Origin of the sequence: Serratia sp. CY81684 (genome assembly GCF_052166595.1) — a bacterium.
Lineage (GTDB): Bacteria > Pseudomonadota > Gammaproteobacteria > Enterobacterales > Enterobacteriaceae > Serratia > Serratia nematodiphila.
The window spans coordinates 1-450,288 of the sequence record NZ_JBJNOO010000001.1; the positions used below are offsets into that span (position 1 = coordinate 1).

At 60.7% G+C, this 450,288-nt stretch carries 429 protein-coding genes, 13 tRNA genes, 3 other RNA genes, 1 pseudogene, 2 riboswitches and 1 other annotated feature (1 of these 449 only partly in view); of the genes and pseudogenes, 226 read left to right on the forward strand and 220 right to left on the reverse strand.

Annotation, left to right across the window (positions count from 1 at the left end; translation table 11 throughout):
* The coding region (locus ACJ8QF_RS00005) for an SPASM domain-containing protein (protein WP_442537159.1) at positions 1-504 on the forward strand (504 nt) is incomplete at its 5' end.
* A 66-nt stretch (positions 505-570) separates the two neighbouring features.
* Here the strand turns inward: ACJ8QF_RS00005 and ACJ8QF_RS00010 are convergent.
* The 5 genes from ACJ8QF_RS00010 to ACJ8QF_RS00030 all read right to left on the reverse strand — a co-directional run bounded on the left by ACJ8QF_RS00010 (position 571) and on the right by ACJ8QF_RS00030 (position 6,208).
* Entirely contained in the window at positions 571-1,275 is a 705-nt protein-coding gene (locus tag ACJ8QF_RS00010; RefSeq protein ID WP_004940661.1) for a hypothetical protein, read from the reverse strand.
* A 16-nt stretch (positions 1,276-1,291) separates the two neighbouring features.
* A complete protein-coding gene (locus tag ACJ8QF_RS00015; protein WP_004940659.1) occupies positions 1,292-2,467 on the reverse strand; it encodes a hypothetical protein in 1,176 nt (391 codons plus the stop codon).
* Entirely contained in the window at positions 2,464-3,750 is a 1,287-nt protein-coding gene (locus tag ACJ8QF_RS00020; protein ID WP_442537160.1) for a hypothetical protein, read from the reverse strand. Before ACJ8QF_RS00020 ends, ACJ8QF_RS00015 begins: the two co-directional genes overlap by 4 nt.
* 53 nt (positions 3,751-3,803) lie before the next feature.
* The gene (cybB, locus tag ACJ8QF_RS00025) at positions 3,804-4,328 is read right to left on the reverse strand and encodes a cytochrome b561 (RefSeq protein WP_080116087.1); all 525 of its coding nucleotides are present in this window, start codon (positions 4,326-4,328) and stop codon (positions 3,804-3,806) included.
* Between the two features lie 278 nt (positions 4,329-4,606).
* Complete coding sequence (locus ACJ8QF_RS00030) at positions 4,607-6,208, reverse strand: ABC transporter substrate-binding protein (RefSeq protein WP_015376775.1); 1,602 nt, start codon at positions 6,206-6,208, stop codon at positions 4,607-4,609.
* A 174-nt stretch (positions 6,209-6,382) separates the two neighbouring features.
* Between ACJ8QF_RS00030 and ACJ8QF_RS00035 the strand changes: the two genes are divergently transcribed.
* The gene (locus ACJ8QF_RS00035; protein ID WP_004940648.1) at positions 6,383-6,964 is read left to right on the forward strand and encodes a flavin reductase family protein; all 582 of its coding nucleotides are present in this window, start codon (positions 6,383-6,385) and stop codon (positions 6,962-6,964) included.
* Here ACJ8QF_RS00035 and ACJ8QF_RS00040 read toward each other — a convergent pair.
* A complete protein-coding gene (locus ACJ8QF_RS00040) occupies positions 6,961-7,341 on the reverse strand; it encodes a winged helix-turn-helix transcriptional regulator (protein ID WP_004940645.1) in 381 nt (126 codons plus the stop codon). The genes ACJ8QF_RS00035 and ACJ8QF_RS00040 overlap by 4 nt on opposite strands.
* An 84-nt stretch (positions 7,342-7,425) precedes the next feature.
* Between ACJ8QF_RS00040 and ACJ8QF_RS00045 the strand changes: the two genes are divergently transcribed.
* The gene (locus tag ACJ8QF_RS00045) at positions 7,426-8,193 is read left to right on the forward strand and encodes an NAD(P)H-dependent oxidoreductase (RefSeq protein ID WP_049188727.1); all 768 of its coding nucleotides are present in this window, start codon (positions 7,426-7,428) and stop codon (positions 8,191-8,193) included.
* On the opposite strand, the gene ACJ8QF_RS00050 is transcribed toward ACJ8QF_RS00045, so the two are convergent.
* Positions 8,190-8,438: a hypothetical protein gene (locus ACJ8QF_RS00050; RefSeq protein ID WP_004940639.1), complete on the reverse strand. Its 249-nt coding sequence runs from the start codon at positions 8,436-8,438 to the stop codon at positions 8,190-8,192. The two genes, ACJ8QF_RS00045 and ACJ8QF_RS00050, sit on opposite strands and share 4 nt — an antisense overlap.
* 193 nt (positions 8,439-8,631) lie before the next feature.
* Here ACJ8QF_RS00050 and ACJ8QF_RS00055 point away from each other — a divergent pair, with 193 nt between their 5' ends.
* The 3 genes from ACJ8QF_RS00055 to feaR all read left to right on the forward strand — a co-directional run bounded on the left by ACJ8QF_RS00055 (position 8,632) and on the right by feaR (position 10,823).
* Positions 8,632-9,036, forward strand: coding sequence for an Exc2 family lipoprotein (locus tag ACJ8QF_RS00055; RefSeq protein WP_154871256.1), 405 nt, complete (start codon positions 8,632-8,634; stop codon positions 9,034-9,036).
* 107 nt (positions 9,037-9,143) lie between these two features.
* A complete protein-coding gene (locus tag ACJ8QF_RS00060; RefSeq protein ID WP_015376779.1) occupies positions 9,144-9,785 on the forward strand; it encodes a protein disulfide oxidoreductase DsbA in 642 nt (213 codons plus the stop codon).
* A 138-nt stretch (positions 9,786-9,923) separates the two neighbouring features.
* Entirely contained in the window at positions 9,924-10,823 is a 900-nt protein-coding gene (feaR, locus tag ACJ8QF_RS00065; RefSeq protein WP_015376780.1) for a transcriptional regulator FeaR, read from the forward strand.
* A gap of 33 nt (positions 10,824-10,856) precedes the next feature.
* Here the strand turns inward: feaR and ACJ8QF_RS00070 are convergent, their stop codons facing one another.
* Both ACJ8QF_RS00070 and leuE read right to left on the reverse strand, forming a co-directional pair.
* Entirely contained in the window at positions 10,857-12,356 is a 1,500-nt protein-coding gene (locus tag ACJ8QF_RS00070; RefSeq protein ID WP_154871258.1) for an aldehyde dehydrogenase family protein, read from the reverse strand.
* A gap of 159 nt (positions 12,357-12,515) precedes the next feature.
* The gene (gene leuE, locus ACJ8QF_RS00075; RefSeq protein ID WP_004940625.1) at positions 12,516-13,154 is read right to left on the reverse strand and encodes a leucine efflux protein LeuE; all 639 of its coding nucleotides are present in this window, start codon (positions 13,152-13,154) and stop codon (positions 12,516-12,518) included.
* A gap of 237 nt (positions 13,155-13,391) precedes the next feature.
* Between leuE and ada the strand changes: the two genes are divergently transcribed.
* Together ada and ACJ8QF_RS00085 are read left to right on the forward strand one after the other, a co-directional pair.
* Entirely contained in the window at positions 13,392-14,447 is a 1,056-nt protein-coding gene (gene ada / locus ACJ8QF_RS00080) for a bifunctional DNA-binding transcriptional regulator/O6-methylguanine-DNA methyltransferase Ada (RefSeq protein WP_131164634.1), read from the forward strand.
* The gene (locus ACJ8QF_RS00085) at positions 14,444-15,157 is read left to right on the forward strand and encodes a 2OG-Fe(II) oxygenase (protein WP_154871259.1); all 714 of its coding nucleotides are present in this window, start codon (positions 14,444-14,446) and stop codon (positions 15,155-15,157) included. The genes ada and ACJ8QF_RS00085 overlap by 4 nt, the downstream gene beginning before the upstream one ends.
* On the opposite strand, the gene tehB is transcribed toward ACJ8QF_RS00085, so the two are convergent.
* Positions 15,152-16,015 (reverse strand): SAM-dependent methyltransferase TehB, encoded by an 864-nt coding sequence (gene tehB / locus ACJ8QF_RS00090; protein ID WP_442537161.1) that lies wholly within the window; start codon positions 16,013-16,015, stop codon positions 15,152-15,154. The two genes, ACJ8QF_RS00085 and tehB, sit on opposite strands and share 6 nt — an antisense overlap.
* A gap of 178 nt (positions 16,016-16,193) precedes the next feature.
* Between tehB and ACJ8QF_RS00095 the strand changes: the two genes are divergently transcribed.
* Positions 16,194-17,297 carry a DUF1615 domain-containing protein gene (locus tag ACJ8QF_RS00095; protein WP_049188717.1) on the forward strand — a complete coding sequence of 368 codons (1,104 nt, stop codon included), beginning with the start codon at positions 16,194-16,196 and terminating at the stop codon, positions 17,295-17,297.
* Between the two features lie 55 nt (positions 17,298-17,352).
* Here the strand turns inward: ACJ8QF_RS00095 and ACJ8QF_RS00100 are convergent, their stop codons facing one another.
* A complete protein-coding gene (locus tag ACJ8QF_RS00100; protein WP_442537162.1) occupies positions 17,353-19,032 on the reverse strand; it encodes an alpha-keto acid decarboxylase family protein in 1,680 nt (559 codons plus the stop codon).
* Positions 19,033-19,707: 675 nt separating this feature from the next.
* Between ACJ8QF_RS00100 and ACJ8QF_RS00105 the strand changes: the two genes are divergently transcribed.
* From ACJ8QF_RS00105 to ACJ8QF_RS00120, 4 genes are all read left to right on the forward strand, one after another.
* Complete coding sequence (locus tag ACJ8QF_RS00105) at positions 19,708-20,136, forward strand: universal stress protein (protein ID WP_275095488.1); 429 nt, start codon at positions 19,708-19,710, stop codon at positions 20,134-20,136.
* 207 nt (positions 20,137-20,343) lie between these two features.
* On the forward strand, positions 20,344-20,934 hold the full coding sequence (gene pagP, locus ACJ8QF_RS00110) for a lipid IV(A) palmitoyltransferase PagP (protein ID WP_004940603.1): 591 nt from the start codon (positions 20,344-20,346) through the stop codon (positions 20,932-20,934).
* Between the two features lie 126 nt (positions 20,935-21,060).
* Positions 21,061-21,549, forward strand: coding sequence for a DUF2501 domain-containing protein (locus ACJ8QF_RS00115; RefSeq protein WP_015376789.1), 489 nt, complete (start codon positions 21,061-21,063; stop codon positions 21,547-21,549).
* Between the two features lie 51 nt (positions 21,550-21,600).
* Positions 21,601-21,864: a putative hemolysin gene (locus tag ACJ8QF_RS00120; protein ID WP_286093870.1), complete on the forward strand. Its 264-nt coding sequence runs from the start codon at positions 21,601-21,603 to the stop codon at positions 21,862-21,864.
* A 36-nt stretch (positions 21,865-21,900) separates the two neighbouring features.
* Here ACJ8QF_RS00120 and ACJ8QF_RS00125 read toward each other — a convergent pair whose 3' ends face one another.
* On the reverse strand, positions 21,901-22,518 hold the full coding sequence (locus ACJ8QF_RS00125; protein WP_004940588.1) for a hypothetical protein: 618 nt from the start codon (positions 22,516-22,518) through the stop codon (positions 21,901-21,903).
* A 172-nt stretch (positions 22,519-22,690) separates the two neighbouring features.
* Here ACJ8QF_RS00125 and ACJ8QF_RS00130 point away from each other — a divergent pair, with 172 nt between their 5' ends.
* A complete protein-coding gene (locus ACJ8QF_RS00130; protein ID WP_442537163.1) occupies positions 22,691-23,473 on the forward strand; it encodes a DeoR/GlpR family DNA-binding transcription regulator in 783 nt (260 codons plus the stop codon).
* A 2-nt stretch (positions 23,474-23,475) separates the two neighbouring features.
* Positions 23,476-23,859 (forward strand): VOC family protein, encoded by a 384-nt coding sequence (locus ACJ8QF_RS00135; protein ID WP_049299704.1) that lies wholly within the window; start codon positions 23,476-23,478, stop codon positions 23,857-23,859.
* Here the strand turns inward: ACJ8QF_RS00135 and ACJ8QF_RS00140 are convergent, their stop codons facing one another.
* A complete protein-coding gene (locus tag ACJ8QF_RS00140) occupies positions 23,860-24,768 on the reverse strand; it encodes a LysR family transcriptional regulator (RefSeq protein WP_033634044.1) in 909 nt (302 codons plus the stop codon).
* 125 nt (positions 24,769-24,893) lie between these two features.
* On the opposite strand from ACJ8QF_RS00140, the gene ACJ8QF_RS00145 reads away from it, so the two are divergent.
* From ACJ8QF_RS00145 to ACJ8QF_RS00165, 5 genes are all read left to right on the forward strand, one after another.
* Positions 24,894-25,775, forward strand: a complete 882-nt coding sequence (locus ACJ8QF_RS00145) for a pirin family protein (protein ID WP_015376795.1) — start codon at positions 24,894-24,896, stop codon at positions 25,773-25,775.
* Between the two features lie 120 nt (positions 25,776-25,895).
* Positions 25,896-26,522, forward strand: coding sequence for an isochorismate family cysteine hydrolase YcaC (gene ycaC, locus ACJ8QF_RS00150; protein ID WP_004928476.1), 627 nt, complete (start codon positions 25,896-25,898; stop codon positions 26,520-26,522).
* A 154-nt stretch (positions 26,523-26,676) separates the two neighbouring features.
* The gene (locus ACJ8QF_RS00155) at positions 26,677-27,006 is read left to right on the forward strand and encodes a hypothetical protein (protein WP_442537164.1); all 330 of its coding nucleotides are present in this window, start codon (positions 26,677-26,679) and stop codon (positions 27,004-27,006) included.
* 75 nt (positions 27,007-27,081) lie between these two features.
* Positions 27,082-27,534, forward strand: coding sequence for a thiol-disulfide oxidoreductase DCC family protein (locus ACJ8QF_RS00160; RefSeq protein ID WP_197753077.1), 453 nt, complete (start codon positions 27,082-27,084; stop codon positions 27,532-27,534).
* An 86-nt stretch (positions 27,535-27,620) separates the two neighbouring features.
* The gene (locus ACJ8QF_RS00165; RefSeq protein ID WP_004928468.1) at positions 27,621-27,872 is read left to right on the forward strand and encodes a hypothetical protein; all 252 of its coding nucleotides are present in this window, start codon (positions 27,621-27,623) and stop codon (positions 27,870-27,872) included.
* On the opposite strand, the gene ACJ8QF_RS00170 is transcribed toward ACJ8QF_RS00165, so the two are convergent.
* The 3 genes from ACJ8QF_RS00170 to ACJ8QF_RS00180 all read right to left on the reverse strand — a co-directional run bounded on the left by ACJ8QF_RS00170 (position 27,863) and on the right by ACJ8QF_RS00180 (position 30,158).
* The gene (locus ACJ8QF_RS00170) at positions 27,863-28,411 is read right to left on the reverse strand and encodes a GNAT family N-acetyltransferase (protein WP_442518639.1); all 549 of its coding nucleotides are present in this window, start codon (positions 28,409-28,411) and stop codon (positions 27,863-27,865) included. The genes ACJ8QF_RS00165 and ACJ8QF_RS00170 overlap by 10 nt on opposite strands.
* 95 nt (positions 28,412-28,506) lie before the next feature.
* On the reverse strand, positions 28,507-29,247 hold the full coding sequence (locus tag ACJ8QF_RS00175) for a DUF2076 domain-containing protein (protein ID WP_442537165.1): 741 nt from the start codon (positions 29,245-29,247) through the stop codon (positions 28,507-28,509).
* Positions 29,248-29,354: 107 nt separating this feature from the next.
* Positions 29,355-30,158, reverse strand: coding sequence for a helix-turn-helix transcriptional regulator (locus ACJ8QF_RS00180; protein ID WP_442537166.1), 804 nt, complete (start codon positions 30,156-30,158; stop codon positions 29,355-29,357).
* Positions 30,159-30,275: 117 nt separating this feature from the next.
* On the opposite strand from ACJ8QF_RS00180, the gene ACJ8QF_RS00185 reads away from it, so the two are divergent.
* Positions 30,276-31,046 carry a class I SAM-dependent methyltransferase gene (locus tag ACJ8QF_RS00185; protein ID WP_265260940.1) on the forward strand — a complete coding sequence of 257 codons (771 nt, stop codon included), beginning with the start codon at positions 30,276-30,278 and terminating at the stop codon, positions 31,044-31,046.
* A 57-nt stretch (positions 31,047-31,103) separates the two neighbouring features.
* Here ACJ8QF_RS00185 and aqpZ read toward each other — a convergent pair whose 3' ends face one another.
* Positions 31,104-31,799: an aquaporin Z gene (aqpZ, locus tag ACJ8QF_RS00190; RefSeq protein ID WP_004940529.1), complete on the reverse strand. Its 696-nt coding sequence runs from the start codon at positions 31,797-31,799 to the stop codon at positions 31,104-31,106.
* A 426-nt stretch (positions 31,800-32,225) separates the two neighbouring features.
* Here aqpZ and ACJ8QF_RS00195 point away from each other — a divergent pair, with 426 nt between their 5' ends.
* Complete coding sequence (locus ACJ8QF_RS00195) at positions 32,226-33,587, forward strand: esterase-like activity of phytase family protein (RefSeq protein WP_442537167.1); 1,362 nt, start codon at positions 32,226-32,228, stop codon at positions 33,585-33,587.
* 197 nt (positions 33,588-33,784) lie between these two features.
* Here ACJ8QF_RS00195 and ACJ8QF_RS00200 read toward each other — a convergent pair whose 3' ends face one another.
* Positions 33,785-34,960, reverse strand: a complete 1,176-nt coding sequence (locus ACJ8QF_RS00200) for a low temperature requirement protein A (protein WP_442537168.1) — start codon at positions 34,958-34,960, stop codon at positions 33,785-33,787.
* A gap of 309 nt (positions 34,961-35,269) precedes the next feature.
* Here ACJ8QF_RS00200 and ACJ8QF_RS00205 point away from each other — a divergent pair, with 309 nt between their 5' ends.
* Both ACJ8QF_RS00205 and ACJ8QF_RS00210 read left to right on the forward strand, forming a co-directional pair.
* Positions 35,270-35,554, forward strand: coding sequence for a YdgH/BhsA/McbA-like domain containing protein (locus ACJ8QF_RS00205; RefSeq protein ID WP_004940519.1), 285 nt, complete (start codon positions 35,270-35,272; stop codon positions 35,552-35,554).
* A gap of 241 nt (positions 35,555-35,795) precedes the next feature.
* A complete protein-coding gene (locus tag ACJ8QF_RS00210) occupies positions 35,796-36,353 on the forward strand; it encodes a class I SAM-dependent methyltransferase (RefSeq protein ID WP_004940516.1) in 558 nt (185 codons plus the stop codon).
* On the opposite strand, the gene ACJ8QF_RS00215 is transcribed toward ACJ8QF_RS00210, so the two are convergent.
* Positions 36,354-36,815: a GNAT family N-acetyltransferase gene (locus ACJ8QF_RS00215; RefSeq protein WP_286093877.1), complete on the reverse strand. Its 462-nt coding sequence runs from the start codon at positions 36,813-36,815 to the stop codon at positions 36,354-36,356. It abuts the gene before it with no gap.
* Between the two features lie 219 nt (positions 36,816-37,034).
* On the opposite strand from ACJ8QF_RS00215, the gene ACJ8QF_RS00220 reads away from it, so the two are divergent.
* From ACJ8QF_RS00220 to aroL, 4 genes are all read left to right on the forward strand, one after another.
* The gene (locus ACJ8QF_RS00220) at positions 37,035-38,150 is read left to right on the forward strand and encodes an ABC transporter substrate-binding protein (RefSeq protein WP_265260937.1); all 1,116 of its coding nucleotides are present in this window, start codon (positions 37,035-37,037) and stop codon (positions 38,148-38,150) included.
* Positions 38,143-40,266 (forward strand): TonB-dependent siderophore receptor, encoded by a 2,124-nt coding sequence (locus ACJ8QF_RS00225; RefSeq protein WP_280630889.1) that lies wholly within the window; start codon positions 38,143-38,145, stop codon positions 40,264-40,266. The genes ACJ8QF_RS00220 and ACJ8QF_RS00225 overlap by 8 nt, the downstream gene beginning before the upstream one ends.
* A 53-nt stretch (positions 40,267-40,319) precedes the next feature.
* Positions 40,320-40,838: a GNAT family N-acetyltransferase gene (locus tag ACJ8QF_RS00230; protein ID WP_286093878.1), complete on the forward strand. Its 519-nt coding sequence runs from the start codon at positions 40,320-40,322 to the stop codon at positions 40,836-40,838.
* Positions 40,839-40,947: 109 nt separating this feature from the next.
* Complete coding sequence (gene aroL, locus ACJ8QF_RS00235; protein ID WP_154871267.1) at positions 40,948-41,472, forward strand: shikimate kinase AroL; 525 nt, start codon at positions 40,948-40,950, stop codon at positions 41,470-41,472.
* 36 nt (positions 41,473-41,508) lie between these two features.
* On the opposite strand, the gene ACJ8QF_RS00240 is transcribed toward aroL, so the two are convergent.
* On the reverse strand, positions 41,509-42,252 hold the full coding sequence (locus ACJ8QF_RS00240) for a helix-turn-helix domain-containing protein (protein WP_048322315.1): 744 nt from the start codon (positions 42,250-42,252) through the stop codon (positions 41,509-41,511).
* Between the two features lie 96 nt (positions 42,253-42,348).
* Between ACJ8QF_RS00240 and ACJ8QF_RS00245 the strand changes: the two genes are divergently transcribed.
* The 14 genes from ACJ8QF_RS00245 to ppnP all read left to right on the forward strand — a co-directional run bounded on the left by ACJ8QF_RS00245 (position 42,349) and on the right by ppnP (position 57,090).
* Positions 42,349-42,753 (forward strand): nuclear transport factor 2 family protein, encoded by a 405-nt coding sequence (locus ACJ8QF_RS00245; protein WP_442537169.1) that lies wholly within the window; start codon positions 42,349-42,351, stop codon positions 42,751-42,753.
* Positions 42,754-42,800: 47 nt separating this feature from the next.
* Complete coding sequence (locus ACJ8QF_RS00250; RefSeq protein WP_004940491.1) at positions 42,801-43,001, forward strand: YaiA family protein; 201 nt, start codon at positions 42,801-42,803, stop codon at positions 42,999-43,001.
* A 146-nt stretch (positions 43,002-43,147) separates the two neighbouring features.
* Positions 43,148-43,648: an RNA polymerase sigma factor gene (locus ACJ8QF_RS00255; protein ID WP_286093880.1), complete on the forward strand. Its 501-nt coding sequence runs from the start codon at positions 43,148-43,150 to the stop codon at positions 43,646-43,648.
* A 76-nt stretch (positions 43,649-43,724) separates the two neighbouring features.
* The gene (locus ACJ8QF_RS00260; RefSeq protein WP_442537170.1) at positions 43,725-44,678 is read left to right on the forward strand and encodes a FecR family protein; all 954 of its coding nucleotides are present in this window, start codon (positions 43,725-43,727) and stop codon (positions 44,676-44,678) included.
* A gap of 156 nt (positions 44,679-44,834) precedes the next feature.
* Positions 44,835-47,522, forward strand: a complete 2,688-nt coding sequence (locus tag ACJ8QF_RS00265) for a TonB-dependent hemoglobin/transferrin/lactoferrin family receptor (RefSeq protein ID WP_442537171.1) — start codon at positions 44,835-44,837, stop codon at positions 47,520-47,522.
* Between the two features lie 78 nt (positions 47,523-47,600).
* Positions 47,601-48,167 carry a heme acquisition protein HasA gene (locus ACJ8QF_RS00270; RefSeq protein WP_004940479.1) on the forward strand — a complete coding sequence of 189 codons (567 nt, stop codon included), beginning with the start codon at positions 47,601-47,603 and terminating at the stop codon, positions 48,165-48,167.
* Between the two features lie 72 nt (positions 48,168-48,239).
* Complete coding sequence (locus ACJ8QF_RS00275) at positions 48,240-50,018, forward strand: type I secretion system permease/ATPase (RefSeq protein ID WP_280630884.1); 1,779 nt, start codon at positions 48,240-48,242, stop codon at positions 50,016-50,018.
* Entirely contained in the window at positions 50,015-51,346 is a 1,332-nt protein-coding gene (locus ACJ8QF_RS00280; protein WP_049278676.1) for an HlyD family type I secretion periplasmic adaptor subunit, read from the forward strand. Before ACJ8QF_RS00275 ends, ACJ8QF_RS00280 begins: the two co-directional genes overlap by 4 nt.
* Positions 51,347-51,348: 2 nt before the next feature.
* Positions 51,349-52,140, forward strand: coding sequence for an energy transducer TonB (locus ACJ8QF_RS00285; protein ID WP_265260934.1), 792 nt, complete (start codon positions 51,349-51,351; stop codon positions 52,138-52,140).
* Positions 52,141-52,393: 253 nt separating this feature from the next.
* A complete protein-coding gene (locus tag ACJ8QF_RS00290) occupies positions 52,394-53,167 on the forward strand; it encodes an IclR family transcriptional regulator (RefSeq protein ID WP_004940471.1) in 774 nt (257 codons plus the stop codon).
* Between the two features lie 218 nt (positions 53,168-53,385).
* Complete coding sequence (locus tag ACJ8QF_RS00295) at positions 53,386-54,942, forward strand: OPT/YSL family transporter (protein WP_004940470.1); 1,557 nt, start codon at positions 53,386-53,388, stop codon at positions 54,940-54,942.
* Between the two features lie 34 nt (positions 54,943-54,976).
* Positions 54,977-55,906: a DUF1177 domain-containing protein gene (locus ACJ8QF_RS00300; protein ID WP_004940468.1), complete on the forward strand. Its 930-nt coding sequence runs from the start codon at positions 54,977-54,979 to the stop codon at positions 55,904-55,906.
* A gap of 4 nt (positions 55,907-55,910) precedes the next feature.
* Positions 55,911-56,588, forward strand: a complete 678-nt coding sequence (locus ACJ8QF_RS00305) for an AroM family protein (protein WP_442537172.1) — start codon at positions 55,911-55,913, stop codon at positions 56,586-56,588.
* A gap of 211 nt (positions 56,589-56,799) precedes the next feature.
* Positions 56,800-57,090 (forward strand): pyrimidine/purine nucleoside phosphorylase, encoded by a 291-nt coding sequence (gene ppnP, locus ACJ8QF_RS00310; RefSeq protein WP_004940463.1) that lies wholly within the window; start codon positions 56,800-56,802, stop codon positions 57,088-57,090.
* 65 nt (positions 57,091-57,155) lie between these two features.
* Here the strand turns inward: ppnP and rdgC are convergent, their stop codons facing one another.
* Complete coding sequence (gene rdgC / locus ACJ8QF_RS00315; RefSeq protein WP_015376818.1) at positions 57,156-58,067, reverse strand: recombination-associated protein RdgC; 912 nt, start codon at positions 58,065-58,067, stop codon at positions 57,156-57,158.
* 217 nt (positions 58,068-58,284) lie between these two features.
* Here rdgC and mak point away from each other — a divergent pair, with 217 nt between their 5' ends.
* From mak to ACJ8QF_RS00330, 3 genes are all read left to right on the forward strand, one after another.
* A complete protein-coding gene (mak, locus tag ACJ8QF_RS00320; protein WP_312424586.1) occupies positions 58,285-59,199 on the forward strand; it encodes a fructokinase in 915 nt (304 codons plus the stop codon).
* A 102-nt stretch (positions 59,200-59,301) separates the two neighbouring features.
* Positions 59,302-59,535 (forward strand): type II toxin-antitoxin system Phd/YefM family antitoxin, encoded by a 234-nt coding sequence (locus ACJ8QF_RS00325; protein ID WP_004940455.1) that lies wholly within the window; start codon positions 59,302-59,304, stop codon positions 59,533-59,535.
* Positions 59,532-59,918, forward strand: a complete 387-nt coding sequence (locus tag ACJ8QF_RS00330) for a type II toxin-antitoxin system VapC family toxin (protein ID WP_075684447.1) — start codon at positions 59,532-59,534, stop codon at positions 59,916-59,918. Before ACJ8QF_RS00325 ends, ACJ8QF_RS00330 begins: the two co-directional genes overlap by 4 nt.
* On the opposite strand, the gene licT is transcribed toward ACJ8QF_RS00330, so the two are convergent.
* The 3 genes from licT to sbcD all read right to left on the reverse strand — a co-directional run bounded on the left by licT (position 59,915) and on the right by sbcD (position 65,475).
* Complete coding sequence (gene licT / locus ACJ8QF_RS00335; protein WP_004940446.1) at positions 59,915-60,763, reverse strand: BglG family transcription antiterminator LicT; 849 nt, start codon at positions 60,761-60,763, stop codon at positions 59,915-59,917. The two genes, ACJ8QF_RS00330 and licT, sit on opposite strands and share 4 nt — an antisense overlap.
* Positions 60,764-60,994: 231 nt before the next feature.
* Entirely contained in the window at positions 60,995-64,246 is a 3,252-nt protein-coding gene (gene sbcC / locus ACJ8QF_RS00340; protein ID WP_442537173.1) for an exonuclease subunit SbcC, read from the reverse strand.
* Positions 64,243-65,475 carry an exonuclease subunit SbcD gene (gene sbcD, locus ACJ8QF_RS00345; RefSeq protein WP_442537174.1) on the reverse strand — a complete coding sequence of 411 codons (1,233 nt, stop codon included), beginning with the start codon at positions 65,473-65,475 and terminating at the stop codon, positions 64,243-64,245. Before sbcD ends, sbcC begins: the two co-directional genes overlap by 4 nt.
* Before the next feature lie 215 nt (positions 65,476-65,690).
* On the opposite strand from sbcD, the gene phoB reads away from it, so the two are divergent.
* The 5 genes from phoB (at position 65,691) to proY (ending at position 71,980) form a co-directional block, all read left to right on the forward strand.
* A complete protein-coding gene (phoB, locus tag ACJ8QF_RS00350; protein ID WP_004940438.1) occupies positions 65,691-66,380 on the forward strand; it encodes a phosphate response regulator transcription factor PhoB in 690 nt (229 codons plus the stop codon).
* A 24-nt stretch (positions 66,381-66,404) separates the two neighbouring features.
* Positions 66,405-67,721, forward strand: a complete 1,317-nt coding sequence (phoR, locus tag ACJ8QF_RS00355; protein WP_004940434.1) for a phosphate regulon sensor histidine kinase PhoR — start codon at positions 66,405-66,407, stop codon at positions 67,719-67,721.
* 14 nt (positions 67,722-67,735) lie between these two features.
* A complete protein-coding gene (locus tag ACJ8QF_RS00360; RefSeq protein WP_004940432.1) occupies positions 67,736-68,698 on the forward strand; it encodes a PstS family phosphate ABC transporter substrate-binding protein in 963 nt (320 codons plus the stop codon).
* A gap of 485 nt (positions 68,699-69,183) precedes the next feature.
* A complete protein-coding gene (gene brnQ, locus ACJ8QF_RS00365) occupies positions 69,184-70,500 on the forward strand; it encodes a branched-chain amino acid transport system II carrier protein (RefSeq protein ID WP_015376824.1) in 1,317 nt (438 codons plus the stop codon).
* 73 nt (positions 70,501-70,573) lie between these two features.
* Positions 70,574-71,980 carry a proline-specific permease ProY gene (proY, locus tag ACJ8QF_RS00370; protein WP_004940425.1) on the forward strand — a complete coding sequence of 469 codons (1,407 nt, stop codon included), beginning with the start codon at positions 70,574-70,576 and terminating at the stop codon, positions 71,978-71,980.
* Between the two features lie 45 nt (positions 71,981-72,025).
* On the opposite strand, the gene ACJ8QF_RS00375 is transcribed toward proY, so the two are convergent.
* The 4 genes from ACJ8QF_RS00375 to ACJ8QF_RS00390 form a co-directional block, all read right to left on the reverse strand.
* Positions 72,026-72,313: a HigA family addiction module antitoxin gene (locus ACJ8QF_RS00375; protein ID WP_025160069.1), complete on the reverse strand. Its 288-nt coding sequence runs from the start codon at positions 72,311-72,313 to the stop codon at positions 72,026-72,028.
* On the reverse strand, positions 72,313-72,591 hold the full coding sequence (locus tag ACJ8QF_RS00380; protein WP_019454217.1) for a type II toxin-antitoxin system RelE/ParE family toxin: 279 nt from the start codon (positions 72,589-72,591) through the stop codon (positions 72,313-72,315). The genes ACJ8QF_RS00375 and ACJ8QF_RS00380 overlap by 1 nt, the downstream gene beginning before the upstream one ends.
* 84 nt (positions 72,592-72,675) lie before the next feature.
* Positions 72,676-72,945, reverse strand: coding sequence for a hypothetical protein (locus tag ACJ8QF_RS00385; RefSeq protein WP_273875034.1), 270 nt, complete (start codon positions 72,943-72,945; stop codon positions 72,676-72,678).
* Between the two features lie 132 nt (positions 72,946-73,077).
* Entirely contained in the window at positions 73,078-74,334 is a 1,257-nt protein-coding gene (locus ACJ8QF_RS00390; protein ID WP_049188668.1) for a mechanosensitive ion channel family protein, read from the reverse strand.
* Positions 74,335-74,580: 246 nt separating this feature from the next.
* Between ACJ8QF_RS00390 and malZ the strand changes: the two genes are divergently transcribed.
* The gene (gene malZ / locus ACJ8QF_RS00395; protein ID WP_015376828.1) at positions 74,581-76,404 is read left to right on the forward strand and encodes a maltodextrin glucosidase; all 1,824 of its coding nucleotides are present in this window, start codon (positions 74,581-74,583) and stop codon (positions 76,402-76,404) included.
* 53 nt (positions 76,405-76,457) lie between these two features.
* On the opposite strand, the gene ggt is transcribed toward malZ, so the two are convergent.
* From ggt to ACJ8QF_RS00410, 3 genes are all read right to left on the reverse strand, one after another.
* Positions 76,458-78,221, reverse strand: a complete 1,764-nt coding sequence (ggt, locus tag ACJ8QF_RS00400; protein ID WP_004940406.1) for a gamma-glutamyltransferase — start codon at positions 78,219-78,221, stop codon at positions 76,458-76,460.
* Between the two features lie 233 nt (positions 78,222-78,454).
* On the reverse strand, positions 78,455-79,057 hold the full coding sequence (locus ACJ8QF_RS00405) for a peroxiredoxin C (protein ID WP_004940403.1): 603 nt from the start codon (positions 79,055-79,057) through the stop codon (positions 78,455-78,457).
* Positions 79,058-79,286: 229 nt separating this feature from the next.
* A complete protein-coding gene (locus ACJ8QF_RS00410) occupies positions 79,287-79,868 on the reverse strand; it encodes an ACP phosphodiesterase (RefSeq protein ID WP_004940396.1) in 582 nt (193 codons plus the stop codon).
* 120 nt (positions 79,869-79,988) lie between these two features.
* Between ACJ8QF_RS00410 and queA the strand changes: the two genes are divergently transcribed.
* From queA to secF, 5 genes are all read left to right on the forward strand, one after another.
* A complete protein-coding gene (queA, locus tag ACJ8QF_RS00415) occupies positions 79,989-81,059 on the forward strand; it encodes a tRNA preQ1(34) S-adenosylmethionine ribosyltransferase-isomerase QueA (protein ID WP_004940394.1) in 1,071 nt (356 codons plus the stop codon).
* 72 nt (positions 81,060-81,131) lie between these two features.
* Positions 81,132-82,256 carry a tRNA guanosine(34) transglycosylase Tgt gene (gene tgt / locus ACJ8QF_RS00420; protein ID WP_004940392.1) on the forward strand — a complete coding sequence of 375 codons (1,125 nt, stop codon included), beginning with the start codon at positions 81,132-81,134 and terminating at the stop codon, positions 82,254-82,256.
* 33 nt (positions 82,257-82,289) lie between these two features.
* Positions 82,290-82,622 (forward strand): preprotein translocase subunit YajC, encoded by a 333-nt coding sequence (yajC, locus tag ACJ8QF_RS00425; RefSeq protein WP_004940391.1) that lies wholly within the window; start codon positions 82,290-82,292, stop codon positions 82,620-82,622.
* Positions 82,623-82,646: 24 nt separating this feature from the next.
* Positions 82,647-84,494, forward strand: coding sequence for a protein translocase subunit SecD (gene secD, locus ACJ8QF_RS00430; protein WP_004940390.1), 1,848 nt, complete (start codon positions 82,647-82,649; stop codon positions 84,492-84,494).
* Positions 84,495-84,504: 10 nt separating this feature from the next.
* On the forward strand, positions 84,505-85,473 hold the full coding sequence (gene secF, locus ACJ8QF_RS00435) for a protein translocase subunit SecF (RefSeq protein WP_004940389.1): 969 nt from the start codon (positions 84,505-84,507) through the stop codon (positions 85,471-85,473).
* A gap of 65 nt (positions 85,474-85,538) precedes the next feature.
* Here secF and ACJ8QF_RS00440 read toward each other — a convergent pair whose 3' ends face one another.
* Entirely contained in the window at positions 85,539-86,099 is a 561-nt protein-coding gene (locus ACJ8QF_RS00440) for a DUF3251 domain-containing protein (protein ID WP_442537175.1), read from the reverse strand.
* 174 nt (positions 86,100-86,273) lie between these two features.
* Between ACJ8QF_RS00440 and nrdR the strand changes: the two genes are divergently transcribed.
* From nrdR to pgpA, 6 genes are all read left to right on the forward strand, one after another.
* Positions 86,274-86,723, forward strand: a complete 450-nt coding sequence (gene nrdR / locus ACJ8QF_RS00445) for a transcriptional regulator NrdR (RefSeq protein WP_004940387.1) — start codon at positions 86,274-86,276, stop codon at positions 86,721-86,723.
* Positions 86,724-86,733: 10 nt separating this feature from the next.
* Positions 86,734-87,843, forward strand: a complete 1,110-nt coding sequence (gene ribD, locus ACJ8QF_RS00450; RefSeq protein ID WP_442537176.1) for a bifunctional diaminohydroxyphosphoribosylaminopyrimidine deaminase/5-amino-6-(5-phosphoribosylamino)uracil reductase RibD — start codon at positions 86,734-86,736, stop codon at positions 87,841-87,843.
* A gap of 107 nt (positions 87,844-87,950) precedes the next feature.
* Positions 87,951-88,421, forward strand: a complete 471-nt coding sequence (gene ribH / locus ACJ8QF_RS00455) for a 6,7-dimethyl-8-ribityllumazine synthase (RefSeq protein WP_004940385.1) — start codon at positions 87,951-87,953, stop codon at positions 88,419-88,421.
* Positions 88,422-88,441: 20 nt separating this feature from the next.
* On the forward strand, positions 88,442-88,858 hold the full coding sequence (nusB, locus tag ACJ8QF_RS00460) for a transcription antitermination factor NusB (RefSeq protein WP_004940384.1): 417 nt from the start codon (positions 88,442-88,444) through the stop codon (positions 88,856-88,858).
* Between the two features lie 51 nt (positions 88,859-88,909).
* Entirely contained in the window at positions 88,910-89,902 is a 993-nt protein-coding gene (gene thiL / locus ACJ8QF_RS00465) for a thiamine-phosphate kinase (RefSeq protein ID WP_442537177.1), read from the forward strand.
* Complete coding sequence (gene pgpA / locus ACJ8QF_RS00470; RefSeq protein WP_004940382.1) at positions 89,895-90,389, forward strand: phosphatidylglycerophosphatase A; 495 nt, start codon at positions 89,895-89,897, stop codon at positions 90,387-90,389. Before thiL ends, pgpA begins: the two co-directional genes overlap by 8 nt.
* 33 nt (positions 90,390-90,422) lie before the next feature.
* On the opposite strand, the gene ACJ8QF_RS00475 is transcribed toward pgpA, so the two are convergent.
* The 4 genes from ACJ8QF_RS00475 to xseB all read right to left on the reverse strand — a co-directional run bounded on the left by ACJ8QF_RS00475 (position 90,423) and on the right by xseB (position 94,594).
* Positions 90,423-91,397 carry an aldo/keto reductase gene (locus ACJ8QF_RS00475; protein ID WP_442537178.1) on the reverse strand — a complete coding sequence of 325 codons (975 nt, stop codon included), beginning with the start codon at positions 91,395-91,397 and terminating at the stop codon, positions 90,423-90,425.
* Positions 91,398-91,504: 107 nt separating this feature from the next.
* On the reverse strand, positions 91,505-93,370 hold the full coding sequence (dxs, locus tag ACJ8QF_RS00480; RefSeq protein ID WP_031300022.1) for a 1-deoxy-D-xylulose-5-phosphate synthase: 1,866 nt from the start codon (positions 93,368-93,370) through the stop codon (positions 91,505-91,507).
* 34 nt (positions 93,371-93,404) lie between these two features.
* On the reverse strand, positions 93,405-94,325 hold the full coding sequence (gene ispA, locus ACJ8QF_RS00485; RefSeq protein WP_004940379.1) for a (2E,6E)-farnesyl diphosphate synthase: 921 nt from the start codon (positions 94,323-94,325) through the stop codon (positions 93,405-93,407).
* A gap of 5 nt (positions 94,326-94,330) precedes the next feature.
* Positions 94,331-94,594 (reverse strand): exodeoxyribonuclease VII small subunit, encoded by a 264-nt coding sequence (gene xseB, locus ACJ8QF_RS00490; protein ID WP_004940378.1) that lies wholly within the window; start codon positions 94,592-94,594, stop codon positions 94,331-94,333.
* A gap of 160 nt (positions 94,595-94,754) precedes the next feature.
* On the opposite strand from xseB, the gene thiI reads away from it, so the two are divergent.
* Positions 94,755-96,203 carry a tRNA uracil 4-sulfurtransferase ThiI gene (thiI, locus tag ACJ8QF_RS00495; RefSeq protein ID WP_004940377.1) on the forward strand — a complete coding sequence of 483 codons (1,449 nt, stop codon included), beginning with the start codon at positions 94,755-94,757 and terminating at the stop codon, positions 96,201-96,203.
* A gap of 66 nt (positions 96,204-96,269) precedes the next feature.
* Here thiI and yajL read toward each other — a convergent pair whose 3' ends face one another.
* Together yajL and panE are read right to left on the reverse strand one after the other, a co-directional pair.
* Positions 96,270-96,860: a protein deglycase YajL gene (gene yajL, locus ACJ8QF_RS00500; protein ID WP_004940376.1), complete on the reverse strand. Its 591-nt coding sequence runs from the start codon at positions 96,858-96,860 to the stop codon at positions 96,270-96,272.
* Positions 96,823-97,734: a 2-dehydropantoate 2-reductase gene (panE, locus tag ACJ8QF_RS00505; RefSeq protein ID WP_004940375.1), complete on the reverse strand. Its 912-nt coding sequence runs from the start codon at positions 97,732-97,734 to the stop codon at positions 96,823-96,825. Before panE ends, yajL begins: the two co-directional genes overlap by 38 nt.
* 182 nt (positions 97,735-97,916) lie before the next feature.
* Between panE and ACJ8QF_RS00510 the strand changes: the two genes are divergently transcribed.
* Complete coding sequence (locus ACJ8QF_RS00510) at positions 97,917-98,408, forward strand: YajQ family cyclic di-GMP-binding protein (RefSeq protein ID WP_004940373.1); 492 nt, start codon at positions 97,917-97,919, stop codon at positions 98,406-98,408.
* 34 nt (positions 98,409-98,442) lie between these two features.
* On the opposite strand, the gene ACJ8QF_RS00515 is transcribed toward ACJ8QF_RS00510, so the two are convergent.
* The 8 genes from ACJ8QF_RS00515 to ACJ8QF_RS00550 form a co-directional block, all read right to left on the reverse strand.
* Positions 98,443-99,807, reverse strand: a complete 1,365-nt coding sequence (locus ACJ8QF_RS00515) for an MFS transporter (RefSeq protein ID WP_076740506.1) — start codon at positions 99,805-99,807, stop codon at positions 98,443-98,445.
* Positions 99,808-100,005: 198 nt separating this feature from the next.
* Positions 100,006-100,896: a heme o synthase gene (gene cyoE / locus ACJ8QF_RS00520; RefSeq protein WP_015376842.1), complete on the reverse strand. Its 891-nt coding sequence runs from the start codon at positions 100,894-100,896 to the stop codon at positions 100,006-100,008.
* Between the two features lie 17 nt (positions 100,897-100,913).
* Complete coding sequence (locus tag ACJ8QF_RS00525) at positions 100,914-101,252, reverse strand: cytochrome o ubiquinol oxidase subunit IV (protein WP_004940369.1); 339 nt, start codon at positions 101,250-101,252, stop codon at positions 100,914-100,916.
* A complete protein-coding gene (locus ACJ8QF_RS00530; RefSeq protein ID WP_004940367.1) occupies positions 101,252-101,866 on the reverse strand; it encodes a cytochrome o ubiquinol oxidase subunit III in 615 nt (204 codons plus the stop codon). Before ACJ8QF_RS00530 ends, ACJ8QF_RS00525 begins: the two co-directional genes overlap by 1 nt.
* Positions 101,856-103,847 (reverse strand): cytochrome o ubiquinol oxidase subunit I, encoded by a 1,992-nt coding sequence (gene cyoB, locus ACJ8QF_RS00535; RefSeq protein ID WP_004940366.1) that lies wholly within the window; start codon positions 103,845-103,847, stop codon positions 101,856-101,858. The genes ACJ8QF_RS00530 and cyoB overlap by 11 nt, the downstream gene beginning before the upstream one ends.
* 3 nt (positions 103,848-103,850) lie before the next feature.
* A complete protein-coding gene (gene cyoA / locus ACJ8QF_RS00540; protein ID WP_004940365.1) occupies positions 103,851-104,801 on the reverse strand; it encodes a cytochrome o ubiquinol oxidase subunit II in 951 nt (316 codons plus the stop codon).
* Positions 104,802-105,241: 440 nt separating this feature from the next.
* The gene (gene ampG, locus ACJ8QF_RS00545) at positions 105,242-106,720 is read right to left on the reverse strand and encodes a muropeptide MFS transporter AmpG (protein WP_154871282.1); all 1,479 of its coding nucleotides are present in this window, start codon (positions 106,718-106,720) and stop codon (positions 105,242-105,244) included.
* Between the two features lie 51 nt (positions 106,721-106,771).
* Positions 106,772-107,350: a lipoprotein gene (locus tag ACJ8QF_RS00550; protein ID WP_004940363.1), complete on the reverse strand. Its 579-nt coding sequence runs from the start codon at positions 107,348-107,350 to the stop codon at positions 106,772-106,774.
* Positions 107,351-107,664: 314 nt separating this feature from the next.
* Between ACJ8QF_RS00550 and bolA the strand changes: the two genes are divergently transcribed.
* The 9 genes from bolA to ACJ8QF_RS00595 all read left to right on the forward strand — a co-directional run bounded on the left by bolA (position 107,665) and on the right by ACJ8QF_RS00595 (position 118,309).
* On the forward strand, positions 107,665-107,979 hold the full coding sequence (gene bolA, locus ACJ8QF_RS00555) for a transcriptional regulator BolA (RefSeq protein WP_004940361.1): 315 nt from the start codon (positions 107,665-107,667) through the stop codon (positions 107,977-107,979).
* 367 nt (positions 107,980-108,346) lie between these two features.
* The gene (gene tig / locus ACJ8QF_RS00560) at positions 108,347-109,651 is read left to right on the forward strand and encodes a trigger factor (protein ID WP_280630874.1); all 1,305 of its coding nucleotides are present in this window, start codon (positions 108,347-108,349) and stop codon (positions 109,649-109,651) included.
* Positions 109,652-110,089: 438 nt separating this feature from the next.
* Positions 110,090-110,713, forward strand: a complete 624-nt coding sequence (gene clpP, locus ACJ8QF_RS00565; RefSeq protein ID WP_004940356.1) for an ATP-dependent Clp endopeptidase proteolytic subunit ClpP — start codon at positions 110,090-110,092, stop codon at positions 110,711-110,713.
* A 143-nt stretch (positions 110,714-110,856) separates the two neighbouring features.
* A complete protein-coding gene (gene clpX / locus ACJ8QF_RS00570; protein WP_004940354.1) occupies positions 110,857-112,128 on the forward strand; it encodes an ATP-dependent protease ATP-binding subunit ClpX in 1,272 nt (423 codons plus the stop codon).
* A 194-nt stretch (positions 112,129-112,322) separates the two neighbouring features.
* The gene (lon, locus tag ACJ8QF_RS00575) at positions 112,323-114,677 is read left to right on the forward strand and encodes an endopeptidase La (protein ID WP_004940352.1); all 2,355 of its coding nucleotides are present in this window, start codon (positions 112,323-112,325) and stop codon (positions 114,675-114,677) included.
* Between the two features lie 216 nt (positions 114,678-114,893).
* Entirely contained in the window at positions 114,894-115,166 is a 273-nt protein-coding gene (gene hupB / locus ACJ8QF_RS00580) for a nucleoid-associated protein HU-beta (RefSeq protein ID WP_004940351.1), read from the forward strand.
* A gap of 178 nt (positions 115,167-115,344) precedes the next feature.
* Positions 115,345-117,228, forward strand: coding sequence for a peptidylprolyl isomerase (gene ppiD / locus ACJ8QF_RS00585; RefSeq protein ID WP_161544441.1), 1,884 nt, complete (start codon positions 115,345-115,347; stop codon positions 117,226-117,228).
* A gap of 138 nt (positions 117,229-117,366) precedes the next feature.
* Positions 117,367-117,741 carry a ComEA family DNA-binding protein gene (locus ACJ8QF_RS00590; protein WP_004940345.1) on the forward strand — a complete coding sequence of 125 codons (375 nt, stop codon included), beginning with the start codon at positions 117,367-117,369 and terminating at the stop codon, positions 117,739-117,741.
* A 154-nt stretch (positions 117,742-117,895) separates the two neighbouring features.
* Positions 117,896-118,309: an acyl-CoA thioesterase gene (locus ACJ8QF_RS00595; RefSeq protein ID WP_004940344.1), complete on the forward strand. Its 414-nt coding sequence runs from the start codon at positions 117,896-117,898 to the stop codon at positions 118,307-118,309.
* 36 nt (positions 118,310-118,345) lie between these two features.
* Here ACJ8QF_RS00595 and queC read toward each other — a convergent pair whose 3' ends face one another.
* Entirely contained in the window at positions 118,346-119,044 is a 699-nt protein-coding gene (gene queC / locus ACJ8QF_RS00600; protein ID WP_004940343.1) for a 7-cyano-7-deazaguanine synthase QueC, read from the reverse strand.
* Positions 119,045-119,159: 115 nt separating this feature from the next.
* Entirely contained in the window at positions 119,160-120,875 is a 1,716-nt protein-coding gene (locus ACJ8QF_RS00605) for an SgrR family transcriptional regulator (RefSeq protein WP_442537179.1), read from the reverse strand.
* A gap of 104 nt (positions 120,876-120,979) precedes the next feature.
* Here ACJ8QF_RS00605 and cof point away from each other — a divergent pair, with 104 nt between their 5' ends.
* Complete coding sequence (cof, locus tag ACJ8QF_RS00610) at positions 120,980-121,804, forward strand: HMP-PP phosphatase (protein ID WP_004940341.1); 825 nt, start codon at positions 120,980-120,982, stop codon at positions 121,802-121,804.
* 60 nt (positions 121,805-121,864) lie between these two features.
* On the opposite strand, the gene ACJ8QF_RS00615 is transcribed toward cof, so the two are convergent.
* The gene (locus tag ACJ8QF_RS00615; RefSeq protein WP_197753062.1) at positions 121,865-122,905 is read right to left on the reverse strand and encodes a PLP-dependent cysteine synthase family protein; all 1,041 of its coding nucleotides are present in this window, start codon (positions 122,903-122,905) and stop codon (positions 121,865-121,867) included.
* Between the two features lie 122 nt (positions 122,906-123,027).
* Here ACJ8QF_RS00615 and ACJ8QF_RS00620 point away from each other — a divergent pair, with 122 nt between their 5' ends.
* The 5 genes from ACJ8QF_RS00620 to amtB all read left to right on the forward strand — a co-directional run bounded on the left by ACJ8QF_RS00620 (position 123,028) and on the right by amtB (position 129,068).
* The gene (locus tag ACJ8QF_RS00620) at positions 123,028-123,489 is read left to right on the forward strand and encodes an Lrp/AsnC family transcriptional regulator (protein WP_004940330.1); all 462 of its coding nucleotides are present in this window, start codon (positions 123,028-123,030) and stop codon (positions 123,487-123,489) included.
* Between the two features lie 92 nt (positions 123,490-123,581).
* The gene (gene smdA / locus ACJ8QF_RS00625; RefSeq protein ID WP_044031830.1) at positions 123,582-125,357 is read left to right on the forward strand and encodes a multidrug efflux ABC transporter permease/ATP-binding subunit SmdA; all 1,776 of its coding nucleotides are present in this window, start codon (positions 123,582-123,584) and stop codon (positions 125,355-125,357) included.
* Positions 125,350-127,128, forward strand: a complete 1,779-nt coding sequence (gene smdB / locus ACJ8QF_RS00630) for a multidrug efflux ABC transporter permease/ATP-binding subunit SmdB (RefSeq protein WP_342579038.1) — start codon at positions 125,350-125,352, stop codon at positions 127,126-127,128. Before smdA ends, smdB begins: the two co-directional genes overlap by 8 nt.
* A gap of 278 nt (positions 127,129-127,406) precedes the next feature.
* On the forward strand, positions 127,407-127,745 hold the full coding sequence (gene glnK / locus ACJ8QF_RS00635) for a P-II family nitrogen regulator (protein WP_004940327.1): 339 nt from the start codon (positions 127,407-127,409) through the stop codon (positions 127,743-127,745).
* A 36-nt stretch (positions 127,746-127,781) separates the two neighbouring features.
* On the forward strand, positions 127,782-129,068 hold the full coding sequence (gene amtB / locus ACJ8QF_RS00640) for an ammonium transporter AmtB (protein ID WP_004940322.1): 1,287 nt from the start codon (positions 127,782-127,784) through the stop codon (positions 129,066-129,068).
* A 90-nt stretch (positions 129,069-129,158) separates the two neighbouring features.
* On the opposite strand, the gene tesB is transcribed toward amtB, so the two are convergent.
* A complete protein-coding gene (gene tesB / locus ACJ8QF_RS00645) occupies positions 129,159-130,022 on the reverse strand; it encodes an acyl-CoA thioesterase II (RefSeq protein WP_004940320.1) in 864 nt (287 codons plus the stop codon).
* Positions 130,023-130,253: 231 nt separating this feature from the next.
* Here tesB and ACJ8QF_RS00650 point away from each other — a divergent pair, with 231 nt between their 5' ends.
* On the forward strand, positions 130,254-130,745 hold the full coding sequence (locus ACJ8QF_RS00650) for a YbaY family lipoprotein (RefSeq protein WP_004940318.1): 492 nt from the start codon (positions 130,254-130,256) through the stop codon (positions 130,743-130,745).
* A 64-nt stretch (positions 130,746-130,809) separates the two neighbouring features.
* Here the strand turns inward: ACJ8QF_RS00650 and ACJ8QF_RS00655 are convergent, their stop codons facing one another.
* Complete coding sequence (locus ACJ8QF_RS00655; protein WP_004940317.1) at positions 130,810-131,124, reverse strand: MGMT family protein; 315 nt, start codon at positions 131,122-131,124, stop codon at positions 130,810-130,812.
* 156 nt (positions 131,125-131,280) lie between these two features.
* Here ACJ8QF_RS00655 and ffs point away from each other — a divergent pair.
* Positions 131,281-131,377, forward strand: an RNA gene (gene ffs, locus ACJ8QF_RS00660) — signal recognition particle sRNA small type.
* A 330-nt stretch (positions 131,378-131,707) separates the two neighbouring features.
* Here the strand turns inward: ffs and ACJ8QF_RS00665 are convergent.
* The 3 genes from ACJ8QF_RS00665 to ACJ8QF_RS00675 all read right to left on the reverse strand — a co-directional run bounded on the left by ACJ8QF_RS00665 (position 131,708) and on the right by ACJ8QF_RS00675 (position 132,841).
* Positions 131,708-131,911, reverse strand: a complete 204-nt coding sequence (locus ACJ8QF_RS00665; protein ID WP_004940313.1) for an HHA domain-containing protein — start codon at positions 131,909-131,911, stop codon at positions 131,708-131,710.
* Positions 131,912-131,960: 49 nt separating this feature from the next.
* Entirely contained in the window at positions 131,961-132,329 is a 369-nt protein-coding gene (gene tomB / locus ACJ8QF_RS00670) for an Hha toxicity modulator TomB (protein WP_004940312.1), read from the reverse strand.
* Positions 132,330-132,487: 158 nt separating this feature from the next.
* Positions 132,488-132,841 (reverse strand): hypothetical protein, encoded by a 354-nt coding sequence (locus ACJ8QF_RS00675; RefSeq protein WP_004940311.1) that lies wholly within the window; start codon positions 132,839-132,841, stop codon positions 132,488-132,490.
* Between the two features lie 402 nt (positions 132,842-133,243).
* On the opposite strand from ACJ8QF_RS00675, the gene ACJ8QF_RS00680 reads away from it, so the two are divergent.
* From ACJ8QF_RS00680 to ACJ8QF_RS00690, 3 genes are read left to right on the forward strand one after another with little or no spacing between them, the layout of a single operon-like run.
* Positions 133,244-133,957, forward strand: a complete 714-nt coding sequence (locus tag ACJ8QF_RS00680) for a metal ABC transporter ATP-binding protein (protein ID WP_442537180.1) — start codon at positions 133,244-133,246, stop codon at positions 133,955-133,957.
* Positions 133,954-134,811: a metal ABC transporter permease gene (locus tag ACJ8QF_RS00685; protein WP_280630872.1), complete on the forward strand. Its 858-nt coding sequence runs from the start codon at positions 133,954-133,956 to the stop codon at positions 134,809-134,811. The genes ACJ8QF_RS00680 and ACJ8QF_RS00685 overlap by 4 nt, the downstream gene beginning before the upstream one ends.
* Positions 134,812-134,836: 25 nt before the next feature.
* Entirely contained in the window at positions 134,837-135,715 is an 879-nt protein-coding gene (locus tag ACJ8QF_RS00690) for a metal ABC transporter substrate-binding protein (RefSeq protein ID WP_004940307.1), read from the forward strand.
* A gap of 106 nt (positions 135,716-135,821) precedes the next feature.
* On the opposite strand, the gene ykgO is transcribed toward ACJ8QF_RS00690, so the two are convergent.
* From ykgO to sdeX, 4 genes are all read right to left on the reverse strand, one after another.
* Entirely contained in the window at positions 135,822-135,962 is a 141-nt protein-coding gene (gene ykgO / locus ACJ8QF_RS00695) for a type B 50S ribosomal protein L36 (protein ID WP_004940304.1), read from the reverse strand.
* 12 nt (positions 135,963-135,974) lie between these two features.
* Positions 135,975-136,229 (reverse strand): type B 50S ribosomal protein L31, encoded by a 255-nt coding sequence (locus tag ACJ8QF_RS00700; protein ID WP_004940303.1) that lies wholly within the window; start codon positions 136,227-136,229, stop codon positions 135,975-135,977.
* Between the two features lie 186 nt (positions 136,230-136,415).
* Positions 136,416-139,562, reverse strand: coding sequence for a multidrug efflux RND transporter permease subunit SdeY (sdeY, locus tag ACJ8QF_RS00705; protein ID WP_004940301.1), 3,147 nt, complete (start codon positions 139,560-139,562; stop codon positions 136,416-136,418).
* Positions 139,563-139,579: 17 nt separating this feature from the next.
* Positions 139,580-140,767, reverse strand: a complete 1,188-nt coding sequence (sdeX, locus tag ACJ8QF_RS00710) for a multidrug efflux RND transporter periplasmic adaptor subunit SdeX (RefSeq protein ID WP_004940290.1) — start codon at positions 140,765-140,767, stop codon at positions 139,580-139,582.
* Positions 140,768-140,909: 142 nt separating this feature from the next.
* On the opposite strand from sdeX, the gene acrR reads away from it, so the two are divergent.
* The 3 genes from acrR to mscK all read left to right on the forward strand — a co-directional run bounded on the left by acrR (position 140,910) and on the right by mscK (position 145,452).
* Positions 140,910-141,593, forward strand: a complete 684-nt coding sequence (gene acrR / locus ACJ8QF_RS00715; protein WP_049810854.1) for a multidrug efflux transporter transcriptional repressor AcrR — start codon at positions 140,910-140,912, stop codon at positions 141,591-141,593.
* A gap of 11 nt (positions 141,594-141,604) precedes the next feature.
* Entirely contained in the window at positions 141,605-141,958 is a 354-nt protein-coding gene (locus tag ACJ8QF_RS00720; RefSeq protein ID WP_004940282.1) for a DsrE/DsrF/TusD sulfur relay family protein, read from the forward strand.
* Between the two features lie 101 nt (positions 141,959-142,059).
* Complete coding sequence (gene mscK / locus ACJ8QF_RS00725) at positions 142,060-145,452, forward strand: mechanosensitive channel MscK (RefSeq protein WP_442537181.1); 3,393 nt, start codon at positions 142,060-142,062, stop codon at positions 145,450-145,452.
* 31 nt (positions 145,453-145,483) lie between these two features.
* Here the strand turns inward: mscK and rsmS are convergent, their stop codons facing one another.
* A complete protein-coding gene (gene rsmS / locus ACJ8QF_RS00730) occupies positions 145,484-145,663 on the reverse strand; it encodes a pleiotropic regulatory protein RsmS (RefSeq protein WP_004940278.1) in 180 nt (59 codons plus the stop codon).
* 106 nt (positions 145,664-145,769) lie between these two features.
* Entirely contained in the window at positions 145,770-146,306 is a 537-nt protein-coding gene (gene priC, locus ACJ8QF_RS00735; RefSeq protein ID WP_004940276.1) for a primosomal replication protein PriC, read from the reverse strand.
* Positions 146,307-146,440: 134 nt separating this feature from the next.
* Here priC and ACJ8QF_RS00740 point away from each other — a divergent pair, with 134 nt between their 5' ends.
* The 12 genes from ACJ8QF_RS00740 to ACJ8QF_RS00795 all read left to right on the forward strand — a co-directional run bounded on the left by ACJ8QF_RS00740 (position 146,441) and on the right by ACJ8QF_RS00795 (position 159,744).
* Positions 146,441-146,821 carry a DUF454 family protein gene (locus ACJ8QF_RS00740; protein ID WP_004940275.1) on the forward strand — a complete coding sequence of 127 codons (381 nt, stop codon included), beginning with the start codon at positions 146,441-146,443 and terminating at the stop codon, positions 146,819-146,821.
* Positions 146,822-146,974: 153 nt separating this feature from the next.
* Positions 146,975-147,526, forward strand: a complete 552-nt coding sequence (gene apt, locus ACJ8QF_RS00745; RefSeq protein WP_015376864.1) for an adenine phosphoribosyltransferase — start codon at positions 146,975-146,977, stop codon at positions 147,524-147,526.
* Between the two features lie 92 nt (positions 147,527-147,618).
* The gene (gene dnaX / locus ACJ8QF_RS00750) at positions 147,619-149,577 is read left to right on the forward strand and encodes a DNA polymerase III subunit gamma/tau (RefSeq protein WP_286093900.1); all 1,959 of its coding nucleotides are present in this window, start codon (positions 147,619-147,621) and stop codon (positions 149,575-149,577) included.
* Positions 148,910-148,974 (forward strand) — a sequence feature (DnaX frameshifting element). Its footprint overlaps the gene before it by 65 nt.
* A gap of 41 nt (positions 149,578-149,618) precedes the next feature.
* A complete protein-coding gene (locus ACJ8QF_RS00755) occupies positions 149,619-149,948 on the forward strand; it encodes a YbaB/EbfC family nucleoid-associated protein (protein WP_004940264.1) in 330 nt (109 codons plus the stop codon).
* Positions 149,948-150,553: a recombination mediator RecR gene (recR, locus tag ACJ8QF_RS00760; RefSeq protein ID WP_004940263.1), complete on the forward strand. Its 606-nt coding sequence runs from the start codon at positions 149,948-149,950 to the stop codon at positions 150,551-150,553. The genes ACJ8QF_RS00755 and recR overlap by 1 nt, the downstream gene beginning before the upstream one ends.
* Before the next feature lie 143 nt (positions 150,554-150,696).
* Entirely contained in the window at positions 150,697-152,562 is a 1,866-nt protein-coding gene (gene htpG, locus ACJ8QF_RS00765) for a molecular chaperone HtpG (protein WP_442537182.1), read from the forward strand.
* Between the two features lie 202 nt (positions 152,563-152,764).
* Entirely contained in the window at positions 152,765-153,409 is a 645-nt protein-coding gene (adk, locus tag ACJ8QF_RS00770) for an adenylate kinase (protein ID WP_004940261.1), read from the forward strand.
* A 166-nt stretch (positions 153,410-153,575) separates the two neighbouring features.
* On the forward strand, positions 153,576-154,709 hold the full coding sequence (locus ACJ8QF_RS00775; RefSeq protein WP_049188621.1) for a sugar diacid recognition domain-containing protein: 1,134 nt from the start codon (positions 153,576-153,578) through the stop codon (positions 154,707-154,709).
* A 119-nt stretch (positions 154,710-154,828) separates the two neighbouring features.
* Positions 154,829-156,094 carry a GntP family permease gene (locus ACJ8QF_RS00780; RefSeq protein ID WP_442537183.1) on the forward strand — a complete coding sequence of 422 codons (1,266 nt, stop codon included), beginning with the start codon at positions 154,829-154,831 and terminating at the stop codon, positions 156,092-156,094.
* A 9-nt stretch (positions 156,095-156,103) separates the two neighbouring features.
* A complete protein-coding gene (locus tag ACJ8QF_RS00785; protein WP_442537184.1) occupies positions 156,104-157,267 on the forward strand; it encodes a glycerate kinase in 1,164 nt (387 codons plus the stop codon).
* Positions 157,268-157,386: 119 nt separating this feature from the next.
* A complete protein-coding gene (gene hemH, locus ACJ8QF_RS00790; protein WP_004940253.1) occupies positions 157,387-158,349 on the forward strand; it encodes a ferrochelatase in 963 nt (320 codons plus the stop codon).
* A 90-nt stretch (positions 158,350-158,439) separates the two neighbouring features.
* Positions 158,440-159,744 carry an inosine/guanosine kinase gene (locus ACJ8QF_RS00795; RefSeq protein ID WP_004940249.1) on the forward strand — a complete coding sequence of 435 codons (1,305 nt, stop codon included), beginning with the start codon at positions 158,440-158,442 and terminating at the stop codon, positions 159,742-159,744.
* Between the two features lie 54 nt (positions 159,745-159,798).
* Here ACJ8QF_RS00795 and ybaL read toward each other — a convergent pair whose 3' ends face one another.
* A complete protein-coding gene (gene ybaL, locus ACJ8QF_RS00800; RefSeq protein ID WP_004940247.1) occupies positions 159,799-161,490 on the reverse strand; it encodes a YbaL family putative K(+) efflux transporter in 1,692 nt (563 codons plus the stop codon).
* A 245-nt stretch (positions 161,491-161,735) separates the two neighbouring features.
* The gene (locus tag ACJ8QF_RS00805) at positions 161,736-162,956 is read right to left on the reverse strand and encodes an MFS transporter (RefSeq protein WP_004940244.1); all 1,221 of its coding nucleotides are present in this window, start codon (positions 162,954-162,956) and stop codon (positions 161,736-161,738) included.
* A gap of 178 nt (positions 162,957-163,134) precedes the next feature.
* Here ACJ8QF_RS00805 and ushA point away from each other — a divergent pair, with 178 nt between their 5' ends.
* Complete coding sequence (gene ushA, locus ACJ8QF_RS00810) at positions 163,135-164,787, forward strand: bifunctional UDP-sugar hydrolase/5'-nucleotidase UshA (RefSeq protein ID WP_015376872.1); 1,653 nt, start codon at positions 163,135-163,137, stop codon at positions 164,785-164,787.
* A 107-nt stretch (positions 164,788-164,894) separates the two neighbouring features.
* Here ushA and ACJ8QF_RS00815 read toward each other — a convergent pair whose 3' ends face one another.
* Positions 164,895-165,662 (reverse strand): AraC family transcriptional regulator, encoded by a 768-nt coding sequence (locus tag ACJ8QF_RS00815; RefSeq protein WP_442537185.1) that lies wholly within the window; start codon positions 165,660-165,662, stop codon positions 164,895-164,897.
* Between the two features lie 99 nt (positions 165,663-165,761).
* On the opposite strand from ACJ8QF_RS00815, the gene ACJ8QF_RS00820 reads away from it, so the two are divergent.
* On the forward strand, positions 165,762-166,925 hold the full coding sequence (locus ACJ8QF_RS00820) for a multidrug effflux MFS transporter (RefSeq protein ID WP_033642123.1): 1,164 nt from the start codon (positions 165,762-165,764) through the stop codon (positions 166,923-166,925).
* A 3-nt stretch (positions 166,926-166,928) separates the two neighbouring features.
* Here ACJ8QF_RS00820 and ACJ8QF_RS00825 read toward each other — a convergent pair whose 3' ends face one another.
* The 6 genes from ACJ8QF_RS00825 to ACJ8QF_RS00850 all read right to left on the reverse strand — a co-directional run bounded on the left by ACJ8QF_RS00825 (position 166,929) and on the right by ACJ8QF_RS00850 (position 176,303).
* Entirely contained in the window at positions 166,929-167,696 is a 768-nt protein-coding gene (locus ACJ8QF_RS00825) for a thioesterase II family protein (protein WP_084587947.1), read from the reverse strand.
* A 63-nt stretch (positions 167,697-167,759) separates the two neighbouring features.
* Positions 167,760-168,497, reverse strand: a complete 738-nt coding sequence (locus tag ACJ8QF_RS00830) for a tryptophan 2,3-dioxygenase family protein (protein WP_042783814.1) — start codon at positions 168,495-168,497, stop codon at positions 167,760-167,762.
* Entirely contained in the window at positions 168,494-169,306 is an 813-nt protein-coding gene (locus ACJ8QF_RS00835) for a cyclase family protein (protein ID WP_442537186.1), read from the reverse strand. The genes ACJ8QF_RS00830 and ACJ8QF_RS00835 overlap by 4 nt, the downstream gene beginning before the upstream one ends.
* Positions 169,293-175,001 (reverse strand): amino acid adenylation domain-containing protein, encoded by a 5,709-nt coding sequence (locus ACJ8QF_RS00840; protein ID WP_442537187.1) that lies wholly within the window; start codon positions 174,999-175,001, stop codon positions 169,293-169,295. Before ACJ8QF_RS00840 ends, ACJ8QF_RS00835 begins: the two co-directional genes overlap by 14 nt.
* 68 nt (positions 175,002-175,069) lie before the next feature.
* Positions 175,070-176,005 (reverse strand): diiron oxygenase, encoded by a 936-nt coding sequence (locus ACJ8QF_RS00845; protein WP_033651120.1) that lies wholly within the window; start codon positions 176,003-176,005, stop codon positions 175,070-175,072.
* Between the two features lie 13 nt (positions 176,006-176,018).
* Positions 176,019-176,303, reverse strand: coding sequence for a 2Fe-2S iron-sulfur cluster-binding protein (locus ACJ8QF_RS00850; RefSeq protein WP_071845084.1), 285 nt, complete (start codon positions 176,301-176,303; stop codon positions 176,019-176,021).
* Positions 176,304-176,657: 354 nt separating this feature from the next.
* Between ACJ8QF_RS00850 and dacB the strand changes: the two genes are divergently transcribed.
* The gene (dacB, locus tag ACJ8QF_RS00855) at positions 176,658-178,124 is read left to right on the forward strand and encodes a D-alanyl-D-alanine carboxypeptidase/D-alanyl-D-alanine endopeptidase (protein ID WP_442537188.1); all 1,467 of its coding nucleotides are present in this window, start codon (positions 176,658-176,660) and stop codon (positions 178,122-178,124) included.
* Between the two features lie 10 nt (positions 178,125-178,134).
* On the opposite strand, the gene ybaK is transcribed toward dacB, so the two are convergent.
* The 17 genes from ybaK to ACJ8QF_RS00940 form a co-directional block, all read right to left on the reverse strand.
* On the reverse strand, positions 178,135-178,614 hold the full coding sequence (gene ybaK, locus ACJ8QF_RS00860; RefSeq protein WP_004940240.1) for a Cys-tRNA(Pro)/Cys-tRNA(Cys) deacylase YbaK: 480 nt from the start codon (positions 178,612-178,614) through the stop codon (positions 178,135-178,137).
* A gap of 228 nt (positions 178,615-178,842) precedes the next feature.
* A complete protein-coding gene (locus ACJ8QF_RS00865) occupies positions 178,843-179,649 on the reverse strand; it encodes a TraB/GumN family protein (RefSeq protein ID WP_015376874.1) in 807 nt (268 codons plus the stop codon).
* 133 nt (positions 179,650-179,782) lie between these two features.
* Positions 179,783-182,494, reverse strand: coding sequence for a copper-exporting P-type ATPase CopA (copA, locus tag ACJ8QF_RS00870; RefSeq protein WP_442537189.1), 2,712 nt, complete (start codon positions 182,492-182,494; stop codon positions 179,783-179,785).
* A gap of 205 nt (positions 182,495-182,699) precedes the next feature.
* Positions 182,700-183,428, reverse strand: coding sequence for a DUF1295 domain-containing protein (locus tag ACJ8QF_RS00875; RefSeq protein ID WP_021504656.1), 729 nt, complete (start codon positions 183,426-183,428; stop codon positions 182,700-182,702).
* Positions 183,429-183,446: 18 nt separating this feature from the next.
* Positions 183,447-184,505, reverse strand: a complete 1,059-nt coding sequence (locus ACJ8QF_RS00880; RefSeq protein WP_442537190.1) for a prodigiosin biosynthesis protein PigM — start codon at positions 184,503-184,505, stop codon at positions 183,447-183,449.
* Positions 184,502-185,149 (reverse strand): 4'-phosphopantetheinyl transferase superfamily protein, encoded by a 648-nt coding sequence (locus tag ACJ8QF_RS00885; protein ID WP_442537191.1) that lies wholly within the window; start codon positions 185,147-185,149, stop codon positions 184,502-184,504. The genes ACJ8QF_RS00880 and ACJ8QF_RS00885 overlap by 4 nt, the downstream gene beginning before the upstream one ends.
* Positions 185,133-185,447 carry a RedY-like protein gene (locus tag ACJ8QF_RS00890; protein WP_004940233.1) on the reverse strand — a complete coding sequence of 105 codons (315 nt, stop codon included), beginning with the start codon at positions 185,445-185,447 and terminating at the stop codon, positions 185,133-185,135. Before ACJ8QF_RS00890 ends, ACJ8QF_RS00885 begins: the two co-directional genes overlap by 17 nt.
* Before the next feature lie 13 nt (positions 185,448-185,460).
* Positions 185,461-187,749 (reverse strand): polyketide synthase, encoded by a 2,289-nt coding sequence (locus ACJ8QF_RS00895; RefSeq protein WP_442537192.1) that lies wholly within the window; start codon positions 187,747-187,749, stop codon positions 185,461-185,463.
* Positions 187,746-189,221: an L-proline--[L-prolyl-carrier protein] ligase PigI gene (gene pigI, locus ACJ8QF_RS00900; RefSeq protein WP_442537193.1), complete on the reverse strand. Its 1,476-nt coding sequence runs from the start codon at positions 189,219-189,221 to the stop codon at positions 187,746-187,748. Before pigI ends, ACJ8QF_RS00895 begins: the two co-directional genes overlap by 4 nt.
* A gap of 4 nt (positions 189,222-189,225) precedes the next feature.
* On the reverse strand, positions 189,226-191,172 hold the full coding sequence (locus ACJ8QF_RS00905) for an aminotransferase class I/II-fold pyridoxal phosphate-dependent enzyme (protein ID WP_171403096.1): 1,947 nt from the start codon (positions 191,170-191,172) through the stop codon (positions 189,226-189,228).
* The gene (locus tag ACJ8QF_RS00910; protein WP_004940224.1) at positions 191,169-191,432 is read right to left on the reverse strand and encodes an acyl carrier protein; all 264 of its coding nucleotides are present in this window, start codon (positions 191,430-191,432) and stop codon (positions 191,169-191,171) included. Before ACJ8QF_RS00910 ends, ACJ8QF_RS00905 begins: the two co-directional genes overlap by 4 nt.
* 23 nt (positions 191,433-191,455) lie before the next feature.
* The gene (locus ACJ8QF_RS00915; protein ID WP_004940222.1) at positions 191,456-192,472 is read right to left on the reverse strand and encodes a methyltransferase; all 1,017 of its coding nucleotides are present in this window, start codon (positions 192,470-192,472) and stop codon (positions 191,456-191,458) included.
* A 10-nt stretch (positions 192,473-192,482) separates the two neighbouring features.
* The gene (locus ACJ8QF_RS00920) at positions 192,483-195,044 is read right to left on the reverse strand and encodes an aminotransferase class III-fold pyridoxal phosphate-dependent enzyme (RefSeq protein WP_442537194.1); all 2,562 of its coding nucleotides are present in this window, start codon (positions 195,042-195,044) and stop codon (positions 192,483-192,485) included.
* Positions 195,041-197,644 carry a biosynthesis protein PigD gene (locus ACJ8QF_RS00925; protein WP_442537195.1) on the reverse strand — a complete coding sequence of 868 codons (2,604 nt, stop codon included), beginning with the start codon at positions 197,642-197,644 and terminating at the stop codon, positions 195,041-195,043. Before ACJ8QF_RS00925 ends, ACJ8QF_RS00920 begins: the two co-directional genes overlap by 4 nt.
* Before the next feature lie 170 nt (positions 197,645-197,814).
* The gene (locus ACJ8QF_RS00930) at positions 197,815-200,481 is read right to left on the reverse strand and encodes a PEP/pyruvate-binding domain-containing protein (RefSeq protein WP_442537196.1); all 2,667 of its coding nucleotides are present in this window, start codon (positions 200,479-200,481) and stop codon (positions 197,815-197,817) included.
* Entirely contained in the window at positions 200,478-202,493 is a 2,016-nt protein-coding gene (locus ACJ8QF_RS00935) for an FAD-dependent oxidoreductase (RefSeq protein ID WP_257214258.1), read from the reverse strand. Before ACJ8QF_RS00935 ends, ACJ8QF_RS00930 begins: the two co-directional genes overlap by 4 nt.
* Positions 202,490-203,662, reverse strand: coding sequence for an acyl-CoA dehydrogenase family protein (locus tag ACJ8QF_RS00940; protein ID WP_346593717.1), 1,173 nt, complete (start codon positions 203,660-203,662; stop codon positions 202,490-202,492). The genes ACJ8QF_RS00935 and ACJ8QF_RS00940 overlap by 4 nt, the downstream gene beginning before the upstream one ends.
* A gap of 391 nt (positions 203,663-204,053) precedes the next feature.
* On the opposite strand from ACJ8QF_RS00940, the gene cueR reads away from it, so the two are divergent.
* The gene (gene cueR / locus ACJ8QF_RS00945) at positions 204,054-204,455 is read left to right on the forward strand and encodes a Cu(I)-responsive transcriptional regulator (protein WP_442537197.1); all 402 of its coding nucleotides are present in this window, start codon (positions 204,054-204,056) and stop codon (positions 204,453-204,455) included.
* Here cueR and ACJ8QF_RS00950 read toward each other — a convergent pair.
* Positions 204,452-204,913, reverse strand: a complete 462-nt coding sequence (locus ACJ8QF_RS00950; protein ID WP_442537198.1) for an NfeD family protein — start codon at positions 204,911-204,913, stop codon at positions 204,452-204,454. The two genes, cueR and ACJ8QF_RS00950, sit on opposite strands and share 4 nt — an antisense overlap.
* A 2-nt stretch (positions 204,914-204,915) precedes the next feature.
* Positions 204,916-205,821, reverse strand: coding sequence for an SPFH domain-containing protein (locus tag ACJ8QF_RS00955; protein WP_004940203.1), 906 nt, complete (start codon positions 205,819-205,821; stop codon positions 204,916-204,918).
* A gap of 325 nt (positions 205,822-206,146) precedes the next feature.
* Here ACJ8QF_RS00955 and cfa point away from each other — a divergent pair, with 325 nt between their 5' ends.
* Positions 206,147-207,298: a cyclopropane fatty acyl phospholipid synthase gene (gene cfa, locus ACJ8QF_RS00960; RefSeq protein ID WP_004940200.1), complete on the forward strand. Its 1,152-nt coding sequence runs from the start codon at positions 206,147-206,149 to the stop codon at positions 207,296-207,298.
* Positions 207,299-207,423: 125 nt separating this feature from the next.
* Here cfa and ACJ8QF_RS00965 read toward each other — a convergent pair whose 3' ends face one another.
* The 3 genes from ACJ8QF_RS00965 to tesA form a co-directional block, all read right to left on the reverse strand.
* The gene (locus tag ACJ8QF_RS00965; RefSeq protein ID WP_004940198.1) at positions 207,424-208,278 is read right to left on the reverse strand and encodes a co-chaperone YbbN; all 855 of its coding nucleotides are present in this window, start codon (positions 208,276-208,278) and stop codon (positions 207,424-207,426) included.
* A 77-nt stretch (positions 208,279-208,355) separates the two neighbouring features.
* Complete coding sequence (locus ACJ8QF_RS00970) at positions 208,356-209,132, reverse strand: SDR family oxidoreductase (RefSeq protein ID WP_004940195.1); 777 nt, start codon at positions 209,130-209,132, stop codon at positions 208,356-208,358.
* Positions 209,133-209,158: 26 nt separating this feature from the next.
* Positions 209,159-209,797 (reverse strand): multifunctional acyl-CoA thioesterase I/protease I/lysophospholipase L1, encoded by a 639-nt coding sequence (tesA, locus tag ACJ8QF_RS00975; RefSeq protein WP_161545168.1) that lies wholly within the window; start codon positions 209,795-209,797, stop codon positions 209,159-209,161.
* On the opposite strand from tesA, the gene ybbA reads away from it, so the two are divergent.
* Together ybbA and ybbP are read left to right on the forward strand one after the other, a co-directional pair.
* On the forward strand, positions 209,768-210,454 hold the full coding sequence (gene ybbA / locus ACJ8QF_RS00980) for a putative ABC transporter ATP-binding protein YbbA (protein WP_442537199.1): 687 nt from the start codon (positions 209,768-209,770) through the stop codon (positions 210,452-210,454). The genes tesA and ybbA overlap by 30 nt on opposite strands.
* Positions 210,451-212,883, forward strand: coding sequence for a putative ABC transporter permease subunit YbbP (gene ybbP / locus ACJ8QF_RS00985; RefSeq protein WP_442537200.1), 2,433 nt, complete (start codon positions 210,451-210,453; stop codon positions 212,881-212,883). Before ybbA ends, ybbP begins: the two co-directional genes overlap by 4 nt.
* Positions 212,884-212,937: 54 nt before the next feature.
* Here ybbP and purK read toward each other — a convergent pair whose 3' ends face one another.
* The 4 genes from purK to ppiB form a co-directional block, all read right to left on the reverse strand.
* A complete protein-coding gene (gene purK, locus ACJ8QF_RS00990; protein ID WP_442537201.1) occupies positions 212,938-214,005 on the reverse strand; it encodes a 5-(carboxyamino)imidazole ribonucleotide synthase in 1,068 nt (355 codons plus the stop codon).
* A complete protein-coding gene (purE, locus tag ACJ8QF_RS00995) occupies positions 214,002-214,526 on the reverse strand; it encodes a 5-(carboxyamino)imidazole ribonucleotide mutase (protein WP_004940188.1) in 525 nt (174 codons plus the stop codon). The genes purK and purE overlap by 4 nt, the downstream gene beginning before the upstream one ends.
* Positions 214,527-214,675: 149 nt before the next feature.
* Positions 214,676-215,398 (reverse strand): UDP-2,3-diacylglucosamine diphosphatase, encoded by a 723-nt coding sequence (locus tag ACJ8QF_RS01000; protein WP_442537202.1) that lies wholly within the window; start codon positions 215,396-215,398, stop codon positions 214,676-214,678.
* Positions 215,399-215,408: 10 nt separating this feature from the next.
* Positions 215,409-215,903 carry a peptidylprolyl isomerase B gene (gene ppiB, locus ACJ8QF_RS01005; protein ID WP_004940183.1) on the reverse strand — a complete coding sequence of 165 codons (495 nt, stop codon included), beginning with the start codon at positions 215,901-215,903 and terminating at the stop codon, positions 215,409-215,411.
* Between the two features lie 309 nt (positions 215,904-216,212).
* Here ppiB and cysS point away from each other — a divergent pair, with 309 nt between their 5' ends.
* On the forward strand, positions 216,213-217,598 hold the full coding sequence (gene cysS, locus ACJ8QF_RS01010; RefSeq protein ID WP_154871309.1) for a cysteine--tRNA ligase: 1,386 nt from the start codon (positions 216,213-216,215) through the stop codon (positions 217,596-217,598).
* 60 nt (positions 217,599-217,658) lie between these two features.
* Here the strand turns inward: cysS and ybcJ are convergent, their stop codons facing one another.
* On the reverse strand, positions 217,659-217,871 hold the full coding sequence (gene ybcJ / locus ACJ8QF_RS01015) for a ribosome-associated protein YbcJ (RefSeq protein WP_004940179.1): 213 nt from the start codon (positions 217,869-217,871) through the stop codon (positions 217,659-217,661).
* 10 nt (positions 217,872-217,881) lie between these two features.
* Complete coding sequence (gene folD / locus ACJ8QF_RS01020; protein ID WP_004940177.1) at positions 217,882-218,748, reverse strand: bifunctional methylenetetrahydrofolate dehydrogenase/methenyltetrahydrofolate cyclohydrolase FolD; 867 nt, start codon at positions 218,746-218,748, stop codon at positions 217,882-217,884.
* Positions 218,749-218,953: 205 nt separating this feature from the next.
* Between folD and ACJ8QF_RS01025 the strand changes: the two genes are divergently transcribed.
* The 3 genes from ACJ8QF_RS01025 (at position 218,954) to ACJ8QF_RS01035 (ending at position 219,652) form a co-directional block, all read left to right on the forward strand.
* Positions 218,954-219,163 carry a hypothetical protein gene (locus ACJ8QF_RS01025; RefSeq protein ID WP_346593712.1) on the forward strand — a complete coding sequence of 70 codons (210 nt, stop codon included), beginning with the start codon at positions 218,954-218,956 and terminating at the stop codon, positions 219,161-219,163.
* Complete coding sequence (locus tag ACJ8QF_RS01030; protein ID WP_442537203.1) at positions 219,160-219,435, forward strand: hypothetical protein; 276 nt, start codon at positions 219,160-219,162, stop codon at positions 219,433-219,435. The genes ACJ8QF_RS01025 and ACJ8QF_RS01030 overlap by 4 nt, the downstream gene beginning before the upstream one ends.
* Positions 219,436-219,575: 140 nt before the next feature.
* Positions 219,576-219,652: transfer RNA gene (locus ACJ8QF_RS01035), tRNA-Arg, on the forward strand.
* A gap of 24 nt (positions 219,653-219,676) precedes the next feature.
* On the opposite strand, the pseudogene ACJ8QF_RS01040 reads toward ACJ8QF_RS01035, so the two are convergent.
* Positions 219,677-219,872 (reverse strand): annotated as a pseudogene (locus tag ACJ8QF_RS01040) (tyrosine-type recombinase/integrase); the annotation flags it as partial.
* Between the two features lie 120 nt (positions 219,873-219,992).
* Positions 219,993-220,304: a MoaF-related domain-containing protein gene (locus ACJ8QF_RS01045; protein WP_044031779.1), complete on the reverse strand. Its 312-nt coding sequence runs from the start codon at positions 220,302-220,304 to the stop codon at positions 219,993-219,995.
* Between the two features lie 356 nt (positions 220,305-220,660).
* Here ACJ8QF_RS01045 and ACJ8QF_RS01050 point away from each other — a divergent pair, with 356 nt between their 5' ends.
* Both ACJ8QF_RS01050 and ACJ8QF_RS01055 read left to right on the forward strand, forming a co-directional pair.
* A complete protein-coding gene (locus tag ACJ8QF_RS01050; protein WP_015376917.1) occupies positions 220,661-220,804 on the forward strand; it encodes a hypothetical protein in 144 nt (47 codons plus the stop codon).
* 125 nt (positions 220,805-220,929) lie between these two features.
* A complete protein-coding gene (locus ACJ8QF_RS01055) occupies positions 220,930-222,462 on the forward strand; it encodes a glycosyltransferase family 39 protein (RefSeq protein ID WP_280630857.1) in 1,533 nt (510 codons plus the stop codon).
* A gap of 180 nt (positions 222,463-222,642) precedes the next feature.
* On the opposite strand, the gene ACJ8QF_RS01060 is transcribed toward ACJ8QF_RS01055, so the two are convergent.
* Positions 222,643-223,707 carry an aldo/keto reductase gene (locus tag ACJ8QF_RS01060; RefSeq protein WP_261124071.1) on the reverse strand — a complete coding sequence of 355 codons (1,065 nt, stop codon included), beginning with the start codon at positions 223,705-223,707 and terminating at the stop codon, positions 222,643-222,645.
* 97 nt (positions 223,708-223,804) lie between these two features.
* Between ACJ8QF_RS01060 and ACJ8QF_RS01065 the strand changes: the two genes are divergently transcribed.
* The 3 genes from ACJ8QF_RS01065 to ACJ8QF_RS01075 all read left to right on the forward strand — a co-directional run bounded on the left by ACJ8QF_RS01065 (position 223,805) and on the right by ACJ8QF_RS01075 (position 227,458).
* Entirely contained in the window at positions 223,805-224,710 is a 906-nt protein-coding gene (locus tag ACJ8QF_RS01065; protein WP_280630856.1) for a LysR family transcriptional regulator, read from the forward strand.
* Between the two features lie 118 nt (positions 224,711-224,828).
* On the forward strand, positions 224,829-225,380 hold the full coding sequence (locus ACJ8QF_RS01070; RefSeq protein ID WP_004940045.1) for a flavodoxin family protein: 552 nt from the start codon (positions 224,829-224,831) through the stop codon (positions 225,378-225,380).
* Positions 225,381-226,009: 629 nt separating this feature from the next.
* Entirely contained in the window at positions 226,010-227,458 is a 1,449-nt protein-coding gene (locus ACJ8QF_RS01075; protein WP_033645856.1) for a GGDEF domain-containing protein, read from the forward strand.
* Positions 227,459-227,464: 6 nt separating this feature from the next.
* Here the strand turns inward: ACJ8QF_RS01075 and ACJ8QF_RS01080 are convergent, their stop codons facing one another.
* Together ACJ8QF_RS01080 and ACJ8QF_RS01085 are read right to left on the reverse strand one after the other, a co-directional pair.
* Entirely contained in the window at positions 227,465-227,626 is a 162-nt protein-coding gene (locus ACJ8QF_RS01080; RefSeq protein WP_015376921.1) for a YnfU family zinc-binding protein, read from the reverse strand.
* An 81-nt stretch (positions 227,627-227,707) separates the two neighbouring features.
* A complete protein-coding gene (locus ACJ8QF_RS01085; protein ID WP_004940042.1) occupies positions 227,708-228,187 on the reverse strand; it encodes a cold-shock protein in 480 nt (159 codons plus the stop codon).
* Positions 228,188-228,353: 166 nt separating this feature from the next.
* On the opposite strand from ACJ8QF_RS01085, the gene ACJ8QF_RS01090 reads away from it, so the two are divergent.
* On the forward strand, positions 228,354-228,863 hold the full coding sequence (locus tag ACJ8QF_RS01090; protein WP_171403122.1) for a VOC family protein: 510 nt from the start codon (positions 228,354-228,356) through the stop codon (positions 228,861-228,863).
* A 36-nt stretch (positions 228,864-228,899) separates the two neighbouring features.
* Here ACJ8QF_RS01090 and ACJ8QF_RS01095 read toward each other — a convergent pair whose 3' ends face one another.
* The 6 genes from ACJ8QF_RS01095 to ACJ8QF_RS01120 all read right to left on the reverse strand — a co-directional run bounded on the left by ACJ8QF_RS01095 (position 228,900) and on the right by ACJ8QF_RS01120 (position 234,817).
* Positions 228,900-229,727 (reverse strand): amino acid ABC transporter ATP-binding protein, encoded by an 828-nt coding sequence (locus ACJ8QF_RS01095; RefSeq protein WP_015376924.1) that lies wholly within the window; start codon positions 229,725-229,727, stop codon positions 228,900-228,902.
* 9 nt (positions 229,728-229,736) lie between these two features.
* Entirely contained in the window at positions 229,737-230,624 is an 888-nt protein-coding gene (locus tag ACJ8QF_RS01100) for an amino acid ABC transporter permease (protein ID WP_004940038.1), read from the reverse strand.
* A gap of 31 nt (positions 230,625-230,655) precedes the next feature.
* Complete coding sequence (locus ACJ8QF_RS01105; RefSeq protein WP_015376925.1) at positions 230,656-231,183, reverse strand: GNAT family N-acetyltransferase; 528 nt, start codon at positions 231,181-231,183, stop codon at positions 230,656-230,658.
* Positions 231,184-231,192: 9 nt separating this feature from the next.
* Complete coding sequence (locus ACJ8QF_RS01110; RefSeq protein ID WP_004940036.1) at positions 231,193-232,113, reverse strand: ABC transporter substrate-binding protein; 921 nt, start codon at positions 232,111-232,113, stop codon at positions 231,193-231,195.
* Positions 232,114-232,139: 26 nt separating this feature from the next.
* Entirely contained in the window at positions 232,140-233,465 is a 1,326-nt protein-coding gene (locus ACJ8QF_RS01115) for an LLM class flavin-dependent oxidoreductase (RefSeq protein ID WP_442537204.1), read from the reverse strand.
* A gap of 188 nt (positions 233,466-233,653) precedes the next feature.
* A complete protein-coding gene (locus ACJ8QF_RS01120) occupies positions 233,654-234,817 on the reverse strand; it encodes a M20 peptidase aminoacylase family protein (protein ID WP_442537205.1) in 1,164 nt (387 codons plus the stop codon).
* Between the two features lie 345 nt (positions 234,818-235,162).
* Between ACJ8QF_RS01120 and cspE the strand changes: the two genes are divergently transcribed.
* Positions 235,163-235,372, forward strand: a complete 210-nt coding sequence (gene cspE / locus ACJ8QF_RS01125) for a transcription antiterminator/RNA stability regulator CspE (protein ID WP_004940030.1) — start codon at positions 235,163-235,165, stop codon at positions 235,370-235,372.
* 57 nt (positions 235,373-235,429) lie between these two features.
* On the opposite strand, the gene ACJ8QF_RS01130 is transcribed toward cspE, so the two are convergent.
* The 3 genes from ACJ8QF_RS01130 to crcB form a co-directional block, all read right to left on the reverse strand.
* Positions 235,430-236,620 carry a multidrug effflux MFS transporter gene (locus ACJ8QF_RS01130; RefSeq protein ID WP_033642154.1) on the reverse strand — a complete coding sequence of 397 codons (1,191 nt, stop codon included), beginning with the start codon at positions 236,618-236,620 and terminating at the stop codon, positions 235,430-235,432.
* A 6-nt stretch (positions 236,621-236,626) separates the two neighbouring features.
* Entirely contained in the window at positions 236,627-237,223 is a 597-nt protein-coding gene (locus ACJ8QF_RS01135; protein ID WP_265260900.1) for a TetR/AcrR family transcriptional regulator, read from the reverse strand.
* Positions 237,224-237,511: 288 nt separating this feature from the next.
* On the reverse strand, positions 237,512-237,895 hold the full coding sequence (crcB, locus tag ACJ8QF_RS01140) for a fluoride efflux transporter CrcB (RefSeq protein ID WP_004940022.1): 384 nt from the start codon (positions 237,893-237,895) through the stop codon (positions 237,512-237,514).
* A 79-nt stretch (positions 237,896-237,974) separates the two neighbouring features.
* A riboswitch (Fluoride riboswitch) is annotated at positions 237,975-238,037 on the reverse strand.
* Positions 238,038-238,120: 83 nt separating this feature from the next.
* Between crcB and ACJ8QF_RS01145 the strand changes: the two genes are divergently transcribed.
* The gene (locus ACJ8QF_RS01145) at positions 238,121-238,549 is read left to right on the forward strand and encodes a GNAT family N-acetyltransferase (protein WP_265260899.1); all 429 of its coding nucleotides are present in this window, start codon (positions 238,121-238,123) and stop codon (positions 238,547-238,549) included.
* Position 238,550: 1 nt separating this feature from the next.
* Here the strand turns inward: ACJ8QF_RS01145 and ACJ8QF_RS01150 are convergent, their stop codons facing one another.
* Positions 238,551-239,618: a diguanylate cyclase gene (locus ACJ8QF_RS01150; RefSeq protein WP_166444934.1), complete on the reverse strand. Its 1,068-nt coding sequence runs from the start codon at positions 239,616-239,618 to the stop codon at positions 238,551-238,553.
* 218 nt (positions 239,619-239,836) lie between these two features.
* Between ACJ8QF_RS01150 and tatA the strand changes: the two genes are divergently transcribed.
* Entirely contained in the window at positions 239,837-240,052 is a 216-nt protein-coding gene (gene tatA, locus ACJ8QF_RS01155; RefSeq protein WP_004940019.1) for a Sec-independent protein translocase subunit TatA, read from the forward strand.
* A gap of 93 nt (positions 240,053-240,145) precedes the next feature.
* Here the strand turns inward: tatA and lipA are convergent, their stop codons facing one another.
* The 13 genes from lipA to leuS form a co-directional block, all read right to left on the reverse strand.
* On the reverse strand, positions 240,146-241,111 hold the full coding sequence (gene lipA / locus ACJ8QF_RS01160) for a lipoyl synthase (RefSeq protein ID WP_004940018.1): 966 nt from the start codon (positions 241,109-241,111) through the stop codon (positions 240,146-240,148).
* Positions 241,104-241,772, reverse strand: a complete 669-nt coding sequence (lipB, locus tag ACJ8QF_RS01165) for a lipoyl(octanoyl) transferase LipB (RefSeq protein ID WP_015376934.1) — start codon at positions 241,770-241,772, stop codon at positions 241,104-241,106. The genes lipA and lipB overlap by 8 nt, the downstream gene beginning before the upstream one ends.
* A gap of 134 nt (positions 241,773-241,906) precedes the next feature.
* A complete protein-coding gene (gene ybeD, locus ACJ8QF_RS01170; RefSeq protein ID WP_004940012.1) occupies positions 241,907-242,173 on the reverse strand; it encodes a DUF493 family protein YbeD in 267 nt (88 codons plus the stop codon).
* A 104-nt stretch (positions 242,174-242,277) separates the two neighbouring features.
* Positions 242,278-243,489 (reverse strand): D-alanyl-D-alanine carboxypeptidase DacA, encoded by a 1,212-nt coding sequence (dacA, locus tag ACJ8QF_RS01175; protein ID WP_004940010.1) that lies wholly within the window; start codon positions 243,487-243,489, stop codon positions 242,278-242,280.
* A gap of 180 nt (positions 243,490-243,669) precedes the next feature.
* On the reverse strand, positions 243,670-244,752 hold the full coding sequence (gene rlpA, locus ACJ8QF_RS01180; protein ID WP_154871341.1) for an endolytic peptidoglycan transglycosylase RlpA: 1,083 nt from the start codon (positions 244,750-244,752) through the stop codon (positions 243,670-243,672).
* A 10-nt stretch (positions 244,753-244,762) separates the two neighbouring features.
* On the reverse strand, positions 244,763-245,875 hold the full coding sequence (mrdB, locus tag ACJ8QF_RS01185) for a peptidoglycan glycosyltransferase MrdB (RefSeq protein ID WP_004940006.1): 1,113 nt from the start codon (positions 245,873-245,875) through the stop codon (positions 244,763-244,765).
* A gap of 8 nt (positions 245,876-245,883) precedes the next feature.
* On the reverse strand, positions 245,884-247,779 hold the full coding sequence (gene mrdA, locus ACJ8QF_RS01190) for a peptidoglycan DD-transpeptidase MrdA (protein ID WP_004940004.1): 1,896 nt from the start codon (positions 247,777-247,779) through the stop codon (positions 245,884-245,886).
* A gap of 38 nt (positions 247,780-247,817) precedes the next feature.
* Positions 247,818-248,288, reverse strand: coding sequence for a 23S rRNA (pseudouridine(1915)-N(3))-methyltransferase RlmH (rlmH, locus tag ACJ8QF_RS01195; protein WP_004940002.1), 471 nt, complete (start codon positions 248,286-248,288; stop codon positions 247,818-247,820).
* A 3-nt stretch (positions 248,289-248,291) separates the two neighbouring features.
* Complete coding sequence (rsfS, locus tag ACJ8QF_RS01200; protein WP_015376937.1) at positions 248,292-248,609, reverse strand: ribosome silencing factor; 318 nt, start codon at positions 248,607-248,609, stop codon at positions 248,292-248,294.
* A 194-nt stretch (positions 248,610-248,803) separates the two neighbouring features.
* Positions 248,804-249,466: a nicotinate-nucleotide adenylyltransferase gene (nadD, locus tag ACJ8QF_RS01205; protein WP_015376938.1), complete on the reverse strand. Its 663-nt coding sequence runs from the start codon at positions 249,464-249,466 to the stop codon at positions 248,804-248,806.
* Positions 249,456-250,490, reverse strand: a complete 1,035-nt coding sequence (holA, locus tag ACJ8QF_RS01210; protein ID WP_033633934.1) for a DNA polymerase III subunit delta — start codon at positions 250,488-250,490, stop codon at positions 249,456-249,458. Before holA ends, nadD begins: the two co-directional genes overlap by 11 nt.
* Positions 250,487-251,047: an LPS assembly lipoprotein LptE gene (lptE, locus tag ACJ8QF_RS01215; RefSeq protein ID WP_049188482.1), complete on the reverse strand. Its 561-nt coding sequence runs from the start codon at positions 251,045-251,047 to the stop codon at positions 250,487-250,489. The genes holA and lptE overlap by 4 nt, the downstream gene beginning before the upstream one ends.
* Positions 251,048-251,061: 14 nt before the next feature.
* Complete coding sequence (leuS, locus tag ACJ8QF_RS01220; protein WP_049188480.1) at positions 251,062-253,644, reverse strand: leucine--tRNA ligase; 2,583 nt, start codon at positions 253,642-253,644, stop codon at positions 251,062-251,064.
* A 286-nt stretch (positions 253,645-253,930) separates the two neighbouring features.
* On the opposite strand from leuS, the gene ACJ8QF_RS01225 reads away from it, so the two are divergent.
* Positions 253,931-254,413 carry a zinc ribbon-containing protein gene (locus ACJ8QF_RS01225; protein WP_004939988.1) on the forward strand — a complete coding sequence of 161 codons (483 nt, stop codon included), beginning with the start codon at positions 253,931-253,933 and terminating at the stop codon, positions 254,411-254,413.
* 40 nt (positions 254,414-254,453) lie between these two features.
* On the opposite strand, the gene ACJ8QF_RS01230 is transcribed toward ACJ8QF_RS01225, so the two are convergent.
* The 12 genes from ACJ8QF_RS01230 to miaB all read right to left on the reverse strand — a co-directional run bounded on the left by ACJ8QF_RS01230 (position 254,454) and on the right by miaB (position 266,128).
* Entirely contained in the window at positions 254,454-255,158 is a 705-nt protein-coding gene (locus ACJ8QF_RS01230) for an FMN-dependent NADH-azoreductase (protein ID WP_442537206.1), read from the reverse strand.
* Between the two features lie 148 nt (positions 255,159-255,306).
* A complete protein-coding gene (gene rihA / locus ACJ8QF_RS01235) occupies positions 255,307-256,230 on the reverse strand; it encodes a pyrimidine-specific ribonucleoside hydrolase RihA (RefSeq protein WP_442537207.1) in 924 nt (307 codons plus the stop codon).
* A 113-nt stretch (positions 256,231-256,343) separates the two neighbouring features.
* Complete coding sequence (locus tag ACJ8QF_RS01240) at positions 256,344-257,069, reverse strand: amino acid ABC transporter ATP-binding protein (protein WP_004939983.1); 726 nt, start codon at positions 257,067-257,069, stop codon at positions 256,344-256,346.
* Complete coding sequence (gene gltK, locus ACJ8QF_RS01245) at positions 257,069-257,743, reverse strand: glutamate/aspartate ABC transporter permease GltK (RefSeq protein WP_442537208.1); 675 nt, start codon at positions 257,741-257,743, stop codon at positions 257,069-257,071. The genes ACJ8QF_RS01240 and gltK overlap by 1 nt, the downstream gene beginning before the upstream one ends.
* Positions 257,743-258,483 carry an amino acid ABC transporter permease gene (locus ACJ8QF_RS01250; protein WP_004939979.1) on the reverse strand — a complete coding sequence of 247 codons (741 nt, stop codon included), beginning with the start codon at positions 258,481-258,483 and terminating at the stop codon, positions 257,743-257,745. The genes gltK and ACJ8QF_RS01250 overlap by 1 nt, the downstream gene beginning before the upstream one ends.
* A 213-nt stretch (positions 258,484-258,696) precedes the next feature.
* Positions 258,697-259,593, reverse strand: coding sequence for an amino acid ABC transporter substrate-binding protein (locus ACJ8QF_RS01255; protein ID WP_004939976.1), 897 nt, complete (start codon positions 259,591-259,593; stop codon positions 258,697-258,699).
* Positions 259,594-259,987: 394 nt separating this feature from the next.
* The gene (gene lnt / locus ACJ8QF_RS01260; protein WP_131164585.1) at positions 259,988-261,517 is read right to left on the reverse strand and encodes an apolipoprotein N-acyltransferase; all 1,530 of its coding nucleotides are present in this window, start codon (positions 261,515-261,517) and stop codon (positions 259,988-259,990) included.
* 7 nt (positions 261,518-261,524) lie between these two features.
* On the reverse strand, positions 261,525-262,403 hold the full coding sequence (gene corC, locus ACJ8QF_RS01265) for a CNNM family magnesium/cobalt transport protein CorC (protein ID WP_004939973.1): 879 nt from the start codon (positions 262,401-262,403) through the stop codon (positions 261,525-261,527).
* An 85-nt stretch (positions 262,404-262,488) separates the two neighbouring features.
* Positions 262,489-262,962, reverse strand: coding sequence for an rRNA maturation RNase YbeY (gene ybeY / locus ACJ8QF_RS01270; RefSeq protein WP_004939970.1), 474 nt, complete (start codon positions 262,960-262,962; stop codon positions 262,489-262,491).
* The gene (locus ACJ8QF_RS01275; protein WP_004939969.1) at positions 262,959-264,014 is read right to left on the reverse strand and encodes a PhoH family protein; all 1,056 of its coding nucleotides are present in this window, start codon (positions 264,012-264,014) and stop codon (positions 262,959-262,961) included. The genes ybeY and ACJ8QF_RS01275 overlap by 4 nt, the downstream gene beginning before the upstream one ends.
* 234 nt (positions 264,015-264,248) lie before the next feature.
* Positions 264,249-264,584: a zinc ribbon domain-containing protein YjdM gene (locus ACJ8QF_RS01280; protein ID WP_004939967.1), complete on the reverse strand. Its 336-nt coding sequence runs from the start codon at positions 264,582-264,584 to the stop codon at positions 264,249-264,251.
* A 119-nt stretch (positions 264,585-264,703) separates the two neighbouring features.
* Complete coding sequence (miaB, locus tag ACJ8QF_RS01285) at positions 264,704-266,128, reverse strand: tRNA (N6-isopentenyl adenosine(37)-C2)-methylthiotransferase MiaB (protein ID WP_004939964.1); 1,425 nt, start codon at positions 266,126-266,128, stop codon at positions 264,704-264,706.
* A 197-nt stretch (positions 266,129-266,325) separates the two neighbouring features.
* On the opposite strand from miaB, the gene ubiF reads away from it, so the two are divergent.
* On the forward strand, positions 266,326-267,507 hold the full coding sequence (gene ubiF, locus ACJ8QF_RS01290; protein ID WP_049188473.1) for a 3-demethoxyubiquinol 3-hydroxylase: 1,182 nt from the start codon (positions 266,326-266,328) through the stop codon (positions 267,505-267,507).
* An 87-nt stretch (positions 267,508-267,594) separates the two neighbouring features.
* Here the strand turns inward: ubiF and ACJ8QF_RS01295 are convergent.
* The 12 genes from ACJ8QF_RS01295 to nagB all read right to left on the reverse strand — a co-directional run bounded on the left by ACJ8QF_RS01295 (position 267,595) and on the right by nagB (position 276,021).
* Positions 267,595-267,669 (reverse strand) — tRNA-Gln (locus tag ACJ8QF_RS01295).
* A 4-nt stretch (positions 267,670-267,673) separates the two neighbouring features.
* Positions 267,674-267,750, reverse strand: a tRNA-Met gene (locus tag ACJ8QF_RS01300).
* A 41-nt stretch (positions 267,751-267,791) separates the two neighbouring features.
* Positions 267,792-267,866 (reverse strand) — tRNA-Gln (locus tag ACJ8QF_RS01305).
* A gap of 44 nt (positions 267,867-267,910) precedes the next feature.
* Positions 267,911-267,985: transfer RNA gene (locus ACJ8QF_RS01310), tRNA-Gln, on the reverse strand.
* Between the two features lie 30 nt (positions 267,986-268,015).
* A tRNA-Leu gene (locus tag ACJ8QF_RS01315) sits at positions 268,016-268,100 on the reverse strand.
* 16 nt (positions 268,101-268,116) lie between these two features.
* Positions 268,117-268,193 (reverse strand) — tRNA-Met (locus ACJ8QF_RS01320).
* Between the two features lie 219 nt (positions 268,194-268,412).
* Positions 268,413-270,077 carry an asparagine synthase B gene (asnB, locus tag ACJ8QF_RS01325; protein ID WP_004939961.1) on the reverse strand — a complete coding sequence of 555 codons (1,665 nt, stop codon included), beginning with the start codon at positions 270,075-270,077 and terminating at the stop codon, positions 268,413-268,415.
* Between the two features lie 284 nt (positions 270,078-270,361).
* Positions 270,362-271,804 (reverse strand): carbohydrate-binding protein, encoded by a 1,443-nt coding sequence (locus ACJ8QF_RS01330; RefSeq protein WP_049186560.1) that lies wholly within the window; start codon positions 271,802-271,804, stop codon positions 270,362-270,364.
* Between the two features lie 190 nt (positions 271,805-271,994).
* Positions 271,995-272,747 carry an HAD-IIA family hydrolase gene (locus tag ACJ8QF_RS01335; protein WP_004939957.1) on the reverse strand — a complete coding sequence of 251 codons (753 nt, stop codon included), beginning with the start codon at positions 272,745-272,747 and terminating at the stop codon, positions 271,995-271,997.
* A gap of 67 nt (positions 272,748-272,814) precedes the next feature.
* Complete coding sequence (gene nagC, locus ACJ8QF_RS01340; RefSeq protein WP_004939956.1) at positions 272,815-274,035, reverse strand: DNA-binding transcriptional regulator NagC; 1,221 nt, start codon at positions 274,033-274,035, stop codon at positions 272,815-272,817.
* Positions 274,036-274,062: 27 nt separating this feature from the next.
* On the reverse strand, positions 274,063-275,202 hold the full coding sequence (gene nagA, locus ACJ8QF_RS01345; RefSeq protein WP_275095538.1) for an N-acetylglucosamine-6-phosphate deacetylase: 1,140 nt from the start codon (positions 275,200-275,202) through the stop codon (positions 274,063-274,065).
* 18 nt (positions 275,203-275,220) lie between these two features.
* A complete protein-coding gene (gene nagB, locus ACJ8QF_RS01350; protein WP_004939952.1) occupies positions 275,221-276,021 on the reverse strand; it encodes a glucosamine-6-phosphate deaminase in 801 nt (266 codons plus the stop codon).
* Between the two features lie 334 nt (positions 276,022-276,355).
* Here nagB and nagE point away from each other — a divergent pair, with 334 nt between their 5' ends.
* From nagE to ACJ8QF_RS01375, 5 genes are all read left to right on the forward strand, one after another.
* Complete coding sequence (gene nagE, locus ACJ8QF_RS01355; protein ID WP_154871347.1) at positions 276,356-278,392, forward strand: N-acetylglucosamine-specific PTS transporter subunit IIBC; 2,037 nt, start codon at positions 276,356-276,358, stop codon at positions 278,390-278,392.
* 240 nt (positions 278,393-278,632) lie between these two features.
* Complete coding sequence (gene glnS, locus ACJ8QF_RS01360) at positions 278,633-280,297, forward strand: glutamine--tRNA ligase (RefSeq protein WP_015376953.1); 1,665 nt, start codon at positions 278,633-278,635, stop codon at positions 280,295-280,297.
* Positions 280,298-280,875: 578 nt separating this feature from the next.
* A complete protein-coding gene (chiP, locus tag ACJ8QF_RS01365) occupies positions 280,876-282,279 on the forward strand; it encodes a chitoporin ChiP (protein ID WP_004939945.1) in 1,404 nt (467 codons plus the stop codon).
* 46 nt (positions 282,280-282,325) lie between these two features.
* Complete coding sequence (gene chiQ / locus ACJ8QF_RS01370) at positions 282,326-282,652, forward strand: ChiQ/YbfN family lipoprotein (protein ID WP_076740485.1); 327 nt, start codon at positions 282,326-282,328, stop codon at positions 282,650-282,652.
* A 13-nt stretch (positions 282,653-282,665) separates the two neighbouring features.
* On the forward strand, positions 282,666-285,323 hold the full coding sequence (locus tag ACJ8QF_RS01375; protein ID WP_442537209.1) for a beta-N-acetylhexosaminidase: 2,658 nt from the start codon (positions 282,666-282,668) through the stop codon (positions 285,321-285,323).
* Between the two features lie 248 nt (positions 285,324-285,571).
* On the opposite strand, the gene fur is transcribed toward ACJ8QF_RS01375, so the two are convergent.
* The 4 genes from fur to ybfF form a co-directional block, all read right to left on the reverse strand.
* A complete protein-coding gene (gene fur, locus ACJ8QF_RS01380; RefSeq protein WP_004939939.1) occupies positions 285,572-286,018 on the reverse strand; it encodes a ferric iron uptake transcriptional regulator in 447 nt (148 codons plus the stop codon).
* Between the two features lie 329 nt (positions 286,019-286,347).
* Complete coding sequence (gene fldA / locus ACJ8QF_RS01385) at positions 286,348-286,887, reverse strand: flavodoxin FldA (protein ID WP_004939938.1); 540 nt, start codon at positions 286,885-286,887, stop codon at positions 286,348-286,350.
* A gap of 255 nt (positions 286,888-287,142) precedes the next feature.
* Positions 287,143-287,430 carry a LexA regulated protein gene (ybfE, locus tag ACJ8QF_RS01390; protein WP_004939936.1) on the reverse strand — a complete coding sequence of 96 codons (288 nt, stop codon included), beginning with the start codon at positions 287,428-287,430 and terminating at the stop codon, positions 287,143-287,145.
* Between the two features lie 256 nt (positions 287,431-287,686).
* Positions 287,687-288,460 carry an esterase gene (gene ybfF, locus ACJ8QF_RS01395; RefSeq protein ID WP_080116085.1) on the reverse strand — a complete coding sequence of 258 codons (774 nt, stop codon included), beginning with the start codon at positions 288,458-288,460 and terminating at the stop codon, positions 287,687-287,689.
* Positions 288,461-288,684: 224 nt separating this feature from the next.
* Here ybfF and seqA point away from each other — a divergent pair, with 224 nt between their 5' ends.
* From seqA to ACJ8QF_RS01415, 4 genes are all read left to right on the forward strand, one after another.
* Positions 288,685-289,227 carry a replication initiation negative regulator SeqA gene (gene seqA / locus ACJ8QF_RS01400; RefSeq protein ID WP_004939934.1) on the forward strand — a complete coding sequence of 181 codons (543 nt, stop codon included), beginning with the start codon at positions 288,685-288,687 and terminating at the stop codon, positions 289,225-289,227.
* Positions 289,228-289,304: 77 nt separating this feature from the next.
* The gene (gene pgm / locus ACJ8QF_RS01405; RefSeq protein ID WP_060560416.1) at positions 289,305-290,948 is read left to right on the forward strand and encodes a phosphoglucomutase (alpha-D-glucose-1,6-bisphosphate-dependent); all 1,644 of its coding nucleotides are present in this window, start codon (positions 289,305-289,307) and stop codon (positions 290,946-290,948) included.
* A gap of 191 nt (positions 290,949-291,139) precedes the next feature.
* Positions 291,140-291,778, forward strand: a complete 639-nt coding sequence (locus ACJ8QF_RS01410) for a PadR family transcriptional regulator (protein WP_015376959.1) — start codon at positions 291,140-291,142, stop codon at positions 291,776-291,778.
* On the forward strand, positions 291,778-292,077 hold the full coding sequence (locus ACJ8QF_RS01415) for a DUF3861 domain-containing protein (RefSeq protein WP_169540790.1): 300 nt from the start codon (positions 291,778-291,780) through the stop codon (positions 292,075-292,077). Before ACJ8QF_RS01410 ends, ACJ8QF_RS01415 begins: the two co-directional genes overlap by 1 nt.
* A 27-nt stretch (positions 292,078-292,104) precedes the next feature.
* Here ACJ8QF_RS01415 and kdpE read toward each other — a convergent pair whose 3' ends face one another.
* From kdpE to ACJ8QF_RS01445, 6 genes are all read right to left on the reverse strand, one after another.
* Complete coding sequence (kdpE, locus tag ACJ8QF_RS01420; protein WP_033637458.1) at positions 292,105-292,794, reverse strand: two-component system response regulator KdpE; 690 nt, start codon at positions 292,792-292,794, stop codon at positions 292,105-292,107.
* Positions 292,795-292,810: 16 nt separating this feature from the next.
* Positions 292,811-295,507, reverse strand: a complete 2,697-nt coding sequence (gene kdpD, locus ACJ8QF_RS01425; RefSeq protein WP_265260890.1) for a two-component system sensor histidine kinase KdpD — start codon at positions 295,505-295,507, stop codon at positions 292,811-292,813.
* A gap of 73 nt (positions 295,508-295,580) precedes the next feature.
* A complete protein-coding gene (gene kdpC, locus ACJ8QF_RS01430; RefSeq protein WP_131164580.1) occupies positions 295,581-296,150 on the reverse strand; it encodes a potassium-transporting ATPase subunit KdpC in 570 nt (189 codons plus the stop codon).
* Between the two features lie 18 nt (positions 296,151-296,168).
* Positions 296,169-298,238: a potassium-transporting ATPase subunit KdpB gene (gene kdpB, locus ACJ8QF_RS01435; protein ID WP_442537210.1), complete on the reverse strand. Its 2,070-nt coding sequence runs from the start codon at positions 298,236-298,238 to the stop codon at positions 296,169-296,171.
* A gap of 26 nt (positions 298,239-298,264) precedes the next feature.
* Entirely contained in the window at positions 298,265-299,953 is a 1,689-nt protein-coding gene (gene kdpA, locus ACJ8QF_RS01440; protein WP_442537211.1) for a potassium-transporting ATPase subunit KdpA, read from the reverse strand.
* Positions 299,953-300,042 (reverse strand): K(+)-transporting ATPase subunit F, encoded by a 90-nt coding sequence (locus ACJ8QF_RS01445; protein ID WP_016928742.1) that lies wholly within the window; start codon positions 300,040-300,042, stop codon positions 299,953-299,955. The genes kdpA and ACJ8QF_RS01445 overlap by 1 nt, the downstream gene beginning before the upstream one ends.
* 441 nt (positions 300,043-300,483) lie before the next feature.
* On the opposite strand from ACJ8QF_RS01445, the gene ACJ8QF_RS01450 reads away from it, so the two are divergent.
* The 12 genes from ACJ8QF_RS01450 (at position 300,484) to nei (ending at position 310,777) form a co-directional block, all read left to right on the forward strand.
* Positions 300,484-300,693: a YbfA family protein gene (locus ACJ8QF_RS01450; RefSeq protein WP_004939916.1), complete on the forward strand. Its 210-nt coding sequence runs from the start codon at positions 300,484-300,486 to the stop codon at positions 300,691-300,693.
* Positions 300,694-300,835: 142 nt separating this feature from the next.
* A complete protein-coding gene (locus ACJ8QF_RS01455) occupies positions 300,836-301,792 on the forward strand; it encodes a YbgA family protein (protein WP_033651168.1) in 957 nt (318 codons plus the stop codon).
* 16 nt (positions 301,793-301,808) lie between these two features.
* Positions 301,809-303,239: a deoxyribodipyrimidine photo-lyase gene (gene phrB / locus ACJ8QF_RS01460; protein ID WP_442537212.1), complete on the forward strand. Its 1,431-nt coding sequence runs from the start codon at positions 301,809-301,811 to the stop codon at positions 303,237-303,239.
* Between the two features lie 22 nt (positions 303,240-303,261).
* Entirely contained in the window at positions 303,262-304,242 is a 981-nt protein-coding gene (locus ACJ8QF_RS01465; RefSeq protein ID WP_048232933.1) for an MBL fold metallo-hydrolase, read from the forward strand.
* A gap of 18 nt (positions 304,243-304,260) precedes the next feature.
* The gene (locus tag ACJ8QF_RS01470) at positions 304,261-305,004 is read left to right on the forward strand and encodes a type 2 GTP cyclohydrolase I (RefSeq protein WP_025301873.1); all 744 of its coding nucleotides are present in this window, start codon (positions 304,261-304,263) and stop codon (positions 305,002-305,004) included.
* A 159-nt stretch (positions 305,005-305,163) separates the two neighbouring features.
* Positions 305,164-305,820, forward strand: coding sequence for a 5-oxoprolinase subunit PxpB (gene pxpB, locus ACJ8QF_RS01475; protein WP_004939909.1), 657 nt, complete (start codon positions 305,164-305,166; stop codon positions 305,818-305,820).
* Positions 305,814-306,746, forward strand: a complete 933-nt coding sequence (gene pxpC, locus ACJ8QF_RS01480) for a 5-oxoprolinase subunit PxpC (RefSeq protein ID WP_265260886.1) — start codon at positions 305,814-305,816, stop codon at positions 306,744-306,746. Before pxpB ends, pxpC begins: the two co-directional genes overlap by 7 nt.
* Positions 306,736-307,476, forward strand: coding sequence for a 5-oxoprolinase subunit PxpA (pxpA, locus tag ACJ8QF_RS01485; protein ID WP_004939906.1), 741 nt, complete (start codon positions 306,736-306,738; stop codon positions 307,474-307,476). The genes pxpC and pxpA overlap by 11 nt, the downstream gene beginning before the upstream one ends.
* 54 nt (positions 307,477-307,530) lie before the next feature.
* A complete protein-coding gene (locus tag ACJ8QF_RS01490; RefSeq protein WP_015376970.1) occupies positions 307,531-308,262 on the forward strand; it encodes a DUF969 domain-containing protein in 732 nt (243 codons plus the stop codon).
* Complete coding sequence (locus ACJ8QF_RS01495; RefSeq protein WP_004939900.1) at positions 308,259-309,278, forward strand: DUF979 domain-containing protein; 1,020 nt, start codon at positions 308,259-308,261, stop codon at positions 309,276-309,278. The genes ACJ8QF_RS01490 and ACJ8QF_RS01495 overlap by 4 nt, the downstream gene beginning before the upstream one ends.
* An 8-nt stretch (positions 309,279-309,286) precedes the next feature.
* A complete protein-coding gene (gene pcp, locus ACJ8QF_RS01500; RefSeq protein WP_004939899.1) occupies positions 309,287-309,931 on the forward strand; it encodes a pyroglutamyl-peptidase I in 645 nt (214 codons plus the stop codon).
* 54 nt (positions 309,932-309,985) lie between these two features.
* Positions 309,986-310,777, forward strand: a complete 792-nt coding sequence (nei, locus tag ACJ8QF_RS01505) for an endonuclease VIII (RefSeq protein ID WP_004939897.1) — start codon at positions 309,986-309,988, stop codon at positions 310,775-310,777.
* 58 nt (positions 310,778-310,835) lie between these two features.
* Here nei and ACJ8QF_RS01510 read toward each other — a convergent pair whose 3' ends face one another.
* Positions 310,836-312,128, reverse strand: a complete 1,293-nt coding sequence (locus tag ACJ8QF_RS01510) for a citrate synthase (protein WP_004939895.1) — start codon at positions 312,126-312,128, stop codon at positions 310,836-310,838.
* A 729-nt stretch (positions 312,129-312,857) separates the two neighbouring features.
* Here ACJ8QF_RS01510 and sdhC point away from each other — a divergent pair.
* The 8 genes from sdhC (at position 312,858) to sucD (ending at position 322,614) form a co-directional block, all read left to right on the forward strand.
* The gene (gene sdhC, locus ACJ8QF_RS01515; protein ID WP_004939893.1) at positions 312,858-313,247 is read left to right on the forward strand and encodes a succinate dehydrogenase cytochrome b556 subunit; all 390 of its coding nucleotides are present in this window, start codon (positions 312,858-312,860) and stop codon (positions 313,245-313,247) included.
* Positions 313,241-313,588 (forward strand): succinate dehydrogenase membrane anchor subunit, encoded by a 348-nt coding sequence (sdhD, locus tag ACJ8QF_RS01520; RefSeq protein ID WP_004939891.1) that lies wholly within the window; start codon positions 313,241-313,243, stop codon positions 313,586-313,588. The genes sdhC and sdhD overlap by 7 nt, the downstream gene beginning before the upstream one ends.
* Positions 313,589-315,355, forward strand: coding sequence for a succinate dehydrogenase flavoprotein subunit (sdhA, locus tag ACJ8QF_RS01525; RefSeq protein ID WP_015376974.1), 1,767 nt, complete (start codon positions 313,589-313,591; stop codon positions 315,353-315,355).
* A gap of 16 nt (positions 315,356-315,371) precedes the next feature.
* The gene (locus tag ACJ8QF_RS01530; RefSeq protein WP_004939885.1) at positions 315,372-316,088 is read left to right on the forward strand and encodes a succinate dehydrogenase iron-sulfur subunit; all 717 of its coding nucleotides are present in this window, start codon (positions 315,372-315,374) and stop codon (positions 316,086-316,088) included.
* Positions 316,089-316,363: 275 nt separating this feature from the next.
* Positions 316,364-319,171 carry a 2-oxoglutarate dehydrogenase E1 component gene (gene sucA, locus ACJ8QF_RS01535; protein ID WP_004939884.1) on the forward strand — a complete coding sequence of 936 codons (2,808 nt, stop codon included), beginning with the start codon at positions 316,364-316,366 and terminating at the stop codon, positions 319,169-319,171.
* A gap of 64 nt (positions 319,172-319,235) precedes the next feature.
* Positions 319,236-320,453, forward strand: coding sequence for a 2-oxoglutarate dehydrogenase complex dihydrolipoyllysine-residue succinyltransferase (gene odhB, locus ACJ8QF_RS01540; protein ID WP_015376977.1), 1,218 nt, complete (start codon positions 319,236-319,238; stop codon positions 320,451-320,453).
* A 122-nt stretch (positions 320,454-320,575) separates the two neighbouring features.
* Positions 320,576-321,742 (forward strand): ADP-forming succinate--CoA ligase subunit beta, encoded by a 1,167-nt coding sequence (sucC, locus tag ACJ8QF_RS01545; protein WP_015376978.1) that lies wholly within the window; start codon positions 320,576-320,578, stop codon positions 321,740-321,742.
* Complete coding sequence (gene sucD, locus ACJ8QF_RS01550) at positions 321,742-322,614, forward strand: succinate--CoA ligase subunit alpha (protein WP_004939878.1); 873 nt, start codon at positions 321,742-321,744, stop codon at positions 322,612-322,614. Before sucC ends, sucD begins: the two co-directional genes overlap by 1 nt.
* Before the next feature lie 72 nt (positions 322,615-322,686).
* Here the strand turns inward: sucD and ACJ8QF_RS01555 are convergent, their stop codons facing one another.
* Entirely contained in the window at positions 322,687-324,585 is a 1,899-nt protein-coding gene (locus tag ACJ8QF_RS01555; RefSeq protein WP_442537213.1) for a bifunctional metallophosphatase/5'-nucleotidase, read from the reverse strand.
* 683 nt (positions 324,586-325,268) lie between these two features.
* On the opposite strand from ACJ8QF_RS01555, the gene cydA reads away from it, so the two are divergent.
* From cydA to pnuC, 21 genes are all read left to right on the forward strand, one after another.
* Complete coding sequence (gene cydA, locus ACJ8QF_RS01560; RefSeq protein ID WP_004939873.1) at positions 325,269-326,837, forward strand: cytochrome ubiquinol oxidase subunit I; 1,569 nt, start codon at positions 325,269-325,271, stop codon at positions 326,835-326,837.
* A 14-nt stretch (positions 326,838-326,851) separates the two neighbouring features.
* Positions 326,852-327,991: a cytochrome d ubiquinol oxidase subunit II gene (gene cydB, locus ACJ8QF_RS01565; RefSeq protein WP_004939871.1), complete on the forward strand. Its 1,140-nt coding sequence runs from the start codon at positions 326,852-326,854 to the stop codon at positions 327,989-327,991.
* Between the two features lie 17 nt (positions 327,992-328,008).
* Entirely contained in the window at positions 328,009-328,122 is a 114-nt protein-coding gene (gene cydX, locus ACJ8QF_RS01570) for a cytochrome bd-I oxidase subunit CydX (RefSeq protein ID WP_004939868.1), read from the forward strand.
* Entirely contained in the window at positions 328,122-328,418 is a 297-nt protein-coding gene (ybgE, locus tag ACJ8QF_RS01575) for a cyd operon protein YbgE (protein WP_004939866.1), read from the forward strand. Before cydX ends, ybgE begins: the two co-directional genes overlap by 1 nt.
* 130 nt (positions 328,419-328,548) lie before the next feature.
* A complete protein-coding gene (gene ybgC / locus ACJ8QF_RS01580; RefSeq protein ID WP_004939863.1) occupies positions 328,549-328,953 on the forward strand; it encodes a tol-pal system-associated acyl-CoA thioesterase in 405 nt (134 codons plus the stop codon).
* Complete coding sequence (gene tolQ / locus ACJ8QF_RS01585) at positions 328,950-329,633, forward strand: Tol-Pal system protein TolQ (RefSeq protein WP_004939862.1); 684 nt, start codon at positions 328,950-328,952, stop codon at positions 329,631-329,633. The genes ybgC and tolQ overlap by 4 nt, the downstream gene beginning before the upstream one ends.
* Before the next feature lie 12 nt (positions 329,634-329,645).
* Positions 329,646-330,074 carry a colicin uptake protein TolR gene (tolR, locus tag ACJ8QF_RS01590; protein WP_004939859.1) on the forward strand — a complete coding sequence of 143 codons (429 nt, stop codon included), beginning with the start codon at positions 329,646-329,648 and terminating at the stop codon, positions 330,072-330,074.
* Between the two features lie 81 nt (positions 330,075-330,155).
* Positions 330,156-331,379 carry a cell envelope integrity protein TolA gene (gene tolA / locus ACJ8QF_RS01595; protein WP_049186582.1) on the forward strand — a complete coding sequence of 408 codons (1,224 nt, stop codon included), beginning with the start codon at positions 330,156-330,158 and terminating at the stop codon, positions 331,377-331,379.
* A gap of 133 nt (positions 331,380-331,512) precedes the next feature.
* Positions 331,513-332,805, forward strand: coding sequence for a Tol-Pal system beta propeller repeat protein TolB (gene tolB / locus ACJ8QF_RS01600; protein WP_004939856.1), 1,293 nt, complete (start codon positions 331,513-331,515; stop codon positions 332,803-332,805).
* 44 nt (positions 332,806-332,849) lie between these two features.
* On the forward strand, positions 332,850-333,365 hold the full coding sequence (gene pal, locus ACJ8QF_RS01605) for a peptidoglycan-associated lipoprotein Pal (RefSeq protein WP_004939853.1): 516 nt from the start codon (positions 332,850-332,852) through the stop codon (positions 333,363-333,365).
* A 9-nt stretch (positions 333,366-333,374) separates the two neighbouring features.
* Positions 333,375-334,169, forward strand: coding sequence for a cell division protein CpoB (cpoB, locus tag ACJ8QF_RS01610; protein ID WP_265260884.1), 795 nt, complete (start codon positions 333,375-333,377; stop codon positions 334,167-334,169).
* A gap of 178 nt (positions 334,170-334,347) precedes the next feature.
* A tRNA-Lys gene (locus tag ACJ8QF_RS01615) sits at positions 334,348-334,423 on the forward strand.
* Positions 334,424-334,452: 29 nt separating this feature from the next.
* Positions 334,453-334,528 (forward strand) — tRNA-Val (locus ACJ8QF_RS01620).
* A 7-nt stretch (positions 334,529-334,535) separates the two neighbouring features.
* Positions 334,536-334,611 (forward strand) — tRNA-Lys (locus ACJ8QF_RS01625).
* A gap of 15 nt (positions 334,612-334,626) precedes the next feature.
* Positions 334,627-334,751, forward strand: a non-coding RNA gene (locus ACJ8QF_RS01630) — RtT sRNA.
* Between the two features lie 152 nt (positions 334,752-334,903).
* A tRNA-Lys gene (locus tag ACJ8QF_RS01635) sits at positions 334,904-334,979 on the forward strand.
* Positions 334,980-335,024: 45 nt separating this feature from the next.
* A tRNA-Val gene (locus ACJ8QF_RS01640) sits at positions 335,025-335,100 on the forward strand.
* A 6-nt stretch (positions 335,101-335,106) separates the two neighbouring features.
* Positions 335,107-335,182: transfer RNA gene (locus tag ACJ8QF_RS01645), tRNA-Lys, on the forward strand.
* A 75-nt stretch (positions 335,183-335,257) separates the two neighbouring features.
* Positions 335,258-335,382, forward strand: a non-coding RNA gene (locus ACJ8QF_RS01650) — RtT sRNA.
* A 322-nt stretch (positions 335,383-335,704) separates the two neighbouring features.
* A complete protein-coding gene (nadA, locus tag ACJ8QF_RS01655) occupies positions 335,705-336,766 on the forward strand; it encodes a quinolinate synthase NadA (protein ID WP_015376982.1) in 1,062 nt (353 codons plus the stop codon).
* A 20-nt stretch (positions 336,767-336,786) separates the two neighbouring features.
* Entirely contained in the window at positions 336,787-337,512 is a 726-nt protein-coding gene (gene pnuC, locus ACJ8QF_RS01660; RefSeq protein WP_021504601.1) for a nicotinamide riboside transporter PnuC, read from the forward strand.
* 36 nt (positions 337,513-337,548) lie between these two features.
* Here the strand turns inward: pnuC and zitB are convergent, their stop codons facing one another.
* From zitB to ACJ8QF_RS01675, 3 genes are read right to left on the reverse strand one after another with little or no spacing between them, the layout of a single operon-like run.
* Positions 337,549-338,511, reverse strand: coding sequence for a CDF family zinc transporter ZitB (gene zitB / locus ACJ8QF_RS01665; RefSeq protein ID WP_015376984.1), 963 nt, complete (start codon positions 338,509-338,511; stop codon positions 337,549-337,551).
* The gene (locus ACJ8QF_RS01670; RefSeq protein ID WP_442537214.1) at positions 338,511-341,711 is read right to left on the reverse strand and encodes an ATP-binding protein; all 3,201 of its coding nucleotides are present in this window, start codon (positions 341,709-341,711) and stop codon (positions 338,511-338,513) included. The genes zitB and ACJ8QF_RS01670 overlap by 1 nt, the downstream gene beginning before the upstream one ends.
* Positions 341,708-342,313 carry a response regulator gene (locus tag ACJ8QF_RS01675; protein ID WP_442537215.1) on the reverse strand — a complete coding sequence of 202 codons (606 nt, stop codon included), beginning with the start codon at positions 342,311-342,313 and terminating at the stop codon, positions 341,708-341,710. Before ACJ8QF_RS01675 ends, ACJ8QF_RS01670 begins: the two co-directional genes overlap by 4 nt.
* Before the next feature lie 212 nt (positions 342,314-342,525).
* Between ACJ8QF_RS01675 and aroG the strand changes: the two genes are divergently transcribed.
* The 3 genes from aroG to ACJ8QF_RS01690 all read left to right on the forward strand — a co-directional run bounded on the left by aroG (position 342,526) and on the right by ACJ8QF_RS01690 (position 346,081).
* Entirely contained in the window at positions 342,526-343,578 is a 1,053-nt protein-coding gene (gene aroG, locus ACJ8QF_RS01680) for a 3-deoxy-7-phosphoheptulonate synthase AroG (RefSeq protein WP_048322410.1), read from the forward strand.
* Positions 343,579-343,845: 267 nt separating this feature from the next.
* Positions 343,846-345,036 (forward strand): YjgN family protein, encoded by a 1,191-nt coding sequence (locus ACJ8QF_RS01685; protein ID WP_049187118.1) that lies wholly within the window; start codon positions 343,846-343,848, stop codon positions 345,034-345,036.
* A gap of 7 nt (positions 345,037-345,043) precedes the next feature.
* Positions 345,044-346,081 (forward strand): M48 family metallopeptidase, encoded by a 1,038-nt coding sequence (locus ACJ8QF_RS01690; RefSeq protein WP_049187119.1) that lies wholly within the window; start codon positions 345,044-345,046, stop codon positions 346,079-346,081.
* A 46-nt stretch (positions 346,082-346,127) separates the two neighbouring features.
* On the opposite strand, the gene gpmA is transcribed toward ACJ8QF_RS01690, so the two are convergent.
* The 9 genes from gpmA to modE form a co-directional block, all read right to left on the reverse strand.
* The gene (gpmA, locus tag ACJ8QF_RS01695) at positions 346,128-346,880 is read right to left on the reverse strand and encodes a 2,3-diphosphoglycerate-dependent phosphoglycerate mutase (RefSeq protein WP_004939834.1); all 753 of its coding nucleotides are present in this window, start codon (positions 346,878-346,880) and stop codon (positions 346,128-346,130) included.
* A gap of 216 nt (positions 346,881-347,096) precedes the next feature.
* The gene (locus tag ACJ8QF_RS01700) at positions 347,097-347,444 is read right to left on the reverse strand and encodes a PsiF family protein (protein ID WP_048322413.1); all 348 of its coding nucleotides are present in this window, start codon (positions 347,442-347,444) and stop codon (positions 347,097-347,099) included.
* Positions 347,445-347,641: 197 nt separating this feature from the next.
* Positions 347,642-348,685 (reverse strand): galactose-1-epimerase, encoded by a 1,044-nt coding sequence (galM, locus tag ACJ8QF_RS01705; protein WP_049187121.1) that lies wholly within the window; start codon positions 348,683-348,685, stop codon positions 347,642-347,644.
* Positions 348,679-349,830, reverse strand: coding sequence for a galactokinase (gene galK / locus ACJ8QF_RS01710; RefSeq protein ID WP_049187123.1), 1,152 nt, complete (start codon positions 349,828-349,830; stop codon positions 348,679-348,681). The genes galM and galK overlap by 7 nt, the downstream gene beginning before the upstream one ends.
* Positions 349,827-350,879 (reverse strand): galactose-1-phosphate uridylyltransferase, encoded by a 1,053-nt coding sequence (gene galT / locus ACJ8QF_RS01715; RefSeq protein ID WP_049187125.1) that lies wholly within the window; start codon positions 350,877-350,879, stop codon positions 349,827-349,829. The genes galK and galT overlap by 4 nt, the downstream gene beginning before the upstream one ends.
* Before the next feature lie 286 nt (positions 350,880-351,165).
* Positions 351,166-351,984, reverse strand: a complete 819-nt coding sequence (locus ACJ8QF_RS01720; RefSeq protein ID WP_280630840.1) for a CPBP family intramembrane glutamic endopeptidase — start codon at positions 351,982-351,984, stop codon at positions 351,166-351,168.
* Positions 351,985-352,150: 166 nt separating this feature from the next.
* Positions 352,151-352,723 (reverse strand): cysteine hydrolase family protein, encoded by a 573-nt coding sequence (locus ACJ8QF_RS01725; protein WP_280630839.1) that lies wholly within the window; start codon positions 352,721-352,723, stop codon positions 352,151-352,153.
* A gap of 94 nt (positions 352,724-352,817) precedes the next feature.
* Positions 352,818-354,305 carry a molybdate ABC transporter ATP-binding protein ModF gene (gene modF, locus ACJ8QF_RS01730; RefSeq protein ID WP_442537216.1) on the reverse strand — a complete coding sequence of 496 codons (1,488 nt, stop codon included), beginning with the start codon at positions 354,303-354,305 and terminating at the stop codon, positions 352,818-352,820.
* A 90-nt stretch (positions 354,306-354,395) separates the two neighbouring features.
* Positions 354,396-355,187: a molybdenum-dependent transcriptional regulator gene (gene modE, locus ACJ8QF_RS01735; RefSeq protein WP_015376996.1), complete on the reverse strand. Its 792-nt coding sequence runs from the start codon at positions 355,185-355,187 to the stop codon at positions 354,396-354,398.
* A 188-nt stretch (positions 355,188-355,375) separates the two neighbouring features.
* On the opposite strand from modE, the gene ACJ8QF_RS01740 reads away from it, so the two are divergent.
* From ACJ8QF_RS01740 to modC, 9 genes are all read left to right on the forward strand, one after another.
* The gene (locus tag ACJ8QF_RS01740) at positions 355,376-357,538 is read left to right on the forward strand and encodes a TonB-dependent siderophore receptor (protein WP_275095554.1); all 2,163 of its coding nucleotides are present in this window, start codon (positions 355,376-355,378) and stop codon (positions 357,536-357,538) included.
* A gap of 4 nt (positions 357,539-357,542) precedes the next feature.
* Positions 357,543-358,538 carry an ABC transporter substrate-binding protein gene (locus tag ACJ8QF_RS01745; protein ID WP_442537217.1) on the forward strand — a complete coding sequence of 332 codons (996 nt, stop codon included), beginning with the start codon at positions 357,543-357,545 and terminating at the stop codon, positions 358,536-358,538.
* A 1-nt stretch (position 358,539) separates the two neighbouring features.
* Positions 358,540-359,295 carry a class I SAM-dependent methyltransferase gene (locus tag ACJ8QF_RS01750; protein ID WP_275095556.1) on the forward strand — a complete coding sequence of 252 codons (756 nt, stop codon included), beginning with the start codon at positions 358,540-358,542 and terminating at the stop codon, positions 359,293-359,295.
* A 1-nt stretch (position 359,296) separates the two neighbouring features.
* Positions 359,297-360,322 (forward strand): FecCD family ABC transporter permease, encoded by a 1,026-nt coding sequence (locus tag ACJ8QF_RS01755; protein WP_131164564.1) that lies wholly within the window; start codon positions 359,297-359,299, stop codon positions 360,320-360,322.
* Complete coding sequence (locus ACJ8QF_RS01760) at positions 360,319-361,107, forward strand: ABC transporter ATP-binding protein (RefSeq protein WP_280630835.1); 789 nt, start codon at positions 360,319-360,321, stop codon at positions 361,105-361,107. Before ACJ8QF_RS01755 ends, ACJ8QF_RS01760 begins: the two co-directional genes overlap by 4 nt.
* 145 nt (positions 361,108-361,252) lie before the next feature.
* The gene (locus ACJ8QF_RS01765) at positions 361,253-361,402 is read left to right on the forward strand and encodes an AcrZ family multidrug efflux pump-associated protein (RefSeq protein ID WP_004939813.1); all 150 of its coding nucleotides are present in this window, start codon (positions 361,253-361,255) and stop codon (positions 361,400-361,402) included.
* 158 nt (positions 361,403-361,560) lie between these two features.
* Positions 361,561-362,334 carry a molybdate ABC transporter substrate-binding protein gene (modA, locus tag ACJ8QF_RS01770; protein ID WP_049187139.1) on the forward strand — a complete coding sequence of 258 codons (774 nt, stop codon included), beginning with the start codon at positions 361,561-361,563 and terminating at the stop codon, positions 362,332-362,334.
* The gene (gene modB, locus ACJ8QF_RS01775) at positions 362,331-363,020 is read left to right on the forward strand and encodes a molybdate ABC transporter permease subunit (RefSeq protein ID WP_442537218.1); all 690 of its coding nucleotides are present in this window, start codon (positions 362,331-362,333) and stop codon (positions 363,018-363,020) included. The genes modA and modB overlap by 4 nt, the downstream gene beginning before the upstream one ends.
* The gene (gene modC / locus ACJ8QF_RS01780; protein ID WP_004939810.1) at positions 363,021-364,088 is read left to right on the forward strand and encodes a molybdenum ABC transporter ATP-binding protein ModC; all 1,068 of its coding nucleotides are present in this window, start codon (positions 363,021-363,023) and stop codon (positions 364,086-364,088) included.
* 31 nt (positions 364,089-364,119) lie between these two features.
* Here the strand turns inward: modC and ACJ8QF_RS01785 are convergent, their stop codons facing one another.
* Positions 364,120-364,938, reverse strand: a complete 819-nt coding sequence (locus tag ACJ8QF_RS01785) for a pyridoxal phosphatase (protein ID WP_004939809.1) — start codon at positions 364,936-364,938, stop codon at positions 364,120-364,122.
* Between the two features lie 178 nt (positions 364,939-365,116).
* Here ACJ8QF_RS01785 and pgl point away from each other — a divergent pair, with 178 nt between their 5' ends.
* Positions 365,117-366,112 (forward strand): 6-phosphogluconolactonase, encoded by a 996-nt coding sequence (pgl, locus tag ACJ8QF_RS01790; RefSeq protein ID WP_049187142.1) that lies wholly within the window; start codon positions 365,117-365,119, stop codon positions 366,110-366,112.
* 64 nt (positions 366,113-366,176) lie between these two features.
* On the opposite strand, the gene ACJ8QF_RS01795 is transcribed toward pgl, so the two are convergent.
* Positions 366,177-366,659, reverse strand: coding sequence for a kinase inhibitor (locus ACJ8QF_RS01795; RefSeq protein ID WP_049187143.1), 483 nt, complete (start codon positions 366,657-366,659; stop codon positions 366,177-366,179).
* Between the two features lie 32 nt (positions 366,660-366,691).
* Positions 366,692-367,660, reverse strand: a complete 969-nt coding sequence (gene dmeF, locus ACJ8QF_RS01800; RefSeq protein ID WP_442537219.1) for a CDF family Co(II)/Ni(II) efflux transporter DmeF — start codon at positions 367,658-367,660, stop codon at positions 366,692-366,694.
* Positions 367,661-367,738: 78 nt separating this feature from the next.
* Here dmeF and ACJ8QF_RS01805 point away from each other — a divergent pair, with 78 nt between their 5' ends.
* Positions 367,739-368,014: a metal/formaldehyde-sensitive transcriptional repressor gene (locus ACJ8QF_RS01805; protein WP_004939805.1), complete on the forward strand. Its 276-nt coding sequence runs from the start codon at positions 367,739-367,741 to the stop codon at positions 368,012-368,014.
* A 2-nt stretch (positions 368,015-368,016) separates the two neighbouring features.
* Positions 368,017-368,418 (forward strand): YkvA family protein, encoded by a 402-nt coding sequence (locus ACJ8QF_RS01810; RefSeq protein WP_025301916.1) that lies wholly within the window; start codon positions 368,017-368,019, stop codon positions 368,416-368,418.
* 4 nt (positions 368,419-368,422) lie between these two features.
* On the opposite strand, the gene bioA is transcribed toward ACJ8QF_RS01810, so the two are convergent.
* Positions 368,423-369,697, reverse strand: coding sequence for an adenosylmethionine--8-amino-7-oxononanoate transaminase (gene bioA, locus ACJ8QF_RS01815; RefSeq protein WP_075684769.1), 1,275 nt, complete (start codon positions 369,695-369,697; stop codon positions 368,423-368,425).
* Between the two features lie 88 nt (positions 369,698-369,785).
* On the opposite strand from bioA, the gene bioB reads away from it, so the two are divergent.
* From bioB to bioD, 4 genes are read left to right on the forward strand one after another with little or no spacing between them, the layout of a single operon-like run.
* The gene (gene bioB / locus ACJ8QF_RS01820; protein WP_031299723.1) at positions 369,786-370,823 is read left to right on the forward strand and encodes a biotin synthase BioB; all 1,038 of its coding nucleotides are present in this window, start codon (positions 369,786-369,788) and stop codon (positions 370,821-370,823) included.
* Positions 370,823-371,968 (forward strand): 8-amino-7-oxononanoate synthase, encoded by a 1,146-nt coding sequence (gene bioF / locus ACJ8QF_RS01825; protein WP_442537220.1) that lies wholly within the window; start codon positions 370,823-370,825, stop codon positions 371,966-371,968. Before bioB ends, bioF begins: the two co-directional genes overlap by 1 nt.
* On the forward strand, positions 371,952-372,719 hold the full coding sequence (gene bioC / locus ACJ8QF_RS01830; RefSeq protein ID WP_131164559.1) for a malonyl-ACP O-methyltransferase BioC: 768 nt from the start codon (positions 371,952-371,954) through the stop codon (positions 372,717-372,719). Before bioF ends, bioC begins: the two co-directional genes overlap by 17 nt.
* Complete coding sequence (gene bioD / locus ACJ8QF_RS01835) at positions 372,712-373,386, forward strand: dethiobiotin synthase (protein ID WP_021504003.1); 675 nt, start codon at positions 372,712-372,714, stop codon at positions 373,384-373,386. Before bioC ends, bioD begins: the two co-directional genes overlap by 8 nt.
* A gap of 26 nt (positions 373,387-373,412) precedes the next feature.
* Here the strand turns inward: bioD and ACJ8QF_RS01840 are convergent, their stop codons facing one another.
* Complete coding sequence (locus ACJ8QF_RS01840) at positions 373,413-374,135, reverse strand: ATP-binding cassette domain-containing protein (RefSeq protein WP_131164558.1); 723 nt, start codon at positions 374,133-374,135, stop codon at positions 373,413-373,415.
* Positions 374,136-375,244: 1,109 nt separating this feature from the next.
* On the opposite strand from ACJ8QF_RS01840, the gene uvrB reads away from it, so the two are divergent.
* On the forward strand, positions 375,245-377,257 hold the full coding sequence (gene uvrB / locus ACJ8QF_RS01845; RefSeq protein ID WP_076740466.1) for an excinuclease ABC subunit UvrB: 2,013 nt from the start codon (positions 375,245-375,247) through the stop codon (positions 377,255-377,257).
* Between the two features lie 100 nt (positions 377,258-377,357).
* A complete protein-coding gene (locus ACJ8QF_RS01850) occupies positions 377,358-377,624 on the forward strand; it encodes a VF530 family DNA-binding protein (protein WP_004939783.1) in 267 nt (88 codons plus the stop codon).
* A 6-nt stretch (positions 377,625-377,630) separates the two neighbouring features.
* Here ACJ8QF_RS01850 and ACJ8QF_RS01855 read toward each other — a convergent pair whose 3' ends face one another.
* Positions 377,631-378,548 (reverse strand): gluconeogenesis factor YvcK family protein, encoded by a 918-nt coding sequence (locus tag ACJ8QF_RS01855; protein WP_004939781.1) that lies wholly within the window; start codon positions 378,546-378,548, stop codon positions 377,631-377,633.
* Positions 378,549-378,808: 260 nt separating this feature from the next.
* Positions 378,809-378,953: riboswitch (molybdenum cofactor riboswitch) on the forward strand.
* On the opposite strand from ACJ8QF_RS01855, the gene moaA reads away from it, so the two are divergent.
* The 6 genes from moaA to ACJ8QF_RS01885 all read left to right on the forward strand — a co-directional run bounded on the left by moaA (position 378,940) and on the right by ACJ8QF_RS01885 (position 382,502).
* Positions 378,940-379,926: a GTP 3',8-cyclase MoaA gene (gene moaA / locus ACJ8QF_RS01860; protein ID WP_004939778.1), complete on the forward strand. Its 987-nt coding sequence runs from the start codon at positions 378,940-378,942 to the stop codon at positions 379,924-379,926. It overlaps the preceding riboswitch by 14 nt.
* A 24-nt stretch (positions 379,927-379,950) precedes the next feature.
* Positions 379,951-380,466: a molybdenum cofactor biosynthesis protein B gene (moaB, locus tag ACJ8QF_RS01865; protein ID WP_442537221.1), complete on the forward strand. Its 516-nt coding sequence runs from the start codon at positions 379,951-379,953 to the stop codon at positions 380,464-380,466.
* A gap of 3 nt (positions 380,467-380,469) precedes the next feature.
* Positions 380,470-380,949, forward strand: coding sequence for a cyclic pyranopterin monophosphate synthase MoaC (moaC, locus tag ACJ8QF_RS01870; protein WP_004939770.1), 480 nt, complete (start codon positions 380,470-380,472; stop codon positions 380,947-380,949).
* On the forward strand, positions 380,946-381,191 hold the full coding sequence (gene moaD / locus ACJ8QF_RS01875) for a molybdopterin synthase sulfur carrier subunit (RefSeq protein ID WP_049187156.1): 246 nt from the start codon (positions 380,946-380,948) through the stop codon (positions 381,189-381,191). The genes moaC and moaD overlap by 4 nt, the downstream gene beginning before the upstream one ends.
* Positions 381,192-381,193: 2 nt before the next feature.
* A complete protein-coding gene (moaE, locus tag ACJ8QF_RS01880) occupies positions 381,194-381,661 on the forward strand; it encodes a molybdopterin synthase catalytic subunit MoaE (protein ID WP_033633871.1) in 468 nt (155 codons plus the stop codon).
* A gap of 130 nt (positions 381,662-381,791) precedes the next feature.
* Positions 381,792-382,502: a Bax inhibitor-1/YccA family protein gene (locus ACJ8QF_RS01885; protein ID WP_004939761.1), complete on the forward strand. Its 711-nt coding sequence runs from the start codon at positions 381,792-381,794 to the stop codon at positions 382,500-382,502.
* 70 nt (positions 382,503-382,572) lie between these two features.
* Here ACJ8QF_RS01885 and ACJ8QF_RS01890 read toward each other — a convergent pair whose 3' ends face one another.
* From ACJ8QF_RS01890 to cecR, 5 genes are read right to left on the reverse strand one after another with little or no spacing between them, the layout of a single operon-like run.
* Entirely contained in the window at positions 382,573-383,679 is a 1,107-nt protein-coding gene (locus ACJ8QF_RS01890) for an ABC transporter permease (RefSeq protein ID WP_015377019.1), read from the reverse strand.
* 12 nt (positions 383,680-383,691) lie between these two features.
* The gene (locus tag ACJ8QF_RS01895; protein ID WP_015377020.1) at positions 383,692-384,846 is read right to left on the reverse strand and encodes an ABC transporter permease; all 1,155 of its coding nucleotides are present in this window, start codon (positions 384,844-384,846) and stop codon (positions 383,692-383,694) included.
* A complete protein-coding gene (locus ACJ8QF_RS01900) occupies positions 384,843-386,579 on the reverse strand; it encodes an ATP-binding cassette domain-containing protein (RefSeq protein WP_021503997.1) in 1,737 nt (578 codons plus the stop codon). Before ACJ8QF_RS01900 ends, ACJ8QF_RS01895 begins: the two co-directional genes overlap by 4 nt.
* An 8-nt stretch (positions 386,580-386,587) precedes the next feature.
* A complete protein-coding gene (hlyD, locus tag ACJ8QF_RS01905; RefSeq protein ID WP_099981677.1) occupies positions 386,588-387,574 on the reverse strand; it encodes a secretion protein HlyD in 987 nt (328 codons plus the stop codon).
* An 18-nt stretch (positions 387,575-387,592) separates the two neighbouring features.
* Positions 387,593-388,291, reverse strand: a complete 699-nt coding sequence (cecR, locus tag ACJ8QF_RS01910; protein ID WP_021503995.1) for a transcriptional regulator CecR — start codon at positions 388,289-388,291, stop codon at positions 387,593-387,595.
* A gap of 297 nt (positions 388,292-388,588) precedes the next feature.
* Between cecR and rhlE the strand changes: the two genes are divergently transcribed.
* The 3 genes from rhlE (at position 388,589) to dusC (ending at position 392,053) form a co-directional block, all read left to right on the forward strand.
* The gene (gene rhlE, locus ACJ8QF_RS01915) at positions 388,589-389,962 is read left to right on the forward strand and encodes an ATP-dependent RNA helicase RhlE (protein ID WP_075684764.1); all 1,374 of its coding nucleotides are present in this window, start codon (positions 388,589-388,591) and stop codon (positions 389,960-389,962) included.
* Between the two features lie 114 nt (positions 389,963-390,076).
* Positions 390,077-391,036: a D-2-hydroxyacid dehydrogenase family protein gene (locus ACJ8QF_RS01920; protein WP_015377025.1), complete on the forward strand. Its 960-nt coding sequence runs from the start codon at positions 390,077-390,079 to the stop codon at positions 391,034-391,036.
* Between the two features lie 84 nt (positions 391,037-391,120).
* Positions 391,121-392,053, forward strand: coding sequence for a tRNA dihydrouridine(16) synthase DusC (dusC, locus tag ACJ8QF_RS01925; RefSeq protein ID WP_099982050.1), 933 nt, complete (start codon positions 391,121-391,123; stop codon positions 392,051-392,053).
* Between the two features lie 41 nt (positions 392,054-392,094).
* Here dusC and ACJ8QF_RS01930 read toward each other — a convergent pair whose 3' ends face one another.
* The 8 genes from ACJ8QF_RS01930 to ACJ8QF_RS01965 form a co-directional block, all read right to left on the reverse strand.
* The gene (locus tag ACJ8QF_RS01930; RefSeq protein WP_033642249.1) at positions 392,095-392,361 is read right to left on the reverse strand and encodes a hypothetical protein; all 267 of its coding nucleotides are present in this window, start codon (positions 392,359-392,361) and stop codon (positions 392,095-392,097) included.
* 246 nt (positions 392,362-392,607) lie between these two features.
* Positions 392,608-393,654, reverse strand: coding sequence for a ferric ABC transporter ATP-binding protein (fbpC, locus tag ACJ8QF_RS01935; RefSeq protein WP_015377028.1), 1,047 nt, complete (start codon positions 393,652-393,654; stop codon positions 392,608-392,610).
* 11 nt (positions 393,655-393,665) lie between these two features.
* A complete protein-coding gene (locus tag ACJ8QF_RS01940) occupies positions 393,666-395,744 on the reverse strand; it encodes an ABC transporter permease (protein ID WP_118892343.1) in 2,079 nt (692 codons plus the stop codon).
* Positions 395,745-395,811: 67 nt separating this feature from the next.
* On the reverse strand, positions 395,812-396,843 hold the full coding sequence (locus ACJ8QF_RS01945; protein ID WP_033633861.1) for an ABC transporter substrate-binding protein: 1,032 nt from the start codon (positions 396,841-396,843) through the stop codon (positions 395,812-395,814).
* A complete protein-coding gene (gene uhpC / locus ACJ8QF_RS01950) occupies positions 396,840-398,162 on the reverse strand; it encodes an MFS transporter family glucose-6-phosphate receptor UhpC (protein WP_257214261.1) in 1,323 nt (440 codons plus the stop codon). Before uhpC ends, ACJ8QF_RS01945 begins: the two co-directional genes overlap by 4 nt.
* Positions 398,163-398,228: 66 nt before the next feature.
* Entirely contained in the window at positions 398,229-399,770 is a 1,542-nt protein-coding gene (locus ACJ8QF_RS01955; RefSeq protein WP_442537222.1) for an MASE1 domain-containing sensor histidine kinase, read from the reverse strand.
* Entirely contained in the window at positions 399,770-400,399 is a 630-nt protein-coding gene (locus ACJ8QF_RS01960) for a response regulator transcription factor (RefSeq protein WP_274850850.1), read from the reverse strand. Before ACJ8QF_RS01960 ends, ACJ8QF_RS01955 begins: the two co-directional genes overlap by 1 nt.
* A 123-nt stretch (positions 400,400-400,522) precedes the next feature.
* Complete coding sequence (locus ACJ8QF_RS01965; protein ID WP_265260863.1) at positions 400,523-401,287, reverse strand: arylamine N-acetyltransferase family protein; 765 nt, start codon at positions 401,285-401,287, stop codon at positions 400,523-400,525.
* A gap of 152 nt (positions 401,288-401,439) precedes the next feature.
* Here ACJ8QF_RS01965 and ACJ8QF_RS01970 point away from each other — a divergent pair, with 152 nt between their 5' ends.
* Positions 401,440-402,192, forward strand: a complete 753-nt coding sequence (locus tag ACJ8QF_RS01970; RefSeq protein WP_049187178.1) for an SDR family NAD(P)-dependent oxidoreductase — start codon at positions 401,440-401,442, stop codon at positions 402,190-402,192.
* Here ACJ8QF_RS01970 and ACJ8QF_RS01975 read toward each other — a convergent pair.
* Positions 402,177-403,073, reverse strand: a complete 897-nt coding sequence (locus tag ACJ8QF_RS01975; RefSeq protein ID WP_265260862.1) for a LysR substrate-binding domain-containing protein — start codon at positions 403,071-403,073, stop codon at positions 402,177-402,179. The genes ACJ8QF_RS01970 and ACJ8QF_RS01975 overlap by 16 nt on opposite strands.
* A 117-nt stretch (positions 403,074-403,190) precedes the next feature.
* On the opposite strand from ACJ8QF_RS01975, the gene ACJ8QF_RS01980 reads away from it, so the two are divergent.
* Positions 403,191-403,970, forward strand: coding sequence for a HalD/BesD family halogenase (locus ACJ8QF_RS01980; protein WP_265260861.1), 780 nt, complete (start codon positions 403,191-403,193; stop codon positions 403,968-403,970).
* Between the two features lie 38 nt (positions 403,971-404,008).
* Here the strand turns inward: ACJ8QF_RS01980 and ansP are convergent, their stop codons facing one another.
* Positions 404,009-405,475: an L-asparagine permease gene (gene ansP, locus ACJ8QF_RS01985; RefSeq protein WP_004939697.1), complete on the reverse strand. Its 1,467-nt coding sequence runs from the start codon at positions 405,473-405,475 to the stop codon at positions 404,009-404,011.
* A 431-nt stretch (positions 405,476-405,906) separates the two neighbouring features.
* Complete coding sequence (locus ACJ8QF_RS01990) at positions 405,907-406,344, reverse strand: PACE efflux transporter (RefSeq protein ID WP_004939694.1); 438 nt, start codon at positions 406,342-406,344, stop codon at positions 405,907-405,909.
* 112 nt (positions 406,345-406,456) lie between these two features.
* Here ACJ8QF_RS01990 and ACJ8QF_RS01995 point away from each other — a divergent pair, with 112 nt between their 5' ends.
* Positions 406,457-407,350 (forward strand): LysR family transcriptional regulator, encoded by an 894-nt coding sequence (locus ACJ8QF_RS01995; RefSeq protein ID WP_004939692.1) that lies wholly within the window; start codon positions 406,457-406,459, stop codon positions 407,348-407,350.
* Between the two features lie 16 nt (positions 407,351-407,366).
* Here the strand turns inward: ACJ8QF_RS01995 and ACJ8QF_RS02000 are convergent, their stop codons facing one another.
* Both ACJ8QF_RS02000 and ACJ8QF_RS02005 read right to left on the reverse strand, forming a co-directional pair.
* Positions 407,367-407,930 carry a DedA family protein gene (locus ACJ8QF_RS02000; RefSeq protein WP_015377041.1) on the reverse strand — a complete coding sequence of 188 codons (564 nt, stop codon included), beginning with the start codon at positions 407,928-407,930 and terminating at the stop codon, positions 407,367-407,369.
* A 50-nt stretch (positions 407,931-407,980) separates the two neighbouring features.
* Positions 407,981-408,658: a DJ-1/PfpI family protein gene (locus tag ACJ8QF_RS02005; protein WP_265260860.1), complete on the reverse strand. Its 678-nt coding sequence runs from the start codon at positions 408,656-408,658 to the stop codon at positions 407,981-407,983.
* 91 nt (positions 408,659-408,749) lie between these two features.
* On the opposite strand from ACJ8QF_RS02005, the gene ACJ8QF_RS02010 reads away from it, so the two are divergent.
* From ACJ8QF_RS02010 to pbpG, 3 genes are all read left to right on the forward strand, one after another.
* Complete coding sequence (locus ACJ8QF_RS02010) at positions 408,750-409,694, forward strand: GlxA family transcriptional regulator (protein WP_015377043.1); 945 nt, start codon at positions 408,750-408,752, stop codon at positions 409,692-409,694.
* 45 nt (positions 409,695-409,739) lie between these two features.
* A complete protein-coding gene (locus tag ACJ8QF_RS02015; RefSeq protein ID WP_033633846.1) occupies positions 409,740-410,843 on the forward strand; it encodes an adenosylhomocysteinase in 1,104 nt (367 codons plus the stop codon).
* A 151-nt stretch (positions 410,844-410,994) separates the two neighbouring features.
* Complete coding sequence (pbpG, locus tag ACJ8QF_RS02020; RefSeq protein WP_015377045.1) at positions 410,995-411,924, forward strand: D-alanyl-D-alanine endopeptidase; 930 nt, start codon at positions 410,995-410,997, stop codon at positions 411,922-411,924.
* Positions 411,925-411,958: 34 nt separating this feature from the next.
* Here pbpG and ACJ8QF_RS02025 read toward each other — a convergent pair whose 3' ends face one another.
* Positions 411,959-412,414 carry a GNAT family N-acetyltransferase gene (locus tag ACJ8QF_RS02025; RefSeq protein ID WP_265260859.1) on the reverse strand — a complete coding sequence of 152 codons (456 nt, stop codon included), beginning with the start codon at positions 412,412-412,414 and terminating at the stop codon, positions 411,959-411,961.
* Positions 412,415-412,490: 76 nt separating this feature from the next.
* Here ACJ8QF_RS02025 and ACJ8QF_RS02030 point away from each other — a divergent pair, with 76 nt between their 5' ends.
* From ACJ8QF_RS02030 to ACJ8QF_RS02040, 3 genes are all read left to right on the forward strand, one after another.
* Positions 412,491-412,895 carry a VOC family protein gene (locus tag ACJ8QF_RS02030; RefSeq protein ID WP_033633845.1) on the forward strand — a complete coding sequence of 135 codons (405 nt, stop codon included), beginning with the start codon at positions 412,491-412,493 and terminating at the stop codon, positions 412,893-412,895.
* A gap of 50 nt (positions 412,896-412,945) precedes the next feature.
* Complete coding sequence (locus ACJ8QF_RS02035) at positions 412,946-413,944, forward strand: alpha/beta fold hydrolase (protein ID WP_286093958.1); 999 nt, start codon at positions 412,946-412,948, stop codon at positions 413,942-413,944.
* Positions 413,945-414,046: 102 nt separating this feature from the next.
* Entirely contained in the window at positions 414,047-414,967 is a 921-nt protein-coding gene (locus tag ACJ8QF_RS02040) for a DUF808 domain-containing protein (RefSeq protein ID WP_286093959.1), read from the forward strand.
* A 42-nt stretch (positions 414,968-415,009) separates the two neighbouring features.
* Here ACJ8QF_RS02040 and ACJ8QF_RS02045 read toward each other — a convergent pair whose 3' ends face one another.
* The 7 genes from ACJ8QF_RS02045 to ACJ8QF_RS02075 form a co-directional block, all read right to left on the reverse strand.
* A complete protein-coding gene (locus tag ACJ8QF_RS02045) occupies positions 415,010-415,093 on the reverse strand; it encodes a membrane protein (RefSeq protein ID WP_016928643.1) in 84 nt (27 codons plus the stop codon).
* Between the two features lie 103 nt (positions 415,094-415,196).
* On the reverse strand, positions 415,197-415,736 hold the full coding sequence (locus ACJ8QF_RS02050; protein ID WP_265260857.1) for a GNAT family N-acetyltransferase: 540 nt from the start codon (positions 415,734-415,736) through the stop codon (positions 415,197-415,199).
* Positions 415,737-416,051: 315 nt separating this feature from the next.
* The gene (locus ACJ8QF_RS02055) at positions 416,052-416,501 is read right to left on the reverse strand and encodes a type II toxin-antitoxin system PemK/MazF family toxin (protein WP_265260856.1); all 450 of its coding nucleotides are present in this window, start codon (positions 416,499-416,501) and stop codon (positions 416,052-416,054) included.
* Between the two features lie 152 nt (positions 416,502-416,653).
* Positions 416,654-417,466, reverse strand: coding sequence for a MetQ/NlpA family lipoprotein (locus tag ACJ8QF_RS02060; RefSeq protein WP_033642272.1), 813 nt, complete (start codon positions 417,464-417,466; stop codon positions 416,654-416,656).
* Positions 417,467-417,596: 130 nt separating this feature from the next.
* Positions 417,597-418,448, reverse strand: a complete 852-nt coding sequence (locus ACJ8QF_RS02065) for a DUF1460 domain-containing protein (RefSeq protein WP_265260854.1) — start codon at positions 418,446-418,448, stop codon at positions 417,597-417,599.
* A 104-nt stretch (positions 418,449-418,552) separates the two neighbouring features.
* The gene (locus tag ACJ8QF_RS02070) at positions 418,553-419,095 is read right to left on the reverse strand and encodes a GNAT family N-acetyltransferase (protein ID WP_076740455.1); all 543 of its coding nucleotides are present in this window, start codon (positions 419,093-419,095) and stop codon (positions 418,553-418,555) included.
* Positions 419,095-419,562 carry an acyltransferase gene (locus ACJ8QF_RS02075; protein WP_004939644.1) on the reverse strand — a complete coding sequence of 156 codons (468 nt, stop codon included), beginning with the start codon at positions 419,560-419,562 and terminating at the stop codon, positions 419,095-419,097. The genes ACJ8QF_RS02070 and ACJ8QF_RS02075 overlap by 1 nt, the downstream gene beginning before the upstream one ends.
* A gap of 205 nt (positions 419,563-419,767) precedes the next feature.
* On the opposite strand from ACJ8QF_RS02075, the gene ACJ8QF_RS02080 reads away from it, so the two are divergent.
* Positions 419,768-420,358, forward strand: a complete 591-nt coding sequence (locus ACJ8QF_RS02080) for a Yip1 family protein (protein WP_004939641.1) — start codon at positions 419,768-419,770, stop codon at positions 420,356-420,358.
* Positions 420,359-420,415: 57 nt separating this feature from the next.
* Here the strand turns inward: ACJ8QF_RS02080 and ACJ8QF_RS02085 are convergent, their stop codons facing one another.
* Complete coding sequence (locus tag ACJ8QF_RS02085) at positions 420,416-421,267, reverse strand: DMT family transporter (RefSeq protein ID WP_004939639.1); 852 nt, start codon at positions 421,265-421,267, stop codon at positions 420,416-420,418.
* 598 nt (positions 421,268-421,865) lie between these two features.
* On the opposite strand from ACJ8QF_RS02085, the gene ACJ8QF_RS02090 reads away from it, so the two are divergent.
* Genes ACJ8QF_RS02090 through ACJ8QF_RS02100 form a run of 3 tightly spaced genes read left to right on the forward strand, consistent with a single transcriptional unit; the run spans position 421,866 to position 424,565 of the window.
* Positions 421,866-422,582: an ABC transporter ATP-binding protein gene (locus ACJ8QF_RS02090; RefSeq protein WP_004939633.1), complete on the forward strand. Its 717-nt coding sequence runs from the start codon at positions 421,866-421,868 to the stop codon at positions 422,580-422,582.
* 16 nt (positions 422,583-422,598) lie between these two features.
* On the forward strand, positions 422,599-423,561 hold the full coding sequence (locus tag ACJ8QF_RS02095) for an ABC transporter substrate-binding protein (RefSeq protein WP_265260853.1): 963 nt from the start codon (positions 422,599-422,601) through the stop codon (positions 423,559-423,561).
* Positions 423,558-424,565 carry an iron ABC transporter permease gene (locus ACJ8QF_RS02100; RefSeq protein WP_265260852.1) on the forward strand — a complete coding sequence of 336 codons (1,008 nt, stop codon included), beginning with the start codon at positions 423,558-423,560 and terminating at the stop codon, positions 424,563-424,565. The genes ACJ8QF_RS02095 and ACJ8QF_RS02100 overlap by 4 nt, the downstream gene beginning before the upstream one ends.
* Before the next feature lie 63 nt (positions 424,566-424,628).
* Here the strand turns inward: ACJ8QF_RS02100 and dld are convergent, their stop codons facing one another.
* The 3 genes from dld to ACJ8QF_RS02115 form a co-directional block, all read right to left on the reverse strand.
* Complete coding sequence (gene dld, locus ACJ8QF_RS02105) at positions 424,629-426,335, reverse strand: D-lactate dehydrogenase (protein ID WP_076740453.1); 1,707 nt, start codon at positions 426,333-426,335, stop codon at positions 424,629-424,631.
* Positions 426,336-426,461: 126 nt separating this feature from the next.
* On the reverse strand, positions 426,462-427,256 hold the full coding sequence (map, locus tag ACJ8QF_RS02110; protein WP_049299472.1) for a type I methionyl aminopeptidase: 795 nt from the start codon (positions 427,254-427,256) through the stop codon (positions 426,462-426,464).
* Positions 427,253-427,456 carry a ParD-like family protein gene (locus ACJ8QF_RS02115; protein ID WP_006324220.1) on the reverse strand — a complete coding sequence of 68 codons (204 nt, stop codon included), beginning with the start codon at positions 427,454-427,456 and terminating at the stop codon, positions 427,253-427,255. Before ACJ8QF_RS02115 ends, map begins: the two co-directional genes overlap by 4 nt.
* 168 nt (positions 427,457-427,624) lie before the next feature.
* Between ACJ8QF_RS02115 and ddlA the strand changes: the two genes are divergently transcribed.
* Complete coding sequence (gene ddlA / locus ACJ8QF_RS02120) at positions 427,625-428,728, forward strand: D-alanine--D-alanine ligase (RefSeq protein ID WP_015377061.1); 1,104 nt, start codon at positions 427,625-427,627, stop codon at positions 428,726-428,728.
* 34 nt (positions 428,729-428,762) lie between these two features.
* Here the strand turns inward: ddlA and ACJ8QF_RS02125 are convergent, their stop codons facing one another.
* Positions 428,763-429,542, reverse strand: a complete 780-nt coding sequence (locus ACJ8QF_RS02125; protein ID WP_015377062.1) for an ABC transporter substrate-binding protein — start codon at positions 429,540-429,542, stop codon at positions 428,763-428,765.
* Between the two features lie 34 nt (positions 429,543-429,576).
* Positions 429,577-430,731, reverse strand: coding sequence for a methionine aminotransferase (locus ACJ8QF_RS02130; protein ID WP_154870552.1), 1,155 nt, complete (start codon positions 430,729-430,731; stop codon positions 429,577-429,579).
* 118 nt (positions 430,732-430,849) lie between these two features.
* On the opposite strand from ACJ8QF_RS02130, the gene ACJ8QF_RS02135 reads away from it, so the two are divergent.
* The 3 genes from ACJ8QF_RS02135 (at position 430,850) to ACJ8QF_RS02145 (ending at position 435,176) form a co-directional block, all read left to right on the forward strand.
* Positions 430,850-431,770 (forward strand): LysR substrate-binding domain-containing protein, encoded by a 921-nt coding sequence (locus ACJ8QF_RS02135; protein WP_265260850.1) that lies wholly within the window; start codon positions 430,850-430,852, stop codon positions 431,768-431,770.
* Between the two features lie 112 nt (positions 431,771-431,882).
* Entirely contained in the window at positions 431,883-434,180 is a 2,298-nt protein-coding gene (gene bglX, locus ACJ8QF_RS02140; protein WP_265260849.1) for a beta-glucosidase BglX, read from the forward strand.
* A 72-nt stretch (positions 434,181-434,252) separates the two neighbouring features.
* Complete coding sequence (locus ACJ8QF_RS02145; RefSeq protein WP_265260848.1) at positions 434,253-435,176, forward strand: DUF7916 family protein; 924 nt, start codon at positions 434,253-434,255, stop codon at positions 435,174-435,176.
* On the opposite strand, the gene ACJ8QF_RS02150 is transcribed toward ACJ8QF_RS02145, so the two are convergent.
* Positions 435,173-436,201, reverse strand: coding sequence for an acetylserotonin O-methyltransferase (locus ACJ8QF_RS02150; protein WP_265260847.1), 1,029 nt, complete (start codon positions 436,199-436,201; stop codon positions 435,173-435,175). The genes ACJ8QF_RS02145 and ACJ8QF_RS02150 overlap by 4 nt on opposite strands.
* Before the next feature lie 354 nt (positions 436,202-436,555).
* On the opposite strand from ACJ8QF_RS02150, the gene ACJ8QF_RS02155 reads away from it, so the two are divergent.
* The gene (locus ACJ8QF_RS02155; protein ID WP_004939596.1) at positions 436,556-436,948 is read left to right on the forward strand and encodes a hypothetical protein; all 393 of its coding nucleotides are present in this window, start codon (positions 436,556-436,558) and stop codon (positions 436,946-436,948) included.
* A gap of 73 nt (positions 436,949-437,021) precedes the next feature.
* On the opposite strand, the gene ACJ8QF_RS02160 is transcribed toward ACJ8QF_RS02155, so the two are convergent.
* Positions 437,022-437,822 carry an alpha/beta fold hydrolase gene (locus tag ACJ8QF_RS02160; protein ID WP_154870905.1) on the reverse strand — a complete coding sequence of 267 codons (801 nt, stop codon included), beginning with the start codon at positions 437,820-437,822 and terminating at the stop codon, positions 437,022-437,024.
* Positions 437,823-438,059: 237 nt separating this feature from the next.
* Between ACJ8QF_RS02160 and ACJ8QF_RS02165 the strand changes: the two genes are divergently transcribed.
* The 5 genes from ACJ8QF_RS02165 (at position 438,060) to ACJ8QF_RS02185 (ending at position 443,551) form a co-directional block, all read left to right on the forward strand.
* Positions 438,060-438,815, forward strand: a complete 756-nt coding sequence (locus ACJ8QF_RS02165; RefSeq protein WP_165491272.1) for a CDP-diacylglycerol diphosphatase — start codon at positions 438,060-438,062, stop codon at positions 438,813-438,815.
* A 168-nt stretch (positions 438,816-438,983) separates the two neighbouring features.
* Positions 438,984-439,508 (forward strand): MarR family winged helix-turn-helix transcriptional regulator, encoded by a 525-nt coding sequence (locus ACJ8QF_RS02170; RefSeq protein WP_131164536.1) that lies wholly within the window; start codon positions 438,984-438,986, stop codon positions 439,506-439,508.
* On the forward strand, positions 439,505-440,836 hold the full coding sequence (locus ACJ8QF_RS02175; protein WP_265260846.1) for a c-type cytochrome: 1,332 nt from the start codon (positions 439,505-439,507) through the stop codon (positions 440,834-440,836). Before ACJ8QF_RS02170 ends, ACJ8QF_RS02175 begins: the two co-directional genes overlap by 4 nt.
* A gap of 16 nt (positions 440,837-440,852) precedes the next feature.
* Complete coding sequence (locus ACJ8QF_RS02180; protein WP_033633817.1) at positions 440,853-441,305, forward strand: (2Fe-2S)-binding protein; 453 nt, start codon at positions 440,853-440,855, stop codon at positions 441,303-441,305.
* Positions 441,306-441,307: 2 nt separating this feature from the next.
* Positions 441,308-443,551, forward strand: a complete 2,244-nt coding sequence (locus ACJ8QF_RS02185; RefSeq protein WP_265260845.1) for a molybdopterin cofactor-binding domain-containing protein — start codon at positions 441,308-441,310, stop codon at positions 443,549-443,551.
* A gap of 38 nt (positions 443,552-443,589) precedes the next feature.
* Here ACJ8QF_RS02185 and ACJ8QF_RS02190 read toward each other — a convergent pair whose 3' ends face one another.
* The 7 genes from ACJ8QF_RS02190 to lsrK all read right to left on the reverse strand — a co-directional run bounded on the left by ACJ8QF_RS02190 (position 443,590) and on the right by lsrK (position 449,632).
* Positions 443,590-443,892 (reverse strand): hypothetical protein, encoded by a 303-nt coding sequence (locus tag ACJ8QF_RS02190; RefSeq protein WP_004939584.1) that lies wholly within the window; start codon positions 443,890-443,892, stop codon positions 443,590-443,592.
* Positions 443,889-444,524 (reverse strand): AAA family ATPase, encoded by a 636-nt coding sequence (locus tag ACJ8QF_RS02195; RefSeq protein ID WP_015377071.1) that lies wholly within the window; start codon positions 444,522-444,524, stop codon positions 443,889-443,891. Before ACJ8QF_RS02195 ends, ACJ8QF_RS02190 begins: the two co-directional genes overlap by 4 nt.
* A 271-nt stretch (positions 444,525-444,795) precedes the next feature.
* Positions 444,796-445,137: an HNH nuclease YajD gene (gene yajD, locus ACJ8QF_RS02200; protein ID WP_004939576.1), complete on the reverse strand. Its 342-nt coding sequence runs from the start codon at positions 445,135-445,137 to the stop codon at positions 444,796-444,798.
* 54 nt (positions 445,138-445,191) lie between these two features.
* Positions 445,192-445,653 carry a GNAT family N-acetyltransferase gene (locus ACJ8QF_RS02205; RefSeq protein ID WP_197752944.1) on the reverse strand — a complete coding sequence of 154 codons (462 nt, stop codon included), beginning with the start codon at positions 445,651-445,653 and terminating at the stop codon, positions 445,192-445,194.
* A gap of 54 nt (positions 445,654-445,707) precedes the next feature.
* A complete protein-coding gene (locus tag ACJ8QF_RS02210) occupies positions 445,708-446,601 on the reverse strand; it encodes a LysR family transcriptional regulator (protein ID WP_004939572.1) in 894 nt (297 codons plus the stop codon).
* 60 nt (positions 446,602-446,661) lie between these two features.
* Positions 446,662-447,846 carry an MFS transporter gene (locus ACJ8QF_RS02215; protein ID WP_442537223.1) on the reverse strand — a complete coding sequence of 395 codons (1,185 nt, stop codon included), beginning with the start codon at positions 447,844-447,846 and terminating at the stop codon, positions 446,662-446,664.
* A 220-nt stretch (positions 447,847-448,066) separates the two neighbouring features.
* Positions 448,067-449,632 (reverse strand): autoinducer-2 kinase, encoded by a 1,566-nt coding sequence (gene lsrK / locus ACJ8QF_RS02220; RefSeq protein ID WP_275095575.1) that lies wholly within the window; start codon positions 449,630-449,632, stop codon positions 448,067-448,069.
* A gap of 193 nt (positions 449,633-449,825) precedes the next feature.
* Here lsrK and lsrG point away from each other — a divergent pair, with 193 nt between their 5' ends.
* Entirely contained in the window at positions 449,826-450,119 is a 294-nt protein-coding gene (lsrG, locus tag ACJ8QF_RS02225; RefSeq protein ID WP_275095576.1) for a (4S)-4-hydroxy-5-phosphonooxypentane-2,3-dione isomerase, read from the forward strand.
* Between the two features lie 87 nt (positions 450,120-450,206).
* Positions 450,207-450,288 carry the beginning of an EamA family transporter gene (locus ACJ8QF_RS02230; RefSeq protein WP_021503964.1) on the forward strand. It continues 824 nt past the right edge of the window, so only the first 82 of its 906 coding nucleotides appear in the window; the start codon lies at positions 450,207-450,209; the stop codon falls past the right edge of the window.

Genomic DNA, 450,288 nt, shown 5'->3' on the forward strand with positions numbered 1-450,288 from the left:
GAAGCGGTGGTGAAACGCTATCGCGAGCGCATGGCCGCCGACGGCAAACTGGCCAACCTGCTGTTCGTCACGCCGGATTACTACGAGGAGCGGCCTAAAGGCTGCATGGGCGGTTGGGGGGCCATCTTCATGAGCGTGACGCCGGAAGGCATGGCGTTACCCTGCCACAGCGCCCGTCAGTTACCGATTACGTTTCCGTCGGTGCTGGAGCACGATCTGCAGCATATCTGGTACCACTCCTTCGGCTTTAACCGCTATCGCGGCTATGACTGGATGCCGGAGCCCTGCCGTTCCTGTTCGGAGAAAGAGCAAGACTACGGCGGCTGCCGCTGCCAGGCGTTCATGCTGACCGGCAACGCCGACAACGCCGACCCGGTGTGCGGCAAATCGCCGCATCACGGCACCATTCTGGCGGCGCGTGAAGCGGCGAATCGCTCGCAGATCGGTATCGATCAGCTGCGCTTTCGCAATCAGACCAACTCCCGGCTGATCTTCAAGGGATAGCGTTGGTGCTGTCTTCACTGAGATCTGCCGGAACGGCCTTTTGAAAATTACGCCACGGTCTAACGCTTAAGGCAGCACCCTGACTTCGCCGTGCTGCAAGGTCAGTACTGCGATAGGGCTGCCAGAGAAGCACTCCTTAAAGAGCCAGCCGCTGGGCCGAAACGCCGCTGCGGGCAGCCCGGCCTGCCACTCCTCCCACTGCGGGGTCGGCTGATCCGACGGCAAAGAGAAAGAGACCAGCCAACCGGCTTCGCAGTGCGCCCTTTGGCCGGTTGGACGGGTGAAGGTATGCGCATCCGCCAGCTCCATCACCGGCGGTAAAACCTCAAAAGCGATGATCGGCACGCCGGCCACGCTTTGCGGCTGAGGGAAGCGCACGGCGGTTACACCGTCCATCGTGATGGGGCTGTCTTCGGTGCCGGGCTGGCGCGGTTCCTGCCGGTTTACCCAGCTTCCCTTTGGCAGGGTGATTTCGCCGAACGGCCTGGCCGCCTCGAGCGTCAGGTAGCTGCGCCGATTCCAGCGTTCTTCCGCCCGCTGGCTCTTGAGATCCTGGATGGCAATGTCGATCAGCATCAGCGCGAACGCTACCGGGTAGATCGCCAGCGCCGAGGCCAACAGATAGCCGCCCCAGGAAAGCGGCGGGCGCGGGCGGCCGCAGCGGGCGGCGGCATATCGCCAGCCCCACCAGGCGAGCAGGATGCCGGCGAGCAGCAGGGCCAATAACAGCGCCAGCAGGCCGGCGACGCCGGCGCCATAACCTAACAGCATGGCAAGTTCCTTATGTTCACGGCGTGGTGGAGCGATAGCGAATGAAGTAGGGCAGCGCCGGGGTCTCCCCGTCATCGCCATAGTGGCTTTCCGGTTCGATCACGGTTTGGCGTGCGTCGTCGCGCCCGTTGTAGCGGTACTCCAACGGCTGTCGGTAGCGCACTTCGGATGAGCGCAGATCGAAAATCAGCGAAAGACGGGCATCGCCGTTATCCGTTTGGGCGACCAGCTTATCGTTGCCCGCCCAGAGCTGATACAGCGATTTATCGCCGGTCTCCAGCAGCACCTTCAACTGCCCGTCGGATTGATAACGCAGAAGCTGATACACTCCTCTGTCCAGCGTTTTGGCGATCAGGTAGATGCCGCCGTCCGGGGCCTGCGCGCTTTCCTCCACGCGCACCAGCAGCCAATGCAGTTCAATCACTTCGCCGGTTTTACCGTTAACGGCGATGTGTAACGCGCCGGATCCGAGCACCGGGTTCATCCAGAAATGCACGCGATCACCATCAACAGCGGTGAAGATCTCGGGTACGGATTTGCGCTTACCGGAGGCGTAAGCCGTCGGTGAGTCCTCCTCGCCGCGCTCAAAGCCCAGCAGTTGCCGCGCGTCCAGCAGCGCCGGCAGATCCAGCGTCTGCCGCCAATGGGCGCCGAAGTCCGGGCTGTAGAATACGCCTTCGGTGCTGATGAGATACAGCGCGCGTTTTCCCGGTTGCGCCACCAGTTTGCCGCCGACAAAGGAAGGCCGGTTGTCGTCGCCCTCCGGCCAGGGGATCAGCGCCCCGATGGTGCCCCGTTGCACATCAACCAGTCTGCGGCCCTTAGAGAGAAAAAGCACGCACTCCTGCTCGCCGCAAACCGCATCATGGATCAAGTCGTCGAGTTCCCCCAGCATCTGTAACCCTTTGGGGCCGGCAAACAGCACCTGGCTGAGGTAGTTGGCCGCCCAGCCGTAAAAGCTATTGTACGCGCGGTCTTCACTTCTTTTGCTGGTGAGCAGCAGGGCGCCGTCCTGCGCCGGGTAGCTGTGGATGAGATCGTAACGGGCTATTGTCGGCAACGCCTGGTCGCCCTGAGTCCATTGCCACTGCGCATAGCGTTGCTCAGGGGCGAGCAAATAGACGCCCAGCGCGCTGGCCAAAAACAGCGTCAGGATAATAAGGGGTCTTTTATAAAACGCTAACGTCATCATTTCAGCTCCGTCACCTGAGCCTGCCGCCATAAACTGCGGCGCAGATTTCTCAGGTATTTAAACGTTTTAAACGTGCGGTGCTGGTCAAAAGAGTACAGGCGGCAGATCTGGGCGAACCCCTCGATCAACAGCGCCAGGCCGCTGACCATCAGCATCAGCAGCAGAATAATCGGCGGCAATTCGCTGCCGAGACGCTTCAGGGTCCAGGCATCCAGGTGAAAGCCGGCCGGGGTATCGGCGTTATCCACCACCATCATGCCGAGTACAAAACACGCCACGATTGCCCCAAAAATGAAGACAACGCGCGCGCACAGGTTAAGGCCGGCTTCGGTGAAGTAGCGATTGCCGCCGATGAGATAGGTTTGGCGATCGCGATGATTGATGATCCCACGCACTTTGGGCAACTCGGGAATGACGTCGTTCTCGCAATACAGCACCTGCAGCGGATCGCCTTTGGCGATGAAAAGCGGATGTTGCCGACGAAATACCGGATGCAGTTTGGTATTGGGGACATTGAGCGCGCGGGTCGTCAACGCGAAGTGCGTCTCCTTCTGACGCCACGCATACGTATCCAAATACTGCACCTGCCGCGGGATCTCATATTGGCAGAGTTCGTAGTTCAGGGCGTTGACCGTCTCGATGCCGGAGGTCTCGACGCCGTCTGGGAGGGGAGGCGCGGTCTGCAGCGGTGCGGTCGCCGGCACAGCGTCTGCGCGGACGGCCCGGTATTTGATGCCGGGGATTTTCAGGCTGAGCGAGCCGGGCGGCGTGACGTCTTGCCCCAGCAGCACGCGATCCAGCGCCCGGAGCAGGCGCCTGCGGCCGCGGTGCCCGATCAGCAGGAGCTCCGAACCGACGAACAGCACTATGCCGATGCCGATAAGGCCGGCGATGATGGCGATAAAGAACAGGACGATGGTCAGCCAGGAATCTTCCCCGTCCATGATGAAAAAGGCCGCCGGGAAACCGCCGGCCAGCACTGCGCCCAGCAGCAGCAGGGCGAAGTATTTCAGCTTGTATTTCAGCGTCCTGTCAGGCTCCAGCCGGCCTTTCGTGCCGTGCAGCAGCCAGTGCAGCCAGTAGCTGCCGTCTTGCAGGCGGTGGGCACCGATCTTCACTCGATCGCCGGCGGCGAGCCTGGCCAGCAGATTTTCGCTGTCGCTGAAGTCGTCGCGGTAAAAAAAGAACGTCTGGCCGGAGGCGATGATCCTCACCAGGTTGTCGGGCGCCGTCTGCTGGCAGGCGCATTGTTCGACGGTCACATTAAAAAATTGGGTTTGCATGTCATTCCCTGTCAGTGGGCGTGGCCCGAAAATTCATCCCTGGCGCCGGGTATTCAGCGTTTTTTCATCAGCGGCAGCATGCGCACCAGCGCATTGTCCTTGACGATATAGTGGTGGAACAGCGCGGCGGCGGTATGCAGGCCGATCAGCCAGTAGCCGAATGACGCCAGCGTTTTGTGCCAGCCGATAATCATTCGTGCCTGCGGCCGATCGGCTACGTCGGCGAACGGCATCGACAGGCCGAACAGATACCACTCCTTGCCGCCCAGATAGCGCGAATACACCCCCAGCACCGGCAGCGTCAGCAGCAGCAGGTAAATCAGGGCGTGCGTCAGGTGCGCCAGGCCGGTTTGCCACTTCGGCGGTTTGGGCGCGATGGCGGGCGAGGGGTGGCGCCAGCGCAGGAGCAGACGGGCGATCATCAGCGCAAACACCGTTACGCCGCAGCTGAAGTGGGTGACAACCAGCGCGTACCAGGGGGCGCTGCCCGGTTTGGCATAGCCGCGCAGCTCGATGGTGACGCAGGTGATGGCCAGCAGGATCGCCACCAGCCAGTGCAGGCGGATTTGCCACGGCATGTAGGTGTTCTGCACCGGGTTACCTTTTGATGTTAAAGGGTCTGTGTGCCGATGGTAACGAAATGTTACAGGCGAGGAAAGCGCCTGCATGCAGTTTAAGCAAAATGCCAGGGATTACGCCGCTTATTAAGCTATGAATTTAGTGGGTTAAGTGCCTGGCGACAGGGGAGACAGTTAGCATCGTAAGTTGTGAAGTTAATACGCGGTAGGTTCAGAGGCTGGCAGCTTATTAAGCGATGAGGCGGGTAGCGCCGCAGCTCTCGCCGCGGCGCCTGGGATCAGTTTAATTTGGCCTTGGCGAAGTCGCTGCCGTTCACGTCCACCACGTAGCCGCTCAGGTTGCTGCGGGTGGCGTAGAACACTTTGCCGGTGGCCAGCGGCAGCCACGGCGCCTGTTTGGCGAAGATCACCTGCGCCTGTTGATACAGCCTGGCGCGCGCCTGCGGCTGGTTCTCCTGGATCGCCTGCTGGATCAGGCTGTCGTAATCCTTATCGCACCAGCGCGCCACGTTGGCGCCGCTCTGCACGCCGGCGCAGCCGAGCAGGGTGGCGAAGTTATCCGGATCGCCATTGTCGGACACCCAGCCGTACAGTGCGCTCTGTTGCTCGCCTTTGCGCAGCCCGGCCAGATACTGGCCCCACTCCCAGGTAACGATCTTGGCCTTCACGCCCACCTTCGCCCAGTCGCTCTGAATCATCTCGGCGATGCGCTTCGAGTTCGGGTTGTAAGGGCGCTGTACCGGCATCGACCAGATGTCGGTCTCAAAACCCTGCTCCAGCCCGGCTTGCTTCAGCAGTTCGCGCGCCTTCTGCGGATCGTAGGCGTACTCCGGCAGTTTATCGTTGTAGCCCAGCATGCCCGGCGGCAGCAGCGAGTTGGCTGGGGTGCCGCTGTCTTTGAACACGGCGGCGACGATCGCTTTCTTGTCTACCGCGTAGCTCAGCGCCTGGCGCACCAGCAGGTTGTCGAACGGTTTTTTCTGGGTGTTGAACGCCAGATAGCCGACGTTCAGCCCGGTAATGTCGTGCAGTTGCAGGTTGCCGTCGGCCTTGATGGCGGCGAATTGCTCCGGCAGCGGTGCCGGGATGATCTGGCATTCGTTGGTTTTCAGCTTGGCCAGCCGGGTTTGCGGATCCGGCGTAATCGAGAAGATCAGGTGCTTGCTGGCCACGTCGCCCTGCCAGTAGTGCGGGTTGGCGATGTAGCGGATCAGCGAATCCTGCTTGTACTGCTGCAGCGCGAACGGCCCGGTGCCGATCGGCCAGTTGTCGACGTATTCCGGCGTGCCCTTTTTCAGCATCGCGTCGGCGTACTCGGCGGACAGGATCGAGGCGAAATCCATCGCCCAGTCGGCGACGAAGGCGGCGTTGGGCTGGCTCAGCGTGAAGCGCACGTGGTGCTCGTCCACCGCTTCCACCTTGGTGATCAGCTTATCCAGGCCCATGTCGGTGAAGTATTCATAGTTGCCGCCGGAGACCTTGTGATACGGGTTGGCGGGATCCTTCTGCCGCATCACGGTGAACACCACGTCTTCGGCGTTGAAGTCGCGCGTTGGGGTGAAGTATTTGTTGCTGTTGAATTTCACGCCCTGGCGCAGGGTGAAGGTGTAGGTCTTGCCGTCCGGGCTAACGCTCCACTCGGTGGCCAGCGAAGGGGCGGGCGTTTTATCGCTTTCGCGCAGCGTCACCAGGCGGTTGTACAGCACCTGCGAGGTGGCGATAAAGGTCGGCCCGGAGCTGGAGAGCTGCGGGTTGAACGATTCCGGCGAGGCGACGGTGCAGTACACCAGCGCATCGGAAGCGGCCAGCGCGCCGCCCGCCGACAACAGGCCGCAGCCGGCCAGCACCAATCCGGCGATAGGGTGTTTTAAAAACGTCAAGGCAAGATCCTCAGGTGGAATGAGCCGTTACCGGCGAATTGATCTAACTATAGATAACGGATGGCGAGATCGGGAACAAGCGCTTCATCGGTGCATTCTGTGCGCCCCGCGTTGCCTGCCATTGCGGCGCAGATCTACACTGCTGGGCAAACAGTCACTCGCAAGGATTTCCCGATGAGCCACTTTCGCCCTGTCGCCCTCGAACACGCCAGCCGTCTGCTGAACCACGGCCCGACGGTCTTGATCACCAGCCGCAGCCGCGACGGCGCCAAACGCAACGTGATGGCCGCCGCCTGGTCGATGCCGGTGGAGTTCAGCCCGCCGCGCATCGCCATCGTGGTGGACAAAGGGGCGCACAGCCGGCAAATGATCGAGGAGAGCGGCGCATTCGGCATTTGCGTGCCGGCGGCGATGTTCATTGACGCCACCTACGCGGTCGGCAGCGTGTCCGGGCTGGATGAAGACAAATTTTCCCGTTTCCATATCGCAGCGGCGCCGAGTGCAGCGCTGCAGGTGCCGCTGATCGAACAGGGTTGCGTGGCGTGGCTGGAGTGTCGGCTGCTGCCGGAAAGCGGCGCGCAGGAAAAATACGACACCTGCTTCGGCGAGGTGTTGAGCGCGGCGGCGGACGAGCGGGTGTTCCAACAGGGGCGCTGGCACTTCACCGCCGCCAATGCGGATCTGCACACCATTCATCATCTGGGGGCGGGCAACTTCGTGCGCAGCGGCGAGACGCTGCGGGCCAAACCGCTTTAATCGGCCTCGCGTTTGCGGTCTGCATCATAGCGCTCGCGGGCGGCGTCCAGCTCGGGGAAGTGGTATTCCGCCCACTTATCCAGCGCCGTCAGTGTCTCGACCAGCGAGCAGGCGACGGCGCTGAGGCGGTATTCCACATGGGCCTGATTCTTTTCACTTAAATCCAGCCGCTCGAGCAGCCCGTTGCGTTCCAGCTGGCGCAGCGTTTGCGTCAGCACCTTCTGCGAAATGCCGTCGATGCGGCGCAGCAGCTCGCCGTTGCGCATCGGCCGCTGCGCCAGCGCGGGCAGGATCAGCATCACCCACTTGCCGGAAATCAGCGCCAGCGCATCGCGCGCGGAGCACTTGCTCGAATAGACGTCGCCGGGATAAGCCATTGGGGGTTACCTTCAGGTGCGTAATTGCCAAGGGGGCGATAAAGCCACAGCATAACAGCACCACCTTACAACGGGAGAAACAGGATGAACGTGCTGATTGTGCTGGCTCACCCCGAGCCGCATTCTTTCAATGCCCATTTGGCCGAACAGGCGCGGCAGGCCTGGCTGGCGCAGGGGCATCAGGTGAAAACGGTCGATCTGTATCAGGAGGGGTTTGATCCGCGTGAGGGCGCCGGCCACTACCCCAGCAGAAAGCAGGCGGACCGGTTCGATGCGATGCAGGAGCAGCGCCATCACTGGACGATCCAGGCGCTGCCGGCGGAGATCCGGCGGCATATCGAGCTGCTGCGCTGGGCGGATACGCTGGTGCTGCAGTTTCCTTTCTGGTGGTTCGGCGCGCCGGCCATCATCAAGGGCTGGATGGATCGGGTGTTCGTTTACGGCGGGCTCTACGACAGCCGCCACCGCCATGAGAACGGCGTGATGCGCGGCAAGCGGGCGCTGCTGACCGTCACCGCCGGCGCTTCCGCACAGGCCTGCGCGCCGGACGGGCGCGACGGCGACATGCGGCTGATGCTGTGGCCGATCATGCATGCGCTGCACTATATCGGCTTTAGCGTGCTGGAGCCGTTCCTGGTCTATGGCGTGCGCGGCGGGCTGGCGGGCGAGGAGCGGCAGGCGCAAAACGCCGCGTTGGCGCAGGTGACGCAGGCATATCGGGCTGGCTTAAGCGACCTTGCCGCCTGGCCGGCGGTGCCGTTCAACCGTAATGAAGATTTTGACGCCGATCTGGCGCTGAAGCCCGGCGCGCCGGTCTACAGTCCGTTCGTGCGGCACCGAGATCCGGCTTAGAACCCAGCCTTCAGCAGTTCCTCGCGCAAATCGTCGATAATCGCCGGTTCGATGTCGGGGAACTGCTGCTGAATATCGGCGATGGCTTCGGCCACGCTTGGGCCGGCGAAGGTGCCGGAGAAGGGCAGCAGCGGCAGATTGGCGTCGCTGTCCGGCAGTTCACCGCGGATGGTGCCGGTGATCATGCCCGCTTTTTTTTCCGCCGTGAGGTCGTACTCCCCCACGCTTTTGTCGATCGGTTTCATTGGCCGCCTCGCTGTCGGTGAGTGTTTACCCGGTTCTGTTAAAGCATAGTGTTTCAGGCAATGAATACCAACCAATGTATATAATATTAATATAAAACAAAGTGATGCGTATTTTGTCGTTTGACGTTCAACGGGGGCCGGCGCTATGCTCTTGGCGCTAAAGGAACCTTCCTCACTGACAGGGACAGACGACATGAAAAGACTGAAAAGCGCGGCGCTGCTGTTGCCGCTGTTGGCGCTCAGCGCCTGCACCCACCCCCTCAGCAGCGCCGAGCAGCATGCCAAACACTACGTTTATCAAACCCGCGACGACTTCGATCCGCAATTCCGCACCGATGTGAACGGCAGCATTAAAAACGCCGTGCCGATGTTCGAACAGTTCTATCAGCAGGGGAAAAAGGATCGCGCGGCGGGCGTGGTGCGCAGCGAAGCGCAGAAAAAGGCCGACTACCTGGCCAGCCCGGAATTCCAGCAGAATATGGAACACAAAACCATTTTCATCAATCGCGCCTACAGCAGCACCGACAATCCTAAACGCCGCCAGGTGCTGTCGCAGGAAGCGGTAGGCGCCTATTGGGACGGCTACGAAGGGCGCTGACTTAATCCCACATAAACAGAAGGTAATAAAAACTGGCCTTCTGGCGGTTATTTGATTATAAAAACCGTCGCTAAGGACGATGTTCATAGAAGAAACCAGGAGTGTTTATGTTGGCAAAAGTTAAGCGTTCGTTCGCCGCCGCCGTCGTATTGATGTTGGCGCTGCCCGCGGTGCAGGCCGCGGATTACCGTGCGGGCGAGCAATATACCCGGCTGGATAAGCCGGTGGCCGCCGCACCGGCGGTGGTGGAGTTTTTCTCCTTCTACTGCGGGCCTTGCTATCAGTTCGCCGAAACCTACCGCGTAGGCAGCACCGTGGCGCAGGCGCTGCCCGCCGGTGAGAAAGTCACCAAATATCACGTCAGCCTGATGGGCAAACTGGGCAATGAGCTGACCGAAGCTTGGGCGGTGGCGACGGTGCTGGGCGTGGAAGACAAGATTGAAGGCGCGATGTTTGACGCGGTGCAGAAACAGCGCGCCGTCAACGGCGCCGACGATATACAGCGGGTGTTCACGGCGGCCGGCATCGATGCCGCCACCTATGAAAACGCGCGCCACAGCCTGCTGGTCAAAGGGTTGATCGCCAAGCAGAATGAAGCGGTGAAAGCGTTCGAGGTTCGCGGCACCCCGTCGTTCTACGTGGCAGGCAAATACAAGATAGATAATGCCGGCATGGCCAGCACCAGCGTCGAAGGTTACGCCAAAGAGTACGCGGCGGTGGTGCGCCATCTGTTGGATACGCAGCCTTAAGGCGATGCTTCCCCGGCGCCTGATGATCTGTGATCGCGGCGCCAAATCCCCCGTTCGCCATTGATTGTGTGTTAACGGATTGTTATGGTGTTTTTCTGTTCAACGGCGCAGCACCGCTGCTGTTTGAAGGGAGAGATCATGACGGCATTGGCAACGCTCCGGGACGTCGGCTTCGAAGAGTGGCTGGGGAAAATCAACACCGCCTGCGGCCGATTCTGCGCGAAAACGTTGGGGCCCGGCTTTCGCGGGGCGATGCAGGAGTTTCGCGCCCATGCCCTGCGCCTGAGCGTGGTCGACGTGTCTCAGGCCCGGTTGTACCGCACGCCGCGTGAGATCGCCCGCAGCGACGGCGCGCACTTTTTCACCGTCATCCAGCTGCGCGGCAGTGCATTGATGGAGCAGGGCGATCGCCAAACGCTGCTCTCCCCCGGCGACATGACGCTGATCGATGCCTCACGGCCCAGCAGCTTCACCTTCCAGCGCGATTCGCGCCAAATCTCCCTGTTGTTGCCGCGCGGCTGCCTGCCGCTGCCGCCGCCTGGTGCGCAGCGTCTCGGGGCCGAGCTCAGCGCGGTGCGCCTCAGCCGCCAGCTGGTGCTGAGCAGCATGCAGGATCCTCAGCTCGCCGCGGCGGAAAGCGAGGCGGTGCTGAATGCGCTGGCGGCGCTGCTGCGCCCGGCGTTGGCGCTCGAACAGGCGCGTCCGGAGGGGCAACAACCGGTCTTCGACAAGGCGCTGGCGTTGATCGACAGGCATATTCAGTCGGCGCAGCTGCGCCCTGAGTGGGTGGCGGCCGAGTTGGGGGTGTCGCTGCGCAGTCTGTATCGGCTGTTCGCCCGCCAGGGGCTGGTGGTGGCCCAGTACATCAGGAACCGCAGGCTGGATCTGTGCGCGCAGGCGCTGCGCAGCGCCGCCGGGCAAGAAAAGCTGGCCGGAGTCGGCCTCGACTGGGGCTTCGCCGATCACAGCCATTTCTCGACCGCTTTCAAGCAGCGTTTCGGCATGTCGCCGAGCGAGTACCGCCGGCAGTATCAGTAAGTCAGGGCGCGGGCCAGGCCCGCGCCGCTTCACTCAATAGCGGATGCAAACCGATTTCGACTCGGTGTAAGCGTCCAGCCAATCCGGGCCGAAGTCACGGCCGCTGCCCGACTGTTTGAACCCGCCGAACGGCATGTTCGGGTCGATCAGCGTATGGGTGTTGACCCACACGGTGCCGGCCTGAATGCGCGGCGTCAGCGCCATCGCCTGCTGTAGGCTGGTGGTCCACAGGCTGGCGGTCAGCCCGAAGTCGGTGTCGTTGGCCTTGCTCAGCGCTTCTTCGGCGCTCGCCACCCGGATCAGGTTGACCACCGGGCCGAACACTTCCTCGCGCGTCAGGTTCAGCCGATCGTCCGGGTTGATCACCAGGGTCGGCGGAATGTAGAAGCCGTTGGCGTCCGGCCCGGCCGCGCCGCCGATAAGCTCGGCGTTTTTCGCCCGGGCGTCGTCCAGGTAGGCCGCCACCTTGTTGCGGTGCGCGAGCGACACCAGCGGGTTGATTTGCGCGCCGGTATCCATCCCCGGCCCGACCGACAGCGATTTCACCGCCTGTTCGAATCCGGCCACCAACCGATCATAAATCGGCGCTTCGATATAGATTCGCGAGCTGGCGGCACACACCTGCCCCTGGTTGAGGAAGCTGCCGAGCATCAGGCCTTCGATCACCTGCTGCGGATCGGCATCTTTCAGCACGATGGCCGGGTTTTTGCCGCCCAGCTCCAGCGTCACGCGGGTCAGGCGATCCGCCGCCGCGCGCGCGATGCTTTTGCCCACCGGCGTGGAGCCGGTAAAGCTGACTTTGGCGATCAGCGGATGTTCGGTCAGCGCCTTGCCGCACACGGTGCCGCGGCCGGTGACCACGTTGAACGCGCCCGGCGGCACGCCGGCGTCGCTCGCCAGTTCGGCCATGCGCAGCAGGGTGAGCGGGGTGGTTTCCGACGGCTTGATGACGATGGAGCAGCCTGCGGCCAGCGCCGGCATCACTTTCCACATGCCGATCATCAGCGGGAAGTTCCAGGGCACGATGCCGGCGACCACGCCGATCGGCTCTTTGCGGGTATAAACCTGATATTTGGCGCCCGGTGGCATCGGAATGGAGACGTCCAGCGTCTGGCCGGTGATTTTGGTCGCCAGCCCGGCGGTGTAGCGCATCCAGTTCAGGGTGCTGCCGACTTCGAAGGCGCGGGCGATGTTGATGGATTTGCCCTGCTCAAGGGTTTCGAGCTGCGCCAACTCTTCGGCGTGCTGCTCCACCAGATCGGCGAAGCGCAGCAGGATGCGCTCGCGCTCTACCGGCAGGCGCTGCGACCAGACGCCTTCGCTGAAGGCTTTGTGGGCGGACTGCACCGCCAGCGCGACGTCGTGTTCATTGGCGTCGGCGGTGGTGGCGATCTGCTGCCCATTGGCGGGGTTGTACACCGCCAGGCGGCCTTCCGCGGCGGACGCGCGCCATTGGCCGTCGATATACAGCCCATGCTGACGATCGAGAAAACGCGACACGCTATCCAGCACGGCTACGGTATTGTCAGACATACATCCTCCGATCAGGCTCATCAGGTTATCGTTAACCCTGCAAGTCTAGATCAGCGGGAAAGCGGCGGCTTTGGTCTGCCTGACATTCGGTTTGTCCTGCGTGTCATTTTGCCGTGACGGGAGAGTAAACCGCGGCCGGCGGGCGCCGGCCGGGAGGGATCACGAGCTCAGGGTCGCCAGACGGGTGGCGAAACCGAGGAACAGCAGGCCGATCAGGCCGTTGCCGAGCTTCGCCAGGCCTTTCTTGTGGTTGAAGAAATGCGCCAGCATCGCGCCGGAGAAGATCAGCGTGCTCATGTAGATAAAGCTGACGGCTTCGAGGATCAGCGCCAGAATGGTGAACGACAGCCCGGTGTGCGCGTAGTTGAAGTCGATGAACTGCACGAAGAACGACACGTAAAACAGAATGGCTTTCGGGTTGGTCAGGCTCAGCGTCAGCGACTTGCGCAGAATGCTGTGGCCGCCTTCAATTTGCTGCTGTTGCGCCTGCGCCTTCTGCACGAAGGTGGCGTAGAGGATTTTTGCGCCGAGGAACAGCAGGTAAATCGCGCCGAGAAAACGCACCAGGGTAAACAGGAACGGCGTGGTGCGGATCAGCGACGCCACGCCGATATAGGCGCAGAAGATCAGGATCGCATCGCCGATAAACACGCCCAGCGCCGCGGTGTAGCCGGCGCGCACGCCGCGCGATATGCCGGTTTTCAGCACGTACAGCGTATTCGGCCCCGGCAGAATGATGATGAAGACCACCCCGGCCAAATAGGTCCATAAATTCAGGACGCCAAAACTCTCTAACACAATAACCTCTCCATGCGCGCAACTAACAGGCAAAAACACTGGCCACGCCCGTGGCCGGCCGCGATCCTAACGCCGTGCAAGCGGGTTGGCAACGTAATAAACTTCATGTTGTTGGTTAAAAATTGTCGAAACATTGTTGAAAACGTCGGCGTCGAATTAAAAAGCAAGAGTCGGCGTGTTTCGCCAACGGCCCGTCACTATGCTGGTTAACATCGAAACCGCAGTGAGGAACGGATGATGAAAAACGTAATCGACAGCGCCGATCCGCGCTGGCTGGCGATCGTCAGCCGCGACAAGCACGCCGACGGCCGCTTTATCTACGCGGTGAAAACCACCGGCGTGTATTGCTCGCCTTCCTGCCCGTCACGCCAGCCGAATCGGCAAAACGTGGAGCTGTTCGACGATGCGGAACAGGCGGAGGCGGCGGGTTATCGGCCCTGCAAACGCTGCCGCCAGGGGCTGACGCCTTTGACGGAGCAGCATGCGCGGCAGATAGCCGAGGCCTGCCGCTATATCGAACGGGCGGAGAAAGCGCCGTCGCTGCAGACGCTGGCGCGCCACGTCGGGTTGAGCCAATACCATTTCCACCGGCTGTTCAAAGCGATCACCGGCCTGACGCCGAAAGGCTACGCCGACGCGCAGCGTAGCCAGCGCTTGCGCACCGGTCTTTCGCAGCAGGAGACGGTGACCGACGCGATCTTCGACGCCGGCTATGGCGCCAACGGCCGCTTCTACCAGCAAGCCAACGCCGCGCTGGGCATGACGCCGAAGGCTTACCGGGCGGGCGGCAAAGGCATGCGCATCCATTTCGCCGTCGGGCGCTGTTCGCTGGGCGAGATCCTGGCGGCGCAGAGCGAGGTGGGCATTTGCGCCATTCTGCTGGGGGACGATGCGCAGCAGCTGGTGCAGGATCTGCAGGATAAATTCCCCAACGCCGAGCTGATCGGCGGTGACGCGCAGTATGAAGCGCTGATGGCGCAGGTGGTGGGCCTGATCGAAGCGCCGGAGAGCGGGCTGGCGCTGCCCCTGGATATTCGCGGCACTGCGTTTCAACAGCGGGTCTGGCGGGCGCTGCAGGCGATACCGGTCGGCGAAACCGTCAGCTATGCCGATATCGCCCGGCGCATCGGCGCGCCGAAAGCGGTGCGCGCGGTGGCCGGCGCCTGCGCCGCCAACGTGCTGGCGGTGGCAATCCCCTGTCACCGGGTGGTGCGCAACGACGGCGCCTTGTCCGGTTATCGCTGGGGCGTCGAGCGCAAGCAAGCCTTGCTGGAAAAGGAGGCGCAGCGATGAGCGGCGCGCTGGCGGCGCGGTTGGCCGAATTGGACTGGGCGGCGATCGAACGCGAACTTGATGCGCAGGGGGGCACGCGCCTGCCGGGCGTGCTCAGCGCCGAGCTGTGCCGGCAATTGGCGGCGCTGTATCCGCATGGCGAGCACTTCCGCAGCCGCATCGTCATGGCGCGGCACGGTTTTGGTCGCGGCGAGTACCAGTATTTTGCGTATCCGTTACCGCCCCCGGTGGCCGAAGTGCGCGGCCTGCTGTACGCGCGGTTGGCGCCGTTGGCCAATCGCTGGAACGCCATGCTGGGTCTGGCGGCGCGCTATCCCGCCGAACACGAGGCCTACCTGACTGAATGCCATCAGGCCGGCCAGCGGCGGCCAACGCCGCTGCTGTTGCGTTACACGGAGGGGGATTACAACTGCCTGCATCAGGATCTGTACGGCGAACGGGTGTTTCCGCTGCAGGTGGCGTTCCTGCTTTCCGCCCCCGGGCAGGATTTCACCGGCGGCGAGTTTGTGCTGACCGAGCAGCGGCCGCGGATGCAGAGCCGGCCGGAGGTGGTGCCCTTGCAGCAGGGCGACGCGGTGGTGTTCGCGGTGCACCATCGGCCGGTGGCCGGGGCGAGAGGCTACTATCGGGTCAATCTGCGCCACGGCGTCAGCCGGATACGCACCGGCCAACGCCACACGCTAGGGGTGATCTTTCACGACGCGTTATAGCTTGCGCGCCAGCAGGGTGGCGAAGCGCAGCGAGATGCGGTTGCCGGCGGCGTCGGTCTTGTGCAGTTGGCCGACGTCCTCGTTGTACTTGAGGATCTGCCAGTCGCGGTAATAGTGCTTCAGCTCGCCCGGCTTGAAGGTGAACGGGAAAGGCAGCGGGCAGGGATAATCTTCGGTATCCATCGCCGCCACGATCAGATTATGGCCGCCGGGCACGGTGCTGTCCTGCATGTTTTGCACGATATGCGGGATCTGCTGGCGCTCGAGGAACATCAACACCACGGTGGACAGGATGAAGTCGTACTCGCCGCTGAAGCGGTGAGTATTGAGATCCTGCACCCCGGCGCTCAGGCGGGTCAATTGCTCGGCGTCGATGATCTGATTGAGGCGAGCTATCGACGGCGCGTGCTTGTCCCAGGCGGTGACGTCGAAACCTTTCAGATTGAGATAGAGCGAATTGCGGCCGCCGCCGCAGCCCAGATCCAGCGCCTTGCCCGGTGCGATGCGCGCCGCCGCCTCGATCACTTCGGAGTGGGTGCGCGTCAGTTCGTATTTCTTGTGGTAGTAATCTTCCGGCGTGCAGTAGAACGCCAGCCGGCAGGTCATGTCGTCCGAGAAGGAAACGATGCGATGCCACTGCTGCGGTTCGATAAACGGCGGCTGGCTTTCGGGGCTAAATTGCCAGCTCTCGGTGGTGGCGCCGTCTTCGGTCATCATGGCGAACGTCAGGCTGCCGCTCAGCACGGTGAGCTTCGCCCAGGTGCCGCTCTGGGTGTTGTGGCGCTGGCGAAAGGCTTCCGGCAGTGTGTCGCTGTTCCATTCCGGCAGGGTTTTATAGCAAAGCAGCTGCTGCTCCATAGGGGGCTCCTCTGGCTGGGCAAACAAAGTGATTTATATGATGCATATAAAATACATCTTTATCGGTCGTTTGAACATAGCGGCCTGACGGAAAGGCGCGGCGATATCTTTATACTGGATTGTGCGCGGCGGCTGGGCTAATTTCAGTGCTGTTCATGTCATCACGTTCAGGGAAAAGATGCCGATATCTCGTTTATTCCACCCGATGCCCTTCCGTTTGCTGAGCCTGGCCGCGCTGCTGGCGCTGGCGGGCTGTACCAGTAAAACCACCACCACGGCGCCGGCGGCGCGCCCCGCCGACGTCAAAGCGCGACTGATGACGCTGATCCCGGCCAACGCCGGCGATCGTCAGGGCTGGGCCACCGATATTACCGCCGCCTTCGCCGCGCAGGGCATTGAACCGAGCGATGAGAACCTGTGTTCGGTGCTGGCGGTGACCGAACAAGAGTCGACGTTCCAGGCTAACCCGCAGGTGCCGGGGCTGCCGAAGATCGCCTGGAAAGAGATCGACCGCCGTGCCGATCAGATGCACATCCCGAACTTTTTGGTGCATACCGCGTTGAAGATCTCGTCGTCGAACGGCCAGAGCTACAGCGAGCGTCTGGATAAGGTGCGCACGGAGAAGGATCTGAGCGATATCTTCGATGACATGATCGACCGCGTGCCGATGGGACAGAAGCTGTTCGGCCATTTGAACCCGGTACATACCGGCGGCCCGATGCAGGTGAGCATCGCCTTCGCCGAGGCGCACGCCAAAGGGTATCCTTATCCGGTCGACGGCTCGATTCGCCGCGAAGTTTTCAACCGGCGCGGCGGCATGTACTTCGGCATTATGCATTTGCTGGGGTACCCTGCCGATTACAGCCGGCCGATTTACCGCTTTGCCGACTTCAACGCCGGCTGGTACGCCAGCCGCAACGCGGCGTTCCAAAACGCGGTCAGCCGGGCGAGCGCCATTCCGCTGGCGCTGGACGGCGATCTGATCGACTTCAGCAGCGACAAGCCCGGCTCGACCGAGCTGGCGGTGCGTACGCTCGGCAAGCGCCTGAACATGAGCGACAGCGCCATTCGCCGGGCGCTTGAGAAAGGCGATACGGCTGACTTTGCCGATACCGACCTGTATAAGAAGGTCTTTGCGTTGGCGGGCGGCAAGCTGCCGCGTGAGATGCTGCCGGGTATTCAGCTGGAAAGCCCGAAAATCACCCGCAAGCTGACCACCGCCTGGTTCGCCAAGCGGGTGGATGAACGCCGCCAGCGCTGCATGGCACGCGCCGGCGGGTAACGGTATGAAAAACGCCGCCGGTGGCCTGAACCACCGGCGGCGCGATCATCGCGCCTCAGGCGCTGCGGCGCGGGTTGGTCAGGCCGAAGTTAAAGCTGTTGCAACGGTTGCAGAACTCTTTCATCACCGGCGGCGTGTCCATCATCGGCACTTTCACCTCGATAAACGCCAGCCGATCCTGCCGCGAGGCGTGTTCCAGGGCCATTTCCAGCTGTTGTGTGGTTTCCACCGCCACGCTGAACGGCTGCGCCTGGGTATTCAATACCGCCGGCAGTTTGGCGTAGTCCCACGGGCTGATGTCATTGTAGGACGAGTTTTCGCCGAGGATATAGCGTTCGATAGTGTAACCGTCGTTGTTGATCAGGAAGATGATCGGCTTTTGTTCGCAGCGCAGCAGGGTGGACACTTCCTGCGCGGTAAGCTGGAAGGAGCCGTCGCCGATGAACAGCAGGTGGCGGCGCTCAGGGGCCGCCATCAGGGTGCCGAGCAGCGCCGGCAGGGTATAACCGATCGAGCCCCAAATCGGTTGGTTGACGACCTTGACGCCGCCCGGCATGCGCATGCCGCCGATGGCCGCGCCCGAGGTGCCGTTTTCCACCACCACCACATCATCCGCCCGGATGAAGCGTTGGATCCGCTGCCACAGATAGGCCTGGTCGATAGGCGCGTCGCTCGGCGTCGCCAGCTTGTCACGCGGATCGGCCAGCGGTGATAAAAGCTGCGCCGGCGCGTCTTCGCTCAGATCCAACAGTGCCTGCAGTAGATCCGCCGTCGCTACCGCCGGGTAGGACGTATTGTCCAGCTTCAGCGAGAACGGCTGAATATCCACCTGAGCGGCGGCGGGAATTTGCTGCGAGAAATAGCCGGTGGTGGAGTCCACCAGACGCACGCCGAAACTCAGCACGCAATCTGAGTGGGCCATGCGTTCATACAATTCGGGGCGCGACAGGTTGCCGCTGTAGCCGCCCATCCAGCCGGCAGTGTTTTCCGGGATAATGCATTTGGCGGTTGGCATGTTGGTCAGCGGTATGGCGAAGCGGTGAGCGACATCGATAACCAACTGCTGCAACTGGTAGCGATCCACCATTTGGTCGACCAATATGATCGGGCGCTGCGCGCGCTTTATTTTGGTTAACAGCGCCATTGCCGCCAATTGCACATTGTATTTATCGCTCGCCGGCAATTGCGGCGCTGCTGCGGCTTCGGCGACTTCAATTTCGATATCGCAAATATCAGACGGCAGCTGTAAATACACCGGTTTCTTCTCTATCCAGGCGCGAGAAATAACGCGTGGAATTTCCTGCGCGGCATTTTCCGGCGTGATAAGAGCCTGAGCGACGGTGAATTGTTTAAAGCAGTTCATGACGTTGTCGAAATTGCCGTCGCCCAGGGTATGGTGCAATAGCTGATGATTCTTCATCGCGTGCAGCGGCGGCGTGCCGGCAATGCAGATCACCGGCGAGGATTCGGCATAGGCACCGGCGATGCCGGACAGCGCGGCCAGATCGCCGACGCCGTAGGTGACGATCAGCGCGCCGGCGCCTTTCATGCGGGCGTAACCGTCGGCGGCGTAGGAGGCGTTCAATTCATTGCAGTTGCCGACAAACGCCAGCCGCTCGTCGTTTTCCAGCAGCTCCAGCAGGCTGAGGTTATAGTCGCCGGGCACGCCATAAATACGATCGACGTTCAGGGCGTGAAGCTGTTGCAGAATGAATGACCCGATAGTTATTTTCATTGATTGCTCCGGATTATTTATCTTTATTTTGTCAGGCGAAAATCAGCAAAAATAAATTGCTGGCGATGTTGTGTCGTTAGCATTAACAGTTATTTAAAGTGCCAGCTTGTTCAAGATAGGAGGAGCGGCCGAGGAAGAGGCGGTTTGTATTCGGCGCTTTACGCGATGGGTTTGTCCATAAATAGTGTGGCTATTGTGCATTAGGGCGGGGCGGTATTTTTCGTTGACGGCATATCGGCAGAAAAACGGCGGCGCATTGGTATTTATCATGATGCAGGGTGAATCATCCGGTACTTTTGAAGCCGTGTTAAATCCCATTGAGCGGTGCAACGCTTTTTGCCTGAGAAAGAAAAGCACAACTTCATGTAAAGGTGCATTTTGGTGATCCGCCGCACGCTTATTTAAAGAAACCTTCCAGTAACCAATTAAAAACAAAAAATTAACAATGAGGTTTTTTTATTCGGTCATGGTTGTCAGTTTTGCTTTACAGATGCCGCAATGCGCGCCGCGTCGGGCCGGTGTAAAAATGGGCCGTCACGGGCGCTAATATAACGTGGCGGTCATCACATTCTGTGGGAAGTGATACGTAAACTTTTCTCTACGTGTGCACGGATGGCGTATACCTACCAGAGGGGCTCATGTCCCAGCGGTGCTGGCCTGAGAGGGGGGCGTGTGATGAAAGGCTATCGACATATTCTGCTGCTGATTCATAACGAGCGTGATGGGTTGCCGTTGCTGCGTCAAACGGCGGCGATGGTGCGCGGTAAGCCCATCGCCCTCACCGTCGGCCATCTTAACGCCGACTACGCGGAGCTGGAGTACGGCAGCGATGCGTTAATCAAGGATCGCCAGGCGCAGGAAGTGATCGCCGCCAAGGCGATGCTGAGCCGGTTGGTGAGTGCCGTCGATGTGCCGGTCGCGGTCAAGGAGATTGTCACCATTCGGCGCTTTAAGGACGTGAGCGATTTTATTCACCAGGCCGGCATCGATCTGGTGGTGGTCGGGCACCAAAACCGCCTGTTCGGCCTCTATTCCTCGTATTCCCTGGAGTTTGTGAACCGTCTCGATGTCGATGTGTTGGTCAAGCATCTTGCTCGCGAGTAGCGTGCGACAAAGCGGATTTTTCCCACGGTTTTGCCGCCCGAAAGGCAATAGCATGCGGATACCGGTACGGTTTGTCCTGAATTATTGGGCATTTTCCGGTGCTAAACTTAACCAAAGCACAACGGGCGTTGGATAAATTAGATACGGCTTGATCTTGCCTGGGCTATCGGTAAAAATCTGCGGCCGTATTTTTACAGGAGCTTTACGATGTTTCTAAAACGGACCCTTTTGGCGTGTTCTCTGGCGTTGATATTTCCTGCACTGCCTTCTTATGCTGAGGTTGGTACAGAAAGTGGCAATGCCGCACAGGCTGAAAAACCGGGTTTATGGCAGCGTTTTACCGATAACGTGGCGGAGACCTGGAACAACTCGCCTAACCACGATCTCTATATCCCGGCCATCACCTGGCACAACCGTTGGACTTACGATGACGAACATATCGATAAGTACAACGAACGCCCGTGGGGCGCCGGTTACGGCATCTCCCGCTACGACAGCGACGGTGACTGGCACGGCATCTACATCATGGCGTTCAAGGATTCCTTCAACAAATGGGAGCCGATCGGCGGCTACGCCTACGAGAAGATCTGGCGCCCGCTGGATGACAAGGATTTCCGCCTGGGGCTGGGCTTCACCGCCAGCGTCACCGCGCGCGACAACTGGAATTACATCCCTATCCCGGCGCCGCTGCCGCTGGCCTCTATCGGCTATCAGCGGCTGACGTTCCAGGCGACCTACATTCCCGGCACCTATAACAACGGCAACGTGTTCTTCGCCTGGCTGCGCTGGCAGTTCTAAACTTCCTGAATTCCGAAAAACGGCGCGGCGGCGAGATAAAAGGAACTTGTCGCCGCAGGCGGCGTCGGAGAGGTATCCCGGCGCGCTGCGCCGATTGCATGCCGTTATGACAGGAGTTTCACCACTATGATCACCAAACATCGTTTATTGCTGGCTTTGGCGCTGTCCGCGACCCTGGCCAGCGGCGCCACCCAGGCCGCCGGGCTGATGGATTCCCTCAGCAGCGCGGCGGGCGAACTGAGCAAGTCGGGCGGCGACAGCAGCGGCGGCATGTCGCTCTCCTCGTTGACCGGCCTGCTGAACGGCGGCGACAAGGCGTTGAGCTCCAGCAGCATGACCAATGCCGCCGGTATCCTGCAGTACTGCGTGAAAAACAACGTGCTGTCGGCTAACGGTGCCGAAGGGGTGAAAGATCAGCTGCTCAGCAAGCTGGGCATCACCAGCACCGAAAACGCCAAGAGCCAGGATTATCAGCAGGGCCTGGGCGGCTTGCTGCAGACCGGCGAAGGCAAGAGCCTGGATCTGAACAGCCTGGGCACCTCGCAGATCACCGAGAAGGTGAAGCAAAAAGCCTGCGATCTGGTGTTGAAACAGGGCAAATCCTTTATTTCATGATCAACCCACGGCGGAGCGTTCCGCCGTGGGTATTTTGCATAAGCTGGAAAAATGAAAAAAACGTTGATGCTTTCCCTGCTGGCAGGGATGACGATGTTGCAGGGGTGTTCCGTGAAATCCAACGATGCGCCGCCACCGCCGCAGGTGAAATCGATCGGCATGGCGAACCCGGCCGACGTGTACTGCACCCAAATCGGCGGCAAGCTGAACGCCAAAGAGAATGCGGCAGGCCAGTATTCTACCTGTACCTTGCCGAGTGGGCAGGAAATTGAAAGCTGGGAACTGTTCCGCCGCGATCATCCGGTGAAAAAGTAACCCTATGCGGCGCCGGCTCTGCTGCCCGGCGCCCGATCAGAATTGGCGATCGCCTATCGGCTGCAGCTGCAGGCTGCCGTCCTTCTGCAGCGTCAGCGGTATGCGCCAATCACGCTGTTTATCCAGGTTGAACGGCCGGGAGCGGAACATGCAGCCGGTCTTGATATTCTTGATTTTCATCACGTGTTCCGCGTTCGCATTGATTTTCACCTCAAAGCTGCCGGCGGGCGGAATAAAGACTTCCGCCAGCTGTTGCGGCGCCGCTGGCGTTTCCAGCTTGACCAGCACCGCGAAATCGTTGCCCTGATTATCCAACGTCAGCCGATGCAGGCCGGATGCGGGCAGGCGCGTTGGCTGATGCAGATAACCCGCTGAGGCGGGCCACGGCTGCCCGGCATTGTCATGCAGCGGCCCGCCGCACTGTTCGCGCGCCTCCCGCAGCGGCATTTCGCGCTTGATGGCGCGATTGTAATCGGCGGGGGCGGCGAGACTGAACTCGTCGTCATATTGGTGGGCGCGCAGATAGCGCTTGGCGCCGAGCACCCCAACGGCGACCAGCATGAAGAACAAAAATATCCTCAGGCGATTTTTGAAAATCAGCCCGAACAGCTTCCCGGGGAGTTGAAACAGCCACCTTGCGATCGTCAATAACATCGTTTTCCCTTAGCGTCCAAGCCGTTACGTCTGCGGTAACTTCGCTTGCCTCAGTATAGCCAACATCCCGCAGGCGAAAATCCTGCCCGGCGATTTTTCTTCCGCTCTGCATTGTACGTTTGTGTTTGTTTGTGTACATTTGTGATCACTTTAGCGTCACCGGATTGACATGATGTCCAAACTGTTACCGAATGAGCGTCACCAGGCCATTCTTGACACGCTCCGCCAACAGGGGCGGGTGCTGGCCCTGGAGATGGCGCAGCGGCTGAACACCACCGAAGCGACCATCCGCCGCGATCTGCGCCAGCTGGCGGCGCAGAACCTGTGCAAACGCATCTATGGCGGCGCGTTGGCGCCGACGCCGGCCGAAGGCCCCGTTGCGACGCGCATTGCGCTCAGCGGTGACGAGAAGCTGGCGCTGGCGCAGACCGCGCTGGGGGTGATCGGTGAAGAACAGCTGATCTTCCTCGACGCCGGCAGTACCCACCTGTATCTGGCGGATCTGTTGCCGCGCGACCGGCGTTTGACGGTGGTGACCAATGCATTGAGCATCGCCGGCAAAATGCTGGAGCGGCCGGGGATCCGCACCATCCTGATCGGCGGCGAGTTGGATGCGCAGGTCGGCGGCTGCGTGGACGCCAAGGCCGCGGAAGAGATCGACGGTTTCCATTTCGATTTGGTGTTTACCGGCATCTGCGCCTACGACCCGGCCGGCGGCTTCTCCGCGCTGAGCTACCAGGACGCCACCTTCAAAAAGCGGCTGTTGACGCGCGCCGGCAGCGTGGCGGTGCTGTGCACCCGCGACAAGCTCAATACCTACGCCCCTTACCCCTTCCTGCCCGCTGGGCGGGTGGATCATCTGGTGACGGCGCATGGCGCGCACCCGCAGCTTGAGCTGCAGGTGGCGCAGGGCGGCGGCCAGGTTTGGCACAGCGATTTACCGACCGGAGAATGATGATGAAAATAGCCCATGTTGCCCTGTGGACCCGTGACATCGACGCGCAGCTGGCATTTTGGCAGCGCTATTTCAATGGTGCCGCGGGGGAGGAGTACGTCAGCCGCAACCGGCCGGGGTTCGTTTCCCGCTTCGTCAGCCTGGCGGCCGGGCCGACGCTGGAGATCATGCGCGTGCCGACGTTGCTGCCGGCGCAGGCGCAGGAGGAGCGGGTCGGTTGGGCGCACATTGCTCTGTCGCTGGGGGATGAGCGGCAGGTCGATCGGTTGGCGCAGCGCGCACAGCAGGAGGGCATTTTGCTGTCCGCGCCTCGCTGGACCGGCGACGGCTTCTACGAGGCCGTCATTCGCGATCCAGACGGCAACGCGATCGAAATCACCGCCTGATCACTCTTCTTCAATGCTGGCGAACTGCTCGCCCAGATAGTCGAGCAGCAGCCGCACCGCCGGCAGCAGGCCGCGGCGCGACGGGTAAACCGCATGCACCACGCCGCCCTGCGGCTGCCAGCCCGGCAACAGTTGCACCAGCTCGCCGCGCAGCATGTCGTCGCGCATCATCATCGCCGGCAGTTGTACGATGCCGGCGCCGGCGATGGCGGCGGTGCGCAGCATCAGCATGTCGTCGGTGACCAGTCGCGGCGTGTGTTCCCACTCCACCCGTTCACCCTGTGGGCCGGTCAGCCGCCATTGGTGCTGACCGCGCGCCGGGCCGAGATCGAGCGTCGGGTATTTACGCAGGTCTTCCGGCGTGTGCGCCGGCCCGAGGGTGCGCACCAGCGCCGGGCTGGCGGCGACGCACCAGGTGCGCTGCGCCAGGATCTTCAGCACCAGATCGCTGTCCTCCAGCGGCGGCGGCCGCACGCGGATCGCCAGATCCAAGCCTTCCCCCACCACGTCCACCCGGCGATTGGTGGCCTCCAGATGCACCGTCACCTTGGGATAATCGGCCATAAAGGCCGCCACCATGCTGCCGACGCGGGTGTGCAGGATCGCCACCGGGCAGGACATGCGCACCGTGCCGCAGGGCTCGGCGCGCGTCTGCTCGATCGCCTGCTGCGCCGCTTCCGCTTCCACCAGCATCGCCTTGCAGTGCGCGTAATAGGTTTGGCCGACCTCGGTCACCGAGAAGCGCCGCGTCGAGCGCTGGATCAGGCGCACGCCCAGCCGCTCTTCCAGCAGCGCCACGCGGCGGCTGAGCTTGGATTTGGGAATGCCCAGCGCCCGGCCGGCGGGGGCGAATCCCTGGTGATCGACCACGCTGGCGAAGAAAAACAGATCGTTCAGATCGGTCAGCATCGTATCCCTTATCGTTCTATCAGTAGAACGCTGAGTGTACATCTTGCCTACTACTGCAGCAAACCCCGGCGGATTAAACTTCTGACATCAACTTAAGGCCGTGAGGTCTGAAACGGGAGTTCAAGATGAAAAAAATCCTCGGTATTCACAACAGCCCGGAAGCACACTGGGTCGGTAACGGTTTCCTGGTGAATTCGCTGTTCTCTTATAACGATTTGGGGGCGGAAATGAGCCCGTTCCTGCTGCTGGATCACGCGGCGCCGACCAAATTCCGTTCCGCCTCCGGCACCCGTGGCGTGGGTCAGCACCCGCATCGCGGCTTTGAAACGGTGACCATCGTCTATCAGGGCGAAGTGGAACACCGTGACTCGACCGGCAGCGGTGGGGTGATTGGCCCCGGCGACGTCCAGTGGATGACCGCCGCCTCCGGCATCCTGCACGAAGAGTTCCATTCGCGGGACTTCTCGCGCAACGGCGGCACCATGGAAATGGTGCAGCTGTGGGTCAACCTGCCGGCCAAGGACAAAATGGCCGAGCCGGGTTACCAGACGCTGCTGAACGCCGATATTCCGGTGGTTCCGCTGGCGGACGGTGCAGGGCAGGTGCGGGTGATCGCCGGTGACTTTGGCGGCCATGCCGGCCCGGCGCGCACTTTCAGCCCGCTCAACGTGTGGGATATGAAGCTGAATGCCGGCCACACCACCACGCTGACGGTGAAAGAAGGCCATACGCTGGCGCTGGTGATGCTGCACGGCGCGATCCTGGTTAACGGCGAAGATGTGGTGCGTGAAACCCAGATGGTGCGTTTCGACCGGGCGGGGGATTCGATCACTATCGAAGCCAACAACGACGTCGCGCTGTTGGTGCTGAGCGGCGAACCGATCGATGAGCCTATCGTCGGCTACGGCCCGTTCGTCATGAACAGCGAAGCGGAAATCCAGCAGGCGTTCCGCGATTTCAACAGCGGCAAGTTCGGCAGCATGAACGCCGAAGCGAGCGCCGGTTGAACCCCTTGGCATCTGGGGCGGGAAGTGTTCTCGGTTCCAGACGCCACACTTAAACCTCAACGCCCCGCCACACCGGCGGGGCATTTCATCCGCAACATCAAACCCCACAGGAGTAAAACCATGACTGCAAATTACAAACGCCTCGACAAAGATCAGGCCGCCGTATTGCTGGTGGATCATCAGGCAGGGCTGCTTTCGCTGGTGCGCGACATCGATCCCGATCGGTTTAAAAACAACGTGCTGGCGCTGGGTGATTTAGCGAAGTATTTCAACCTGCCGACCATTCTGACCACCAGTTTTGAAAACGGCCCCAACGGCCCGCTGGTGCCGGAACTGAAAGCCCAATTCCCCGATGCTCCCTTCATTCCGCGCCCTGGCCAGATCAACGCCTGGGACAACGACGACTTCGTCAAAGCGGTAAAAGCCACCGGCCGCAAGCAGCTGATCATTGCCGGCGTGGTGACCGAAGTGTGCGTGGCATTCCCGGCGCTGTCTGCACTCAATGAAGGGTTCGAAGTGTTTGTGGTGACCGACGCCTCCGGCACCTTCAATGAACTGACCCGTCAGTCGGCCTGGAGCCGCATGGAAGCCGCCGGCGCGCAATTGATGACCTGGTTCGGCGTCGCCTGCGAGCTGCACCGCGACTGGCGCAACGATATCGAAGGCCTGGGCACGCTGTTCTCCAACCATATCCCGGACTACCGCAATCTGATGACCAGCTACAACACGCTGACCAACGGTAAGTAACGCGACGGCCCTTTACTCAACCTTTCGCCTTTCATCACGTTAGACGCGGGATGTAAGCAAAGCGCAGCGGGGCGAAAAGGTAGCGAAAAGCGGCTTTCTCATTGGCCGGGGGCGGGGTAGCGTAATCCCGAACCCGGCAAATGAGGCTAATTCAATGAAACAAGCAATCAAGATCCTGGCGCTGCCCTGCATGGGCATGGCGCTATTGTTCAGCGCGAGCGCGATGTCGGCGCCTGAGAAGCCTGCGGCCAACGCGTTGCCGCCTTTGATGGATGCGCCGATGCGCATACCGCCTTTCCCGGGCGGGCACCCGCCCAAACCGGGGTTCTGCCACGGCGGCGAGCTGTTCTGTGCCACCTCGGCCAGCGACAATCCGGTGGAAACCATCAACAAACTGACGGCGGTGATCCCGGCGGGCAGCGCCAAACATTACGAAGTGCGCGTCGCGGTGGTGGCCGTGCCTGACGCACCGCCTGCGCTTTAACGGGCCCTGTCATCCCGCTCTGGCCTGGGCGCGCCAGGCGCGTTAGGCTAAGGAGAGCGTTTTTCGGGAGGCGGGATGACCCCTTTATCACAGCTGCCTTATCTCCAGCCCGGCGATCGCGTGCTGTTGTTCGATGGCGAATGCAATCTGTGTCACGGGCTGGTGAGAGACCTTATTCGCGCCGATCGGCAGCGGCGCATTCTGTTGGCGACGGTGCAATCCGTCGAAGGACAGGCAATCCTGCTGGCGTTGGGGTTGCCGACCGATCGTTTCGATTCCGTGGTGTATGTTGAGCAGGGGCGCTATTGGCTGCGTTCGGCGGCGTTGTTTCAGGCGCTGCGCCAATTGGCTTGGCCATACCGCGCGCTGGCGCTGGGGCGTTATCTGCCGCCGAAGCTGGCGGACAAGGTGTACGACGCGGTCGCCGGCAATCGCTACCGTCTGTTTGGCCGCAACGACGGCAGCGGCCTGCCGGGTGCCGATCAGCCCGGGCGCTATCTGTCTCGGCGGCGGGAGCCGCCGGCCTGAGCTTTACGCTTCTTTACCATCCAACCGCTTGAAATATCAGCACTCCAGCTCCATATAATGGAACATTCAACCAACAAGGAGCGCGTATGGGAATCAGTGAAGAAGAGCGCATTCGCCGTTTGACCCAGGAGAAAAACGACATGGGCAATACGGCGAAATGGGTGGCGATCGTTTCCGCCGTGTACTTTGCCTTGATGGTGTTTTACGGCCACCCGACCGGCGTGTTGGCGATGTCGGGCGCGGTGTTCATCGTGTCGACCACCACCTGGCTGAAAAAGCGTAAGAAGGTCAAATCTTATCGCATGGCATTGGCCAGAATCAGCGACGATCAGCCCTGATAGTCGCCGCGCTTTAGTGTATACACCAGGCTCGGCGCCGCGCCGGGCACGTCATCCAGCGTATCCACCCGCCGCATGCCGATCTTTTCCAGCACTCTCCACGACGCCTGATTCTCCGCGCGCACAATGGCGGAAATTTCCTCCATCGCCAATCCGACAAAACCATATTGCAGCGAAGCCCGCGCCATCTCGGTGGCCAACCCCATGCCCCAGACGCGAGTATCGAATCGATAGCCGAGGTTCACGGTGCGCTGCGCGCCGAGCGGTTTCCAGGACAATCCACCAAAGCCGATGATCCAATCCGGCCGTGCGCGCAGGGCGATCGCCCAGGAACCGTAACCGTGTTGTTGCCACCCGGAAATTCTCTCTTGCAGCGCCGAGATAGCCTGCGCTTCGCTGGTGAGCGGGCCGGCGGGATTGAAACGCTGGGTTTGCGGATCGCCGAAGATGGCGTAGAAGCGTTCGAGATCCGCCATCACCGGCGGGCGCATCTGCAGGCGTTCGCTGAAAAAAGGGTCTGAAGGAGTAAGGCTCATCATCGTTTCTCCCGGCTGGATAAATGAACAGTGTTCACTGTAGACCAGATTGGTGAAACGGGGAATCCCCCTCTGCGGGTGAGAGGGGGCGAAGGGAATTACAGGAAGGAGTCGTCGTCGTCGCTGTAATCGTCGTCGGCGTAATCCGTGTCGTCCTGATAGCTGGCGTTCTGGAAGCCGTTGTCCTGGTTCAGGAAGCTGCCACCATCGCCGTTGTTGAAGGTATCAAGGTTGTTGGAGGCGTCGAAATTGCGCATTGCGCTGTCGTCCAGCGGCGCCGGGGTTTCCTCGATAATATTTACGATTTCCTGTGGTTGCGAATGGCGGAACATGCCGGTCAGCATGTCGGCCAACACCACGCCGCCGGCGACGCCCGCCGCCGTTTGCAAGGCGCCTCCCAGGAAGCCGCCGGCGCGTGAGGGCGCCGCCTGCTGCGGTTGGGCATAGGCAGGCTGCTGCTGCGCGTAGCCCCCCTGCTGCGTGTTGTTCCAGGCCGCCGTATTTTGCTGCTGCGCCTGATACTGTTCACGCGGGCTTGGCGTGCGGCTGCCGCCGCCGAACAGACCGGCCAGGAAGCCGCCGCTGCTCTGCTGGCCGTTGGCGGTTTGCTGCAGCTGCGCCACCTGGGCCTCCAGCTCTTTGACCCGCTGATCCATCTGCTTGAGCGCCGCTTCCTGAATGATCATCGCCTGCGCCATGTAATAAGGGGCGGAAGGCTGCTCGCGAATATGCTGGTTGATTTGCTGCTCTGCCTGGAGATCCCGTGGGCCCGTCTTGGTCTCGGCTTCTTTCAGGCGGCCAAACAGACCATCGATAAGGCGTTGTTCTTCGGATTGCATAGGAGTACCTCAGGAGATAAATAACGGTGCTGGATGATCATTATCATCCGTAACAATCACCCTAGCGCGTTTACATGAACCAATAAATAAATGGCGGGTAAACTTGCCTATGAATTTGTTACCAATTGCGGCAGCGGGATCAGCATCACCAGCTTCAGACCGGCGTGCTCTGCCGGGTGGAAGGTCAGTTGGCGATAGCGCAGTGTGCCTTGCCGAGAATGCTCGAACGCGCGTTCGCCGCCTTCGCGCGCCATGACGTCATGTTGCTTCCACCAGTGATTAAAGTCTGCGCTGTTGTGCGTCATGTTGCGCACGAAGGCGCGCATCTCTTCGGTATTTTGATGATGGCTGGTCTCGGCGCGAAACTCGGCCACCACGCGGCGAGCGCGTTCCTCCCAATCGCTGACCAGCGTTTTCGCTAATGGGTGGAAGAACATGAAGTGCAGCAGGTTGGGGCTGTTGGCCACATCCAGCCAGCCGCTGAACAGCGACGCCGCCTGCGGGTTCCAGGCGACGACATTCCAGGTCACGTCCAGCAGGTAGCAGGGCACCGTCATCTGGTGCACGCTTTGCAGCACCGCGTCGTTGGCGGTTTCGCGGTGTGTTTCCTGCTCGGGGTCGGCGACGCGCGCCAGGGTAAACAGGTAATGGCGTTCGGCCGGGCCGAGCCGCAGCGCCTTGGCGATGCGTGCCAGCGTATAGGGGGAAATGGATACCTCGCGGCCCTGTTCGATCCAGGTATACCAGGTGGCGCTGATGCCGCTGATTTGCGCCAGCTCTTCGCGCCGCAGGCCGCTGGTGCGACGGCGCGAGGAGCTGGGCAGGCCGAGCATTTCCGGCGTGATGCGTTCGCGGTGCGCCCGCAGGAACGCGCCGAGGGCCTTTGGCCCGGATAAGGCTTCTGATGACATAGCGTGGTACCTATTTATACCAGGATAACTGCTCATATTGTACCCGTATAGTAGCCTGATTATAGTAGCCGAAAGCCTTCAGGCACAGGCGCAAGCCGGATAATAACGGGAGCAAACATGAGCATCAGCAACAGCCATAAAAACGCGGTAGACCGGCAGTTCGGCGAGCAGGCCAACGCCTATTTAACCAGCGCGGTACACGCGCAGGGCAAGGATTTGCAACGCCTTGCACAGTTACTGGAACCGCACGCCGGCGCGCGCCTGCTCGATCTGGGCTGCGGCGCCGGGCATGCCAGCTTCACGGCGGCTGCCAGGGTGGCGCAGGTGGTGGCCTACGATCTGTCGGCGCAAATGTTGGCGGTGGTGAAGCAGGCGGCGGCGGAAAAAGGCCTGAATAACATTCAGCAGCAGCAGGGCGTGGCGGAGTCTTTACCGTTTGAAGACGCCAGCTTCGATCTGGTCATCAGCCGCTATTCGGCGCACCACTGGCACGACGTCGGCCAGGCGCTGCGCGAGGTCAGGCGGGTACTCAAACCGGGCGGCAGAGCGATCTTTATGGACGTGGTCTCGCCGGGGCATCCGCTGCTGGATATCTACCTGCAAACCGTGGAAGTGCTGCGCGACACCTCGCACGTGCGCAACTATGCGCCGGGCGAGTGGCTGACGTTGCTGACCGAGGCCGGGCTGATGGTACGCGAAGTGACGGCGGATCGCTTGATGCTGGAGTTCGGCAGCTGGGTGGCGCGTATGCGCACGCCGGCGCATTTCGTCACCGCGATCCGCGCGCTGCAGCAAAGCGTGTCGCAGGAGGTGGCGGCGCATTTCGCCATTCAGCCGGACGGCTCCTTTACCAGCGATATCATGATGTTTGAAGTGACGAAGGGCTGAAAGCAACGGGGCAGCCGATGAAGGCTGCCCCGTGAAACGCGATCGACTGCGATACGCTTATTTCTTGTCTTCCAGCAGGCAGCGGTAGATCAGGCCGCCGATAATGCCGCCGACCAGCGGCACCAGCCAGAAGACCCACAGCTGCTGCAGCGCCCAGGTGCCCTGGAAGATCGCTACGCCGGTGCTGCGCGCCGGGTTGACGGAGGTGTTGGTCACCGGGATGCTGATCAGGTGGATCAGCGTCAGCGTCAGGCCGATCGCCAGTGGGGCAAAGCCTGCCGGCGCGCGCTTGTCGGTCACGCCGTGAATAACGATCAGGAAGAAGGCGGTCAGTACCAGCTCAATCACGATCGCGGCTTGCAGAGAATAACCGCCCGGTGAGTGTTCGCCGTAACCGTTGGAGGCGAAGCCGCCTGCGGTGGCGTCGAAACCGGCTTTGCCGCTGGCGATCAAATACAGCACCGCCGCTGCGGCGATACCGCCGATGACCTGAGCGATAACGTAAGGAATAACGTCTTTCGCCGCGAAACGGCCGCCGGCGAATAAGCCGACGGTGACGGCCGGGTTAAAATGCCCGCCGGAAATATGGCCGACGGCATAGGCCATCGTCACCACGGTCAGACCGAAAGCGAGCGCGACGCCGAGGAAACCAATACCCAGCTGTGGGAATGCCGCTGCCAATACTGCGCTACCACAACCACCAAACACCAACCAAAATGTGCCAAAAAATTCAGCAAAAAGTCGCTTTGACATAGATTCCATCCTGCGGAATAGACTAACGGGCGTTAGCACTAAAAACTATAGAACAGCTTTTTGAGTTCATGCAGATATTCTATAGAATTTTCTTAATGCACCTTGAATAACGGCGGTATTAAATCCCCGGTATTTTATTTTGTCTATGAGAAAAACACCGTTTTTCCCCGTACCGACGCGCGTTTGCCGATTTTTTTATCTTTGCTATGAGAATTTACCCTAAGCAAAATGGCGGGCTATTTTCGGGCGGTTTTTTCCAGCGGTTTTATCCATTCAATACGCTCAGGTTAATTGCTAATTTCTATTTGCCAGCCAACCTTATTGCTTGTTTTACATTTGACGAAGCGCCTGTTGTCATCTAAGTGTCATGCTAAATTAATATCTTCTTCTGCCTGATAACGCTTCATTCAACCTCGGGTAAAAAACATGAGAATAAAATCGCTCTCCCTGCTGTTGGCTTCGCTGTTTCCGGTATTCACCTACGCTGCAGATATTGAGGTGGCGCGTTATGTGGTCGGCTTCCCCGGCGGGGAACGCGTCGCCTATCAGGGGGCGTTTGCCAGGCATTTCCCGCAGGGGTTGCCGGTGGGGATCGGCTCAGGGCTGTCGTTCAATCGCAAGCAGGGCGACGATCTGGTGCTGACGACGCTGACCGATCGCGGCCCGAATGCTGATGCCCCTGCGGTGGGCAAGCAAGAAGCCAAGATTTTCGCCAATCCGCAATTCACGCCTCTGTTGATGGACATTCGTATCGGCGGCGGCAAGGCCGTGGCCGAGAATGCGCGGCCCTTGCATGACGAAAAAGGGCCGATTAGCGGGCTGCCGCTGCCGAGCGAGCTGATTGGTTCCACGAACGAAGTGGCGTTGAACGACGCGCTGCAACCGCTGTCCGGCGATCGCCGCGGGTTGGATACCGAAGGTATCATCGGTGACGGCAACGGCGGCTATTGGCTGTGTGACGAGTATGGCCCGTTTCTGATCCATGTCGACGACAAAGGCAAGATTCTCGCCAAATATGGCCCAACGCCGCAGACCGGCGAGCAGGCGGTGGCGAGCGGTTTGCCGAACATCCTGAAGTGGCGCCAGCCTAACCGCGGTTTTGAGGGGCTGACCCGGATGCCGGATGGGCGCATTCTGGCGGCGGTGCAGAGCACGCTGGATGTCGATGGTAAAAGCAAAAACAAGGCGCAGTTTACCCGGCTGGTGAGCTTCGATCCGCGCAGTGGCAAAACTGCGATGTATGGCTATCCCATCGATATCGACCGCTATAAAAAAGCCAAAGACGCCAAGGTTGGCGATGTGGTGGCGTTGGACAACCAGCGCATCCTGTTGATTGAACAGGGAACCGATAAAGATAAGGCGATGATCAACAAGATCTATCTGGTGGATCTCGCGCAGGCCAGCGATCTGAGTACTTTTGACGGCCAGGGTAAAGCGCTGGAGTTCGACGACGCGCAAGATCTGGCTAAACGCGGCGTGAAGCTGGCGCAGAAACGGGAAGTGGCGGATCTGCGCCAGTTGGGCTGGCGCCAGGAGAAAGCGGAAGGGCTGGCGCTGATCGACGATCGCACACTGGCGGTGATCAATGACAACGACTTCGGCTTGCAGGCGAAGCTGGTGGATGCGTCGCCAAAGAGCAAAAAAATCGGTGACTACCAGCTGGAGAAAGGAGGGCGGTTGAGCCTCGACGGCGACAAGACCGATGCCCGTATCGAATTGCGCCCTCTGGAGCAGCCGGAGTCGCTGAGCGAGCTCTGGGTGCTCACCTTGCCGCAACCCTTGAAGTGATCGAGAGGGGGCGACAGCGCCCCCGTCAGACCGTTGACAAAGGAGGAAAAAACGTGGTTTTTCCTCCTTTGTGGCCATCAGTCGAAAATCAATAAATTGATTTTCCTTGTTTTTTATCCGCTGCTCTCTGCAAACCCGGCAATGGCATGAGGTTTGTCATCAATCTCACAGCGGGGGCGGTGACGCCCCCGTTTGCTTCAGGTCTCCGCGTGCCGCTGCGGCGCTCTGCCGCGCGAGATGCTCTCCCACACCGCCACCACCACCATGATCAGCGTCGTCAGGCCATTGACCATCAGCAGATCGGTTAAATAGGCGGCGGGGGCCAATACCGCCAGCGCCAGCAGCCCAACCAGGTGCGACAGCGGGAAGCGGCGGTACACCAACCGTTTATACAGCGCGTTGGCGAACAGGTAAATCGCCGGGCCGAGCAGCAGCACCGCCGCCGTGGCGTGTTGGATGCGGCCGTCGGGATGGGCGATCACCAGCTCGTTGGCCACGGCGCAGACGATGATGGCACCCACCAGCGCGACGTGCACGTAGTGGAAATAAGCGCCCAGCTGGCCGGGGTTTTCCGCCTGGCTGATGGCGTGGCTGCCGGCTTTGCTGCTGGTGTCGAAGTAAACCCACCACATCGCCAGGCTGCCGAGAAAGGCCACCAGCGAAGCGATGAGCACCGGCAGGCTCCAGCTTTCCATCTCGCTCAGGGTGGCGCCGGTGATCAGAATGGTTTCCCCCAGCGCCACGATCACGAACAGCTGGCAGCGCTCCGCCAGATGGTGGCCTTCGATGGTCCATTCGCTGCTGCTGTCCGAGCGCCCCAGCACCGGCAGACGGAAGCCGAACATCGGCGAGACGTATTCGCACAAGACGGCGATCGCCCACAGTGCCAGGCGAGTATGGCCTTCCGCCAGCCCGCCGGCGATCCAGAAGACGGCGGAGATGCACAGCCAGCCGAGGATGCGGCGAAAGTTTTGTTTCAACGGGTGGCCAGGCGCCAGCAGGCGCAATACCGTGGCGGAGCGGCCGACCTGAATAGCGACATAAAACAGCGCGAAGATCAGGCCGCGCTCGCCAAACGCCTGCGGCAGCGCGGCGGCGGCGAACAGCCCCAGCAGCATGATCGCGAACAGCAGCAGGCGGATCTGGCGGGTATCCGGATTGAACCAGTTGGTGACCCAGGCGGTGTATTGCCAGGCCAGCCAGACGGCAAACCACAGCAGCAGGGTTTCCAGCGCGCCGGTCAGCGTCAGGTGATGCAACAGATAGTGGGAAAGTTGGGTCACGGCGAAAACGTAGATCAGATCGAACAGCAGCTCGGAAAATGAGACCGACGCGCCCTGACCGTCACGCATGCGCAGCAGGTTTTGCGACATAAGCGTTCTTCCTTAAAAGGGTAAGCCACAAAATCAGCGTAGCTCAGCGCGCTCCGGCGGGTAAAAAATCTTAAATAGACGCGGTGCGCATGCTTTATCTCGCACCGTCTTTAATTGTTCATCAAATAGGGGTAAGGTGAGGTCTATAAAGTTATTCCTGCCTGAAAATACACACCCGCTCTCACTTCCTCCTTATTCTCCTCACAATGATTGATGTTCTTTACGTTGCATGACGTCCGTTTTCATTGGCTAGCGGATAATTAACATCACTGACCACGAGCTAATAAACAAGAACACCTGGAGTCAATCATGAAACTCATCCCAAGCATCGCAGCCGTATTGATCGCCGCCGCTTCTTTCTCCACTTTCGCCGCGCCGCTGTCGTCGGTGAAACAGGTCAACAGCGAGCAGGCCGCCAATCTGCAAAGCATCGGCGTCGTGTCGGTTTCCGGCATTAGCGGCTCACCGCATGATGCCATTACCGCCCTTAAAGAAAAAGCCGCGGCGGACGGCGCCAGCCATTATCGCATTATCGGTCTGGACACCCCCGGGGATTCCAGCAACTGGCGCGGCAATGCGGAAATTTATCGCTAAGCATTGGTTTTTTTACGCTCTGGCCGCGGCAATGCGGCCAATAAAATAAACGGTCGCAATAATTATCTGAATAGTCGGTGTATAAACGACTTATTCTCAGGTCATTATTACGGCCGTTTTTCTTTGCGCGCCGATGATGAGGTTGCATTTTATTACAACTGTGTCTGCCGCTTTCGGAATCATGTTAATGATTACTTAAGAAATTCGGCTCACATTGAGGGCTTAACCCAAGGAGGCCTCAATGTTAAATGCGACCCGGCTGCAACTGATGAATCACTTCGCTTACCTGCAGCAATTTATGGCTTCACCGCGCACCGTCGGTACGCTGGCACCTTCTTCCCCGTGGCTGTGTCAGGCGATGCTGAACCAGATTGAATGGACCCGGGCGCTGTCGATCGCGGAACTGGGCGCGGCCGACGGGGTGTTGACCAAACGCATTCTGGGGCGGATGCGCGCCGATGCGGCGCTGGAGGCTTTCGAAATCCAACCCCATTTCGTGCATCGGCTGCGCGGGATAGACGATCGGCGGCTGCAGGTGATGGGCCACTCTGCGACCCGGATGGCCACGGATTACGACGTGGTGTTTTCCTGCCTGCCGCTGCTGTCGATCCCGGTCAGGATCAGCGTGCGCATTCTTCAGCAGGCCCGGCAGCGGCTGCTGGCGCGCAACGGCACGCTGGTGTTGTTTCAATACAGCCACCTGTCGGAAAAATTGCTATCGCGCTATTTTCACTGGAAGCGCCTGCGGGTAGTGCGCAACTTCCCGCCGGCGCTGGTGTATGTCTGTACGCCGCGTTAGCTACAGTTTTTTCTCCATCACCACCACCTCTTCGTCATGTTGCCGCCGGCGTTCCACAGGATGCCAACCCCAGCCGGCGTACAGCGCTTCCGACTTGTCGGTGATGAGATGCAGAACCGAGTGATGGCGTTGCCGCGCCGCCTCGACGATGGCCATTTCAAGACGGTGGGCGATGCCCTTGCGGCGGTGATCGGGATGCACGAAGACGCCGGCCAGCCACGGAGTGAGATCCTGGCGCTGGTGATCGTCGCTGGGCCACAGGCTGGCCATGCCGACCGGACGATCGCCGTCGATCATCATCAGCGTCAGGTGATCGTCGCTTGACCGGCTGCATTGGGCGAAACGCAGCTGGGTGCGCGCCAGCGAACCGCCGCGCTGTGAACCCCATTGCCCGAAAGCCCAGGCGGCGCACACATCGGCAAACTGCGGGCACTCCGACAGCGGAATGATGCGTTGAGTCATGGCGGTCTCCAGGTTTTTTTGCTGTTTTCCCCTCCTATTTAACCGATTTTTCCGCCATTTTTTTAACTTTTTAAAGCCGCTATTTTAGCGGTTTCACGGTGTTTCACCGCATGCCCGGCACCGTTTCCCGGATTTCTTTTGGCAATCGCGGCATGGGATTGCAAGTGCTAATGAGAGTGATTATCATGCGCACACTATTTCCCCCGTTTCGGCTCAATCATGCGCAATTCCCTCATTTTACTGCTGCTTTCCCTGTGGTTCGGCATGTTCTCCGCCCAGGCGAAGACGGTAACCGACATCACCGGCCGCCAGGTCGCGGTGCCGGACAACCCGCAGCGCATCGTAGTGGGGGAGAGCCGCATGCTGTATACGCTGGCGCTGCTGGAGCCGGGCAACCCGGCGCAGCGCATCGTCGGCTGGCCGGCGGATCTGGCGCGCTTTGATGCGCAAAGCTGGCAGCTGTATACGCAGAAGTTTCCACAGATAGCCCAGATCCCCGTCATCAGCGGCAATAACTTTCGCCAGGTCAACATCGAAAGCCTGCTGCAGCTGAAGCCGGATCTGGTGATTTTGGCGCGCTACGCGCGTGAAGACGGCGACAACGATCTGCTGGTTTCCGCACTAAGCAAGGCCGGCGTGGCGGTGATCTACGTCGATCTGCGCATCGATCTGCTGAACAACACCGTGCCGAGCGTGCGGCTGCTGGGCGAAGTGCTCAATCGCCAGCAACGCGCCGAGCAGTTCATCGCGTTTTATCAGCAGCATATGACGGTGATCCGGCAACGGCTGGCGGGCTATCAGGGGCCGAAGCCCAAGGTGATGCTGCACCTGCATCTGGGGCGGCGCGACACCTGTTGCACCACCGCCGCGCACGGCAACCTCGGCGATCTGCTGACCTTCGCCGGCGGCGACAACATCGCCAACGCCAGCGTCAAAGGGGTGTATGGCGAGCTGAACCCGGAAACCATTCTGAGCACCAATCCCGACGTGTACCTCGCCACCGGCATGGCCGGGCCGCAGGGCAAACGGCTGTCCGATCTGCGCCTCGGGCCGCAGGTCAGCCTACAGGAGGCCGCCGACAGCTTCCGCCAACTGATCGCCAAACAGCCGATGCTGGCCAGCCTGCAGGCGGTGAAAAACCACCGCGCCTGGAGCGTCTGGCACAACTTTTACCTCAGCCCGTACCACGTGGTGCTGGTCGAGATGTTCGCCAAAGCGTTTTACCCGGATCTGTTCGCCGACATCAACCCGCAGCAGACCTTCCAACAGCTGTATCAGCAGTTTTTGCCGTTACCTTTTTCAGGGACCTATTGGAGTCAGTTAGATAATGAATAACAACAAGCGCGGCTGGTGGTGCGCATTGCCTTTGGCAGCCTGCGCGACATCGCCGGCGTGGGCGGCGGAAAAAGCCGCGCCGCAGGAAGAGAGCCTGGTGGTGGTCGGCCGCAAAGACGCCGACGGCGTGCAGAGCTATCAGCCGTTGACCAGCGTTACCGGCACCCGCAGCGAAACCAACCTGCTGAACGTGCCGCAGGCGATCGACGTGGTGCCGCAACAGGTGATTACCGATCAGGCGGTCAGCAGCCTGGACGAAGCGCTGTACAACGTCAGCGGCATAACCCAGGCCAACACGCTGGGGGGCACCCAGGACGCGGTAATGAAACGCGGCTTCGGCGACAACCGCGACGGCTCCATTCTGCGCGACGGCGTGCGCTCGGTGCAGGCGCGCAACTTTACGCCGACCACCGAGCGGGTGGAGGTGCTCAAGGGGCCGGCCTCGATGCTGTACGGCATGGGCGAGCCGGGCGGGATGATCAACATGATCACCAAAAAACCCCAGCTGCAGCAGCATACCCACGTGGAAGGCTGGGGCAGCAGTTTCAACGGCGGCGGTGGCCAGCTCGACGTTACCGGGCCGCTCGGCACGTCGGGGTTTGCCTATCGGATGATCGTCGATCACGATGAAACCGATTACTGGCGCAACTTTGGCCGTAATCGCCAGACGGTGATCGCGCCCTCGCTGATGTGGTACGGCGAGAACACCACCGTGCGGTTGGCCTATGAACATATGGAATATCTGGTGCCGTTCGATCGCGGCACCATTATCGATTCGCGCACCGGCAAACCGGTGAATACGCCGCGCGATCGCCGTTTCGACGAGGCTTATAACGCCACCCGCGGCGATCAGGACAGCGTCACTCTGCAGATCGATCAAACGCTCAATGAGCGCTGGAAAAGCTCGCTGACCTACGCCTACAGCCGCAACAGCTACAGCGACAACCAGGCGCGCGCCACGGCGCTGGACCCGGAGAGCGGCGCATTGAGCCGCCAGGCCGACTCGACCGCCCATGCCGTCAGCCACGCCAACGCGGTGCAGCTGACGCTCAATGGTGACGTGGACTGGGGCAGCATCAATCACCAGATGCTGTTCGGCTTTGATTTTGAAGATAACCGTACCTACCGCGGCGACATGATCCGCGGTAAAAAGAACAGCGATTTCAATATTTATCATCCGGTATACGGCCTGATGCCACCGTCGACCGCGGTCAGCGCCAAAGACAGCGACCAGCGGGAAAATCTCACCAGCTACGGCTGGTTTATGCAGGATTCCATCCAACTGACCGATAAATGGCTGGTGATGGGCGGGCTGCGCTACGACGCTTTCGACGTCTATGCCGGCAAGGGGCGGCCGTTCCAGACCAATACCGACAGCTCGGACGGCAAGCTGGTGCCGCGCGCCGGGGTGGTCTACAAGCTGACGCCTTACGTATCGCTGTACAGCAGCTATACCGAGTCGTTCAAGCCGAACTCTTCCATCGCCACCCAGATTGATTCGCTGCCGCCGGAGCAGGGCAAGTCGTGGGAAGTCGGCGGCAAGCTGGCGCTGCCGAACGGTGTTACCGGCACGTTGGCGCTGTTCGACATCACCAAGCGCAACGTCATGGTCAGTGAGCTGGTGGAGGGCGAAACCGTGACGCGCACCGCCGGGCGCGTTCGTTCGCAGGGCGTGGAGCTGGACGTGGCCGGTAATCTCACCGACTCGCTGAGCCTGATCGGTTCCTATGCGTATACCGACGCACGGGTGGTGGACGATCCGGACAACAAGGGCAAAGAGATGACCAACGTGGCGCGCCACACCGCCTCGCTGTTCCTGACCCAGAACCTGGGCAGCCCGGGTCTCTACAGCGGCGATGAGGTGCGTATTGGCGCCGGTGCGCGCTACGTAGGGCGCCGTCCGGGTGACGCTGCCAACAGTTTCTACCTGGATAACTACACCGTTGCCGATGCGTTCGCCGCTTACACCATGCCGATCAACGGCTATCGGGTGAAATGGCAACTGAACGTGAAGAACCTGTTCGATAAAACCTACTACCCGTCCAGCGGCGGCAATTTGCGCGTGGCGGTGGGGGAACCGCGTGAGGTGGTGCTGCGCGGCAGTGTCGATTTCTAAGCCACGGGCGGTGAAATTTGCTTAAATAACCGCCCCAACGTTAAGGAGAACCCATGAGCCTGCAGATTCGTTTGGCGCAGCAGCGGGATATCGCGCATCTGATGGCGGTTGAACGCTCGGCGGCGCAGTTGTTTCGCCAACAGCCGGAATGGCGCTTTATTGCCGAAGGCGAGGTGATGGCCCCGCAGCAGCATGCCGCGTTTATCGCCGAGCGCCGTGAATGGCTGGCGGAAAGCGACAACGGCGAGTGCGCCGGTTTCATCGCCGTGCTGGCTCAGGGGGAAGACTGGCACATCGCCGAATTGTCGGTCGCCGGCACCTGGCAGCGGCAGGGCGTCGGCCGCCGCCTGATCGGCGCGGTGGCGGAAGAAGCCAAACGGCAGGGGGTCGGCCGCCTGACGCTCACCACCTTCATTGAGGTGCCGTGGAATGCGCCTTACTACCGGCGGCTGGGATTCCGGCCGCTTGAGGGCGCGCAGCTCACGGCCGCCTTGCGGCGGCATCTGGATGAGGATCTGGCGCACGGCTTTGCCGTCGGCAGTCGCTGTGCCATGGAATTTACACTATCGTAAATATTGAAATACAGAGCGGGCAGGGTATGATGCTGCCACCACGCCATCGTACCCGCTCGGCATTTTGGTATGCAATGCACTCAAGTCACCGCATAAGGGACAACCCGTAATGACACAAACCCTGTTCATGATAGGCGCTCGCGGAGCCGGAAAGACCACGGTAGGCCGCGCATTGGCGCTGGCGTTGGGCTATCAATTCGTCGATACCGATCTGTTTATGCAGCAGGCGGCGCAGATGAGCGTGGCGGAAATGGTCGAGCGCGAGGGCTGGATGGGGTTCCGCCGCCGTGAGACCGTCGCGTTGCAAACCGTGACTAAGCCGTCAACTATAGTTGCCACCGGCGGCGGCGCGATCCTGGCGGAAGAGAATCGTCAGTTTATGCGCCAGCATGGCACCGTTATCTACCTGCGCGCGCCGGCCAGCGTGTTGGCGCAGCGGTTGGAAGAGTACCCGGAAGATGCGCAGCGCCCGACGCTCACCGGCAGGCCGATCGCCGAAGAGATGCGCGAGGTGCTGGCCGCGCGGGAAGCGCTGTATCAGGATGCCGCACATTACGTGATGGACGGCGCCGCCGATCCGCAGCGGGTGGTGGAACAAATCCTCGCGGTGCTGCCGCGTGAGACGGTGAAATAACCTTTTCTTCTCTTCGGGCGCTGTGCGCCCGTTTTTCTATTCCGTTTGCCGAACGGCCGCAAAGTAGGCCCCGGGCGTGACGCCGAAGCGGCGGCGAAAGGCGGCGATGTAGGCGCTGACGTTATCATAGCCGCAGGCGTCGGCCACCTCGCCAACCGCTTTGCCGCGTGATAACCCCTCCAGTGAACGCAATACCCGCGCCTGCTGGCGCCACAGCGCGAAGCTGATGCCGGTTTCCTGCAGAAAACGGCGGCTCAGGGTGCGCGGGCTGAGCCCGGCCCAGATGGCCCAGTCGCGCTGGCTGCGCGGGCTGGCGGGATCGTTCAGCAGCGCCCGGGCGATGTTCAGCAACCGGGCGTCCTGCGGCAGCGGCAATTGCAACGGCGCGCGGCTTGCCGCGTGCATTTCGTCCAGCAGCACCTGCAGCAGCCGCCGTTGCGGCGCACTCAGCGGGCCGGCGGGGAACTGCGCGATGCGCTCCACCAGGGCCTGCAACAACGCAGAGGCCGTGAACAGCTGCGGCAGCGGCGGCATCTCCGGCACGCTTTCCATCGGCAGATACAGGCTCCAGCCCGCCACGTCGCCACAGGCCAGCGCCTGATGGGCGCATCCCGGCGGCAGCCAGCCCAGCGTGCCGCCGGTGATCGCCCATTGCCGGCCCGGGAGTTCCATTGCCAGCATGCCGCGCGTCAAGAGATAGATCTGGCCGCCTTCGTGCCGGTGCCAGGGCGTCAGGTGCTTTTTTTCATGCTGAAGGCGTTGGCTGCGGATCTGCGTCATGTTGGCCGTTTAACGTTATTGAAAGTCTTGATGTGGTTATTATGCCATCGCCTGGCCGGGATAGGATCGCCGTTCACCCTATTTCGGAGAAATGTGATGACTCAACTTACCCCGCTGAATCTGGTGCTCGATACGCTGCAGCAGATCGTCGCCAACCCGGAGCATCGGCCGGCCCAGCTCACCGCCCGCTTCAGCGCAGACTACCGCCAGCAGGTGGATGGCAAGGTGCTGCACTTCGAGCAGTTTGAGCAGCATATGGCGCTGCTGAAGCGGCAAACCCGCCGCATGACGCTGAGCATCATCGCGGCGGCGGAGCAGGGCGAGGCGGTGCTGACTCACCATCTGGTCGAGGTGGAAAAGCGCGACGGTACCTGCAGCCGCGTGCGGGTGCTGGCGCACTTCACCGTGCGTGAAGGCCGCATTTGCGCCTGCGAAGAACTGACCGAGCTGTTGGCGGGCGCTCCCGGCGATCGCGATCTTGGCTCGCGCGTGTCGGAATGAGGGCGGCTGCTATACTTGCTACTGTGTGAAACACACGGGAGAACGGCATGCGCGAAAATGATCAACCTGCTTATCCACGGAGTGCCCGCGTCGTAGAGGTGTTTCGGGGGGACCCGAACCTGCATCTGCGCCGTTTTGAAGTGCGCACCGACGACATTGAGCCGAATACGCTGCTCAGTGAACATGAAACCGAGCAGGAAGCGCTCGACGCCAAGCATCGCTATGAAGACGAGGCGTTAGAGCTCTGACCTGCAGCCCAGCGGAAACCGGCGTCAGGCCGGTTTCCTGTTTATCCCCCCGCGTTAGCACATATTTCCCAGAACAATATTGATAATGATAATCATTTATGTGATTTTTATCGCCCCTATTGGGTGTTTCACTTCTGGGAAAAGAGATGTCCAATTCCGAGTTGCAGGCGCTGTTTCTGCGCCATATGCGGCCGCTGCAAGCCTATTTGAACGCCAAACTGCGCGACCCTCAGCTGGCCGCGGATTTGGCGCAGGAAAGTTTTACCCGCCTTACCGAGCAATATCCGCAGGGTAACATTCTCGATATCGAAGCCTACCTGTATAAAACCGCCAAAAACCTGATGTTCGACCATCTGCGCCAGCAGCAGCGGCGGCAGACCGAAGCGATCGAAGACGACATTCTGGCGCAGTATCCCTCCGGTGAACCGGCGCTTGAACAACTGGCGATCGATAGCCAATTGCTGCAGCTGTTGCAGCAGGCGCTGGCGGACATGCCGCCGCGCACGCAGCAGATTTTCCGCCTTAACCGGCTCGACGGGCTGACCCAGGCGCAGGTGGCGGCTCAACTGAGCGTATCGCTCAGTACGGTGGAGAAGCATCTGGCCAGCGCGCTGGAGCGGCTGATGACGTTGATGGACGATCAATAATGACAATTTTTTTACGGGTTTATCCGCCTTCAGACGTCTTAACCTATAACCAGAAAAAACAGGGGTCTATGCCATCATGAATCCGCTAACCGCGCAGTCGCGGCAACAGGCGGCCGCCTGGGCCGTGCGCCTGGCCGAAGGGGCGCTGGCCGCCGACCAGCGGCGAGCGTTGGAGGCCTGGCTGGCCGATGATCCGCAGCATCCGGCGGCGCTGCGTCAGGCTCGCCTGCTGTGGACGACGCTGGGACAGCTGCCGCCTGAGCAGCGGCGGGCGTTACAACCGCAGGTGGCGACGCTGAAAACGTCATCCCATCGCAGGTGGCCCCGCTGGGCGGTGGCGGTGGCGGTGGCGATCGCAGTTTCCTTCGGCGTTTATCGCGGGCCGGATATATGGATCGGCATGCAGGCGGATTATCAAACCGTTCGCGGCGAGGTGCGCGAAGTCACGTTGCCGGACGGCAGCCGGGTGGCTCTGGACAGCGGCAGCGCGATCGCACTGGCGTATTCCGCAGGCGAACGCAAGGTGCGGCTGCTTAGCGGCGCCGCCTATTTTGTCGTCGCGCCGTTGGGCGGGCCGGAAAGTCGCCCGTTCAGGGTGGAGGCGGAAAACGGCGTCACCCAGGCACTGGGCACCGAGTTCAGCGTGGCGCGCACCGAGCAGGGCGTCGACGTCAGCGTGCATCAGCACAGCGTGCGGGTAACGCTTGAGCGCGGTGAGCGTTCGCTGGTGGTCGCGCAACGCCAGGCGGCGCATTACCGCAACGGGCAGCTGCAGCTGACGCGGCAAACGGCCGGTGATGACGCCTGGCGGCGCGGCTGGCTGGTGATCGACCGCCAACCGCTGACGCAGGCGCTCGCGCAGCTCAACCGCTATCGCGAGACCCGCATCGTAGCGATCAATCCCGAACTCAGATCGCGTACGGTCAGCGGCGTGTTCGCGCTCAATAAACTCGACGACGGCGTCGGCGCCATTCGTCAGGAACTCTCCGCCCGCCAGCTGAATCTCCCCGGCATCACGCTGCTTTACTGAGCGGTGCAGGCGGGCCGGGATGCCCGTTTCGCCGCTATTTTCACTTTCTGTAAAAAATCTTTACGGGTTTTTGCCTCCCGGAACGTCCTTATGTTTAAACGAGATTGATTTCCATTATCACTTGGTTTGACATTCTTTCGGGTGGAACACACACGCATGCTTATTCACAAGGGAACCACGCCGGCCGGCCGCTTGGCCACGGCGGTACGCGCCGCGCTGGCGGCGATGATGTTGATTCAGCCGGCTGTGGCGCTCGCCGTCCAGGCTGAGGCGAACGGTGCGCAGGCCGCACAGCAAAAGCATTTCAACATTGCGGCGCAGCCGCTGCAGAGCGCCATGTTGCGCTTCGCCGAGCAGGCCGGCATGCAGGTGTTTTTCGACGAGGTGAAACTCGACGGCATGCAGGCGGCGGCGCTGAACGGTAGCATGAGCGTTGAACAGGGCCTGAGGCGCTTGATCGGCGGCAATCCGGTGGCTTTCCGCCTGCAGCCGCAGGGGCAGATCGTATTGAGCCGGCTGCCGACGGCGAACGGAGAGGGCGGCGCGCTGGCGCTGGACAGCCTGACGGTGCTGGGCGCCGGCGGCATCAACGCCAACGATTGGGTTTACGACGAACCGCGCTCGGTCAGCGTCATTAGCCGCGAACAGATGGACAACCGCCCGGCGCGGCACGCGGCCGATATTCTGGAACAGACCACGGGGGCCTATTCCAGCGTCAGTCAGCAAGATCCGGCGCTGTCGGTCAACATCCGCGGCATACAAGACTATGGCCGGGTGAACATGAACATCGACGGCATGCGGCAGAATTTTCAAAAGAGCGGCCATGGCCAGCGTAACGGCACCATGTACATCGATTCTGAACTGCTGTCCGGCGTGACCATCGACAAGGGCACCAGCGGCGGTATGGGCAGCGCCGGCACGCTCGGCGGCATCGCCACCTTCAATACCGTCAGCGCGAGCGATTTCCTGGCGCCGGGCAAAGAGCTGGGCGGCAAGCTGCACGCCAGCACCGGCGATAACGGCACCCACTTCATCGGCAGCGGTATACTGGCATTGGGCAACGAAACCGGCGATATCCTGCTGGCCGCCAGCGAACGCCACCTCGGCGACTATTGGCCCGGCAATAAGGGCGACATCGGCAACATTCGCATCAATAACGACACCGGCAATTACGATCGCTACGCCGAGAGCATCAAGAACAACAAAATCCCCGACACCCATTACCGCATGCACTCGCGGCTGGCCAAGGTGGGCTGGAATCTGCCCGCCAACCAGCGCCTGCAGCTGAGTTATCTGCAGACCCAGACCGCATCGCCGATCGCCGGCACCTTGACTAACCTGGGCACTCGCCCGCCCTACGAACTGGGCTGGAAGCGCACCGGCTACACCGACGTGATGGCGCGCAACGCGGCGTTCGACTACAGCCTGGCGCCGGAAGACGTCGACTGGCTCGATTTTCAGGCCAAGCTGTATTACGTCGATACTCAGGATGACAGCGACACCTACAGCACCAGTTCGCTGCTGGACAACGGCTACGCGACGCGCACCCGTCTGCGTACCTATGGCGCACAGGCGCAAAACACCTCGCGCTTCAGCCTGGCGCCGGGGCATGACTTCCGCGCCAATTACGGGCTGGAGTTCTATTACGACAAAGCCACCAGCGACTCTTCCCGCCAAGGCATGGATGGGGTGACGCCGGCCGGCAACCGTTCGGTAACCAGCCTGTTCGCCAATCTGACCTATGACTACGACGGCTGGCTGACGTTGGAAGGCGGGCTGCGTTACGACCGCTATCGCCTGCGCGGCCAGACCGGTCTGAGCTACGCCGACTTCCCGTATACGGCGGAGAATCCCTGCAAACAGCTGCGGCTGCGCAACTGCCTGGCGACGACCACGCAGCAGGAGTGGAACGTCGATCGCGATCAGGGCAAGCTGTCGCCGACGCTGGCGCTGGCGGTGCGCCCCGGCGTGGAGTGGCTGGAGCTGTATACCACCTACGGCAAATCCTGGCGGCCGCCGGCGATCACTGAAACGCTGACCAACGGCAGCGCGCACAGCACCTCTACGCAATATCCCAACCCGTTCCTGCAGGCCGAGCGCTCGCGTGCCTGGGAAGTGGGGTTCAACGTACAGCAGCCTGACCTGTGGTTTGAGGGCGATCGGTTGGTGGCCAAGGTGGCCTATTTCGACACCAAAGTGGATAACTACATCAACCTGGCGATTAACCGCGACAAGCCGGGGCTGGTGCAGCCGAGCATCGGCAACGCCGCCTACGTCAACAATCTGTCTAAAACCCGTTTCCGCGGGCTGGAGTACCAGCTCAACTATGACGCCGGGGTGTTCTACGCCGACCTGACCTACACCCACATGATCGGTAAAAACGAGTTTTGCTCCAGGAACGCCTGGCTGGGCAATCGCCTGCGTTACGGCGCCAACTCCCGGCCGGGCAATTTCTACGCGGAGCAGGATCCGACGGCGAATGACGCCGTGTCCTGCGACGGCGGCTCGCAGTTCGGCACCGCCGCTTACCTGCCGGGCGATCGCGGCTCGGTGACGCTGGGCGGCCGCGCTTTCGATCGCAAGCTGGACGCCGGGGTGACCGTGCGCTTCGCGCCGGGCTATCAGGACAGCTCGGTGCCGTCCAACTACCCGTATCTGGCCGACTGGCCGAAATACACCCTGTTCGATCTGTACGCCAGCTACAAACTGACCGACAGCCTGACGCTGCGCGGCTCGGTGGAGAACCTGACCAACCGCGCCTATGTCGTCAGCTACGGCGAGACGCTGGCCAATACCCTGGGGCGCGGCCGCAGCGTGCAGGGCGGGGTGGAGTACCGTTTTTAAGCAGTAAAAGGGCGTTGCTCATCGTTGAGCACAGAGGTCGCCTCGCAAGGGGCGCCGTTCATCAATGGAGATAGAGAAATGGCATTTTCAGTCAATTATGACAGCAGTTTCGGCAGCTACAGCATCCATAACTATCTGAACGAGTGGGCGTCGTCGTTTGGCGATATCAACCACACCAACGGTAATGTCACCGACTCCAACAGCGGCGGTTTCTACGGCGGCAGCCTGTCCGGCAGCCAATATGCCGTGACCAGCACCGCCAACAACATCACCTCGTTCGTGGCGGGCGGCAACCTGACCTACACCCTGTTCAACGCACCGGCGCACACCCTGTACGGTCAACTGGATTCCCTGTCGTTCGGCGACGGCCTGAACGGCGGCGGCTCCACGCCGTACAACATCCAGGTGCCTGACGTCAGCTTCGGCGGCCTGAATCTCAGCAGCCTGCAGGCGCAGGGCCACGATGGCGTGGTGCACCAGGTGGTGTACGGCCTGATGTCCGGCGATACCGGCGCGCTGGAAACCGCGCTGAACGGCATCCTCGACGACTACGGTCTGAGCGTCAACTCCACTTTCGATCAGGTGGCGGCGGCGACGGCGGTGGGCGTGCAACACGCCGACAGCCCGGAATTGCTGGCGGCCTGATCGCGGCCGTTTGCCCGCCGGCGCCGTGTGCCCCGGCGGGCGTTTTCTCGTTTTTAGCCGATGGAAAACGCCATGAAAAACGCCGTCAGGCGCGGAGAAGTGATGAGCGTGCTGGCCGCATACCGGCGCGGATTTTGGGGCATTGCGCTGTTTACCGCAGTGATCAACCTGCTGATGCTGGCCCCGGCGCTGTATATGCTGCAGGTCTACGATCGCGTGTTGCCGTCGGGCAACCGCATGACGCTGGCGATGCTGACCCTGATGGTGGTCGGCCTTTACCTGTTTATGGGCCTGCTGGAGTGGGTGCGTAGCCAGGTGGTGATCCGCCTTGGCGCCCAGATGGATATGCGCCTCAATCAGCGAGTCTATGACGCCGCCTTCGAAACCAATTTGAAAACCGGCAACCCGCTGGCGGGGCAGGCATTGAACGATCTGACCAACCTGCGCCAGTTCGCCACCGGCAATGCGCTGTTCGCCTTTTTCGATGCCCCCTGGTTCCCGGTTTATCTGCTGGTGGTTTTTCTGCTCCACCCCTGGCTTGGCGCGTTGGCCAGCGCCGGGGTGATCGTGCTGGTGCTGCTGGCCTGGCTCAACCAGCGGGTGTCGCAGGCGCCGCTGGCGGAGGCCGGCCGCGTCGCGCTGAGCGCCACGCAGCAGGCCAACGGCAACCTGCGCAATGCCGAAGCCATCGCCGCCATGGGCATGTTGACCGACTTGCGCCTGCGCTGGCTGCGGCAGCATCAGCAGTTCCTGCTGCTGCAGAACCGCGCCAGCGAGAAAATCGCCGCGGTCACCGCCTGGTCGAAAACCGTGCGGCTGGCGCTGCAGTCGCTGATGTTGGGCTGCGGCGCGCTGCTGGCGGTCAACGGCGACATTACGCCGGGCATGATGATCGCCGGATCGATCCTGATCGGCAGGTTGCTGGGGCCGATCGATCAGCTGATCGGCGCCTGGAAGCAGTGGTCATCGGCGCGCCAGTCCTTGCAGCGGCTGGAGGTGATGCTGGCCGCTAACCCGCCACGAATACCGAGTCTGCCGCTGCCGGCACCCGGCGGTACATTGGCCGTGAATCAGTTGACCGCCAGTGCGCCAGGCGGCACGGCACCTGTGTTGCACGGCGTCAGTTTTCGCCTGGAGGCCGGCGAGGTGCTGGGCGTGATTGGCGCGTCCGGCTCCGGCAAAACCCTGCTGATGCGCCAACTGGTTGGCGCGCTGACGCCGCTCAGCGGCGACGTGCGGCTGGACGGTGCAGACATTCAGCAGTGGGACAAGCAACAACTCGGGCCGCATATCGGCTACTTGCCGCAGGATATCCAGCTGTTCGCCGGTACCCTGACGGATAACATCGCCCGCTTTGGGCAGGTCGACGCCGAGAAGGTGGTGGCCGCGGCGGCGCTGGCCGGCGTGCATCAGCTGATCCTGCATTTACCGAAAGGCTATGAGACCGAGCTGGGTGAAGGCGGCAGCGGCCTGTCCGGCGGCCAACGTCAGCGGGTGGCGCTGGCGCGCGCGCTGTATGGATCTCCGGCGCTGGTGGTGCTGGACGAACCGAACGCCAACCTCGATCGCGAAGGGGAAGGGGCGCTGCAGCGGGCGATCGAAGCGCTGAAGGCGCGCGGCACCACCATCGTGTTGGTGACCCACAAACCGGCGATCCTGGCGACCACCGACAAATTGCTGGTGCTGAGCGCCGGCCAGATACAGCACTTCGGCCCCAGCGACGCCATCCTGAAAAAACTGCCTGGTTTTGCGCCCGCCGCCGCACCGGCCAATGCCGGGCGCAGCAACGGCGGCTTCAACGTCAATTACGCCAACTTCGCCAAAACGGCCAGCGGTGAACGAAAAGTATGAGCAATCAGAGTGTGATCCCCGGCGATATCGACGCCCTTTCCCGGCAGTTCGACGAAGGCCGTTATCTGCGGCTGGGAGGCTGGCTGGTGCTGTTGGGGTTTGGCGGTTTCCTGCTGTGGGGGCTGTTGGCGCCGCTGGACAAAGGCGTGCCGGTTTCCGGCAGCGTGGTGGTGGCCGGCAACCGCAAGGCGGTGCAGCACCCGAGCGGCGGCGTGGTGTCGCAGATTCAGGTGCATGAGGGCGACCGGGTCAGCGCCGGGCAAGTGCTGTTGTTGATGGATACCGTCGACAGCCGCACCCAGCGCGATGCGCTGCGCAGCCAGCAGTTGAGCAACGCCGCGCAGCAGGCGCGGCTGCAAGCCGAGCGCGACGGTCTGCAAGCGATCGCTTTCCCGCCATCGCTGCAAGCGCGGCGAGAAGAGCCGGAGGTGATGTCGCTGATGCTGCTGCAGCAACAGCTGTTCACCAGCCGCCGTGCGGCGCTGCAGAGCGAGCTGGCGGCGATCGCGGAAAGCATCGCCGGATCGCAGGCGATGTTGGAAGGGGTTCGGCAGTCTTACGCCAGCAAACAGCGGCAAAAGGCCATGCTGCAGGAGCAATTGGGCGGCATGCGCAAGCTGGCGGCTCAAGGGTATGTGGCGCGCAATCGGCTGCTGGATCTGGAGGGGCAGCATGCGCAGATCGACGGCCAGGCATCCGAGGACAGCGGCAATATCGGCCGTCTGGGGCGCCAGATCCTGGAGCTGAAACTGCGGGCGATCCAGCGGCGGGAAGAGTATCAGAAAGAGGTCAGCAGCCAGCTGGCCGAGGTGCGGATGAAGCTGGACGAGCTGGATAACCGCCTGGCCAAGGCGGAGGCCGATCTGGGGCATACGCAGGTGAAAGCGCCGGTGGCGGGCACCGTGGTGGGGTTGAGCGTGTTCACCGAAGGCGGCGTGATCGGCGCCGGTCAGCAACTGATGGAGATCGTGCCCAGCGATCGGGGGCTGCAGGTGGAGGCGCGTATCCCGGTCGAACTGATCGACAAGGTGCAGGTGGGACTGCCGGTCGAGCTGTTGTTCTCGGCGTTCAACCAAAGTACCACGCCGCGCGTCGAGGGCGAAGTGACGCTGGTCGGGGCCGATCGCCTGACCGACGAAAAAAGCGGCGCGCCTTATTACAGCGTGCGCGCCAAGGTCAGCGAAGAAGGATTGCAACGCTTGAGCGGGTTGGAGATCCGCCCGGGGATGCCGGTCGAAGGCTTCATCCGCACCGGTGAGCGTTCGATGATGAACTATCTGTTCAAACCGCTGACCGATCGCCTCCATTTGGCGCTGACGGAAGAGTGAGCATGTCGGTTTCGCCGCTGCCTTTCGCCGCACCCGGCACCGCCATGCCCTGGCGCCGTTGTCTGGTGTTGGTGCTGGCGCTGCATCTGCTGGTTGCCGCGCTGCTTTGGCCCTGGCGAGACAAGGCCGAGCCGCCGTGGGTGCCGCCGCCGGCGGTGATGGTGCTGATGGCCGCCGCGCCGCAGGCCCCGGCCGAGGCGAAACAACCGCCGGGACAAAGGACGCCGCCGCCTCAGGCTGAACCGTCGGTGCCGCCTGAGCCGTTGCCGCTAGTGAAAGCGCCTGACGCCGCGCAGCCGAACATCGCCGTGCCGCTGAAACAGAAAAAACCACCTAAGCCGGTGAAGAAAAACAACCTGCCCCGCACGCCGCCGCACGAGAGAATCATCGCGCCGCCGAAGGTTCAGGAACAAAGCGTCGGCGCACCGCCGCCGGGCCGCGCGGATAAAACGGCCGCGCCGCAAACTCGCCTGACGCCCTATGCTCAGGCGGGGGAGGACAACTGGCGCAGCCGCATCAGCGGCCGCCTGAATCGCTTTAAGCGTTACCCCAAAGACGCACTGCGGCTGAAGCGCCAGGGCGTCGGGCAGGTGCGTTTCACGTTGGACAGACAGGGCCACGTGCTGGCGGTGACGCTGGTCAGCAGCGCCGGGCTGCCGTCGCTGGATCGTGAAATCCAGGCGCTGGTCAAACGCGCTTCGCCGCTGCCCACGCCGCCGTCGGACGCCTACGTCAACGGCACGGTGGAATTGACGCTGCCGATCGATTTCAGTTTGCGCGGCGCGGGTTTTTGAGTCGCGACGAGATATCCCCCGAACAAAACCATTTTTCAGCAGCTTGTCCTGCTATTCATTATTTTCAAAGCGTATCGTTATTTTAATCAACGTGACGAAGTTGGCGTTCTGCGCGATATTTTAATTTAAAAAGCACGAATGCCTTTTATTTTTCTGTTGATAAAAAATAAACAGCTTGACGCTGTGGAATTCGGGTTTTAGTTTTTAATTATAAAATAGGAACTGAGTTCCATATAGTGGAACAAGGTGGATCATGACAACGCTGGAAAATGCCGCTGCGGTATTAAAACTCTTTACTCAACAACGCGTGATGCATGGTCAGCCGGGTATAGCATTCAGCGACGTGGTGGATCAATTGGCGCTGCCAAAAAGCACGGTGTCGCGCCTGCTGCAGACTATGGAAAATCAGGGCATGCTGGAGCGCGATCCCGATAGCCGGCGTTACCGCATCGGCGCGCTGTTGCTGGCGGTATCCAGCCACTATCTGTCGATGCCGCTGGTGGACAGCCTGGCGACCAGTATGGCGCAGCTGTGCCGCCAGACGGCGTGTACCGGCTACCTTTCGGTATTGGAGGGGCAGGAGATCATGGTGATGCGCATGTTTCCCGGCCGCCACTTTTTGCAGGTGGTCACTCCGGCGGGTTACCGTTCACCGGCGGCGGAAACCTCGGTCGGCCGGGCGATACTGGCGCGTGAAAGCGACGAGCAGGTTCGAGCGCGTTATGCCGGCGGTTACCGGGCGGCTTCGCCCAATGCGCCGCAAACGCTGGATGCGCTGTTGCAGAAGTTGCAGCAGGTGAGGCACCAGGGATGGTCGTTGGCACGCAATGAAACTTTGAACAGCATCAGTTCGCTGGCGACCGCGCTGGTGAACAAGCACGGCAGCGAGACGGTGGGGCTGTGTCTGTCCTTCCCTTCGCAGGGTGAGGAACAGCCGTTCGTACCGGAAGTTCTGGCCGAATTAACCGCAGTCACCTGCCAACTGGCGGAAAAATATGGCGATGATTATTGGCAGCAGATCAAATAACGCGTCAGAGCTGTAGCATTCCATCATAATTAACGAGTGCCGACACCAGGGAACTCATTAGTTATATTCCACCGTATTTTATTGGTGGGAATAGATAGGCTGAGTAAGAGAATAATAACGTTATGACGCCAGCAGTTCCAAATAATGGAACTGCTGCGGCGAGCTATCGCCTGGCGTTATTTCCGTCATGCGGCAGGGAATATTCAGGGAAACCAAGCATGAAATCAAATAATCCGCTAAAAGCGGCCGGCACGCTGTTGGTCATGGCGCTACTTTCGGTGATGGGGGCGATCATCGGCGTTCAACTGATCACCACGCTGGGCGTGACGCCCAACACTTCGATCATCGGCGCGCTGATCGCCATGCTGTTGGCGCGCATCCCGCTACAGATGTTTCAACGCTATCGTTCGGTGCATACCCAGAACCTGGCGCAAACGGTGATCTCCTCCGCCACTTTTGGTGCAGCCAACTGTCTGCTGATGCCGATTGCGGTGCCTTACGTGATGGGGCAACCGCAGCTTATTTTACCGATGTTCTGCGGCGTGGCGGCGGCGATGCTGCTCGACGCCTATCTGCTTTATCGTCTGTTCGATACCAAAGTGTTCCCCGCCGCCAATGCCTGGCCGCCGGGCGTCGCCGCCGCAGAGGCGATTAAAGCCGGCGATCGCGGCGGCAAGCAGGCCTGGCTCCTGGTGGTGGGCGTAGTGGTGGGCATCGCTGGATCAATGCTCAAGATCCCCATGGCGGCTTTCGGCACCGCCTTTATCGGCAATATCTGGGCGCTGAGCATGTTCGGCGTCGGGCTATTGCTGCGGGCCTACGCCGAGCCGGTGGCCGGATTCGATATTAACGCCCATTTTATTCCGCACGGCGTGATGGTCGGCGCTGGACTGGTGGCGCTGATCCAGGTCGCGCAGGTGATCCGCAGCCGCCGCGCCGATAGCGCCGGTTATACCCAACCCGACAGCGCCGTAAGCAAAGCGCTCGGTCTGGGCGCGGTCGGCTATATCGTCATCGCCGCTTTTTTGGCCCTGGTCGGCGGGCTGTTTAGCGAGATGTCGCTGCCGATGTTGGCGCTGTTCGTGATTTACGCGGCGTTTGCCGCTTTCGTTCATGAGTTGATCGTCGGTATCGCTGCCATGCACTCCGGCTGGTTTCCCGCGTTCGCGGTGGCGTTGATCACCCTGATAGTCGGTATCCTGATCGGTTTCCCACCGCTGGCGCTATGCATCCTGACCGGTTTTACCGCCGCCACCGGGCCGGCCTTCGCCGACATGGGCTTCGATTTGAAAGCCGGCTTCATCCTGCGCGGCTACGGTGAGGATCTGCAGCAAGAGCTGCTGGGGCGTCGCATTCAGCTGTTTGCGGCGTTGATCGCTTTCATCATCGCCATTCCGGTGGTTTACCTCTCTTACCACAGCTATTTCCTGCAGGATCTGATCCCGCCGGTCGCGCGCGTTTACGCCAAAACCATCGAGGCCGGCGCGCAGCCGGGCATCGCCTGGAGTCTGTTGATCTGGGCGATCCCCGGCGCCGTGGTGCAGCTGGTCGGCGGCCCTAAACGCCAGCTCGGCGTGCTGCTGGCAACCGGCCTGCTGATCAACAACGCCTTGGCCGGGTGGGCGGTGCTGGTCGGCATCGCGCTGCGTGTGGCGATCCTGCGACGTTGGGGGGATCGTGGCCGCACGCCGATGGAGATTATGGCGGCCGGATTTATCGCCGGCGATGCGCTCTACAACTTCTTCAGCTCGATTTTTTCCAGCAAGGGCAAATAGCTCCTGCCGATGACATTGGTGAGGTAAAACGACCATGAGTTTGCAACAAACGCTGCAGGTTTTTGAATTGATTGATAGCGCATTCGTCAGCGGCCAAGACGTCGTCGACCTGTTTGCGTCTTACCCGGCGATCCGGGCCAGCACCTTGCGCGCCGAGGGGCCGAAGGGCGGCACCGATTTCGTGCGTATCGAGATCCCCGGCAGTGCAGGAAAATTCGGCGGTGGTGCGGCGCCGACGCTGGGCATTATCGGCCGCCTGGGCGGCATTGGCGCGCGGCCGACGCGAATCGGGCTGGTGTCCGACGGCGACGGCGCGATCGCCGCCATTGCCGCCGCGCTGAAGTTGGCGGAGATGCAGCGCAAGGGCGACATGCTGCCGGGCGATGTGATCGTCACCACCCATATTTGCCCGAACGCGCCGACCCGGCCGCACGATCCGGTTGATTTTATGGATTCACCGATCGATGACGTGACGATGAACGATAACGAAGTGGTGCCGGAGGCTGACGCCATCCTGTCGATCGACACCACCAAAGGCAACCGCATCATCAATCATAAAGGCTATGCGCTGTCGCCGACGGTGAAAGAGGGGTACATCCTGCGGGTGGCGGAAGATCTGCTGCGCATCATGGAGATGACCAGCGGCCGGCCGGCGGTGACTTTCCCGATCACCACGCAGGACATCACCCCTTACGGCAACGGTGTACATCACCTCAACAGCATCTTGCAGCCCTCGACCGCTACTGCAGCGCCGGTGGTCGGCGTGGCGATCTGCAGCGAATCAGTGGTGCCGGGCTGCGGTACCGGAGCCAGCCACGAAACGGACATCGCGTTGGCGGTCAAATTCGCGGTGGAAGTCGCCAAAGAATTCGGCCGCGGTACCTGCCGGTTCTATGATGCCGCCGAATACGACCGGCTGCTGGCGCTGTACGGCAGTCTGAGCCACCTGCAAAAAAGGAGATAGACCCATGACGGCTTCATTCGCCACGCTGACCATCGGTCAGGCGCCGCGCAGCGATATCATGCCGCTGCTGTCTGCTTATCTGCCGGCGGAGCGAGTGAGGCACGTCGGTTTGCTGGACGGCCTGGATATCGGGCAGGTCGCCGAGCGTTATGCACCGCAACAGGGCGACAAGCTGCTGGTGTCGCGTCTTTTGGACGGTACGCAGGTGACGCTCGGCGCCGCTCGCGTCGAAAGCGGGTTGCAGGAGAAGATCCGCGAACTGGAAGCGACGGGATGCGAGGTGATTCTGTTGCTATGCACCGGCGAATTCGGTCGATTGCAGGCGGAACGGGTGCTGTTGCTGGAACCGGATCGCATTATCCCGCCGTTGATCTCCGCGATCGTCGGCACACACCGTGTCGGCATCGTGGTGCCGGTGGCTGAACAGGTTGGGCAGCAGGCGCGCAAATGGCGGCAGCTGGCGGCGCCGCCGAGCTATGCCGTCGCCAGCCCCTATCTGGCAGATGACGCTGCGCTGGAGCAGGCGGCTTGCACCCTGCTGCGGCAGGGGGCGGAGGTGGTGGTGCTCGATTGTATCGGTTATCACCAGCGTCACCGCGCTTTTCTGCAGGCGCGTCTGTCGGTACCGGTGCTGCTGTCGAACGTACTGGTCGCCAAGCTGGCCGCAGAGTTAATCGACTGATTCAAATAGCCATAAATCTGCGCTCGACGCGACTACGGGCGTTTTGCGCCCGTGAGGCGCCCCGGGCTTCAGCAGCCCTGACTGCCGGCGAGAGGGCCTGTAGCGTTTTACTCTGCGCCGCGATCGCATTTCGCGCGAAAAACCAGTGACAGATCAACCGCAATCCCCCAATATGGATTTTCCATCAAGATGATTACGCGGGTGCCAGTCTATGCTGAAAGTGAATGAGTATTTTGCCGGAAAAGTGAAGTCTATCGGTTTTGACAGTAGCAGCATCGGTCTTACCAGCGTGGGTGTGATGGAAGAGGGCGAATACACCTTCTCCACCGCGCAGCCGGAAGAAATGACGGTGATCACCGGAGCGCTGAAAGTGCTGCTGCCGGGGGCGCCGGACTGGCAGGTGTTTACGCCGGGCGAGAAGTTCTTCGTGCCGGGGCACAGCGAGTTCAACCTGCAGGTGGCCGACGCCACCGCCTATCTGTGCCGCTACCTGAGCAAATAAACGTTGCTCGTTAGGGGAACGCAGGGCTCAGCGAAGGCTGGGCCCTGGTCGTTTCTGCGGCGGGATTAACGCTGGGCTTCGCCGCCGAGCGCTTCGATGGTGTTTTTGATCAACGCCGCCAGCTCGCTGGTCATCAGGATAAAGTCGGCGTCAAAGCGCTGGGCGAAGTCGTCGCGATCGATATCGTCGTTCTGTTCGCGCAGCGTGTCGGCGAACTTCAGGCGCTTGAACGAACCGTCGTCCGACAGCATCAGCTGGATGCGCTCCTGCCAATCCACCGCCAGCTTGGTCACCAGCTTGCCGGCTTCGATGTGCACCGCGATTTCGTCGCTGATCAGATTCTGTTTCTTGCAGCGGATCACGCCGCCTTCTTCCAGAATCGCTTTCAATTCCGCTTCATCCTGAATGGCGAAGCCGGCCGGCATCTCGCCGGAACGCACCCATTCGGTCAGCGTCAGTTCGATCGGGCTTTCCATGGTCAGCGGCACCACCGGCAGCGAGCCGAGGCTTTTACGCAGCAGCGCCAGCGTGTCTTCGGCGCGTTTAGCGCTGGCGGCGTCGACCATGATCAGATCGTTGACGGTGTCTATCCACATGAAGGTCTGGTTGAAGCGGCTGAACGCGCGCGGCAGCAGGCTGTGCAGCACTTCATCCTTCAGCGCGTCTTTCTCGGTTTTCTTCAGTTTGCGGTGTTGCTCCGCCTCCAGGCGCTCAATCTTGGCCTGCAGCTCTTGCTTGATCACCGGCGACGGCAGGATTTTCTCTTCCTTGCGCGCGCAGATGACGATCTGGCCGTTGACCGCGTGCGTCAGCGCATCGCTGTGCGAGCCCATCGGGGAAACCCAGCCGGTCTTCGCCATGTCCTGGCTGCCGCACGGCGTGAAGGCGAACGCGCTGAGTTGTTTTTCCATTTCATCCGCGTTTAACGCCACTTCGCGGCTCAAACGGTAAACCATCAAATTCTTAAACCACAGCATAATGTTATCCCTGGCTGGGCGTGCGTTCGGCACGCTGATTCGTCAAAAGCAGGGCGGCATGATAACGAATTGACGCTGAAAAATCGCCCCATTCTCTCCGAATTGCGTCGCTTTGCGCATCGGGAAAGGACGGGACGGAGAATGGGAAACAGGTGATTCATTCGCGCGCTTACATTAGGCTGTGACAACGCTGCGCGGCATCGAGGAGAAAAAATACGTGCGCATTGGCATCGACTTGGGTGGAACGAAAATTGAAGTGATCGCGTTGGCGAATGACGGGCGGGAGCTGTTTCGCCATCGTATCGCCACGCCGCGCCATGACTACCGGCAAACCCTGGCGGCGATCGCCGGGCTGGTGAAACTGGCGGAGGATCATACCGGCGAACGAGGATCGGTCGGGATCGGCATTCCCGGCACGCTGTCGCCGTTTACCGGGCGAGTAAAGAACGCCAACTCGGTGTGGCTCAACGGCCAGCCTCTGGATAAGGATCTGTCGGCGCTGCTGGCGCGCGAGGTACGCATCGCCAACGACGCCAACTGCCTGGCGGTGTCGGAAGCCACCGATGGCGCCGGCGCCGGCGCGAAAACCGTGTTTGCGGTCATCATCGGCACCGGCTGCGGCGCCGGCGTGGCGCTGAACGGCCAGGCGCATGCCGGCGGCAACGGCATCGCCGGCGAATGGGGGCACAATCCGCTGCCGTGGCAGGATGACGATGAGCTGCGCTACGCCCGCGACGTGCCGTGCTACTGCGGCAAGCCGGGCTGCATCGAAACCTTTATTTCTGGCACCGGTTTCGCCACCGACTATGCGCGCCTGAGCGGCAATGCGCTGCAAGGGCATGAGATCATGGCGCTGAGCGAGCGGGGCGATGCGTTGGCGGAGCAGGCGATTGGCCGCTACGAAATGCGATTGGCGAAATCGCTGGCGCACGTGATCAACATGCTGGATCCGGACGTGGTAGTGCTCGGCGGCGGCATGAGCAACGTGGATCGTCTGTATCGCACGGTGCCGCAACTGGTGAAAGGCTGGGTGTTCGGCGGCGAGTGTGAAACGCCGATCCGCAAGGCGGTTCACGGCGATTCCAGCGGCGTGCGCGGTGCGGCCTGGCTGTGGCCGCAACAGCAGCGCTAAGCGTTGCAACAAAGCGCGAGGCTGCTCGCGCTTTAAACCCTTCACTGTACAAAAACTGGACGGCGCTTTATGCTTTAGCTAACTTAGCTAAGGAGGACGCGTATGCCGATTCAGGCCAATATGCACGAAGCCAAATCCAATCTGAGCCAACTGGCGGACAGAGCCGCGGAGGGAGAAACCGTGATTATTGCAAAAGCAGGGAAGCCGTACGTACAGCTGGTCGCCATCAAGGGGGAAGCGCGCCGCCCTGGCGCCGCCAAGGGCAGGTTCACCGTGCCGGCGGATTTCAACGCCGGGGATGCGGCCATTGCGGCGCTGTTTGAGGGCGATGAATGAAGCGCCTGCTGCTGGATACCCACGCGTTGCTGTGGTGGCTGATCGATGACGCCTGCCTGGGCGCGAACGCCAAAAGGCAGATCGCCGATCCGGGCAATGCGGTGTACGTCAGCGCGGCCAGCATTTGGGAGATCTCGATTAAGCAGGCGCTGGGCACGCTGGCGCTGCCGGAAGACATCTTTGCGATCATCGAGGCCGAAGATTTTCTGTCGCTGCCGATGGACGCCTTTCATTGCCAACAGGCCGGGCAGCTGCCGCCACACCATCAGGATCCTTTCGATCGCATGCTGATCGCGCAGGCGCAGGCCGAGGGGCTGACGCTGATTTCCGCCGACGCGGTGTTTCCGCAGTACGGCGTGCGGGTGGCGGACGCCCGCCGTTAAACCGGCTTTTCCTCGCTTTCGCTGCGCACCCGTTCGATATGAATGGTCAGGAACATCATCTCTTCCGTGGTGAGCTGGTGCTGATAGTGCTTTTCGATGTGACGGTTGATCTTGCCGGCGCAGGCGAATGACTCGCGGTACTTCTCTTTCACCACCTGATACAGCGAGTCGTCGTCGCTGTCGACGTAGTTTTTCCCCAGCAGGCGCTGGGCGAAAAATTTCAAGTGGGTGACGAACCGGTGGTAGCTCAGGGATTCCTCGTTGTAATCAAAGCGGAAATGGTATTTGACCAGGTTGAGGATCTCTTGCATCACGCGGGTAATGTGCAGCGTGTTGTGCATCTCGTCGTTAAGCTGGGCGTTGACCAGGTGCAGGGCGATAAATCCGGCTTCGTCCTCCGGCAGCGCGGTATCCAGCCGCTGGGCGATCAGAGCCAGCGCCTCCAGCCCGACGGCGAATTCGGCCGGGTAGAGTTTTTTAATCTCCCACAGCAGCGCATTTTTGATATCCAGCCCTTGCGCATGGCGCTGCAGGGCGAAATGGATGTGATCGGTGAGCGTGATGTAGACGATGTTATGCAACTTGCCCGGCAGGCGTTCGCGGGCGAGGGTAATGATCCTGTCGGCGGTGGTGACGCAGGCCAATGGGATCTCGGCGAGCAGCTCTTTATAGCGCTCGGCGATTTCACCGCCGTTATGGGTGAACACCTTTTCGATCAGGCTTTCGTCCAGCGTATCGCCGGGCTTCTTTTTAAAGCCGATTCCTTTTCCCATCACCACCGTCTCTTCCTGACGGTCGTCCAGCGTAATCACCACGTTATTATTGAGTATTTTAGCGATTTTCATGGTTTTTCCCGGTGTTTCAGCATCCTGAAAACGAAAAAACCTGACGCCCGGAAGCGATCCCGGGCGTCAGGTTTTGCCTGTATTTTATGTTTCTGTCCTGCGGCCTGAGCGGCGAAGGGGATACAGTAACAATCCTGTTATGCCTGCATAATAACCCGTGCCCGCCGCAGCTCAACGCTTTTCACTGCGGAGTGCCGCCGCGGTCACACTTCTGCGCCGCGCGCGGCGGGATCATTCCAGCCTGAAGTGCGCCTCCAACCGGCTGACGCCGAGCCCGTTGACCTTTTTCACTTTGATCTGCACCGGAATACGCTCTTTCATCGCCTCGACGTGACTGATCACGCCAATGGTTTTGCCGGAGGCGTTCAGACTGTCCAGCGCGTCCAGCGCGGTATCGAGGGTTTCGGCATCCAGCGTGCCGAAACCTTCGTCGAGGAACAGCGAGTCGATGCTGGTTTTGTGGCTGACCAGATCGGACAACGCCAGCGCCAGCGCCAGGCTGACCAGGAAACTCTCGCCGCCGGACAGGGTGCGGGTATCGCGCAGCGCGTCCGCCTGCCAGGTGTCGACCACCTGCAGTTCCAGCGCGTCGCTGGTCTTGCGCTGCAGCAGATAGCGCCCGTGCAGCCGGCCGAGCTGATTGTTGGCCAGGTAAACCAGATGATCGAGCGTCAGCCCCTGAGCGAAGCGGCGGAACTTGTCGCCTTCTTTCGAGCCGATCAGCTGGTTGAGGTAGCTCCAGTCGTCGTAGTCTTGCTGGCTGCGGGCGATTTGCTCGAACAGCGCCTGCTGATTGAGGCGGCGGGCGGCGTCGCTTGCCAGCTGATTGCGCAGTTCGCCCTGACGCAGCTGCAACGTTTTCAACTGCTGTGCCAGTTCGGCCAGCGATTGGGTGAGCGCATCGAGATCCGCGTTGGCTTCATCCAGCCCTTCAGGGCGGTTCTGCCGGTGCTGCTCCAGCGTTTGCGTCGCCTGTGTCAGCAGGGCGGTGGCTTCTACCTGCCGCTGTTGCAACTGCTCTTTGCGCTGCTGCAATTCGCGGCGCAGGACATCGTCCAGCAGCGCGGCGGCGAAGGCGGTTTCATCGGCGAATTCGCTGTCGGCCAGCGCCTGCTGCCACTGCTGCTGCGCCTGCTGCAGCCGCTCCTGCATCTGGGTGTGTTGTTGTTGCAGCCCGGCCTGCTGGCCGGCCAGGCGCTCGCGCAGTTCCTGCGCCTTTTGCCACTGCTCGGCGGCCTGCAAACTGGCCTGTTCACAGGCGGTTTGTTTGGCGCGCAGCTGTTCGCGCACCTCGGCGACCTGTTGTTCGCCGAACAGCGCCAGCCGCTGCGCGCGTCGTTCGGCAAGGGTCTTCTCGCCTTCTTGCCAGCGTTGTTGCAGCTCTTGCTGCTGTTGCAGGCTGTCGGCGTGGGCTTTCTGCAGCAGCGTAAAGCGTTCTTTGAGCAACGCCAGCTGTTGCTGCGTCTGCTGCTGCTGCGTTTGCAAAGCGATGAGCGCATCCTTCGCCTGCTGTACCGCCTGCGCCGCCTGTTCATGCTGCTGCAGCGCCTGTTGCCCGCGCCGTTCTTCGTCGTCGCAGCCGTTCAGCCAGGCGCTGAGTTGCTCGCCATCCGCCAGCGTAAAGTCGAACGCCAGCGGCGCGCTGAGCTGCCGCCACTGCTGCTGTTGGCCGGCCAGCTGTTGTTCATCCTGCGCGATGGTTTGCTGCTGACGCTGCAATTGCTGTTGCAGGTTGTCGTAACGGGCTCGCAGCTCGACGCCTTGTTTTTGCAATGCTTCGGTCTGGACTTTCATTTGCTCCAGACGTTGCGCGGTTTCTGACAGTTTTACCTCTTGGTATTGTTCTACCGCCGGGTGCTCGCATGAGCCGCACAGCGGGCAGGGGGCGGCGGGTTGCAAACGGGCGCGCTCGGCCTCCAGACCCACGATCCGTTGTTCCAGCGCATAGGTTTTTTCAACATCGGCCTGGTGGGCTTTCTGCTGCTTAAATCGCTGACGGATGAGTTCTAGCTGTGGTTCCAACTGGGTAAGTTCATGTTGACCGCTGTTTAGCTCTTGCCGCTGTTGTTCCAGCCGTTTAACGATTTGCTGCGATAAAGAGGATAGAGTAAACAGCTGCTGGCGCGTTGGGCGCAGATCCGCCAGGACGCTCAGGCGCTGGCGCAGCGGGGCCAGCGGCGTTTGCGCCTCCAGCGCCTGCTGCTGTTGCTGTTGAACGGCCAGCGCTTCGGTCAGCGTGTTCAACTGCTGCTGATGCTGTGCGGCCTGCCTCGTCAGTTGGCTGCGCTGAGCGGTGAGCTGCTCCAGCGCGGTCTGCTGCTGGGCGAACTGCTGCGCGGCGGCATCGCCGGCCTGTCTACGTTCGGCCTGTGTCGACTGCAGTTGGGTTATTTGATGGTCGAGCGGGGCGACCTGCTCGTCGATCAGCTGTTGCTGTTGCCGCATGTGTTCGGCATGCGCTTGCTGCGCCTGGCGGGTTTTCTCCACCGCCTGCTGCAGCGGGGTCAACTGCGCCGACTGCTGTTCCTGCTGTTGCGTCAGCTGGGCTGTCTGCTGTTGTATCGTTTGCAGCTCGGCGCGGCAGCGATCGCGTTCACCGCGCAGCGGCCGCAATTTCTCGGCCGGCTCGCTGAGCGCCAGCCGCTGCAGCTGCGGGGCGGCCTCCGCCTGCTCGCGCTGGGCGGTGTCCAGCCGCAATTGCCCCTCGCTTTGCTGTTGCCGGAGGCGTTGCCATTGCTGCAGCCAGCTCAGCGCCTGTTGCTGCCGCTGGGTTTGTTCGCCGAGAGCGATTTCCTGCGCGCTCAGCGCCGCCAGCTGTTCGGTCAGAGACTGGCGCTGTTCGTCGTTCAGCAGTTCGATGCCGCTGGCGCGTTGATGCAACGCATCCAGATCGGTTTTGGCCTGCTTGTGCGACTCGAACACCTGTTCGGACAACCGCCCGTAGATTTCGGTGCCGGTCAGCTCTTCCAGCAGCTCGGCGCGATCGTTGGCGTCGGCGTTGAGGAAGGCGGCGAACTGCCCCTGAGACAGCATCATCGATTTGGTGAAGCGGCCAAAGTCCAGCCCGGTGATGGCGGCGGTAAGCTCCAGCTTGTCGCGCACCTTGTCCGCCAGGATCTTGCCGTCTTCGCGGCGTGCCAGTTCGACCTTCGGCGCCTGCAGATTGCCGTCCGGCGCGTTTTTGGCGCGGCGCTGGCTCCAGAAGGCGCGATAGCCGATGCCCTTGACCTCGAACTCGACCTCCGCCAGCGATTCGGCGGTGTGGCGGGTCATCAGTTCATTCTGGCTTGGCGTGACGTTGAGACGCGGCGTCTGGTGGTACAGCGCCAGGCAAATGGCGTCCAGCAGGGTGGTTTTGCCCGCGCCGGTCGGGCCGGTAATGGCGAACAGACCGTTGCTGGCGAACGGCTCGGCGGTGAAGTCAATTTTCCATTCGCCCTGCAGCGAGTTGAGGTTTTTTAACCGCAGGCTGAGGATTTTCATGGGTTGCTCTCTTCAGGGTTGTGCTGCACCGCCTCGACCACCTGGCGGAACAGTTGGTGCATCCGCCGTTGGCGCGCTTCGGGCATGTCGGCCTCCTGCGCCAGGCGCCGTTCGAACACCTCGTTGACGCTCAGCTCGTTGAGCGTTTCCTTATCCTGCTGCGCGATCGCCTGGCGGCGCTGCTCTTTACTGCGCCGCAGCAGCACCACTTCCACCGGCAGCGCATCCGCCATCAGCTGGATGCGGCGTTGGATATCGCTGAGGTAGTCCTGCGTCGCCACTTCGATATCCAGCCACACCGGCAGCTCGCCGGCATAATCGGCAAATTGCCGCAGCTGCCGTTCGATCTCGGCCAGATCGCCTTTGAGCAGTTGCATGGGCTGAAACTGCGGGATCGTTAACGTTTCTACCCGCTGCAAAGCGCCGTCGGCGAAATCCACCAGGAAGACGCTTTTGGCTTTGCCCAGCTCATCGAAGCTCAGCGGGATCGGCGAGCCGCTATAGCGAATATGCTCCGATTTGGCGACGTTCTGCGCGCGGTGAATGTGGCCCAGCGCGATATAGTCGGCGGGGGGGAAGGCCTGCGCCGGGAAGGCGTCGAGGGTGCCGATATAGATGTCGCGCACCGAGTCGGAGGTGGTAACGCCGACGGTGGTCAGGTGGCCGGTGGCGACGATCGGCAGTGGCAGGCCCAACTGGTCGCGGCGCTCGCAGGCCGCCTGATACAGCGTTTGGTAATGTTCGGCGATGGCTTCCTGCAACGCCTGCTGTTTCTGCGCGCCGGATTCGCCGGCGCGGCTGGTGAGCAGATCGCGCGGCCGCAGGAACGGGATGGCGCACAGCACCGCGCCCGGCTGGCCGTCGCGTTGGTTAAGCACCACGATCTGCTGTTCCGGGGCGCCCTGCGCGCTGGCGATCACCGTGGTGTTCAGGCAGGAAAGCAGTTCACGCGATTCGTTCAGCGTCGCGACCGAATCGTGGTTGCCGCCCAGCACCACCAGCTGGCAGCCGGTGCGCTGCAGTTCCACCACGAAGCGGTTGTACAGCTCGCGGGCATAGCTGGGCGGCGAGCCGGTATCGAACAGATCTCCGGCGACGATCAGCGCATCCACCTGCTGCTGATCTACCTGTTCGATCAGCCAGTTCAGAAAAGCCTGGTGCTCGGCGGCGCGGCTTTTGGTGAAAAAGTACTGGCCAAGGTGCCAGTCAGAGGTGTGGATCAGGCGCATGACACTCCCGGATGCAAAGATAATGGCGATGATTATAAAGGCCGCGGCGGCGGCTGTCCCGGCGCAATGATGATGACAACCGGATGATTTTTCGTTACTGCGGGAAATAATCGCTATGCTTACTGCCTATAACAGCCGGTTTTTTTCATAAAAGTGTCACAAAACTGACGCATAATGGCGCCCGAAAAGTCGCTAACACATTGGCAGGATTGACGATGGCAAGACGCATACTGGTGGTGGAAGACGAAGCGCCGATCCGTGAGATGGTGTGCTTTGTGTTGGAACAGAATGGTTACCAACCGTTGGAAGCCGAAGATTATGACAGCGCCGTGACGCGTCTGTCTGAGCCGTTCCCTGATTTGGTGTTGCTTGACTGGATGTTGCCCGGTGGTTCCGGCATTCAGTTTATCAAACATATGAAGCGCGAAGCGCTGACCCGCGATATCCCGGTGATGATGCTGACCGCGCGCGGCGAAGAAGAAGACCGGGTGCGCGGCCTGGAAGTGGGGGCGGATGATTACATCACCAAGCCGTTCTCGCCCAAGGAGCTGGTGGCGCGCATCAAAGCGGTCATGCGCCGCATTTCGCCGATGGCGGTGGAAGAAGTGATTGAAATGCAAGGGTTGAGCCTGGATCCGTCCTCCCACCGCGTAATGGCGAACGATCAGGCGCTGGATATGGGGCCGACCGAGTTCAAGCTGCTGCACTTCTTTATGACCCACCCGGAGCGGGTTTATAGCCGCGAGCAGTTGCTTAATCACGTCTGGGGCACTAACGTTTATGTGGAAGACCGTACCGTTGACGTGCATATCCGTCGGCTCCGCAAGGCGTTAGAAACCAGTGGGCATGATAAAATGGTTCAAACCGTTCGGGGCACCGGCTACCGGTTCTCAACGCGCTACTGATCGCGCCGCGCTGGAGAATATGCCGTGTTAGAACGTCTGTCGTGGAAGAGGCTGGCTTTGGAGCTGGCTCTTTTCTGTCTGCCCGCCTTACTGCTGGGGCTGATTTTCGGTTATCTGCCCTGGTTCCTGCTGGCCTCTGCGCTGGCTGCGCTGGTGTGGAATTTCTACAACCAGCTCAAACTCTCCCATTGGCTGTGGATCGACCGCAGCATGACGCCGCCGCCCGGCCGCTGGAGCTGGGAGCCGCTGTTCTATGGCCTGTATCAGATGCAGCAGCGCAACCGCCGCCGCCGGCGCGAGCTGGCGCTGCTGATCAAGCGCTTTCGCAGCGGGGCCGAATCGCTGCCTGACGCGGTGGTGATGACCACCGTCGAAGGCAATATCTTCTGGTGCAACGGGCTGGCGCAGCATCTGCTCGGCTTTCGCTGGCCGGAAGACAACGGCCAGCACATCCTTAACCTGCTGCGTTATCCGGAATTCAGCCACTATCTGCAACAGCAGGAGTTTTCGCGCCCGCTGACGCTGCAGCTGAACAACGAACACTACGTCGAATTCCGCGTGATGCCGTATTCCGAAGGGCAATTGCTGATGGTGGCGCGCGACGTCACCCAGATGCGTCAGTTGGAGGGCGCGCGGCGCAACTTCTTCGCCAACGTCAGCCATGAGCTGCGTACGCCGCTGACGGTGCTGCAGGGCTATCTGGAGATGATGGGCGACGAAGAGCAGGATGGCTCGCTGCGCAGCAAGGCGCTGAGCACCATGCAAGAGCAGACTCGCCGGATGGACGGGCTGGTCAAGCAACTGCTGACGCTGTCGCGCATCGAGGCGGCGCCCAATGTCGACATGAACGAGCGGGTGGATATTCCGCTGATGCTGCGGGTGTTGCAGCGTGAGGCGCAATCGCTGAGCGGCGGCAATCACGAGATCACCTTCCGGGTGAACGAACAGCTCAACGTGTTCGGCAATGAAGACCAGTTGCGCAGCGCGGTGTCTAACCTGGTGTACAATGCGGTCAACCACACGCCGAAGGGCACCCATATCGAAGTCAGCTGGCAGCAGACGGCGCATGGCGCGCAGTTCCAGGTCAGCGACAACGGGCCTGGCATCGCCGCCGAGCACCTGCCGCGCCTGACCGAGCGTTTCTACCGCGTCGACAAGGCCCGCTCGCGCCAGACCGGCGGCAGCGGGCTGGGGCTGGCGATCGTCAAGCACGCGCTCAGCCATCACGACGCGCGGCTGGAGATCCTCAGCGAACCGGGGATCGGCACCCGCTTTATCTTTACCTTGCCCAATCGGTTGATTGTTCCCGCCGCTTTATCAGAGAATGCGGTGAAAAATTAACGCGAGACACCGGTATGACCCGAATCACCCGAGGGCTGTTGCTTTGCCTGGCGCTGCTGGCCGGACGCGGCGCGCTGGCGCAGCCTGACGGCATGTTGGCGGGCAACCTGTCCAGCGTCGGCTCCGACACGCTGGCGAATCTGATGGCGCTGTGGGCGCAGGATTTCAGCCAGCATTATCCCAACGTCAACCTGCAGATCCAGGCCGCCGGTTCGTCGACCGCGCCGACCGCGTTGGCGGCGGGCGCCGCGCAGCTGGGCCCGATGAGCCGGCCGATGAAGGCGGCCGAGGTTTCGGCGTTCGAACACCGTTACGGCTATGCGCCGCTGGCGGTGCCGGTAGCGGTGGATGCGCTGGTGGTGTTGGTGCATCAGGACAATCCGCTGCGCGGCCTCAACCTGCAGCAGCTCGACCGCATTTTCTCCGCCACCCGGCGCTGCGGCGAAAGCCAGCCGCTGACGCGCTGGGGCGAGCTGGGGCTGCGCGGCGACTGGGCGACGCGCTCGCTGCAACGCTTCGGCCGCAACTCGGCGTCCGGCACCTACGGCTATTTCAAACTGCGCGCGCTGTGCGGCGGCGATTTCATGCCGCGCGTCAATGAGCTGCCCGGTTCGGCCTCGGTAGTGCAGGCGGTGGCCGGTTCGCTCAACGGCATCGGCTACGCCAGCATTGGCTTTCGCGCCAGCGGCGTGCGGCTGCTGCCATTGGCGGAGTCGGGAGAGGACTATGTCGCGCCTACCGCCGCCAACGTGCGCAACGATCGCTACCCGCTGTCGCGCTATCTGTATATCTACATCAACAAAGCCCCCCATCAACCGCTGGAGCCGCTGACCGCCGCGTTTCTCGATCGCGTGCTGTCGACACCAGGGCAAAGCCTGGTCAATCACGACGGCTATCTGCCACTGCCGCCGGCCGCCCTGCAGAAGACCCGCCAGGCGCTCGGGTTGCCACCGCTCGCGCCGGCCACGGTGCAATAAGCGACAAAAAGCGGCGTAATTTTCGCCTTTTCTCACGGCAAAACGGAGCTTATACCACGCGAAAACCGGGCATTTATTGGCGTTTTCGCGCGGTAAAGTGCTATATGCTTCACGTTTCGTGAATTCATTGTTCAAAAATGATACAAATCATGTAGTGTATATTTATTGATAGCCAATATGATCGACTGGTGGCTAAAGTTTATATGGTCGATAGCTCTGCTTTTCGCCGTGCGTCTTGCCTTGAAGCGCTATAAACGTTTACCTTAGCCTTCGTTGTCGGATTAAACCTCCATTTTTATAACTCCTAAAATTTTGCCCATCTTCATGAGCGGCCACTTTCGAATAGGGACATAAACGCCGGATCGACTGCGTTTAGGGTGCTTATTTGGCGCTGCGACGATCGGGCATGCCGGCAACCGGGTGGGGCGTTTCGCCACCACGCTATCGGACAATTTTTTTCATTTGAACAGGCAACACGACATCGTATGAGTCATCGTTTAACGTCAAAAGATATCCTGGCACTGGGCTTTATGACCTTTGCCTTATTCGTTGGGGCCGGGAACATCATTTTCCCGCCGATGGTCGGCTTGCAGTCCGGTGAACACGTCTGGACTGCGGCGCTGGGCTTCCTGATCACCGCCGTGGGCCTGCCGGTCATCACCGTCATCGCGCTGGCGCGCGTCGGCGGCGGCATCGACGCCCTCAGTTCGCCGATCGGCCGCGGCGCCGGCCTGCTGCTGGCGACCGTCTGCTACCTGGCCGTTGGCCCGCTGTTCGCCACGCCGCGCACCGCCACTGTGTCCTTCGAAGTGGGCATCGCCCCGCTGACCGGCGACGGTGCCATGCCGCTGTTCATCTACAGCCTGGTGTACTTCGCGCTGGTGATCGGCATCTCCCTGTATCCGGGCCGCCTGCTCGATACCGTCGGCCACGTGCTGGCGCCGCTGAAGATCGTCGCGCTGGCCGTACTGGGCATCGCCGCGCTGCTGTGGCCTGCCGGCGCGCCGATTCCGGCGACGACGGCTTATCAGAGCGTGCCTTTCTCCTCCGGCTTCGTTAACGGCTATCTGACCATGGATACGCTGGGCGCGCTGGTGTTCGGCATCGTTATCGTCAACGCGGCGCGCTCGCGCGGCGTGAAAGACGCCGGCCTGTTGACCCGTTACACCATTCTGGCCGGTTTGATCGCCGGCGTGGGCCTGACGCTGGTGTACCTGAGCCTGTTCAAGCTGGGTTCCGGCAGCGGCGCGCTGGTTCCTGACGCCACCAACGGCGCGGTGATCCTGCACGCTTACGTTCAGAACACCTTCGGCGGCCTGGGCAGCTTCTTCCTGGCGGCGCTGATCTTCATCGCCTGCATGGTGACCGCGGTAGGCCTGACCTGCGCCTGCGCCGAGTTCTTCGCGCAATACCTGCCGTTCTCGTACAAGACGCTGGTGTTTATTCTGGGCCTGTTCTCGATGGTGGTGTCCAACCTCGGCCTGAGCCACCTGATCCAGATCTCCATTCCGGTGCTGACCGCGATTTACCCGCCGTGCATCGTGCTGGTGGTGCTGAGCTTCACCCTGCGTTGGTGGCACAGCGCGCCGCGTATCATCGCGCCGGTGATGCTTGTCAGCCTGTTGTTTGGTATTCTTGACGCGGTGAAAGCGTCCAGCTTCCAGCAGCTGCTGCCGGCCTGGACCACTCACCTGCCGCTGGCGGAGCAGGGGTTGGCATGGTTGCCGCCTTCGCTGCTGATGCTGGTGCTGGTCGCGATTTATGATCGGGTGTGCACGCGTTCCCAAGTGACCGCGCACTGATAATCCCCCGGCTTAATCCAGGGCCACGGACATGTCCGTGGCTTTTTTACGTTTAAAACTATGGGTCATCTTCATGCAACAACAGTCACCCACCACCGCCTCCGACAATAAGCTGAAACGCGGCCTCAGTACGCGCCATATCCGCTTTATGGCGCTGGGATCGGCCATCGGCACCGGGTTGTTCTACGGCTCGGCGGACGCCATCAAAATGGCCGGCCCGAGCGTGCTGCTGGCTTACCTGATCGGCGGCATCGTGGCCTTCATCATCATGCGCGCACTGGGGGAGATGTCGGTCAATAACCCGCAGGCCAGCTCATTTTCCCGCTACGCGCAGGACTACCTCGGCCCGATGGCGGGTTACATCACCGGCTGGACTTACTGCTTTGAAATTCTGATCGTCGCCATCGCCGACGTGACCGCCTTCGGCATTTATATGGGCGTCTGGTTCCCGGAAGTGCCACACTGGATCTGGGTGCTGAGCGTGGTGCTGATCATCGGTGCCATCAACTTGATGAGCGTCAAGGTATTCGGCGAGCTGGAGTTCTGGTTCTCGTTCTTCAAGGTCGCCACCATCATCATCATGATCGCGGCCGGCATCGGCATCATCATCTGGGGTATCGGCAACGGCGGGCAACCGACCGGCATTCATAACCTGTGGTCGAACGGCGGCTTCTTCAGCAACGGCGTTATCGGCATGATCCTGTCGCTGCAGCTGGTGATGTTCGCTTACGGCGGCATTGAAATCATCGGCATCACCGCCGGCGAAGCCAAAGATCCGAAAAAATCGATTCCCAAAGCCATCAACTCGGTGCCGTGGCGCATTCTGGTGTTCTACGTCGGTACGCTGTTTGTCATCATGTCGATCTACCCGTGGAACCAGGTGGGCACCAACGGCAGCCCGTTCGTGCTGACCTTCCAGCATATGGGCATCACCGTGGCGGCAGGCATCCTCAACTTCGTGGTGATCACCGCTTCGCTGTCGGCGATCAACAGCGACGTGTTCGGCGTTGGCCGCATGCTGCATGGCATGGCCGAGCAGGGCCATGCGCCGAAGATGTTCAGCAAGGTGTCGAAACGCGGCATTCCCTGGGTGACGGTGGTGGTGATGATGCTGGCGCTGCTGCTGGCGGTGTACCTCAACTACATCATGCCGGAGAGCGTATTCCTGGTGATCGCCTCCCTGGCGACCTTCGCCACCGTGTGGGTGTGGATCATGATCCTGTTCTCCCAAATCGCCTTCCGCCGCAGCCTGAGCAAAGAGCAGGTGAAGCAGCTGGCGTTCCCGCTGCGCGGCGGGGTGTTCACCTCGGTGGTGGCGATCGTGTTCCTGGTATTCATCATCGGCCTGATCGGCTATTTCCCGACCACGCGCGTCTCGCTGTACGCCGGCCTGGTCTGGGTGGTGTTGCTGCTGGCGGGGTACTGGTTCAAGGTCAACCGCCAGAAAAAACGCGCGCTGCTGGCGACGCAGCAAGACTAAATGAAAAAACACCGGCTGAGGCCGGTGTTTTTTTAGGGGCAGGCGTTAAGCGAAGTCCAGCTTGCGCAGTTTAGAAACGTCGATGGACTGCCTGGCCTGCCACAGATCGTAAGCATCCTGCATGCCCATCCAAACCTGTTCGGAACTGCCTATCACGATGGACAGGCGGATGGCCATTTCCGGCGAGATATCGGATTTTCCGCTGATCAGGCGTTGAACCGTGGAGGGGGCGACGTCCAGCGCTTTAGCCAGCGCGCGCGCGCTGAGATTCAGCGTTTCCATGGTTTCTTTGATCAACTCGCCAGGATGAGGGGGGTTATGCATGCGGTTCATTAGTGATAGTCCTCATAATTCACGATATAAACATCACCCTCGACCAGTTCAAACGTGATACGCCAGTTGCCGGTTACGGTGACGGACCATTGCCCGCTGCGAGCGCCCGTTAGCGGGTGCAAGAAGAAGCCGGGCAGATCCACGTCATCAATCACTTTCGCCAGATCCAGCACGCTCAGCCGCAGCGCGATTTTCTTCGCCTGTTTGGCGTCGATACCTGCCGTTGAACCGGTTTCGAAAAATTTTTTGAGTCCTTTATGCTTGAAGCTTCTTATCATCCTGATGGCTCCATGAGTGTTGCGCTATACGCATCATAGCCAGGTGTTGCGTATGGCGCAACAAAATGGAGCGTTTTTTGACCTTTATGTCAGGCGTTTATCTTCCACTTCCTCATCCCCGGCGGCGCGCGCTTCGATGCGCATACCGCCGTCGTTCAGGCGTTCCTCCTCTTCCTCGCCGGCGCAGCGTGCCAGCACTTCGCGAATGTCCTGCAGATTGCTGCTAAGGGCGCTCAGCGAAGGTTGCAGATTGCGGGGCATGCGGCTTTCATCCAGCGATGCGCTGTGCAGGCAGCCGATAAACAGCAGCGTGGCCATCAGGGTGAACAGCCGATGACGTAACCGTTTCAGCAAGAGCTTTCCCTCTCGGTGGTGAAGGTGATGGCGCATTAACGCCGTTTTCGCCGGGGAAAAGAAGGGGATGGAGATATCTGCTGGCAATTGAAAGCGAATAATTACCAGCAGACACAGTTACGTCAGCCGACGTCAGGAAGCGTTCGCGCTTTGTTGCAGCATGCCGCGCAGGTCGTTGCCGGTCGGCGTCTGATGCACGCGCAGGCCGAACTCGTCGATCACCGCCAGGATATGGTCGAAAATATCCGCCTGAATGCTTTCATACTCCGCCCAGACCGTGGTGTTGGTGAAGGCGTAGATTTCCAGCGGCAGGCCCTCCGGCGTCGGCGCCAGCTGGCGCACCATCAGCGTCATGTTCTGGTGAATACGCGGATGAGCGCGCAGGTAGGCTTCCAGATAGGCGCGCAGCGTGCCGAGGTTGGTGAGACGGCGGCCGTTGAGCGGCGAGGCCAGATCGACGGCGATCTCCTGGTTGTGCTGGCTCAGCTCCTGGGTTTTGTTATTCAGATAGCTGTGCAGCAGCGGGTTGCGCTGCAGGCGGCGCTGTTCCTCTTCCGACAGGAAGTGCACGCTGCCGGTGTCGATATTCAAGCTGCGCTTGATGCGGCGCCCGCCGGATTCCGACATCGAACGCCAGTTCTTGAATGAGTCGGAGATCAGCGCATAGGTGGGGATGGTGGTGACGGTGTTGTCCCAGTTGCGCACTTTGACCGTGGTCAGGCCGATGTCGGTGACCGCGCCGTCGGCGCCGTATTTCGGCATTTCCAGCCAGTCGCCGATCTTGAGCATATCGTTGGCGGAGAGCTGAATGCCGGCCACCAGCCCGAGGATCGGATCCTTGAACACCAACATCAAGACCGCGGTCATGGCGCCCAGGCCGCTGAGCAGCAGCAGCGGCGATTTGCCCATCAGCAATGAGACGATCATGATGCCGATCAGGATCGCCGCCACCAGTTTCAGGCCCTGGAAAATGCCGCGTAGCGGCAGCTGATTGGAAATCGGGCTTTGGCGCAGCAGCGCCAGCAGCGTATCCAGCAGCGAAAACAGCGACAGCAGGGTGAAGGCGAGGATCCACACCTGCGCGGCGGTGACGATCACCGCCTGGGTCTGGCTGCCGCTCTGCAGCCACAGCGTCGCCTGGATACTGATGATCACCCCTTGCAGCAGCAGTGCCACGCGCTGGAACAGTTTGTATTGGGTGATGGCCTGTTGCCAGACGCGCTGCGATTGCTGGCCACGGCGCTGAAGAGCAGCCAACACCACCCGGTGCAGCACCAGGTGGATCGCTACCGAGATCAGAACAATCAACCCCAATACCATCAACAGCGACATCACTCCGCCGAATTCCAAACCAAACTGTTCCAGCCAGCGCGTTATCTGTTGTTGCATTACCGCTCCTTAAAAAATGCGCAAAAAATATCCTGTAAACTTAAAACGCGTTAGCCTAAGGGGTAACGTGCAGGATTTGTACCTGTTTACCTTTTTTTACATCAAGTTAGCGTTATTTTTCGGTCTCCGCCCCCCGGCTCATCCCCGGGTTTTGCGGCCAGAGAGGAGGGGGAGTTGCACTTAACGTGGCATTGTTCGTTTCTTGAAGAACGCCGTCGATTTCGTTTGGTACAGCAGGAGAACAGTATGCTTAACGCCTGGCATCAACCGGTCCCGCCTTTTGTGGTGAAACAAGGGCAACGTTTGGATATCACGCTGTGGTTACAAGGGGATGAACTGCCGGAACGGGTGTTTTTGCGCGCCGAACCGGACAATGAAGAGTGGCTACTGGTGATGAAAGCGCAGCGCCACGAGGGGATGCGGCGCTACCAGGCCAGCCTGACGCTGAATGAGGGCGAGCCGACGCGGCGATACTGCTTCAAGCTGCTGTGGGCCGATCGCCAACAGTGGTTCGGCCCGCAGGGCTGGTCGTCAACGCCGCCGGGCCAGCTGGCGCAGTTCGCCGTCGACGATCCTGACAATGGCCCCGAGTGGGTGGCGGATCAGCTGTTCTACCAGATTTTCCCCGATCGCTTCGCCAGCAGCGGCGGCGAGCACGGCATCCAGAGCGGCAGCTATCGCCATCATGCGGCCGGCGCCGAGGTAATTCGGCGCGACTGGCAGCACCCGTTGGAGGATCGCCACGCCGCCTCGACCTTTTACGGCGGCGATCTGGACGGCATCAGCGGCAAACTGCCGTACCTGCAGCAGCTGGGCGTGACGGCGTTGTACCTGAACCCGATTTTTACCGCGCCGAGCGTGCATAAGTACGATACCGAGGACTATTACCAGGTCGATCCGCACTTCGGCGGCAACGCGGCGCTGCAGCGTTTGCGAGTAAGCACTCACAAGGTGGGCATGAAACTGGTGCTGGACGGGGTATTCAACCACACCGGTGATTCGCACCCGTGGTTTGACCGCCATCGTCAGGGCGAAAACGGCGCCTGTCACCACCCCGATTCGCCGTATCGCGGCTGGTTCAACTTCTACCCGGACGGCCGCGCGCTCGACTGGAAGGGCAACGCCAGCCTGCCGAAGCTCAACTTCGCCGAGCCGCAGGTGGCGGAAGCGATTTATCAGGGCGAAGGCAGCGTGGTGCGTCACTGGCTGCGCCCGCCGTACAGCATCGACGGCTGGCGGCTGGACGTGGTGCATATGCTGGGGGAGAACGGCGGCGCCACCGGCAATCTGCGCCACCTGGCGGGCATCTATCAGGCGGTGAAGCAGGAGAATCCGCAGGCCTATGTCTTGGGCGAGCACTTTGGCGACGCGCGCCGCTGGCTGCACGCCGGCGTGGAGGATGCGGCGATGAACTACATGGGCTTCGCGCTGCCGGTGCGGGCGTTTTTGGCGGGGCTGGACGTGGCCTACCACCCGGTGCGGCTGGACGCCGCCGGGTGCGCGCAGTGGATGGACGGTTACCGCGCCGGGCTGCCGCACAGCCGCCAGCTGATCCAGTTCAATCAGCTGGACAGCCACGATACCGCGCGTTTCCTCACGCTGTTGCAGGGGAACGCGGCGCGCATGCAGATGGCGGCGGTGTGGCTGCTGAGCTGGATCGGTGTGCCTTGCCTCTATTATGGCGATGAGATTGGGTTGGACGGCGGCAACGATCCGTTCTGCCGCAAGCCGTTCCCGTGGGACGTCGGCGACTGGGACCGGCCGCTGCTGGCGCTGTTCCAGCGCATGGCGGCGCTGCGTAAACAGAGCCTGGCCTTGCGCCGTGGCGGCTGCCAGGTGCTGTACGCCAGCGGCGAAACGCTGGTGTTCGTGCGCCTGTATCAGCAGGAGCAGGTGCTGGTGGCGCTGCAGCGCGACGGCAGCGGCCAGGCGCAGCTGCCGCATAACCCGCTGTTGGCGCGCGGCCCGTGGCGGCGTGTGGAAGGGCGGGGAGAGTTGAGCGAAACGGCGGGCGGGTTGCGCCTGCAGTTGGCGGAAGAGTCGGCCACCGTATGGCGCTGCGAGGGCTAAAGGGAGTGCGGGGGCAGAAACGCCCCCGCGATTAAGGTGAGTGGGTATTTACATCAGTAACCGACAGCCGAGCCTGCCGGACGGCGCACGTCGTTGGCGCCGTACAGATAGCCTTCACGCACTTTACCGGAAACTGCCGAATCGTTGCCGGAGTTGGCCGGGCTGACGCCCGCCGCGCCCGGCAAACCGACCAGAATCAGTTCGGCGGCGCCCCACGGCGTTTGCTCGACCATCTTATAACCCATGCCGCTCAGCAGCTTCAGCGTATCGGCGGAAACGCCGCGCTGTTCGTAGTACACCTCATCCGGCAACCATTGGTGATGGATGCGCGGTGCGTCTACCGCTTCCTGCGGCGCCATGCCGTGGTCGATCACGTTCAACGCAGTCTGCAGGGTGATGGTGATGATGCGCGAACCACCAGGCGAGCCTAGCACCATAAAGATCTTGTTGTCCTTGGTTACCAGCGTCGGGCTCATTGACGATAGTGGGCGCTTACCGGGGGCAATGCTGTTGGCGGTGCCCTGCACCAGCCCGTACAGGTTTTTCTCGCCCACTTTGACCGTAAAATCGTCCATCTCGTCGTTGAGGAAGAAGCCGGTGCCCGGTGCGATCACCACGGCGCCGAAGCGGCCGTTGACGGTATAGGTGGTGGAGACCGCGTTGCCGTCGTGATCGACGATCGAATAGTGGGTGGTTTCCGGCTTCTCATGCGGCTCCATGCCGGGCTGCACGTTTTCCGACGGCGTGGCCTTGTCCGCGACGATTTTCTTGCGGATCTGCTCGGCGTAGCTCTTGCTCACCAGCCGGTCGATCGGGTTCTTGATGAATTCCGGGTCGCCAAGGTAGGTGTTGCGATCCATGTAGGCATGGCGCATCGCTTCGGTCATGGTGTGAATGGCCGCCGCCGAGTTGAAGCCCATGCTCTTCAGATCATAGCCTTCCACCACGTTGAGGATTTCGCACAGCGTCACGCCGCCGGAGCTGGGAGGCGGCGCTGACACGAACTTGTAGCCGCGATAGCTGCAGGTGATCGGTGGGGTTTCGGTGACTTTATAGTTGGCGAAGTCGGCCGCCGTCAAAATGCCGCCGCCCTGTTTGGCCGCCGCCTCCACCGACTGCGGGATCTTGCCTTTATAGAAGGCGTCGGTTCCGCCTTTGGCGATGGCCTCCAGCGTGTTGGCCAGATCGGTTTGCACCAGTTTATCCCCCGGCTGCAGCGGGCTGCCGTCCGGGCGCAGGAAGATTTTGGCCGACTCGGGATCCTGTTTGAAACGTGCAACGGTGGTGTCGAGAATATCGGTATCGGCGCGGGTCAGCACAAAGCCTTCGCGCGCCAGCTTGATCGCCGGCGCCAGCACCTGTTCACGGCTCAGTTTGCCGTACTTCTCACGCGCGGTTTCCATTCCCAGCACGGTGCCCGGCACGCCCGCCGCCAGATAGCCGTACAGGCTGGCATCTTTCTTCACCTTGCCGTCGGCATCCAGATACATGTTGGCGCTGGCCGCCGCCGGCGCGGTTTCGCGGAAGTTGATGAAGGTGTCGGTGCCGTCCGCCAGGTGGACGGTCATAAAGCCGCCGCCGCCGATGTTGCCGCAGCAGGGGTTAACCACCGCCTGCGCATAGCCGACCGCCACGGCGGCGTCGATGGCGTTGCCGCCCATTTTCAGGATATCCACGCCGACCTGCGAGGCCAGATGCTGCGAGGTGACCACCATGCCGTTTTGGGCTTCCACCGCCGGGTTGGATGCCGCATACAGGCTGCCGCTGACCAGCAGCGCCGCCATGGTCAGGGGTTTGCTCCATTTCTGTAAAAACATAGTTATTCCTACCCTGTCAGTTTTTTATTGTGTTGTGTTTGCTTGCCGTTGTTCGCTTGCAAAGCGCGAGCCAGCGTTATTGATAGTAGCCGCAGATGGGCGTACGCGCGGTGAACAGGGTAGGAAATGTGAGCGGAAACAGGGAAATAAAGCACTGAAGGCGGGCATATTGCCCTAAAAAGGGGCACAAAAAAACCGGCCCGTGGGCCGGTTGATTCACTATCAGGCTGAAATTACAGCTTGGCAGCGTTTTCAGACAGGTATTTTGCTACGCCGTCTGGGGAAGCGCCCATACCTGCTTTGCCTTTTTCCCACTGAGCCGGGCACACTTCACCGTGCTCTTCGTGGAATTGCAGCGCGTCAACGGTACGGATCATTTCATCGATGTTACGGCCGATTGGCAGGTCGTTAACCACCTGAGCACGCACGATGCCGTCTTTGTCGATCAGGAAGGAGCCGCGCAGCGCAACGCCGGCTTCCGGGTGTTCGATGCCGTAAGCTTTCTGGATTTCACGCTTAACGTCAGCAACCATTGCGTATTTCACTTCACCGATGCCGCCTTTGTCGACAGGGGTTTTACGCCATGCGTTGTGAACGAATTCTGAGTCGAAGGAAACGCCAACCACTTCAACGCCACGCTTCTGGAACTCTTCATAGCGGTGATCGAAAGCGATCAGCTCGGAAGGGCATACGAAGGTGAAGTCCATTGGCCAGAAGAACAGCACGGCTGGTTTGCCGTTCAGGTGCTTCTTCAGGTTGAAGTTTTCAACGATTTCGCCGCTACCCAGTACGGCAGCTGCAGTGAAGTCAGGGGCTTGACGAGTTACCAGGACCATAATTACTCCTGTAATAGGTGTTAAAGGGTGGATGTAAAAACAAGGACCAGTATAGGGGCCGTGACTTGGTGAATAAAGGGTAAAAGACCAATCGATGAGATAGCTTTCACCTATCAAAGTCGTTGATATAATTTATCGAGCTTTAAAAATAACCTTTTCCCACAAAAGGGCAAGCGGCAAAACGTAAATTCTTGCAAGGCGCTGCAATTTCAAACGCTTGGGCTTGACCTCAGAGCGTTTTTTCCTTCGCCTGCCGCATCATTTGCGGATAAAACTGCCAGAATTGTGTTTCAAGCTGATGATAATGTTGTTCGACGTCGGCGAACGAGCCGGCCAGCGCTTCGAGGCGCGGGCGGCGGCTGGCCATGCCCTGCAGCACCCGGGCGATGAACGGCAATTCGGCGTAGCGTTCCAGCCAGCGCTCCGGCCACAGATAGCCGTTCAGGTTCTGAAAACGCGGCGGCGTGAGCGGCAGGTAAGGTTCGATCTGGCTGCGGGCTTCCTGGGTGAACTGGTGCAGATCGCGCGAGGGCTCCAGCTGCTGCCAGTGGCGCGCCAGAAAATGGTCCCACACCACGTCGAGGGTAATCGGCGCCACGCGGCGGTAGGGGGCGCTGAAATAGTCGCGGCTGGTTTTGACCTGCGGCAGGCTGTCGGTCAACACGTCGACGCGGCGGTGCATCATGATGCCGGCCACCACGTCGGGCTGGTAGTCGGCGGCGGGGTTGCCGCGCACGAAGTCGGCCAGCAGGTTGCCCAGCAGCGAGCTGTCCGCCAGCATGGCCAGGTGAAGATGAGCGAGAAAATTCATCCCTCAACTATACCTGAAGTCAGGCAAATCCTCCTTATTTCTTGCCGCTGACCGCCCCCGGCTTTAGACTAGGCCGCCTGTTTTTTACCAACCAGTCCTAAATTGAAGAAGTGAATACCCATGCGCGTCGCTGATTTTTCGTTTGAACTTCCCGAATCCCTGATTGCCCATTATCCCCAGGCCGAGCGCAGCGCATGCCGCCTGCTGCAGCTGGACGGGCCGAGCGGGGCGCTGACGCATGGCGTATTCACCGATCTGCTGGACAAGCTGGAGGCCGGCGATCTGCTGGTGTTCAACAATACCCGCGTGATCCCGGCGCGCATGTTCGGCCGCAAGGTCAGCGGCGGCAAGATTGAAGTGCTGGTGGAGCGCGTGCTGGACGACCATCGCGTGCTGGCGCACGTGCGCGCGTCGAAAGCGCCGAAGCCGGGCGCTGAGCTGCTGCTGGGGGATGACGAGAGCATCGCCGCCACCATGGTGGCGCGCCACGAGACGCTGTTCGAGCTGCGCTTCAACGACGAGCGCGACGTGTTCACTATCCTCAACGCCGCCGGCCATATGCCGCTGCCGCCGTATATCGCTCGCCCGGATGAAGACGCGGACCGCGAGCTGTATCAGACGGTCTACAGCGAGAAGCCGGGCGCGGTCGCCGCGCCGACCGCCGGCCTGCACTTCGACGAACCGCTGTTGGCGGCGCTGCGCGCCAAGGGCGTGGAAATGGCGTTCGTGACGCTGCACGTCGGCGCCGGCACCTTCCAGCCTGTGCGCGTGGAAACCATCGAAGATCACGTGATGCACGCCGAATACGCCGAGGTGCCACAGGAGGTCGTGGATGCGGTGCTGGCCTGCAAAGCGCGCGGCAAGCGCGTGGTGGCGGTGGGTACCACCTCGGTGCGTTCGCTGGAAAGCGCCGCGGCGGCCAGCAAAGAGGCGCTGATTGCGCCGTTCTTCGGCGACACCAGCATCTTTATCTATCCGGGCTATCACTACCAGGTGATCGACGCGCTGGTGACCAACTTCCACCTGCCGGAATCCACCCTGATCATGCTGGTGTCGGCCTTCGCCGGCTATAAAAATACCATGAACGCCTATCAGCAGGCGGTGGCCGAGCAGTATCGCTTTTTCAGCTACGGCGATGCGATGTTCATCAGCCGTAATCCGCAGGCGGAAAACGAGTCCGTCGGCGGCTAAATTCCCGGGCTGCGCGCACGGCGCGGCCCCGTTTCAACGACATCAGACTGTTTCTCTGATGCTGGAGGCTTTGTGAAGTACGAACTACAAACTACCGATGGCCGCGCTCGCCGCGGCCGCCTGATTTTCGACCGCGGCGTGGTGGAAACCCCGGCCTTTATGCCGGTCGGCACCTACGGCACGGTCAAGGGCATGACGCCGGAAGAAGTGAAAGAAACCGGCGCGCAGATCCTGCTGGGCAACACCTTCCACCTGTGGCTGCGCCCTGGCCAGGAGATCATGAAGCTGCACGGCGATCTGCACGATTTCATGCAGTGGCCGGGCCCGATCCTCACCGACTCCGGCGGTTTCCAGGTGTTCAGCCTGGGGGCGATGCGCAAGATCAAAGAGGAAGGCGTGTACTTCCGCAACCCGATCAACGGCGACAAGGTGTTCCTGAGCCCGGAAAAATCGATGGAAATCCAGTATGACCTGGGCTCCGACATCGTGATGATCTTCGACGAATGCACGCCGTACCCGGCCGACTGGGACTACGCCAAGCGTTCGATGGAAATGTCGCTGCGCTGGGCGGAGCGCAGCCGCAAGCGTTTCGACGAACTGGAAAATAAAAATGCGCTGTTCGGCATCATTCAGGGCGGCGTTTACGAAGATTTACGTGATGTTTCCGTCAAAGGGCTGGTGGATATCGGCTTTGACGGGTACGCTGTGGGCGGCTTGGCTGTAGGCGAGCCGAAAGAGGATATGCATCGCATTCTTGAACACGTTTGCCCGCAAATTCCGGAAGATAAGCCACGCTATTTGATGGGCGTCGGCAAGCCGGAAGATTTGGTGGAAGGCGTGCGCCGCGGCATCGACATGTTCGACTGCGTCATGCCGACCCGCAACGCCCGCAACGGCCATTTGTTCGTGACTGACGGTGTGGTAAAAATCCGTAATGCCAAGCACAAGGATGATACTTCTCCGCTGGATAAGGACTGTGATTGCTACACTTGTCGCCATTACAGCCGCGCCTACTTGCACCATCTCGACCGTTGCAACGAAATATTGGGTGCTCGACTGAACACGATTCATAACCTGCGTCACTACCAGCGCCTGATGGCGGGTTTACGCCAGGCTATCGAAGAGGGTAAATTAGAGCAGTTTGTTGCGGATTTCTATGGTCGGATCGGCAAGCCGATTCCGCCTTTAAACGCTTGATCTAATAATTGATAACTTAATGAGGGAATTTCAATGAGCTTTTTCATTTCTGACGCCGTCGCATCCGCAGGGGCTCCGGCTCAGGGAAGCCCGTACTCTCTGATCATTATGCTGGTGGTGTTCGGCCTGATCTTCTACTTCATGATCCTGCGCCCACAGCAGAAACGCGCGAAAGATCACAAGAAGCTGATGGACTCCATCGGTAAAGGCGACGAAGTGCTGACCACCGGCGGCCTGATCGGTCGCGTGACCAAAGTGGCCGACACCGGCATCATCGCCATCGCGCTGAACGACACCACGGAAGTGATGATCAAGCGTGACTTCGTGGCGGCCGTTCTGCCGAAAGGTACCATGAAGGCCCTGTAATCTTTTTTCCCGAAGGGAATTGCCGTGCTAAACCGTTATCCTTTGTGGAAGTATCTGATGTTGATCGTCGTGATCCTCGTCGGTCTGCTTTATGCGCTTCCCAACATCTACGGTGAGGATCCGGCCGTACAAATCACTGGCGCGCGCGGCGTCGCCGCCAGTGAAACTACGCTGGACCAGGTCCGTACCGTATTAGAAAAAGACAACATCGCGAGCAAGTCGATTGCGCTGGAAAATGGCGCCATCCTGGCTCGCTTTAAAGATCCTGACGTTCAGCTGCGCGCCCGCGAAGCGCTGGTGACCGAGCTGGGTGACAAATTCGTCGTGGCGCTGAACCTGGCGCCGGCCACGCCGACCTGGCTGGCCATGCTGGGCGCAGAGCCGATGAAACTCGGCCTGGACCTGCGCGGCGGCGTGCACTTCCTGATGGAAGTGGACATGGACACCGCGTTGAGCAAGCTGCAGGAACAGACCATGGATACCCTGCGCAGCGAGCTGCGTGAGAAGGGCATTCCTTACGCGTCTATCCGCAAGCTGGACAACAACGGCGTGGAAGTTCGCTTCCGCGACGATGCGGCCCGTGACCAGGCCATCAGCTACATCGGCCCGCGTCAGCGCGATCTGGTGCTGTCCGCCAATGGCGCCAACACCATGAAAGCCAACCTGACGGACGCCCGTCTGAGCGAAGCGCGCGAATACGCCGTACAGCAGAACATCACTATCCTGCGTAACCGCGTCAACCAGCTCGGCGTCGCCGAACCGCTGGTGCAGCGCCAGGGCGCCGACCGCATCGTGGTTGAGCTGCCGGGCATTCAGGACACCGCGCGCGCCAAAGAAATTCTGGGCGCCACCGCGACCCTGGAGTTCCGTCTGGTGAACACCAATGCGGATGCCACTGCGGCGGCCAATGGCCGCGTGCCGGGCGACTCCGAGGTGAAATACACCCGTGACGGCCAGCCGATCGTGCTGTACAAGCGCGTGATCCTGACCGGTGACCACATCACCGACTCCACTTCGAGCACCGACGAATACAACCAGCCGCAGGTTAACATCTCGCTGGACAGCGCCGGCGGCACGTCGATGTCCAACTTCACCAAGGACAACATCGGCAAGCCGATGGCGACCCTGTTCGTGGAGTATAAGGACAGCGGCAAGAAAGACGCCAACGGCCGTGCGGTGCTGGTGAAACAGGAAGAAGTGATCAACGTGGCGAACATTCAGTCGCGTCTGGGCAACAGCTTCCGCATCACCGGCATCGGCAACCCGAACGAAGCGCGTCAGCTTTCGCTGCTGCTGCGTGCGGGTGCGCTGATCGCGCCGATTCAGATCGTTGAAGAGCGCACCATCGGTCCAACCCTGGGTCAGCAGAACATTACTCAAGGTCTGGAAGCCTGTCTGTGGGGCCTGGTGGCGTCCATCGTCTTCATGGTGGTCTGGTACCGTAAGTTCGGCGTGATCGCCACCACGGCGCTGGTCGCCAACCTGGTGCTGATCGTCGGCGTGATGTCCCTGTTACCGGGGGCGACGCTGACCATGCCGGGCATTGCCGGGATCGTGTTGACGCTGGCGGTGGCGGTTGACGCCAACGTACTGATTAACGAACGTATCAAGGAAGAGCTGAAGAACGGCCGGTCCGTTCAGCAGGCGATCCATGAGGGCTATAAAGGCGCGTTCTCCAGTATCGTCGACGCCAACATCACCACCCTGATCACCGCGGTCATCCTGTACGCAGTGGGCACCGGTTCGATCAAAGGCTTTGCGATCACCACCGCTATCGGTGTGGCGACGTCCATGTTCACCGCGATTGTCGGTACCCGTGCCATCGTCAACCTGCTTTACGGCGGCAAACGCATTAACAAGCTGTCTATCTGAGGAGTGCGTTGTGGCACAGGATTATACTGTTGAGCAACTCAACTACGGCCGTAAAGTCTACGACTTTATGCGCTGGGACTATTTGGCCTTCGGCATCTCGTTGCTGCTGTTGGTCGCGTCGATTGTCACCATGTCGGTGCGCGGGTTTAACTGGGGTCTGGATTTCACCGGCGGTACGGTGATTGAAATCAACCTGGAGAAGCCGGCTAACCTCGACCTGATGCGCGATACGCTGGAGAAGGCCGGGTTCCAGGATCCGATCATCCAGAACTTTGGCAGCAGCCGCGACGTGATGGTGCGCATGCCACCGGCGACCGGCACCGCAGGCCAGGAACTGGGCAACAAGGTGATCGGCGTGATCAACGACTCGGTGGATAAAAACGCCACCGTGAAGCGTATCGAGTTCGTCGGCCCGAGCGTGGGCAGCGAACTGGCGCAAACCGGCGGCATGGCGCTGCTGGTGGCGTTGATCTGTATCCTGATCTACGTTGGTTTCCGCTTCGAATGGCGCCTGGCGCTGGGGGCGGTTATCGCGCTGGCGCACGACGTGATCATTACGCTGGGCGTGCTGTCGCTGTTCCACATCGAGATTGACCTGACCATCGTCGCGTCCCTGATGTCGGTTATCGGTTACTCGCTGAACGACAGCATCGTGGTTTCCGACCGTATTCGTGAGAACTTCCGCAAGATCCGCCGCGGCACGCCTTACGAGATCATGAACGTGTCGTTGACCCAGACGCTGAGCCGTACGCTGATGACTTCCGGTACTACCCTGATGGTGGTGCTGATGCTGTACATCTTCGGTGGCGCGATGCTGCAAGGCTTCTCGCTGGCGATGTTGATCGGCGTGTCGATCGGTACCGTCTCCTCCATCTACGTCGCGTCCGCGCTGGCGTTGAAACTGGGGATGAAACGCGAGCACATGCTGCAGCAAAAAGTGGAAAAAGAGGGCGCGGATCAGCCTTCGATTCTGCCTTAACCGCCGCAGTATTCAGCGAAATGAGAAGGAGCGCCGCCGGCGCTCCTTTTTTTTGCCTCGAGTTTTCAGTGTTGCTGCACCACCGCCGGTTGGGCGGTCGAAACCAGGCTGTGCAGACGGATGTAGCCCAATTGTTCCGGCGTCAGGCCGCTGAAGCGCAGCTCAAAGTCCTGGCCGGGTTTCGGCAGCAGCGAGTCGGCGCTGGCGATCGGTTGCGACAGCGCCTCGGCGGTCAACGGCCGCCCGGTGGCGTCGTCCAGTTGGCCCCACTCCACCACCGCGTTGAACGGCGGCAGCGTGGCCTGTGAGAGGGTGCGCACATGCAGCTGCGCCTGCGTGCCGTTGGCTTCGCTCTTGATGTGGCTCAGCGAAACGCTCAGCTCGCCGATGCCGCTCTGCAAACGGGCGGCGCTTCGGGCCGCCGGCAGCAGGTAGACGCCGTTGTCGGAGTGCTGATTGAGCAGATTTTGCCGCTCCAGCGCGGTGGTTTGATCGGTCAGCACGCTCACTTTCTGGTTCAGCGCGGCGACCTGATGGCGCAGTTGAGGGACGGCGGGGTTGTGCGCGCAGCCTGCCAGCAACACGGCGGCGGCGAGCAGGGCGATTTTGGGGTAACAGGTTGTCATGACGGCGATTTCCTATGCTGAATCTCCTGTTATCAGCTTAGTCCGCCCGGAGGGGAAAGTCATATCGGCGCCGCTTCCCGGCTGCGTGTCGCAACAAATGGCCGCCGCCCTTTGTTGTGGCTGCACTTCGGGGTAAACTGCATTTATCTATAAAAACGTTTATCAGGACGTGTTATGCATTGCCCTTTCTGCGCCGCCGTTGATACCAAAGTCATTGATTCCCGCCTGGTGGGGGACGGTTCGCAAGTGCGCCGCCGCCGCCAGTGTCTGGTGTGCAATGAACGCTTCACCACCTTCGAGGTGGCCGAGCTGGTAATGCCGCGAGTGATTAAAAGCGATGAGGTGCGCGAGCCGTTCAACGAAGACAAACTGCGCCGCGGCATGCTGAAAGCGCTGGAAAAGCGCCCGGTAAGCTCGGACGACGTGGAAAACGCCCTTAATCATATCAAATCCCAACTGCGCGCCACCGGCGAACGCGAAGTGCCGACCAAACTGGTGGGCAACCTGGTGATGGACGCGTTGAAAAAGCTGGATAAGGTGGCCTACATTCGCTTTGCGTCGGTATACCGCAGCTTCGAGGACGTGCGCGAGTTCGGCGAAGAGATCGCCCGCCTGCAAGACTAAAGGATCTTTCATGCATCACGACGAATTTTACATGGCGCGCGCCTTCGAGCTGGCGCGGCTGGGGCGTTTTACCACCGCGCCCAATCCGAACGTCGGCTGCGTTATCGTGCGCGACGGCGAAATTGTCGGTGAAGGCTATCATCTGCGCGCCGGCGAGCCGCACGCGGAAGTGCATGCGCTGCGCATGGCGGGCGACAAGGCGCGCGGCGCCACCGCCTATGTGACGCTCGAGCCGTGCAGCCATCACGGCCGCACGCCGCCCTGTGCCGATGCGCTGGTGGCCGCCGGCGTGACGCGGGTGGTCGCGGCGATGCAAGATCCCAATCCTCAGGTGGCGGGGCGCGGCTTGTACAAGCTGCAGCAAGCCGGCGTCGAAGTACGTCATGGCCTGATGCTGGCCGAGGCCGAAGCGGTCAACCTGGGCTTCCTCAAACGCATGCGCACCGGTTTCCCCTATGTGCAACTGAAGCTGGGCGCGTCGCTGGACGGGCGCACGGCGATGGCCTCCGGCGAGAGCCAGTGGATCACCTCACCCGAAGCGCGTCAGGACGTGCAGCGCCTGCGCGCGCAGAGCGCCGCGATCCTCAGCACCAGCGCCACCGTGCTGGCGGACGATCCGTCGCTGACGGTGCGTTGGGATGAGCTGGATGCCGAGACCCAGCGCCTCTATCCGCGCGAAAATCTGCGTCAGCCGCTGCGCATCCTGCTCGACAGCCAAAACCGCATTACCCCGCAGCACCGCGTGGTGCAGCAGCCGGGCGCCACCTGGCTGGCGCGCCTGCAGGCGGATGAACTGGCCTGGCCGCAAGACGTTGAGCAGTTTATCTGCCCGGCGCACGGCGGCGGCGTCGATCTGGTGGTGATGATGATGCTGTTGGCCAAGCGCCAGGTGAATTCAATCTGGGTGGAGGCGGGCGCATCGCTGGCCGGCGCGCTGCTGCAGGCCGGCCTGGTGGATGAGCTCATTTTGTACATCGCGCCAAAACTGTTGGGCGATAATGGCCGCGGCCTGTGTCATTTGCCGGGCCTGGAGCGGTTGGCCGACGCACCGGAATTCGTTTTTAGCGACGTGCGCCAGGTCGGCCCCGATCTGCGTTTGCGCCTGCGGGCGAAACACTGAATCTCGCGCCCGCGCGCCGGTTTTACAAAAGCGCCGCGCAGGCGATGAAAGAATATGATAGAATCCGCCCCCCTGCGGGGTATTGAACCCATTTTTAAGGAAAGCCCATGAAAGTTATCGAAGGTGTTGTTGCTACTCCAAATGCCCGTGTGGCGATCGCAATTGCACGTTTTAACAATTTCATCAACGACAGCCTGCTGGAAGGCGCCATCGACGCGCTGAAACGCATTGGTCAGGTTGCTGACGACAACATCACCGTTGTCTGGGTCCCGGGCGCTTACGAGCTGCCGCTGACGGCGAGCGTATTGGCCAAAACCGGCAAGTACGACGCGGTTATCGCGCTGGGCACCGTTATCCGTGGGGGCACCGCGCACTTCGAATATGTGGCGGGCGAAGCCAGCTCCGGCATCGGCAACGTTGCGATGAATGCCGAAATCCCGGTTGCCTTTGGCGTGCTGACCACCGAAAGCATCGAACAGGCGATCGAACGCGCCGGCACCAAAGCGGGCAACAAGGGCGCTGAAGCCGCGTTGACCGCACTTGAAATGATTAATGTTATCAAAGCTATTAAAGCCTGAATTTAGTTAAGGGGAATTCCGTGAAACCTGCTGCTCGTCGCCGCGCTCGTGAGTGCGCTGTTCAAGCGCTTTACTCTTGGCAGTTGTCTAAAAACGACCTTGCCGATGTTGAACACCAGTTCCTGACGGAGCAGGATGTCAAAGATGTTGACGTCGCCTATTTTCGCGAGTTGCTGTCCGGCGCGGCAGTGAATGCAGGTATGCTGGACGAACTGATGGCGCCATACCTGTCGCGTCAGCTCGAAGAGCTGGGCCAGGTGGAGCGCGCAGTGCTGCGCGTCGCGCTGTTTGAACTGAAAATGCGCGAGGATGTCCCTTACAAGGTGGCGATCAACGAAGCGATCGAGCTGGCGAAAACCTTCGGCGCGGAAGACAGCCACAAGTTTGTGAACGGGGTGCTGGATAAAGTGGCGCCAACCCTTCGCAAGAAAAAGTAAAACATTAAGGCCGGCATTCCCGGCCTTAATTTCTTCTCGTGGAATATCGATATGGCATGCGGCGAATTTGACCTCATTGCCCGCTATTTTGACCGGTTTAAGCGCGTGCGCCGGGATGTACAGTTGGGCATTGGAGATGACTGCGCACTGCTGGCAGTGCCGGAAAAACAGCTGGTGGCCGTCAGTACCGATACGTTGGTGGCGGGCGTGCACTTCTTGCCGGACATCGATCCGGCCGATCTTGGTTACAAAGCACTGGCGGTCAATCTGAGCGATCTGGCGGCGATGGGCGCCGATCCGGCGTGGCTCTCGCTGGCCCTGACGCTGCCGGAGGTGAACGAGCCCTGGCTGAAGGCCTTCAGCGACAGCCTGTTTGATCAGCTCAACTATTACGGCATGCAGCTGATCGGCGGTGATACCACGCGCGGCCCGCTGAGCATGACCTTGACCATTCAGGGGTTGATCCCGGCCGGCCGGGCGTTAACCCGCAGCGGCGCGCGTATCGGCGACTGGATCTACGTGACCGGCACGCTGGGCGACAGCGCCGCCGGTCTGGCGATCCTGCAGGATCGTCTGGCGGTGACGGATACGGCGGCGCGCGATTACCTGATCGCTCGCCATCTGCGACCGCAGCCGCGGGTGCTGCAGGGGCAGGCGCTGCGCGATCTGGCCAGCTCGGCGATCGACATCTCCGACGGCCTGATTTCCGATCTGAAACACATCCTGAAGGCCAGCGACTGTGGCGCACGCATCGTGCTGGACGAGCTGCCGATGTCGCAGGCGCTGAGCAGCCACGCGGATGCCGAGCAGGCGCTGCGTTGGGCGCTGGCGGGTGGCGAAGATTACGAGCTGTGCTTCACCGTGCCGGAGATCAACCGCGGCGCGCTGGAAGTGGCGCTGAGCCACCTCGGCGCCGACTACACCTGCATCGGCCAAATTGGTCCGCTGTCTGAAGGCATCCGCTATTATCGCAACGACGAAGCGGTAGAGCTGGACTGGGCCGGGTTCGATCATTTCAATGCGGAGCCGGGCACTCATGGATGAAGCCAAGCGTCGGCTGCGGATGAGCAATCCGTGGCACCTGCTGGCCACCGGTTTTGGCAGCGGTTTGTCGCCGGTGATGCCGGGCACCATGGGATCGCTGGCGGCGATCCCGTTCTGGCTGCTGCTGATCCAGCTGCCGTGGCAGCTCTACTCGCTGGCGGTGATGTTCAGCATCTGTATCGGTGTCTATATTTGCCACCGCACGGCAAAAGACATGAAGGTGCACGATCACGGCAGCATCGTCTGGGATGAGTTCGTCGGCATGTGGATCACGCTGATGGCGCTGCCGGTCAACGACTGGCGCTGGGTCGCCGCCGGTTTCGTCATCTTCCGCATTCTGGATATGTGGAAGCCGTGGCCGATCCGCTGGTTCGACCGCAACGTGCATGGCGGCATGGGCATCATGGTCGACGATATCATCGCCGGCGTGCTGTCTGCCGGTATCATCTACCTGATTGGCCACCACTGGCCGATCGGGCTGTTCTGACAGACGGGCGCGGCGTTTCGCGCCCGCTTCCCTTTATTCAAATCCCGTCACCCGATGCGGCACGTAAGCCGTCTCCAGTTCCGCCACCTCTTGCGGCGACAGACTCAAATCGACCGCGGCGATGGCGTCGTCCAACTGCTCGCTGCGTGACGCGCCAACGATCGGCGCGCTGACCGCCGGCTTGTTCAGCAGCCAGGCCAGCGCGATCTGCGCGCGTGAAACGCCGCGTTCTTCGGCGAGGCTGGCGACGCGTTCGGCGATGATGGCGTCGATGCCTTCAGTTTCCTCGTACAGGCTTTTGCCGAACTGGTCGGAAACCAGCCGCGCGGTGGTTTCGCCCCAGGGGCGGGTCAGGCGGCCGCGCGCCAGCGGGCTCCACGGCAGTACGGCGATGCCTTCGGCGGCGCACAGCGGGTGCATCTCGCGCTCTTCTTCGCGCTGGATCAGGTTGTATTGATCCTGCATGCTGACGAAGCGCGTCCAGCCGTGCAGATCGGCGGTATACAGCGCCTTGGCGAACTGCCAGGCGTATATGGAAGAGGCGCCGATGTAACGCGCCTTACCGGCTTTCACCACCTCGTGCAGCGCTTCCAGCGTCTCTTCCAGCGGCGTTTCGTAATCCCAGCGGTGGATTTGCAGCAAATCGACATAGTCAGTGCCCAGGCGCCGCAGGCTGTCGTCGATGGACTGCATGATGTTGGCGCGCGACAAACCGCGCTTCAGATTGCTCAGCGGGAAATAGACCTTGGTGGCGATAACGACGTCCTCGCGGCGTGCATAGTCGCGCAGCGCCCGGCCGAGGATCTCCTCGCTGCTGCCGTCGGAATAGCTGTTGGCGGTGTCGAAAAAGTTGATGCCGGCTTCCAGCGCCTGTTTCAGCAGCGGGCGGCTGCTCTCTTCCGGCAGCGTCCAGGCGTGATTGCCGCGGCTCGGTTCGCCGTAGGTCATGCAACCCAGGCAGATGCGCGAGACGTTCAGATCGGTGTTGCCCAGTTTCAGGTACTTCATGCTTGCCTCCCATTCACAGCTCAGACAGTAACTGTAGCGCGGATCCCGGAGGGCGGAAACGAAAACACCCCCGAAGGCGGAGGCGTTTTATCAGGCGCGGGCGGCGATTACTGCGCCAGCCAGGTTTCGATTTGGCGCTGAATGCCGGCGGCGTCCAGCCCCAGATCGGCGCGCAGTTCTTCCTGGGTGCCCTGTGAGACGAAGCTGTCCGGCAGGCCGAGGTTCAGCACCGGCACCGGACGGCGTTTGGCCATCAGCAGTTCGTTGACGCCGCTGCCGGCGCCGCCCATGATGGCGTTCTCTTCCAGCGTGACCAGCGTTTCATGGCTGGCGGCCAGTTCGAGCACCAGCTGCTCGTCCAGCGGCTTGACGAAGCGCATGTCGACCAGCGTGGCGTTGAGCGCTTCCGCCGCTTGCGCGGCCTCCGGCAGCAGGGTGCCGAAGTTGAGAATGGCGATCTTTTCCCCCTGGCGGCGCACCACGCCTTTGCCGATCGGCAGCAGGCTGAGCGGCTCCAGCGCCGCGCCGGTGCCGGTGCCGCGCGGATAGCGCACGGCGCTCGGGCCGTCGTTATAGTGATAGCCGGTATACAGCATCTGGCGGCATTCGTTTTCGTCGCTCGGCGTCATGATCACCATGGTCGGGATGCAGCGCATGAACGACAGATCGAACGCCCCCTGGTGGGTCTGGCCGTCGGCGCCGACGATGCCGCCGCGATCGATGGCGAACATCACCGGCAGGTTTTGGATCGCCACGTCATGGATCAACTGATCGTAGGCGCGTTGCAGGAAGGTGGAGTAGATCGCCACCACCGGCTTGTAGCCGCCGATCGCCAGCCCGGCGGCGAAGGTGACCGCGTGCTGCTCGGCGATCGCCACATCGAAATATTGCTGCGGATAGTCGCGAGAGAACTGCACCATGCCGGAGCCTTCGCGCATCGCCGGCGTGATTGCCATCAGCGAGCTGTCTTTGGCGGCGGTTTCACACAGCCAGTCGCCGAAGATTTTCGAATAGGTCGGCAGACCGCCGGCGCTTTTCGGCAGCGTGCCGCTGGCGGGATCGAACTTCGGCACCGCGTGGAAGCTGATCGGATCCTTCTCCGCCGGCGCGTAACCGCGGCCTTTCTTGGTCATGATGTGCAACAGCTGCGGGCCTTTCAGATCGCGCATGTTTTTCAACGTGGCGACCAACCCCTGTACGTCGTGCCCGTCTACCGGGCCGATGTAGTTGAAGCCCAGCTCTTCGAACAGCGTACCCGGCACCACCATGCCTTTCAGGTGCTCTTCGGTGCGTTTCACCAGCTCCTTGATCGGCGGCACGCCGGCCAGCACTTTTTTGCCGCCTTCGCGCAGGGTGGAGTAAAGCTTGCCGGACAGCAGCTGTGCCAGATGGTTGTTCAGCGCGCCGACGTTTTCCGAGATCGACATCTCGTTGTCGTTCAGCACCACCAGCATGTCCGGATTGATGTCGCCGGCGTGGTTCATCGCTTCGAACGCCATGCCGGCGGTGATGGCGCCATCGCCGATCACGCACACCGTACGGCGGCCTTTGCCTTCACGCTCTGCCGCCACCGCCATGCCGAGGCCGGCGCTGATCGAGGTTGACGAATGGCCGACCGACAGCACGTCGTATTCGCTTTCGGCGCGCCACGGGAAGGGGTGCAACCCGTTCTTTTGCCGGATAGTGGCGATCCGGTCGCGGCGGCCGGTCAGGATTTTGTGCGGGTAGGCCTGGTGGCCGACGTCCCACACCAGATGATCGAACGGCGTGTTGTAGACGAAATGCAACGCCACCGTCAGTTCGACGGTACCCAGCCCGGAGGCAAAGTGGCCGCTGGAGCGACTGACGCTGTTCAGCAGGTATTGCCGCAGCTCATCGCACAGCTTCGGCAAGCTCTCTTTGGGCAGTGAGCGGAGTTCCTCGGGGTTTTCCGCTAGCGCCAGGGTTGGGTATTTGGCTATATCAAGACTCATTCGATACTCATATCAGAGGAGTTAACGTCACACGTTAATTGTCGCGTTCAATAATGAAGCTGGCTAACGCTCGCAATGGCGCTGTGTTATAAGATTGCGCTGCCAAAGTGTCTAATGCAGCTAATGCTTCCTGATAGAGATCCCACGCTTTTGCTTTCGCGCTGTCAAGCCCGAGTAACGCCGGGTAGGTACTCTTTCCGTGTTGCTGGTCCGCGCCCTGGCGCTTGCCGATCTTTTCAGTCTCGCCGACAACGTCCAAAATGTCATCCTGCACCTGGAACGCCAGGCCAACCGCAGCGGCGTAACGATCCAGCTGCGGCAGCGCCGCTCGCCCGGCTTCGCCGGCGCTCAGCGCGCCCAGGCGCACCGCCGCGCGGATCAGCGCGCCGGTTTTGTGGCGGTGGATCTGCTCCAGCGCCTGCAGGTCGACGTGCTTGCCTTCGGCTTCCAGATCCAGCGATTGGCCGCCGCACATGCCGGCTACGCCGCTGGCGCTCGCCAGTTCGGAAACCATCGCCAGCCGATCGCGCAGCGCCACGTCGGGCATTTCGGCATCGGCCAGGATAGAAAACGCCAGCGTTTGCAGCGCATCGCCGGCCAGGATCGCGTTGGCTTCGCCGAATTTAATGTGACAGGTCGGCTGGCCACGGCGCAGATCGTCGTCGTCCATCGCCGGCAGATCGTCATGGATCAGCGAGTAGGCGTGGATGCATTCCACCGCCGCCGCCGGCGCGTCCAGGTTGCTCAGCGACACGCCGAACATCTGGCCGGTGGTGTACACCAGGAACGGACGCAGACGCTTGCCGCCCAGCAAGGCGCCGTGACGCATCGCCGCCACCATGTTGCCGTCGTTGAACGGCAGCGGGGCGATGAAGTCCAGCAGCGCGCGATCGGCGCGCTGGCGGAAAATCTGCAGTTGATCGGCAAAAGCGGCCGATGGGGCGATCTCAGACATGTCGGTTACTCGGCATCCGGTGTGAAAGGCGCCAGCGCCGCATCGTCGGCGCTGTCGTTAAGAAGTATCTGCACACGCTGTTCCGCCTGTTGCAGTTTCTGCTGGCCTTGGCGCGCCAGCTGCACGCCGCGTTCGAATTCGTTCAGCGCGTCTTCCAGCGGCAGTTCGCCCGACTCCAGACGCGTCACGATGCTTTCCAGCTCGCCGAGGGCGCTTTCAAAGCTGGTTGTTTGCTCTGTACTGGCTGATTGTGCTGGTTTTTTCGGCATAATTTTCTTTTTACGTCATCATGTGAACCGTGGCGCCAGAGCCTATCCTAGCGGATCTTGATTAGCAAATCATGGCGCTCATGTGTGGTTTTGTGCGCAGAGCACGGCGATATGGTGATATACTCCGCGCCGTAATTCTTATCTGACAACAAAGACCGCCATGAAGTTTATCATTAAATTGTTCCCGGAAATCACCATCAAGAGCCAATCTGTGCGCTTGCGCTTTATCAAGATTCTCTCGACCAATATTCGCAACGTCCTGAAGCAGTATGATGAAACGCTGGCGGTCGTCCGTCACTGGGATCATATCGAAGTTCGCGCCAAAGATGAAAACCAGCGGCCGATCATCGCCGACGCGCTGACGCGCATTCCCGGCATCCACCATATTCTGGAAGTGGAAGATCGCGCTTATACCGATATCCACCACATCTTCGAGCAGACGCTGGAAGCCTACCGCGCCCAGCTGGAAGGCAAAACCTTCTGCGTGCGCGTCAAGCGTCGCGGCAAGCAGGCGTTCAATTCGCAGGACGTGGAGCGTTACGTCGGCGGCGGCCTGAACCAGCATATCGAGAGCGCGCGCGTTAACCTGACCCGCCCGCAGGTCACGGTAAACCTGGAGATTGAAGACGACAAGCTGATGCTGGTCAAACGCCGTCTTGAAGGCATCGGCGGTTATCCGGTCGGCACCCAGGAAGACGTGATGTCGCTGATTTCCGGCGGCTTCGACTCGGGCGTGTCCAGCTATATGCTGATGCGTCGCGGCTGCCGCGTGCACTTCTGCTTCTTCAACCTGGGCGGCGCCGCGCACGAGATTGGCGTGAAGCAGGTGGCGCACTATCTGTGGAACCGTTTCGCCAGTTCGCACAAGGTGCGCTTCGTCGCCATCGACTTCGAGCCGGTGGTGGGGGAGATCCTGGAGAAAGTCGACGACGGCCAGATGGGCGTGGTGCTCAAGCGCATGATGGTGCGCGCCGCTTCGCAAGTGGCCGAACGCTACGGCGTGCAGGCGCTGGTGACCGGTGAAGCGCTGGGGCAGGTGTCCAGCCAGACGCTGACCAACCTGCGCCTGATCGATAACGCGTCCGACACCCTGATCCTGCGTCCGCTGATTTCGCACGATAAAGAGCACATCATCAAGCTGGCGCGCGAAATCGGCACCGAAGACTTCGCCAAAACCATGCCGGAATATTGCGGCGTGATTTCGAAGAGCCCGACGGTGAAAGCCGTCAAGGCCAAGATCGAAGAGGAAGAGAGCCACTTCGATTTCAGCATTCTCGATCGGGTGGTGAGCGAAGCGAAGAACGTCGATATTCGCTCCATCGCCGAGCAGGCGCAGGAGCAGGTGACCGAGGTGGAAACCGTCGCAGCCTTCGGCGCCGACGAGGTGATCCTGGATATCCGCTCCAACGACGAGCAGGAAGAGAAGCCGCTGCAGCTGGAACAGGTTGAAGTGAAAGCGCTGCCGTTTTACAAGCTGAGCACTCAGTTCGGCGATCTGGATCAGAGCAAAACCTATCTGCTGTACTGCGAGCGCGGCGTAATGAGCCGCCTGCAGGCGCTGTACCTGCTGGAGCAGGGCTTCAGCAACGTGAAGGTTTATCGCCCGTAACGCAGGCAGCGGCGTAAACGAGAGGGGCTGAACCGGTGTTCAGCCCTTTTTTTATCGGCAAGCCGCTCAGTCGCGGAAATCGTACATCCCAGGGATCAGCACCAGCTGCGCGGCGATCTCCGCCGCTTTGGCCTTGCCGAGCAGCAGATCGATCAGCTTCAGCGCGAACTCCATCGCGGTGCCCGGCCCCTGGCTGGTGAGCAGCTTGACGCGTGCGTCGTACACCACGCGGCGCTCCATCCATTTTTCCGCCGGTATCTGGTCTTTCAGGCCCGGGAAACCGGTCATGTTGCCGACCGGGAACAGATCGTGGTGCTGCAGCACCAGCGCCGGCGCCGCACAGATGGCGGCGACGATATTCCCCTGCAGGTGCATCTGCCGCACTTTTTCCACCAGCAGCGGGCTATCGCGGAAGCATTCTGCGCCTTTTAGGCCGCCGGGCAGCACGATGGCGTCGAAAGGCTCATCGACGATCGCCACCAGCGGCGCGTCGGCCAGCAGCTTGACGCCGCGCGAACAGACGATAGTCAACTCGCCGTCGCCGGCAACGCTGGCGGTGGTGACTTTTACGCCCGCCCGCACCAGCAGATCGATGGTGGTGACGGCTTCGGTTTCTTCGCTACCAGGTGCCAGGCAAACCAGCGCCGATACGCTCATATTCATTTTCCTTTCGTTTAATCAATTCAAACAGCCGCGCATTCTCCGGCAGCGTGAGGCCGTGACTGCGCGCGCGGCGCAGCAGGTAGCCGGTGATGTAGTCGATCTCGGTATGCCGCTGGCTGCGGATATCCTGCAGCATCGACGAAACGTTGTCGGCGGTGCTGTGGATCACGTCCATCACATATTGCATCAGGCCTTCGCAGGAGGTGTGGTAGCCCTCCATCGCCATCACGCTGGCGACTTCACGACACAGCGTTTCGATCTGCTCCGGGTAGCGCTGCAGATCGCCGTTGCGGCAGCCGTACAGCGCCGTCAGCGGGTTGATCACGCAGTTGACCGCCAGCTTGCGCCAGTTGGCCGAGGCGATGTTGTTGTGCCAGGCAACGTCGGGCAGCGCCTGATGCAGCACTTCCGCCAAGTGGCTGAGATGCTGGGCGGCCGGTGAGGTGGGGCCGATGTGGGTGATGCCGGTGGCGACGTGAATAATGGTGCTGCCTTCGTGGCGCGCGGCGTGAGTGGTGGTGCCCTGCAGGATGGGCTGGCCGTTTTGCGGCAGCTCCTCCTGGGTACCCATGCCGTTATGCAACAGCAAAATGGCGCACTGAGGATTCAGCTTCGGCAGCAGCGCACTGACCGCGCTGGAGACCTGCCAGGCTTTCAGCGTCACCAGCAGCAGCTCGCTCTGCGCGAGGTGCTCAGGATCGTTGGTGGGCAAATTGCGATTAAACGAGACGCCTTCCGGCTCGATCACGTTCACGGCGCAAAAAGGCTGCGGCACTCTTAGCCATCCCTGTACATCGTGGCCCTGCTGATACAGCCGGGAGAGCCACAGTTGTCCGAGCGCGCCGCAACCAAGAATGGTTATTTTCATTCAGTCTCCTTGGAAACACGGGAATACCGCTCAATTACCGTGATCTAACTATAGGCTTTATGGCAGCCTGAAGCGCTATCCCTGCGTGCGTTCAGCAGATTTTGTCTGAAGCGGCAAAGCGGTTATCATGCTCGGCATCAAAATCGCCTAAGCTATTAGGCACTCATTCAGGAGGAAGAAGTATGCCATCTTTCGACATCGTTTCCGAAATTGATATGCAGGAAGTGCGTAACGCCGTTGAGAACGCCACCCGCGATCTCGGCACCCGCTGGGATTTTCGCAACGTGCCGGCCAGCTTTGAGCTAAACGAGAAGAATCAAAGCATCAAGGTTGCCACCGAGTCTGATTTCCAGGTGCAACAGCTGCTCGACATTCTGCGCGAAAAGCTGAGCAAGCGCAGCATCGACGGCGCCGCGCTGGAGATCCCGGAAGAGTTTACCCACAGCGGTAAAACCTACAGCGTGGAAGCCAAGCTGAAGCAGGGGATTGAAACCTCTGTAGCGAAGAAAATCGTCAAGCTGATCAAAGACAGCAAGCTGAAGGTGCAGGCGCAGATCCAGGGCGAAGAAGTGCGGGTGACCGGCAAGTCACGCGACGATTTGCAGAGCGTGATGGCGCTGGTGCGCGGCGGCGATCTGGGGCAGCCGTTCCAGTTCAAGAACTTCCGCGATTAATCTCGACGGGGCCGGCATTGCCGGCCCCGTTTCTTTACAGCGAATTGACCAGCGCTTCCAACTGACCGCGATTGGTCTGCTTGGTGTCCACCTTGACGTAGGCGCTGCGCTCTTCCGGCACCACGATCGCCTCGGCCACGCCGGGCTGCGCCCTCAGACGGCTTTCCAGCGCCGAATCCTTCACCGCCAGTTCAGACAGCGTAATGCGCAGGCTGCTGACATACGGCGGCTCTTTCATGGTGCTGCTGACCAGGAACCAAACGGCGGCCAATACCGCGCCGGCGATAAACACCAAGCCTGCCCCCTGCAAACCGTACAGCCAGCCGCCGAGGCTGCCGCCGATCGCCACGCCGATAAACTGGCTGGTGGAGTAGACTCCCATCGCGGTGCCCTTATAGCCGGCCGGTGATTCTTTGCTGATCAGCGAAGGCAGAATGGCTTCCATCACGTTGAAGGCCATGAAGAACAGCTGCACGCCGGCGATGATGCCCCACAGGTGCGCGCCGGAGAGCCACAGCAGCACTTCGGCGCAAAACAGCACCGCCACGCAGCCCATAAACACCTGCTTCATGCGGCGATATTTTTCGGCATAGATGATGAACGGCACCACGGCGGCGAACGACACCAGCATGGTCACCAGGTAGACGATCCAGTGTTCGCTGGCCGCCAGCCCGGCTTTCTCCATCGCCAGCGGCAGCGCCACGAAGCTCGACATCAGCAGGATATGCAGACACATGATGCCGAAGTTGAGCTTCAGCAGGCGCGAGTTGCTCAGCACTTTGCGGAAACTGCCGCGCACGATGCTGGACTCGCGGTTCAGCAGATGGGTATCGGCGGAAGGCACTACCGCCAATGTGATGACGATGCCAGCCAGCGCCAGCACGGCGATCATCCAGAACAGCGCGTGCAGGCCGAAGGCGTGGGTAATTATAGGGCCCAACACCATGGCGATGGCGAAGGTGATGCCGAAGCTGACGCCGATGAACGCCATCGCTTTGGTGCGGTTCTGCTCACGGGTCAGATCGGAGAGCAGCGCCATTACCGCGGCGGCGATCGCGCCGGAGCCTTGCAACGCGCGGCCGAGGATCACGCCCCAGATAGAGTCGGTCGCGGCGGCGATCACGCTGCCGAGGGCAAAGATCAGCAGGCCGCCGACGATCAGCGGCTTACGGCCGATGCGATCGGACACCAGGCCGAACGGGATCTGAAACACCGCCTGCGCCAGGCCGTAGATGCCGATGGCGATGCCGATCAGCGCTTCGCTGGCGCCGTTGAGCGCCATGCCGTAGGTGGTCAGCACCGGCAATACCATAAACATGCCGAGCATGCGCAGGGAAAATACGGTGCCCAATCCCCAGGTGGCGCGACGCTCCTGCGGGGTCATTGAATTATCGTTCACATCAAACCTCGGTAAAAACCATGCCATCAGACGTTGAGACAGCGCCTGATGGCATGATTTCTGTAAAGCTGCGTCATTTTAGTGTGCGGGGCAGGGGGGGTAAATCGAATGTTGTTTAACAGATATTACAGTTTGGCCGCTTTTCGGCGTGACAAATAAAATGGGCCGCAAAAGCGGCCCATTCACAGATGATTTGGCTTACCAAACGTAGGTCACCAGCGCTTCAGGCGCCGCCGTGGCGCTGAAGTCGATCGACATCATCACGCTCAGCGAGGTGATGGCGACGATGGAGAACACGAACAGTTTGCGCGCCCAGACGCTGTCGTTTTCGGTCTTGTAACCGCGCAGCGCCATGCCCAGCCACCATACGCTCACCGCCGCAGCGACGATCAGGTACTTGTAGCCGGCATAACCTACCAGGGTCAGCATCAGCGTGGCGATCATAAATGCCAGGATGTAGACCGTGATGTGGTTCTTGGCGACGGAAATGCCTTTCACCACCGGCAGCACCGGAATGTTGGCCGCCTGGTAATCTTTAAAGCGGAAGATAGCGATCGCATAAGAATGCGGCATCTGCCACAGGCTAAAGATAGCCAGCAGGATCAACGCGCCGGCGTCGAACTCGTTGGTCACCGCGCAGTAGCCGATAACCGGCGGCGCGGCGCCCGACAAGCTGCCGATCAGCGTGCCGTAGACCGAATGGCGTTTCATGTACAGGCTGTAAACGCCGACATAAACCACGAAGCCCATCACCGCCAGCCACATGGCCAGCGGGTTGGCCGCGATATACAGCAACGCGAAGCCCGCAATACCCAACACGGTCGCATAAACCAGGGTGACACTCGGCGCGATCAGGCCTTTTACCAGCACCCGATTCTTCGTTCTCTCCATTTTCTTGTCGATATCGCGGTCGATGTAGTTGTTAAACACACAGCCCGACGCGACCACCAACGAGACACCCACCAGGGTGGCGAGAAACAGGGGATAGTCGATGCTCCCTTTGGAAGCGAGCAGGAATCCCCCAACGACAGAAATTAAATTGCCGAAAATAATTCCTGGTTTAGTGACTTGCAGGTATTGCTTAATCATCACGTGCAGCTCAGCTCTTAATCGACCATCATATTGATGTTGAGGTTGTACATAATCCAGAGTGAACCTACAACAACGATACCGATGATCATAGCGGTGAACAGCAATGCCACCAGGTTCCAGCGCTCTTCCGATGAGGTGTTCATGTGCAGGAAGTAAACCAGGTGAACAATCACCTGGATAACCGCCATACCGACAACAACCGCCAGGATGGTGGAATGAGAGGCAGTGCCGTTCATTACCATCGCAAATGGAATTACCGTCAGGATGATCGACAGGATAAAGCCGATCAGGTATGACTTCACGCTGCCGTGGCTTGCGCCGCCGTGAGAGGTTTCATGGGATGAATGGCTCATTACATAACCCCCAGCAGGTAGACAACGGTAAATACGCAGATCCAGACCACGTCCAGGAAGTGCCAGAACAGGCTCAGGCACATCAGGCGGGTTTTGTTGGTCGCGGTCAGGCCGAACTTGCTCACCTGAATCATCAGCACGATGATCCAAATCAGGCCGGAAGTCACGTGCAGACCGTGGGTGCCGACCAGCGCGAAGAAGCTGGACAGGAACGCGCTGCGATCCGGCCCGAAGCCTTCGGCGATCAGGTGATGGAATTCATAGATTTCCATCGCCACGAAGCCCAGACCAAACAGGAAGGTCAGGAACAACCAGGTGTTTACACCGCCAACTTTACCCTTGTTCATGGCGATCATCGCCATGCCGTAGGTGATGGAGCTGAACAACAGCAGGAAAGTTTCGACCAGGACAAACTTCAGGTCGAAGATGTCTTTGCCTGAGGGACCGCCAGCGGTCCCGTTCACCAGGACTGCATAAGTCGCGAACAAGCTCGCAAACAAAATACAGTCGCTCATCAGGTAGATCCAGAATCCGAAGACTTTGGTCTCTCCCGCGTCGTGGTGCCCATGCTCTGCATGGGCTGCGTTATGATTGGTCAGAGTTTCAGTTGACATGGTTCACGCCTGCTTTACGGATTTGTTCGTAGTGTTGGTTCTCAATGCGCTCGATTTCATCAACCTGCACATAGTAGTCAACATCGTGATCGAAGCTCTTGCCGATCCAGACAACGATCATACCGATGAAGCCGGCCAGAGCCATCCACCAGATTTCCCAAATCATTGCGAAACCGAATACCAGGCTGAAGAAGGCGATGATAACGCCGGCACCGGTGTTCTTAGGCATATGAATCGGTTCGTATTTAGCCGGTTTCTTATAGGCTTCACCTTTTTCTTTCATGTCCCAGAATTCATCACGGTCATGAATCTGCGGCACTACGGCAAAGTTATAGAACGGCGGTGGAGACGAGGTTGACCACTCCAGAGTACGAGCACCCCATGGGTCACCGGTCAGATCGCGGTTCTGTTCGCGGTCACGGATACTGACGAAGATCTGGGTCAGCTGGCACAGGATGCCGCAGGCGATCAGCGCCGCACCGCCGGCTGCAACCAACAGCAGAGGGTGGAACTCAGGGTTGATGTTCTGGCTGATACGACGAGTCATGCCCATAAAGCCCAATGCGTACAGCGGCATAAAGGCGGTGAAGAAGCCGATGATCCAGAACCAGAACGCGCGGATGCCCCATTTTTCGTTCAGCGTGAAGCCGAAGGATTTCGGGAACCAGTAGGTCAGGCCCGCGAAGCAACCGAACACCACGCCGCCGATGATGACGTTGTGGAAGTGCGCGATCAGGAACAGGCTGTTGTGCAGCACGAAGTTCGCGCCCGGCACCGCCAGCAGAACGCCGGTCATACCACCCACGGAGAAGGTGATGATGAAGCCAACGGTCCACAGCATTGCGGAGTTGAGCTTGATGCGGCCCTGATACATGGTGAACAGCCAGTTGAAGATTTTCACCCCGGTCGGGATGGAAATGATCATGGTGGCGATACCGAAGAAGGCGTTAACGTTCGCGCCGGACCCCATGGTGAAGAAGTGGTGCAGCCAGACGATGAACGACAGAACGGTGATCGCGATGGTTGCCCATACCAGTGAGGTATAGCCGAACAGGCGTTTTCTGGAGAAGGTCGCGGTGACTTCGGAGAACACGCCGAACACCGGCAGAACCAGGATATACACCTCTGGGTGACCCCAGGCCCAAATCAGGTTGATGTACATCATCATGTTGCCGCCCATATCATTGGTGAAGAAATGGGTGCCCAGATAGCGATCCAGGGTCAGCAGCGCGATGGTGACGGTCAGAATTGGGAAAGAAACGATGATCAGGACGTTGGTACACAGCGCCGCCCAGGTGAACACCGGCATCTTCATCATAGGCATGCCAGGGGCACGCATCTTCAGAATGGTGGCGAAGAAGTTCACGCCGGTCAGCAGGGTACCCAGACCGGAAATCTGCAGACTCCAGATCCAGTAATCGACCCCGACGCCAGGACTGTACTCTTTACCCGACAGCGGCGGATACGCCAGCCAACCGGTCTGAGCGAACTCACCGACCCCCAGGGAGATGTTGATCAGCACCACGCCCACCACGAAGAACCAGAAGCTCAGGGAGTTCAGGAACGGGAAGGCGACGTCGCGCGCACCGATTTGCAGCGGCACCACAACGTTCATCAGGCCAACCACGAAAGGCATCGCCATGAAGAAGATCATGATGACGCCGTGCGCGGTGAAGATCTGGTCGTAGTGGTGCGGCGGCAGGAACCCGGCTTCGCCGGCGGACGCCAACGCCTGCTGGCTACGCATCATGATGGCGTCGGCAAAGCCGCGCAGCAGCATGACCATCGCCACGATGATGTACATGATACCAATTTTTTTATGGTCGACCGAAGTCAGCCATTCGCTCCACAGCCACTTCCATTTACCGAAATACGTCAGCAGCGCCAGCACTGCCAGGCCCCCGACAATAATTGCGGCTACGGTGACCATGATGATCGGTTCGTGGTACGGAACCGCATCAAGTGTTAATTTTCCCAACATCAGTTATTCCTCGGCTCCGGCGTGAGCAGCATGTTCACCCATGTCCATACCTTGGCTCATGTCCATGCCTTCGTGCGCGCCAGCGCCCTTGTGCATATCCATGTCGCCCATGAATTTGGCAATTGTTTCTTTGAACAAATTCGGTTTGACAGCGGCAAAGTACTCAACCGGGTTGTTTTCACTCGGCTCTGCCAGTTTGTTAAAGTCGTCGGTGGTGTTCAGGTTTTTAGACGATGCCTTCACCTTGGCCACCCACTGATCGAAGTCGCCTTCGGTCGGGGTAACGATCGCGGTGAATTTCATACCGGAGAAGCCTGCGCCGCTGTAGCTGCTGGAGATGCCTTTGTAGGCACCGGCTTCGTTGCCGATCAGGTGCAGTTTGGTCTGCATGCCGGCCATCGCATAAATCTGTCCACCCAACTGCGGGATAAAGAACGAGTTCATTACCGAGTTAGAGGTGATCTTGAATTCGACTGGAACATCTTTCGGGAAAGCCAGCTCATTAACGGTCGCAATGCCTTGTTCCGGGTAGATGAACAGCCATTTCCAGTCGAGCGACACCACTTCGATCGTCATCGGCTTCTTGTCGGTGACAATCGGCTTGAACGGATCGAGTTCGTGGGTGGTCTTCCAGGTAATGGTGCCAAGGATGGCGATGATAATGATAGGAATGGTCCAGACGACCGCTTCGATCTTGTTGGAGTGGGCCCAGTTCGGACTGTACTTGGCGTCTTTGTTGGAAGCGCGATACTTCCAGGCAAAGGCGAACGCCATGAAGATAACTGGCACCACTACGATCAACATCAATGCGATTGCAGTGATAATCAGTGTCCGTTGCTCAACACCAATTGCTCCTTTGGGATTCATCAAAACCATATCGCAGCCACTGAGCAATACAGTGCCTGCGATTAATGACAGCATCCCAATACTTTTATTGTATTTCTTAAGTCTCATCTAACGACCTCAATAACAAAGGCTCAATTGTCGTTTCATGTGTGCGGGCATTTTACGGGAAGGTTGCAGTACTGTAAACATGCTTAAGGGAGTGTCAGCGGCTTGTTGACACTTTCTGTTAAGGGGGTCACAGATGTAACCCTGCGTGACAATTTACCAATGACAACAACGCGTTGGCACGCTGAATCGTGACGAGCAGCCCGTATGTTAAGGAAAACTAAAGGTATGATGAATTTGGCGAAGAAATGCGCGGCGGGGAAATACGCAGAAAAGGTTTATTTAATGTAAAATAATTGTGTCTTAAAGGTGAATTTAATTTTATTTCCGAGTGCGGCAGTCGGATAAAAAAATAATTTCCGCGCCGATTATCTTTTTTTACCGAAATAAATATATCCCCGGATCGCTTTTTTTTCGGCCGGCGAAATCACCGGCCGGTCAGATTATGCCAAACGGGTGCGGCGCAGGGCGAGGTAATCCAACGTACTGCCCATGGCGACGCCGAGCAGGCTCAGCGCGGCGCCGACCTGCAGCAGCCGATCGGCCAACTGCGAGGCCTGCGTCCAATCCAGCGCATTGGCGATAAGCAACAGCAACCACAGGCCCAACAGCGAACAGCCTAGCGTCAGCAAGCGCAGCGCCCAACGGTAAGATTCTGAAAACTCGGTGCGCGGCATAAAATTGCCATGCTGCTGGGTGTGCTCCAGCGTCTGACGACAGATACCGAGCAGCAGCAAACCGGGCAGGGCAGCGGCGATAGAGAACAGGTAGAACAACGGCCAACCGTGGGCTTCAACGAACCAGCCGGCGATCGGGCCGACATAGACGCGCCCTACGGCGGACAGCGCCGACAGCAGCGCGAACTGGGTGGCGGAGAACGACCGGTTGCACAGCGTCATCAGCAGCGCCACGAAGGCCGCGGTGCCCATGCCGCCACACAGATTTTCGAGGAAGATGGCGCTGCCCATGGTGAGCAGGCTCTTGTCGGTCACCGCCAGGATCCAATACCCGAGATTGGAGACCGCCTGCAGGACGCCGAACAGCATCAGCGCGCGGAACAGGCTGAGACGCTGCATCAGCACGCCGCCGAACAGGGCGCCGACGATGGTCGCGAACAGGCCGAGGGTTTTGTTCACCAGCCCGACTTCACCGGCGTCGAACCCCACGCCGCGGATCAGGAAGGTGGTACTCAGGCTTCCGGCGAAGGCGTCGCCCATTTTGTACATCACGATCAGCAGCAGGATCAGCCAGGCGTTGTTGCGGCCGAAGAAATCGCGCAGCGGCGCGACGACCGCCTGTTCCATGGTGCGCGGCGCCGGGATGCTTTCGTCCGGCTCCGGCGCCAACAGCGTGGCGGCCACGCCGATCAGCATCAATCCGGCCATCAGCCAGTAGGTGGCTTGCCAGCCGAAATAGCGATCCGCCAGCCACAGCGCCAGGCCGCCGGAAACCAGCATCGCCAGCCGATAACCCAGCACCGAGATCGCCGCGCCCGTGCCGCGTTCTTCGGCTTTCAGCAGATCGGTTTTATAGGCGTCGAACACGATATCTTGCGAGGCGGAGCAGAACGCCACCAGCACCGCCAACGCCGCCAGCCACCACAGGTGCTGCGCGGGCTGCATAAAGCCCATCGCCACAATCGCCGCCACCAGCAACAGCTGGCTGATCAGCAGCCAACCGCGCCGCCGCCCGAGAAACGGCGGGGTATAGCGGTCCATGAACGGCGACCAGAGGAATTTGAAGACGTAGGCCTGGCCTACCAGCGAGAAGATGCCGATGGTTTTCAGATCGATATTTTCGACGGTCATCCAGGCTTGCAGCGTGCCGGAGGTCAATGCCAGCGGCAGACCCGACGCGAAGCCCAGCAGCAGCAGAATGGCGGAGTTACGCTGGGTGAAGATGTTCAGATAGTGTTTCGACATGAGTTCCCTGTCTGCGCCGCCCGATCCGCCGGGCGGCGCCAGGCGCGCCGATTAGCGCGCGTTTTGCTTGATGAAATCGTTGACGCTGGTGTCCTGAGCCATGTCGGCGATCACGTCGCCCAGCACGGAGTTGACGGCGTCGGTGATCTTCTCGTTGGTCGCCGTAAAGGCGCCCTGCACGTTATAGGTCGAGCGGTAATTCTTCACCTGCTTGTTGCCGTTCTTCGCCTGGGCGATGATCGAGATGTCGGCTTTGGTGGTGATGTTGTAGCGCAGGTTACCTTCGGCGACGTCCGCGTACAGGTTATTGACGACGATTTGCAGCGCCACCGGGCCGTCGGCACCGATCATGTAGCCGCGTGCGCCCATCTGTTTCTCCAGCACTTCCTGCAGCAGGAAACGCAGATCGCGCGATGGCGTCAGCGTGACCAACTGGCCGTCGCGGTTCACCTTGGCCAGCGCCTGGTCGGTGCGCTGATCCGCGCCGTTGATGCTGACAGTGATGCCCTGCAGGGTAGGATCCTGCTGCGGCAGAACGATTTTCGGCGTGACGTTCAGGGTGTTGCTGCTGGTCGCGCAGCCGGCCAGCAGCAGGGCGGCCAGCAAAGGAAGACAAAGTTTCTTTAACATGTTTTCTGTCTCATTCTCGATGGATTTAGCAATAATCAGAGCGGGATAGCCGACAACAAATTGCCGACATCATAGCATCGCCGCCGTGCGGTGGAAGCGCGGAAGGCGCCTGAGTGACAAATTTTTACCTGCCGTTGATAAAAACACGCTTTTTTGGCCCGCTCAATCGGATAATCCCCCAAGCGGCGGGGATGGCGCTCATCATTTGACCGCAGAAAAGAGAAATTTGTCCCGGCGATGGTCTAAACGGGGGAAAACCGGCTAATATTGAACTAGATGGGCACGGTCCTCTGCCGGTGTTGTAAGGAGATCCTATGATTCGCGAGCAAATAGAAGCAAAGTTAAGGGCGGCGTTTGAGCCCGCGTATCTGGAAGTCGTTGATGAAAGCTATCGTCATAACGTTCCGGCGGGTTCAGAAAGCCATTTCAAAGTGGTATTGGTCAGCGATCGCTTCGTCGGCGAACGTTTTTTGACGCGCCACCGCTCCATCTACGGCGTATTGTCGGAGGAGCTGGCGGACGGCGTACACGCGCTGGCGCTGCACACCTATACGCTCAAAGAGTGGGAAGGTCTGCAGGATACCGTGCCGGCCTCGCCGCCGTGCCGCGGCGCCGGCACGCTGGCCTGAGGGGGAAATTTTCAGGTATCAGTGGAACTTTGCCCTTGAATTAGGGTATTACTACTGACGAATTTTGAAACGGCCTGCGGGCCGTTTCTGTTTTTGACGACGACACGGCCGACGCGCAATGTGGCCAACGTTCGGTCTGTTTTGGCGGCCTTTGGGCGATCGAATCGGCAAAAGTGTGAGTTTTAGCGCGCCTGCGCCGCCTAGCTTTCCTCGACTCGCCACGCATGCGCCGCTATAATGTCGCGTCTTATTTTTCCGGAATGGTTTCGGGACGCTTCTGTCATCAGGGAACTCGGTTCTTATCTGTAGCCGTCCTGGTTCTTGGAACGGAGTTGACCGAGCACTGTGATTTTTTTGAGGTAACAAGATGCAAGTTTCAGTAGAAACCACTCAAGGCCTTGGGCGCCGTCTCTCTATTACTGTACCGGCTGATACTATCAAGCAGGCGGTGAAGAAAGAGCTGATCAACGCAGCGAAAAGCGTGCGTATCGACGGCTTCCGCAAAGGCAAAGTGCCGATGAACATCGTGGAACAGCGTTACGGCGCCTCTGTTCGTCAGGACGTGCTGGGCGAAGCAATGCAGCGCAGCTTCGTTGACGCGATCATCAAAGAAAAGATTAATCCGGCCGGCGCACCAAACTACGTGCCGGGCGAGTACAAAGAAGGTGAAGACTTCACTTTCGCCGTTGAATTCGAAGTGTATCCAGAAGTTGAGCTGAAAGGCCTGGAAAACATCGAAGTCGAAAAACCTGTAGTTGAAGTGAACGACGAAGACGTCGACGCGATGCTGGATACCCTGCGCAAGCAGCAGGCCACCTGGAAAGAAACCGATCGCGCGGCGGAAGCTGAAGATCGCGTGACCGTTGACTTCACCGGTTCTATCGACGGTGAAGAGTTCGAAGGCGGCAAAGCGTCCGACTTCGTGCTGGCAATGGGCCAGGGCCGCATGATCCCAGGCTTCGAAGAGGGCCTGGTCGGTCACAAAGCGGGCGAAGAGTTCTCCATCGACGTGAACTTCCCGGAAGACTACCACGCGGAAAACCTGAAGGGCAAAGCGGCCAAATTCGCTATCGTGCTGAAGAAAGTTGAAGAGCGCGAGCTGCCGGAACTGACCGAAGAGTTCATCAAGCGTTTCGGCGTGGCGGACGGTTCCGTTGCCGGCCTGCGCACCGAAGTTCGCAAGAACATGGAGCGCGAGCTGAAAGGCGCCGTGCGTAACCGCATCAAGTCTCAGGCGATCGACGGCCTGGTGAGCGCGAACGAAATCGAAGTGCCTGCTGCCCTGATCGACGGCGAAATCGACGTGCTGCGTCGTCAGGCTGCACAGCGTTTCGGTGGCAACGAGAAGCAAGCGCTGGAACTGCCACGTGAACTGTTCGAAGAGCAGGCGAAACGCCGCGTAGTGGTTGGCCTGCTGCTGGGCGAAGTGATCAGCACCAACGATCTGAAAGCTGACGAAGACCGCGTGAAGACGCTGATCGAAGAAATGGCTTCTGCCTACGAAGATCCGAGCGAAGTCATCGAGTTCTACAGCAAAAACAAAGAGCTGATGAACAACATGCGCAACGTGGCTCTGGAAGAGCAAGCGGTTGAAGCCCTGCTGGCGAAAGCGAAAGTGACTGAAAAAGCCACTACCTTCAGCGAGCTGATGAACCAGACTCAACAGGCGTAATGCCGGCGTGTCGGGCGCGATGAACGGCGCCCCCGGTTTCGCCTGGCGAACCGGCGCACGATGAAAAAGCCCGCAACCTCAGGTTGCGGGCTTTTCTTTTTGCCACGTTGCTGATTAATCTCAGGTTAAGCGGGATAATATGCACTATATTTACCCTGTTGCCTGGGGAACTGGCTGGCATGATAAAGGTCAGAATAACGGCATCGTTTTCGGCGCGCGGAGAAAATCGGCTCCTGGGCTTGAAATCGCGCCGGGATCCCCCCATCTGTAAAGAATAATTCTGGGGCTGTTTGCCAAAGTGCGCGGGATAAAACAACCGTCGGGTACGTGCGGCGCGGGTCGAATGCTTGAGCATAGTCATCATGGCCGTTCTCAAGTAGAATCGGCGTATTAGGGTGACACCCTGGCCGCCAAGGCAATTTCTATTAGGAGACGGTAATGTCATACAGTGGCGAACGAGATCAATTTGCACCGAACATGGCGCTGGTGCCGATGGTGGTAGAGCAGACTTCACGCGGGGAGCGTTCTTACGACATTTATTCCCGCCTGCTGAAAGAGCGCATCATTTTCCTGACCGGCCAGGTGGAAGATCACATGGCCAACCTGATCGTGGCGCAAATGCTGTTCCTCGAAGCGGAAAGCCCGGAAAAAGACATTTACCTCTACATCAACTCGCCGGGTGGGGTAATTACCGCGGGCATGTCGATTTATGACACCATGAAGTTCATCAAGCCGGACGTCAGCACCATCTGTATGGGCCAGGCGTGCTCGATGGGCTCCTTCCTGCTGACCGCGGGCGCCAAAGGCAAACGTTTCTGCTTGCCGAACTCGCGCGTGATGATTCACCAGCCGCTGGGCGGCTACCAGGGCCAGGCGACGGACATCGAAATCCACGCGCGTGAAATCCTGAAGGTGAAAGCGCGCATGAACGAACTGATGGCCGAGCATACCGGCCAGCCGCTGGAGCAGATCGAGCGCGATACCGAGCGCGATCGCTTTATGACCGCGGAAGAAGCCGTGGAATACGGCCTGGTTGACGGCATTCTGACACACCGCAGCTAGAACCACGCGGCGCCGATGGACTATAGTAATCAGAGTGGGCAGGGGTTCGCTCTGTTGTAGCCCCTCGGCGTTCCCGATATGAGTTTGGGCGCACTGCCGCCGTGATTTTCCTGCGGGACAAGACTAAAGAAGAGGTTTGACTGATGACAGATAAGCGCAAAGACGGTTCAGGAAAGCTGCTGTACTGCTCTTTTTGCGGCAAAAGCCAGCATGAAGTGCGTAAGCTGATTGCCGGGCCGTCAGTGTATATCTGCGATGAATGTGTCGATCTGTGTAACGACATTATTCGCGAAGAGATTAAAGAAGTTGCCCCGCATCGTGAGCGCAGTGCGCTGCCGACGCCACACGAAATTCGCCACCACCTGGATGACTACGTCATCGGTCAGGAGCAGGCGAAGAAAGTGCTGGCGGTTGCGGTGTACAACCACTACAAACGCCTGCGCAACGGCGATACCAGCAACGGTATCGAGTTGGGCAAGAGCAACATCTTGCTGATCGGCCCGACCGGCAGCGGCAAGACGCTGCTGGCGGAAACGCTGGCGCGCTTCCTGGACGTGCCGTTCACCATGGCCGACGCCACCACGCTGACCGAAGCCGGTTATGTGGGCGAGGACGTGGAAAATATTATCCAGAAGCTGTTGCAAAAATGTGACTATGACGTGCAGAAAGCGCAGCGCGGCATCGTTTATATCGATGAAATCGATAAGATTTCCCGTAAGTCCGACAACCCGTCGATCACGCGTGACGTCTCGGGTGAAGGCGTGCAGCAGGCGCTGCTGAAGCTGATTGAAGGCACCATCGCCGCGGTTCCGCCGCAGGGCGGGCGCAAGCATCCGCAACAGGAATTCCTGCAGGTCGATACTTCCAAGATCCTGTTTATCTGCGGCGGCGCATTTGCCGGCCTGGATAAGGTGATCGGTCAACGCGTCAACACCGGCTCCGGCATCGGCTTTGGCGCGACCGTCAAGGGCGAGTCCGAGAAGGCCACCGAAGGCGAACTGCTGCTGCAGGCCGAACCGGAAGATTTGATCAAGTTTGGTCTGATCCCTGAGTTCATCGGCCGTCTGCCGGTGGTGGCGACCCTGAGCGAGCTGAGCGAGGACGCGCTGATTCAGATCCTGAAAGAGCCGAAGAACGCCCTGACCAAGCAGTATCAGGCGCTGTTCAATCTGGAAGGCGTGGAGCTGGAGTTCCGCGATGAAGCGCTGAACGCCATCGCCAAGAAAGCCATGGCGCGCAAAACCGGCGCCCGCGGCCTGCGTTCCATCGTGGAAGGCGCGCTGCTCGACACCATGTACGATCTGCCGTCGATGGACAGCGTAGACAAAGTGGTGATCGACGAGTCGGTGATCGCCGGCCAATCCAAACCGCTGCTGATTTACGGCAAGCCTGAAGCCCAGGCGTCTGGCGAATAATTAGCCAGTTAAACCAGCGCGTTATCAGCAAAATGGGGGATTTCATCCCCCATTTCTTTTTCCTGCATTCTTGCCGTTGAATGTAAGAGATTCATCCCCATATACTCATTAACCAGATTTTATGAAACGTTAGATGCTTGCGTCTCATGAGATTCCCCCTCAACCTGGCGGAAATTAAACTAAGAGAGAGCTCTATGAACCCTGAGCGTTCCGAACGCATTGAAATCCCCGTTTTGCCATTGCGCGACGTGGTGGTTTATCCGCACATGGTGATCCCGTTATTTGTTGGCCGGGAAAAATCGATTCGGTGCCTCGAAGCCGCAATGGATCACGATAAGAAGATCATGCTGGTGGCACAGAAAGAGGCCTCAACGGATGAACCTGGCATTAACGACTTGTTCTCGGTCGGCACCGTAGCGTCGATCCTGCAGATGCTGAAGCTGCCGGACGGCACGGTAAAAGTGCTGGTCGAGGGGCTGCAGCGCGCACGCATCACTACGCTGTCCGACAGCGGTGAGCATTTCGCCGCGCAGGCGGAATACCTTGAGTCGCCGGCTATCGACGAGCGCGAGCAGGAAGTGCTGGTGCGCACCGCGATCAATCAGTTTGAAGGCTATATCAAACTGAATAAAAAAATCCCGCCGGAGGTGCTGACTTCACTCAACAGCATCGACGACGCCGCGCGCCTGGCGGACACCATCGCCGCTCATATGCCGCTGAAACTCAGCGATAAGCAGTCGGTGCTCGAGATGTCCGACATCACCGAGCGTCTGGAATACCTGATGGCGATGATGGAGTCGGAGATCGACCTGCTGCAGGTTGAGAAACGCATCCGCAACCGCGTCAAGAAGCAGATGGAGAAGAGCCAGCGCGAGTACTATCTGAATGAGCAGATGAAGGCGATTCAGAAAGAACTGGGCGAGATGGACGACGCGCCGGACGAGCACGAAGCGCTGAAACGCAAGATCGATGCGGCGAAAATGCCGAAAGAGGCGCGCGAAAAAACCGAAGCGGAACTGCAAAAGCTGAAGATGATGTCGCCGATGTCGGCGGAAGCGACCGTGGTGCGCGGCTACATCGACTGGATGCTGCAGGTGCCGTGGAATGCGCGCAGCAAGGTGAAAAAAGACCTGAACAAGGCGCAGGAAGTGCTCGATACCGATCACTACGGCCTGGAGCGCGTGAAAGATCGCATCCTCGAGTACCTCGCGGTACAGAGCCGCGTCAGCAAAATCAAAGGGCCGATCCTGTGTCTGGTGGGGCCGCCGGGCGTGGGTAAAACCTCGCTGGGGCAGTCGATCGCCAAGGCGACCGGTCGCCAGTACGTGCGCATGGCGCTGGGCGGCGTGCGTGACGAAGCGGAAATCCGCGGTCACCGTCGTACCTACATCGGTTCGATGCCGGGCAAACTGATCCAGAAAATGGCCAAGGTTGGGGTGAAGAACCCGCTGTTCCTGCTGGATGAGATCGACAAGATGTCTTCCGACATGCGCGGCGATCCGGCCTCCGCTCTGCTGGAGGTGCTGGATCCGGAACAGAACGTGGCGTTCAACGACCACTACCTGGAAGTGGATTACGATCTGTCCGACGTGATGTTCGTCGCCACCTCGAACTCGATGAACATTCCTGCGCCGCTGCTGGACCGCATGGAAGTGATCCGCCTGTCGGGTTATACCGAGGACGAGAAGCTCAACATCGCCAAACAGCACCTGCTGCCGAAGCAGCTCGAGCGCAATGCGCTGAAAAAAGGCGAGTTGACGGTCGACGACAGCGCCATCATCGGCATTATTCGCTTCTATACCCGCGAAGCCGGGGTGCGCAGCCTGGAGCGTGAAATCTCCAAACTGTGCCGTAAAGCGGTGAAAACGCTGCTGATGGACAAGAAGCGCAAGCATATCGAGATCAACGGCGACAACCTGAAGGATTACCTGGGCGTGCAGCGCGTCGATTACGGCCGTGCGGATACCGAAAACCGCGTGGGCGAAGTCACCGGGCTGGCGTGGACGGAAGTGGGCGGCGATTTGCTGACCATCGAAACCGCCTGCGTGCCGGGCAAAGGCAAGCTGACCTACACCGGTTCTCTGGGTGAAGTGATGCAGGAATCGATTCAGGCGGCGCTGACCGTGGTGCGCGCGCGCGCGGAGAAATTGGGCATCAACGCCGATTTCTACGAGAAACGCGACATCCATGTGCACGTGCCGGAAGGGGCGACGCCGAAAGATGGCCCGAGCGCCGGTATTGCGATGTGCACCGCGCTGGTCTCCTGCCTGACCGGCAACCCGGTACGCGCCGATGTGGCGATGACCGGCGAGATCACGCTGCGCGGTCAGGTGTTGCCGATCGGCGGCCTGAAAGAGAAGCTGCTGGCGGCGCATCGCGGCGGCATCAAAACCGTGCTGATCCCTTACGAGAACAAGCGCGATCTGGAAGAGATTCCGGACAATGTTATCGCCGATCTGGAGATTCATCCGGTGCAGCGAATCGATGAAGTTTTGAACATTGCGTTGCAAAACCCGGCCTTCGGCGCACTGCCGGTAGCGGCAAAATAGTGACGAATCGCAAAAACCATTGATAAAACTTATACTGGCAAGCCATTTCGGACTTGCCAGTATTTTTTTGTACCGCTAAGTTAGATCTCTGTCGGCCCGCGTTTTGTCACCCAGTCGGTGGCTTGCCAAGGTTCGATGGGATTGATATAACAGCTGCGCTGTCGCAACCGTAGGGATTTTTCGGTGCGACGATAGAATTCTAGAGGGGATGATAGAGTGAATAAGTCACAACTGATCGACAAGATTGCCGCAGGTGCTGATATTTCCAAAGCGGCAGCGGGACGTGCTTTAGACGCAGTAATCGCTTCCGTTACCGACTCCCTGAAAGCAGGGGATGACGTGGCTCTGGTAGGTTTCGGTTCCTTTACCGTGCGTGAACGTTCGGCCCGTACCGGCCGCAACCCGCAAACCGGTAAAGAGATCAAGATCGCGGCAGCCAAAGTACCTGCCTTCCGTGCAGGGAAAGCGCTGAAAGACGCTGTAAACTGATTTAGCGTCTAACCGTTTAGCGTAACAGGGTTTTGTAATAAACAATCACCTGACGCAGCGGTGCTGGTAAGGTAAGATACAAGGCGCATCGGACTGATGCGCTTTTTTTATTTTTGTCGCAGGGAACGCGCCTGCGCAAGGGTTGTTAATCCACATCACAGCGGAGTGTTGTCACACTATGATGGACAATTTACGCGCGGCTGCCAATCACGTCGTGCTCAAAATCATCCTGGCCCTGATCATCCTGTCATTCGTTCTGACCGGGGTGGGTAACTACCTGATCGGCGGCTCCGGCGATTATGCTGCGAAAGTAAATGGTCAGACGATCGAACGCGCTCAGCTGGAACAGGCTTTCCAAAGCGAGCGCAGCCGCATGCAGCAGCAGCTGGGTGACCAGTTCTCTGCGCTGGCCGGCAACGAAGGCTACATGCAGCAGATGCGCCGTCAGGTGTTGTCCCAGTTGATCGACAACATGCTGCTCGACCAGTATGCCAAGAAGCTGGGCCTGGCGGTCAGCGACGATCAGATCAAGGACGCCATCCGCAAGGCGCCTTACTTCCAGACCAACGGCCAGTTCGATAACGCCAAATATCTCGATCTGATTGGCCGCATGGGCTACACCGCCGACAACTTCGCGCAGTCGATGCGTCAGCAGTTGGTCAATCAGCAGGTGATCCAGGCCTTCGGCGAGTCCGGTTTCGTGCTGCCGTCTGAATCGCAAGCCATGGCGGCGCTGGTGCTGCAGGAGCGCGACGTGCGCCTGGCGACCATCGATTTGAAAGCGCTGCAGGCGAAACAAAGCGCCGGCGACGACGAACTGAAGGCGTATTACGATCAGAACAAGAACAGCTTCATCGCCCCGGAGCAGGTGAAGGTGAGCTATATCCCGCTGGACGCCGCGTCCATGCAGGACAAGGTGAAAGTGAGCGAAGAGGACATCAGCGCTTACTACGACCAGCACAAGAGCAGCTACGGCCAGCCGGAGCGTAAAAACTACAGCGTGATCCAGCTGAAGACCGAGGCGGAAGCCAATGCGGCGCTGGACGAGCTGAAGAAGGGCGCCGATTTCGCCACCCTGGCGAAAGAGAAATCCACCGACATCATCTCACGCCGCACCGGCGGCGAACTGGGGTGGCTGGAGCCGGAAACCACCGCCGACGAGCTGAAGCAGGCTAACCTGACCGAGAAAGGGCAGCTGTCTGGCGTAGTGAAATCCTCCGTAGGCTACCTGATCGTGCGTTTGAACGACATCGAACCTGAGAAACTGAAACCGCTGAGCGAAGTGCATGACGCCATCGCCAAGCAGGTGCAGCAGGAGAAAGCGGTAGACGCCTATTACGCGCTGCAGCAGAAGGTGAGCGAGGCGGCGACCAGCGACAACGAATCTTTGGCCTCGGCTGAGGAAGCGGCCGGCGTGAAAGCGGCGCAAAGCGACTGGTTCACCCGCGACAACATCCCTGCCGCGCTGAACTTCAAACCGGTGGTGCAGGCGATCTTCGACGGCTCGCTGATCGGCGAGAACGGCGCGCCGGGCAGCAACTCCGACGTGATCACCGTAGACGGCGACCGCGCTTTCGTGGTGCGCGTGAGCGGCCACAAGCCGGAAGGCATCGAACCGTTCGACCAGGTAAAAGACCGCGTGGCGGAACTGGTGAAACGCAACAAGGCGCTGCAGGCAGCGAAGCTGCAGGGCGAGAAGCTGCTGGTTGAGCTGAAGCAGGGCAAGGGCGACGAAGCGATGAAAGCCGCCGGCCTGAGCTTTGGCGCCGTGCAGAAGATGGCGCGCGCGCCGGAAGACAGCCAGCTGGTGGAGAGCGTATTCGCGCTGCCGCACCCGCAGGACGGTAAGCCGGTGTACGGCATGTCGCAGGATCGTCAGGACAACGTGGTGCTGATTGCGCTTGATGCGGTGAAGCCAGGCACGCTGCCGGAAGACGAAATGAAAACCTTCGTCGGCAAGATGGAAGAGGGCGCGACCGGCGTTTCCTTCGATTCGCTGCTGGCGAGCCTGCGTAAAGAAGCCAAGATCAAAATGGGCGCCGCTGAGCAACAGCCTCAGTAATCGCCGCATTTTTCTGCAACGCAGTGCAACAAACAAAGGCCGCTTTCGCGGCCTTTTCCATATCTGACATCCGTCGATTGCTGAATATCCGCCGCCACGGCAAGGTAGCCGTGCTGTCACACACAAGGAGGATACAGCATGCAATATTCAGAGAAAAAAGCGTTTTTCGGTTACCGTCGTCACGTTAACGCCGCGCTGACCGCGCTGTTGTTATGCCTGGCCGGCCCGGCCGCCGCGGTGGAAAAAAACGAGGCGCCGATGCTCTCAACACCGGCGAGCCATGGCGGACAATCGGTGATGACCAAGGCAACCGAAGAGGCGGCGGTCAGCATCAATCAGGCCACTGCCGAACAACTGGCCGCCGCCTTGAGCGGCGTCGGCCTGAAGAAGGCGGAAGGCATCGTGCGCTATCGCGAACAGAACGGGCCGTTCACCCAGGTTGAGCAGTTGCAGGAGGTGCCGGGCATCGGGCCGGCGCTGTTTGAGAAGAACCGCACCCGGCTGAAAATGTGATCCCGGTCGCGGCTGCGTGGCAAAATGGCGCTGAGGCCGTGACTCCTCTGCTACATTTTACAGGTCTTACCAGTTTGGCGCGTTGACCAAACGGGCGAGGGAGCCAGCGCGGCTCCCTCTTTCTGTAATCACCAGGCAGGAGCGATCGTTCCCTATGCAAACCTTTATCAAAGTTCGCGGTTATCACCTTGATGTTTACCAGCACGTTAACAACGCCCGCTATTTGGAGTTTCTGGAAGAGGCGCGTTGGGAGTGGTTGGAGAACGAAGCCGGGTTCCGCTGGATGACGGAAAACAACATCGCTTTCATCGTGGTGAACATCAACATCAATTACCGCAGCCCGGCGGTATTGGGGGATAAGCTGCGTATCGACAGCCAGATGGTGCAGCTCAACGGCAAGAGCGGGGTGCTGAGCCAAAAGGTGACGCAGGATCCGGCGGGGACGCCGGTGGCAGACGCGCTGCTGACTTTCGTGTGCGTCGATCTGAAAACGCAGCGTGCGCTGCCGATCGAAGGAGAATTGCGCGAGCACCTGGAGGCGCTCACGCTGAAGGATAATCCGCAGTAAGCTCACGGGCGGCATAGGCTGCCGCCGTCACTGCCCTCAGGCCAGGCCGGCTTTCTGTTTTAACGCCGCCATCACTTCTGCCTGGTTGGCCCGGTACTGCGTCAGGCCATTGGCGCGCAGGTTGCAGGCGGCGCACTCGCCGCAGCCGTCACCTTTGATGCCGTTGTAGCAGGTCAGCGTATCCTGGCGTACGCGATCCAGCTGGTGGTAATAATCCGCCAGCGCCCAGGTCTCGGCCTTGTTCAGCCACATCAGCGGCGTTTCGAAGCGGATATCGCGGGCGATGCCCAGCGTCACCGCCTTGTTCAGCGCTTTAACGAACTCGTCGCGGCAATCCGGGTAGCCGGAGAAATCGGTTTCACACACGCCGGTGATCACCGCTTCCGCTTCGACCTGGTAGGCGTAGATCGCCGCCAGCGTCAGGAACAGGATGTTGCGGCCCGGCACGAAGGTGCTCGGCAGCGCATTTTTCTGGTTGGGATCGTAGGCGGGAACCGGAATATTGTCGCGCGTCAGGCTGCTGACGGCCAGCTCATTGAGCAGCGTTACGTCCAGCACCTTGTGCGCCTTGGCACCGAGGGCTACCGACAGCTCTTGAGCCACTTCAATCTCGGCGCGATGGCGCTGGCCGTAATCGAACGTGACGCAGTGAACTTCGTCATACTGTTGCAATGCCTGGATTAAGCAGGTCGTGGAGTCTTGTCCACCGCTGAAAACGACAACCGCGCGCTTCATAAAATCACCTTTTTGGGCTTTGGCCTCTCCCGATACACATTCGGGCGGCAGGATAAAAATTGCGTTGCGGCGACAATAGTAGCAGAAAGGGCCGCCAGGCGCAGGGCGGTTCGGCTCAGGCCGGTGCATCGTCCACCGGCGGCGGCAGCCACGCCTGGCAAAAATCGAACCAGCCGTGGGCGGTCAGCGTGACGCCATGCATGCGCGGCGGCGCGCTGATCTGATACTGGTAGTGGAACAGCGGCGTGATGATGGCGGCGGCCATCAGCCGTTGATAATAGGCCTGCAGCCGTGCGAAACGCGGTTGCTGCGCCTGCAGCTGCTGGATCTGCCGCAGCGTATCCTGTTGCTGCTGCCAGCGGCTTTCCGTCAGGATGCCGCGCCACAGCGTATCCTGCCGCAGCCAGCTCTCCAGCGTCGCCTCCGGCGCTTCGCCGATCAGGTTGTCCGCCAGCAGCAGATCGGCCTGGGCGATCTGTTCCTCGCTTTGCCAGCGCTTACCGGCATAGTAACGCACTTCCAGCTCGCAGCCGTGCTGCGCGAGCAACCGCTGTAGCGCGGCCGTCACCGTTTCCAGCTCGACCGGCGGCCGATACAGCAGCGTCAGCCGGGCGGGCAGGGCGACGTCCTCTTCGACCTGTTGGTGGGGGATGCGCCAGCCGGGCAGCATTTCATGGCTGGGGGTGATCACGCTGTTGGGGATCGGCAGATGGCTCAGCAGGCCGGACTGCTGGATCAGCATCAGCAGCTTTTGCCCCTGGGCTTCGTTCAGCACGCCGCGGCGCAGGTTCAGCGCCAGATAACACCAGCCCAGGCTCATGCTGCGCTGCACCGGCCGAGCCTGCGCCAAATCGTCTTGCTGGCCTATGGTGATGCGCACCGGATGCTGGCAGCTGGCATCGGCGCCGGCGGTAGGTAAATCGGGGGTGATCCAGTATTCGATGGTATCCAGATACGGATGCTGCAGATGATAACCGGCGTGCTGTTCCAGCCGCACCAGTTGCGGCTCATTCAGTGTCAGCTTGAACGGACCGGCGCCGATGGCCGGCAGCTCCGGGTGAGTCATCAGGCAAGGCAGCTCCGCCAGCCGGTGGGCCAGCCAGTAGTCCGGCAGGTGCAGATCGAACTGAATGCACAACGGATGCGGCAGGCTGATGCGCGCGACGTTGGCCAGGCTGGGTTGGCTGCGCGGATGGCGCAGCAGTTTTTCCAGCGTTTGCAGCAGTTGGTGGCCGGTCAACGGTTCGCCGTTGTGCCAGCGCAACTGGCTGCGCAGAAAGAAGCGCCAGCGCAGGCCGCGATCGCTAATCTGCCAATGGTGCGCCAGATCGGGCTGCGGTTCCGGGTTACCGGTCATCAGGCGCGTCAGTCCGGCGTGCAGGGTCGACACCAGATGTTGTTCGGCGCGGCCGGTCAACGTGAGCGGGTCGAGCGCTTCCAGCGTGCGGTAATAGGGAATGCGCAGCGTCGGGCTGCCGGCCTGCCATTGCCCGCCGAGGTGCGGGTTGAGCAGATCCTGCAGGTGCTGCGGATCGAGCTGCGCCATCTCCAGCGCTCCCTGATGATTGCCCTGTTGCAGCAGCTGTTGAAGCAGCTGCGCGCGCAGTTCATCCGGGGTTTTCAGGCAGTGTAGGCGAGCGCGCTTACCGCGGCCGGGCTGCGAATACCAGCTCAGCCAGCCCTGATCCTGCAGCTGCTGCACCAGCGTGCGGGCATGGCGTTCGCTGCAGTAGAACATCGCCGCCAGTTCGCCGATGGTCACGGCGACCGGCGCGCTGCCGAGCTGTTGATACAGGCGTTGATATTGGCTGAGACGGTGAACCAGGCGCATGGGCAGAAATCCGGAACAGTTTTCTCAAATTGTTCACTATTACTTCCGCAAATACCATCCCATACTGCAGTGATTGTAATCGCGTTCACATTCATGAGGTCTTTATGTATCGCCTGGCAGCTTTCGATATGGACGGCACGCTGTTGATGCCGGATCACCGGGTTGGCCCGGAAACGCTGGCGGTGCTGAACCAGCTGGTGGAGCGGGAGATGGTGGTGACGTTCGCCACCGGGCGCCACTACCTCGATGCGCAACCGATTATGGCGCAACTGGGGCTACAGGGGTACCTGATCACCGGCAACGGCACGCGGGTATATGACAACCGCGGCCAACAGCTGCACGCCACCGACCTGCCGGCGGCGGTGGCCGAAGAGGTGCTGCATCATCATTGGCGCACCCGCGCCAGCATGCATGTATTCCGCGACGAAGGTTGGCTGACCGAGTTTCCCGTGCCGGAAGAGATGCTGCGGGCGCATCACCTGAGCGGTTTTCGTTTTCAACTGGCCGATGTGCGCCGTCTGCCGGCGTTCGGCAACAGCAAGGTGTGCTTTGTCGCGCCACATGAGGAGTTGCTGGCGTTGCAGGTGCAGCTGCGGGCGCAATTGGGCGATGAGGCAGACCTGTGCTTTTCCGCCTACGACTGTCTGGAGGTGCTGCCGCTCGGTTGCAACAAAGGCACGGCGCTGGAGCGGCTGAGCCGTCATCTGGGGCTGACGATGGCCGACTGCATGGCGTTCGGCGACGCGATGAACGACAAAGAGATGCTGGGAGCGGTGGGGCACGGCGTGGTGATGGGCAACGCCCTGCCGCAGCTGAAATCCCTGCTGCCGCAGCTACCGGTTATCGGCCATTGCCAACAACAGGCGGTGGCTCACTATTTACAACATTGGCTGCGTTCACCTTGCCTCACCTATTCCCCCGAAGAATGAGGTTCTCCTTACAGCCGGCCGGGTATGACTACCCGGCTTTTTTTTACCCGAAGCCTGGCGTTACAAATCCGCCAGCTGCGCGAGATACGGCTGCAGATCGCCGATGTTGTTGCTGACCCATTCCGGGTTGTAATAGGTATCCAGATAACGGTCGCCGCTGTCGCACAGCAGGGTGACGATCGCCCCTTGCTCGCCGTTTTCCCGCATCTGCTTCGCCAACTGCAGCGCACCCCAAACGTTGGTGCCGGTAGAGGCGCCAACCTTGCGGCCCAGCACGCCTTCCAGCCAGTGAATGGTGGCGACGCTGGCGGCATCCGGCACGCGCAGCATGTTGTCGACCACCGACGGGATGAACGACGGCTCGGCGCGCGGGCGGCCGATGCCTTCGATACGGCTGCCGCAGCTGCCGATCAGGGTGCGATCGCCGTGGTGGAAGCAGTCATAGAACACCGAGTTTTCCGGATCGACCACCGTCAATTGGGTGTCGTGCCCCTGATAGCGGATGTAGCGCCCCAGCGTGGCAGAGGTGCCGCCGGTGCCGGCGCTCATCACGATGTGTTTCGGCACCGGGAAAGGTTCGCGCGCCATCTGGCGGAAGATGCTGTCGGCGATATTGTTGTTGCCGCGCCAGTCGGTGGCGCGCTCGGCGTAGGTGAACTGATCCATATAGTGGCCGTTCAGCTCTTTCGCCAGCTGTTCGGAGGCAGCGTAGATCTGGGCGGCGTGATCGACGAAGTGACAGCGGCCGCCGTAAAAGGCGATCTGCTCCACCTTGCGGCGCGCGGTGCAGGACGGCATCACCGCGATGAACGGCAGGCCGATCAGACGGGCGAAGTAGGCTTCGGACACCGCGGTGCTGCCGGACGAGGCCTCGATGATGGTGGTGTTCTCGGTGATCCAGCCGTTGCACAGGCCATAAAGGAACAGCGAGCGCGCCAGGCGGTGTTTCAGGCTGCCGGTCGGGTGGGTGCTCTCGTCTTTCAGGTACAGGCAGATGCCGGGAAACGCCGGCAGGTTCAGGCGAATCAGGTGCGTATCGGCGGAGCGCTGAAAATCCGCTTCTATTTCACCGATAGCATATTTTACCCAAGAGTTTGTCATGATATGGCCTCAGAATAGGGGGCTGGTTTATGGCGTAGCATAGCCTGTCGGCGGGAAAAAAGGATTGCCATTTTCCCTGTTTAATCGCCTAATGGGAGAAAATTTTTCTCCGGGTGGCCGCTATGTTAGATAAAACAGACCGTAAGCTGCTGTGCATGCTGCAGCAAGATTGCACCCAGTCGCTGCAGGCGCTGGCCGATGCGGTTAATTTGACTTCGACGCCGTGCTGGAAACGGCTGAAGCGCCTGGAGGACGAGGGCTATATCCGCGGCCGGGTGGCCTTGCTGGATAACGAAAAGCTCGGCCTGGGGTTGACGGCGTTCGTGCTGATCAAGACCCAGCAGCACAGCAGCGAGTGGTATCAGGCGTTTGTGCAGCTGACCAGCCAGATGCCCGAGGTGCTGGCGTTCTACCGGATGGCGGGGGAGTACGACTACCTGATGCAGGTCGAAGTGGCGGACATGAAAAGCTACGACGGCTTTTATAAGCGCCTGGTGAACGGCGTACCGGGCCTTATTGACGTCACCTCGAGCTTTGCCATGGAAAAAATCAAATACACCACTGCGCTGCCGGTGCCGGAGTGAAAAGTTAACCGGACGGGCGGCTCAACGGTGGTATCCTGCTCTGCTGAAGCAGAAAAAGAGACAAATCCCATAAAATCCTGGAATCAAACTGCGTGAGATTATTTGCACAAATCGGCTGGTACTTCCGCCGGGAGTGGCGCCGCTACCTCGGGGCGGTGGTGCTGCTGATCGTCATCGCCATCCTGCAACTGTTGCCGCCTAAGCTGGTCGGCATCATCGTGGACGGCGTCACCGAAAAACAGATGTCCACCGGCGTGCTGTTGGCCTGGCTCGGGCTGATGATCGGCACCGCGATCGTCGTTTACCTGCTGCGCTATGTGTGGCGGGTGCTGCTGTTCGGCGCTTCCTACCAGCTGGCGGTCGAACTGCGCGAAAACTTTTACCGCCAGCTCAGCCGACAAAACCCGGCGTTCTACCTGCGCCATCGCACCGGCGACCTGATGGCGCGCGCCACCAACGATGTGGATCGCGTGGTGTTCGCCGCCGGTGAAGGCGTGCTGACGTTGGTGGATTCGCTGGTGATGGGGGTGGTGGTGCTGGTGGTGATGAGCACCCAAATCAGCTGGCAGCTGACGGTGTTGGCGTTAATCCCGATGCCGCTGATGGCGATCGCCATCAAATATTACGGCGACCAGTTGCACCAGCGCTTTAAATCGGCGCAGGCGGCGTTTTCCAGCCTGAACGATCAGGCGCAGGAAAGCATGACCAGCATCCGCATGATCAAGGCCTTCGGGCTGGAAGATCACCAATCCAACCGTTTCGCCGACGTCGCGGCGCAGACCGGGGCCAAGAACATGCACGTGGCGCGGGTGGATGCGCGCTTCGATCCGACCATTTATATCGCCATCGGCGCGTCTAACCTGTTGGCCATCGGCGGCGGCAGTTGGATGGTGGTGAACGGTTCGCTGACGCTCGGGCAACTGACCAGCTTTGTGATGTACCTCGGCCTGATGATCTGGCCAATGCTGGCGCTGGCCTGGATGTTCAATATCGTCGAGCGCGGCAGCGCGGCCTACAGCCGCATCCGCAGCCTGCTCGACGAGGCGCCGGCGGTGCAGGATGGCCCGCAGGCGTTGCCGGCCGGGCGCGGCGTGCTGGAGGTGGATATCCGCGCGTTCCACTACCCGGAAAACCCGCATCCGGCGCTGCACGATGTGGCGCTGACGCTGAAACCAGGGCAAATGCTGGGGTTGTGCGGGCCGACCGGGGCCGGTAAATCGACGCTGCTGTCGCTGATCCAGCGCCAGTTCGACGTCGATCAAGGGCAGATCCGCTATCACGGCCTGCCGTTGCCGCAGGTCAAACTCGACGACTGGCGTTCGCGGCTGTCGGTGGTGAGCCAAACGCCGTTCCTGTTCTCCGATACCGTGGCGAACAACATCGCACTGGGCCATCCGGGGGCGACGCAGGCGCAGATCGAACAGGCGGCGCGGTTGGCCAGCGTCCATGAGGACATTCTGCGGCTGCCGCAGGGCTATGACACCGAGGTGGGCGAACGCGGCGTGATGCTGTCGGGCGGGCAGAAACAGCGCATCTCCATCGCGCGCGCGCTGCTGCTGGATGCGGAGATCCTGATCCTCGACGATGCGCTATCGGCGGTGGATGGCCGTACCGAACACCAGATCCTGCACAACCTGCGCAGCTGGGGGCAAGATCGCACGGTGATCATCAGCGCACACCGGCTGTCGGCATTAACCGAGGCCAGCGAAATCCTGGTGATGCAGCACGGCGGCGTGGCGCAGCGCGGCGATCCGGCGGCGCTGGCGGCACAGCCGGGCTGGTATCGCGATATGTACCGCTATCAGCAGCTGGAAGCGGCGCTGGACGAAGCGCCGGAAAACGGCGAGGAGGCGTTGGCCGATGAATAAAGTGCAAAAGCTGTGGCCGACGCTGAAGCGCCTGCTGGCCTACGGTTCGCCGTACCGCAAACCGTTGGGGGTGGCGGTGCTGATGCTGTGGGTGGCGGCGGCGGCGGAAGTCGCCGGGCCGATCCTGGTGAGCTATTTTATCGATAATTACGTCGCCAAAGGGCAACTGCCGCTGATGATCGTCGGCGGGCTGGCGGCGGCCTACATTCTGCTGGAGCTGCTGGCGGCGGCGCTGCATTACTTCCAGGCGCTGCTGTTCAATCAGGCGGCGGTAGGCGTGGTGCAGCGGCTGCGCACCGACGTGATGGACGCCGCGCTGCGCCAGCCGCTCAGCGCCTTCGACACGCAACCGGTCGGGCAATTGATCTCGCGCGTCACCAACGACACCGAAGTGATCAAGGACCTGTACGTGATGGTGGTCTCCACGGTGCTGAAAAGCGCCGCGCTGATCGGCGCCATGCTGGTGGCGATGTTCAGCCTCGACTGGCGCATGGCGTTAGTGGCTATCTGTATCTTCCCGGCGGTGTTCGTGGTGATGGGCATCTATCAATATTACAGCACGCCGATTGTGCGCCGGGTGCGCAGTTATCTGGCGGACATCAACGACGGCTTCAACGAAGTGATCAACGGCATGGGCGTGATCCAGCAATTCCGTCAGCAGGTGCGCTTCGGCGAGCGCATGAGCGCCGCCAGCCAGTCGCACTATCTCGCGCGCATGCAGACGCTGCGGCTCGACGGTTTCCTGCTGCGGCCGCTGCTCAGCCTGTTTTCGGCGCTGGTGCTGTGCGGTTTGCTGATGTTGTTCGGCTTCAGCGGTGAAGGCGTGATTGGCGTCGGCGTACTCTATGCCTTCATCAACTACCTGGGGCGTTTGAACGAACCGTTGATCGAGCTGACGTCACAACAGTCGATCCTGCAGCAGGCAGTGGTGGCCGGAGAACGCATTTTCGAACTGATGGATCGCAGCCAGCAGAGTTACGGTTCCGACGATAGTCCGTTGGCCGGCGGCCGCATCGACATCACCGATCTAAGCTTCGCTTACCGCGCGGACAAAAAGGTGCTGCAGCATATTTCGCTGTCGGTGCCGTCGCGCGGCTTCGTGGCGCTGGTCGGGCACACCGGCAGCGGCAAGAGCACTTTGGCCAACCTGCTGATGGGTTATTACCCGGTCAGCGAGGGAGAAGTGCGTCTCGATGGCCGCCCGATCTCCAGCTTGTCGCACCGCACGCTGCGGCAGGGCGTGGCGATGGTGCAGCAGGATCCGGTGGTGATCGCCGATTCGGTGCTGGCCAACGTCACGTTGGGGCGCAATATCGAGGAAGACGCCGTTTGGCGAGCGCTGGAAACGGTGCAGCTGGCGGATCTGGTGCGTGGCTTCCCGCAGGGTATTCACACCCGACTGGGGGAGCAGGGCAATAACCTGTCGGTTGGGCAGAAACAGCTGCTGGCGATGGCGCGGGTCTTGGTGCAGGCGCCGCAGATCCTGATCCTCGACGAGGCGACCGCCAATATCGACTCGGGCACCGAACAGGCTATCCAGCGCGCGCTGCGTGCGATCCGCGAGCACACCACGCTGGTGGTGATCGCCCACCGGCTGTCGACCATCGTCGACGCCGATTCCATTTTGGTGCTGCATCGCGGCCAGGCGGTGGAGCAGGGCAACCATCAGCAGCTGCTGGCGCAGCAGGGGCGTTACTACCAGATGTACCAGCTGCAGTTGGCGGGCGAGCAGTTGGCGGAAGCGGTGCGCGAGGAGAGCCAACCCGCCTGAACATGGGCCGCGCTCGCGGCCCTTCTTTCTTTCCAACGCACCATAAGCAGGCAAACCATCTGGGCCACGCCCCCTTTCTGCACTTTTTCGACGCGATGCGCACCAAATCAGTGCGCATTATTTAACCTATTCAAGGTATCGGTGCCGTGCTGCCTCGCGGCTGCGCCCGCGTGCCCGCTAATCCGCTGAATCGCCATGCAAAATTAAATTTGGCACAGCCCTTGCTACATATGACGCGTACCAGGGGTGAGTTTGGGCTTAATTCGTGGAGGGGCAATATGAAGCTGGTGACCGTGGTAATCAAACCGTTCAAGCTGGAGGACGTGCGCGAGGCCTTGTCCTCCGTGGGCATTCAGGGGTTGACCGTAACCGAAGTGAAGGGCTTTGGCCGCCAGAAGGGGCACGCCGAGCTGTATCGCGGTGCCGAATATAACGTCAATTTCCTGCCCAAGGTCAAAATCGATATCGCCATCGCCGACGATCAGTTGGATGAAGTGGTTGATGTGATTAGCAAAGCCGCCTACACCGGCAAAATCGGCGACGGCAAAATTTTCGTTGCCGAGTTGCAACGTGTGATCCGCATTCGCACCGGCGAAACCGACGAATCGGCACTGTAACCGCGAACTCAGTTAAGTGATGGGGATGGATTGATAATGAAAAGACTGTTATCCATGTTGGGCCTGAGTTCGGTAACCCTGGTTCCTTCTTTGGCCCTGGCCGCCCCGGCGGTCGCTGATAAGGCCGACAACGCCTTTATGATGATCTGCACCGCGTTGGTGCTGTTCATGACGCTGCCGGGCATCGCGCTGTTTTACGGCGGCTTGCTGCGCGGCAAAAACGTGCTGTCGATGCTGACGCAGGTCACCGTCACCTTCGCGCTGGTCTGCGTGCTGTGGGTGTTGTATGGCTATAGCCTGGCGTTCAGCGAGGGCAATGCGGTGTTCGGCGGGTTCGAAACGGCGATGCTGAAAGGCATCGGCATCGACAGCGTCACCGGCAGCATCAGCCAAATGATCCACGTCGCCTTCCAGGCCTCCTTCGCCTGTATCACCGTGGCGCTGGTGGTGGGTGGCTTCGCCGAACGCATTCGCTTCTCGGCGGTGCTGATCTTCGCGATCCTCTGGTTCACGCTGTCTTATCTGCCGATCGCGCACATGGTGTGGGGCGGCGGTTACCTGGCCGCCGACGGCGCCTTGGACTTCGCCGGCGGCACCGTGGTGCACATCAACGCCGCCAGCGCCGGGTTGATCGGCGCCTACCTGATTGGCAAGCGCGCCGGCTTCGGTAAAGAGGCCTTCAAACCGCACAACCTGCCGATGGTGTTTACCGGGGCGTCCATCCTGTATATCGGCTGGTTCGGCTTCAATGCCGGTTCCGCCAGCGCGGCCAACGGCATTGCGGCTCTGGCATTCCTCAACACCGTGGTTGCCACTGCGGGCGCCATTCTCTCCTGGACCTTCGCCGAGTGGGTGCTGCGCGGCAAGCCTTCATTGCTGGGCGCCTGCTCCGGCATGATCGCCGGGCTGGTAGCAGTGACGCCGGCGGCGGGCACCGTGGGCGTGGGCGGGGCGTTGATCATCGGTCTGGTGGGCGGCGTCGCCGGCCTGTGGGGCGTCGTGACGCTGAAAAAATGGCTGAAAGTGGACGACACCTGCGACGTGTTCGGTGTGCACGGGGTGTGCGGCATCGTCGGCTGCCTGTTGACCGGGGTGTTCACCGCCTCTTCACTGGGCGGCACCGGTTACGCCGAAGGGGTGACGATGGGCCATCAGGTCTGGATCCAGCTGGTGAGCGTGCTGATCACGCTGGTGTGGTCGAGCGTCGCCGCCTTTATCGCCTTCAAGATCGCGGGCGCCATGGTTGGATTGAGAGTGCCGGAGGAGCAGGAACGCGAGGGGCTGGACGTCAACAGCCACGGCGAGAGCGCCTACAACCAGTAAGGCTCAAAGCAGGGCAGTGCGCTAAAGACTAAAATAATGATGAAGCCAAAAGGGGCGATGGAAACATCGCCCCTTTCTTTATGCTGCGGATCAGGCGTCGCGTTGGCGAATCACCCCTTCCTGCACGGTGGTGGCGACCAGTACGCCGTCGCGGGTATAAATCTGGCCGCGCACAAAGCCCCGTGCGCCGGAGGCGGAGGAGCTCTCCACTGCGTACAGCAGCCAGTCATCCATGCGGAACGGACGGTGGAACCACATTGAGTGGTCAATGGTGGCCACCTGCATGCCCGGCTCGAGGAAACCGACGCCGTGCGGCTGCAGCGCCGTCGGCAGGAAGTTAAAGTCCGACGCGTAGCCCAGCAGATATTGGTGGATGCGCTGATCGTCCGGCATGCTGCCGTTGGCGCGGAACCACACGTAGCGATGCGGTTCTTCCACGCTGCCTTTCAGCGGGTTATGGAATTTCACCGGGCGCATTTCGATCGGCTTCTGGCCGATAAATTTTTCGCGCACTTTTTCCGGCAGCATATGCGCCAGCTTCTGGGCGATCTCTGACTCAGACAGCAGCCCTTCCGGCGGCGGCACGTCCGGCATCAGATTCTGGTGCTCGAAACCCGCTTCCGGACTCTGGAAGGAGGCGGTCATATAGAAGATAGGTTTGCCGTGCTGGATGGCGCTGACGCGGCGCGCGCTGAAGCTGTTGCCGTCGCGCAGGGTTTCCACGTCGTAAACGATAGGCTTGCTGCTGTCGCCCGGGCGCAGGAAGTAGCTGTGGAACGAATGCACGCTGCGTTCGTCCGGCACCGTCTGTTTGGCGGCGTACAACGCCTGGCCGACCACCTGCCCGCCGAACACCTGGCGCAGCCCCAGATCTTCACTCTGACCGCGGAACAACCCTTCTTCGATTTTCTCCAGATCCAGCAGATCGAGGAGGTTTTGCAATGCCTGGCTCATAAAGTTGTTACCTTTCTAATAATCATTTTGCGCAGTGTGCGGAATATCACGGCGCGGCGTCAACATTTTGCGTTAAGGGGCCGATGAGAATGCTCTTAATCATGGATGCCTTGGGCTGTTTAAGTGATTAATAGGCGGGGTAAAGTGGATTTATCAGTGTTTTGTGCTAGGTTTAATAGGTGAGGTGGTGAAAGCCACCAACATGTTGATAATAAAAAAGGAGACCGATCCATGAAACTCTGGCAAATCGTAGGCGGTGCCGCGGCACTGACGATCACGCTGGCAGGATGCGCGCAAAAGAGTGCCGATGTGCCTACACAGACGGCCGGTAACCCGGCGGCTGCGCAAACGCAGATTCAGGGCCCGGCGGTGACAGGTTCGGTTAATATACGCCAGCGCATTGCGCTGCCGCCGGACGCCGTACTTACGGTCACCCTCTCTGACGCTTCGCTGGCAGATGCGCCGTCCAAAGTGATTGCACAGCGCGCGGTGCGTACTGAAGGGCAGCAGGCGCCATTCAGCTTTACGCTGCCGTACAACCCGTCCGACATCCAACCGAATGCGCGCATCATTCTGAGCGCGGCGGTGACGGTCAACGGGCGCCTGATGTTCATTACCGACACCATCCAGGAAGTGGTTAACCGCAACGGCACCCGTGCCGATCTGCTGCTGGTTCCGGTTCAGGGTGTGCCGATTCAGGCTGCGCCAACCGCCATGCAGTAAACTTACTGCGGTACAGCAAGATGAAATCAACAGCCTTTGCGCTTCGGCCAAAGGCTGTTTTGTTTTACCAGCGCCAGCCGTAGCGTTCGAAATCGACCGTGCTGTGCGGGCCGAAAATTATCCCCTCCGCCAGCAGTGCCTGCCGTTGCCGTTGAAAATCCTCCCCCTGCTGCGAGATCTGTCCGTGGCGGTTGATCACCCGGTGCCAGGGCAGCGTGCTGCCTTCCGGCAAACGCCGCAGCACGCCGCCAACCTGACGCGCGGCGCGCGGCGAGCCGGCCAGCCGGGCGACTTCACCGTAAGTGGTGACTTTGCCGAACGGGATGGCGGCCACGATATGGAAAACCCGCTGGCTGAAAGAGGCGTCTTCTGGTTGCATATTGCTGTTCCTGCACGAGTCAAAACCCAGGCGAAGAGTGTGCCACAGCGCAGGTGGGTAAGAAAACAGCGGTTGGCCCCGGTTGGCTTGCTATTTGGTGGGGCATCGCCGATAATGCCCACCGCTTCGGAGTACAGAAGCCGTCAATGGGGGCCCTGTTGGTTCTCCCGCAACACTAACTTGTGAACTCGGTCAGGTCCGGAAGGAAGCAGCCGCAGCAGGTGACGTGTGTGCCGGGATGTAGCTGGCAGGGTCCCCACCCATTTGGGCTTCGCCAATCCGCGCTTTTGCCACCTCTCCTCCACGTATCTATTATCCATTTCTGTCATCAGGCAGAGCGACACGCATTTCTTTTCTTCCCGCCTTCAATTCTTTTGGATAATGAATTAGCGGTTCTGGGGAGCGGGCACAGTGAGGTGGGCGATGAGATAACCTGTCTCGATTAAAAAAGAAAATTGTTTCCGCGCAATATTATTATCGGAAGAGGGAACGCAAGTGAAGTTTTACTGTCAATAGGAAAAGTACGTATTCAACTTGAACATTGAGGCCGATAAAAGCATCGGCTCAACGCGTTGGGGGCTGATTATCTGACATATTTCCAAACGGAGGTGGGGATTTTGTCATACAGTTTGTTCATGGTGAGCTCTGCCAGACGATGATCTGCCGCTGAGTAAAACAGCTCCAGTTCATCATCGGAAAGCTCGTACTTATTTTTCTCAATAACACGTTCGAGAGTATCAATCGTGGTGCATTTACGTAAACGCATCAGATAGTCGGTTTTAGTCATGGTGGCCTTTAGTTTAATAACCGTAAAATAGCTTGGGAATAATTATCCCCTAAGTTTTCATTGTCGTACAGATGTCCTCTCCTGAGAACATTCTGAATAATCTCGCCTTGGTTTTTTGCCAGCGGCGCAGGTCGGAATCATTGATACCATAGCTGCTGAACAGCGTATAGGTATCGTCGAGATATTCTTCGACTAACTCCGACAGGTCAGATTCGTCCATGTATTTAATTTTATAACTCATCACAAACGAAGCGATATGTTCGATCAACTCATTAAGCTGCAGGTTGACGGAGGACGTCGGATCGTTGACCCACCCATGATGACTGTCTCCCAGGGTAGCGATACCTTCATCATACAAATTTTCGCACAAGAATTTGAGCTGAGCAATGTCGTGTCGCTTAGGCGAATACTCATCCATATCATCCCCTCCGTAAGTCTTAATTGCGGTGTGATAACACTATGTGAGTAAGCTGATTTACATCATGAACGGAGGCAGCTTAACGGTGGTTAAATAAACTTCCCGTAAAATGAATATAAATCATTTTTTCGCGTTTGGCCTGTAGTTATTACTTAAACTTACAATTCATCCGCAGTTGATGGGCGTGAGTTATCAATGATGTCGAAGATTAAACCCCGCGCCGTCACTCGAAACCGGACGCTGTCGTTGATGATATCTTCGCTGTTGATATCCAGGCAGGCATTAAAAATGCCCCACTTATAACGATAACTCATTGAATAATCGCTGTCACCTTGCTGCACTATATCAAGTATTTCTAATGAATCTTCGGCATAGCGTGCGCTTTCAGAATAAAAGCTGAGTCCGCTGGTCAGCGCCGGCACTAACTCCGCAATATTGTCATGAACCACTTTCTTTAATTTTTTAACAGAAAGTGCGTTGACGTCCAGGTTACAGGCAAGGGTAACAAGCATTAATCTCGGCCAACAACAATGTTATCTGCTTATCTTACTCCTTTTCCGCCCTCGTCGGTAAATTTTTCGATTTACCGCTGTTCTTTACCTTACGCCAACATTCCAACTGAATGGAAATATCCCTGGGTTTTGTAAGGGGGCGGGGGGAGATCCGCTGTGCGAGGGATTGTTACGTTCCGTTGCATTATTGTCGCGCCATAGCTTGAGCTACGGCAGTTGTTGTGATGTTATATTATAACCCTCATCCATCATTTTGGTCATCACATTGATTCCCACTTCACGACATGGCGCCGCGCCGTCACTGAATTCGTTGTTCACCACCTCCGCCGCCGCGCGTTGTGCGGGGGCCGTTGTGCTGCTGGCTCTGCTGTGGCTCGGCATCTTTTGGGCGGTATCGCTGCCATGATCATCCTGCGTCAGCTGATGCTAGGCTATGGCGCCACGCCGCTTTTCCCACCGCTGAGCGGGCAGTTTACCGCCGGCTCGTTAACCGCGGTGGTGGGCGTCAATGGGGCCGGAAAATCGACATTGCTGAAAACGCTCGCCGGTTTGTTGCCGCCGATGAGCGGCAGCCTGAATTTCAGTGGCGGAAAGCCGCCGCGCAGAGCTTACTTACCGCAGCAGGCGGAGCTGGATCGGCAGTTCCCGATCGCGGTAAGCGATCTGGTGGCGATGGGATGTTGGCCGCAAAGCGGCATGTTCGGCGGTATGAACCAGCGTGCGGCGAGCCAGGTTAATGAGGCGCTGGCGAGCGTCGGCATGAGTGTGCTGGCGCACAGCCCGGTGGGCGAGCTCTCCGGCGGCCAGCTGCAGCGGGTGTTGTTTGCGCGCCTGCTGGTCCAACAGGCGCCGCTGATTTTGCTGGATGAACCTTTCACCGGTATCGACAGCGCCACCACGCAGATCCTGCTGCAGGCGATCGCGCAACTGCACCGGCAGGGGAAAACGGTGATCGCCGTGCTGCACGATATGTCGATGGTCGCCGAGCATTTTCCGCAGGCGCTGTTGCTGACGCCGCAGGCTTGCCACTGGGGCGCGGCCGAGCAAGTGCTGGAACAGGTGCCGAGGTATCACGCCGCCGAACGGCAGCCGGATCTGCGGGCGGTGGCGCCATGATGCTGTGGCATGCGCTTATCGATCCTTTCCTCTCTTTCGGTTTTATGCGCCGAGCGCTCATGGCGTGCCTGGCGTTGTCGCTCAGCGCCGCCCCGCTGGGCGTGTTTCTGCTGCTGCGCCGCATGAGTCTGGTAGGGGATGCATTGTCCCACGCGGTGTTGCCCGGCGCGGCGATCGGCTATCTGATCTCCGGCATGTCGCTGGTGGCGATGGGCGTGGGTGGCTTTATCGCCGGGCTGGCGGTAGCGATGCTGTCCGGCCTGGTGAGCCGCCGCACGCCGCTGAAAGAGGACGCCAGCTTCGCCGGATTCTATCTGGGCTCACTGGCGCTGGGGGTCACGCTGGTCTCGTTGCGCGGTTCCAGCGTGGATCTGCTGCACGTGTTGTTCGGTTCGATCCTGGCGGTGGATGCGCAGGCGATGCTGATGGTCGGTGCTATCGCCTCGGTTTCGCTGCTGGCGCTGGCGGCGCTGTACCGCGCGCTGGTTATCGAATCCTTCGACGTCACTTTCCTGCGCGTTAACGCGCCGCGCCGGTTGGCGCTGATCCACGGCCTGTTTTTGGCGCTGGTGGTGGTCAATCTGGTGGCGGGATTCCAGATCCTCGGCACCCTGATGTCGGTTGGGCTGATGATGCTGCCCGCCGCCAGCGCGCGCTTCTGGGCGCGCAATCTGCCGCAGATGCTGGCGACGGCGATGGGCATCGGCGCGCTTTCCAGTCTGATTGGGCTGGTGTGGTCCTATCACGCTTCGCTTCCCGCCGGCCCGGCGATCGTGCTCAGCGCCAGCATCCTCTTTTTTGTCTCGATCCTGTTTGGAACGCGCGGAGGCATTTACGCCTTTGTGCGCCGTTGAGAAGTGCCATTTGCAAGGAGAAAATATGAAACGTTTACCTATATCGCTGGCGGTAGCTGCTCTGCTGGCCAGCCCATTGGCGATGGCGAAGACCGTCGACGCCGTCGCCAGCTTTTCCATTCTTGGAGATATCGTCAAGCAGGTGGGCGGCGATCACGTCAAGGTCAGCACGCTGGTGGGGCCGGATGGCGATCCGCACAGTTTCGAGCCTTCGCCGCAGGACGGCAAGAAGCTGGCTCAGGCTGATGTGGTATTCGTCAGCGGCCTGGGGCTGGAAGGGTGGATCGATCGCCTGGTCAAGGCTTCGGGTTATAAAGGGCAGGTGATCACCGCTTCACAGGGCATCAACACCCGCCAGATGGAAGAGGATGGCAAACCGATTACCGATCCTCACGCCTGGAACAGCATGAAAAACGGCGTGCAGTACGCCACCAACGTGATGAACGCCCTGATCGCCGCCGATCCTGAGGATGCCAACTATTTTCGCCAGCGTGGCGCCGACTACATTCAGCAGCTGCAAAAGCTGGATCTGTGGGCCAAAACCCAGTTCGCCGCAGTGCCACCGCAGAAACGTAAGGTGCTGACCAGCCATGATGCTTTTGGCTACTTTGGACAAGAGTATGGCGTCACCTTCCTTGCCCCGGTCGGATTTTCCACCGAAGCGGAAGCCAGCGCCAGCGACGTGGCGAACCTGATTAAGCAGATTAAACAGGAGAAGGTTAACGCTTACTTTATCGAAAACCAGACCGATCCGCGGCTGGTGAAGCAGATTGCCGCCGCCACCGGCGCCAAGGCGGGCGGCGAGCTGTACCCTGAAGCGCTCTCCCGCGCCGGCGGCCCGGCGGCCACCTATGAGCAGGCGTTCAAACACAATGTCGACACGTTGCTGAGTAGCATGAAGTAATCTCTGCCCCCGCCCGCGGGTGGGGGACAGCTTGCAGGCACTTTCTCGCCATAAAAAAAGCCCCGTTGAGCAGCAACGGGGCTTTGCGACAGATGACACTTGGGAGTTAACGCTTTTTCTTACGTCCCTGTACCGCTTTGAATCGCGGATTGCTTTTACAGATCACATAGATGCGGCCACGACGACGCACGACTTTGCAATCCGGATGGCGATTTTTCGCCGAACGCAATGAACTCAATACCTGCATGGGATTTCCTTGTTACTTATTGCCGATAAAGCGGCCAAAGCGCTGCTGGAAGCGCGCCGTGCTGCCTTCTTTGGAATAGTCTTTCTGCTTACCGGTGTAATACGGATGCGAAGCGGAAGAGACGTCGAGGGTGACATACGGCCAGCTTTCGCCGTCCAGTTCGATAGTGCGATCGGTTTTGATGGTCGATCCCACTTTGAAGTAGGCATTGGCGCTGACGTCGTGGAACACCACGGTGCGATAATCGGGATGGATGCCGGGTTTCATAATGGCTCTCTCGTGTAATGTTATACTATAACAATAATTATGCGCCGACCTGGCATCATGATCAAGCGTAAATTGCACTCACGAGCGAATTAATGAGAACGGTTTGCATTAAGCAACTGAAGCAAAAGAAAAAGGCCGCATGCGCGGCCTTTTCGATTATCGGGTGGAGCTCACATCACTGAGCGATCAGTGGTGCTCTACCGGGTGGCTGTGTTCCAGGTCTTCGTTCTTCTTGCTGAAGCGGCGGCGAACCACCACGAAGAACACCGGTACGAAGAAGATCGCCAAGACGGTCGCGGTGATCATCCCGCCCATAACGCCGGTACCAACCGCGTTCTGTGCGCCGGAGCCCGCACCGCTGCTGATAACCAGCGGCAGAACCCCGAGGATGAAGGCCAGGGACGTCATCAGGATTGGACGCAGACGCATACGCACCGCTTCCAATGTCGCCTCGATCAGGCCTTTGCCTTCTTTTTCCATCAGGTCTTTGGCGAATTCCACGATCAGGATGGCGTTCTTCGCCGATAGACCAATGGTGGTCAGCAGCCCTACCTGGAAGTATACGTCGTTGTTCATGCCGCGCATCGTCGCGGCCAACAACGCACCGATAACCCCCAGCGGCAATACCAGCATGACCGAGAACGGCACGGACCAGCTTTCATACAGCGCCGCCAGACACAGGAACACCACCAGAATCGAGATGGCGTACAGCGCCGGCGCCTGGTTGCCCGACAGACGTTCCTGATAGGACATGCCGGTCCAGTCGTAACCGATGCCGCTTGGCAGTTTGGACGCCAGTTGCTCCATCAGGTTCATCGCTTCACCGGTACTCTTGCCCGGTGCGGCCTGGCCCAGAATTTCCATCGACGGCAAGCCGTTATAGCGTTCCAGACGCGGTGAACCGTATTCCCATTTCGCCGAAGAGAAGGCGGAGAATGGCACCATCTGGCCGCTGGTACCGCGCACGTACCACTTGTTGATGTCTTCCGGCAGCATGCGGAACGGCGCTTCGGCCTGTACGTACACCTTCTTCACACGACCGCGGTCGATGAAGTCGTTGACGTACGAGCCACCCAGCGCGGTGCTCAGCGTGCTGTTAATGGTGGTGATGCTGACGCCCAACGCCTTGGCTTTCTCCTGATCGACGATCAGTTTGAACTGCGGCGTATCTTCCAGGCCGTTCGGGCGCACGCCCACCAGCACATCCGGATGCTGAGCAACCATGCCCAACAGCTGGTTACGCGCTTCGGTCAGTTTTTCGTGCCCCAGGCCGCCCTGGTCAATCAGCTCGAAGTCGAAGCCGGTTGCGGTACCGAGTTCGATAATCGCCGGCAGGTTGAACGGGAACACCAGGCCTTCTTTAATCTGCGAGAAGGCGCCCATGGCGCGACCGGCGATCGCTTCGACCTTGTTCCCGGCCCCCGGACGCTCGCCCCAGTCTTTCAGGCTGACGAATGCCAGGCCGTTGTTCTGGCCGTTACCGTTGAAGCCGAAGCCCGCGACGGTAAACACCGAAACCACGTTGTCCTTTTCCTTGTTCAGGAAGTAGTCGGAGACTTCTTCCAGCACTTTGTTGGTGCGGGACTCGGTGGCACCGGCAGGCAACTGCACCATGGTCAACAGGATGCCCTGATCTTCGTCCGGCAGGAACGAGGAAGGCAGGCGCAGGAACAGCAGGCCCATGCCAACCACGATCAGCAGGTAGATGATCAGATAGCGGCCGGTGCTGCGCAGGATGTTGCCCACGCTGTCGGTATAGTGATGCGTGCTCTTCTCGAACATGCGGTTAAACCAGCCGAAGAAGCCTGTTTTAACCCCGTGATCGCCTTTCGGGATCGGTTTGAGCATGGTGGCGCACAGCGCCGGCGTCAGGATCAAGGCCACCAGCACCGACAGCGCCATCGCGGACACGATGGTGATCGAGAACTGGCGATAGATGGCGCCGGTTGAGCCGCCAAAGAACGCCATCGGCACGAATACCGCTGACAGCACCATGGCGATGCCCACCAGCGCGCCCTGGATCTGGCCCATCGATTTACGGGTGGCTTCTTTCGGCGGCAGCCCCTCTTCGGACATGACGCGCTCGACGTTTTCCACCACCACGATGGCGTCATCCACCAGCAGGCCGATCGCCAACACCATGCCGAACATCGTCAGGGTGTTTATCGAGAAGCCGAACGCCGCGAGTATCGCAAAGGTCCCCAACAGTACTACCGGCACCGCGATGGTTGGGATCAGCGTCGCGCGGAAGTTCTGCAGGAACAGATACATCACCAGGAACACCAGGATGATGGCTTCGATCAGCGTTTTCACCACTTCGTTGATGGAGATTTTAACGAACGGGGTGGTGTCGTACGGATAAACCACTTTCATCCCTTGCGGGAAGAATGGCGCCATCTTGGCCAGCTCGTCTTTCACACCTTTGGCGGTGTTCAAGGCGTTGGCACCGGTTGCCAACTTGATACCCAGGCCGGCGGCAGGCTTGCCGTTATAACGTGCGGTAACGGCATAGCTTTCCGCGCCGCGCTCGATGTGAGCTACGTCGCGCAGGCGCACCTGGGAACCGTCGGTATTCACCTTCAGCAGGATCTTGCCGAACTCTTCCGGCGAAGTCAGACGGGTCTGCGCGATGATCGAGGCGTTCAACTGCTGCCCCGGCACCGGCGGCAGGCCGCCCAGCTGGCCAGCGGCGATCTGGTTGTTCTGCTCGGTGATCGCGGAGGTCACGTCCGTGGTCGTCAGCTGGTAGTTGTTCAGCTTGTTCGGGTCCAGCCAGATACGCATCGCGTACTGGGCACCGAACAGCTGCACTTCACCCACGCCGGACGAACGGCTGATCGGATCCTTGATGTTGGATGCCACGTAGTCCGCAATATCGTCCTGCGTCATGTTCGGATCGTCGGAAACGAAGCCGGCCACCATCAGGAAGCTGCTGCTGGATTTTTCTACTTTCAGGCCCTGCTGCTGAACTTCTTGCGGCAGCAGCGGGGTGGCCAACGACAGTTTGTTCTGGACCTGAACCTGCGCGATGTCAGGATCGGTGCCGGATTCAAACGTCAGGGTAATGGTGACGCTACCAGAGGAATCACTGGTGGAGGACATGTACATCAGGTTATCGATACCGTTCATGTTCTGTTCGATAATCTGCGTGACGGTATCCTGCACCGTTTTGGCATCTGCGCCCGGGTAGGTGGCGGAAATACTCACCGCCGGCGGTGCAATAGTGGGATACTGCGCGATCGGCAGTTTCATTATTGCAAGCACCCCCGCCAACATGACGATGATGGCGATTACCCAGGCGAAAATTGGGCGGTCTATAAAGAACTTAGCCATGTATTACAGGCTCCTTTTTATGACTTCTGCGCTTCAGACTGCGGCTGTTTTTGCGCCTGAGTGTCAACTTCCTGCACCTTTACCTGCGCGCCTGGATGCACTTTCATCAGGCCGGAGACGATCACGCGATCGCCGGCTTTCAGGCCATCGGTAACCAGCCATTTGTCGCCAATCGCCTGGTCCGCCTTCAGCGTGCGCAGCTCAACTTTATCGTCTGCACCGACCACTAACGCCGTCGCTTCACCACGCGGGTTGCGGGTGACGCCTTGCTGCGGCACCAGCAGCGCATCGCTGCGTACGCCTTCGTCCAGACGGGCGCGCACGAACATGCCCGGCAACAGCGTATCGTTCGGGTTAGGGAACAGGGCGCGAATGGTAATGGAGCCGGTGGTCTCATCGACGGTGACGTCAGAGAATTCCAGCGTGCCTTCCTGCGCATATTCGGTGCCGTTTTCCAGCATCAGTTTCACCTTGGCCTTGCCGTTTTCCTGCTTCAGCGCGCCGCTGGCCAGTTCTTGCTTCAGGCGCAGGAAGTCGGTGCTCGACTGGGTGACGTCGACATACATCGGATCCAACTGTTGCACGGTGGACAGGGCGGTCGCCTGGCCGTTGCTGACCAGCGCGCCTTCGGTCACGGCGGATTTGCCGATGCGGCCGGAGATCGGGGAGGTCACTTTGGTGTACGCCAGATTAATGCGCGCGGTTTCGACGGCGGCCTTGGCGGCCACGACGGCGGCATCCGCTTGCTGCAGCGTGGAGACGGCGTTGTCGTAGTCCTGCTTACTGATATAGCTGGTACCCAGCAATGGCTTGTAGCGGTTTACCGTCACGCGTGCGATGGAAGCGCTGGCCTGTGCTTTGGCCAAATCGCCTTTCGCGCTGTCGTAGCTGGCTTGATAGGTGGCGGGATCGATTTGGTACAGAGACGTCCCGGCCTTGATATCGCTGCCTTCGACGAAGTTGCGCTTCAGGATGATGCCACTGACCTGAGGGCGAACTTCGGCGATACGATACGCAGCGGTGCGGCCAGGAAGATCGGTAGTGATGTTGAGAGGCTCGGCCTTCAAGGTGACTACGCCCACTTCAGGTGCCTGTTGTTGGGCACCTTGCTGTTGGGTTTCTTTATCGTTACATCCTGTTAGCACTAAGCTGCCTGAAAGCATCAGAACGGCCGCCAGAGGCGTTAACCCTCTGTTTTTGTTCATAGAAAAACCTCAAGTGTCCGATTTCAAAATGATCAATGGATCACAAGCTTTAAAACCCATTGCTGCGTTAATTATATGTGCGTGCTATGGTACATACATTCGCGAATGTATGTAAATCACACTCCCCCTAAATAACAATGCCATGGCACGAAAAACCAAACAGCAGGCGCAAGAAACCCGACAGCAAATCCTCGATGCTGCGGTGAGAGAGTTCTCTGAACGTGGCGTTGCTGCAACGTCACTGACAGATATTGCCACCGCTGCTGGGGTTACGCGTGGAGCCATTTACTGGCACTTCAAGAATAAGGTAGACCTGTTTAATGAAGTTTGGGAATCTACCGAGCCGAAAATTGACCAGCTCGAAACAGAGTATCAGGCAAAGTTTCCCGATAATCCACTGCGGGTTATCCGGGAAATTCTGATTTACGTTCTGACGTCTACGGTTGAAGACGGCCGCAGGCGGGCGTTGATGGAAATTATATTCCACAAATGCGAGTTTGTCGGTGAAATGATGCCGCTGCTGGATTCGCGCAAGGTGCTGTACCTCGCCGGTTACGAACGCATCGAAGCGGTGCTGTACAACTGCATTCACCACGGGCAATTGCCGGCCGATCTGCACACTCGTCGCGCGGCGATCATCCTGCGCGGTTATATCACCGGCCTGCTGGAAAACTGGCTGTTTATGCCGGAAAGTTTCGATTTGCGGGCCGAAGCCGAAGCGCTGGTGGATGCGTTTTTGGAGATGCTGCAGTTTTGCCCCACCTTGCGCCTCAGATCCGATATGCCGACGGCAGCACCGCCCAACGCCGGCTCCCTGCCTTTATAAGGAGAGATTTCATGTCATCAGTCGTTCTCATCGCCAATGGCGCCGCCTATGGCCACGAATCCTTGTTCAATGCGCTGCGGTTGGCCATCGCCATGAAAGAGCAGCAGAGCAGTCTCGATCTGCGGCTGTTTCTGATGTCCGATGCGGTGGTGGCCGGGTTGGCCGGGCAGCAGCCGCACGAGGGGTACCACCTGCAGCAGATGCTGGAAATCCTCACCGCGCAGCAGGTGCCGGTCAAGCTGTGCAAGACCTGCGCCGACGCGCGCGGCGTCAGCCGCTTGCCGCTGGCGGACGGCGTGGCGATCGGCACGCTGGTCGAGCTGGCGCAGTGGACGCTGGCGGCGGAGAAAGTGCTGACTTTCTGATTTCGCGACAATGGGACATCACCGGCAACGCTTTTGTTGTTCGTTGCCTGCCGGCTGTCGTGATAATCTTCAGGCTTCTTAACCGATTCCGAAGCTAAATCATGCATCGCTGGTTGACTCTGCCCTCTCTGGCGCCGCGTTCGTTTGTCGGCGCATGCCGGCGGCGCATCGCTGCCGCGACACTCTTTTTCCTGATTTGCGCGCTGAGCTTGCCGACACAGGCGGCGCTGAACGGCGATTTGCCGCAGCGCAGCGAAGTGCAAAGCCAGCTGGAAACGCTGAACAAGCAAAAAGCCCTGACGCCGGTCGAAAAGCTCTCCCAACAGGATTTGACCCGCACGCTGGAGCTGCTGGACGCCATCGAGCGCAATCGGCAGGACGCCGCGCAGCTTAAACAGCAGGTGCAGCAGGCGCCGGCGAAGCTCAGTCTGGTGACCGCCGAACTGGATGCGCTGAAGCAGCCGGTGGACAATGCGGCGGCGCGCGCTGCGCTGTTGCCGTTGTCGCTGCGCCAGTTGGAAAGCCGGCTGTATCAAACGCTCGACGAGCTGCAAAGCGCGCAGGAGAGCCTCTCCACCTACAACAGCCAACTGGTGTCGCTGCAAACCCAGCCTGAACGAGTACAAAGCACCATGTACGCCGCCTCGCAGCGCCTGCAGGAGATCCGCAGCCAGCTCAGCGGCCAGACGCCGGGGCAAGATTCGCTGCGCAACAGCCAGCAGGTGATGCTGAGCACCGAGCAGGCGCTGCTCAATGCGCAGCTGGAGCTGCAGCGCAAAAGCCTGGAAGCCAATACCACGCTGCAGGATCTGCTGCAAAAGCAGCGCGACTACACCACGGCGCATATCGACGCGCTGGATCGGGCGGTGCAGCTGTTGCAGGAGATCGTCAACAGCAAGCGGTTGACGCTGTCTGAAAAGACCGCCAAAGAGGCGCAGAACCCGGAAGACGCCACCGATATCCAGCACGATCAACTGGTCAGCAAGCAGCTGGACGTCAACCGCCAGCTGAGCCAGCGGCTGATCGCCGCCACCGAAGAGAGCAACACCCTGTTCCAGCAGAATATTCGGGTCAAAAACTGGCTCGATCGCGGGCTGCAGGCGGAACGTAACCTGAAAGAGCAGATCCAGGTGCTGAAGGGCAGCCTGGTGCTGTCGCGCATCCTGTATCAGCAGCAGCAGAGCCTGCCACAGGGCACGCTGCTGGCGGATATGGACACGCGCATCGCCGATTTGCGGCTGGAGCAGTTCGATATCAATCAGCAACGCGACGATCTGTTCAAGGGGGAGGATTACATCAACCAACTGGTGGCCGAAAGCAAGGAAAAGGCCGGCCCGGAAGTGATCGACGCGTTGAACGAGATCGTCGACATGCGCCGCGAGCTGTTGGATCAGCTGAACAAGCAGCTCAGCAACCAGCTGTCGCTGTCGATCAACCTGCAGATCAATCAGCAGCAGCTCACCAGCGTCTACGGTTCGTTGCAGGATACGCTGACCCAGCAGATCTTCTGGGTCAACAGCAACAAGCCGGTCGATCTGGCGTGGCTGAAGGCGATGCCGGAGGCGGTGCGCGATCAGCTCGCCGGGCTAGATATCAAATTCGACGGCGGCAAGCTGGTGCAGGGCGGGTTGAATGCGCTGGTGTTCCTGATCCCGCTGCTGTTGGCGATCGGGGTATTGCGCTGGCGCTACCGGCTGATCGACGGCCATTTACAAAAGCTGGCCAGCGATGTGGGGCAACTGAAGCGAGACGGCCAACTGCATACGCCGAAGGCCATCGCGCTGACCTTGCTGAAGGTATTGCCCGGCGCCGCGCTGCTGCTCGGCGTCGGTTTCTGGATGTATCGCGCCGATTTCGGCATCAGCGACTTTATCTGGGCATTGTCGCAGCAGCTGGCGCTGTCGTGGCTGGTGTTCGGCTTCAGCTATCGCATGCTGAAACCGGGCGGCATCGCCGAGCGGCATTTCAACTTCGGCGCCAATCTGTGCGCGCATTACCGCCGGCAGACGCTGCGGCTGGGATTGGCGCTGCAGCCGCTGATCTTCTGGTCGGTATTGGGCGAAAAAGCGCCGCTGCGCCTGGTGGAAGATGTTATCGGCCAGATCGTGGTGATGCTGACGCTGGCGCTGCTCGCGGTGCTGGTGTTCCCGCTGTGTCGCGACAGCTGGCGCGAAAAGGGCTCGCACGCCGTGCGGCTGATGGTGGTTACTGCCATCGCCGCCACGCCGCTGATCCTGCTGGGGCTGATGTTCGCCGGTTACTTCTATACCACGCTGCGGCTGGCCAGCCGCTGGATAGACAGCCTGTATCTGTTTTTCCTGTGGAATATCGTGTACCTGACCGCGCTGCGTGGCCTGAGCGTGGCGGCGCGGCGTCTGGCCTACCGGCGCGCGTTGGCGCGGCGGCAAAACGTGGCGAAAGAGGGGGCCGAAGGCGGTGAACCGGTGGTGGAAGAGCCGCCGCTGGCGCTCGATCAGATCAATCAGCAGTCGCTGCGCCTGACCACCCTGGTGCTGTTCGCCATCTTCGCCAGCGCCTTCTATGCCATTTGGTCGGATCTGGTGACGGTCATCGCTTATCTGGACAGCATCACGCTGTGGCATTACACCAGCACCGTGGCGGGCAGCAGCGTGGCGCAGGCGGTGACGCTGGGCAACATGATGGTGGCGATCGCCGCAGTGATCGTCGCCTACGTGCTCACCCGCAACTTGCCTGGTCTGCTGGAGGTGGTGGTGCTGTCGCGGCTGCAGCTGCGGCAGGGGGCGTCTTACGCCATCACCACCGTGCTCACTTACCTGATTACCGCCGTGGGCGCCGTGGTTGCGCTGGGATCGCTCGGCGTCTCCTGGGACAAACTGCAATGGCTGGCCGCCGGTCTGACGGTCGGGCTGGGCTTCGGGTTGCAGGAGATCTTCGCCAACTTCGTCTCCGGCCTGATCATTCTGTTCGAACGCCCGATCCGCATCGGCGATACCATCACCATCGGCACCTTCTCCGGTTCGGTCAGCAAGATCCGCATTCGCGCCACCACCATTACCGACTTCGATCGCAAAGAGGTGATCATTCCGAACAAGGCGTTCGTCACCGAGCGGCTGATCAACTGGTCGCTGTCCGACACCATCACTCGCGTGCTGATCAAGGTCGGCGTGGCCTACGGCTCCGATCTCGATAAGGTGAAAAAGGTGTTGCTGCAGGCGGCGCACGACAACCCGCGGGTGATGACCGATCCCGAACCGCAGGTGTTCTTCCTCAACTTCGGCGCCAGCACGCTGGATCACGAACTGCGGCTGTATGTGCGCGAACTGCGCGATCGCAGCTACACGGTGGACGAACTGAACCGCTCAATCGACCGCCTGTGCCGGGAAAACGACATCGACATCGCTTTCAACCAGCTGGAGGTATATCTGCATAACCAGCAGGGCAACGAAGTGCAGGAAGTGAAAAGAACGCTGTCGCCGGATGACGGCGGCCAGACGGCGGTGGATAAGCAATGAGAGGCGAAAGGGACAGCGGCGCTGTCCCTGGTTACTGTCCGGCGGGCAGATAGGGTGAGGTGACGCCGGCGCGCTGCAGCTTTTCCTGATAATCCCGTTTGACGATATCCAGCGCCGCCAGTGCGGTGACCGGATCGATCTCGTTGCATTCCAGCAGGTAAATCAAGTCTACCGCCAGCTGCAGTTCGGGTGAGGCGTTTTCCAGAGACATAGCACCTGCGCTTATTAATTAATGGGATGAATAACTCGCATACCGGCAGAGTATAGTGAACCCGGCGCACAACCGGGAATAATCATTAAAATATTGTGATAAATCTTCAAAAACCGTTTTCTTTGCGCTCGATATTGCGCTCGATGCGCGCCAACGCCTGACGACAGCGCATCAGCCGCCCCTCCAGCGCCGCCAGCTCGTGCTGCAGTTTTTGCTGCGCCGCCAGCGTGGTTTGGCGGCCGAGCAGGCTTTCCCGATCCTGAATCATGGCGATCAGCCGGCGTTCGTAGTCCTGATGTTCGGCCAGCTTGTGGTACAGATCGGCCTCGGGGGCTTCTTTCGGCTGGTTCTTTCGCCGCAGCGCCTGGGTCGCCAGCTCGCGCTGCAGGGCGGCGATCTGAGCCACCAGTTTTTCGGCCAGAAAGGCCACCTGGCTGGTGCGGTTGTCGTTGGCGGCGCTTTGCAGCTGGGCGAAATTCTTCTCCACCTCGGCCAGGTAGTCGCGCAGCCGCGTGCCGCGATTGGCGAACAGGGCGGCGTCGAAGCGCGCCTGCGGGATCGGAACGTCGCCGCGCGGGGTCACTTCGGCCGCCAGCGCCGCGATCTGCTGTGCCAATACCTGTAATAGACGCTGAGTGCTCACATAAGCTCCCTCTTGATTTCAACAGGCGTAAGCTTGCCCGCGATGCTGCTGTGAAACAAGCGCCGCATGCATATTCCGCCGGCGCGGCACCGATGCTACAGTAGGCGGCAACCGGTTGAGGAGCGAAGAGCCGCATGACGCGTGGGTTATTGATCATTTTGGGCTGGCTGGCGGTGGTGCTGGCGACGTTGGGCGTGGTGCTGCCGCTGCTGCCGACCACGCCGTTCCTGCTGTTGGCCGCCTGGTGTTTCGCCCGCTCTTCGCCGCGCTTTCATCACTGGCTGCTGCACCGTTCCTGGTTCGGCCCTTACCTGCGCCACTGGCAGCAGCATCGCGCGCTGCCGCCGGGGGCGAAGTGGAAGGCGGTGCTGGTGATCGTGCTGACCTTCGCCTGTTCGCTGTGGCTGGTGAAAATCTGGTGGGTGCGCGGGCTGTTGCTGCTGATGCTGGCCATTTTGCTGACCTTTATGCTGCGTCTGCCGGTTATTGACCTGCCGCAACAAAAACAGCGCTGATTGTGCGCCGCTGGTTGCATTTGTCCGCCAGTTTGCATAGATTTGGGCGTTTTCGTGCGCGGATCGCCTGCCATTTCTTCTCCGGTGTGTTTCTCCCGGGGGCGGCGGGTGAGCGGCGCGCCGGTTTTCAGGCAGTTTTATCAGGCAACAATTATGACCGCTACTGCGCAGCAGCTTCAGTTTATTAAAGACAGTATCAAAACCATCCCGGATTATCCGAAGCCGGGCATCCTGTTCCGCGACGTGACCAGCCTGCTGGAAAACCCGTTGGCCTATGCCGCCAGCATCGAGCTGCTGGTTGAGCGCTATCGCGAAGCGGGCGTGACCAAGGTGGTGGGTACCGAAGCGCGTGGTTTCCTGTTCGGCGCGCCCGTCGCGCTGGCGCTGGGCGTCGGTTTCGTGCCGGTGCGCAAACCGGGCAAACTGCCGCGCGCCACGCTCAGCGAAAGCTATGAGCTGGAGTACGGCACCGACAAGCTGGAGATCCACACCGATGCCATCACCGCGGGTGACAAAGTGCTGGTGGTGGACGATCTGCTGGCGACCGGCGGCACCATCGAAGCGACCACCAAACTGATCCGCCGTCTGGGCGGTGAAGTGAACGACGCCGCGTTCATCATCAACCTGCCGGATCTGGGCGGGGAAGCGCGTCTGAACAAGCTGGGCATCGATTGCTACTGCCTGGTGGACTTCGCCGGCCATTGATGCGGCATTGCCCCTTGGGCATAACGGCCTCGCGGATCGCCGCGGGGCTGTGTTAGCATGACCCTCCAGATTCCTCGACTTCTCCGGTATTAATGAGCTATCAGGTTCTCGCCCGTAAGTGGCGCCCTCAAACGTTCGCAGACGTGGTCGGCCAGGAACATGTCCTGACCGCGCTGGCCAACGGCCTCTCACTGGGGCGGATCCATCACGCCTATCTGTTCTCGGGCACGCGCGGCGTGGGGAAAACCACCATCGCCCGCTTGCTGGCCAAAGGCCTGAACTGTGAAACCGGCATCACCGCCACGCCATGTGGCCAATGCGACAACTGCCGCGAGATCGAGCAGGGGCGCTTTGTCGATCTGATCGAGATCGACGCCGCTTCCCGAACCAAGGTGGAAGATACCCGCGATCTGCTGGACAACGTCCAGTACGCGCCGGCGCGCGGCCGCTTCAAGGTCTACCTGATCGATGAAGTGCACATGCTCTCGCGCCACAGCTTCAACGCGTTGCTGAAGACGCTGGAAGAGCCGCCGCCGCACGTCAAATTCCTGTTGGCCACCACCGATCCGCAAAAGCTGCCGGTGACCATTCTCTCGCGCTGTCTGCAGTTCCACCTCAAAGCGCTGGACGTCGATCAGATCCGTCAGCAGCTGGAAACGGTGCTGACGGCGGAGCAGATCACCAGCGACGCCCGCGCGCTGCAGCTGCTGGCGCGCGCCGCCGATGGCAGCATGCGCGATGCGCTGAGCCTGACCGATCAGGCGATCGCCATGGGGCAGGGGCAGGTGACCGCCGCCACCGTCAGCCAGATGCTCGGTACGCTCGATGACGAGCAGCCGCTGGCGATCCTCGAAGCGCTGGTCAGCGCCGACGGTGAAAAGGTGATGGCGCAGGTCGCGCAGGCCGCTTCGCGCGGTGTGGACTGGGAAAACTTGCTGGTGGAGACGCTGGCGCTGCTGCATCGCATTGCGATGGTGCAGCTGTTGCCTTCGATGCTCGACAACCAATACGCCGCCGTGGAGCAACGGCTGCGCGAGCTGGCGCGCACCCTGCCGCCGGCCGATGTGCAACTTTACTACCAGACGCTGTTGGTGGGCCGCAAAGAGCTGGCCTATGCGCCGGATCGCCGCATGGGGGTTGAGATGACCCTGCTGCGCGCGCTGGCGTTTCACCCGAAAGCGGTGATCCCGGAGCCGGTGGCGTTGGTGCAGACCGCGCCGGCGCCGATGGCGCAGCCGCAGCAGGCCGCATCGCCACAGCCGCCGCAGTTTCAGGACGCGCCGCCGCCGCTAGGGCAGCCGGCCGCGCCGCAGCGACAATCATCGGCCCCTTTACCGGATGCCACCGCCCAGCTGTTGAAAGCGCGGTCCCAGCTGCAACGACAGCAGGGAGCATCCACACCAAAAAAGAATGAGCCGGCGGCGCCAGGAATAGCGCGGCCGGCAAACTCGGCGCTGGGGCGTTTGGCTTCGGTGACCGAGCGCAGCCAGCAGCGCCTGGCGGAGAAGAAGGTGCCGGAAAAACCGGCGAAACCGGAAGCTTATCGCTGGCGCGCGCAAACCGAGCCGGAAGCGGCGCCGGAACCGCTGGCGACGCCGAAAGCGCTGCGCACGGCGTTGGAACACGAGAAAACGCCGGAGCTGGCCGCCAAGCTGGTGGTGGAGTCGCTGGAGCGCGACGCCTGGGCGGCGGAAATCGATAAGCTGAAGATCCCGAAACTGGTGCAGCAGCTGGCGTTGAACGCCTTCAAGCAGCAGCCGGAGCCGGGCAAGATTAGCCTCCATCTGCGGTCTTCGCAGCGCCATCTGAATTCGCCTTCGGCGCAGAAGACGCTGGCCGACGCGCTCGGTGAGCTGTACGGCAGTCCGATTGAGCTGACCGTGGTGGAGGACGATAATCCGGCGGAGCGCACCCCGCTGGAATGGCGACAAGCCATCTATGAGGAAAAGCTGGCGCAGGCGCGCCAGTCCATCGAAGCGGATACCAACATTCAGACGCTGCGCCGATTCTTCGACGCGGATCTGGATGAAGAGAGTATTCGCCCCCTTTAAACGCCGCGCGAGGTGCGCGGCCCTAGCGACGAGAGACGACTATGTTTGGTAAAGGCGGTCTGGGCAACCTGATGAAGCAAGCCCAGCAAATGCAAGAAAAAATGCAGCAGATGCAGGAAGAAGTCGCCAAATTGGAAGTGACCGGCGAATCCGGCGCCGGCCTGGTGAAAGTCACCATCAATGGCGCGCACAACTGCCGCCGCGTGGAGATCGATCCTAGCCTGATGGAAGACGACAAAGAGATGCTGGAAGATCTGATCGCCGCGGCGTTTAACGACGCCGCGCGCCGCATCGAAGAGACCCAGAAAGAGAAAATGGCCTCTGTCTCCAGCGGCATGCAGTTGCCGCCTGGCTTCAAGATGCCGTTCTGATGCAAACCAGCCCGCTCCTTGAATCCCTGATGGAGGCGCTGCGCTGCCTGCCGGGCGTCGGCCCGAAATCGGCGCAGCGCATGGCGTTTCAGCTGCTGCAGCGCGATCGCAGCGGCGGCATGCGCCTGGCGCAGGCGTTGACGCGCGCGATGTCGGAGATTGGCCACTGCGCCGATTGCCGCACCTTCACCGAGCAGGACGTCTGCACCATTTGCGCCAATCCGCGCCGCCAGCAAAACGGCCAGATTTGCGTGGTGGAAAGCCCGGCGGATATCCACGCCATCGAGCAGACCGGCCAGTTCGCCGGGCGCTACTTTGTGCTGATGGGGCATCTGTCGCCGCTGGACGGCATCGGGCCGGGCGATATCGGTCTGGATCGCCTGGAGCAACGGCTGGAAAAGGAAAGCATCACCGAAGTGATCCTCGCCACCAACCCGACGGTGGAAGGGGAGGCGACCGCCAACTACATCGCCGAGATGTGCGGCCAGTATGGCGTGCTCGCCAGCCGCATCGCCCACGGCGTGCCGGTGGGCGGCGAGCTGGAGATGGTCGATGGCACCACGCTGTCGCATTCGCTGGCGGGGCGCCACGCCATCAAGTTCTGATGTTTTCCCGGATGGGGCCGCCCGGCCCCATTGTTTTTTGCCAAAAAAATCCCGCCGTCCGCTTGAAAAACAACACCCTGACCCTCATCTGATCCTCATTGTTCGATTTTGGTAGCCATTGTCTTTTGAGGTAATCAATGAGTATGAAAGGTCAAGAAACCCGCGGGTTCCAGTCTGAAGTAAAACAGCTGCTTCATTTGATGATCCATTCGCTGTACTCCAACAAAGAAATTTTCCTGCGCGAGCTGATTTCCAACGCCTCTGACGCCGCCGACAAGCTGCGCTTCCGCGCCCTGTCCGCGCCGGAGCTGTACGCCGGCGACGGCGAGCTGCGCGTACGTTTGTCCTTCGATAAAGAGCAGCGCACCCTGACCATCGCCGACAACGGCATCGGCATGCGCCGCGAAGAAGTGATTGAAAACCTCGGCACCATCGCCAAGTCAGGCACTAAAGCGTTCCTGGAATCCATAGGTTCCGATCAGGCGAAAGACAGCCAACTGATCGGCCAGTTCGGCGTCGGTTTCTACTCGGCGTTCATCGTGGCGGACAAAGTGACCGTGCGCACCCGCGCCGCCGGCGCCGCCGATGACGAAGGCGTGTTCTGGGAGTCCGCCGGTGAAGGCGACTACACCATCGCCGACATCACCAAAGAGACCCGCGGCACCGAAATCACCCTGCATCTGCGCGAAGGCGAAGATGAGTACCTCGACGCCTGGCGCCTGCGTTCGGTGATCGGCAAATATTCCGATCACATCGCCTTGCCGGTGGAGATCGAAAGCAAAAACGAAGAAGACGATACCGTCACCTGGGAGAAGATCAACAAGGCGCAGGCCCTGTGGACTCGCAGCAAGGCTGACGTGACCGACGAAGAGTACAAAGAGTTCTACAAACACATCGCCCACGACTTCACCGATCCGCTGAGCTGGAGCCACAACCGGGTGGAGGGCAAGCAGGAATACACCAGCCTGCTGTACATCCCGGCGCAGGCGCCGTGGGACATGTGGAACCGCGAGCACAAGCACGGCCTGAAGCTGTATGTGCAGCGCGTGTTCATCATGGACGACGCCGAGCAGTTCATGCCGAACTACCTGCGCTTCGTGCGCGGCCTGATCGACTCCAACGATCTGCCGCTGAACGTGTCGCGCGAGATCCTGCAAGACAGCCGTGTGACGCAAAACCTGCGCGGCGCGCTGACCAAGCGCGTGTTGCAGATGCTGGATAAGCTGGCCAAAGACGACGCCGAAGGCTACCAGAAATTCTGGCAACAGTTCGGTCTGGTGCTGAAAGAGGGCCCGGCGGAAGACAACGGTAACCAGGAAGCGATCGCCAAACTGCTGCGCTTCGCCACCACCCACGGCGACAGCTCGGCGCAGACCGTATCGCTGGAAGAGTACGTCGGCCGCATGGCGGAAGGGCAGGAGAAGATTTACTACATCACCGCCGACAGCTACGCCGCGGCCAAGAGCAGCCCGCACCTGGAGCTGTTCCGCAAGAAAGGCATCGAAGTGCTGCTGCTGTCCGATCGCATCGACGAGTGGATGATGAGCTACCTGACCGAGTTCGACGGCAAGCCGTTCCAGTCGGTCAGCAAGGCGGATGAAGCGCTGGATAAACTGGCGGATGAAACCGAAGAGCAGAAGGCCGCCGAGAAGCAACTGGAACCGTTCATCGAACGCGTGAAAACCCTGCTGGGCGATCGCGTGAAGGATGTGCGCCTGACGCACCGCCTGACCGATACGCCGGCGATCGTGGTGACCGACGCCGACGAAATGAGCACCCAGATGGCCAAGCTGTTTGCCGCTGCGGGCCAGCAGGCGCCGGAAGTGAAGTACATTTTCGAGCTTAATCCGGAACATGCTCTGGTCAAACGCGCATCCGACGTGGGCGATAACGAACATTTCGCCGAATGGATCGACCTGTTATTGGATCAGGCGCTGCTGGCTGAACGCGGCACGCTGGAGGATCCGAACCTGTTTATCCGCCGCATGAACAAGTTGCTGTCCGCCTAAAGTTGATTATATGCGCCCTTAACGGCACCGTTAGGGGCGCATTTTCGGTTTTTCCCCGCCTTTTCTCGCCTTTTGTTCGTCGGTTTTTTTGCACATTCCGCAATCGATTTCCTTCGCGCGCCTTGAGCCTGCCCCCCCTGAAATGGTATCGTTGAGCGTTTTCGCAATTTTATAAAAACTACATAGCAAGGGGATTTACGCAATGCGTATCATTCTGCTGGGCGCTCCGGGCGCTGGTAAAGGTACTCAGGCTCAATTCATCATGGAGAAATACGGCATTCCGCAAATCTCCACCGGTGATATGTTGCGCGCAGCCGTGAAGGCCGGCAGTGAACTGGGCAAGCAGGCGAAAGAGATCATGGACGCCGGCAAGCTGGTGACCGATGAGCTGGTGATCGCGCTGGTCAAAGAGCGCATCGCTCAGGAAGATTGCCGCAAGGGCTTCCTGCTGGACGGTTTCCCACGCACCATTCCGCAGGCTGACGCGATGAAAGAAGCCGGCATCAACGTGGACTTCGTGCTGGAGTTCGACGTGCCGGACGAGCTGATCGTTGACCGCATCGTTGGCCGCCGCGTGCACGCGCCGTCCGGCCGCGTATACCACGTGAAGTTCAATCCGCCGCAGGTGGAAGGCAAAGACGACGTGACCGGCGAAGAGCTGACCACGCGCAAGGACGATCAGGAAGAGACCGTGCGCAAGCGTCTGGTGGAATACCATCAGATGACCGCGCCGCTGATCTCTTACTACAGCAAAGAAGCGGCAGCGGGCAACACCCAATACCGCAAAATCGACGGCACCCGCAAGGTAGCCGAAGTGAGCGCAGAGCTGGCGACCATCCTCGGTTGATCGCAAGCGCATCGTGCATGACGCCGGGCCCGTGGCCCGGCGTTTTTTTTTGCCGTTTTCCCGTTAAATTGTGATCGCGGCGGCTTGTTGCAACCGTGCCCGTTAATCGCCCGCGCCAAATGGCGTATAACAAGCCTGCGTTTTCACCCTCAGCAGGGAGCCGGGCATGCTCAGACAAACCACTCTTCTGGCGGAAGCCACCGCGCGCCAGATCGTCCAGCGGGCGATGGGCATCATCAGCCATTCCGTCAACGTGATGGACAGCAACGGCGTGATCATCGCCTCCGGCAATCCGCAGCGTCTGTTTCAGCGCCATGAGGGCGCGGTGCTGGCGTTGGCGGAGAATCGGGTGGTGGAGATCGATCGCGCCACCGCCGAGCATCTGAAAGGGGTGCGGCCTGGCATCAACCTGCCGTTCAGCTTTCGTAATCAGCGAGTGGGGGTGATCGGCATTTCCGGCGAGCCGGCCGAGGTGCGCGCCTACGCCGAGCTGGTCAAGATGGCGGCGGAGATGATGGTGGAGCAGGCGGCGCTGCTGGATCAGCACCAGTGGGAAAAACGCTACCGGGAAGAGCTGGCGAATCAGCTGCTGCAGCCGCAGCCGAACACCGCGTCGCTGGAGGCGATGGCGGCGTATCTGGGGTTGGATCTGCGCCAGGCGCGCATCGTCTGGATCGTCGAACTGCAAGAGGCGCAGCCGCACCTGCTGCGCGAACTGCTGGCCGAGCTGGAGGCCACCCAGCGCGACGCGTTGATCGCCATTACCGGCTTCAATGAAATGACTCTGTTGCGCCCGGCCAGCATGGCGCAAGGCGAATGGAGCCTGAAGCTGGAGCGCCAACAGGCGCAGCGTCTGCAAAACCAGCTCAAGCACCGCTTTCGGGTGCGGCTGATCGTCGGCGGTTTCTACGACGATCCGCAAAGCGCCTACCGCTCCAGCCTGACGGCGCGCGCCACCCAGGCGATGGCGCAGCGCCTGAAATTGCGTCACGCCACGCTGTTCTACCACGACTATCCGCTGCCGTCGCTGCTGTGCGATCTGGGAGAGGACTGGCGCGCGCAAGAGCTGGGGCGTCCCTGGCGAACGCTGGGCGAACAGGACGAAAAAGGCGTGCTGCGCAGTACGCTGCGCCACTATTTTTCGCAGAATTGTGATCAGACGCAGACCGCCGCGCAGCTGCATATTCACGTCAATACCCTGCGTTATCGCCTGCAGCGCATCGAAGCGATAACCGGCATGAAAATCAATCAATTAACCGATGCTCTGCGGTTGTATATCGGCATGCTGATGCACGACTGAATTGTGCCAACCCACAAATACCGCGCCGTTCCCCCGGCGATTTTTTGTTGTTTTCCCTCAGGTCTGCGCCGGGCGCGCGCGATATGTTGGCCTGCACATCAACCACGGAGAAAACAACAATGACAACCGTATCCACTCTGGGGGCGCTGGTGGCGTTAGCCGTCGCCATCGTCCTGATTCTACGCAAGGTGCCGCCGGCTTACGGCATGATTGCCGGCGCGCTGGCGGGCGGGCTGTGCGGCGGCGCCGATCTGGTGCAGACCGTGACGCTGATGATCGGTGGGGCGCAGGGCATCACCAACGCCGTGATGCGCATTCTGGCGGCGGGGGTGCTGGCCGGGGTGCTGATCGAATCCGGCGCGGCGCACACCATCGCCGAAACCATCGTGCGCAAGGTGGGCGAAACCCGCGCGCTGCTGGCGCTGGCGGTGGCTACACTGATCCTGACGGCGGTGGGGGTGTTTATCGACGTGGCGGTGATCACCGTCGCGCCGATCGCCCTGTCGATCGCCCAGAAGGCCGGCATTTCACGCGCGGCGATCCTGCTGGCGATGATCGGTGGCGGCAAGGCCGGCAACGTGATGTCGCCCAACCCGAACACCATCGCGGCGGCGGACAATTTCCACGTGCCGCTCACCTCGGTGATGATGGCCGGCATCGTGCCGGGGCTGTGCGGCCTGGTAATGGCCTATCTGCTGGCGCGCCGCCTGAGCGATAAAGGCAGCAAGGTGATGGCCGAAGAGCTGACTCAGCATGCCGAAGGGGCGCGGCCGGGCTTCGCGGCGGCGATCAGCGCGCCGCTGGTGGCGATCCTGCTGCTGTCGCTGCGGCCGATCGCCGGGATCGCCGTCGATCCGCTGATCGCGTTGCCGGCCGGCGGTTTGGCGGGCGCGCTGTTGATGGGGCGCATTCGCCAGTGCAATCAGTTTATGGTCTCCGGCCTGTCGCGCATGGCGCCGGTGGCGATCATGCTGCTCGGCACCGGCACGCTGGCGGGCATCATCGCCAACTCGGCGCTGAAGGATGTCCTGATTAACGGCTTAACGCACACCGGGCTGCCGGCCTGGCTGCTGGCGCCGCTGTCCGGCGCGCTGATGTCGATGGCGACCGCGTCGACCACCGCCGGCACCGCCGTCGCCTCCGGGGTGTTCAGCTCCACGCTGCTGGAACTGGGGGTGAGCGGGCTGGCCGGCGCGGCGATGATCCACGCGGGCGCCACGGTGCTGGATCACCTGCCGCACGGCAGCTTCTTCCACGCCACCGGCGGCAGCGTCAATATGGCGGTGCACGAGCGGCTGAAGCTGCTGCCGTATGAGACGCTGGTGGGGTTCACCATCGCGGCAATCTCGGCGCTGATGTTTGGCGTATTTAACCTGGCGGGATAAGGAACAGTGATGAAAACGCTGAAAAAGGTGGTTATTGCCCCGGATTCTTTCAAAGAGAGCCTGAGCGCGCTCAGCGTCGCCGACGCCATCGAGCGGGGATTCCGCCAAATCTACCCGCAGGCGCACTACGTGAAGTTGCCGATGGCGGATGGCGGTGAAGGCACGGTGGAGTCGATGGTGGCGGCCACCGGCGGCGAGATCGTCCAGGTGACGGTCACCGGGCCGCTGGGGGAGCCGGTGCAGGGATTCTATGGCCTGCTGGGCGATGGCGAAACCGCGGTGATTGAAATGGCCGCCGCCTCCGGGCTGCATCTGGCGCCGCCCGGCCGGCGCGATCCGCGCATCACCACCAGTTACGGCACCGGCGAACTGATGTTGGCGGCGCTGGAACGCGGCGTGAAGGCGATCATTCTCGGCATCGGCGGCAGCGCCACCAACGACGGCGGCGCCGGGATGATGCAGGCGCTGGGCGTTAAATTGCTGGATAAGGATCGTCGCCCGCTGCCGGTGGGCGGCGCGGCGCTGGCGCAGCTGGCGCACCTCGATCTCGCCGGGTTGGACGCGCGCTGGCAACGGGTGAGCGTGACCGCCGCCTGCGACGTCGATAACCCGCTGTGCGGCGAAAAGGGCGCCTCGGCGGTGTTCGGGCCGCAGAAGGGGGCGACGCCGGAGATGGTGGCGCAGCTCGATGCGGCGCTGCACCACTACGGCGAGCTGCTGGAACGGGAAACTGGCCGCGCCGTGCTCACCCAGCCGGGCGCGGGGGCGGCGGGCGGCATGGGGGCGGCACTGCTCGGCATGCTCAGCGCGCGCTTGCGGCCGGGCATCGAGATTGTCACCGAAACTCTGCGCCTGGATGAGGCGGTGCGCGATGCCGATCTGGTGATCACCGGCGAAGGGCGGCTGGACAGCCAGTCGATTCACGGCAAAACGCCGATCGGCGTGGCGCGGGTGGCCAAGCGCCACGGCGTGCCGGTGATCGCCATCGCCGGCAGCCTGACGCCGGATTATTCGGTGGTGCATCAGCACGGCATCGATGCGGCGTTTTCGGTGCTCGATCGCATCGTGACGCTGGAAGAAGCGCTGACGGACGCCGATCGCAATCTGCAGGTGACGGCGCGCAACGTGGCGGCGGTATGGCAGCTGGCGCAGGGAAGAAGCCCACAGGCATAGCCTGTTGCTGTTATCGGTTTCGATGCAGGACTTTTCCGTTACAATAGCCGGCATTAATGGCTGCTGACATCCCGACCCAGAACGGAATGCCGGCCGGAAAGGAAATGAGGGGAACTGAGATGAAGCAAGAGAAACACGGCGTATTGCTGGTGAACCTGGGCACGCCAGATGCGCCGACCTCGTCGGCGGTCAAACGCTATCTGAAGGAATTCCTCAGTGACGATCGCGTGGTCGACACGGCGCCGCTGATCTGGTGGCCGATCCTCAACGGCGCGATCCTGCCGATCCGCTCACCGCGCGTGGCGAAACTCTATCAGTCGGTGTGGATGGAAGAGGGCTCGCCACTGCTGGTGTACAGCCGCCGCCAACAGCGGGCGCTGGCGGCGCGCATGCCGAATACGCCGGTGGAGCTGGGCATGAGCTACGGTTCGCCAAGCCTGGCGGAAGCCATCGACAAGCTGCTGGCGCAGGGCGTGACCAACCTGGTGGTGCTACCGCTCTATCCGCAATATTCCTGTTCCACCAGCGCGGCGGTATGGGATGGCGTGGCGCGGGTGCTGAAAGGTTATCGCCGCTTGCCGTCGGTGGCCTTCATTCGCGACTACGCCGAACACCCGGCCTATATCGCCGCGCTGCAGCAAAGCGTGGAGCGCTCGTTCGCCGAGCACGGCCAGCCGGACCGGCTGGTGCTGTCGTTCCACGGCATCCCCAAGCGCTATGCGCGGCTCGGCGACGACTACCCGCAGCGCTGCGAGGATACGCTGCGCGCGCTGAGCGCCACGCTGCCGCTGGCGCCGGAGCGGGTGATGATGACGTACCAATCACGCTTCGGCCGCGAGCCGTGGCTGACGCCGTACACCGATGAAACCCTGAAGGGGTTGCCGGCGCAGGGCGTGAAGCACATTCAACTGATTTGCCCCGGCTTCTCGGCTGACTGCCTGGAAACGCTGGAAGAGATCAAAGAGCAGAACCGCGAGATCTTCCTTAAGGCCGGCGGCGAGAAGTTTGAATATATCTCGGCGTTGAACGACGAGCCGGCGCATATCGACATGATGCAGCAGCTGGTGGCGCAGCGTCTGTAATCATCCATAATCTGTCTATTAGGTGCATCGTGATCGGGCGGGGATGTGTTAACATTCTCCGCTTGTTAAACCGTCACCACCGCCAATCACATGAAATTTCCTGGTAAACGCAAGTCCAAACACTATTTTCCGGTGAGCGCCCGCGATCCGCTTCTGCAGCAGGCCCAGCCCGAAAGTGAAATCAGCACCTCGTATATTGTCGGCATCGACCAGACGCTGGTGGATATCGAGGCAAAAGTGGACGATGCTTTTGTCCAGCGTTACGGCCTGAGCCTGGGCCACTCTTTGGTGATCGAAGACGACGTCGCCGAGGCGCTGTATCAGGAACTGAATGAAAACAACCTGGTCACCCATCAGTTCGCCGGCGGCACCATCGGCAATACCATGCACAACTATTCGGTGCTGGCGGACGACCGTTCGGTGCTGCTCGGCGTGATGTGCAGCAACGTGAAAATCGGCAGCTACGCCTACCGTTATCTGTGCAATACCTCCAGCCGCACCGATCTTAACTATTTGCAGGGCGTTGATGGCGCCATCGGCCGCTGTTTCACGCTGATCGGCGAAAGCGGCGAGCGCACCTTCGCCATCAACCCCGGCCAGATGAACCAGCTGCGCCCGGAAAGCATTCCTGAAGAGGTGATCGCCGGCGCGTCGGCGCTGGTGCTGAGTTCTTACCTGGTGCGCTGCAAGGAAGGGGAGCCGATAAAGGACGCTACCCTGCAGGCGATCGAGTACGCCAAAAAACACGATGTGCCGGTGGTGCTGACCCTGGGCACCAAGTACGTCATTGCCGACAACCCGCAGTGGTGGCGCGACTTCCTGAAGGAAAATGTGACGATTCTGGCGATGAACGAAGACGAAGCGCTGGAGCTGACCGGGCTGAGCGATCCGCTGACCGCCTCGGACATGGCGCTGGAGTGGGTGGATCTGGTGCTGTGCACCGCCGGGCCGAATGGCCTGTATATGGCGGGCTACACCGAAGAAGCCAATAAGCGCCAGACCCAGCACCCGCTGCTGCCGGGGCATATCGCCGAGTTCAACCGCTACGAGTTCAGCCGCGCCATGCGCCGCGAGCACTGTGAAAATCCGCTGCGCGTTTATTCGCATATCGCGCCGTATATGGGCGGGCCGGAGAAGATCATGAACACCAACGGCGCCGGCGACGGCGCGCTGTCGGCGTTGCTGCACGATATCGCCGCCAACGGCTATCACCGCCACAACGTGCCGAACTCCAGCAAGCATGTGCGCAGTTACCTGACCTACTCCTCCCTGGCGCAGGTGTGCAAATACGCCAACCGCGTCAGCTACCAGGTGTTGAACCAGCATTCGCCACGCCTCACGCGCGGCCTGCCGGAGCGGGAAGACAGCCTGGAAGAGTCCTACTGGGAGCGTTAACCCGCTGAAAAAGAAAAGGTCCGGCATGCCGGACCTTTTTTTATGCGCGGTGCCTCAGATCGGGCAGCCGCCCATTTTTTCTTCTTCGCTCAGGGTGTCCAGCTGCAGGATGTTCAGCATGCTGTTGGCGATCTCGCGTTCGCCCATGACCACCTGATTGGCGCCGCGATCGGTGATGTAGGCCACTTCATCGTCGTAGTGGGCGCGGGCGATGATCTCGATATTCGGCCGCTTGGCGCGCGCCGAGGCGACGATCTCGCCGGCCTCGTAGCCGTTGGGGATGGTCAGCAGCAGCCAGCGCGCGCAGTCGAGCCGAGCCAAATCCATCACTTCCGGATTGGCGGCGTTGCCCAGCACCGTCTTGATACCCTGTTCGCGCAACGCTTCCACCCGCGGGCGGGAATTCTCGATCACCACCAGCGGAATGCCCGCCTCGGCCAGTTTGCCGCCCAGCAGGCTGCCGACGCGGCCGTAACCGACCACCAGCGCGTGATTGCACATATCCACCGGGATCTGTTTCTCTTCTTCCACCGCCTCTTCGAGGATTTGCTCTTCGATGGTTTCGGTTTTGGCCAGATAGCGTTCCAGCAGGGTGAACAACAGCGGGTTGAGCATGATGGACAGAATGGCGCCGGCCAGCACCAGATTGCGGCCGTGCTCCGACATCATGCCGAGCGCGATGCCGAGGCCCGCCAAAATAAAGGCGAACTCGCCGATCTGCGCCAGGCTGGCGGAAATGGTCAGCGCGGTGCGCTTGGAGTGACCGAACATTTTCACCAGCAGGAACGCGGCGGCGGATTTGCCGAACACGATGATCGCCAGCGTCGCCAGCACCGCCAGCGGTTCGTTAATCACGATCATCGGATCGAACAGCATGCCGACCGAGACGAAGAACAGCACCGCGAACGCATCGCGCAGCGGCAGGGTGTCGTGCGCCGCGCGGTGGCTCAGTTCGGACTCGTTCAGCACCATGCCGGCAAAGAAGGCGCCCAGCGCAAAGGAGACGTCGAACAGCTTCACCGCGCCGTAGGCGATGCCGAGCGCCAGCGCCAATACCGCCAGGGTGAACAGCTCGCGCGAGCCGGTGCTGGCGGTTTTCGACAGGATCCACGGCACCAGGCGGCGGCCGACCACGATCATCAGCGCGATGAAGGCGATGACTTTACCGATGGTCAGCGCCAGCTCCATCAGCAGCTGGCTGCTGCTGGCGTTGTCGTTGCCCAGCATATTGCCGAAGGCCGGCAGCAATACCAGCGTCAGCACCATCGCCAAATCTTCGACGATCAGCCAGCCGATGGCGATTTGCCCGCGCTGGCTGTCGATCAGTTGCCGTTCCTCCAGGGCGCGCAGCAGCACCACGGTGCTGGCGGTGGAGAGGCAGAGGCCGAACACCAGACCGGAGATCAGATCCCAGCCGAGCAGCTTGGACAGCCCCATGCCGAGCAGGGTAGCGACGGCTATCTGCGCCACGGCGCCGGGAATGGCGATAGATTTTACTGCGAGGAGGTCTTTCAAAGAGAAGTGCAGGCCAACACCGAACATCAACAGGATAACGCCGATTTCCGCCAGTTCCGGCGCCAGTGAGGTGTCGGCGACGAAACCGGGGGTGAACGGGCCGGCGAGCACCCCTGCGGCCAGATACCCCACCAGAGGGGAGATGCGCAGGCGGTTCGCCAGCATGCCGAGGAGGAAGGCGAGTACTAACCCTCCGACGATGGTGGTGATGAGCGGTGTTGAATTATGCATCCATACTCCTTCTGGCTATGCATCGCGGCACGGGAGAAACGCAACAAAGTTACGAAAAGATACATTTAGTTTATTGCATTTGTTCGCGGCTTGCTTGGCTAATTTGGCCTTTTTTGTAAAAAAGCAGAGGATTTCACTTAAGGTGTGGCAATGAGGGGGTTTTGGGGTAGATAAATAAAATAACATTGATTTATCCGTAGGATAACCCGGATGAATAAATAATTTCATCCGGGCAGACAGCGGGGTTATTGCGCTTTATGCTCCATATTGGGCAGTAGTGCGGTAATAATGCCGATCAGTGGCAGGAAAGCACAGATTTGGTAGACCAGTTCGATACTGGTCAAATCGGCGACATAACCAAGAACTGCCGCACCTAACCCGCCCATACCGAAAGCAAAACCGAAGAATAAGCCGGAAACCATGCCCACTTTACCGGGGATCAGCTCCTGAGCGTAGACCAGAATAGCGGAGAACGCTGAGGCGAGAATAACCCCGATGATCACCGTTAAAATGCCGGTCCAATAGAGGGATGCATAGGGTAAAACAAGGGTAAATGGCGCAGCGCCGAGAATAGAGCCCCAAATCACGTATTTACGCCCTATCTTGTCGCCAAGAGGCCCGCCGATAATGGTACCTGCTGCTACCGCAAACAGGAAGGCGAACAGGTGAATTTGGGCATTCTGCACCGAAACACCGAACTTATGTATCAGATAAAAGGTGTAATAGCTGCTGATGCTGGCCAGATAGAAGTATTTGGAGAAAATCAGCACCAGCAGGATGCCCAGTGAGTAGGCCACGGTACGTTTTGGCAGCGGTTTCAGCAGCGACGGGCTTTTCGGCTGCCCTTTAGTTGCCCGATGCTGATGTTGATACCACTTGCTGACCTGCAGCAACACCACGATCGCCAGCAGCGCCGCCAGCGAGAACCAGGCGACGTTGCCCTTGCCGTAAGGCGCGATGATCAGCGCCGCCAGCAGCGGGCCGAGCGAGCTGCCGAAGTTGCCGCCGACCTGGAACAGCGACTGCGCCAGGCCGTGCCGCCCGCCGGAGGCCATGCGCGCCACGCGCGAGGATTCCGGGTGGAAGACCGATGAGCCGGTGCCCACCAGCGCCGCCGCCAGCAGCACCAGCGGGAAGGTGCTCGCCACCGACAGCAGCAGCAGGCCGGACAGGGTAAAGCCCATGCCGATCGGCAGCGAGTACGGCTGCGGGTGTTTATCGGTGTAATAGCCGATCAGCGGTTGCAGCAGCGAGGCCGTTAGCTGATAGGTCAGGGTAATCATGCCGATCTGCACGAAGCTGAGATGGAAATCGGCTTGCAGGATCGGGTAAATCGCCAGGATCAGCGACTGGATCATATCGTTGAGCAGGTGAGACACGCTGATGGCGCCAAGGATGGAGAAGGCGGTGCCTTTCACCGCACTGCCTTTGGCGGGCGGTATCGCGCTTTGGCTACTGTCGGTCATATTATTATTAGCCTGATAAGTTGTTGAGCACAGAGATGACATCTTAGGCAGGACGTTCAATTTTTACCATATCTGAAATAATCAGACTCACATCGCAAAAAATTGAAATCAGCTGTCATTAATTCGCGCTACAATTTCGGCCTCATCATAAAAGCCATTTAATACACGGAGATCCGCCATGCGTTTTTCGCTGAAAACCACCGCATGCGCGTTGGCCGTTTCCCTGACGTTGCTGTCGGGGGCCGCCAGTGCCTGGGAAAAGGATAAGACCTACGCCATCACCATTCTGCACACCAACGATCATCACGGTCACTTCTGGCAGAACGATCACGGCGAATATGGCCTGGGCGCGCAGAAAACGCTGGTGGACGGCATTCGTCAGGAAGTGGCGGCGCAGGGGGGCAGCCTGCTGTTGTTGTCCGGCGGCGATATCAATACCGGCGTGCCGGAATCGGATCTGCAGGACGCCGAGCCGGACTTCCGCGGCATGAACCTGGTGGGTTACGACGCGATGGCGATCGGTAACCACGAATTCGACAACCCGCTGAGCGTGCTGCGCCAGCAGGAGAAGTGGGCGACCTTCCCGCTGCTGTCCGCCAACATTTATCAGAAAAGCACCGGCCAGCGCCTGTTCAAGCCTTACGCCCTGTTCGACAAGCAGGGCATCAAGATCGCGGTGATCGGCCTGACGACCGACGATACCGCCAAGATAGGCAACCCGGAGTATTTCACCGACATGGAGTTCCGCGTGCCGGCGCAGGAGGCGAAGCAGGTGGTGGAGCAACTGCGTAAGGACGAGAAGCCGGACGTGATCATCGCCGCTACCCACATGGGGCACTATGACAACGGCGAACACGGCTCCAACGCGCCGGGCGACGTAGAGATGGCGCGCAGCCTGCCGGCCGGATATCTCGACATGATCGTCGGCGGCCACTCGCAGGATCCGGTGTGCATGGCCGGCGACAACCGCAAACAGGTGGATTATGTGCCGGGCACGCCGTGCTCGCCGGATCGCCAGAACGGCACCTGGATCGTGCAGGCGCACGAGTGGGGCAAATACGTGGGGCGCGCCGATTTCGAATTCCGCAACGGCGAGCTGAAGCTGGTGCATTATCAGCTGATCCCGGTGAACCTGAAGAAGAAAGTGGAGAAAGCGGACGGCACCAGCGAGCGGGTGTACTACACCCGGCAGATTGCGGAAGATCCGGCCATGATGAAGCTGCTGACGCCGTTCCAGGATAAGGGCAAGGCGCAGCTGGAAGTGAAGATCGGCAGCGTCAACGGCAAGCTTGAAGGCGACCGCAGCAAGGTGCGCTTCGTGCAGACCAACCTGGCGCGGGTGATGCTGGCCGCGCAGAGGGAGCGCGCCGACGCCGACTTCGCCGTGATGAGCGGCGGCGGGGTGCGCGATTCGATTGAAAGCGGCGATATCACCTACAAGAATGTGCTCAAGGTGCAGCCGTTCGGCAACACCCTGGTGCATGTCGATATGAAAGGCAGCGAGGTTGAGGAGTACCTGGCGGTGGTGGCCAACATGAAGCCGGATTCCGGCGCCTACGCCCAGTTCGCCAACGTCAGCCTGGTGGCGGACGGCAAGGGCGTCAGCGAGGTGAAGATCAATGGCCAGCCGCTGCAGGCGGATAAAATTTACCGCATGGCGACGCTGAACTTCAACGCGCTGGGCGGCGACGGCTATCCGAAGCTGGACGGGCTGCCGAGCTACGTCAACACCGGCTTTATCGACGCCGAAGTGCTGAAGCAATACATCGAGAAACACTCGCCGCTGGATGCGGCTGCTTACGAACCGAAGGGCGAAATCGTCTATCGCTAGAGGCGTCGCGGAACGGCGCTCTCGCTTGTCGCGGGGGCGCCGTTCCCCCCTCGCTTTTCTCCTCTGCATCAACGCCTTTTGTCAGCGTTGCCGTTTTAAACGGCGTCCTACTTTCTTCTCTCCATATACGCCCTCGGCGGGCAGCCCGCCATATTCTTGAAAAAAGTGGCGAAGGCGCTGTCGCTGGAAAACGCCAGCCGACCGGCGACGTCGGATTGGCTCATCCCTGCGGCCAGCATCTCTATCGCTTTGATCAGGCGCCATTGCTGACGCCATTGTTGATAACCGAGCCCGGTTTCACGGCGGAAAATCCGGCTGATGGTTTTCTCGGAAGCGCCGCTATAGCGCGATAGCTCGTGCAGCGGCGGAAGCATGTCCAGATTGGCCAGATGGCGCAGGCGGCGGTCGCTGGGCAGCGGCAGCAGCGTCAGTTCGCGCGGCGCGGCGGCGATCTCGTCCAGGCAGACCGCCAGAATATTGGCGTAAGGCCCATACTGCCAGTCGGTGTCGAAGGCGGCGAACGCGATGCGTTCCAACACCTCGCGCAGCAGCGGCGAGGCTGTCAGTACGGCAAGCCGCGCAGGCAGACAGGCATAGCGATCGGCGTCGAGATAAAGCGAACGGTAACCGACGACGCCGTTGACCTGAACGCGGTGAGCCACCTGCGGCGGGATCCAGGCGACTCTGCCCGGCGGCAGCATGCAGATGCTTTGGTTGAGCGTGATGCGCATGCTGCCTTGCTGACAGAACAGCAACTGCCCCCTGTCATGCCAATGCGTGCCCGAGTCGTGCTGCGCCAGTTCGGCGGCGATCCCGAGCACCCCGTTGTCGAGCGTATCCGGATTAAAACTGTCCTGCGCCTGAAGCCACGCCATAGTCTGTCCGATTTTGTAAATTTATTGTCTTTTATATTGTAATCGGCGCTGGGACCAGATGCTACCTTGTGCAGCCTATTCTTGGCTACAGGATCTGTTATGCAACGTAAACTGACGCTGACGTTGGCGACCTCGATGATGATGTTTCCCCAAGTGGTGGAGACCATCTACAGCCCGGCATTGACGCATATTGCGCACGGTTTCCGGGTCAGTGCGGAAATGGCGGCGCAAACGCTCTCTTGTTACTTTTTCGCCTTTGCGCTGGGCGTGGTGGTATGGGGGCGGATGTGCGACGTCATCGGACGCCGTCCCACCATTTTGGCCGGGCTGACGCTCTATCTGCTGGCTTCTCTCGTTGCGCTGTTCAGCGGCAGCTTCAGCGTACTGCTGGCCGCGCGGGTGCTGGCCGCCTTTGGCGCGGCGGTCGGTTCGGTCGGGACGCAAACGGCGATTCGCGATCGCTTCGACGGTTATGAATTGGCGCGGGTGTTCTCGGTGATGGGGATCGCCATGGCGATCAGCCCGGCGGTTGGCGTGTTGAGCGGCGCAGTGCTGACTCACTATTGGGGCTATCAGGGGGTGTTCGGCGGTTTGGCGCTGTTGGCGGCGCTGTTGCTGGGCTATGCCGGTTGGCAACTGCCGGAGACGCGTCCGCAGCAGGTGGTGAAGAATTCATTTTTCGGCACGCTGGGACGGATGGTCAAGGACGGGGATATTTGGCTCAGCGCGCTGTTGGTGGCGTTGTTCAATATTTGCATGTTCAGCTATTACCAGCTGGCGCCATTCCACTTCTCGGCGTTGGCGCTGCCGGCACAGTGGTTCGGTTATACCGGTTTGGTGTTGGCGGCCGGGGTGGGTATCGGCGCGGCGATCAACAAGTTTTTGATCGGCAAGCACTGGCTGTTCCCCGCGCTGTTGATGCTGGCCTGCGGATTATCGCTGACTGGCGGCCTGCTGGTACTGCTGCTGGAAGGGAGCTTGTGGTTCGTTCTGCCGATGATGCTGGTGGTGATGGCGTACGGTATTGCCATTCCCAATATTCTGGCGCGCGCGCTGCGCCATTATAAAGACTGCATGGGCACCGCCGGCGCCATCCTTGGCCTGATGTATTACCTGATGCTCGGCGGTGGCTTGGTGCTGGCGGGGCTGTCGCAGCACCTGGGCGCCGTGCTGTCGCTCTGCAGCCTCTGCGTGCTGCTGTTGGCGTGGCGGGTGGTGCACAACGAGCGTCGTTTGGCGATGCTTGAGAGTGAAAACGCCTGACGGCTATATGCTGGCCGGTTCACTCAGGTGGCCTGCCAGCAACTGGTGAATGCCGGCTATCACGGCGTCGCGCTGCGTGGTGATATACATATGCCCGCCGGCAAAAGTGCGCTGCTGAAAATCGCCTTGCGCGATCCGGCGCCAGTCGAGCAAATCCTGCCGATCGATCAGCTCGTCGTTTTCACCATAAAACATCGCCAGCGGGGCGGGGTAACCCGGTTGCTCAGGGAAAAGCAATTGGCTGGACAGCATCAGATCGGCACGGATCAGCGGCAGATAGTAATCGAGCAGCGCGCTGTCGCCGATGAGCGACGCATCCAGACCCTCGCCGGCACATAGCGCGTTCAACAAAGCGGCACGCGGCATTCTCAGCAACGAACTGTGGCGCGCCAGGAAGGGCGATGAACTGGCGGAAATGATCAACTGCAGCGGCGGCTGAGGCAGCGCCGTCGCTAACGCCAGCGCAACCCGTCCGCCAAGACTGTGGCCGAAAAAGATCAGCGGTTTGTCCTGCAGTGGCTGCAGTGCCGGCATCAGTTGATTGATGAGTGATTGGGGGTGACAGAGCGGCGCTTCGTTTGCCCGCTCCTCTCGACCGGGGTATTGCACGGCATAGAGTTCGATGTCCTGATGCAACGAGGGGCTCCACCCCTGAAAGGCTGTGGCGCCGGCGCCGGCATGAGGAAAAGCGATCAGCCGCAGGCTGCCCTGGCGCCCTGGCGTCAGCGGTTTCAAGCTGCGTGGGGCGTTGGGGAAGTGGGTGCAATGCATGGCGAAATCCGTATTTTCAGGGGGCCAAGGAAGCCTGAGCTTCCTTGGCGTTAAGGAACGCATTCAGTTGATGGCGTTCCACAATTCATCGAAGATCGGCGTGAACAGCGTAGATTTCAGATAGTCTGAACCCGATGAACCGCCAGTACCTTTCCGCTGCCCGATAGTACGTTCCACCAGTTTCACATGGCGGTAACGCCACTCCTGCAGCAGTGAATCCAAATCCAGCAGTTGATTGAGCAGCAGCGACTCGCAGCTCGAACGCGTCAGCGATTGCCTGATGATGTCGTCGAAGCCTTGCGCCGCCTGATTGGGCTGGTCATTGAGACGCATCAGATGGCCGCGTATTGCCTGCCATAGTGAAACCGGTTGGATGATAGCTGCCAATCGACGCTGTGCCTCTTCATCACCCTGATACTGCTGTAGTTTTTTCGGATTTTCCTTGCCGAGCAGCGCTTCTATGCCGGCGAACTGGTAGGATTGAAAACCGCTGGCGGTGCCGAGATAGCTGCGAAAACGCTGGAATTCGTGAAACTTCAGCGTGCAAATCACGGCGATCTGATTCACCACGGTTTGGGTAATGGCATTGACGCGCGTCATCGTTTCGATCGCCGCCGGTATATCTCCTTCTTCGATCTGCGCGATCGCCAGATGAAGCTCATCGATCAACTGCTTGAACCAGAGCTCGTAGGTTTGATGAGTGATGATAAACAAGTTTTCATTGCGGTGTTCCGCAGACGGCGAGGCTGGCTGTTGCAGCGACAGCAGCTGGTTTAGCTGCAGATAGCTGGCGTAATTCATGATGTCACTTTCCCTGTAGAAAACGAAAATAAGATGGGTCGGCTGGGAAGGGCATCCCCGCTCAGATCCGGCAGTTGAATGGTCAGAAAATAGTGTCCCGCCGTGGCCTGCGCGGGAACCTGAATCAGCTCGGTCACGGAGGCGTATTTGCGCCCTTCTTGCGGCCTGTCGGGGGTCTCAAGCCCCCAAAAACGTCGATGGTTGTCCATGCGTCCGCCGTCGTATAGACGGTCGATCGACGGAATGTCCACCAACAGATGCTGGACGCCGAGTTCGACGATGCGCGCCAAGGCTTGATGGCTGAAGTAGGGCGCGCAGGACGCGGCGCGGAATTCGCTCGGCGCCTCGACCGCAATCACCAAAGCCTGCAGGTAGTCGCCCGACAACGGCGCCAACGCGTCATCGAGCGCCGCCCGGGTAATCAGCCAATCTTCACAGGCAGCGCTGGCGTTATAGCTCTCCACGGTCGCGTCCGCTCGCTGCGGCCTGATGCGAATCAGGGTGGCGGCGATGAACGGTTCAAGCGGCAAGTCAGCCACGTTGCGCGTTTCAGGAAGAATATGGCCGATGCATTCGGTGTGTGTACCATGGCAGTGCGGCACCAGGCTGATGCGCTCGGCGTTGCAGACCCCGCCATGACGCACGCTGGCGACGGTATCGCCGTAACTCAGCGGCGCCGAGTCGGCGGGGGCCACACCATAAAGGTTGGTTGGGTTATCGGCGAAGTCCAGCCTGGCCGAGAGCCGCAGCGGCTCTCGGTGGTCAAGGTGATGACAACGCCCTTGGTGGTACACCTCAATGCGTTTCATCGGCGACCTCGGCAGTTTTGCTCAAGGCCAGCGCGGTAAGTTCGCGGATCTGGCTGTGCATGATGAATTCGCGGATAGTCAGCGAGACGCCCATCTGTTGACGAATGGCGTGCAGCAGCTGCGGGATCTGCAGTGAATTTCCACCCAGGCTGAAGAAGCTGTCGCAGACGCTGATCTGCGTCTGTGACAATACTTGTTGCCAGATATGCTGCATGGCGCTTTCCGCCTCGTTGGCCGCAGGCGTGTAGTCCGCTTCGGAAGCCGAGTAGCGGGTTTCCGGCGCCGGTAGCCGACGGATGTCGATTTTGTTGTTGTTGGTGAGCGGGAAGGCCGACAGCACCACAAAACCGGACGGGATCATGATATTCGGCAAACGGGCTTTCAGCGCCGTGCGTACCGCTTTTTCATTCAGCTCTTCGCCCGGCGTTAACTGCAGGTAGCTGACGATGCGGGCCTGCTGGCCTTCACCGACAATTAAACTGAGTGACCGCTCGATATTGTCGAGGGACGATAGACTGAGATCGATTTCGCTCAACTCAATACGGTGGCCGCGAATTTTGACCTGGTGATCGTTCCGGCCGAGATACTCCAGCTGCCCCTGTCGATTAAAACGCACAATGTCGCCGGTGCGGTACATATAGCGCTCGGCGCCGAACGCCTGACGCCGTAGAAAGACCTTATCGCTCAGCGTCGGGTTGCGCCAATACCCCGGCGATACCCCTGCGCCGCCCAGCCACAGCTCACCAAATGCGCCGCTTGGCAGCGGGTTGCCGGCCTGATCCATGACCAGAACCTCAGTCGCCTGGATCGGCGTGCCGATACAGTCGCTTGTGCCTTCGTGAGTCAGATCGGCGCAGGTCGACCAGATGGTGGTTTCCGTCGGGCCATACACCTGTAGCACCCGTGTCGCGATGCGTCGCAATTGCGTCAACAGGGCCGCCGGCATTTTCTCGCCGCCGCATAGCACGGTCAGGGGGCGTTGGCTCGCTGCCGGCAGGTGGTGGACGATGGTACTCCAGACGGTAGGTGTTGCTTGAATCACGCTGGGCTGCTGTCGCTCGATAAAGTGATACAGCTTGACCGGATCCATGGCGGTTTCTCGTGGACACAGCGTGACGTGCGCGCCGCCGGCCAGCGAGCAGAACAGTTCCAACCCAAAAATATCGAAACTGATGCTGGTCAGGCTGAGCACCTTATCGCGCGCGCTCAGCGCCAGCCGCCCGACGAAGTCGTTGGTGAAATTGTTCAGGTTGCCATGCGTGATCATCACCCCTTTGGGGTTACCGGTTGAGCCTGAGGTGTACATGATGTAGGCCAGCGTATCGTCGGCTGGGATCGGCAACGCGTCGGCCGCTGCAGGATGAGAAACCAGCGAGTCGAAACCGACGGCGGGACTGGCCCAACCTTGCTCTGGCTCACCATCGGTCACCAGCAACCGGGCTTGCGCGTTCTCGATCATGTAGCTCACGCGGTCGGCCGGGTAGTGTACGTCAATCGGCACGTAGTGTTTGCCGGCTCTCAGCACGCCGAGCAGGAGCACGGCGACGTGGCAACTTTTCTCCATCATGACGCCGACCGAGAAAGGCCGGCTGTCGATGCGCAGCAATGCATGCGCGACGCGCTCAGACTGCGCCCACAGCTGACGGTAGCTGTACTGTTGCCGTTCGCAGCTGACGGCGAGGCTGTCAGGCTGAGTATGTGCCAACCGGCCAATGTGCATCAGCAGCGAGTCACGTGAACCTGCGTCGGCGTTGACGGCCAACTGTTGCAGCCACTGTTGTTCCCGTTCGCATAGCGGGTTGAGGGCAAGCTGCGCCGTATTGGCCGGCAGGGTGAGCAGTTGCCGCAGCGTTTGCTGATAGTTGTCCAACAGCATTTGCATGCTGGCGGGATAAAACAGTTCGCTGGCGTAATCGAGCTCGATGGTGACGGCGTCCTGTTCCACACTGAAGTTCCAGGTCATATCGAACATCGAGAAGCCGGACGAAAGCGGCAAGCGATGCAGCGTGCAATCGCGCAGGTTTTGTTGGCATACGTCACCGGCGTTCTGCAGGATAGCCATGATCTGGAATAACGGATTTTTATTCGACATCCGTTCGTATTCGATCTGGTGCAAGATCCGGTCGAAGGAGAGCTGCTGATGCTGGTAGGCGCCGATGCAGGTTTCCATCATGTTACCGATCAGTCCGGCCAGGGTGTCCTGTTCGCTCAGTTGGATACGCAGCGGTACGGTATTGACGTGGAAGCCGCTGACCTGCGCCTGATCCAGGTTATCCCGCGCTGCGATGGCGGTGCCGATGACGATATCCTGCTGCTGGGTATAACGGCTGAGCAGCAAACTTAATGCCGCGCAGAGCAAGGCGAAAGGCGTGGCGCCCAGCGCTTTGCCCCGTGACGCCAGCAGACCGGCTACGTCAGGCTGCAGCTGATAATGGATGCGCTCTCCGGCGTGCGTCGGCATTAGCGGGCGCGGTTTATCCAGCGGGAAGTCCAGTTCGCGGCAGTCTTGCAGTTGCTGTTGCCAATAAGCAACATCCGCCGGCGCAGGTGACGCGATGCCGCTATTGACGATGTCGATAGTTTGAATCTGCGGTTGCGGTGCGTCTAAGCCGTGGTGATCGTCGAGCTCGTTATAGCGCTGCCACAGATCGTTAAGGATCAGTTGTTCGCTCCAGGCATCGGTAATAATGTTGTGTTTTACCCAAATCAAAACATGGTGCTGCTGATGATACTGGACCAGCCGAAGCACCAGCGGCGGGCGAGCGGTGATGTCGAAAGGCGTGGCACACAGTTGGCGCACCCACTTTTCTGCCGACAGCGTTTGGCCGTCCACCCAGTGATCGGCAAGGCGAATCGGGGTATGTGGTTCTGCCAACTGATAGGCGACACCGTCGGTTTCGGTGAAACGAGTGCGCAGGCTTTCATGTTTTTCATAAATAAAATTGATCGCCTGCTCAAAGCGCCCCAGATCAAGCGGGCCCTGGATGTCTATCGCCAGCGGCAGGTTGTAACTGCAGTCGTCAGGATTCAATGCGCTCAGGTACCAAAGCAGGTTCTGCTGTGGGCTGAGCGGCGCGCGGCGTTCGTCGCAGATCGCGATGGCGCGCTCCGCGGCAACGGCCTTATTCTCGATATATTCGGCCAGTTTGCGCACCGTATTGTGGCGGAACAGATCGGCGATGCTCAGGTGGCAGCAAAGATCGCGTGCGACGAGCGCGACGATTTTGCTCATGGTCAGTGAGTGCGCGCCCAGGTTGATGAACTCCTGGGTGACGTCGGCTTGCGGACAGCCGATCGCGTTGGCCACGATGCGCTCGAGAATGGCCTCCGTTTCGGTTTCCGGCGGCGTCAGGCGCTCATTCTGCTCATCCAGTGGCCAGTTTTCCAACTGTTGGCGGGCGATCTTGCCATTGATGGTCAGCGGCAGCGCCGGCAAGAAAATAAAGACGCTGGGGATCGCGGCGGGGTGGAGCAGTGTGACTAACGCGTGGCGCAGCGCGTCGATCGTCAGCTCAGGCGAAGCGGGTTGCACGAAGGCGGCGAGAATTTTGCCCGAGGGCTGGCTGCGAGCGACCACGCAGGCGCTTTCAACCAGTGGATGACTGCGGACGGCACTTTCCACTTCTCCCATCTCGATGCGCACTCCGCGTATCTTCACCTGGTGATCACGGCGGCCGACGAAAATAATGTTGCCCTGTTCGTCCCATTTGGCGATGTCGCCGGTTCGATAAAGACGCTCTTCGGCCGCCATATACGGCAGCCGACAGATAATGAACTTCTCTGCGCTCAGCGCCTCTTGATGCAGGTAACCGTGCGCCAGGCCGCTGCCGGCGATGCACAGTTCGCCCTCAAAACCGACCGGCAGTGGATTATGGTGGAGATCAAGGATGTGGCAACGGTAGTTTTTCAGCGGTTTGCCAATGCAGTTCCAGGGAACGCCGGGACGATACTCGCACAGCGAAGTGGCAATGGAAGCCTCGGTCGGCCCGTAACCGTTGCACAATCGGGTGCGCTCGGCCCACCAGGCGACGACGTCCGCAGGCGGGGCGTCTCCCATGACGATCATCGTCCGCAGTCCCGGCCACATTTCGCGGGGCAACAATTCCAGAATTGCCGGCGTAATAGTGATATGGCCGATATCGTGTTGAGTCAGATAGTCGTGCAGCGCGCCGACATCGGTATGCAGTTCCGAGGGCGCAAGATAAAGCGTCGCGCCGCTGACTAACGCGCCATAGACGTCCCAGCCGAAGGCGTCGAAACCCAGCGAGGCGATGGCCAGCACGCGGCTGCCTTGCGCCAGTCCTATGAAATCGCGGTGGTTTTGCGCCACGTTGCTCAGGCCTTCCCGCCCGATCATGACGCCTTTGGGCTTGCCTGTCGTCCCGGAGGTATAGCAGACGTAGGCCAGAGCGTCTCGCGATTGAGGGAGTTGCTCCGCATGGATGTTCAGCGAACGGTAATCAATGCTTGATGGCGCAATGCATGGCGCGTCGCCGGAGTGCAACGGCGAGTCGGCCAAAATCAGCGCGGGCTGTACGTCGTCAAGAATGCTTTGATTGCGTGCCGCTGGCGCCTGCGGGTCGAGCAGTACATAGGTTTTATTGCTTTTCAGTATCCCCAACAGCACGATCAGCAGCGTCGCTGACTTGTCCATCGAGACGGCGACGACCGAACTGGCGGCGCCGCTGTGTTCAAGCAGCCAACAGGCAAACTGATCCGAGGCGCGATCGATTTCTCCATAGCTGTATGTCTGGCCATCGGCATGCAGCGCGGCCTGTTGCGGATGAGCGGCGGCGGCGTGGCGGAACAAAGCGATGACGTCGTGCGCCAGGAGCTCGGCATCGTCGGTTGCGTTGAATTGGCTCAGGCGATGTAACGTGTGAGGTTGAGTAACAATGGGCGCGGCGATGGGATCGGCCGGATCTGCCAATAGCGCGTCAAGATAGTCGGTGAACGCGTTGAAACGCATGTCGTCGCCATACAGGGTAAGCTGAGTGCCGTCACCGCAAGCCGCTACGTCGACCATCACTCGTGGCTGGGCATAGCGTCCCTGTTTGAGCGCGCCGGTTTCATTAAAGAAGAAATGTTGCAGCTGTGCGGGGGACGTGATGTCCGCTACCGGCACCGTATGGAAGTCGGCGCCGGGTTGCCAGGTGAGATGGCAGAGATCGCTGCCGCAACGTCCCTGCATCTGATCGCCAAGACGTTCCATCAGCAATGCGGTCAATTCGCGCATGCGCGTCGGTGATTCGGCATAGTATTTACGCGCCAAGCGGTAGGGAAGTTCTTGTACCGGCGGTATACCGCCACGCGACAGCTCGACCACAATGTCGACAAGCCTTTCCTGCAGCAGGGGAAGTTGGGCGTCAGCGGCCATATCCGACAGCGCATCGCACAGATAAGCGGCCTGGCCGGCGGAGCTAAAGTACAGAGAAAAGTGTTCTTGGTTTTGCAGGGTGTCAATGTCGTTAATATTTTTTTTATTGGTTGCGAGCGTCAGCAGGTTTTTTCCCTGCTGTTGCAGTCGTCGTATTGTTTCAGCGTTATTTTCAGTGGTGATAATAAGGTCGAGCTTTTCGGTTGGGCGGTGTTCGAGACTGATAAAGCTAACCTGATGGCCGAATTCCTGGATTTCGTTGGTTAATAATTTACCGCAGGCGCTGTCACCGAAATAGCCAATATGAAGTAATTCCATTTTTGCTTCCTGAGAATAATGGTTTCCCTTGCGGAATATCAAAGGTGGTGGATTTTTATACCGGTTAATTAGATTTTTGCATGCAGCGCATCGGCGATAGGCAAATCAGCCAGAATGCCCGATTTATTCAGCGCCACCAACATTTGCTCCGTGACGATATTATTGGTTTCCCACGGTTTAACATGCGTTGCTGGATAAGTGTCTGCGATGATGTCGATAATTTCCGCTTCTGTCAGTCCGAGTTGGCGCAACATGCAGGCGCTGAAATCTTTGGCGATAGCGTCGGTTGCGTAGCCTTCCAGGAAAGCCAAAATCGGTTGTTGCAACGCTTGCTTGGTCGCCGCGTCGCTGTGGCGCCAGATATGGCTCAGCACCTGCTGTGAGAAGCGGGCATGGCGGCCTTCATCCGCAACGTGATCTTTCATCACCAGATAGAAGGTCGGGAAGATATCTTCGTTGTTGATCACATCGATCAGATCGGTCGTCAGCGCCTGCTCCGACAGGGACACGCAAACCAGTCGCAGCAGCTCGCGCAGCCGTTCGTCGCCCATTGCCAACGATTGCGCCAGGGCATAGGAGGCCTCGGTATCTTTTGGCATCGGCAGCGGCGCAATGGATGTCATCTGCTCTACCTGATTGATCAGATCCAGCGCCACCAGGGCGTGATAGGACTCATCCACGACCACGGTCAGCGCGTCTAAGCGCATTTCAAGCGGAAAGTCTACGCCGACCGCGTTTTTGTAGAGCTTGTAACTGGAATCATTGATGATATCCAACTCGATGTTGGCGATGCCATTCAGGTAATGGTAGAGGGTTTGTACCTGAATATAGCGCAAGGCTTGTTCACCGAGCGCGGCAACGCGCGGATGGAGGCACAGCGGCAGACGTTCGAGGGGGAAGAAAAGGGTTGATTGGCTGTCCTGTTCGTTGAGAAGGCGACGCGGGCGGGAGCGGACAATCGCGGCGCGATCCCATTTTTTCAATGTGGTTTCAATGAGGCTCATCGGCTAATCCTTATTAATAGAGTTCTATTTCAATATCCGATTGTGAATAGGCGCAGCAGGCCAGAATAATATTCTCTTCTAACTCCTCTTCGCATAAGGCACTCTGTTTTTCATGGCGTATATTTCCGCTGATTAGAAGTAATTTGCAACAGCCGCACCTCCCCTTTCGGCATAGGTTGGGAATGTCGATATTTAATCTTTCAAAGTTTTCAAGCAGCGACGTTTCAGGACAAAAGTCACCGATGCCCGCGCCATCAAAAATAACTTGATGACCATCGGGCCCTGTATTTGCAGACATGGCGTGTTATTCCCTATGGAAGTCAGTGAGTGAGATCACATTTTAAAATTCATATAAGTAAATTGTTATTAATAATAGGTTGTGAGTTTTAATGGGGAGTAACGATAGCTTTGGCTTTGTTTATTGTCAACACGACACATTAAAAACATTAACATTATATTAAAGGTTATTTCACATAATATAGTTCATATTCAAACTGTATTGCCTGGATTGTTTAGCAATTCTTATTATTACTTGTTTTATAATATCAATAGGCAAAAATCGTTATTTAGTGAATGGAAAACAGGACGTCGCCGCCTTCCAATGATAGCCTGAGCGACAATTTGGTTTTGATAACGCAAACAGGAAGATGACATGTTGAAAACCGCAGGCTGGCTGCTGCCCGCCATCGTGGCGCTGGCAGGGTGTTCGTCATCCGGCCAACGTCACGAACAAACCCTCAGCCAGGCGCTGGCGGCCATCGGCCAGGACAAGGCGCTGGTTGGGGCGTCGAGCGGCGTGATGGTGCGCGATGCCGAGAGTGGCAAGGTGCTGTATCAGGCGCACGCGGATCAGCGTTTGGCGCCGGCTTCCAACATGAAGATGTTCACCTCTCTGGCGGCGTTCGGCGTGCTGGGGGCCGATTACCGCTTTGAAACCCGGTTGTTGACCGCCGGCGAGCAGCGCGGCGACACCTTGCGAGGGGATCTTTATCTGCAGGGCAGCGGCGATCCGACGCTGCATCCGGACGATCTCGACACCTTCACCGCAGCGCTGGCGAAGCGCGGCATCCGTCATATACAGGGGCGGTTGTTGCTGGATGCCGGCGCCTTCGATCAGACGCCATTCGGCGCCGGTTGGAGCTGGGACGATGAACCTTTCGCCTTCGCTGCGCCGATCTCGGCGCTGAACTACGCCTTTACTCCCGGCGGCGATATCAACGTGGTGCAGGTGGCGGTGCGGCCGGGCGCCCGTGCCGGCGCGCCGGGACGGGTGAGCTTCTATCCCGCCAATGACGCGGTGACGCTGGTCAACCGCACCACCACCGGTAGTGACACCGCGCTGACGTACGAGCGCCGGCCGGGCAGCAACCGGATCGTGGTCAGCGGCACCATCGCCGCGCAGGCGGAGGCCAGCTCGCGATTGATTACCGTCGATCAACCGTCCCTCGTCGTCGGTGCTTTATTGCAACATGCTCTGCGTGCGCACGGCATCACTCTGCGCGGCAACGCTGAAGAAGGCGTGACGCCGGCCGGCGCACAGCTGCTGGCGCAAAAAACCTCGCCGCCGCTCTCCCGCCTGGTCGTCACCTTCCTGAAAGTCTCCAATAACGGCTACGGCGAGATATTGACCAAGGCGATGGGCCGCAAGACGCAGGGTAAAGGGGATTGGGCCGCCGGCCTTCAGGCGATAAACGGATTTGTGCAAAGCCAGGGCGTCGCGGCCGACGCGTATCGCCAGGTGGACGGTTCCGGGCTGTCGCGCATGAACCAGATCACGCCGCAACAGCTGACGACGCTGCTGCTGGCGGCCAGAAAACAGCCGTGGTTCGCCGACTGGTATCACGCCTTGCCCGTCGCGGGCGAGCCGGGGTTGCTGGTGGGCGGCACGCTGCAAAGCCGCATGGTGAACAGCGCGGCGGCGGGGCGCGCCCACGCCAAGAGCGGTTCCATGACCGGCGTATCGTCGCTCAGCGGCTATGTCGATTCGGCGACCGGGCGGCCGCTGGCATTCGCCATCATCAGCAATAACTATCTAGTGCCCGGCGCGCAGGTGAAGGCGCTGGAGGACCGCCTGGTGGAGACGCTGGCGGCCTGTGACGCCACGGTGGCGTGCCGCTGAGCGCGCGGCGTCAGTCGCGTTTGGCGATGTCGGCGAAGCTGCCGGCCAGCAGGCGGCACAGATCGGCGGCGGCCAGTTCGATGTCCAGCCCGCGTTTGCCGCCGGAAACGTAGATGGTGGCGAACGCTTGCGCCGGGCTGTCGATCACCGTCGGCAGCCGTTTTTTCTGCCCCAGCGGGCTGATGCCGCCCACCAGATAACCGGTGACGCGCTGCGCCAACTGCGGATCGGCCATCTCGGCCTTTTTGGCGCCGAGCGCGCGGGCGACCTTCTTCAGATCCAACTGGGTCGCGACCGGCGTGACCGCCACCGCCAGGTGTTTGGCGTCGCCGTTCAGCGCCACCAGCAAGGTTTTGTAAACCCGATCGGCATCCAGCCCCAGCTTTCTCACCGCCTCGTCGCCGAAGTTGGTTTCGTCGCTGTCGTGGTGATAAGGATGGAGGGTGAAGGCGACCTTTTGTTTCTCAAGCAGAACGACTGCGGGCGTCATGATGTGTTGTCCAAAATGTCCCCAGCGGGGAAAGGGTGATAACCAGCCTTAAAAATACAAAAATCCAACCTGCCCGGCAACCTGAGCGGCTGTTACATAAAGCGGGTTGCCAAGATATTCACCGGGTTGCTACCCTGTTTACTGTAACCGTTAACACGGTTGCTATGCGTATAACTAGAATACAAGAAATTCCTCTTTGACTGGCCAATAGCGATATTGGCCTCTTTTTTACCCCTGCGGCTGCAGCATCGCCGGCAGGTTATCCTCGCCGTACAGGTGCAATGCGCCAACCGCCACCACATAGTCACCGGCAGGCAGCGCCTCCAGCTGATGCCGCCAGTCGCGATTGCGCTGATGCATCAGCACGTCATACAGCCCGGCGCTGAAGGTGGCGGGCAGCGTGTCCAGCGTACCGCGCGGTTTGGCGTCCAGCCACCAGCTCACCATGGTTTGCAGCAGCCGCGCGTTGGTATGCCAGTGTTCCAGCGTATCGCGCAGCAGCGCAATGCCGCCTTCCGGCAATTGTTCCAGCATCGCCAGCTGCTGCTGCGCGCCTTCCAGTTCGATCACCGGTTTGTCCTGCGCCCGGGCGGCCTGCAGCAGCTGATAGTCCACGCCATATTCCGCGCGCAGCCCCAAACGCTGAGCCTGGCGCGCCTGCATCATCAGCGCCACCTGCCAGCCGGGCAAGGTAGCGAAGGCGTGCGGGTCGGCGCCCAGCTCATGGCACAGCGCCAGCAACCGTTGATATTCTTCGGCGGACAGGCGCTGTTCCAGCTCCGGCTGCAGCTCGGCGTGGTCGAAAGGGGAGGCGGAGTCGGTGATATCGGCTTCGACGATCAGCGCGTCGGCCTGCTGCAGCCGGGCGGCCAGCCGGGGCGGCAACGGCGACATATCGACGGTGCCCATATGGATGCTGCCCACCAGATGCAGCCGACGATCGCCAGGCAGGGTGATGTCCAACGCCGGATAAGCGTAACGCTTGGGCGAGATCAGGCCGAGAAAGGCGGCGAGGCGGCGTAACAGTTGACCCATACGGCGTGGCTCCTGAATAACGGGTGCGCGTTTCAGCATGAAAGGCGAGGGGAAATCGTTATTCATGCTAAACGCTATCCGCCGCGCAGGAAAGCCCGGAAAACAGCGGGGCGCCATGACGGCGCCCCGGCGATCACTTCCTGGGTTTAAAACGCAGCAGCCGGTTGGCGTTGCTGACCACGGTAATCGACGACAGCGCCATCGCCGCGCCCGCCACCACCGGGCTGAGCAGCGTGCCGGTCAGCGGGTAGAGCACGCCGGCGGCGATCGGAATGCCCAGCGTATTGTAGATAAAGGCGCCGAACAGGTTCTGCTTCATGTTGCGCAGCGTGGCCTTCGACAGCGCTACCGCATCCGCTACGCCGTGCAGGCTGTGGCGCATCAGGGTGATGGCGGCGGTCTCGATGGCGATGTCGCTGCCGCCGCCCATCGCGATGCCCACGTCGGCCTGCGCCAGCGCCGGGGCGTCGTTGATGCCGTCGCCGACCATCGCCACGCGCTGGCCCTGTGCCTGCAACTGTTTGATCGCCGCCGCTTTGCCGTCCGGCAGCACGCCGGCAATCACCCGATCGATACCGGCCTCTTTGGCGATGGCGTTGGCGGTTACCGGGTTGTCGCCGGTCAGCATCACCAACTGATACCCCTGCTGGTGCAGGCGCTGCAGCGCCGCGACGCTGTCCTCGCGCAGCGGATCGCGAATGGCGAACAGCGCGGCCGGTTTACCGTCCACGGCCAGCAGCACCGGCGTTACGCCGCGTTCGGCCTGGGCGCGCATCGGCGCTTCCAGTTCGGCGGTTGCGACCTGATGCTGTTCCAGCAGCGCGGCGTTGCCCAGCAGCACCTGCACGCCGTCGATCTCCCCGCTGACGCCGGCGCCGCGCAGGGTGCGGAACTGCGCGACCTGCGGCAGCGTTTGCCCGGCGGCGCGTTCCATGATGGCGCGCGCCAGCGGGTGGTTGGAGCCTTGTTCCAGCGCGGCGGCCCAGCCGATCGCCTGCTGTTCGCTGACCTGATTGAAGGTCAGGATCTCCACCACCTGCGGTTTCCCTTCGGTCAGGGTGCCGGTTTTGTCGAACACCAGGGTGTCCAACTGGCTGGCCTGCTGCAGGGCGTCGGCGTCGCGCACCAGCACGCCGAACTCCGCCGCGCGGCCGACGCCGGAGATGATCGACATCGGCGTCGCCAGACCCAATGCGCACGGGCAGGCGATGATCAGCACCGTGGTGGCGATCACCAGCGTATAGACCAGCTGCGGCTGCGGGCCAAAGAAGTACCATATCGCCGCGCTGAACAGGGCGATCGCCACTACCGCCGGCACGAACACCGCCGAGACGCGGTCAGCCAGTTGGCCAATCGCCGGTTTGCTGCTCTGCGCCTGACGCACCAGTTTGATGATGCGCGCCAGCGTGGTTTGGCTGCCGATGGCGGCGGCGCGGAACAGCACGCTGCCGTCGTCGACCACCGTCCCGGCATGTACCGTATCGCCGGCGCCTTTCTGCTGCGGCACCGCTTCGCCGGTCAGCATCGCTTCATCGAGCCAGACCTCGCCCTGTACGATTTCGCCGTCGACCGGCACGCGATCGCCGGTAGTCAGCCGCAGCGTCATGCCGAGCTGCACCTCCGCCAGCGGGATATCGCGCTCGCCGTCGTCGGTCACCAGGCGCGCGGTGGGCGGCGTCAGATCCAGCAGCCGCTCCAGCGCCTGTGAAGAACGCTGACGGGCGCGCTGCTCCAGCGCATGGCCGAGGTTGATCAAACCGATGATCATCGCGCTGGCCTCGTAATAGAGGTGGCGCGCTTCCATCGGGAAGAAATCGGGCCAAACGTTGACGGCGATCGAGTAAAGCCAGGCGGCGCCGGTGCCGAGCGCCACCAGAGTATCCATGGTGGCGCTGCCGTTCATCAGCGCGCGCCAGGCGTTGCGGTAGAAGTGCCCGCCGGCAAACACCATCACCGCCAGGGTGATGACGCCGACCAGCAGCCAGGGGCGCTGGGTTTCCGGCGTCAGCGTCATGCTGCCGCCGAACAGCCCCCAGGCCATCAGCGGGATACCCAACGCCAGACCGAGCGCCGCCTGCCAGCTAAAGCGCTTCATGTTGGCGCGAGCGGTCTGCTGTTGCCGTTCGCGACGTTCGGTTTCGTCCTGGATCATCTCGGCGCCGTAGCCGGCTTTTTCCACCGCCGCCACCAGCGCCTGCGCATCGGCGGCGCCGGTCACCAGCGCGCTGCGTTCCGCCAGGTTGACGCGCGCGTGCTCTACGCCGGGTACGCTTTGCAGCGCCTGCTGCACTTTATTGACGCAGCTGGCGCAGGTCATGCCGCTGAGCAGCAGCTGTACGCTGTCGTCCGCGCTGTCGGTTGCCGGAAGGGAAGGTTGCGCCGCTGGCTGAACGTCCGGCAACGAAGGTGTTGCGTCAGTCAACGGCTCAGTTTTTGGGACGACGGCGCCCGCCACGCTGGCGTGATAACCGGCGTGTTCTACTGCGGCGATCAGCGCCTGCGGATCGGCATCGCCGTACACTTTCGCGCTGTCGATCTCGACGTCGGCGGCGAACACGCCCGGCACCGCTTCCAGCGCCTTGCGGGTGGTGCCGACGCAGTGCATGCAGCTCAGGCCGCTCAGCTGCAGTTCGGTATCGGCGCGCGGCGCGACTTCGGCCTGATAACCGGCGGCGATCACGCTGTCGATCAGCGCGCTGTCCGGCGCTTCGCCGGTCACTTTGGCGTATTGGACGTTAACCTCGGCCTGTTCGACATCGCTGCGACTTTCCAGGGCTTTTTTCACCCGCTGCGCGCAGTTCATGCAGGACAGCCCCTGCAATGCCAGCATAGTGGTGTGTGACATGATTGGACTCCTTGCTTAAGGGCGGTGTTTAAAGGTTAACCGCCTGACCTGTTTTCACTAAGAATGGAGCTTAAACCTTCCAGCAAGGGTAAGGTCAAGGCGGTTTTTACTTGCGCGGGCGTGACGGTCGTTTTGTGTTGTATAACAAGGTGTTTTATCGGCGGCAGCGCGGTCGGCTTGCCCGAACCGCGCTGCCGCGTTGGGGTTACAGCACGAAAGGAATGAAACATTTAACCTGACGTTTATAGTTGCGCCAAACCTCACCGTAGCGCTTCTCTGCCATTTTCTCGCTTTTGGGAATGGCGTCGGCGAAATACTGCACCAGGTTAGTCAGCGGTGCGATCAGGCCAAACAGGTTGCCGGCAAGCAGCCCGAAGCTGACGAAAATAAGAAAGTCGCCGAAATAATTCGGATGGCGCGCCAACCCCCAAAAGCCACTGTTCAGCAGCCGGCCTTTATTGTTCGGATCCTGTTTGAAGCGCCGTTTTTGATAATCGCTGCCGAAGTGGAACAGCGTGCCTATCAGGTAGACCCCAATGGCCAGCCATTGCAGCGCGCCCCACGGCCCCTGCAGCTGGCTGGCCCAGTAGAAGGGCAGGCAGTACAGGCCGCCGAAGATCATGACCATCATCACCGCCAGCCATGGCACCTGCTGCGTGGGCATCACGTCCTTGAGTTTGGCCGCGGCGGTGTTGCCGTACCAACGTGTCAGCACGATGTTCATGCGCAGCAGGTACAGGCCGACCATGACAAGGATCAGGGCTTTGTGGCTCAGATCGCCCTCGCCGAAATAGCAATAGACCAGGGTAACCGGCCCCATGGCGTTGAACCCCCACAGAAACATCGGGCGAGTGTCCTGAGCGCCGCGGCTGGTAATAAACGCCAGCAGGGCAAGGATCAACAAAACAGCGGCCAAAGCAATCCATACGTTCATTGTGTTCTCCTCAGCGGATTAGGGGGAATCGTTCCCCGGGGGCGCGCATTCGCCGGATGGCGGCGCGGTCAAAATGCTTTGCCAGCTGCGTCTGGGCGCTGCGCTGCCCCATTGTTGCAGGTGGCCGAAGCGGGCAAAAAACACCGGGGGAGCGCTGAGCGCCAGGGTTGCTGCGAGCTCGCGACACGCCTCGGCGTGTTGCACCAGAACGCTGATCGGATGCAATCCCCAACCCCAGTGTTGCAGCGTGAGCCACAGACGTCCAAGCCGCATGCCGGTGGCGAACAGGTGCTCGGCACTTTCGTCGTTCAGACACAGCGCCAGGTATTGCGGGCCTTCCGCGACGCGTTGCGCCAGCCCTTGCGCCATATAAGCCGGCAAGCGCAGCCCGGTCGCCAGCCGGCTAAAGCGAGGATGAAACGCCACTTGGAAGAAGCGCTTGAATGCTGGGGATACCGGGCCAAACAGGTGGTGCAGGTGAAAACCGTCGTCGGTAGGCTGCCGTTCGTTGAAGCGGATGTATTGATAGGTTTCGCGCCAGGCTTGGCGATCCGAGAAATCGAGCGCGGCGTGACGAGCGGTGAGCTGCGCGACCCGACGGCGAGCGCGTTCGTCACCTGCGATACTGAGCGAACTCGCCGTTCCGTCGAACAGGGTCTGCAGCTGCATCCGCTGCGCTTCATTGATTGGCGTAGGCTGATAGGCCGCCCGTGCGGTATGCCGCTCGCCGATCAGCTGCGCCAATTGGCGATGGGCGGCGCGATCGGGCGCGGCAGGCGCGGCGGGGGCAAAGCTCAGTAAATGCGTGGGGCCATGCTCCCAACGCCAGGCGAGAGGCGAGCCTGCACAGTTGAGCAGCGCGCTGAGGTACTCGAAGAAAATCCCGCAGCTCATCAGCATCTCGCGTTCCAGCGAAGGCAGGCTCTGCAAGGCGCGACGGCGGTCGATAGCCAACCGGCCACATCGGGCGGCGGCGTCATAGTGGAGAGACCAGGGTTGGCAGTTGTGTGAAGAGGGCGCCTGCCGCGCGATGTCCACGGCCTGTTGCAGCGCCGCGGCGAAAAGGTCTTGGGTCATGATAAGGCTCCGAAAGCGGAAGGGGCGGGCAGGGAAAATACGGTAACGTTCGCTCTGAACGACATGCTTTCCTCCGTCGGAAAGCAGAGTGCGCATGCCCAGTCCAGGCTGCGCCACAGCCAGAAGCGTCTGCTCGCCAAACTGCCGTCGGCGCTTGAGACCAACCCGGTGTGCCAGTCGATGCCGATCGTCCGCAATTCGTAGGGCAGGCCGCGGCCGTGGCTTTTTAAAAATGCTTCGCGAATGGCCCAGACGGCGCAGGCCTGTATGCGTCCCAATCGCTGCTCCGCCTCGCCAAAGGCCCAGCGCAGCGCCGCGCCGGAGAAGGGGCGATAATGCTGCAGATCGATGCCGAGCGGGATATCGCCGGTGGCGCTGGCGTACCAGGCATGCGAATGGCTGAGAGAAACGTGGCGGCGTCCCAGCAGGAAGTGTTCGCCGAACGGTTGTCCACTCGCCTCATGGCGCAGCGTAAAGCCGGTCGCGTCCCCCCGGCACCATGTCCGGTTCAGCAGCGCGATGGCCTGTGCCCGCGCGTGGTTTTTCACCGCCGACAGATGCCGCAATCCCCGAACGGCGGCGCAGCGGTGGGGGCCGCCCAGCGCGATGACGATACGTGGCGCCACGCTAAGCTCGATAACCATCGGCGATGCGTTCTCCGCTGATTTCGTCAACGACTTCCGCCAACTGATTAAAGCGTTCAACCAGGCTTTGAAACAGCGGGGTTTGCATCTCGCGCTCGAACATTTTCAGCGAGTTCAGCTGAATGATTTCGATAAAGTGAAACGGCGCCTCCGCCGAAGGGCTGACTTCGATGACATCGAAGGCGCGTACCGCATCGAGGTGGCGGCAAGCCTGGTAATCGGTCGTCTCCACCCAGTCGCGAAACGCGGCGCGGTGGGCGATGTCTTTTAGCCGAATCTTATGGACGATAATGTGCATCTGGGCGGCCTTTTTAAATGGGTTGATGGATAAGCAAATGGTAATTGATGCCACCGGTGCCAAAGCCGTTGATCGCCGCCCGACGCCCGTCTTCACCCTGTGGCCAGTCGAGCGCGATTTGTGGGATTTCGGCCGGGATCGCCGCCAGCGGCAGTTCGGCATTCAATGTCGCCACCGGCGTGGGCGGGATTTGACCGTGTTCGAAAGCGCTCAGCACTTTACACAGGCTGAGCGCACCGGCGCCGGCGAAACAGTGGCCGAAGTTGTACTTCACCGAACCGATGTACAAAGGGGCGCGTGCGGCGCGGTGATACCCCTGATGCAATGACGCGACTTCTGCCCGATCGCCCAGTTCGGTGCCGGTGCCGTGCGCTTCGAGATACTGTATCTGGCGCGCTTCGACGGCGCTCAGGCTCTGGGTTTTTTCGATTGCCAACGCCTGGCCCTCGGGATCGGGCGCGGTCATGGAATAGCTGTCGCAAGATCCCGATATCGCTTCGATGGTGGCGATGGCCCGCGATGTCGTCTGGCCGGTCAGAATGAAGAAGCCGCCACCGTCGCCGGGAGTAAAACCGTCGGCTTGTCGGGCGAAAGGTCGCATACGCGAAGCGGAAAGCATCATTTGCGCGCTGCACAGCACCATATCGCGTTCAAGCGTCGCCGTTTCTATGCCGCCGACGAGCACCGCATCGTAGCGGCCGGCCTGTAACGCCCTGACCGCATTGTGCAAGGCGGCCAGCGAACTGGCGCAGGCCGCCTCGACCGCGTAGCAGTCCGCCTCGACGCCGAGCTGTTGCGCCAACAGCTGCGCGGTGCCGAGGCCGCAGGCGCCATGCCAGCTCCAGCGGTTGATCGCGGGTTGGGGCGGTGGCGAAAGGGGGACGTCGGCGGAAGGCAACGCCGGCCACAGCGCGCTCATGGCCTGTTGTCGATCGGCGCTCAAAGACAGGTTGCTGGCGACGATAATGGCGATGCGTTCAAAGCGTCGCAGGCTGTCGGGCCACGCCGCGCAGCCGTTGAGGGCGTGCAGTTGTGTGATGTCGAGGCGCTGCTTTTTGGCCGGCATCATAGGCCGCGTCAGCTCAAGCCGCACCGGATCGTGCGTTGGGAAGCACATGGCATGAGCGGTGTAGGCGCTGAGCTTTTGCGGCGTGGGTCGCACGAAGGCACCGGGGTGCAACTGCTCGGGGCTGTGATCGCGCAGGGCGTCCTCACCGTTGCGCAAGGCCTGCCAGAAACGCGCTTTATCCAGCCCCTGCGCGGTGATGGGCTGATAGTCGATGATGCTGATGCGTGGCGAAGCCGGCGGTTTTAATGAGGGGGGAGACGCCGCGTCAATCCGCCAGCGGTAGCCGGTGAACGAGTGGCCGACGCACGTCTGTTGCCGTTGCAACAGCATGTCGAGGAGATGGCAGAAAACCTGATTGGCGCCGGCAAAATAGCCGGCGCTCGGCGCGGCATCCTGTCGTTCGGCGATCAGGGTCGACAATTGCGCGATCGCTGGCCATCCCTGTTCCTGAGCGACGTCCAGCGGGCAAACGACCAGGCTGATCGCCCCCTCCAGCCAACAGGCCGAAGAGGAAACGCCCTGCGCCAACAGCATGTCCGCCTGGGGTTGATGGTGGAAGCATTGTACGGCGGTCAGCACCGCCATGCGGCTGTCGGCATGGCGAAAACAGTCTTGCGCCAACTGCAGCAAGCGCAGGCCGCCCAGATCGGCGCCGTCGAGGGTTTGGCATTTACCGCGCGTGCGGGCGAAATGGGCGATGCGCGCGGGAATGCTGGAGGCCATTTCCCCTACGCGATCGTGGGATGAACTGCCGAACGCCTGGGCCAGCGGCTGTTTGTAATCGTCAATCCGGCGCATGACCGCTGCCGGTGAGAGCCCCTGAGCGTCAAGCCGTTCGGCCAGCCTGCGCAGCGCGCCGATTTTGGTGGCGTTGCGATAGGCCGCATCACTGCCCAAATGGGTGGCGCAAAATTGATCGCAGCGGTCGCGCAACGCGTCGGATAACGTCAGATGCTGCATGGCGGCGGAGGCGGCCTGCAGCGCCAGGCGGGTCTCGCGGCTGACCGCCAGTCGAAACAGCGGCGGGATGGCGAATTTTTTGAAATCAAACGCGGCGTCGTCGATCTGGCGACCGCGGATCGGCGCGGCCGCATCGCTCCACGGCATCGGCGGCGGGGCGTCGAACAGCGCCGACCAGGCGGCGCCGTTGGACAGATCGATACGATCGATGCCGGGCAGTGCGCAGCCGATGCCGACCAGCGCCAGCGGCGCGGCATGAATTTCCTGGTTCATCGCGCGTTCACCTCGGACAAACGTCCTCTGTCCACCTTGCCGTTGGCATTGGTGGGCAGACTGTCGGCGACCACCAGTTGGCTGGGGAGCATATAGGCGGGCAGCCTGGGCTGCAGGAACTGCTTGAGCTCCAGCAGGTTGGGGCGGAGCGCGCCGGGATGGAGGGTGATCACGGCGATCAGTCTTTGCTTCAGCTCGCCGAGCTCGACATACAGTGCGGCCTGGCTGACCGAGGGATGGTGATGAAGGATCGATTCAATCTCACCCAATTCCACCCGGTAGCCGTTGATTTTCACCATGTCGTCCAGCCGGCCGCGGTAGACCAGCCCATTCGCCGTCGTCTCCACCCAGTCGCCGGTCGCGTGACATTGGCGCGGATGCCATTGCGCTTGCCGCGATGAGGCGACGTTGCTGTAGCCGGGGGTCACGCACGGCCCGCCGATCAGCAATTCTCCGCGTCGGCCCGGCGTACCGTCAATCGGCTGCAGGCGCCCCTGTTCATCGACCAACTGCGCCGTCAAGCCGGGCAACGGATGGCCGATGGGGATCTGCTCCAGCGTCGCCAACTGCGTTCGATCCAGCGCGTAGGCGGTGCAGACATTGGTTTCCGTCGGGCCATACCAGTTGCTGACGCGGCACCGGGCCGGCAGATGCGCAACCAGACGCCTCAGCGCGGCGGCCGGATAAGGCTCACCGGCGAACGTGACCTGACGCAGCGTTTTCACCGTCGATGGCGCCAGCAACGCGCTCTTTTCCAGCATGGCTAAAATCGAAGGCACGCTGTACCACAGAGTGACGCCGTGCGTTTGCAATCCGCGAACGAGAGCCTGGCAATCTTTCTGTTCATCTTCGCGCACGATCCAGGTCGCGGCGCCGGCGCAAACGCCGGCGAACAGATCGAAGGTGCTCAGATCAAAGGCGAAACTGGCATGATTGGCCAGCACGTCGCGCGCCGTCAGTTGTGTATCGCTGACGGCCCAGCCGATGAAAAACGTCAGCATGTCATGGGTGATTTGCACCCCTTTCGGGGTGCCTGTGGAGCCTGAAGTATAGAGAATGGCGGCGAGGGGGGAGCCGAGCGCGGCGATCGCTTCCGGCCAGGCGCCATCGAGATCGGTGCGGCCATCGAGCGCGCTCAACCAGCCCTCATCGACGATCAGCGTGGGTGAGGCGGCGGCGATAATGCGTTCGATGCGCGCCGTCGGTTGGCTGAAATCGATAGGGACATAGTGGTTGCCGCTCAGCCAACATGCGTACATGGCGGCGACGGCGTCGGGCCCTTTCTGCAGGTTGAGCAGCACGGCCTGCTGCTTTAACCCGGCATGTCGCAGCGCCGCCGCCATCATGCAGGCGCGATCGGCCAGGCGACGATAGCTCCAGCGCCGATCGCCGCACAGCAGAGCGGTGCTTTCCGGCGCTTGGCGGGCGTGCCGGAACAGGGCCTCCAGTATCGGTGAAATGAAGGTTGCCATGATGTCAGACCTCGGCGGCGCGTGCGCGCTCTTCCCGTCGGACATCGCCGTTGACCGGCACGCCGGTCTCCAGCGCCGCCGCCACCAAAATGGCGTAGGCTTCATCCAGATCTTCACGCGTGTGTTCACTGGTCACGCTGATGCGTAAGCGGGCGTCACCCACGCTGACGCCCGGGAAGACCACGGTCTGGCAGAATAGCCCGCGCGCCCGGACGGCACGGCCGAACAGCAGCGTTTTGGCGTCGTCGCCCACCACCACCGGAATGATGGCCGAGTCGGAATGCTCAAGGTCAAAACCGGCGTTAAGCAGCAGCGTGCGGAAGTAGTAGATGTTGTCCCACAGCTTGGCCAGTCGCTCGGGTTCACGCAGCATCACGTCGATGGAGGCGATCACGCCGGCGGCGACTGCGGCGGGGATGGTGGCGGCGAAAACATAGGAGTTGGAGTAGAAACGCAGGTATTCGACCACTTCGCCATCGGCGCAAACGAAGCCGCCTAACCCCGACAGCGCCTTGCTCATGGTGCCCAGCTCGAGATCTACCCGGCCTTTCATATTGAAGTGTTCCGCCGTGCCCGAGCCGGTTTTGCCCAAGACGCCGGTCGCGTGCGCGTCGTCGACCAATACGCGTGCGCCGTAGCGTTCGGCCAGCTTCATCAGGCGCGGCAGATCGACGATATCGCCGTGCATACTGAAAACGCCATCGGTGACGATCAGCTTGCCGCCGGGGTGATCGGCGTATTTGGCCAGCGATTTCTCAAGGCTGGTCAAAGAGTGGTCATAAATTTTCCGCTGCGCGCCCGCCAACTTGCAGCCGTCCTGGATGCTCATGTGGTTGATGGCGTCGGTGAACACCAGGTCGTGTCGGCTGGTCAGAGCCGAGATGCATCCCAGGTTGGCCGAGTAGCCGGACGGATAGACGATGCAGTCTTCGCGCCCTTTGAGCTTGGCCAGTTTGCGCTCCAATTCCAGATGCAGCACGTTGCTGCCGGCGATGATGCGGCATCCGGTATTGGTGGCGCCGTACAGGCCGGCGGCGTCCTGGATGGCGTGGATCACTTCCGGATGGTTCGACAATCCCAGATAGCTGTTGGAGCCGAACATCAGAAATTCGCGGCTTTTGCCGGTGACCTCGTCGAACATGACCGCGCGGTTTTTGCACGGCGTTTCAAGCGGCATGCCGTACCAGTAAAGCTGACGCTGTTTTTTATCGCGATAAAAAGCGCCGAACTCACGCGTTTTATGGAACAAATCTGGGTGCTCGATGCCGACGAAGTCCCGCATGGTGCGCGGATCGCCGAGCTCATCGCGCGCGTCCGGCGACGCGGGCGCCTTGGTGGGCTGCGGCGCAGCGGACGCGGCGGTGTGCTGGCCAAAGCGGCTGAACCACGCTTCGCCCTGTTCCTGAAGCAGCCGCGCCGCCAGGTTGTGCTCCAGCTCAGCCAACGTGCGGCACTCCGCCAGCGCTGCGTTATCGTCCAGGCCCAGCGTTTTGAGCAGCTCGTTGCGCGCCATCACCACCGCGACGGAGTCGATGCCCAGGTCGCCTTCGATGGCGGCGTCGGGGGGCAGATCACGCACTTCATATCCGCTGTGGGTGGCGAACACCTGGCGCACGAGAGCGCTCAACCAGGCCTGAGGCGTCTCGGGGGCCGGTTGCGCGGCGGCGTTCGGCGTCGGCAGCGTGAAACCGCGCTGCAAAATACCGTCGAGCGCATCCTGAATGGTTTTGATCTCCTGGATCTCCAGCGGCGTATTTAATTGAAACTGACGGTTCAGCACCATGGCAATTTCCGCCAGCGCGATGGAGTCGACGCCCAAATCGTTTTCCAGATGGCTGGTCAGGGCCAGTGCCGACGGTTCATACTCGGTCAGCCGGGCGAAGGTGTGCAGCACCGACTGCCGGACGGCTTCATGCGCGTTTGCGGCGCTATCGACGGCGTGAACGCTCATGCGACACCCCCTGCGGCGACTTGCGCTTGCAACCGTTGCACCAGCGCGACCATCGCCTGCACCGAGGCGAAGTTCGCCGGATGGATCTCATGCATGCCGATGGCGACATGAGACTCCTGACGCAGAAAATCCACCAGATCGAAAATGGAGGCGGAATCGACGACGTTCAGTTCAAACAGCGGGGTTTGAGCGTTCAGGCCGTCGTGATCGCCATCCAGATACTGGGTGGCGATATGCTGGATCAATTTGCTTTCTAACATTGCGAGCTCCCGTTGCTAACTGGTTATTTTTCGCCGACGATCAGGGTGCGTGGGCCGGCAATTTTCATGATGCGCGCGTTGCTGAACCCCGCCAGACGGAATCTGTCCAGGTATTCCTGCGCGCTGCTCTCTATGCCACCGTCGGTGGAGACCAGCATGTTCAGCGACAGCAGGGCGGTAAATTCCGGCCCTGATTTGTCTTCGTTCAGCGGCGTTTCGGAAGCGATGAAGCGGCCGCCGGCCGGCATCGCCCGATAGATGTTGCGCAGGATGGTCAGTTGGGTTTCCGGGGCGTAGTCGTGCAGCATCCATCCCAGGTGGATCAGGTCATAGCCGCCGATCGGCAGATCGCCGCTGATGACATCGCCCTCCACGACGTCAATGCGTTCGCCATAGCCTTGCAGCGTCAGCTTGTCGCGCAAAAACGCCGAGGCCTGCGGCAGTTCGCAGATCGCCAGTGCGATCCCCGGATAAGCGTCGGCGATCGCCATCGGCAGGCTGCCGATCCCGCTGCCGATATCCAAAAACGCACGGTGTTGCGAGAAGTCGTAATCGCGAACAAAGCCGGCGATAAAGGGCGCGGCGAATTTACCGAGAAACTCCTGGAAGTCCGCCACGTCGTCCGGATTTTGGTACAGGATGTCGAACCAACTGCGGTCATCGCCGAATACCGTGCGGCGCTGGTGGGCATCGTTTCGCACCGCCGTTTTCAGCTCGCCCCACAGCGGATACAGGAAGGTATCGATGTGGCGGCCCAGCCATCCCAGCCACTGCGGTTCGTCGCTCAACAGAAAAGCACGGTGGGCGGCGGGCAGATGATAAAGGCCGTCTCGTTGGTCGAGATACCCCATGGCCCGCAGCGCGATGAGCAACTGCTCGGTCGAACGCGCCGGGCAGTCAAGCCGCGCGGCGATGTGCGCCGCGTCGGCGTCCCGATCGCGCAGCTGATCGAACAGCTTCAGCGCCAGCGCGGCGGTCAGCGCCTTGGCCTGGAAAAAGCCCATCATCTGATTGACGGCATCTTGCTTGGTTAAAGGCATTGCTGGCTCCCTAGTCTAAAAAGGTGGAGAGTTCCTCGCACACCGTGGCAAAGGCGCCGACGAAACGGTCGATCTCGGCTTTGCTGATGATGAGCGGGGGTTGAATACGGATCACCGTCGAGCTGTTGGCGGTAATGAAGGTCAGGATCTTGTGGTCCTGGCACAGCTTGGTGACGAATTTCATGCAGAACATTTCGCCGAGCGCCTGTTCCATGCGATCCATCGCCGCCCGCAGATGGGCTTGCACCGGATCGGGCAAGAATTTCCAGGTGGTGTGCCAATCGCCCGGCAGCCGGGTGGCGAATTCGCGGGCGGAGGCGTTGACCGCGCCGGTGAACGCCTGGTCGAACTGGATCCCCAGCATCAGGCCGCGGCCGCGCACCTCGCTGACGAACGGATAGCGGGCGGCGATCTCGTTCAGTGCCTGCTTAAAGTAGGCGCCCATCCGTTCGGCATGGCCGACCAAATCCTGCGCCAGGATCTCGCGCAGCGCGCTGAGGGCAACGACCGAGGCGAGGTTGCCGCCGCCGTAGGTGGAGCTGTGCACCAGGAAGCGATCCGCCGTGCCATAGGCTTTTTGCCAAAGATCGGCTCGGCACAGCGTGGCGCCGATGGGGATCAGGCCGCCGGACAGGGATTTCGACAGCATCAGCACGTCCGGCTCGATACCGTCCCATTCGCAGGCGAAAAGTTTGCCGGTGCGCCCAAGCCCGGTTTGCACTTCGTCCACCATCAGCAGCACGCCGGTCTCGCGGCAGAGCTGCTGCACCGCCTGCAGGTAACCGGCGGGCGGGATATGCACGCCGCCTTCGCCCTGGATCGGTTCGATCATCAGCGCGCCGACGTCTTCACGGTTCAGCGCTTCCCGCAGCGCGGCGAGATCGCCGAACGGCACTTCCACCATCGCGTCCAGCAGCGGTGTGAAATAGCGGCGGTGTTTGTCTCGTCCGGTGATGGACAACGCGCCCAGCGTTTTACCGTGGTAACTGTTGCGCAGATAGGCGATGCCCGGCTTGCCCGTCGAGGCCTTGGCGATCTTCATCGCGGCCTCGACGGCTTCGGTGCCGGAGTTGCTGAAGAACACCCGGCCCATGTTGCCCGGCGCCAGACGACAGAGCACTTCGGCCAGCTTGGCGGTCTGTTCGGGAATGGAAATGTATTGAATGAAGTTGGGGCCTTGAGCGTCGAGGTAGTTTTTCAGCGCGTTGACCACTGGCTGCGGGTTGTGGCCCAGGTTTAGGCACCCGTAGCCCGCCACCATGTCCAGGAAAACCTCGCCCGCATCGTCATACAACTGGGTGCCGGCGGCGCTGCGGAAAACGTTGTCGCAGCGCTGCAACTTGAGGAAGTCCACCATCATGGGGTTGATGTATTGATGATAGCGGTCGAGGGTGTCTTCCCTGGCCGGCGTTTGGGCGATGACCGCGTCGATAAACGCCAGGCGCGATGCGGGCAACGCCGCATCAGCCGGTTCCCCGGCATAGATGTCATGGTGGTAGTAGCGCTTGAGATTGGTCACGCTCTGCCGATCGATGCGCTCGCCGTACGAGGCCAGCGGATAGGCGAAGAACCCGTGGCGCTCGGCGATTTCACCGATCTCCAGCACTTTTTCCGGCGCCAGATAGCGCCCCAGCGAAAAGTTTTCCCGCCGGTTTTCCAGTGCCAGCACAATGGTTTCCGCCATGCAGCCGTTCAATTGTTGCTTGATGGTGACGTTGAGCGATTCTCCACCCAACTTGACGGCATCGGTGGCGGTGACGCAGCCGCCGTCGATGATCAGAATGTCATCCCGCGCCGGGCGCGTTTCCGAAGCGATATCGCGCGGCAGCGCCACGTCGATGAAGATCGAGCCGGGTTGCAGTCTGGCGGGGTCGATCACGCCGCCGGCGGAGGTCGCGGCGGCAAACAGTTTGCAGCGCGGGTAGAGATCTTCGGGATCGCTGGTCAGGGTGACGCGCGAGTGATACTCCTCGGGCAAATGGCTGAGCAGTTCGCTGCGATCATGGTTGCCGGCGCGGTGCAGCAAATGGAGAGAGAAACCGTGCGCCAGCAGCAGACGGCTTAGCGCCAGGCAGATCGATCCCGGATAGCCGACGATGGCGACGGGTTCCTCCTCCGGGCGGATTTCCAGCCAGGACTGGATCTGCATCAAGGCCTTGTAGCCGGCGTAGGTGGTCAGCGAGTTGCCGGAGGTGACCGGCACCGGCGACTTTTCCGCAGTGGCTTCGCCGCGTCGCCCAACGATAGAGGTAAAACCGCCGAGACCGACCAGTTCGGCGCCATCGCCGGCCAGCTCTTCGATGCCTTGGACCACCCTGGCGGCGATACCGCGTGCGTCGGCCAGCATTTCATCCGCCACCAGCGGCATGTATTTGATCACCCCTTCGCAAGTGGCGCCGGTCGCCGAGGTGATCCTGGCGAAGTTCATAAAGGGAACCAGGTTTTGTCGTTCCCACAGTTCACGCGTATAGCCGCTGTGCTGCTCGGTCGAGTTGCGTTGCAGCAGATCGAGCATTTTGACGTAACGTTTCAACCCCAGCGAGGTGGGATGAGCGATGAATCCGAATTTCATGAGGTGGCTTCCTGTGTAGGATCTTGGTCGAAGGCGGTGCTGGTCGATTCGGGCTGTTGGGCCGCCCAGGCTTTGCGCTCCTGCAGGGCGTCGTGGTCGCTCGGATCGCGCTGCCAGCCTTTGGCGGTGGCCAGCGAGATACCGTCGCCTTCATTGTTGTGCCCCAGCACCACGGAGAACAGATTGAGTCGGTGCGGCGTGGTCAGCGCCTGGCGAATGACGTCTTCGTCGAAATGCGTAAGCGTTTTGCTCTGGATATGGAAGTTATTGACCGTTTGTTCGACGTCCGGCTGTTCGACGTTCACCAACCGCATTTGTCGTGAGGTGCGGTTGAACAGAATGCGTTCCTGATAGGTATTGATGACGGACAGCCCGCCGTTGCATAAATAGAAGACGGTGATGCTTTTATTCAGCAACTGCGGATGGGTAAGAATGTTGTCGATAAAAGCCGGCAGGATGTCCGGTACGATCCCTTTAGCGCCGTCGCCGATAAACGCCATCACGTGGCTTGGGCTGGTGTAAGCCAGGTAGCCGGTGGCCAGCAGAGCGTCGCCCATCAGGGCGCGGCCATACCAGCCGGAAAAGCCGCGGCGCGTTTTGGCGACGTTGCGCGCGGCGGAGATGCCGCACCGGCCGACGTCATATACGCCGGTAAAATCGAACCCCTCCGTTTCGATCAGCTCTTCAATCACTCGGTTCAACTGGCAGAAGAAGTAGTTAGCCGACATGGGCAGACTGGGAAGCTGGCTGACCACGTCGGAAGGCGAATCGAGATAGGCGGCGATCAGCGCGCGGCGTCTTTCCCGCAATGCCGGTTCGACGTCGAGATGCGCTTTCACCGTGCGCAGGAACGCCAGACAGTTCATGTGCAGGTGCAGATCGGCATAGGGCGACAGATGGCGCTCATCGTGCGTGAGCTGCACCAGGTGAACCTTGCGCTCCAGCCTGCCGTCGGAGAAGGGGGTGGTGATCTGAGCGACGCGGCTTTTGATCATAAACAGGCTCTGCTCGCTCATGGCGTTGAGCTTGTCGTTGGTGTGCAGGAAGTTGTAGACGCGCGGGCTGTAGCCGTAAATCGCCAGGGTGCCCAGGTAGTGGGGATTGCGCCGACCCTGATAATATTTCGGCGCCGAGCCTGGATGGGCCAACGAGTCCACCAGGGCGATGCCGGCGGCGTCGGCGATGTCATGGATCAGGGCGTATTCGTCGTCGCTGACCGGGCCCAGCTGCCACACCAGCCGTTCCGGCCCGCGGTTGATCAGCGCTATCGCCTGTGCCAGGCTTTCGCTCATCGGCAGCGGATCGTCCGCCGACAGAACCGGGATCGGCGAGGGATCGCAGACGGCGCCCTCCAGCGACAGGGTCGACTCCAGCACGTTTTGCGTCGCCAGAATCACCACCGGCCCCTGGCCTTGATGATAAAGGCGGAAGGCTTCCGTCAAACCGGTGCCGATCGTTTCGACGTCATCGATATAAACGAACGGGATGCGGCGGGCGACGAGCACTTCACGCATGTCTTCCGTCGGCGTCAGCGTTCCCTGGAAGCTGTACCATTGATTGCCGCGGTTTTCCGCCGCGACGATGATGCCCTGGGCGGCGGTTTCCTTGAGGTTGGCCAGCGTACCCTTGAATTCATCCATCATCCCGGAGGTCACTACGCCGAGGAACGGCATGCGATACAGCTGCCAGTTGGCCATGGCGCCGCAGGCGATGGCGTGTTCGTTAGGGCCGCGCAGGATCAGCGCGCCGCGCGCCTCCGCATGCCGATCCAGATAGCCGATCAGATTGGAGATGATCGACCCGGTGTAATAGGACACCAGCCAGCGTTCGGCGGCGGTACGCTCGAAAAATTGAATCAGCTGCTCACCCAGCGTATTGTGCAGCGCCAGCGCGCCGATCGGCTTGACCCGGCGGTTGGTGTAGTTCATCTCGAAGAAGTCCATCCACAGGCACAACAGCTCGGTTTGGAAGATCGCCGGATCTTCGCTGCGCACGATTTCGCGGTATTGCTGCGGCAGGTAGCGGAAGGGCGATCGCAGCTGGCGAATGAACGCAACGGTGGAGAAGGTGGTGTAAAACGCGGGAATGCCGCTGCGCTGCAAGGCGCTGTAAAAGGCGTCCAGATCGCGATCGATCTGTTCGATGCTGTCATCGACGCCGGCCGGCGAGGTCTGATCGTAGAACAGCATGCCCAAATGAAATTCGGGACGCTGTTCCAGCGCATGGGTATAGATGATCTTGCCGGTGGCTTCGGCCAGGCTGGCGCATTGGATGATGCGAACGTTGATAGCCTTGTTTTGGCCTTTGAGAAAGTGCAGCGCCTTTTCGCGCGCGGCCAGATAAAGCGAGTCCGCCGCCAGATCCAACAGTTTCAGCGGCATCTCGGACTGGATATGCACGCGGTTGAAAACATAATCGCGGATATCGTTCAGTACGCTGAGCCCGGTTTGGAAAAACACCGGGTTGCGCGTCACCACCACCACGCCGACCGTCAGGGTGTCGGGATCTGCGTCGGTGCGGCAGGCCTGGCGCTCCGCTTGCCACACTTGCTCGTAGGCGGCGGAGTTGGTGAGTCTTGCTTGTCCTGTCAGGGTCGTCATGATGAGTTCCTTGTGCAGCCAAAATGGAGTGACGGCTTCAGCCAGGCGGGCAAATTCGGCACGACAAAGCCCGCGACGGTCTCTGCAGGCGGCGGTTGCCGCGCGCATCACCTTCGTTGAATTGTGCTGTTTTCAGGCGGATGGTTTACCTTCGCCGGATGTGGTGCTGACTAGCCATCGGCACGTTCTCCGCGTTGAATAATGACCGTCCCGCTGTCGCCGTCGAGAATCAAGGTGTCGCCGCTGTTGATCAGCTGGGTGGCGTTCTTGAGATTGACCGCCGCGGGGATGCCGAATTCGCGTGCGACGATGCAGCTGTGGGACAGCGCGGAGCCGATATCGGTGACGATGCCCGCCGCCAGCGCGAAGAGCGGGGTCCAGCTGGCGTCGGTAAAGCGCGCCACCAGGATTTCGTTGGGCTGCAGCTCGCCGGCCTGCGCCAGCAGATCGGTGATGACGCGCGCCTTCGCCACCACTTTGCCGGGGCTGGCCGCCAGGCCGGACAGCATGCCGGCGGCGTTTTCCGCCGTGGGGGCTTTCATCCTGGGCTGATACCCCCCGACGATCGCCATCGGCGGCTCTTCCGCATGCAGGTTCAGCAGATGCTGGTGGCGATTGCGCTCGATCAGATCGGCGGCGAACGCCTCCTGCGCCGACTGTTCCCCCGCCATAAACGCGCGGAAGCGCTCGAAGTCCACATAGGGCAGATCGGCCTGTTTGACCAGGCCTTGCGCCTCCAGGCGCCGCAGGACTTCCAACATGATGCGGCGGTAGAACCAGGTTTCGGTGACGAAGGTTGGCCGGGTCGCTTCGCGGCGTTCGGCCATCACGCCATACAGTTTGGTGATGAACTTCAGCTTCATCCGGCCAAACCAGGGCATCGCTTTAAGCAGCGTCGCGCTGTCTTCATGGCGCAGCCGCTCTGTTTCCCGCAGTTTCGTGTGCAGATCCACCGGATGTTGCAGATACATTTTCATCACTTGCAGCAGGTAGCTGGGATCGTCGTTCCAGCGCGGAAGACTCAATTCGAACTCCTGGCGGCCACGGGCGCCGAACTCGAACAGGAAGGCGCTGAAGTCGCTTTGCCAGAAGGCGCGCGATTCGGGATCGGTGGGCAGGACGGTGACCAGTTCCTGTGCGCTGTGTCGCTCGAACAGGGCCTTCAACGCCGGTTGACGATTGACCGTCTCCACCAGGCTGAGAATGCCCAGCGTGACTTCGATGGTGCGCAGGTTGTTCATCGACGCCTTGATGCGATTTTGCAATCCGTTGCCGCGGCCTTTGAGGTAACGTTCGCAGGTCAGCGCCAGCGCATCGTAGAGCGCGAACGACTGAAGGAAGAAGGGCATATAGGCGGCGCAGCTGTCGAGGAAGTAACCGTCGATGCGGCTGAGTTCCCGCTCCAGCTCCTGATGCGTCATGGTGGTCAGATCCAGCGCCAGAAAGCGGCGCGTCTCGCGCTGGCGCAGGGCGATCATGGCATCGACGGTCGCGCCGGCGCTGCGCAGGTTATGCCTCTGTTGTTTCAGCCAATGCCAGGCGCTCTTGAGATAGGCCCATCCCTGTACGCCGGGGCCATAGGGGTTTTTGTACCCGCTGAAATCGATATCGGCGGTGGCGTAGCGGGTCGTGAACTTCATTTCGTCGCGGGTGGGCGGGCATTGGCGGAGCATGTAGGCCGATCCGGAGATATTCAGATAGACGTAGCCTTGCAAATACCCCATATAAATCTGCCAATCGCCGATATCCGCCAGCCCCATGGTTTTGATCGCCGGGCCATGAATATGCTTTTGGTAGAACTGGCAAAACGACAGCCCCAGCGGCGTCATCAAGCCGGTGACGATCTCGCCGGTGTCCATTCGGGAGAAAAAGGCCCGTTCCTTGATCGCCGGATCGCTTTCCCACGGGTTGGCGTAAAGCATCTGAACCGGTTTGGCCTGCGTGGTGATCGGCCGCGCCTGCAGGAGCCACACGCGATCGTCTTTCACCGCCCATTCGATATCCAGTTCCGCGCCGTAAATCATCCGCGTTTGCCTGGCCAGCCTGGCAAGCTGTTGCAGCTGTTCCGGGGTTAGGCTGGGGGCGTCTCGCCTGGCTTCAGGCGTTTGCAGCAGCGCGACCCGTCCCTGCGGATCGCGTTGGCAATAGTGCGGTTTGTGACGAATTTGCCGCTCGCGGATCTCGCCGCTCGCCTTATCCAAAATGAAGCTGTCGGTGGTGACCTGTCCGGAGACCACGCCTTCACCCAGCCCCCAGCAGCTGTCGATGACGATGTGGTTGGCATCGCCTGTCAGCGGATCTTGGGTAAACATGACGCCGGCGGCGTCTGCATCCACCATGATTTGCAAGACGACGGCGATATCGCTCTGCGCCGCCGATGTCCGGCTATACTGGGCGGCGCGTTCCGCCCAGAGCGACGCCCAGCAGGATTGCACCTTGCGCACCACCTCGTCATCCCCGCGCACGTGCAGGTAAGTGTCGTATTGCCCGGCGAAAGAGTGGGTCAGGCCGTCTTCTTCCAGCGCCGAAGAGCGCACGGCGAGCGAGGCGCCGTCGCCCAACTGTTTGCAGGCGTGACGGATCGCCAGATCGAGCGGGGCGGGGATGGCGGCGCTCAAAATCATATCGCGCACGTTGCCCGGCGCGCCCGTGTCGAGCAGCGCTCCCGGCACGGCGAATTCGATAAACTGCCGGTAAGCCTGCGCGGTGATGCAAAACGCCGGCGGCACCGGCAAGCCCGCCTGAATCAAATGATTCAACGAATGGGCTTTGCCGCCCAGGCGATGGGGTTCCAGCGTTTTATCGCCGGAAAGTTCAACCACCAGGGTAGGATTCATGACATCACCTCCGCAGGCGTAACGGGCATTGCGAGGCGTTCTCTCACCGCTTTGGCGGCGTTCAACCCGGCTAACACCGCGCTTTCGATATTGCCGATGCCCACGCTGTCCTGATTGGCGAAGTGAATATTCTCAAACGGCCTGCTGGCCTGGTGAAACACGCCCTGAGCCTGTTGTCCGGCGACCGAGGTCACCAGACCCGCGGGCCAGAACCAGATTTGAATGTCTTCAATGATGTCGGCGTCAATGCCCATGTTGCCCAGCACTTTGGCGATTTCGACATAGGTCTGTTGCTGCAGCGCCGGGAACTCGTTCTGCGCGGTGCGGCCTTGCCGCTCTGGGCGAGTGGTCGGTTTGAGCAGGGTTAATACCCCGGCTTCCGCGCTGAGGTGATTGTCCATCCAATTGGCGATCAGGCAGGTGCCGGCTTTGCTCCAATAGTAAGGTGTGCGGGTGTTTTCCGGCTCGATCAGATAGCCGCCGAACGAGTGTTCGAGGATCGGTTTTTTCAACAGCACGTTCGCCAGGTAGTAATCTTCATGGCGGATCTGACGGATCGCCGCCAATTGCTCTTTGGGCAGGGTGGGCAACCAGGTGGGCACATGCGTTTTGGGGGCAGCCCAGATCACTTGTTTGGCTCTGATTTCGCTGGCCGCGCCATTGACGCTGAACCGGATCACCGTTTCGTCGCCGCCGGGTGTGATGCTTTGAAGCTGTACGCGGCTTTGCAGCCTGACGTTGTTTTGCTCCTCAAGATAGTCGAGCAGCCCGGCGCTGATGCTGCCGTTACCGCCCGGCAGCGTGACCAGATTGCCGCGTAAATACCCCACCAGGAAGTGCAATCCGACATAGGCGGAGACTTCGCGAATATCGAGACATTCCACGCGCAGCGTGGTGCTGACGGCATTCTCTACCAGCTTGCCGAATTTTCTCGGTGGCCGCAGATCCGCCGGGATCTGATCCAGTTTGTGCGGTTCGAACAGATAAGTGTACAGCGGGATAGTGTCGAGCAGCGCCATATTCGCCTTGCTCCAGGCGCTCTGCGGCGTCCAGGGCAGGCTGGGGTACCGCTCGCCGCGCGGCGAGAAGGTATCGAGGAAGGCGTACAGATCGGCAAAGATCGGATCGCCCAGCTGTTTTGCCGCGATAACATAAGGTTTACCGATCAAGGCATGCAGGAATAGTTGTCCCGTCAGGCGCCAGACGGCGGGTTTCAGCAGGTAGACCGGCTGTTTGAGAAAACCAACGACGACTTCACCCAGGCATCGGAGCAGCAAGAAGGTGTCGAAAAACACCAGCGTGTCCTTTTCATTGGACTTGTAGGCGCCGCTCAGACCGATTTTCTTCAGCAGTTGCAACATGAACGAACCCGGCAATGGCTCCTGGAAGCAGACGCCGGCGATGGGAAACTTCAGGCGATTCACCGCGCGGTAGCGCGCGTTGCCGCCAAAGGAAGCGCTTTTTTCCAGCACCAGAACCCGGCGTTCGGTCAGTTCGCTGGCCGCGGCCAAACCGGAGACGCCGCCGCCGATGATCACCACGTCATACTCGCCGTCCAGCGTGGGGGTTACCGAGCCGGCTGACGCCGGCGTGGGCGTGGAAAAGTCGCGCGTGGGGAACGTGCGCGGCTTGGGTTTGCGGTGGTGTTGCTGCCGCAGCATGTACAGCGCCGCCAGCGCGAAAATCGCATCGAGCAATATGACCTGCGGCTGGGCGCGGTGCAGGATCGTGACAAATCCCGCCATCATCAGCAGCTGGCAGTAGATGATCAATGGCGTCCAACGCGGGTTGAACATCAAGACCGCACCGGAGGCAAACAGCGCCACGCCGATCAGCGCGTTAACCGCTGTACCCTGCGCCGCCAGCCAAGCCGTCGCCCCGGCGTACCAGGTGCCCTGGTTCGCCACGGCTGCCTGCTGCAGAATATCGGCGACGTTTTCCAACTGAGGGAAGGCTTTCGCCAGGCCGGCCAACATATAGAGCACGGCAAAAACGCGTTGAACGATCATCATGCGCCTCCCCGCAGACCCAGCTTGCGGGCGACAATTTCTTTTTGTATCTCGTTGGTGCCGGAGAAGATCCGGCTGGGGATCACGTTCAGCAAGTGGCGCACCAGACCGAGTTCTTGATCCATGCCGGCTCCGCCGAAGATTTGAATCGCGTCCAGCGCGGACTGCACGGCATATTCGGAAATCAACAGTTTGCTCATGGCGATGTCGATCTCGGCGTCCTGGCCCCGATCGTGTTTCCAACAGGCGCGGTAGAGCATTAGCCGACACTGTTCCAGACGCAGTTTCATCTCGATGATGCGGTTGGAGACGGACTGAAATTGGCCGATCGCTTTGCCGAATTGTCGGCGTTGTTTGGCATAGTCCAGCGCGCTGTCGAGCACGCGCTCCATTGCACCGATAAACAGAGCCGACAGGCAGCCCTTTTCCCAGATCATTGAATCGTGGAAGATGGCGCCGCCGGCGCCCGGCATGCCGAGCCGTTGGGCCTCTGGAATGAAGACGTCGTTGAAGGTCAGTTCGCTCCACGGGCAGTTGGAGAGGCAATCTTTCGGGCTGACGGCGCCTACGTTTAAGCCTGGCATCCCTTTCTCGAGCACAAATGCGGACACGCCCATAAAGCCATGTTCGGGATGGGTTTTCGCATAGACGATGAAGATGTCGGCAATCGGCGCGTTGGTGATGAAAATTTTGTTTCCGTTGAGCCGGTAGCCGCCTTCACAGGGTTGAGCGGTTGATTTCATGGCATAAATATCGGAACCGGCGTCCGGCTCCGTCGCCGCATTCGCCGCGATCAGTTTTCCGGCCGCCAACGCTTCGAGATACTGCGCTTTTAATGCCTCGGAACCGAAGCGGGAAAGCGGGATCACGCAGGCGCACAGATGGGCGCAGAGCGAAAAGGACATGCCGATGTCGCGGCTGCCTTTACCCAGCGCCTCAATCATCAGCGCAGTATCGAGCGCGCTCATGCCCAATCCGCCGAACGCGGTCGCCACGGGGGCTCGGGTAAAACCATAGGCGGCGGCTTGTCGCCACAAATCCAGGCTTAATACCTGCCGTGAAAGCCGATCATGCGCATCCTGATCCAGCACCTCGCGGGCAAAACGCTGAGCGGATTCGCTTAGAGCCTGCTGCTCGCTTGATAAGTTAAAATCCATGACGAACTCCGCCATCGGGTTGAGAGATTAAATTAGCTAATATTTCTAGTTTGGAGGTGGCCAAAACTCAAACAGGCGCAGTAATGGCAAATGTAAATAAATGTTTATTTATGTGGTCTATTATTACAATTTTGTTAACTTGTGTTTTTATTTTGTTGTTTTAATTGTGTTTTATTTTGTGTTATTTATACACAAAAATTTACATATAATAAAAATCTTAATTTGATCAAATTTTAATAGGTTAGATTGTCTATTGTTTTTTGATGAATACTTTGCAAGTGAAGTATCTATCTTTTGGCTGTGGCTATCGGTTTCTCATCGCTATCGACGGTAGGGCGTTGAGACTTGGTGAGTGGCGGAAAGCGGCTTAAGATAGGAGGTGAGCAGGAGCATTCCGGAGGAAAAAATGAATATTAGCGACGTCGCGAAAAAGACCGGGTTAACCAGCAAGACGATTCGTTTTTACGAGGAGAAAGCGCTGATTACCGCCCCGATCCGCAGCGATAACGGTTATCGCCATTATTCCGCCAGGCACGTTGAAGAGCTGACGCTGCTGCGCCAGGCGCGGCAGGTGGGCTTCAACCTGGACGAGTGCCGTGAGCTGGTGGCGTTGTTCAACGATCCGGCCCGCCACAGCGCCGACGTGAAGGCGCGCACGCTGCAGAAGGTGGCGGAGATCGAAAGGCACATCAGCGAACTGAGCGAAATGCGCCAACGCCTGTTGACGCTGGCGGAACAATGTCCGGGCGACGAGGGGGCGGAGTGCCCCATCATCAATAATCTGGCGGGATGCTGTCGTTCGAATTAACGGCTGATGGCGCGGATCACCAGCGTGACCCCTTCCACCGCCACCACTTCCACTTCGGTGCCGGCAGGCAGATCTTCCGCCGCCTGCGCGCGCCAGCTGCTGTCGCCGATATTGATGCGCCCCATGCCGTTGTGCATCGGTTCCGTCAGCGTGGCGCGGGTGCCGATCAGCTGGCGGTTGCGCTGGTTGAGCACCGGCGACCCGCCGGATGCGGCCGACGGGCGCCGGCGCAGCCAGTACCACCACAGGTAAGCGACGACGACGGTTAGGACGGCGAAGATCACGCCTTGCCATTCCCAGGAAAGCGGTGGCAGCAGCCAGATCAAGGCGCCGACCAACAGCGCCGCCACGCCGCTCCACAGCAGGTAGCCGCCGGCGCCGAGCATTTCCGCCGCCAGCAACACGCCCCCGAGGGAGAGCCAGAACCACAGCGGATTCGCCGCGATCAGTTCGAGCATGATTATTTGCCTTTGCTTTCTTTCAGCAGTTCGGTAATGCCGCCGATCGAGCCGAGCAGGCTGCTGGCGTCCAGCGGCATCATCACCACTTTGCTGTTGTTGGAGGAACCGATCTTCTGCAGCGCGTCGGTGTATTTCTGCGCCACGAAGTAGTTCACCGCCTGAATGTTGCCGCTGGCGATGGCGTCGGACACCAGCTGGGTGGCGCGCGCCTCGGCCTCGGCGGCGCGCTCACGCGCTTCCGCCTGCAGGAACGCCGACTGGCGTTCGCCCTCGGCCTTCAGGATTTGCGATTGTTTCTCACCCTCGGCGCGCAGAATGGCCGCCTGGCGCACCCCTTCCGCCTCCAGGATGTCGGCGCGCTTGGTTCGCTCGGCCTTCATCTGGGCGTTCATCGAGGCGATCAGTTCCGCCGGTGGGCGCACGTCGCGGATCTCGATACGGGTGATCTTCACCCCCCAAGGGTTGGTCGCTTCATCGACGATGTGCAGCAGGCGGCTGTTGATGCTGTCGCGCTGCGACAGCATTTCGTCCAGCTCCATCGAGCCGAGCACGGTGCGGAAGTTGGTCATGGTCAGGTTGACGATCGCCTGTTCGAGGTTGCTGACCTCGTAGGCGGCGCGCGCCGGATCGACCACCTGGATAAAGCACACCGCATCGATGGCCACGTTGGCGTTATCGCGGGAAATCACTTCCTGCGAAGGGATGTCCAGAACCTGCTCCATCATATTGATTTTACGGCCGATGCGGTCCATGAACGGCACCACCAGGTTCAGGCCCGGCATCAGCGTTTTGGTGTAGCGGCCGAAGCGTTCTACCGTCCATTGGAACCCCTGCGGCACAATTTTGACGCCGGCGAACACCACAATCAGCGCGACGACGATCACGATGGGAATAAAAGTAAGCATGCAAACCTCCTGTCAGACATATGTAAACAGATATTACGCCAGCTCAGGAAAAATGCCTACCGATACCGCGACTTAATCCAGGGCGTTGGTGATTCCGCCATAAGCGGAGCCGCTGTTCCGAACAGGAAGAAAAACGTTATTGAAATAAGTCTGGCACAGTTGGCGGATAAGTATGCCTAAATGGCATGATTTCAATAATTTTTATTCATTTCATGATGTTGCTCGCCTTGGCTAGAGTAAAAACACCCCCGTGTTTACCGTCAAAAATTTGTCATTTTTATTTGCGACTATGCTTTTTGAAATGACATTTCGGCCAAGGATTGTTATGGATTCGCTCAGTGTTGATGAACTCGCCCAGAAGAAAGACCGCTGGTATCGCATTGTAGAGGAGATGCTGGCCGAAGCCGGCGTCGCCATCAACGGCCCGCGCGCCTGGGATATCCGGGTGCATAACCCGGCGCTGTTCAAACGCATTTTGCAGGAAGGCTCGCTCGGCTTCGGCGAGAGCTATATGGACGGCTGGTGGGAATGCGAACGGCTGGACATGCTGTTTACCCGCATTCTGCAGGCCGGCGTCGATGAGCGGCTGCCGAAAAGCCTGAGCGACATCGCGCGCATCGCCTATGCCCGGCTGTTCAACCGCCAATCGCGCAAGCGCGCCTGGCAGGTGGGCAAAGAGCATTACGACATCGGCAACGACCTGTTCCGGGCGATGCTCGATCCTTACATGCAATACTCCTGCGGCTACTGGAAAGAAGCGCAAACGCTGGAGCAGGCGCAGCAGGCCAAGCTCAGGATGATCTGCGAAAAACTGCAGCTGAAACCGGGCATGACGCTGCTGGATATCGGCTGCGGCTGGGGCGGGCTGGCGCAGTTTGCGGCGCAAAACTACGGCGTCTCGGTGCACGGCGTGACCATTTCAGCCGAGCAGCAGAAGCTGGCGCAGGCACGCTGCGCCGGGCTGGACGTCGAGATCTTGCTGCAGGATTACCGCGATCTGGATCTTCAGTTCGATCGCATCGTGTCGGTCGGCATGTTCGAGCACGTCGGGCCGAAAAACTACGAGACCTATTTCAGCGTCGCGGCGCGTAACCTGAAGCCCGACGGCCTGTTTTTGCTGCACACCATCGGTTCCAATCAAACCGACCTTAACGTCGACGCCTGGATAGACAAATACATCTTCCCCAACGGCTGTCTGCCTTCGGTGCGGCATATCGCCGAGGCCAGCGAAGGGCGTTTCGTGATGGAGGATTGGCACAACTTCGGCGCCGATTACGATCGCACGCTGATGGCCTGGCTGGAGAATTTCAAACGGGCGTGGCCGGAATTGGCGGGCGGTTATTCCGAGCGCTTCGAGCGCATGTTCACTTATTACCTGAACGCCTGCGCCGGCGCGTTTCGTTCGCGCAACATTCAGCTGTGGCAGGTGTTGTTCAGCCCGGCAGGCGTGGAGGGCGGGGTGAGGGTCTATCGTTGATATCCCTTCGTCTTTTCCGCCGCATCGTTGTTGGCTGCACGTTCGATCCCCTGGTCACTTAGTTATCTAAGCTCCCAGGGCTTCTCACGTTTGCCGCCTGGATGCAGCTTCAGGTATGACGGATATCAGTACAGCAGGGAGTACAGCTGGCGGCGATATTTAGCGGCCAGCGCGTCGCCGGTGCCGAGTGCGGCCAGAATGTCCATCAGGGTCTTGCGCGCGTTGCCGTTGGCGGCGGCCAGATCTTTCTTCAGATGCCCCATCAGCAGTTCCAGCGCTTCTTCGTTACGCCCGACCTGATGCAGTTGCAGCGCCAGCTGCACCGCCAGCTCGACGTTGTCCGGCTCTTGCTGCACCTGCTGTTGCAGCTGTTGGATTTCCGGCGTGTCCGCTGCCTGCTTCAACAGTTCAATCTGCGCCACCAGGCCTTGATAGCGCGTATCGCGATCCTGCAGCGGGATAGTCGCTAGCACCGCTTCGGCATCTTCGCTGCGGCTGAGGGCGATCTGGGTTTCGGCCAGCGTCAGACCGATGTCGCTGCGCTGCTGGCTGCTCTGCCAGGCGTCTTTCAGCAGCGGCAGCGCTTCGGCGGCGTTGCCGGCGGCCAGCAATTCTTGCGCCTGCGCCAGTTTCAGATCTTCTTCCTTCGGCAGGAAACGCTGCAGCAGGTCACGGATCGCTTCTTCCGGCTGCGGGCCCTGGAAGCCGTCGACCGGCTGGCCGTCTTTAAACAGGTAGACCGTCGGAATGGAACGCAGCCCGAACTGGGAGGCGATCATCTGCTCGGCGTCGCAGTCCACCTTGGCCAGAATGAACTGACCGGCGTATTCCGCCGCCAGCTTGTCCAGCACCGGCGTGAGCTGCAGGCAGTGTTGGCTGCGCTCGGACCAGAAGTAGAACAGCACCGGAATGGACATCGACTGTTCCAGCGTCTGGTGCAGGTTAGTTTCGTTAATATCAACAACAGCTTGAGCTAGCATCTTTTTTCTCTCTGATCGTGCGGAGCCATGGGGTGTAAATGGGGGCGCGCCGCCATTCTTCAACCCCGTCGGGCGAATTAAGCGTTGCTGCGCAGCAGCCAATCCAGACAGCGGCCCGGCAAAATGCGGCGCAGCACGCTCATCGCGTGCGCCAGCAGGGTGACCGGATAGCGCAGTTTGGCGCGTGGGCTTTCCAGCGCGTGGCGCAGTTTGGGTAGAATGGCCTCCGGCGGCAGCGTCAGGCGCTTGGCGATGCCGGGGTTGTGCACCGGCTTGTCGCTCTGCGCCTGGTTGACGTTCTGGCTAAAGTGGGTGGAGATCGGCCCCGGTTCGATCAGGCTGACCTGAATGCCGCTGCCGTGCAGCTCCATACGCAGCGCGTCCGACCAGGCTTCCAGCGCGAACTTGCTGGCGGCGTAGGCGCCGCGCCCGGCGCTGGAGACCAGACCCATCACCGAGCTGGTCTGAATGATGCGCCCTTCGCCGTGCGGCAACATCGCCGGCAACAGCAGCTGGGTTAGCTGGTGGGTGCCGAACAGGTTGGTGGCGAACTGCCGCTCCAGCTGGCTGCGCGAAATGCGGCTGAGCGGGCCGTAAACGCCGAACCCCCCGTTATTGAACAGGCCGTACAGGCGGCCGTCGGTCAGCGCGATCACCTCGGCGGCGGCGCGCTCGACGCTGGCGCTGTCGTCCAGATCCAGCTCGATGCCTTCCAGCCCGAGCTGGCGCATGTTTTCCACGTCCTGCGGCTTACGGCAGGCGGCCAGCACCCGGTAGCCGCGGTTGCGCAGATCCTGCGCCGCAATCAATCCAATCCCGCTGGAACAGCCGGTTATCAATACCGCTTTTTGCATAACTTTACCTAGTGTACGACCCTAATTTAGTGAGACTCATGCTTTACTAGCGGTTCCAGGCGCTCCGCCATCCAGGTGGCGATAAACGGCTGAGCGTCCCCATTGGGGTGCAATCCGTCATCCTGCATCCATTCCGGCTTCACCACCACCTGTTCCATATAGAACGGCAGCAGCGGAATGTTGAACTGCTTGGCCAGCGCCGGGTAGACGGCGCTGAACGCCTCGGTGTAGCGGCGGCCGTAGTTCGGCGGGATGCGGATCTGCATCAACAGCGGCTGCGCGCCGGCCTGCTGCACCCGCGTGATGATTTGGCCGAGATCGCGCTGTACGTCCTGCGCCGGGAAGCCGCGCAGGCCGTCGTTGGCGCCCAGTTCGATCAGCACCCAGCGCGGCTGATGCTGTTTCAGCAGCGCGGGCAGACGCGCCAGCCCCTGCGCGGCGGTGTCGCCGCTGATGCTGGCGTTGACCAGCTGCGGTGCGCCCGGTTTTTTCTGCCACTGTTCGGCCAACAGCGTCGGCCAGGCCCGCTCGATCGGCAGGCGATAGCCGGCGCTTAAACTGTCGCCCAAAATCAATAAGGTATCGGCGGCGGCAGCGCGTAAACTGAATAATCCCAACAGCAAAAGGAAGGGAAGATGCCAGCGGAAAACGTTCTTGAAGTTCATCATCTTAGTAAACACGTTGGTCAGGGTGAGCATCAGCTCACCATCCTTACCGGAGTCGAGCTGCTTGTCAAACCCGCACAGACGATCGCCCTGATCGGCGAATCCGGATCGGGCAAGTCGACCTTACTGGGCATATTGGCCGGGCTGGATGACGGCAGCGAAGGCGAAGTGCGGCTGCTGGGCGAGTCGCTGACCGGGCTGGACGAAGAGGGGCGCGCCGCGTTGCGCGCCAGGAACGTCGGCTTCGTGTTTCAGTCGTTCATGTTGGTGCCGACGCTGAACGCGCTGGAGAACGTGCAGCTGCCGGCGCTGCTGCGCGGCGAGAGCGACAGGCAGAGTCGCGAGCAGGCGGTGCAGTTACTGGAACAGCTGGGGTTGGGCAAACGTCTCGATCACCTGCCGGCGCAGCTGTCCGGCGGCGAGCAGCAGCGCGTGGCGCTGGCGCGCGCCTTCAGCGGCCGGCCGCGGGTGCTGTTCGCCGATGAACCGACCGGCAACCTCGATCGTCAGACCGGCGATCGCATCGCCGACCTGCTGTTCTCTCTCAACCGCGATTTCGACACCACCCTGATCCTGGTGACCCACGATGAAACCCTGGCGGCGCGCTGCCAGCGGCGGCTGCGGCTGCGTGAAGGCAAGCTGTGGGAGGAAGCATGATCTGGCGCTGGTTCTGGCGCGAATGGCGCTCGCCGTCGTTGCTGATCGTGTGGCTGGCGCTGACGCTCTCCGTCGCCTGCGTGCTGGCGCTGGGCAGCATCAGCGATCGCATGGACAAAGGGCTCAGCCAGCAGAGCCGCGATTTTATCGCCGGCGATCGGGTGCTGCGCAGCGCGCATCCGGTGCCGGAAGGCTGGCTATTGGACGCGCAGCAGCAGGGGCTGACGGTGAGCCGTCAGCTGTCGTTCACCACCATGACCTATGCCGGCGAGCGGCCGCAACTGGCGGACGTGAAAGCCACCGATCTGACCTATCCGCTGTACGGCAAGCTGGAAACGCGCCCGGCCAACATCAAACCCGAACCGGGCAGCGTGCTGGTGGCGCCGCGCTTGCTGGCGCTGCTGAACGTGAAAGTGGGGGATTTGCTGGAGGTGGGCGACACTACGCTGCGCATCGCCGGTGAAATCATTCAGGAGCCGGATGCCGGCTTCAATCCGTTCCAGACCGCGCCGCGCATCATGATCAACCTGGCGGACGTCGATAAGACCGGCGCGGTGCAGCCGGGTAGCCGCCTGACTTACCGCTACATGTTCGCCGGCGCCGAGCCGGATATTCAGCGTTACGAGGAACGGCTGGCGCCGCAGTTGACGCCGGATCAGCGCTGGTTCGGGCTGCAGGAATCCGGCAGCGCGCTCGGCAAGTCGCTGCAGCGATCCCAACAGTTCCTGCTGCTGTCGGCCCTGCTGACGCTGCTGTTGTCGATCGCCGCCGTGGCGGTGGCGATGAGCCACTATTGCCGCAGCCGTTACGATCTGATCGCGGTGCTGAAAACCCTCGGCGCCGGGCGCGGCGCGCTGCGCAAATTGATCGTCGGCCAGTGGTTGGCGGTGATGGCGCTGGCGGCGGCGTGCGGCGGAGCGATCGGGCTGGCGTTTGAAGCGTTGCTGATCCGCCTGCTGAAGCCGGTATTACCGGCTGCGTTGCCTGCCGCCGGCGCCTGGCCGTGGCTGTGGGCGCTCGGCGCGCTGGTGCTGATCTCGCTGCTGGTCGGGCTGCGGCCGTATCGCCAGCTGCTGGCCACCCAGCCGCTGCGGGTGCTGCGCCGCGACGTGACGGCCAACGTCTGGCCGCTGCGCTACTTCCTGCCGGTGACGGCGGCGATCGTGGTGGCGCTGTTGGTGGCGCTGATGGGGGCCAGCACGCTGCTGTGGGCGATCCTGGCCGGTATGGCGGTGCTGGCGCTGCTGCTGGGCGGCATCGGCTGGGGCAGCCTGCTGTTGCTGCGCCGCATCACGCTCAAGAGCCTGGCGCTGCGGCTGGCGGTCAACCGCCTGCTGCACCAGCCGTGGGTGACCATCAGCCAACTGGCGGCGTTCTCGCTGTCGTTCATGTTGCTGGCGCTGCTGTTGGTACTGCGCGGCGATCTGCTCGAACGCTGGCAGCAACAGCTGCCGCCGGACAGCCCGAACTATTTCCTGCTCAACATGACCGAGGCGCAGGTGCCGCAGGTGAAAACCTTCCTGCAGCAGCACCAGATCAAGCCGGAAACTTATTACCCGATCGTCCGGGTGCGCCTGACCGAGATAAACCAGCAGGTGGCGACCGAGCGGGTGCATGAAGACGATCCGGGCGGCGAGGCGGTGAACCGTGAGCTGAACCTGACCTGGTTGGCCGATCTGCCGGATCACAATCCGCTGGTGGCGGGCAATTGGCCGCCGAAAACCGGTGAGGTTTCGATGGATGAAGGCATCGCCGGGCGGCTGAAGATCAAGCTGGGCGACACGCTGACCTTCAGCGGCGATACCCAGGCGTTCAGCGCCAAAGTCACCAGCCTGCGCCAGGTGGATTGGGAAAGCCTGAAGCCGAACTTTTACTTTATCTTCCCGCCGGGCGCATTGGACGGCCAGCCGCAGACCTGGCTCACCAGCTTCCGCTACGACGGTGACGGCCAGATGCTGACCCTGCTCAATCGCCAGTTCCCGACGCTCAGCCTGCTGGACATCGGCGCGATCCTGAAACAGGTCGGCGGCGTGCTGCAACAGGTCAGCCGCGCGCTGGAGGTGATGGTGGTGCTGGTGGTGCTGTGTGGCGGCCTATTGCTGCTGGCGCAGGTGCAGGTCGGCATGCGTCAGCGGCGGCAGGAGTTGGTGGTGTACCGCACGCTGGGGGCCGGCAAACGGCTGCTGCGCCGCACGCTGTGGTGCGAGTTTGCTCTGCTGGGGTTGGTGGCGGGCATCGCGGCGGCGGTGGGGGCCGAGGCGGCGCTGTGGCTGCTGCAGAGCCGGGTGTTTGACTTCCCGTGGACGCCGACGCCGGTGCTGTGGTGGGCGCTGCCGCTGGCCAGCGCGCTGCTGCTGTCGCTGTGCGGCGGCTGGCTGGGCGTGCGCCTGCTGCGCGGCAAGGCGCTGTTCCGCAGTTATGAGGGGTGATGTTGGCTTAGTTCGATGAAAAAAGGGGTTAGCTTAAGGCTAACCCCTTTTGCTTTAGGCCAGCTTCTGCTGTGCCCAGGCCAGCCCGCTTTGGTACTCGCCCGGCAGCAGCGGCGCCAGCGCCTGCAGCGCCTGGCGCAGATCGGCGGCGCTCGGGTCGTTCAGATTGAGATGGCCGACCTTGCGGCCCGGGCGCACCTCTTTCTCATACCAGTGCAGATGCACCAGCGGCAGCGACAGCCACTGTTCGTTGACGGCGGTGCCGATCAGGTTGACCATCACCGACGGTGTGCTCACCACCGGCTGCGGCAGCGGCAGGCCGAGGATGGCGCGCAGATGCAGTTCGAACTGACTGATGGACGCGCCGTTTTGCGTCCAGTGGCCGCTGTTGTGCACGCGCGGCGCCAGTTCGTTGATCAGCAACCGATCGCCGACGATAAAGCACTCCATCGCCATCACGCCGACGTAGTTCAGCTCGTTCAGGATCGCCGCCAGCATCTGCTCGGCCTGTTGCTGCAGCGCCGGGTTGGGCTGCGGCAGCGCCACGCTGGTGCGCAGGATGCCGTCTTCATGCAGGTTGTGGGTCAGCGGGTAGAATACCGAACGGCCGTCGTGGCCGCGCGCGCCCACCAGCGATACTTCGCCGGAGAAATTGATGCCTTGCTCGACGATGCACTCGCCATAGGCGTCGGCCGGCAGTTCGGCTTCCTGGCCCGGGCGCAAGCGCCACTGGCCGCGGCCGTCATAGCCACCGACCCGGCGTTTGACGATCGCCAGTTCGCCCAGCGAAGCGAACACTTGCGGCCATTCGGCGGCGCTCACCAGCAGCTGCCACGGCGCGGTCGCCAGGCCGAGCTGGTCGAGCAGCTGTTTTTGCGTCAGGCGATCGGCCAGACGCGGGAAGATGTCGCGGTTGACGAAGGCGCTGTGGGTCGCCAGCTCGCGCGTCAGCGCGGTTTCCGGCCAGCGTTCGATCTCGGCGGTAATGACGCTGTTCTGATACGGCACCGCCTCGGGTTCGGCATCGATGCCGATGGGGTAGACGGCGATGCCCAGCGGTTCGCCGGCCTGGCGCAGCATGCGCCCCAGCTGGCCGTTGCCCAGTACGCAAACCGGCTTCATGCGTCCTCCCGCGGATCGGGGTGGTTCAAAACGTCTTCAGTCTGCGCCTGACGCCAGTCCGCCAAACGCTGCGCCAGTGCGGCGTCGTGCAGCGCCAGGATCTGCATAGCCAGCAGCCCGGCGTTGGCGGCGCCGGCTTTGCCGATCGCCAGCGTCCCCACTGGGATGCCGCGCGGCATCTGCACGATGGAATAGAGGCTGTCTACGCCGCTCAGCGCGGCGCTTTGCACCGGCACGCCCAGCACCGGCACCAGGGTTTTCGCCGCCAGCATGCCCGGCAGATGCGCCGCACCGCCGGCGCCGGCGATGATCACGTCAAAGCCGTTGGCGGCAGCCTGCTCGGCGAAGCTGAACAGCTTGTCCGGCGTGCGGTGAGCGGAAACGACTTCGACATGGAAGGGGACATCGAGCTGGGTCAGGACTTCGGCGGCGAACTGCATGGTGGCCCAGTCACTTTTCGATCCCATTACAATTGCGATTTTAGCCCCGGCATTGGCGGCTGAAGCGGCGTTGGCTCCCATGGGTGTAAGGCTCCTGTGATTTGTCTGGCGTCGGCTGAAGGCCGAATGAGGGCGTAGAGCATACCATGAGCGCACGGCGAGGAAAACGGTTGCGTCGCCGGTTTTCACCGGCGAAAGCGCGAATTTTCACTCGCGCGCCTGCGCGGAACTCAGAATGGGAATTGGATCAGCTCGACGGCGTCGGCGCTGACTTTGATCATCGATCCTTCGACGTGCCAAGCACCCAGCACCGCGCGATGGGCTTCGCCGTTGCTCAGCGCCAGCCGGTGCACCGCCGGGCGATGGGTATGGCCGTGGATCATCCAGTGCACGTCGTGGCGCAGCATCGTTTGCTCGACCGCCTGCGGGTTGACGTCCATGATGGCTTCCGACTTGTACTGGTTGGATTGCTGGCTGCGGGCGCGCATGTTGGCGGCGATCTTCAGTCGCCAGCGCAGCGGCAGCGCGAGGAACAATTTTTGAATCAGCGGGTTGTGCACTTTACGGCGGAATTGCTGATAGGCTTGATCGTCGGTGCACAGGGTGTCGCCGTGCAGGATCAGGATCCTGCGGCCGTACAGCTCCAGCACTTTTTTTTCCGGCAGCAGCTGCATGCCGCTGGCGCGGGCGAAGCGCTTGCCGAGCAGAAAATCGCGGTTGCCGTGGATGAAATAGCAGGGCACGCCGGCCTGTTGCAGCGCTTTGAGTGCCGCGGCGATCTCCGCGTGCAGCGGCTCGGGATCGTCGTCGCCGATCCAGGCTTCAAACAGGTCGCCGAGGATGTACAGCGCGTCGGCGTGCACCGCTTCGCGCCGTAAAAAACGCAGAAAACCGGCAGTGATTGCCGGTTCCTGTGCGCACAAGTGCAGATCTGCGATGAACAGCGTACTCATGCAGCCGCGATTACTCGCTGACGGTCACGCTGTTGATGACGACGTCTTCTACCGGTACGTCCTGGTGCATGCCGCTGCGGCCGGTTTTCACGCCTTTGATCTTGTTGACCACGTCCATGCCTTCAACCACTTCAGCGAACACGCAGTAGCCCCAGCCCTGCACGTTTTCGCCGCGGAAGTTCAGGAAGTCGTTGTCAGCCACGTTGATGAAGAACTGTGCGGTGGCGGAGTGCGGATCGTTGGTGCGCGCCATTGCCAGGGTACCGATGGTGTTTTTCAGACCGTTGTTGGCTTCGTTCTTGATGGTCGCGTTGGTCGCTTTCTGGTTCATGCCCGGCTCGAAACCGCCGCCCTGGATCATGAAGCCGTTGATCACACGGTGGAAGATGGTGTTGTCGTAGAAACCGGCGCGGCAGTAGTTCAGGAAGTTTTCAACGGTAACCGGCGCTTTGTCAGCAAAGGTCTTGATAACGATATCGCCGTGATTGGTGTGGAAAGTAACCATAGTTTTAATCCTAACAAGGTGAAGTGAGACGTCACGTAAAGCGAGTGAACATTCAGACCGCCCTTATAACATATCCGCCCCAGCGAGTCAGCAGCGGCTCAACCGCGCACTGTCTGTGGTAATTGCATTTGTGTTATATTATAACAATTGTGCCAGCCGGCGAATTTCGCGCATTTTATTCGCGTGAAGTCAGCAAAGCTTGGCCTTAACCTTGCAATAGATCAGGCTTCAGGTTTCAATACGCTACCGGGCGTAAAACCTGAAGCCCGGTTATCTTTTTTGTTATCACGCACACCACGGAATCTCCCGATGCTAAAGATTTTTAATACCCTGAGTCGTCAAAAAGAGGAATTCAAACCCATTCATGCCGGGAAAGTGGGCATGTACGTGTGCGGGGTAACCATCTATGACCTGTGTCACATCGGCCACGGTCGTACCTTTGTCGCTTTCGACGTGGTGGCGCGTTATCTGCGCTATCTCGGCTATTCGCTGAACTACGTGCGCAACGTCACCGACGTAGACGACAAAATCATTCGCCGCGCGGCGGAAAATCATGAGACCTGCGACCAGCTGACCGAACGCATGCTGGCGGAAATGCACGCCGACTTCGACGCGCTGCTGATCGATCGCCCGGATCAAGAGCCGCGCGCGACCCAGCACATCGCCGAGATCATCGAGATCACGCAGCGCCTTATCGATCGCGATCACGCTTACGTGGCCAGCAACGGCGACGTGATGTTCTCCATCGACAGCGATCCGCAATACGGCCTGCTGTCGCGTCAGGATCTGGATCAGCTGCAGGCCGGCGCGCGCGTGGAGATCGACGACGTGAAACGCAACCCGATGGACTTCGTGCTGTGGAAAATGTCCAAGCCGGGCGAGCCGAGCTGGCAGTCGCCATGGGGGCCGGGCCGTCCGGGCTGGCATATCGAATGCTCCGCCATGAACTGCAAACAGCTGGGCACCCACTTCGACATCCACGGCGGCGGTTCCGATCTGATGTTCCCGCACCACGAGAACGAGATCGCGCAGTCGAGCTGCGCCCACGACGGCCCGTACGTCAATTACTGGATGCACTCCGGCATGGTGATGATCGACAAAGAGAAGATGTCCAAATCGCTGGATAACTTCTTCACCATCCGCGACGTGCTCGGCCATTACGATGCGGAGACGGTGCGTTACTTCCTGATGTCCGGGCACTATCGCAGCCAGCTGAACTACAGCGAAGAGAACCTTAAGCAGGCGCGCACCGCGCTGGAGCGCCTCTATACCGCGCTGCGCGGCACCGACGCCGATGCCGCGCCGGCCGGCGGTGAAGCGTTCGAAGCCCGCTTCCGCGAAGCGATGGACGACGACTTCAACACTCCGGAAGCCTACTCGGCGCTGTTCGATCTGGCGCGCGAAGTTAACCGCCTGAAGAGCGAAGACATGGCGGCGGCCAACGGCATGGCGGCGGAGCTGCGCAAGCTGGCGAACGTGCTCGGCCTGCTGCAGCAGGAGCCGGAGCAGTTCCTGCAAGGGGGCGCACAGGTTGACGACGGCGAAGTGGCGGAGATCGAAGCGCTGATCAAACAGCGTAACGAAGCGCGTGCAGCCAAGGACTGGGCGTTGGCGGACGCCGCTCGCGATCGCTTGAACGAGATGAACATCGTGCTGGAAGACGGGCCGCAGGGCACCACCTGGCGCCGCAAGTAAGCCGGCCGAAGTGAAAACAAAAAAGGCGCTGAATTCAGCGCCTTTTTCTATGGCTGCAGGTTAGGGTTTAACCATGACCTTGCCGCCGTTGAACTCCACCACCTGATCGGCGACGATCTTGCAGCGCTTGCGGGTTTCGACCTTGCCGTCGACTTTCACCCGCCCTTCGGCGATGACTTCTTTGGCGGCGCCGCCGCTTTCACACCAGCCCTGGAACTTCAGCAGATCGCACAGTTCGACGTGGGGATGATTGTCCAGATTGAAAATTTCCATACTGCCTTACTTATTTAGGTTGAACGTCGTGATATTCCTCGCAGGCCTGCAAGGTATTTTGGATCAGTGTAGCCACGGTCATCGGGCCAACGCCACCCGGCACCGGGGTGATGTAGGCGGCGCGCTCGCTGGCGGCGTCGAAATCGACATCGCCCACCACTTTACCGCTTTCCAGACGGTTGATGCCGACGTCCACCACGATGGCGCCCGGTTTGATCCAGTCGCCCGGGATGAAGCCCGGTTTGCCGACCGCCACCACCAGCAGATCGGCGTTCTCGACGTGATGACGCAGATTTTTGGTGAAACGGTGGGTGACGGTGGTGGTGCAGCCGGCCAGCAGCAGCTCCATGCTCATCGGGCGGCCGACGATGTTGGAGGCGCCGACCACCACGGCGTTCAGGCCGTAGGTATCGATGTTATAACGCTCCAGCAGGGTGACGATGCCGCGCGGCGTGCACGGGCGCAGCTTGGGCGCGCGCTGGCACAGGCGGCCGACGTTGTAGGGGTGGAAGCCGTCGACGTCTTTATCCGGATGGATGCGCTCCAGCACCTTGACGTTATCGATGCCGGCCGGCAACGGCAGCTGCACCAGAATGCCGTCGATTTCCTCATCGGCGTTCAGCTGGTCGATCAACGCCAGCAGCTCGGCTTCACTGGTGGCAGCGGGCAGGTCGTAGGAGCGGGAGAGGAAGCCGACTTCATCGCAGGCGCGGCGCTTGCTGGCGACGTAAATTTGCGAGGCCGGGTTCTCGCCGACCAGCACAACCGCCAGGCCTGGGGCGCGTTTGCCGGCCGCCAGACGTTGTTTCACTTGCTCAGCCACTTCGTTTCTAACCTGCTGCGCAATCGTTTTACCATCAATAATCTTTGCTGACATCAGTGTGGAAATCCATCAATTAAGAAAAGCGGGGATGTCGCTATTCTGGCAGAAGCTGAGCGCGCTGTCAGGCGCAGAATCACCCTCGCCGCCGTTGGCGAGGCCGATTTACGCTTTTTTTATGCCGGCTTCAGGAACCTCTACGCCATTTTTACCGGCATTTGCATACGCTGGGGCCATACACAGGGCGAAAGAGGGCAGGATCATGAGAGCGATAACCCGGCTTTATCCGTTGCATCACCAGCCTGGCGAGCAACCGGCGCAGCCTAAACACGTGGGGGAGACGGTGTTCGATTCTTCGCTGCACCCGGCGGACGGCGCGCAACTCACCGCGCTGCACCAGCTTTGTCAGCACCAGTCGGCGCCGTCTTGGCGGGCGCGCCTGAGCGCGCTGTGGCGGAAGCTGTGCGCATGAACGGCAGCGTATGGGCAGGCTGCACGCTGTTGCTGGTTTGGGCATCGGGGAGCCAGGCTTCTTTAAACAGCGCACGCCCTGACGCCGCATGGGTTGAAAACGTGGCGGCGACTTGCAACACACGGGTGATTGAGCATGCCGATTGGGGGGACATTGCCGCAGTGGTGATGTCTGCTCGCCTCTGCCAGCGGCGGGACAACGGGCGGCAAGGGCGTGAGCACGCGCCGATTTACGTAGGCGCGGGGCTGGCTCAGCGTAACGGCACCCGTTGACGAGAACCCTCGCCGTGCGGGCGCTGGCGGAAAAAACGCCATAAAGCACGGCCGCCGTCGTAACGTCATGAAAAGGCATTGACTCGCTAACCTCTGACCGTATAATCCCAACCCGCAGCCGCAGGTTGCCGCATCTCAATGCGCCCTTAGCTCAGTTGGATAGAGCAACGGCCTTCTAAGCCGTAGGTCATAGGTTCGAATCCTATAGGGCGTGCCATTAAGTATCAATGAGTTACGCATTTCATCCCGTCTTTCCAATTTCATCATGGGACAGATTTGGGACTAAACCTTCGAAAATCGCATCAATTTGCCTCGCATGCTCAGTGTGCAAGGTGAGCGTATCGCTGTACCATTCCTATGCTCTCCCAGTCGCCCATTTCTTGCAGTACCGAAAGTGGCACACCGGTCTGAAGCAATTTGCTTGCCCACGTATGCCGCTGTTTTTTGCGTCATGTGGGCGCGATATGAGAAAGGCATAAAAATGGCCACGCCAAAGGATAGGCTATTTGATAGAGCGGCAATTAATACGCGTAAAGGATTAAAGGCGTTGAAGTAAATTAAAGAATTTTCCCTTCCATCACGTAAAAATCTCCACTCATCGTTGTGTAGTAAGCATAAGAAATGTGTTTTTCGAAATTATCGCAGTGAACAACGGTATTTTTATCGGATTCTTGCCAGGAAATCATGAAATAGCCGTCAGCCAATGAACGCCACTGGAAAGGCACATTCATAATGGTTCCGCGAAGTTCTCCGTTTAGAAACTCAACGGTAATGGTGTTTTCACTGGCATGGTAGGCGTTTTTAACTTCGAGACCATTGTCCATCTTGATGGTAAAAGATTGGCCTGCATAAGGAAATTTTACAGCCATTGTCGCAACTCCTTTAATGTGTCGTAGCTGAAAAGCGGCGGTGAAGCACGCTGCTATCCCGAATCACTCATGCATAAGGCGGTAGTGAGGTCAGCCAGCTGAGCGTTAAGCGGCTGGATAGGTCCAATAGTAGAGAGAGCGCATCGGTGGAAAAAGGGACCGGCGGGCAATTCACTTTTCTCTTTTTGTTCATAAAGGGGATGGGCGGCAGGTTACTGTTCACTGCGGGGTTGTGGGGTTTAAGTGACGGGACTTTGTCTGACACCGAGCGCGGTCACAGGAAACGGCAAGCGGCATTGAACCTTCGTTTAGTTTGTCGCGCTACAATAGGCGAAAATTTCCCCATGGAGCCTATCGTGCGCAAATCCAGATTCTTTCTCGTGACCTTGCTGTGCCTGTGCGCCGCCGCCGTGCTGTACGTGATGGCATATCGGGCGCTGGGGCATTACCTCAGTGACGGCGAGAAGGCCTACCCGGATATCAGCGTTGAAATTCGCTGAGAGCCGTGCGGCCTGAAGGGGACTGCGCCGACTTTTTCGCACTGATTTACCCGCCATTTACTCGCCGTCGGCAATGATGACGCAGCGTCTCCACACGGTGTGGTTCTCTTGGGCGGAATGCGGTTATGTCACTGCAGCAGGTTTCGAATGTCTCTTTAAGCAACAACGGCTTAAAGGGCATCGGTTACAAACATTATGCGTTGGCGATCGTGGCGTTTTCGGCGCTCGTACGGTCTATATCCTTAACCGACAGGTATTTTTGGTGCGATGAAGCCTCCAGCGTGCTGACCAGCCGTTACGATGTGGGCGCGTTGCTCTATCACGCTTCCTTCGATGTTCACCCGCCGCTTTATTACCTGCTGCTGCATGGCTGGATGGTGCTGTTTGGCGACGGCATTCTGGCGGCCCGCTCGTTGAGCCTGGCGTTCGGCGTGGTGACGGTGGCACTGGCGATGCGCTTTATCCGTTGGCTGGCCAATGAACGGGCGGCGCTGATCGCGGGCTGGCTGATGGCGATCATGCCGATGGCGGTGCGCTACAGCCAGGAGGCGCGCATGTATGCGCTGATGGGGCTGCTGGCGATCGCCGCCGCCATGGCGTTGGCGAAGTGGCTGAAAACGTCGGATAACCGTCGTTATCTGGCGCTGTATGCGCTGTTGATGACGCTGAGCTTTTATACCCATTACTTCACGATTTTCACGCTGATCGCGCATTGGCTGGTGGTGTTGGCGCTGTCGTGCCGCCGCGAAGGCGAGTGTTATATCAAGCAACCGGCATGGTGGCTGGCCAATGCGGCGATCGGGGTGGCCTACATTCCCTGGCTGCTGGTGTTGTTCAATCTGCTGGCGCATATCGCCGAGCTGAGGGTCGGCGGCGACGTCGGTTGGATCCCTCAGGTTTCCTGGAGCGATCTGCCGGCGATGTTCTGGCGTTTTCTCACCGGCCATGATGGCAGCAACTATCCCACGATCATTCTCTGGCTGTTGCCGGCGATGTTTGTCGCTTTATGTTCACTGCTGCTGTGGCGGCGCCAGATGCCGAGAAAATTCTCTCTGCTGCTGCTCTGCGGCATTCTGATCCCGGTGATGCTGGTATTCGCCATTTCCTGGCGCTCGCCGCTGTTTGTCGATCGCTATCTCTATTCCGCCGCGCTCGGCATTCCGCTGGTGTTGGGCGTGCTGATCGCCGGAACGAAAAACCGAGTGCGCGGGATCTCTTTGCTGCTGTTCTTCAGTTTGTTGTTCGGCTGCGGTGTGCGTAACGATTACCCGGCCGAGAAAGATGAGTTCAAGGTGATGGTGCACTATATCAACAGCCACTATCAGCCTAACGATGCGGTGGTGGTCAGCAACATGTTCAACTACCTGAGCTATGTGTATTACAACAAACAGGGCTACCGCGCCTTGCTGTATACCCCGGCCAGGCCCAACGGCATCTCGGGTAAGCCCAATGCCTATGGTTTCGGTACCTTTTTCCACGATCGGGCGGCGCAGACCTACGTCGATAAGCTCAGCGCCTTATCGAAGGGCCATCGCCGGATTTGGCTGGTCAGCGGCGGCGATTTCAACCAGGACTTCGGCCGTTCGCCGCCGGGGTGGGTCAACACCGTTACCTTCAAGAGCGGCGGGTTCGAGTCGCGCCTGTTCGTGGTGCGTTGAGCAAAATGTCATATTTCCCATTCGGCGTTACATCTGGCCGAGCAAACTTACGCGGGGATGACAGTTCTATACATTGAGATTGATACTGTAGCTCTACCCGATGATGTTGTGTGTTATCCATTCCCTGTAGTGTATTACCCCATCCCTGTTAAGTTTATCCCGCCTTGTGCGGGATTTTTTTTATCTGCGCGGGGCGAGATGCAGGCCGCCGGTCATGATGTTGCGGGTGGCCGGCAGGGCGAGAAAATCGTGTGGGAATCCCAGCTCGATGGCACTGAGATCGTCCAATCGCCGCCAATGATCTTCCGTCAGCGCCACCTTCAATGCACCGAGGTTATCTTCCAATTGCGCCAGGGTTCGGGCGCCGACGATCGGCGCGGTGACCGTCGGCTGGCGCAACGTCCAGGCCAGCGCGATTTGTGATGGGGTATACCCGGTCTCGTGAGCGATCAGGTTGACGGCATCGGCGATACCGAGATTGCGTGCGTTCAATGTCCCCTTGGCGCGTACGGCTTCGCGCCGAGTGCCCGCTTCATCTGGCGATGGCTGCAGATCCTGTCGCCGGTATTTGCCGCTCAGCACGCCGCCGGCCAGCGGCGACCAAGGGATAACGCCCATCCCCAATTCTTGCGCCATCGGCAGCAGTTCGCGCTCGACGGTGCGTTCCAGCAGGCTGTACTCGATTTGCAAGGCGATAAGCGGCGACCAGCCGCGCAGGTCCGCCAGCGTTTGCATCCTGGACGCCTGCCAGGCAGGGAGATCAGACACCGCCACATACAGCACTTTTCCGGCGCGCACCAGGTCGTCCAGGGCGCGCATGATCTCTTCCACCGACGTGGTGAAATCCCAGGCGTGCAGATAGAGCAGATCGATGTAATCGGTATTGAGCCGTTGCAGGCTTGCTTCAACCGATCGCAGCATGCTTTTGCGATGGTTGCCGCCGGAATTGGGATCGTCTGGCTGCATCGGCAGGGTGTATTTGGTGGCGATCACCAACCGATCGCGGCGCCCGGCGGCGAACTCACCCACGAAAAGTTCGGCGCTGCCCTCGGTATAGCGGTTGGCGGTATCGATAAAGTTGCCGCCGCGTTCGACATAAACGTCAAACAGACGTCGAGCCTCGGCCAGTTCGGCGCCCCAGCCCCAGTCGGCGCCGAAGGTCATGGTGCCGAGCGCCAACGGTGAAACGCGCAGACCGGAACGGCCCAGCAGGCGATAGTGATCCAGTGAAAGTGTGGTGTTCATAGGCATTCTCCCGTGTAGATGCCGTCCACGATAGCGCCCGAAGGTTGTTTAAGGAATGGGCTATAATCTTCATGAATTATTAAGTAGGGAGAGCATAATGAGGGGCAGTGATTTCGCCGAATTGCGCGCCTTTGCCGCTATTGTCGAGCACGGCGGCTTCGCCCGCGCAGCCGCACATTTGGGTATATCCGCTTCGGCGCTCAGCCAAACGCTGCGCAACCTGGAGGCGCGTCTGGGTGTGCGTTTACTGAATCGCACCACTCGCAGCGTGGCGCCGACTGAAGCCGGAAGACTGATGTTGGCGCGCCTGACGCCCGCGATGGCCGAGATCGACGCGGCGGTGGCGCAGGTGGTAGAGCAACGCCAGAACCCCTCGGGTCTTTTGCGGCTTAACGTAACCCGCGTGGCGGCGTTGCATTTTCTGGCACCCTTGATCGCGCCGTTTCATCATCAATACCCCGATATTACGCTCGATCTCAATGTTGAGGAGCGGCTGGTGGATATCGTTGCCGGCGGTTTTGATGCCGGCGTGCGGCTGCACGAGAAACTGGCGAAAGATATGGTGGCGGTCAAGCTGGGCGGGGAGGTGCGGATGCGTGTCGTTGCTTCGCCGGCGTATTTGGCGCGTCACGGCCGGCCGTTAACACCGGGCGATCTGCATCGGCATCGGTGTTTGAATTACCGCTGGCCGACCAACGGCAATGTGTATCGCTGGGAGTTTGAGTGTGACGGTGAAAAGCAGGAGATCGCCGTGAAAGGGCCGGTGACAGTCGATGAGCCGGAAATATTGGTGAGGGCTGCGATGGATGGGGTAGGCATTGCCTACCTGTTTGAGCAACAGGTTGCCACCGGCCTGGCCGAGGGGAGGCTGTTACCGCTGCTCGATGCCTGGACCCCTCCGTTCCCCGGTTTCTATCTGTACTATCCGGCAAACCGCCAAACGCCGCGCCCGCTACGCGCTTTTATCGACTTCGCCCGTCAACAGGCAGAACAGGGCGAGTAACGCGATTTTTTTGAATAACACCGTCAGTTTTATTCGGTATTCAGTCGCTGTGCGCTTAATTAGATTGAACGAGAGAGGGGCGCCGTCGGCGCCTTTGTGCAATGAGTGGAGAATTTCTATGGCGAAGACAGTAGTGGTGTTTCATTCCGGCTACGGCCATACCGAGCGTTTGGCGAAAGTGGTGGCGGAAGGCGCCGGGGCGGAACTGATCGCCATCGATCAGAACGGCGATATCAGCGACGAAGCCTGGCAGACGCTGGATGAGGCGGACGCCATCATCTTTGGTTCGCCGACCTATATGGGCGGCCCATCCTGGCAGTTCAAGAAATTCGCCGACGCCAGCTCCAAAGCCTGGTTCGGCCGCAAGTGGCAGGATAAAGTGTTCGGCGGTTTTACCAACAGCGCCAGCCTGAACGGCGACAAGCAGGTGACGCTGATCGCGCTGCAGACGCTGGCTTCGCAACATGGCGGCCTGTGGGTCAGCCTGGGGCTGCTGCCGGCCAACACCAAATCGGCGCAGCGCACCGACGTCAATAACCTGGGCGGTTCGGTGGGGCTGCTGGTGCAGACCCCGGCGGATGCCGGCGTGGATGAGATGTTGTCGGGCGATCTGGCGACCGCCAAGCTCTATGGTCAGCGCGTAGCGGGCTTTGCCGCCAAACTGGCGTAAGACCTATCGTGTAGATGGGACGGCGGTGCGGTTGAACGGATGCCGCGTTCATTTTCTCTGCACAATTGGCGTGTAATCTGCGAAATGTTATTAGCCTGCTTGGGCTAACACTGCATTTCGTACAAATATTCCCGGTTCCTAGGCCGGGTTTTTTGTTGCTAAGGTCTGCTTAAGCTTTCACCGCTATACTGCGCGTCAGCACGGTCATGCAATGCATGGCCGTGTCGTAACTGTCGATTTGCTGTTGTTCAAGCAAGCCCGCTTCATGCGGGCTTTTTTTGGGTTGTTATTGCACAGGCGGCCCAGTTGCAGGAAAATAATCGCACAGTGATTCAAACATCATTTAATGACCAATAACCACAAGTTTATTAATGTAATTAACGCTCTCGGCGGCCTATTACGCTATGCGCTATGCTGACAGCAGAGCGGGCATTATTTGCTGACGCTGTGCGGGGAGTTACGCCGCGGCCGCATCAGGCTAAGAAAATTCTGTTAATTAAATGTTAATGTTTTTTATTATTGATTTGTCTGGCTTTTTTGGTTGAAATTCGGATTGACTATCCCTCACTGGCCGGGCGAGAGAGTATGCATATTATTATTCTGGTTATTAGCAAAATATGGGCGAGGCGATGAGCGCCAGAATAAACGCCAGGCATGGCCTGCCGCTAACGGTGCAGCTGATCAATCTTTTCATGCTGGCCTTTTTACTCTCCCTGGTGGGTATTCTTAGCCGGCCGATAGGTTCACTTTCTTTATTTTGGCCGGTCAACGCGATTCTGCTCGGGCTGCTGCTGCGTAAACCCGTTTACGCTACGCCGCTCGGCTGGCTCACCACTTATCTGGGCATGGTCGCCGCCGATCTCAGTACCGGCGAGGGCTGGTCCCTGGCGCTGTGGCTGAACGCCTGCAACATGTCGCTGATCGCCGTCGGTTACGGCATCATGCTGATGCTGCCGCAATCTCAACGGCGCATGGGCAAACCCCAGGCGATACTCTATATGTTCAGCGCCAGTCTGGCCGGATCGGCGGTGGCGTCGACGCTGTCGGTGCTGCGTAACGACAGCCTGTACAACAATACGGTGGTGGTCGCCTGGTTGGCCTGGTTCAGTGAGCAGTTCTCGACGACCTTGCTGCTGTTGCCGGTGCTGATGGCGGCGCCGCGGTTGAAACAGCTGTTTCGCATGCAGGTGCGTTGGCGCCTGAAAGGCTGCCTGCCGCTATTGGCGCTACTGCTGTCGCTGGCGTTCAGCGTCTATATCGGCGGGCCGGGCGCCATCGCTTTCCCGATCCCGGCGCTGCTGTGGTGCGCAGTGCGCTACCAGTTGTTCCCCGTGACGCTGTTGACGTTGTTGACCGGCATGACCGAGATCAGCAACATTTCAGCCAACCTGGTGCTGTATGAAACGCCGAACAATCACAACGCCTTCCTCGACACCCTGATGTCTGCCCGCTTGGGCATCGCCATGCTGGTGATGGGGCCGCTGATCCTCGCCAGCTCTATCGCCGCCAATCGCAAGCTGATGCGGCGTCTGGAGCACAGCGCCAACCACGATTTCCTGACCGGGGTGCTGGCGCGCAGCGCGATGACGCGCAAAGCGGGCGAGCTGCTGGAGCACAAGCACCGCTCGAAAGAGGCGGTGTCGCTACTGCTGATCGACATCGATCATTTCAAGCAGATCAACGATACGCACGGCCACAGCGCCGGCGATCAGGTGTTGGCGTCGTTCGCGCACATCGTGCGGCGCGAGCTGCGGCACGATCAGCTGTTCGGCCGCCTGGGCGGGGAAGAATTCGCCATCATGCTGCCGCGCGCGCTGGCGGCGCAGGGCGTGGCGCTGGGCGAGCATCTGCGCCGGTTGGTGGAGCAGGCGGAACTGCAGGCGGAAGGCAAACAGACGCTGAAAATCACCATCAGCGTCGGCGTCGCCAGCCTGGCGATGAACGAAGTGAAATCGCTGGAGCAGTTGATGAATATGGCGGATATCGCGCTGTATCGCGCCAAATCGCAGGGGCGTAATCGGGTGGAGTCGTTCAACGTGGTGAACGGCAACAGCGTCGAGCATATTCTGTTCCGCTAACCGTTTTCAGCCTTGCCTGGGTTCGAAGCGGGTTTCGCAATTAGGGCAAATCAGTATCACGTCTTGCAGCATTGCCGCGCATTTTTGCCGGGTAACATAGCCGCATTTAGGGCAGACGATTTGGGTGGAGCGGTTGATAAAACCTTTGACGCTGCTGGAATCGGACATATCAATAGCCTGTGTCAGGTGAAAACTCACGCTAACACAGGCGATGACAAATTTCGTTGGTTATTTTCTGTACGCAGAGGCTTACAGGCTTTTCAACGCCTTGATGGTTTCATCCATGTCGATCTCGTGCTCGGAGAAGGTATGGGTGGTGTTCTGGAAGGTGGTGATGGTCAGCATGCGCAGCGTTTGCATGGCCTGCGCCTGGTCTTCGGACTGTGGGCGAATGCGGTTCATCAGCAGGCCGACCGACAGCACGGTGTTCTCTTTATCCACATCGGCTTTGACCGGCACTTCCTTGGTGAAGGTATTGAAAGACTTGATGCTGGTGATCTTGATTCTTTCATTGGCGATGATGATGTATTTGCTGGGCGCCAACACTTTGACCGCATAAGCCGACGGGCCTTTGGTGTTGTTGGTCGGTTCGAAGGTCACCGCCGCGTTTTTCTTAATCAGCTCCGGATTCTGCACTTTAATCACGTGAAAATAACGATTTTCTCCGTTCTCGTCGGTAATAAAGCCGAAGCCTTTGTCTTCAAAAAAAGTCGTTATCTTGCCGTTCATCGTTATTCTCACAAAAGGGATCAATACAGCGCTTATGATAGCGCGGAATGCCTTGCAGCGACAGATTGCGCGGGCGGCATTTAGTCATGCGATAACGGCATTTAGCGGCTTTCCCCCCACATGCTATGTTCATGCTGACTTCATTCAATGCGAAAAAGGAATATCGATGGGTATCAAACGTCTCAATCACGCCGTGCTGTATGTCAGCGACGTGCGGCAGAGCGCCGACTTTTATCATCAGGTATTGGGCTTCAAGCTGAAGCCGTCCGACAGCCCCGACCGGGCGGTATTTACCCAGGCCGCCGATTCGGACAACGATCACGATTTGGCGCTGTTCAGCAAGAATCTGGGCCAGCAGCGCGCCGGGGTGTTTCGCGCCAGCAACGAGCCGCCGGCAGAGCATGAGCCACCGGCCGGGCTGTACCATCTGGCCTGGGAAGTGGACAGCCTGGAAGAGCTGGAGCGCATTCGTCACCAGCTGGCCGAACGCGGCATTCTCGGGCTGGAAGAGGATCACGGCGTGCACAAAAGCATTTATGGCCACGATCCGGACGGGCTGCTGTTCGAGGTGACCTGGTTTATTCCGCCGGCGCTGCTGACCGAAGAGGATAAAAACCAGCAGGGAATTCGCCCGCTGGATTTCGCCGCCGAGAAGCGGCGTTTCGCCGGTCTTTAACCTGCTCCTGCGCGGGGCGCCGTGGCGCCCCGACGATCACAGCACTTTGTTGAGGAAGTTAACGGTGCGAGGGTGCTGCGGCTGAGCCAGCACCTGCCTGGCGTCGCCCTGTTCGACGATCTGCCCGTCGACCATAAACACCACCCGATCCGCCGCTTCGCGCGCAAAGCCGATTTCATGCGTGACGACCACCAGCGTGACGCCCAGATCCGCCAACCCTTTAATCACGTCCAGCACTTCACCGACCAGCTCGGGATCGAGCGCGGAGGTCGGCTCATCGAACAGGATCACCTTCGGGTTCAGCGCCAGCGCGCGCGCGATGGCGATGCGCTGCTGTTGGCCGCCGGAGAGGTGGCGCGGATAGGCATCCGCCTTGTGGCGCAGCCCGACGGTATCCAGCAGTTCATAGGCCACCGCCTTCGCCCGTTCGCGGGAGTGAATTTTGTGCACCACCGGCGCTTCGATGATGTTTTCCAGCACCGTCAGGTGCGGGAACAGGTTGAAGTTTTGGAACACGTAGCCGACGTTGATGCGCTGCCGGAGAATGGCCTTTTCCTTCAGCTCGTACAGTCGGTTGCCCTTGCGGCGGTAACCGACGTAGTCGCCGTCGATGCGGATAAAGCCTTCGTCGACGCGCTCCAGATGGTTGATCGCCCGCAGCAGCGTCGATTTGCCCGAGCCGGAAGGGCCGAGGATCACGGTCACGGTGCCCGGCTGCAGCGTCAGGCTGACGTCGTCCAGCGCCTTGTGTTTACCGAAAAACTTGCTGACGTTGCTGATTTCGATCAGGCCGCGCGCCGGCACCGGGGTGAGGTTGCGTGCCGGCTGTTCGGGCAAGGCGTAATAATCAATGGCTTCAGACATGCGGGTCTCCTAACGTTTTAGCCAGCCGGCCAGTTTCTGCCAGGGCGTCGGCGGCAGTTCGCGCACCGCGCCCCGGGCGAAATAGCGTTCGATGTAGTATTGGATCACCGACAGGGCGGTGGTGATGAACAGATACCAGACGGTGGCCACCATCAGCAGCGGTATCACCTGCTGGGTGCGGTTATAGATCACCTGGATGGTGTAAAACAGCTCCGGCAGCGCCAGCACGTACACGATCGAGGTGCCTTTCGCCAGACTGATGATCTCGTTGAATCCGGTCGGAATAATGGATCGCAGCGCCTGCGGCAGAATGATGCGGAAGGTGCGGCGATAGCCCGGCAGGCCCAGCGCCGCCGCCGCCTCGTGCTGGCCGTAATCCACGCCCAGGATGCCGCCGCGGATGATCTCGGCGGTATAGGCGGACTGCACCAGCGTCAGGCCCAGCACCGCCACGGCGAACTGGCCAAGGATATCGATGGTCGGGTAGCTGGCGAACACCACCGAGGTAAAGGGAATGCCCAGCGAGATGGCGTCGTACAGATAGGAAAAGTTATACAGGATGATCAGCACCAGGATCAGCGGCAGCGAGCGAAACAGCCAGATATACCCCCAGGCCAGCGACGCCAGCAGGTAAGAGCGCGACAGCCGCGCCAGCGCCAGCAGGGTGCCGAACAGGATGCTGAACAGCGTGCCGAGCAGCGTCAGCAGCAGGGTCTGCCCCAGCCCCGCCAGCACCGCCGGGGCGAAGAACCACTCGGCGAACACGCCCCATTCCCAGCGCGCGTTGCCCGCCACCGATTGCACGATGGCGGCCAGAATAAACAACGAGAACAGGGCGCCGATCAGCCGCAGCGGATAGCGGGCGGGCACCACTTTCAAGACTTCTTGTTTGGACATGTCATGTCTCCTGACTACAGATAAAGGGGGTTTAGGCGATTTTCCTTTCCGACGCGCAACAACACGCGTCCTCTGCAATCAGGCTTTTGCGGAACGGCAGGCGGCCATCGTAGGGCGGGCGGCTGTAAACCTCGCTGTCAACGGTGGGATCGAACTGCGGCTGATAACCGTTGCTCAGGTACAGGCCCACCGCTTCGGGCTGGCGAAAGCCGGTGGTCAGGTAGAGCCGGCGATACCCCTGCGCCAGCGCCAGCGTTTCCAACTGCTGCAACACCCGCTGCGCCAGGCCCTGGCGGCGCAGATCGCCCCGGGTCCAGATGCGCTTCAGCTCGGCGGTTTGCGCGTCATAGCGTTTGAAGGCGCCCATGGCGATCGGCGCACCGGCGCGCAGCAGCACGATGAAGGCCCCTTGCGGCGGTGCATACAGGTCCAGCGGTTCCGGTTCCTGGTCACCAAAATAGTCGCCGTAACGCTGGCGATATTCACCGAACAGCCCCTCGATCACCGGGGCGATCAGCGGGTCGGTCGGCAACGTCTGAATGAAGGTGTCTTGCGTCATTGCGCGCTCCTAATCGCCCAGGCCGGGCGGGTTGATTTCCGACTGCGCAAGGCGTTCGACGCTCTCGCCCCAGCGATTGAGCACCTGATCGTACTGTCCGCCGCGGATCGCGCCGTTCAGCGCTTCATTCACCGCCTGCACCAGCCCGTTGCCTTTACGGGTGGTGACGGCGATGTGCGCCGCCTTGGGCCAACCGCCTTCCACCGTGCCCGCCAGCCGGGTGCGGCCGTTCAACGCCGCTTTATAGGCGCCCAGCACGTTCGGCCCGAAATAGGCGTCGGCCCGGCCGGACTGGATCGCCAGCGTGGCGGCCGCATCGTCGGTCACGTAGATCGGCTGGAAGGGTTTGAGCCCCTGCTGCCGGTTCTGTTTGTCCCACGCCAGCAAGATGGCTTCCTGATTGGTGCCGGAGCCGACGATGATCTTTAATCCGGCGATATCGGCAGGCTGTTTGATCGTTGCGATCTTGCCGCCGGTTTTGACGTAAAAGCCGAGCGAATCGATGCGGTAGGTGGCGAAGTCGAAGCGGGTTTTGCGCTCTTTGGTCACGGTGACGTTGGTGATGGCCGCGTCATACTTGCCGGAAACCACCCCCAGCGGCCAGTCTTCCCACGACGTTTGCACTACGTTCAGCTCCAGGCCCAGGCTGTCGGCCACCAGCTGCGCGATATCCACTTCGCTGCCGATAAGCCGCCGGTTGTCGGCAGCGAACAGCGCCAGCGGCGGCGTGTTGAGCGCGGCGATTGCAACGGTGAATTGTCCCGGCTTCACGAAGTGGAAATCGGCCGGCAGTTTGGCGATCGCCTGCGGGTTTTTCGGCGCGTGGATCGGGGTTTCATTGGCCTGTAAATCGATGCCGGTGCCCGCCTGCGCGGCGCCGGTCAGGCTCAGCAAGGCCGCCACGAGAGCGGCGGTAACGGTTTTCTGCATAGCGGGTATCCCTGAAAACGATCTTATTATTGGGTGAATCTGTTCAACGGGAGCGTGAGGCCCAGGTGTTCGCGCAGCGTATCGCCGTGGTACGCCCGGCGGAACAGGCCACGCCGTTGCAGGATGGGCACCACCCGATCGACGAAGTGCCCGAAGGCGTTGGGCGTACCGCCGCTGATGATGAAGCCGTCGGCGGCTTCGCCGTCGAACCAGCGTTGCAGGCCGTCCGCCACCGCTTCCGGCGTGCCGCTGAACACCGGGCGTGGCGAGACGGCTTCCAGCGCCACCTGGCGCAGCGTGAGGTTCCGCTCGCGGGCGTTGCGCTTGATGGCGTCGGTGGTGCTGCGGAAGCTGTTTTGCCCCAGATCGCCGATGTCCGGGAAGGGGGCGTCCAACGGATGGCGGGAAAAGTCGTAATGTTCGAAGTAGCGGCCAAGGTAGTTGAGGGCGTTCTCGATGCTGACCAGACGGGCGGTCTCCTGGTACTGACGCTCGACGTCCGCATCGTCGTCGCCGACGATCACGCTGACGCCCTGGAAGATGCGCAGGTCGTCCGGTTCGCGCCCCTGTTCCACCAGCTGCCGCTTCACGTCCTGGTAGAAATCCTGCGCCTGCTCCAGCGTGTCGTGATGGGTGAAGATCGCATCGGCGTGCTTGGCCGCCAGCCGTTTGCCGTCTTCGGAGGCGCCGGCCTGGAACAGGATCGGGCGGCCCTGCGGCGTGCGGCCGATGTTCAACGGCCCCTGCACCGAGAAGAACTCCCCCTGGTGATTGAGGGTGTGCAGTTTCCCGGCGCGGAAAAATTCGCCGCTGGCCTTATTGCGCACGAAGGCATCGTCTTCCCAGGAGTCCCACAGTCCTTTGGCGACGTCGAGAAACTCGCCGGCAATGCGGTAACGCAGGCTGTGCTCCGGGTGTTCTTTGCGCGAGAAGTTTTTGGCCGACCCCTCCAGCGGCGATGTCACCACGTTCCAGCCCGCGCGCCCGCCGCTCAGGTGATCGAGGCTGGCGAACTGGCGGGCGACGGTGAACGGATCGCTGTAGGAGGTGGAGAGCGTGCCCACCAGGCCAATTTTGTCGGTGGCGGCGGACAGTGCGGCCAATAAGGTCAACGGCTCGAAACGGTTAAGAAAATGCGGAATGGACTTTTCGTTGATATATAACCCATCGGCGACAAACACGAAATCGAATTTCCCTTGTTCGGCTTTTTTCGCCGAGGCGATATTAAATTCGAGGTTGATGCTGGCGTCGGCGGTGGCGTCCGGGTGGCGCCAGGCGGACATATTTCCCGATGCGCCGTGCAGAATGGCGCCCAGCCGTAATTGCCGTTGATTATTCGCGTTGTCGCTCATCGTGATTATCCTGTCATGCGCCGAAAGGCGCGCGGTGTCTGATGCGTCCACTATTGATGAGCGCTGTCGGGATGTAAAACAACAAAACAGCATATTCAAATGTTGAAAACTGCAAATATCACGGCGAGCGAAAATAATAATCCCCGACGCGGCATCAGCGGCGTCGGGGAAATACTACTTCACGTTATTCAGGCGTTGCTGAGGGCTTTTTTCGCTGCGGGGGTTAATTGTTGCAGCGTGCGCTCCGCTAGCAGCGAAAAATAGTGGGCGGCAGGGAAGAGGGCGCGCTCATCGGGATTGAAACGCGGATGGTGCAGGCCGAATTCGCTGGCGGAGCCGATGCTGACGAACGCGCCCGGCACGTGATGCAGATACAGCGCGAAATCTTCGCCGCCCATCTGCAGCTCCGCCTCTTCGACCCGGTAGCCGGCCTCGGCGGCGACGGTTTTGCTGAATGCCGCCCAATGGGCGTCGTTGATCACCGCCGGCGGCCCCGGCTGCCAGTGCAGTTCAGCCTGGGCGCCCAGCGCGGCGGCGACGCCGTCGATCACCTGGCGAATTTTATCCGGCACCTGGCGGCGCACCGCGTCGCTGTGGGTGCGCACCGTGCCTTCCAGCTCCACGGTTTGCGGCAGCACGTTCCAGGTATTGCCGCCTTCGATGCGCGTCACGCTCACCACCAGCGATTCCAGCGAGCTGAAGCTGCGGCTGGGCAGCGTCTGCAGCGCGCCGACGATCTGGCTGGCGGTGACGATGGTATCGACACCCTGTTCCGGTTTGGCGGCGTGGGCGCCTTTGCCGGTGATGCGGATCTGGAAGCGATCGGCGTTGGCGTAGAACGGCCCGGCGCGGGTGGCGAAGGTGCCGGTGGGCAGCTCCGGCGCGTTATGCAGACCAAATACCGCCGCGACGTTATCCAGCGCGCCGGCGTCGATCAGGTGCCGGGCGCCGTTGAAGGTCTCTTCCGCCGGCTGGAAGAAGATGCGCACCGTGCCGGGCAGCTCGGCCTCACGCGCTTTGAGCAGGTGCGCGGCGCCGAGCATCACCGAGGTGTGAAAGTCGTGGCCGCAGGCGTGCATCACGCCGCTGTTTTGCGAGCTAAAGGGCACGTCGGCGATTTCGTCGATTGGCAGGGCGTCGATGTCGCCGCGCAGGGCGATGATCGGTCCCTTGCCACTGCCGATCTCCGCCACGACGCCGGTTTTCAGCGCCAACGGCAGAATACGAATGCCCGCCTCTTGGAGCCAGCGGGTCAGGCGGGCGGTGGTGGCGAATTCGCGATTGGAAAGCTCCGGGTTTTGGTGCAGTTCACGCCGATAGGCGATGATCTTGTCTGCCAACTGGCTGGTCATAGGCTTGGCTCACAGTGGGAAATAAACCCTAACCCTAGTGCAGGGGCCGCCGAAGCAAAAAGACCATCTGGTTATATTTCATAGCGATTGTGTCTGCACGACGCGTCAACGATGGGGGGAAGGGGCTGGTTTAGGCGTTCGCGCGTTGTTCGCCGGCGCAGGGAGAGGATTGGCCTGGAACGGTAACGTATCGCAACCGGTGCAATGCATTTACACCGGGCAACACGGATTTTTTCACTCTTTATCGGATTTCTGTGATCGCGGTGGTGGACAAAATCCTGCCTGCTTGCTGTACTGTAATCGACACAGGTTTTGTGTCTTTCATTCACGTTAAAGGTAAGTTTGATGTCTAAGATTAAAGGTAGCGTTAAGTGGTTTAATGAATCCAAGGGCTTCGGTTTCATTACTCCGGAAGATGGTAGCAAGGACGTTTTCGTTCACTTCTCTGCCATCGTTAGCAACGGTTTCAAAACGCTTGCTGAAGGCCAGCGTGTAGAATTTGAAATCACGAACGGTGCCAAAGGCCCATCTGCCGCTAACGTTACTGCTATCTAAGCTGCGTAGCTGAATTTCTTAAAACCCGCTCATTGAGCGGGTTTTTTATTGGGCGCGTTATGCGTCGCTGCGGCGGGCCAACAGGCTGAACAGCAGGATGGCGATGGCGTAACAGCCGACGATGGTCAGCGCCATCGACAGGCCTGAGGTGCCGCCCAGCCCGGTGAGCGGCACGGCGCAGGCGCCGAGCGCGAACATGCACACGCCGATCAAGGCCGACGCGCTGCCGGCTTTGTCCCCCTGGCTTTGCATCGCCAGCGACGAGGCGGTCGGGCCGACGATGCCGATCACCGCCACCGAGAAGAACAGCGGCACCAGCAACACGACCAGCGGCGCATGCAGCGCGGCGGCCAACAGCAGCAACAGCGACGCGACGGCCGCCAGCGTTAACCCGCCCCTCAACACCCGGCGTTCCCCCCAACGTGAACTGAGACGGCTGGCCAGCTGCGCCGCAATGATCAGCCCGACGCCGTTAATGGCGAAGCACAGGCTGAACATCTGCGGGCTGAGGCCGTAGATCTGCTGCAAGACGAAAGGCGAAGCGCCGATATAGGCGAACATGCCGGCCATTACGAAGCCCTGCGTCAGGCACAGGCCCATGAAATAGCGCTGGGTCAGCAACCCGCCGAGCGACATCAGCATCGCCAGAATGCCGCCCTGGCTGCGGCGCTCGACCGGCAGGGATTCGCGCAGCTTCAGCGCCGACAGGCTGAACAGCAGCACGGCGATGGCCGCCAGCACGCCGAAGATGCCGCGCCAGTTCATCACCTGCAGCATCACGCCGCCCAGCACCGGCGCGACGATCGGCGCCAGGCCGTTAACCAGCATCAGCAAGGCGAAGAAACGGGTCAGCTCATGGCCGGCGTACAGATCGCGAGCAATGGCGCGAGAAATCACCGCGCCGCCGGCGCCGGCGATGCCCTGGAGCAGGCGGGCGATCAGCAGTTGGTCAATGGTGGGCGCCAGTGCGCACCACAGCGAAGCGCCCAGCAGCAGGATCAGCGACAGCAGCAGTGGGCGCATACGGCCCAGTTTGTCGCTGTAAGGGCCGAAAATCAGCTGGCCGACGCCCAGGCCGAGCAGCCCGGCGGTCAGGCTGAGCTGAGCGGCGGCGGTGGAGGTATTCAGCTCGCCCGCCATTTCCGGCAGGGCGGGCAGGTAGAGATCGGTGCACAGCGGCCCCAGCGCGGCCAGCAGGCCAAGCACGACGGCGTACACCAGACGTTGTCTGGCTAAGTGTTTGGTCATGGGAGATTAGAGTTTCCTGAACAGGTGAGAAATGGCCTGCTGATACAGATCGCGCAGCAGGGACGCATCGGCTTTTTGCGTGGTAAGGATCCGGTAACCGGTGCCTTCGCTCATGACGGCGATAAACTCCACCCGGGCGGCGATCTCTTCCGCGCTGAAATGGGGGTACAGCCGCTGCAGATTGTGGCACACGTGGCGAAACAGCCGCGCTTCCGCATCGCTGAGCATTTTGGCCACCACCGGGTTGCGCGTGGCCTCGGCGGTCACTTCCAGCATCAGCATGTGATCGGTTTCGCTCTCGCCCGGCTGCTGAAACAGCGTGCGCGCCGCCAGCACGCCGGCGATCAGGTTGATGTGATCGCCAAGGTTTTCCAGCCGCTGCATCTTGTTGGTGATGATGCGGTTGACGATCTCTTCGATGATCGCGTCTTTATTGGCGAAATAGCGATAGATTTGCCCGACGCTAAGCTGCGAGCCTTGGGCGATCTCCGCCATGCTGGCGGCGTGGAAGCCGTGGCGGCGAAAGCTGGTTTTCGCCGCTTCGACGATCTGATCGCGGCGAGCCTGCACCTTGGCCTGTTTACTGTCGTTGGGGGAGAGCATCTGCCCGATCCTTTGCTACGCGTGAGCCGGGTCCACATTTTTGGGTGTGAACGTTCATTCTCAATTGTAGTGTAACCGACCGGAAAGACGCAAGATGAACGCGTGCTGCGATAAAAGGCGTTTAAGCGAACAGGTAGGATTTGATAAAGGCGGCGACGATCAGCACGCACAGCGCAACGGCGATCGCTTCGGCGGCGGTTTTCGGCAGGCTAAACATAGCGATTTCTCATCCAGTCAGGGGTACTGGATGAGATTATGCGCATGCAAGATTAAGGAAACATTAAGGCCTTATCGCCCGTTGACCCACATCACCAGCATAAAGGCCAGCAGCGTCATCGCCAGCGAGCCGGCCAGGTTGAGCAGCATGTTGGCCAGCGCCCAGCCGAAGCGGCCATCCTGCATCAGGTATACCACCTCCAGCGAAAAGGTGGAGAAGGTGGTCAGGCCGCCGCAGAATCCGGTGGTGATCAGTAATTTCCAGGTGGGATCCAGATGCGTCATGCGGGTGAAAATCGCCATCGCCAGGCCGATGATAAAACCGCCGATCAGATTGACCATCAGCGTACCGAGCGGAATGTGGGCGTTCAGCGGATTCATTTTCATACTTACCGCCCAGCGCAAAACGCTGCCGACGCCGCCGCCGATAAATACGGCCAGTAAAGAGCTCAACATGGGGCAACTACCTTTCAATCAGAGAAATTCACGAGGCTCGGAAAGGGACAGGCGTAACGCTACGCGCCTCTCTCCGAGAGGTTACGTAGACATCATCAGCCTGTGAAGGCGGTTAGGGAGGAATGTCATCTCCAGCGTGCCGCACGGCCTTTTTCGCCGCACCCGGTGGATGTTACACCTAATGCCGCCTATTTTGTAGTATCGACACTCTGCGAGGTAAAACGGATGGAAATCAGAACGGCGCGTCTGAGCGACCGGCACGCTATCGCTGAATTAATGACGGCGCTGGATTATCCCGGCACCGAGGCGTTTCTGACACAGCGGATGCACCAACTTCTGGCGCACCCGGACGAGGCGTTGCTGGTGGCGGAGCAGGGCGAACAAGTGCTGGGCGTGTTGTCGTTGCATTTTCTGCCGCAGTTGGCGTTGGCCGGCGACATTGGCCGCATCAGCTATTTTTGCGTCGACGATCGGGCGCGCGGCGCGGGCGTAGGGCGGCTGTTGCTGGCGGCAGGTGAGGCGCTGGCGCGCCGTCGCGGCTGCGATCGGCTGGAAGTCCATTGCCACAGCCGCCGCGAGCGGGCGCATGCGTTTTACCGGCGTGAAGGCTTTGTCGAAGCGCCGAAGTATTTTGCCAAGTTATTAAGTCAGTAAGTTACTCCCCTGGCGGCGCCGCCGTTTCCAGCCGGTTGCGGCCATTCTGCTTCGCCCGATAGAGCGCGCCGTCGGCCGCTTTCAGCCAGTCCAGATAACCGCCCAGCGCGGGGTGGTAGTTAGCGATGCCGGCGCTGATCTGCAGCCGCAGCTGCGGCGCCTCCTTGAAGCTGACCGCGTCCAGCCGCTGCTGGATGCGGCGCAGAACGATTTCCGCCTGCTCAGCACTGGTGTTCGGCAGCACTGCGCCAAACTCGTCGCCGCCGTAGCGCCCGACGATATCCACGTTGCGCATGCCGATCAGCAGCTCTTCCGCCAACGCCGCCAGGGCTTCATCTCCCAGCGGATGGCCGAAGGTGTCGTTGATGGTTTTGAAGCGATCGATATCCATCAGGATCAGCGTGGCGTTATCCTGGTAGCGGCGGCAGCTGTCGAACTGGCGATGCAGCAGGTGCTCCCAGTGGCGGCGGTTATACAGGCCGGTCAGCCCATCGCGGGTGCTGATGCGCTGCAGCTCCTGTTTCTTTTCCGCCAACCGTTTGGCGGTGCGGTAGGTCACCAGCCCGAGCAGCGTCGGATAAAGGTAGATCATCGGCAGGCACAGATAGATTTGCAGCGCCGTGCTGTGCGGGTGAAACGGGAAGCCGAGCAGCGCGGCGGTGAGCATCGCCGTAGCCAGTTGAATGGCCAATCCTTTCACAAACAGCGTTTTGCCGGCTGAAGCGATGTTATTCATGCTCATCATCGACAGGATGACGATGGCGGGCAGCGCGTTGAACGCCATCATCGCCGCCCAGAAGCCGCCGAAGGCGGAGTCGATCAAGAGGTTGCGGATCTCGGCTTTGAACGGATCTTTGGCGCGGCAGGCCAGGCGATAGGCGAGATGCGGCCAGAGAAAGCCGTGAAAGGCCAGCAATAGCCAGACCGCCGTGGGCGGAGCCAAGGGGTAGAGCGCGGCGCAAACGCAGATAAAGCCGAGCCCCAGACCGGCGACGCGGGGCAGATAGGTGCGTTTGGCGAAGCTGAGGCCGGATTTTCGGGCATCGAAAATGGGTGGAGCAATATACATCCGGCATCTCCCTGATAAGCATCACGGCAGAGTAGCATGCGGGTGATAAACTAAGAATAGTCTGGGATTCACGCCGTGAAGCCGTGTGGCATTCCTGCGACGGATCTCACTCTGTTACATGTTGCGGTTGTGCGAGCTGAAGGAAAGTCGCTAAATATTCGCAGGCAAGGTCAGTTTTTCTCGCTGTTCACGCAGCGCTCTATGATAAGAAGGTGAGTATGGAAGGTATCAGCATTACCAAACTTCTGGTGATTGCGGTGTTGGTGATTTTACTGTTCGGCACCAGCAAACTGCGCACGCTCGGCGCCGATCTTGGCGCGGCGCTGAAAGGCTTTAAAAAAGCCGTAGGCGACGACAGTACGCCGCCGGCCGCCGGCAACAATGCCGCCGAAAGCCAGTCCGCGCAGCAGAGCGTCGAGAAGAAAGACGTTTAATCCCGTCTGATGGCGCACAATAAAAAACGGATGCCTTGCGGACATCCGTTTTTTGGCGTTTTCGCCGTCTTTAGCGTAACAAACTATTACGCGTTATTTCACTTCCATCCCTTTGGCCTGCAGATCGGCGTGGTAAGATGAACGCACGAACGGGCCGCAAGCAGCGTGGGTGAAGCCCATCGCCATCGCTTCTTCTTTCATCTCGTCAAACTCGGCAGGGCTGACGTAGCGTTGCACCGGCAGGTGGTGGCGGCTTGGCTGTAGGTACTGGCCCAGCGTCAGCATAGTCACGCCGTGGCGACGCAGATCGCGCATCACTTCAATGATTTCCGCGTTGGTTTCACCCAGGCCGACCATCAGGCCGGATTTGGTCGGGATATCCGGGTGCGCTTCTTTAAAGCGCTCCAGCAGCTTCAACGACCACTCGTAGTTGGCGCCCGGGCGTACCTGGCGGTAGACGCGCGGCACGTTTTCCAGGTTGTGGTTGAACACGTCCGGCGGCGTGGCGGTGAGGATCTCCAGCGCGCGATCCATACGGCCGCGGAAGTCCGGCACCAGCGTTTCAATTTTGATGTTCGGGCTCTTGGCGCGGATGGCTGAGATGCAGTCGGCAAAGTGCTGAGCGCCGCCGTCGCGCAGATCGTCGCGGTCAACCGAGGTGATCACCACATAACGCAGCGCCATGTCGGCGATGGTTTGCGCCAGCTTTTCCGGCTCGTTGGCGTCCGGCGCGATCGGGCGGCCGTGAGCCACGTCGCAGAACGGGCAGCGACGGGTGCAGATGGCGCCGAGGATCATAAAGGTGGCGGTACCGTGGTTGAAACACTCGGACAGGTTAGGGCACGAGGCTTCCTCACAGACGGAGTGCAGGCCGTTTTTACGCATCGCGGCTTTGATGCCCTGAATGCGCGTAGAGTCGGCAGGCAGTTTGATCTTCATCCACTCGGGTTTACGCAACAGCTCCTGCCGTTCGGTGACCACCGTTTTGACCGGGATCAGCGCCATTTTGTCAGCATCGCGGTATTTTACGCCGCGTTCCATCTGAATTGGTTTACTCATAATCGTGCAGGTTCCAGTTACGAAGCTCGACCGTCTGGTAGCCGAGTAAATGAACAAATTCCTGTACCAGGATTGGGTGTATGTCTTCAATGCCAACGCCGGGCGCCAGCGCGCTGACCTGCGTCATCTGCATGCCGGCGTAACCGCAAGGGTTGATGCGTTGGAAGGGGCTGAGATCCATCGCCACATTCAGGGCCAGGCCGTGGAATGAGCTGCCTTTGCGGATCCGCAAACCCAACGAACAGATTTTCTGCTCCCCCACGTACACGCCGGGCGCATCCGGACGGGCGCGCGATGCGAGGCGGAAGTGGGCGAGGGTGTTGATAACCGTATCTTCTATCGCCGTGACCAATTGGCGTACGCCGACCTTATTGCGCTTCAGATCGACCATCACGTACATCACCTGCTGGCCCGGCCCGTGGTAGGTCACCTGGCCGCCGCGATCGCTCTGGACAACCGGGATATCGCCGGGCATCAGCACGTGTTCGGCTTTGCCGGCCTGGCCCTGGGTGAATACCGGGTGATGCTGCACCAGCCACAGCTCGTCCGGCGTAGTCTCGGTACGACTGTCGGTGAAGTTATGCATGGCTTGGGATACAGGCGCGTAGGGCTGCAACCCCAGCTGACGCAAAATGATCTTGTCTGGTTGCAAAAGAGTCATCGTCAGGTTACAGAAGTGGTAAAGCCATTATACCGGGCGCTCCGGCTGGCGGCCAGCCTTTCGCTGACCAAAAATGCGCAACCCGGGAAGACGCTGCGCCATCCCGGGTTGATAAGCAGGGTTTTATGCTGGAATTACAGCACCATGCGAACAATTTCAATGTTGCCCAACTCTTCGTACAGGGTTTCGACCTGCTCGATGTGAGTGGCGTTGATGGTGATGGAGACCGAGTGGTAGTTGCCTTTGCTGCTTGGCTTAACCTGCGGGTTGTAATCGCCCGGCGCATGGCGCTGCACCACTTCAACTACCTGGTCAACCAGCTCAGGCTGCGCCAGGCCCATCACCTTGTAGGTAAACGAGCAAGGGAATTCGAGCAGTTCGTTCAGTTTAGTTTTTTGCATGTGCGTGCGCTCCAGAGTGCTAGCTAATCTATAAATTATAACTCCCGCCGGGGCGGGAGTTAATGTTATTCAGTATATGGGGGCAATTTCGCCCGTTTCAACCGTTAACCGAACCAGTGGTGGAACATCAGTTTGATGTAGTCCACGATGCGGCTGAAGAAACCACCTTCTTTCACTTCGTTCATCACCACCAGCGGACGCTGGTCGATGGTTTTGCCGTCCAGCTGGAAGTTGATGCTGCCCACCACCTGATTTTTCGCCAGCGGCGCGTGAATTTCCGGCGTGTTCAGCACATAACTGGCCTTCAGATCTTTCATGCGGCCGCGCGGGATGGTCAGGTAAACGTCTTTATCCACGCCCAGCTCAACGCGGTCGGCATCCCCGAACCAGACCGGCTCGGAGGCGAACTCTTTACCGACTTTCAGCGGCGCCACGGTTTCGAAGAAGCGGAAGCCCCAGGTCAGCAGTTTCTTGCTCTCGGCTTCGCGGCCTTTGTAGGTGCGGCCGCCCATCACGGCAGAGATCAGACGCATCTGGCCTTCGGTCGCCGAAGCCACCAGGTTGTAGCCCGCCGCGTCGGTGTGGCCGGTTTTGATGCCGTCGACGTTCAGGCTGTTATCCCACAGCAGACCGTTGCGGTTCATCTGGCGGATATTGTTGAAAGTGAACTCTTTTTCTTTGTAAATCGCGTACTCTTCCGGCACGTCGCGGATCAGCGCCTGGCCGATCAGCGCCATGTCGCGCGCCGAGCTGTACTGGCCCTGGGCATCCAGGCCGTGTACCGTCTGGAAGTGAGTGTTCTGCAGGCCCAGCTTGCTGACGTAGGTGTTCATCAGGTTGACGAACGCGTCCTGGCTGCCGGCGACGTAGTCGGCCATCGCCACGCAGGCGTCGTTACCGGACTGCAGGTTGATGCCGCGGGTCAGTTTGGAGACCGGCACGCGATCGCCCGGCTTCAGGAACATCAGCGAGGAACCTTTGAACACCGGGTTGCCGGTCGCCCAGGCGTCCTGGCCGACGGTCACCAGATCGTCCTGGCCGATTTTGCCCGCTTTCAGCGCCTGGCCGATGACGTAGCTGGTCATCATTTTGGTCAGGCTGGCCGGATCGCGACGCGCATCGGCGTTCATCTCGGCCAGCACCTTGCCGGAGTTGTAATCAATCAGGATGTACGCTTCCGCATCGATCTGCGGGACACCTGGGATCATGGTTTTGATGTTAACGTCATCGGCATGTGCAACGGAGGCTGCGCTCATTGCGATAACGGTGCCGAGTGCGATGCTTTTGATTAAGCGAAAAGAAGTTACTTGTTTCATGATCGGGACTACAACATCCGTGAAAGTAAAGTTAAAAAACGAGCCACACTATAGCAGATGCGATCCCGGCAGGCATTATCCATTCATCTGACTAATTGCGGTTAGTGCCCTTTTAGCTGCAAGAAAATGTTTCAGCTAAATAACCGCTTAACAGCCGTGAATGCCCGCCGGGTTTAACGCTCAGGGTGCAGCAGTAACGAAAGACTGTTGTTGCGCTTCGCTGGCCAGGCGTTGTTGCAGTTGGGCCGCCTGCTGACGGCTGCTGAACGGGCCGAGCTGGACGCGGTAAACATTGCCGTTGGCCGCTACTTTGCCCGGTACGCCAAACTGTTGGCTCAGGCTTTGCTGCCAGCTCTGGGCGCGCTCGGCGCTGCTCAACGCACCGACCTGCACCACGTAGCCGCCGGAGGAGGAAGCGGCAGCCATGCCGGCAGCGGCAGCGCCGGCCGCGACCGGTGCGGCTACTGCGGCGGCTTCAGGCTCGGCACTTTCCAGCACGCCGGCCGGTAATGCGCTTGGCGCGCCGAGGAAACCACTGCGGCCGTTGGCGGCGTTGCCGGCATTCGCAGGCGCGTCGTCATCGGTGCGCAGGGTGCTGTTATCAATAGGGCGCACCGCCGCGCCGCTGGCGACCGGCACGTCCTGTTGGATCGGGGTGCCCATGCTGCTGGAGCCAAGATCCGGGCGCGCCGGCAATGCGTAGCTCTGTTTCGCCACGATGGTGCCGATGGTGCCAGGGCCGCTCAGCGTGCCGTCCGGCGCCACGTTGATGAAATCGACTTTGACCTTGGTGTTGTTGGACAGGTTGAGGCGATCGGCGGCGGCTTTCGACAGATCGATGATACGGCCCTTGGTGTAAGGCCCGCGATCGTTGACGCGCACCACCAACTGACGGCCGTTGGCCAGGTTGGTGACGCGCACGTAGCTTGGGATCGGCAGCGTTGGGTGGGCCGCAGTCAGGCCATTAGGATCGAACTGCTCGCCCAGCGCGGTGGTGTTGCCGTTGGCCTCTTCGCCATACCAGGCCGCCAGGCCGGTCTGCGAGAAGTTCTGCGGATCTTTTACGATGCGGTAAGTATCGCCATTAACCTTATAATCCTGCATGTTATTAGGGTTATAGGGTTCATATTGAGGCTCGACGCCACCGATTTCCACCACCGGGCCGTTGTACGGCTGCTGTGGCGCCTGCTGTTCCGTGGTCGGGGCGGTACAGGCGGAGAGCAACACCGCCGCGACGCCGATCCAAAGCCATTCCTTACGCATTACTCACCTCTTATAAACTTTTAGACAGCATTTTCCGATGCGTGTGGATCGACATGATGATGCCGAAACCGGCCATCAACACTATCAGCGCCGAACCCCCGTAACTGACCAGAGGCAAAGGTACGCCAACTACCGGCAAAATGCCACTGACCATACCGATGTTAACAAAGACATAAACGAACAAAATCAGCATCAAGCCGCCGACCATCACGCGGCCGAAGGTGGTTTGCGCCTTGGCGGCGATCATCAGCCCGCGAATGATCACCAGCAGGTAGAGCGCCAGCAGCACCAACACCCCGATCAGCCCCAGCTCTTCGGCCAACACGGCGAAGATAAAGTCGGTATGGCGCTCCGGCAGGAACTCCAGCTGCGACTGGGTGCCGTGCAGCCAGCCCTTGCCGGACAGGCCGCCGGAGCCGATGGCGATCTTGGATTGAATGATGTGATAACCGGCGCCGAGCGGGTCGCTTTCCGGATCGAGCAGCATCATCACGCGGTCGCGTTGATAACCGTGCATCAGGAAGAACCACAGCACCGGGATAAAGGCCGCCAGCGCGACGGCGGCGACGGCGATCAGTTTCCAGCTCATGCCCGACAGAAACAGCACGAACAGGCCGGAGGCGGCGATCAGGATCGACGTGCCGAGATCCGGCTGCGCGGCCACCAACAGCGTCGGCAGGAAGATCAGCACCAGCGCGATGGCGGTGTTTTTCAGCGAAGGCGGGCAGACATCGCGGTTCATAAAGCGTGCCACCATCAGCGGCACGGCGATCTTGGCGATTTCCGACGGCTGGAAGCGCACCACGCCGAGATCCAGCCAGCGCTGCGCGCCTTTACTGATCTGCCCAAAGGCGTCCACCAGGATCAGCAAAATCACGCAGAAAATATACAGATAGGGCGCCCAGCTTTCGTATACGCGCGGCGGGATCTGCGCCATGACGGCCATCACGATCAGCCCCATGACGATCTGCCCGATCTTGCGCTCCATCATGCCGATGTCCTGGCCGCTGGCGCTCCACATCACGAAGGCGCTGTAGACCAGCAGAGCCAGGATCAGCAGCAGGAACGTCGGATCGATGTGGATTTTGGTCCAGATCGAGCCTTTTTGTTGGCTTTCAGTCATGTTCTACCTTAGTCACCTTCTACGCCAGGCGGCAGCGGGGCCTCGCTTGGCAATTGCGTATTGTTGTCGCCCAGCAGAATATGGTCGAGGATCTGGCGGGTGATGGTGCCCACCGCCGGACCGGAGCCGCCGTTTTCCAGAATGATGGCGACCGACACCGTCGGGTTGTTGAACGGCGCAAAGGCGGTCATCAGCTTGTGATCGCGCAGGTGCTCCGCCAGTTTATGGGCGTTGTAGGTTTCGTAACCGAAGACCTGTGCGGTGCCCGATTTCGCCGCGGCTTTATAAGATGCGTCCGCAAAGTACTTGCGCGCCGTCCCGTTCGGACGGTTGGCCACACCGTACATGCCGTCTTTGGCGATTTCCCAGAAGCCGGAGTGAATATCGCCGATCTGCGTGCTCTCTTCCTGTTTGAACGGCACCAGCGCGCCGTTGACGCGGGTGCTCTGCAGCAGGTGCGGCGTTTTGACGGTACCGTCGTTGATCAGGGTGTTCAGCGCCTTGGCCATCTGGATCGGCGTGGCGGTCCAGTAACCCTGGCCGATGCCCACTGGAATGGTGTCGCCCTGATACCACGGTTTTTTATAGCGTTTCAGCTTCCATTCGCGCGTCGGCATCAGGCCGGAGCGCTCTTCGGCCAGATCGATGCCGGTGTACTGGCCGTAACCGAATTTGGTCAGCCAGCTCGACAGCCGATCGATCCCCATATCATAGGCGACCTGATAGAAGTAGGTATCCGCGGATTCTTCCAGTGCTTTGGTGACGTTCAGGCGGCCGTGCCCCCATTTTTTCCAGTCGCGAAAGCGTTTTTCCGAGCCGGGCAGTTGCCACCAGCCGGGATCGAACACTACGGTGTTCTTGGTGATCACCCCGGCGCTGAGTGCCGACACGGCGATATAAGGTTTCACCGTCGACGCAGGCGGATAAACCCCCTGCGTGGCGCGGTTGATCAGCGGGCGATTCGGATCGTTCAGCAGACCCTGATAGTCCTTGCTGGAAATGCCGTCCACGAACAGGTTCGGATCGTAGCTCGGATTGGACACCATCGCCAGGATGGCGCCGGTGCGCGGATCGCTCACCACTACCGCGGCGCGGCTGCCAACCAGCAGTTGCTCGATATAGCGCTGCAGATCAAGATCGAGCGTCAGGTAGACGTCCTGGCCGGCGGAAGGCGGCTGCTCGTGCAATTGGCGGATCACCCGGCCGCGGTTGTTGACTTCAACCTCTTCGTAACCGGTTTTACCGTGCAGCGTGTCTTCGTAATAGCGTTCGATGCCCAGCTTGCCGATATCGTGGGTGGCGGCGTAGTTGGCCAGCTTGCCGTCTTTATCCAGACGTTCAACGTCGCGGTCGTTGATCTTCGACACATAGCCGGTGACGTGGGTGAGGGCGGATCCGTAAGGATAGTAGCGGCGCTGGTAGCCTTTCACTTCCACGCCGGGGAAGCGGAACTGATTGACCGCAAAGCGGGCGACCTGCACTTCGGTCAGCGCGGTTTTCACCGGAATAGAGACGAAACGGCGCGAGCGCTTGCGCTCTTTTTCGAAATTGGCGATGTCGTCGTCAGTCAGATCGACCACCGTGCGCAGCGCCTGCAGCGTGGCCTTGAGATCGTCGACCTTCTCCGGCATCAACTCCAGCTGATAAATGGTGCGGTTGAGCGCCAGCGGGGTGCCGTTGCGATCGTAGATAATGCCGCGGCTGGGCGCGATGGGCACCAGTTTGATGCGGTTTTCGTTGGAGCGGGTGCGGTAATCCTCGACGCGGACCACTTGCAGATTATACAGGTTGGCGATCAGGATGCCGGACAGCACCAGGATGACCAGGAACGCCACCAGGGCGCGGCGTACAAACAGGGCGGATTCAGCCGTATAGTCGCGAAAAGGGTTACGTTCTATTTTCATCCCGCTGCTTTATTTCACTCTGTCACGGTCACCACCGGCTATTCCCGGTGGTAAGGATGATTTGTTGTAATACTCCAGGCGCGGTAGAGGCTTTCGGCCACCAGGACGCGCACCAAAGGATGCGGCAGCGTCAACGGAGAAAGTGACCAGCTCTGCTCGGCAGCGGCTTTGCAGGCGGGCGCCAGCCCTTCCGGGCCGCCGATCAGCAAGCTGACGTTGCGGCCATCCTGCTTCCAGCGCTCAAGCTGCTGCGCCAGCTGCGGCGTTTCCCACGGCGTGCCTGGGATATCCAGCGTAACGATGCGGTTGCCTTTGCCCACCGCCGCCAGCATTTGTTCGCCTTCCTTGTCCAGAATGCGTTTGATGTCGGCGTTTTTGCCGCGTTTGCCGGCCGGGATCTCGGTCAGCTCAAACGGCATATCTTTGGGAAAGCGGTGCAGGTAATCCATAAAGCCGGTTTGCACCCAGTCTGGCATTTTGGTGCCGACCGCCACCAATTGCAGTTTCACCGCTTAGCTCCAGAGTTTTTCCAGCTCGTACAGGCGACGGCTTTCTTCCTGCATCACGTGTACGATCACTTCGCCCAGATCGACCACGATCCAGTCGGAGGCTTCCTGGCCTTTCATGCCGTACAGCTCCATGCCCGCGGCGCGGGATTCCTGCACCACGTGGCTGGCGATCGACATCACGTGGCGCGTTGAGGTGCCGGTGCAGATGATCATGCAATCGGTGATGCTGGATTTGCCCTGGACGTCCAGAGCGACAATGTCTTGGCCTTTCAGATCATCGATTTTATCGATGACGAAATCTTGGAGCGCTTTACCTTGCAAAGGTTCCCCCTCGGGTGTGTTCTGTTCAGTCGGCTGCGGCGGGCAAAATGCGCGCGCCGCGGCGTAACCGAATAATGGTTTCGGCAGGCTGCCGCTGAAAGCCAGCTAACTGGTGACTGCCCGGCCAGCTAAGGTTTCCGGGGTTTTCAGCGGATACCTGAAAAATAGCGGCGCAGTATATCACGCACCTTTCACTAGCGATATAAACCCTGCAACTCGATATAGCGCTGCACCGGGCGCGGCAGCAGGTCGTCGCAGTTGAGGCCCTGATGGCGGCGCTGGCGGATCTCGGTGGCGGAAATTTCCAGCTCCGGCGTATCGGCCAAATAGATATGGCCGTGCGGGCGACGGCTGAGCAGCGCCGGGTCGGCGGTGCGATGGCGTTCCAGCCACTGCTGCAGTTCCGGCGTGTCCATGCGATCGTTATAGCCCGGGCGCGCCAGCACCAGCAGGTGGCAGACGTCCAACAGCGCCTGCCAGCGGTGCCACTTATGCAGCGTCAGCAGCGAGTCCTGGCCAATAATAAACGCCAGCGGTTGGGCGGCGCCACGCTCTTTACGAATCGTTTCCAACGTCTCGATGGTGTAGGAGGGCGTGGTGCGGTGCAGTTCGCGATCGTCGACCGCAAACAGCGGGTTGCCGGCGATCGCCAGCTCGACCATCTTCAGGCGCTGTTGCGCATTGGCCTCCGGCTGCGGGCGGTGCGGCGGCACATGGTTAGGCAGCAGCGTGACGCGATTCAGGCCCACTTCGGCGGCCAGCGCCTCCACCGGCCGCAGGTGGCCATAGTGGATCGGATCAAAGGTGCCGCCGAACAGCGCGTGCAAAACGGTGGGGTGTTCCGGGTTAGTGGGCATCGCTAAAACTCGTGGCCAGGGGTTTGCCGCACAGCAGCATCGACAGGGTTTCCAGTTCCGGCCAGACCGACTGGCCATAGTCCTGCTTGAGGGTCAGCTCGATTTGCGTCAGCAGCTGTACCGCCTGCTGCAGCTGGGGGCCGGACAGGCGTTGCAACGCCTGGGTCACCAACGGGCGGCGGTTCTGCCAGACCTTGTGCTGATCGAACAGCGAGCGCAGCGGCGCGGAAGCCATGCGGCGCTGCAGCGTCAGCAACAGCAGCAGTTCGCGCTGCAGGGTGCGCAGCAGGATCACCGGCTCCACGTCCTCTTGCTGCAACTGCTGCAAAATATGCCAGGCGCGCTTGCTCTTACCGGCCAGCAGGGCATCCAGCCAGTGGAACGGCGTGAAGTGAGCGGCGTCGTTCACCGCCTGCTCGACGCGCGGCAGGGTGAGCTTGCCGTCCGGGTGCAGCAGCGACAGCCGCTCCAGCGCCTGCGACAGCGCCAGCAGGTTGCCTTCGTAGCAGTAGCACAGCAGCTGATTGGCCGCGTCGTCCAACTCCAGTTTCATCGACTTGGCGCGCGCCGCGACCCAGCGCGGCAGCTGCGCCTGTTCAGGCGTCTGGCAACTGACGAGAGCGCCGTGTGGGCTGAGCGCCTTGAACCAGGCGCTGTTTTCCTGCGCTTTGGTGAGGCGCGGGCCGCGCAGGATCAGCAGAATATCCTCGTGCAGCAGCGTGGCAAGCTTGGTCAGCTGTTCGCCGATCGGCGCCGTCGGGCCGTTTTCCGGGAAGATCAGCAGCAGCGTCTGGCGGCTGGCGAACAGGCTCATCGCCTGGCAGATGCCGAAGATGGCGTCCCAGTCGGTATGGGCGTCGAGGGAAATGCTGTAGTGCTCGCTGAACTGCTGCTGTTGCGCGGCCTGCCGGAGTAAATCCTGGCTCTCCTGCAGCAGCAGCGGTTCATTGCCGCTCAATAAATAACAAGCGCGCAGCCCCTCACGGAGCTGCGCGGCAAGTTGTTCCGGATAAATACGGATCATTGTGCGGTTTGGCTTGCCGCTCGTTCGCCGGCGGCAGCGGCTTTCTGCCGGTTTTCTTCTTCCGCCGCATGCACGGTCAGCAGTTTACGCACCAGTTGCTGCGCCGCCTGCTCACGCATTTCCTGGCGAATGATCTCCTGCTCGGAGTCCTTGGCCAGCGCGGTCAGCGGGTTGTCGAAGAACGAACGGAACACTTTCACCGACAGCGGATACAGGTCGTGGCCCGGGAGCAGCACCTGCGCCTGCACGGTCAGCACCAGCTGGTACTCGGCGGTTTTACCGTCCTGGAAGATCGAGGCGGTATCCTGGCTTTCCGTCGCGCCGAGGATGCGCAGAGAAGGCACGTCTTTACGCTTCGGATCGCTGACGATGGTCACGGCGTTCAAACGCAGCTGCTCACGCACCGCGCGCGTCAATGGCCCGTAAGGATCCGAACTGTCCAGGATCAGCGTTTTCATTTCATTAGGCACCTGCGTGGTGCCACGCAGGTGAAAACCGCAGCCGGCGGTGACCAGCACCGCCAACCCCAGCAACAGCGTCAGAATACGTTGTCGCACAACTCCTCCTTGTGTTAACCCACAACCAGGTTAAGCAGTTTGCCCGGAACGTAAATCACTTTGCGAATCGTGACGCCGTCCAGATATTTAGCCACCAGATGCTCTTCGGCAGCGCGCGCGCGCACTTGCTCTTCGGTCGCATCGGCAGATACGGTGATTTTAGCGCGAACCTTGCCGTTCACTTGCACCACCACCAGCTTGGAGTCCTCGACCATCGCCTGTTCGTCGGCAACCGGCCATGGCGCGGTGTCCACGTCGCCTTCGCCACCCAGCGCCTGCCACAGGGTGAAGCACACGTGAGGGGTGAACGGATACAGCATGCGCACCACGGCCAGCAGCGCTTCTTGCAGCAGCGCGCGATCCTGCTCGCTCTCCTGCGGCGCGCGGGCCAGCTTGTTCATCAGCTCCATCACGGCGGCGATTGCGGTGTTGAAGGTCTGACGGCGGCCGATATCGTCGGTCACCTTGGCGATGGTTTTGTGCAGATCGCGGCGCAGCGCTTTCTGATCTTCGTTCAGCGACGCCACGTTCAGCGGCTGTACCGCGCCTTTTTCCACGTGATCATAGGCCAGTTTCCACACGCGTTTCAGGAAGCGGTTAGCCCCTTCCACGCCGGATTCCTGCCACTCCAGCGTCATTTCTGCCGGTGAAGCGAACATCATGAACAGACGCACGGTGTCCGCGCCGTATTTTTCCACCATCTCCTGCGGGTCGATGCCGTTGTTTTTCGACTTCGACATTTTGCTCATGCCAGCATAGACCAGTTCACGGCCTTGCGGATCCGTAGCCTTGATGATGCGGCCCTTGTCGTCGCGCTCGACGGTGGCGTCAACCGGGGATACCCAGACGCGCTCGCCGCTGTTGCCGGTGTAGTAGAAGGCGTCGGCCAGCACCATGCCCTGACACAGCAGGCGCTTGGCCGGCTCATCGGAATCCACCAGGCCCGCATCGCGCATCAGCTTGTGGAAGAAGCGGAAGTACATCAGGTGCATGATGGCGTGCTCGATGCCGCCGATATATTGATCGACCGGCAGCCAGTAGTTGGCGGCAGCCGGATCCAGCATGCCCTGGTCATACTGCGGGCAGGTGTAGCGCGCGTAGTACCAGGAGGACTCCATAAAGGTGTCGAAGGTGTCGGTTTCGCGCAGCGCCGGCTGGCCGTTGACGGTGGTCTTCGCCCACTCAGGGTCGGCCTTGATCGGGCTGGTGATGCCGTCCATGACCACGTCTTCCGGCAGGATCACCGGCAGCTGGTCTTCCGGCGTCGGCATTACGGTGCCGTCTTCCAGCGTCACCATCGGGATTGGCGCACCCCAGTAACGCTGACGGGAGACACCCCAGTCGCGCAGACGGTAGTTAACCTTACGCTGGCCTACGCCCTTGGCGACCAGTTTGTCGGCGATGGCGTTGAAGCCCGCTTCATTGTCCAGACCGTCGAACTCGCCGGAGTTGAACAGCGCGCCTTTGTCGGTCATCGCTTCGGCGCTCACGTCAGGCTGGCTGCCGTCGAGGTTCAGGATCACCGGTTTGATCGGCAAATCATATTTGGTGGCGAATTCCCAGTCGCGCTGGTCGTGCGCCGGTACCGCCATCACGGCGCCGGTGCCGTATTCCATCAGCACGAAGTTGGCGACCCATACCGGCAGCTTCTCGCCGCTCAGCGGGTGGACCACGAACAGGCCGGTCGGCATGCCTTTCTTCTCCATCGTCGCCATTTCGGCTTCGGCCACTTTGGTGTTGCGGCATTCGTCGATGAACTCGGTCAGCGCCGGATTGTTGCGCGCGCCCTGTTGCGCCAGCGGGTGGCCCGCGGCGACCGCCACGTAGGTGGCGCCCATGAAGGTGTCCGGGCGGGTGGTGTAAACCGTCAGCTTCTCTTCGCTGTCCGCCACGTCGAAGGTGATTTCCACGCCTTCGGAGCGGCCAATCCAGTTGCGCTGCATGGTTTTCACCTGCTCCGGCCAGCTTTCAAGCGTGTCCAGATCGTTCAGCAGCTGATCGGCGTAAGCGGTGATTTTGATGAACCACTGCGGGATCTCTTTACGCTCGACCTTGGTGTCGCAGCGCCAGCAGCAGCCGTCGATAACCTGTTCGTTGGCCAGCACGGTCAGATCGTGCGGACACCAGTTCACCGCCGAAGTCTTCTTGTAGACCAGGCCTTTTTCATACAGCTTGGTGAAGAACCACTGTTCCCAGCGATAGTATTCCGGCTGGCAGGTGGCGATTTCGCGATCCCAGTCGTAGCCGAAGCCCAGCAGTTTCAGCTGGTTCTTCATGTATTCGATGTTGTCGTAGGTCCACGGGGCCGGCGCGGTGTTGTTTTTCACCGCTGCGCCTTCCGCCGGCAGGCCGAACGCATCCCAGCCGATCGGCTGCAGTACGTTTTTGCCCAGCATGCGCTGATAGCGCGAGATCACGTCGCCGATAGTGTAGTTACGAACGTGGCCCATGTGCAGTCGGCCGGACGGGTAAGGCAGCATGGATAGGCAGTAGTACTTTTCCTTGCTGTCGTCTTCGGTAACTTTGAAAGTCTGCTTCTCTTGCCAGTGAAGCTGTACGTTCGATTCTATGTCTTCTGGACGGTATTGCTCTTGCATGGCGGCCGGTGGTCCTGTAGGTGTAAACCGTTGCCCCGGTCAGAGGCAACGCAATGAACATTTAGTATTCGTAGATCCGCATAGCATAGCTGATAAGGCCTCCCGGCAACAACTCCAAGCGCCTGACTCGGCGCATTTAAAAAAAACGCCGTCATGACACGGCTCACAACCTGCGGATCCCGCGTCTTGCCAAGTGACATCAGTCATTTACGGCTAAAATAAGAACAAGTAGCTTAGGGGGGATCCCTACAGCCAAGTCCGGCGCAGCGTTTATCGAGGAGAGTCTATGAACAAGGTTGCTCAGTATTACCGCGAATTGGTGGCATCGTTGAGCGAACGCCTGAAAAACGGCGAACGCGATATCGATGAACTGGTGGCCAGCGCGGAGCGGCGCTTGAACGAGGCCGAAGATTTGACCCGCGACGAAGTGCGGCAGGTGACGCAGGCGGTGCGGCGCGATCTGGAGGAGTTCGCTCGCAGCTATCAGGAGAGCCGGGACGAGTTTACCGACAGCGTGTTTATGCGCGTGATCAAAGAGAGCCTGTGGCAGGAACTGGCGGATATCACCGACAAAACCCAGCTGGAGTGGCGCGAGGTGTTCAAGGATGTCAGCCACCACGGCGTTTACCACAGCGGTGAAGTGGTGGGGCTGGGCAATCTGGTGTGCGAGCAGTGTCACTACCATTTGGCGTTTTACACGCCGGAGGTGCTGCCGCTCTGCCCGAAATGCGGTCACGACCAGTTCCAGCGTCGGCCGTTTGAACCTTGATGACGTTCCCCGCCAGGGCGGGGAACGCTAAGGCCGGCGTTTAACGGAACAGTTTCTTCAGCAGGTTGCTCAGGAAACCGCCGCTGACGGTTGCCGGGGTAACGTCCGCCTGCGCCGGTGCGCTGGCCGGTACGGCGACGCCGGCCGGGATTTTCTGCACGACTGCGATGCGGCTGTCCTGGGCGGTTTTCTCCGCCGCTTCCGGGCCATAGGCGAAGCCTTCCGCCAGCACGAATTCAACGTCGGTGATGCCGATAAAGCCCAGGAACAACTTCACGTACGGCGTGATGAGATCCGTCGGCGTGTCGGCGTGGATACCGCCGCGGCTGGAGATGACGATCGCTTTCTTGCCCGTCACCAGCCCTTCGGCGCCGGCGGAGGTATAGCGGAACGTCTGGCCGGCGCGGGCGATAAGATCGAAGTAGATCTTCAGCTGCGTCGGGATGTTGAAGTTGTACATCGGGGCGCTGATGATCAGCGTGTCGTGCGATTTCAGCTCGGCAATCAGCTCATCGGACAGCGCCAGGGTGCTTTGCTGATGCGGCGTCAGCGGTTTGTCGCCGGCGGTAAAGCCGGCCATCACTTCACCATCCAGCTCCGGCAGCGTTGGGTTGGCCAAATCGCGCACGGTGAACGTGTCTTCAGGGTGAGTTTCACGCCATTGTTCAACAAAAAAATCGACTAATTTTCCAGACTGGGAATATTCACCCAGAATGCTTGATTTCAGGACCAGTACGCGGCTCATTGGCTTATCTCCAGGCGAAGGCTAATCGGTAACGATGTCAGTCGGTGTAAATGCATGGTAGAGGCAAGCCATGAACAGTGATAGCGCAAAAATTCGCTGAGTTAAATCAAAAAAGTTGAATGAGGGGCGCGAGCGCGCCCCGATAGGATCAATAACGCGCTACGCGCTCGGCCAGCAGATCGATAAAGCCCTCGCGGTTGATGCCGGTCAGCACTTCCACGTTGGCCGCGTTGCCGGTTTGCTGGAAATAGTCCACCACCGTCATGCCGACGGTGTATTCCCCTTTGGTCTCCACGCCGACCCAGCGTTCAACGCCGGTGAACAGCTGTGGCGCCAGCAGCCAGGCGATGGTGCAGGGATCGTGCATCGCTGCGCCGGGCAGGCCGCGCGGATGGCTGAGGTACAGCGGCAGATAAAAATCGAGCATCTCCGCGACCGCCTGCGCGACCGGATTGTCTATCTGACGAATGCGCTCGATATCCTGCGGCAACACCAGCGCCTGATGGGTGACGTTCAGCCCGGCCATGGTCAGCGGCACGCCGGATTTCAGCACCATTTCGGCGGCTTCGGGATCGACGAAGATGTTGAACTCCGCCACCGGCGTAGTATTGCCGGCGTTCATGCCGCCGCCCATGAATACGATGCGCTCGATGCGGCTTTTCAACTCGGCATGCTGGGCCAGTAGCAGGGCGATATTGGTCATCGGGCCGGTCACCACCAGGGTTATCGGCTGCGGGCTGGCGCGCAGCAGGTCGGCGATCAGCTCGACGGCGCCGCGGGGATCGGGTTTGAGGGTCGGCGTCGGCAGGTGGGTGTTGCCCATGCCGGTTTTGCCGTGGACATAGTCGGCGATCACCAGCTCGCGCATCAGCGGGCCGCCGGCGACCGGGATGTCCTCGCGCTGCATCAGGGTCAGCAGGCCCAGCGCATTATGCAGGGTTTTCTCCGGCGTCTGGTTGCCGGCGGAGGTGGTAATGGCTTTGACGTCCAGCTCCGGCGAACGCAGCGCCATGGCCAGCGCGATGGCGTCGTCGAGGCCGGGATCGCAATCGATGATAATAGGGCGGGGCATGTTCTTTCTCCTCTGTTTGTTATCCAGCGAGCATCGGATCAAAACCGGGGAGAAACAAGCGCTTTTAGTGCCGGGAGAAAAGATGCGCCCCTGGCGGGGCGCATCGAGAGCGTTTAGTGCAGGATCTTGGCCAGGAAGTCCTTGGCGCGGTCGGACTCGGGGTTGTTGAAGAAATCGTCTTTGTTGCGGTCTTCGACGATTTTGCCTTCGTCCATAAAGATTACCCGATTCGCCACCTTGCGGGCGAAGCCCATTTCGTGGGTTACCACCATCATGGTCATGCCTTCGTTCGCCAGTTCGACCATCACGTCCAGCACTTCGTTGATCATTTCCGGATCGAGCGCCGAGGTCGGTTCATCGAACAGCATGGCGATAGGATCCATGCACAGCGCGCGGGCGATGGCGACGCGCTGCTGCTGGCCGCCGGACAGCTGGCCGGGGAACTTGTTGGCATGGGCGGAGAGGCCGACGCGTTCCAGCAGCTTCAGGCCCTTCTCGCGTGAGGCGGTCTTATCGCGCTTGAGCACTTTCACCTGCGCCAGCGTCAGGTTGTCGATGATCGACAGGTGCGGGAACAGCTCAAAGTGTTGGAACACCATGCCGACTTTGGCACGCAGCTGCGCCAGGTTGGTTTTCTTGTCGTTGACCGGGGTGCCGTTCACCAGGATGCTTCCCTGCTGGATCGGCTCCAGGCCGTTGACGGTTTTGATCAGGGTGGATTTGCCGGAACCTGAAGGACCGCAGACGACGACCACTTCGCCTTTTTTCACTTCGGTGGTGCAATCGGTCAACACTTGGAAGTGACCGTACCACTTGGAAACATTTTTCAGGGATATCATCAAACAGTCCTTTTCTTCAAATAGCTTACCAGCGCAGAGGCGGCGAGGCTGATAATAAAATAGACAAAACCGGCGAACAGGATCATTTCAACCTGGGTGCCGTCGCGTTCGCCGATGGTCGACGCGGTGCGGAAGAAGTCGGCCAGGCTCAGTACGTAAACCAGCGAGGTATCCTGGAACAGTACGATGCCCTGGGTCAGCAGCAGTGGCACCATAGCGCGGAACGCCTGCGGCAGGATCACCAGCCGCATGGACTGCCAGTGGGTCATGCCCAGCGCCAGCGCGGCGGAGGATTGGCCACGTGAGATGCTGATGATACCGGCGCGGATGATTTCCGAGTAATAGGCCGCTTCAAACAGGGAAAAGGCTACCATAGCCGAGATCAGGCGAATATCGGTTTTCGGCGACAGCCCTAGAACCTGTTGTAATAAGCTTGGAACCACCAGATAGAACCACAGCAGCACCATCACCAGCGGCACCGAACGGAACAGGTTGACGTACAGGGTGGCGAACCAGCTTATCGGCTTGAACGGCGACAGACGCATCACCGCCAGCACGGTGCCCCACAGGATGCCGACCACGATGGCGGTCACGGTGATCTTCAGCGTGATCACCATGCCTTGCAGCAGATAAGGGAAGCTTGGGACGATCGACGCCCAGTCAAATTCGTACATTATTTACTCCCCAGGTTGCCAGGCAACTGCACTTTCTTTTCGACCAGACGCATAAACAGCATGATAACGGCGTTGATGCCGATATAAGCCAGCGTGATGGCGGTAAAGGATTCATAGGCGTGTGCGGAGTAATCCAACAGCTTGCCGGCCTGTGCGGCCATGTCCACCAGGCCGATGGTGGAGGCGATGGCGGAGTTTTTGACCAGGTTGAGCATCTCCGAGGTCATCGGCGGCACGATCACCCGGTAGGCGTTCGGCAGCAGCACGTAGCGGTAGGTTTGCGGCAGCGTCAGGCCCATCGCCAGCCCGGCGGCTTTCTGGCCGCGCGGCAGGGACTGAATGGCGGCGCGCACCTGTTCGCAAACGCGGGCGGCGGTAAACAGCCCCAGGCAGAGCATGGAAGAGACGAAGAACTGCACGTTGGGATCCAGCTCGGTTTTGAACCAGGTGCCGATATTGGCCGGCAGCAGCTCGGGGATCACCAGATACCAGGTAAAGAATTGCACGATCAGCGGCACGTTGCGGAACAGTTCGACGTAACAGGTGCCGAGGGTGGAAAGAAAGCGGTTAGGCACGGTACGCAAGATACCGAACAGTGAACCGACGAAGAAAGCGATAATCCAGGCACAGACGGAGAGGGCCACCGTGACCTGAAAGCCGGACCAGATCCAGCCGAGGTAAGTGGTGTTCCCAAACGGGGCCTGCTGCAGGAAGATACCCCAGTTCCAATCTATTGACATAACAAACTCCGATAAACGGGCGCAGGGCGCCGAAGAGTGATGACTTGATGAGCGCCGATCGCCGCGCGGCCAGTCTGGCTGGCTTGTTGTGTACGGGTGTCGGTGATGCGCCTTGGGGAAAATGAGGGAGGGGAACGGCCCCCCTCATTCCTGTCTGTCCCAGTCATCAACTGGGCCGGTTTGGCCTGGCGGCCGCCCCGGCTTTTGTTCTATTTAGTTCAACGCTTTGTCGTTTGGCTCTTTGAACAGTTGCTTCATGTCGTCTGACAGTTCGAAGTTCATGTTGAGGTTTTTCGGTGGAATAGGCTGCTTGAACCATTTCTCAAACCACTTGGCCGCTTCACCGGAGGTTTGCGCCTGGGCGATGGTGTCATCGACCAGCTTTTTAAACTCAGGATCGTCTTTGCGCAGCATGCAGCCGTAGGCCTCTTTCGACTGCGGCGTGCCGATGATTTCCCACTGATCCGGTTTCTTGGCCTTGGCGCGTTCGCCCGCCAGCAGGGCATCATCCATCATGAAGGCCACGGCGCGGCCGCTTTCCAGCGTGCGGAAGGAATCGCCGTGGTCTTTGGCGCTGATGATGCGCATGTTCATCTTGTCGCTGTCGTTCAGCTTGTTCAGCAGCACTTCGGAGGTGGTGCCGGAGGTGACCACCACCGGTTTGCCGGCCAGGTCTTTAAAGTCTTTGATGTCGGAGCCTTTTTTCACCAGCAAGCGGGTGCCGACCACGAAAATGGTGTCGGAGAAGGCGGCCTGTTTCTGGCGCTCGAGGTTATTGGTGGTGGATCCGCACTCGAAATCATAGGTGCCGTTTTGCAGCAGCGGGATGCGGTTCTGCGAGGTAATCGGCAGCATTTTCACCTGCAGATTCGGCGCATTCAGCTTTTTCTTAACGGCTTCAACGATTTGGTTGGAGTAGTCCTGAGAGTAGCCCACAACTTTTTGTTGGTTGTCGTAGTAGGAGAACGGCACTGACGATTCGCGGTGGCCGACAACGATCACGCCATTGTCTTTGATTTTCTTCAGCGTACCGGTCAGGTCTTCCGCATGCGCCACGCTACCTGCCGCACCGAGCAGCAGTAACGATAACGCCAATTTACGCATTTGCATGGTCCAACTCCTTTGCTGTTGTTGTGGCTCTGACTAAAGAGCGTCAGGTTAAATCGACTGTTTATTGCTCAAGTTATAAAGATAGTCTTATGAACTGAACGCTGTTAAAAAATAACCGATTGTGAACACCTTGAAACTAAAATGTTTCATTTTTTGAGACGCCGCGCGCACCAAATCAATGCAACAAAACGTCGGCGCACCCGCGTGGTGCGCTTAATGCACCCAAAATGTGCGCAGGTGCGACAAAACGTCAGCAAAAGTAAACCGGCGCGCGATGTCGCCATAGATAAAAGCAAGGAGTGTGCCAGCCGCGTTGATTTAACGACGTTTTCTGACTGAGGCGGGGATATTGACGGGAACGCGGGGCGCGGCGGGCGCGCCCCGGCGAAGAGGATTATTTGCGGCGCAAGCCCAACATCAGCGCCCAGCCGCCCAGCAGCAGGGTAATCACCCACAGCGGTGTGGCGCCGAAACGCGCATAAGGCGTGACGCCGGTGGTCGGCGTGACCTTCACTTCGAGCACCTGGCGGGTAAACTGCGGGATCTCGGCGGTCACCTCGCCGTTGGCATCCACCGCGGCGGTGACGCCGTTATTGGTGCTGCGCAGCAGCGGCCGGCCGAGCTCCAGCGCCCGCATGCGCGCCATCTGGAAGTGCTGCCACGGGCCGATGGAGTGGCCGAACCAGGCGTCGTTGGAGATGGTCAGCAGGAAGTTGGTGTCCGGGCGGAAGTTATCGCGCACCTGCTGGCCCAGCACGATCTCGTAACAGATGGCCGCCGTCAGGTTGTAGCCGCGTACGCTGAGCTGCGGCTGCACGTAGTCGCCGCGGCTGAAACCGGACATCGGCAGATTGAAGAACGGTGCGATAGGGCGCAGCAGTTCACCCAGCGGCACAAACTCGCCGAACGGCACCAGGTGATGCTTGTTGTAGCGATCTTTGGCCGGGTAGCTGTACGGCGTCGGTTCGCCCAGCACGATGGCGCTGTTGTATTCCTGCACGCCTTGTGGGGTGGCGCGCGCATCGACGATGCCGGTGATCAGGCTGCTGTTCTTCGCCCGCATCAGGTCATCCATCATGGTCAGGAAGCCGTTCTGACGCGGCTCGAAGTCAGGGATGGCGGACTCTGGCCAGATGATGATCGGCGCCTTGCCCATGTAGGGGCGGGTTTCGTCCAGATAGGTTTGCAGCGTGCTGAGCAGAATGCTCGGATCCCACTTCATTGACTGGGGAATATTGCCTTGCACCATGGCGATGTTCACCGCTTTCTCCGGCTGCGGGGTAAACCACTGCAGCTGGCGCAGCGGCCACGGCAACAGCAGCAGCGCGGCGGCGATCACGGCTGCCGACAGGCGCCGTTGATTGACGGCGTACACCAGCAGGCCGGCGATGGCCATCAGCACAAAGGTGATGGCGTCAACACCCAGCAGCGGCGCGATGCCCTTCAGCGGGCCGTTGATCTGGCTGTAGCCGAACTGCAGCCACGGGAAGCCGGTCAGCACCCAGCCGCGCAGGAATTCGGTCACCTGCCACAGCGCCGGCGCGGCGATGGCCAGCCGCCACCAACTGGTGGCCGGCCACAGGCGCGTCAGCAGCCCGGCGAATAGCCCGGTGTACAGCGACAGGTAAGCGGCGAGCAGTACCACCAGAAAGACGTTGACGGCGAACGGCATGCCGCCGAAATCGGCGATGCTGACATACACCCAGTTGATGCCGCTGCCGAAAAGCCCGAAGCCCCAGACAAAGCCGAGCAGGGCGGACTGTTTGGTGGTGCGATTGAGGGTAACGGCCAGCAGGCCGAACAGGGAGACGATGGCCGCGGGCCAGAAGTCGTAGGGCGAGAACGCCAGCGTCCCGCCGGCACCTGACAACAGCGCCAGCAGGGCGCGAACCCGCTGGCGTTCAAGTAATGAGGCTTTAGCCATGTTGGATTTAATCTTCCAGTTTCGGTGGTGGAGAATCGTCCGGAATTTTTACATGAACCTGGATGATACGTCGACTGTCGGCCATGGCAACTTTAAATAGGTAACCTTCGATTTCAATGGTTTCCCCGCGCGCCGGCAGGTGGCCGAAGGCCTGCATCACCAGACCGCCGATGGTATCGACCTCGTCATCGCTGAAGTGGGTGCCGAAGGCTTCGTTGAAGTCTTCGATCGGGGCCAGCGCGCGCACGGTGTACATGTGGCGGCTGAGCTGGCGGATATCCAGATCGTCTTCGTCGTCGTATTCGTCTTCGATCTCGCCGACGATCAGTTCCAGGATATCTTCGATGGTGACCAGGCCGGACACGCCGCCGAATTCGTCAATGACAATCGCCATGTGATAGCGCTGGGAGCGGAATTCTTTCAGCATCCGGTCGACGCGCTTGCTTTCCGGCACCACCACCGCGGTGCGCAGCACCTTGTCGATGCTGAACGGCTCGGAATCTGCGCGCATGAACGGCAGCAGATCCTTGGCCATCAGGATGCCTTCGATGTGATCTTTGTCTTCGCTGATCACCGGGAAACGCGAGTGGGCGGAGTCGATAATCACGTCCAGGCACTCTTCCAGCGTCTGGTTGCGCTTGAGCGTCACCATCTGGGAGCGGGGGATCATGATGTCGCGCACGCGCTGTTCGGCGATATCCATCACGCCTTCCAGCATGTCGCGGGTATCGGGATCGATCAGGTCGTTTTGTTCGGAATCGCGGATCAGCTCGACCAGATCGCCACGGTTTTTGGGCTCGCCGTGGAACAACTGGTTAAGGATAAGAGTAAAGAACCCCTTCTTGGGACTGGGGCTGTCATTGCTTTGTGAATGGTCGTCGCTCATGGCGTTTTCGTTACTGTCACTCATGTCAGAGTTAAGGGGCGTCAGCGACAGCCCCGCAGAGGGGCTGTAGGGTAAACGGCTGACGTCAGACGGGGTCTTTTTCCGCCAGGTACGGATCAGGATAGCCCAGTCCGTGCATGATTTCGGTTTCCAAAGACTCCATTTCTTCGGCTTCATCGTCTTCGATGTGGTCATACCCTAGCAGATGGAGGCTGCCGTGGACAACCATATGCGCCCAGTGGGCCTCCAGCGCCTTGCCTTGCTCAATCGCTTCCTGTTCAACCACCTGGCGGCAGATGATCAGATCGCCGAGCAGCGGCAGCTCGATGCCCGGCGGGGCTTCGAACGGGAAAGAGAGCACGTTGGTCGGTTTGTCTTTGCCGCGGTAGGTCAGGTTCAGCTCGTGGCTTTCCGCTTCGTCCACCAGACGCACGGTCACCTCGGCCTCTTCCTGAAATTGCGGCAGCACGCCTTCCAGCCAGCGCTGGAAGGTGGCCTCGTCCGGCAGGCCGTCGCTGCTTTCACAGGCAATCTGCAAATCCAAAATCACCTGGCTCATGGTGTCTCCTGCTCGGAGGCGGCGAGCGCCTCGCGCTTACGTTGTTCGGCAATCGCGTCTTTGCGTTTCTGTTCGGCCGCTTCCCAGGCCTCATAGGCGATGACCACGCGGGCCACCACCGGGTGGCGCACCACGTCTTCGCTGTGGAAGAAGTTGAAGCTCAGCTCTTCCACGTCCGACAGCACTTCCACCGCGTGGCGCAGGCCGGATTTCTGGTTGCGCGGCAGGTCGATCTGGGTGACGTCGCCGGTGATGACCGCCTTCGAGTTGAAACCGATGCGCGTCAGGAACATCTTCATCTGTTCGATGGTGGTGTTCTGGCTCTCATCCAGAATGATAAAGGCGTCGTTCAGCGTGCGGCCGCGCATATAGGCCAGCGGCGCGACTTCGATCACGTTGCGTTCGATGAGCTTCTCCACGCGCTCGAAGCCCAGCATTTCGAACAGGGCGTCGTACAGCGGGCGCAGATAAGGATCGACCTTCTGGCTCAGATCGCCCGGCAGGAAGCCCAGCTTTTCGCCGGCTTCGACCGCGGGACGGGTCAGCAGAATGCGGCGAATTTCCTGGCGTTCCAGCGCATCCACCGCGGCGGCGACCGCCAGGTAGGTTTTGCCGGTGCCCGCCGGGCCGATGCCGAAGGTGATGTCGTGATCGAGAATGTTGGCGATGTATTGCGCCTGGTTAGGCGTGCGCGGTTTCACCATGCCGCGCTTGGTTTTAATGGTGACCGCCTTGCCGTAATCCGGCACGCTGTCGGCCACCTGTTCCAGCACCCGGCTCTCTTTGATCGCCAGATGGATTTGCTCCGGATCGATATCCGGGATCACGCCGCGAATCGGCGCGGTATCCACGTAAAGATGGCGCAGGATATCGGCGGCGGCGACCACGCACAGGTTCTTGCCGACCAGCTTGAAACGGTTGTCGCGGCGATTGATTTCGATGCCCAATCGGCGCTCGAGTTGCTTGATGTTGTCATCAAACGGGCCGCACAGGCTGAGCAAACGCTGGTTGTCTGCGGGCTCTAACAAAATTTCTTGTGTTGCGACGTTCAAACTATTCCTCTAGGTCACATCGGGCCTGGTTGATGTCACATAGCGCGTCCGGGACGCGCGCGTTCAGGACGAGCCTGAATACTCTCTTTCTTGAATTATTCATGGTGCGCCGCAACGGCGCAAGTTTACCGCTGATCTATCTGTGCGCCGTCGGCGGAATTCAAGGGAAGACAAGGAAAAAACGCGGCGGGGCGCAAAGCCCGCCGCGTCATCACAGGACAAGACAGCTGGGAATCAGTTCTTTTTCACGAATTCGGATTTCAGTTTCATCGGGCCGAAACCGTCGATTTTGCAGTCGATGTTGTGATCGCCTTCCACCAGACGAATGTTTTTCACCTTGGTGCCGATTTTCAGCATCGAGGAACTGCCTTTGACCTTCAGGTCCTTGATCACGGTGACCGCGTCGCCGTCCGCCAGCAGGTTGCCGTTGGCGTCTTTGACGATCAGCGCGTCCTGATCTTCCGCCGGGGCGCTGTCGCTCCACTCATGGGCGCACTCAGGGCAGATGAACAGGGCATTGTCCTGGTAGGTGTATTCGGAGTTGCACTTCGGGCAGTGTGGGAGTTGCATGTTATGTCGCCTCTTCAACAATAAAAAAATAAAAAAAGAACATCACCGGGCGCGGACGCCCGGCGGAGAAACGGTAAGGAGTAGCGCGAACGGGCGGCGATAAGGCGGCCGCCGCGGCGTCAGGGCTGGTAAATGCCGACGCCCAGCGCGTTTTCTTTGCGGGTACGGGCGATCACCGACTGCGGGGATTCATGTACGCGCAGATCCATCTGCTGCTCGGTGCGCACCACTGCGCCACGCAGGGTGTTGGTCAGCACCTCGGTAATTTCCACGTCGACAAACTGGCCGATCATGTCAGGCGTGCCTTCGAAGTTTACCACACGGTTGCATTCCGTGCGCCCGGCCAGTTCCATCACGCTTTTGCGCGAGGTGCCTTCCACCAGAATGCGCTGGACGGTGCCGAGCATGCGGCGGCTGAACTGCAGCGCCTGCTGGTTGATGCGATCCTGCAGAATGTACAGCCGCTGCTTTTTCTCTTCTTCGCTGACGTCGTCAACCATGTCCGCCGCCGGCGTACCGGGGCGCGACGAATAGATGAAGCTGAAGCTGACGTCGAAGTTGACGTCGGCGATCAGGTTCATGGTCTGTTCAAAGTCGGCCTGGCTCTCGCCCGGGAAACCGACGATGAAATCGGAGCTGAGCTGAATGTTCGGGCGCGCCTTGCGCAGCTTGCGGATAATCGCCTTGTACTCCAGCGCGGTATGCGCGCGTTTCATCATGGTCAGGATGCGATCCGAACCGCTCTGCACCGGCAGATGCAGGAAGCTGACCAGCTCCGGCGTGTCTTCGTACACCGCGATGATATCGTCGGTGAACTCGATCGGGTGGCTGGTGGTGAAGCGAATGCGATCGATGCCGTCGATGGCCGCCACCAGGCGCAGCAGTTCGGCGAACGAGCAGATATCGCCGTCATGCGTGGCGCCGCGGTAAGCGTTGACGTTTTGGCCGAGCAGATTGACCTCGCGCACGCCCTGCGCCGCCAGCTGGGCGATTTCGAACAGCACGTCGTCGCTCGGACGGCTCACTTCTTCACCGCGGGTGTAAGGCACCACGCAGAAAGTGCAGTATTTGTTGCAGCCTTCCATGATCGACACGAACGCGGTCGGGCCTTCGGCGCGCGGTTCCGGCAAACGGTCGAATTTTTCGATCTCCGGGAAGCTGATATCAACCACCGGGCTGCGGGTGCCCTGAACGTGGTTGATCATTTCCGGCAGGCGGTGCAAGGTCTGCGGGCCGAATACCACGTCGACGCACGGCGCGCGGCTGCGGATCAGTTCCCCTTCTTGCGAGGCCACGCAACCGCCGACCCCGATGATGACAGACGGGTTCTTTTCTTTCAGCAAGCGCCAGCGCCCCAGCATGGCGAAAACTTTCTCCTGCGCTTTTTCACGGATCGAGCAGGTGTTCAGCAACAGCACGTCCGCTTCCTCGGCGTTGTCGGTCCACTCGAAGCCGTGCGTGCTGTTCAACAGGTCGGCCATTTTCGATGAATCGTACTCATTCATCTGGCAGCCCCAGGTTTTGATATGTAGTTTTTTCGTCATTGACTTGCCATTACTCAGTGCGGAGCGAAAGTTGCGTTACGCGACATGCAGGGCGCGTATTGTAATCATTTGCCGCCGTTGTGACCAGCGCGGGGGAAAATGGCACGCAACCTGAAGCCGAAGCGAAAATCCGGTACACTGCGCAAAACGCCATGCCGGGTGGGATGGCGAGCATTCACACAGAAAACATAGCCAATATGAAGACATCTCAAAATCGGTATGACGCGGTGGTGGTGGGCGGCGGCATGGTCGGCGCGGCGGCGGCCCTCGGGCTGGCGCAGGCGGGCTGGTCGGTGGCGTTGCTGGAACATCAGGCGCCGCAGGCGTTCGAGGCGCAAAGCCCGCCGGACCTGCGCATTTCCGCTATCGGCTGCACCTCGGTGGGGCTGTTGAAACAGCTCGGCGCCTGGCCGGCCGTGACGGCGATGCGCACGGCGCCGTATCGCCGGCTGGAGACCTGGGAATGGGCATCGTCGCGGGTGGCGTTCGACGCGCTGTCCCTGGGGCTGCCGGAGCTGGGCTTTATGGTGGAAAACCGCATTCTGCAACTGGCGCTGTGGCAGCAGTTCGCGCAGTGCGCCAATCTGACGCTGCTGTGCCCCGCCAGGCTGCAATCGCTGCAGCGGGCGGACAAGGCCTGGCAGCTGACGCTGGGCAGCGGTGAAACGCTGCAGGCGCGGCTGGTTATCGGTGCTGATGGCGCCAACTCGCAGGTGCGCAAGCTGGCGGCGATCGGCACCAACGGCTGGCAGTATCGTCAGGCGTGCATGTTGATCACCGTCGATACCGGCGCGCCGCAGCAGGATGTGACCTGGCAGCGCTTCTTCCCGTCCGGGCCGCGCGCCTTCCTGCCGCTGTACGACAGCTGGGCATCGCTGGTGTGGTATGACAGCCCGCAGCGCATTCGCCAACTGCAGGCGATGCCGCCGGCGCAGCTGGAGCGTGAGATCGCCACCGCTTTTCCAGCGCGGCTGGGCCCGGTCAAGGTGCACGCCGCCGGATCGTTCCCGTTGACGCGGCGTCATGCGCAGCGTTACGTGCTGCCGGGGTTGGCGCTGCTGGGGGATGCGGCGCATACCATCAACCCGCTGGCCGGGCAGGGCGTCAATCTGGGATATCGCGACGTGGATGCCTTGCTGAGCGTGTTGAGCGAGGCGCGGGAGCAGGGAGAGGACTGGAGCAGCGAGGCGGTGCTGCTGCGTTATCAGCGCCGCCGCCGTACCGACAATCTGCTGATGCAGAGCGGCATGGATCTGTTCTATACCGCCTTCAGCAATAACCTGGCTCCGCTGAACGTGGCGCGCAATCTGGCGCTGATGGCCGCGCAGCGGGCGGGCAAGCTGAAAGAACATGCGTTGAAGTACGCGTTAGGATTGTAACCGACAGGGCTCAGCGGCGGCTGGGCCTATTAAGGATGGCTGAACGCCAGACAGCAAAAAGCCCGCCGAAGCGGGCTTTTCTAAATATGGCTGGGGTGCCAGGATTCGAACCTGGGTATGCTGGTATCAGAAACCAGAGCCTTACCGCTTGGCGACACCCCAATTATGGTGGCTACGACGGGATTTGAACCTGTGACCCCATCATTATGAGTGATGTGCTCTAACCAGCTGAGCTACGTAGCCGATGTTACTTTTTACTTCTTTGATTTGCAAGCAGTTTGTTATGGCTGGGGTACCTGGATTCGAACCAGGGAATGCCGGTATCAAAAACCGGTGCCTTACCGCTTGGCGATACCCCACCTGCAAACAAATCTTATGTTGAAACCCCGTTCCCGAAAGAATATGGCTGGGGTACCTGGATTCGAACCAGGGAATGCCGGTATCAAAAACCGGTGCCTTACCGCTTGGCGATACCCCATCAACATACTGCGCCGACGATGAAGAGAAATGGTGCGGGAGGCGAGACTTGAACTCGCACACCTTGCGGCGCCAGAACCTAAATCTGGTGCGTCTACCAATTTCGCCACTCCCGCAAATGCAAAAAAGAGATGGTGGCTACGACGGGATTCGAACCTGTGACCCCATCATTATGAGTGATGTGCTCTAACCAGCTGAGCTACGTAGCCCTCTTTTTTTGCTTTGCCTTCATCGGCGTTGCGGGGCGCATTATGCGTATATGACCGATTTGCGTCAACAAGTTTTTTCCCGAAAAAGCGCCCGGAAGCGCCGTTTGTCTGGGTTGTGAACATTATGGCGATAAAATCGGCAATTCAGGCAGTTGGCGGGCGGAAAAGGCAACAAAAAGGCGGGCCAAAAGGCCCGCCCCAAGGGAAAACGCCGCGCGTTTATTTATAGGCGGCCTGGTGCACGCCGACGGCGCGGCCGGAAGGATCGTCCATCTTCTTGAACGATTCATCCCATTCGATGGCCTTGGCGGACGAGCAGGCGACGGACGGGCCGCCCGGCACGCATTCGGCGGCGCTCGGCAGCGGGAACAGCTCTTCGAAGATCTCGCGGTACAGGTAGCCTTCTTTCGAGGTCGGCGTGTTGTACGGGAAGCGGAAACGCGCGGTTTCGAGCTGTTGATCGCTGATTTGCTGCGCAGCGACCTCTTTTAGCGTGTCGATCCAGCTGTAGCCGACGCCGTCGGAGAACTGCTCTTTCTGGCGCCAGGCCACGCTGGCCGGCAAATAGGACTCGAAACATTCGCGAACGATGTGTTTCTCCATTTTGCCGTTGCCGCACATTTTATCTTTCGGGTTGATGCGCATCGCCACGTCGAGGAATTTCTTGTCCAGGAACGGCACGCGGGCTTCGACGCCCCAGGCGGACATCGCCTTGTTGGCGCGCGCGCAGTCGAACATGTGCAGCGCCAGCAGTTTGCGTACGGTCTCTTCGTGGAATTCGCGGGCGTCCGGCGCCTTATGGAAGTACAGGTAGCCGCCGAACACTTCGTCCGCGCCTTCGCCGGAAAGCACCATCTTGATACCCATCGCCTTGATTTTGCGCGACATCAGGTACATCGGCGTCGAGGCGCGAATGGTGGTGACGTCGTAGGTTTCGATGTGATAAATCACGTCGCGGATGGCGTCCAGGCCTTCCTGTACGGTGAAGTGGATTTCATGGTGCACGGTGCCCAGATGGTTGGCCACCTCTTGCGCGGCGCGCAGATCCGGCGAGCCCTCCAGGCCGACGGCGAAGGAGTGCAGCTGTGGCCACCAGGCCTCGCTGCGTTCCTGATCTTCCACGCGGCGCGCGGCGTACTTCTTGGTGATCGCCGAAATGACCGAGGAATCCAGCCCGCCCGACAGCAGCACGCCGTAAGGCACGTCGGACATTAGGTGGCTTTTCACCGACTCTTCCAGCGCGGTGCGCAGGGCGGCGGCGTCGGTCACGTTGTCCTTGACGCTGTCGTAATCGAACCAGTCGCGGCGATAATATTCACGAATCTCACCGTCCTGGCTCCACAGGTAGCTGCCGGCCGGGAATTCCTTGATGGTGCGGCACACCGGCACCAGCGCTTTCATTTCCGAGGCGACGTACAGGTTGCCGTGCTCGTCGTGGCCCATGTATAGCGGAATGATGCCCAGGTGATCGCGGCCGATCAGGTAGGCGTCTTTTTCGGTGTCATACAGGGCGAAGGCGAACATGCCTTGCAGATCGTCGAGGAAGTCCGGGCCTTTCTCCTGGTACAGCGCCAGGATCACTTCACAGTCGGAACCGGTCTGGAACGCGTAGCGGTCGCTCAGCTGTTGGCGCAGCGCCTGGTGGTTGTAAATTTCGCCGTTGACCGCCAGAACGTGGGTGTGCGCAGCGTTGTACAGCGGTTGAGCGCCATTGTTGACGTCGACGATCGACAGGCGTTCGTGAGCCAGAATGGCTTTGTCGCTGGCGTAAACGCCGGACCAATCCGGGCCGCGGTGGCGCATCAGACGTGACAGCTCCAGCGCTTTCTTACGCAGTTCAACGGGATCGGACTTCAGATCGAGCACACCGAAAATAGAACACATACAACTCTCCTAACGGGCTTTTATGACTGTGATGTTGTTTTTTACTGTTATGGGCAGCATTGCCGATTTATCAGCGATAACCCGGTTTTGCTGCGCTGTGGTTATGAAAATGCGCCAAAAGCTGCGGGAGATGCAAGCGTTTTAGCCATGCGTTGAGAAATAGTTGTTTGCTTAGGTGTGGTTTTTAACGGATGTTCAGTTATCGACGTGAAAAATTATCGATTATGCAATTTTTAGCGTGATGGCGGGATTGCCGGCCAGTTTGGCCGGCAATCGATTAGCGATTAGGCGATGAGCTGCCACAGGGTGAAGGCGGCGTCCGGCGTCCAGCCGGCGTTGGAGGTGTGCGCCTGGATACAGGTATATTTCTTGCCTTTATAGCTCACCACGTCGCCAGCCTTGTAGCTGTGGTTGTTCTGCCACTCGGGCGCCCCCGGATCGGGCGGCGTGCCGTCGTTGGCGGTTTTGACCGCCAGCGCGCTGCTCGGCAGCGAGGTATTGCCCTGGCTATCGGTCGCGGTAACGAAGTAGCTGTACTGGGTCGCCGGCGTCAGACCGCCGTCAGCCAGCGACAGACCGGCGGTTTGGCCGATCGGGTTGCCGTTGCGGTAGACGGTGTAACTGGCGATCGGGAAAGCGCCGGTGGCGGCGGCCCAGCTCAGTTTCAGCGAGGTGGCGCCCAGCTCGGCGACCGTCAGCGCCGTCGGCGCATTAGGCTTTCCCGGCGGCGGGGTGACGCCGCCCTGAATCAGCGGCGCATAGCGGGTTTTGAACTCCCAATTGTAGGCGACGCCGGCTTTGCTCTTGCCGTTATCCCAGTTGATTGACCAGGTCATCAGGCCCTTGATCGACAGGTTTTTGGCGTCGAGACGCGAGAAAGCGTTATACACCGCCTGTTTGTTGACCACGTAGCCGGTGGCGGCGGCATCGTTGTTGCTTGGCAGGCCGATGACGAATTTCGCCGCCGGGATCTTCGCATAGCCGCGGGTGCCGGTGACCAGGCTTTCCGTCAGATAGTAGAGGAAGTCCTCTTTCATGGCGTCGTTATTCTGCGTGATCCAGGCGTTGAGTTCATCCACCCAAATACCGTCGCCGCCCTGATTGTAATATTGCGGCGCGATAAAGTCGTAATAGCCTTCGAGGGCGTTAATATAATCCAGGTAGGTGCCGTTGGTGCGCAAATACGGGAATTCCGGCGCCATGCTGATAATAAAGTTTTTCCCCTGCGCGGCGTAATGGTCTTTTACTTTTTTCAATGCCGCAGGCAAGACGGTTTTATTATTGGCGGCGCCGATCGCCGCCTGTTCCAGATCGATATCCAGGCCGTCGAAGCCATAGACTTCCACCAGGCGAATAATCTCGTCTTTCAGCTTGTCTTCATCGCCGGTCTTTAGCTCGATATGCGCGTCTGCGCCGCCGAGGGAGATCAGCACCGCGCGGCCCTGGCTGTTCAGCACGCCCACCTGGCGGCGGAACTCGGCGTCGGACAGGTTGTAAGGCTTGAAGGTCGGGATGCCCTGGCCTTTCATAAAGGCGACGGCCACCACGTTGTATTCGGCGGGAATGTCGGTCAGGTTCATCGTGGCGAACTGCCCTTGCTGGTAGCCGTCACTGGCGCCGGCGGCCCAGTTGTGCCAGAAACCCATCAGGATCTTTTTATTGGCGATAGACGGCATAATGGCCGCGTCATCGGCGGCGACGGCATTAATAATGTTATTGGTGCTCATGGTAGCCTCATTAATTAGGGGTAAGAGTTTTCCGCTCGCCGGCAATATCAGCTATTGGCGGGGCGTAAACTTATAATGAGGATTTTTAGCGCAGGCAGGCTGAAACCTTTTGCGGCCATGAACGAATTAAATTCAAACTGACGCTGGGGGAGAAGGAAATAACGGCGGCCGGGCGGCCGCCATGGCCGCATCAGAAGATGGTGATATCGGCGACGGAAGGGTAGACGTAGCTCGGGCGGAACGGCATGGTTTCGATGTCGCTCAGCGTGGAGACGCCGGACAGCACCAGCACGGTTTCCAGGCCGGCCTGGAAGCCCGCCAGAATGTCGGTGCGCAGGTTGTCGCCGACGATCACCGTCTCTTCCGAGTGCGCCTGCATTTTGTTCAGTGCGGCGCGAATGATCCACGGGCTGGGCTTGCCGACATAAAACGGCTTGCGGCCGGTGATCTTCTCGATGGGCGCGCACAGGGCGCCGCAGGCCGGCGAGAAGCCGTGGCCGTGGCTATCCGGATTAGTCGCGATAAAGCGCGCGCCGTTACTGACGAAGTAGGCGGCTTTGTGCATCATGTCCCAGTTGTAAGAGCGAGTTTCACCGACGATCACAAAATCCGGGTTGATGTCGGTGATGGTGAAACCGGCTTTGTACAGCTCATGGATCAGCGCGCCTTCGCCGACCACATAGGCTTTTTTGCCTTCCTGACGGCGCAGGAAGTCGGCGGTGGCCATCGCCGAGGTATAGAACGCGCTCTCCGGCACTTCCAGCCCGGCGGCGGCGAAGCGGTTCGCCAAATCCTGTGCGGTCTGTGACGGGTAGTTGGTCAGCACCACCAGCGGCATGCCTTGTTCCTGGATGCGCGCCAGGAACAGATCGGCGCCGGGCACCGGCGTATTGTCATGCAGCAGCACGCCGTCGATATCGCATATAACGTTTTTGATTTTCATTTGTCGCTGTTTCTCATGATTACGGCAGGCAAGAAGTGACGATAACACACCTGCCAGAAGCGGCGGATCAGCTTTCCAGCAATCGCTGCAAGAGCACGCCGTTGAGCATCGCGCGTTTGGCCAGGGCGAAAGCGCCGATCGCCGAGCGATGATTGAGTTCGGAGGTCACCACCGGCAGATTTTTGCGGAAGTCCTTCAGCACCTGAGTATTGATGCAGCTTTGGATCGCCGGCAGCAGCACCTTGTCCGCTTCGGTGATCTCACCGGCGATCACCACCTTCTGCGGATTGAACAGGTTGATGGCGATGGCCACCGCCTTGCCCAGATAGCGGCCGACGTGTTCGATCACTTCGCTGGCCAGCAGATCGCCGCGGTTGGCGGCCTTGCAGATAGCGTTGATGCCGCAGTCTTCCAGCGTCAGTTTGCTCGGGTAGCCCTGGCTCAGCAACTGACGCACGCGCTGTTCGATCGCCGCGTTGGCGGCCACCGTCTCCAGGCAGCCGAAGTTACCGCAGTGGCAGCGTTCGCCGAGCGGATCGATCTGGATATGGCCGATCTCGCCGACGTTGCCGTTGTTGCCGAGAAAAATCTGCCCGTTGACGATGATGCCGGCGCCGGTACCACGGTGCAGGCGCACCAGAATCGAGTCTTCACAGTCGCGGGTGGCGCCGAAGTAGTGCTCCGCCAGCGCCAGGCTGCGGATGTCGTGGCCGACGAAGCTGGTGACGTTAAAGCGCTGCTGCAGGTTGTCTACCAGCGCCCAGTTGCTGACGCTGATGTGCGGCATATAGCGCACCACGCCCAGCGCCGGATCCACCAGGCCAGGCAGGATCACCGCGATGGCGATCAGTTCGCGCAGGCGGCGCTGGTTCGCTTCGATGAATTGAGCGATGGCGGCAAACAGCGCATTCTCCAGCGTTTCCTGGGTACGTTCCGGCAGCGGATAGTGTTCTTCACTGAGCGATTTACCGCTCATGTCATACAGCGTGATGGTGGCGTCGTGGCGGCCGAGGCGCACCGCGACGGTATGGAAATGGCGGGTTTCCGACACGATGGAGATCGCGCGGCGGCCGCCGGTGGAGGCTTGCTGATCGACTTCTTTGATCAGCCCGCGCTCCAGCAGCTGGCGAGTAATCTTAGTGACGCTGGCGGGGGCGAGCTGGCTGAGTTCGGCGATTTGAATGCGCGAGATCGGGCCCTGTTGGTCGATCAGGCGATAAACTGCCGCGCCGTTAAGTTGTTTGACTAAGTCAACGTTCCCTATTTGTGCTTGTCCGCCAGTGCTCATCAATAATGTTACTCGCTGTTCATTGAATTAAACCTCGTTACCGTTAACGAGCGTTTTGGTGATCTTGAAATCACGGGTGAAGGCGGTCAGGTTAGCCACCTTGCCGGCTTCGATGGTGCCCAGACGGTGATCGGCGCCGATCGCGCGCGCCGGGTACAGCGTCGCCATGCGCAGCGCTTCGTCCAGCGCGATGCCGATATGCTCGACGCTGTTTTGCACCGCTTCGATCATGGTCAGCGCGGAACCGCTCAGGGTGCCGTTCTCATCCACGCACAGCCCGTCCCGATAGTATATTGTTTTACCGGCGAAAATAAATTGGTCAATATCTGCACCCGCCGGTGCGGTCGCGTCGGTGACTAGGACCAATTTATCACCTTTCAGGCGTTTGGCGTTACGGATACTCGCCCAGGCCACGTGATGGCCGTCGGCGATGATGCCGGTATAGACCTCCGGCGTGTCGAAGATAGCCCCCATCAGCCCCGGTTCGCGGCCGGTGATATACGGCATGGCGTTGTACAGATGGGTGGCGAAGCTGATGCCGGCGGCGAAGCCGGTGCGCGCCTGATCGTAGGTGGCGTTCGAGTGGCCGGCGGAGACCACGATGCCGGCCTCGGTCAGCTGCTTGATAAAGTGCGGCTCAACCATTTCCGGCGCCAGCGTCACCTTGGTGATCACGTCGGCGTTGGCGCACAGGTAATCGATCATGTCCTGGGTCGGCTTGCGAATGAACGCCGGGTTATGGGTGCCTTTTTTCACCGGGCTGAGATACGGCCCTTCCAGGTGCAGGCCCAGCGCCTGGTTTTGGTGCTTTTTCAGATAAGCGCGCATCACGTCGACGCTGTGCTTCATGAATTCGTCGCTGCTGGTGATCAGCGTCGGCAGATAGCTGGTGCAGCCGGATTTCTCGTTGGCGCGCTGCATGATCTCCAGCGTTTCCTCCGAAATCGCTTCCAGCGAATCGTTGAACTGTACGCCGCCGCAGCCGTTCAGCTGCACGTCGATAAGCCCGGGGGCCAGGATGGCGCCACCCAGGTCGCGCGTTTCGATGCCGGCGGGCAATTCAGCCGCCGGGCAGACTTTCTCGATCAGCCCATCAGCGATAATGACTGCATGGTCATCAAGTACGTCGTGGCCGGTATAGATTCGGCCGTGGGTTAAAGCGAACATCGTAGCCCCCTGCAAAGATTAAAGACTTTTCACGCTTTCCGCTTCTAACTCGCGGAAGTATTTGACGGTTTTGACTTTCAGTTCCATGGTGGCCGGTTCGTCGCACACCACCACCGCTTTGGCGTGCAGCTGCAGGCAGCTGATGGTCCACATGTGGTTGATATTGCCTTCCACTGCGGCTTCCAGCGCCTGCGCCTTGGCGTGGCCGGTCACCAGGATCATCACTTCTTCCGCGTCCAACAGCGTACCCACGCCGACGGTCAGCGCATATTTCGGCACCAGGCTGACGTCGCCGCCGAAGAAGCGCGAGTTGGCGATGCGGGTGTCTTCGGTCAGCGTTTTGATGCGGGTGCGCGAAGCCAGGGACGAAGCCGGCTCGTTGAACGCGATATGGCCGTCGATGCCCACGCCGCCCATAAACAGGTTAATTTTGCCGTAAGACTTGATCTTCTCTTCGTACTGGCGGCACTCGGCGTCGACATCCGCGGCGTTGCCGTTCAGCAGGTTGATGTTTTCACGAGGAATATCAACGTGATCAAAGAAGTTGCGGTACATGAAGGTGTGGTAGCTTTCCGGGTGTTCCTGCGGCAGGCCAACGTACTCGTCCATGTTGAAAGTCACAACATGCTTAAAGCTTACTTCACCTGCTTTGTGCATCGCAATCAGATGTTTGTAGGCTTCCAGCGGCGTGCCGCCGGTAGGCAGGCCGAGTACAAACGGGCGCTCTGCGGTTGGCTTGAATGCGTTGATGCGTTGAACGATATGACGCGCGGCCCATTTGCCGACTTGTGCGGTATCTTTCAGTGGGATAAGTCTCATCTAACACCTCTTGGGATAAGTAAACTAAAGCTATACTGTACGGGCCTGCGGGAGTCCTAAGCGTAACCCAGCTTTATGATTCTCGCGTGAATCGTCCGTCCGGTTGATTTTTTGAATGATAAAATAAGTTTTGTGTGATGGCCAGCAATCTGGGAGGTAAAGACTACTTTTTGGTGATATTTATCACAAAAAGGGAGGTTTTAATTTGCGATACAAAATAAATTTTTTACACTCGGCATGAGTGATACGTGCCATGCGTTGTTTCTAAAAAGGTAGTGAGAGCTCCAAATAAACTACTAATAGGGTCCGTCCGCGGACAACATAGGGGGAAAAGGTGAACATTCTTAGTTATTTGCAAAAGGTGGGACGGGCGCTGATGGTGCCGGTCGCCACGCTGCCCGCCGCCGCCATCTTGATGGGCGTCGGGTACTGGATTGACCCTGTTGGTTGGGGCGGCGACAACGCGCTCGCCGCTTTCTTCATTAAATCCGGCTCCGCTATCATCGACAACATGTCGGTGCTGTTCGCTATCGGCGTGGCCTACGGTATGTCCAAAGACAAGGACGGCGCCGCCGCGTTGACCGGCTTCGTCGGCTTCCTGGTGCTGACCACCCTCTGTTCACCGGCCGCCGTGTCGATGATTCAGAAGATCCCGCTGGATCAGGTGCCTGCCGCGTTCGGCAAGATCCAGAACCAGTTCGTCGGTATTCTGGTGGGCATCATTTCCGCCGAAGTGTACAACCGCTTCAGCGGCGTCGAGCTGCCTAAGGCGCTGTCGTTCTTCAGCGGCCGCCGCCTGGTGCCGATCCTCATCTCCTTCCTGATGATCCTGGTCGCTTTCATTCTGATGTACATCTGGCCGGTGATCTTCAACGGTCTGGTGAACTTCGGTGAACACATCCAGAAAATGGGCTCGGTCGGCGCGGGCATCTATGCCTTCTTCAACCGCCTGCTGATTCCGGTTGGCCTGCACCACGCGCTGAACTCGGTGTTCTGGTTCGACGTGGCCGGCATCAACGATATTCCTAACTTCCTCGGCGGCCAGCAGTCGATCGAAGCCGGTAAAGCGGTTGTCGGCATCACCGGCCGTTACCAGGCGGGCTTCTTCCCAATCATGATGTTCGGTCTGCCGGGTGCGGCGCTGGCCATTTATCACTGCGCGCGTCCTGAGAACAAAGCCAAAGTGGCGGGCATCATGCTGGCGGCCGCGTTCGCCGCCTTCTTTACCGGTATCACCGAACCGCTGGAATTCTCCTTCATGTTCGTGGCGCCGGTGCTGTACGTGATCCACGCCGTGCTGACCGGTATCTCGGTGTTCATCGCCGCCAGCATGCACTGGATCGCCGGTTTCGGCTTCAGCGCCGGCCTGGTGGATATGGTGTTGTCGTCCCGCAACCCGCTGGCGACCCACTGGTACATGCTGATCCCGCAAGGCCTGGTGTTCTTCGTTATCTACTATGTGGTGTTCCGCTTCACCATCAATAAGTTCAACCTGATGACCCCGGGCCGCGAACTGGCGGTTGCCGGTGACGAAACCGACGGCTACGACGTCAACGTCGACAGCAACGCCGGTAAAGACGAGAACGAAACCACCACGCTGGCCCGTCGCTACGTCGGCGCGATCGGCGGTTCCGACAACCTGACCGGCATCGATGCCTGCATCACCCGTCTGCGCCTGAACGTGAAAGACTCCGCGCTGGTGAACGACGCGTTGGCGAAACGCCTCGGCGCATCGGGCGTTATTCGCCTGAACAAGCAGAGCGTGCAAGTGATCGTCGGCACCCGTGCCGAACTTATCGCCAGCGCGATGCGCAATGTGATCGCGGCCGGCCCGGTAGCGGCTGCGGCGGCTCCGGCGGCGGCCCCTGCTGCAGAAGCCAAACCGCAGGCGGTGCCGAACGCACCGAAAGCCGCGTTTGAAACGCTGGTGGCGCCGGTAACCGGTGAAGTGGTGGCGCTCGATCAGGTGCCGGACGAAGCCTTCGCCAGCAAGGCGGTAGGCGACGGCCTGGCGATTCGCCCGACCGACAACATCGTCGTGGCGCCGGCTGACGGCTCCGTGGTGAAAATCTTCAACACCAACCACGCCTTCTGCCTGGAAACCGACAAGGGCGCCGAGATCGTGGTGCACATGGGGATCGACACCGTCGCGCTGGAAGGCCAGGGCTTCAAACGCCTGGTGGAAGAGGGCGCGGAAGTGAAAGCCGGTCAACCGATTCTGGAACTGGATCTGGATTACCTGAACGCCAATGCGCGTTCGATGATAAGCCCGGTGGTAGTCAGCAACTCTGACGACTATGCCGGCCTGGCGGCGCTGGCCAGCGGCTCGGTGGTCGCCGGTCAGACCAAGCTGTACGAGATCCAGAAATAAGGCTGTTTTTACCTGAGTAGTACCCGGGGCCGGTCACGCATCATGGCGGAGTTTGCCCCGACTTGGCGGGAAGAGAGCGATCTCTTCCCGCTTTTTTTATCCCATTTCGCTCCACGGCGGTGCGCTGCGCGCCGATGGTGCAATATGCCGCATTTTTCGTGAAACAAACGGTTGTTTCCAGACGTGGCTTGTTGGATCATAGGCGGTTATGTGTAGCGCTTTGCATTGAGGAACAGTGAAATGAGTGAGGCTGAAGCCCGCCCAACCAATTTTATCCGTCAGATCGTCGATGAAGATCTGGCGTCGGGGAAACACACGTCGGTACATACCCGTTTCCCGCCGGAGCCTAACGGCTATCTGCATATCGGCCACGCCAAGTCCATCTGCCTGAACTTCGGCATCGCCAAGGACTATCAGGGCCAGTGCAACCTGCGTTTCGATGACACCAACCCGGTGAAAGAAGACATCGAGTTCGTGGAGTCAATCAAGCACGACGTGGAGTGGCTGGGCTTTGAGTGGAGCGGCAACGTTCATTACTCCTCAGACTATTTCGATCAGCTGCACCAGTATGCGGTTGAGCTGATCACCAAGGGGCTGGCCTACGTCGATGAGCTGTCGCCGGAGCAGATCCGTGAATATCGCGGCACCCTGACCTCGCCGGGCAAAGACAGCCCGTACCGCGACCGCAGCGTGGAAGAGAACCTGGCGCTGTTCGAGAAGATGCGCAACGGCGAGTTCGCCGAAGGCGCCGCCTGCCTGCGCGCCAAGATCGATATGGCTTCGCCGTTTATCGTGATGCGCGATCCGGTGCTGTACCGCATCAAGTTCGCCGAACACCACCAGACCGGCAACAAATGGTGCATCTACCCGATGTACGATTTCACCCACTGCATTTCCGATGCGCTGGAAGGGATCACCCATTCGCTGTGCACCCTGGAGTTCCAGGATAACCGCCGTCTGTATGACTGGGTGCTGGATAACATCACCATTCCTTGCCACCCGCGGCAGTACGAATTTTCGCGTCTGAACCTCGAATACGCCATCATGTCGAAGCGCAAGCTGCACCAACTGGTGGCCGAGAAGATCGTCGAAGGTTGGGATGACCCGCGCATGCCGACCGTCTCCGGTCTGCGCCGCCGCGGTTATACCGCCGCCTCGATTCGCGAGTTCTGCCTGCGCATCGGCGTGACCAAGCAAGACAACAACGTCGAGATGGTGGCGCTGGAATCCTGCATTCGCGACGATCTGAACGAGAACGCCCCGCGCGCCATGGCGGTGCTGGATCCGGTGAAAATCGTCATCGAGAACATGGGCGACGCGGTGGAAATGGTCACCATGCCTAACCACCCGAACAAGCCGGAAATGGGCAGCCGCGATGTGCCGTTCAGCCGCGAGATCTATATCGATCGCGCCGACTTCCGCGAAGAAGCCAACAAGCAGTACAAGCGTCTGGTGCTGGGTAAGGAAGTGCGTCTGCGCAATGCGTACGTGATCAAGGCCGAGCGCGTCGAGAAGGACGAAGCGGGCGAGATCACCACTATCTTCTGCAGCTACGATGCGGAAACGCTGAGCAAAGATCCTGCCGACGGCCGCAAGGTGAAGGGCGTGATCCACTGGGTATCCGCGGCGCACGCGCTGCCGGCGGAAATTCGCCTGTACGATCGCCTGTTCAGCGTGCCTAACCCGGGCGCGGCGGAGGATTTCCTCTCCACCATCAACCCGGAATCGCTGGTCATCAAGCACGGTTTCGTCGAGCCGAGCCTGGCGGCCGCCCAGCCGGAGAAGGCCTACCAGTTCGAGCGTGAAGGCTACTTCTGTGCCGACAATCGTTACTCGTCGGCCGAGCATCTGGTGTTTAACCGCACCGTTGGCCTGCGTGATACCTGGGCGAAAATCGAAGGCTAATCTTATTCGCCTTGGAAATTAATGAATCAGCGCGGCTTAGGCCGCGCTTTTTTTATGTCTGCCATCGAGCAAATCATCTATTCCTGCAGCGTTATTCCGGGCTGTGCTTAATTAACCGCGGTGCATTAATCAATAAGTTTTCTGATATTGTACTTAATAGTCTTAATTTTTACTTATATATTCGTGATGCGAATTAATTTCATTTGGAGAGCGCTCTCAATTTTTATTGTCTGAATGACGGATTTGGTCAGGCTGAAACCATTAATCGTCTCTGGTTGACCTTGTATCTCAATTTATTCTGATTTAATTGAATTTTTTATTCGACACCTTCCATGAACACCGGCGTAACAAAATCTCACCGATATGTGCTCCTTGTCATATTTTGACAAATCTCCCGCATTTTTCATTTGATAATTCGCGTCGCGAAAAATAGTCTGTCTGTAGCAATTAGTGCTGTGGGAATAACATCTCGTCGGCAATTTTTTTTACCCGTTCGGGTTTTTTATTGGCAGTCGTGCAGGGCAGTGGTGAACACAGGCGGCTGCAACTTTTAAGTTAAGTCAAAGAGGAATTTCAATATGGGTACGCACGGTGCTCAGCGTAAAACGCTGGCGCTCGCAGTCGCGGGCGCGCTGTTGGGAACAGGGTTTGCCATGGCGCCTGAGGCGAAAGCCGCAGGGTTTATCGATGATTCCACGCTGACCGGCGGCATCTATTACTGGCAACGTGAGCGCGACCGTAAAGATCTCAATCCGGACAGCAAGGATTACAACCAATACACCACCAACCTGTCGCACTCTACCGCCAACCTGAGCCTGGATTTCGCTTCGGGTTATGCCTGGGACATGTTCGGCTTGGATGTCGGTGCCTTTACCGCCATCGAGCTGGCTGAATCCAGCGCCAGCGGCCACCCGAACGAGATCGCGTTCTCCTCAAAAAACCGTACCTACGACGAAGACTATTCCGGTGACAAAGGCGGCGTCAGCCTGTACAAAGCCGCCGCCAAGTTCAAATACGGCCCGGTCTGGGCACGCGCCGGCTATATTCAGCCGAGCGGCCAAACCCTGCTGGCGCCGCACTGGAGCTTTATGCCGGGCACCTATCAGGGCGCCGAGGCCGGCGCCAAGTTCGACTACGGCGATGCCGGCGCGTTGAGCTTCTCCTACATGTGGGCCGACAAATACAAGGCGCCATGGCATATCGAGGTGGACGACTTCCGCCAGAACGATAAGAAAACCCGCGTCTCCTACCTGCACTCGCTGGGCGCCAAGTACGATTTCAAAAACGATCTGGTGCTGGAAGCCGCCTTCGGCCAGGCCCAGGGTTACGTGAATCAGTACTTCACCAAGGCGTCTTACAAATTCGATGTGCTGGGCAACCCGCTGACCACCAGTTACCAGTTCTACGGTGCGGAAGATCGCATCAGCGACAAGAACGATCCGAACAGCATCTACGACGGGCTGGCCTGGCTGCAGGCGCTGACCTTCGGTTATACCACCGGCCAGTTCAACTGGCGTCTGGAAGGCACCATGGTCAAGGCGGAAGGCAATCAGGGCTTCTTCCTGCAGCGCATGACCCCGACCTACGCCTCGTCCAACGGCCGCCTGGACGTGTGGTGGGATAACCGCTCCGACTTTAACGCCAACGGCGAGAAAGCGGTGTACGCCGGCGTGATGTATGACCTCAGCAACTGGAATCTGCCGGGCATGGCGGTCGGCGGCTCCTACGTTTACGCCTGGGACGCCAAGCCGAGCACCAACCCGATCTACGATCAGAGCCAGCGCCTGAAAGAGAGCGCCTGGAGCCTGGACGCGATGTACACCATCCAGGAAGGGCGAGCCAAGGGCACGCTGATCAAGCTGCACTACACCCAGTATGACAACCACACCAACATCCCGAGCTGGGGCGGCGGTTACGGCAACATCTTCCAGGACGAGAAAGACGTCAAGTTCATGGTTATCGCGCCATTCACCATCTTCTGATGCGTTCCCCGGCCTCGTCGCCGGGGGCAGTTAAGGGAATTCAACGATGAAAAAAATCATGCTGATGTTGGCGGCCGCCGCGCTTTTGAGCGCCTGCGCGCAACCCGCCGCGCCGCCGGAAGACGCCAAATTGAAGCAGGCTTACAGCGCCTGCATCAACACCGCCGAAGGCTCGCCGGAACGTCTGCAGCCCTGCAAGGCGGTGCTGAACGTGCTGAAACAAGAGAAACAGCACCAGCAGTTCGCCGCGCAGGAAACGGTGCGGGTGATGGATTATCAGAACTGCATTATGGCGGTGCACAGCGGTAACGGTCAGGCTTACGACGCCAAGTGCGGCAAGCTGTGGCAAGAAATTCGCGATAACAATAATTAAGAAGGACGAGAAGATGAACGCATTCAAACTGAGCGCACTGGCCGCTTTGACGGCAACGATGGGATTCCTGGGCGGCATGGGTAATGCCATGGCCGATCAGCAGCTGGTGGATCAGCTGAGCCAGCTGAAGCTGAACGTGAAAATGCTGGATAACCGCGCCGGCGAAAACGGCGTGGATTGCGCGGCGCTGGGCGCCGACTGGGCCTCTTGCAACCGGGTGTTGTTCACCCTCAGCAACGACGGGCAGGCGATCGACGACAAGGACTGGGTCATCTATTTCCACAGCCCGCGCCAGACCTTGCGGGTGGATAACGATCAGTTCAAGATCGCGCATCTGACCGGCGATCTGTACAAGCTGGAGCCGACCGCCAAATTCAGCGGTTTCCCTGCCGGCAAGGCGGTGGAAATCCCGGTGGTCGCCGAATACTGGCAGCTGTTCAGAAACGACTTCCTGCCGCGCTGGTATGCCACCTCCGGCGACGCCAAGCCGAAAATGCTGGCGAATACCGACACCGAAAACCTGGACCAGTTCGTGGCGCCGTTCACCGGCGATCAGTGGAAGCGCACCAAGGACGACAAAAACATTCTGATGACGCCGGCTTCGCGCTTTGTCAGCAATGCCGATCTGCAGACGTTGCCCGCCGGCGCGCTGCGCGGCCAGATCGTGCCGACACCGATGCAGGTGAAGATCCACGCACAGGACGCCGACCTGCGCAAAGGGGTATCGCCGGATCTGAGCACGCTGGTCAAGCCGGCGGCGGACGTCGTCAACCAGCGTTTCGCGCTGCTGGGCGTGCCGGTTCAGGCCAACGGTTACCCGATCAAGACCGACATCCAGCCGGGCAAGTTTAAAGGCGCGATGGCGGTGCCGGGCGCTTATGAGCTGAAAATCGGTAAGAAAGAGGCGCGGGTGATCGGCTTCGATCAGGCCGGGGTGTTCTACGGGTTGCAGTCGATCCTGTCGTTAGTGCCGAGCGACGGCAGCGGCAAGATCGCCACGCTGGACGCCAGCGATGCGCCGCGCTTCCAGTATCGCGGCATTTTCCTCGACGTGGCGCGCAACTTCCATAAGAAGGACGCGGTGCTGCGTCTGCTGGATCAGATGGCGGCTTACAAGCTCAATAAATTCCACTTCCACCTGAGCGATGACGAAGGCTGGCGCATCGAGATCCCCGGTTTGCCGGAGCTGACGGAAGTCGGCGGCCAGCGCTGCCACGATCTGAGCGAAACCACCTGCCTGCTGCCGCAGTACGGCCAGGGGCCGGACGTCTACGGCGGCTTCTTCAGCCGTCAGGACTATATCGACATCATCAAATACGCCCAGGCGCGCCAGATTGAGGTGATCCCGGAGATCGACATGCCGGCGCACGCCCGAGCCGCGGTGGTGTCGATGGAGGCGCGCTATAAAAAGCTGCATGCTGCCGGCAAAGAGCAGGAGGCCAACGAATTCCGCCTGGTGGATCCGACCGATACCTCCAATACGACCTCGGTGCAGTTTTTTAACCGCCAGAGCTACCTGAACCCGTGCCTGGATTCCTCCCAGCGCTTTGTCGACAAGGTGATTGGCGAGATTGCCCAGATGCATAAAGAAGCCGGGCAGCCGATCAAAACCTGGCACTTCGGCGGCGATGAGGCGAAAAACATCCGCCTGGGCGCCGGCTATACCGACAAGGCGAAACCGGAGCCGGGTAAAGGCATCATCGACCAGAGCAACGAAGACAAGCCGTGGGCCAAGTCGCAGGTTTGCCAGACGATGATCAAAGAAGGCAAGGTGGCCGACATGGAACACCTGCCGAGCTACTTCGGCCAGGAGGTCAGCAAGCTGGTGAAGGCGCACGGCATCGACAGAATGCAGGCCTGGCAAGACGGCTTGAAAGACGCCGAGAACGCAAAGGCGTTCGCCACCTCGCGCGTGGGCGTCAACTTCTGGGATACGTTGTACTGGGGCGGTTTCGATAGCGTCAACGACTGGGCCAACAAAGGATATGAAGTGGTGGTCTCCAACCCGGACTACGTCTACATGGACTTCCCTTACGAGGTGAACCCGGACGAGCGTGGTTACTACTGGGGCACCCGCTTCAGCGACGAGCGCAAGGTGTTCAGCTTCGCGCCGGACAACATGCCGCAGAACGCGGAAACCTCGGTCGACCGCGACGGCAACCACTTTAACGCCAAAAGCGACAAGCCGTGGCCGGGCGCCTACGGTCTGTCCGCTCAGCTGTGGAGCGAAACCCAGCGCACCGATCCGCAGATGGAATACATGATCTTCCCGCGCGCGCTGTCGGTGGCGGAACGCGCCTGGCACCGCGCCGGTTGGGAGCAGGACTATCGCGCCGGCCGTGAATACAAAGGCGGGGAAACCCACTTTGTCGACACCAAGGCGCTGGAGAAAGACTGGCTGCGCTTCGCCAATATCCTGGGCCAACGAGAACTGGCCAAGCTGGACAAAGGCGGCGTCGCCTACCGTCTGCCGGTGCCGGGCGCTCGCGTGGCGGGCGGCAAGCTGGAAGCGAATATCGCGCTGCCGGGATTGGGCATCGAGTACTCCACCGACGGCGGCAAGCAGTGGCAGCGTTATGACGCCAAGGCCAAGCCGGCGGTATCGGGTGAGGTGCAGGTGCGTTCGGTCAGTCCGGACGGTAAACGTTACAGCCGCGCCGAGAAGGTCTAAGCCCGGCACATCGGCCTGTCGTCATGGCGGCGGGCCGCTTAACGAAGGGGGAATGCGTTCGCCCCCGCGCGTGCCGGCGTGGGGCGGATGTTGAAGTGAGAGCAATACGTGGAGTCGCAGTGCCGCTGCAATTGTAGTATTTCATGACATGATCTTTCCCCGGCTGGTCCGGGGATTTTTTTGCCCGTTGTACGGCGGGCATAAAAAAACCGCCTCAATGTGAGGCGGTTTCTCATAGCCGGTCAGGCTTATTTCTTGTCGTGCAGCGATTCGTCTTCGCGGCAGTCACCGGTTTCACAGTGGCCGTACAGGTACAGACTGTGGTTGGTAAGCTTGATGCCGTGCTGCTTGGCGATATCACGCTGGCGCACTTCGATGGATTCGTCGCTGAATTCGATCACTTTGCCGCAGTCCAGGCAAATCAGGTGATCGTGGTGATGCTGTTGGGTCAGCTCGAACACGGACTTGCCGCCTTCGAAGTTGTGACGTGTCACAATGCCCGCATCGTCAAACTGGTTCAGTACGCGATAAACCGTTGCCAGGCCGATCTCTTCGCCCATATCAATCAGTTTTTTGTACAAATCTTCCGCACTGACGTGATGGCATTCCGGATTTTGCAGTACTTCCAGGATTTTGAGTCGCGGAAGCGTGACTTTTAAGCCGGCCTTCTTCAATGCGATGTTGTTGTCGGTCATGCGAATTCAGTCCTGTTACTATGCTAATCAAGTTGAGGCGTACTCGCCTGTGGCATCGGTCGGCACAAAGAGTTAATGCGTCTCATTATAGAACCGGTTGTACTAAATGGAAACCGCCGGTTGTTAACAAAGATATAATTGCACTATTGCATGTTTTGCATGCAACGCCTTGATGGATGGGATAAACCGATATCTCAGTCTACCGTGACGGGGTGGGAAGTTACAAATCTGTAGCTTCTATCGCAGCAATCCCTGTTGCCGATGACGGCCCTGTCGGCACACTATGCACTTTACAGGGCCTTTGTTCAACCTTTCGCCAGTCCCGGCGTTTAGCCGACGATATCGGCCAGGCTCAGCTCTTCGACGATCTGTTTGACCCAGGCGTCGACGCGCTCGTTGGTCAGCTCCGGCTGACGGTCTTCGTCGATCGCCAGACCGATGAAGTGGTTGTCGTCCGCCAGGCCTTTGGAAGCTTCGAAGTGGTAGCCTTTGGTCGGCCAGTGGCCCACGATGGCCGCGCCGCGCGGTTCGATGATGTCGCGGATGGTGCCCATCGCGTCACAGAAGTATTCCGCGTAGTCTTCCTGGTCGCCGCAGCCGAACAGCGCCACCAGTTTGCCGTTGAAATCGACTTCTTCCAGCGTCGGGAAGAAATCGTCCCAGTCACACTGCGCTTCACCGTAGTACCAGGTCGGGATACCCAGCAGCAGGATATCGAACCCTTCCAGGTCTTCTTTGCTGCTTTTGGCGATGTCGTGCACTTCAGAGACGTCGTCGCCAAACTGTTTCTGGAGAATTTTCTGGATCATTTTGGCAATGTTTTCGGTATTGCCAGTGTCGCTGCCAAAGAAAATGCCTACAGTAGCCATATCGCGTATAACCTTTAAATTCAATTAATTGCATTACTCGGCGCCGGCACTGCCGCCGATTAAAATGATGCCATGGCAAGAGCCTTTCGCCACGGTGGCGGGCGCCGACAGGCGCAGTCTCTTACCGGTAAATGCGTATCATGCCAGAAAGTGGCGCCGGGGTTTTATCGCATTTATGCGATGCCGAAGGATGAAGAAAAGCGTGGTCGATCCGGCGTTGTCCTTAACGCCGCGCCGCGCGTGCGGCCGAAGAGATCAATGTTCCGGCTGTTCTTCCGCCAGTTGCGCCAACAGCATCTGCTCGATGAGTTCGCTGCGGCTGATGTTGCGCTGTTCCGCCAGTTTGTTCAGGGCGTCCACCGCATCCGCGTTGATTTTCAGCTCTACGCGCCGCAATCCGCGCACTTTATCGCGCCGTAACTGATTGCGCTTATTGATTCTAAGCTGTTCATCGCGGGAAAGCGGGTTGGTTTTCGGGCGCCCCGGACGGCGTTCATCTGCGAACAGATCCAGCGTCGTGCGATCCGTTTGTTCTTTTGCCATAGGTAGCGGTACTGCAAGGGAGTTTGCATCAAAAAGCGCTCGCACGCTTCCGGAGGCATCGGTTAACACACTTCGGGCCAATAAACCCTAACCCAAATTTACCCCCGAACCGGCGTTCGCGAACGCGCTGGCGCGGCGGCAAAATTATAGCGCGCCATATTACCCCAGCAGATGGAGCGGCGACAATGCCTAACTGCGGGCTAAACGCGCTAAGCCGTTATCTTTAGCGCGTTTTTTCGCCAGGTGAGCGCGTTTTTCAGGCTTCGCCGAGGAAACGGTGGATGGCGCGCAGCACCGCTTCCGGTTTTTCGGCGTGCACCCAATGGCCGGTGCCGGCGACGACGTGCGCGCGTGCCTGCGGGAATTGGCGGGCGATGTCTGCACGGTAGCTGTCCTGCACGTACGGCGACAGGCCGCCGCGAATGAACAGGGTCGGGTGTGGCCAGGCCGGCACGTCCTGCCAGCCGGTGATGTCTTCGTAGCGTTCGATCAGCACCGGCAGGTTGAAGCGCCATTCACCGTTATGGAAGGACTTCAGCAGGAACTGGATCACGCCTTCTTCCTGCAGGTAGTCGCGCATCAACTGGGCGGCCGCCTGGCGCTGGGTAATGCCGGCGGCGCTGACGGCCTTCAGCGCGGCGAAGATCTCGTCATGGCGTCGGGTCTGGTAATCCACCGGCGCGACGTCGATGACGATCAGCTTGGCGATGCGCTCGGGCGCGATGGCGGTCAGCGCCATCGCCGCTTTGCCGCCCATCGAGTGGCCGATGACGATCGCTTTCTCCAGCTGCAGTTCGTCGAGCAGCGCCAGCAGATCCTGCGCCATGGCGGGGTAGTTCATATCGTCGGCGCGCGGGGAGAGGCCGTGGTTGCGCAGATCGACTTTGATCACAGTGTGCTGTTTATGCAGATCGCGCGCCAGCACGCCCAGGTTGTCGAGATTGCCGAACAGCCCGTGGATCAGCAGCACCGGCAGCGCGTCTGACTCGGCGGCCAGCAGTTGATAATGTAATTTCATGGCGAAGTTCATACTGAGAGAGATTCAGATTAGGGTATCATGATTGAATCGCACGATGAATCATGCGGAATTTTCGCGGCGCGGGCTTGGCAGTGCCGGCTATAGGTATTAGTCTGCATTTGCCGTCCGGAGGCACATTGTTGTGTTCGCCCCAGCGCTTTTAACCTTATAATCCCATGGCTTGAATGCAGGATCTGGCTTCAGGTTCTAAGTAGAAAAAACAGTATTGGATAAAGATGAAAACTATTGAAGTCGACGAAGAGCTTTACCGTTATATTGCCAGCCACACGCAACACATCGGTGAAAGCGCGTCCGATATTTTACGCCGCATGTTGAAATTCACCGCCGGCCAGCCGGTGCGCGCGTTGCCTGCCGCCAGTGCGTCGCAGTCCGTCGAGCTGGAAAAAGCGGCACCGGTTCAGCGCCCGCGCGATCGCGTACGCGCCGTGCGTGAACTGCTGCTGTCGGATGAATACGCCGAGCAGAACAAAGCGGTCAACCGTTTCATGCTGGTGCTGTCCACGCTGTACACCCTCGATGCCGCCGGTTTTGCCGCCGCTACCGAGGCGTTGACCGGCCGTACCCGCACCTATTTCGCCAGCGATCAGCAGACCCTGCTGGCCAACGGCACGCATACCAAGCCGAAGCATGTGCCGGGCACCCCTTACTGGGTGATCACCAATACCAATACCGGCCGCAAACGCAGCATGATCGAACACATCATGCAGGCGATGCAGTTCCCGGCGGAACTGATCGAGAAAGTTTGCGGTACCGTCTAATTTAGCGAACAGCCCGTCATGATGGCCGTGCGCGACGTATTTGCCCGGTCACCGACAGGGATGAGGGAGATATGTCGATGGCGAATAATCCACGTGCCGGGCAGCCCGCCCGTCAAAGCGATCTGATCAACGTAGCCCAGCTGACGTCGCAGTACTATGTGCTGCAACCGGAAGCCGGCAATGCCGCACATGCGGTGAAGTTTGGCACCTCCGGCCACCGCGGCAGCGCGCAGCGCCACAGCTTCAACGAAGCGCACATCCTCGCCATCGCTCAGGCGATCGCCGAAGTTCGTCATCAGCAGGGCACCACCGGCCCGTGCTACGTGGGTAAAGACACCCATGCGCTGTCCGAGCCGGCCTTTATTTCCGTGCTGGAAGTGCTGACCGCCAACGGCGTCGATGTGATCGTGCAGGAAAACAACGGCTTCACGCCAACGCCGGCGGTATCGCACGCCATTCTGTGCCACAACCGCCGCGGCGGCGCGCAGGCCGACGGCATCGTCATTACGCCGTCCCACAACCCGCCGGAAGACGGCGGCATCAAGTACAACCCGCCGAACGGTGGCCCGGCCGACACCAACCTGACGTCGGTGATCGAAAAACGCGCCAACGATCTGCTGGCGCAACAGTTGAAAGGCGTTCAGCGTCAGTCGCTGGACAAGGCCTGGAACAGCGGCCACCTGCACGCCAAAGATCTGGTGCAGCCTTATGTCGAAGGCCTGGTTGACGTGGTCGACATGCCGGCCATTCAACGCGCCGGCCTGAAGCTGGGTGTGGATCCGCTCGGCGGTTCCGGCATCGCCTATTGGCAGCGCGTGGCGGAACACTACAAGCTGGATCTGACGCTGGTAAACGACTCCATCGATCAGACCTTCCGCTTTATGCACCTGGATCACGACGGTATCATCCGCATGGACTGCTCGTCCGAGTCGGCGATGGCCGGCCTGCTGGCGCTGCGCGACAAATTCGATCTGGCGTTCGCCAACGATCCGGATTACGACCGTCACGGCATCGTCACGCCGAAGGGCCTGATGAACCCGAACCACTATCTGGCGGTAGCCATCAACTACCTGTTCCAGCATCGCCCGCAGTGGGGCGCCGATGTGGCGGTAGGTAAAACGCTGGTGTCCAGCGCGATGATCGATCGCGTGGTGGCTGACCTGGGCCGCAAGCTGGTGGAAGTGCCGGTCGGTTTCAAATGGTTCGTGGACGGCCTGTTCGACGGCAGCCTGGGCTTCGGCGGCGAAGAGAGCGCCGGGGCCTCGTTCCTGCGCTTCAACGGCCAGCCGTGGTCGACCGACAAAGACGGCATCATCATGTGCCTGCTGGCGGCTGAAATCACCGCGGTAACCGGTGAAAATCCGCAGCATCACTATGACGATCTGGCCAAGCGCTTCGGTGCGCCAAGCTACAACCGCATCCAGGCGCCGGCAACCCATGCGCAGAAAGCGGCGCTGTCCAAGCTGTCGCCGGAGATGGTCAAGGCCAGTACGCTGGGCGGGGACCCGATCACCGCGCGTCTGACCGCAGCGCCGGGCAACGGCGCGTCGATCGGCGGCCTGAAAGTGATGACCGACAACGGTTGGTTCGCGGCCCGTCCTTCCGGTACCGAAGAGGCATACAAGATCTACTGCGAGAGCTTCCTCGGGGCGGAACACCGCGAGAAAATCGAGCACGAAGCGGTTGAGATCGTCAGCGAAGTGCTGGCTTCCGCCAAATAATCGTTGTTCTCGTCTGATAAAAAGCGCTGTTTTTACAGCGCTTTTTTTATGCCTGTAATTTAGATATATCTTTTTCTCGGCGCAGGCTTGCGCATTTAGATATATCGATCTAGATTAGCGTTATCGACGCTGTTTAGATATATCTAAACAACCTCGTATTGATGTTCACTGTGAAAGCGAGGTATCACCCTATGTTTCATCGATTAGGTTTACACCGGCATCATCACCATCATGAATGTGAAGAGGGGCGCCGTCATCGCGGTGGGCGCCATCACTTCGGCGGCGACGGCGAAGAGCATGGCCGTGGCGGACGCGGCGGCCGGGGCGGGCGTCATCGTCTGTTCGAACACGGCGATCTGCGCCTGGTGCTGCTGGCGCTGGTGGCGCGCAAGCCCAGCCACGGGTACGAATTGATCAAGGCGATCGAGGAAGCCTCTTCCGGCCTGTATGTGCCGAGCCCGGGGGTGATTTACCCCACGCTGACGCTGCTGGAAGAGCAGGATTTTCTCGAACCGCTCACCACCGGCAACGGCCGCAAAAGCTACCGCATCACCTCGGCGGGCGAGGGCGAGCTGCAAAAGCATCAACAGGTGGTTGAGGTCATTCTGGCGCGTCTGGCGGGCGCCGGCCGCGAGCATCATCGGCACGGCAACCTGGCGGAAGGCATTTACGACGCCATGAACCGTCTGCGCAGTCTGCTGCGCGGCAACGTGATGCGCGCCGATCTTACGCCGCAGCAGGTGGAGCGCATCAACGCCGCACTGTTGACCGCCGTGGCGGCGATCGAAAGCGAAATGCACATTCAACCCACGCAGCAGGAGGAGAACTGATGCCCGGCCACCGTTTTAACATTACCGTTGAAGCCCTGAGCGACCGCCAGGGCAACCCCGTCGAGAAGGCACCGCTGAGTTTTGAGGTGACCAACCATGACGATATTCTCGAGATCGTCGAGCGCATTCGGGCGCGTGACGATCTGAACTTCGGCCCTGAGCAGAGCGCGGCCTTCGCCGTGGGGTTGAAACTGTTCTCCGAAGTGATGATCGAAAACCGCAAACACCCGGTGTTCACTCCGCTGCGCGAGGCGTTCAAGGAATTTATGGTCGGCTTGAAGAAGGGCCCGGCGGCGTAAAGGCGCGGCAAACCGCGCCCACTGGGATTAAGGCATGAAACGATAGCCGACGCCGGTTTCGGTCAGCAGGTGTTTGGGCCGGGCCGGATCGGCTTCCAGCTTCTGCCGCAGATGGCCCATGTAGATGCGCAGGTAGTGGCTGTGTTCCACGTAGTTCGGCCCCCAGACGTGGCTCAGCAGCTGGCGTTGGGTGATCACCTTGCCGGCGTTGGCCAGCAGCTCCGCCAACAGGCGAAACTCTATCGGCGTCAGGTGCAGATCTTCGTCGTTGCGCAGCACCCGGCGATTCACCAGATCGACGGTGATCGCCGAAAAGCTCACCAGCGGGCTTTCCTGCTGGCTGGCGGAGTGACGGCGCAGCGCGACCCGCACCCGCGCCAACAGTTCGCCGATGCCGAACGGTTTGCTGAGGTAGTCGTCGGCGCCGGCGTCCAGCGCGGCGATTTTGTCCTCTTCGGCGTTGCGCGCCGACAGCACGATCACCGGAATGGCGCTCCACTGCCGCAGATCGCGGATGTAGCTCAGCCCGTCGCCATCCGGCAAGCCCAAATCCAGGATGATCAGATCCGGTTTGCGCGTGCCGGCCTCAATCAGCCCACGCTGCAGGGTTTCACTTTCAAACACCCGCAGGCCTTCGCTCTCCAGCGCGGTGCGCACGAAGCGGCGGATCTCTTTTTCATCTTCAACAATCAGAATGTTGGTTGGCGTTATGCTCACGTTTCCCCTGCGTTGATTACAGATCGAAGGCGTCGCCGTCGATCTCGGGCGGTTTTTCCAGCGGCAGCACGAAGCGGAAGCTGGCGCCGCCGTTGGCGCCGTTTTCCGCCCAGATGCGGCCATCATGCACTTCAATAATGGCACGACAAATGGCTAACCCCAAGCCGACGCCGGGGATCGCCGACTCTTTATTGCCGCGTGAAAACTTGTCGAAAATCAGCTGCAGCTGATCGGCGGGGATGCCGGGGCCGTTATCCCAGACCTCGACTTCCAGCCACTCTGGCAGCGTGCGGGCGCGAATGCCGATGGTGGCCTCGGCGCCGGCGTATTTATTGGCGTTTTCCAACAGGTTGGTGAACACCCGTTCCAGCAGGCTGCCGTCGCAGTTGACCAGGATTTGTTCCGGCGGCAGCTCGACCTCGATCGGATGCTGGCTGAGCAGCGGCTCAAGCATGTGCAGCGAAGCGCCGACGATCTCTTCCAGCGACTGCCACTCTTTACGCAGGCTGAAACCGCCGGACTGGATGCGCGCCATATCCAGCAGGTTGTTCACCAGCCGGGTGGTGCTCAGCACCTGCTGGCGGATCTGGCTGGCCTGGGTGGCGTGATTGGAGCCTTCGGCCGCCAGGTCCAGCGTGAGAATTTCCGCCTGGCCGAACAGCACGGTCAGCGGGGTGCGCAGATCGTGCGACAGCGCCGCCAGCAGCGAGTTGCGCAGCTGCTCGCGTTCGGCGTCCAGCTTGGCTTCTTCGGCGCTGCGCGCCAGGTGCAGCCGTTCCAGCGCGCTGGCGATCAGCACTGCGAAGGTTTGCAGCAGCCGCTGTTGTTCCGGCACCATCAGCTGGCGCAGGTTGTTGGGTTCGATCGCCAACAGGCCGAAGGTCTGTTTGGGGGTATTGAGCGGCAGCAGCTGGTAAGGCACGCCGGGCAGAGTGTCGGTGCCGGCACCGGCCGGCAAGCCTTTATCGAAACTCCAGCGCGCGATGGCTTCGTCTACCGACAGCAGCCCGCCTTCCTCGCCGATCATTTGCTGCAGCCGGCCGTCTTCCTGCGGCAGCAGCAGCACGGTTTTCGCCTGGAAGCTGCTGGAGAGGAAATGACGGCTGGTGTTGGCGATGTCGGCCACGGTCAGCGCGCGGCTCAGCCCGCGTGACATTTCGTACAGATGGCGCGCCCGCTGCTCGCGGTAGCGCGCCACCCGGGCCTGATAACGCACCCCGGCGGTCAGGTTGCCGATGATGATACCGACGGCGAGCATCACGCCGAAGGTCAGCAGATACTGCATATCGCTGACGGCGAACGACCATTCGGGCTGAACGAAGAACAGATCGAAACTGGCGACGTTGATCACCGCCGCCAGCACCGATGGCCAGCGGCCGAAGAACAGCGCGACGATCGCCACGCCGAGCAGGTAGACCATCACCAGGTTGGCCTGATCGAAGCCCGGCAGCAGCCACTGCGAGAGCAGGGTGATCAGCGCGCACAGCGCCACCGCCACCGCGCAGCCGCGCAGCTGCATGCGCCATTTCTCATTGAAGCTGCGGCCGTCGTGCTCCTTGCCCGGCGGCGGCGGTGCGGCGTCGCTGTCCAGCGCGACGATCACCAGATCGAGATCCGGGCCCAGCCGGCCGAGGCGATCGGCGAAGCTGCCGCGCAGCTTCCAGCGTTGCTCGCTGCGGCGGCCGATGATGATTTTGCCGAGGTTATGTTCGCGGGCGTAGCGCAGCACTGCGCGCTCTTCGGACGGATCGGCCAGGGTGGCGGTTTCGGCGCCCAGCTCCTGCGCCAGCCGCAGCGCGCGCAGAATGGCGCGGCGTTGGTTTTCCGGCAGCCGGTGCAGCTTGGGGGTTTCCACGTAGACCGCATGCCAGTGGCAGCCGAGCCGCGCCGCCAGCCGGGCGGCGATGCGCACCAGCTTTTCGTTGCCGCTGTTGTGGCCGACGCACAGCAGAATGCTGTCGCGGGTGTGCCACACTTTCTCGCGCCCCTGGGTGTCGCGAAACTCGCGCATCTGGTCATCGACCCGATCAGCGGTGCGGCGCAGCGCCAACTCGCGCAGGGCGATCAGGTTGCCTTTACGGAAAAAATGCTCGATGGCGCGCTCGGCCTGGCCGGGAATATACACTTTGCCTTCGTGCAGCCGTCGGCGCAGATCGTCCGGCGGCAGATCGACCAGCACCACTTCGCTGGCCTCGTCAAACACGTGGTCGGGCACCGTTTCGCGCACCCGCACGCCGGTCACGCTGCCCACCACGTCGTTCAGACTTTCCAAATGTTGCACGTTGACGGTAGTCAGCACGTCGATGCCGGCGTCCAGCAGCTCTTCCACATCCTGCCATCGTTTGGGGTGGCGCGAACCGTGGGCGTTGCTGTGCGCCAGTTCATCCATCAGGATCAGCGCCGGATGGCGCGCCAGCGCGGCGTCGAGATCGAATTCATGCACCAGCCGGCCGCGATGCTGGATGCGCTTTTGCGGCAACAGCGCCAGGCCGTCGAGCAGGGCGGCGGTCTCGCTGCGGCCGTGGGTTTCCACCACGCCGACCAGCACGTCCAGCCCCTGAGCGCGCAAACGCTGTGCCTCCTGCAGCATGGCGTAGGTTTTGCCCACGCCGGCGCAGGCGCCGAAGAATACCTTCAACCGGCCGCGCGGTTTTTCATTGGCCAGCGCCAGCAGGCTATCGGGATCGGGACGCTGCTGTTCTTCTTCGACCATGACAATTCCTTGTGTTACCAAGCAAAAAGGGGTTCGGCACGCCGAACCCTATCACTATGCTGAATACGGCGCGCTACTGCAACGCATCCAGCGCCAGGTTCAGCTTCAGCACGTTGACCACCGATTCCCCCATAAAGTTGGGCGTGGCCCGATCGGTGTTGTCTTCGATCAGTTTGGCGACCTGTTCCGGCGGCAGATGACGCGCCGCCGCGACCCGCGCCAGCTGATACCGCGCCGCGGCGATCGAAATCTGCGGATCCAGCCCGCTGCCGGAGGCGGTCAGCAGATCCACCGGGATCGGGCCGCTCATGGCCGGATTGGCCTGGCGCAGCTGCGCCGCGCGTTCGGCGATAGCCTTATCCAGCGCCGGGTTGGTGGCCGCCAGGTTGCTGCCGGCGGAGGCCTGTGGATTATAGGCCGAATCGCCGGTCGCCGACGGGCGGCCCCAGAAATAGTCGGCGCGCGTGAAGTTCTGGCCGATCAGCGCGGAGCCGACCGCCTTGTCGCCCTGGTACAGCAGCGAACCGTTGGCCGCGCCCGAAAACAGCAGCTGCGCCAGCCCGGTGGTCAGCAGCGGATAGGCGATGCCGGTGATCAGCGTCAGCAGGATCAACATCACCAGCGCAGGTCGTAAATACGTCATGTTCATTTCCCTCAATGGTTAACCGGCGACGTGCAGCGCGACCAGGATCAGGTCGATCAGTTTGATGCCGACGAACGGCACCAGCAGACCGCCGACCCCGTACAGCCACAGGTTGCGGCGCAGCAGGGCCGCGGCGCTCATCGGTTTGTAGCTCACCCCTTTCAACGCCAGCGGGATCAGGAACACAATCACCAGGGCGTTGAAGATCACCGCCGACATGATGGCGGAGGCGGGGGAGTGCAGGTGCATCACGTTCAGCGCGTTCAACTGCGGATAGGTGGCCGCGAACGCCGCCGGAATGATGGCGAAGTATTTGGCCACGTCGTTGGCGATGCTGAAGGTGGTCAGCGAGCCGCGCGTCATCAGCATCTGTTTGCCGATATGCACCACTTCGATCAGCTTGGTCGGGTTGGAATCCAGATCGACCATGTTGCCCGCCTCTTTGGCGGCCTGGGTGCCGGAGTTCATCGCCACCGCCACATCGGCCTGCGCCAGCGCCGGGGCGTCGTTGGTGCCGTCGCCGGTCATCGCCACCAGACGGCCTTCCGCCTGATACTGGCGGATCAGCGCCAGCTTGGCTTCCGGCGTGGCTTCCGACAGGAAGTCGTCCACCCCGGCTTCGGCGGCGATCGCCGCTGCGGTCAGCGGGTTATCGCCGGTGATCATCACCGTTTTGATGCCCATCTTGCGCAGCTCATTGAAGCGTTCCTTGATGCCGCCCTTGACGATATCCTTCAACGCCACCACGCCCAGCACCCGGGCGCCTTCCGCCACCACCAGCGGCGTGCCGCCGGTGCGCGCCACGCTTTCCACCAGATCGTCCACCGCCCGCGGGAAGTGGCCCTGATTGGATTCGACGTGGCGGCGAATGGCGTCCACCGCGCCTTTGCGGATCATGCGCTCCTGCACGTTGACGCCGCTCATGCGGGTCTGGGCGGAGAAGGGCACGAAGGTGGCGTTCAGCGCCTGCAGATCGCGCTCGCGCAGGTTAAAGCGCTGTTTGGCCAGCACCACGATGCTGCGGCCTTCCGGCGTTTCGTCCGCCAGCGAAGCCAGCTGCGCGGCGTCCGCCAGTTCCTGTTCTTTGACGCCCGGCGCCGGCAAAAACTCCGAAGCCTGACGGTTGCCCAGCGTGATGGTGCCGGTTTTATCCAGCAACAGCACGTCCACATCGCCGGCGGCTTCCACCGCGCGGCCGCTGGTGGCGATCACGTTGGCGCCAAGCATGCGGCTCATCCCGGCCACGCCGATGGCGGACAGCAGACCGCCGATGGTGGTGGGGATCAGGCAAACCAGCAGCGCGACCAGCACGGTGATGGTGACCACGCTGCCGCTGCCGGCCGCCTCGACGCTGTATTGCGAGAACGGGAACAGGGTGGCGGTGGCCAGCACGAACACGATGGTCAACGCCACCAGCAGAATGGTCAGCGCGATCTCGTTCGGCGTTTTGCGGCGCTTGGCGCCCTCCACCATGGCGATCATGCGATCGAGGAAGGTTTCCCCCGGGTTGACGCTGCACTGCACCACCAGCCAGTCGGACAGCACGCGGGTGCCGCCGGTGACCGAGGAGAAGTCGCCGCCGGACTCGCGGATCACCGGGGCGGATTCGCCGGTGATGGCGCTTTCATCCACCGAAGCGCCGCCTTCCAGCACTTCGCCGTCGCACGGGATGGTATCGCCGGCTTCCACCAGCACGATATCGCCTTTGCGCAGGCTCTCGGCGGCCACTTTCTCCGTGGCGCCGTCGCGGCGCGGGCCGGCCAGCTTTTTCGCCCAGCTGGTTTTCTTGGTGCCCTTCAGGCTTTCCGCCTGGGCCTTGCTGCGGCCTTCGGCCAGCGCTTCGGCGAAGTTGGCGAACAGCACGGTGAACCACAGCCACAGGGCTACGCTGCCGGTAAAGGAGGCGGCGCCGTCGGTTTGGCCGGTGAGCATCGCCAGCCAGATGGCGGTGGTCAGCAGGCTGCCGATATACACCACGAACATCACCGGGTTGCGCCATTGAACGCGAGGATCCAGTTTTTTCACCGCATCGATCAGCGCGGTGCGCACCAGAGCCGGTTCAAACAGCGCGCGTTGTTTGCGAGTCATCTCTTATTCTCTCTCTGTGACGTCGGTTAGTTTGCCAACCAAAGTTGCAAATGCTCGGCCACCGGGCCCAGCGCCAGCGCCGGCACGAAGGTCAGCGCGCCCACCAGCAGCACGGTGCCGATCAGCAGGCCGATAAACAGCGGCCCATAGGTTGGCAGGGTGCCGTTGCCCGCCGGCTGGCGTGGCTTGGCGCTCAGCGAACCGGCGATCGCCAGCACCGGCAGGATCACCCCAAAGCGGCCGACGAACATGGCGAAGGCCAGCAGCAGGTTGTAGAACGGCGTATTGACGCTCAACCCGGCGAAGGCGCTGCCGTTGTTGTTAGCGGCGGAAGACAGGGCATACAGCACTTCGCTGAAGCCGTGGGCGCCCGGATTGAGGATGCCGGCGCGGCCCGCGTCGGTGCCGATGGCCAGCGCGCTGCCCAGCAACACCAGCGTCGGTGTGACCAGGATCGCCAGCGCGGTCATCTTCATGTCGTAAACGTCGATCTTTTTGCCCAGGTATTCCGGGGTGCGGCCGATCATCAGACCGGCGATAAACACCGTCAGCAGCACGAACAGCAGCATGCCGTACAGGCCGGAGCCGACGCCGCCGAACACCACTTCACCGATCTGCATCAGCCACATCGGCACCATGCCGCCCAGCGCGGTGAAGGAGTCGTGCATGGCGTTGACCGCCCCGCAGGACGCGGCGGTGGTCACCACCGAGAACAGGCTGGTGGCGAGAATGCCGAAGCGCGACTCTTTGCCTTCCATATTGATGTTGCTGTCGGCGCCCAGCGCGCTCAGGTGCGGGTTGCCCGCCAGCTCGGCGACCATCACCACCACCACCGCCACCACGAAGATCAGCGCCATCGCCCAGATCAGCGCGTGGCCCTGACGGTTTTCACCGGCCAGCTGGCCGAAGGAGAAGCACAGCGCGCAAGGGATCAGGAAGATGGCCAGCATCTGCACGAAGTTGGTCAGCACGGTCGGGTTTTCGAACGGGTGCGCCGAGTTGGCGCCGAAGAACCCCCCGCCGTTGGTGCCGAGCATCTTGATCGCTTCCTGCGAGGCCACTGGCCCCATTGGCAGCGTCTGCTGCGCGCCTTCGAGCGTAGTGACGTGCAGGTAAGGCAGGAAGTTTTGCAGCGTGCCCTGGCTGACGAAGAACAGGGCAATCAGCAGCGCGATCGGCAGCAGCACATACAGCGTGATGCGGAACAGATCGGCCCAGGCGTTGCCGACGGTCTTGCCGGCGCGGCGGGTAAAGGCGCGGATCAGCGCAAAGGCCACGGCGATGCCGGTGGAGGCGGAAACGAAGTTCTGCACCGCCAGCCCGGCCATCTGGCTGAAATAGCTGAGGGCGCTTTCGCCGCTGTAGGCTTGCCAGTTGGTGTTGGTGACGAAGCTGACGGCGGTGTTGAGCGCCAGATCCCAGGAGAGGCCCGGGAAGCCTTGCGGGTTGAGCGGCAGCGAGCCCTGCGTCATCAGCAAGGCGAACAGCAGCGCCAGCCCGAGCAGGTTGAATGCCAGGATCGCCAGCGCGTACTGCCACCAGTTCATCTCGGTGGCGCGGATGCCGCAGGCGCGCCAGACGCCGGCTTCCACTGCGCGCAGCGCAGGCAGCGGCTCACCTTCGATCAGGCGCGCCATAAAACCGCCCAGCGGCCGGGCCAGCAGCAGAAGCACCAGCAGGAAACTGGCGATCAGTAAAAAGGCTGAAGCCGCCATCAGAAATCCTCCGCGTTAAACAGGGCGTAGACCAGATAGGCCAACAGCAGCAGAACCAACAGCGCACCACCAATAACGCTGAAACTCACGGGACACCTCCAGAGGTGTTGTTTTTGATAGAGGCAGTGTAGGGAGAGGGGTAGAAAGAAGATGAAAAAATCGCGCGGGCAGGTGTAAAAAAAGTATAAAAATGGCTGAAATTTCAGCGGAAATTGGCCGTTTCAGGCAGCCTGCTTGCGGCGAGATTGCGCCTGATGCGTGAATAAGCCGGGGCTGGGACGTGGGATGAAGAACCGAATAATAACCACAATGTAACCCATGTTTAGTTAAAAATTAACTTGATTGTAACAAAGTTACGAATCGCCGCGGCGATTAGCGATTTTTTGTGCGATTTAGTGGTCGGATGAGTAGTAAACTTTCATCAAGTGCGCTAAAATTTTGTCCAGTTACCAAATTACCGATTGTTCATTTGATGCGCCGACGCCGTTTTCCCTGACAAATCAACGGCAGGCGTTTTTAAGGAGGTTCGCATGTCTACGACCTATCACGCTTATTCACTGCATCGGATTCTCCTGCGCCGCAGCGCAGTGGTTATCGCGGGCATTTTGGCCCTGCCGGTGATGCTGTTCCGCAGCGATCGCGGGCGTTTTTACAGCTACCTGCACCGCGTCTGGTCAAAAACCAGCGATAAGCCGGTCTGGCTGCAGCAGGCGGAACTGGCGTCCTGCGACTTCTACTGAGTCACTGCCGATTCACGAACAACCCTCGCCCTGCGGCGGGGGTTTTTTTATGCCTCGGGCCCGCTGCCGTCAAGCGCAAGGTCGTATTTGGCAAGCCATTCTTCTACACTTTCCTCATCGACCAACACCACGAGAGAACGGTATGAGTGACAAGATCCCTATCGGCATCAGCGCCTGTTTACTGGGCGACGCGGTGCGTTTCGACGGCGGCCACAAGCGGCTGGCCTTCGCGGTGGAACAGTTGGCGCCCTATGTGCGCTTTGAGCCCGTATGCCCGGAAATGGCGATCGGCCTGCCCACGCCGCGCCCGGCGCTGCGCCTGGTGAAACAGGCGCAGCCCTGGCCGGCGATGCGCTACAGCAACGACGCCGGCGTGGATCTGACCGAGGAGATGCGCAGTTTCTCCGCGCAGCGCGTGGCGGCCTTGCAGCATCTGTGCGGCTATATCGTCTGCGCCAAGTCGCCGAGCTGCGGCCTGGAGCGAGTGCGGGTCTACAGTGAGAATGGCAAGGACTCGCGTAAAAACGGCGTCGGGCTGTTTACCGCCGAACTGCTGCGTCAGATGCCGTGGCTGCCGGTGGAAGAAGACGGACGATTGCAGGATGCGGCATTGCGGGAAAACTTCATTGAACGGGTGTACGCGCTGTATGAGTTGAATATGCTGTGGCGCCAGGGGCTGACCCGCGGCGGGCTGATCGCGTTTCACAGCCGCTACAAGCTGTCGCTGCTGGCGCATTCGCAGCCGGCGTACCGCGAACTGGGGCGTTTCGTCGCCGACATTCATCGCTGGGACTCGCTGGAAGACTTCGCCGTGGAGTACCGCAGCCGCCTGATGGCGCTGTTGGCGCACAAGGCGACGCGCCGCAACCATACCAACGTGCTGATGCACGTGCAGGGTTACTTCCGCCGCCAGCTCAGCGCGGCGCAGCGCCAGGAGCTGGCGCACCTGATCGACCGCTACCGGCAGGGCATGCAGCCGCTGCTGGCGCCGATCGCCTTGCTTAAGCATTACATGGCGGAATACCCCGACAGTTATCTGGCGGAACAACGCTATTTCGAACCTTATCCGGAGGCGCTGCGTTTGCGTTACGGCCATTGATTGACAAGGGAATTTTATGACCACGCATCTGGTCTGGTTGCGTAACGATCTGCGTATCACCGACAACAAAGCGTTGCATGCTGCCTGCAGCGATCCCAAAGCCCTGGTGCTGGCGGTGTTTATCGCCACCCCGCAGCAGTGGCGGCAGCATGAGATGGCACCGCGGCAGGCGGCGCTGATCCACGCCAGCCTGCGGGCGGTACAGCAGGCGCTGGCGCAAAAGGGCATTGCGCTGCATTGCCATGCCTGTTCGGACTTTGCTGCATCGATCGACTGGCTGGCGGACTATTGCCGGCGAGAGCAGGTGGACGCGCTGTTTTACAATCGCCAGTACGAACTGAATGAACGGCGCCGCGATGCGCGGCTGGAGCAGCAGTTGAATGGACGGGTAACGTGCCACGGTTTTGATGACAGCCTGCTGTTGCCGCCGGGCAGCGTGCTAACCGGCGGCGGCGAGATGTACAAGGTTTATACGCCGTTTCGCAACGCCTTTATTCAGCGCCTGACTGAGTCCGACGTGAGCTGCCTGCCGGCGCCGAAGAACCGTGCCGATGGCGCGTTGCCAGCGCCTGAAGCGCCGGCGGCGTTCGATTATCCCGCGGCGGACATCGGGGATGAGTATCCCGCCGGCGAGGAGGCCGCGCTACAGAGGCTGCGCGCCTTTTGTCGTGAGCAAGTGCAGGATTACCTTCGCCAGCGCGATCTGCCGGCCATCGCCGGCACCAGCAGCCTGTCGCCCTATCTGGCGATCGGCGTGTTGTCGCCGCGCCAGTGTTTTAACCGCCTGCGCGCCGAATGCCCGCAGCTGCTGGAAGATCGCGAGAGCGGCGCTTTCGCCTGGCTGAACGAGCTGATTTGGCGCGAGTTCTACCGCCATCTGCTGGTGGCCTATCCCGAGCTGTGCCGCCATCGGCCGTTTATCGCCTGGACGGACAAAGTGCGCTGGTGCGATGACGCGGCGAAGCTGCAGGCCTGGCAGCGGGGCGAGACCGGCTATCCGATCGTCGATGCCGCCATGCGCCAGCTGAACGCTACCGGCTGGATGCACAACCGGCTGCGCATGATCAGCGCCAGTTTTCTGGTGAAGGATCTGCTGATCGACTGGCGGGCCGGGGAGCGCTACTTCATGTCGCAATTGCTGGACGGCGATCTGGCGGCCAATAACGGCGGCTGGCAGTGGGCGGCTTCCACCGGCACCGACGCCGCGCCGTATTTCCGCATCTTCAACCCGACGACGCAGGGTGAACGTTTTGATCCACAAGGCACTTTTATCCGTAAATGGTTGCCGGAACTGGCGGATGTGCCCGACAATGACATCCATCATCCTCACCGTTGGGCGGAAAAGCAGCCATGCGTGCTGAATTACCCGCTGCCGATCGTCGATCATAAGCAAGCCCGTCTGGAGACGCTGGCGGCGTTCGAGGCGGCGAAACGGGGAGAGTCTTGAGGCAACTGCAAGGAGCGACGCAATGATGAAAAAGGTGTTGGCCCTGTGCCTGAGCGGCTATTCCGCGCTGGCGATCGCCGGCTTTGACGTGGTGGCGCTGGGCGTCGACGGCGGCGTCAGCGACGGCAATCTGACCTCCTACCTGATCCGCAGCGACAATCAGCCGCGGTATGTGGCGCTGGACGCCGGTTCGCTGCTGCCGGGCATCGCCAAAGGGTTGGAGAAGGGCAGCTTCCCGCAGGTGACGCCCGAGCTGGCCGCGCCTTACACGCCGCAGGGCTATGTGTTCCGGCAGTTGATCGGCAGCTACTTTATCAGCCACGGCCACCTGGACCACGTGGCGGGGCTGATCGTCGGCTCACCCGAGGACAATAAAAAAACCGTTTACGCCCAGGCGGACACCGTACTGACCCTGCGTAATCACTACTTCAACTGGAAGGCGTGGCCGAACTTCACCGACGCCGGCAACGGCTCGCGGCTGGGCACTTACCGGCTGCAAACGGTGCGGCCGCAGCAGCGGTTTACCCTCGGCCTGACCGGATTGACCGGCGTGATGTACCCGCTCAGCCACGATCGCTATCCGTCGTCGATGCTGCTGATTTCCAACGGCAGCGAGTTCTTCGCCTACTTCGGCGATACCGGGCCGGATAAGGTCGAGCAGTCGCGCGATCTCGATACCGTCTGGCGCGCGCTGGGGCCGCTTGTCGAGCAGAAGAAGCTCAAGGGCATGATTATCGAAACCTCTTACCCTAACGGGGTGGAGGATAAACATCTGTACGGCCATTTGACGCCGGCCTGGCTGCTGAAGGAGTTGAAGAACCTGACACAGTACAGCGGCGGCGATGGCTCGCTGAACGGTTTGCCGGTGGTGATCAGCCACATCAAGCCCAGCCTGAAGCAGGGCGAAGACACGCGCGCCGCCATTGCGCAACAGCTGGCGCAGGGCAACGATCTGGGCGTGAAATTTATCCTGATGGCGCAGGGCGACCGGCAGACATTTTGACTATGAAGAGAGAAGAGAATGCGTAACCTCGATCTGGAACAACTGATCAACACGGAACTGAACGCCGCGGCGTTTCAGGACTACGCCCCCAACGGATTGCAGGTAGAAGGCCGCCCGCACGTGCAGCGCATCGTGACCGGTGTCACCGCCTGTCAGGCGCTGCTGGACGCTGCGGTGGCGCATCAGGCCGACGCGATTATCGTGCACCACGGCTATTTCTGGAAAAACGAGGCGCCGGCGGTGCGCGGCATGAAGCGCAACCGCCTGAAAACGCTGCTGACCCACGACATCAACCTGTACGGCTACCACCTGCCGCTGGACGCGCATCCGGTGCTGGGCAACAATGCGCAGCTGGCGCAGGCGCTGGGCATTCGGGTGATTGGCGACGTCGAGCCGCTGGTGCCGCACGGCGAATTTGAACAGCCGCTGACCGGCGAAGCGCTGCAGCAGCGTATCGAAAGCCGGCTGGGGCGTGCGGTGCTGCACTGCGGCGATAACGCGCCTGAGCACATTCGCCGGGTGGCCTGGTGCACCGGTGGCGGCCAGGGCTTTATCGACAGCGCGGCGCGCTTCGGCGTCGATGCGTTCATCAGCGGTGAAGTGTCTGAGCAGACCATTCACAGCGCGCGCGAAATGGGCGTGCATTTCTTCGCCGCCGGCCACCACGCCACCGAGCGCGGCGGCGTGAAGGCGTTGGGCGACTGGCTGGCGCAGCACCACGGCTTTGATGTGACCTTTATCGATATCCCGAATCCCGCCTGATTTTTTTCTTCCCCGGATCCAGCCCGGCCTGTGCGCCGGCTGAATCCTTTTACCGCGCTATTTCCTTATTTTCCTTATGGTTGCGTTCTATTGACAGCCGGGGCCGCGTCACGCATAACTGGTGTGTTTTTCATCGCGATAATAATAAGGAGAATAAGGGTGCAACAAGCACGTTATTACCTGTTGGGTGAGAGAGCGGTAGTGCTTGAACTGTCGCCGCCGGTGACCTTACCGAGCCAGCAGCGCATCTGGGCGCTGGCGGAAAAGCTGAATCACCACCCCGACGTGCGGGAAGTGGTGCCGGGAATGAATAACCTGACGCTGTTGCTGCATACGCCGCAGGCCGACGCCGAAGCGATGCTCGCGTTGCTGCAGCAAGGTTGGGAAAGCAAAGAGAGCCTGACGCCGGAATCGCGCCAGGTGGATATTCCGGTGGTCTACGGCGGGGAGCAAGGCCCCGATCTGGATGAAGTGGCGCGCCATACCGGCATGACGCCGCGGCAGGTGGTGGAATGCCACGCGGCGGCGGCCTACGTGGTCTATTTCCTCGGCTTTCAGCCGGGTTTCTCCTATTTGGGCGGTATGCCGGAACAACTGGCGACGCCGCGCCGCGCTGAGCCGCGTCTGGCGGTGGCGGCCGGCTCCGTCGGCATCGGCGGCGGCCAGACCGGCATCTATCCGCTGGTGACGCCCGGCGGCTGGCAGCTGATCGGCCGCACGCCGCTGGCGCTGTTCAATCCGCATGAAATGCCGCCGACGCTGCTGCGCCCGGGCGATAACGTGCGCTTCGTGCCGCAGAAGGAGGGCGTATGCTGATTATTCTGCGTGCCGGCATCTATACCACGGTGCAGGATTTGGGCCGCGAGGGATTCCGCCGTCTGGGCATCAGCACCGGCGGAGCGCTGGATCAACCGGCGCTGAAGATAGCCAACCTGCTGGTGGGCAATGCGCCGGAGGCCGCCGGGCTGGAGATCACCCTCGGCCAGTTCAGCGCCGAGTTTACCCGCGCAGGCTGGATCGCCCTGACCGGCGCCGGCTGCGACGCTCAGCTGGACGGCAAACCGCTGTGGACCGGCTGGCGCTACCCGGTGAAAAAGGGGCAGCGGCTGACGCTGGTCACGCCGAAACGCGGCATGCGTAGCTACCTGGCGATCGCCGGCGGCATCGCCGTGCCGGAAATGCTGGGCTCGCGCAGCACCGATATGAAAGCCGCCTTTGGCGGATGCGAGGGGCGTAATCTGAAGGACGGCGACCGGTTGCCGCTCGGTAACTCCGCCGCTCAACCGCAACATTCCTGCGGCGTGAAGCAACTGCTGTTCACCAACCGCATCCGCGCGTTGCCGGGGCCGGAGTACGCTGAATTCAGCGAAGAGGCACAGGAGACGTTCTGGCGTACCGCCTGGCAGCTCAGCCCGCAGAGCAACCGCATGGGCTACCGTCTGCACGGCGGCACGCCGCTGGCGCGCACCACCGGCCGCGAGATGCTGTCGCACGGCCTGCTGCCCGGCGTGGTGCAGGTGCCGCACAACGGCCAGCCGATCGTGCTGATGGCCGATGCGCAAACCACCGGCGGTTACCCGCGCATTGCCTGCGTGATCGAAGCCGATCTCTACCATTTGGCGCAGATCCGGCTCGGCGAACCGATCCACTTCGTTCTCTGCTCTCTGGCGGAGGCGCAGCGCGCCAAGGCCGAGCAGGATCTCTTCCTTCGACAGATTGCCTGGGGGTTACATGATCGTTGATTTGAACGCCGATCTCGGCGAGGGCTGCGCCAACGACCAGGCGCTGCTGCAATTGGTGAGTTCGGCCAACATCGCCTGCGGCTTCCACGCCGGCGATGCGCAGACCATGCGTCAGTCGGTGCGCTGGGCATTGCAGTACGGCGTGGCGATCGGTGCCCACCCGAGTTTTCCCGATCGGGAGAATTTCGGCCGCACCCGCATGCAGCTGCCGCCGGAAACGGTCTACGCGCAGGTGGTGTATCAGCTCGGGGCGCTGGCGGCCATCGCCCGTGCCGAGGGCGGGGTGATGGTGCACGTCAAGCCGCACGGCATGCTGTACAACCAGGCGGCGGTTGAGCCGGCGCTGGCGGAAGCGATCGCCCGGGCGGTGCAGGCGGTCGATCCTGCGCTGCGGCTGGTGGGGCTGGCCGGCAGCGAGCTGATCCGCGCCGGGCAACGGCTCGGTCTGACCACCCGGCAGGAGGTGTTCGCCGATCGCGGTTATCAGGCCGACGGCACGTTGGTGCCGCGCGGTTTGCCGGGAGCATTGATCGAGGATGACGAACAGGCGCTGGCGCAAACGCTGGAGATGGTGCGCCATCACCGGGTGCGCAGCGTCGATGGCGTTTGGACCGCGGTTCAGGCGGAAACCGTCTGCCTGCATGGGGACGGCGAGCATGCGCTGGCGTATGCGCGCAAGCTGCGGGACAGTTTTGTTCAGCAGGGGATCCGCGTCAGCGCGGAGCAGTAAAGCAAGACACAACATCACAAGCAAAAAACTATTAGAAAATATCGAGGGAAGACTATGGAACAGGCCGTGAATCTCTGGCCACTGATCGGCATCGCCGCTATCGTGGTCGGGTTTGTATTGCGTTTCAACCCGGTGCTGGTGGTGATCGCCGCCGGCATCATCACCGGTCTGGCGGCGCTGATGCCGCTGGACGTCATTCTGGAAAAGCTCGGCGAGGGCTTTCTCAATACCCGAAACCTGCCGCTGATCCTGCTGCTGCCGCTGGCGGTGATCGGCCTGCTGGAGCGCCACGGGTTGAAAGAGCGGGCGCAGGCGTGGATCGCCAGGATCAAAAGCGCCACCGCCGGCCGTTTGCTGATCGTGTACCTGTTCGTGCGCGAGATCACCGCGGCGATGGGGCTGACCAGCCTGGGCGGGCATCCGCAGATGGTGCGGCCGCTGCTGGCGCCGATGGCGGAAGGGGCGACGGAAAACCGTTACGGCGAGCTGCCGGAGCGTACCCGCCACCGCCTGCGCGCCATGTCGGCCGCCACCGACAACGTCGGGCTGTTCTTCGGCGAAGATATCTTCGTGGCCTTCGGCGCGATCATCTTCATGCACAACTTTATGCTGGAGTCCGGCGGCATTCAGACCGAGCCGCTGCATATCGCGCTGTGGGGCATTCCGACCGCCATTTTCGCTTTCCTGATCCACGCCTTCCGGCTGTATCGGATGGATAAACAGCTGAGTGCCGAGCTGGCGCAGCTGAATCAGGCGGCGCTGCAGGCGAAGGGGGAAGCACGATGAACTTCCAGCAACAATATCTCTACTGGCTGGCCGGCGCGGTGCTGCTGATTGTGGCGGTGATGTCCTTCCGCGATCGCGCCAACCCGCGCCGCATCACCACCGGGCTGTTTTGGGGGCTGTACGGCCTGGTGTTCCTGGTCGGCGACTGGACTTACCGCCTGCTGGGCGACGTGCTCGGCGAAGGCAGCAACGAGAAACGCATGCTGCACATCATCGTTGGCGTGGTGGTGGTAGTGATGGCCCTGATCGCCGGCTTCGGCGGCGTGCGCCTCGGCAGCTATCATCAGCGAACGCCGCAGGAGCGCGAGGCCAGCGCCAAGCGCCTGGGCAACAAGCTGTTTATCCCCGCATTGGCGATCCCGGTGGTGACGGTGATCGGCGTGCTGCTGTTCAACAATATTCCGGCGTTGCAAAGCGCGGTGTTTGGCAGCGGTAACCATGCGACGCTGATCACCCTGTTCTCTATGACCGTCGGCTGCCTGATCGGCCTGGCGATCGCGGTGAAAATGACCCATGAGAAGGCGTTGCAGCCGGTGCAGGAAGCGCGGCGCCTGCTGGATTCGATCGGCTGGGCGTTCATTCTGCCGCAGATCCTCGCCACGCTTGGCCTGCTGTTTACCGTCGCCGGCGTCGGCACCGCGATCTCGCATTTGACCCAGGAGTATCTGGCGGTGGATAACCGCTTTATCGCCGTGGCGGTCTACGCTATCGGTATGGCGGTGCTGACCATGGTGATGGGTAACGCCTTCGCCGCGTTCCCGATCGTCACCGCCGGCATCGGCATTCCGATCCTGGTGCTGCAACACGGCGGCAACCCGGCGGTGATGGCGGCGATCGGCATGTTCTCCGGCTATTGCGGCACCCTGATGACGCCGATGGCGGCGAACTTCAACATTGTGCCGGCGGCGCTGCTGGAGCTGCCGGACAAGAATGCGGTGATCAAGGCGCAGGTGCCGACCGGCGTGCTGCTGCTATTGGTTAACGTGTTCCTGCTGTATTTCCTGATGTTCCTGTAGGAGTAAGGATGCAAAAAGTATTGATTACCGGCTTTGAGCCGTTTGGCGGCGAGCGGCTCAACCCTTCCTGGGAAGTGGTGAAGCAGCTCAATGATATGGAGCTGGTGGGTACGCGCATTGTGGCGCGCCAGCTGCCGTGCGTGTTCGGCGCGGCGCTGGAGGCGCTCAATGCGGCGATCGACGAGGTGCAGCCGCTGATGGTGCTGGCTGTCGGCCAGGCCGGCGGCCGCACCGACATCACGATTGAACGGGTGGCGATCAACGTCGACGACGCACGTATCCCCGATAATCAGGGGCAGCAGCCGGTGGATGAGCCGATCGTCGCCGGCGGCCCGGCGGCCTATTTCAGCACCTTGCCGATCAAGGCGATGGTCAGCTCGATGCGCGAGGCCGGCATTCCGGCCTCTGTTTCGCAGACCGCCGGCACCTACGTGTGCAACCATGTCATGTATGGCCTGCTGCACCGGTTGAGCGGCCAGCGCGAGGTGAAGGGCGGGTTTATTCATATCCCGTACCTGCCGGAACAGGCGGCGGCGCACCCCGGCGCACCGAGCATGGCGGCCTCGACGGTGCTGTTTGCGCTGGAGCTGGCCGTTTCCATCGCGTTGCAGGTGGAACACGATCTGAAAGTGGCGGGCGGCGCAACGCATTAATCAAGAGAATCCCCGGCGCATCGGGCTGCGCCGGGTCTACGCAAGGAGTGGTCTATGCCGGAAGGACCGGAGATCCGCCGGGCGGCGGACAAACTGGCGGCGGCGGTGATCGATCAGCCGCTGACCGCCGTCGATTTCGCTTTTCCTCAGCTGAAACATTATCGCCAGCGTTTGCTCGGCGAGCGCATCGTCGCCATCGAGCCGCGCGGCAAGGCGCTGTTGACCCACTTTTCCAACGGGCTGACGATGTACAGCCATAACCAGCTGTACGGCGTGTGGAAAGTGGCGGCGGCGGGGGAGACGCCGGAGACCAAGCGCGATCTGCGGGTGCGGCTGGAAACCGCTCATAGCGCGATTTTGCTCTACAGCGCTTCCGATATTACCGTCGGGCCGCGCGAGGAAATAGAGCAACACCCGTTTTTGCAACGCATCGGCCCTGACGTGTTGGACATGTCGCTGACGGTAGACGATGTGGTGGAGCGGTTGCTGACGCCGCGTTTTCGCCGCAGGCAGCTGAGCGGCATGCTGCTCGACCAGGCGTTTCTCGCCGGATTGGGCAACTATCTGCGCGCCGAAATCCTGTGGCAGGCCGAGTTGGCGCCGCAGCACAAACCACAGGATCTGGTGCCAGAGGCGCTGCGCCACCTGGCGGAGGCATTGCTGGCGGTGCCGCGCCTTTCCTACCAGACGCGCGGGCAGGCGGATGACAACCGCCATCACGGCGCGCTGTTTCGCTTCAAGGTGTTTCATCGCAGCGGCGAGCCCTGTGAGCGCTGCGGTGGGATGATCGTGCGCACCGAGCTGTCGTCGCGGCCGTTTTATTGGTGCCCGGGCTGCCAGAAATAAGCAAAAAAAAACGCCGCCCGAAGGGGCGGCGCTGTGCGGTTTCAGCCGGGGAAGCGGCTTACTTGGTTTTCAGCTGGGATTTGAAATCACGCTCGGCATAGCCGGTGTACAGCTGACGCGGACGGGCAATTTTGATGCCTTCGTCGTGCATTTCGTTCCAGTGGGCGATCCAGCCGATGGTGCGCGCGATGGCGAAGATCACGGTGAACATGGAAGAAGGAATGCCCATCGCCTTCAGGATGATGCCGGAGTAGAAGTCGACGTTCGGGTACAGTTTCTTCTCGATGAAGTACGGGTCGTTCAGCGCGATGTGTTCCAGCTCCATCGCCACCTGCAGCAGGTTGTCGTCCTTCTTGTTCAGCTCTTTCAGCACTTCGTGACAGGTCTCGCGCATCACGGTGGCGCGCGGATCGTAGTTCTTGTACACGCGGTGGCCGAAGCCCATCAGGCGGAAGGAGTCGTTCTTGTCCTTGGCGCGCTTGATGAATTCCGGAATGTGCTCGACGGTCTTGATCTCTTCCAGCATTTTCAGCGCCGCTTCGTTGGCGCCGCCGTGCGCCGGCCCCCACAGGGAGGCGATGCCGGCCGCGATGCAGGCGAACGGGTTGGCGCCGGAAGAGCCGGCGGTGCGCACGGTTGAGGTAGAGGCGTTCTGCTCATGGTCGGCGTGCAGGATCAGGATGCGATCCATGGCGCGTTCCAGTACCGGGTTCACCACGTACTCTTCGCACGGGGTGGCGAACATCATGTGCAGGAAGTTGCCGGCGTAGGACAGATCGTTGCGCGGGTAAACGAACGGCTGGCCCAGGGAGTATTTGTAGCACATCGCGGCCACGGTCGGCATTTTGGACAGCAGACGGAACGCGGTGATTTCACGGTGACGCTCGTTGTTGACGTCCAGCGCATCGTGGTAGAACGCCGCCAGCGCGCCGGTCACGCCGCACAGCACCGCCATCGGGTGCGAGTCGCGACGGAAGCCACGGAACAGATGGGTGATCTGGTCGTGGATCATGGTGTGGCGGGTTACGGTGGTCTTGAAGGTTTCGAATTCTTCCGGCGTTGGGGTCTCGCCGTACAGCAGGATGTAGCACACTTCCAGGTAGGAAGATTCTTTCGCCAGCTGCTCGATAGGGAAGCCGCGGTGCAGCAGCACGCCTTTGTCGCCGTCGATGAAGGTAATCTTGGATTCGCAAGAAGCGGTGGAGGTAAAGCCGGGATCAAATGTGAAATAACCTTTGGAACCCAGAGCGCGGACATCGAGGACATCGGGGCCCAGTGTCGGTGTCAATACGCCCAGTTCGATCGGAGCTTCGCTGTCGTTAATGGTTAGCGTCGCTTTCTTATCAGTCATTTACTGTCTCCTTAGCGCCTTATTTTAAAAACCACTAACAACTGAAATACCTTAAATCTCTGCAGGTTGCCCGCAAAAAAATGGTGCGGACGCTAACTCTGTGAGCGACTGCGCAACTGTGCGCGGGTAGGGTACAGAGTGCTGACCAGGCGAACGAGACGGGTGACCAGTTGTTAACGATTCATAGTAATTCGTTATAGTCTGTTAATCTTACCTATGAGCTGTTCGAAGAGATGTGAACCTATCCCAATAATCTGTTTTTGTGTGCTTTATTTGCTTTAGACGCCGGCAAACTCGAGCGGGAAACAACGGCTATTGGGATAGGTTCGCCAAATACACTGTTGCATAACTCGAACCCGGGAGGAAGTGTATCTGCTGACCCATAGCGCATCATAGGACCGTTTGTGCCCCTATATGTAATGGAAATGTTGATCTCTTGTCAAATCAGATAATTAATTTTGCACTAATTGTGAAATCCGTGATCTGAATCACTGTTCGGGGGAAATGTTATCAAAGCGGTTGTATGAGAATTGTAATCAGAATGTGATCCTCCTATACTGCCGCCAGGTCTCCGGATTACCCTGAAGTAGGAGCACCCAGCGTTATAAATGCGCGCCGTTTGAGCACAGAGGATGTTGATGTTTGAGCGCGTGACGTGTAAGGGTTTTAGGCTCTTAACGCTGTCTGATCCCCGCCCAGGCCCGGAGGAAGGAAAATAATAAGAGCTGTGTGGGCAAATACGTGAAAAAACAACGACCTGTCAACTTGGATCTGCAAACGATCCGGTTCCCCGTAACTGCGATAGCGTCTATCTTACACCGAGTCTCTGGCGTAATTACCTTCGTTGCCGTGGGTATCCTCCTCTGGCTGCTGGGCCTGTCACTCTCTTCCCAAGAGGGGTTCCTGCAGGCGGCCGCCATCATGAATAGCTTCATCGTCAAATTCATATTCTGGGGCATCCTCACGGCGCTGGCCTATCACATTTGCGGTGGCATCCGTCACTTGTTAATGGATTTTGGCTACATCGAAGAGAGTTTGGCCGCCGGCACCCGTTCCGCCCAGGTGGCGATCGGTCTGACCGTCGTGCTGTCAGTTCTGGCTGGAGTCCTCGTATGGTAAATAACGTTTCTGCATTAGGGCGCAACGGCGTGCACGATTGGCTGCTGCTGCGCGCTTCCGCTATCATCATTACCCTGTACGTCCTGTATATCCTGGGCTTTTTCGTCACGGCTCCGGAACTCACTTATGACATCTGGCGCGGTTTCTTCGCCACTTCCATTACGAAAGTGTTCACTCTGCTGACCCTGCTGTCGATTCTGGTGCACGCCTGGATCGGGCTGTGGCAGGTGCTGACGGACTACGTCAAGCCGCTGGCGGTTCGCCTGGTGTTGCAGCTGGCTGTCGTGGTCGCGTTGCTGGTCTATTTACTGTACGGAACAATCGTAGTGTGGGGTGCTTAAATGAAACTGCCAGTCAGAGAGTTTGATGCCGTCGTAATCGGCGCCGGCGGTGCGGGCATGCGTGCCGCGCTGCAAATTTCCCAAGCGGGCTCGACCTGTGCCCTGCTGTCCAAAGTTTTCCCGACCCGTTCCCATACCGTGTCCGCACAGGGCGGCATCACCGTCGCGCTCGGCAACAGCCACGAGGACAACTGGGAATGGCATATGTACGACACGGTGAAAGGTTCCGACTATATCGGTGACCAGGACGCCATCGAATATATGTGTAAAACCGGCCCGGAAGCGATTCTGGAACTGGAACACATGGGTCTGCCGTTCTCTCGTCTGGACGACGGCCGCATCTATCAGCGCCCGTTCGGCGGCCAGTCGCTGAACTTCGGCGGCGAGCAGGCGGCGCGTACCGCAGCCGCAGCCGACCGTACCGGCCATGCGCTGCTGCACACCCTGTACCAACAGAACCTGAAAAACCACACCACCATCTTCTCCGAGTGGTATGCGCTTGATCTGGTGAAAAACCAGGACGGCGCGGTGGTCGGCACCACGGCTATCTGCATCGAAACCGGTGAAGTGGTTTACTTCAAAGCCAAGGCCACCGTGCTGGCGACCGGCGGCGCTGGCCGCATTTACCAGTCCACCACCAACGCCCACATCAACACCGGCGACGGTGTCGGCATGGCGCTGCGCGCCGGCGTGCCGGTGCAGGACATGGAAATGTGGCAGTTCCACCCGACCGGCATCGCCGGCGCGGGCGTGCTGGTGACCGAAGGCTGCCGCGGCGAAGGCGGTTACCTGCTGAACAAACACGGCGAGCGCTTCATGGAGCGTTATGCGCCGAACGCCAAAGATCTGGCGGGCCGCGACGTGGTTGCCCGTTCGATCATGATCGAAATCCGCGAAGGCCGCGGCTGCGACGGTCCTTGGGGCCCGCACGCCAAGCTGAAGCTGGATCACCTGGGCAAAGAGGTGCTGGAATCCCGCCTGCCGGGCATTCTGGAACTGTCCCGCACCTTCGCGCACGTCGATCCGGTGAAAGAGCCGATCCCGGTTATCCCAACCTGTCACTATATGATGGGCGGCATTCCGACCAAGGTGACCGGCCAGGCGCTGACCGTGAACGAGAAAGGCGAAGACGTGGTGATCCCGGGGCTGTTTGCCGTGGGCGAAATCGCCTGCGTATCGGTGCACGGCGCCAACCGTCTGGGCGGCAACTCGCTGCTCGACCTGGTGGTGTTCGGCCGTTCCGCCGGTATGCACCTGCAGGAATCGCTGGAAGAGCAGGGCGTGAGCCGTGACGCCAGCGACTCCGACGTGGAAGCCTCGCTGGACCGTCTGAACCGTTGGAACAACACCCGTTCCGGCGAAGACCCGGTTGAAATTCGCAAAGCGCTGCAGTCTTGCATGCAGCACAACTTCTCGGTATTCCGCGAAGGCGATGCGATGGCCAAGGGCCTGGAAGAACTGAAAGTGATCCGTGAACGTTTGAAGAACGCACGCCTGGACGATACCTCCAGCGAGTTCAACACCCAGCGCATCGAATGCCTGGAGTTGGATAACCTGATGGAGACCGCGTATTCCACCGCCGTGTCGGCCAACTTCCGTACCGAGAGCCGTGGCGCACACAGCCGCTTCGACTACCCGGAACGCGATGACGCCAACTGGCTGTGCCATTCGCTGTATCTGCCGCAATCGGAAAGCATGACGCGCCGCGAAGTGAACATGCAACCGAAGCTGCGCCCGGCATTCCCGCCGAAAGTGCGTTCTTACTAATTGCGGAGATCGACAGATGAAACTCGAATTTTCCATTTATCGCTACAATCCGGATGTCGACGACGCCCCGCACATGCAGGACTACACCCTGGAAGCGGAAGAAGGCCGTGACATGATGCTGCTGGATGCTTTGATCCAGCTGAAAGAAAAAGACCCGACCCTGTCGTTCCGTCGCTCATGCCGCGAAGGCGTGTGCGGTTCCGACGGCCTGAACATGAACGGTAAAAACGGCCTGGCGTGCATCACCCCGATTTCGTCGCTGCGCAAAGGCAACGGCAAGATCGTGATCCGTCCGCTGCCGGGCCTGCCGGTGGTGCGCGATCTGGTGGTGGATATGGGCCAGTTCTATACCCAATATGAAAAGATCAAGCCATACCTGCTGAACGACGGCAAGAACCCGCCGGCGCGCGAGCACCTGCAGTCGCCGGAGCAGCGCGCCAAGCTGGACGGCCTGTACGAGTGCATTCTGTGCGCCTGCTGCTCGACCTCTTGCCCATCGTTCTGGTGGAACCCGGACAAGTTCATCGGGCCTGCCGGTCTGTTGGCGGCATATCGCTTCCTGATCGACAGCCGTGACACGGAAACGCAAGAACGTTTAGATGATCTGGACGACGCTTTTAGTGTTTTCCGCTGCCATAGCATTATGAATTGTGTCAGTGTATGTCCTAAAGGCTTGAACCCGACGCGTGCGATCGGGCATATCAAGTCCATGCTGCTGCAACGCGGCGCATAAACGGAATGAGATGCTGCGCCGGGCTCTTTTCCGGCGCACGTCCCATAGGGGAGGGAACCTCTAAAAACTGACCCGCGGCTGCGGCGCTATGCAGCCTGGTTCTTCCGCCGGTTTTTAGAGGTTCCTTGTAAGGGACCGCAAGGTCCATAACAGAACGTATCGGGCCGACATGGCCGCAAGTACGTCGAGTGAACCGTTTTACGGCAAACCGTATTCATCACGGTAATTATGTTAACCACGGCGAAAACTAAAGCTTCAAAGCTTAAGGGATCATGATGCAGAACGGCGCAATGAAGGCCTGGCTGGATTCCTCCTATCTGGCGGGCGCGAACCAGTCTTACATAGAGCAGCTCTATGAAGACTTCTTAACCGATCCGGGTTCCGTTGAAGATAGCTGGCGTTCCATTTTTCAACAGCTACCAACCGCGGGTGTCAAACCCGATCAGCTTCACTCTCAAACGCGCGATTACTTCCGCCGCCTGGCGAAAGACTCCGCGCGCTACAACACCACCATCACCGATCCGGAAACCGACGCCAAACAGGTCAAGGTACTGCAGCTGATCAACGCCTTCCGCTTCCGCGGGCATCAGCATGCCAACCTCGATCCGCTCGGCCTGTGGCAGCGCGAGCAAGTTCCTGACCTTGATCCTGCTTACCACAACCTGACCGAAGCCGATTTCCAGGAAACCTTCAACGTGGGCTCTTTCGCCATCGGCAAAGAAACCATGAAGCTGGGCGATCTGTACGCCGCGCTGAAGCAGACCTATTGCGGGTCGATCGGCGCTGAGTACATGCACATCACCAACACCGAAGAGAAACGCTGGATCCAGCAGCGCATCGAGTCGGTGGTGGGGCGCGCCAGCTTTACCGCCGACGAAAAACGCCGTTTCCTGAACGAGCTGACCGCGGCGGAAGGCCTGGAACGTTACCTGGGCGCCAAATTCCCGGGCGCCAAACGCTTCTCGCTGGAAGGCGGCGACGCGCTGGTGCCGATGCTGAAAGAGATGGTGCGCCATGCCGGCAAGAACGGCACGCGCGAAGTGGTGTTGGGCATGGCCCACCGCGGCCGTCTGAACGTGCTGATCAACGTGCTGGGCAAAAAGCCGGCCGATCTGTTCGACGAATTCGCCGGCAAGCATAAAGAACACCTCGGCACCGGTGACGTGAAATATCACCAGGGCTTCTCCTCCGACGTGGAAACCGAAGGCGGCATGGTTCACCTGGCGCTGGCGTTCAACCCGTCGCACCTGGAGATCGTCAGCCCGGTGGTCATGGGGTCGGTACGCGCCCGTCGCGATCGTCTGGACGAAGCGCGCAGCAACATGGTGCTGCCGATCACCATCCACGGCGACGCCGCCATCACCGGCCAGGGCGTGGTTCAGGAAACCCTGAACATGTCTCAGGCTCGCGGCTACGAAGTGGGCGGCACCGTGCGCATCGTCATCAACAACCAGGTTGGTTTCACCACCTCCAACCCGCTGGATGCGCGCTCTACCGAATACTGCACCGACATCGCCAAAATGGTTCAGTCGCCGATCTTCCACGTTAATGCGGACGATCCGGAGGCTGTGGCCTTCGTCACTCGCCTGGCGTTGGATTTCCGTAACACCTTTAAGCGTGACGTGATGATCGATCTGGTCTGCTACCGTCGCCATGGGCACAACGAGGCCGACGAGCCGAGCGCCACCCAGCCGGTGATGTATCAGAAGATCAAGAAACACCCTACGCCGCGCAAAATCTACGCTGACGTTCTGACCGAACAGAAAGTGGCCAGCCTGGAAGATGCCACGGAAATGGTCAACCTGTATCGTGATGCGCTCGACCGCGGCGATTGCGTGGTTGAAGAGTGGCGTCCGATGAACCTGCACTCCTTCACCTGGTCGCCGTACCTGAACCACGAGTGGGACGAAGAGTACCCGAGCAAGGTTGAGATGAAGCGCCTGCAGGAGCTGGGCCGCCGCATCAGCACCGTGCCGGAAGCGATCGAAATGCAGTCGCGCGTGGCGAAAATCTACGCGGACCGCGCCGAGATGGCCGCAGGCAACAAGCCGTTCGACTGGGGCGCCGCCGAAACGCTGGCCTACGCCACCATGGCGGATGAAGGCATTCCAATCCGCATCTCCGGTGAAGACGCCGGCCGCGGCACCTTCTTCCACCGTCACGCGGTGGTGCACAACCAGAAAAACGGTTCGGTCTACGTTCCGCTGGCGAACATCCACAGCGGCCAGGGCGAATTCAAGGTCTGGGACTCCGTGCTGTCTGAAGAAGCGGTGCTGGCGTTCGAATACGGCTACGCCACGGCGGAACCGCGCACGCTGACCATCTGGGAAGCGCAGTTCGGCGACTTCGCCAACGGCGCACAGGTCGTTATCGACCAGTTCATCAGCTCCGGCGAGCAAAAATGGGGCCGTATGTGCGGCCTGGTGATGCTGCTGCCGCACGGCTATGAAGGCCAGGGCCCTGAGCACTCTTCCGCGCGTCTGGAACGCTATCTGCAGCTGTGCGCAGAGCAGAACATGCAGGTGTGCGTCCCGTCTACGCCGGCGCAGGTTTACCATATGCTGCGTCGTCAGGCGCTGCGCGGTATGCGCCGTCCGTTGGTGGTGATGTCGCCGAAGTCGCTGCTGCGTCATCCGCTGGCGATTTCTTCGCTGGACGAGCTGGCCAACGGCACCTTCCTGCCGGCGATCGGCGAGATCGACGACTTGGATCCGAAAGCGGTCAAGCGCGTAGTGCTGTGCTCCGGCAAGGTCTACTACGACCTGCTGGAACAGCGTCGCAAGAACGAGCAGAAAGACGTGGCCATCGTGCGCATCGAGCAGCTGTATCCGTTCCCGCATCAGGCCGTGCAGGCCGTGCTGGAGCAATACTCGCACGTGCATGATTTCGTCTGGTGTCAGGAAGAGCCGCTGAACCAGGGCGCCTGGTACTGCAGCCAACACAACTTCCGTGAAGTGGTGCCGTTCGGGGCTTCTTTACGTTACGCAGGACGTCCGGCCTCCGCTTCTCCGGCGGTGGGCTATATGTCCGTACACCAGAAGCAGCAGCAGGCTCTGGTGAACGACGCGCTGAATATTGACTAATGTTCGCTCGCTTGCCGGCCGAGGGGCCGGCAAGCAGATGATAAAAAACTTAAGGGAAAGCTAAATGAGTAGCGTAGATATTCTGGTTCCTGACCTTCCTGAATCGGTTGCCGATGCGACCGTAGCCACCTGGCACAAAAAACCGGGCGACAGCGTGCAGCGTGATGAAGTCCTGGTTGAAATCGAAACCGACAAAGTGGTGTTGGAAGTGCCGGCCAGTGAAGCGGGCATTCTCGATGCTATCGTGGAAGAAGAGGGCGCGACCGTGCTGTCTCGCCAGCTGCTCGGCCGCATTCGCCCAGGCGACAGCTCCGGCAAACCGACCGCCGAGAAGAGCCAGGAGAAAGAGTCCACGCCTGCACAGCGCGCGACCGCGAGCCTGGAAGAAGAAAGCAATGACGCGCTCAGCCCGGCGATTCGCCGCCTGATCGCCGAACATGACCTCGATGCCGGCGCCATCAAAGGCACCGGCGTGGGTGGCCGCATCACCCGTGAAGACGTGGAGGCGCACCTGGCCAAAGGCGGCGCCGCCGCCAAACCGGCCGCCGCCGCTGAAGCCGCACCGCAGCCGGCTCTGGCCGGCCGCAGCGAAAAACGCGTGCCGATGACCCGCCTGCGCAAACGCGTCGCCGAGCGTCTGCTGGAAGCGAAGAACAGCACCGCGATGCTGACCACCTTCAACGAAATCAACATGCAGCCGATCATGGATCTGCGCAAGCAGTACGGCGAAGCCTTCGAGAAACGCCACGGCGTGCGTCTGGGCTTCATGTCCTTCTACATCAAGGCGGTGGTTGAAGCGCTGAAGCGCTTCCCGGAAGTGAACGCGTCTATCGACGGTTCCGACGTGGTTTACCACAACTACTTCGACATCAGCATCGCGGTTTCTACCCCGCGCGGCCTGGTGACGCCGGTACTGCGCGATGTAGACGCCATGAGCATGGCTGACATCGAGAAGAAAATCAAAGAGCTGGCCGTTAAGGGCCGCGACGGCAAACTGACCGTGGAAGAGCTGACCGGCGGTAACTTCACCATTACCAACGGCGGCGTATTCGGCTCGCTGATGTCCACCCCGATCATCAACCCGCCGCAGAGCGCCATCCTGGGCATGCACGCCATCAAAGATCGCCCAATGGCGGTCAATGGTCAGGTGGTGATCCAGCCGATGATGTATCTGGCGCTGTCTTATGACCACCGCCTGATCGACGGTAAAGAATCCGTCGGTTATCTGGTGACGGTCAAAGAGATGCTGGAAGATCCGGCTCGTCTGCTGCTGGACGTCTAGTAACCCTTGCCGGGCGCGGCGTGCCGCGCCCGCACTCTGTGCTATGTGGCCGGAAAACCATGCGGTTTACCGCGTAATAATGGTCCGGCTAAAAACCTTCAGAACTGAATGGATAGAACATCATGAATTTACACGAATATCAGGCAAAACAGCTGTTTGCTCGGTATGGCATGCCGGCACCGACCGGTTACGCCTGTACCACTCCGCGTGAAGCAGAAGAAGCCGCATCCAAAATCGGCTCCGGCCCGTGGGTGGTGAAATGTCAGGTTCATGCTGGCGGCCGCGGTAAAGCGGGCGGCGTTAAAGTCGTCAACAGCAAAGAAGATATCCGTGCTTTCGCGGAAGCCTGGTTGGGCAAGCGTCTGGTGACTTACCAGACTGACGCGCTGGGCCAGCCGGTTAACCAGATCCTGGTTGAAGCGGCGACCGACATCGATAAAGAACTGTACCTGGGCGCCGTCGTAGACCGCGCGACCCGTCGCATCGTATTCATGGCGTCTACCGAAGGCGGCGTGGAAATCGAGAAAGTGGCGGAAGAAACCCCAGAACTGATCCACAAAATGACCATCGATCCGCTGGCGGGTCCACAGCCTTATCAGGGCCGTGAGCTGGCCTTCAAACTGGGCCTGACCGGCAAGCAAGTCAGCCAGTTCGCCAAGATTTTCATGGGCCTGGCGACGCTGTTCCTGGAGCGCGACCTGGCGATGGTTGAGATCAACCCGCTGGTGATCACCAAGCAGGGCGATCTGGTGTGCCTGGACGGCAAACTGGGCGCCGACGGCAACGCCCTGTTCCGTCAGCCTGAACTGCGTGAAATGCGTGACCCTTCCCAGGAAGACGAGCGTGAATCCCGTGCGGCTCAGTGGGAGCTGAACTACGTTGCCCTCGACGGCAACATCGGCTGCATGGTGAACGGCGCCGGTCTGGCGATGGGCACCATGGACATCGTTAAACTGCACGGCGGCGAACCGGCCAACTTCCTGGACGTGGGCGGCGGCGCGACCAAAGAGCGCGTGACCGAAGCGTTCAAAATCATCCTGTCCGACGACAAGGTGAAAGCGGTTCTGGTTAACATCTTCGGTGGTATCGTACGTTGCGATCTGATCGCTGACGGCATCATCGGCGCAGTGGCTGAAGTGGGCGTTAACGTCCCGGTCGTGGTGCGCCTGGAAGGGAACAACGCCGAACTGGGCGCCAAGAAACTGGCGGACAGCGGCCTGAATATCATTGCTGCGACCAGCCTGACTGATGCGGCTCAGCAAGTTGTTGCAGCAGTGGAGGGTAAATAATGTCCATCTTAATCGATAAAAACACCAAAGTAATTTGCCAGGGCTTCACCGGTAGCCAGGGGACTTTCCACTCCGAACAAGCTATCGCTTACGGCACCAAAATGGTTGGCGGCGTCACCCCAGGCAAAGGCGGCACTCAGCACCTGGGGCTGCCGGTGTTCAACACCGTGCGCGAAGCGGTTGAAGCGACCGGCGCGACGGCCTCTGTCATCTACGTTCCAGCGCCGTTCTGCAAAGACTCCATTCTGGAAGCGATCGATGCCGGCATCAAACTGATCATCACCATCACCGAAGGCATCCCGACCCTGGACATGCTGACCGTGAAAGTGAAGCTGGACGAAGCCGGCGTGCGCATGATCGGGCCGAACTGCCCTGGTGTGATCACCCCTGGCGAGTGCAAAATCGGCATCATGCCTGGTCACATCCACCTGCCGGGCAAAGTGGGCATCGTTTCCCGCTCCGGCACCCTGACCTATGAAGCGGTGAAACAAACCACCGATGCCGGTCTGGGCCAGTCCACCTGTGTGGGCATCGGCGGCGACCCGATCCCGGGCTCCAACTTCATCGATATCCTGAAGATGTTCCAACAGGATCCGCAGACCGAAGCGATCGTGATGATCGGTGAGATCGGCGGCAGCGCAGAAGAAGAAGCGGCGGCTTACATCAAAGAACACGTCACCAAACCGGTTGTCGGCTACATCGCCGGCGTGACCGCGCCGAAAGGCAAGCGTATGGGCCACGCAGGCGCCATCATCGCCGGCGGCAAAGGCACGGCAGACGAGAAGTTTGCTGCGCTGGAAGCGGCGGGCGTGAAAACCGTTCGCAGCCTGGCGGACATCGGCGATGCGGTAAAAGCGGTGCTGAAGCGCTAAGAACCTAGTACGAAATAACAATATCTCGACATGTTTGGCCACCCATTGGGTGGCCTTTTTTATGGGCGAAACTCAGAAAACGTTGAGCGCCTTGATCAGCGCGATCCGATCCTGCAGGCGGCGCTGCTGCACCGGATCCGCGGCGGCTTGCCGCTGCTGCTCCAGCGAGGCGAGGGCGGCGCGGTAATCGTCGACGTTGCGGAACAGCGCGTCTTTGACGTTGATCGAGGCGACGTTGGTGTAGCGGCCATCGTCGGTGGTCGGCACCTGGATAACGCCTTCATTCAGCAGCCGTTTAACGATCGCCCGCTGCGGTTCGTATCCCTCCATGCCGATCAGTTTCCAGCGCTGCGGCGGCACGCCCTGGTATTGGCCGTGTTTCACTTCTGTCAGGTAGCGCAGGGCCAGGTGGCGAATGGTGCCTTCTTCTTCACCGTACTGCGCTTTGCTGTCGAACAGCACCGGGAAGGATTGCCCTTCCAGCGCGCCGCCCTTTTGCGTCAGGTGGCCCATGCGGTAACTGTTCATGCCCAGACGGATCGGCATGTCGTCCGTGACCGGCGTGCCGTCCGCCAGGCGCAGATCGACGATGCGCGAACCGGCGGGTTGGCGCAGATCAATGGTATAGGTGACGCCATCGAAGAAATCGTTGGTGGAATATTTGGACGAACGCCGCGCCGGGTTAAAGCTGTAGGTGACGTCGCCCGGCTGCAGCTGATTGAAGTAGCCGGCGGACCACTCCATGTAGCGTTTAAGCGCTTTACCGTTAAGCTGATAAACGGTGATCTCGCCGCCGGCGTATTGGTAGTTAAAGGCGATATCCTTGGCCTTGATGTCGCCGACGTCCAGTTTGGCGCGATCGTTGTCGATCTGCAGGGCGATCACCTGCGCCAGCGGCGCATAGTGCCGGGCGGCCTGCTGGAACAGCGCGCTGATGCCGGTGTCCTGCACGTGCACCTGAGGAATGCCGCGGAACTCGTCGGCAGGCACCAGATCGCTGCCGCTCAGCTTCGCTACCACCCGGTTGGCGTTGGCGCGCAAAATGTCATGATACGGCTGGTAGAGAGCCTGCATGGCGCTGTCCGGCGTCAGCCCTTTGATCGGGTAGGTGTAGCTGTTTTTGTCGATCAGCGTGAATTTGCCGTCGCGGCGTTCAAATTGCAGATCGATGCGTGACAGCGCGCGGCCATATTTGTCCGGTTCGGTGATGATGACGCCGTTGACCACCGCCTTGTCGATCTTCACATGCATGTGGCCGGCGACGATCGCCGCCAGTTCCGGGTTGGCGTTGGCAATGTCGGCCACGCCGGTGCCCGGGCGCTGGTTCTCGTTGTCGATGCCCATATGCGCCACCAGTACGATGGCGTCGACCTGGCCGTCGATTTGTTTGATGACCTGTTTCACCGCCTGCACCGGATCGGTGAAGTTCAGCCCTTTGATGCGATCGGTGCCCTTGGCGAATTCAGCGGTCATCGGCGTGTCCATGCCGATAATGCCGATCTTCACGCCCTGGCGTTCGAGGATGGTGTAGGCCGGCAGATAAGGCTTGCCGTTGTCCCAGACGATGTTGCCCGCCAGCGCCGCGCCCTTGAACTGCTTGAGCGGGGTGGCCAGCACCGGCAGGCCGAAGTCGAACTCGTGATTGCCCATCACCCAGACGTCGTAATTGAGCGCATTGAGGCCCAGCATCATCGGGCTGACGGCCTCATGCTTGAAGGTTTCAACGAAGTTGCCCTGAATAGTGTCGCCGGCGTCCACCAGGATCAGGTTAGGCTGCTCGGCGCGCACCTTTTTGACCTGAGTGGCTATCTGGCTCAGGCTGCCCGCCAGGTTTTCCGTGTCGCTGGCGTAGTCCCAGGGCACGAAGGTGCCGTGCAGATCGGAGGTGCCCAGCAGGGTGATGTTTACCGTTTCGGCGGCCATGGCGTTTCCCGAGAGTCCCAAGACAGAGGCAAAGATGATTTTTTTCATAACTTATTGTCACTCAATGGAATTTTAACATAAGTGGTCATTTTGCTACAAAATCGCAACCTTTACGATCCCATCGCGAGAAATAGACTAATATTGGAGAGAGATTTGTTGTTTTGTGACTGCAATCACTGTCACGGCTTAATGGAAATAAAAGGTTAATTATGTCGCAGAATAAGCGCGTAATAATACAATGGCGGCTCTTTTAAATTACATTTATTTAACACAAAAATATCATTAAAAAACAATTAAACCATTGCGCAACATGCCCTCAAGAAAAATAGGCGAAATGTGCTGATGAATATGGAAATAATATGCGGATAGGCTTAAATTGTCTCAGATCAAATTAGCCCGAAGTACCTCTTTCGGCTAAGATTTGACCTGTAACCAAAAGTCCAACCCACGTCACGTAAAAACCTATTTATTGTGTGGGATTGGGCGAGTATCATCCATGTTGTGATTATGGATGGTTGATCTTGTTGCATTTGTTACCCGTTGTCGGTTTTCAGTGGCGTGCTTGTCGGCGGCCCGAGGGGCTATTGGCCGAGTGTGCGGTTGAAAGCGGAGAAGCTGGATCAAATTTGTTGTGTTTAAGGGCATTCACTGCGGGGCGTTACTGGCGGCTTTGAAAGAAGTATGCCGATAACCGCGTGTCGGAGTCTTCCTGCGAGGAGCAAGGAGTCAAGATGTTTGATATTGTCGAACTGTCGCGCTTACAGTTTGCTTTAACGGCGATGTACCATTTCTTATTTGTCCCATTAACGCTCGGTATGGCGTTCTTGCTGGCAATTATGGAAACGGTATATGTCCTGTCTGGCAAACAAATCTATAAAGACATGACCAAATTCTGGGGAAAGTTATTTGCGATTAACTTTGCTCTGGGTGTGGCCACCGGTTTGACCATGGAGTTCCAGTTCGGGACCAACTGGTCGTATTTCTCTCACTACGTCGGCGATATCTTCGGGGCCCCACTGGCCATCGAAGGTCTGATGGCGTTCTTCCTTGAATCGACGCTAGTCGGCCTGTTCTTCTTCGGCTGGGATCGTCTGAGCAAGGTGCAGCACATGGCGGTAACCTGGTTCGTGGCCCTCGGCTCAAACCTGTCCGCGCTGTGGATCCTGGTCGCCAACGGCTGGATGCAGAACCCGATCGCGTCGGATTTCAACTTCGAAACCATGCGCATGGAGATGGTCAGCTTCTCCGAGCTGGTGCTTAACCCGGTTGCGCAGGTGAAATTCGTTCACACCGTGGCTGCAGGCTACACCACCGGCGCCATGTTCGTGCTGGGCATCAGCGCTTACTACCTGCTGAAGGGCCGCGACATCGCTTTCGCCAAACGCTCCTTCGCCATCGCCGCCAGCTTCGGCATGGCTGCGGTGCTGTCGGTGATCGTGCTGGGTGACGAATCCGGTTACGAAATGGGCGACGTACAGAAAACCAAACTGGCCGCCATCGAAGCGGAGTGGGATACCCAGCCGGCACCGGCGTCCTTCACCCTGTTCGGCATTCCCGATCAGGACAAGATGGAAAACTCCTTCTCTATTCAGATCCCGTATGCGCTTGGCCTGATCGCCACGCGTTCCACCGACACGCAGGTCACTGGCCTGAAAGATCTGCTGGCGCAACATGAAGTGCGCATCCGCAACGGCATGAAAGCCTACCAGCTGCTGGAAGAGCTGCGCGGCGGCAATACCGATCCTGCGGTGCGTGCGGAATTCAACAAAACCAAGCAAGACCTGGGCTACGGCATGCTGCTGAAGCGTTATACCCCGAACGTCAGCGACGCGACGGAAGCGCAGATCCAGCAGGCGACCAAGGACTCCATTCCACGCGTGGCGCCGCTGTATTTCGCCTTCCGCATCATGGTGGCCTGTGGCGTGCTGATGCTGCTGATTATCGGCCTGTCCTTCCTGAGCGTGGTGCGCGGCCGCATCGGCCAGAAGAAATGGCTGTTGCGTGCGGCGCTGTATGGCCTGCCGCTGCCGTGGATCGCGGTGGAAGCCGGCTGGTTCGTGGCGGAATACGGCCGTCAACCGTGGGCGATTGGTGAGGTGCTGCCGACCGCAGTCGCCAACTCTTCGCTGACCGCGGGCGACATTCTGTTCTCGATGGGGCTGATTTGCGGCTTGTACACCCTGTTCCTGGTGGCTGAAATGTACCTGATGTTCAAGTTTGCGCGTCTGGGTCCAAGCAGCCTGAAAACCGGCCGCTACCACTTTGAACAACCGACTGCCGCCGTGCAGGAAGCGCGCTAAACAGGAGTCCACGTATGTTTGACTATGAAGTACTGCGATTTATCTGGTGGGTGCTGGTTGGCGTACTGCTGATCGGCTTCGCCGTCACCGACGGTTTCGACATGGGCGTCGGCATCCTGGTGCGCATCATCGGTAAAACCGATACCGAGCGCCGGGTGATGATCAACTCCATCGCCCCGCACTGGGACGGTAACCAGGTGTGGCTGATCACCGCCGGCGGCGCGCTGTTCGCCGCCTGGCCGATGGTCTACGCAGCGGCCTTCTCGGGCTTCTACGTCGCCATGATCCTGGTGCTGGCGGCCTTGTTCTTCCGCCCGGTCGGTTTTGACTACCGTTCCAAGCTGGAGAGCAGCCGCTGGCGCAACATGTGGGACTGGGGCATCTTCATCGGCTCCTTCGTGCCGGCAGTGGTGTTCGGCGTGGCGTTCGGCAACCTGCTGCAGGGCGTGCCGTTCCATGTGGACGAATACCTGCGTCTGTTCTACACCGGCAACTTCTTCCAGCTGCTGAATCCGTTCGGTCTGTTGGCAGGCGTGGTCAGTCTGACCATGCTGGTCACTCAGGGCGCGACCTACCTGCAGATGCGCACCACCGGCGAGATCCACCTGCGGTCACGCGCCGCAGCGCAGATCGCGACGCTGATCATGGCGGTATGCTTCCTGCTGGCGGGTGTGTGGCTGGTGAAAGGCATCGACGGCTACGTGATCACTTCGGCGCTGGACACCATGGCGGAATCCAACCCGCTGCGTAAAGAAGTGGCGCATCAGGCCGGCGCATGGCTGATCAACTTCAACAAGTATCCGCTGCTGTGGGCCTTGCCTGCACTGGGCGTGGTGCTGCCGTTGTTCACCATCCTGTTCTCGCGTCTGGAGAAAGGCGCGCTGGCGTTCGTCACTTCGTCGCTGACCATCGCCTGCGTCATCCTCACCGCCGGGGTCACCATGTTCCCGTTCGTGATGCCGTCCAGCACCGTGCCTAACGTCAGCCTGACCATGTGGGACGCGACCTCGAGCCTGTTGACGCTGAAAGTGATGACCGTTGTGGCGGCGATCTTCGTGCCTATCGTTTTGGCGTACACCAGCTGGTCGTACTACAAAATGTTCGGTCGTCTCGACAAGAACTACATCGAAAACAACAAGCATTCGCTGTACTAAGGATAAGGAGCTAAACCATGTGGTATTTTGCCTGGATTCTCGGAACGCTTCTTGCCTGCGCCTTCGGCATCATCACGGCGCTGGCGCTTGAGCAGAGCGAAGCGACCAAAGCTCAGCAAGACGGTAAGTAATGAGCTCGTCCGTGATTGACAAGCTGTACGCTGTCACCGATAAGGGCCCGGTTCGGGCCCTTTCCCTGGTGCTGGCGTTGATTTTGGCGGGGTGCGTGTTCTGGGATCCGACGCGTTTCGCCGCCAAAACCAGCTCGCTGGAGATTTGGGAAGGGCTGTTGCTGATTTGGGCCGTATGCGCCGGAGTGATCCACGGTTTCGGATTCCGCCCGCAGCGCAGCGTCTGGCGCGCCTTTTTTGCGCCGCTTCCTGCAATTGTGATCTTGTGCGCAGGATTACTTTACGTTTCTTTATAATCTCCCCGATGTCCCCACGTTATGGGCCCTCACGGCCCATAATTATTTTCATTCCCATCTTGTAACCCATTCCCAACCCGATCCGTCTTGCGTATAGTAGCAGCGTTAAATTGCATTGCTGGGAAGTAGAGTGAGTAATACGTTGTTTCGATGGCCGGTTCGCGTTTACTACGAGGATACCGATGCCAGTGGTGTGGTCTATCACGCCCGCTACGTCGCCTTTTTTGAAAGAGCGCGCACAGAGATGCTGCGTCAGCACAACTTTCATCAACAGCAGCTGCTCAGTGAACAAGTCGCTTTTGTCGTCCGGCGCATGACGGTGGATTATCTGGCTCCGGCTCGTCTCGACGAGCAACTGGAGGTCCAGAGTGAAATCACCTCTCTGCGCGGGGCTTCTCTCACGTTTGCTCAACGCATTGTCAATTCTGACGGGGCCCTACTGAGCCAGGCAGATGTCCTGATTGCCTGTATTGATCCACACCAAATGAAGCCAAGAGCGCTTCCTAAGTCTATTGTCGCGGAGTTTAAGCAGTGACTGACATGAACATCCTAGATTTATTCTTGAAGGCGAGCCTGCTGGTTAAGCTTATCATGTTGATTTTGATATGCTTCTCGGTAGCCTCCTGGGCGATCATCATTCAGCGCACCCGCATCCTCAATGCGGCGACGCGTGACGCCGAAGCCTTTGAAGACAAATTCTGGTCCGGTATCGAGCTTTCCCGTCTGTACCAGGAAAGTCAGGCGCGTCGCGATAGCCTGACCGGTTCCGAGCAGATCTTCCATTCCGGGTTCAAAGAGTTCGCCCGCCTGCACCGCGCCAACAACCATGCGCCGGAGTCGGTGATCGAAGGGGCGTCGCGCGCGATGCGCATCTCGATGAACCGCGAGCTGGAAACGCTGGAAACCCATATTCCGTTCCTCGGCACCGTCGGTTCTATCAGCCCGTACATCGGCCTGTTCGGCACCGTGTGGGGGATCATGCACGCCTTTATCGCGCTGGGCGCGGTGAAGCAAGCCACGCTGCAGATGGTGGCGCCGGGTATCGCCGAAGCGCTGATCGCCACCGCGATCGGTCTGTTCGCCGCAATCCCGGCGGTTATGGCCTATAACCGTCTCAACCAGCGCGTCAACAAGCTTGAGCAGAATTACGACAACTTTATGGAAGAGTTCACCGCTATTCTGCATCGTCAGGCCTTCTCCAGCGACAGCAAATAAGTAGGAGGTAGCATGGCGAGAGTACGTGGGCGTAGTCGGCGCGAGCTGAAGTCCGAAATTAACATCGTTCCGCTGCTCGACGTGTTGCTGGTGCTGCTGCTGATTTTTATGGCAACCGCGCCAATCATCACGCAGAGCGTGGAGGTTGACCTGCCGGACGCCACCGATTCCAAGACGGTGTCCAGCGATGACAATCCGCCGGTGATCCTCGAGGTTTCCGGCGTAGGTCAATACACCCTGGTGGTGGATCACAACCGTATGGAGCTGCTGCCGCCTGAGCAAGTCGCGGCCGAAGCCAAGTCGCGTTTGGCGGCTAACCCGAAAACGGTCTTTTTGATCGGCGGTGCGAAGGAAGTCCCTTACGATGAGATTATCAAGGCATTGAATATTCTCCATCAGGCGGGCGTGGCTTCCGTGGGGCTGATGACCCAGCCGATCTGACCGTAAGGCGAACGGCAACCCGGTTCCTGCGCTGCGGCTCAGGAACCCCGTATAAGCAACACCAGTTTTTGGGAATCTATTTTGGTAAAGGCAACTGAGCAAAACGATAAGCTGAACCGCGCCGTTATTGTTTCGGTCGTTCTGCACTTCATACTGATTGCCCTGCTGATTTGGGGATCGCTGCAGGAAAAGGTCGACATGAGCGCCGGTGGCGGCGGCGATGGTTCTGTAGTGGGTGCGGTTATGGTCGATCCCGGCGCGGTGGTGGAGCAGTACAACCGCCAGCAGCAGCAGAGCAACGATGCGCAGCGTGCCGAGAAGCAGCGCCAGAAAAAAGCGGAGCAACAGGCCGAAGAGCTTCAGCAGAAGCAGGCGGAGCAACAGCAGCGCCTGAAAGAGCTGGAGAAAGAGCGTTTGGCGGCGCAGGAGAAAGCCGCGCAGGACGCCAAGGCGCAGGCTGAGCAACAGCAGAAGGCGGCGGAGCAGCAGAAGCAGGCCGCCGAGCAGCAAAAAGCGGCGGAAGCCGCCGCAGCCAAGGCCAAAGAGCAACAAAAGGTCGCCGAAGCCGCCGCCGCCAAGGCGAAGGCTGAAGCGGACAAGGTCGCCAAGGCGCAGGCGGAAGCCCAGAAGAAAGCCGAAGCGGAAGCCAAGAAAGAAGCGGCCGCCGCTGCCGCCGCCAAGAAACAGGCGGAAGAGGCGAAGAAAGCCGCCGCCGCCGCGGCAGAGCAAAAAGCTGCAGAGGCTGCGGAGAAGAAAGCGGCCGCTGAAGCTGAGAAAAAAGCCGCAGCGGAAGCCGAGAAGAAGGCTGCCGCCGAGGCAGAGAAGAAAGCGGCCGCCGCTGAGAAAGCTGCGGCAGCCAAGAAAGCCGCTGCAGAGAAGAAAAAAGCCGCCGCCGAGGCTGCGAAGCAGTCGGCGGAAGTTGATGACCTGTTTGGTGGCCTGGCGGACGGCAAGAACGCGCCGAAAGGTGGCGGCAAGCAGAAGGGTGACGGTAAACCGGCTGGCCAGGGCAATGCCAAAACGGCTGGCGCCAGCGGGGCGGAAATCAATGGCTATCTTGGCCAGATTACCGCTGCGATTCAAAGCAAGTTCTACGATGCGGATCTGTACAAGGGCCGTAAATGTGACCTGCGAATCAAGCTGGCGCCGGACGGTTTTCTGGTAGACGTAAAATCTGAAGGGGGCGATCCGGCACTGTGTCAGGCGGCGATAGCCGCGGCGAAACAGGCGAAGATCCCGAAACCGCCAAGCCAGGCGGTTTATGAGGTGTTTAAGAATGCTCCCCTTACGTTCAAGCCGCAATAATGGTTGTTTGAGCTGAGTAATATCACAGGGATGTACTAAGGTAACCAACAGGGATTATGTAGTTTTACGTGAGTTGGTTTGTTAAAATTCTGCTAATTTATCGCAGGCATCCCGCCTGGATAAGGGAGATGAGATGAAGCAGGCATTTCGAGTAGCGCTAGGTTTTTTAATTCTGTGGGCGTCCGTGTTGCACGCGGAAGTTCGCATTGAAATCACCCAAGGGGTCGACTCCGCTCGCCCGATTGGCGTGGTGCCGTTTAAATGGGCGGGCCCAGGCACGCCGCCGGAAGATATCGGCAAGATTGTCGGCGCGGATCTGCGCAACAGCGGCAAATTCAACCCGATCGACGTGGCGCGCATGCCGCAGCAACCGACCTCCGCGTCTGAAGTGACGCCGGCGGCCTGGACTGCGCTGGGCATCGACGCCGTGGTGGTCGGCCAAGTTCAACCTGGCGCCGACGGCAGCTACCTGATCTCCTACCAGCTGGTGGATACCTCGGGTTCGCCGGGCACCGTATTGGCGCAGAACCAGTATAAAGTGACCAAACAGTGGTTGCGTTATTCTGCCCATACCGCCAGCGACGAAGTGTTCGAGAAGCTGACCGGCATCAAGGGCGCGTTCCGCACCCGTATCGCCTACGTGGTGCAGACCAACGGCGGGAAATTCCCGTATGAGCTGCGCGTAGCGGATTACGACGGTTACAACCAGTTCACGGTGCACCGTTCGCCTGAGCCGCTGATGTCGCCGGCCTGGTCGCCGGACGGCAGCAAACTGGCTTACGTGACCTTCGAGAGCGGCCGCTCTGCGCTGGTGGTGCAGACCCTGGCTAACGGCGCTATCCGCCAGATCGCCTCGTTCCCGCGCCACAACGGTGCGCCGGCGTTCTCGCCGGACGGCAGCAAGCTGGCCTTCGCGCTGTCCAAGAGCGGCAGCCTGAACCTGTACGTGATGAACCTCGGCTCCGGCCAGATCACGCAGCTGACCGATGGCCGCAACAACAACACCGAACCGACCTGGTTCCCGGATGGCCAGTCTCTGGCGTTTACCTCCGACCAGGGCGGGCGTCCGCAGATTTATAAAATCAGCGCCAGCGGCGGTGCCGCGCAGCGTCTGACGTGGGAAGGCTCTCAGAACCAGGATTCTGAAGTCAGCTCCGACGGTAAATTCCTGGTGATGGTGAGCACCAACAGTGGTGCACAACACATCGCCAAACAAGATCTTGGATCGGGCGCCGTTCAGGTTTTGACCGGCACCTTCCTGGATGAAACGCCTAGTATTGCGCCAAACGGCACCATGGTGATCTATAGCTCCACGCAAGGTATGGGCTCCGTGCTGCAGTTGGTGTCAACTGATGGGCGTTTCAAAGCGCGTCTTCCGGCAACTGATGGACAGGTCAAATTCCCTGCCTGGTCGCCGTATCTGTGATGCATGTGTAAATATGTATGGCAAACTATAAAAGGATCAAAGAAATGCAACTGAACAAAGTGCTGAAAGGGCTTCTGCTGGCACTGCCAGTTCTGGCTGTAGCAGCTTGTAGTTCTAACAAAAGCGCGAACAACGACCAATCTGGTATGGGCGCTGGCGCCGGCACTGGTATGGAAAACGGCAGCAGCAACCTGTCTTCCGAAGAACAAGCTCGTCTGCAGATGCAAGAACTGCAGAAGAACAACATCGTTTACTTCGGCCTGGACAAGTATGACGTAAGCTCCGAATTCGCTCAGATGCTGGACGCGCACGCTGCATTCCTGCGTAACAACCCGTCTTACAAAGTGACCGTTGAAGGCCACGCTGACGAACGCGGCACGCCGGAATACAACATCGCTCTGGGTGAGCGTCGTGCTAACGCCGTTAAAATGTACCTGCAAGGTAAAGGCGTTTCCGCTGACCAGATCTCTATCGTTTCTTACGGTAAAGAAAAACCAGCAGTACTGGGCCACGACGAAGCGGCTTATGCTAAAAACCGTCGTGCCGTTCTGGTTTACTAAGAGAATCGCATGAACAGTAACTTCAGACGTCACCTGTTGAGTCTGTCGTTACTGGTTGGCGTAGCGGCCCCTTGGGCCGCTACTGCCCAAGCGCCAATCAGTAATGTCGGCTCCGGCTCGGTCGAAGACCGTGTCACCTCGCTTGAGCGCATCAGCAATGCTCAAGGCCAGCTTTTAAACCAACTCCAGCAGCAACTCTCTGACAATCAACGCGACATTGATTCTCTCCGTGGGCAAATCCAGGAAAGCCAGTATCAGTTGAATCAGGTCGTTGAACGCCAGAAGCAAATCTATCAACAGATGGATAGCCTCAGCCAGGGCGGCGCTCAGAGCACCTCTGCGGCAGCGGGCGCTGCCGGCGGGGCAGCCGCAGGCGCATCTTCCGATGCGGGCAGCAGCGCGCCTGCAGCCGCTTCTGCAACGCCGAGTGGCGGTGATGAGAACAGTGACTACAACGCCGCTGTTTCTCTGGCGCTGGAAAAAAAACAGTATGACCAGGCGATTTCCGCCTTTCAGTCCTTCGTAAAACAGTACCCGAAGTCTACTTACCAGCCCAACGCCAACTATTGGCTGGGTCAGTTGTTCTACAACAAGGGTAAAAAAGACGATGCGGCCTATTATTTTGCGGTGGTGGTGAAGAATTACGCTAAATCACCGAAGGCGCCGGACGCCATGTACAAGGTGGGTATCATCATGCAGGAAAAAGGGCAGGCTGATAAAGCCAAGGCCGTGTTCCAGCAGGTGATTAAACAATACCCAACCAGTGCGGCGGCCAAGCAGGCGAAAAGTCGCGTAGGCGGTTAACGGTTAGAAAAATGAGCCCAGAAGTTAGTCGATTTGACCGATTTCTGGGCTCATTCGCGTGAAGAACAAGCAGTTGAACGCATCAGTAAAAAATTTAGGTTGCGCTGCCAAGATAAATTAGTAATATATGCCGCCGTTGCCAAGACATCTTGCAAGATGTTAAAGCGGCAGGGAAATTGGGTCGTTAGCTCAGTTGGTAGAGCAGTTGACTTTTAATCAATTGGTCGCAGGTTCGAATCCTGCACGACCCACCAATTTCTGAAGTAGCAGTAACCACAACAGTGGGTGATTAGCTCAGTTGGTAGAGCATCTCCTTTACACGGAGGGGGTCGGCGGTTCGAGCCCGTCATCACCCACCACTGTTATGGGTCGTTAGCTCAGTTGGTAGAGCAGTTGACTTTTAATCAATTGGTCGCAGGTTCGAATCCTGCACGACCCACCATTCTTAGAGAATGGCTGCAATAGAGAATCGTAAAGGATGAGAACCGTAAAGGTTCGAGTCTCGCGAAGCGAGACAACATCACTCCGGTGATGGCCCGCAAGGGCGAGGCCAAAGGCCGAGTTATCCTGCACGACCCACCATTCTTAGAGAATGGCAGCTTCAGAATCGGTTTGATGTGGCAAAGTAAAGGTCCGAGTCGAGTACCCGTCGAGTTGTCCTGAACATCCCCATCCTTGTTTTCCGCGAGTCGGTTTTTGTAACCTATTCGCCATCAGCAGTAAACCACATCAGTGGGTCGTTAGCTCAGTTGGTAGAGCAGTTGACTTTTAATCAATTGGTCGCAGGTTCGAATCCTGCACGACCCACCACTCTTTGATAGAGCAAGGTGTTAAAAATAGCAGTACCACAGCAGTGGGTGATTAGCTCAGTTGGTAGAGCATCTCCTTTACACGGAGGGGGTCGGCGGTTCGAGCCCGTCATCACCCACCACACTGCGGGTCGTTAGCTCAGTTGGTAGAGCAGTTGACTTTTAATCAATTGGTCGCAGGTTCGAATCCTGCACGACCCACCAATTCAGAAAAAAGCGCCTTTTGGCGCTTTTTTCGCATCTGCGCCACCTGGCTCTGCCTTTATCCGCTTACTGACATGGCCCACTGAGTCGTGCGGGTGAGATCCTGCGTTCAGGTTCGAGCATCGCGCAGCGATACGACAACGCGTAGCGTTGCCCGTAGGGTGAGGCCACAGGCCGAATCAATCCTGCACGACCCACCAATTCAGAAAAAAGCACCTTTTGGCGCTTTTTTCGCCTCTGCAGCACCCCAACCTGAATCCCTGCTTTCTCGTTTCAACAACACACCGATCATCATCCCGCTTTTCTCTGAACGCCATACGCCCCCCACCAGAACATTATCCGCCGTGATCTGCGTGGTCAATGTCTGTATTTTTAATCTATTAAACACTGAGTGCGTAAATATGAAAATATCAGCGGACTTTTCGCGCGGTTTTAGGTATTTTGTTTAGTATATAAAACGATGGGCGTTGCGGCAGGCGATATTCACGCGGCAGGCGCCCAGCCTAGCATGAGATTGCAGCGATGAGTGAAATGTTTGATGTCAACGCGGCGGTGTATCCCTTCCCGCCGAAACCGGTACCGCTGGACGTAGCGGAAAAAGCCTTTTATCGCGAGAAGATCAAAACCCTGCTCAAGCAGCGCAACGCGGTAATGGTCGCCCATTATTATACCGACCCGGAAATCCAGGCGCTGGCGGAAGAAACCGGCGGCTGCGTGGCGGATTCGCTGGAAATGGCGCGTTTCGGCAGCGCGCATCCGGCTTCCACGCTGTTGGTGGCCGGCGTACGTTTCATGGGGGAAACCGCCAAGATCCTCAGCCCGGAAAAGCAGGTGCTGATGCCGACGCTGTTTGCCGAATGTTCGCTGGATCTGGGCTGCCCGGAAGAGGAGTTTCATGCGTTTTGCGACAGCCATCCCGATCGCACCGTGGTGGTCTATGCGAATACCTCGGCGGCGGTCAAAGCGCGCGCTGACTGGGTGGTGACCTCCAGCATCGCCGTCGAACTGATCGAGCATCTGGATAGCCTGGGCGAGAAAATTATCTGGGCGCCGGATCGTCATCTCGGCAGCTATGTGCAGAAGCAGACTGGCGCCGACGTGCTGTGCTGGCAAGGTGCCTGCATTGTCCATGACGAGTTTAAGACCCAGGCGCTGCGGCGCATGAAGGCGCTCTATCCGCAGGCGGCCATCCTGGTGCATCCCGAATCACCTCAGGCGGTGGTCGAGCTGGCGGATGCGGTGGGATCGACCAGCCAACTGATTCAGGCGGCGAAAACATTGCCGCATCAACAGCTGATTGTCGCCACCGATCGCGGTATCTTTTACAAGATGCAGCAGGCTTGTCCGGACAAGGAACTGTTCGAGGCGCCGACCGCCGGAGAAGGCGCGACCTGCCGCAGCTGCGCGCATTGCCCGTGGATGGCGATGAATGGCCTGAAGGCGATTGCCGAAGGGCTGGAGCAGGGGGGCGCGCAGCATGAGATCCACGTGGACGCCGCGCTGCGTGAAAAGGCGCTGGTGCCGCTGAACCGCATGCTTGATTTCGCCGCTCAGCTTAAGATGCAGGTTAAAGGCAACGCTTAACCGTTTAAAAGGATGACCTCATGAGCTTCTTCAGTACCAGCAATATTCTGGTGCATATTCCGCTTGGCGCGGGCGGTTACGATCTGTCGTGGATCGAAGCCATCGGCACACTGTTCGGGTTGCTGTGCATCTGGTACGCCAGCAAGGAAAAAATCATCAACTACCTGTTCGGTTTGATCAACGTCACGCTGTTCGCGGTGATTTTCTTCCAGATCCAGCTGTACGCCAGCCTGCTGCTGCAGCTGTTTTTCTTCGGCGCCAATATTTACGGTTGGTATGCCTGGAGCCGCCAAACCCAGGATAACCAGGCCGAGCTGCAGATCCGCTGGCTGCCGCTGCCGAAAGCGCTGGCCTGGGCGGCGGTGTGCGTCATCGGCATTGGCCTGATGACCTTTAACATCGACCGCGTGTTCGCCTGGCTGACGCAGATTGCGGTGGCGGTGATGCAAGGGCTGGGGCTGAACGTGCAGATGCCGACGCTGCAGCCGGACGCCTTCCCGTTCTGGGATTCGGCGATGATGGTGCTCTCCATCGTGGCGATGATCCTGATGACGCGCAAGTACGTGGAAAACTGGCTGCTGTGGGTGGTGATCGATGTCATCAGCGTGGCGATCTTCGCTTACCAGGGCGTGTATGCGATGGCGCTGGAGTACGTCATTCTGACGCTGATCGCCCTGAACGGCTCCTGGCTGTGGATCAAGAGCGCCGGGCGCAACCATTCCAATCCGTTATCTTCCGCTCCGTAATAACAGCAGAGGGCGCCGTGATGGCGCCCTCTTGGCTTAGTGGCGATGCCCCAGGTGCGAATGCGCTTCGGCATGTGAGTGTTCACTCGGCTCCGGCGCCCGGTTGATGCCGCAGTCCGGCGTCTCGCAGTGCCGGTACTCCATCTGAATAGTCACGTGTCCGATCTTGTAGTGTTCCAACAGATAAGCCTGGATGCGTTGCAACAGCCCATCGTGGTCATGCGGCGGGATCACCTGCGCATGCAGCGTCATCAGCTTCTGTTCGCCGATCTGCCAGACGTGTACGTGGTGGATATTGCGCACTTCCGGGATGTTCAGGCACAGGTCTTTTTGCAGCTTGGCGATGTCGACCTCCTGCGGCGTGCCTTCCAGCAGCTCGTGGAAGCTCTCCTTCAGCAGCCGCCAGGCGCTGCGCAGCACCAGACAGGAGACCAGCACCGACAGGATCGGGTCAATCGGCGTCCAGCCGGTGGCGAGAATAACGATGGCGGCGACGATGGCCCCCACCGAGCCGAGCAGGTCGCCCAGCACATGCAGCGCGGCCGCCCTCACGTTGATATTTTTCTCTTCGTTACCGCGATGCAGCAGCCAGAAGGCGAACAGGTTCGCCAGCAGCCCCGCTATGGCGATGATCAGCATCGGAGTGCCCATCACCGGCTGGGGTTCGAAGAAACGCCGTATCGCCTCCCACAGGATGAATACCACGATCACCAGTAGCGCCGCGGCGTTGAGGAAGGCCGCCAGGGTGGTTAGGCGCAGATAGCCAAAGGTGTGGCGCGCGTTGGGCTTGCGCTGGGAAAAGTGCACCGCCATCAGCGCCACCAGCAGCGCGGCGGCATCGGTCAGCATGTGCCCCGCGTCGGCCAACAGCGCCAGCGAGCCGGACAACAGGCCGCCGACCACCTCGGCCACCATAAAGACGGCGGTGACTAAAAAAGCGGTCAGTAGGCGTTTACTATTACTGTCTTTCGGCAGGTGTACGTGTGGAGTGTCCGACATTATTCATCCTTATGCATAGCGAAAGTGGGGGCGGCGGCGAGCAGAGCGTCCAGCTCCGGTTCTATCTGCGCCACTAACGCCTTTAATTTAGTATAAGCGGCGGCGGCAAGCTCGCCCCGACGTGCGGTTTCCACCAGTTGCTGGCACAGCTGCGCGGCTTCCGGCAGCTGCAGCATCAGCAGGCTGCCCTTGATGCGGTGCGCCGCCTGTTCCAGGCGTGGCCAGTCGCTCGCGGCGACGGCATCCGCGAGCCGCTGCCGGTCTTGCCGCAGCGTGTCGCTGAGCGTCTGCGCCAGCCGCTGCATCATGGCGCGATCGCCGCCCGCCATTTCGGCCAGCGTTTGCCGCAGGTCAGTAAGGACTGACTTTTCTTCCTGAACCTGCGGTTGCTGAGCCAATACCTGGCCGATCGCCGCCAGTGAAATCGGCTTGGTCAGGAAGTGGTCGATCGCCACTAGCCCTGGCGGGATGCGGGTAAACTCCTGCACGTCCGCCGAGCAGAGCACGATGCGGCAAGGCGGGCGCCGTAGCCGCTGTTCGTCGCGGCGGATCAGCCTGGCCAGCGTCAGGCCGTCCGGGCGCGGCATGTTATAGTCGATAAACAGCAGATCGAAAGGCTGCCGGCGCTGAGCCTTCAGCAGCGCATAGCCTTGTTCAAAGCGGGCCGGCTGCAGCCCGAAATGGCGCAGCTGGCGTTCCAGCAACAACAAATTGGTGGGATGGTCGTCGATCAGCGCGGTACGCAAGGCGGAAGACGGCAGAGCAAAGGTGTGCTCCTCCTGGGCGCCAGCCGTCGCGGCGCCGCTCAGCTCGACCGGTATCGCGACCTCGACGCGGGTGCCGACGCCCGGCTGCGAGTGCAACTCGATGCGCCCGCCCATCTGTTCGACGATTTCTTTGCAGATCGACAGGCCCAAACCGGTACCTTGCACCGAGATGCGTTGCGCGCCGCGCGCGCGGTAAAACGGTTGGAACAGCTTGCCTACCTCATCGGCGGCGATGCCGCAGCCGCTGTCGTTCACCGTTAACTGCAACTCTCCCCGTCGTTCATCCTGTGCGCGCCAGCCGACGTCGACCTGAATGGCGCCGCGCGGCGTGAACTTTATCGCGTTGTTTATCAGGTTGTTAGCCACCTGAAGTAAACGCTCACCATCAATAATCACCGCCTCCGGCAGCGCCGGATCCGCCACCACGGTCAAGGTCAACGGCCGTTCGCCGATAAGCGGCCGGTAAAGGGCGTCGATGCGCGCGACCCAGGGGCGCAACGCCACCGGTTTTGGCGCCAGCGTCAACGACCCGGTTTCCAGCCGCGCGTGATCCTGCAGGTCGTTGAGCAGGTTGAGCAGCGATGAGGCCGAACTGTAAATCACCGGCAGGCCTTCCGGCGCAGGTTGGCGTTTGAGCTCCAGTTCCAGCAGGCCGAGGATGGCGTGCATCGGCGTGCGCAGTTCATGGCTGACGGTGGCGAGGAATTTGCTCTTCATGCGATTTTCCGCTTCGGCGCGGCGGCGCGCCTGCTCGAGCTCTTCGCGTTCGCGTTTTTCACGGCGTTGCAGCATGAAACGGCGCAGCGTCAGCGCCAGCAGCAGCACGGTGGCGGCGGCCAACAGCGCCAGCAGCCAGGTGGTCTGCGGCGGCATGCGGTTGTCGTTCACCGCGTCGATCAGGTTGCTGCGGTCGACGATCCACTCGTCGCGCAGCGATTGCAGGGTATCCGCCGGGATCTGCATCAGGTTCTTATCGAGGATCGCCAGCAGCAGCGGTTGATCGCGGCGCACGCCGAAGGCCACCGGATAGGGGATGTTGTTGGCGGCGAAGGCCAGCTTGATGGCGCCGGAATAGCGCGACAGCGCCAAAAAGTTGGCGGAGATGACGTTATCCACCAGCGCATCCAGCTGGCCGTTGGCCAGCGCGTCGTACATCGACTTGCTGTCGGCGAAGCTGACGGTCTGTTCCTGCTCCGGCACCAGCCCCTGAGCCAAATCGCCCTGCAGTACGCCGATGCGCTTGCCGGCCAGATCGCCCCAGGTCGAGACGCCGTTGGCATACTGGCCGACGTAAACGCCCCACAGCGAACGGTGGATCGGCATGCTGGCGCCGTAGCGCGCCTTGACGCCGCGCGCCAGCGGCAGGGCGGCGCGGAAGCTGGCCTGGCCGGACTGCACCAGCTGATCGGCCTGCTCGGCGTTGCGCGCCCACAGCGGCGCGAAACGCAGCCCGGTGTTTTGCGCGATGATGTTGAGAATATCGATGGCGTAGCCGCGCGGCTGGCCGTCGGAACCGCGGTAGGCGAACGGGAAGTTGTTCTCGATGGCGGCGTAGTAAACCACGCGGTGGCTCGCTACCCAATTCTTCTCCATCGTCGTCAGATCGGCATTGCCGGTATCGAGGTAGCTCGGGATCTTTTTGCTCCAGCGGCTCTGCAGGGCATTCATCAGTTCCATCGGCGCGTCGGCGATGGCGGTGTTCAGCGTGTCTATCAGCCGCGGATCGGCGGCGGCGAACACGAAGGAGAGGTTGCCCAGGTTCTCGTTGCTTTCAATCTGATAGAGCTGGCCAAGCTGCAGCTGGTCGATGATAAAGCTGGCGCTGGCCTCGTCGGCGATAAAGTAGTCGCTGCTGCCGTTCAGCAGCGAATAGACCGCCTGCAGGTTGTTGTCGTAGCGCTGGATCTGCGACGCCACCGCCTGCAGGGCGCCGCCGGACTGCATGTCGGTCAGCGCGCCGATCGCGACGCGGGCGTTGGCGGAATTGAGCATCACCGGCCGATCGTTGCTGCGATCGCGCAATACGCGCAGGTTGCTGACGTAGTAAGGCTGGGAGATCTCCAGCCCGTGCAGCGCTTCGCTCTGCGGGATGCCGTACAGCAGATCGACCTTGCCGTCGTGCAGCGCCTGTTCCAGCTGGGTCAGGTCGGCGAAGCCGTAAATGGCGAAGCGGATGCCGGTCACCTGCTGAATATAGCCGAGGTAGTCGGCGTTCAGCCCATACAGATCGTCATCCACAATGATGTTGTACGGGCTGGTGTTCTCACTGATGATGCCGACGCGCAGCGTGCGGTCGCGCCAGGGATTTTTCTCGCCGACGATCAGCATATTCTCGGGGGTATTCAGGTTGCTGACCAGCTGATAGCGCACCGGCTCCCCCGCCTGCGCCAGGCCGCACCACAGGATCAGCAGCAGCAGGGCGCGGCGCATCATGGCGCCAGCTCTTTAAACACCGCCACCAGCTCCAGCAGGTTGCCGGCGCCGGTTTTGCGCTGGATGTTTTTTTTGTGCGTGCTGACGGTCTTGTTGCTGATGTGCAGCCGGTCGGCGATCTGCAGGTTGGACAGCCCCTGGCTCAGCAAGCCCAGCACCTCGAGCTCCTTGGGCGTGAGCAGCCCGCCGTCCGCCGTCGGCGCTTCTTCGGCCAGCGCGGCGGCGGGGAAACTGGTTTCACCGTCCAGCACCTGCTCGATCGCCTGCACCAACTCCGCCAGCGAGCTGCCTTTATTGACGAAACCGTCGGCGCTGGCGGCATGCGCCATGCGCGCATAGACATCGGCCTCTTGCGCGGTATAGATCAGGATCTTTTGTTGCGGGTAGTGGCGGCGGATTTTTTTCAACAGCTGCAGCCCGTCGACCTGCGGCAGGCCGATATCCAGGATCACCAGGCTGAAAGCGGTCTCGGCCAGCAGAGCCAGCGCCTGGACGTCACCCTGCGCCGCCTGCAGACGGTAGGGGCGGGATGATTTCATTAGCGCCGCTTCCAGTGCGACATGAACCACCGGGTGGTCATCAACTAATAACAGAGAAGGCATGTTCAACTCGGGTCGCTTTATATTCCGATCGCTAGCATAGCGAAAAAGGAGGCTCTGTGCTCCCCTGATGAAACAGCACAATCTGCTGTTAATTTGGCGGTTCCAGCGGAGGGGGGCAAAGGTGATTTACAGCGCCATTCCCACAGGCTAGATTGTTGGGATCTACACCGTTACGCACTGCGAAATACCCCTCGATACCGAATGGAAAAGCTATGAATTACCAAAACGACGATTTACGCATTAATGATATTAAGGAACTCCTGCCGCCGGTGGCTCTGCTGGAGAAATTCCCGGCCACTGAACGCGCGGCAAAGACGGTGTCCCAGGCCCGCAGCGCAATTCACAATATCCTCCGCGGCAGCGACGATCGCCTGCTGGTGGTGATTGGCCCTTGCTCCATCCACGATACCCAAGCCGCCAAAGAATACGCGGGGCGCCTGCTGGCGCTGCGTGAAGAACTGAGCGGCGAGCTGGAAGTGGTGATGCGCGTATACTTCGAAAAACCGCGCACCACCGTGGGCTGGAAAGGCCTGATCAACGATCCGCAGATGGACAACAGCTTCAACATCAACGACGGCCTGCGCCTGGCGCGCAAGCTGCTGGTGGAGATCAACGACAGCGGCCTGCCGGCCGCCGGCGAATTCCTCGACATGATCACGCCGCAGTACCTGGCGGATCTGATGAGCTGGGGCGCCATCGGCGCGCGCACCACGGAATCGCAGGTGCACCGCGAGCTGGCCTCCGGCCTCTCGTGCCCGGTCGGTTTCAAGAACGGTACCGACGGCACCATCAAGGTGGCGATCGACGCCATCAACGCCGCCGGCGCGCCGCACTGCTTCCTGTCGGTGACCAAGTGGGGCCACTCGGCGATCGTTAATACCAGCGGCAACGGCGACTGCCACATTATCCTGCGCGGCGGCAAAGAGCCGAACTACAGCGCGGCGCACGTGAAGGACGTCAAAGCCGGCCTGAGCAAAGCCGGGCTGCCGGCGCAGGTGATGATCGACTTCAGCCACGCCAACAGCAGCAAACAGTTCAAAAAGCAGCTGGACGTGAGTGCGGACGTGTGCGGGCAGATCAGCAGTGGTGAAAAAGCGATCATCGGCGTGATGATCGAAAGCCACCTGGTGGAAGGCAACCAGAACCTCGAAAGCGGCGAACCGCTGGTTTACGGCAAGAGCGTGACCGACGGCTGCATCGGCTGGCAGGACACTGAAACCGTGCTGCGCGATCTGGCGGCGGCGGTAAAAGCGCGCCGCGGATAACCGCAAACAATGAAAAGGGCCCGATAGCGGGCCCTTGTTTTATCTTTGCCATTGCACGTCTCTATATTCCACGACTTTAAGGCTTACAGTTAATGGGCCAATTAAGTCATTAAGCGACCCCCTTCGCATTATTCCTATTTAAGAAAAGAATAATTGTCACTGCTCGCGGCATTGTGCTTATATAAGACGCTTTTTTTATTCCATAAACCCCGCAGGCCTAATAAGTGGGGAGTGGTATGATCTTATTCCTTTCAGGATGAAAGAATTATGACAGACAATACCTCGCAGCCGCTGGGGCTGCACCGGATTAAATTCCATGGGAAAGGTGGTGAGTACTTCGCTATTTGGTTAGTCAATGCATTATTGACCGCCCTGACCCTGGGCATCTATTCCGCCTGGGCGACGGTGCGCCGTCGCCGCTATTTTTACGGCAACACGGAATTGGACGGCGATCGTTTCGACTACCATGCACAACCGCTGCAAATTCTGAAAGGGCGGCTGTTGGTGATCGGCGGCATCATCGTGTTTTATATCTTGCTGGCGATAACGCCACTGTTGGGGCTGCTGGCTTTGCTGGTGTTGCTTGCCCTGCTGCCGTGGATCGTTATCCGCAGCTGGCGCTACAATGCGATTATGTCGAGCTATCGCGGCGTGCGTTTTAATTATGTCTGCCGCACCGGGCGCGCCTATTGGGCTTTACTGTTCTGCCCGTTATTGCTGATTATCGGGCTGTATGTCGGTCTGATCATCTTGCTCGGCATTGGCAGCGGTCTTGGCAGCATCAACGCCATCGCTTTTATGCTGGTGCTGACGCTGATTTTGGCCGTGCCGGCATTTGCGGCGGTAAATGGTATTATTAGCGCACTGCAGCATGATTTGTACGTTAATAACCTGTTCTTCGGGCGCACTCCGTTTATTGCCGAACTGAAGAAATCGGCCTTTATCAAATTTGCCTTGATCGGCCTGCTCATATTCCTGCCATTCATGTTGGTCGCGTTGGTGTGCATCGGTTCGTTCTTCTTTACTCTCTATCAGATGGTGTTGATGGGGATGTTAACCAACGAAGCCATCGATGTGCTGGTGCTGGACAATATCAGCAGCCTTCTGCTGATGATGGTGGTGCTGTTAATCGGCGCGCTGGTGGCCAGCAGCTACCAGGTCGTTGCCCAGCGCAACTATCTGTTTAACCAGGCAAGGCTGAACGGCGACATCAAGCTGCATTCCTCAATGAAAACGCTGCCATACATGGGATTGTTGATCACCAATACCCTGATTACCCTGTTCTCGCTCGGTTTGGCGGCGCCGGTGGCGGAAGTGCGTCATGCCCGTTATCTGGCGGCCTGCACGGCGGTTGAAGGCGATCTGGCGCTGCTGGACATTACGGCGCATCAGGAAAGCGCCAACAGCGCGGTGGCCGAAGAAGCGCTGCAGGCGCTGGATCTGGGCGGCAACTTCTGAGGCGCCGATGATCCTTGAAGGCGCTTATCAGTTGCCGGGGCGGGCCGCGCGCGAAGCGGCCCGCCTGCTGGTGAACGAAAGCGGCGAGGGCGTAACGCTGCAGCGGCAGGATGAGCAGCGCTACATTCCCTTGGCGGATATCGCCGTTTCTGACGCGCTGGGCACGATTCCCTTGACGCTGACCTTCAAGGGCGGCGGGCGGTTTGTGCCGGACGACGACGCGGCCTTCCGCCGCTGGTTTTATCAGCGCCGTTCGCCGGGTTGGGTGCATCGCCTGGAGCGCCACAAACGCGGCGTCGCGCTGGCGCTGCTGATGACGCTGCTGGCGGTCGTGGCTTACGTTTACGTGGTGCTGCCGTGGGCGAGCAGTGAGATCGCCATGCGTATCCCCACCTCGGTGGAACAGACGCTGGGCGAACACACGCAGACGTTTTTGAGCCAGAGCGGCTTCAAGCCCTCTGCACTGCCGGCCGAGCGGCAACGGGCGTTGCAGCAACTGTTCCGGCAGGTGATGCCGGCCGAAATGCGCCAGGAGCGCACGCCGCTGTCGCTGAAACTGATGGCGGCGCCCGGTGCGCCGAACGCCTTTATGTTGCCCGATGGCACGCTGGTGCTCAGCGATAGCCTGGTCACCTTGTCAAAAAACGACGATGGCCTGGCGGCGGTGATGCTGCATGAGATGGGGCATCACGCTCATCGTCACCCGATGCGCATGTTGGTGCGTTCGTCACTGGTGGCGTTGACGCTGATGTGGATGACGGGTGACGTCAGCGGCATCGGCGACACGCTGCTGCAGTCTGCGTCCTTCGTGAATGAGATGCAGTTTTCTCGCGGGATGGAGCGTGAGGCGGATGCGTTTGCGATAGCGGAAATGCAGCGCCAGGGGCGTTCGCTGGCGGAAATGGCGGCGATCTACCGCGCGTTGGCGCAGGCGCCTGAACGAGAAAAGACCGATGACTGGGCGCTGCCTGCCTGGCTCAGCACCCATCCGGCGATGCAGGAACGGCTGGATGCGGTGAATGAGGCGATGGCGCAGCAGCAATAAAAAAGCCCCCGGTGAAAACCGGGGGCTTTTTCGTGAACGGGCGAAATTACTTCGCTTTACCCTGGTTCGCTACGGCCGCTGCTTTTGCTGCGATCTCGTCGGCGTTACCCAGGTAGTAACGTTTGGTTGGCTTGAAGTTCTCGTCGAACTCATACACCAACGGCACGCCGGTTGGGATGTTCAGCTCGAGGATTTCATCTTCGCTCAGGTTATCCAGGTATTTCACCAGCGCGCGCAGCGAGTTGCCGTGCGCCGCAACGATCACGCGCTCGCCGCTCTTGATGCGTGGCAGGATCTCTTCGTCCCAGTAAGGGATAACGCGATCGATGGTCAGCGCCAGGCTTTCGGTCAGCGGCAGCTCTTGCTCGGTCAGCGAAGCGTAGCGCGGATCGTGGCCAGGGTAACGTTCGTCTTCTTTGGTCAGCTCAGGTGGGGTCACCGCGAAGCCGCGACGCCATTGTTTCACCTGCTCGTCGCCGTATTTTTCTGCGGTTTCCGCTTTGTTCAGACCCTGCAGCGCGCCGTAGTGACGTTCGTTCAGCTTCCAGGATTTTTCGGTTGGCAACCAGGCCTGATCCAGCTCGTCGAGGATGTTCCACAGGGTGTGGATCGCGCGCTTCAGTACGGAGGTGTAAGCGAAGTCGAAAGTGAAACCTTCTTCTTTCAACAGCTTGCCTGCTGCTTTCGCTTCGGTGCGGCCCTTGTCGGACAGATCAACATCATACCAACCGGTGAAGCGGTTTTCTTGGTTCCACTGGCTTTCGCCGTGACGCACCAGAACCAGCTTAGTTACAGCCATAGCTTAACTCCTTAATAATCTGACATTTCAATGATAACGAAAATCATTATATTGCCGCGGGCCGGGGCTCGGCAATCGATAGTGTCTAACCATAGCCAATTTCTTGCCGCAAAGTAAGGGCTGGCGAAAGGAAAAAGCTGAATCGTTCAGGCTGAGGCGGAAGGGGGAGAAACGGCACGTCGGAATCGCTCCGGACGCGCCGTGGCGTGGGGAAAATCAGGCCGATTTTTTCAGGCAGTTGCTCATGAAGGTTTTACGCGCGTCGCCCTTCAGATCCTTGGTCTTGGCGTCGGCATTGCAGCTTTTCATTTTCTGCTGCTGCGGCGTCAGGGTTTTGCCGGACGCAGCGGTGCCTTCGGACTTCAGGCAGGTGCTCATAAAGGTGGAGCGATCGGCGCCTTTCAGCGACTTGCTGGATGCCTGCTGGTTGCAATCGGTCATGCGTTTCTGTTGGGCCGCCTGCGCCGGCGAAGGCGTTTTCGTCGCCGTCGTCGCGTCGGCCGCCATCAGATTGGTGCTCAGCATTAAGCCCGCCAGCAATGGAAGTGCAGTAATCAGACGCATAGGTGTTCCTTCAGCTATTGATTGGCCGCCATCGGCCGAAAATTGTGACGTTGCACAAGGCGTTGTGCTTATCACGGTAGCCTGAGTGTAGTGCGCGCTTTGGAATAAGGGAAGGTGGGCGCCGGTGGGGGGATGGCGCTAAAAGGTAAGCATTTATAACAAATTGCCCCCGGCCGCACGGCGAGGGGCGTAGCGGGTCAGATAGGATAAAACTGATAATGCGTGGCGCTGCGGTAGCGGCTCCCCGGTTGCAGCCAACAGTCCGGCTGCGGCCATTCGGGATGGTGCGGGCTGTCCGGCAAAAACTCGCTCTCCAGCGCCACGCCGGCATGGTTGGCGTAGCTGCCGCCATCGCGCGCCGGCGTGCCGGCCAGATAATTGCCGCTGTAGAGCTGCAGCGCAGGCGCGTCGGTGAACACGCTCATTTGCACTTGCCCGTCGGCGGACCACAAATGCGCCGCCGGGCTCTCCAGCGCCCCGCAGGTACGATGCAGCAGAAAGGCGTGATCGTAGCCTTTCACCCGCTGCTGGTCGCAATCGCGCAGAAAATCCTGCAGCAGCGTTTTCGGCTGGCGGAAATCCATGCCGCTGCCGTCCACCGGCGTCAGCCCGGCGCAGGGAATGCCCTCGGCGTCGACAGGCAGGTAGCGATCGGCGAACAGCTGCAACCGTTGGGCGCGGGCGTCGGTGCCGGCGCCGTCCAGATTGAAATAGGCATGGTTGGTCAGATTGACCGGGCAGGGGCGATCGACCTGCGCCAGATAGTTGATTTCCAGGCGATTATCCGAGGTCAGGCGGTAACAAACCTGCACGTCGAGATTGCCGGGGAAACCCTGATCGCCCTCCGCCGAATGCAGCGCATAGCAGACCTGCTGCGCATCATGCTGCACCCGGCGCCAGCGGCGGGCATGAAAACCGTCGGGGCCACCGTGCAACTGATGGGCGCCCTGATTGGCGTCCAGCGCATGGGGTTTCCCGTCGATGGGCAGACTGGCGTTGGCGATGCGGTTGGCGTAACGGCCGACGGTGGCACCCAGATAGGCGCCCTGACGTGGGTAGTCCGCCGGGCTGTGGCAGCCCAGCAACAGCTCGCGCTTTTCACCGGATTTGAGCGGCAAGACGGCGGACAACCAGGTGGCGCCCCAGTCCATCAGCGTCACCGTCATGCCGCCGGCGTTTTGCAGCAGTGTCAGCTGGTAAGGTTGCCCATCGGGCGCCGCAGCCGTGGTTGCCGTCAGCATGTACCGGCCCCCTGCGAAGCCTGGCAGACATAGAAGGTTTCCTGCAATCCGCCGGTTTGCCGCGGATACTCGTGCGCCACGGCGGCACGCACCGTCTCCACGAGATCCTGCGGCATCAGCGCGACGATGCAACCGCCAAAGCCGCCGCCGGTCATGCGCACGCCACCGCGCGGGCCGATCGTCGCTTTGACGATCTCGACCAACCGATCGATCGGCGGCACGGTGATTTCAAAGTCATCGCGCATCGAGGCGTGGGATTCCGCCATCAGTCGCCCCATGCGCTGCAGGTCGCCGGCCGCCAGCGCGTCGGCCGCCGCCAGCGTGCGGGCGTTCTCGCTGATGACGTGCCGCGCGCGTTTGGCCACCAACGGATCCAACTGATGTTGACGCGCTGCAAACTGTTCGGGGCTAACGTCGCGCAGCGCCTTGACGCCGAAGAACCGCGCCGCTTCTTCGCACTGTGTGCGGCGGGTGTTGTACTCGCTGTCCACCAGCCCGCGCTGCACATTGGAGTTGACGATCACCACCGCGACGTTGTCCGGCATCGGCACCGCGCGGGTCTCCAGCGAGCGGCAGTCGATCAGCAGAGCGCTGTCGCGCCGGCCGAGCGCGGAGATCAGCTGGTCCATGATGCCGCAGTTGCAGCCGACGAACTGGTTCTCCGCCTCCTGGCCGTTCAGCGCCAGCGCCACGCCGTCCAACGGCAGCTGATAGAGCGCCTGCAGCGCCTGGCCCACCGCCACTTCCAGCGCGGCGGAGGAGCTGAGTCCCGCCCCTTGCGGTACATTGCCGGCGATCACCAGATCCGCACCGCCGAAGTCGGCGTTGCGACGCTGAAGATGTTTCACCACGCCGCGCACATAGTCGGACCAGCGCTGATCGGGGTGGCTGACGATCGGCTCGTCGAGCGAGAATTGATCCTGCTGATTCTGATAATCGGCGGCCAGCACGCGGATCTGGCGGTCGTCGCGCTTGGCGCAGGCGATGACGGTTTGATAATCGATGGCGCAGGGCAGCACGAAGCCGTCGTTGTAATCGGTATGCTCGCCGATCAGGTTCACCCGCCCCGGCGCCTGGATGGTCAGCGCCGGCGCGTAGCCGAAGTGTTCGGTAAACAGGGAATGGGTTAGCGGTTTCAGGCTCATGCTTGGGCTCCGGCTTCACGGTAATGAATATCGCTGACGGCGCGCAGACGCTCTGCGGCCTGTTCGGCGGTCAGATCGCGCTGGGTTTCCGCCAGCATCTCGTAACCGACCATAAACTTGCGCACGCTGGCTGAACGCAGCAGCGGCGGATAGAAATGGGCGTGCAGCTGCCAGTGCCGGTTGTCGGCACCGTTGAACGGCGCGCCGTGCCATCCCATCGAATAGGGGAAGGAACATTGGAACAGGTTGTCGTAGCGGCTGGTCAGCTTCTTCAGCGCCAGCGCCAGATCGCGGCTTTGCGCCGCACTGAGATCGGTAATGCGCTGCACCGCCGCTTTCGGCAACAGCAGCGTTTCAAACGGCCAGGCGGCCCAGTAGGGCACCACCGCCAGCCAGTGTTCGGTGTTCACCACAATGCGCTCGCCTGCGGCCAGCTCGCGCTGCGCATAATCCAGCAGCAGCGGGGAGGCGTGTTCCCGAAAATAGTCGTGCTGCAGGCGATCTTCGCGTTCGGCCTCGTTCGGCAGAAAGCTGTTGGCCCAGACTTGCCCGTGCGGGTGCGGGTTGGAGCAGCCCATCGCCGCGCCTTTGTTTTCGAACAGCTGTACCCAGGGATAGTGCTTGCCCAGCTCATCGGTTTGCGCCTGCCAGGCGGCGACCACCTGTTCCAGCGCCGGCAGCGCCAGTTCGGGCAGGGTTTTGCTGTGATCGGGAGAGAAGCAGATCACCCGGCTGACGCCGCGCGCGCTCTGGCTGCGCATCAGCGGATCCTGGCTATCGGGCGCCGGTGGCGTATCGCTCATCAGCGCGGCGAAGTCGTTGGCGAAAACATAGGTACCGCGATAATCCGGATTGCGATCGCCGGTGACGCGCGCATTGCCCGGGCACAGGAAACAGTCGGGATCGTGCGCCGGCAGCGTTTCCGTCGGGACGGCTTCTTGTTGGCCCTGCCAGGGGCGCTTGGCGCGGTGCGGTGAAACCAGCACCCACTGGCCGCTGAGCGGGTTGTAGCGGCGGTGCGGATGATCGATAGGGTTAAATTCCGTCATACGGTTCCTTTCTTGGCGCCGACGAAAGTGTAATCGCTTCCAATTACCGTCTTGAGACGCCCGTTGCTGAACAGGGAGAGGCTATTGCGCAGAAAGATAGCACGCCCGCGGCGGTAAAAAGGTGATCTAACGCGAAAAATGGAATCGTTTACACTTCATTGAAAAGCGCAGGAAGGGCGAAGAAAAGCGGGCGACAACGTGATTGAGGGCATTGCGGTGAGGTGCCGGTGATAGCGTTTTCACCCGACCAGCCGGCAGAGAGGGGGCTCTCTGCCGGCTTCAGCCGTTAAGAATGCTGGTACAGCGGATAGGTGAAGAACAGCAGATGGGTCAGATTAAGCCCGAAATGGAACAGAATCGGCACCCACAGACGGCCGCTCCACATCCACGCCAGGCCGTAGATCACCCCGGCAAGGGTCGCGAAGATCACCATCAGCGTACCGCCCGCCAGATGCGCGGCGCCGAACACCAGGGAGGCGACGATCAGCGCCGGCCAGGCGCCCAGCCACTGGCTGAGACGCTGTTGCAGGTAGCCGCGAAACAGCGCTTCCTCGGCCATGCAGACGAAGAACAGGTTTGCCATCACGAAAGGCAGGATCCAGGCGGGCGCATGCAACTCGATTTTTAAGCCGCCCAGCGCGACGGCCAGCAGCAACAGCGCCGGCACGGCCAGCAGCAGCGCAATCCAGCCCGTTTTGCCGGCGTTGCCGCCGCGTTCGGCGGAAAACAGCGTGGGCAAGCAGGCGAACAGCAGGAAAGGCACCATTGCCTTATCGAAGTTGTAATACATGGTGAACGGCGCGCTGAGCGGGCCGGCTTTTTCGCCGTCGATCATCAGCTGGTTGTGGATGCCCGGTACCAGATGCAAGAACAGCGCCACGCAGCCGGCGACCACCAGCCCTTCGAGCGCAATCGCCAGATTACGCTGCTCGCGAAAATGGTAGCGCAGCCCCGCCAGTGCCACGATGGCCAACAGGCAACCCAGGCTGAGCGGCGTCAGTACCCCATGATAAAGCCCCATGCCCGCCGAGGCGGCCAGGATCACCCAGGCTATCAGCCGGTTAAACGGCAAGAAAAATAACGAAGCAGCCAGTACGCCCCACATAATATGTCCCTTTAAATATGTACACGGCGCTCAGCGCCTTTGCGGCGTGCGATGATGGCGAAATTGAGCGCTAGAGCGGATAGTAGCACACCAAGATGACGCTAAAGGTCGGGGCAGTGATGCATTTGTGCATGATGCCGGCCCACACGACCGGCGGCGATGAGGGTTAGCCTTTCATCCATGCCTGCGAACGGGTGATTTCGGCCAGGTTTTGCAGGGTATCCAGGCTCTGCTGGTGGATCTCCTGCGTGGGGGCTGCGCACAGATCGTGCAGTACGGTCACCTGAAAGCCGGCGTCGTGCGCCTGCCGCGCGGTGCTCTCGATGGCGAGCGGCGTGCTGACGCCCGCCAGCAGCAGATGGTGGCACCGATGTTGCCGCAGCCAGGCTAACAAATTGTTACCGGAGAAAGCGCTGACTGCCTTTTTTTCAAACTGCAGATCGGTCTCTTCCTGATGCAGTTCGGGCATCCAGCGGCAGCCCGGGCCGTTTAACCGCAGCGCGCCGATTTGCTTGAGATGGTTGAACAGCGGCGAATGGGGCGGAATGTCATGATAATCGTCAGCGAATCCCACCCGCACCCAAATCACCGGGATTTTTCGCACCCGGGCATAGGCCGCGGCGGCATTGACGTTGGCGAGCAGGTGGGTCGCTGCCACCTGTTCGCGGCAGTGGTTGGCGCGCCCTTTGGGCCCGATAAGATCTTCGATCAAGTCGATGATAATCAACGCAGCGGACATGGCGTCTCCAGAAATGGCCTTCTTCCTTTCTATGATAAAAGGCCAAATGTGATGTGCTGCGGTGAAGTGTTGCCGGATATGTTTACGCCGCGTTTCAGGCGGAGGCCGCCTCCAGCCGTTGCTGTTGGTAACCATAGCCGCCTTCGCCGTCGGGCACGAAGCTGAGGCGGTGAGTGATGCACTGCGGCGCATCTTCGGCATGGTGCGAGACGAACAGCAGCTGGGTAGCGCCCTGGCCGATCAGCACGTCGATGAAGCGGCGCACCAGCTGGCGATTGAGCGGATCCAGCCCCTGCAGCGGCTCGTCGAGGATCAGCAGCGCCGGGTGTTTCACCAGCGCGCGGGCGATCAGCGCCAGCCGCTGTTGGCCCCAGGAAAAACTGTGGAACGGAGCGTCGCCGCGCGCGCCGTCGAGCCCGAGCAGCGCCAGCCATTGCTCTGTCAGCTGCCGCTGACGATCCGAAACCGCCTGATAAATGCCGATCGAATCGAAAAACCCTGACATCACCACGTTGCGCACGCTGGTGTTGACGCGATAATCCAGATGCAGGCTGCTGCTGACGTAGCCGATATGGCGTTTGATTTCCCAGATGGTTTCCCCGCTGCCGCGGCGGCGGCCGAACAGCGTCAGATCGTTGCTGTAGCCCTGTGGATGATCGCCGGTGATCAAACTCAGCAGCGTGGATTTGCCGGCGCCGTTCGGGCCGACGATCTGCCAGTGTTCGCCGGGATTTACCTGCCAGTCGAGGTGATTGAGGATCGGCCGATCGTTATAGCTGACCACGCCGTCACGCAGGACGATCAGCGGCCGATCCGCCGGCAGAGCTACTTTTTGCGTCGGATCCTCGGTTTCCGGCAGCGCCAGCCCGCTGAGATTTTCGCTGTGCGCCAGCTGCGCCACCAGCGCGTCCGCCATCACCTGGCTGCGCGGCCCGCGGCTGGTCAGGGTGCAGTCCGCCAGCACGCCCACCCGCCGGACAAAATCCGGGATTTCGTCGAACCGGTTGAGCACCAGCACCAGGGTCTGGCCCTGGGCGGAAAGCTCGCTCAGCAACGCGGCGAGCTGCGCGCGGGAGTGCACGTCCAGCCCGTCGAAGGGTTCGTCGAGGATCAGCAGGTCAGACTCGGGCATCAGCGCCCGGCACAGCAGGGTCTTGCGCGTTTCGCCGGTGGAGAGGTATTTGAAGCGGCGCGTCAGCAGGGCGGTGATGCCGAACTGCGCGGCCAGCCGCTCACAGCGCGCGGCGTCTTTCACCTCTTCCTGAATGATTTCCGCCGCGGTGCGGCCGGTGTCGTCCTCGTCCGCGCTGAGCAGATCGGTGTTGTTGCGTTGCCACTCGTCGCTGACCATTTTTTGCAGCTGTTCGAAGGAGATGCGCACCGCGTGCTGAAAGTCGCTGCGGCGCTCGCCGCCGAGCAGAACCAGTTCGTCGGCCAGCGCCCGTGCCAGGGCGGATTTGCCGCTGCCGTTGGCGCCGACGAAGGCCCAGCTGTCGCCGGCCTGGATTTCCAGCGCGTCCAGCGTCAGGGTGCGGGTATCGCTTAAGCGGAATGAACCTTGCGAAATGTGCAACGACGACATCACCTGTTCCTTTTTTTGCAATTATTTGCCTTAGAAATAGGCGCATTGCAGGGGGATGTCAATCAACAAAAATGCAACGTTACGTTGCGCTTAACACAACGTGGCGACAATCACGTGGTCGGCGTTGAACAGGGCGTGTACGGCGGCGCCGACGCTCAGTTGCAGACGCTGCAGCTCCGCCGTCGTCAGCGTGGCGCACAGGGTTTCGCCCCCCGCCAGCGTCACCAGCACCTCGCTGTGTTCGGCGCCTGGCTGAATGCCGGCCACCACGCCCGCCAGCGCGTTATCCGCGCCGGCATGTTCCGCCGTCTCGACGCTTAACCGCACCCAGGGCGCCTTGATCAGCGCCAGCACCTCTTTGCCCGGCGTCAGCTGCAGCCGGTCGGCGCTTTGCTGGGTAATGGCCGCCGTCAGGCGAGTGCTGCCGTCGTTCAACAAAATCGCCAGGTGCTGCTGCACCTGCTGATGATCGCGTTCGATGACGGTACCGAAGAATTGATTGCGCGCGCTGGTTTGCAGCGAGAAGCGCGAGATGGCCGCCAGCAGGCTGTCGAGCGGCAGATCGTCCTGCTGCAACACGTCGAAGGCCTTTTGCTGCACCTGGCCCAGCAGGTCATACAGTTGGATCAGCCGCTGGCCATAGCGCGTCAGCTGTGCGCCGCCGCCGCCTTTCCCGCCGGTGGCGCGGTCCACCACCGTTTGTTCCGCCAGCTGGTTCATCTCATTGATGGCATCCCAGGCGCTTTTGTAGCTGATGCCCGCCAGTTTGGCGCCCTGGCTGATGGAGCCGGTGTGCTGCACCTGTTTCAGCAGCGCGATGCGGCGCGGATCGGCGAACAGCTTTTGCTGGAGTTTGAGAGTCAGAAGAATTTCGGCCTGCATAGCGCATCCTGTCGGCGGCAAAAATCTTATTGTCGCCGATTTGGCGGCAAAGCGCCAAACGCAGTGCGCTGGAGAGCGGGGTAATAAAGACTGGTATTGTTTTGTTGTTATAATATAACATAACAGAAAAACGATAAGGCTTTACGCCGGCTGCGGCCGGTTTTTATTTCACCACAGGGATGCTCCACATGAGTACGACACGCTGGCGTCTTAGCGCGCCCAGAAAATCTTTATGCCTGGCCGCCGCCTGGGTCGCTGGCGCACTGACGGCGCCGCTGGCTTTCGCCGCCGACTGCGATAAAGCCCGCAATGCCACGGGATGCGAAGAACATCTCACCGTGGAGGCGGCAGCCCCCGCCGGGCGCTACGATGCGTTGAACGCCGTGAGCCGCAGCGCATCGCAGCTCGGGCTGACCGCTCGGGAGACGCCGCGCAGCATCGATATCATCAGCGCGCGGGCGATCCAACAGCGGGGCGACCGCTCGCTGACCGCCGCCGTCGAGCACGCCACCGGCCTGTCCGGCGTGGCCTCGCCGACGTTATCCAATAACTTTTCCGCGCGCGGTTTCCGGCCGATCGCCTGGCTGTATAACGGCGTAGAAATGCCCGGCAGCACGCTGCAGCTGGGCGATCCGGCGCATTACGACAGCATCGAGATACTGCGCGGGCCGGGATCGGCCTTGAACGGCCTGAGCGCCGCGGGCGGCAGCGTCAACCTGATCTCGCGGCGGCCGACCTTCAGCCGCCAGCCGGTTGAACTCGATTATGGCCTCGGCAGCTACCGCAGCCAGCGCTTGCATCTGGGAGCCGGCGGTGCGCTGGTGGACGATGCGGTGGCGTATCGGCTGGACGTCAGCGGCAACGACAGCGGCAGCAATGTGCAGGACGAGCGCGATCGGCAGAAGCGGGTTTCCGGCTCGCTGCTGTTTAAGCTGACCGACGATGCGCTGTTGACGCTGAGCCTGGACCGCATGCTCAACCGCACCAACAACCCTTACTACGGCACGCCGCTGCTGGATGGGCGCATTGCCGGCGAGCTGCGCGACATCAATTACAACAACCTGACCGACAGCCGTATCCAGAGCAACGCCACCGCATTTCAGGCCAGTCTGGACTGGTTTATGACGCCCGAAGTGGAGTGGCATAACCAATTCTATTACTACAGCGGCTTTCGCGAATGGCGCAACGTCGAGCGTTTCCGCGTCGCGGCGGCGGCCCGGCCCGGCGACGTCAACCGCGACTCCTTCGGTGCCCTGGCGCATGACGACGATCTGATCGGCAACCGCAGTTCGCTGGTGTTCGATCGCGCCATTGCCGGTTTCGATAACCGGTTGCTGGTCGGCTTCGACCTGAGCAAGCGGCATTTCCAGTACTACTCCAACGGCTTCCCCGGCTCGGAAGATGTGCCGCTCGGCGCGCCGCCCAGAGAGCCGTTCGCGCAGGGCACCGATCGCCAACGCGCGCCGGTGCGCCACGTCACCCAGAATCAGTACGCCGCCTTTCTTGAAGATCGCTTCAGCCTGACCGAGCGTTTAGCGTTGCTGGGCCAGTTGCGCTACAACCATATGGACATGGACTGGCGCTTCCAGGGGCCGCAGGAAGAGAGCCGCGCGCACACCTACGTTTTCAGCACCTGGAGCCTGGGCCCCAGCTATGCATTGACCGATAACCTCACGCTCTACGCCAACTACACCACCGGCCAGGAGCCGGGCAACGATCTGTTCTTCCTCAGCCCGACGCAGACCGATCTGCCGCTGACGCGAGCGCGCCAGTGGGAGGCCGGCGCCAAAGGGCAGTTTTGGGGTAACAAGGGCGAGGCGACGCTGGCGCTGTACGAACTGCGCAAGGACAACCTGTTTGTGCCCGACGCACAGCGGCCGGATGCGTTGAACGCGGTAGGCAGGCAGACGTCGCGCGGCATCGAGCTTGGCGTGGTGCTGCGCCCCGACGAGCGCTGGGAGTTGGCCGGCAACGCCGCCTACACGCACGCCCGCTACGACGACTATCGCGGCGGTAGCCCGCTGCGCAGCTACAACGGCAATCGCCCGGCCTATATCCCGGACTGGACCGCCAACCTCAGCGTGCATTATCAGGCGACGGAACGTTTGGGGCTGGCTTCTTCGCTGCGCTACGTCGGCAGCAGTTACAACGACGATGCCAACCGGCGCAAGATGCGCGCGTACACCACGCTTGATCTGGCGGCGGACTATCAGCTGACGCCGATCGTCGATGTCGGTTTCCGCATTCGCAACGCCACCAACCAGCTGTACGCCTATCAGCGCACCTACCCGGATCAGGCGCTGATTGCGCCGCCGCGTAGCTATGAAACCTTCGTGTCGGTCAGGTTCTGACGGCGTGAAACGCTCGCTTTACCTGTTGTTGTGCGTCCTGGGATTGGGCTGGGGCGCGCCGCTGCGTGCCGATGCCGTCAGCCTGCACAATTGCGGGGTAATGCGCGATTACCCGCAGCCGCCGCAGCGGGTGCTGGTTTACGCCAACCCGGCGCTGGAAAACCTGCTGGCGCTGGGGCTGGCCGGCCGTGCGATCGGCGTGATCGGGTATGACCGCGCGCGCGATCCCGCGCCGACGGCGCCGGCCGAGACGCTGCGGGCGCCAGCCAGCCCGGCACCGCCCACGGCGGAAGCGTTGCTGCTGATGCGGCCGGATTTTGTCTATTCGGCCAGCTATTACTGGCTGCACAGCCCGGAAACGCCCGATCGGGCGCGGCTGGCGGAATGGGGCATCGGCACTTATCTCTCTCCCGGCGCCTGCAGCGGCCAGCAAAGCGCGATCGCCGCCGTGCTGACGTTCGAAGACATTTTCACCGAGCTGCGAGAGCTGGCGCGTATCTTCAACGTCAGCCGCGCCGGTGAAGCGCTGATCGAACGGCTGCGCGGGCAGTTGAGGGTGCTTGAGCCGCAGCGCGCACAGCTGCCGCATTTGCGGCTGCTGTGGTGGTATGCCGGCGCGCAGACGCCCTATGTGGCCGGCTGCTGCGGCGCGCCAGGCTTGCTGAGCCGCAGCGTCGGCAGCGAGAACCTGTTCGGCGATCTGCCCGAGCTGTGGCCGACGGTGTCCTGGGAGATTATCGCCGCCCGCGATCCGGATGCGATCGTGCTTGGCGATCTGCCGCGCGGCGGCTTCGGGGACAGCGCGGCCGACAAGATCGCCTTTCTGGAGCATCACCCGCTGACCGCGACGCTGCGCGCCGTGCGTCAGCGGCGCTACGTGATCCTCCCCGGTTACGACATGGACCCTTCCGCCCGCACCGTGGCGGCGCTGGGCCGTTTGATTCGGGGCCTGGCGGCCTTGCCGCCGCAGGCTCCGACGCTTTCCAACAAGGAACCTTGATATGACTGCCGTTTCATTCTCTTCGCTGCTGGACTCCTGGGATCGCCAGCAGGCGGCCTACATCGCCGAACGCGAAGCGCGTTTTAACGCCCAGCTGGACGTGCTGGCGCTGGCCGTCGGCCAGGATTTTCACGTGCTGGATCTGGCCTGTGGCCCGGGATCGCTGAGCCTGCGTATTTTGCAGCGCTTTCCGCTGGCCAGGGTGACCGCCATCGATCTCGATCCGCTGCTGCTGGCGGTGGCGCGCGGCGCGCTGGCGGAGTATGGCGATCGGATCCGTATCCTGCAGGCCGATCTGGCGGATCCGGCCTGTTTTTCCGCGTTGTCCGGCCCCGCGCCGCAGGCGGCGGTGTCCAGCACGGCGCTGCACTGGCTGATGCCGGAACAGCAGCTGGCGCTGTTCCGCAACGTCGCCGGGCTGCTGGCCGACGGCGGCGTGTTCCTCAATGCCGATCATCAGCGCTGTGACCACCGTCAGCCGAGGTTGAAAGCGTTGGCGGAGCGGCACGACGAGCAGACCCAACAGCGCGCCTGGGACAGCGGCGTTGAGGATTGGGATCGTTGGTTCGCCGGCGCACTGCAATCGCCGGCCTTGGCCGCTTATCAGGCCGAGCGCGAAGCGCTGTTCGCCGGCCGCCCGGTACCGCCGCCGACGCCGGTGGATTTCCAGCTCGCGGCCCTCAGACAAGCCGGTTTCAGCGAGGCGGGGACGGTATGGCAGCTGTTGGACGACTATGTGATCGCAGGCTGGAAATAGCATGAGCCGGCGGTTACTGCCCGGCCGTGAGGCCGGCTGGTTGTTGCTGCTGGCGGCGGCGCTGCCGCTGGCCCTGCTGGGCGCCACCTTGTCGGGGCCCGCGCCGATCGCGTGGCGCGACGCCTGGCGCATTGTACTCGGCGTCAGCGGCGGCGCAGCGTCCGATGCCGAGGTGTATCAGCGCATCATCTGGTCGCTGCGGATGCCGCGCGCGCTGTTGGCGGCGCTGGCCGGCGCCGGGCTGGCGTTGGCGGGCACCGTGCTGCAGTCGCTGACCCGCAACCCGCTGGCCGATCCCTGGGTGCTGGGGATCTCCTCCGGCGCCGGCGTGGGGGCGGTGACGGTGTTGGTGTTGGGGCTGGGAGGCGGCCTGCTGTCGGTGTCCGGCGGGGCGTTTATCGGCGCGCTGGCGGCGTTTGCGTTGGTGATGCTGCTGGCCGGGCGTTCGCTGCAGGGGGAGTCCACGCTGTTTATTCTGGCCGGGGTGGCGGTGACGCAGCTGCTCTCCGCGCTGACTTCACTGATCACCCTCTGGCAGGCGGACGCCAACGCCACGCGCGGCGTGATGTTCTGGCTGCTGGGATCGTTCAGCGACGCGCGCTGGCCGCAGGTCGGGCTGTGCGGGCTGGCGCTGGCGGCGGCGCTGCTGCTTTGTTGGCTGCGGGCGGGTGAGCTGGACGCGCTGGCGTTTGGCGGCGTGACCGCCGCTTCGCTGGGGGTGGCGGTGGCTCCGCTGAAGCTGCTGCTGTATGTGGCGACCACCGCGCTGACGGCGGCGATCGTCGCGTTCAGCGGCGCGGTGGGGTTTATCGGGCTGACGGTGCCGCACGTCGCCCGGCGGCTGGTCGGTTCGCGGCATCGGCTGCTGTTGCCGGCCAGCGCGCTGTGCGGCGCGCTGTTCGCCGTGGCGGCGGACACGCTGGCCAGAACGCTGTTTGCCCCGCGCGAGCTGCCGGTCGGGGTGCTGACCGCACTGCTGGGGGTGCCGGTATTCCTGCTGTTGCTGTATCGGAAGGTCAATGCATGACGATTGAAAAAGCGCGCACTGGCCTGTGCGCCGAGGCGGTGAGCTGGCGAGCGGGCGCACGCACGGTGCTGGAAAATCTCAGTTTCTGCGCCTTGCCCGGTGAGGTCACCGGCGTACTGGGCGTCAACGGCAGCGGTAAATCCACGCTGCTCAAGCTGCTGGCCGGGCTGCAGCCCGCCGCCGGGGGCCGCGTTTGGCTGGAAGGGCGCGAAATTACCGCGTTTTCCGGGCGGGAGCGCGCCAGGCGCATCGCCTTTCTCGAGCAATCCGCCCCCGGCGCCTTCGCGCTGCCGGTGAAGGAGGCGGTGCTGCTGGGGCGCCTGGCCCATACCGGCCGCTGGCGCGGCTTCGGCGCCGAGGATCGCCGCCTCGCCGGGCAGGCGATGGAGCAAGTGGGCATCAGCCACCTGGCCGATCGCGATTGGCAGCGGCTGTCCGGCGGCGAGCGGCAGCGGGTGCATCTGGCGCGCGCGCTGGCGCAGCAAACGCCGTGGCTGCTGCTGGACGAGCCCGCCAATCATCTGGATATCGCCCATCAACAGCAGTTTATGGCCTTGCTGCGGCGGCTGAAACTCAGCGTGGTGGTGACGCTGCACGATCTTAATCTGGCGGCCTGTTATTGCGATCGGATCGCGCTGCTGCAGCGGGGCGGGATCTGTGCGGCGGGCGCGCCGCGGCAGGCGCTGACGCCGGAGAACATTCACGCGGTATACGGTGTGGAGGCCAGGCTGGCGGCGCCCGCCGGCTATGCGCCGCCGTTGATCTATTACCCCGCGCCGGGATGAGGGCGGCTGAAAGGGCACGTTTGGCCGATCACAATTTCGCCTCGCTGGCTAAAATAACTCCGTTTTACCGATTTTTTTGGGTTAGAATAACCGGATATGCGGTGAAAGGCATTTGCCGCTCAATGGGCAGTTAAGCGAGGCTATCATGTTGGAATTATTGAAAAGTCTGTTGTTCGCCGTGGTGATGGTGCCGGTGGTCATGGCGCTCATTCTCGGCCTGATCTACGGTTTTGGCGAAGTGTTCAACGTCTTCTCCAAAGTGGGCCGTTCGAAAGAAAACCGCACCCAGCACTGACCGTTCCCCATCCCGATACCCGCCGGCATTCCCCGGCGGGCATTCCTCAAGTTATCTCACGCTTTGCCGATAAACCGCATGACAAGCTTTCGCGCAACGTTATATTATTTTTTATATAACGAAGAGTGATAATGCACGTTAACTTGCGGAGAAAAACAATGAAACAGCAATGGACCAAATGGGTTGGCGGGATCGTTCTGGCATCGGGCCTGGTGGCTCAAGCTGCGGCGGCGGAAAAGATCACCGTGTTCGCTGCCGCGTCGCTGACCAACGCGCTGCAGGACATCGCCACCCAATATCAAAAGGGCAAGGACGTGCAGGTGGTTTCCTCCTTTGCGTCGTCCTCGACGCTGGCGCGCCAAATTGAGCAGGGTGCTCCGGCCGATCTGTTTATCTCCGCCGATCAGCAGTGGATGGATTACGCCATCGACAAGCAGCAGATGGTGAAAGACACCCGTTACACGCTGCTGGGCAACGAACTGGTGCTGATCGCCGCCAAGAGCGATAAGCAAGACAAGATCGCCATCGACAAGCAGACCGACTGGGCCAAGCTGCTCAACGGCGGCCGCCTGGCGGTGGGCGATCCGGATCATGTGCCGGCCGGTATCTACGCTAAGGAAGCGCTGGAACATCTGGGCGCCTGGAGCCTGCTGGAGCCGAAACTGGCGCGCGCCAACAACGTGCGCAGCGCCATGGCGCTGGTGGAGCGCGGTGAAGCGCCGCTCGGCATCGTCTACGGCTCCGACGCGGTCGCCAGCGACAAGGTGAAAGTGGTGGGCGTGTTCCCGGAAGACAGCCACAAACCGGTTGAATATCCGATGGCGATGGTGAAAGATCGTCAAAATCCGACGGTCAGCGCTTTCTATACCTATCTGAAGAGCCCGGAAGCGGCCGCTATTTTCGAACATTATGGATTCACCCCGCGTAAATGATTCTGAGTGAGTACGAGTGGCAGGCGGTTGAGCTGAGCCTGAAAGTCTCCGGTTTGGCGGTGGTCTGCAGCCTGCCGTTCGGCATTCTGATGGCCTGGGTGCTGGTGCGTTGCCGCTTCCCCGGCAAGGCGCTGCTGGACGGCGTCATTCACCTGCCGCTGGTGCTGCCGCCGGTGGTGGTTGGCTATTTGCTGTTGATCGCCATGGGGCGGCGCGGCGTTATCGGCGAGTGGCTGTACGACTGGTTCGGTTTCAGCTTCAGTTTCAGCTGGCGCGGCGCCGCGCTGGCGTCGGCGGTGGTGGCGTTTCCGCTGATGGTGCGCGCCATCCGGCTGGCGCTGGAGGCGGTGGATACCCGGCTGGAGCAGGCGGCGCGCACGCTGGGCGCCAATCCGTGGCGGGTGTTTTTCACCATCACGCTGCCGCTGTCGCTGCCCGGCGTTATTGTCGGCGTGGTGCTGGCCTTCGCCCGTTCGCTGGGGGAGTTTGGCGCCACCATCACCTTCGTCTCCAACATTCCCGGTGAAACCCGCACCATTCCACTGGCGATGTATACGCTGATTGAAACGCCGGGGGCGGAGGCCGCCGCCGCGCGTCTGTGCGTGATCGCCATCGTGCTGTCGCTGGCTTCGCTGATGGTGTCCGAATGGCTGGCCCGCTGGGGCCGCAAACGGATGGGGATGTAAATGCTGGAGCTGGATTTCTCGCAGCAGCTGGGCGACCTCAATCTCAACGTCCGCGCCGATTTGCCGGCGCAGGGCATCACCGCGATTTTCGGCCTGTCCGGCGCGGGCAAAACCTCTCTGATCAACGCCATCGGCGGCCTGACCCGTTTGCAGCAGGGGCGCATCGCGCTCAATGGCCGTACGCTGGTGGATACCGCCTCCGGCCTCTGCCTGCCGCCGGAAAAGCGCCGTATCGGCTATGTGTTTCAGGATGCGCGGCTGTTCCCGCACTACCGGGTGCGCGGCAACCTGCAGTACGGCATGGCGGCCGGCATGCGCGCGCAGTTCAATACCATCGTCGAGCTGCTGGGCATCGGGCCGCTGTTGAACCGGCTGCCGCTGACGCTCTCCGGCGGTGAAAAACAGCGGGTGGCGATCGGCCGCGCGCTGCTGACCGCGCCGGAACTGCTGCTGATGGATGAACCGCTGGCCTCGCTCGATCTGCCGCGCAAACGCGAGCTGCTGCCGTATCTGGAGCGGTTGGCGCAGGACGTGAACATCCCCATCCTTTACGTCAGCCACAGCCTGGACGAGATCCTGCGGCTGGCCGAGCAGGTGATGGTGCTGGATCGCGGCGAAGTGCGCGCGTTCGGCGGGCTGGAAGAAGTCTGGGCCAGCAGCGCGCTGCGGCCGTGGCTGCAGCGTGAAGATCAGAGCAGCGTGCTGCGCGTCAGCGTGATCGAGCATCATCAACGTTATGCCATGACGGCGCTGGCGCTTGGCGATCAAAGGCTGTGGGTCAGCGGCATCGACGCTGAATTGGGCACCCAACTGCGCATCCGCATCAACGCCGCCGACGTCTCGCTGGTGCTGCAGCCGCCGGTCAACAGCAGTATTCGCAACGTCTTGCCAGCCAAGGTGAGCGAGTGTCTGGACGTGGACGGGCAGGTGGAAGTGAAACTGGCGGTCGGCGAACACGTGCTGTGGGCGCGCATTACGCCATGGGCGCGCGATGAACTGGCGATCCGCCCCGGGCAGTGGCTGTATGCGCAGGTGAAGAGCGTGTCTATCAGCCGCGAGAGCCGCTAAGGCAGGCCCTCCCGGCGGGAGGGCGAAAAGACTACAGCACGCGGGTGCGGATCACCTCGGCGATGCCCGGCTGCAGGTTATCGGCGATCACCAGATCGGCACGTTCCTTGATGGCGTCATCGGCATTGCCCATCGCCACGCCCAACCCGACCGCTTCCAGCATGCTGATGTCATTGTAGTTGTCGCCGAACGCCACCACCTGATCCATGCTCAACCCCTGCGACTCTACCCATTGACGCAGGCGTTTGCCTTTGCTGTTGCCGCCTTTGGCGATATCCACCTGATCGTGCCAGGACCATTCGCACGCCAACCCCAGCTCTTTCTCCACCGTGTCGGCAAACTCGCGCAGCGCGGGGATATCGGCATGCGAGGTGGCGAATTTCCAGATCGCCTGCGCGTCGTCGGCCGCCTGCGTCAGGCTGCCGACCTGCAGCAGCGTCGGGCGCTGCGCCGCCGGCAGGGTTTCGGCCCAGGCCAGCGAGCGAATCACGTGGCCGCTCGGTTCCTGATACAGCATGGCGTCGTCAACGTACATCAGCCCGTGAATGTCGGTCTGTTTGAGCATCTGCAGCACCTGTTTGGCCTGCTCTTTCGCCAAGGGATCGGCGGCCAGCACCTTTTTCTGCTGAAAATCATACAGGTAGGTGCCGTTACAGCAGATGGCCGGGGTATCTATCTGCAGCGCCTGGTAAAACGGATGGATGGCGACGTGGTGGCGGCCGGTGACCACCACCACCTGGACGCCGGCGGCGCGTGCCTGCGCCAGCGCTTCCAGCGACTGCGGTAAGATGCGTTTTTGGTTGTCCAACAGGGTGCCGTCAAGATCGAGGGCGATGACGCGGTAGCTCATAGGGTTCTCGTTATCGTTAGCCATAAAATTAATCCGATGGTACACCGGATAGCCTATGGAGAAAACCGCGTGAGCTTCCGGTGCTAAGCAGGGTTGCCATGCGACGGATGTGCGGTAAGCTAGGGGCAAGCGAACGGCCTGAAACCGGTTCCTCTTTTACCCTTTGCAAGGAGAACACATGAAGCAAATCGTTTATGTCGCCAGCCCGGAGAGCCAGCAGATCCACGTCTGGCAGTTGGACGACGCCGGCGCGCTGGCGCTGCTGCAAACCGTTGACGTGCCGGGCCAGGTGCAGCCGATGACCCTTCATCCGGACAAGACTCACCTGTACGTCGGCGTGCGTCCGGCGTTCGGTATCGTCAGCTACCGCATCGAGGCGGATGGCACGCTGCAGCAGGCCGGCATGGCGCCGCTGCCGGGCAGCCCGACCCATATCTCGACCGATTTGCAGGGGCGTTACCTGTTCTCCGCTTCCTACAGCGGCAACTGCGCCAGCATCAGCCCGATCGGCCATGACGGCGTGGTCACGGCGCCGATCCAGCAGATCGACGGCCTGAGTGCGCCGCACTCGGCGAACATCGATCCGACCAACCAACTGGTGCTGGTGCCGTGTCTGAAAGAAGACCGCATCCGTCTGTTCAACCTGAGCCTGGCGGGCCAGCTGACGCCGCACGCGCAGGACGCGGTGGATATCGCCGCCGGCGCCGGTCCGCGCCATATGGCGTTCCACCACAACGACAAGTTCGCTTACTGCGTCAATGAGCTGAACGGCACGGTGGACGTGCTGGCCATTTCGGAAAACGGCGGCAAGTACAGTGTGACGCAGACGCTGGACATCATGCCGAGCGATTTCGACGGCACCCGCTGGGCGGCGGACATTCATATCACGCCGAACGGCCGCTTCCTGTACACCAGCGATCGCACCGCCAGCATTCTGACTCTCTTCAGCGTTTCCGAAGACGGCGGCACGCTGAGCGTGGTCGGGTATTATCCGACCGAAGCGCAACCGCGCGGTTTCAATATCGATCACAGCGGCCGCTTCGTGATTTCGTCCGGCCAGAAGTCCGATCACATCGCGGTGCATGAAATTGACCAGAGCAGCGGCGAGCTGACCATGCTGGCGCGTTATCCGGTGGGCAAAGGCCCGATGTGGGTAAGCGTGCTGGCGAAGTAATTCGTCAGCCAGACTCGAGTGGAAAGCGCGGTGCGGTTGACCGCGCTTTTTTATTGGCGGGGGATCAGTTGAACATCACCGTCAGCGTGGCGCTGCCGAGACTGTGGAAATGGACGTTGAAGCCCACCAGAGCGCCGCTGGAACCCTCATCCACGTCAATGTGCTCCACGTCCAACGCATGCACGGTGAACTGATAGCGGTGGCTTTCGCCATTCGGCGGCGCGGCGCCGCCGTAACCGGCCGAGCCGAAGTCGGTACGGGTTTGCAGCGCGGCGCTCGGCAGCGGCGCTTTGCCGGAGCCTGCGCCCTGCGGCAGCTCACGCACGTCGGCCGGAATATTGGCCACCACCCAGTGCCACCAGCCGGAGCCGGTAGGGGCATCGGGATCGTACAGGGTGACGACGAAGCTCTTGGTGCCCTCGGGCACGCCGTCCCAGGCCAGGTGGGGCGACAGGTTATCGCCGTGGTAGCCCATGCCGTTGAAGACCTGCGTTTGCGGCATTGTGCCGCCGTCCTGCAGATCGTTGCTGTACAAACGAAAAGCCATAATGACTCCCAGTTGTGATAAAAGCAGAGCCCTTAAGCTAGATCTTTTCGGTGGAACAATACAACCCCTTGCGCCAGCGGCGGGCGGTTGATCTCGACGGTGACATGCACCAGTTCGGGATGAACGGCCAACAGTTGGCGCACCCGGTCGGCGGTGAGGGCGCGATCGGTGCTGCTCAGGGCGAGGACGCAATGATATTTTCCTTTACCGATGCGGCCTAAATGCAAATCGGTCAGCGTGAGTGGGTGGCCGGAGGTGGCCAGGGTCTGACGTATCTCTTGCGCCACGGGGGCGTCCATTTCGGCATCCAGCAAAATCTTCCCGCTATCGCGCATCAGGCTATAGGCCCAGGCGGCCACCATCACCGCGCCGACGATGCCCATCAACGGATCGAGCCAGGCGGCGCCCCAAAGCTTGCCGCCGAACAGCGCGACGAGGGCCAACACCGAGGTGGCGGCGTCGGCGATGACGTGGATATAGGCGGAACGCAGGTTGAGGTCATGATGATGGTCATCGTGGTGATCCCCGTGGTGGTGATGGTGGCCGCCGCCGCGCAACAGCCAGGCGCAAAGCAGATTGACGGCCAGCCCGATCGTACCGATGGCGATGGCTTCGTTGTAATGAATCGGGCTGGGATTCAGCAGCCGCTGCGCTGACTGAAACAGCATCAGCGCTGCCACCAGCACCAACAACACCGCGCTGGTGTAACCGGCCAGCACTTCTATCTTCCAGGTGCCGAGGCTGAAGCGGCGATCCTTGGCCAACCGGCGTGCGGCGCCGTAAGCCAGCAGCGACAGGCCCAGAGCCAGCGCATGCGAGCTCATGTGCCAGCCGTCGGCCAACAATGCCATCGAGTTAAACAGCCAGCCCCCGGCTATCTCGATGACCATCATACTGGCGGTGAGTATCACCGCCCATCTGGTGTTTCTTTCGGCCAATGGGTTACCATCGTCAAAAACGTGGCTGTGCTCGCGGTGCAAAGCGGGCGTATGAGACGTCATGGTGAAGTTCCTCAGCAAAAGGTAGTGTGCTGAAATATACTATACCCCAGTATAGTAAATAACAATCAGGCGGAAATAATGAGCCATACCCTCAGAGATCAAAAGAAGTTGTTGGCGCGGGTGCGCCGCATTAAAGGGCAGGCCGAAGCACTGGAGCGCGCGCTGGAGAGCGGCGGCGAATGTTCTGCTGTGCTGCAGCAGATCGCGGCGGTGCGCGGCGCGGTCAACGGTTTAATGGCGCAGGTGCTGGAAGGGCATGTGCGCGAACATCTGGCTGCCGCAGACGCTACGCCGCAGCAGCGCGAGCAGGACATCGAGCAATTGATGACCGTTTTACGTTCTTATATGAAGTAATCATGATTTCACTGAAAAAACGCACGCCGTGGTTCGGCTGGCTGCGCCGTTGGGCCAAAGGCATCAAGCGCGATATCTACGCGCTGTGGCTGGCCGCCCGTGATAAGCGCACCCCATGGTACGCCAAGCTGATCGCGCTGCTGGTGGCCGGCTATGCGATCTCGCCAATCGATTTGATCCCGGATTTCATTCCTGTGCTGGGCTATCTGGACGATGTGATTATCGTGCCGTTGGGCATCATGCTGGCGGTGCGCCTGATCCCCAAGCCGCTGATGGCCGAGCTGCGCGAGAAGGCGCAAAAGCGCGTCGACAACCCCACCGGCCGCATGGCGGCGGCGATGATCATTTTACTCTGGCTGCTGTGTCTGGGATTGCTGGCCCGCTATCTGGACCAGCATTGGTAAGGCATTAACGTGCGGCGGCGGCCACGGCGGCGGTCAGGCGGCTGAGCTGTTCCGCTTCGATGATGTAAGGCGGCATCAGGTAAATCAGTTTGCCGAACGGCCGGATCCACACCCCGCGCTCGACGAACCCGCGCTGCAGCTCGGCGACATCCACCGGTTCGCGCATCTCCACCACCCCAATCGCCCCCAGCACCCGCACGTCCGCCACCTTCGGCAGCGCCGCCAACGGCAGCAGTTCTTGCTTCAGCTGGGCCTCGATGGCGCTCACCTGCGCCTGCCAGCGATTTTCCGCCAGCAGCGCCAGGCTGGCGTCCGCTACCGCGCAGGCCAGCGGGTTGCCCATAAAGGTCGGCCCGTGCATAAAGCAGCCGGCCGCGCCGTTGCTGATGGTCTCCGCCACGTGGCGGGTGGTCAGGGTGGCGGACAGGGTCATGTAACCGCCGGTCAGCGCCTTGCCCAGACAGAGAATGTCCGGCACCACCTGCGCGTGTTCGCAGGCGAACAGCTTGCCGGTGCGGCCGAAGCCGGTGGCGATCTCGTCGGCGATCAGCAGCACCTGATGACGATCGCACAGCTCGCGCACCCGCTTGAGGTAGGTTGGGTGGTAGATGCGCATGCCGCCGGCGCCTTGCACCACCGGTTCCAGGATCACCGCCGCCACTTCACCGGCGTGCTGCTCCAGCAGCGCGGCGAACGGCGCAATGTCTTCTTCGCGCCATTCCTCGTCGAAGCGGCACTGCGGCGCGGTGGCGAACAGGTGCGGCGCCAGATAGCCCTGATAGAGGCTGTGCATCGAGTTGTCCGGATCGCAGACCGACATCGCGCCGAAGGTATCGCCGTGATAGCCATGGCGCAGCGTCAGGATGCGCTGCCGGCGCTCGCCGCGCGCCTGCCAGTACTGCAGCGCCATCTTCAGCGACACTTCCACCGCCACCGAACCGGAATCTGCCAGGAACACGCACTGCAGCGCTTCCGGCGTCATCTCCACCAGCCGACGGCACAGCGAGATGGCGGCCGGATGGGTGATGCCGCCGAACATCACGTGCGACATCTTCTCCAACTGCTGGCTGGCGGCCTGATTCAGACTCGGATGGTTGTAACCGTGGATCGCCGCCCACCAGGAGGACATGCCGTCCACCAGGCGCCGGCCATCCGCCAGCTGCAGCTCGACGCCGCTGGCCGACTCGATCGGGTAACAGGGTAACGGGCGGCTCATGGAGGTGTAGGGGTGCCAGATATGACGTTGGTCAAACGCCAGGTCGGAAGCGGTGACAGACATACTTGTAAACCAAATTGAATTAAGATTGGTTGACAGTATATCCACAATATTTAAACTGGCGACACTTTTTCGTTTTGGAGACGCCATGATGGCCGACCGCATTCACTGGACAGTAGGGCAAGCCCAGGCCCTGTTTGATAAACCGCTGCTGGAACTGCTGTTCGAAGCGCAAACCGTACACCGTCAGCACTTCGACCCGCGTCAGGTGCAGGTCAGCACGCTGCTCTCGATCAAGACCGGCGCTTGCCCGGAAGACTGTAAATACTGCCCGCAAAGCTCGCGCTACAAGACCGGCCTGGAGTCGGAGCGGTTGATGCAGGTCGAGCAGGTGCTGGAATCGGCGCGCAAAGCTAAAGCGAACGGCTCGACCCGTTTTTGCATGGGCGCGGCGTGGAAGAACCCGCACGAGCGCGATATGCCTTATCTGCAGCAGATGGTGCAGGGCGTGAAAGCGATGGGCATGGAAACCTGCATGACGCTGGGCACGCTTGACGGTACTCAGGCCGAGCGGTTGGCGGAGGCCGGGCTGGATTATTACAACCATAACCTCGACACCTCGCCGGAGTTCTACGGCAGCATCATCACCACCCGCAGCTACCAGGAACGCCTGGATACGCTCGACAAAGTGCGCGACGCCGGCATCAAAGTGTGCTCCGGCGGCATCGTCGGGCTGGGTGAAACGGTGCGCGACCGCGCCGGGCTGCTGGTGCAGCTAGCCAACCTGCCGAAACCGCCGGAGAGCGTGCCGATCAACATGTTGGTGAAGGTGAAAGGCACGCCGCTGGCGGATAACGATGACGTCGATCCGTTTGATTTCATCCGCACTATCGCGGTGGCGCGCATCATGATGCCGTCTTCTTATGTTCGCCTCTCCGCCGGCCGTGAACAGATGAACGAACAGACGCAGGCGATGTGCTTCATGGCCGGCGCCAACTCCATCTTCTACGGCTGCAAGCTGCTGACCACGCCGAATCCGGAAGAAGACAAAGACCTGCAGCTGTTCCGCAAGCTGGGGCTCAACCCGCAGCAGACCGCAACCGAACACGGCGACAACCAGCAACAGCAGGTGCTGGCCAAGCAACTGCTGAACGCCGATACCGCCGAGTTTTACAACGCGGCGCCGTGATGAGCTGGCAGCAACGCATCGAGCAGGCGCTGGCAGAGCGGCGCCTCAACGCCGCCTACCGCCGGAGACAGACCACCGAGGGTGGCAACGGCCGCCAGATCCGGCTCGGCGATCGTCTCTACCTGAACTTTTCCGGTAACGACTACCTGGGGCTGAGCCAGGATGCGCGGGTGATCGCCGCCTGGCAGCAGGGCGCGCAGCGTTACGGCGTCGGCAGCGGCGGTTCGGGCCACGTCACCGGCTTTAGCGCGGCGCATCAGGCGCTGGAAGAGCAACTGGCGGCGTGGCTCGGCTATCCGCGCGCGCTGCTGTTCATCTCCGGTTACGCCGCCAACCAGGCGGTGCTGGCGGCGTTGATGCAGAAGGGCGATCGCATTTTGGCCGATCGCCTCAGCCATGCCTCGCTGCTGGAGGCGGCGGCTCAGTCGCCGGCCGAGCTGCGCCGCTTCCAGCACAATCAGCCGCAGGCGCTGGCGGATTTGCTGGCCAAACCCTGCGACGGGCAGCGGCTGGCGGTGACCGAAGGGGTGTTCAGCATGGACGGCGACGGCGCACCGTTGGCGGAGCTGCATCGCTTAACCCGCGCGGCGGGCGCCTGGCTGATGGTGGACGATGCCCACGGCGTCGGCGTGCGCGGCGAGCAAGGCCGCGGCAGCTGCTGGCAGCAGGGCGTGCGTCCTGAACTGCTGGTGGCGACCTTCGGCAAGGCGTTCGGCGTCAGCGGTGCGGCAGTGCTGTGCGATGATGCGACCGCCGAGTATCTGCTGCAGTTCGCTCGCCATCTGATCTACAGCACCGCGATGCCGCCGGCGCAGGCCTGCGCGCTGCAGGCGGCGCTGGCCTGCATTCGAGAGGGCGATGAACTGCGCGCCCGGCTGCAGGACAACATCCGGCGTTTCCGCCAGGGCGCGGCGCCGCTGACCCTGACGGATTCCGACACCGCCATCCAGCCGCTGCTGGTGGGGGACAATCAGCGTGCGCTCGATCTGGCGACCCGTCTGCGCGATCGCGGCCTGTGGGTGAGCGCCATCCGTCCGCCGACGGTACCGCCGGGCGGCGCGCGGCTGCGCATTACCCTGACGGCGGCGCACCAGCCGCAGGATATCGATCGCCTGCTGGAGGTATTGCATGACGTCAGCCAATGACACAGTGAACAAACGGGCGGTCGCCTCGGCCTTCAGCCGCGCGGCCGGCAGCTACGACGCCGCCGCCGCGCTGCAGCGTGATGTTGGCGAGCGCTTACTGGGGATGGGGAGTTCCTACCCGGGCGAACGGCTGCTGGATGCCGGCTGCGGCACCGGCTATTTCAGCCGTCTGTGGCGCGAGCGCGGCAAGCAGGTGACGGCGCTCGATCTGGCGCCGGGGATGTTGGCATTCGCCCGCCAGCAACAGGCGGCGCACCATTATCTGCTGGGCGATATCGAGCAGGTGCCGTTGCCCGACGCGGCGATGGACATCTGTTTCAGCAGCCTGGTGGTGCAGTGGTGCAGCGATCTGCCCGCCGCGCTGGCAGAGCTGTATCGCGTCACCCGGCCCGGCGGTGTGATCCTGTTCTCCACGCTGGCGGCGGGCTCGCTGCAGGAATTGGGGGACGCCTGGCAACAGGTGGACGGCGAACGTCACGTGAACGCCTTCCTGCCGCTGGCGCAGATCCGCGCCGCCTGTGCCGACTATCGACACGAGCTGGTGACGGAGCTGCGCACCCTGAATTACCCGGACGTGATGACGCTGATGCGTTCGCTCAAGGGCATCGGGGCGACACATCTGCACCAGGGACGCGAGGGCGGCCTGATGTCGCGCGGCCGTCTCGCCGCGCTGCAGGCGGCTTACCCGTGCCGGCAGGGGCAGCTCCCGCTCAGCTATCATCTGGCTTATGGAGTGATTTATCGTGATTAAACGTTGGTTCGTGACCGGCACCGACACCGAGGTCGGGAAAACCGTCGCCAGCAGCGCCTTGCTGCAGGCCGCCAATCTGGCGGGCTACCGCAGCGCCGGCTATAAGCCGGTGGCCTCGGGCAGCGAGATGACCGCCGAGGGGCTGCGCAACGGCGACGCGCTGGCGCTGCAGGCCAACAGCGGCGTGGCGCTGGGGTACGACGAAGTGAACCCTTACGTTTTTGCCGAACCGACTTCGCCGCATATCGTTAGCGCCGATGAAGGCCGGCCGATCGACGCAGCGCGGCTGTCCGACGGCCTGCGCCGGCTGGAACAGCGCGCCGACTGGGTATTGGTCGAGGGCGCCGGCGGGTGGTTTACTCCGCTGTCGGCGCAGTACACCTTCGCCGACTGGGTGCAGCAGGAGCAACTGCCGGTGATCCTGGTGGTGGGTATCAAACTGGGCTGCATCAACCATGCGGTGTTGACGGCGCAGGCGGTGCAACAGGCGGGGCTGACGCTGGCCGGTTGGATCGCCAACGACGTGGCGCCGCCGGGGCGGCGGCATCAGGAATACCTGGCCACGCTGCGCCGCATGCTGCCGGCGCCGCTGCTGGGTGAAATCCCGCACCTGCCGCAGGCCGAACGAGCGCCGTTGGGGCAGTATCTGGATATCAGCCTGTTATAAACTCTCAATGAGGGAGCCTCGCTCCCTCATCCTCCGTCCTGTTCCGCCAGCCCGGCGCCGATCAGCGCCTCATCCAGCTGCGCCAGCGCGCCGTGCGCCACGGTGCGCCCGCTATCGAGCAGACAAAAGCGATCCGCCACCCGGCGCACGAACGGCAGCTGATGCTCTACCAGCAAAATGGTCATGCCTAATTCATAGTTGAGCCTGCGGATCACGTTGCCGATGTCGGCGGCGATCGAAGGCGGCACGCCCGCCGTCGGTTCGTCGAGGATCAGCAGCGCCGGTTCCTGCGCCAACGCACGGCCGATGGCCAGCTGGCGCTGGGCGCCTGCGCACAGATCGCCGGCGCGGCGGGTACGCATCTGGCGCAAATTGGGAAACAGGCTGTAGATCAGCGGCGGAATGCGGCGAGGGGCGCCGCGCACGGCCATCTGCGCCACCTGCAGATTCTCTTCCACGCTCAGCTGCGAGAAGAGTTGCCGCCCTTGCGGGACGTGGCTGATGCCGAGTGCGGCGCGGCGCTCCATCGGTTGCAGCAGCAGGTTTTGCGGCGGCTGATCTGCCGGCTGCCAGGTCATGCTGCCGCTCACTACCGGCAAATGCCCCATGATGCAGTTGACCAGCGTGGTCTTGCCCACGCCGTTGCGCCCGAGCAGCACGGTGCACTGGCCGCGCGGCAGCTCCAGGTTGATGTCCCACAGGGTGTGGTTTTGACCGTAGAATTGATTGACCGATCTCAGGCTCAGCATTTGGCATTCTCCTCATAGACGCTCGTTTCACTCGTTGGCGGGGGACAGCAAAGGCCGCATGCGCGGCGAATTTCCCGAGTGTGGCAATGTCTGGAACAAGATGCCGTCCGTCCGATGAGCCAGAGCAAGGTCTGCGGTGGACGGAATGACAGTCAATATGTCGTTAAAAACGACGCTTGTGACGACTTGGTGTCGTTCTTGCGCTTTTTACAGGCGATAGCACCGCGAGGGGTACAGGCTGCGGCTGGCAGCGCATCGCGCCGCCGCACCGCATTGATACGCAGGAAGATAAAGCAACTCCCAGGCCAATTTTGTCGCCGGGTGAAAACGGGAGGTTGTTATCGCCTTGTTAACCGCTAATCAGGCCTGACGCGCTCTGCCGCGGCGGCCTGAAAATACGCCGGGAAGTTAACCCGGACGTTTTTTGCACTCTTGTGGTGCTCTGCGGTGAGGGCGTGGTGCAAGGCATTGCGCCGCCGTCAAGCGCGATCCGCGAGAAAGGGGGCAATGCGATTTTGGCAATGGGGATTTTTAGTATTAATCGGCATAAACAAAGCGATATTTTTATGAAAAAATAACTAAAAAAGCCATTTTGGCGAGTGTAAAGGGCGAAAAGCTTTCTTTCTGTAACTCCCGCCCCGGGCGGGGCGGTGAGAGTTATCCACTATTCCTGTGGATAACCTTGTGCATTAGATTTAGAAAAACGCTGTAAAGCGAGAGCCGACGCGGGTTCTGTTCGCTTTGCCCGCATTCTCGTCTTTTTATTAAATATCTTATATATCAATAGATTAATTAAAATCAAGACACAGGGGTATTGATCAGGTCTCTATGTATGATTTTTCGACGCGGTGCTATCAATAAGTTAATTCGCGGCAAGTTCTGGGGATAAATCTGTTATTGACAATAAAAATGTCACCCGGCTGTAACCTCACGGTGCAACGGCATCGCCGCCGTGCCGGGCGCAGCGACGAATCCGCTTGAAGCTGGTTTTATATCCAGTATCATGGGCACTGGCGCAAATCGCCGACACTTTCCATAATTAGGGGCCATGTCCGGCGCAGAGCCGGCTGGCCGCCTGAGCGCGCGCATCTCCACAGGGTAGCCGAGCAATGAGTAAACTTTTCAAACTGCATTCCGAGTTCAAACCGGCCGGCGATCAGCCGGAAGCCATCCGCAAGCTGGAAGAGGGGCTGGAAGACGGCCTGGCGCACCAGACGCTGCTGGGGGTCACCGGTTCGGGCAAAACATTCACCATCGCCAACGTGATAGCCGATCTGAATCGGCCGACCATGGTGCTGGCGCCGAACAAGACGCTGGCGGCGCAGCTGTACGGCGAGATGAAAGCGTTTTTCCCGGAGAATGCGGTGGAATACTTCGTCTCCTACTACGACTACTACCAGCCGGAAGCCTACGTGCCCAGCTCCGACACCTTCATTGAAAAAGACGCTTCGGTGAACGAGCACATCGAGCAGATGCGTCTTTCCGCCACCAAGGCGTTGCTGGAGCGGCGCGACGTGGTGGTGGTGGCGTCGGTATCGGCGATCTACGGCCTGGGCGATCCGGATCTTTACCTGAAGATGATGCTGCACCTGACCCAGGGGATGATCATCGATCAGCGCTCCATTTTGCGCCGCCTGGCGGAGCTGCAGTATTCCCGCAACGATCAGGCTTTCCAGCGCGCCACCTTCCGCGTGCGCGGCGAGGTGATCGACATCTTCCCGGCGGAATCGGACGAGCTGGCGCTGCGCGTCGAGCTGTTCGACGAAGAAGTGGAACGGCTGTCGCTGTTCGATCCGCTGACCGGGCAGATTGAGCAGGTGGTGCCGCGTTTTACCATTTACCCGAAGTCGCACTACGTGACGCCGCGCGAGCGGATCATGCAGGCGATGGAAGAGATCAAGGTCGATCTGGCGGACCGCCGCAAGGTGCTGCTGGCCAACAACAAGCTGCTGGAAGAGCAACGCCTGACGCAGCGCACCCAGTTCGATCTGGAGATGATGAACGAGCTGGGCTACTGCTCGGGCATCGAAAACTACTCGCGCTACCTTTCCGGGCGTGCCGAGGGCGAGCCGCCGCCGACGCTGTTCGACTACCTGCCGGCGGACGGCCTGCTGGTGGTCGACGAATCCCACGTCACCATTCCGCAGATCGGCGCGATGTTCAAAGGCGACCGCGCGCGCAAGGAAACGCTGGTGGAGTACGGCTTCCGTCTGCCGTCGGCGCTGGACAACCGCCCGCTGCGCTTCGAGGAGTTCGAGGCGCTGGCGCCGCAGACCATCTATGTTTCCGCCACGCCGGGCAAATATGAGCTGGAGAAATCCGGCGGCGATCTGATCGATCAGGTGGTGAGGCCGACCGGGCTGCTGGATCCGATCGTGGAAGTGCGGCCGGTCGCTACTCAGGTGGACGATCTGCTCTCCGAGATCCGCAAGCGCGCGGCGATCAACGAGCGCGTGCTGGTGACCACCCTGACCAAACGCATGGCGGAAGACCTGACCGAATACCTGGAAGAGCATGGCGAGCGCGTGCGCTACCTGCACTCGGATATCGATACCGTGGAGCGGGTCGAAATCATCCGTGACCTGCGTCTGGGCGAGTTTGACGTGCTGGTGGGCATCAACCTGCTGCGTGAGGGCCTCGACATGCCTGAGGTGTCGCTGGTGGCGATTCTGGACGCCGACAAGGAAGGCTTCCTGCGTTCCGAGCGTTCACTGATCCAGACCATCGGCCGCGCGGCGCGTAACCTGAACGGCAAGGCGATCCTGTATGGCGATCGCATCACCGATTCGATGGCCAAGGCGATCGGTGAAACCGAGCGGCGCCGCGCCAAGCAGCAGGCCTATAACGAAGTCAACGGCATCGTGCCGCAGGGGCTGAACAAGAAGATCGGCGATATTCTGCAGATCGGTCAGCCGGTCAACCGCGCCAAGGGGAAAGGCAGGAGCAAGGCGGCGGACGGTGGCGCTCAGTTGCAGAACCTCACGCCGAAAGCGCTGGATCAGAAAATCCGCGATCTGGAGGCGCAGATGTACACCCATGCGCAGAACCTGGAGTTCGAGCAGGCGGCTGCGCTGCGCGACGAAATCCACCAGCTGCGCGAGCAGTTCATCGCGATTTCCTGACCGTTGGACGGCGCCCGCGCTGTGGGCGTCAAAATTCCTTGTCGGCCGCGTCAAAGCTGTTATGGTGTGCGGCCCGATTTGACCACGAAGAGTACCGAACATGAGCCAACACCAGTCTAAAGACCCGCTGCACGGCGTGACGCTGGAGCAACTGCTGAATAAACTGGTGGATCACTACGGTTGGTCCGAACTGGGCGCGCGCATTCGCATCAACTGTTTCCGCAGCGATCCGAGCATCAAGTCCAGTCTGAAGTTTTTGCGTCGCACGCCCTGGGCGCGCAAAGAGGTGGAAGATCTGTATATCGATATGGTCAGCCATCCCGCCCCGGCCAGCGATAACCCCTGGCTGCGCGGGCGCGACGGCTAAATTCGGTCAGCGGCGGGCAGCCAGCTCCACCAGCGCGTGATCCAGCGCCTGGCGCAGCAGCTGGCGATCGTGGCGGTAGGGGATGTCGCTCGCTTCCAGCGGCTGTTGAATCACCACCCGATCCTGCACTTCACTGGTGTCCACCGCCGGGCCGACAATCAGCGCATCGATCATCCGGCGGCCGATCTTCTCTTCCATCAGCGTCAGCTTATCCTTTAACGACAGTGCCGCGGCGGCCACGCTCAGTTCGCGGCCGAGGTTGCCGATATAGATCATGCTGGCGCTGCTGCGGCGCAGCGCCTGGGTGAGATCGTCCAGCAGCAGCAGCGGCATCAGGCTGGTGAGGAAACTGCCCGGCCCGATCAGGATCACGTCGGCTTGCGCGATGGCGTCCAGCGCTTCGCGCGTGGCGTTGACCGGGGGCGACAGCATCAGCTCCTGCGGCATAAGAGTCAGTTGGTCGACATTCACTTCACCGTAAACATGGTTGCCTTCGTGATCGTGCGCCATCAAATCCACCGGCTGCTCCGACATCGGGATCAGCGCCGCGTCCACCTTCAGCAGGCTGCGCACCAGGTTGATCGCTTCCAGCGGGCGCACGCTCAGGTGATCCAGCGCTTTCAACATCAGGTTGCCCAGGTTATGGCCGGCCAGTTCGCCGTTGCCGCTGAAGCGGTATTCGAACATCGCCGAGGCGACGCTCGGCTCGGTGATCAGCTGGTTGAGGCAGTTGCGGGTATCGCCCCAGGCAATGCCGCCTTCCGAACGGCGGATGCGGCCGGTGGAACCGCCGTTGTCGGTGGTGGTGACGATGCCGGTCAGGCGGGAGCCTAAGGACGACAGGGCCGACATCACACGGCCCAGACCGTGTCCGCCGCCCAACGCCACCACGCGGTCGAGATCGGCCAGGGTACGATTACGCATAAATTTCCTTACAAAGGGGCTGAACTGCCCGCATAAGGTAGCGGATCCGGCATAAAAACGCGATAAAGAGTGTCATTTGCGTGATTCTGGTCAATTCGTCCACGCAAGCGATGTTTATCATGGTTTACCCGAATAGACGGCGTCTAAAAACGCTGTATAGACAATTATATAGCGAATTAACGCGTTGGCTATCGTTGCCGATTAGCGCTAGAATTCTGCTGAAAACCACGGTTTCATTCCGGCTACTCAAGGTAGCGGGAAGAGAAATCAAACTCCTAGCCCCTGCGCCTACGTTGTTCATCCGGAACGATATGGCGCCTGGGCCGTGGCGAAGTCAGCCACCAGGGTGCAGAGGGGAAACGCTCGCATCTCCCGACTTTGGAAAGGTGTTATGGTACCGCAACTCATTGATGCTTATGAGCGCAAGTTCTATTACCTGCGCTTGTCGATCACCGACGTGTGTAACTTTCGTTGCACCTATTGTCTGCCCGATGGCTACAAGCCGAGCGGCAGCCCGAAAAGCTTCCTGTCGCTGGATGAAATCCGCCGCGTCAGCCGCGCGTTCGCCGAACTGGGCACCGAAAAGGTGCGCCTGACCGGCGGCGAGCCTTCGCTGCGCCGTGATTTTACCGAGATCATCGCCGCCGTGCGGGAAAACCCGGCCATCCGCACGCTGGCGGTCACCACCAACGGCTACCGTCTGGCGCGCGACGTCGCCGCCTGGCGTGACGCCGGTCTGACGGCGATCAACGTCAGCGTCGACAGCCTGGATCCCCGTCAGTTTCACGCCATCACCGGTCAGGACAAGTTCCGCCAGGTGATGGACGGCATCGACGCCGCCTTCAGCGCCGGTTTCAGCAAGGTCAAGGTCAACGCCGTGCTGATGCGCGACGTCAATCACCAGCAGCTCGGCGCCTTTCTCGCCTGGATCAAGGATCGGCCGATCCAACTGCGTTTTATCGAACTGATGGAAACCGGCGAGGGCGGCGAGCTGTTTCGCAAACACCACGTTTCCGGCGAAGTGATTCGCCGGCAGCTGGAACAGCAGGGCTGGCAGCGCCAGGCGCGCGGCCGCAGCGACGGCCCGGCGCAGGTATTCAGCCACCCGGACTACCAGGGTGAGGTGGGTCTTATCATGCCGTATGAAAAAGACTTCTGCGCCAGCTGCAACCGGCTGCGCGTTTCTTCCATCGGTAATCTGCACCTGTGCCTGTTCGGCGAGCAGGGGGTGCCCCTGCGCGATCTGCTGGCGGACGACGGCCAGCTCGATGCGCTGAAGGCGCGCATCCAGAGCGGGCTGCTGAGCAAGAAGCAGACCCATTTCCTGCATCAGGGTAACAGCGGGATCACCCAGAACCTGTCGTTTATCGGCGGCTGACAGCCAATAGGAGCCTATTGAACCATGAGCCATGCGAGCAGCGAGTTTATTCCGGCGCATATCGCCATCCTGACCGTGTCCGACAGCCGCGGCGCGGCGGAAGACACCTCCGGCCAATACCTGCAGGAAGCGGCGCGGGAAGCCGGCCATCAGGTGGTGGATCGCGCCATCGTCAAAGATGACATTTACCAGATCCGCGCGCGGGTTTCCGCGTGGATTGCCGATGACAACGTGCAGGCGGTGCTGATCATCGGCGGTACCGGTTTTACCGCGCGCGACAACACGCCGGAAGCGCTGTTGCCGCTGTTCGACAGAGAGGTGGAAGGGTTCGGCGAACTGTTCCGCATGGTGTCGTACGAAGAGATCGGCACCGCGACGATCCAGTCGCGCGCGCTGGCTGGCCTGGCCAACCGCACGGTGATTTTCGCCATGCCGGGTTCCACCCGCGCCTGCCGCACCGCCTGGGAGCGGATTATCGAAGAGCAGTTGGACGCGCGCCATCGGCCGTGCAACTTCCAGCCCCATTTAAAGAAGCCCTGAGTCATGACACAGCTAACCCACATTAACGCCGCCGGCGAAGCCCATATGGTCGACGTTTCCGCCAAGGCCGAAACGGTGCGCGAGGCGCGCGCCGAAGCCTTCGTCGAGATGCTGCCCGCCACGCTGGCGATGATCGTCGACGGCAGCCATCACAAGGGCGACGTGTTCGCCACGGCGCGCATCGCCGGCATTCAGGCGGCCAAACGCACCTGGGAACTGATCCCGCTGTGCCACCCGCTGATGTTGAGCAAAGTCGAAGTGCAGCTGGAGGCGCAGACGGAGCACAGCCGGGTGCGCATCGAAACCTGCTGCCGGCTGACCGGCAAAACCGGCGTCGAGATGGAGGCGCTGACCGCCGCCTCGGTGGCGGCATTGACCATCTATGACATGTGCAAAGCGGTACAGAAAGACATGGTGATCGGCCCGGTGCGCCTGCTGGCGAAAAGCGGCGGCAAATCCGGCGATTTTAAGGTGAACGCATGATCGATATTCTTTTCTTCGCGCAGGTGCGCGAACTGGTGGGCACCGGCACGCTGTCGATGCCGGCGGATTACCCGACCGTCGAGGCGCTGCGCCAGGCGCTGTGCGCGCGCGGCGATCGCTGGGCGCTGGCGCTGGAGTCCGGCAAGCTGTTGGCGGCGGTCAATCAGTCGCTGGTGGCGGCGGATCACCCGCTGCGCGCCGGCGATGAGGTGGCCTTCTTCCCGCCGGTCACCGGGGGGTAAGCATGGAAAACACCCGCATTCGCGTGGGCGAAGCGCCGTTCAACGTCGGCGACGAGTATCAGTGGCTGGCGCAGTGCGATGCCGACGGCGCGGTGGTGACCTTCACCGGCAAGGTGCGCAACCATAACCTTGGGGACGACGTCAGCGCGCTGACGCTGGAACACTACCCCGGCATGACCGAGAAGGCGCTGGCGGAGATCGTGGCCGAGGCGCGCAGCCGCTGGCCGCTGCAGCGCGTGACGGTGATCCACCGCGTCGGCGCGCTGTATCCCGGCGATGAGATCGTGTTCGTCGGCGTGACCGGCGCGCACCGCGGCATGGCGTTCGCCGCCAGCGAGTTCATCATGGACTACCTGAAGACCCGCGCGCCGTTCTGGAAGCGCGAAGCGACCGGCCAGGGCGATCGTTGGGTGGACGCTCGCGACAGCGATCGCGAGGCCGCGCAGCGCTGGCATGACGCGGCTAAATAACGCGTCAACAGCGGAAACAAATCAAGACCTTTGCCGCTTTCGCACGGCCTATTCTGTGGTACGCTTATAGCAGGCGAAGCCCCGTTCGCGGGGCTTCGGAATCTTGTTTACAACGCAAAAGGTAACCGTCATGGACCGATATCCACGCTCTAATGGTTCAATCGTCGAACGTGCCAACAGCGGCATTCAGGCCTACATGGCGCAGGTTTACGGCTGGATGACCTGCGGTCTGCTGCTGACGGCGTTCGTTTCCTGGTATGCGGCCAATACGCCCGCGATCCTTAACTTCATCTTCTCCAGTCAGATCACCTTCTTCGGTCTGATCATCGCCCAGTTGGCGCTGGTGTTCGTGATTTCCGGCATGGTCAACCGCCTGAGCGGCGCGGTGGCCACCTCGCTGTTCATGCTCTACTCGGCGCTGACCGGGTTGACGCTGTCGAGCATCTTCATCGCTTATACCTACAGCTCGATCGCCAGCACCTTCGTGGTCACCGCCGGCATGTTCGGCGCCATGAGCCTGTACGGCTACACCACCAAGCGCGATCTGAGCGGCTTTGGCAGCATGCTGTTCATGGCATTGATCGGCATCGTGCTGGCCTCGTTGGTGAACATCTGGCTGAAAAGCACCGCGCTGATGTGGGCGATTACCTACATTGGGGTGGTGGTGTTCGTCGGTCTGACCGCGTACGACACGCAAAAACTCAAAGCGATGGGTGAGCAGCTGAACGCCGATGATAAAGACGGCTTCCGCAAGTACGCCATCGTCGGCGCGCTGACGCTGTATCTCGACTTCATCAACCTGTTCCTGATGTTGCTGCGTATCTTCGGCAACCGCCGCTAAATCCGTCGTCTTTCAAGCCTTAGGGTATCTGGCGATCAAAAAGCTCTGCATGTGACATGCAGAGCTTTTTTTATGCGATCTTGCGGCGGAACAGCGCGTAGGCGGCGCTGCCGGTGGTGGCGGTAATCACCAGCAGCGGCCACAGGCTGCGCCAGATAATGCTGAAGCTGGCGTCCTTCAGGTAGATCTGCTTGGTGATGTCGGTGAAGTGGCGTATCGGGTTCACCCAGGTCAGATCCTGCAGCCACACCGGCATATTCTCCACCGGCGAGACATACCCCGAGAGCAGGATCGCCGGCATCATGAACACGAACACGCCGATAAACGCCTGCTGCTGAGTGGCGCACAGCGACGAGATCAGCAGGCCGAAACCGACCAGCGACAGCCCGTAGAGCAGCATGGTGGCATAGAACAGCAACAGCGATCCGGCGAACGGGATCTGGTACAGGAAGATGCCGATCAACAGCACGATGCTGGACTGGAAGCTGGCGACGATCAGCGCCGGCACCGCCTTGCCGATAAAGATCTGCCAGGTGGTGAGCGGCGAGACCAGCAGCTGTTCCAGCGTGCCCTGTTCGCGTTCGCGCGCCACCGACAGCGAGGTGACGATCAGCACGCCGATGGTGGTGATCATGGCGATCAGCGACGGCACCACAAACCATTTGTAGTCCAGATTCGGGTTATACCAGTTGCGCACCACCAGTTCGCTGTTGTTGGGTTTGGCGCGGTTGCCGAGCAGCTCGTTCTGATATTCCTGCACGATCTGCTGCACGTAGTTGGCGGCGATCTGCGCGCTGTTGGAGTTGCGCCCGTCGAGCAGCAGCTGCAGCGGCGCGGTGTGGCCGGCGGCGATATCGCGCGAGAACTGCGCCGGGAAGCGGATCAGCAGCAGCGCCCGCTGGTTGTCGATGGTGGTCTTTATCTCCTGCGGATTGCGCAGCAGCAGCACATGGGAGAAGGCTTTGGCCTTGGCGAAGCGTTGGGTCAGCTCCACCGAGGCCTGGCCGCTGTCCTCGCTGTAGACCGCGATGGTGGCGTTGGTGACTTCCAGCGTCGCGGCGAACGGGAACAGCAGCACCTGCAGGATCACCGGCATGATCAGGATGGCGCGGGTTTGCGGATCGCGCAGCAGCGCCTGCATTTCCTTGATGATAAGCGTCAACAGACGGTGAAACATCGCTCTTTCTCCTTAATCCAGCCGGCGCTGGGTTTTCCAGGCCGTCAGGCCGATGAACACCACGGCGGAAGCGATCAGGAACAGCAGATTGATCGCCAGCACGGTGCCGACGTTGCCCGCCAGGAACAGCGTTTGCAGCGTGCTGACGAAGTAACGCGCCGGAATGATGTAGGTCACCGCGCGCACGATGGCCGGCATGCTGTCGATCTGGAAAATGAAGCCGGACAGCATGATCGACGGCAGAAAGGCGGCGTTCAGCGCCACCATCGCCGCGTTGAACTGGTTGCGGGTGAGGGTGGAGATCAGCAGGCCCATGCCGAGGGTGCTGGCGAGGAACAGGCTGCTGATCAGCAGCAGGATCGGCAGCGAACCGCGATAGGGCACGCCGAGCACCCAGACCGCCACCGCCATGCACAGCGCCATGGCGATCATGCCGAGGAAGTAATAGGGGATCAGCTTGGAGAGCAGCAGCTCGCTGCGCGTCACCTGGGTGGACAGCAGAGCCTCCATGGTGCCGCGCTCCCATTCGCGGGCGATCACCAGCGAGGTGAGAATGGCGCCGATCACCGTCATGATGATGGTGATGGCGCCGGGAATGATGTAGTGCCGGCTGATGGCCGCCGGGTTGAACCAGTAGCGCATCTGCACGTCAATCAGCGGCTGGTCGCTGCTCCCCCGATCGGCGGCGCGTTGCTGCTGCCAAACTTGCCATACGCCCTGGGCATAGCCCTGCACGAAGTTGGCGGTGTTCGGCTCGCTGCCGTCGGTGATCACCTGGATAGGGGCGCTGTCGTGCGGGCGCGCCATGCGCTGGTCGAAATCCACCGGGATCACCACCAGGCCGCGGATCGTGCCGGCCTGCATCTGCTGGATCAGCTGCTGGCGGTTATCGCTGATGGTCGGTTCGATATAGGGTGAACCGGCGAAGGCGTGGGCCAGATCGCGCGCGTCTTCGCTCTGTTGCTCCATCAGAATGCCCAGATGCAGCTTGCTGGAGTCCAGGTTGATGCCGTAGCCGAAGATAAACAGCAGCATCAGCGGGATAACGAAGGCGATCAGGCCGCTGCTGGGATCGCGCAGTATCTGCCGCGTCTCCTTCAGGCACAGCGCGCGCAGCCGGCGCCAGGAGAAGCCGCCGTCGTCGAATGGGGGTCGGTTATCGCTCACCGTGTTTCCTCCTCGTCGTAGCCCTGCACCAGCTCGATAAACGCCTGCTCCATCGAAGGGCTGGGATTGTCGTCGCGCGCCACCTGTTGTTTGAGATCGTCCGGCGTGCCGGCGGCGATGATCTTGCCGCGATACACCAGGCCGATGCGGTCGCAGTATTCCGCCTCGTCCATAAAGTGGGTGGTCACCATCACCGTGACGCCCTTGTCGACCATGCCGTTGATGTGCAGCCAGAACTCGCGCCGCGTCAGCGGATCGACGCCGGAAGTCGGTTCGTCGAGGAACAGAATATCCGGTTCGTGCATCAGCGCGCAGGCCAGCGCCAGGCGCTGTTTGAAGCCGAGCGGCAGCGCGTCCGGCGTCTGATCGAGGATCGGCGCGAAGTTGAAGGCGCGCGACATTTCGTCGATTTTGTCGCGCTGCGCCTTGCCGCTCAGGCCGTAGACACCGGAGAAGAACTTCAGGTTCTGCGCCACCGTCAGGTTGCCGTACAGCGAGAATTTTTGCGCCATGTAGCCGAGGCGTTGGCGCGCCTTGCCGGAACTGGTCTTCAGATCCATCCCCAGCACCAGCGCCTTGCCGCCGGACGGCACCAGCAGGCCGCACATCATTTTGAAGGTGGTGGACTTGCCGGCGCCGTTCGGGCCGAGCAGGCCGAAGATTTCTCCGCGCCGCACCTGAAAGTCGACGTGATCGGTGGCGGCGAAGTCGCCGAATTTTTTGGTCAGCTGCACCGCTTCGATCACCGTTTCGCCGCTTTCACCGTCGACGGTCGGCATGATCTCCGCCAGCGCCGAGCGATGGTTGGGGCCGCCGCCGAGCAGATCGATAAACGCATCTTCGAAGCGCGGATCCGCCTCGTCGAGTTCGGCGTCCGGCAGATCCAGCGCCTGCAGCAGCTGCCGGTGATCTTCGCCTTCTTTCAGGATCAGGCGCAGGTACTTGCCCTGGATCACGCCGTCGGTGACCGCCGGCAGGCAGATCGCCCGCTGCAGCAACGATCGATGGCTGCCCGGCGGCGCGGCGATCAACACCGTGCGCCCGGCCATGCGCTGGGTCAGATCCTGCGGCGCGCCGCTGAACAGCAGCTCACCCTCGTTGAGCAACAGCACTTCGCGGCACTGCTCGGCCTCGTCGAGATAAGAGGTGCTCCACAGGATCAACATGCCGTCGTTGGCCAGCTCGTGCACCATGCGCCACAGCTCGCGGCGCGAGATCGGATCGACGCCGACGCCCGGCTCATCCAGCAGCAGCACCTGGGGTTCGCCGACCAGCGTGCAGGCCAGGCCGAGCTTCTGTTTCATGCCGCCGGACAGCTTGCCCGCCAGGCGCTCGGTGAAGCGCGTCAGATCGGTGAATTTCAACAGCCGTTCAAAGGTCTGGCGGCGAAGATCGCCGGTAACGCCGCGCAGATCGGCGTACAGCGTCAGGTTCTCCATCACCGTCAGATCCTCATACAGCCCGAACTTCTGCGGCATGTAGCCGAGGATCGCGTGCAGTTGACGATCCTGCGCGATCGGATCCAGCCCGGCGACCCGCAATTTGCCGCTGCTGGGCTGTAGCAGCCCGGCCAGCATGCGCAGCAGGGTGGTTTTGCCGGCGCCGTCCGGGCCGACCAGCCCGATGACCGCGCCGCTGCGCAGGGTGGTGGTCAGGCTGGCGACCGCCGGTTTCTCAAGCGACGGAAAGCGCTTTTCCAGCCCTTCCAGTTCGATGGTGTGCGCCTGTTCCATGGCCGGCCTCAGGGTTTGGCGAAGCGCAGGGTGACCGGCATGCCCTGGCGCAGCGCGTCGTCGGCGTCGGTGACGATCACCCGCAGGCGATACACCAGATCGGTGCGCAGATCCGGCGTTTCAACGCTTTTCGGCGTGAATTCCGCGGTCGGCGAGACGAAACCGATCTTGCCGTGGTAAGGCTTGTCGGGGCGGCCGTCGGTGTAAATTTCCAGCTCGGTGCCGGGCACCGCCTGGTTCAGGCTGGTCTCGTTGACGTAGGCGCGCACCCACACCGGCCGGGTCAGCGACAGGGTGAATACTGTGCCGCCGGCGCCGAGCATGGTGCCCGGCTCCACCGCGCGGGTCAGCACCGTGCCGGCGGACGGGGAGACCAGCGTGGCGTCTTGCAGATTCAATTGCGCCTGCGCCAGCGCCGCTTCGCTTTGCGCCACGTCGGCCTTGGCCTGTTCAATCTCTTGCGGGCGATTGCCGCTGCGGTATTGCGACAGCTTGTCCTTCGCCGCTTGCAAATTGGCCTGCGCCTGATTGCGGGCGGTGCGCGCATCTTCCAGCGCGTCGGCGGACGTGGCGTTTTTCGCCCACAGCCCTTGCTGGCGCTTCAGGAAGCTGTCGGCGTAGGCGAAGGCGGACTGGCGCTGCGCCATTTCTGACTGCACCTGGGCGATCTCTTCGGTGCGATAGCCGGCCTGCAGCAGCGACAGTTTGGCACGCGCGCTGCCGACGTTGGCCTCGGCCTGCTGCAGCGCGTTGCGATAGGGGGCATCGTCCAGTTTGCCGAGCAGTTGGCCCGGCTGAACGGCATCGCCTTCATCCACCGTCAGCGACGCCAGGCGGCCGTCGACGCGGAAGCCGAGGTTGACCGTGCGGATATCGACGTTGCCGTACAGCGTCAGCGGCTTATCCTGCTGCTGTTGGTAATGCCAGACCGCGTAAGCGGCGGCCGCGATCAGCAGAATTAACAACACGATCAAGGCACTGCGTTTTTTGTTCATAACACTCCCTGCCTGAATTTACGCGCCGTGACGTTGGCGCAGCCCAATAACCAAAATCTCGATATGCTCGCTCAGCACCGCCGCGATCTGCGCAGCTTCACTTTCACCAATCTCTTGCCAGCCGGCCTGACGGCGGATGGTCTCTCGCGCTACGCGGAACGACAGCACCTCGCCGATCAGCGCGTGGGTATGCAGCACCAGGCGAGTGGCGTGCTCGTCAATGCCGGTGGCGGCAGACAGCAGGCGGCACAGCCGCTCGTGCATCGGCGCGATCACCTGGCGGTGGATCAGCGGATAGGCCTCGGTCGGGGCGAGCTGTTCGCGCGACATGATTTTGCTCAGGTTCAGCGTGTGCGGCTGGGTCATCAGCTCGCTGAAGGCCAGCAGGCCGCGCTGCAGCAAGCGTAGCGCCGCGTCGGGTGAGCGTTGTTCGGGCGCTTCTTGCCCAAAGCGATCGACCTCTTCGGCCAACGGGGCGAACGCCTGCTGAATGAAATCGGCGAGCGACTGCGCTACGGCCAGATACAGCCCCTCTTTGGAGCTGAAGTAGTAGGTGATGGCGGCGATGTTCTGGCCGGCGCGCTGGGCGATATCGCGCGTGGTGGCGCCCTGCAGGCCGAATTCGCCGAACAGTTCGGTCGCCGCGGCGAGCAGTTGCCGGCGCGTTTGCTCGCCGCGCGCCCGGCCGGCGGCCTGATGAGGTACGGAAGCTGGCATGGGTCACGCTCGAAGTTAATCAATCATATGATTAACTTTATGCCAGATTGTCTAAAACGCAACCGCTAACCACAATGAGTTATGTGATCGGCTTCAGACAATGCTGAATTTACGGCAGATTGTGCTCTGGGTGCGTAAAAGTGCTTTTTATTGCGCGACTTCTGTTACAATCGCCGCCTGGTGCACTGCAGTTTGTGCCAATCCCTCGTGGTCATGCTTAATGCCCCGTCTGATCATCCTCCCAGGAAACTGCACCGAACACCGTTAGGTTAGGGGGGATCTGGAGTTTTTCTCTTTATGTCATTTGAAACCCTCGGCTTAAGTGCTGAAATTGTGCGCGCTGTTGAAGAACAGGGCTATCGTGAACCGACGCCAATCCAGCGTCAGGCTATCCCTGTCGTGCTTGAAGGTCGTGACCTGATGGCCAGCGCCCAGACCGGCACCGGTAAAACCGCCGGTTTTACCCTGCCGCTGTTGCAGCTGCTGAGCAAGCATGACCATCCGGTCAAGGGCCGTCGCCCGGTGCGCGCGCTGATCCTGACGCCAACCCGTGAGCTGGCGGCGCAGATCGGCGAAAACGTCGATGCCTACAGCAAACACCTGCGCCTGCGTTCGCTGGTGGTGTTTGGCGGCGTGAGCATCAACCCGCAGATGATGAAGCTGCGCGGCGGCGTCGATATCCTGGTGGCGACGCCGGGCCGTCTGCTGGATCTGGAGCATCAGAACGCGGTTGACCTGTCCAAAATCGAAATTCTGGTGCTGGATGAAGCGGACCGCATGCTGGACATGGGCTTTATCCACGACATTCGCCGCGTGCTGGCCAAGCTGCCGGCCAAGCGCCAGAACCTGCTGTTCTCCGCGACCTTCTCCGACGACATCAAGGCGCTGGCCAACAAGCTGCTGCATAACCCGGCCTCGGTGGAAGTGGCGCGCCGCAACACCGCGTCCGAGCAGATTGAGCAGAGCGTGCACTTCGTCGACAAGAAGCGTAAGCGGGAACTGCTGTCGCAGATGATCGGCGAAGGCGACTGGAAACAGGTGCTGGTGTTTACCCGCACCAAGCACGGCGCCAACCATCTGGCGGAACAGCTGAACAAAGACGGCATCACCGCCGCGGCGATCCACGGTAACAAGAGCCAGGGCGCCCGTACCCGCGCGCTGGCCGATTTCAAAGACGGCCGCATCCGCGTGCTGGTGGCGACCGACATCGCGGCGCGCGGTCTGGATATCGACCAGCTGCCGCACGTGGTGAACTACGAGCTGCCTAACGTGCCGGAAGACTATGTGCACCGTATCGGCCGTACCGGCCGCGCGGAGCGTACCGGTGAGGCTATCTCGCTGGTGTGCGTGGATGAGCACAAGCTGCTGCGCGACATCGAGCGTCTGCTGAAGCGTGAAATTCCGCGCATTGCGCTGCCGGGCTACGAGCCGGATCCGACCATCAAGGCCGAGCCGATCATCAACGGCCGTCAGGGTGGCGGGCGCGGCGCGCCGCGCGGCAACGGCGGCGGCCAGCGTTCCGGTAACGGCGGCGGTCAGCGCAGCGGTAACGCGAACGGCGGCCAGCGTGAAAACCGTGGCAACGGTAACGCCCGCCCGCAGGGTGATGGCCAGCGTCGTTCCGGCGCGCCGTCTTCGCGCCGCCCGCGCAACCGCAAACCAGCCGAATAAGCCTGATTGCTCAAAGAGTAAGCCGCCGATACGGGCGGCTTTTTTTTTGCCTGGCGGAACGGCATTTTCGTACTAGGCTGGACGGTGGCTACCCCTAGATTCCAGGAGACGGAGATGAAATTGAAGTGCGCAATTCTCGATGATTACCAGCAGGTGGCGCTCAAGATGGCGGACTGGTCGGCGCTGGCCGATCGGGTGGAGGTGTCGGCCATCAGCGCGCACTTTACCGATGAAGCGGAGCTGGCGGTGCATCTGCAGGAGTGCGACATTCTGGTCATCATGCGCGAGCGCACGCCGATGACCGCCTCGCTGCTGGCGCGGCTGCCGAAGCTGAAGCTGCTGATCACCTCCGGCATGCGCAACGCCGCTATCGATCTGGCCGCCGCCGCCGAGCGCGGCGTGGTGGTGTGCGGCACCGCCAGCGGCTCGGCCGCGCCGATGGAACTGACCTGGGCGCTGCTGCTCGGGCTGGCGAAGCATATCGTGCCGGAAAGCGTCGGGCTGCAAAACAATGGCCCGTGGCAGCTGGGCTTAGGCGTCACGCTGCAGGGCAAGACGCTGGGGTTGCTGGGGCTGGGCAAGATCGGCGGCCAGATGGCCCGGGTGGCGCAGGCGTTCGGCATGCGCGTGCTGGCCTGGAGCCAGAACCTGACGGCGGAACGGGCGGCGCAGGAGGGCGCTGAGCTGGCGCCGTCCAAGCGGGCGCTGTTTGAGCAGAGCGACTTTGTCTCCATTCACCTGGTGCTGAGCGATCGCAGCCGCGGGTTGGTGGGGCGTGATGAATTGGCGGCGATGAAGCCCACCGCGTACCTGATCAATACCTCGCGCGCGGGCATCGTCGATCGGGCGGCGTTGGTGGACGTCCTGCAACAGCGTAAGATCGCCGGCGCCGGGCTGGACGTGTTCGAGACGGAGCCGCTGCCGGCCGACGACGTGTTTCGCCAGCTGCCCAACGTGCTGGCGACGCCGCATGTGGGTTATGTGGCGGACGACAATTACCGCGCCTACTTCACCGAGGCGGTCGAGGACATTGCGGCGTTCCTTGCCGGCCAACCGATCCGCCGGCTGGGCTGACGGCATTTTTAATGCCCGCTGAGGCTTGTCTGGCGCGGGCATTCACCCGTATCATTGCGGGTCTTTTTTTAGCTGGGATTGGTCATGCGCGTATTATTGGCTCCGATGGAGGGCGTTCTCGATTCTTTGGTGCGTGAGTTACTCACCGAAGTGAACGACTACGATCTGTGCATCACCGAATTTTTGCGCGTGGTCGATCAGCTGCTGCCGGCCAAGTCGTTCTACCGGCTGTGCCCGGAGCTGCGTCACGCCAGCCGCACGCCGTCGGGCACGCTGGTGCGGGTACAGCTGCTGGGGCAGTATCCGCAGTGGCTGGCGGAAAACGCCGCGCGTGCGGTGGAATTGGGCTCTTACGGCGTCGATCTCAACTGCGGCTGCCCGTCCAAGCTGGTGAACGGCAGCGGCGGCGGGGCGACGCTGCTCAAAGATCCGGAATTGATCTACCAGGGCACCAAAGCGATGCGCGCGGCGGTGCCGGCCCATCTGCCGGTCACGGTGAAGGTGCGCCTGGGCTGGGACTCCTCCAATCGCAGCTTTGAAATCGCCGATGCGGTACAGCAGGCGGGCGCCAGTGAGCTGACGGTGCACGGCCGCACCAAAGAGGACGGCTACAAGGCGGATCGCATCAACTGGGCGGCGATCGGCGAGATCCGTCAGCGGCTGAGCATCCCGGTTGTCGCCAACGGCGAGATCTGGGATCACCAGAGCGCGCAGGATTGCCTGCAGGCGACCGGCTGCGACGCCATCATGCTGGGGCGCGGCGCGCTCAACGTGCCGAACCTGAGCCGGGTGGTGAAGTACAACGAACCGCGCATGCCCTGGCCGCAGGTGGTTGAGCTGCTGCAAAAATACGTCCATCTGGAAAAGCAGGGCGACACCGGCCTGTATCACGTGGCGCGCATCAAACAGTGGTTAGGCTATTTGCGCAAAGAATATGACGAAGCCACCGAACTGTTCAGCGAAATACGTGCGCTGACGACGTCCGGGGATATTGCGCGCGTCATCTGCCGCAGCTGAAAATAAACCCGCGCGCGGCGGGTTTATTTAAATCGGCATTATCAGGCGGCTTTATCAAGACGGTTTAATTCTATCTCGATATCCTGAATGGTTTTTTCCAGTCCTTCCAGACAGGCGCCCTGCTTATTCAACAGGTCGTTAATGGCTTCGGCGAATGCCTTATTTTTGCATTCCCCCTGATCGAAGGCCAGCCAGTGTGCGGAGAGCGTCTCGATATTCGACTGCGCGTAGTGGCGCATTTCCTTCAGCTGGGAAGCGACGTTGCGTAAATTATCCAGCTGCGCCTGTGCATTTGCATTGTTGCTCATGAATTTCTCCTTGAGTTGGCCGTTAAATAATTTCGACTGCGGGATCAAGCTTACCCTATTTAAATAAAAATATCACCCTGAGTGGTCTGGGTGGTTATTTTTGAGTGGGTGTGGCTATATTTATTGTTCGGCTGAACAAGGACTTGGGTGGAATTGTAAAAATAGATAAATACGGTGTTTTTGGCGATTATTTTCGGCCATCCCATACGGGATGACCGTTATTCTAACGCTTAAGAGTGATGCTTATTATGCCGCGTCCGCCAGCATAAACATGCCGTAGGGGTGAATTTCCAGATAATACTGCTCGCCGACGTTCGGTTGCAGGCGGGTGGCGTTAACCTGCAGCAAAATTTGCTGCCCGTGCCACGCCACCGTTACCTCATACTGCGGCCCCATGTAGGCGACATGTTCGATCACGCAGCGCTGGCTTTCATCGCCATGCTCGCTCAGCGTGATCGCCTCCGGGCGCACGCCCACCGTGCCGGCGCCCTGGGCGGCAAAGTGCGCGGGGCGCGGCAGACGATAGCCGCTGATATCGACATGGTCGGCGCTGAAGCTGGCCGGGAACAGGTTGGCGTCCCCCATAAAGCTCGCCATAAAGCGCGAGGCGGGCTGCCGATAGAGATCCTGCGGCGAGCCCATCTGCATGATATGCCCCTTGTTCATCACCAGCACGGTGTCGGAGACCGCAAAAGCCTCGCTCTGATCGTGGGTGACGTACAGCGACGTGATATCAAACTGCTTTTGCAGCTCGCGGATCTTTTCACGCATGCTGCGGCGCAGGTTGGCGTCGAGGTTGCTCAACGGCTCGTCGAACAGCAGCACTTTCGGCTTGAGGATCAGCGCGCGCGCCAGGGCCACGCGCTGCTGTTGGCCGCCGGAGATCTGATCGACATAGCGATCGTCAAACCCCGCCAGATCCACCATCGCCAGCGCTTCCTGCACGCGCGCTTTTACTTCGGCACGCGGGATGCCGAGCATCTTCAGGCCATAGCCGACGTTTTCCCCCAGTGACATATGCGGGAACAGGGCATAAGACTGGAACACCATGCAGATATCACGCTGCTGGATGGAACGATGGGTAACGTCTTCACCATCAATGAATATCTGCCCGTCGCTCGGCTTTTCCAGCCCGGCGACCAGGCGCAAAATGGTGGTCTTGCCGCAGCCGGAAGGGCCGAGCAGCGTCACCATTTGCCCCCGCGGGATGGTGAGCGTGATGTTATCGATTACCGTGTTGTTGCCGAACCGTTTGGAGACGTTGCGCAGTTCAACGAAATTTTTCTGGCTCATCATGGGCTCCATTACGCCTGGTTTTTGGCTTTTGAACGGGAGATGCGTGCCTCGCCGATCAGCCAGTCAAAGAGGAAAATAATCGCCAGCATCACCACGATCAGAATTGAACCGTAGGCGATCGCCACGCCGTATTCGCCGTCTTCCACGCGGTTGAGGATGTAGGCGGTGGCCACGCGGGTATCGGGCGTCACCAGGAAGACGATGGCGCTGACGGTGGTGATGGCGCGCACGAAGCTGTAGATCAGCGCCGACAGGATCGCCGGGCGCAGCAGCGGCAGCAGGACGTGCGTGATAGTGCGCAGCGAGCCGGCGCGCAGGCTGAGCGAGGCTTCGTCCAGCGATTTGTCTATCTGGCCCAGCCCGGCGATCCCGGCGCGAATGCCCACCGGCACGTTGCGCATCACCATCGAGATAATCACGATGGCGGCCGTGCCGGTGAGGTACACCGGCGCGCCGTTAAAGGCGAGAATGTAAGAGACGCCCGCCACGGTGCCCGGCACCGCAAAGCACAGCATGGTGGTGAACTCGATGGTCTTTTTGCCCTTGAACTGCTGGCGCACCACGATCCAGGCGATCAGCAGGCCGAACGCGGCGGTGATCGGCGCGGCGATCCCGGCGTACAGCAGCGTATCGAGCAGCGAAGGCCACGCGCCGTCGCTCATGCCCTGGCCGAACAGCTTGATGAAGTTATCCAGCGTCAGCGTGTAATCCACCCCCCAGTTGACGGTGAAGCTGCCGTAGAAAATGCTGCCGTAAAGCAGGGCGTTAAAGGCTACCCACACCGCCAGCAGCGCGATCACGCTCCATACCAGCGTGACCGGCAGCGGCTGTACGTCGCCGCGATAGGATTTGCCGGACACGGTGACGTAGGAACGCTTGCCGATCCACATATACTGGATGCAGAACACCAACAGCGAGAACAGCAGCAGGAAGGCGCCGAGGGTGCTGGCGGCCTGATAATCGAGCTGTGAACCGGTAATGTAGAAATAGATTTGCGTCGCCAGCACGTCGAAGTTGCCGCCGAGCACCAGCGGGTTGCTGAAGTCGGCCAGTGATTGCACCACCACGATCAGAAACGCGTTGGCCAGCGCCGGTTTCAGCAGCGGCACGAACACGCCGTTAAAGGTTTGCCAACGGCTGGCGCGCAGGGTGTAGGAGGCCTCTTCCAGCGAAGGATGAATGGTCTTGATCGCGCCGTCGAGGATCATGAACGCCATCGGGGTGAACGCCAGCACCTGCGCCAGCCAGATGCCGGTAAAGCCGTACAGCCAGTTGGTGTTGGTCAGGCCGAACCAGGCCACCATCCACTCGGTCACGTAGCCGGAGCGCCCCATCATCAGCGTGACGCCCAGGCCGACGACGAACGGCGGCGTGACGATGGGCAGGATGGAGAAGATGCGGCCGATAATGGCGCTGCGCTTGGCGATGCGGGTGGTGTAAATCGCCAGCACCAGGCCGAAGAAGGTGCAGCCGGCGCCTACCGCGATCGACAGGGCGATGGAGTTGAGGATCACCTGGACGATGTGCGCCTGCGACAGCACATTCATAAACGCCAGCGGCGCGAAAGCGCCCGTCTGGTCGGTGAACATCGGAATGAAAATCGCGATGCTCGGCCAGACGATGAAGACGCCGATCAGCGCCACGATGGTGACCAGCGCGCCGATAACGAAACGGTCGCCGCCCAGCCAGTCGAGGCGGGTCAGCGCCAACGTCATGATGGCGCCCAGCGCGGTCAACTGCACCAGGGTGGCGTAGCCTAAACCGCGCCCCGCCAGCGTGGCGCTGACGACGATAAAGGCCATGCACAGCAGCGCCCAGCCGGCGTCGAACGCGTGGCGCCGCCGCCGTTCACCGCCCGCCGCAGCGTAAGGGCGCAGCAGCAGCAGGCTCGGCAGCAGGCACCAAAGCCAGCTGATATTGCGATTTGACCAGCCGTAGGCCGCGAGGATCTCTTCGCCGGTGGACTCCAGCAGGCCGTAATCCAGGCTCCAGCTCGGCAGCAGGGCGAACGCCAGCCAGCCGAGCAAAACCCAAAGGAATATCGCATCTCGTTTTTTCACGAGATGGAGTGCATGTGTATGTGACATAAGTTTCCCGGATGTTCAGGCCGGGCAAACCGTGAGGCTTACCCGGCAACAGGCGCAGAATGTGGGCTTATTTACCCATCTTGACTTCGCTGACCCATTTGTTGATCAGCGCCTTGCGGACCTCGGTCGAGCCGTACTTGTCCATGTCGTAGTTGATCAGCTTCAGGTCGTCGAGCTTCAGCGAGTTCGGCGAGGTGTCGGCGGTGGTATTGGTCAGGATCTGATAGGATTTGCCTTGCTTCCACGCCAGCTCCTGCGCCTCTTTCGACAGCACCCAATCCACGAACAGCTTGGCGTTGTCGAGGTTGCGTGCGCCTTTGAGGATGCTGACGCCGCCGATTTCATAGCCGGTGCCTTCGCAAGGCGAGATCAGCTCCAGCGGCGCGCCCTGTTCCTTTTCGAGCGAGTAGTCATGCAGGAAACCGATGCCGATCGCCGTTTCACCGCGGGCGGCGTTGCGCGCCGGGGCAATGCCGGACTTGGTGTACTGCGAAACGTTGGCGTTCAGCTGCTTGAGGTAATCGAACGCCTGATCGTCTCCCCACAGCTGGGCAAAGGTCGCCAGCGCGGTGTAGGCGGTGCCGGAGCTTTGCGGATCGGCGATTTGAATCTCGCCCTTGTATTCCGGCTTGGTCAGGTCTTTCCAGCATTTTGGCACCGGCAGGTTTTTCTCTTTCAGGCGCTGGGTGTTGACGCCGAAACCGAGAATGCCGACGTAGACCGCCGAGGAGTAGTTGCCTTTCAGCTTGGCCGGATCGCGGAATTGCGTCATCACCTGTTCGAGGTTCGGCGATTTGTACGGCTGCAGCAGCCCCATTTCACCGGCCTGGGATTGCGGATCGAGCGTGCCGCCGTACCAGACGTCCGCCTGCGGGTTCTTCTTCTCGGCATCCACTTTCGCCAGCGTGCTGCCGGATCCGTTGCGGATGAACGAGGTTTTCACGTCATATTTCTCGCCGAAGGCTTTGGTTTCCGCTTCGCACATTTCATTGGTGGCGCTGCAGTAGACCACCAGGCGGCCCTTGGCGTGCGCGCCGCCACTCAGAGTCGCCAGCGCGATGCCGGACGCTATCAGGGTAGTGACCCACGTTTTTTTCATTGTTTTATCCTTCTCTCGGTAGAGGTGGTAACGCTCGCCATCAGCAGCGGCATCAGCAATAAACCCATAAGAACGGCGGCGATGGACAGCAAACTGAACATGCCCGACCAACCGTAGCCTTCGATGACCCGCGACAGCGGCCAGCCCGCCAGCGCCGCCCCCAGGTAGGCGAACAGGCCGAGAAAGCCGGTGATGGAGCCCGCGGCGCCTTTGTGCCCGCATTCCACGGCGGCGAGGCCAATCAACATCTGTGGGCCGAAGACAAAAAAGCCCACCGTAAAGAAACAGCCCGCCAGCAGCGCGTAGTGATGCACCGGCGCCAGCCACAGCGCGGCGACGGAAACCATCAGCCCGAGCGTGAACAGCAAAATCATCGGCGCGCGCTGCCCGCCGAACAGCACATCCGATCCCCAGCCGGCGAACAGCGCGCCGAGCAGGCCGCCTATCTCGAACAGCATCACCGTCGCGTTGGCGCTGAGCAGGTTGACGCCGTGGCTTTCCGTCAACCACAGATTGCCCCAGTCGTTCAAGGCGATGCGGATCAGGTAGACCAGCACGTAAGAGACGCCCAGCAGCCAGATCATCGGGTTCTTCAGCATCGTGGTGCGCAACATCCGCCACAGCCCCATCGGCGGGCTTTGCTGTTCCTGGCGCAGCTCCAGCGGATCGTGACGCCATCGGCCGACCGACGGCAGGCCTTCTTCCTGCGGCGTGCCTGTCAGCCGCCGCGTGAGCCAGAGGCCCAACACCATGCTGACGGCCCCCGGGATCAACATCGCCGCCTGCCAGCCCCAGCGCTGGGCGGCGAAGGCGCTGATCAGCGGCACGATCGCGCCGCCGAGGTTGATCGACATATTCCAGCAGCCCCACCAGAAGCCGCGCTCGTTGCGCGAATACCAGTGGGTCAGCAGCCGCGCGCAGGGCGGCCAGCCCCAGCCCTGAAAGAAGCCGTTCAGCGCCCAGACCGCCAACAGCAGCGTCAGCGATTCGCCGAAGGCGAACGCCACGTTCAGCACGCCGGTGGCGAACAGGCCGATCCCCATAAACCTGCGCTGCCCGTGGCCGTCGTGCCACAACCCGGCGGCGAATTTCGACAGGCCGTAGCTCAGATAAAACAGCGAGCCGAGCAGGCCGATGTCCCCTTTATCCAGCCCCAAATCCATTTGCAGCGCCGGCAGCACGTAATTCACGCTTTTGCGCGTCAGGTAAAAGGCGGCGTAGCCGATGACCATGTACAGCAGCAGTCGCGGGCGCAGCGCGCGGTAACGATGGTCGATTTCAGATGCCGAGCGTGTCTGCATAGCCGTCTCCCTGGTGATGACTATAAGAAGGTGAAAGGGAAAGGGGATGAGAGAAAGTCCGGACTGGCTAAGACTTTTTCCTAGTTAGTCGGCCGTTTGTTGCAAATTTGTGGGCAGGTTAACAATTACCCGCGTGCCGCGCTGCGTGTCCAGCGTCAGTTCGCCGCCGAGCGCGCTGACCCGTTCGCGCATCCCCTGAATGCCGAGGCCGGGCGCCTTGTCCGCACGGATGCCGATGCCGTTGTCCCGCACCTCGAGGTGCAAAAGTGCCCCCTGTTGATACAAAACGATGGCGACTTCGCTGGCTTCGGCGTGTTTGCACACGTTGTTGAGCAGCTCTTGCAGCAGCCGGTAGAGGGTGAAGCGCACCGTCTCGCCGGCGGGCGTGTCGATGAGCCGGTAGTCGAAACGGCAACGGATGCCCCGTTCGCTGAAGGCGAATTCATTCAGCAGGTGGTGAAGCGCGTCTTTGAACGCCAGTTCGTCCAGCGCGGGCGGGCGCAGCTGGCGCAGCAGCTGGCGCGTGGAGTGATGTATGCGCCGGGCGAGATCGGCTATCTGGTTCGCGGCGGCCTGGGTTTGTGCCGGATCGCGCGCCCGCTTGACCAGCTGCGACTGAATTTGAATGGCGGTGATGTTCTGGCCGATTTCATCGTGCAGCTCGCGCGCCAGGTTCTTTCGCGTGTCTTCTTCGGTGTGGATCAGTTTTTCGGTCAACGCCCGCCGCGCCGCCAGCTCTTCTTCCAGCCGTCGGCGATAGTGGTGCAGGTTTTGCGCCAGGTGCTGCTGACGGCTGATGGCGATGCCCAGACCGATGCCAAGCAGCGCCTGCGTCGCCAGAAAGATTTCCAGCTCGACCAGATTGCCGAACCCCACGCCGACCTGCCGCGCGAGGGTGATCATCATGCTGCCGAGCAGGCCGGACAGCACGCCGCCCTGCCAGCCGAACTTCCACGCCATCACCACGTTCGGCAAAAACACCACGATCAGCAGCAGGCGTTCGATTTCCGGCGACAGCACCATCTGGGTGCCGATGCCGATAACGAAAAACAGGCTGCACCAGATGATTAAGGACGCGCGCAGCGGCGGGTTGCTGGTGTCCAGCCCCAGCAGATGGTAGCGGTGCTGCTGGCGCAGAAATTCAAAAATCAGGTAGACGAACGGGGTCAGCAAGACGCCGCCGGTAAATGACGCCAGGCCGAGCAGCATCGCCGGGCTGTGTGCGAAAGGCGCAAGCAGGGCGGTATTGAGCAGCGAGGCGGCGGTCACTGCGGCCAGCAGCAGCGTCAGCCGTTGCCAGTAGAGCGGAAAACGGCGCCAGACCCGTTGCGCGAGAAGAGCCGGGATCAGGGTGATGAACGGGGCGGCCAGCAGGCCGTAGCCGCTCAGCAGGCGTTCGCCGTGCAGCCAGAACAGCAGCAGCACCGGCGGCGCTATCAGGGCGGGCCAATAGCGCCGCCCCAGCAGGATCAGCAGCGCGAGATAGACGCCGTGGGGCAGAAACAGCGCCGCCTGATTGCCGTTGTGGGTCAGGTAGAAACCGAGCGTCCACAGCATCAGCCAGCCGCTGCCCCAGGCCAACAGGATAAACAGCGAGATAACCCAGGGCCGGAAGCGGGGCGACATCAATGCCCCGCCAGCAGTTGATGGTCGAGGGCGAAATGCACCAGTTCAATGGTGCTGCTGCACTGCAGCTTGCCCAGGACGTTGGCGCGATGCACGTGCACCGTTTTGTGGCTGAGATCGAGCTTGAAAGCGATCTCCTTTACGCTGTCGCCTTTGACCAGCAGATCGAAGATCTCGCGCTCGCGCGGGGTCAACGCTTCCAGCGCCGCGGTCGGCTGCTCGCCGCCGCGCAGCGCCCGCAGCGCGTCGGCGCACAGGTAATGGCCGCCCATATCGACGGAGCGCACCGCCTGCACCAGTTCTTCCGGCCCGCAGCGTTTGGTCAGATAGCCGCTGGCGCCGGCATCCAGCGCGCTCTGCACGAAGGTCGGGGTATCATAGATACTGAGGATGATCGCGCGAAACTGCGGCTTTTGCGCCCGCAGGCGTTTCAACAGGCTCAGGCCGTTTTCATCCGGCATGGCGATGTCCATCACCGCGACGCTGACGTCGTCGCGCAGCAATGCCGGCCAGGCCGCCGCCGCGCTGCTGTATTGCCCCACCACGTCGAGATCGTCCTCGAGGCTGAGCAATTGCGCAAAGCCGGAGCGCACCACCACATGGTCATCCACCAGTATCACACGGATCATTTTTCGCACTCTGTTGCCGAATCATGGCCCTATGATGCCTGCCGCCGCGGTGCTGGCAATCAGCCAAGCGCGGTTATGCAATCGGTGTAACAGAATCGTAATAAAAGGGCGCCGCCGGCGCCGTCAACGCTCCAAATCGATGGCGAAATGCTGCCACAGTACGGCGCGCCGTTCCTCTTCCGAATGCAGCGTCGTTTCGTGGCGCTGGTGATCTTCGGTCACGATCAGCTTCATGTCGCTGAGGGTCACCCGGCCGTGCTCCGTCGGCCGTGAACACACCAGGCGCTGGGTGAAGTGCGACTGCGGCGAGGTGCTGTGGAATCGGCACATCTCGTCGAACTCGTGCAACTCGCGCGGCTGAACGGTAAAGCGATACAGCGTTTTGGCATGCGAGCGTTGGTCGCCGTTGCGGCGCTCCAGCAGGTAATACTCGCCTTCCCGCTCCAGGTGAAAGGTGCCGCTGGCCTGCGGTTGCGGCTCGGCGACGACGATCTTCAGCGGCGTCAGGAAGGAATCGCCAAAACCGACATCCACCAGCCAGGCCTGCCCCGCCAGATCCACCCGCAGCGCCAGATGATCGTAGGGCGGGCCGAAATGGCCGTCGCGCGCGCGGATCTCACCGGAGATGAAGCTCACCTTGAAACCGATCTCCCGCAGCAGCAGGGCGAACAGCGTATTCAGTTCATAACAGAAGCCGCCGCGGTTACGTTCGACCACCTTGCTGAACAGCGCCTCCGGCGCCAGCTGAATGCCCTGATGATAAATAATGCTCAGGTTCTCGAACGGTACGCTCAGCATGTGGCGATGGTGCAGCTGTTGCAACGTGGGGAGATCGGGGCGGGCGGTGCCGGCAAAGCCGATATGCTGCAGGTAGCGTTGGGTATCCACAGGGTGTCTCGCATGAGAAAAAGTAGGCATAAAATAGCGGGCTTTGCGGCGTTTGTGAGCGCATTACGTGCTGCGTTGTCACTGCTGCCGCAAACTGTCACTTGCCGGCGCTAGCCTGTTCCCCTTGAACTCAACTTTGCAGGAGAACGGCTATGCAAGATTTCAAACATCGGGTGGCGCTGGTGACCGGCGCGTCCACCGGCATTGGCGAAGCGATCGCCGCCGAGCTGTTTCGGCGCGGAGCCACGGTGGTGATGACCGGCCGCCACGCTGCGCCTCTCGCCGCCGCCGCCGCGCGGCTCGATCCCGACGGCCGGCGGGTGATGACGTTGCGGATGGACGTGCGCGACGCGCAGTCGGTGCAGCAGGGTATTGAAGAGATCGTGCGGCGCTGCGGCGCGCTGCACCTGCTGGTCAACAACGCCGGGATCACCGGCCCGCACGAGGTGGATATCGATCGGTACACGGTCGAAGATTGGCATGAGGTGATCGCCACCTGCCTGAGCGGCACGTTTTTCGGCATGAAGTACGGCCTGCCGGCGATCGTCGCCGGCGGCGGCGGGGCGGTGGTGAACCTCTCTTCCGCCAACGGCGTGGTGGGCATTGCCGGGATTGCGCCCTATACCGCCGCCAAGCATGGCGTGCTGGGCCTGACGCGCTCGGCGGCGCTGGAATTCGCTACGCGCGGCGTGCGCGTCAACGCCGTCGGGCCGGGTTATGTAGATACGCCGGCGATGGGGGAACTGCCGGCGTCGGCGCGGGCGCAGATGGCCGCTTCGCACCCGATGGGGAGAATGGCGACGCGGGAAGAAGTGGCGAAAACGGTGGCTTTCCTGCTTTCGGACGACAGCAGTTTCACCACCGGTGCGTTTTACAGCATCGACGGCGGTTATACCGCGTGCTGAGCCAGCGCCTGCAGCCAGCGGAGAAACGCCGCTGCGCCGGGTTTTTCCAGCGTGCGCGGCGGGTAAACCACGTAGTAGGGCTTGCTGAGCGGCAGCGCCGGTTCGGCCAGGGTGACCAGCCGGCCCTCCGCCAGTTCACGGGCGATCAGCCGCCGCTGGCCGAGCAGCACCCCGCGCCCTTGTACGGCGGCGTCGATGGCCAGCGAGGTCAGGTTATAGGTCAGCCCGCGCCGCGGCGGCGGCGACCGATCGGCGGCGGTGAACCACTCGTGCCAGCCCGGCAGAAACTGGCTCTCCTTGCCCCAGTCGACGTGGATCAGCGGCAGCTGCGTCCAGTCGCCGCGATCGCGCAGCGCCGGGCTGCATACCGGCTGCACCCGATCCTGAAACAGCTGCACCTTTTCCAGCAGCGGATAATCCTGATCGCCGAAGCACAGGGCGAAATCCGCCGCCGAATGGGCGAAATCGATCGCCGCATGGGTCGCGTGCAGCCGCAGATCGCCGTCGGGGTACTGCGCCAGCCAGTCGCCCAGCGCCGGATTCAGCCATTTAGACGCCAGCGCCGGCAGGGCGAACACCGTCAGCGCCTGTTTGCCGCGCTGGCGTTCGACGTGTTGCTGCGCGACGCGCAGCGTTTCAAACGCCTCCTGCACGTAGGCCAGGTAGTCCGCGCCCTGTTCGGTCAGCGTGACGCCGCTTTTGGCGCGAATGAACAGCGTGATGCCCAGATGTTGTTCGAGCTGGCGGATCTGCTGGCTGACTGCGGCGGCGGTCAGCGCCAGCGCATCCGCCGCACGGGCCAGACTGCCGGTGCGAGCGGCGGTTTCGAACGCCAGAATGGCGCTCAGCTTGGGCAAGCGCGCACGGGACGGTGAGTGCATGAGCAGGGCTTATCGCTAAGAATTCGTTAGCTTATCCATAACGTATTTTTGTTATGGCGGCAATGCGGCATTCGCTACAGTGAGAGGCATCCGGCTTTCGCACACGAGGGGAACGTCATGCCGCCACTTGCCGATATTATCGATCTGTCCACCCATCCCATCGATGACGCCGCGTTCCGCGCCCGCTGCCGACAAACGCTGGCGCGCGCCGGCGCGCTGGTGCTGCCGGGATTTCTGCGTGAAGCCGCGCTGGCGACGGTGCGGCTGGAGGGCGCTGAACAGCACCATGCGGCGTTTTACGCCACCAGCAAACACAACGTTTATCTACGGCCGCAGGACGACGCGCTGCCGGCCGACCATGCGCGCAACCGGCTGGTGTCGTCGTCCAAGGGCTGCATTACCGACGAGGATATTCCGCCGCAGTCGCCGCTGCGCGCGTTGTACGACGCTCCGGCGTTTCGCGCGTTCCTGTGTGCGGTGCTGGGCGAGGCGCAGCTGTATCCCTACGCCGATCGGCTGTCGTCGATCAACCTGCATTACGCCCATACCGGTCAGGAGCTGGGCTGGCATTTTGACAACTCCTCGTTCGCCATCACGCTGCTGATCCAGAAACCGCAGGCGGGCGGGCGCTTCGAATACGTGGAGAACCTGCGCGATGCCGATCGCGGCGAGATGAACTATGCCGGGGTCACGCAGGTGCTGGACGGCGAGCGGGCGGTCAAACGGCTGGCGATGGAGGAGGGGGATTTGGTGCTGTTTCGCGGACGCAACGCCATGCACCGGGTGACGCCGACCGAAGGCGACACCACGCGCATGCTGGTGGTGTTGGCCTACAATGCGCAGCCGGACGTGATGCTGTCGGAAAGCGCCCGAATGACGTTCTACGGGCGGTTATAGCGGATAAAAAAAACCGCCCTGGAGGGCGGTTTGTCGATTCAGCGTTGGCTCTGTTCTTCGTGAGCCTGCTGTTCCAGCTTCACTTCCTGCGCGCGTTTGCGCAGGCCGAACCAGCCCAGCGTCAGCAGCACCGCCAACACCGGAATGGTGGCGATGGTCCAGGTGCCGTTCGGGTAGTCGAAGGCCATCATCACCACCACGACCAGCAGGAACGCCAGCGTCAGCCAGGAGGTGAACGGCGCGCCCGGCATTCTGAACGACACCGGCTGCGCGCGGCCTTCGCGCACGGCTTTACGCAGGCGCATCTGGCAAACGATGATAAACGCCCAGGAGGCGATGATGCCCAGTGAGGCGATGTTCAGCACGATCTCGAACACCTGCGCCGGCACCAGGTAGTTGAGCACCACGCCGATCACATAGATGCCGCAGGTGACCAGGATGCCGGCGTAAGGCACCTGCTGGCTGCTCATTTTGGCCATCAGCTTCGGCGCGGAGCCGCCCATCGCCAGTGAACGCAGGATGCGGCCGGTGGAGTAGAGGCCGGAGTTGAGGCTGGACAGCGCGGCGGTCAACACCACGATGTTCATGATGGTGCCGATGTAAGGCACGCCCAGCTTGCTGAAGAAGGTGACGAACGGGCTTTGGCCGGCCTGATAGGCGTTCCACGGCAGCAGCAGCACCAGCAGCACCACGGAGCCGACGTAGAACAGGCCGATACGCCAGATCACGCTGTTGATCGCTTTAGGCATCATTTTGGCCGGATCTTTACACTCGCCGGCGGCGGTGCCGATAAGCTCGATGCCGGCGAAGGCGAAGATCACCCCTTGCACCAGCACCAGAGCAGGCAACAGGCCGTGCGGGAACATGCCGCCGTTTTCGGTGATCAGGTGCATGCCGGTAGTGTGGCCGGCGACCGGGGTGCCGGTGCCGAGGAAGACGACGCCGACAATCAGGAACAGCGCGATGGCGGCGACCTTGATCAGCGCGAACCAGAACTCCATCTCGGCGAACCACTTCACGCCGATCATGTTCATGGTGGCGACGATGCCGAGCGCGCCGAGGGCGAACAGCCACTGCGGCACGTCGGCGAAGGTGCCCCAATAGTGCATGTACAGCGCCACGGCGGTGATGTCGACGATGCCGGTCATTGCCCAGTTGAGGAAATACATCCAGCCGGCGACGTAAGAGGCTTTTTCACCGAGGAATTCGCGGGCGTAAGAAACGAAGCTGCCGCTGGAAGGGCGATGCAGCACCAGTTCGCCCAGCGCGCGCAGGATGAAGAAAGAGAAGATCCCGCACACCAGATAGACCAGCGCCAGCGCCGGCCCGGCCAGTTCGAGACGGCCGCCGGTACCGAGGAACAAGCCGGTGCCGATGGAGCCGCCGATGGCGATCATTTGGATTTGCCGGTTGCCCATGCTTTTGTGATAACCGGATTCATGAGAGTCTAGCCAGCGTCTTCTGGCGGCGTGTTTGTCATCCGCCGACTTTTTTTGTGAGTGCATTATCCGTCCTGTTTACCTGTCTATGTTAACCCTGCTCTTAATGAGAGCAAACGATTGCTATGACCAATCGTTATGAGAATGAGGTCGTGGCATCATTCCGCTGTTTATTGTGTATACAGCCATCATTAAAATAACGGCGAAGCATGCTACCTTTTCTCCGTAATGGTGGCAAAAAATACTGCGCATAAAACGTGAACAAGTGTGTTTATTTTTTAATCCAAATATAAAAGGATATATTATTCAAAAAGATGTGATGTTTTATCAAGACGGAAATATCGAAGAATAAAAAGTGATTAAAATCACAAAATAATAATTACCGTGCAAATTACAGGGTGTTGTTCTTATATTTCGCGACGAGAAATAAGAGGAAGGAAATGGCGACCCGCGCAGAAAATGGGATAAGCAACGGGTCGGTGGGGGCGTAACGAGTCTTAGGCCGACTCACCGGCCGGCAGGGCCGATGCGGGCAGGCCGAACAGCTTGTCGAACGCCCAGTTAAACAGGAAGGTGTAGCAAGGAATGATGACGATCAGCGCCATATCCAGCAGCAGCGCCTGCCACAGCGTGATGCCCATCCACCAGGCGATCAGCGGGATCAGATACACCACCAGCGTCAGCTGAAAGCCGACGGCGTGCAAAATGCGGCGTTTGAGCGTGCGGGTGCGTGACACCTGGCGGCTTTCCCACCACTCGAATAAATAGTTGTAAATAAAGTTCCAGCTGACCGCGATGGTGGTGATCACCACTGCCAGCGGCCCGGTGCTGCTCGGCGCATGACCCGACAGCAGCGCCAACCCCAGCGCCGAGATCGCCATGCCGATGATTTCATAAGCGGTGACATACACCAGTTTGCGTTTGACGCCTTGCATCGTTTTCTCCCGATCTGTTTTTAGTTGCCTCTGTGGCGACGGCGGCTAAGATAACGTCAATTACATTGATAGAAAAAGTCAGGAGCTGTCAGTTTTACTGACAGATAAAACAATGAATTTTTCCAGCGACAATATCGAACTGTTTTTGGCGGTGCTCGATCGCGGCTCGTTTTCCGCCGCCGCCCGCGCGCTGCGGCGCGTGCCCTCCGCCGTCAGCATGGCCATCGCCAACATGGAGGCGGAGCTCGGTTTTGCCTTGTTCGACCGTTCTCACCGTGAACCGACGCCGACTGCGCTGGCGCTGGCTCTGGCGCCGCACGCCCGCCTGATCGCCGGGCAGCTCAAGCAGCTGCAGGTGCACGCCATCGAACTGTCTCAGGGGCTGGAGAGTCGGCTTTCGATCGGCGTGGCGTCGGATATCAACGGCGCCGGCCTGCTGGCGGCGGTGAAAACGCTGTCGCAGCGTTATCCGCTGCTGAACATCGAAGTGCTCAGCGCGCCGCAGGACGACGTGTTGCACATGCTGCACGAGGGGCGCATCGGCGTTTGTCTGGCGTTCGGCGGGCTGAACGTCAACAGCGCGGAACAGTTCCACTTCGTCGGCGCGGAGTCGCTGGTGGCGATGCTGTCGCCGCAGCACCCGGCGCTGGACGGCGCGGCGGGTGAGCTGTTTCTCGAGGATCTGGTCAACGTGCGGCAGATCATGGTGGCCAGCCGCGATCTGCCGATCGGCGATCTGCGTCCGCAGGTGGCGGAGGCGTACTGGCGCACCGACAGCCTGCCGATGGCGCTGAACATGGTGGAGGCGGGCCTGGGCTGGGGCAACTTCCCGCTGTCGCTGGCCGAGCCGCTGCTGGCGCAGGGGCGGTTGGTGCGGCTGAAATTCAAAAACACCAAGAACGAGCTGCGCTTGCCGATGCATTTGATCTGGCTTAAGAATCGCCCGTTGGACAAGGCGGCGCGCGAGCTGGTCGAGCTGATGCGCGCGGCGCCGCAGGAAAGCTGACGCCCGCTGCGTTTGCTTACTCCGGGTGGCGTTTACGCCACCAGAAACGCACCAGCAGGATAGCGGCGATCGCCAGCGCGACAAACAGCAGGCTGGAGAGCTTTTTGTCGAAGCCGGTAACGAAGCGTTCGATCGCCTGGCCGCCAAAATAACCGAGCATGACGAAGATCGTCGCCCATAAAATGGCGCCGAGGATATTGAGCGGTACGAAGCGCGACGGCGGCAGGCGGCTGGCGCCGATCAGCACCGGGCCGATGATGCGGAAACCGTACATGAAACGCACCCCGATAACGAACAGCATCGGGTGGCGGGCGATCAGCCTTCTGGCGCGCGCGATGCGCTTTTCCTGCCCCTTGAGCCGCGAGATGACGCGGCCTTCAAACCGGCGGCCGGCGAAGTACAACAGCTGGTCTCCCATCATGCCGCCCAGCGCCACCACTGCGATCACCCACGGCCAGTGCAACAGCCCTTCATGAGCGGCGATGCCGCCCAGCAGCGTGATGGTTTCCCCTTCCGCCAGGCAGCCGATAAACAACGCCCAGTAGCCATAGTCCGTAATGTAGTGGGCCAAATCGGTCATTCCTTACTCCTTATGTGACTGACGCATAAGGGCAAGTATACGCCCGATCGCTAGCCTTGGGCGATCTGGGCCACCAACGCTCTGCGCTGCGCCAGACTTTCCGCCATTTGTGCCTGTACCCTGGCGTAAATGTGCGGCGGGGCCAATTCCGGCGTGCCGCCCTCGAACGGCGGGGCCGGGGCGTATTCCAGATAGAGCTGGATCATTTGGGCGGTCTCTTCGCCGTGCAGTTCGGCGATCAGCGCCAGCGCGAAATCGATGCCGGCGGTAACGCCACCGCCGCTGATCACGTTGCCGTCGCGCTCCACGCGCGCTGAGCTCGGCACGGCGCCGAACAGCTTCAGGCTGTCGCGCATCGACCAGTGGCAGGCGGCGCGTTTGCCCGGCAGCAGGCCGGCGGCGGCCAGGATCAGCGAACCGGTGCATACCGAAGTCAGATAGCGGGCATCGGCGCCCAGCCGCCGGATTTGCTGCATGAATGCTTTATCCTGCAGCGCCTGGGTGCAGCCGCTGCCGCCCGGCACGCACAGCACATCGCAGCGCGCGATCTCCGGCAGCGGGCGCAGCTGGGTGAAGTGTAAGCCTTCCGACTCGACATCCGCGCCGTCTACTGAAGCGACGATGATTTCCGCGCCCGGCATGCGGCGCAGAAACTGCAGTGGGCCGGTGAAATCGAGCTGGGTGACGCCTTGATAGATGGGAAATACAATCACGAGTGGTTCAGACATGACATTCGCCTCATTTTTATCGTTGGACCTGGGCCATAATAGCCGCCCTGCATTTGGCTGATATGACAGATAACCCTCAAAAAGCGCCATCATGAAAACGATCGGTTTTGTGGTTTTTCCCGGTTTCAACCTGCTGGACTTTGCCGGCCCGCTGGCGGCGTTCGATAACGTCAACCAGTTCACTGACCCGCCGGCCTACCGCTGCGTGGCGATCTCGCCGCAGGGCGGCATGGTCGCCAGCTCGGCCGGGGTGGAAATCGCCACGCAGCCGTGCGGCGACGAGCGTTTCGATACGTTGGTGGTGGCCGGCGGCAGCGGCAACGTGATGGCGGCACAGTCACCGGCGCTGGTGGCGTTCCTGGCCAACCAAAGCCGACGAGCGCGGCGTATCGCCAGCGTATGCACCGGGGCGTTTATTCTGGCGGCCTGCGGGCTGCTGGACGGCAAACGCGCCACCACTCACTGGTATCATGCGGCGCGGCTGCAGCAGAGTTATCCGCGTATCCGCGTCGACAGCAACCGCATTTTCATCCGCGACGGCGATATCTGGACCTCGGCGGGCATCAGCGCCGGCATCGATCTGGCGCTGGCGCTGATCGAGGACGATCTGGGCGCCACCCTGGCGGCGGCCGTGGCGCGGCAGCTGGTGGTCTATCACCGCCGCCCCGGCGGGCAGTCGCAGTATTCGCTGCTGCTGGCGTTGAACCCGTCGTCGGATCGCATGCGCGCCGCGCTGTCGTACGCGCGCGAACATTTGCACCAGCCGCTGTCGGTGGCGGATCTGGCCGACGCCGCCTGCCTGAGCGAGCGTCAGTTCGGCCGGCTGTTCCGCGCTGAAACCGGGCAGACGCCGGCCAAGGTGGTCGAGCAATTGCGGGTAGAGGCGGCCAGGGTGCGCATCGAAGAGAGCGCCGAGCCTCTGGAAGCGATCGCCCGTTCGGTGGGGTTCAGCGATCCGGAACGCATGAGGCGGGCGTTTATCCGCGTATTTGGCCTGTCGCCGCAGGCGATCCGCCGGCTCGGCCGCGCGGGATAACTTTTTTGCCACGCCTGGCGGCGGGGCACACCAGAGGAGCAACGGATGTATCAGGATTTTGAGAGCGAATTGAGCTGGGCGACGCGTCATATGCCGCGCACCCGGGCGGCGGTGGCGGCGTTGCCGGACCTGCACGGGGTGCGGCTGGCGTGCAATATGCACCTGGATCTGAAAATGGCGCCGCTGGTGGCCGGCCTGCTGGACAAGGGCGCGGCGATCTTTCTGACCACCTGCAATCCCACTACGGTGCAGGACGACGTGGTGGCCTGGCTGGAACGGCGGGGCGCGCAGGCCTATGCCTGGCGTGACATGAGCGCCGGCGAATGGTCGGAATCTTTCGATCGCGCGTTGGCCTGGCAGCCGACCCACCTGTGCGAAATGGGAGCGGATTTGACCACCCGTTTGCACCAATCGCCGAACGGCCCGCAGATCGTCGCCGGGCTGGAGGCCACCGGATCGGGCATCAATCGGTTAAACGGCGTGGCGCCGCGCTACCCGATCTTCAACTGGGACGATCTGCCGGTGAAAGAAGGGCTGCACAATCGGCATATGGTTGGGCTGACCGCCTGGCACACCTTCTTCCAGACCACCCATTTGACGCTGCATGAAAAGCGCGTGCTGGTGATCGGCTACGGTCTGGTCGGGCAGGGGACGGCGGCCGCGGCCAGGGCCTACGGCGGCCAGGTGATGGTGGCGGAAATCGACCCGGCGCGTGCGCTGCAGGCGCGTTATGACGGCTGGCAGGTGGTGGATCTGGCGAGCGGGGTCGCGCAGGCGGACGTGATCGCCACCGCGACCGGCGCGAAAAACGTGCTCTCGGCGCAGCATCTGCAACAGGCGCAGGACGGCGTGTTTATCCTCAACGTCGGCCACGTGGCGGAAGAGATCGACGTCGGCTTCCTCAAGGGCCTGCCGCACCACGAGCCGATGCCTTATGTGAACGCTTACCAACTCAATGAGAAGACGGTCTATTTGCTGGCCAACGGTTCGATGTTCAACCTGACCGCCGGCTACGGCGACAGCCTCAACGCCTTCGACGTCACGCTGGCGGTGATGGCGGCCGGCATCGGCCATATCGTCGGTGCAGGGGCGCGGCAAACGCCGGGGTTGTACCTGTTGCCGCAGTCGGCCTGGCAGCCGGCGCTGTAACTTTTTCTACGCGGGCGTTCATCCCAGAGCGCCCGCGGGCTGTGCCGATTTTCGGCCGACAGAATTTGTCACAAATCCGCCCTATAATCCCAGTGCCAAGCGCTGAACCCTCACATATAATTCGCTGAGTTCAAGCCCCCATTTCAGAGTAATGCCTGTGAAAATACGTGTTTTGGTTCTGACCCTGCTCGCTTTGCAGGCGGGCGCAGGCTTTGCGCCGCGCGCGCTGGCCAGCGACAACGCTGCCGCCCTGCACGCCACTCAGCCTGAGCTGGCCTCCGGCAGCGCGATGGTCGTCGATATGCAAACCCATAAGGTGATGTACGCGCGCAACCCGGATGAAGTGGTGCCGATCGCCTCGATCACCAAACTGATGACCGCCATGGTCACGTTGGACGCGCACCTGCCGCTCGACGAGATGCTGTCGGTGGACATCCACCAGACGCCGGAGATGAAAGGGGTGTATTCACGGGTGCGGCTGAACAGCGAAATCAGCCGCAAGGATATGCTGCTGCTGGCGCTGATGTCGTCGGAAAACCGCGCGGCCGCCAGCCTGGCGCACCACTATCCGGGGGGCTACAACGCCTTCATCAAAGCGATGAACGCCAAGGCCAGGGCGCTGGGTATGACCAACACCCATTACGTCGAACCGACCGGGCTCTCTATTCATAACGTGTCGACGGCGCGCGATCTGACCAAACTGCTGATCGCCACCAAGCAATATCCGTTGATCGGCCAGCTCAGCACCACCACTGAGCGCATGGCCAGCTTCAAGGATCCCAACTACACGCTGCCGTTCCGCAACACCAACCACCTGGTGTACAACCCGAAATGGAACATTCAGCTGACCAAGACCGGCTTCACCAACCAGGCGGGGCACTGCCTGGCGATGCGCACCATGATCGGCAACCGCTCGGTGTCGCTGGTGGTGCTGGACGCCTTCGGCAAATACACCCACTTCGCCGACGCCAACCGTCTGCGCAGCTGGATTGAAACCGGCAAGGTGACGCCGATCCCGGCCGCTGCCCGCGACTATCGCCGCCAAAAAGACGCCCGTCTGGCGAAGAACGACAGCGAATAACCCGCCTGACGGCCTGCTCGTTTGCAGCAGGCCGCTATCGGCCCTCGGGCCGTCTGATGACAAATCCCCGCTCGCGATCGCCGTCGAAACCCGCTTTGAGATAAAGCTGGTGCGCGCCGGTGCGTTGCTGCCCCGACAGCAGCATCACCTTGTAACAGCCTTTACGCCAGGCCAGCTGCAGCGCGTATTCAATCATGGCGAGCGCCACGCCGTGGCCGCGGTAGGGCTCCGTCGTCACCACGTGTTCGATGACGCCGAACGGTTGCGCCTGGTGCGCCAGCCCCGGGATCAGCGCCAGCATGCAGGTGGCGATCGGCTGTTCCTCGTCCGCCGCCACCACCAGGCGGATCGCCGGATCGTCCAGCAGGCGTTGCAGGGTGCGGCGCGCGTCGTCGGCGCGCAGCGGCGCGTCCTGCGGGCGCAGCTCGCGATACAAGGCTAACAGGCCGTTGAGATCGTCCGGCTGCGCCAGGCGATGAATGATGCTCATGATTGCTCCTTTCCGCCGCTTCAACGGTAATCCGCTATCCTCCATTAATACTACAACGATTGTCGGAGGGGATGTTATGAGTCAGGTTTCGACCTTTGTCATGTTCCAGGGAGAGGCGCAGCGGGCGATCGACCTTTACAGCCAGGTGTTCGAGCGTTTTCGGCTCATGCAGGTGCAGCATTACGATCCGACGCCGGACGGCCGGCGGTTGATCAAGCATGCGTCCATCGATTTCGACCGGCAGAACCTGGTGTTTACCGATAGCCCGATCAGCCATGACTTCAGCTTTACCCCGGCGGTGTCGTTGTTCATCAACCTGCCTAACGAAGAGGCGCTTGAACAGGCCTTTCACCGCCTGGCGGAGGGCGGCAAGGTGCTGATGCCGCTCGATGACTACGGTTTCAGCGCCCGTTTCGGTTGGCTCAACGATCGTTTCGGGCTCTCCTGGCAGCTCAATGTGCCGGCGGGGGATCTGCCCTGAGCTCAGCGCGCGGCGTGCAAAAGGGATGGTAGCGCCTGCGGTTGTTTCATATGCTTATCGCCATGGCGGCAGGGCTCTCTGCCGTAGGAAATACCGACAACATCATGGAAAGGTGCGCTTTGATTGATTTTGACCGCTATGTTGAGCAAGCGAAGTCTTACGGCGAGTGGCCGGGGGCGCAGGTGGGCACGTTGTCCGGTTGCGTCGAGGGGTTGAGCTATCGCCTGTATCGGCACGCTGCCGAGAGTGAAGACGTGATGGTGGTGTATCACGGCGGCGGGGTTAACAGCGCCGCCGGGTATGACGTCCTGGCGCGCCAGCTGGCGGCCGAGCCAACGCTCGCGGTGTGCCTGGTGGATATCCGCGGACATGGCGATTCCACGGGAGAGCGGGGGACGGTTGAGCGGCCTGAGCGTATTTGGCGCGATGTCGATGTCATCCTGGCGGAAATGCGCCGCCGGTTTCCGTTGGCGCGCAGGCACCTGCTTGGCCATTCCAGCGGCGCCGGGATGTTGCTCAACTACCTGACCCGCTATCCTGGCGAGCAGCAGGCGGATAGCCTGATCCTGCTGGCACCCGAGCTGGGGCCATTTTCCGGCATAGCCCGCGATCTGGCGGTGACGGCTCGTTTTGCCCAGGTGCGTCAATGGCCTTTTGTGGCCAATGCGCTTAGCGGTGGGCGATGGTTTGGGCAATCTCGGGCGGTCAGCCTGAATTTTCCCCCGGCCGTACTGGCCGCCTCCCCCGATTTTATCTGCCAATACAGCGTTAATATGGCTAACGCCTTGACGCCTCGCGCCCCGGCCAAGCAACTGGCGGCGCTGCGATTGCCGACCTTGCTGCTGGCGGCCGCGCAGGACGAGTTGTTCAATGCGCAAGCGATGCAGCGCTTCGTCGAACAGCATGGCAACGCCCAAACCGCCTTTGGTTTGCTTGAAGGCAGCACGCATTTATCGTGCGTATTTGATGCCCACGGCCCGGTTCTTCAACATATCTCACGCGCGTTCGCTCTCGGAGCTGGTGAGGGGCTGGCGGGCGAGAGGTTTTAACGTCCACCCGGCGTTTTCCGCGATCCTCCCATATCCTTTCATGACGCTTTACCGCTATGCTAAACATAGAATGGCCCGTGAATATGAAAAGGATGAATCATTTTGGCAGGAAGTAGCTTACTCACTCTCATCGACGACATCGCCTCGTTGCTGGACGATGTCTCTTTAATGAGCAAGATGGCGGCAAAAAAAACCGCCGGGGTGCTGGGGGACGATCTGGCGCTCAACGCGCAGCAGGTCACCGGCGTTAAAGCCGACCGTGAACTGCCGGTGGTGTGGAGCGTCGCCAAAGGCTCGTTGATCAACAAGGCGATCCTGGTGCCATTGGCGCTCTTGATCAGTGCCTTCGCGCCCTGGGCGATTACGCCGCTGCTGATGGTGGGCGGCGCCTACCTGTGCTACGAAGGGTTCGAAAAGGTGTTCCACAGCCTGAGCCACGGCAAGCCGGCGCAGGAGGAGAAATCGGACGGGCCCGGCGCCAATGAGGATGCCGCAGCCTATGAGAAGCGCAAGGTGAAAGGGGCGATACGCACCGACTTTGTGCTGTCCGCCGAGATCATCGCCATCACGCTGGGCACCGTCGCCGGCGCCACCTTCAGCCAACAGGTGATCGTCTTGTGCGGCATCGCCGTCGTGATGACGCTCGGCGTGTACGGCATTGTTGCCGGCATCGTCAGGCTGGACGATCTGGGGCTGTATCTGAGCCGCAAAGGCAGCGCGTTGGCGCGCGCCATCGGCAGCGGCATCGTGCGCGCCGCGCCTTATCTGATGAAAACGCTGTCGATCGTCGGCACTGTCGCCATGTTTATGGTCGGCGGCGGTATTCTGACCCATGGTTTGCCGCCGGTGCATCACCTGTTCGAAGATTGGGCCTCGTACACCACCGTGGTGCCGACGTTTGGCCATCTTTTGCAGGGTGTGGTTCCGGCCCTGCTGAACGTGGCGTTCGGGCTGGTGGCCGGCGGCGTGGTGCTGGCGGTGGTATCGGCGCTGGGGGCGGTACGCGCGCGTTTCAAGGCATGATGAAAAGTCTCGCCCCGGAAGGGGCGGGACGTATTAAGCGCATTAAAAGATCAGTTTGAGAACGCCGGTAATCGTCAACAAACCCACGATAAAGATGATGGCGACTATCCACAGAATAATTTTCATTTGATTCTCCCTTACCGGTTAAAGGTGGCGCGCGATTGGCGCTAACTCAATGAAATCACTCTTCACTATAGACGCTAACTCCCTATCGTGCGTCGCCATGCCTTCAAGGATGCTGATTGTCGCCCGCGCCCAGCGCGCGCTGCATGATGTGGGTGTCGCGCCATTCCCCCAGCTTGAATCCCACGGCCTTTAACGTCCCGACGCTGGTAAAGCCGAGCGACTGGTGCAGCGCCAGCGAGCCGCGGTTGGCGGCGGAATCACCGACGATCGCCAGCATCTGGCGCCAGGGACCTTGCTCGCAGCGGGCGATCAGCGCGCTCAGCAGCGCCTTGCCGACGCCTTTGCCCTGCTGCCCTTCGGCGATATACACCGAGTCTTCCACGGTAAAGCGATAGGCCGGCCGGGGGCGATACGGCGTGGCATAGCAGTAGCCCACAATACGGCCTTCACTTTTCGCCACCAGCCAGGGCAGCCCGGCTGCTTGCACCTTGGCCAGCCGCAGCTGCATTTCCGCCAGCGTCGGCGGTTGTTCTTCAAACGAGGCGGCTCCGTGCAGCACGTGGTGGGTGTAAATACGCTGCACGGCGGCTATATCGTCCGGCGTGGCGTCAAGGAGGCTGAGTACGGGAGCGGAGAGCGTCATGGTGATGGCTGTTTACCTTGAAAATCAGCGGATAAACGCCATTATGCGCGCCGCTTGCCGCCGGGGTAAATCGGGTTTTCTTATGGTGAGATAAGAAAACCCTATGGGGTCGTCAACCGCGCATCAGCCGGGGTAGAAAGGCTGAGGGGGCAAGAGCGGAAAGATAAGAAATCGGTGGGCGCTTGATAGGCAAAAGCCCAGCTGGATGGCTGGGCTTCGCAGGTCCCTGAAAGGGAGGGTATAGCATAAGGGCCTTTATCGGCTACGGCGACAATTTCACCTGATTTGTCTGTTTTGTCAACAACAGCGTACTGGTCAGAACAGCATATTTTTGGCATTGATCGACTTAATGACGGCGCGTTGTGTGTCAGCAACAAGCTCGCGCGACAGACACTGGGTAAGAAAGCCTCTCTCTTTACGGGCTCTGTTCAGCCGTTGGCGGCTGACTTGCTGCACCAGATCGCCCTTTGCCCAGCGGGTTTGCGGATGAAAGAATCTCATATCTTCGATGAGTTCACGCGTAATTTCGATGTGCAATCCCCGTTCGATCTTGTTCGAATCTCTGGTGGTCGACAGCGGTACGATAATGCAGGCGTTGCCGTTAATTTTGCCATTTAACACAACAACTAAACGGTTCTTCACCATTTCTGGTGGAATGTGGCCATCATAAAAGCCGGCTTCATGCGGTTGGCAGACTGATAGGGGAGAGTTGCCATAGTTGCACTCAAGAATTTCCCCGACCTTGGGGGCAAATTTGATCGGCATCGAGACACTCCTTTGTTGTGAACAATCCGTGTTATGGAGGAATGAGCATGCGGGCGTTTTGCTTTTAGAGAAAGGTGTGGCGTAAGGAAACGGGGAATGAAAGTGAAATATTGCGGATTCGTACGCAGAATCCGCCTTGATGGTGGCCGAATTTACCAGCCTTTCACCGCGCCGCCGTTGAAGATTTTCTCGGCGGCCTTGGCCACTTCGTCCGACTCATAGGCCTTGATGAAGTTCTGCACGTTCGGCGCGTCCTTGTTGTCTTCGCGGGTGACGATGATGTTGGTGTACGGCGAGTCTTTATCCTCGATGAAGATACCGTCTTTGGTCGGCGACAGGCCGGTCTGGTTGATGTAGGTGGTGCTGATGACGGCGACGGTGACTTTCGGATCGTCCAGTACGTGCGGCAGCTGCGCGCCTTCCAGCTCCATGATCTGGTAATGATGCGGGTTGGCGCTGATATCCAGCGCGGTAGGCAGCAACCCTTTGCCAGGCTTCAGGCTAATCAGCCCGGTTTTTTCCAGCAGCAGCAGGGCGCGCCCCAGGTTGGTCGGATCGAGCGGGATGGCGATCACCGCGCCGTCCGGCAGCTCTTTCAGCGATTTTATCTTTTTGGAGTAGCCGGCCATCGGGAAGACGAAGGTATTGCCGACCGCCACCAGCTTATAGCCGTGATCTTTGTTTTGCTGTTCGAGGAATGGGCGGTGCTGGAACACGTTGGCGTCCAGTTCTCCCTTGTCGGTGGCGTCGTTCGGCAGCAGCGAGCCGCTGAAGCCGACCAGCTCGACGTCCAGCCCGTATTTCTCTTTCGCCACCTGCCTGGCGACTTCCGCCACGTCCTGTTCCGCGCCGTTGATGACGCCGACTTTGATATGGTTTTGGTCGGTTTTTTGGTCGCAGCCCTGAAGCGCCAATACGGCGGCGAAGGCCGCCGCCAGAGGGGTGATACGCCAGCGTAAGGTCATCGAACTCTCCCTGAAAAGAACAATAAAATCAGTTGGTTTTTGTTCTTACAGCTAAGCCTGAACTGCCGATGAAGTCAAACGCTCGTTCAGCATAAACGGCTATAGCTTATAGCCGTTATGCGGTGGGGGATTATCGGCTGAGCGAACGCAGCACGACGATGCCCGGCGTAGCCATCACGTAATCCATAAAGGGCGAATCGACCACCCGCATGTTGGTTTTGCGCGAAGAGGCGTTGCGCAGCACCGGGCCGTTGTCGGTCATGACGAAGATGCCGGTATGGGTCACGTCCAGCCCGGCGAGGTTGGTGTAAATGCCGATGTAGTCGCCGGTGCGCAGCTGGGCCAGTACCTTGTCGTCGACGCGGTCGCTGGGGATATAGGTCACGCTGCGCTGTACGTCGGGCAAGCCGGGCAGGTAGCTGCCGCCGTCGGCTTTCTGATTGAGGTTTTTCACGAGGCTGACGGCGTGCGGGCTGAGCTGGGCGGTGATGTCTTCGGCCACTTTTTTCGGCCGCTGCGCCCAGTCGGTGAAGAAGTGTTTGCGCTGCGGGAAGGCGATTTTGCCGTCGACATAGCGGATGTCCACCAGGCGCTGAACGAACTCGGCTTCGCTGCGGGCGGTGCTGAGCGCTTCGACATAATCGATGTAGGTGAAGCAATCCAGCCCGCGGAAGTCGATCACCAGTTGCTCGGGCGTGCTCTGCGAGCCGATCAGGCGGTTGGCGAGGTAGGGCGTGCCGAGGAATTCGCGCGAAATCAAATCGACGGTGCGGCCATGCGGCTGCACGGCGGGCCAACCGGCGCGCAGCGCGAGGATCTCACGCAGCTTGCTGCGGGTGCTGTCATCCATCTGCGGTTGCAGGTTCGGCGGCGAAACGGCGGCGTCGGTCGGCGGCGTTGCGGGGGTGACGGCGGTGGGGCGATCGGCGCATCCGCTCATGGCGATAGCTAACATCAGTAAAACAGCCTTGTTCTTGTTCATACGGCCCTCCATGGGTGTCGCTGGTTTATCAGAGTAAGTGATAACAGTTCTCATCCGATGGTAGGGGTTAAAAAGTAAACATAGCCTCAATGGCAATCGATAAATCAGTAACCGATTTCGCTATTGAACGGCAAATACCAGAACAGCGCGATTTCGTGATCGGCGATCTCCGGCTCGGCGCGGTACAGCAAACGATCGATGCCGCCGAGAATAAACCCGTAATGCTGGTAGCAGCGGCAGGCCGCCAGGTTGTTGTTCTGCGTTTCGAGCATCATACCTGAGGTTTCCTGCTGCCGCGCCCACTGTTTGGCGCAGTCCAGCAGCGCCCCGGCGATGCCCTGACGGCGCGCGTCAGCGCTGACGGCGATCTCGTCGATCAGGGTGTAACCGTTCCAGTTTTTGCTCAGCGTAATATGGCCAACGGCGTCGTCCTGGCGATACGCCAGGAAGGTCACGCTGTCTTCGTTGGCGAACGGCGCCAGCGGATACTGCTTGCGAAACGGTGCCACCGGGCGGGTTGGCCAGCTGTCCACCGGGCTGTCGAACTGCGGCAGGGCGTAACAGGCGATGGTGAAGCTGAAATCGCCGCGGGCCAGATAATCGTCGGGCAACGTCTCAATGGCCGCGATGCGGACGGCCGGGGTCATTATGGCAGCTCCCGCAGCAGACGCGCCGGGTTGCCGGCGTAGATCCCCTTGCGGGTGATGTCGCGGGTCACGACCGCCCCGGCGCCGATCACCGCGTCGCTGCAGATCTCCACCGCCAGGATCGTGGCGCCGGAGCCGATGGACACCCGATCGCCGATGCAGGTGCGCCCCCAGCTGGCCGGATCGGCATTGGGCGCGCCGTCTTTGAACAGATCGTTGGCGAAGGTGACGCCGTGGCCGACAAAGCACGCTTCGCCGAGGGTGACGTATTCGCAGATAAAGCTGTGCGACTGAATTTTACTGCGCGCGCCGATGCTGACGTGGCGCTGGATCTCGACGAACGGGCCGACGAAGACATCGTCACCGAGCCGGCAACCGTACAGATTGCAGGGTTCGATCACGGTAACGTTGCGCCCGGCTTCGACGTCGACGATCCCCGCCTGGCGGGTGGTGATAACGGATGACATGACCTTCCTCACAGCCTGGTTTTCATGGTGGGAGTATAAGACAAAGCGCCGCGGCGTTGCGCTTTCCGCACGTTTTTTCGCCGAAAGACTATAATTAGCACAGGGGAGAGAGCCCCGTGGCCGCAATCCTCGCACGGGTAGCAGTCCGTCAGAGGTGTGAAATTCGTTCGCCGATCGCGGCCTACGGCGAGATTGGAGGTGTCTCATGGTCAGTCATGTTTGGGGACTTCTGGCGCATCCCAGCGCCGAGTTCGAACAGATCAAAAGCGAGAATGAAAGCGTCTCGCACCTATACACCCATCACGTGTTGCTCTTGGCAGCCATCCCGGTGGTCTGCGCCTTTATCGGCACCACCCAGTTGGGCTGGCTCTCCGGCGAGGGACATGCCATCAGGCTCGACATGTTTACCGCGCTTTATACCGCCGTGGCGTTCTACCTGCTGATGCTGGCGGGCGTAGCGGCCATGGGGAAAGTCATTCACTGGATGGCGCGGCGTTATGAATCGCGCCCCAGCCTGCACCGCTGCATGGTGTTCGCCGGCTACGTGGCGACCCCGATGTTCCTCAGCGGGATTGTGGCGCTCTATCCGGTCGTCTGGCTGTGTCTGTTTGTCGGCATTATCGGCCTGTGCTATTCGGGCTATCTGCTGAATCTGGGGATCCCGCACTTCCTGAATATCGACAGTAAGGAAGGGTTCATCTTCTCCAGCTCGACCTTCGCTATCGGCATCCTGTTGCTCGAGCTGCTGCTTGGGGTGACGGTGCTGCTGTGGGGGTACGGTTCCTGGTTGTTCTGAGTTAACGGCTGTTGTTATCGCCCCCGCGCCGCTGGAACGGCGCGGGGGCTTTTGCTTTTATGCGTGGCGGAAAACCAGCATCACGCCGAGCACGATGCCCGCCATCCCCAACAGGCTCAGCGCGGCCAGCGCGTGGCCGAGCAGCAGATAATCCAGCAGGGCGGTCACCGCCGGGATCAGATAGAACAGGCTGGTGACCTGCACCAGGTTGCCGCGCTGGATCAGGCGATACAGCAAGAACGTCGCCAGCACCGAGATCACCACCGCCATCCACAGCAGCGGCAGCACGAACTCAGGCCGCCAGTCGACCCGCAGCGGCTCAAACGGCAGCGCCAGCGTACACATCAATAGCCCGATGGCATACTGCAGCGGCAAGACCGCCAGCGGCGGCTGCGTCATGCCCTTTTGCAGCAGGGTGCCGGCGGTCATGCTCCCCAATGCGATAAAGGCGAACAGCATGCCGCTCGGCGAGAAATGAGCCACCATCAGGCTTTGGTACACCACCAGCGTCAGCCCGGCCATCGCCAGCGCCAGCCCGAATGCGCGCAGCCCGGTGCAGCGCCGTTCGGTGATGAACTGGGTGAGGATCGGCTGTACGCCGAGCAATGTGGCCAGCACGCCGGGCGTAATGCCCTGTTCCAACGCCAGCAGATAGCAGATCTGATAGCTGCCGATCATCAACACGCCGATCAGCGCGACGCGCCGGCGGGTGCCGGGGGCGGGCAGGCACTGGCGCCGCCACAGGCCGATGGCCAACAGCACCGCCAGCGCGATGGCGCAGCGGAAGAACAGAAAAGCGAAGGCGGAGGCGTGCTCCAATCCCCAACGGGAGAAGATCGCGCCGCTGCTCCAGAGCAGGACGAACAGCGTAGCCAGGCCGGCATTGGCCCAGAGAGAAGGTAATCGCATATCAATTTCACCTGTCGTGAAAATTACAGGCTCCGGCGCGCGCGGCGGTCTACGCCTGAACGCAACAGATCACTAAGCCGGAGGTAAAAAGTCGGTTTGGCTTAACGCACAACCACAAGGCGTGGCGGGTAAGCGGCAACCGCAGAAACGACAGAAGAAACGGCGGGTGGGGCAGAGGAAGCACACAGCAAAACGACGGCCGGAACGGTCGCGTTTGTCGGATCTGTACTGTGCGCCAGATAGGTCATGTGAGTTCCTGAAAATCGGGATTGAGACGAATCGCTTCAAACATAACCAAGTTCAGCGGGGCGTGCAATCGGAAATCACAGAGATATTAATGATAATGAAAATCATTATCATTAATAAAAAGGTGTGCTATGTTGCTTTAACCACGCCGTTTTGACGCAGGGCGTGGCTTGCCCTCTGCCTTGCTTCACGCAGCGCGTGCGGCATAAGAGTTTGCGATTCGCTTTTGCAGAAGGCGAGCAATCGTGGTAAAAACACTGGTATGTTATAATATAACAATTTATGCATGATGAATTCAGCTCACGACATCCTCCATGTTGATGGAGTTAGCCTGACCGGCCACGGCGGGGCATTGATACTCGACAACATCCATTTCGCGCTCCGCGCCGGTGAGAAGCTGGCGGTGATCGGCCCCAACGGCAGCGGCAAGTCCAGCCTGTTGCGCACCCTGATCGGCGAAACGCGGCCGGACAGCGGCGGCATTTACTGGCGAGGGCGCGCCTTGTCCGCGTGGCCGGCGGCGGAGCGCGCCAGAAGCATCGCCTTTCTGGCGCAAAACGATCTGCCGGATTTGCGGCTTTCGGTTGAGGATTACGTGGCGTTGGGCCGTTTACCGCATGGCGAACGCTCTGCGACGGGAAAGCGCATCGTTGATGAGGCCATCGGGGAAACCGGGCTGGCGCCGCTCAGGCACCACCCGTTGGGGCGGCTCTCGGGCGGCCAGCGCCAGCGCGCCGCACTGGCCCGGGCGTTGGCGCAGTCTCCCGAGCTGTTGTTGCTGGATGAACCGACCAATCATCTCGATCCGCCCGGGCGCTCGGCGCTGCTGTCGTTAGTGAAAAATAAAGATATCGCCGTGATTGCGGTGCTGCACGATTTGCCCGTGGCGGAGGCGTTTGCCGATCGGATCCTGGTGCTCAACGAAAGCCGCCAGGTAGCCTGTGGTACGCCCGAGGCGGTGTTGCAGACCCCGGTGATTTTGCCGGTGTTCGGCATGAACAGTTTCAAGGTGGCGCACCCCGTCAGCGGGAAAACGCTGCGTATTTTTGACGTTCCCCATTGCGCTTGATAAACCAGAGAGAAATATGAACACACGCGTATTCCCCCTGCTCCTGCTCCTGCTGCTGGCCGGTGGGGCGGCGGCGGCCGAAAAATTTCCCGTCACCATAGACAGCTGCGGTTCGCCGATCGCCTTCAACCAGGCGCCTCAACGCGCCGTCATCAACGACATCAACATGGCCGAGATGGCTTTTGCGCTCCATCTGCAGGATCGCATTGTCGGGCTGACCGGCATCACCGGCTGGTACAAACTGACGCCCGACTTCAAGGCCGCGATGGGCGCCATTCCCGAACTGGCGCCGAAATATCCCGCTTTGGAAACGTTGCTGGCGGCGCAGCCGGATTTCTTCTTCGCCGGCTGGAATTACGGCATGAAGATCGGCGGCGACGTCACGCCGGAGAAGCTCGCCCCGTTCGGCATCAAAACGCTGGTGTTGAGCGAGAGCTGCGTGCAGGCCGGCGGGCGGCCGCAGAAGGCCGATATGAACCTGCTGTATGACGATGAGCTAAAGCTCGGCAAGATTTTCGGCAAGCCGCAAGAGGCAGCCGCGTTGGTTGAAGGCTGGCGCCGCCGGTTAGCCGCGCTGCCAGTCAGGCCGGCGGGTCAGACGCCGCTTAAGGTGTTCGTCTATGACTCGGGGGAGGAGAAGCCTTTTACCAGCGGCAAATACGCCATGCCGACGGCGATCATCGAAGCGGCGGGCGGCCGCAACGTGATGGACGGTTTGCCGGCGAGCTGGACGACGGCGTCCTGGGAGGCGGTGGCGGCGGCCGAGCCCGACTTCATTATTCTGCTGGATTACCAGACCGGTTCGGGGGCCGATGCGCTGCGGCGTTTCCTCGAATCTCACCCGTTGATGAAATTGACCCCCGCGGTACGGCACCACCGTTATCTGAAACTGCAGTATGCGGAGCTGACGCCGGGGCCGGCCAACATCGGCGCGGTGGAAAAGCTGGCGCGGGCGCTGTACGCGCCGGAGGCTGAATGAACTCGCCGACCCGGCGATTTATGCTGCTCGCGCCGCTGGCGCTGTCGGTATTGTGTGGGCTAATGATCTGGAGCCTGCAGCTGGGCAGCGTCGCGCTGTCATGGCGGCAGGCGTTGGCGGCGTTAGGGTTCGGTTCGGCGCCCCTCTCCGGCATGCTGGATACCATCGTCGTGCAACTGCGAATGCCCAGAGCCCTGTTGGCGGCGTTGACCGGCGCCGGGCTGGCGATGACCGGCGCGTTGCTGCAGACCACCACCCGCAATGAGCTGGCCGATCCTTTTCTGTTTGGGCTCTCCTCCGGCGCCTCCGCCGGCGCGGTGCTGGTCATCACGCGCTTCGGCGATGCGCTGGGCGCGCTGACGTTGCCGCTGTCCGCTTTCGCCGGCGGCATTTTGTCCGCGATGGCGGTGATGATCCTGTTTCGCGTCAGCCGGGTCAGGCGCGCCGAGCAGCTGATCGTCTGCGGCCTGGCGGTCTCGTTTTTGTTCAGCGCGCTCACCAGCTACCTGGTGTTTTCCGGCGATCAGCGGGCGGCCGGTTCGGTGTTGTTCTGGTCGCTGGGCGGGCTGGGGCTGGCGCGTTGGGATAATCTGTTCATTCCGTTGGCGAGTTTCGTGCTGCTGGCCGGGTTTACGGCGCTGCGTTGGCGGGCGCTGGACGCGCTGCTGGCGGGCGAGCACACCGCCCATTCGATGGGGGTCAACGTCGCGCGCCTGCGCACCGAGACCTTTCTGTGCTGCGCACTGTCCACGGCGTTTCTCGTTTCGCTGACGGGCGTGATCGGTTTTGTCGGGCTGATGGTGCCTTATCTGGCCCGGCGCCTGGTGGGCGTGCGCCACCGCTTGTCCGTGCCGATGTGCGGCCTGCTGGGGGCGATGCTGCTGACCGGCGGCGACATGCTCAGCCGCAGCCTGATCCCCAATCAGGAGCTGCCCATCGGCATCATTACGGCGGGGCTGGGGGGCGCGTTCATCGTCTCCTTGCTGCTGCGCGCGGAACGCTGAATGGGCCATTGAAGGTCAACAGGAAGGTGAGGTGGCCCGCGTCGGCAGGCCAATCGGGCGCTCTTAGCGGGGGGCTTCGGCCCAGCCTTTGCGTTTGCTGGTTTTGCCGATGCCGGGGTTGAAGCTGTTGGTCGGATCGGCGGTGCGGTAGAACGCCTGCAGATCCGGTTTGGCGTGGTACAGGTGGCCGACATTATGCTCCGCCGGGTACTCGGCGCCGCGCCGGTTGAGGATCTCGAGCATCTTTTCTTTCAGTGCATGGCTGTCCACGCCTTTTTTCACCACGTAGTCCTGGTGGAAGACGTGGCACATAAAGTGGCCGTAATACAGCTTATGCACCAACTGACTGTCGATTTCCGGCGGCAGCGTTTCGAACCAGTCGGTGTCGTTGCGGCGCAGGGCGATGTCCAGCGCCAGAATATCCTCCACCTTGTCGGCGTGCACCGCGTGGTAGCGCACCGCGGCGCCGGCGGCGGCGAAGCGGTGCAGGAAGGCCTTTTTGCCTTCGTCAGGCGTGCAGGCGAAGAAGGCGCCTTCGGCCTGGGCGAAATAGTCGGTCAGGTAGCGCTGCGCTTCGTCTACGCCGGGGCCGGCCATCTTCAGCAGCAGATGGTGTTCGAAACGTTCGCGGTATTCCTTCATGCGTTTCGGCAGGTGGCTCGGCGCCAGATGGCTCAGGCCCTGCATCAGCCGATCGGTCAGGTTGTGCGGCAGCAGCGGCAGCTTGTTGAGGCTGGCGTCCATGCGGCCTTTCAGGGTGAAGAAGCGCGGCATCTGATCGGTGCCGAGCTTGTCGATCATCATGAAGGTGTCTTTGCCGTACACCTCGGCGATGTCGAAGATATCGCGGTGCATGTATTCACCGGCCACCGGCAGGTTTTCGAATTTGCTCAGCATGTGGCGGCGCAGTTCGGTCAGCACCGCGGTGTCGTTGGTGCCGATATAGAACACCTGCTCTTTGCCCTCTTTCTCGAAGGTGTCAAGCCGCACCGCGAACACTGCCAGCTTGCCGGCGCAGCCGGAAGCTTCGTACAGGCGGCGTTTGTCGGCGTTGAAGCGGGAAGGGGTGTCGGCATCGACGTCGCGCACCCGGCTGGCGTATTCGTTATCCGAGGCGCGCAGCTCACCGTATTCGACGTCCTCCGGGCGATAGTCGCCTTTTTCCAGCCGGGTGAGGATCTCTTCCGGCGTGTCGCCAAGCCGGATGCCCAGATGGTTCACCAGGCGCAGCTGGCCGTCTTCCCCCAGCTGGGCGTACAGTGCCATTTCGGTATAGGCCGGGCCGCGTTTCACCAGCGAGCCGCCGGAGTTGTTGCACACGCCGCCGATCACCGAGGCGCCGATGCAGGAAGAGCCGATCACCGAATGCGGTTCGCGGCCGTAGGGTTTGAGCAATTTCTCGAGGTGGTGCAGGGTGCTGCCGGGAAAACCGACCACCTGCTTGCCGTTGTCCAGCACCTGAATATGATCGAGGCGCAGGGTACTGACGATGACGATATCACGGTCATAGTCGTTGCCGCTGGGGGTTGAGCCCTCGGTCAGGCCGGTATTGGCGGCCTGCATGATGACGATTTTGTCGGCGGCCACGCAGGCCTGCAGAATGCGCCACAGCTGCAGCAGGCTGGTGGGAAACACCACCGCCAGCGCCTGGCCTTCGCCGGAGCGGAAGCCCTTGCGATAACGCTCGGTGTTGCGATCGCCGGTCAACAGCTGCGGGCCGCCGACGATGTCCTTAAGCTGATTGATAAACGTCTGATTGCCTGACTGCATGCTGCCTGTCTCCCTGTCATCCCCGTCGCCTTAACCGCGGCGCCGGAGTGCCGCGCAATAAGCTAAGAGGTTATCAATTAAATAACTTATTAAGCTATCAGCTTGGTGGGCTAATGGCTTGCGGGTTTAGTAGCGCTCGGCGTAGCCGGCCTGGCGCTCTTCGTCGCGCAGCGTCAGGATTTCCACGCCGTCGGCGGTGACCGCCACGGTGTGCTCCCACTGCGCCGACAGTTTTTTGTCGCGCGTCACCACCGTCCAGCCGTCTTTCTTCTGCTTGATGCGGCGGTCGCCCTGATTGATCATCGGCTCGATGGTGAACACCATGCCTTCCTGCAGCGCCATGCCGCTGCCGGGTTGACCGTAGTGCAATACCGCCGGCTCTTCGTGCATGTCGCGGCCGATGCCGTGGCCGCAATACTCCCGCACGATGCTGTAGCCGGCCTGCTCGGCGTGCCGCTGGATGGCGTGGCCGATATCGCCCAGGGTGGCGCCCGGTTTGACCGCGCGAATGCCCTGCCACATCGATTCATAGACGTTGTTCACCAGCCGTTTGGCCAGCGGCGTCACCTGGCCGATGCAGTACATCTTGCTGGAGTCGGCGATATAGCCGCCGTTTTCCAGCGTGATATCCACGTTGACGATCATGCCGGAACGCAGGATTTTGCTGGCCGACGGCACCCCGTGGCATACCACGTCGTCCACGGAGGTGTTGAGCACATAGGGGAAATCATACTGCCCCTTGCTGGCCGGGCGCGACTTCAGCTCTTCGACGATAAACGCCTCGGCGCGGTCGTTGATCTCCATGGTGGAGATGCCTTCGACGATGACTTCATCGAGCATAGCAAACACTTTGGCCAGCAGGGCGCCGGAATGGCGCATTTTGGCAATCTCTTCCGGCGTTTTAATCACAATCTGTTTCACCCGACAATCTCCTTCAGCGTCAGCGCGTTATCTTTCATCATTTTTTTTACCAGTTGCGGGTAGGTCAGTTCCGGATGGAACTCCGCCAGCATGCCGATCTTGATCCAGTACTCGGCCTGCGCGTTGATCGAACGCGTCATGGTCAGGCTGGCGAGGCGCAGATCGTCATGCAGCGCGTCCGAAATTTTTACGATGCCCATCGGCGTCTCCATAAATGAACAATATACGAAGTGTATACGTTTTGGATGGTCGCGATGTGGCATTCTGTGGCGTAAGAAGATTCTGGCAACAACGATTGCCGCCGCCAGGCAATGCGTTTATTGTGATAAACGACTTTTTTGCCATGATTTTTCAGAAGGATTTAAGGCGTGACTAAACTACGTGTTGGGGTGATTTTTGGCGGTAAATCGGCGGAGCATGAGGTGTCGCTGCAGTCGGCCAAAAACATTGTGGATGCAATCGACAAAGAGAAGTTTGACGTCACGCTGCTGGGGATCGACAAACAGGGGCAGTGGCACATCAACGACGCCTCCAACTATCTGCTCAATGCCGAGAACCCGGCGCTGATCGCACTGAACCGCTCGAACAAGAACGTGGCGCTGATCCCGGGCCAGGAAAAGCAGCAGCTGATCGAAGCGGGCAGCGCCGGCGCGCTGGGCCAGCTAGACGTCATCTTCCCGATCGTGCACGGCACGCTGGGGGAGGATGGTTCTCTGCAGGGGTTGCTGCGCATGGCCAATATGCCGTTCGTCGGCGCCGGCGTGCTCGGCTCGGCGGTCAGCATGGATAAAGACGTGACCAAGCGCCTGCTGCGCGACGCCGGGCTGGCGGTGGCGCCGTTCGTCACCCTGACGCGCGCCAACCGCGCCGGGTTCACGTTTGAGCAACTGAGCGAGCGCCTCGGCCTGCCGCTGTTCGTCAAGCCGGCCAACCAGGGCTCGTCGGTCGGGGTCAGCAAGGTGGAAAACCGCGCCGAGTTTGACGCGGCGGTGGCGTTGGCCTTCAGTTTCGATCACAAGGTGCTGGTGGAGTCGGCGATCGTCGGCCGCGAGATCGAGTGTGCGGTGCTGGGCAACGACGATCCGCAGGCCAGCGTATGCGGCGAGATCGTGCTGAGCGACGCTTTCTACTCCTACGACACCAAATACATCAATGAGCAGGGCGCTCAGGTGGTGGTGCCGGCGGCGATCGCGCCGGAAGTGAGCGACCACATCCGCGAGGTGGCGCTGAAGGCGTTCCGCGCGCTGGAGTGCTTCGGGTTGGCGCGGGTGGATGTGTTCCTGACGCCGGACAACCAGGTGGTGATCAACGAAATCAACACGCTGCCGGGCTTCACCAACATCAGCATGTATCCCAAGCTGTGGGCTGCCAGCGGCGTCAGCTACCAGGCGCTGATCACGCGCCTGATCGAATTGGCGCTGGAGCGCCACCAGCAGGATCGCGCGCTGAACAGCTCGGTGTTCGATCGCTAAACGCGGCAGGGGGCGGCGGTGCCGCCCCCGTCCATCACTTCACCGTCACGTCGATGTCGCCGAAATACTTCTTCGACAGCGCCGCCACCGTGCCTTGCTGTTTCACTTTGGCGATGGCGGCATCCAGTTTCTTCTTCAGCGCCTCATCCCCTTTGCGCAGGCCGAAGGCAATGCCTTCACCGAGGATTTTGTCGTCGCGCACCGCCTCGCCGACGAAGGCGAAGCCCTTGCCGTCCGGCTGCGACAGGAAGCCGCTTTGCCCCGACGGCGCCATCACCAGCGTGGCGTCGAGCCGACCGGCCGCCAGATCGAGATAAACCTGATTCTGATCCTGGTAAGACACCACATCCACGCCCGCCGGCGCCCAATGGGTTTTGGCGTAAATCTCCTGAATCGAGCCTTGCAGCACGCCCACGTGTTTGCCCGCCAGCGCTTTGGCGTCCGGCAGCAGGCCGCTGTCGGCCTTGGCGATCAGGCGGTTCGGCACCTGATAGATGGCGTCGGTAAAGGCGATCGCCTGGCGCCGCTGTTCGGTCACGTTCATCGCCGAGTTGATGGCGTCGAACTTGCGTGCCTGCAGCGCCGGGATCAGGCTGTCGAACGAGGTTTCCACCCAGCTGCATTGCAACTGCGCGGCGGCGCACACCGCGTCGCCCAATTCAATGTCGAACCCTTCCAGTTTGCCGCTGGCGGATTTGGATTCGAACGGCGGATACAGCGCTTCCAGACCGAAGCGCAGGCTGTTTTCCGCCGCCAGAGAAGAGCCGGCGGCCAGCAGGCATCCGGCGGCGAACAGCGTTTTCAAAGCTTTCATAGGCAGTGCCCCTTTCCCATGGTCGGACAAAAAATTACACCTGGCTCAGGCGGCGCGCGCCTTCCAGCAGGGTCTCGTTATCTTTGGAAAAACTCAGCCGAATAAGGCCGGTATCGGTGCCGTCGCTGTAGAACGCCGACAGCGGGATCGTCGCCACCTTCGCTTCGCGGATCAAGCGCACGGCGAAATCATTGTCGCTTTCGTGACTGAAGCCGCTAAAGCGGGCCAGCATGAAGAAGCTGCCGCGGCTGGGCAGCAGCTCAAAGCGCGAATCCAGCAGGGCGCGGGCCAGCAGATCGCGCTTTTGTTGGTAAAACGCCGCCAGCCCCAGGTAGCTCTGCGGGTTGGCGAGCGCGGCGGCGAAGGCGTGCTGCATCGGCGTATCGGCGGAGAACACCATGAACTGGTGCACCTTGCGGATCTCGTCCATCAGCGCCGCCGGCGCCAGGCAGTAGCCGACGCGCCAGCCGGTGACGTGGTAGGTTTTGCCGAACGACGACACGATCACGCTGCGTTCCGCCAGCTGCGGATAGCGCGCCATGCTGTGGTGAATTTCACCGTCGAACACCACGTGCTCGTAGACCTCGTCGGATAGGATCACGATGTCGGTGTCGCGGGTCAGGGCGGTCAGGCGGTCGATATCCTGCGCGTCAAACACCGCGCCGGTCGGGTTGTGCGGCGTGTTGACGATAATCATGCGCGTTTTGCCGTTGATGGCGGCGGCCACTTCGTCCCAGTCGACGCGAAAGTCCTGCAGCGACAGCTTGATCGCCACCGGCGTGGCGCCCTGCAGGCGCACGATCGGCGCATAGCTGTCGAATGCCGGTTCGAAATAGATCACCTCGTCGCCGGGGTGCACCAGCGCGCTGATCGCCGAGTACAGCCCTTCGCTGGCGCTGGCGATCACCGTGATTTCTTCGTCGGCGTCATAGCGCGCGCCATACAATCGTTCAGCTTTTTCCGCCAGAGCAGCACGTAACGCCGCCACGCCGCTCATCGGCGCGTATTGGTTATGACCTGCGCGCATGGCTTGCGCCGTTGCCTCGATCAGCTGCGGGTCACCGGCGAAGTTGGGCGCGCCCTGCGACAGGTTGAGGGCCTGATGTTCGGCGCTGAGTTGGCCAATGACGGTGAAGATAGTGGTGCCGACGTCCGGCAGCTTCGAGCGGGATGAGCAGGCGCTCTGCATGATGGGCTCCAGGCAAACAGGGAAGTGTTGAGCGATTAAGCATCAGCCGGCGTAGGCGGACAAGGGAAAGTTTGTCATACTTGCCATGCACTGTGATCATAGCTAATCGAGGCACGCTATGCCGATATCCCTGCCGTCGCTCGACGTATTGAAAACCTTCGTGGTGGTGGCGCAACGCCTTAACTTTACTCATGCCGCCCGGCAGCTGCACCTGACGCAGGGGGCGGTCAGTCGGCAAATCCTCGGGCTGGAACAGCGTCTGGGCTATCCGCTGTTCAGCCGCCAGGCGCGCGGTCTGGCGCTGACGCCGCAGGGCGCGCAGCTGCTGGCGCCGGTACAGCAGGCGCTGGGGCAGTTGGATGAAGCCCTGACGCGGGCCGCCGCTCCGCCGGGGGCGCTGCGCATCAAATGCCCGACCTGCGCCATGCGCTGGGTGCTGCCGCGCATCATTCGCCTGCAAAATGAACGGCCGGACATGCATATCGAGCTGACCGCCTCGGTGTCGCACGGCCTGGATTTCAGTACCGAGCAGTTTGACGCCGCGGTGGTGTTCGGCCGGCCGCCGGGTAAAAAGCTGACCGCGCACTCGCTGTTCGATGAAATCCTCACGCCTGTCTGCACGCCGACGTTCCTGCCGCCGGCGGCCCGGTTGACGGACTTGACGGACAAAACCCTGCTGCACCCGACGCGCGATCGGCGCGACTGGCTGCGCTGGCTGAAGGCGGCGGGCGCCGATGCGTTGCCGTCCGGCAAGGCCCAGCATTTCGATACCCTCGATCTGGCGATGAGCGCCGCGCTGCAAGGGTTTGGCATCGCCATCGGCGATCTGTGCCTGCTGGAGGAGGATATTCAGGCGCAGCGCATCGTCACGCCGTTCCCGCTCTGCGTCAGCAGCGGCGCGGCCTATTATTTGGTCTATCCTGAACGCACGGTGGCGCCGCCGACGTTAACCGCGCTGGTCGATTTTCTGGCGGCGGAGGCCGCCGACAGCCGCGCCCGGCTGCAGAATTACCTGCCGATAACCTGTAATGCTTTGTAAACATTAGCGATGCGAATTCCCTTGGCGATGAAACAGAGTGTGGCAAACTGTTTCTTCACTCCGATTAAACTCCGCGGCGTTGGCGGCGGAAACACGCCTGAGATAAAACAAGATGAAATGGCTTTGTGTGGTGAGTATGTTGTCCGGTCTGGCCCTCAGCCCGGCTTTTGCGCAGGAAACGCCGATAACGCAGGGCATTCACGCCCAGCAGCGCGACGCCTTCGTGTCCAATTTGATGAAGCAGATGACGCTGGAAGAGAAGATTGGCCAGCTGCGGCTGATCAGCGTCGGGCCGGATAACCCGAAAGAAGCGATCCGCGAGGGGATCCGCAAAGGGCAGATCGGCGCCATCTTTAATACCGTCACCCGGCCGGATATCCGGGTGATGCAAGATCAGGCGATGCAGCTCAGCCGCCTGAAAATCCCATTGTTCTTTGCCTATGACGTGGTGCACGGCCAGCGCACCGTGTTCCCGATCAGCCTGGGGCTGGCGGCCAGCTTCGATCTGGAAGCCATTGCGCTCAGCGCCCGCGTGGCGGCGCAGGAGGCCAGCGACGACGGCCTGAACATGACCTTCGCGCCGATGGTCGATATCACCCGCGATCCGCGCTGGGGCCGGGTCTCCGAAGGCTTCGGCGAAGACACCTGGCTGGTATCGAAAATCGCCAAGGTGATGGTCGATGGTTTCCAGAACGGCGATCCGGCCAAACCCGGTTCGGTGATGGCCAGCGTCAAGCACTTTGCATTGTACGGCGCCGTCGAAGGCGGCCGCGATTACAACACCGTCGACATGAGCCCGCTGCGCATGCATCAGGACTATCTGCCGCCTTACAAAGCGGCGGTGGACGCCGGCAGCGGCGGGGTGATGGTGTCGCTCAACTCGGTGAACGGCGTACCGGCCACCGCCAACCCGTGGCTGCTGAAAGATCTGCTGCGCGACCAGTGGGGCTTTAAAGGCATCACCATCAGCGACCACGGCGCGATCAAAGAGCTGATTAAACACGGCGTGGCCGCCGACGCGCGCGACGCGGTGCGCCTGGCGATCACCTCCGGCGTCGACATGAGCATGAGCGACGAGTTTTACGACAAATACCTGCCGGGTCTGGTGAAAGACGGGCTGGTGTCTGAAAGCGATATCGACCGCGCCTGCCGCGACGTGCTGAACACCAAGTACGACATGGGGCTGTTCACCAATCCTTACGTGCATCTGGGGCCGGCGGGTTCCGATCCGCAGGACACCAACGCCGAAAGCCGCCTGCACCGCGCCGAAGCGCGGGTGGTGGCGCGCAAGACGATGGTGCTGCTGAAGAACGATAAGCAGACGCTGCCGCTGAGCAAGCAGGCGACCATTGCGCTGGTCGGGCCGATGGCCGACAGCCAGCGCGACGTGATGGGCAGCTGGTCGGCTGCCGGGGTGGTCAAGCAGTCGGTCACCCTGCGCGAAGGGCTGGAGCGGGCGGTGGGCGACAAGGCGCGCATTCTGTACGCCAAGGGCGCCAACGTCACGCAGGATAAAGGCATCATCGACTATCTCAACGAGTATGAGCCGGCGGTGGCGTTCGATACCCGCTCGCCGCAGCAGATGATCGACGAAGCGGTGCAGGCGGCGAACAAGGCCGACGTGGTGGTGGCGGTGGTGGGCGAATCGCAGGGCATGGCGCACGAGGCTTCCAGCCGCGCCGACATCACTATTCCGCAGAGCCAACGCGATCTGATCGCCGCGCTGAAAGCCACCGGCAAGCCGCTGGTGCTGGTGCTGATGAACGGCCGCCCGCTGGCGCTGAGCTGGGAGAGCGAGCAGGCGGACGCGATGCTGGAAACCTGGTACAGCGGCACCGAGGGCGGCAACGCGGTGGCGGACGTGCTGTTCGGCGATTACAACCCGTCGGGCAAGCTGCCGATGACCTTCCCGCGCTCGGTCGGCCAGATCCCGATGTACTACAACCACCTGAACACCGGCCGGCCGTTCGGCAAGGAGAACCCGGGCAAGTACACCTCGCGCTACTTCGATTCGCCGAACGGCCCGCTGTATCCGTTTGGTTACGGCCTGAGCTACACCACCTTCAGCCTGTCGGATCTGAAGTTATCCAGCCCGACGATGGCGCGCAACGGCAAGTTAACCGCCAGCGTCACGCTGAAGAATACCGGCAAGTACGACGGCGCCACGGTGGTGCAGCTGTATCTGCAGGACGTCACCGCGTCGGTCAGCCGGCCGGTGAAAGAGCTGCGCAACTTCAAGAAAGTGACGCTGAAGGCCGGCCAGTCGCAGCAGGTTGAGCTGCCGATTAGCGAAGAGGATCTGAAGTTCTACAACGCCAGCCTGAAATGGGGGGCGGAGCCGGGCAAATTCAACGTGTTCGTCGGCCTGGATTCCGACAACGTGCAGGCGCAAAGTTTTACCCTGAAGTAACTTTTCCCCCTCTTTCACTGCGGTGGGAGAGGGGCACTATCCCTTTCCGCTCATGTCACCGGAGCTTGCCTCATGAAACGGTATCTGGACTGCAGCGCCAGCGATCTGGCCGATATCGGCAAAGCCGATCTGCTCTATGCCATCCGCGCCAGTGAAGGGCGCATTCTGGTCAGCGAAACCATTGCGGTCACTCAGCCGCTGCTCAATAACGTCACCAACGCCGAGCTGGCGGCCAGCCAGGGCGCCGATCTGCTGCTGTTGAATCTGTTCGACGTCGATCGTCCGCATATCGCGGGCCTGCCCGCCGACGTGCCGCCGCAGGAGGCGCTACGCACGCTGCAGCGGCTGACCGGGCGAGTGATCGGGGTGAATCTGGAGGCCGTCGATCCGGCCTTCGCCATCGAACATAACGATTTCTGGCAGATGACGGCGGGCCGCGCCGCCACCGCCGAGAATGCGCGCAAGCTGTATCAGCTCGGCGCGCGCATGCTGGTGCTGACCGGCAACCCGAACAACGGCGTCAGCAATCAGGCGATCGCCGCCGCGCTGAAAGCGATCCGCGAGGAAGTGGGCGATGAGATGGTGCTGGTGACCGGCAAAATGCACGGCGCCGGCATCGTGCGCGAAAGCGGCAGCCAACTGATCGGCGAGCAGGACATCGCGCTGTTTGTGGAGAACGGCGCGGACATCGTGCTGTTGCCGGCGCCGGGCACCATTCCCGGCATGTCGCAGGAGAAAGTGGCGGCGCTGATCGCCTTTGCCCAGCGGCAAGGGGCGCTGGCGATGACGGCGATCGGCACCTCGCAAGAGGGGGCCGATATGCAGACCGTGCGGCAGATTGCGCTGATGAGCAAAATGGCCGGCGCCGATCTGCACCATATCGGCGATACCGGCTATCTGGGGCTGGCGCTGCCGGAAAACATCTTCGCCTACAGCGTGGCGATCCGCGGCGTGCGCCACACCTACAGCCGCATGGCGCGCTCGGTGAACCGCTAAGCCTGGGGTTTTTGCGCCGTGACGATGCTGAAATAGCCGAGCGACGGCAGCACCTGAGCGGGCCCGAAGCCGACGTCGCGCAGCAGGTCGCCGATTTCCTTGCCGGAGTATTGGCGGCCCTGCGTCCATCCCATCATCATCAGGCTGTACCCCGCGGCGGCAGGCGGGCCGTCGCCGTCATCGTTGTACAGCACTTCGTGGATCACGATCCTGCCCCCGGGCGGGAGGGCCGCATAGCTCTTTTGCGCCAGGAAGCGGTTCTTGTTCATCGGCCAGTCGTGGAAAATATTGGAGTACAGGTGCAGATCCGCCGCCGGGTAGGGATCGCGCCACATATCGCCGCTGTGGGTGCCGATGCGCTGACTGAGGCCGTGATCGTGCGCGTAGTCGGCGGCGAGCGGGCACACCTCCGGCAGATCGAACACGGTGCACGTGAGCGCCGGCCAGTGGGTTGCCAGACTGATGGCATGGGCGCCGGAGGCGCCGCCGATATCCAGCGCCGTGCGGCAGGCACCGAGGGGCAACAGCGTAGGCCAAACGCTGGCCGAGCCCATGCTCAGGCTGTGCATGGCGTGGGTAAACAGCCGCATTCTGTCGGCGTCGAGCGTATGGGTTTCAAACAGCTCCTGCTCGCCGTACACCTGCGAGGCATTCTTTCTGATGGCGCTTTCCAGGTTTTTCAGCGTGAAAATCTCGCTGTTTTCAATCATCAAATCCCAAAAATAGCCGAAATAATGCGGGTTGTTTTTTAACAAAAAGGTTTCCGCTTCCGGCGTCAGAGAGAATGTTTCGCCGTCTCTGTCTATCAATTTCAATGCCACTAGCGCCATGACCAGCGTCTCTGCCGGGCGTCTTTCCACATTGGCCTGAGCGCATATATCGGTCAGGTTGCGGGGGCGCAATGCAATAAATTCAAAGATGCCCAGGCGGTGCGCAATAAGCGCCGCCGGATAGAGATATAAATTCATCGTGATATCGAGAATGGTTTTGTCGTCGCATTGCGGCGGCCGGACGGAATGGTTCATGTGAATCCCCTCCCACTAAGGCATGGCGCGTCTTAACAGGCTATGTTACGCCTGCGGTTTTAGCAAAGGGCGGGGGCGCGATTGACCGCAGGCCAACGCTTACGTTGTAAATAATTCCCTGGTGAGACTATTTTAAAATTGAATTGGGTGCGGTTAATGTCGAACGTAAAAACTGACGTCGGGCGGAGTAATAACCCCATCATGCATTTTTATTTTACTGGAGGTTAACTTAATCACAGTTATTAACGCGTTAGGGTTGTGTTAATCTGAGCCGCCGTTATACCGTACCGACATTCACATTATTTTTTGTGAATAATTCAAAGCTAAATAATTCATTATTAAAACGAGATAACAATGAAAAAGAGCATTCTGACCGGCATGATTGCCGCGACTCTGGGCCTGTTCAATACCGCTAATGCCGAAGGGATGGACCCTGCTGCATTGAAAAACGTCTATGACATTACGCGTAATACCAGCGGGCTGATGTCTTACTGCGTCGATAAAGGTTTTCTGAAAGCGGACAGTATCGACAACGCCAAGAAAATGGTGGCCTATGTGGCCGCCATTCCCGGCGGTGTCGACACCCGCGACGGTGACAAGCGTGAAGCGATGGGCCGTGAAGGCAATGTGCTGAACGACGACGGCAAAGTGGTTGCGTTGGAAAAAGAAGCGCCACAGGGTCTGCAGACATGGTGCCAGCAGGCTGACGAAGGGATCCGCCAGGGTCTGACGTCTATCGGTCAATAAACGCCGGATGTAGCCTCCCCCTCCCTAAGGCTTCGTCTGAAGGGAATCTCCGGGCCAGGCGGCCCGGAGAATCTCACCAAAACAGCGGGGTGGTGTTTTCAGCCAGAAACGCCAGCAGCGTTTCGTTGACCGCCGCCGGATTTTCCTTGTTGCTGATATGCCCGGCGTTGGGGATCAGCACGTGTCGGCAGCCGAGAAGGTCCGCCATGCGCTGGCCTTCTGCCGGCGGGCGCGGCTTATCCTGCGCGCCGGTGATGACGATGCTGGTGGCGGTGATGTTTTCCAGCAGCGCCAGCTTGTCGGGGCGGCCGAAGATCATCCGGCCCAGCGGCACGATGCTGTCGCGCAGGCGCTCGGCGGGCAGGCTCTGCAGATGGGCCAGCAATGGCTGCGACAACGCATCGGGTACTTCGTCGGAATAAAACTGCGCGGCGATGTACTCCAGCAGCGGTGACGTGATGGCGCCGGCCTGTTCCACGGCGGCCAGCATGCCCATATAGCGCTGCCGAGCCTCCGGCGTTTCGTCGCCCAGGTAGCTGTCCAGCAGCGCCAACACTTTCACCCGCTCCGGCGCCAGCGCCGCCAGTTCCGCGCCCCACATGCCGCCGACGGACAGGCCGACGATGCCGAACTCTGCAATATCCAAATGATCCATCAGCGCCAAATGATCGGCGGCGATATCCGACAGGCTGCTTCGCCCAGGCGGCAGCGCCGGGGAGTCGCCGTGTCCCCAGAGATCAGGCACGATCAGGCGGTAGCGTTTCGCCAGCGCCTCGAACTGCGGTGCCCACATGTTCAGATCGAACAGATAGCTGTGGCCCAGCAGCAACGGAAAGCCTGAGCCCACGTCGAGATAATGCAGGGATTTGCCCATCGTTGGCATCTTGTCGGTTCCTTATATAAAGAGAGTTCGGCTGCTTATATCACACTCATATTCAACCCACGGTATTAATTTACTTTAAATTACTCAGGTGGGCGTGGGTTTTTTAATTTGCATTGCTAACAAGACGTCAATAAAAGGTGACGTTAAGGCTAATATTTTGGTGGTGAGCGGAGCCTTGGTTTATGCTGTCGCTCCTTTCGGTATGGAATAGATAAACAGGGCGTCGCGATGAAAAGACTTTTCAGACTATTAATTATTTTGCTTGTCATTTTGCTGCTGGCGGCGGTGCTGTGGTGGTTCTTCGGGCGCGGTAATCCGAATGCGCTGTGGCAAATCGTCAGCCAACAGTGCGTGCCCAATCAGCAGCAGAACAACGATCCGGCGCCCTGTTTAAAGGTTGATTTAACCCAGGGTTATGTGCTGTTTAAGGACAGCAAAGGCCCCTATCACGATCTGGTGATGCCGACCGAAAAGGTCAGCGGCATCGAGAGTCCGATATTGCAAGCGGAGCGAACGCCACCTTATTTCGCCCAGGCCTGGAATAACCGCGAACATATATCCAGCGAGCTGGGTAAACCGTTAAAAGACACATGGGTTTCTCTGGCGGTCAATTCGAAATATGGTCGCTCTCAGAATCAGCTGCATATTCACGTTGCCTGCTTGCGCCAGGATGTCTATAACGCGCTGGGGCAGCAGGCGGAACAATTAGATCAACAGTGGCGGCCGCTGGCGGTAAAATTGGTCGGCCACCAATATCTGGCCAGAAAATTGGCGGGCACCGATTTAACCCAGGAAGATCCTTTCCGTTTACTGCAGAACTATGTGGTCGAGCAGGGCGACAGCATCGGCAATTACGGCCTGGCGCTGGCGGTCAGCCCGCAGGGCGAGATGCTGCTGTTGGCGAACCGTTTGAAGCTGACCGACCTGAACCTGGGCTCGGCCGGCGAAATTCAGGACTACCGGTGCGAGATCGCGGGGAACTGAGTTTTTCTTATCGCTCCCCGTCGTTGGGGAGCGTATGCCGTGCGATACGAACTAACCAAATGTATTAACTCATTTTTATTTTATTCTCTCTCATCTGCTTGATCCCGTCATAACGTCCGATCTATTATTTGTTTGCACAAGCAAATAAGTAATCGAGAGCCATCTGATATGTCTCAACCACGCAAACTTCCTGCTGCACTGGGCATCCATCTGGATGTCACCAACCGTCTATGGCGCACGGCGATGGACCAGTCGGTGAAAATGACCAATCTGACGCGCCCGCATTGGCTGGCGCTGAGTGCGATTGCCGATCTGGGGGATGGCTGCACGTTGAAAGACGTTTCGCAGCATTTGAACGCCGAAGTCTCGACAATGTCGCGCGCGCTGTTGTTTCTGGAAAAAAACCGGCTGATCGCTCGCGATGCTCTGTCCGAAGATAAGCGCGCCAAAGGGGTGAGAATGACCGAGGCCGGGCACGAGATGCTGGCGCAGTTGGATCATTCCAGCCAGCAAGCGAGGGAAAAACTGCTCAACGGCATTTCGGCCAACGATCTGGAGGCTTTTTACCGCGTATTGTTTGGCATCAAACATAACGCGATAGCGATGCTCGAACAGGAAAATCTGTTGCCGGACGAGTTTGCTCTTCTGGCGGAGGAGCGCGCGGGAGCGATGAAGCCGGAAGGTGAAGCGTGAACGGCCGCTGGCGGAGAGCACAACAGCTGTGCGTTATCGCGTTGGGGATCTTCTCCTGCCCGGTCTTCGCCAGCCAGAATGACCAACAGGTCATCGCACGGGGAAAATATCTGGCTACCGCCGCAGATTGCGCGGCTTGTCACCGCGGCAGCAGCCAACAGGACGCCCCCTACGTCGGCGGTTATGCCATCGCTTCGCCGATGGGCGACATCATCGCCAGCAATATCACGCCCGCCAAGGGGACCGGCATTGGCGACTACAGTGAGCAAGAGTTTCGCCGCGCGTTGACGCAGGGTATCCGGCGGGACGGTCAACCCTTGTATCCCGCCATGCCCTATACCGCTTATCAGGGGTTGAGCGATGACGATCTGCACGCGCTGTATCGTTATTTTATGACCGGGGTCGCACCGGTCGATCGTGCGGTGCCTGAGACCCAACTGGCGTTCCCTTTTTCCTGGCGTTATGCGATTCACGGCTGGAACTGGCTGTTTCTGGAAAAAGCGCCCATCGATGAAGATGAGAAAAAAGCGCGGGGTCGCTATCTGGTAGATGTTTTGGGGCATTGCTCGGCGTGTCACAGCCCGCGTAACGGGATGATGGCCGAACGCGACGATCGTTATCTGGCGGGAGGGGAGGCCGGCGGTTGGATCGCGCCGAATATCACCTCGGATCCCGTCAGCGGCATCGGCGGCTGGAGCCGGAAAGAGTTGGTGCAGTATCTGCGTACCGGGCGCAATGACAAAGCCCAGGCGGCCGGCGGCATGGCGGAGGCGGTGGAGCATAGCCTGCGTTTCCTGAGTGACGACGATCTCAACGCCATCGCCGACTGGCTTAAACAGACTCCGCCGATCGTCACCGTGCAAGGAACGAAAGCAGCCTATCAATACCAAGGGGGCGGTGAAGGCCGTGCAGCCGGGCAGGCGCTGTATGCCGCTGCCTGCGCCAGCTGCCATCGCCTGGGCGGCGAAGGCGCCTATGACGGCCATTTCCCTGCTTTGACTCACAATTCCACCGTAGGCAGCGAGCGGGTCAATAACCTGATCATGGTGATGCTGCATGGCGTGCAGCGGCAGGGAGAGACGCTGCAAACCTGGATGCCGGGATTCGCCGATAGCCTGGATGACCGACAACTGGCCGAGTTGGGCAACTATGTATTGCAGCAATTCGGCAATCCGGCAGTCAGGATAACGCCGGAGCAAGTGGCTCGGCAGCGGGCGGGCGGTGAAAAACCGCTGTTGATCGCGTCATTGCCTTATGTGTTCTGGTGCGGTGTATTGCTGGCATTGATCGTCATCGGGGCGTGGGTGAAACGTCGGATGAAGCATTGATCTAAGAGAGGATGGCATGAAGTTCAATCTGAACGGCCAGGCGGTCGAATTTAACGGCGAGCCGGATACGCCGCTGCTATGGGTGATCCGAGAACATTTTAAGTTGACCGGCACCAAGTTCGGCTGCGGTATCGGCGCCTGTGGTGCCTGTACGGTACATGTCGACGGTAAGGCAGTGCGTTCATGTTGCTATCCGCTGCAATTGGTGCGCGATCGGCAGGTGACCACCATCGAAGGGTTGTCCACCGATCGCAGTCATCCGGTGCAGCAGGCCTGGATTGCGGAGGATGTGCCGCAGTGCGGCTACTGCCAATCGGGCATGATCATGGCGGTCAGCGCACTGCTGGCGGAACATCCGAGGCCGGACGATCGGCAGATAGATACGGGTCTGACCAATCTGTGTCGCTGCGCCACCTACCATCGAATCCGCGCGGCGGTGCATCGCGCCGCCGACAAGGGAGAACCCTAAGCATGGCGATCACCCGCAGAACCTTGATTAAAGGCTGCGCTTTGGCGGTGGCCGCCATGCTGCTGCCGATATCGACGCGCAGCCTGGCGGCCGTGGTTTCGCAGGACGCGGCGCCACCGGACGGTCAGTACGAATTAAACGATTGGATCTGGATCGATAGCGGTGGCCGCATCGTCATCGGCGTGTCGCAATGTGAGGTCGGGCAGGGGATTTACACCGGCCTGGCCGAAGTGGTGGCGGCGGAGATGGATGCCGATTGGGCGCAGGTGACGGTGAAATTCGTCACCGGGCGTGATGCTTACCGTCAGGTTGCCGGGGGCGAGGCTTTCGCGCAGTTTGTCGCCGCTTCAACCTCAATGACCAAATTTTATCAGCGCACCCGGCTGGCCGGCGCACAGGCGAGAGATTTCTTTCTGCGCGCCGGCGCAAAACATTTCGCGCTTTCACCGCAGCAGTGCCGCACGGAGAAAGGCTGGGTGCTTGAGGAGGGCGGGCAGCGCAAGATCGCCTATGGCGATCTGGTGCGCTATGCCGCCGAGCTGCCGTTGGATCCGCAGCCTGCTTTAAAGAGCGAAGCGCAAGAGCAAGAGAGTCTCATCGGCAAGCCGCTGTTGCGGGTCGATACGCCGGAGAAAGTGGACGGCAGTGCGATTTACGGTATCGATATCGATCTGCCGGAGATGCTGATCGGCGTACCCTGGATGGTGCCCGACCTCAGCGGAAAGCTGGTCGCCGTGCGTAATGAACGGCAGATTCGGGCCATGCCGGGCGTGGTGGATCTGGTGCTGACTCGGCAGTGGTCGATGAACAACATGGTCGGATTGGATCACGATATGTCACTCAATACGGTGATCGTGGTGGCTGCGAGCTACTGGCAGGCCAAAAAGGCGGTGGATTTGCTGGAGGTCGACTGGCTGCCGGGCGCAGGGCAAGCGCTGACCGGCAGCGCGATTACGGCGGAGAATCTGGCGATGCTGGACGGCGATACCTTGGTGCCGGCGGTCGATCGCGGCGAGGCGTCGGCGTTGATTCATAACGCTGAGCAGGATTCGCGCCTGCATGAGGCGCGTTACAGCGCGCCTTATGTGGCGCATGCCACCCTGGAGCCTTGCAACGCCACCAGCCATTATGAAGAGGGCCGTATCGAAACCTGGGGCCCTTTCCAGGGGCAGGACATGGTGCGCAACGTTCTGGCGAAAATGTTCGGGCTGAAGCCGACGGATGTGGTCGTGAATACGACCTACCTGGGGGGCAGCTTTGGGCGCAAATATCTGCCGGATGCCGTGATGCATGCTACCGCCGCCTCCCGGGCGGTGGGGAAACCGGTCAAAGTGATCTATCCGCGCGAGATCGACATGCGGCATGAATACTATCGTCCGGCCTGCATCAGCCATTATCGGGCGCTGTTGGATGAAAACGGCTACCCGCAGGCACTGTGGGCGCGCTATGCCGGGCAGTCGCTCTTCTGGCAGATGCGGCGCGAAACGGTACACGAGGCCGGGGGATGGGATGAAAGTATGGTGGAGTGCGTTTACAGCACGCCGTATCGCATCCCTCATCTGAAAGTGGAGGCCGGCATCGTCGAACAGCCGATTTCCCTGAGCTATCTGCGCGGCGTCGGCAGCGTCGCCAGCCTGTTCTTTTTGGAAAGCTTTATCAGCGAACTCAGCCATAAGGCCAACCTGGACGAGTACCAGTATCGGCGGCATCTGTTGCAGGACACCCCGGAAGCGTTGCGCGTACTGGACGCCACCGCGGCGGCGTCTGGTTGGCAGCATGAACCGCCGCCGGGCGTTTATCGCGGGATGTCGTGCAATATTTGGGTTGGCCGCAATAACGCTTTCACCACTTACGTCGGTTTGGTGGTTGAAATCGCCATTCAGGAGGGGCGACTGCGGGTGCTCCGCGCGATATGCGCGATTGACTGCGGCAAGGTGATAAACCCGAATCTGGTGCGCGCCAACGTAGAGGGCGGCATCGGCTTTGCGCTGACCACCTGCCTGCACAGCGAACTGCATTTTGAACGGGGCGGCGTGGTGGAAGGGAATTTCGATCGTTATCCGCTGCTCACGATCGCCGAAATGCCCAAGGTGGAAGTGGTGGTGCTCGACAGCGCGCGTGCGCCGCAGGGATGCGGGGAAGTGTCGACTGCGGTGGTCGCTCCGGCGATGGCCAGCGCGCTGCATAAGGCCACAGGCAAAACCTATCGTACTATGCCGTTCCCGCGCCAGTTTTCATCCGTTTAACGGCCCGCCGGCGTGGTCAGCCGGCGGCTGCCGTGCGGTCAGAGTTTTTTCAGCAATGCCAGCAGCTGCGTTTCGCTTTTCTCCGCCAGCCCGTCGATGGCGAGCTTGATGATGTCGGAGCGGGTGATGCGCACGATGCCGTTGCGCGCCGCCTGCACGATCACCTCATCGATGGCTTCGATGTGGTTGTCCGTCAGGCTGACGGAAATCGCCTTATAGGTGCGCTTGCGGCCGGCCGGCTTGGCTTCCGGCGCGGGCGCCGCAACCGGCAACGTGTGTGAGGTGGCGCTGTTGATGAATTCGTCTTCCGACATGCGGTGGGTGGGGGTGCGCTTCTTCACAGGATCACCTCTTTCACCAGGCATTCGATCTCGGCCTGCGCCTTTTCGTTGTTCGCCTCATGCACGGTGATGGCTTCGCCCCAGGCGTCGCGGTAAATTTTGCGATCGCACAGGCGGTGGCTCACCAGGGTGAACTCCGGGTATTCGCTCAGCACCTGCGCCGCTTCGTTGGCTTCATTAATGAAGATATTGGTCGGGCACATGTTCAGCACAATGTAACCTTTGACCTTCTCGTTGTATTCCTGCGCGGTGGAGAACATCTCCGACAGGTAGCCGATGGTGTCGAGATCCATCTGCGAAGGGCGCAGCGGCGAGAGGAACAGATCGGCGGCCAACAGGCCGGAGCGCAGTTCGGCGCTGTCGCGGCCGGCGGTGTCGACGATCACGTAGTCGTAATGGCGATCGAGCTCCAGCAGCGTTTCCTTGATTTTGCCCGACGCGGCCACCACCGGAATGTGCGGCAGCCCCTCGACGTTCTGACGGTCGTTGTACCAGGTCATGATCGATTTCTGGTCGTCGGCATCGACGATGATCGCCGTCTTGCCTTGCTTAAGAATCAGATACCCGGCGATATTCACCGCTTTCGTCGACTTGCCGACACCGCCTTTTTGCGAGCCAATCAGAACAATCATGCTGCCATCTCTCAAGTTATTAAGCAGGTAACTTATTAAGTTAATGTGCTTATTAGGTTGATAATCAAACAGGTTAACAAGAACAACTCGCGAACAATATGCACCAACTGCGGCGGCTTGCCAAGCCAGTATGTCGTTAACTGTGCAGCTTATTTTGCGCTGGATGGCCCGGATGGGTAAGTAGGAATTCTCTGGGAAGTGGCGATGCGGAGGAGGGGGTTGTTAATTTAACAGCTTAATAAGTTAGTGACTAATTAAGCTGTTGTCGACATTATTTCTTCATCATCGCCTTCAGGTTGGCGAACGGGTTGTGGGTGGCGACGCCGATATCTTTTTGCGCATCTTCACCGGCCACCACCGTCGAACCGTATTGATCGGCCTCGGTGTATTTCGAGTGTTCGTGGTCGTGGCAATACAGGCACAGCATTTCCCAGTTGCTGCCGTCTTCCGGGTTGTTGCTGTGATCGTGATCGATATGGTGCACCGTCAGCTCGCGCAGGTTGGAATAAACGAATTCGCGTGAGCAGCGCCCACACACCCAGGGGAACAGTTTCAGCGCTTTTTCGCGGTAGCCGGTTTCCAGCTTCGCATAGTTTTTGGGGATATAGGCCATGGTGGTCGTCCGTCGGGAATCAATATGCGGCCAATAATACCACAGTGCGTGCGGCTACAACGTGCGGCTCATCACCGTGACGGTTTCACCGGCGACCTGGCGTTGCTCCAGAGGGCGCCAGCCGAGTTTCTGATACAGCGTCTGCTGGTCAGGCGTATACAGATACAGTTCGCTGATGCCCTGGGTTCGGCCGTGCTCGATGCAGCGCGCGATCAGGTTGCGGGCAATGCCTTGGCCGCGGTGCTGCGGGTGGGTAAAGACTTCGCTCAGCCAGTATTGGCGCTCCGGTTTATCCGTCAATTCATACCGCGTCAAACTGGCGGTGCCGACGATCTGTTGCTGCGGCGACAGCGCCAGCAACACGACGCCTTGGCTCTCGGGCGCACAGCGTTCAGCCAGCCGCCGGCTGATGGTATCGCGGCTGCTCCACTGCGCAAAGGCGCCCCATTCCTGATGCAGTAATTCGGCCAGTTCGTCAATGCGCTGACGATGTGCAAGCAGCGGTTCGATATGCATGGTTTGCCCGTTTTTATTGTCCGTAAGAGAAGCCACTATAGCCGGGGCGATCGGTTAATGAAACGTCTCCACCGCCCAGTCGATGAACGCCCGCAGCTTGCCGCTGAGGTGGCGATTGGACGGGTAGACCACGTACATCTGCTCCGGCGGTGGCTGCCAGTCGTGCAGCAGGCTGATCAGCTCGCCGCGCTCGAGGTGCGGCTGCGCCATAAACCGATAAATCTGGATGATGCCTAATCCGGCCAGGCTCGCCGCCAGCAGCGCGTTGCCTTCATTGATGCTGACCGGGTAGCGCTGCTGGATGGCGATCTCTTTGCCGCGCTCGACATAGCGTTGCGGATGGATGCGGTCGTTGACCGGATGGCGGTAGTGCACCATCGGAAAGCCCTGTTCCAGATCGCACGGGTGGCGCGGGGTGCCGTGGCGCGCCAGATAGGCCGGGGTGGCGCAGCTGACCCAGTCCAGATCGAAAAGACGCCGGGCGATCAGGCTGGAGTCGGCCAATGGGCCGCTGCGGATCACGCAGTCGGCGCTGTCGCTGATCAGATCGATAACGCGATCGCCGATGCTGAGATCGATTTGGATTTGCGGGTAGCGTTCCAAAAAGCCGGGCAGCGCCGGCAACAGCAGTTGGCGAGCGGTGCCGCTGCCGGTGTCGATGCGCAGCACGCCCTGCGGAGAACTTTGCGACTCGGTCAGGCAGCCCTCCATCTGCTCCAAATCCGCCAGCCATTTCACCGTATTTTGGTAATAGCATTCGCCTTCGCGGGTGACCGACACGCTGCGAGTGGTGCGCTGAAACAGCTTGGTCTGCAGGTGATCCTCCAGATTTTGGATCAGCTTGGTGACCGTCGCTTTCGGCATGCCCAGCGAATCGGCGGCGCGGGTAAAGCCGCCGGTTTCCACCACGCGGTTAAATACCCGGATAGCGAGCAAATGATGGTCCATAGGGTTCTCAACGCCATGCCCCGGCGGTGACCGGGGCATGTTTCTGCAGATAGATAATGATTAACACTGTTTAGCGCCAATCGCGCCGGAGCGCAAGCTGAGACCGAACACCAGCGTGGCGGAGAGGATCAGCGCGCCGCCGAACAGCATGGCGCTGCTGACGCCCTGCCAGTCCACCACCTCGCCGCCCAGCAGCGCGCCGGAGGCCAGCGCGATCTGGATGACGCACACTAACAGCGCCTGGCTGGCTTCCGGCGCCTGCGGCACCGCGGCGAACATCCAGTTGGTGGCGCACACAGGGACGGCGCCAAAGGCCAGCCCCCACACCAGCACCATCAGCGTGGCGCCGGCGAGGCCGCTGAGCAGCGGCGAAACGATCAAAATGCCCGCCAGCATGACGGCGATCAGAATAAAGGTGGCGCGCAGGCTGTATTCCCCCAGACGCTCGCCGAGGAAAGTGCCCAGCAGGCCGATGGCGCCATAGGCCAACAGCTGCAGCGAGATCGCCGACGGGCTGAGCACGAACACCTGCTGCAGCAGGGGCCGCAGATAGGTGTAAGCGGCGAAGTGGCCGATGAACAACAGCACGATGGCGATCAGGCCGATGCGCGCCATCGGCAGGCGCAGCGGCAGTACCAGATCGCGCGGTGTGACCGGCCGGGACGGTGGCACCGAGGTCAGCAAACGCAGCTGCGCCAACAGTACGCCGACCGCCAGCGCCGCACCGCCGAAGAAGGCGGCGCGCCAGCCAAACAGATCGCCGATCAGCGCCCCGGCCGGCACGCCGCACACCGCGCCGACCGAGATGCCGCTGAGGATCAGCGCGGTGGCGCGGCCCTGGCTGGCTTCCGGCACCAGATGGCGGCCGTAGTTGGCGGCGAACGACCAGAAACCGCCGACGCAGATGCCCAGCAGTACGCGGCCCAGCAGCATCATCGGGAAGTTGACGGCCAGCGCCGCCACCAGGTTGGACACCATCAGCAGCAGCGACAGCCCCAGCATCAGCAGGCGTCTGTCCAGCCGGCCGGAAGCCAGGCTCAATACCGGTGCGGCCACCGCCGCCACGATGCCGGGCATGGTGACCATCAACCCGGCGGTGCCGGTGCTGACACCGAGCGAAGGGGCGATGTTGGTCAGCAGGCCGATCGGCAGAAACTCGGTGGTGACCATGACAAAACAGGCGACCGTCAGCGAGAAGATCGCCGGCCACGGGGATGATGCAGGGTTATCTTTATTATTCAGCATAATGCCGCTCGTCTCAGGTGAATGCGCAGGCCGCGCGCGGGGCGCGGTGTGACCGAAGTCACAATCTACGGCAGGTGCAAGTCGCGGATAAATCCATCTGCGGTGGTTACACTGTTTCTGAGGGGGAACAATCGCGGCAGTGAATTAAAGCGCGGCTTGCGCCGCGCCGAGGGGAAAGGAATAAAACGGCATAAGGTTATGACCGAATGCCGCGCGGCGCTTACAGCCCCGGCGCTTTCCACATGGAGGTGGTCAGGCCGTTGTCCACCAGCGTCAACTGATCGGCGTAGACCCGCCGCCAGGTTTCTTTCTGTTCCTGATACAGCGCGTGGTGGGTCATGTCCGGCTGATGCTCGCGCTCCCAGCGCACCAGGCGCTCGCCGGTTTCGGCCAGCGATGCGTACAGCCCGGCGCCGACGCCGGCGGCGATCGCGCAGCCCAGCGCGGTGGCCTCTTTCACCACCGGCACCCGCACCGTCAGCCCGGTGACATCGCTGAGGATCTGACTCCACAGCTTGCCCTTGGCCCCGCCGCCGGCGAACACCAGCGAACGGGCCTGCACGCCGGAGAAGGCGGCGATTTGTTCCAGATTGCAGGCGGAGACGATGGCGGCATTCTCCTCCAGCGCGCGAAACAGCGTCTGTTTGTTGCAGCGCTCCGGGTCGATCGACATGTTGATGAACGACGGCGCTGCGTGATACCAGGTTTTGAAATGCATGGCGTCGGAGAAAATCGGCATCACGCCGTAGGCGCCCGGCGGCACTCTGGCCGCCATCTCTTCCAGCAGGCTGTAGGCGTCGACCCCCAGCCGCTCCGCCAGCAGTTTTTCTTCCGCGCAGAAGGCGTCGCGGAACCAGCGCATGGTCAGGCCGGTAAAGAAGCTGATGGATTCCGCCTGCGCCATGCCGGGAATGACGTGGGGGTTGATGCGGATGTTCATCTCCGGATCGATGGCCGGCTCCGGCAGGTTGACGATTTGCTGCCAGAAGGTGCCGCCGAGCACCGCCGTCTGCCCGGCGCGCACGATGCCGAGCCCCAGGCTGCCGAGCTGCACGTCGCCGCCGCCCATCACCACCGGGGTGCCGCGCAGCAGCCCGCTCTCCTGCGCCGCCTGTTCGGTGACGCGCCCCAGCACGCTGCCGGTCTCTTTCACCGGCGACAGAATATCGGCGCGCAGCCCGGCCATGTCGAGCAACGCCGGCCGCCAGTCGCGGCTGGTCAGATCCAGCATGCCGGTGGTGCCGGCGTTGGAAGGATCGACCGCCAGTTCGCCGCTCAGCATGTTGGCCAGCCAGTCGCTGATCATGGTCAGCGTCGCGGCCTGGCGGTAGATGTCCGGCCGATGGTGCGCCAGCCACAGCAGGCGCGGCATGGCGCTCAGCGCCAGCGTCTGGCCGGAGTGCTGGTACACCTCGCGTTCGAAGCCGTGGTTGTGCAGCTCTTTCAGCTCGCTGACTTCGTGGCTGGCGCGTGCGTCGACGTTGGCGCAGGCCCAGATCGGCACGCCGTTGCGGTCGTACAGCACGATGCCTTCACGCATCGAGCAGCAGGCCACCGCGCGGATCGCCTGAGCGCTCAATCCTGCACGTTGCATCGCCTGGCGGATGCACTGGCAGGCCAGCTGCCAATTGCGGCTGAGGTCAAACTCCATCGAGCCGGGCACGCCCGGCACCGCGAGGTGTTGCCACTCCGCCTGGCCGTGCGCGATCTGGTTACCCGCCAGATCGAAGATCACCGCGCGAATGCTGCCCGTTCCTGCGTCCAGCGCCATCAAGTAGTTATCCATAGCCTATGCTCTCAGGGGGAGGAATGTTAACTATAGATGCCGCCGCCTTACCCCGCCGGGGGAGGAGTGGGCGTCGCCGACGCGATTTGTGAGCCAGGCGGCAAAATTGCCGTTGCGGCAGGGCAATCGACGGGAATAAACCTATGGTTGGAAAGCGCCATGTTACGGCGCGCCGTTTAAACAAGGAGTTGCCATGCACGTCACATTGGTTGAGATCAACGTTAAACAAGACAAAATCGACGAATTTATCGATGTTTTCCGCGCCAATCACCTGGGCGCTATCGAAGAGCCGGGCAACCTGCGCTTCGATGTGCTGCAGGATGAACAGATCCCGACGCGGTTTTACATCTACGAAGCCTATCGCGACGAGCAGGCGGTGGCGGAGCACAAGCAGACCCCGCACTACCTGCAGTGCGTGGAGAAGCTGGAAGCGCTGATGACCGGCCCGCGCAAGAAGACCACCTTTATCGGCCTGATGCCTGAATAATCGCCGGCGTTTGCCGGTGTCCATGCGCCTGGTTTGGTTGTAACCTGCAAGGCAAAGCGAATTTTCAATGGGATAAGCGGGGCGAGGATGACATTGCGCGATCGGCTGTTGGCGCTGTTGGTGGTGGTGATCTGGGGCGTGAATTTCGTCGTGATCAAGTTCGGTTTAC

Bases quoted from the DNA above. Each gene is read 5' to 3' on its own strand.
- ACJ8QF_RS00010 (WP_004940661.1), bottom strand. From the start codon at position 1,275: ATGCTGTTAGGTTATGGCGCCGGCGTCGCCGGCCTGCTGGCGCTGTTA.
- ACJ8QF_RS00015 (WP_004940659.1), bottom strand. From the start codon at position 2,467: ATGATGACGTTAGCGTTTTATAAAAGACCCCTTATTATCCTGACGCTG.
- ACJ8QF_RS00020 (WP_442537160.1), bottom strand. From the start codon at position 3,750: ATGCAAACCCAATTTTTTAATGTGACCGTCGAACAATGCGCCTGCCAG.
- cybB (WP_080116087.1), bottom strand. From the start codon at position 4,328: ATGCCGTGGCAAATCCGCCTGCACTGGCTGGTGGCGATCCTGCTGGCC.
- ACJ8QF_RS00035 (WP_004940648.1), top strand. From the start codon at position 6,383: ATGAGCCACTTTCGCCCTGTCGCCCTCGAACACGCCAGCCGTCTGCTG.
- ACJ8QF_RS00040 (WP_004940645.1), bottom strand. From the start codon at position 7,341: ATGGCTTATCCCGGCGACGTCTATTCGAGCAAGTGCTCCGCGCGCGAT.
- ACJ8QF_RS00045 (WP_049188727.1), top strand. From the start codon at position 7,426: ATGAACGTGCTGATTGTGCTGGCTCACCCCGAGCCGCATTCTTTCAAT.
- ACJ8QF_RS00050 (WP_004940639.1), bottom strand. From the start codon at position 8,438: ATGAAACCGATCGACAAAAGCGTGGGGGAGTACGACCTCACGGCGGAA.
- ACJ8QF_RS00055 (WP_154871256.1), top strand. From the start codon at position 8,632: ATGAAAAGACTGAAAAGCGCGGCGCTGCTGTTGCCGCTGTTGGCGCTC.
- ACJ8QF_RS00060 (WP_015376779.1), top strand. From the start codon at position 9,144: ATGTTGGCAAAAGTTAAGCGTTCGTTCGCCGCCGCCGTCGTATTGATG.
- feaR (WP_015376780.1), top strand. From the start codon at position 9,924: ATGACGGCATTGGCAACGCTCCGGGACGTCGGCTTCGAAGAGTGGCTG.
- ACJ8QF_RS00070 (WP_154871258.1), bottom strand. From the start codon at position 12,356: ATGTCTGACAATACCGTAGCCGTGCTGGATAGCGTGTCGCGTTTTCTC.
- ada (WP_131164634.1), top strand. From the start codon at position 13,392: ATGAAAAACGTAATCGACAGCGCCGATCCGCGCTGGCTGGCGATCGTC.
- ACJ8QF_RS00085 (WP_154871259.1), top strand. From the start codon at position 14,444: ATGAGCGGCGCGCTGGCGGCGCGGTTGGCCGAATTGGACTGGGCGGCG.
- tehB (WP_442537161.1), bottom strand. From the start codon at position 16,015: ATGGAGCAGCAGCTGCTTTGCTATAAAACCCTGCCGGAATGGAACAGC.
- ACJ8QF_RS00095 (WP_049188717.1), top strand. From the start codon at position 16,194: ATGCCGATATCTCGTTTATTCCACCCGATGCCCTTCCGTTTGCTGAGC.
- ACJ8QF_RS00100 (WP_442537162.1), bottom strand. From the start codon at position 19,032: ATGAAAATAACTATCGGGTCATTCATTCTGCAACAGCTTCACGCCCTG.
- ACJ8QF_RS00105 (WP_275095488.1), top strand. From the start codon at position 19,708: ATGAAAGGCTATCGACATATTCTGCTGCTGATTCATAACGAGCGTGAT.
- pagP (WP_004940603.1), top strand. From the start codon at position 20,344: ATGTTTCTAAAACGGACCCTTTTGGCGTGTTCTCTGGCGTTGATATTT.
- ACJ8QF_RS00115 (WP_015376789.1), top strand. From the start codon at position 21,061: ATGATCACCAAACATCGTTTATTGCTGGCTTTGGCGCTGTCCGCGACC.
- ACJ8QF_RS00120 (WP_286093870.1), top strand. From the start codon at position 21,601: ATGAAAAAAACGTTGATGCTTTCCCTGCTGGCAGGGATGACGATGTTG.
- ACJ8QF_RS00125 (WP_004940588.1), bottom strand. From the start codon at position 22,518: ATGTTATTGACGATCGCAAGGTGGCTGTTTCAACTCCCCGGGAAGCTG.
- ACJ8QF_RS00130 (WP_442537163.1), top strand. From the start codon at position 22,691: ATGTCCAAACTGTTACCGAATGAGCGTCACCAGGCCATTCTTGACACG.
- ACJ8QF_RS00135 (WP_049299704.1), top strand. From the start codon at position 23,476: ATGAAAATAGCCCATGTTGCCCTGTGGACCCGTGACATCGACGCGCAG.
- ACJ8QF_RS00140 (WP_033634044.1), bottom strand. From the start codon at position 24,768: ATGCTGACCGATCTGAACGATCTGTTTTTCTTCGCCAGCGTGGTCGAT.
- ACJ8QF_RS00145 (WP_015376795.1), top strand. From the start codon at position 24,894: ATGAAAAAAATCCTCGGTATTCACAACAGCCCGGAAGCACACTGGGTC.
- ycaC (WP_004928476.1), top strand. From the start codon at position 25,896: ATGACTGCAAATTACAAACGCCTCGACAAAGATCAGGCCGCCGTATTG.
- ACJ8QF_RS00155 (WP_442537164.1), top strand. From the start codon at position 26,677: ATGAAACAAGCAATCAAGATCCTGGCGCTGCCCTGCATGGGCATGGCG.
- ACJ8QF_RS00160 (WP_197753077.1), top strand. From the start codon at position 27,082: ATGACCCCTTTATCACAGCTGCCTTATCTCCAGCCCGGCGATCGCGTG.
- ACJ8QF_RS00165 (WP_004928468.1), top strand. From the start codon at position 27,621: ATGGGAATCAGTGAAGAAGAGCGCATTCGCCGTTTGACCCAGGAGAAA.
- ACJ8QF_RS00170 (WP_442518639.1), bottom strand. From the start codon at position 28,411: ATGATGAGCCTTACTCCTTCAGACCCTTTTTTCAGCGAACGCCTGCAG.
- ACJ8QF_RS00175 (WP_442537165.1), bottom strand. From the start codon at position 29,247: ATGCAATCCGAAGAACAACGCCTTATCGATGGTCTGTTTGGCCGCCTG.
- ACJ8QF_RS00180 (WP_442537166.1), bottom strand. From the start codon at position 30,158: ATGTCATCAGAAGCCTTATCCGGGCCAAAGGCCCTCGGCGCGTTCCTG.
- ACJ8QF_RS00185 (WP_265260940.1), top strand. From the start codon at position 30,276: ATGAGCATCAGCAACAGCCATAAAAACGCGGTAGACCGGCAGTTCGGC.
- aqpZ (WP_004940529.1), bottom strand. From the start codon at position 31,799: ATGTCAAAGCGACTTTTTGCTGAATTTTTTGGCACATTTTGGTTGGTG.
- ACJ8QF_RS00195 (WP_442537167.1), top strand. From the start codon at position 32,226: ATGAGAATAAAATCGCTCTCCCTGCTGTTGGCTTCGCTGTTTCCGGTA.
- ACJ8QF_RS00200 (WP_442537168.1), bottom strand. From the start codon at position 34,960: ATGTCGCAAAACCTGCTGCGCATGCGTGACGGTCAGGGCGCGTCGGTC.
- ACJ8QF_RS00205 (WP_004940519.1), top strand. From the start codon at position 35,270: ATGAAACTCATCCCAAGCATCGCAGCCGTATTGATCGCCGCCGCTTCT.
- ACJ8QF_RS00210 (WP_004940516.1), top strand. From the start codon at position 35,796: ATGTTAAATGCGACCCGGCTGCAACTGATGAATCACTTCGCTTACCTG.
- ACJ8QF_RS00215 (WP_286093877.1), bottom strand. From the start codon at position 36,815: ATGACTCAACGCATCATTCCGCTGTCGGAGTGCCCGCAGTTTGCCGAT.
- ACJ8QF_RS00220 (WP_265260937.1), top strand. From the start codon at position 37,035: ATGCGCAATTCCCTCATTTTACTGCTGCTTTCCCTGTGGTTCGGCATG.
- ACJ8QF_RS00225 (WP_280630889.1), top strand. From the start codon at position 38,143: ATGAATAACAACAAGCGCGGCTGGTGGTGCGCATTGCCTTTGGCAGCC.
- ACJ8QF_RS00230 (WP_286093878.1), top strand. From the start codon at position 40,320: ATGAGCCTGCAGATTCGTTTGGCGCAGCAGCGGGATATCGCGCATCTG.
- aroL (WP_154871267.1), top strand. From the start codon at position 40,948: ATGACACAAACCCTGTTCATGATAGGCGCTCGCGGAGCCGGAAAGACC.
- ACJ8QF_RS00240 (WP_048322315.1), bottom strand. From the start codon at position 42,252: ATGACGCAGATCCGCAGCCAACGCCTTCAGCATGAAAAAAAGCACCTG.
- ACJ8QF_RS00245 (WP_442537169.1), top strand. From the start codon at position 42,349: ATGACTCAACTTACCCCGCTGAATCTGGTGCTCGATACGCTGCAGCAG.
- ACJ8QF_RS00250 (WP_004940491.1), top strand. From the start codon at position 42,801: ATGCGCGAAAATGATCAACCTGCTTATCCACGGAGTGCCCGCGTCGTA.
- ACJ8QF_RS00255 (WP_286093880.1), top strand. From the start codon at position 43,148: ATGTCCAATTCCGAGTTGCAGGCGCTGTTTCTGCGCCATATGCGGCCG.
- ACJ8QF_RS00260 (WP_442537170.1), top strand. From the start codon at position 43,725: ATGAATCCGCTAACCGCGCAGTCGCGGCAACAGGCGGCCGCCTGGGCC.
- ACJ8QF_RS00265 (WP_442537171.1), top strand. From the start codon at position 44,835: ATGCTTATTCACAAGGGAACCACGCCGGCCGGCCGCTTGGCCACGGCG.
- ACJ8QF_RS00270 (WP_004940479.1), top strand. From the start codon at position 47,601: ATGGCATTTTCAGTCAATTATGACAGCAGTTTCGGCAGCTACAGCATC.
- ACJ8QF_RS00275 (WP_280630884.1), top strand. From the start codon at position 48,240: ATGAAAAACGCCGTCAGGCGCGGAGAAGTGATGAGCGTGCTGGCCGCA.
- ACJ8QF_RS00280 (WP_049278676.1), top strand. From the start codon at position 50,015: ATGAGCAATCAGAGTGTGATCCCCGGCGATATCGACGCCCTTTCCCGG.
- ACJ8QF_RS00285 (WP_265260934.1), top strand. From the start codon at position 51,349: ATGTCGGTTTCGCCGCTGCCTTTCGCCGCACCCGGCACCGCCATGCCC.
- ACJ8QF_RS00290 (WP_004940471.1), top strand. From the start codon at position 52,394: ATGACAACGCTGGAAAATGCCGCTGCGGTATTAAAACTCTTTACTCAA.
- ACJ8QF_RS00295 (WP_004940470.1), top strand. From the start codon at position 53,386: ATGAAATCAAATAATCCGCTAAAAGCGGCCGGCACGCTGTTGGTCATG.
- ACJ8QF_RS00300 (WP_004940468.1), top strand. From the start codon at position 54,977: ATGAGTTTGCAACAAACGCTGCAGGTTTTTGAATTGATTGATAGCGCA.
- ACJ8QF_RS00305 (WP_442537172.1), top strand. From the start codon at position 55,911: ATGACGGCTTCATTCGCCACGCTGACCATCGGTCAGGCGCCGCGCAGC.
- ppnP (WP_004940463.1), top strand. From the start codon at position 56,800: ATGCTGAAAGTGAATGAGTATTTTGCCGGAAAAGTGAAGTCTATCGGT.
- rdgC (WP_015376818.1), bottom strand. From the start codon at position 58,067: ATGCTGTGGTTTAAGAATTTGATGGTTTACCGTTTGAGCCGCGAAGTG.
- ACJ8QF_RS00325 (WP_004940455.1), top strand. From the start codon at position 59,302: ATGCCGATTCAGGCCAATATGCACGAAGCCAAATCCAATCTGAGCCAA.
- ACJ8QF_RS00330 (WP_075684447.1), top strand. From the start codon at position 59,532: ATGAAGCGCCTGCTGCTGGATACCCACGCGTTGCTGTGGTGGCTGATC.
- licT (WP_004940446.1), bottom strand. From the start codon at position 60,763: ATGAAAATCGCTAAAATACTCAATAATAACGTGGTGATTACGCTGGAC.
- sbcC (WP_442537173.1), bottom strand. From the start codon at position 64,246: ATGAAAATCCTCAGCCTGCGGTTAAAAAACCTCAACTCGCTGCAGGGC.
- sbcD (WP_442537174.1), bottom strand. From the start codon at position 65,475: ATGCGCCTGATCCACACCTCTGACTGGCACCTTGGCCAGTACTTTTTC.
- phoB (WP_004940438.1), top strand. From the start codon at position 65,691: ATGGCAAGACGCATACTGGTGGTGGAAGACGAAGCGCCGATCCGTGAG.
- ACJ8QF_RS00360 (WP_004940432.1), top strand. From the start codon at position 67,736: ATGACCCGAATCACCCGAGGGCTGTTGCTTTGCCTGGCGCTGCTGGCC.
- brnQ (WP_015376824.1), top strand. From the start codon at position 69,184: ATGAGTCATCGTTTAACGTCAAAAGATATCCTGGCACTGGGCTTTATG.
- proY (WP_004940425.1), top strand. From the start codon at position 70,574: ATGCAACAACAGTCACCCACCACCGCCTCCGACAATAAGCTGAAACGC.
- ACJ8QF_RS00375 (WP_025160069.1), bottom strand. From the start codon at position 72,313: ATGAACCGCATGCATAACCCCCCTCATCCTGGCGAGTTGATCAAAGAA.
- ACJ8QF_RS00380 (WP_019454217.1), bottom strand. From the start codon at position 72,591: ATGATAAGAAGCTTCAAGCATAAAGGACTCAAAAAATTTTTCGAAACC.
- ACJ8QF_RS00390 (WP_049188668.1), bottom strand. From the start codon at position 74,334: ATGCAACAACAGATAACGCGCTGGCTGGAACAGTTTGGTTTGGAATTC.
- malZ (WP_015376828.1), top strand. From the start codon at position 74,581: ATGCTTAACGCCTGGCATCAACCGGTCCCGCCTTTTGTGGTGAAACAA.
- ggt (WP_004940406.1), bottom strand. From the start codon at position 78,221: ATGTTTTTACAGAAATGGAGCAAACCCCTGACCATGGCGGCGCTGCTG.
- ACJ8QF_RS00405 (WP_004940403.1), bottom strand. From the start codon at position 79,057: ATGGTCCTGGTAACTCGTCAAGCCCCTGACTTCACTGCAGCTGCCGTA.
- ACJ8QF_RS00410 (WP_004940396.1), bottom strand. From the start codon at position 79,868: ATGAATTTTCTCGCTCATCTTCACCTGGCCATGCTGGCGGACAGCTCG.
- queA (WP_004940394.1), top strand. From the start codon at position 79,989: ATGCGCGTCGCTGATTTTTCGTTTGAACTTCCCGAATCCCTGATTGCC.
- yajC (WP_004940391.1), top strand. From the start codon at position 82,290: ATGAGCTTTTTCATTTCTGACGCCGTCGCATCCGCAGGGGCTCCGGCT.
- ACJ8QF_RS00440 (WP_442537175.1), bottom strand. From the start codon at position 86,099: ATGACAACCTGTTACCCCAAAATCGCCCTGCTCGCCGCCGCCGTGTTG.
- nrdR (WP_004940387.1), top strand. From the start codon at position 86,274: ATGCATTGCCCTTTCTGCGCCGCCGTTGATACCAAAGTCATTGATTCC.
- ribD (WP_442537176.1), top strand. From the start codon at position 86,734: ATGCATCACGACGAATTTTACATGGCGCGCGCCTTCGAGCTGGCGCGG.
- ribH (WP_004940385.1), top strand. From the start codon at position 87,951: ATGAAAGTTATCGAAGGTGTTGTTGCTACTCCAAATGCCCGTGTGGCG.
- thiL (WP_442537177.1), top strand. From the start codon at position 88,910: ATGGCATGCGGCGAATTTGACCTCATTGCCCGCTATTTTGACCGGTTT.
- pgpA (WP_004940382.1), top strand. From the start codon at position 89,895: ATGGATGAAGCCAAGCGTCGGCTGCGGATGAGCAATCCGTGGCACCTG.
- ACJ8QF_RS00475 (WP_442537178.1), bottom strand. From the start codon at position 91,397: ATGAAGTACCTGAAACTGGGCAACACCGATCTGAACGTCTCGCGCATC.
- dxs (WP_031300022.1), bottom strand. From the start codon at position 93,370: ATGAGTCTTGATATAGCCAAATACCCAACCCTGGCGCTAGCGGAAAAC.
- ispA (WP_004940379.1), bottom strand. From the start codon at position 94,325: ATGTCTGAGATCGCCCCATCGGCCGCTTTTGCCGATCAACTGCAGATT.
- xseB (WP_004940378.1), bottom strand. From the start codon at position 94,594: ATGCCGAAAAAACCAGCACAATCAGCCAGTACAGAGCAAACAACCAGC.
- thiI (WP_004940377.1), top strand. From the start codon at position 94,755: ATGAAGTTTATCATTAAATTGTTCCCGGAAATCACCATCAAGAGCCAA.
- yajL (WP_004940376.1), bottom strand. From the start codon at position 96,860: ATGAGCGTATCGGCGCTGGTTTGCCTGGCACCTGGTAGCGAAGAAACC.
- panE (WP_004940375.1), bottom strand. From the start codon at position 97,734: ATGAAAATAACCATTCTTGGTTGCGGCGCGCTCGGACAACTGTGGCTC.
- ACJ8QF_RS00510 (WP_004940373.1), top strand. From the start codon at position 97,917: ATGCCATCTTTCGACATCGTTTCCGAAATTGATATGCAGGAAGTGCGT.
- cyoE (WP_015376842.1), bottom strand. From the start codon at position 100,896: ATGATTAAGCAATACCTGCAAGTCACTAAACCAGGAATTATTTTCGGC.
- ACJ8QF_RS00525 (WP_004940369.1), bottom strand. From the start codon at position 101,252: ATGAGCCATTCATCCCATGAAACCTCTCACGGCGGCGCAAGCCACGGC.
- ACJ8QF_RS00530 (WP_004940367.1), bottom strand. From the start codon at position 101,866: ATGTCAACTGAAACTCTGACCAATCATAACGCAGCCCATGCAGAGCAT.
- cyoB (WP_004940366.1), bottom strand. From the start codon at position 103,847: ATGTTGGGAAAATTAACACTTGATGCGGTTCCGTACCACGAACCGATC.
- cyoA (WP_004940365.1), bottom strand. From the start codon at position 104,801: ATGAGACTTAAGAAATACAATAAAAGTATTGGGATGCTGTCATTAATC.
- ampG (WP_154871282.1), bottom strand. From the start codon at position 106,720: ATGTCGAAACACTATCTGAACATCTTCACCCAGCGTAACTCCGCCATT.
- ACJ8QF_RS00550 (WP_004940363.1), bottom strand. From the start codon at position 107,350: ATGTTAAAGAAACTTTGTCTTCCTTTGCTGGCCGCCCTGCTGCTGGCC.
- bolA (WP_004940361.1), top strand. From the start codon at position 107,665: ATGATTCGCGAGCAAATAGAAGCAAAGTTAAGGGCGGCGTTTGAGCCC.
- tig (WP_280630874.1), top strand. From the start codon at position 108,347: ATGCAAGTTTCAGTAGAAACCACTCAAGGCCTTGGGCGCCGTCTCTCT.
- clpP (WP_004940356.1), top strand. From the start codon at position 110,090: ATGTCATACAGTGGCGAACGAGATCAATTTGCACCGAACATGGCGCTG.
- clpX (WP_004940354.1), top strand. From the start codon at position 110,857: ATGACAGATAAGCGCAAAGACGGTTCAGGAAAGCTGCTGTACTGCTCT.
- lon (WP_004940352.1), top strand. From the start codon at position 112,323: ATGAACCCTGAGCGTTCCGAACGCATTGAAATCCCCGTTTTGCCATTG.
- ppiD (WP_161544441.1), top strand. From the start codon at position 115,345: ATGATGGACAATTTACGCGCGGCTGCCAATCACGTCGTGCTCAAAATC.
- ACJ8QF_RS00590 (WP_004940345.1), top strand. From the start codon at position 117,367: ATGCAATATTCAGAGAAAAAAGCGTTTTTCGGTTACCGTCGTCACGTT.
- ACJ8QF_RS00595 (WP_004940344.1), top strand. From the start codon at position 117,896: ATGCAAACCTTTATCAAAGTTCGCGGTTATCACCTTGATGTTTACCAG.
- queC (WP_004940343.1), bottom strand. From the start codon at position 119,044: ATGAAGCGCGCGGTTGTCGTTTTCAGCGGTGGACAAGACTCCACGACC.
- ACJ8QF_RS00605 (WP_442537179.1), bottom strand. From the start codon at position 120,875: ATGCGCCTGGTTCACCGTCTCAGCCAATATCAACGCCTGTATCAACAG.
- cof (WP_004940341.1), top strand. From the start codon at position 120,980: ATGTATCGCCTGGCAGCTTTCGATATGGACGGCACGCTGTTGATGCCG.
- ACJ8QF_RS00615 (WP_197753062.1), bottom strand. From the start codon at position 122,905: ATGACAAACTCTTGGGTAAAATATGCTATCGGTGAAATAGAAGCGGAT.
- ACJ8QF_RS00620 (WP_004940330.1), top strand. From the start codon at position 123,028: ATGTTAGATAAAACAGACCGTAAGCTGCTGTGCATGCTGCAGCAAGAT.
- smdB (WP_342579038.1), top strand. From the start codon at position 125,350: ATGAATAAAGTGCAAAAGCTGTGGCCGACGCTGAAGCGCCTGCTGGCC.
- glnK (WP_004940327.1), top strand. From the start codon at position 127,407: ATGAAGCTGGTGACCGTGGTAATCAAACCGTTCAAGCTGGAGGACGTG.
- amtB (WP_004940322.1), top strand. From the start codon at position 127,782: ATGAAAAGACTGTTATCCATGTTGGGCCTGAGTTCGGTAACCCTGGTT.
- tesB (WP_004940320.1), bottom strand. From the start codon at position 130,022: ATGAGCCAGGCATTGCAAAACCTCCTCGATCTGCTGGATCTGGAGAAA.
- ACJ8QF_RS00650 (WP_004940318.1), top strand. From the start codon at position 130,254: ATGAAACTCTGGCAAATCGTAGGCGGTGCCGCGGCACTGACGATCACG.
- ACJ8QF_RS00655 (WP_004940317.1), bottom strand. From the start codon at position 131,124: ATGCAACCAGAAGACGCCTCTTTCAGCCAGCGGGTTTTCCATATCGTG.
- ACJ8QF_RS00665 (WP_004940313.1), bottom strand. From the start codon at position 131,911: ATGACTAAAACCGACTATCTGATGCGTTTACGTAAATGCACCACGATT.
- tomB (WP_004940312.1), bottom strand. From the start codon at position 132,329: ATGGATGAGTATTCGCCTAAGCGACACGACATTGCTCAGCTCAAATTC.
- ACJ8QF_RS00675 (WP_004940311.1), bottom strand. From the start codon at position 132,841: ATGCTTGTTACCCTTGCCTGTAACCTGGACGTCAACGCACTTTCTGTT.
- ACJ8QF_RS00680 (WP_442537180.1), top strand. From the start codon at position 133,244: ATGATCATCCTGCGTCAGCTGATGCTAGGCTATGGCGCCACGCCGCTT.
- ACJ8QF_RS00685 (WP_280630872.1), top strand. From the start codon at position 133,954: ATGATGCTGTGGCATGCGCTTATCGATCCTTTCCTCTCTTTCGGTTTT.
- ACJ8QF_RS00690 (WP_004940307.1), top strand. From the start codon at position 134,837: ATGAAACGTTTACCTATATCGCTGGCGGTAGCTGCTCTGCTGGCCAGC.
- ykgO (WP_004940304.1), bottom strand. From the start codon at position 135,962: ATGCAGGTATTGAGTTCATTGCGTTCGGCGAAAAATCGCCATCCGGAT.
- ACJ8QF_RS00700 (WP_004940303.1), bottom strand. From the start codon at position 136,229: ATGAAACCCGGCATCCATCCCGATTATCGCACCGTGGTGTTCCACGAC.
- sdeY (WP_004940301.1), bottom strand. From the start codon at position 139,562: ATGGCTAAGTTCTTTATAGACCGCCCAATTTTCGCCTGGGTAATCGCC.
- sdeX (WP_004940290.1), bottom strand. From the start codon at position 140,767: ATGAACAAAAACAGAGGGTTAACGCCTCTGGCGGCCGTTCTGATGCTT.
- acrR (WP_049810854.1), top strand. From the start codon at position 140,910: ATGGCACGAAAAACCAAACAGCAGGCGCAAGAAACCCGACAGCAAATC.
- ACJ8QF_RS00720 (WP_004940282.1), top strand. From the start codon at position 141,605: ATGTCATCAGTCGTTCTCATCGCCAATGGCGCCGCCTATGGCCACGAA.
- mscK (WP_442537181.1), top strand. From the start codon at position 142,060: ATGCATCGCTGGTTGACTCTGCCCTCTCTGGCGCCGCGTTCGTTTGTC.
- rsmS (WP_004940278.1), bottom strand. From the start codon at position 145,663: ATGTCTCTGGAAAACGCCTCACCCGAACTGCAGCTGGCGGTAGACTTG.
- ACJ8QF_RS00740 (WP_004940275.1), top strand. From the start codon at position 146,441: ATGACGCGTGGGTTATTGATCATTTTGGGCTGGCTGGCGGTGGTGCTG.
- apt (WP_015376864.1), top strand. From the start codon at position 146,975: ATGACCGCTACTGCGCAGCAGCTTCAGTTTATTAAAGACAGTATCAAA.
- dnaX (WP_286093900.1), top strand. From the start codon at position 147,619: ATGAGCTATCAGGTTCTCGCCCGTAAGTGGCGCCCTCAAACGTTCGCA.
- ACJ8QF_RS00755 (WP_004940264.1), top strand. From the start codon at position 149,619: ATGTTTGGTAAAGGCGGTCTGGGCAACCTGATGAAGCAAGCCCAGCAA.
- recR (WP_004940263.1), top strand. From the start codon at position 149,948: ATGCAAACCAGCCCGCTCCTTGAATCCCTGATGGAGGCGCTGCGCTGC.
- htpG (WP_442537182.1), top strand. From the start codon at position 150,697: ATGAAAGGTCAAGAAACCCGCGGGTTCCAGTCTGAAGTAAAACAGCTG.
- adk (WP_004940261.1), top strand. From the start codon at position 152,765: ATGCGTATCATTCTGCTGGGCGCTCCGGGCGCTGGTAAAGGTACTCAG.
- ACJ8QF_RS00775 (WP_049188621.1), top strand. From the start codon at position 153,576: ATGCTCAGACAAACCACTCTTCTGGCGGAAGCCACCGCGCGCCAGATC.
- ACJ8QF_RS00780 (WP_442537183.1), top strand. From the start codon at position 154,829: ATGACAACCGTATCCACTCTGGGGGCGCTGGTGGCGTTAGCCGTCGCC.
- ACJ8QF_RS00785 (WP_442537184.1), top strand. From the start codon at position 156,104: ATGAAAACGCTGAAAAAGGTGGTTATTGCCCCGGATTCTTTCAAAGAG.
- hemH (WP_004940253.1), top strand. From the start codon at position 157,387: ATGAAGCAAGAGAAACACGGCGTATTGCTGGTGAACCTGGGCACGCCA.
- ACJ8QF_RS00795 (WP_004940249.1), top strand. From the start codon at position 158,440: ATGAAATTTCCTGGTAAACGCAAGTCCAAACACTATTTTCCGGTGAGC.
- ybaL (WP_004940247.1), bottom strand. From the start codon at position 161,490: ATGCATAATTCAACACCGCTCATCACCACCATCGTCGGAGGGTTAGTA.
- ACJ8QF_RS00805 (WP_004940244.1), bottom strand. From the start codon at position 162,956: ATGACCGACAGTAGCCAAAGCGCGATACCGCCCGCCAAAGGCAGTGCG.
- ushA (WP_015376872.1), top strand. From the start codon at position 163,135: ATGCGTTTTTCGCTGAAAACCACCGCATGCGCGTTGGCCGTTTCCCTG.
- ACJ8QF_RS00815 (WP_442537185.1), bottom strand. From the start codon at position 165,662: ATGGCGTGGCTTCAGGCGCAGGACAGTTTTAATCCGGATACGCTCGAC.
- ACJ8QF_RS00820 (WP_033642123.1), top strand. From the start codon at position 165,762: ATGCAACGTAAACTGACGCTGACGTTGGCGACCTCGATGATGATGTTT.
- ACJ8QF_RS00825 (WP_084587947.1), bottom strand. From the start codon at position 167,696: ATGCATTGCACCCACTTCCCCAACGCCCCACGCAGCTTGAAACCGCTG.
- ACJ8QF_RS00830 (WP_042783814.1), bottom strand. From the start codon at position 168,497: ATGAATTACGCCAGCTATCTGCAGCTAAACCAGCTGCTGTCGCTGCAA.
- ACJ8QF_RS00835 (WP_442537186.1), bottom strand. From the start codon at position 169,306: ATGAAACGCATTGAGGTGTACCACCAAGGGCGTTGTCATCACCTTGAC.
- ACJ8QF_RS00840 (WP_442537187.1), bottom strand. From the start codon at position 175,001: ATGGAATTACTTCATATTGGCTATTTCGGTGACAGCGCCTGCGGTAAA.
- ACJ8QF_RS00845 (WP_033651120.1), bottom strand. From the start codon at position 176,005: ATGAGCCTCATTGAAACCACATTGAAAAAATGGGATCGCGCCGCGATT.
- ACJ8QF_RS00850 (WP_071845084.1), bottom strand. From the start codon at position 176,303: ATGTCTGCAAATACAGGGCCCGATGGTCATCAAGTTATTTTTGATGGC.
- dacB (WP_442537188.1), top strand. From the start codon at position 176,658: ATGTTGAAAACCGCAGGCTGGCTGCTGCCCGCCATCGTGGCGCTGGCA.
- ybaK (WP_004940240.1), bottom strand. From the start codon at position 178,614: ATGACGCCCGCAGTCGTTCTGCTTGAGAAACAAAAGGTCGCCTTCACC.
- ACJ8QF_RS00865 (WP_015376874.1), bottom strand. From the start codon at position 179,649: ATGGGTCAACTGTTACGCCGCCTCGCCGCCTTTCTCGGCCTGATCTCG.
- copA (WP_442537189.1), bottom strand. From the start codon at position 182,494: ATGTCACACACCACTATGCTGGCATTGCAGGGGCTGTCCTGCATGAAC.
- ACJ8QF_RS00875 (WP_021504656.1), bottom strand. From the start codon at position 183,428: ATGAACGTATGGATTGCTTTGGCCGCTGTTTTGTTGATCCTTGCCCTG.
- ACJ8QF_RS00880 (WP_442537190.1), bottom strand. From the start codon at position 184,505: ATGACCCAAGACCTTTTCGCCGCGGCGCTGCAACAGGCCGTGGACATC.
- ACJ8QF_RS00885 (WP_442537191.1), bottom strand. From the start codon at position 185,149: ATGGTTATCGAGCTTAGCGTGGCGCCACGTATCGTCATCGCGCTGGGC.
- ACJ8QF_RS00890 (WP_004940233.1), bottom strand. From the start codon at position 185,447: ATGCACATTATCGTCCATAAGATTCGGCTAAAAGACATCGCCCACCGC.
- ACJ8QF_RS00895 (WP_442537192.1), bottom strand. From the start codon at position 187,749: ATGAACCAGGAAATTCATGCCGCGCCGCTGGCGCTGGTCGGCATCGGC.
- pigI (WP_442537193.1), bottom strand. From the start codon at position 189,221: ATGGCAACCTTCATTTCACCGATACTGGAGGCCCTGTTCCGGCACGCC.
- ACJ8QF_RS00905 (WP_171403096.1), bottom strand. From the start codon at position 191,172: ATGAGCGTTCACGCCGTCGATAGCGCCGCAAACGCGCATGAAGCCGTC.
- ACJ8QF_RS00910 (WP_004940224.1), bottom strand. From the start codon at position 191,432: ATGTTAGAAAGCAAATTGATCCAGCATATCGCCACCCAGTATCTGGAT.
- ACJ8QF_RS00915 (WP_004940222.1), bottom strand. From the start codon at position 192,472: ATGCCTTTAACCAAGCAAGATGCCGTCAATCAGATGATGGGCTTTTTC.
- ACJ8QF_RS00920 (WP_442537194.1), bottom strand. From the start codon at position 195,044: ATGAAATTCGGATTCATCGCTCATCCCACCTCGCTGGGGTTGAAACGT.
- ACJ8QF_RS00925 (WP_442537195.1), bottom strand. From the start codon at position 197,644: ATGACGACCCTGACAGGACAAGCAAGACTCACCAACTCCGCCGCCTAC.
- ACJ8QF_RS00930 (WP_442537196.1), bottom strand. From the start codon at position 200,481: ATGAATCCTACCCTGGTGGTTGAACTTTCCGGCGATAAAACGCTGGAA.
- ACJ8QF_RS00935 (WP_257214258.1), bottom strand. From the start codon at position 202,493: ATGATGATCGTTCAACGCGTTTTTGCCGTGCTCTATATGTTGGCCGGC.
- ACJ8QF_RS00940 (WP_346593717.1), bottom strand. From the start codon at position 203,662: ATGGCGGAGTTCGTCATGGATTTTAACTTATCAAGCGAGCAGCAGGCT.
- cueR (WP_442537197.1), top strand. From the start codon at position 204,054: ATGAATATTAGCGACGTCGCGAAAAAGACCGGGTTAACCAGCAAGACG.
- ACJ8QF_RS00950 (WP_442537198.1), bottom strand. From the start codon at position 204,913: ATGCTCGAACTGATCGCGGCGAATCCGCTGTGGTTCTGGCTCTCCCTC.
- ACJ8QF_RS00955 (WP_004940203.1), bottom strand. From the start codon at position 205,821: ATGCTTACTTTTATTCCCATCGTGATCGTCGTCGCGCTGATTGTGGTG.
- cfa (WP_004940200.1), top strand. From the start codon at position 206,147: ATGGATTCGCTCAGTGTTGATGAACTCGCCCAGAAGAAAGACCGCTGG.
- ACJ8QF_RS00965 (WP_004940198.1), bottom strand. From the start codon at position 208,278: ATGCTAGCTCAAGCTGTTGTTGATATTAACGAAACTAACCTGCACCAG.
- ACJ8QF_RS00970 (WP_004940195.1), bottom strand. From the start codon at position 209,132: ATGCAAAAAGCGGTATTGATAACCGGCTGTTCCAGCGGGATTGGATTG.
- ybbA (WP_442537199.1), top strand. From the start codon at position 209,768: ATGCCAGCGGAAAACGTTCTTGAAGTTCATCATCTTAGTAAACACGTT.
- tesA (WP_161545168.1), bottom strand. From the start codon at position 209,797: ATGAACTTCAAGAACGTTTTCCGCTGGCATCTTCCCTTCCTTTTGCTG.
- ybbP (WP_442537200.1), top strand. From the start codon at position 210,451: ATGATCTGGCGCTGGTTCTGGCGCGAATGGCGCTCGCCGTCGTTGCTG.
- purK (WP_442537201.1), bottom strand. From the start codon at position 214,005: ATGAAGCCGGTTTGCGTACTGGGCAACGGCCAGCTGGGGCGCATGCTG.
- purE (WP_004940188.1), bottom strand. From the start codon at position 214,526: ATGGGAGCCAACGCCGCTTCAGCCGCCAATGCCGGGGCTAAAATCGCA.
- ACJ8QF_RS01000 (WP_442537202.1), bottom strand. From the start codon at position 215,398: ATGAGTACGCTGTTCATCGCAGATCTGCACTTGTGCGCACAGGAACCG.
- ppiB (WP_004940183.1), bottom strand. From the start codon at position 215,903: ATGGTTACTTTCCACACCAATCACGGCGATATCGTTATCAAGACCTTT.
- cysS (WP_154871309.1), top strand. From the start codon at position 216,213: ATGCTAAAGATTTTTAATACCCTGAGTCGTCAAAAAGAGGAATTCAAA.
- ybcJ (WP_004940179.1), bottom strand. From the start codon at position 217,871: ATGGAAATTTTCAATCTGGACAATCATCCCCACGTCGAACTGTGCGAT.
- folD (WP_004940177.1), bottom strand. From the start codon at position 218,748: ATGTCAGCAAAGATTATTGATGGTAAAACGATTGCGCAGCAGGTTAGA.
- ACJ8QF_RS01025 (WP_346593712.1), top strand. From the start codon at position 218,954: ATGAGAGCGATAACCCGGCTTTATCCGTTGCATCACCAGCCTGGCGAG.
- ACJ8QF_RS01030 (WP_442537203.1), top strand. From the start codon at position 219,160: ATGAACGGCAGCGTATGGGCAGGCTGCACGCTGTTGCTGGTTTGGGCA.
- ACJ8QF_RS01045 (WP_044031779.1), bottom strand. From the start codon at position 220,304: ATGGCTGTAAAATTTCCTTATGCAGGCCAATCTTTTACCATCAAGATG.
- ACJ8QF_RS01055 (WP_280630857.1), top strand. From the start codon at position 220,930: ATGTCACTGCAGCAGGTTTCGAATGTCTCTTTAAGCAACAACGGCTTA.
- ACJ8QF_RS01060 (WP_261124071.1), bottom strand. From the start codon at position 223,707: ATGAACACCACACTTTCACTGGATCACTATCGCCTGCTGGGCCGTTCC.
- ACJ8QF_RS01065 (WP_280630856.1), top strand. From the start codon at position 223,805: ATGAGGGGCAGTGATTTCGCCGAATTGCGCGCCTTTGCCGCTATTGTC.
- ACJ8QF_RS01070 (WP_004940045.1), top strand. From the start codon at position 224,829: ATGGCGAAGACAGTAGTGGTGTTTCATTCCGGCTACGGCCATACCGAG.
- ACJ8QF_RS01075 (WP_033645856.1), top strand. From the start codon at position 226,010: ATGAGCGCCAGAATAAACGCCAGGCATGGCCTGCCGCTAACGGTGCAG.
- ACJ8QF_RS01080 (WP_015376921.1), bottom strand. From the start codon at position 227,626: ATGTCCGATTCCAGCAGCGTCAAAGGTTTTATCAACCGCTCCACCCAA.
- ACJ8QF_RS01085 (WP_004940042.1), bottom strand. From the start codon at position 228,187: ATGAACGGCAAGATAACGACTTTTTTTGAAGACAAAGGCTTCGGCTTT.
- ACJ8QF_RS01090 (WP_171403122.1), top strand. From the start codon at position 228,354: ATGGGTATCAAACGTCTCAATCACGCCGTGCTGTATGTCAGCGACGTG.
- ACJ8QF_RS01095 (WP_015376924.1), bottom strand. From the start codon at position 229,727: ATGTCTGAAGCCATTGATTATTACGCCTTGCCCGAACAGCCGGCACGC.
- ACJ8QF_RS01100 (WP_004940038.1), bottom strand. From the start codon at position 230,624: ATGTCCAAACAAGAAGTCTTGAAAGTGGTGCCCGCCCGCTATCCGCTG.
- ACJ8QF_RS01105 (WP_015376925.1), bottom strand. From the start codon at position 231,183: ATGACGCAAGACACCTTCATTCAGACGTTGCCGACCGACCCGCTGATC.
- ACJ8QF_RS01110 (WP_004940036.1), bottom strand. From the start codon at position 232,113: ATGCAGAAAACCGTTACCGCCGCTCTCGTGGCGGCCTTGCTGAGCCTG.
- ACJ8QF_RS01115 (WP_442537204.1), bottom strand. From the start codon at position 233,465: ATGAGCGACAACGCGAATAATCAACGGCAATTACGGCTGGGCGCCATT.
- ACJ8QF_RS01120 (WP_442537205.1), bottom strand. From the start codon at position 234,817: ATGACCAGCCAGTTGGCAGACAAGATCATCGCCTATCGGCGTGAACTG.
- cspE (WP_004940030.1), top strand. From the start codon at position 235,163: ATGTCTAAGATTAAAGGTAGCGTTAAGTGGTTTAATGAATCCAAGGGC.
- ACJ8QF_RS01130 (WP_033642154.1), bottom strand. From the start codon at position 236,620: ATGACCAAACACTTAGCCAGACAACGTCTGGTGTACGCCGTCGTGCTT.
- ACJ8QF_RS01135 (WP_265260900.1), bottom strand. From the start codon at position 237,223: ATGCTCTCCCCCAACGACAGTAAACAGGCCAAGGTGCAGGCTCGCCGC.
- crcB (WP_004940022.1), bottom strand. From the start codon at position 237,895: ATGTTGAGCTCTTTACTGGCCGTATTTATCGGCGGCGGCGTCGGCAGC.
- ACJ8QF_RS01145 (WP_265260899.1), top strand. From the start codon at position 238,121: ATGGAAATCAGAACGGCGCGTCTGAGCGACCGGCACGCTATCGCTGAA.
- ACJ8QF_RS01150 (WP_166444934.1), bottom strand. From the start codon at position 239,618: ATGTATATTGCTCCACCCATTTTCGATGCCCGAAAATCCGGCCTCAGC.
- tatA (WP_004940019.1), top strand. From the start codon at position 239,837: ATGGAAGGTATCAGCATTACCAAACTTCTGGTGATTGCGGTGTTGGTG.
- lipA (WP_004940018.1), bottom strand. From the start codon at position 241,111: ATGAGTAAACCAATTCAGATGGAACGCGGCGTAAAATACCGCGATGCT.
- lipB (WP_015376934.1), bottom strand. From the start codon at position 241,772: ATGACTCTTTTGCAACCAGACAAGATCATTTTGCGTCAGCTGGGGTTG.
- ybeD (WP_004940012.1), bottom strand. From the start codon at position 242,173: ATGCAAAAAACTAAACTGAACGAACTGCTCGAATTCCCTTGCTCGTTT.
- dacA (WP_004940010.1), bottom strand. From the start codon at position 243,489: ATGAAACAAGTAACTTCTTTTCGCTTAATCAAAAGCATCGCACTCGGC.
- rlpA (WP_154871341.1), bottom strand. From the start codon at position 244,752: ATGCGTAAGGAATGGCTTTGGATCGGCGTCGCGGCGGTGTTGCTCTCC.
- mrdB (WP_004940006.1), bottom strand. From the start codon at position 245,875: ATGACTGAAAGCCAACAAAAAGGCTCGATCTGGACCAAAATCCACATC.
- mrdA (WP_004940004.1), bottom strand. From the start codon at position 247,779: ATGAAAATAGAACGTAACCCTTTTCGCGACTATACGGCTGAATCCGCC.
- nadD (WP_015376938.1), bottom strand. From the start codon at position 249,466: ATGCCCACTAACCCGGAACACCCCACCGTTTTGCACGCGCTGTTCGGC.
- holA (WP_033633934.1), bottom strand. From the start codon at position 250,490: ATGATCCGTATTTATCCGGAACAACTTGCCGCGCAGCTCCGTGAGGGG.
- leuS (WP_049188480.1), bottom strand. From the start codon at position 253,644: ATGCAAGAGCAATACCGTCCAGAAGACATAGAATCGAACGTACAGCTT.
- ACJ8QF_RS01225 (WP_004939988.1), top strand. From the start codon at position 253,931: ATGAACAAGGTTGCTCAGTATTACCGCGAATTGGTGGCATCGTTGAGC.
- ACJ8QF_RS01230 (WP_442537206.1), bottom strand. From the start codon at position 255,158: ATGAGCCGCGTACTGGTCCTGAAATCAAGCATTCTGGGTGAATATTCC.
- rihA (WP_442537207.1), bottom strand. From the start codon at position 256,230: ATGCCCCGCCCTATTATCATCGATTGCGATCCCGGCCTCGACGACGCC.
- ACJ8QF_RS01240 (WP_004939983.1), bottom strand. From the start codon at position 257,069: ATGATATCCCTGAAAAATGTTTCCAAGTGGTACGGTCACTTCCAAGTG.
- gltK (WP_442537208.1), bottom strand. From the start codon at position 257,743: ATGTACGAATTTGACTGGGCGTCGATCGTCCCAAGCTTCCCTTATCTG.
- ACJ8QF_RS01250 (WP_004939979.1), bottom strand. From the start codon at position 258,483: ATGTCAATAGATTGGAACTGGGGTATCTTCCTGCAGCAGGCCCCGTTT.
- ACJ8QF_RS01255 (WP_004939976.1), bottom strand. From the start codon at position 259,593: ATGCAAATGCGTAAATTGGCGTTATCGTTACTGCTGCTCGGTGCGGCA.
- lnt (WP_131164585.1), bottom strand. From the start codon at position 261,517: ATGGCTAAAGCCTCATTACTTGAACGCCAGCGGGTTCGCGCCCTGCTG.
- corC (WP_004939973.1), bottom strand. From the start codon at position 262,403: ATGAGCGACGACCATTCACAAAGCAATGACAGCCCCAGTCCCAAGAAG.
- ybeY (WP_004939970.1), bottom strand. From the start codon at position 262,962: ATGAGCCAGGTGATTTTGGATTTGCAGATTGCCTGTGAAAGCAGCGAC.
- ACJ8QF_RS01280 (WP_004939967.1), bottom strand. From the start codon at position 264,584: ATGCAACTCCCACACTGCCCGAAGTGCAACTCCGAATACACCTACCAG.
- miaB (WP_004939964.1), bottom strand. From the start codon at position 266,128: ATGACGAAAAAACTACATATCAAAACCTGGGGCTGCCAGATGAATGAG.
- ubiF (WP_049188473.1), top strand. From the start codon at position 266,326: ATGAAGACATCTCAAAATCGGTATGACGCGGTGGTGGTGGGCGGCGGC.
- asnB (WP_004939961.1), bottom strand. From the start codon at position 270,077: ATGTGTTCTATTTTCGGTGTGCTCGATCTGAAGTCCGATCCCGTTGAA.
- ACJ8QF_RS01330 (WP_049186560.1), bottom strand. From the start codon at position 271,804: ATGAGCACCAATAACATTATTAATGCCGTCGCCGCCGATGACGCGGCC.
- ACJ8QF_RS01335 (WP_004939957.1), bottom strand. From the start codon at position 272,747: ATGAAAATCAAAAACGTTATATGCGATATCGACGGCGTGCTGCTGCAT.
- nagC (WP_004939956.1), bottom strand. From the start codon at position 274,035: ATGAGCACTGGCGGACAAGCACAAATAGGGAACGTTGACTTAGTCAAA.
- nagA (WP_275095538.1), bottom strand. From the start codon at position 275,202: ATGTTCGCTTTAACCCACGGCCGAATCTATACCGGCCACGACGTACTT.
- nagB (WP_004939952.1), bottom strand. From the start codon at position 276,021: ATGAGACTTATCCCACTGAAAGATACCGCACAAGTCGGCAAATGGGCC.
- glnS (WP_015376953.1), top strand. From the start codon at position 278,633: ATGAGTGAGGCTGAAGCCCGCCCAACCAATTTTATCCGTCAGATCGTC.
- chiP (WP_004939945.1), top strand. From the start codon at position 280,876: ATGGGTACGCACGGTGCTCAGCGTAAAACGCTGGCGCTCGCAGTCGCG.
- chiQ (WP_076740485.1), top strand. From the start codon at position 282,326: ATGAAAAAAATCATGCTGATGTTGGCGGCCGCCGCGCTTTTGAGCGCC.
- ACJ8QF_RS01375 (WP_442537209.1), top strand. From the start codon at position 282,666: ATGAACGCATTCAAACTGAGCGCACTGGCCGCTTTGACGGCAACGATG.
- fur (WP_004939939.1), bottom strand. From the start codon at position 286,018: ATGACCGACAACAACATCGCATTGAAGAAGGCCGGCTTAAAAGTCACG.
- fldA (WP_004939938.1), bottom strand. From the start codon at position 286,887: ATGGCTACTGTAGGCATTTTCTTTGGCAGCGACACTGGCAATACCGAA.
- ybfE (WP_004939936.1), bottom strand. From the start codon at position 287,430: ATGGCAAAAGAACAAACGGATCGCACGACGCTGGATCTGTTCGCAGAT.
- ybfF (WP_080116085.1), bottom strand. From the start codon at position 288,460: ATGAACTTCGCCATGAAATTACATTATCAACTGCTGGCCGCCGAGTCA.
- seqA (WP_004939934.1), top strand. From the start codon at position 288,685: ATGAAAACTATTGAAGTCGACGAAGAGCTTTACCGTTATATTGCCAGC.
- pgm (WP_060560416.1), top strand. From the start codon at position 289,305: ATGGCGAATAATCCACGTGCCGGGCAGCCCGCCCGTCAAAGCGATCTG.
- ACJ8QF_RS01410 (WP_015376959.1), top strand. From the start codon at position 291,140: ATGTTTCATCGATTAGGTTTACACCGGCATCATCACCATCATGAATGT.
- ACJ8QF_RS01415 (WP_169540790.1), top strand. From the start codon at position 291,778: ATGCCCGGCCACCGTTTTAACATTACCGTTGAAGCCCTGAGCGACCGC.
- kdpD (WP_265260890.1), bottom strand. From the start codon at position 295,507: ATGGTCGAAGAAGAACAGCAGCGTCCCGATCCCGATAGCCTGCTGGCG.
- kdpC (WP_131164580.1), bottom strand. From the start codon at position 296,150: ATGACGTATTTACGACCTGCGCTGGTGATGTTGATCCTGCTGACGCTG.
- kdpB (WP_442537210.1), bottom strand. From the start codon at position 298,238: ATGACTCGCAAACAACGCGCGCTGTTTGAACCGGCTCTGGTGCGCACC.
- kdpA (WP_442537211.1), bottom strand. From the start codon at position 299,953: ATGGCGGCTTCAGCCTTTTTACTGATCGCCAGTTTCCTGCTGGTGCTT.
- ACJ8QF_RS01450 (WP_004939916.1), top strand. From the start codon at position 300,484: ATGTCTACGACCTATCACGCTTATTCACTGCATCGGATTCTCCTGCGC.
- ACJ8QF_RS01455 (WP_033651168.1), top strand. From the start codon at position 300,836: ATGAGTGACAAGATCCCTATCGGCATCAGCGCCTGTTTACTGGGCGAC.
- phrB (WP_442537212.1), top strand. From the start codon at position 301,809: ATGACCACGCATCTGGTCTGGTTGCGTAACGATCTGCGTATCACCGAC.
- ACJ8QF_RS01465 (WP_048232933.1), top strand. From the start codon at position 303,262: ATGATGAAAAAGGTGTTGGCCCTGTGCCTGAGCGGCTATTCCGCGCTG.
- ACJ8QF_RS01470 (WP_025301873.1), top strand. From the start codon at position 304,261: ATGCGTAACCTCGATCTGGAACAACTGATCAACACGGAACTGAACGCC.
- pxpC (WP_265260886.1), top strand. From the start codon at position 305,814: ATGCTGATTATTCTGCGTGCCGGCATCTATACCACGGTGCAGGATTTG.
- pxpA (WP_004939906.1), top strand. From the start codon at position 306,736: ATGATCGTTGATTTGAACGCCGATCTCGGCGAGGGCTGCGCCAACGAC.
- ACJ8QF_RS01490 (WP_015376970.1), top strand. From the start codon at position 307,531: ATGGAACAGGCCGTGAATCTCTGGCCACTGATCGGCATCGCCGCTATC.
- ACJ8QF_RS01495 (WP_004939900.1), top strand. From the start codon at position 308,259: ATGAACTTCCAGCAACAATATCTCTACTGGCTGGCCGGCGCGGTGCTG.
- pcp (WP_004939899.1), top strand. From the start codon at position 309,287: ATGCAAAAAGTATTGATTACCGGCTTTGAGCCGTTTGGCGGCGAGCGG.
- nei (WP_004939897.1), top strand. From the start codon at position 309,986: ATGCCGGAAGGACCGGAGATCCGCCGGGCGGCGGACAAACTGGCGGCG.
- ACJ8QF_RS01510 (WP_004939895.1), bottom strand. From the start codon at position 312,128: ATGACTGATAAGAAAGCGACGCTAACCATTAACGACAGCGAAGCTCCG.
- sdhD (WP_004939891.1), top strand. From the start codon at position 313,241: ATGGTAAATAACGTTTCTGCATTAGGGCGCAACGGCGTGCACGATTGG.
- sdhA (WP_015376974.1), top strand. From the start codon at position 313,589: ATGAAACTGCCAGTCAGAGAGTTTGATGCCGTCGTAATCGGCGCCGGC.
- ACJ8QF_RS01530 (WP_004939885.1), top strand. From the start codon at position 315,372: ATGAAACTCGAATTTTCCATTTATCGCTACAATCCGGATGTCGACGAC.
- sucA (WP_004939884.1), top strand. From the start codon at position 316,364: ATGCAGAACGGCGCAATGAAGGCCTGGCTGGATTCCTCCTATCTGGCG.
- odhB (WP_015376977.1), top strand. From the start codon at position 319,236: ATGAGTAGCGTAGATATTCTGGTTCCTGACCTTCCTGAATCGGTTGCC.
- sucC (WP_015376978.1), top strand. From the start codon at position 320,576: ATGAATTTACACGAATATCAGGCAAAACAGCTGTTTGCTCGGTATGGC.
- sucD (WP_004939878.1), top strand. From the start codon at position 321,742: ATGTCCATCTTAATCGATAAAAACACCAAAGTAATTTGCCAGGGCTTC.
- ACJ8QF_RS01555 (WP_442537213.1), bottom strand. From the start codon at position 324,585: ATGAAAAAAATCATCTTTGCCTCTGTCTTGGGACTCTCGGGAAACGCC.
- cydA (WP_004939873.1), top strand. From the start codon at position 325,269: ATGTTTGATATTGTCGAACTGTCGCGCTTACAGTTTGCTTTAACGGCG.
- cydB (WP_004939871.1), top strand. From the start codon at position 326,852: ATGTTTGACTATGAAGTACTGCGATTTATCTGGTGGGTGCTGGTTGGC.
- cydX (WP_004939868.1), top strand. From the start codon at position 328,009: ATGTGGTATTTTGCCTGGATTCTCGGAACGCTTCTTGCCTGCGCCTTC.
- ybgE (WP_004939866.1), top strand. From the start codon at position 328,122: ATGAGCTCGTCCGTGATTGACAAGCTGTACGCTGTCACCGATAAGGGC.
- tolR (WP_004939859.1), top strand. From the start codon at position 329,646: ATGGCGAGAGTACGTGGGCGTAGTCGGCGCGAGCTGAAGTCCGAAATT.
- tolB (WP_004939856.1), top strand. From the start codon at position 331,513: ATGAAGCAGGCATTTCGAGTAGCGCTAGGTTTTTTAATTCTGTGGGCG.
- pal (WP_004939853.1), top strand. From the start codon at position 332,850: ATGCAACTGAACAAAGTGCTGAAAGGGCTTCTGCTGGCACTGCCAGTT.
- cpoB (WP_265260884.1), top strand. From the start codon at position 333,375: ATGAACAGTAACTTCAGACGTCACCTGTTGAGTCTGTCGTTACTGGTT.
- nadA (WP_015376982.1), top strand. From the start codon at position 335,705: ATGAGTGAAATGTTTGATGTCAACGCGGCGGTGTATCCCTTCCCGCCG.
- pnuC (WP_021504601.1), top strand. From the start codon at position 336,787: ATGAGCTTCTTCAGTACCAGCAATATTCTGGTGCATATTCCGCTTGGC.
- zitB (WP_015376984.1), bottom strand. From the start codon at position 338,511: ATGTCGGACACTCCACACGTACACCTGCCGAAAGACAGTAATAGTAAA.
- ACJ8QF_RS01670 (WP_442537214.1), bottom strand. From the start codon at position 341,711: ATGATGCGCCGCGCCCTGCTGCTGCTGATCCTGTGGTGCGGCCTGGCG.
- ACJ8QF_RS01675 (WP_442537215.1), bottom strand. From the start codon at position 342,313: ATGCCTTCTCTGTTATTAGTTGATGACCACCCGGTGGTTCATGTCGCA.
- aroG (WP_048322410.1), top strand. From the start codon at position 342,526: ATGAATTACCAAAACGACGATTTACGCATTAATGATATTAAGGAACTC.
- ACJ8QF_RS01685 (WP_049187118.1), top strand. From the start codon at position 343,846: ATGACAGACAATACCTCGCAGCCGCTGGGGCTGCACCGGATTAAATTC.
- ACJ8QF_RS01690 (WP_049187119.1), top strand. From the start codon at position 345,044: ATGATCCTTGAAGGCGCTTATCAGTTGCCGGGGCGGGCCGCGCGCGAA.
- gpmA (WP_004939834.1), bottom strand. From the start codon at position 346,880: ATGGCTGTAACTAAGCTGGTTCTGGTGCGTCACGGCGAAAGCCAGTGG.
- ACJ8QF_RS01700 (WP_048322413.1), bottom strand. From the start codon at position 347,444: ATGCGTCTGATTACTGCACTTCCATTGCTGGCGGGCTTAATGCTGAGC.
- galM (WP_049187121.1), bottom strand. From the start codon at position 348,685: ATGCTGACGGCAACCACGGCTGCGGCGCCCGATGGGCAACCTTACCAG.
- galK (WP_049187123.1), bottom strand. From the start codon at position 349,830: ATGAGCCTGAAACCGCTAACCCATTCCCTGTTTACCGAACACTTCGGC.
- galT (WP_049187125.1), bottom strand. From the start codon at position 350,879: ATGACGGAATTTAACCCTATCGATCATCCGCACCGCCGCTACAACCCG.
- ACJ8QF_RS01720 (WP_280630840.1), bottom strand. From the start codon at position 351,984: ATGTGGGGCGTACTGGCTGCTTCGTTATTTTTCTTGCCGTTTAACCGG.
- ACJ8QF_RS01725 (WP_280630839.1), bottom strand. From the start codon at position 352,723: ATGTCCGCTGCGTTGATTATCATCGACTTGATCGAAGATCTTATCGGG.
- modF (WP_442537216.1), bottom strand. From the start codon at position 354,305: ATGTCGTCGTTGCACATTTCGCAAGGTTCATTCCGCTTAAGCGATACC.
- modE (WP_015376996.1), bottom strand. From the start codon at position 355,187: ATGCAGGCCGAAATTCTTCTGACTCTCAAACTCCAGCAAAAGCTGTTC.
- ACJ8QF_RS01740 (WP_275095554.1), top strand. From the start codon at position 355,376: ATGAGTACGACACGCTGGCGTCTTAGCGCGCCCAGAAAATCTTTATGC.
- ACJ8QF_RS01750 (WP_275095556.1), top strand. From the start codon at position 358,540: ATGACTGCCGTTTCATTCTCTTCGCTGCTGGACTCCTGGGATCGCCAG.
- ACJ8QF_RS01755 (WP_131164564.1), top strand. From the start codon at position 359,297: ATGAGCCGGCGGTTACTGCCCGGCCGTGAGGCCGGCTGGTTGTTGCTG.
- ACJ8QF_RS01760 (WP_280630835.1), top strand. From the start codon at position 360,319: ATGACGATTGAAAAAGCGCGCACTGGCCTGTGCGCCGAGGCGGTGAGC.
- ACJ8QF_RS01765 (WP_004939813.1), top strand. From the start codon at position 361,253: ATGTTGGAATTATTGAAAAGTCTGTTGTTCGCCGTGGTGATGGTGCCG.
- modA (WP_049187139.1), top strand. From the start codon at position 361,561: ATGAAACAGCAATGGACCAAATGGGTTGGCGGGATCGTTCTGGCATCG.
- modB (WP_442537218.1), top strand. From the start codon at position 362,331: ATGATTCTGAGTGAGTACGAGTGGCAGGCGGTTGAGCTGAGCCTGAAA.
- modC (WP_004939810.1), top strand. From the start codon at position 363,021: ATGCTGGAGCTGGATTTCTCGCAGCAGCTGGGCGACCTCAATCTCAAC.
- ACJ8QF_RS01785 (WP_004939809.1), bottom strand. From the start codon at position 364,938: ATGAGCTACCGCGTCATCGCCCTCGATCTTGACGGCACCCTGTTGGAC.
- pgl (WP_049187142.1), top strand. From the start codon at position 365,117: ATGAAGCAAATCGTTTATGTCGCCAGCCCGGAGAGCCAGCAGATCCAC.
- ACJ8QF_RS01795 (WP_049187143.1), bottom strand. From the start codon at position 366,659: ATGGCTTTTCGTTTGTACAGCAACGATCTGCAGGACGGCGGCACAATG.
- dmeF (WP_442537219.1), bottom strand. From the start codon at position 367,660: ATGACGTCTCATACGCCCGCTTTGCACCGCGAGCACAGCCACGTTTTT.
- ACJ8QF_RS01805 (WP_004939805.1), top strand. From the start codon at position 367,739: ATGAGCCATACCCTCAGAGATCAAAAGAAGTTGTTGGCGCGGGTGCGC.
- ACJ8QF_RS01810 (WP_025301916.1), top strand. From the start codon at position 368,017: ATGATTTCACTGAAAAAACGCACGCCGTGGTTCGGCTGGCTGCGCCGT.
- bioA (WP_075684769.1), bottom strand. From the start codon at position 369,697: ATGTCTGTCACCGCTTCCGACCTGGCGTTTGACCAACGTCATATCTGG.
- bioB (WP_031299723.1), top strand. From the start codon at position 369,786: ATGGCCGACCGCATTCACTGGACAGTAGGGCAAGCCCAGGCCCTGTTT.
- bioF (WP_442537220.1), top strand. From the start codon at position 370,823: ATGAGCTGGCAGCAACGCATCGAGCAGGCGCTGGCAGAGCGGCGCCTC.
- bioC (WP_131164559.1), top strand. From the start codon at position 371,952: ATGACGTCAGCCAATGACACAGTGAACAAACGGGCGGTCGCCTCGGCC.
- ACJ8QF_RS01840 (WP_131164558.1), bottom strand. From the start codon at position 374,135: ATGCTGAGCCTGAGATCGGTCAATCAATTCTACGGTCAAAACCACACC.
- uvrB (WP_076740466.1), top strand. From the start codon at position 375,245: ATGAGTAAACTTTTCAAACTGCATTCCGAGTTCAAACCGGCCGGCGAT.
- ACJ8QF_RS01850 (WP_004939783.1), top strand. From the start codon at position 377,358: ATGAGCCAACACCAGTCTAAAGACCCGCTGCACGGCGTGACGCTGGAG.
- ACJ8QF_RS01855 (WP_004939781.1), bottom strand. From the start codon at position 378,548: ATGCGTAATCGTACCCTGGCCGATCTCGACCGCGTGGTGGCGTTGGGC.
- moaA (WP_004939778.1), top strand. From the start codon at position 378,940: ATGGTACCGCAACTCATTGATGCTTATGAGCGCAAGTTCTATTACCTG.
- moaB (WP_442537221.1), top strand. From the start codon at position 379,951: ATGAGCCATGCGAGCAGCGAGTTTATTCCGGCGCATATCGCCATCCTG.
- moaC (WP_004939770.1), top strand. From the start codon at position 380,470: ATGACACAGCTAACCCACATTAACGCCGCCGGCGAAGCCCATATGGTC.
- moaD (WP_049187156.1), top strand. From the start codon at position 380,946: ATGATCGATATTCTTTTCTTCGCGCAGGTGCGCGAACTGGTGGGCACC.
- moaE (WP_033633871.1), top strand. From the start codon at position 381,194: ATGGAAAACACCCGCATTCGCGTGGGCGAAGCGCCGTTCAACGTCGGC.
- ACJ8QF_RS01885 (WP_004939761.1), top strand. From the start codon at position 381,792: ATGGACCGATATCCACGCTCTAATGGTTCAATCGTCGAACGTGCCAAC.
- ACJ8QF_RS01890 (WP_015377019.1), bottom strand. From the start codon at position 383,679: ATGTTTCACCGTCTGTTGACGCTTATCATCAAGGAAATGCAGGCGCTG.
- ACJ8QF_RS01900 (WP_021503997.1), bottom strand. From the start codon at position 386,579: ATGGAACAGGCGCACACCATCGAACTGGAAGGGCTGGAAAAGCGCTTT.
- hlyD (WP_099981677.1), bottom strand. From the start codon at position 387,574: ATGAACAAAAAACGCAGTGCCTTGATCGTGTTGTTAATTCTGCTGATC.
- cecR (WP_021503995.1), bottom strand. From the start codon at position 388,291: ATGCCAGCTTCCGTACCTCATCAGGCCGCCGGCCGGGCGCGCGGCGAG.
- rhlE (WP_075684764.1), top strand. From the start codon at position 388,589: ATGTCATTTGAAACCCTCGGCTTAAGTGCTGAAATTGTGCGCGCTGTT.
- ACJ8QF_RS01920 (WP_015377025.1), top strand. From the start codon at position 390,077: ATGAAATTGAAGTGCGCAATTCTCGATGATTACCAGCAGGTGGCGCTC.
- dusC (WP_099982050.1), top strand. From the start codon at position 391,121: ATGCGCGTATTATTGGCTCCGATGGAGGGCGTTCTCGATTCTTTGGTG.
- ACJ8QF_RS01930 (WP_033642249.1), bottom strand. From the start codon at position 392,361: ATGAGCAACAATGCAAATGCACAGGCGCAGCTGGATAATTTACGCAAC.
- fbpC (WP_015377028.1), bottom strand. From the start codon at position 393,654: ATGAGCCAGAAAAATTTCGTTGAACTGCGCAACGTCTCCAAACGGTTC.
- ACJ8QF_RS01940 (WP_118892343.1), bottom strand. From the start codon at position 395,744: ATGTCACATACACATGCACTCCATCTCGTGAAAAAACGAGATGCGATA.
- ACJ8QF_RS01945 (WP_033633861.1), bottom strand. From the start codon at position 396,843: ATGAAAAAAACGTGGGTCACTACCCTGATAGCGTCCGGCATCGCGCTG.
- ACJ8QF_RS01955 (WP_442537222.1), bottom strand. From the start codon at position 399,770: ATGTCGCCCCGCTTCCGGCCCTGGGTTATCTCGCTGTTTATCCTGTTG.
- ACJ8QF_RS01960 (WP_274850850.1), bottom strand. From the start codon at position 400,399: ATGATCCGTGTGATACTGGTGGATGACCATGTGGTGGTGCGCTCCGGC.
- ACJ8QF_RS01970 (WP_049187178.1), top strand. From the start codon at position 401,440: ATGCAAGATTTCAAACATCGGGTGGCGCTGGTGACCGGCGCGTCCACC.
- ACJ8QF_RS01975 (WP_265260862.1), bottom strand. From the start codon at position 403,073: ATGCACTCACCGTCCCGTGCGCGCTTGCCCAAGCTGAGCGCCATTCTG.
- ACJ8QF_RS01980 (WP_265260861.1), top strand. From the start codon at position 403,191: ATGCCGCCACTTGCCGATATTATCGATCTGTCCACCCATCCCATCGAT.
- ansP (WP_004939697.1), bottom strand. From the start codon at position 405,475: ATGCACTCACAAAAAAAGTCGGCGGATGACAAACACGCCGCCAGAAGA.
- ACJ8QF_RS01990 (WP_004939694.1), bottom strand. From the start codon at position 406,344: ATGCAAGGCGTCAAACGCAAACTGGTGTATGTCACCGCTTATGAAATC.
- ACJ8QF_RS01995 (WP_004939692.1), top strand. From the start codon at position 406,457: ATGAATTTTTCCAGCGACAATATCGAACTGTTTTTGGCGGTGCTCGAT.
- ACJ8QF_RS02000 (WP_015377041.1), bottom strand. From the start codon at position 407,930: ATGACCGATTTGGCCCACTACATTACGGACTATGGCTACTGGGCGTTG.
- ACJ8QF_RS02005 (WP_265260860.1), bottom strand. From the start codon at position 408,658: ATGTCTGAACCACTCGTGATTGTATTTCCCATCTATCAAGGCGTCACC.
- ACJ8QF_RS02010 (WP_015377043.1), top strand. From the start codon at position 408,750: ATGAAAACGATCGGTTTTGTGGTTTTTCCCGGTTTCAACCTGCTGGAC.
- ACJ8QF_RS02015 (WP_033633846.1), top strand. From the start codon at position 409,740: ATGTATCAGGATTTTGAGAGCGAATTGAGCTGGGCGACGCGTCATATG.
- pbpG (WP_015377045.1), top strand. From the start codon at position 410,995: ATGCCTGTGAAAATACGTGTTTTGGTTCTGACCCTGCTCGCTTTGCAG.
- ACJ8QF_RS02025 (WP_265260859.1), bottom strand. From the start codon at position 412,414: ATGAGCATCATTCATCGCCTGGCGCAGCCGGACGATCTCAACGGCCTG.
- ACJ8QF_RS02030 (WP_033633845.1), top strand. From the start codon at position 412,491: ATGAGTCAGGTTTCGACCTTTGTCATGTTCCAGGGAGAGGCGCAGCGG.
- ACJ8QF_RS02035 (WP_286093958.1), top strand. From the start codon at position 412,946: ATGCTTATCGCCATGGCGGCAGGGCTCTCTGCCGTAGGAAATACCGAC.
- ACJ8QF_RS02045 (WP_016928643.1), bottom strand. From the start codon at position 415,093: ATGAAAATTATTCTGTGGATAGTCGCCATCATCTTTATCGTGGGTTTG.
- ACJ8QF_RS02050 (WP_265260857.1), bottom strand. From the start codon at position 415,736: ATGACGCTCTCCGCTCCCGTACTCAGCCTCCTTGACGCCACGCCGGAC.
- ACJ8QF_RS02055 (WP_265260856.1), bottom strand. From the start codon at position 416,501: ATGCCGATCAAATTTGCCCCCAAGGTCGGGGAAATTCTTGAGTGCAAC.
- ACJ8QF_RS02060 (WP_033642272.1), bottom strand. From the start codon at position 417,466: ATGACCTTACGCTGGCGTATCACCCCTCTGGCGGCGGCCTTCGCCGCC.
- ACJ8QF_RS02065 (WP_265260854.1), bottom strand. From the start codon at position 418,448: ATGAACAAGAACAAGGCTGTTTTACTGATGTTAGCTATCGCCATGAGC.
- ACJ8QF_RS02070 (WP_076740455.1), bottom strand. From the start codon at position 419,095: ATGACCCCGGCCGTCCGCATCGCGGCCATTGAGACGTTGCCCGACGAT.
- ACJ8QF_RS02075 (WP_004939644.1), bottom strand. From the start codon at position 419,562: ATGTCATCCGTTATCACCACCCGCCAGGCGGGGATCGTCGACGTCGAA.
- ACJ8QF_RS02080 (WP_004939641.1), top strand. From the start codon at position 419,768: ATGGTCAGTCATGTTTGGGGACTTCTGGCGCATCCCAGCGCCGAGTTC.
- ACJ8QF_RS02085 (WP_004939639.1), bottom strand. From the start codon at position 421,267: ATGCGATTACCTTCTCTCTGGGCCAATGCCGGCCTGGCTACGCTGTTC.
- ACJ8QF_RS02095 (WP_265260853.1), top strand. From the start codon at position 422,599: ATGAACACACGCGTATTCCCCCTGCTCCTGCTCCTGCTGCTGGCCGGT.
- ACJ8QF_RS02100 (WP_265260852.1), top strand. From the start codon at position 423,558: ATGAACTCGCCGACCCGGCGATTTATGCTGCTCGCGCCGCTGGCGCTG.
- dld (WP_076740453.1), bottom strand. From the start codon at position 426,335: ATGCAGTCAGGCAATCAGACGTTTATCAATCAGCTTAAGGACATCGTC.
- ACJ8QF_RS02115 (WP_006324220.1), bottom strand. From the start codon at position 427,456: ATGGGCATCGTAAAAATTTCGGACGCGCTGCATGACGATCTGCGCCTC.
- ACJ8QF_RS02125 (WP_015377062.1), bottom strand. From the start codon at position 429,542: ATGAAAGCTTTGAAAACGCTGTTCGCCGCCGGATGCCTGCTGGCCGCC.
- ACJ8QF_RS02130 (WP_154870552.1), bottom strand. From the start codon at position 430,731: ATGCAGAGCGCCTGCTCATCCCGCTCGAAGCTGCCGGACGTCGGCACC.
- ACJ8QF_RS02135 (WP_265260850.1), top strand. From the start codon at position 430,850: ATGCCGATATCCCTGCCGTCGCTCGACGTATTGAAAACCTTCGTGGTG.
- bglX (WP_265260849.1), top strand. From the start codon at position 431,883: ATGAAATGGCTTTGTGTGGTGAGTATGTTGTCCGGTCTGGCCCTCAGC.
- ACJ8QF_RS02145 (WP_265260848.1), top strand. From the start codon at position 434,253: ATGAAACGGTATCTGGACTGCAGCGCCAGCGATCTGGCCGATATCGGC.
- ACJ8QF_RS02150 (WP_265260847.1), bottom strand. From the start codon at position 436,201: ATGAACCATTCCGTCCGGCCGCCGCAATGCGACGACAAAACCATTCTC.
- ACJ8QF_RS02155 (WP_004939596.1), top strand. From the start codon at position 436,556: ATGAAAAAGAGCATTCTGACCGGCATGATTGCCGCGACTCTGGGCCTG.
- ACJ8QF_RS02160 (WP_154870905.1), bottom strand. From the start codon at position 437,822: ATGGGCAAATCCCTGCATTATCTCGACGTGGGCTCAGGCTTTCCGTTG.
- ACJ8QF_RS02165 (WP_165491272.1), top strand. From the start codon at position 438,060: ATGAAAAGACTTTTCAGACTATTAATTATTTTGCTTGTCATTTTGCTG.
- ACJ8QF_RS02170 (WP_131164536.1), top strand. From the start codon at position 438,984: ATGTCTCAACCACGCAAACTTCCTGCTGCACTGGGCATCCATCTGGAT.
- ACJ8QF_RS02180 (WP_033633817.1), top strand. From the start codon at position 440,853: ATGAAGTTCAATCTGAACGGCCAGGCGGTCGAATTTAACGGCGAGCCG.
- ACJ8QF_RS02185 (WP_265260845.1), top strand. From the start codon at position 441,308: ATGGCGATCACCCGCAGAACCTTGATTAAAGGCTGCGCTTTGGCGGTG.
- ACJ8QF_RS02195 (WP_015377071.1), bottom strand. From the start codon at position 444,524: ATGATTGTTCTGATTGGCTCGCAAAAAGGCGGTGTCGGCAAGTCGACG.
- yajD (WP_004939576.1), bottom strand. From the start codon at position 445,137: ATGGCCTATATCCCCAAAAACTATGCGAAGCTGGAAACCGGCTACCGC.
- ACJ8QF_RS02205 (WP_197752944.1), bottom strand. From the start codon at position 445,653: ATGCATATCGAACCGCTGCTTGCACATCGTCAGCGCATTGACGAACTG.
- ACJ8QF_RS02210 (WP_004939572.1), bottom strand. From the start codon at position 446,601: ATGGACCATCATTTGCTCGCTATCCGGGTATTTAACCGCGTGGTGGAA.
- ACJ8QF_RS02215 (WP_442537223.1), bottom strand. From the start codon at position 447,846: ATGCTGAATAATAAAGATAACCCTGCATCATCCCCGTGGCCGGCGATC.
- lsrK (WP_275095575.1), bottom strand. From the start codon at position 449,632: ATGGATAACTACTTGATGGCGCTGGACGCAGGAACGGGCAGCATTCGC.
- lsrG (WP_275095576.1), top strand. From the start codon at position 449,826: ATGCACGTCACATTGGTTGAGATCAACGTTAAACAAGACAAAATCGAC.